General features: G+C 44.1%; 409 protein-coding genes, 1 tRNA gene, 3 rRNA genes, 1 other RNA gene, 12 pseudogenes, 5 riboswitches and 1 other annotated feature (2 of these 432 running past the window's edge). Of the genes and pseudogenes, 324 read left to right on the top strand and 102 right to left on the bottom strand.

What is annotated here, in order from left to right; translation table 11 throughout:
- The 9 genes from FY534_RS01770 to FY534_RS01810 form a co-directional block, all read left to right on the top strand.
- A protein-coding gene (locus FY534_RS01770) for an ATP-binding protein (protein WP_238413612.1) crosses the window boundary here: on the top strand, positions 1–1,308 show its 3' portion. Its footprint begins 357 nt before the window's first position; the window shows 1,308 of its 1,665 coding nt (coding positions 358–1,665); its start codon lies off the left edge, out of view; its stop codon occupies positions 1,306–1,308.
- Positions 1,309–1,433: 125 nt separating this feature from the next.
- Positions 1,434–3,338: a TnsD family transposase gene (locus tag FY534_RS01775; protein WP_255567406.1), complete on the top strand. Its 1,905-nt coding sequence runs from the start codon at positions 1,434–1,436 to the stop codon at positions 3,336–3,338.
- Positions 3,313–4,392 (top strand): TnsD family Tn7-like transposition protein, encoded by a 1,080-nt coding sequence (locus FY534_RS01780; protein WP_238413712.1) that lies wholly within the window; start codon positions 3,313–3,315, stop codon positions 4,390–4,392. The genes FY534_RS01775 and FY534_RS01780 overlap by 26 nt, the downstream gene beginning before the upstream one ends.
- Before the next feature lie 194 nt (positions 4,393–4,586).
- The gene (locus tag FY534_RS01785) at positions 4,587–6,404 is read left to right on the top strand and encodes an RNA-directed DNA polymerase (RefSeq protein ID WP_238413613.1); all 1,818 of its coding nucleotides are present in this window, start codon (positions 4,587–4,589) and stop codon (positions 6,402–6,404) included.
- Between the two features lie 186 nt (positions 6,405–6,590).
- Positions 6,591–8,603 carry a type I restriction-modification system subunit M gene (locus FY534_RS01790; protein ID WP_203114996.1) on the top strand — a complete coding sequence of 671 codons (2,013 nt, stop codon included), beginning with the start codon at positions 6,591–6,593 and terminating at the stop codon, positions 8,601–8,603.
- 14 nt (positions 8,604–8,617) lie between these two features.
- Positions 8,618–9,925 (top strand): restriction endonuclease subunit S, encoded by a 1,308-nt coding sequence (locus FY534_RS01795; protein ID WP_238413614.1) that lies wholly within the window; start codon positions 8,618–8,620, stop codon positions 9,923–9,925.
- The gene (locus FY534_RS01800) at positions 9,922–10,863 is read left to right on the top strand and encodes a DUF5655 domain-containing protein (protein ID WP_203114997.1); all 942 of its coding nucleotides are present in this window, start codon (positions 9,922–9,924) and stop codon (positions 10,861–10,863) included. The genes FY534_RS01795 and FY534_RS01800 overlap by 4 nt, the downstream gene beginning before the upstream one ends.
- A gap of 4 nt (positions 10,864–10,867) precedes the next feature.
- Positions 10,868–13,831 carry a type I restriction endonuclease subunit R gene (locus tag FY534_RS01805; protein WP_203115503.1) on the top strand — a complete coding sequence of 988 codons (2,964 nt, stop codon included), beginning with the start codon at positions 10,868–10,870 and terminating at the stop codon, positions 13,829–13,831.
- Between the two features lie 138 nt (positions 13,832–13,969).
- Positions 13,970–15,517: a protein kinase domain-containing protein gene (locus FY534_RS01810; RefSeq protein ID WP_203114998.1), complete on the top strand. Its 1,548-nt coding sequence runs from the start codon at positions 13,970–13,972 to the stop codon at positions 15,515–15,517.
- 317 nt (positions 15,518–15,834) lie between these two features.
- Here the strand turns inward: FY534_RS01810 and FY534_RS14545 are convergent, their stop codons facing one another.
- Positions 15,835–15,990: a hypothetical protein gene (locus tag FY534_RS14545; RefSeq protein ID WP_238413615.1), complete on the bottom strand. Its 156-nt coding sequence runs from the start codon at positions 15,988–15,990 to the stop codon at positions 15,835–15,837.
- A 106-nt stretch (positions 15,991–16,096) separates the two neighbouring features.
- Between FY534_RS14545 and FY534_RS01815 the strand changes: the two genes are divergently transcribed.
- The 3 genes and pseudogenes from FY534_RS01815 to FY534_RS01825 all read left to right on the top strand — a co-directional run bounded on the left by FY534_RS01815 (position 16,097) and on the right by FY534_RS01825 (position 17,992).
- Positions 16,097–16,249, top strand: a complete 153-nt coding sequence (locus FY534_RS01815; RefSeq protein ID WP_203114999.1) for a hypothetical protein — start codon at positions 16,097–16,099, stop codon at positions 16,247–16,249.
- A 340-nt stretch (positions 16,250–16,589) separates the two neighbouring features.
- Positions 16,590–17,546, top strand: coding sequence for a phosphotransferase enzyme family protein (locus tag FY534_RS01820; RefSeq protein WP_203115000.1), 957 nt, complete (start codon positions 16,590–16,592; stop codon positions 17,544–17,546).
- 102 nt (positions 17,547–17,648) lie between these two features.
- Positions 17,649–17,992, top strand: a pseudogene (locus FY534_RS01825) (carboxymuconolactone decarboxylase family protein).
- Between the two features lie 42 nt (positions 17,993–18,034).
- On the opposite strand, the pseudogene FY534_RS01830 reads toward FY534_RS01825, so the two are convergent.
- Together FY534_RS01830 and FY534_RS01835 are read right to left on the bottom strand one after the other, a co-directional pair.
- Positions 18,035–18,463 (bottom strand): annotated as a pseudogene (locus tag FY534_RS01830) (Hsp20/alpha crystallin family protein).
- Positions 18,464–18,698: 235 nt separating this feature from the next.
- Positions 18,699–19,580 carry an alpha/beta hydrolase family protein gene (locus FY534_RS01835; protein WP_203115001.1) on the bottom strand — a complete coding sequence of 294 codons (882 nt, stop codon included), beginning with the start codon at positions 19,578–19,580 and terminating at the stop codon, positions 18,699–18,701.
- A 469-nt stretch (positions 19,581–20,049) separates the two neighbouring features.
- On the opposite strand from FY534_RS01835, the gene FY534_RS01840 reads away from it, so the two are divergent.
- The 13 genes and pseudogenes from FY534_RS01840 to FY534_RS01895 all read left to right on the top strand — a co-directional run bounded on the left by FY534_RS01840 (position 20,050) and on the right by FY534_RS01895 (position 31,169).
- The gene (locus tag FY534_RS01840) at positions 20,050–20,715 is read left to right on the top strand and encodes a haloacid dehalogenase type II (protein WP_203115002.1); all 666 of its coding nucleotides are present in this window, start codon (positions 20,050–20,052) and stop codon (positions 20,713–20,715) included.
- Between the two features lie 560 nt (positions 20,716–21,275).
- Positions 21,276–22,211 (top strand): ornithine cyclodeaminase family protein, encoded by a 936-nt coding sequence (locus tag FY534_RS01845; protein ID WP_255567407.1) that lies wholly within the window; start codon positions 21,276–21,278, stop codon positions 22,209–22,211.
- Between the two features lie 27 nt (positions 22,212–22,238).
- Positions 22,239–22,517: a GrpB family protein gene (locus FY534_RS01850; protein WP_203115004.1), complete on the top strand. Its 279-nt coding sequence runs from the start codon at positions 22,239–22,241 to the stop codon at positions 22,515–22,517.
- Between the two features lie 71 nt (positions 22,518–22,588).
- Positions 22,589–23,146, top strand: a complete 558-nt coding sequence (locus FY534_RS01855) for a helicase (RefSeq protein ID WP_203115005.1) — start codon at positions 22,589–22,591, stop codon at positions 23,144–23,146.
- A gap of 697 nt (positions 23,147–23,843) precedes the next feature.
- Positions 23,844–24,683, top strand: coding sequence for a DNA alkylation repair protein (locus FY534_RS01860; protein ID WP_203115006.1), 840 nt, complete (start codon positions 23,844–23,846; stop codon positions 24,681–24,683).
- A gap of 164 nt (positions 24,684–24,847) precedes the next feature.
- A complete protein-coding gene (locus tag FY534_RS01865; RefSeq protein WP_203115007.1) occupies positions 24,848–26,050 on the top strand; it encodes a VPS10 domain-containing protein in 1,203 nt (400 codons plus the stop codon).
- Between the two features lie 37 nt (positions 26,051–26,087).
- Positions 26,088–27,178: pseudogene (locus FY534_RS01870) on the top strand (nitric oxide synthase oxygenase).
- 248 nt (positions 27,179–27,426) lie between these two features.
- Positions 27,427–27,552: a hypothetical protein gene (locus FY534_RS14780; protein ID WP_255567408.1), complete on the top strand. Its 126-nt coding sequence runs from the start codon at positions 27,427–27,429 to the stop codon at positions 27,550–27,552.
- Positions 27,553–27,836: 284 nt separating this feature from the next.
- A pseudogene (locus FY534_RS14550) lies at positions 27,837–28,540 on the top strand (hypothetical protein); the annotation flags it as partial.
- A complete protein-coding gene (locus FY534_RS14555; protein ID WP_255567422.1) occupies positions 28,514–29,689 on the top strand; it encodes a prenyltransferase/squalene oxidase repeat-containing protein in 1,176 nt (391 codons plus the stop codon). The pseudogene FY534_RS14550 and the gene FY534_RS14555, both read left to right, overlap by 27 nt.
- Positions 29,655–29,930 carry a hypothetical protein gene (locus FY534_RS01885; protein ID WP_203115010.1) on the top strand — a complete coding sequence of 92 codons (276 nt, stop codon included), beginning with the start codon at positions 29,655–29,657 and terminating at the stop codon, positions 29,928–29,930. Before FY534_RS14555 ends, FY534_RS01885 begins: the two co-directional genes overlap by 35 nt.
- A gap of 164 nt (positions 29,931–30,094) precedes the next feature.
- Positions 30,095–30,400 (top strand): hypothetical protein, encoded by a 306-nt coding sequence (locus FY534_RS01890; RefSeq protein WP_203115011.1) that lies wholly within the window; start codon positions 30,095–30,097, stop codon positions 30,398–30,400.
- Between the two features lie 145 nt (positions 30,401–30,545).
- Complete coding sequence (locus FY534_RS01895) at positions 30,546–31,169, top strand: LysE/ArgO family amino acid transporter (RefSeq protein WP_203115012.1); 624 nt, start codon at positions 30,546–30,548, stop codon at positions 31,167–31,169.
- Positions 31,170–31,280: 111 nt separating this feature from the next.
- On the opposite strand, the gene FY534_RS01900 is transcribed toward FY534_RS01895, so the two are convergent.
- Complete coding sequence (locus tag FY534_RS01900; protein ID WP_072873007.1) at positions 31,281–31,502, bottom strand: hypothetical protein; 222 nt, start codon at positions 31,500–31,502, stop codon at positions 31,281–31,283.
- A gap of 231 nt (positions 31,503–31,733) precedes the next feature.
- On the opposite strand from FY534_RS01900, the gene FY534_RS01905 reads away from it, so the two are divergent.
- The 9 genes from FY534_RS01905 to FY534_RS01945 all read left to right on the top strand — a co-directional run bounded on the left by FY534_RS01905 (position 31,734) and on the right by FY534_RS01945 (position 43,495).
- The gene (locus FY534_RS01905; RefSeq protein WP_203115013.1) at positions 31,734–32,534 is read left to right on the top strand and encodes a COG4705 family protein; all 801 of its coding nucleotides are present in this window, start codon (positions 31,734–31,736) and stop codon (positions 32,532–32,534) included.
- A gap of 433 nt (positions 32,535–32,967) precedes the next feature.
- The gene (locus FY534_RS01910; protein ID WP_203115014.1) at positions 32,968–34,224 is read left to right on the top strand and encodes a sugar ABC transporter substrate-binding protein; all 1,257 of its coding nucleotides are present in this window, start codon (positions 32,968–32,970) and stop codon (positions 34,222–34,224) included.
- Positions 34,225–34,302: 78 nt separating this feature from the next.
- The gene (locus FY534_RS01915) at positions 34,303–35,268 is read left to right on the top strand and encodes a carbohydrate ABC transporter permease (RefSeq protein ID WP_072873086.1); all 966 of its coding nucleotides are present in this window, start codon (positions 34,303–34,305) and stop codon (positions 35,266–35,268) included.
- Positions 35,265–36,167, top strand: a complete 903-nt coding sequence (locus tag FY534_RS01920; RefSeq protein ID WP_238413616.1) for a sugar ABC transporter permease — start codon at positions 35,265–35,267, stop codon at positions 36,165–36,167. Before FY534_RS01915 ends, FY534_RS01920 begins: the two co-directional genes overlap by 4 nt.
- A 44-nt stretch (positions 36,168–36,211) precedes the next feature.
- Positions 36,212–37,258 (top strand): LacI family DNA-binding transcriptional regulator, encoded by a 1,047-nt coding sequence (locus tag FY534_RS01925; RefSeq protein ID WP_203115015.1) that lies wholly within the window; start codon positions 36,212–36,214, stop codon positions 37,256–37,258.
- 58 nt (positions 37,259–37,316) lie between these two features.
- Positions 37,317–39,053, top strand: coding sequence for an alpha amylase N-terminal ig-like domain-containing protein (locus FY534_RS01930; RefSeq protein ID WP_203115016.1), 1,737 nt, complete (start codon positions 37,317–37,319; stop codon positions 39,051–39,053).
- A gap of 24 nt (positions 39,054–39,077) precedes the next feature.
- A complete protein-coding gene (locus tag FY534_RS01935; protein ID WP_072873013.1) occupies positions 39,078–41,468 on the top strand; it encodes a glycoside hydrolase family 31 protein in 2,391 nt (796 codons plus the stop codon).
- Between the two features lie 165 nt (positions 41,469–41,633).
- Complete coding sequence (locus tag FY534_RS01940; RefSeq protein WP_370541541.1) at positions 41,634–42,149, top strand: acyl-CoA thioesterase; 516 nt, start codon at positions 41,634–41,636, stop codon at positions 42,147–42,149.
- A 77-nt stretch (positions 42,150–42,226) separates the two neighbouring features.
- Positions 42,227–43,495, top strand: coding sequence for an MFS transporter (locus FY534_RS01945; protein ID WP_238413617.1), 1,269 nt, complete (start codon positions 42,227–42,229; stop codon positions 43,493–43,495).
- 124 nt (positions 43,496–43,619) lie between these two features.
- Here FY534_RS01945 and rpiA read toward each other — a convergent pair whose 3' ends face one another.
- Genes rpiA through FY534_RS01960 form a run of 3 tightly spaced genes read right to left on the bottom strand, consistent with a single transcriptional unit; the run spans position 43,620 to position 46,598 of the window.
- Positions 43,620–44,312, bottom strand: coding sequence for a ribose-5-phosphate isomerase RpiA (gene rpiA / locus FY534_RS01950; RefSeq protein ID WP_304503225.1), 693 nt, complete (start codon positions 44,310–44,312; stop codon positions 43,620–43,622).
- A complete protein-coding gene (locus FY534_RS01955) occupies positions 44,309–45,256 on the bottom strand; it encodes a ketopantoate reductase family protein (RefSeq protein WP_203115019.1) in 948 nt (315 codons plus the stop codon). Before FY534_RS01955 ends, rpiA begins: the two co-directional genes overlap by 4 nt.
- A 43-nt stretch (positions 45,257–45,299) precedes the next feature.
- Complete coding sequence (locus FY534_RS01960; protein ID WP_203115020.1) at positions 45,300–46,598, bottom strand: MFS transporter; 1,299 nt, start codon at positions 46,596–46,598, stop codon at positions 45,300–45,302.
- 227 nt (positions 46,599–46,825) lie between these two features.
- On the opposite strand from FY534_RS01960, the gene liaF reads away from it, so the two are divergent.
- Genes liaF through FY534_RS01975 form a run of 3 tightly spaced genes read left to right on the top strand, consistent with a single transcriptional unit; the run spans position 46,826 to position 49,328 of the window.
- Positions 46,826–47,656, top strand: a complete 831-nt coding sequence (liaF, locus tag FY534_RS01965) for a cell wall-active antibiotics response protein LiaF (protein WP_203115021.1) — start codon at positions 46,826–46,828, stop codon at positions 47,654–47,656.
- Between the two features lie 4 nt (positions 47,657–47,660).
- On the top strand, positions 47,661–48,638 hold the full coding sequence (locus FY534_RS01970; RefSeq protein WP_203115022.1) for a sensor histidine kinase: 978 nt from the start codon (positions 47,661–47,663) through the stop codon (positions 48,636–48,638).
- Positions 48,639–48,671: 33 nt separating this feature from the next.
- Positions 48,672–49,328 (top strand): response regulator, encoded by a 657-nt coding sequence (locus FY534_RS01975; protein WP_203115023.1) that lies wholly within the window; start codon positions 48,672–48,674, stop codon positions 49,326–49,328.
- Between the two features lie 59 nt (positions 49,329–49,387).
- On the opposite strand, the gene FY534_RS01980 is transcribed toward FY534_RS01975, so the two are convergent.
- The gene (locus FY534_RS01980; RefSeq protein WP_072873022.1) at positions 49,388–49,837 is read right to left on the bottom strand and encodes a hypothetical protein; all 450 of its coding nucleotides are present in this window, start codon (positions 49,835–49,837) and stop codon (positions 49,388–49,390) included.
- A gap of 145 nt (positions 49,838–49,982) precedes the next feature.
- Entirely contained in the window at positions 49,983–50,255 is a 273-nt protein-coding gene (locus tag FY534_RS01985) for a hypothetical protein (RefSeq protein ID WP_203115024.1), read from the bottom strand.
- A gap of 387 nt (positions 50,256–50,642) precedes the next feature.
- On the opposite strand from FY534_RS01985, the gene FY534_RS01990 reads away from it, so the two are divergent.
- Positions 50,643–51,926 (top strand): MFS transporter, encoded by a 1,284-nt coding sequence (locus FY534_RS01990; RefSeq protein WP_203115025.1) that lies wholly within the window; start codon positions 50,643–50,645, stop codon positions 51,924–51,926.
- Positions 51,927–52,003: 77 nt separating this feature from the next.
- Here the strand turns inward: FY534_RS01990 and FY534_RS01995 are convergent, their stop codons facing one another.
- Complete coding sequence (locus FY534_RS01995) at positions 52,004–52,480, bottom strand: DinB family protein (RefSeq protein WP_072873087.1); 477 nt, start codon at positions 52,478–52,480, stop codon at positions 52,004–52,006.
- 196 nt (positions 52,481–52,676) lie between these two features.
- Here FY534_RS01995 and FY534_RS02000 point away from each other — a divergent pair, with 196 nt between their 5' ends.
- Together FY534_RS02000 and FY534_RS02005 are read left to right on the top strand one after the other, a co-directional pair.
- Positions 52,677–53,504: an undecaprenyl-diphosphate phosphatase gene (locus FY534_RS02000; RefSeq protein WP_203115026.1), complete on the top strand. Its 828-nt coding sequence runs from the start codon at positions 52,677–52,679 to the stop codon at positions 53,502–53,504.
- A gap of 136 nt (positions 53,505–53,640) precedes the next feature.
- A complete protein-coding gene (locus FY534_RS02005; protein ID WP_203115027.1) occupies positions 53,641–54,870 on the top strand; it encodes an MFS transporter in 1,230 nt (409 codons plus the stop codon).
- A gap of 56 nt (positions 54,871–54,926) precedes the next feature.
- Here the strand turns inward: FY534_RS02005 and FY534_RS02010 are convergent, their stop codons facing one another.
- Positions 54,927–56,114: an aminotransferase class I/II-fold pyridoxal phosphate-dependent enzyme gene (locus FY534_RS02010; protein WP_238413618.1), complete on the bottom strand. Its 1,188-nt coding sequence runs from the start codon at positions 56,112–56,114 to the stop codon at positions 54,927–54,929.
- 49 nt (positions 56,115–56,163) lie between these two features.
- A complete protein-coding gene (locus tag FY534_RS02015) occupies positions 56,164–58,005 on the bottom strand; it encodes a glucosaminidase domain-containing protein (RefSeq protein ID WP_203115029.1) in 1,842 nt (613 codons plus the stop codon).
- Positions 58,006–58,240: 235 nt separating this feature from the next.
- On the opposite strand from FY534_RS02015, the gene purN reads away from it, so the two are divergent.
- The 10 genes from purN (at position 58,241) to FY534_RS02065 (ending at position 67,939) form a co-directional block, all read left to right on the top strand.
- Positions 58,241–58,816, top strand: coding sequence for a phosphoribosylglycinamide formyltransferase (purN, locus tag FY534_RS02020; protein WP_238413619.1), 576 nt, complete (start codon positions 58,241–58,243; stop codon positions 58,814–58,816).
- 60 nt (positions 58,817–58,876) lie between these two features.
- Positions 58,877–60,283: an amino acid permease gene (locus tag FY534_RS02025; RefSeq protein WP_072873029.1), complete on the top strand. Its 1,407-nt coding sequence runs from the start codon at positions 58,877–58,879 to the stop codon at positions 60,281–60,283.
- A gap of 179 nt (positions 60,284–60,462) precedes the next feature.
- Positions 60,463–61,146, top strand: coding sequence for a phosphoadenylyl-sulfate reductase (locus tag FY534_RS02030; RefSeq protein WP_203115505.1), 684 nt, complete (start codon positions 60,463–60,465; stop codon positions 61,144–61,146).
- A gap of 36 nt (positions 61,147–61,182) precedes the next feature.
- Positions 61,183–62,343 carry a sulfate adenylyltransferase gene (sat, locus tag FY534_RS02035; protein WP_203115030.1) on the top strand — a complete coding sequence of 387 codons (1,161 nt, stop codon included), beginning with the start codon at positions 61,183–61,185 and terminating at the stop codon, positions 62,341–62,343.
- A complete protein-coding gene (locus tag FY534_RS02040; protein WP_203115031.1) occupies positions 62,336–64,060 on the top strand; it encodes an NADPH-dependent assimilatory sulfite reductase hemoprotein subunit in 1,725 nt (574 codons plus the stop codon). Before sat ends, FY534_RS02040 begins: the two co-directional genes overlap by 8 nt.
- Before the next feature lie 33 nt (positions 64,061–64,093).
- Positions 64,094–65,203 (top strand): uroporphyrinogen-III C-methyltransferase, encoded by a 1,110-nt coding sequence (gene cobA, locus FY534_RS02045; RefSeq protein WP_203115032.1) that lies wholly within the window; start codon positions 64,094–64,096, stop codon positions 65,201–65,203.
- Positions 65,200–65,985, top strand: coding sequence for a sirohydrochlorin chelatase (locus tag FY534_RS02050; protein ID WP_203115033.1), 786 nt, complete (start codon positions 65,200–65,202; stop codon positions 65,983–65,985). The genes cobA (FY534_RS02045) and FY534_RS02050 overlap by 4 nt, the downstream gene beginning before the upstream one ends.
- Positions 65,986–66,043: 58 nt before the next feature.
- Complete coding sequence (locus FY534_RS02055; RefSeq protein ID WP_203115034.1) at positions 66,044–67,030, top strand: NAD(P)H-quinone oxidoreductase; 987 nt, start codon at positions 66,044–66,046, stop codon at positions 67,028–67,030.
- Between the two features lie 38 nt (positions 67,031–67,068).
- Positions 67,069–67,356, top strand: a complete 288-nt coding sequence (locus FY534_RS02060; RefSeq protein WP_203115035.1) for a 4a-hydroxytetrahydrobiopterin dehydratase — start codon at positions 67,069–67,071, stop codon at positions 67,354–67,356.
- Positions 67,357–67,393: 37 nt separating this feature from the next.
- Positions 67,394–67,939 carry a CcdC protein domain-containing protein gene (locus FY534_RS02065; RefSeq protein ID WP_255567423.1) on the top strand — a complete coding sequence of 182 codons (546 nt, stop codon included), beginning with the start codon at positions 67,394–67,396 and terminating at the stop codon, positions 67,937–67,939.
- Here the strand turns inward: FY534_RS02065 and FY534_RS02070 are convergent.
- Positions 67,914–69,557: an ATP-binding cassette domain-containing protein gene (locus tag FY534_RS02070; RefSeq protein WP_203115036.1), complete on the bottom strand. Its 1,644-nt coding sequence runs from the start codon at positions 69,555–69,557 to the stop codon at positions 67,914–67,916. The two genes, FY534_RS02065 and FY534_RS02070, sit on opposite strands and share 26 nt — an antisense overlap.
- Positions 69,554–70,426 (bottom strand): ABC transporter ATP-binding protein, encoded by an 873-nt coding sequence (locus FY534_RS02075; protein ID WP_238413620.1) that lies wholly within the window; start codon positions 70,424–70,426, stop codon positions 69,554–69,556. Before FY534_RS02075 ends, FY534_RS02070 begins: the two co-directional genes overlap by 4 nt.
- Before the next feature lie 101 nt (positions 70,427–70,527).
- On the opposite strand from FY534_RS02075, the gene FY534_RS02080 reads away from it, so the two are divergent.
- Positions 70,528–71,124: a biotin transporter BioY gene (locus FY534_RS02080; protein WP_072873040.1), complete on the top strand. Its 597-nt coding sequence runs from the start codon at positions 70,528–70,530 to the stop codon at positions 71,122–71,124.
- A 32-nt stretch (positions 71,125–71,156) separates the two neighbouring features.
- Here FY534_RS02080 and FY534_RS02085 read toward each other — a convergent pair whose 3' ends face one another.
- Positions 71,157–71,840 (bottom strand): GntR family transcriptional regulator, encoded by a 684-nt coding sequence (locus FY534_RS02085; protein WP_203115038.1) that lies wholly within the window; start codon positions 71,838–71,840, stop codon positions 71,157–71,159.
- A gap of 265 nt (positions 71,841–72,105) precedes the next feature.
- Here FY534_RS02085 and FY534_RS02090 point away from each other — a divergent pair, with 265 nt between their 5' ends.
- Positions 72,106–73,881 carry a peptide ABC transporter substrate-binding protein gene (locus FY534_RS02090; RefSeq protein ID WP_238413621.1) on the top strand — a complete coding sequence of 592 codons (1,776 nt, stop codon included), beginning with the start codon at positions 72,106–72,108 and terminating at the stop codon, positions 73,879–73,881.
- 52 nt (positions 73,882–73,933) lie between these two features.
- Positions 73,934–74,656 carry a creatininase family protein gene (locus tag FY534_RS02095; RefSeq protein WP_203115039.1) on the top strand — a complete coding sequence of 241 codons (723 nt, stop codon included), beginning with the start codon at positions 73,934–73,936 and terminating at the stop codon, positions 74,654–74,656.
- A 44-nt stretch (positions 74,657–74,700) separates the two neighbouring features.
- On the opposite strand, the gene FY534_RS14560 is transcribed toward FY534_RS02095, so the two are convergent.
- Both FY534_RS14560 and FY534_RS02100 read right to left on the bottom strand, forming a co-directional pair.
- Positions 74,701–74,847 carry a hypothetical protein gene (locus FY534_RS14560; protein ID WP_238413622.1) on the bottom strand — a complete coding sequence of 49 codons (147 nt, stop codon included), beginning with the start codon at positions 74,845–74,847 and terminating at the stop codon, positions 74,701–74,703.
- On the bottom strand, positions 74,835–75,239 hold the full coding sequence (locus tag FY534_RS02100; protein WP_238413623.1) for a mismatch-specific DNA-glycosylase: 405 nt from the start codon (positions 75,237–75,239) through the stop codon (positions 74,835–74,837). The genes FY534_RS14560 and FY534_RS02100 overlap by 13 nt, the downstream gene beginning before the upstream one ends.
- 201 nt (positions 75,240–75,440) lie before the next feature.
- On the opposite strand from FY534_RS02100, the gene FY534_RS02105 reads away from it, so the two are divergent.
- A complete protein-coding gene (locus tag FY534_RS02105) occupies positions 75,441–77,873 on the top strand; it encodes an alpha-amylase family glycosyl hydrolase (RefSeq protein ID WP_238413624.1) in 2,433 nt (810 codons plus the stop codon).
- Positions 77,874–77,953: 80 nt separating this feature from the next.
- Here the strand turns inward: FY534_RS02105 and glnA are convergent, their stop codons facing one another.
- Complete coding sequence (gene glnA, locus FY534_RS02110) at positions 77,954–79,378, bottom strand: type I glutamate--ammonia ligase (RefSeq protein ID WP_072873044.1); 1,425 nt, start codon at positions 79,376–79,378, stop codon at positions 77,954–77,956.
- 182 nt (positions 79,379–79,560) lie between these two features.
- Between glnA and FY534_RS02115 the strand changes: the two genes are divergently transcribed.
- From FY534_RS02115 to proC, 3 genes and pseudogenes are all read left to right on the top strand, one after another.
- Positions 79,561–80,340: an alpha/beta hydrolase gene (locus FY534_RS02115; protein WP_203115041.1), complete on the top strand. Its 780-nt coding sequence runs from the start codon at positions 79,561–79,563 to the stop codon at positions 80,338–80,340.
- Positions 80,341–80,345: 5 nt separating this feature from the next.
- Positions 80,346–80,846: an NUDIX hydrolase gene (locus tag FY534_RS02120; protein WP_203115042.1), complete on the top strand. Its 501-nt coding sequence runs from the start codon at positions 80,346–80,348 to the stop codon at positions 80,844–80,846.
- A 274-nt stretch (positions 80,847–81,120) separates the two neighbouring features.
- A pseudogene (gene proC, locus FY534_RS02125) lies at positions 81,121–81,930 on the top strand (pyrroline-5-carboxylate reductase); the annotation flags it as partial.
- A gap of 9 nt (positions 81,931–81,939) precedes the next feature.
- On the opposite strand, the gene FY534_RS02130 reads toward proC, so the two are convergent.
- A complete protein-coding gene (locus FY534_RS02130; RefSeq protein ID WP_072873048.1) occupies positions 81,940–82,434 on the bottom strand; it encodes a MogA/MoaB family molybdenum cofactor biosynthesis protein in 495 nt (164 codons plus the stop codon).
- A 170-nt stretch (positions 82,435–82,604) separates the two neighbouring features.
- On the opposite strand from FY534_RS02130, the gene FY534_RS02135 reads away from it, so the two are divergent.
- From FY534_RS02135 to FY534_RS02145, 3 genes are read left to right on the top strand one after another with little or no spacing between them, the layout of a single operon-like run.
- Positions 82,605–83,420 carry a dienelactone hydrolase family protein gene (locus tag FY534_RS02135; protein ID WP_203115044.1) on the top strand — a complete coding sequence of 272 codons (816 nt, stop codon included), beginning with the start codon at positions 82,605–82,607 and terminating at the stop codon, positions 83,418–83,420.
- A gap of 42 nt (positions 83,421–83,462) precedes the next feature.
- Positions 83,463–85,187, top strand: a complete 1,725-nt coding sequence (locus FY534_RS02140) for a phospho-sugar mutase (RefSeq protein WP_203115045.1) — start codon at positions 83,463–83,465, stop codon at positions 85,185–85,187.
- Complete coding sequence (locus FY534_RS02145) at positions 85,184–86,392, top strand: MFS transporter (protein ID WP_203115046.1); 1,209 nt, start codon at positions 85,184–85,186, stop codon at positions 86,390–86,392. Before FY534_RS02140 ends, FY534_RS02145 begins: the two co-directional genes overlap by 4 nt.
- Before the next feature lie 95 nt (positions 86,393–86,487).
- Here FY534_RS02145 and FY534_RS02150 read toward each other — a convergent pair whose 3' ends face one another.
- Positions 86,488–86,688: a cold-shock protein gene (locus FY534_RS02150; protein WP_072873052.1), complete on the bottom strand. Its 201-nt coding sequence runs from the start codon at positions 86,686–86,688 to the stop codon at positions 86,488–86,490.
- 241 nt (positions 86,689–86,929) lie between these two features.
- Here FY534_RS02150 and FY534_RS02155 point away from each other — a divergent pair, with 241 nt between their 5' ends.
- The 8 genes from FY534_RS02155 to FY534_RS02190 all read left to right on the top strand — a co-directional run bounded on the left by FY534_RS02155 (position 86,930) and on the right by FY534_RS02190 (position 94,208).
- On the top strand, positions 86,930–87,133 hold the full coding sequence (locus tag FY534_RS02155) for a hypothetical protein (protein ID WP_203115047.1): 204 nt from the start codon (positions 86,930–86,932) through the stop codon (positions 87,131–87,133).
- A gap of 8 nt (positions 87,134–87,141) precedes the next feature.
- Positions 87,142–87,897 carry a WecB/TagA/CpsF family glycosyltransferase gene (locus FY534_RS02160; protein ID WP_238413625.1) on the top strand — a complete coding sequence of 252 codons (756 nt, stop codon included), beginning with the start codon at positions 87,142–87,144 and terminating at the stop codon, positions 87,895–87,897.
- Positions 87,898–88,008: 111 nt separating this feature from the next.
- Complete coding sequence (gene metK, locus FY534_RS02165) at positions 88,009–89,205, top strand: methionine adenosyltransferase (protein WP_203115048.1); 1,197 nt, start codon at positions 88,009–88,011, stop codon at positions 89,203–89,205.
- A gap of 243 nt (positions 89,206–89,448) precedes the next feature.
- On the top strand, positions 89,449–89,886 hold the full coding sequence (locus tag FY534_RS02170; protein ID WP_072873055.1) for a hypothetical protein: 438 nt from the start codon (positions 89,449–89,451) through the stop codon (positions 89,884–89,886).
- A gap of 453 nt (positions 89,887–90,339) precedes the next feature.
- Complete coding sequence (locus FY534_RS02175; RefSeq protein WP_203115049.1) at positions 90,340–90,909, top strand: DUF5317 domain-containing protein; 570 nt, start codon at positions 90,340–90,342, stop codon at positions 90,907–90,909.
- Complete coding sequence (locus FY534_RS02180; protein WP_203115050.1) at positions 90,893–91,180, top strand: hypothetical protein; 288 nt, start codon at positions 90,893–90,895, stop codon at positions 91,178–91,180. Before FY534_RS02175 ends, FY534_RS02180 begins: the two co-directional genes overlap by 17 nt.
- A 124-nt stretch (positions 91,181–91,304) precedes the next feature.
- Positions 91,305–92,507 carry a transposase gene (locus FY534_RS02185; RefSeq protein ID WP_203114185.1) on the top strand — a complete coding sequence of 401 codons (1,203 nt, stop codon included), beginning with the start codon at positions 91,305–91,307 and terminating at the stop codon, positions 92,505–92,507.
- Between the two features lie 393 nt (positions 92,508–92,900).
- Positions 92,901–94,208, top strand: coding sequence for a bifunctional diguanylate cyclase/phosphohydrolase (locus FY534_RS02190; RefSeq protein WP_203115051.1), 1,308 nt, complete (start codon positions 92,901–92,903; stop codon positions 94,206–94,208).
- A 61-nt stretch (positions 94,209–94,269) separates the two neighbouring features.
- Here the strand turns inward: FY534_RS02190 and FY534_RS02195 are convergent, their stop codons facing one another.
- Positions 94,270–95,610, bottom strand: a complete 1,341-nt coding sequence (locus tag FY534_RS02195) for a helix-turn-helix domain-containing protein (protein ID WP_203115052.1) — start codon at positions 95,608–95,610, stop codon at positions 94,270–94,272.
- A gap of 152 nt (positions 95,611–95,762) precedes the next feature.
- On the opposite strand from FY534_RS02195, the gene FY534_RS02200 reads away from it, so the two are divergent.
- The 18 genes and pseudogenes from FY534_RS02200 to FY534_RS02285 all read left to right on the top strand — a co-directional run.
- Entirely contained in the window at positions 95,763–96,488 is a 726-nt protein-coding gene (locus FY534_RS02200) for a response regulator transcription factor (protein ID WP_072873059.1), read from the top strand.
- Positions 96,485–97,807, top strand: coding sequence for a sensor histidine kinase (locus FY534_RS02205; RefSeq protein WP_238413626.1), 1,323 nt, complete (start codon positions 96,485–96,487; stop codon positions 97,805–97,807). The genes FY534_RS02200 and FY534_RS02205 overlap by 4 nt, the downstream gene beginning before the upstream one ends.
- Before the next feature lies 1 nt (position 97,808).
- Positions 97,809–98,672: a DegV family protein gene (locus FY534_RS02210; RefSeq protein ID WP_203115053.1), complete on the top strand. Its 864-nt coding sequence runs from the start codon at positions 97,809–97,811 to the stop codon at positions 98,670–98,672.
- Positions 98,669–99,406 carry a ComF family protein gene (locus tag FY534_RS02215; RefSeq protein WP_203115054.1) on the top strand — a complete coding sequence of 246 codons (738 nt, stop codon included), beginning with the start codon at positions 98,669–98,671 and terminating at the stop codon, positions 99,404–99,406. The genes FY534_RS02210 and FY534_RS02215 overlap by 4 nt, the downstream gene beginning before the upstream one ends.
- 36 nt (positions 99,407–99,442) lie before the next feature.
- Complete coding sequence (locus FY534_RS02220) at positions 99,443–99,832, top strand: TIGR03826 family flagellar region protein (protein WP_203115055.1); 390 nt, start codon at positions 99,443–99,445, stop codon at positions 99,830–99,832.
- 94 nt (positions 99,833–99,926) lie between these two features.
- A complete protein-coding gene (hpf, locus tag FY534_RS02225; protein ID WP_203115056.1) occupies positions 99,927–100,466 on the top strand; it encodes a ribosome hibernation-promoting factor, HPF/YfiA family in 540 nt (179 codons plus the stop codon).
- A 239-nt stretch (positions 100,467–100,705) separates the two neighbouring features.
- Positions 100,706–100,963, top strand: a complete 258-nt coding sequence (locus FY534_RS02230) for a hypothetical protein (RefSeq protein ID WP_203115057.1) — start codon at positions 100,706–100,708, stop codon at positions 100,961–100,963.
- A gap of 112 nt (positions 100,964–101,075) precedes the next feature.
- The gene (locus FY534_RS02235; protein ID WP_203115058.1) at positions 101,076–101,972 is read left to right on the top strand and encodes a class I SAM-dependent methyltransferase; all 897 of its coding nucleotides are present in this window, start codon (positions 101,076–101,078) and stop codon (positions 101,970–101,972) included.
- A 132-nt stretch (positions 101,973–102,104) separates the two neighbouring features.
- Positions 102,105–102,647, top strand: coding sequence for a sigma-70 family RNA polymerase sigma factor (locus FY534_RS02240; RefSeq protein ID WP_072873066.1), 543 nt, complete (start codon positions 102,105–102,107; stop codon positions 102,645–102,647).
- 57 nt (positions 102,648–102,704) lie between these two features.
- Positions 102,705–102,914, top strand: coding sequence for a flagellar biosynthesis anti-sigma factor FlgM (locus FY534_RS02245; RefSeq protein WP_203115059.1), 210 nt, complete (start codon positions 102,705–102,707; stop codon positions 102,912–102,914).
- Positions 102,911–103,207, top strand: coding sequence for a hypothetical protein (locus FY534_RS02250; protein ID WP_203115060.1), 297 nt, complete (start codon positions 102,911–102,913; stop codon positions 103,205–103,207). The genes FY534_RS02245 and FY534_RS02250 overlap by 4 nt, the downstream gene beginning before the upstream one ends.
- A 53-nt stretch (positions 103,208–103,260) precedes the next feature.
- Entirely contained in the window at positions 103,261–104,823 is a 1,563-nt protein-coding gene (gene flgK / locus FY534_RS02255) for a flagellar hook-associated protein FlgK (RefSeq protein WP_203115061.1), read from the top strand.
- Positions 104,824–104,854: 31 nt separating this feature from the next.
- Positions 104,855–105,769 (top strand): flagellin N-terminal helical domain-containing protein, encoded by a 915-nt coding sequence (locus tag FY534_RS02260; RefSeq protein WP_072873070.1) that lies wholly within the window; start codon positions 104,855–104,857, stop codon positions 105,767–105,769.
- Between the two features lie 66 nt (positions 105,770–105,835).
- On the top strand, positions 105,836–106,675 hold the full coding sequence (locus tag FY534_RS02265; protein WP_203115062.1) for a flagellin N-terminal helical domain-containing protein: 840 nt from the start codon (positions 105,836–105,838) through the stop codon (positions 106,673–106,675).
- A gap of 110 nt (positions 106,676–106,785) precedes the next feature.
- On the top strand, positions 106,786–108,312 hold the full coding sequence (gene fliD, locus FY534_RS02270) for a flagellar filament capping protein FliD (protein WP_072873072.1): 1,527 nt from the start codon (positions 106,786–106,788) through the stop codon (positions 108,310–108,312).
- An 18-nt stretch (positions 108,313–108,330) separates the two neighbouring features.
- Entirely contained in the window at positions 108,331–108,636 is a 306-nt protein-coding gene (locus FY534_RS02275; protein ID WP_072873073.1) for a hypothetical protein, read from the top strand.
- A 35-nt stretch (positions 108,637–108,671) separates the two neighbouring features.
- Positions 108,672–110,939, top strand: a complete 2,268-nt coding sequence (locus FY534_RS02280) for a glycosyltransferase (RefSeq protein ID WP_203115063.1) — start codon at positions 108,672–108,674, stop codon at positions 110,937–110,939.
- Between the two features lie 23 nt (positions 110,940–110,962).
- Positions 110,963–111,613, top strand: a pseudogene (locus FY534_RS02285) (class I SAM-dependent methyltransferase); the annotation flags it as partial.
- 124 nt (positions 111,614–111,737) lie between these two features.
- Here the strand turns inward: FY534_RS02285 and FY534_RS02290 are convergent.
- Complete coding sequence (locus FY534_RS02290) at positions 111,738–112,835, bottom strand: glycosyltransferase (protein ID WP_072873076.1); 1,098 nt, start codon at positions 112,833–112,835, stop codon at positions 111,738–111,740.
- Positions 112,832–113,905, bottom strand: coding sequence for a glycosyltransferase (locus FY534_RS02295; RefSeq protein ID WP_072873077.1), 1,074 nt, complete (start codon positions 113,903–113,905; stop codon positions 112,832–112,834). The genes FY534_RS02290 and FY534_RS02295 overlap by 4 nt, the downstream gene beginning before the upstream one ends.
- Positions 113,906–114,027: 122 nt before the next feature.
- On the opposite strand from FY534_RS02295, the gene FY534_RS02300 reads away from it, so the two are divergent.
- Positions 114,028–115,383 carry a glycosyltransferase gene (locus FY534_RS02300; protein WP_238413627.1) on the top strand — a complete coding sequence of 452 codons (1,356 nt, stop codon included), beginning with the start codon at positions 114,028–114,030 and terminating at the stop codon, positions 115,381–115,383.
- 27 nt (positions 115,384–115,410) lie between these two features.
- On the opposite strand, the gene FY534_RS02305 is transcribed toward FY534_RS02300, so the two are convergent.
- Complete coding sequence (locus FY534_RS02305) at positions 115,411–116,469, bottom strand: glycosyltransferase family 2 protein (protein WP_203115065.1); 1,059 nt, start codon at positions 116,467–116,469, stop codon at positions 115,411–115,413.
- 192 nt (positions 116,470–116,661) lie between these two features.
- Between FY534_RS02305 and secA the strand changes: the two genes are divergently transcribed.
- The 16 genes and pseudogenes from secA to hprK all read left to right on the top strand — a co-directional run bounded on the left by secA (position 116,662) and on the right by hprK (position 137,880).
- The gene (gene secA / locus FY534_RS02310) at positions 116,662–119,049 is read left to right on the top strand and encodes a preprotein translocase subunit SecA (RefSeq protein ID WP_072873079.1); all 2,388 of its coding nucleotides are present in this window, start codon (positions 116,662–116,664) and stop codon (positions 119,047–119,049) included.
- Between the two features lie 55 nt (positions 119,050–119,104).
- A protein-coding gene (gene prfB / locus FY534_RS02315) for a peptide chain release factor 2 (RefSeq protein WP_203115066.1) occupies positions 119,105–120,266 on the top strand; the annotation gives its coding sequence in 2 pieces (ribosomal slippage) (positions 119,105–119,170 and positions 119,172–120,266; 1,161 coding nt in all).
- Between the two features lie 388 nt (positions 120,267–120,654).
- Positions 120,655–122,190 (top strand): 16S ribosomal RNA (locus FY534_RS02320).
- A 146-nt stretch (positions 122,191–122,336) separates the two neighbouring features.
- A 23S ribosomal RNA gene (locus tag FY534_RS02325) occupies positions 122,337–125,285 on the top strand.
- Between the two features lie 42 nt (positions 125,286–125,327).
- Positions 125,328–125,444 (top strand): 5S ribosomal RNA (rrf, locus tag FY534_RS02330).
- Together the 16S, 23S and 5S rRNA genes form the textbook arrangement of a ribosomal RNA operon.
- Positions 125,445–125,996: 552 nt before the next feature.
- Complete coding sequence (locus FY534_RS14950; RefSeq protein WP_370541556.1) at positions 125,997–126,107, top strand: NfeD family protein; 111 nt, start codon at positions 125,997–125,999, stop codon at positions 126,105–126,107.
- 68 nt (positions 126,108–126,175) lie between these two features.
- A pseudogene (locus FY534_RS02340) lies at positions 126,176–127,129 on the top strand (SPFH domain-containing protein).
- 129 nt (positions 127,130–127,258) lie between these two features.
- Positions 127,259–127,945: a cell division ATP-binding protein FtsE gene (ftsE, locus tag FY534_RS02345; RefSeq protein ID WP_072873572.1), complete on the top strand. Its 687-nt coding sequence runs from the start codon at positions 127,259–127,261 to the stop codon at positions 127,943–127,945.
- On the top strand, positions 127,893–128,828 hold the full coding sequence (ftsX, locus tag FY534_RS02350) for a permease-like cell division protein FtsX (RefSeq protein WP_203115067.1): 936 nt from the start codon (positions 127,893–127,895) through the stop codon (positions 128,826–128,828). Before ftsE ends, ftsX begins: the two co-directional genes overlap by 53 nt.
- 57 nt (positions 128,829–128,885) lie before the next feature.
- Entirely contained in the window at positions 128,886–129,629 is a 744-nt protein-coding gene (locus tag FY534_RS02355; protein WP_203115068.1) for a hypothetical protein, read from the top strand.
- A 50-nt stretch (positions 129,630–129,679) separates the two neighbouring features.
- A complete protein-coding gene (locus FY534_RS02360) occupies positions 129,680–130,195 on the top strand; it encodes a hypothetical protein (protein ID WP_203115069.1) in 516 nt (171 codons plus the stop codon).
- A 26-nt stretch (positions 130,196–130,221) separates the two neighbouring features.
- A complete protein-coding gene (locus tag FY534_RS02365; RefSeq protein WP_072873569.1) occupies positions 130,222–131,028 on the top strand; it encodes a flagellar motor protein in 807 nt (268 codons plus the stop codon).
- Positions 131,006–131,791, top strand: coding sequence for a flagellar motor protein MotB (locus tag FY534_RS02370; protein ID WP_072873568.1), 786 nt, complete (start codon positions 131,006–131,008; stop codon positions 131,789–131,791). The genes FY534_RS02365 and FY534_RS02370 overlap by 23 nt, the downstream gene beginning before the upstream one ends.
- Before the next feature lie 164 nt (positions 131,792–131,955).
- The gene (gene uvrB, locus FY534_RS02375) at positions 131,956–133,941 is read left to right on the top strand and encodes an excinuclease ABC subunit UvrB (protein ID WP_203115070.1); all 1,986 of its coding nucleotides are present in this window, start codon (positions 131,956–131,958) and stop codon (positions 133,939–133,941) included.
- Positions 133,942–134,003: 62 nt separating this feature from the next.
- Positions 134,004–136,895 carry an excinuclease ABC subunit UvrA gene (gene uvrA / locus FY534_RS02380; RefSeq protein ID WP_203115071.1) on the top strand — a complete coding sequence of 964 codons (2,892 nt, stop codon included), beginning with the start codon at positions 134,004–134,006 and terminating at the stop codon, positions 136,893–136,895.
- A 37-nt stretch (positions 136,896–136,932) separates the two neighbouring features.
- Positions 136,933–137,880: an HPr(Ser) kinase/phosphatase gene (gene hprK / locus FY534_RS02385; RefSeq protein WP_072873565.1), complete on the top strand. Its 948-nt coding sequence runs from the start codon at positions 136,933–136,935 to the stop codon at positions 137,878–137,880.
- An 85-nt stretch (positions 137,881–137,965) separates the two neighbouring features.
- Here hprK and argS read toward each other — a convergent pair whose 3' ends face one another.
- Positions 137,966–139,696 carry an arginine--tRNA ligase gene (gene argS, locus FY534_RS02390; RefSeq protein WP_072873564.1) on the bottom strand — a complete coding sequence of 577 codons (1,731 nt, stop codon included), beginning with the start codon at positions 139,694–139,696 and terminating at the stop codon, positions 137,966–137,968.
- Between the two features lie 218 nt (positions 139,697–139,914).
- Here argS and FY534_RS02395 point away from each other — a divergent pair, with 218 nt between their 5' ends.
- The 5 genes from FY534_RS02395 to FY534_RS02415 all read left to right on the top strand — a co-directional run bounded on the left by FY534_RS02395 (position 139,915) and on the right by FY534_RS02415 (position 145,456).
- Complete coding sequence (locus tag FY534_RS02395) at positions 139,915–141,657, top strand: tetratricopeptide repeat protein (RefSeq protein ID WP_072873563.1); 1,743 nt, start codon at positions 139,915–139,917, stop codon at positions 141,655–141,657.
- A 257-nt stretch (positions 141,658–141,914) separates the two neighbouring features.
- A complete protein-coding gene (gene rapZ / locus FY534_RS02400) occupies positions 141,915–142,781 on the top strand; it encodes an RNase adapter RapZ (protein ID WP_072873562.1) in 867 nt (288 codons plus the stop codon).
- 3 nt (positions 142,782–142,784) lie between these two features.
- The gene (gene yvcK / locus FY534_RS02405; protein WP_203115072.1) at positions 142,785–143,948 is read left to right on the top strand and encodes a gluconeogenesis factor YvcK family protein; all 1,164 of its coding nucleotides are present in this window, start codon (positions 142,785–142,787) and stop codon (positions 143,946–143,948) included.
- A 15-nt stretch (positions 143,949–143,963) separates the two neighbouring features.
- Complete coding sequence (gene whiA / locus FY534_RS02410; RefSeq protein WP_203115073.1) at positions 143,964–144,896, top strand: DNA-binding protein WhiA; 933 nt, start codon at positions 143,964–143,966, stop codon at positions 144,894–144,896.
- Between the two features lie 80 nt (positions 144,897–144,976).
- Positions 144,977–145,456 (top strand): hypothetical protein, encoded by a 480-nt coding sequence (locus FY534_RS02415; RefSeq protein ID WP_072873559.1) that lies wholly within the window; start codon positions 144,977–144,979, stop codon positions 145,454–145,456.
- A 66-nt stretch (positions 145,457–145,522) separates the two neighbouring features.
- Here FY534_RS02415 and FY534_RS02420 read toward each other — a convergent pair whose 3' ends face one another.
- The 4 genes from FY534_RS02420 to FY534_RS02435 form a co-directional block, all read right to left on the bottom strand.
- A complete protein-coding gene (locus FY534_RS02420) occupies positions 145,523–146,125 on the bottom strand; it encodes a response regulator transcription factor (RefSeq protein ID WP_072873558.1) in 603 nt (200 codons plus the stop codon).
- Positions 146,122–147,342 carry a sensor histidine kinase gene (locus FY534_RS02425; RefSeq protein WP_203115074.1) on the bottom strand — a complete coding sequence of 407 codons (1,221 nt, stop codon included), beginning with the start codon at positions 147,340–147,342 and terminating at the stop codon, positions 146,122–146,124. Before FY534_RS02425 ends, FY534_RS02420 begins: the two co-directional genes overlap by 4 nt.
- A gap of 99 nt (positions 147,343–147,441) precedes the next feature.
- On the bottom strand, positions 147,442–148,194 hold the full coding sequence (locus FY534_RS02430; protein ID WP_203115075.1) for an ABC transporter permease: 753 nt from the start codon (positions 148,192–148,194) through the stop codon (positions 147,442–147,444).
- Entirely contained in the window at positions 148,191–149,108 is a 918-nt protein-coding gene (locus FY534_RS02435; protein ID WP_203115076.1) for an ABC transporter ATP-binding protein, read from the bottom strand. Before FY534_RS02435 ends, FY534_RS02430 begins: the two co-directional genes overlap by 4 nt.
- A 205-nt stretch (positions 149,109–149,313) precedes the next feature.
- Here FY534_RS02435 and FY534_RS02440 point away from each other — a divergent pair, with 205 nt between their 5' ends.
- Entirely contained in the window at positions 149,314–149,829 is a 516-nt protein-coding gene (locus tag FY534_RS02440; protein WP_072873554.1) for a DUF402 domain-containing protein, read from the top strand.
- 14 nt (positions 149,830–149,843) lie between these two features.
- The gene (locus FY534_RS02445; protein ID WP_072873553.1) at positions 149,844–150,401 is read left to right on the top strand and encodes a cysteine hydrolase family protein; all 558 of its coding nucleotides are present in this window, start codon (positions 149,844–149,846) and stop codon (positions 150,399–150,401) included.
- 91 nt (positions 150,402–150,492) lie between these two features.
- Here FY534_RS02445 and FY534_RS02450 read toward each other — a convergent pair whose 3' ends face one another.
- The gene (locus tag FY534_RS02450) at positions 150,493–150,720 is read right to left on the bottom strand and encodes a hypothetical protein (RefSeq protein WP_072873552.1); all 228 of its coding nucleotides are present in this window, start codon (positions 150,718–150,720) and stop codon (positions 150,493–150,495) included.
- 179 nt (positions 150,721–150,899) lie between these two features.
- On the opposite strand from FY534_RS02450, the gene mutY reads away from it, so the two are divergent.
- The 8 genes from mutY to ytvI all read left to right on the top strand — a co-directional run bounded on the left by mutY (position 150,900) and on the right by ytvI (position 159,018).
- A complete protein-coding gene (mutY, locus tag FY534_RS02455; RefSeq protein WP_203115077.1) occupies positions 150,900–152,045 on the top strand; it encodes an A/G-specific adenine glycosylase in 1,146 nt (381 codons plus the stop codon).
- A 32-nt stretch (positions 152,046–152,077) separates the two neighbouring features.
- Positions 152,078–152,689 (top strand): Bax inhibitor-1/YccA family protein, encoded by a 612-nt coding sequence (locus tag FY534_RS02460; RefSeq protein WP_238413628.1) that lies wholly within the window; start codon positions 152,078–152,080, stop codon positions 152,687–152,689.
- Between the two features lie 148 nt (positions 152,690–152,837).
- Positions 152,838–155,255, top strand: coding sequence for a leucine--tRNA ligase (gene leuS / locus FY534_RS02465; protein WP_072873549.1), 2,418 nt, complete (start codon positions 152,838–152,840; stop codon positions 155,253–155,255).
- Positions 155,256–155,428: 173 nt separating this feature from the next.
- Positions 155,429–156,154: a FadR/GntR family transcriptional regulator gene (locus tag FY534_RS02470; protein WP_238413629.1), complete on the top strand. Its 726-nt coding sequence runs from the start codon at positions 155,429–155,431 to the stop codon at positions 156,152–156,154.
- 171 nt (positions 156,155–156,325) lie between these two features.
- Positions 156,326–156,748, top strand: coding sequence for a potassium channel family protein (locus FY534_RS02475; protein WP_072873547.1), 423 nt, complete (start codon positions 156,326–156,328; stop codon positions 156,746–156,748).
- 196 nt (positions 156,749–156,944) lie between these two features.
- Positions 156,945–157,658 (top strand): purine-nucleoside phosphorylase, encoded by a 714-nt coding sequence (gene deoD, locus FY534_RS02480; protein WP_203115078.1) that lies wholly within the window; start codon positions 156,945–156,947, stop codon positions 157,656–157,658.
- A 7-nt stretch (positions 157,659–157,665) separates the two neighbouring features.
- On the top strand, positions 157,666–157,854 hold the full coding sequence (locus FY534_RS02485; RefSeq protein WP_072873545.1) for a hypothetical protein: 189 nt from the start codon (positions 157,666–157,668) through the stop codon (positions 157,852–157,854).
- Between the two features lie 48 nt (positions 157,855–157,902).
- The gene (gene ytvI, locus FY534_RS02490) at positions 157,903–159,018 is read left to right on the top strand and encodes a sporulation integral membrane protein YtvI (RefSeq protein WP_238413630.1); all 1,116 of its coding nucleotides are present in this window, start codon (positions 157,903–157,905) and stop codon (positions 159,016–159,018) included.
- A gap of 58 nt (positions 159,019–159,076) precedes the next feature.
- Here the strand turns inward: ytvI and FY534_RS02495 are convergent, their stop codons facing one another.
- The gene (locus tag FY534_RS02495; RefSeq protein WP_072873544.1) at positions 159,077–159,640 is read right to left on the bottom strand and encodes a transcriptional regulator; all 564 of its coding nucleotides are present in this window, start codon (positions 159,638–159,640) and stop codon (positions 159,077–159,079) included.
- A gap of 180 nt (positions 159,641–159,820) precedes the next feature.
- Between FY534_RS02495 and FY534_RS02500 the strand changes: the two genes are divergently transcribed.
- The 10 genes from FY534_RS02500 (at position 159,821) to queG (ending at position 170,070) form a co-directional block, all read left to right on the top strand.
- Entirely contained in the window at positions 159,821–160,468 is a 648-nt protein-coding gene (locus FY534_RS02500) for a DUF1054 domain-containing protein (RefSeq protein WP_203115079.1), read from the top strand.
- A gap of 139 nt (positions 160,469–160,607) precedes the next feature.
- Complete coding sequence (locus tag FY534_RS02505) at positions 160,608–162,176, top strand: long-chain-fatty-acid--CoA ligase (RefSeq protein ID WP_203115080.1); 1,569 nt, start codon at positions 160,608–160,610, stop codon at positions 162,174–162,176.
- A 50-nt stretch (positions 162,177–162,226) separates the two neighbouring features.
- On the top strand, positions 162,227–163,678 hold the full coding sequence (locus FY534_RS02510) for a bifunctional metallophosphatase/5'-nucleotidase (protein ID WP_203115081.1): 1,452 nt from the start codon (positions 162,227–162,229) through the stop codon (positions 163,676–163,678).
- Positions 163,678–164,418 carry an endonuclease III gene (gene nth / locus FY534_RS02515; protein ID WP_203115082.1) on the top strand — a complete coding sequence of 247 codons (741 nt, stop codon included), beginning with the start codon at positions 163,678–163,680 and terminating at the stop codon, positions 164,416–164,418. Before FY534_RS02510 ends, nth begins: the two co-directional genes overlap by 1 nt.
- Before the next feature lie 23 nt (positions 164,419–164,441).
- A complete protein-coding gene (locus FY534_RS02520; RefSeq protein WP_072873540.1) occupies positions 164,442–165,035 on the top strand; it encodes a DUF2140 family protein in 594 nt (197 codons plus the stop codon).
- A gap of 168 nt (positions 165,036–165,203) precedes the next feature.
- Positions 165,204–167,012 (top strand): spore germination protein, encoded by a 1,809-nt coding sequence (locus FY534_RS02525; protein ID WP_238413631.1) that lies wholly within the window; start codon positions 165,204–165,206, stop codon positions 167,010–167,012.
- Between the two features lie 34 nt (positions 167,013–167,046).
- Entirely contained in the window at positions 167,047–168,192 is a 1,146-nt protein-coding gene (locus tag FY534_RS02530; protein ID WP_203115083.1) for a GerAB/ArcD/ProY family transporter, read from the top strand.
- Positions 168,185–168,358 carry a hypothetical protein gene (locus tag FY534_RS02535; RefSeq protein WP_165611952.1) on the top strand — a complete coding sequence of 58 codons (174 nt, stop codon included), beginning with the start codon at positions 168,185–168,187 and terminating at the stop codon, positions 168,356–168,358. The genes FY534_RS02530 and FY534_RS02535 overlap by 8 nt, the downstream gene beginning before the upstream one ends.
- Before the next feature lie 99 nt (positions 168,359–168,457).
- Positions 168,458–168,919 (top strand): ribonuclease HI, encoded by a 462-nt coding sequence (gene rnhA / locus FY534_RS02540; protein ID WP_072873584.1) that lies wholly within the window; start codon positions 168,458–168,460, stop codon positions 168,917–168,919.
- Positions 168,916–170,070 carry a tRNA epoxyqueuosine(34) reductase QueG gene (queG, locus tag FY534_RS02545; RefSeq protein ID WP_072873538.1) on the top strand — a complete coding sequence of 385 codons (1,155 nt, stop codon included), beginning with the start codon at positions 168,916–168,918 and terminating at the stop codon, positions 170,068–170,070. Before rnhA ends, queG begins: the two co-directional genes overlap by 4 nt.
- Before the next feature lie 9 nt (positions 170,071–170,079).
- Here the strand turns inward: queG and FY534_RS02550 are convergent, their stop codons facing one another.
- Positions 170,080–171,510 (bottom strand): phosphotransferase, encoded by a 1,431-nt coding sequence (locus FY534_RS02550; RefSeq protein WP_203115084.1) that lies wholly within the window; start codon positions 171,508–171,510, stop codon positions 170,080–170,082.
- 213 nt (positions 171,511–171,723) lie between these two features.
- On the opposite strand from FY534_RS02550, the gene FY534_RS02555 reads away from it, so the two are divergent.
- A complete protein-coding gene (locus FY534_RS02555) occupies positions 171,724–172,878 on the top strand; it encodes a hypothetical protein (RefSeq protein ID WP_072873536.1) in 1,155 nt (384 codons plus the stop codon).
- A 101-nt stretch (positions 172,879–172,979) separates the two neighbouring features.
- Here the strand turns inward: FY534_RS02555 and FY534_RS02560 are convergent, their stop codons facing one another.
- Positions 172,980–174,065: an isocitrate/isopropylmalate family dehydrogenase gene (locus tag FY534_RS02560; RefSeq protein ID WP_203115085.1), complete on the bottom strand. Its 1,086-nt coding sequence runs from the start codon at positions 174,063–174,065 to the stop codon at positions 172,980–172,982.
- A gap of 142 nt (positions 174,066–174,207) precedes the next feature.
- Here FY534_RS02560 and FY534_RS02565 point away from each other — a divergent pair, with 142 nt between their 5' ends.
- The 3 genes from FY534_RS02565 (at position 174,208) to FY534_RS02575 (ending at position 176,280) form a co-directional block, all read left to right on the top strand.
- On the top strand, positions 174,208–175,182 hold the full coding sequence (locus FY534_RS02565) for an amidase domain-containing protein (protein WP_072873534.1): 975 nt from the start codon (positions 174,208–174,210) through the stop codon (positions 175,180–175,182).
- Positions 175,183–175,268: 86 nt separating this feature from the next.
- A complete protein-coding gene (trmL, locus tag FY534_RS02570; RefSeq protein ID WP_072873583.1) occupies positions 175,269–175,727 on the top strand; it encodes a tRNA (uridine(34)/cytosine(34)/5-carboxymethylaminomethyluridine(34)-2'-O)-methyltransferase TrmL in 459 nt (152 codons plus the stop codon).
- Between the two features lie 220 nt (positions 175,728–175,947).
- Positions 175,948–176,280 (top strand): GNAT family N-acetyltransferase, encoded by a 333-nt coding sequence (locus FY534_RS02575; protein ID WP_165611951.1) that lies wholly within the window; start codon positions 175,948–175,950, stop codon positions 176,278–176,280.
- Between the two features lie 89 nt (positions 176,281–176,369).
- Here the strand turns inward: FY534_RS02575 and lpdA are convergent, their stop codons facing one another.
- The 4 genes from lpdA to pdhA are packed head-to-tail and all read right to left on the bottom strand — an operon-like array spanning position 176,370 to position 181,148.
- Entirely contained in the window at positions 176,370–177,782 is a 1,413-nt protein-coding gene (gene lpdA, locus FY534_RS02580; RefSeq protein WP_072873533.1) for a dihydrolipoyl dehydrogenase, read from the bottom strand.
- Between the two features lie 4 nt (positions 177,783–177,786).
- Entirely contained in the window at positions 177,787–179,058 is a 1,272-nt protein-coding gene (locus tag FY534_RS02585) for a dihydrolipoamide acetyltransferase family protein (RefSeq protein WP_072873532.1), read from the bottom strand.
- A 19-nt stretch (positions 179,059–179,077) separates the two neighbouring features.
- Entirely contained in the window at positions 179,078–180,058 is a 981-nt protein-coding gene (locus FY534_RS02590) for an alpha-ketoacid dehydrogenase subunit beta (RefSeq protein WP_072873531.1), read from the bottom strand.
- Positions 180,059–180,062: 4 nt separating this feature from the next.
- Entirely contained in the window at positions 180,063–181,148 is a 1,086-nt protein-coding gene (pdhA, locus tag FY534_RS02595; protein ID WP_072873581.1) for a pyruvate dehydrogenase (acetyl-transferring) E1 component subunit alpha, read from the bottom strand.
- Positions 181,149–181,396: 248 nt separating this feature from the next.
- Between pdhA and FY534_RS14565 the strand changes: the two genes are divergently transcribed.
- The 12 genes from FY534_RS14565 (at position 181,397) to FY534_RS02645 (ending at position 195,265) form a co-directional block, all read left to right on the top strand.
- Positions 181,397–181,558 carry a hypothetical protein gene (locus tag FY534_RS14565; protein ID WP_238413632.1) on the top strand — a complete coding sequence of 54 codons (162 nt, stop codon included), beginning with the start codon at positions 181,397–181,399 and terminating at the stop codon, positions 181,556–181,558.
- A complete protein-coding gene (locus FY534_RS02600) occupies positions 181,531–182,112 on the top strand; it encodes an alpha/beta hydrolase (protein WP_238413715.1) in 582 nt (193 codons plus the stop codon). The genes FY534_RS14565 and FY534_RS02600 overlap by 28 nt, the downstream gene beginning before the upstream one ends.
- 136 nt (positions 182,113–182,248) lie before the next feature.
- A complete protein-coding gene (locus tag FY534_RS02605; RefSeq protein ID WP_203115088.1) occupies positions 182,249–184,147 on the top strand; it encodes a PrkA family serine protein kinase in 1,899 nt (632 codons plus the stop codon).
- A gap of 29 nt (positions 184,148–184,176) precedes the next feature.
- Positions 184,177–185,328, top strand: coding sequence for a sporulation protein YhbH (gene yhbH / locus FY534_RS02610; protein WP_203115089.1), 1,152 nt, complete (start codon positions 184,177–184,179; stop codon positions 185,326–185,328).
- Complete coding sequence (locus tag FY534_RS02615; protein WP_203115091.1) at positions 185,325–186,767, top strand: SpoVR family protein; 1,443 nt, start codon at positions 185,325–185,327, stop codon at positions 186,765–186,767. The genes yhbH and FY534_RS02615 overlap by 4 nt, the downstream gene beginning before the upstream one ends.
- A 93-nt stretch (positions 186,768–186,860) precedes the next feature.
- Positions 186,861–186,922, top strand: a riboswitch (Fluoride riboswitch).
- Between the two features lie 182 nt (positions 186,923–187,104).
- On the top strand, positions 187,105–188,262 hold the full coding sequence (locus FY534_RS02620) for a cation:proton antiporter (protein ID WP_238413633.1): 1,158 nt from the start codon (positions 187,105–187,107) through the stop codon (positions 188,260–188,262).
- Positions 188,235–188,447, top strand: coding sequence for a hypothetical protein (locus tag FY534_RS14570; protein ID WP_238413634.1), 213 nt, complete (start codon positions 188,235–188,237; stop codon positions 188,445–188,447). Before FY534_RS02620 ends, FY534_RS14570 begins: the two co-directional genes overlap by 28 nt.
- Positions 188,448–188,680: 233 nt before the next feature.
- Positions 188,681–189,685 carry a LacI family DNA-binding transcriptional regulator gene (locus FY534_RS02625; protein ID WP_203115093.1) on the top strand — a complete coding sequence of 335 codons (1,005 nt, stop codon included), beginning with the start codon at positions 188,681–188,683 and terminating at the stop codon, positions 189,683–189,685.
- 105 nt (positions 189,686–189,790) lie between these two features.
- Complete coding sequence (locus tag FY534_RS02630; protein ID WP_203115095.1) at positions 189,791–191,980, top strand: amylo-alpha-1,6-glucosidase; 2,190 nt, start codon at positions 189,791–189,793, stop codon at positions 191,978–191,980.
- Between the two features lie 166 nt (positions 191,981–192,146).
- A complete protein-coding gene (locus FY534_RS02635; RefSeq protein WP_203115097.1) occupies positions 192,147–193,436 on the top strand; it encodes an ABC transporter substrate-binding protein in 1,290 nt (429 codons plus the stop codon).
- On the top strand, positions 193,436–194,377 hold the full coding sequence (locus FY534_RS02640) for a carbohydrate ABC transporter permease (protein WP_083574101.1): 942 nt from the start codon (positions 193,436–193,438) through the stop codon (positions 194,375–194,377). The genes FY534_RS02635 and FY534_RS02640 overlap by 1 nt, the downstream gene beginning before the upstream one ends.
- 45 nt (positions 194,378–194,422) lie before the next feature.
- A complete protein-coding gene (locus FY534_RS02645) occupies positions 194,423–195,265 on the top strand; it encodes a carbohydrate ABC transporter permease (protein ID WP_203115099.1) in 843 nt (280 codons plus the stop codon).
- A 24-nt stretch (positions 195,266–195,289) separates the two neighbouring features.
- On the opposite strand, the gene FY534_RS02650 is transcribed toward FY534_RS02645, so the two are convergent.
- The 6 genes from FY534_RS02650 to FY534_RS02670 all read right to left on the bottom strand — a co-directional run bounded on the left by FY534_RS02650 (position 195,290) and on the right by FY534_RS02670 (position 199,693).
- Positions 195,290–196,087: an IclR family transcriptional regulator gene (locus tag FY534_RS02650; RefSeq protein ID WP_072873521.1), complete on the bottom strand. Its 798-nt coding sequence runs from the start codon at positions 196,085–196,087 to the stop codon at positions 195,290–195,292.
- Positions 196,087–197,298 (bottom strand): acyl-CoA dehydrogenase family protein, encoded by a 1,212-nt coding sequence (locus FY534_RS02655; RefSeq protein ID WP_072873520.1) that lies wholly within the window; start codon positions 197,296–197,298, stop codon positions 196,087–196,089. The genes FY534_RS02650 and FY534_RS02655 overlap by 1 nt, the downstream gene beginning before the upstream one ends.
- Positions 197,292–198,371 carry a CaiB/BaiF CoA transferase family protein gene (locus tag FY534_RS02660; RefSeq protein ID WP_370541557.1) on the bottom strand — a complete coding sequence of 360 codons (1,080 nt, stop codon included), beginning with the start codon at positions 198,369–198,371 and terminating at the stop codon, positions 197,292–197,294. The genes FY534_RS02655 and FY534_RS02660 overlap by 7 nt, the downstream gene beginning before the upstream one ends.
- On the bottom strand, positions 198,323–198,478 hold the full coding sequence (locus FY534_RS14955) for a CoA transferase (protein ID WP_370541542.1): 156 nt from the start codon (positions 198,476–198,478) through the stop codon (positions 198,323–198,325). Before FY534_RS14955 ends, FY534_RS02660 begins: the two co-directional genes overlap by 49 nt.
- A gap of 67 nt (positions 198,479–198,545) precedes the next feature.
- Entirely contained in the window at positions 198,546–199,571 is a 1,026-nt protein-coding gene (locus FY534_RS02665; RefSeq protein WP_203115101.1) for an FAD-dependent monooxygenase, read from the bottom strand.
- Entirely contained in the window at positions 199,568–199,693 is a 126-nt protein-coding gene (locus tag FY534_RS02670) for an NAD(P)-binding protein (protein WP_203115103.1), read from the bottom strand. The genes FY534_RS02665 and FY534_RS02670 overlap by 4 nt, the downstream gene beginning before the upstream one ends.
- Before the next feature lie 133 nt (positions 199,694–199,826).
- On the opposite strand from FY534_RS02670, the gene FY534_RS02675 reads away from it, so the two are divergent.
- Positions 199,827–200,768, top strand: a complete 942-nt coding sequence (locus FY534_RS02675) for a mechanosensitive ion channel family protein (protein WP_072873517.1) — start codon at positions 199,827–199,829, stop codon at positions 200,766–200,768.
- Positions 200,769–200,783: 15 nt separating this feature from the next.
- Here FY534_RS02675 and FY534_RS02680 read toward each other — a convergent pair whose 3' ends face one another.
- On the bottom strand, positions 200,784–201,290 hold the full coding sequence (locus FY534_RS02680; protein ID WP_072873579.1) for a Crp/Fnr family transcriptional regulator: 507 nt from the start codon (positions 201,288–201,290) through the stop codon (positions 200,784–200,786).
- Positions 201,291–201,462: 172 nt separating this feature from the next.
- Between FY534_RS02680 and hmpA the strand changes: the two genes are divergently transcribed.
- The 3 genes from hmpA (at position 201,463) to FY534_RS02695 (ending at position 205,309) form a co-directional block, all read left to right on the top strand.
- The gene (hmpA, locus tag FY534_RS02685) at positions 201,463–202,686 is read left to right on the top strand and encodes an NO-inducible flavohemoprotein (protein WP_203115511.1); all 1,224 of its coding nucleotides are present in this window, start codon (positions 201,463–201,465) and stop codon (positions 202,684–202,686) included.
- A 49-nt stretch (positions 202,687–202,735) separates the two neighbouring features.
- Positions 202,736–202,844: riboswitch (SAM riboswitch) on the top strand.
- A 135-nt stretch (positions 202,845–202,979) separates the two neighbouring features.
- On the top strand, positions 202,980–204,221 hold the full coding sequence (locus FY534_RS02690) for a carboxylate--amine ligase (RefSeq protein WP_083574100.1): 1,242 nt from the start codon (positions 202,980–202,982) through the stop codon (positions 204,219–204,221).
- A 29-nt stretch (positions 204,222–204,250) separates the two neighbouring features.
- A complete protein-coding gene (locus FY534_RS02695; RefSeq protein ID WP_072873516.1) occupies positions 204,251–205,309 on the top strand; it encodes an LLM class flavin-dependent oxidoreductase in 1,059 nt (352 codons plus the stop codon).
- Here the strand turns inward: FY534_RS02695 and FY534_RS02700 are convergent.
- Positions 205,306–205,998 (bottom strand): hypothetical protein, encoded by a 693-nt coding sequence (locus tag FY534_RS02700; RefSeq protein ID WP_203115105.1) that lies wholly within the window; start codon positions 205,996–205,998, stop codon positions 205,306–205,308. The two genes, FY534_RS02695 and FY534_RS02700, sit on opposite strands and share 4 nt — an antisense overlap.
- 289 nt (positions 205,999–206,287) lie before the next feature.
- Here FY534_RS02700 and FY534_RS02705 point away from each other — a divergent pair, with 289 nt between their 5' ends.
- Positions 206,288–207,586: an ammonium transporter gene (locus tag FY534_RS02705; RefSeq protein ID WP_203115512.1), complete on the top strand. Its 1,299-nt coding sequence runs from the start codon at positions 206,288–206,290 to the stop codon at positions 207,584–207,586.
- Between the two features lie 65 nt (positions 207,587–207,651).
- Here the strand turns inward: FY534_RS02705 and FY534_RS02710 are convergent, their stop codons facing one another.
- On the bottom strand, positions 207,652–208,830 hold the full coding sequence (locus tag FY534_RS02710; protein WP_203115107.1) for a glutamine synthetase beta-grasp domain-containing protein: 1,179 nt from the start codon (positions 208,828–208,830) through the stop codon (positions 207,652–207,654).
- A 188-nt stretch (positions 208,831–209,018) separates the two neighbouring features.
- On the opposite strand from FY534_RS02710, the gene FY534_RS02715 reads away from it, so the two are divergent.
- The 4 genes from FY534_RS02715 (at position 209,019) to FY534_RS02730 (ending at position 213,425) form a co-directional block, all read left to right on the top strand.
- On the top strand, positions 209,019–210,089 hold the full coding sequence (locus FY534_RS02715; protein ID WP_072873512.1) for a DUF294 nucleotidyltransferase-like domain-containing protein: 1,071 nt from the start codon (positions 209,019–209,021) through the stop codon (positions 210,087–210,089).
- Positions 210,086–210,751: a 3'-5' exonuclease gene (locus FY534_RS02720; RefSeq protein WP_203115109.1), complete on the top strand. Its 666-nt coding sequence runs from the start codon at positions 210,086–210,088 to the stop codon at positions 210,749–210,751. The genes FY534_RS02715 and FY534_RS02720 overlap by 4 nt, the downstream gene beginning before the upstream one ends.
- A 54-nt stretch (positions 210,752–210,805) precedes the next feature.
- A complete protein-coding gene (locus FY534_RS02725; RefSeq protein ID WP_203115111.1) occupies positions 210,806–211,927 on the top strand; it encodes a S53 family peptidase in 1,122 nt (373 codons plus the stop codon).
- Positions 211,928–212,039: 112 nt separating this feature from the next.
- Entirely contained in the window at positions 212,040–213,425 is a 1,386-nt protein-coding gene (locus FY534_RS02730) for a D-alanyl-D-alanine carboxypeptidase family protein (protein WP_203115113.1), read from the top strand.
- On the opposite strand, the gene FY534_RS02735 is transcribed toward FY534_RS02730, so the two are convergent.
- The 4 genes from FY534_RS02735 to FY534_RS02750 all read right to left on the bottom strand — a co-directional run bounded on the left by FY534_RS02735 (position 213,378) and on the right by FY534_RS02750 (position 219,104).
- Positions 213,378–215,189 carry an ABC transporter ATP-binding protein gene (locus FY534_RS02735; protein ID WP_072873576.1) on the bottom strand — a complete coding sequence of 604 codons (1,812 nt, stop codon included), beginning with the start codon at positions 215,187–215,189 and terminating at the stop codon, positions 213,378–213,380. The genes FY534_RS02730 and FY534_RS02735 overlap by 48 nt on opposite strands.
- Before the next feature lie 20 nt (positions 215,190–215,209).
- Positions 215,210–216,964, bottom strand: coding sequence for an ABC transporter transmembrane domain-containing protein (locus FY534_RS02740; protein WP_072873509.1), 1,755 nt, complete (start codon positions 216,962–216,964; stop codon positions 215,210–215,212).
- A gap of 351 nt (positions 216,965–217,315) precedes the next feature.
- Positions 217,316–217,963: a DUF4850 domain-containing protein gene (locus tag FY534_RS02745; protein WP_203115115.1), complete on the bottom strand. Its 648-nt coding sequence runs from the start codon at positions 217,961–217,963 to the stop codon at positions 217,316–217,318.
- Positions 217,964–218,447: 484 nt separating this feature from the next.
- Positions 218,448–219,104 (bottom strand): O-methyltransferase, encoded by a 657-nt coding sequence (locus FY534_RS02750; RefSeq protein ID WP_072873507.1) that lies wholly within the window; start codon positions 219,102–219,104, stop codon positions 218,448–218,450.
- A 188-nt stretch (positions 219,105–219,292) separates the two neighbouring features.
- Here FY534_RS02750 and FY534_RS02755 point away from each other — a divergent pair, with 188 nt between their 5' ends.
- The 4 genes from FY534_RS02755 to FY534_RS02770 all read left to right on the top strand — a co-directional run bounded on the left by FY534_RS02755 (position 219,293) and on the right by FY534_RS02770 (position 222,519).
- Positions 219,293–220,363, top strand: a complete 1,071-nt coding sequence (locus FY534_RS02755) for a phosphodiester glycosidase family protein (RefSeq protein WP_165611949.1) — start codon at positions 219,293–219,295, stop codon at positions 220,361–220,363.
- An 11-nt stretch (positions 220,364–220,374) separates the two neighbouring features.
- A complete protein-coding gene (locus FY534_RS02760) occupies positions 220,375–221,331 on the top strand; it encodes a hypothetical protein (RefSeq protein ID WP_072873505.1) in 957 nt (318 codons plus the stop codon).
- 92 nt (positions 221,332–221,423) lie between these two features.
- On the top strand, positions 221,424–221,894 hold the full coding sequence (locus FY534_RS02765) for a GtrA family protein (protein ID WP_072873504.1): 471 nt from the start codon (positions 221,424–221,426) through the stop codon (positions 221,892–221,894).
- A gap of 55 nt (positions 221,895–221,949) precedes the next feature.
- On the top strand, positions 221,950–222,519 hold the full coding sequence (locus FY534_RS02770) for a hypothetical protein (RefSeq protein WP_203115118.1): 570 nt from the start codon (positions 221,950–221,952) through the stop codon (positions 222,517–222,519).
- A gap of 128 nt (positions 222,520–222,647) precedes the next feature.
- Here the strand turns inward: FY534_RS02770 and FY534_RS02775 are convergent, their stop codons facing one another.
- The 3 genes from FY534_RS02775 to FY534_RS02785 are packed head-to-tail and all read right to left on the bottom strand — an operon-like array spanning position 222,648 to position 224,845.
- Positions 222,648–223,586 carry an NAD-dependent epimerase/dehydratase family protein gene (locus FY534_RS02775; protein WP_072873502.1) on the bottom strand — a complete coding sequence of 313 codons (939 nt, stop codon included), beginning with the start codon at positions 223,584–223,586 and terminating at the stop codon, positions 222,648–222,650.
- Between the two features lie 24 nt (positions 223,587–223,610).
- A complete protein-coding gene (locus FY534_RS02780) occupies positions 223,611–224,393 on the bottom strand; it encodes an SDR family NAD(P)-dependent oxidoreductase (RefSeq protein ID WP_072873501.1) in 783 nt (260 codons plus the stop codon).
- The gene (locus FY534_RS02785) at positions 224,390–224,845 is read right to left on the bottom strand and encodes a DUF420 domain-containing protein (protein ID WP_072873500.1); all 456 of its coding nucleotides are present in this window, start codon (positions 224,843–224,845) and stop codon (positions 224,390–224,392) included. Before FY534_RS02785 ends, FY534_RS02780 begins: the two co-directional genes overlap by 4 nt.
- 232 nt (positions 224,846–225,077) lie before the next feature.
- On the opposite strand from FY534_RS02785, the gene rmuC reads away from it, so the two are divergent.
- Both rmuC and FY534_RS02795 read left to right on the top strand, forming a co-directional pair.
- Positions 225,078–226,421 (top strand): DNA recombination protein RmuC, encoded by a 1,344-nt coding sequence (gene rmuC / locus FY534_RS02790; protein WP_072873499.1) that lies wholly within the window; start codon positions 225,078–225,080, stop codon positions 226,419–226,421.
- A 150-nt stretch (positions 226,422–226,571) separates the two neighbouring features.
- The gene (locus FY534_RS02795) at positions 226,572–226,817 is read left to right on the top strand and encodes a hypothetical protein (protein ID WP_072873498.1); all 246 of its coding nucleotides are present in this window, start codon (positions 226,572–226,574) and stop codon (positions 226,815–226,817) included.
- Positions 226,818–226,922: 105 nt separating this feature from the next.
- On the opposite strand, the gene FY534_RS02800 is transcribed toward FY534_RS02795, so the two are convergent.
- Positions 226,923–226,998: transfer RNA gene (locus FY534_RS02800), tRNA-Pro, on the bottom strand.
- Positions 226,999–227,162: 164 nt separating this feature from the next.
- Between FY534_RS02800 and pcrA the strand changes: the two genes are divergently transcribed.
- The 3 genes from pcrA (at position 227,163) to ligA (ending at position 232,874) form a co-directional block, all read left to right on the top strand.
- On the top strand, positions 227,163–229,391 hold the full coding sequence (pcrA, locus tag FY534_RS02805; RefSeq protein WP_370541558.1) for a DNA helicase PcrA: 2,229 nt from the start codon (positions 227,163–227,165) through the stop codon (positions 229,389–229,391).
- Positions 229,392–229,543: 152 nt separating this feature from the next.
- Positions 229,544–230,662, top strand: coding sequence for an RNA-guided endonuclease InsQ/TnpB family protein (locus tag FY534_RS02810; RefSeq protein ID WP_072873497.1), 1,119 nt, complete (start codon positions 229,544–229,546; stop codon positions 230,660–230,662).
- Positions 230,663–230,822: 160 nt separating this feature from the next.
- Complete coding sequence (ligA, locus tag FY534_RS02815) at positions 230,823–232,874, top strand: NAD-dependent DNA ligase LigA (protein ID WP_255567409.1); 2,052 nt, start codon at positions 230,823–230,825, stop codon at positions 232,872–232,874.
- 67 nt (positions 232,875–232,941) lie between these two features.
- Here the strand turns inward: ligA and FY534_RS02820 are convergent, their stop codons facing one another.
- Positions 232,942–233,094, bottom strand: coding sequence for a hypothetical protein (locus FY534_RS02820; protein ID WP_165611948.1), 153 nt, complete (start codon positions 233,092–233,094; stop codon positions 232,942–232,944).
- A gap of 314 nt (positions 233,095–233,408) precedes the next feature.
- Here FY534_RS02820 and FY534_RS02825 point away from each other — a divergent pair, with 314 nt between their 5' ends.
- The 5 genes from FY534_RS02825 (at position 233,409) to rlmD (ending at position 239,109) form a co-directional block, all read left to right on the top strand.
- The gene (locus FY534_RS02825) at positions 233,409–234,368 is read left to right on the top strand and encodes an MraY family glycosyltransferase (RefSeq protein ID WP_072873495.1); all 960 of its coding nucleotides are present in this window, start codon (positions 233,409–233,411) and stop codon (positions 234,366–234,368) included.
- Positions 234,369–234,477: 109 nt separating this feature from the next.
- On the top strand, positions 234,478–234,768 hold the full coding sequence (gene gatC / locus FY534_RS02830; protein ID WP_370541543.1) for an Asp-tRNA(Asn)/Glu-tRNA(Gln) amidotransferase subunit GatC: 291 nt from the start codon (positions 234,478–234,480) through the stop codon (positions 234,766–234,768).
- 6 nt (positions 234,769–234,774) lie between these two features.
- Entirely contained in the window at positions 234,775–236,217 is a 1,443-nt protein-coding gene (gatA, locus tag FY534_RS02835) for an Asp-tRNA(Asn)/Glu-tRNA(Gln) amidotransferase subunit GatA (RefSeq protein WP_072873493.1), read from the top strand.
- Positions 236,214–237,662 (top strand): Asp-tRNA(Asn)/Glu-tRNA(Gln) amidotransferase subunit GatB, encoded by a 1,449-nt coding sequence (gene gatB / locus FY534_RS02840; RefSeq protein WP_072873492.1) that lies wholly within the window; start codon positions 236,214–236,216, stop codon positions 237,660–237,662. The genes gatA and gatB overlap by 4 nt, the downstream gene beginning before the upstream one ends.
- Before the next feature lie 58 nt (positions 237,663–237,720).
- Complete coding sequence (gene rlmD / locus FY534_RS02845; RefSeq protein WP_203115126.1) at positions 237,721–239,109, top strand: 23S rRNA (uracil(1939)-C(5))-methyltransferase RlmD; 1,389 nt, start codon at positions 237,721–237,723, stop codon at positions 239,107–239,109.
- 140 nt (positions 239,110–239,249) lie between these two features.
- Here the strand turns inward: rlmD and arsC are convergent, their stop codons facing one another.
- From arsC to FY534_RS14960, 5 genes are all read right to left on the bottom strand, one after another.
- Positions 239,250–239,687: an arsenate reductase (thioredoxin) gene (gene arsC, locus FY534_RS02850; RefSeq protein ID WP_203115128.1), complete on the bottom strand. Its 438-nt coding sequence runs from the start codon at positions 239,685–239,687 to the stop codon at positions 239,250–239,252.
- 15 nt (positions 239,688–239,702) lie between these two features.
- Complete coding sequence (gene arsB, locus FY534_RS02855; protein ID WP_072875366.1) at positions 239,703–240,746, bottom strand: ACR3 family arsenite efflux transporter; 1,044 nt, start codon at positions 240,744–240,746, stop codon at positions 239,703–239,705.
- Positions 240,747–240,761: 15 nt separating this feature from the next.
- Positions 240,762–241,085 carry an ArsR/SmtB family transcription factor gene (locus FY534_RS02860; RefSeq protein ID WP_072875367.1) on the bottom strand — a complete coding sequence of 108 codons (324 nt, stop codon included), beginning with the start codon at positions 241,083–241,085 and terminating at the stop codon, positions 240,762–240,764.
- Positions 241,086–241,241: 156 nt separating this feature from the next.
- Positions 241,242–242,729 carry an aldehyde dehydrogenase family protein gene (locus tag FY534_RS02865; RefSeq protein ID WP_072875368.1) on the bottom strand — a complete coding sequence of 496 codons (1,488 nt, stop codon included), beginning with the start codon at positions 242,727–242,729 and terminating at the stop codon, positions 241,242–241,244.
- A 271-nt stretch (positions 242,730–243,000) separates the two neighbouring features.
- Positions 243,001–243,216: a hypothetical protein gene (locus FY534_RS14960; protein WP_370541559.1), complete on the bottom strand. Its 216-nt coding sequence runs from the start codon at positions 243,214–243,216 to the stop codon at positions 243,001–243,003.
- A gap of 579 nt (positions 243,217–243,795) precedes the next feature.
- Here FY534_RS14960 and FY534_RS02870 point away from each other — a divergent pair.
- The 7 genes from FY534_RS02870 (at position 243,796) to FY534_RS02900 (ending at position 250,214) form a co-directional block, all read left to right on the top strand.
- On the top strand, positions 243,796–244,389 hold the full coding sequence (locus tag FY534_RS02870) for a hypothetical protein (RefSeq protein WP_203115130.1): 594 nt from the start codon (positions 243,796–243,798) through the stop codon (positions 244,387–244,389).
- Positions 244,390–244,500: 111 nt separating this feature from the next.
- A complete protein-coding gene (locus tag FY534_RS02875; RefSeq protein ID WP_203115132.1) occupies positions 244,501–245,124 on the top strand; it encodes a signal peptidase I in 624 nt (207 codons plus the stop codon).
- A gap of 185 nt (positions 245,125–245,309) precedes the next feature.
- Complete coding sequence (locus tag FY534_RS02880) at positions 245,310–246,515, top strand: TasA family protein (protein ID WP_203115134.1); 1,206 nt, start codon at positions 245,310–245,312, stop codon at positions 246,513–246,515.
- 179 nt (positions 246,516–246,694) lie between these two features.
- On the top strand, positions 246,695–247,897 hold the full coding sequence (locus FY534_RS02885) for a TasA family protein (protein WP_203115136.1): 1,203 nt from the start codon (positions 246,695–246,697) through the stop codon (positions 247,895–247,897).
- A gap of 267 nt (positions 247,898–248,164) precedes the next feature.
- A complete protein-coding gene (locus tag FY534_RS02890) occupies positions 248,165–249,277 on the top strand; it encodes a hypothetical protein (RefSeq protein WP_203115138.1) in 1,113 nt (370 codons plus the stop codon).
- A 47-nt stretch (positions 249,278–249,324) separates the two neighbouring features.
- Positions 249,325–249,900, top strand: coding sequence for a hypothetical protein (locus tag FY534_RS02895; protein ID WP_203115140.1), 576 nt, complete (start codon positions 249,325–249,327; stop codon positions 249,898–249,900).
- Between the two features lie 5 nt (positions 249,901–249,905).
- Complete coding sequence (locus FY534_RS02900; RefSeq protein WP_203115142.1) at positions 249,906–250,214, top strand: hypothetical protein; 309 nt, start codon at positions 249,906–249,908, stop codon at positions 250,212–250,214.
- Between the two features lie 212 nt (positions 250,215–250,426).
- On the opposite strand, the gene FY534_RS02905 is transcribed toward FY534_RS02900, so the two are convergent.
- From FY534_RS02905 to FY534_RS02915, 3 genes are all read right to left on the bottom strand, one after another.
- On the bottom strand, positions 250,427–250,780 hold the full coding sequence (locus tag FY534_RS02905; RefSeq protein ID WP_203115514.1) for a helix-turn-helix domain-containing protein: 354 nt from the start codon (positions 250,778–250,780) through the stop codon (positions 250,427–250,429).
- Between the two features lie 74 nt (positions 250,781–250,854).
- Positions 250,855–250,995: a DNA-binding anti-repressor SinI gene (gene sinI, locus FY534_RS14965; protein ID WP_207549721.1), complete on the bottom strand. Its 141-nt coding sequence runs from the start codon at positions 250,993–250,995 to the stop codon at positions 250,855–250,857.
- Positions 250,996–251,057: 62 nt separating this feature from the next.
- Positions 251,058–251,154: riboswitch (cyclic di-GMP riboswitch) on the bottom strand.
- Positions 251,155–252,149: 995 nt separating this feature from the next.
- On the bottom strand, positions 252,150–252,602 hold the full coding sequence (locus FY534_RS02915; RefSeq protein WP_072873866.1) for a helix-turn-helix domain-containing protein: 453 nt from the start codon (positions 252,600–252,602) through the stop codon (positions 252,150–252,152).
- A 231-nt stretch (positions 252,603–252,833) separates the two neighbouring features.
- Between FY534_RS02915 and FY534_RS02920 the strand changes: the two genes are divergently transcribed.
- The 8 genes from FY534_RS02920 to FY534_RS02955 all read left to right on the top strand — a co-directional run bounded on the left by FY534_RS02920 (position 252,834) and on the right by FY534_RS02955 (position 260,272).
- Positions 252,834–253,568 carry an MBL fold metallo-hydrolase gene (locus tag FY534_RS02920; RefSeq protein WP_072873867.1) on the top strand — a complete coding sequence of 245 codons (735 nt, stop codon included), beginning with the start codon at positions 252,834–252,836 and terminating at the stop codon, positions 253,566–253,568.
- A 34-nt stretch (positions 253,569–253,602) separates the two neighbouring features.
- A complete protein-coding gene (locus FY534_RS02925) occupies positions 253,603–254,175 on the top strand; it encodes a cysteine hydrolase family protein (RefSeq protein ID WP_072873944.1) in 573 nt (190 codons plus the stop codon).
- 102 nt (positions 254,176–254,277) lie between these two features.
- On the top strand, positions 254,278–255,066 hold the full coding sequence (locus FY534_RS02930; RefSeq protein WP_072873868.1) for a 3-hydroxybutyrate dehydrogenase: 789 nt from the start codon (positions 254,278–254,280) through the stop codon (positions 255,064–255,066).
- Between the two features lie 117 nt (positions 255,067–255,183).
- Complete coding sequence (locus FY534_RS02935; protein WP_370541544.1) at positions 255,184–255,915, top strand: ThuA domain-containing protein; 732 nt, start codon at positions 255,184–255,186, stop codon at positions 255,913–255,915.
- Positions 255,916–256,005: 90 nt separating this feature from the next.
- A complete protein-coding gene (locus FY534_RS02940) occupies positions 256,006–256,974 on the top strand; it encodes a sugar phosphate isomerase/epimerase family protein (RefSeq protein ID WP_203115155.1) in 969 nt (322 codons plus the stop codon).
- Between the two features lie 71 nt (positions 256,975–257,045).
- Positions 257,046–258,053, top strand: coding sequence for a Gfo/Idh/MocA family protein (locus FY534_RS02945; RefSeq protein ID WP_238413635.1), 1,008 nt, complete (start codon positions 257,046–257,048; stop codon positions 258,051–258,053).
- On the top strand, positions 258,046–259,089 hold the full coding sequence (locus FY534_RS02950; protein ID WP_203115159.1) for a Gfo/Idh/MocA family protein: 1,044 nt from the start codon (positions 258,046–258,048) through the stop codon (positions 259,087–259,089). Before FY534_RS02945 ends, FY534_RS02950 begins: the two co-directional genes overlap by 8 nt.
- Positions 259,090–259,099: 10 nt before the next feature.
- Positions 259,100–260,272, top strand: a complete 1,173-nt coding sequence (locus FY534_RS02955; protein ID WP_203115160.1) for a Gfo/Idh/MocA family protein — start codon at positions 259,100–259,102, stop codon at positions 260,270–260,272.
- Positions 260,273–260,355: 83 nt separating this feature from the next.
- Here FY534_RS02955 and FY534_RS02960 read toward each other — a convergent pair whose 3' ends face one another.
- Together FY534_RS02960 and aroF are read right to left on the bottom strand one after the other, a co-directional pair.
- Positions 260,356–260,637 (bottom strand): chorismate mutase, encoded by a 282-nt coding sequence (locus tag FY534_RS02960; RefSeq protein WP_072873873.1) that lies wholly within the window; start codon positions 260,635–260,637, stop codon positions 260,356–260,358.
- Positions 260,630–261,493 carry a 3-deoxy-7-phosphoheptulonate synthase gene (aroF, locus tag FY534_RS02965; protein WP_203115161.1) on the bottom strand — a complete coding sequence of 288 codons (864 nt, stop codon included), beginning with the start codon at positions 261,491–261,493 and terminating at the stop codon, positions 260,630–260,632. The genes FY534_RS02960 and aroF overlap by 8 nt, the downstream gene beginning before the upstream one ends.
- A 222-nt stretch (positions 261,494–261,715) precedes the next feature.
- Positions 261,716–261,948: a binding site (T-box leader), on the bottom strand.
- Between the two features lie 202 nt (positions 261,949–262,150).
- Here aroF and FY534_RS02970 point away from each other — a divergent pair.
- The 3 genes from FY534_RS02970 to FY534_RS14785 all read left to right on the top strand — a co-directional run bounded on the left by FY534_RS02970 (position 262,151) and on the right by FY534_RS14785 (position 263,878).
- Positions 262,151–262,924 (top strand): LamB/YcsF family protein, encoded by a 774-nt coding sequence (locus FY534_RS02970; protein WP_203115162.1) that lies wholly within the window; start codon positions 262,151–262,153, stop codon positions 262,922–262,924.
- Positions 262,925–263,058: 134 nt separating this feature from the next.
- Positions 263,059–263,658, top strand: a complete 600-nt coding sequence (locus tag FY534_RS02975) for a GGDEF domain-containing protein (RefSeq protein WP_203115163.1) — start codon at positions 263,059–263,061, stop codon at positions 263,656–263,658.
- A gap of 1 nt (position 263,659) precedes the next feature.
- Positions 263,660–263,878, top strand: a complete 219-nt coding sequence (locus FY534_RS14785; protein WP_255567410.1) for a diguanylate cyclase domain-containing protein — start codon at positions 263,660–263,662, stop codon at positions 263,876–263,878.
- A 49-nt stretch (positions 263,879–263,927) separates the two neighbouring features.
- Here the strand turns inward: FY534_RS14785 and FY534_RS02985 are convergent, their stop codons facing one another.
- Positions 263,928–264,230 (bottom strand): hypothetical protein, encoded by a 303-nt coding sequence (locus tag FY534_RS02985; RefSeq protein WP_238413636.1) that lies wholly within the window; start codon positions 264,228–264,230, stop codon positions 263,928–263,930.
- A gap of 110 nt (positions 264,231–264,340) precedes the next feature.
- A complete protein-coding gene (locus FY534_RS02990; RefSeq protein ID WP_203115166.1) occupies positions 264,341–265,642 on the bottom strand; it encodes an arsenic transporter in 1,302 nt (433 codons plus the stop codon).
- A gap of 244 nt (positions 265,643–265,886) precedes the next feature.
- Between FY534_RS02990 and FY534_RS02995 the strand changes: the two genes are divergently transcribed.
- The 9 genes from FY534_RS02995 to FY534_RS03030 are packed head-to-tail and all read left to right on the top strand — an operon-like array spanning position 265,887 to position 274,109.
- Complete coding sequence (locus tag FY534_RS02995; RefSeq protein ID WP_203115167.1) at positions 265,887–266,222, top strand: SCP2 sterol-binding domain-containing protein; 336 nt, start codon at positions 265,887–265,889, stop codon at positions 266,220–266,222.
- A gap of 40 nt (positions 266,223–266,262) precedes the next feature.
- Positions 266,263–267,786, top strand: a complete 1,524-nt coding sequence (locus tag FY534_RS03000; protein WP_203115168.1) for a class I adenylate-forming enzyme family protein — start codon at positions 266,263–266,265, stop codon at positions 267,784–267,786.
- Between the two features lie 37 nt (positions 267,787–267,823).
- Positions 267,824–268,978: an acyl-CoA dehydrogenase family protein gene (locus FY534_RS03005; protein ID WP_203115169.1), complete on the top strand. Its 1,155-nt coding sequence runs from the start codon at positions 267,824–267,826 to the stop codon at positions 268,976–268,978.
- Between the two features lie 15 nt (positions 268,979–268,993).
- Entirely contained in the window at positions 268,994–270,226 is a 1,233-nt protein-coding gene (locus FY534_RS03010) for an acyl-CoA dehydrogenase family protein (protein WP_203115170.1), read from the top strand.
- Positions 270,227–270,244: 18 nt separating this feature from the next.
- A complete protein-coding gene (locus FY534_RS03015; protein ID WP_203115171.1) occupies positions 270,245–271,063 on the top strand; it encodes an enoyl-CoA hydratase/isomerase family protein in 819 nt (272 codons plus the stop codon).
- Between the two features lie 18 nt (positions 271,064–271,081).
- A complete protein-coding gene (locus FY534_RS03020) occupies positions 271,082–271,663 on the top strand; it encodes an SDR family NAD(P)-dependent oxidoreductase (RefSeq protein WP_255567411.1) in 582 nt (193 codons plus the stop codon).
- Positions 271,657–271,926, top strand: coding sequence for an SDR family NAD(P)-dependent oxidoreductase (locus FY534_RS14790; protein ID WP_255567412.1), 270 nt, complete (start codon positions 271,657–271,659; stop codon positions 271,924–271,926). The genes FY534_RS03020 and FY534_RS14790 overlap by 7 nt, the downstream gene beginning before the upstream one ends.
- A gap of 35 nt (positions 271,927–271,961) precedes the next feature.
- Entirely contained in the window at positions 271,962–273,659 is a 1,698-nt protein-coding gene (locus tag FY534_RS03025) for an ABC1 kinase family protein (protein WP_072873885.1), read from the top strand.
- A 33-nt stretch (positions 273,660–273,692) separates the two neighbouring features.
- Entirely contained in the window at positions 273,693–274,109 is a 417-nt protein-coding gene (locus tag FY534_RS03030; RefSeq protein ID WP_203115172.1) for a hypothetical protein, read from the top strand.
- Here the strand turns inward: FY534_RS03030 and FY534_RS03035 are convergent.
- Positions 274,083–275,321: a LuxR C-terminal-related transcriptional regulator gene (locus FY534_RS03035; RefSeq protein ID WP_203115173.1), complete on the bottom strand. Its 1,239-nt coding sequence runs from the start codon at positions 275,319–275,321 to the stop codon at positions 274,083–274,085. The genes FY534_RS03030 and FY534_RS03035 overlap by 27 nt on opposite strands.
- A 70-nt stretch (positions 275,322–275,391) precedes the next feature.
- Here FY534_RS03035 and FY534_RS03040 point away from each other — a divergent pair, with 70 nt between their 5' ends.
- On the top strand, positions 275,392–276,309 hold the full coding sequence (locus FY534_RS03040) for a R2-like ligand-binding oxidase (RefSeq protein ID WP_072873888.1): 918 nt from the start codon (positions 275,392–275,394) through the stop codon (positions 276,307–276,309).
- Positions 276,310–276,376: 67 nt separating this feature from the next.
- On the top strand, positions 276,377–277,600 hold the full coding sequence (locus FY534_RS03045) for an alpha/beta hydrolase (RefSeq protein ID WP_203115174.1): 1,224 nt from the start codon (positions 276,377–276,379) through the stop codon (positions 277,598–277,600).
- 200 nt (positions 277,601–277,800) lie between these two features.
- Here FY534_RS03045 and FY534_RS03050 read toward each other — a convergent pair whose 3' ends face one another.
- A complete protein-coding gene (locus tag FY534_RS03050) occupies positions 277,801–279,075 on the bottom strand; it encodes a sugar efflux transporter (RefSeq protein WP_203115175.1) in 1,275 nt (424 codons plus the stop codon).
- A gap of 303 nt (positions 279,076–279,378) precedes the next feature.
- Between FY534_RS03050 and FY534_RS03055 the strand changes: the two genes are divergently transcribed.
- The 8 genes from FY534_RS03055 to FY534_RS03090 all read left to right on the top strand — a co-directional run bounded on the left by FY534_RS03055 (position 279,379) and on the right by FY534_RS03090 (position 290,090).
- Entirely contained in the window at positions 279,379–280,395 is a 1,017-nt protein-coding gene (locus FY534_RS03055) for a LacI family DNA-binding transcriptional regulator (RefSeq protein WP_072873892.1), read from the top strand.
- Between the two features lie 137 nt (positions 280,396–280,532).
- Positions 280,533–282,197, top strand: coding sequence for an ABC transporter substrate-binding protein (locus FY534_RS03060; protein WP_203115176.1), 1,665 nt, complete (start codon positions 280,533–280,535; stop codon positions 282,195–282,197).
- A gap of 82 nt (positions 282,198–282,279) precedes the next feature.
- Positions 282,280–283,269, top strand: a complete 990-nt coding sequence (locus FY534_RS03065; protein ID WP_072873894.1) for an ABC transporter permease — start codon at positions 282,280–282,282, stop codon at positions 283,267–283,269.
- On the top strand, positions 283,266–284,210 hold the full coding sequence (locus tag FY534_RS03070; RefSeq protein ID WP_238413637.1) for an ABC transporter permease: 945 nt from the start codon (positions 283,266–283,268) through the stop codon (positions 284,208–284,210). The genes FY534_RS03065 and FY534_RS03070 overlap by 4 nt, the downstream gene beginning before the upstream one ends.
- On the top strand, positions 284,179–285,207 hold the full coding sequence (locus FY534_RS03075) for an ABC transporter ATP-binding protein (RefSeq protein WP_072873895.1): 1,029 nt from the start codon (positions 284,179–284,181) through the stop codon (positions 285,205–285,207). Before FY534_RS03070 ends, FY534_RS03075 begins: the two co-directional genes overlap by 32 nt.
- A complete protein-coding gene (locus tag FY534_RS03080; protein ID WP_072873896.1) occupies positions 285,168–286,142 on the top strand; it encodes an oligopeptide/dipeptide ABC transporter ATP-binding protein in 975 nt (324 codons plus the stop codon). The genes FY534_RS03075 and FY534_RS03080 overlap by 40 nt, the downstream gene beginning before the upstream one ends.
- 65 nt (positions 286,143–286,207) lie before the next feature.
- Positions 286,208–288,742: a beta-mannosidase gene (locus tag FY534_RS03085; protein ID WP_238413638.1), complete on the top strand. Its 2,535-nt coding sequence runs from the start codon at positions 286,208–286,210 to the stop codon at positions 288,740–288,742.
- Positions 288,735–290,090 (top strand): GH1 family beta-glucosidase, encoded by a 1,356-nt coding sequence (locus tag FY534_RS03090; protein WP_203115177.1) that lies wholly within the window; start codon positions 288,735–288,737, stop codon positions 290,088–290,090. The genes FY534_RS03085 and FY534_RS03090 overlap by 8 nt, the downstream gene beginning before the upstream one ends.
- Positions 290,091–290,563: 473 nt before the next feature.
- Here FY534_RS03090 and FY534_RS03095 read toward each other — a convergent pair whose 3' ends face one another.
- The 3 genes and pseudogenes from FY534_RS03095 to FY534_RS03105 form a co-directional block, all read right to left on the bottom strand.
- Positions 290,564–292,051 carry a class I SAM-dependent methyltransferase gene (locus tag FY534_RS03095; protein ID WP_203115178.1) on the bottom strand — a complete coding sequence of 496 codons (1,488 nt, stop codon included), beginning with the start codon at positions 292,049–292,051 and terminating at the stop codon, positions 290,564–290,566.
- Positions 292,052–292,172: 121 nt separating this feature from the next.
- Complete coding sequence (locus FY534_RS03100; RefSeq protein WP_203115179.1) at positions 292,173–293,399, bottom strand: cytochrome P450; 1,227 nt, start codon at positions 293,397–293,399, stop codon at positions 292,173–292,175.
- A 149-nt stretch (positions 293,400–293,548) separates the two neighbouring features.
- A pseudogene (locus FY534_RS03105) lies at positions 293,549–294,701 on the bottom strand (IS3 family transposase).
- Positions 294,702–295,194: 493 nt separating this feature from the next.
- On the opposite strand from FY534_RS03105, the pseudogene FY534_RS03110 reads away from it, so the two are divergent.
- A pseudogene (locus FY534_RS03110) lies at positions 295,195–295,803 on the top strand (IS110 family transposase); the annotation flags it as partial.
- Between the two features lie 135 nt (positions 295,804–295,938).
- Positions 295,939–296,274: a transposase gene (locus FY534_RS03115; RefSeq protein ID WP_203115180.1), complete on the top strand. Its 336-nt coding sequence runs from the start codon at positions 295,939–295,941 to the stop codon at positions 296,272–296,274.
- A 384-nt stretch (positions 296,275–296,658) separates the two neighbouring features.
- Here the strand turns inward: FY534_RS03115 and FY534_RS03120 are convergent, their stop codons facing one another.
- On the bottom strand, positions 296,659–297,936 hold the full coding sequence (locus tag FY534_RS03120; RefSeq protein WP_203114238.1) for an IS110 family RNA-guided transposase: 1,278 nt from the start codon (positions 297,934–297,936) through the stop codon (positions 296,659–296,661).
- 24 nt (positions 297,937–297,960) lie between these two features.
- On the opposite strand from FY534_RS03120, the gene FY534_RS03125 reads away from it, so the two are divergent.
- The 3 genes and pseudogenes from FY534_RS03125 to FY534_RS03135 all read left to right on the top strand — a co-directional run bounded on the left by FY534_RS03125 (position 297,961) and on the right by FY534_RS03135 (position 300,579).
- The gene (locus FY534_RS03125) at positions 297,961–298,986 is read left to right on the top strand and encodes an IS3 family transposase (RefSeq protein ID WP_129583619.1); all 1,026 of its coding nucleotides are present in this window, start codon (positions 297,961–297,963) and stop codon (positions 298,984–298,986) included.
- Positions 298,987–299,035: 49 nt separating this feature from the next.
- Positions 299,036–299,577, top strand: a pseudogene (locus tag FY534_RS03130) (transposase); the annotation flags it as partial.
- 810 nt (positions 299,578–300,387) lie between these two features.
- Positions 300,388–300,579 (top strand): hypothetical protein, encoded by a 192-nt coding sequence (locus tag FY534_RS03135; protein ID WP_203115182.1) that lies wholly within the window; start codon positions 300,388–300,390, stop codon positions 300,577–300,579.
- 524 nt (positions 300,580–301,103) lie between these two features.
- Here FY534_RS03135 and FY534_RS03140 read toward each other — a convergent pair.
- Complete coding sequence (locus tag FY534_RS03140) at positions 301,104–301,802, bottom strand: response regulator (RefSeq protein ID WP_203115183.1); 699 nt, start codon at positions 301,800–301,802, stop codon at positions 301,104–301,106.
- On the bottom strand, positions 301,799–303,433 hold the full coding sequence (locus FY534_RS03145) for an ATP-binding protein (RefSeq protein WP_203115184.1): 1,635 nt from the start codon (positions 303,431–303,433) through the stop codon (positions 301,799–301,801). The genes FY534_RS03140 and FY534_RS03145 overlap by 4 nt, the downstream gene beginning before the upstream one ends.
- A 321-nt stretch (positions 303,434–303,754) precedes the next feature.
- Here FY534_RS03145 and kdpF point away from each other — a divergent pair, with 321 nt between their 5' ends.
- The 9 genes from kdpF to FY534_RS03190 all read left to right on the top strand — a co-directional run bounded on the left by kdpF (position 303,755) and on the right by FY534_RS03190 (position 315,058).
- The gene (gene kdpF / locus FY534_RS14970) at positions 303,755–303,832 is read left to right on the top strand and encodes a K(+)-transporting ATPase subunit F (protein ID WP_072873950.1); all 78 of its coding nucleotides are present in this window, start codon (positions 303,755–303,757) and stop codon (positions 303,830–303,832) included.
- 32 nt (positions 303,833–303,864) lie between these two features.
- The gene (gene kdpA / locus FY534_RS03155; protein WP_072873905.1) at positions 303,865–305,577 is read left to right on the top strand and encodes a potassium-transporting ATPase subunit KdpA; all 1,713 of its coding nucleotides are present in this window, start codon (positions 303,865–303,867) and stop codon (positions 305,575–305,577) included.
- A gap of 25 nt (positions 305,578–305,602) precedes the next feature.
- Complete coding sequence (kdpB, locus tag FY534_RS03160) at positions 305,603–307,663, top strand: potassium-transporting ATPase subunit KdpB (RefSeq protein ID WP_072873906.1); 2,061 nt, start codon at positions 305,603–305,605, stop codon at positions 307,661–307,663.
- A 23-nt stretch (positions 307,664–307,686) separates the two neighbouring features.
- Entirely contained in the window at positions 307,687–308,214 is a 528-nt protein-coding gene (kdpC, locus tag FY534_RS03165; RefSeq protein ID WP_238413639.1) for a potassium-transporting ATPase subunit KdpC, read from the top strand.
- Between the two features lie 78 nt (positions 308,215–308,292).
- Complete coding sequence (locus FY534_RS03170) at positions 308,293–310,551, top strand: histidine kinase (RefSeq protein ID WP_203115185.1); 2,259 nt, start codon at positions 308,293–308,295, stop codon at positions 310,549–310,551.
- Between the two features lie 621 nt (positions 310,552–311,172).
- Positions 311,173–311,280, top strand: a riboswitch (TPP riboswitch).
- 84 nt (positions 311,281–311,364) lie between these two features.
- Positions 311,365–313,122 carry a phosphomethylpyrimidine synthase ThiC gene (gene thiC, locus FY534_RS03175; protein WP_238413640.1) on the top strand — a complete coding sequence of 586 codons (1,758 nt, stop codon included), beginning with the start codon at positions 311,365–311,367 and terminating at the stop codon, positions 313,120–313,122.
- 114 nt (positions 313,123–313,236) lie between these two features.
- Positions 313,237–313,773, top strand: a complete 537-nt coding sequence (locus FY534_RS03180) for an RNA polymerase sigma factor (RefSeq protein WP_072873909.1) — start codon at positions 313,237–313,239, stop codon at positions 313,771–313,773.
- Entirely contained in the window at positions 313,773–314,186 is a 414-nt protein-coding gene (locus FY534_RS03185) for a hypothetical protein (protein WP_203115187.1), read from the top strand. The genes FY534_RS03180 and FY534_RS03185 overlap by 1 nt, the downstream gene beginning before the upstream one ends.
- The gene (locus tag FY534_RS03190) at positions 314,183–315,058 is read left to right on the top strand and encodes a hypothetical protein (RefSeq protein ID WP_203115188.1); all 876 of its coding nucleotides are present in this window, start codon (positions 314,183–314,185) and stop codon (positions 315,056–315,058) included. Before FY534_RS03185 ends, FY534_RS03190 begins: the two co-directional genes overlap by 4 nt.
- A 61-nt stretch (positions 315,059–315,119) precedes the next feature.
- Here the strand turns inward: FY534_RS03190 and FY534_RS03195 are convergent, their stop codons facing one another.
- Positions 315,120–315,758, bottom strand: a complete 639-nt coding sequence (locus tag FY534_RS03195) for a phosphatase PAP2 family protein (protein ID WP_203115189.1) — start codon at positions 315,756–315,758, stop codon at positions 315,120–315,122.
- Between the two features lie 100 nt (positions 315,759–315,858).
- Here FY534_RS03195 and FY534_RS03200 point away from each other — a divergent pair, with 100 nt between their 5' ends.
- The 4 genes from FY534_RS03200 (at position 315,859) to kynU (ending at position 320,731) form a co-directional block, all read left to right on the top strand.
- Complete coding sequence (locus tag FY534_RS03200) at positions 315,859–316,473, top strand: DedA family protein (RefSeq protein ID WP_203115190.1); 615 nt, start codon at positions 315,859–315,861, stop codon at positions 316,471–316,473.
- A 14-nt stretch (positions 316,474–316,487) separates the two neighbouring features.
- A complete protein-coding gene (gene gluQRS, locus FY534_RS03205; protein ID WP_370541545.1) occupies positions 316,488–317,456 on the top strand; it encodes a tRNA glutamyl-Q(34) synthetase GluQRS in 969 nt (322 codons plus the stop codon).
- Between the two features lie 107 nt (positions 317,457–317,563).
- Positions 317,564–319,372 (top strand): M3 family metallopeptidase, encoded by a 1,809-nt coding sequence (locus FY534_RS03210; RefSeq protein WP_203115192.1) that lies wholly within the window; start codon positions 317,564–317,566, stop codon positions 319,370–319,372.
- A 60-nt stretch (positions 319,373–319,432) separates the two neighbouring features.
- Entirely contained in the window at positions 319,433–320,731 is a 1,299-nt protein-coding gene (gene kynU / locus FY534_RS03215; protein ID WP_203115193.1) for a kynureninase, read from the top strand.
- 345 nt (positions 320,732–321,076) lie between these two features.
- On the opposite strand, the gene FY534_RS03220 is transcribed toward kynU, so the two are convergent.
- Both FY534_RS03220 and FY534_RS03225 read right to left on the bottom strand, forming a co-directional pair.
- Positions 321,077–321,466, bottom strand: coding sequence for a type II toxin-antitoxin system death-on-curing family toxin (locus FY534_RS03220; protein WP_203115194.1), 390 nt, complete (start codon positions 321,464–321,466; stop codon positions 321,077–321,079).
- Complete coding sequence (locus FY534_RS03225) at positions 321,463–321,729, bottom strand: AbrB/MazE/SpoVT family DNA-binding domain-containing protein (protein ID WP_083574171.1); 267 nt, start codon at positions 321,727–321,729, stop codon at positions 321,463–321,465. Before FY534_RS03225 ends, FY534_RS03220 begins: the two co-directional genes overlap by 4 nt.
- A 400-nt stretch (positions 321,730–322,129) precedes the next feature.
- Here FY534_RS03225 and FY534_RS03230 point away from each other — a divergent pair, with 400 nt between their 5' ends.
- The 8 genes from FY534_RS03230 (at position 322,130) to FY534_RS03265 (ending at position 335,934) form a co-directional block, all read left to right on the top strand.
- Positions 322,130–323,410: an MFS transporter gene (locus FY534_RS03230; RefSeq protein ID WP_203115195.1), complete on the top strand. Its 1,281-nt coding sequence runs from the start codon at positions 322,130–322,132 to the stop codon at positions 323,408–323,410.
- 33 nt (positions 323,411–323,443) lie between these two features.
- On the top strand, positions 323,444–323,818 hold the full coding sequence (locus tag FY534_RS03235) for an ArsR/SmtB family transcription factor (protein ID WP_203115196.1): 375 nt from the start codon (positions 323,444–323,446) through the stop codon (positions 323,816–323,818).
- A gap of 112 nt (positions 323,819–323,930) precedes the next feature.
- Positions 323,931–325,343 carry an FAD-binding oxidoreductase gene (locus FY534_RS03240; protein WP_203115517.1) on the top strand — a complete coding sequence of 471 codons (1,413 nt, stop codon included), beginning with the start codon at positions 323,931–323,933 and terminating at the stop codon, positions 325,341–325,343.
- Between the two features lie 93 nt (positions 325,344–325,436).
- A complete protein-coding gene (locus tag FY534_RS03245) occupies positions 325,437–327,452 on the top strand; it encodes a hypothetical protein (protein ID WP_203115197.1) in 2,016 nt (671 codons plus the stop codon).
- A 126-nt stretch (positions 327,453–327,578) separates the two neighbouring features.
- Positions 327,579–328,043 (top strand): Crp/Fnr family transcriptional regulator, encoded by a 465-nt coding sequence (locus FY534_RS03250; protein ID WP_238413641.1) that lies wholly within the window; start codon positions 327,579–327,581, stop codon positions 328,041–328,043.
- A 35-nt stretch (positions 328,044–328,078) separates the two neighbouring features.
- A complete protein-coding gene (locus tag FY534_RS03255) occupies positions 328,079–329,356 on the top strand; it encodes an MFS transporter (RefSeq protein ID WP_203115199.1) in 1,278 nt (425 codons plus the stop codon).
- Between the two features lie 116 nt (positions 329,357–329,472).
- Positions 329,473–334,779: a trifunctional serine/threonine-protein kinase/ATP-binding protein/sensor histidine kinase gene (locus FY534_RS03260; RefSeq protein WP_203115200.1), complete on the top strand. Its 5,307-nt coding sequence runs from the start codon at positions 329,473–329,475 to the stop codon at positions 334,777–334,779.
- A gap of 48 nt (positions 334,780–334,827) precedes the next feature.
- A complete protein-coding gene (locus tag FY534_RS03265; protein ID WP_238413642.1) occupies positions 334,828–335,934 on the top strand; it encodes an adenylate/guanylate cyclase domain-containing protein in 1,107 nt (368 codons plus the stop codon).
- Positions 335,935–336,033: 99 nt separating this feature from the next.
- Here FY534_RS03265 and FY534_RS03270 read toward each other — a convergent pair whose 3' ends face one another.
- On the bottom strand, positions 336,034–337,869 hold the full coding sequence (locus FY534_RS03270) for a cupredoxin domain-containing protein (protein WP_203115202.1): 1,836 nt from the start codon (positions 337,867–337,869) through the stop codon (positions 336,034–336,036).
- A gap of 239 nt (positions 337,870–338,108) precedes the next feature.
- Between FY534_RS03270 and FY534_RS03275 the strand changes: the two genes are divergently transcribed.
- The 16 genes from FY534_RS03275 (at position 338,109) to FY534_RS03350 (ending at position 354,932) form a co-directional block, all read left to right on the top strand.
- Complete coding sequence (locus FY534_RS03275; RefSeq protein WP_072873925.1) at positions 338,109–338,387, top strand: metal-sensitive transcriptional regulator; 279 nt, start codon at positions 338,109–338,111, stop codon at positions 338,385–338,387.
- 22 nt (positions 338,388–338,409) lie between these two features.
- On the top strand, positions 338,410–340,599 hold the full coding sequence (locus FY534_RS03280) for a heavy metal translocating P-type ATPase (protein WP_203115203.1): 2,190 nt from the start codon (positions 338,410–338,412) through the stop codon (positions 340,597–340,599).
- A 43-nt stretch (positions 340,600–340,642) separates the two neighbouring features.
- A complete protein-coding gene (locus FY534_RS03285) occupies positions 340,643–340,849 on the top strand; it encodes a heavy-metal-associated domain-containing protein (RefSeq protein ID WP_072873927.1) in 207 nt (68 codons plus the stop codon).
- A 24-nt stretch (positions 340,850–340,873) separates the two neighbouring features.
- Complete coding sequence (gene thiD, locus FY534_RS03290) at positions 340,874–341,779, top strand: bifunctional hydroxymethylpyrimidine kinase/phosphomethylpyrimidine kinase (RefSeq protein WP_203115204.1); 906 nt, start codon at positions 340,874–340,876, stop codon at positions 341,777–341,779.
- On the top strand, positions 341,776–342,429 hold the full coding sequence (gene thiE, locus FY534_RS03295; RefSeq protein ID WP_238413643.1) for a thiamine phosphate synthase: 654 nt from the start codon (positions 341,776–341,778) through the stop codon (positions 342,427–342,429). The genes thiD and thiE overlap by 4 nt, the downstream gene beginning before the upstream one ends.
- Positions 342,430–342,438: 9 nt before the next feature.
- The gene (locus tag FY534_RS03300) at positions 342,439–343,215 is read left to right on the top strand and encodes an SDR family NAD(P)-dependent oxidoreductase (RefSeq protein ID WP_072873929.1); all 777 of its coding nucleotides are present in this window, start codon (positions 342,439–342,441) and stop codon (positions 343,213–343,215) included.
- Between the two features lie 456 nt (positions 343,216–343,671).
- Positions 343,672–344,262 carry a sterol desaturase family protein gene (locus tag FY534_RS03305; protein WP_370541560.1) on the top strand — a complete coding sequence of 197 codons (591 nt, stop codon included), beginning with the start codon at positions 343,672–343,674 and terminating at the stop codon, positions 344,260–344,262.
- Positions 344,263–344,375: 113 nt separating this feature from the next.
- Positions 344,376–345,923 (top strand): aldehyde dehydrogenase family protein, encoded by a 1,548-nt coding sequence (locus FY534_RS03310; RefSeq protein WP_203115206.1) that lies wholly within the window; start codon positions 344,376–344,378, stop codon positions 345,921–345,923.
- Between the two features lie 172 nt (positions 345,924–346,095).
- Positions 346,096–346,731 (top strand): MarC family protein, encoded by a 636-nt coding sequence (locus FY534_RS03315; protein ID WP_203115207.1) that lies wholly within the window; start codon positions 346,096–346,098, stop codon positions 346,729–346,731.
- Between the two features lie 76 nt (positions 346,732–346,807).
- The gene (locus FY534_RS03320; protein ID WP_203115519.1) at positions 346,808–347,548 is read left to right on the top strand and encodes an SDR family NAD(P)-dependent oxidoreductase; all 741 of its coding nucleotides are present in this window, start codon (positions 346,808–346,810) and stop codon (positions 347,546–347,548) included.
- A 266-nt stretch (positions 347,549–347,814) separates the two neighbouring features.
- Positions 347,815–348,678: a PEP/pyruvate-binding domain-containing protein gene (locus FY534_RS03325; protein ID WP_203115208.1), complete on the top strand. Its 864-nt coding sequence runs from the start codon at positions 347,815–347,817 to the stop codon at positions 348,676–348,678.
- On the top strand, positions 348,675–350,279 hold the full coding sequence (locus FY534_RS03330; protein ID WP_203115209.1) for a PEP-utilizing enzyme: 1,605 nt from the start codon (positions 348,675–348,677) through the stop codon (positions 350,277–350,279). The genes FY534_RS03325 and FY534_RS03330 overlap by 4 nt, the downstream gene beginning before the upstream one ends.
- Positions 350,269–351,585, top strand: a complete 1,317-nt coding sequence (locus FY534_RS03335) for an MFS transporter (protein WP_238413644.1) — start codon at positions 350,269–350,271, stop codon at positions 351,583–351,585. The genes FY534_RS03330 and FY534_RS03335 overlap by 11 nt, the downstream gene beginning before the upstream one ends.
- Before the next feature lie 206 nt (positions 351,586–351,791).
- Positions 351,792–352,712, top strand: a complete 921-nt coding sequence (locus FY534_RS03340) for a carbohydrate ABC transporter permease (RefSeq protein ID WP_238413719.1) — start codon at positions 351,792–351,794, stop codon at positions 352,710–352,712.
- A complete protein-coding gene (locus FY534_RS03345) occupies positions 352,691–353,578 on the top strand; it encodes a carbohydrate ABC transporter permease (protein ID WP_203115212.1) in 888 nt (295 codons plus the stop codon). Before FY534_RS03340 ends, FY534_RS03345 begins: the two co-directional genes overlap by 22 nt.
- Before the next feature lie 31 nt (positions 353,579–353,609).
- On the top strand, positions 353,610–354,932 hold the full coding sequence (locus tag FY534_RS03350; protein ID WP_203115213.1) for an ABC transporter substrate-binding protein: 1,323 nt from the start codon (positions 353,610–353,612) through the stop codon (positions 354,930–354,932).
- A gap of 98 nt (positions 354,933–355,030) precedes the next feature.
- Here FY534_RS03350 and FY534_RS03355 read toward each other — a convergent pair whose 3' ends face one another.
- From FY534_RS03355 to FY534_RS03390, 8 genes are all read right to left on the bottom strand, one after another.
- A complete protein-coding gene (locus FY534_RS03355; protein WP_203115214.1) occupies positions 355,031–357,001 on the bottom strand; it encodes an EAL domain-containing protein in 1,971 nt (656 codons plus the stop codon).
- Positions 357,002–357,146: 145 nt separating this feature from the next.
- Positions 357,147–358,316 carry a glycosyltransferase family 2 protein gene (locus tag FY534_RS03360; protein ID WP_203115215.1) on the bottom strand — a complete coding sequence of 390 codons (1,170 nt, stop codon included), beginning with the start codon at positions 358,314–358,316 and terminating at the stop codon, positions 357,147–357,149.
- A gap of 14 nt (positions 358,317–358,330) precedes the next feature.
- On the bottom strand, positions 358,331–358,909 hold the full coding sequence (locus tag FY534_RS03365) for a glycerol-3-phosphate acyltransferase (RefSeq protein WP_203115216.1): 579 nt from the start codon (positions 358,907–358,909) through the stop codon (positions 358,331–358,333).
- 10 nt (positions 358,910–358,919) lie between these two features.
- The gene (locus tag FY534_RS03370; RefSeq protein WP_203115217.1) at positions 358,920–359,735 is read right to left on the bottom strand and encodes a lycopene cyclase domain-containing protein; all 816 of its coding nucleotides are present in this window, start codon (positions 359,733–359,735) and stop codon (positions 358,920–358,922) included.
- A complete protein-coding gene (locus FY534_RS03375; protein WP_203115218.1) occupies positions 359,732–361,045 on the bottom strand; it encodes a cytochrome P450 in 1,314 nt (437 codons plus the stop codon). The genes FY534_RS03370 and FY534_RS03375 overlap by 4 nt, the downstream gene beginning before the upstream one ends.
- Before the next feature lie 13 nt (positions 361,046–361,058).
- Positions 361,059–362,561: a phytoene desaturase family protein gene (gene crtI, locus FY534_RS03380; protein ID WP_203115219.1), complete on the bottom strand. Its 1,503-nt coding sequence runs from the start codon at positions 362,559–362,561 to the stop codon at positions 361,059–361,061.
- On the bottom strand, positions 362,558–363,538 hold the full coding sequence (locus FY534_RS03385) for a phytoene/squalene synthase family protein (protein ID WP_203115220.1): 981 nt from the start codon (positions 363,536–363,538) through the stop codon (positions 362,558–362,560). The genes crtI and FY534_RS03385 overlap by 4 nt, the downstream gene beginning before the upstream one ends.
- Before the next feature lie 39 nt (positions 363,539–363,577).
- On the bottom strand, positions 363,578–364,603 hold the full coding sequence (locus tag FY534_RS03390) for a polyprenyl synthetase family protein (protein WP_203115221.1): 1,026 nt from the start codon (positions 364,601–364,603) through the stop codon (positions 363,578–363,580).
- Positions 364,604–365,133: 530 nt separating this feature from the next.
- On the opposite strand from FY534_RS03390, the gene FY534_RS03395 reads away from it, so the two are divergent.
- From FY534_RS03395 to FY534_RS03430, 9 genes are all read left to right on the top strand, one after another.
- Positions 365,134–365,505 carry a GNAT family N-acetyltransferase gene (locus FY534_RS03395; RefSeq protein WP_203115222.1) on the top strand — a complete coding sequence of 124 codons (372 nt, stop codon included), beginning with the start codon at positions 365,134–365,136 and terminating at the stop codon, positions 365,503–365,505.
- Positions 365,506–365,594: 89 nt separating this feature from the next.
- A complete protein-coding gene (locus FY534_RS14975; RefSeq protein ID WP_370541561.1) occupies positions 365,595–365,942 on the top strand; it encodes a MarR family winged helix-turn-helix transcriptional regulator in 348 nt (115 codons plus the stop codon).
- Between the two features lie 494 nt (positions 365,943–366,436).
- Positions 366,437–367,213 carry an SDR family oxidoreductase gene (locus FY534_RS03405; RefSeq protein WP_203115224.1) on the top strand — a complete coding sequence of 259 codons (777 nt, stop codon included), beginning with the start codon at positions 366,437–366,439 and terminating at the stop codon, positions 367,211–367,213.
- A 204-nt stretch (positions 367,214–367,417) separates the two neighbouring features.
- Positions 367,418–367,738: an ArsR/SmtB family transcription factor gene (locus FY534_RS03410; RefSeq protein ID WP_203115225.1), complete on the top strand. Its 321-nt coding sequence runs from the start codon at positions 367,418–367,420 to the stop codon at positions 367,736–367,738.
- Positions 367,739–367,763: 25 nt separating this feature from the next.
- Positions 367,764–367,949 carry a hypothetical protein gene (locus FY534_RS14580; RefSeq protein ID WP_072874756.1) on the top strand — a complete coding sequence of 62 codons (186 nt, stop codon included), beginning with the start codon at positions 367,764–367,766 and terminating at the stop codon, positions 367,947–367,949.
- Complete coding sequence (locus FY534_RS03415; RefSeq protein ID WP_203115226.1) at positions 367,949–368,605, top strand: class I SAM-dependent methyltransferase; 657 nt, start codon at positions 367,949–367,951, stop codon at positions 368,603–368,605. Before FY534_RS14580 ends, FY534_RS03415 begins: the two co-directional genes overlap by 1 nt.
- A gap of 160 nt (positions 368,606–368,765) precedes the next feature.
- Entirely contained in the window at positions 368,766–369,176 is a 411-nt protein-coding gene (locus tag FY534_RS03420; protein ID WP_203115227.1) for a GNAT family N-acetyltransferase, read from the top strand.
- 649 nt (positions 369,177–369,825) lie between these two features.
- Positions 369,826–370,968 (top strand): histidine kinase, encoded by a 1,143-nt coding sequence (locus tag FY534_RS03425; protein WP_238413720.1) that lies wholly within the window; start codon positions 369,826–369,828, stop codon positions 370,966–370,968.
- A 67-nt stretch (positions 370,969–371,035) separates the two neighbouring features.
- Positions 371,036–371,371 carry a transposase gene (locus FY534_RS03430; RefSeq protein ID WP_072874689.1) on the top strand — a complete coding sequence of 112 codons (336 nt, stop codon included), beginning with the start codon at positions 371,036–371,038 and terminating at the stop codon, positions 371,369–371,371.
- A 384-nt stretch (positions 371,372–371,755) separates the two neighbouring features.
- Here the strand turns inward: FY534_RS03430 and FY534_RS03435 are convergent, their stop codons facing one another.
- Positions 371,756–373,033, bottom strand: coding sequence for an IS110 family RNA-guided transposase (locus FY534_RS03435; RefSeq protein ID WP_203114238.1), 1,278 nt, complete (start codon positions 373,031–373,033; stop codon positions 371,756–371,758).
- Between the two features lie 24 nt (positions 373,034–373,057).
- Here FY534_RS03435 and FY534_RS03440 point away from each other — a divergent pair, with 24 nt between their 5' ends.
- Positions 373,058–373,840: an IS3 family transposase gene (locus FY534_RS03440; RefSeq protein ID WP_238413645.1), complete on the top strand. Its 783-nt coding sequence runs from the start codon at positions 373,058–373,060 to the stop codon at positions 373,838–373,840.
- Between the two features lie 106 nt (positions 373,841–373,946).
- Here the strand turns inward: FY534_RS03440 and FY534_RS03445 are convergent.
- Positions 373,947–375,106 (bottom strand): IS3 family transposase gene (locus FY534_RS03445; protein WP_255567365.1). Its coding sequence is split into 2 segments (ribosomal slippage): positions 373,947–374,848 and positions 374,848–375,106, totalling 1,161 coding nucleotides; the frame shifts between segments, so codons are not numbered across the junction.
- A 97-nt stretch (positions 375,107–375,203) separates the two neighbouring features.
- Between FY534_RS03445 and FY534_RS03450 the strand changes: the two genes are divergently transcribed.
- The 6 genes from FY534_RS03450 (at position 375,204) to FY534_RS03475 (ending at position 382,914) form a co-directional block, all read left to right on the top strand.
- The gene (locus tag FY534_RS03450; RefSeq protein WP_203115230.1) at positions 375,204–375,536 is read left to right on the top strand and encodes an integrase core domain-containing protein; all 333 of its coding nucleotides are present in this window, start codon (positions 375,204–375,206) and stop codon (positions 375,534–375,536) included.
- 61 nt (positions 375,537–375,597) lie between these two features.
- Positions 375,598–375,813: a tyrosine-type recombinase/integrase gene (locus FY534_RS14980; RefSeq protein WP_203115231.1), complete on the top strand. Its 216-nt coding sequence runs from the start codon at positions 375,598–375,600 to the stop codon at positions 375,811–375,813.
- Between the two features lie 229 nt (positions 375,814–376,042).
- Complete coding sequence (locus FY534_RS03460) at positions 376,043–377,587, top strand: type I restriction-modification system subunit M (protein WP_255567413.1); 1,545 nt, start codon at positions 376,043–376,045, stop codon at positions 377,585–377,587.
- A complete protein-coding gene (locus tag FY534_RS03465; protein ID WP_203115232.1) occupies positions 377,584–378,756 on the top strand; it encodes a restriction endonuclease subunit S in 1,173 nt (390 codons plus the stop codon). Before FY534_RS03460 ends, FY534_RS03465 begins: the two co-directional genes overlap by 4 nt.
- The gene (locus FY534_RS03470) at positions 378,757–381,801 is read left to right on the top strand and encodes a type I restriction endonuclease subunit R (protein WP_203115233.1); all 3,045 of its coding nucleotides are present in this window, start codon (positions 378,757–378,759) and stop codon (positions 381,799–381,801) included.
- 12 nt (positions 381,802–381,813) lie between these two features.
- The gene (locus FY534_RS03475) at positions 381,814–382,914 is read left to right on the top strand and encodes a three-Cys-motif partner protein TcmP (protein ID WP_203115234.1); all 1,101 of its coding nucleotides are present in this window, start codon (positions 381,814–381,816) and stop codon (positions 382,912–382,914) included.
- Positions 382,915–382,922: 8 nt separating this feature from the next.
- On the opposite strand, the gene FY534_RS03480 is transcribed toward FY534_RS03475, so the two are convergent.
- On the bottom strand, positions 382,923–383,651 hold the full coding sequence (locus FY534_RS03480) for a DUF5131 family protein (protein WP_203115235.1): 729 nt from the start codon (positions 383,649–383,651) through the stop codon (positions 382,923–382,925).
- A 38-nt stretch (positions 383,652–383,689) separates the two neighbouring features.
- The gene (locus FY534_RS03485; protein ID WP_203115236.1) at positions 383,690–385,132 is read right to left on the bottom strand and encodes a hypothetical protein; all 1,443 of its coding nucleotides are present in this window, start codon (positions 385,130–385,132) and stop codon (positions 383,690–383,692) included.
- Between the two features lie 1,542 nt (positions 385,133–386,674).
- Between FY534_RS03485 and FY534_RS03490 the strand changes: the two genes are divergently transcribed.
- The 4 genes and pseudogenes from FY534_RS03490 to FY534_RS03505 all read left to right on the top strand — a co-directional run bounded on the left by FY534_RS03490 (position 386,675) and on the right by FY534_RS03505 (position 391,836).
- Positions 386,675–387,085, top strand: coding sequence for a hypothetical protein (locus FY534_RS03490; RefSeq protein ID WP_203115237.1), 411 nt, complete (start codon positions 386,675–386,677; stop codon positions 387,083–387,085).
- 1,271 nt (positions 387,086–388,356) lie between these two features.
- Positions 388,357–388,521, top strand: a pseudogene (locus tag FY534_RS14800) (DUF255 domain-containing protein); the annotation flags it as partial.
- Positions 388,522–388,568: 47 nt separating this feature from the next.
- On the top strand, positions 388,569–390,500 hold the full coding sequence (locus FY534_RS03500; RefSeq protein ID WP_203115239.1) for a thioredoxin domain-containing protein: 1,932 nt from the start codon (positions 388,569–388,571) through the stop codon (positions 390,498–390,500).
- A 67-nt stretch (positions 390,501–390,567) separates the two neighbouring features.
- Entirely contained in the window at positions 390,568–391,836 is a 1,269-nt protein-coding gene (locus tag FY534_RS03505) for a LysM peptidoglycan-binding domain-containing protein (protein WP_203115240.1), read from the top strand.
- On the opposite strand, the gene FY534_RS03510 is transcribed toward FY534_RS03505, so the two are convergent.
- Complete coding sequence (locus FY534_RS03510; RefSeq protein ID WP_203115241.1) at positions 391,819–392,775, bottom strand: ring-cleaving dioxygenase; 957 nt, start codon at positions 392,773–392,775, stop codon at positions 391,819–391,821. The two genes, FY534_RS03505 and FY534_RS03510, sit on opposite strands and share 18 nt — an antisense overlap.
- Before the next feature lie 157 nt (positions 392,776–392,932).
- Here FY534_RS03510 and FY534_RS14805 point away from each other — a divergent pair, with 157 nt between their 5' ends.
- The 9 genes from FY534_RS14805 (at position 392,933) to FY534_RS03550 (ending at position 399,755) form a co-directional block, all read left to right on the top strand.
- Positions 392,933–393,055: a hypothetical protein gene (locus tag FY534_RS14805; RefSeq protein ID WP_255567414.1), complete on the top strand. Its 123-nt coding sequence runs from the start codon at positions 392,933–392,935 to the stop codon at positions 393,053–393,055.
- Positions 393,056–393,261: 206 nt separating this feature from the next.
- Entirely contained in the window at positions 393,262–393,579 is a 318-nt protein-coding gene (locus FY534_RS03515; RefSeq protein WP_072874764.1) for a thioredoxin family protein, read from the top strand.
- Between the two features lie 227 nt (positions 393,580–393,806).
- A complete protein-coding gene (locus FY534_RS03520; RefSeq protein ID WP_203115242.1) occupies positions 393,807–394,085 on the top strand; it encodes a hypothetical protein in 279 nt (92 codons plus the stop codon).
- 24 nt (positions 394,086–394,109) lie between these two features.
- Positions 394,110–394,415, top strand: a complete 306-nt coding sequence (locus FY534_RS03525; RefSeq protein WP_072874765.1) for a spore coat protein — start codon at positions 394,110–394,112, stop codon at positions 394,413–394,415.
- 156 nt (positions 394,416–394,571) lie between these two features.
- Complete coding sequence (gene lysA / locus FY534_RS03530; RefSeq protein WP_203115243.1) at positions 394,572–395,897, top strand: diaminopimelate decarboxylase; 1,326 nt, start codon at positions 394,572–394,574, stop codon at positions 395,895–395,897.
- Positions 395,898–395,992: 95 nt separating this feature from the next.
- On the top strand, positions 395,993–396,922 hold the full coding sequence (locus FY534_RS03535; RefSeq protein WP_203115244.1) for a DMT family transporter: 930 nt from the start codon (positions 395,993–395,995) through the stop codon (positions 396,920–396,922).
- Between the two features lie 65 nt (positions 396,923–396,987).
- The gene (locus FY534_RS03540) at positions 396,988–398,514 is read left to right on the top strand and encodes a FumA C-terminus/TtdB family hydratase beta subunit (protein ID WP_203115245.1); all 1,527 of its coding nucleotides are present in this window, start codon (positions 396,988–396,990) and stop codon (positions 398,512–398,514) included.
- Between the two features lie 22 nt (positions 398,515–398,536).
- Positions 398,537–398,815, top strand: coding sequence for a hypothetical protein (locus FY534_RS03545; RefSeq protein WP_072874768.1), 279 nt, complete (start codon positions 398,537–398,539; stop codon positions 398,813–398,815).
- A gap of 130 nt (positions 398,816–398,945) precedes the next feature.
- Entirely contained in the window at positions 398,946–399,755 is an 810-nt protein-coding gene (locus FY534_RS03550) for a class II aldolase/adducin family protein (RefSeq protein ID WP_072874769.1), read from the top strand.
- Between the two features lie 3 nt (positions 399,756–399,758).
- Here FY534_RS03550 and FY534_RS03555 read toward each other — a convergent pair whose 3' ends face one another.
- Positions 399,759–401,105: a lipopolysaccharide biosynthesis protein gene (locus FY534_RS03555; RefSeq protein WP_203115246.1), complete on the bottom strand. Its 1,347-nt coding sequence runs from the start codon at positions 401,103–401,105 to the stop codon at positions 399,759–399,761.
- 196 nt (positions 401,106–401,301) lie between these two features.
- Between FY534_RS03555 and FY534_RS03560 the strand changes: the two genes are divergently transcribed.
- Together FY534_RS03560 and pepF are read left to right on the top strand one after the other, a co-directional pair.
- The gene (locus FY534_RS03560) at positions 401,302–403,044 is read left to right on the top strand and encodes a thymidine phosphorylase (RefSeq protein WP_072874771.1); all 1,743 of its coding nucleotides are present in this window, start codon (positions 401,302–401,304) and stop codon (positions 403,042–403,044) included.
- A gap of 13 nt (positions 403,045–403,057) precedes the next feature.
- Positions 403,058–404,923, top strand: a complete 1,866-nt coding sequence (gene pepF / locus FY534_RS03565) for an oligoendopeptidase F (protein ID WP_072874772.1) — start codon at positions 403,058–403,060, stop codon at positions 404,921–404,923.
- 158 nt (positions 404,924–405,081) lie between these two features.
- Here pepF and FY534_RS03570 read toward each other — a convergent pair whose 3' ends face one another.
- From FY534_RS03570 to FY534_RS03580, 3 genes are all read right to left on the bottom strand, one after another.
- A complete protein-coding gene (locus FY534_RS03570) occupies positions 405,082–406,617 on the bottom strand; it encodes an ATP-binding protein (protein WP_083574312.1) in 1,536 nt (511 codons plus the stop codon).
- A 159-nt stretch (positions 406,618–406,776) separates the two neighbouring features.
- A complete protein-coding gene (locus FY534_RS03575) occupies positions 406,777–407,637 on the bottom strand; it encodes a pyrroline-5-carboxylate reductase dimerization domain-containing protein (RefSeq protein ID WP_072874773.1) in 861 nt (286 codons plus the stop codon).
- Between the two features lie 179 nt (positions 407,638–407,816).
- Positions 407,817–409,337 carry a spore germination protein gene (locus FY534_RS03580; protein ID WP_072874774.1) on the bottom strand — a complete coding sequence of 507 codons (1,521 nt, stop codon included), beginning with the start codon at positions 409,335–409,337 and terminating at the stop codon, positions 407,817–407,819.
- A gap of 152 nt (positions 409,338–409,489) precedes the next feature.
- Here FY534_RS03580 and pgk point away from each other — a divergent pair, with 152 nt between their 5' ends.
- From pgk to FY534_RS03770, 38 genes and pseudogenes are all read left to right on the top strand, one after another.
- On the top strand, positions 409,490–410,683 hold the full coding sequence (gene pgk, locus FY534_RS03585) for a phosphoglycerate kinase (RefSeq protein ID WP_203115247.1): 1,194 nt from the start codon (positions 409,490–409,492) through the stop codon (positions 410,681–410,683).
- A 59-nt stretch (positions 410,684–410,742) separates the two neighbouring features.
- Positions 410,743–411,476: pseudogene (tpiA, locus tag FY534_RS03590) on the top strand (triose-phosphate isomerase).
- Complete coding sequence (gene gpmI / locus FY534_RS03595) at positions 411,473–413,038, top strand: 2,3-bisphosphoglycerate-independent phosphoglycerate mutase (RefSeq protein ID WP_072874777.1); 1,566 nt, start codon at positions 411,473–411,475, stop codon at positions 413,036–413,038. Before tpiA ends, gpmI begins: the two are co-directional and overlap by 4 nt.
- 49 nt (positions 413,039–413,087) lie before the next feature.
- Positions 413,088–414,371 (top strand): phosphopyruvate hydratase, encoded by a 1,284-nt coding sequence (eno, locus tag FY534_RS03600; RefSeq protein ID WP_072874778.1) that lies wholly within the window; start codon positions 413,088–413,090, stop codon positions 414,369–414,371.
- Positions 414,372–414,438: 67 nt separating this feature from the next.
- Positions 414,439–414,678: a preprotein translocase subunit SecG gene (gene secG / locus FY534_RS03605; protein ID WP_072874779.1), complete on the top strand. Its 240-nt coding sequence runs from the start codon at positions 414,439–414,441 to the stop codon at positions 414,676–414,678.
- 277 nt (positions 414,679–414,955) lie between these two features.
- Complete coding sequence (gene rnr, locus FY534_RS03610) at positions 414,956–417,439, top strand: ribonuclease R (protein ID WP_238413646.1); 2,484 nt, start codon at positions 414,956–414,958, stop codon at positions 417,437–417,439.
- A gap of 91 nt (positions 417,440–417,530) precedes the next feature.
- Positions 417,531–417,998 carry an SsrA-binding protein SmpB gene (gene smpB / locus FY534_RS03615; protein WP_072874807.1) on the top strand — a complete coding sequence of 156 codons (468 nt, stop codon included), beginning with the start codon at positions 417,531–417,533 and terminating at the stop codon, positions 417,996–417,998.
- A gap of 261 nt (positions 417,999–418,259) precedes the next feature.
- Positions 418,260–418,638: a transfer-messenger RNA gene (gene ssrA, locus FY534_RS03620) on the top strand.
- A 576-nt stretch (positions 418,639–419,214) separates the two neighbouring features.
- Positions 419,215–420,168, top strand: a complete 954-nt coding sequence (locus tag FY534_RS03625) for a M48 family metallopeptidase (RefSeq protein WP_203115248.1) — start codon at positions 419,215–419,217, stop codon at positions 420,166–420,168.
- Between the two features lie 319 nt (positions 420,169–420,487).
- On the top strand, positions 420,488–421,030 hold the full coding sequence (locus tag FY534_RS03630; protein WP_072874783.1) for a hypothetical protein: 543 nt from the start codon (positions 420,488–420,490) through the stop codon (positions 421,028–421,030).
- A 292-nt stretch (positions 421,031–421,322) separates the two neighbouring features.
- Positions 421,323–421,517: a cold-shock protein gene (locus FY534_RS03635; RefSeq protein WP_072874784.1), complete on the top strand. Its 195-nt coding sequence runs from the start codon at positions 421,323–421,325 to the stop codon at positions 421,515–421,517.
- A 234-nt stretch (positions 421,518–421,751) separates the two neighbouring features.
- On the top strand, positions 421,752–422,777 hold the full coding sequence (locus tag FY534_RS03640) for a Delta(5) desaturase DesA (RefSeq protein WP_072874808.1): 1,026 nt from the start codon (positions 421,752–421,754) through the stop codon (positions 422,775–422,777).
- A gap of 283 nt (positions 422,778–423,060) precedes the next feature.
- On the top strand, positions 423,061–423,912 hold the full coding sequence (locus FY534_RS03645; protein ID WP_072874785.1) for an SPL family radical SAM protein: 852 nt from the start codon (positions 423,061–423,063) through the stop codon (positions 423,910–423,912).
- Between the two features lie 182 nt (positions 423,913–424,094).
- Positions 424,095–424,294: riboswitch (cobalamin riboswitch) on the top strand.
- Between the two features lie 180 nt (positions 424,295–424,474).
- Positions 424,475–425,425: a sirohydrochlorin chelatase gene (locus tag FY534_RS03650; RefSeq protein WP_203115250.1), complete on the top strand. Its 951-nt coding sequence runs from the start codon at positions 424,475–424,477 to the stop codon at positions 425,423–425,425.
- Between the two features lie 31 nt (positions 425,426–425,456).
- Positions 425,457–426,215: a uroporphyrinogen-III C-methyltransferase gene (gene cobA / locus FY534_RS03655; protein WP_072874787.1), complete on the top strand. Its 759-nt coding sequence runs from the start codon at positions 425,457–425,459 to the stop codon at positions 426,213–426,215.
- Between the two features lie 19 nt (positions 426,216–426,234).
- Positions 426,235–427,902, top strand: coding sequence for a precorrin-3B C(17)-methyltransferase (gene cobJ, locus FY534_RS03660; protein ID WP_072874788.1), 1,668 nt, complete (start codon positions 426,235–426,237; stop codon positions 427,900–427,902).
- 15 nt (positions 427,903–427,917) lie between these two features.
- On the top strand, positions 427,918–428,688 hold the full coding sequence (cobK, locus tag FY534_RS03665; RefSeq protein ID WP_072874789.1) for a precorrin-6A reductase: 771 nt from the start codon (positions 427,918–427,920) through the stop codon (positions 428,686–428,688).
- Positions 428,689–428,699: 11 nt separating this feature from the next.
- Positions 428,700–429,353 (top strand): precorrin-8X methylmutase, encoded by a 654-nt coding sequence (locus tag FY534_RS03670; RefSeq protein ID WP_072874790.1) that lies wholly within the window; start codon positions 428,700–428,702, stop codon positions 429,351–429,353.
- A gap of 15 nt (positions 429,354–429,368) precedes the next feature.
- Complete coding sequence (locus FY534_RS03675) at positions 429,369–430,463, top strand: cobalt-precorrin-5B (C(1))-methyltransferase (RefSeq protein ID WP_072874791.1); 1,095 nt, start codon at positions 429,369–429,371, stop codon at positions 430,461–430,463.
- Complete coding sequence (locus FY534_RS03680) at positions 430,453–431,706, top strand: bifunctional cobalt-precorrin-7 (C(5))-methyltransferase/cobalt-precorrin-6B (C(15))-methyltransferase (RefSeq protein WP_072874792.1); 1,254 nt, start codon at positions 430,453–430,455, stop codon at positions 431,704–431,706. The genes FY534_RS03675 and FY534_RS03680 overlap by 11 nt, the downstream gene beginning before the upstream one ends.
- Positions 431,696–432,409: a precorrin-2 C(20)-methyltransferase gene (cobI, locus tag FY534_RS03685; protein WP_072874793.1), complete on the top strand. Its 714-nt coding sequence runs from the start codon at positions 431,696–431,698 to the stop codon at positions 432,407–432,409. The genes FY534_RS03680 and cobI overlap by 11 nt, the downstream gene beginning before the upstream one ends.
- A complete protein-coding gene (cobM, locus tag FY534_RS03690; RefSeq protein WP_072874794.1) occupies positions 432,406–433,200 on the top strand; it encodes a precorrin-4 C(11)-methyltransferase in 795 nt (264 codons plus the stop codon). Before cobI ends, cobM begins: the two co-directional genes overlap by 4 nt.
- A gap of 64 nt (positions 433,201–433,264) precedes the next feature.
- Positions 433,265–434,296, top strand: a complete 1,032-nt coding sequence (locus tag FY534_RS03695) for a cobalt-precorrin 5A hydrolase (RefSeq protein ID WP_083574315.1) — start codon at positions 433,265–433,267, stop codon at positions 434,294–434,296.
- The gene (locus FY534_RS03700; protein ID WP_072874796.1) at positions 434,293–435,678 is read left to right on the top strand and encodes a cobyrinic acid a,c-diamide synthase CobB; all 1,386 of its coding nucleotides are present in this window, start codon (positions 434,293–434,295) and stop codon (positions 435,676–435,678) included. The genes FY534_RS03695 and FY534_RS03700 overlap by 4 nt, the downstream gene beginning before the upstream one ends.
- A gap of 5 nt (positions 435,679–435,683) precedes the next feature.
- Complete coding sequence (locus FY534_RS03705; RefSeq protein WP_238413648.1) at positions 435,684–437,246, top strand: cobyric acid synthase; 1,563 nt, start codon at positions 435,684–435,686, stop codon at positions 437,244–437,246.
- Complete coding sequence (cobT, locus tag FY534_RS03710) at positions 437,224–438,993, top strand: nicotinate-nucleotide--dimethylbenzimidazole phosphoribosyltransferase (protein WP_072874798.1); 1,770 nt, start codon at positions 437,224–437,226, stop codon at positions 438,991–438,993. Before FY534_RS03705 ends, cobT begins: the two co-directional genes overlap by 23 nt.
- A gap of 29 nt (positions 438,994–439,022) precedes the next feature.
- Entirely contained in the window at positions 439,023–439,445 is a 423-nt protein-coding gene (locus tag FY534_RS03715; protein WP_238413649.1) for a (2Fe-2S) ferredoxin domain-containing protein, read from the top strand.
- A gap of 188 nt (positions 439,446–439,633) precedes the next feature.
- Complete coding sequence (locus FY534_RS03720; RefSeq protein WP_072874799.1) at positions 439,634–439,942, top strand: rhodanese-like domain-containing protein; 309 nt, start codon at positions 439,634–439,636, stop codon at positions 439,940–439,942.
- A 31-nt stretch (positions 439,943–439,973) separates the two neighbouring features.
- The gene (locus FY534_RS03725) at positions 439,974–440,369 is read left to right on the top strand and encodes a DsrE/DsrF/DrsH-like family protein (protein ID WP_072874800.1); all 396 of its coding nucleotides are present in this window, start codon (positions 439,974–439,976) and stop codon (positions 440,367–440,369) included.
- 28 nt (positions 440,370–440,397) lie between these two features.
- A complete protein-coding gene (locus FY534_RS03730; protein ID WP_072874801.1) occupies positions 440,398–441,009 on the top strand; it encodes a sulfurtransferase TusA family protein in 612 nt (203 codons plus the stop codon).
- Positions 441,006–442,151: an MBL fold metallo-hydrolase gene (locus FY534_RS03735; protein WP_072874802.1), complete on the top strand. Its 1,146-nt coding sequence runs from the start codon at positions 441,006–441,008 to the stop codon at positions 442,149–442,151. Before FY534_RS03730 ends, FY534_RS03735 begins: the two co-directional genes overlap by 4 nt.
- Positions 442,152–442,753: 602 nt before the next feature.
- Entirely contained in the window at positions 442,754–444,013 is a 1,260-nt protein-coding gene (gene ltrA, locus FY534_RS03740) for a group II intron reverse transcriptase/maturase (RefSeq protein ID WP_203115523.1), read from the top strand.
- Positions 444,014–444,148: 135 nt separating this feature from the next.
- A complete protein-coding gene (locus FY534_RS03745; RefSeq protein WP_072875448.1) occupies positions 444,149–444,943 on the top strand; it encodes a sulfite exporter TauE/SafE family protein in 795 nt (264 codons plus the stop codon).
- Positions 444,944–444,958: 15 nt separating this feature from the next.
- Complete coding sequence (locus FY534_RS03750) at positions 444,959–445,345, top strand: rhodanese-like domain-containing protein (protein WP_072875450.1); 387 nt, start codon at positions 444,959–444,961, stop codon at positions 445,343–445,345.
- A 90-nt stretch (positions 445,346–445,435) separates the two neighbouring features.
- Positions 445,436–445,696: a metal-sensitive transcriptional regulator gene (locus FY534_RS03755; RefSeq protein ID WP_072875451.1), complete on the top strand. Its 261-nt coding sequence runs from the start codon at positions 445,436–445,438 to the stop codon at positions 445,694–445,696.
- Between the two features lie 14 nt (positions 445,697–445,710).
- Complete coding sequence (locus FY534_RS03760; protein WP_072875452.1) at positions 445,711–446,097, top strand: DUF302 domain-containing protein; 387 nt, start codon at positions 445,711–445,713, stop codon at positions 446,095–446,097.
- A gap of 27 nt (positions 446,098–446,124) precedes the next feature.
- On the top strand, positions 446,125–446,691 hold the full coding sequence (locus FY534_RS03765; protein WP_072875454.1) for a class I SAM-dependent methyltransferase: 567 nt from the start codon (positions 446,125–446,127) through the stop codon (positions 446,689–446,691).
- 49 nt (positions 446,692–446,740) lie between these two features.
- Positions 446,741–447,184 carry a DinB family protein gene (locus FY534_RS03770; protein ID WP_072875457.1) on the top strand — a complete coding sequence of 148 codons (444 nt, stop codon included), beginning with the start codon at positions 446,741–446,743 and terminating at the stop codon, positions 447,182–447,184.
- Between the two features lie 101 nt (positions 447,185–447,285).
- Here FY534_RS03770 and FY534_RS03775 read toward each other — a convergent pair whose 3' ends face one another.
- Complete coding sequence (locus FY534_RS03775; RefSeq protein ID WP_072875346.1) at positions 447,286–448,062, bottom strand: IclR family transcriptional regulator; 777 nt, start codon at positions 448,060–448,062, stop codon at positions 447,286–447,288.
- A 205-nt stretch (positions 448,063–448,267) separates the two neighbouring features.
- Here FY534_RS03775 and FY534_RS03780 point away from each other — a divergent pair, with 205 nt between their 5' ends.
- From FY534_RS03780 to hpaI, 6 genes are all read left to right on the top strand, one after another.
- Positions 448,268–448,753 carry a flavin reductase family protein gene (locus FY534_RS03780; protein ID WP_238413722.1) on the top strand — a complete coding sequence of 162 codons (486 nt, stop codon included), beginning with the start codon at positions 448,268–448,270 and terminating at the stop codon, positions 448,751–448,753.
- An 83-nt stretch (positions 448,754–448,836) separates the two neighbouring features.
- A complete protein-coding gene (locus tag FY534_RS03785) occupies positions 448,837–449,583 on the top strand; it encodes a fumarylacetoacetate hydrolase family protein (protein ID WP_072875347.1) in 747 nt (248 codons plus the stop codon).
- A 41-nt stretch (positions 449,584–449,624) separates the two neighbouring features.
- On the top strand, positions 449,625–451,100 hold the full coding sequence (hpaE, locus tag FY534_RS03790) for a 5-carboxymethyl-2-hydroxymuconate semialdehyde dehydrogenase (RefSeq protein WP_072875352.1): 1,476 nt from the start codon (positions 449,625–449,627) through the stop codon (positions 451,098–451,100).
- Between the two features lie 28 nt (positions 451,101–451,128).
- Positions 451,129–452,610 (top strand): 4-hydroxyphenylacetate 3-monooxygenase, oxygenase component, encoded by a 1,482-nt coding sequence (gene hpaB, locus FY534_RS03795; RefSeq protein WP_072875348.1) that lies wholly within the window; start codon positions 451,129–451,131, stop codon positions 452,608–452,610.
- Positions 452,611–452,621: 11 nt separating this feature from the next.
- Positions 452,622–453,620: a 3,4-dihydroxyphenylacetate 2,3-dioxygenase gene (gene hpaD, locus FY534_RS03800; protein WP_072875349.1), complete on the top strand. Its 999-nt coding sequence runs from the start codon at positions 452,622–452,624 to the stop codon at positions 453,618–453,620.
- A gap of 28 nt (positions 453,621–453,648) precedes the next feature.
- Positions 453,649–454,533, top strand: coding sequence for a 2,4-dihydroxyhept-2-ene-1,7-dioic acid aldolase (gene hpaI, locus FY534_RS03805; protein WP_072875350.1), 885 nt, complete (start codon positions 453,649–453,651; stop codon positions 454,531–454,533).
- A 38-nt stretch (positions 454,534–454,571) separates the two neighbouring features.
- On the opposite strand, the gene FY534_RS03810 is transcribed toward hpaI, so the two are convergent.
- The 5 genes from FY534_RS03810 to rnz all read right to left on the bottom strand — a co-directional run bounded on the left by FY534_RS03810 (position 454,572) and on the right by rnz (position 458,387).
- Positions 454,572–455,573 carry an ABC transporter ATP-binding protein gene (locus FY534_RS03810; RefSeq protein ID WP_203115251.1) on the bottom strand — a complete coding sequence of 334 codons (1,002 nt, stop codon included), beginning with the start codon at positions 455,571–455,573 and terminating at the stop codon, positions 454,572–454,574.
- Positions 455,566–456,072, bottom strand: a complete 507-nt coding sequence (locus FY534_RS03815) for an ABC transporter permease subunit (protein ID WP_203115252.1) — start codon at positions 456,070–456,072, stop codon at positions 455,566–455,568. The genes FY534_RS03810 and FY534_RS03815 overlap by 8 nt, the downstream gene beginning before the upstream one ends.
- Before the next feature lie 11 nt (positions 456,073–456,083).
- Positions 456,084–456,344 carry a hypothetical protein gene (locus tag FY534_RS03820; RefSeq protein ID WP_203115253.1) on the bottom strand — a complete coding sequence of 87 codons (261 nt, stop codon included), beginning with the start codon at positions 456,342–456,344 and terminating at the stop codon, positions 456,084–456,086.
- A gap of 8 nt (positions 456,345–456,352) precedes the next feature.
- Positions 456,353–457,360: an extracellular solute-binding protein gene (locus FY534_RS03825; RefSeq protein ID WP_072874340.1), complete on the bottom strand. Its 1,008-nt coding sequence runs from the start codon at positions 457,358–457,360 to the stop codon at positions 456,353–456,355.
- A gap of 109 nt (positions 457,361–457,469) precedes the next feature.
- Positions 457,470–458,387 carry a ribonuclease Z gene (gene rnz / locus FY534_RS03830; RefSeq protein WP_072874339.1) on the bottom strand — a complete coding sequence of 306 codons (918 nt, stop codon included), beginning with the start codon at positions 458,385–458,387 and terminating at the stop codon, positions 457,470–457,472.
- Between the two features lie 284 nt (positions 458,388–458,671).
- On the opposite strand from rnz, the gene FY534_RS03835 reads away from it, so the two are divergent.
- The 3 genes from FY534_RS03835 to FY534_RS03845 form a co-directional block, all read left to right on the top strand.
- Complete coding sequence (locus tag FY534_RS03835) at positions 458,672–459,694, top strand: NADH:flavin oxidoreductase/NADH oxidase (RefSeq protein WP_072874338.1); 1,023 nt, start codon at positions 458,672–458,674, stop codon at positions 459,692–459,694.
- Positions 459,695–459,724: 30 nt separating this feature from the next.
- Entirely contained in the window at positions 459,725–460,444 is a 720-nt protein-coding gene (locus FY534_RS03840; RefSeq protein WP_072874337.1) for a 3-ketoacyl-ACP reductase, read from the top strand.
- Positions 460,445–460,673: 229 nt separating this feature from the next.
- A protein-coding gene (locus FY534_RS03845; protein ID WP_072874336.1) for a sodium:solute symporter family protein crosses the window boundary here: on the top strand, positions 460,674–461,373 show its beginning. The gene runs 914 nt beyond the window's last position; only the first 700 of its 1,614 coding nucleotides appear in the window; it begins with the start codon at positions 460,674–460,676; its stop codon lies beyond the right edge, outside the window.

Genomic DNA, 461,373 nt, shown 5'->3' on the forward strand with positions numbered 1-461,373 from the left:
GAGCGACAAGCCTTTCCGGTAAAGTCATCAACGGCATCTGGCGGTGCGTTGGTGGGTGTTTCAGGGCTAGGAAAAACCACTGCGATTGAACGATTGATCATGCAGTACCCGCAGGTTGTATTGCATCCAGAGTTGGGTCACACCCAGGTTGTGTGGGTGAAACTCGATTGCCCGCACGATGCCTCTCTGAATGCACTTTGTCTGGAATTTTTCGAGGTGTTCGATGAACTATTCGGAACGAACGAAACAGAAAGATTGTCCCATGCAAGGGCTATGAACAAGGACAAGCTATTGCGCCGGATGCGCATCACGGCTGCGGCCAACAGTCTCGGGATATTGATTATAGACGAGATTCAAAATCTCAAACAGGCGAAAAGCGGCGGTAAAGAGCAAATGCTCAATTTTTTCGTTCGTTTGGTGAACAACATTGGCGTGCCCGTACTACTCGTTGGAACTCCAGGTGTTTCAGAGATCCTCCATCACACGTTTCGTAACGGGCGCAGATTTGGTGCCATTCCGGGATGGGAACGACTGATACAAGGCAGCACGGAATGGGAACAATTTCTCAAGAATTTGTGGCGGTTTCAATGGGTTAAAGAGTTCTCCCCCTTGACTGACGAAATTAAACGGGTCATGTTCCACGAGACTCTAGGGATTACGGATTTGGTGGTCAAGCTATTCGCTGTTTCACAGATACGGGCCATTACAACAAAAAAGGAGTCGCTGGATGCCCTGTTTATTGAATCGGTTGCGAAGGAGATCTTTTATAACGTCCGGGCTGCATTAGACGCACTTCGAAGCGGCAGTGAGAAGGAGTTAAGAAACTTTGATGACCTGTATGAACCTATAAAGCTCGCAGATTATGTTGATAAGGCAACGGAACAAATCCAAGTAGATGCGCCTCTTGAAAAGACTCTTGAAGACGAAGTTTTGGACCTGCTGGTTCAGGCGGGAATTCCGGAACCAGTCGCCATACGTGCCGTTCTGAAAACTACCTGTGATGACAAACGGAAATGGCTCCGGGCGGCACTCTTGGAGGCCGAGCAACTGCAAAATACTCACGAGAAACTTGGTCACCCGGCAGGTCCAGGGCCTGAATCTGCGCAAAGCGACAAATCCACTGAACCTAAGCGAAAGCGAAAGTCGCCTTCCATGCAACGAACTCCGATGCTAAAGGCTGGAAAGGCGGGACAGGTTGACAAGAAGACGCCGTACCAAAGCTTGCTTGAGGCCGATTTGATCGGTGATCCAATTGATGTGTTTCTCAAGCCTGAAGTGGAACTACGACGGCGAATTCTTGGCATTTAGTCAAGTGACCTACCTCGCTGGAGCATGGAGTCCATCGATGTATGTTTTCGGGGTCGTGGCAATACTGAAGTGTGAAATCTTGCAGAAAGGGACAGGTTGTCGAAGTTCGCTCGTCTGAATGAATGATGCTGGTTCAGATTCACCCCTACCCTGATGAATTGGTCATCAGTATGGTTGCCCGCTACCACATGTATTCAGGTCGGGCGGGCGTGAAAGAATCTTTGAGAGATGTCTATGGTTTAGATTCTGTTCGTCCGTCTTTGCATTTGCCTTCACATCTTCAGCGGCTGTCCGAAAGCGGATGCTTCGGTGTTTCAGCAAGAACTTTGGTCTATGAGCATACCCTCTTCCCCTACTACGCTCCATTTTTGAAGCCAGAGATGGCTGCCCACGTTATGAATGACATGCTCTCCGATAACAGTCTTGGAGTTCACTTGGAATCAGGGTTGGTCCCAAGCAGGGTGTCAATGCCTACCCGTCTGGTGACATGCCCAGCGTGTATCCACGATGATATTCATACTCATGGCGAGCCGTACTGGCACCGTGCGCATCATTTGCCAGGCGTGATATCGTGTCCCAAACACAAAGTGAAATTATATGACCGGTGTCCCACGTGTGGTATTCCGTTTACGGGCTTGTTCATTCAAGAGTTGCCCTTTCCCGTGGTGGCGTGTCCCAACGGTCATTCTTTGCTAAACACTGAAGGCGAAACACGCCCAGCGACAAATCGAATAGCTATGGATAGCGAATTCATCCTGAATAACACCCCAACCTGGAAATCTCTTGAGGAGCTGCGAGACCGTTACGTAAATGTGCTGTACGCTATGGGCATGGCCACTCCATCGGGCTCCATTAGACAACGAGATCTGTTTGAGCGCTTTATCACATACTTCCCTGCTGAACTTTGGGGTGTAATAGGCGTTGCTCAGCCTGTTCGAGATCAGGAATGTGACTGGCTCCGGGAATTGGTCAGAAAGCCCCGAAAAGCTCTTCATCCGCTCTTTCACATTCTTTTGATGGAGTTTCTGAGCGGTGATGTACCTCGTTTTTTTGAACAGAATCGATTTGAGCCATTCGGTCATGGACCATGGCCGTGTTTGAATAAGGCGGCAACTCACTATATGCAAGACATTGTTCGGGATCTAACGGTGACACGTTGCACTGATACGGGTCGACCGGTTGGTACATTTCGCTGCGAGTGTGGATTCGTTTACTCTCGACGTGGGCCTGATCGAACTGAGAAGGATCGCTTCCGATATGGTCGAATTAAGGAATTTGGTCCCGTATGGGAAGAGAAGCTTCATACGTTAGCTTCCGACGGAAGATGGAGCCTTCGTGGATTGGCACGTGAACTCGGTGTTGATCCGAAGGTCATCACGGCGAGGTTAGAAAAGCAGAATCTCAGTAACGTTGCGCCAAACACGGGTGAGCAAGAAGAACGGGAAAGACGTAGAAGAAGATTTATGGAAACGTTGCGGACGAACCCAAGATGCAGCCGGTCTCGGCTCAAGCAATTGAATTACCGGGATTACCAGTGGCTGTACCGGCATGATCGGGACTGGTTGGACTGCATCTTGCCACGACCGATTGTGAGCGGAGTACGTAGTGAGCGTCGAGTTGATTGGGCACAGCGTGATCGTGAAATGTCAGTGTTTGTTGAACAAATTGCCCAATGCATTCTAAATCAGCCAGGCAAGCCTGTACGGGTCACCGTTGGTCGAATTGGTCGGATCTGCGGAAAGAAGGCGTTGTTGGAAAAGTGTCTGGACAAACTGCCGCTTACGGAACATGTATTGAACAAATATGTGGAGAGTAGAAGCGAATTTTGCAAAAGACGTGTCGATTGGGCTATGGCGGAATTGCTGTGTGAGCGCACTGACGCTGCTCCGTGGCAAATTATTCGGAAAGCCGGATTGCGCACGCCTGTAAGTCAAGAGCTTAATGATTACATTGAGCAGCGCCTGATTGAGGCGGTTGAGCAAAGGGATGATTCGAGAGGTGTGGATGATGCTTCCCGACGGATATCCTGATGAGGCGCTATATAGCATTATTGCGAGATGGCAGATTCGGACGGGAGTGTTTGATCTCCGCTCAACATCGGAGTTGTTGTTTGGGAGAGAATCGAGACGACCCGTGCTTGGTATACAAACAGGTATTGCCGATCTGGTTGAAAAAGGGTCCATGAGTGCCGACGAAATCATCTATCGGCATACGCTTTATCCGTATTACAAGGGATTTCGAAAGTGGCTCAGGATGAACGATATTTTGAACGCACCGCATGCACTCTGGACAGATTTGGAACGGGAACTTCGCTTGGCGTCCTGTCCCCTCTGCATCGTTTCGGACTTCGAAAACTTTGGTGAACCCTATTGGCACCGTATACACCTATTGCCGGGGGTAATGGTCTGTCCCCAGCATAACGTAATGTTGATTACACATTGCCCCATGTGCGGACAGAGTATTGCAGACAGTAAACGGGCCTATCAATTGACACCTACGTACTGTCCAGCCGGGCATTCTCTGTTGAATGAGATAAGAAATTTGAATGAATCCCTTCTGACATTTGCGAAGGACTCACAGTTAGTCTTGTTCTCTGGCTGGAATGGAATAGGTGCCGCCGATTTGCAACAGGTTTACGCTGATGTTTTGACCGAGAGGGTTATCCCCGAGTTTGAGGCATATCCATACAAGACGCAACTAAGGGTGCAACGTTCTAGGTTCAACATCGGCAGTTTTCTCAAGAACGAGTTCTACTTTGAGATTCGCAATGAATTGATTAGTCAATTCGGGCAAGAGTTTTTGGATTCGCTTCCATTGAGACCATTTCAGGAAGGTATCGTTCGATACCGGAACCAGAGGTATGAACACAAGAAACACCATTACGATTGGCTCTATCGCATTTCGTTCCGCCCTATCGACGTATATTCCGCACCGATTGCTCACATTGTACTGCTTGGATTTCTGTTCGGAAGTGTGCAGAATTTCTTTGAGATGACCGCAGCTAAACTTGAATTAACAGGAGCAGCCTCAGAGGTTGCGGCGACAATGGAGATTGAATCCAACGAAGGGGACGACTATTACTAAATGGCTCTGGCCATACCGACTTGTCATACACGTGTTTTTGATTCTGGAATGCACCTGAACTCCTGAATGGTACAATTTGGTTGTTTGCTCTAGGTTTGTCAACACAGATTGCACTAAAATTGTGAATCATGAAGGACTGTTCAATTGGCAGACACGCTGATGACGATAGTCTTTGCGGCACTGGGGGATAAAAATTGCCTACGTTGGTCCATAGCACGATTCGATTGGAAGAAAGAAGATTGGATTTGGCTCAAGTTTTCCGATTGGGGAACTTGAAGAGAGCGTGGAAGGAAACGGTTAGGGAGGGACTGCGAAAGCAGGACGTGTCCGATTTGCACGACCATTATGATTTTCATGTTAACAGAGATAAGCTTTTCGAGGTAATGCGCCAACAAGTTCTCAATGGAACATACTTCCCAAAGAAACCCTTCGTAATTCGGGTCGAGAAGAGTGATGGTATCTCTCGTCACCTACAAATCCCTGCTCCTGAGGATGCGGTGATCTTACAGACCCTTGTGGATGCAATTTCTAAAGAGATCCTCGGACATCAGCCTTCTCGAAATTCTTATTTCAGTCGAAGCCACAGCGGTGGTCGCAAGACAATCGAGCATTTAGACGACTCCTTCCCCTATGATTGGCGTCAGTTATGGGCGGATTTCCAGACCCGCATTTGGGAGTTCACATCAGTATACCCATATGTTGTTGTGACCGATGTTGCCAATTTTTTCGACAACGTTTCACTCAGTCAGCTTCGCAATGTCCTTTCTGGATACGGAGCATTCAAAGAGGTGCTGATTGACTTTCTGTTTTTCATGCTTGAGCGTTTTGTCTGGCGGCCTGACTACCTGCCGTTTTCAGGTGTTGGATTGCCCCAAATCAATTTTGACGCTCCTCGACTTTTAGCACACAGCTTTCTATTTGAAGTTGACCGCTACCTGGAAGGTGCCACCTCAGGCGACTTTGTTCGTTGGATGGATGACATCGACTTTGGAGTGGAAAGTGTCGATAAGGGACGTGTCATTCTGCGGCATTTGGATGAGCTACTTCTCACCCGAGGTCTTCGATTGAACTCGGGTAAAACAAAGATACTTTCGGTTGCGGCCGCCAAGGACTATTTTCTACCCAACGAGAACAGGTATTTAACGGTCCTCCAACGGCGCATCCAGCGAAAGCTTGAGCGCTCAGAATCAATCTCCGGTGATGTACTGCTGTTACGTCAAAGGTTCACCATGTTCCTTAAAAAGCCCATGGTAGGAAACTGGGATAAGGTGTATAAGAGATACTTTACAATTGCATCCATTTCAAAACATGTGTTTTTGGAGAAGTACGTTCCACAGCTTCTTGTGGAAAAGCCAAAGCTAAGAGACAGTATTTTTCGATACTACCGAAGCTTGGGACCGAACAAGGCCAGAGTCAAGCACATCTTGGCGTTCATTGGTACCCAATCGGTCACAGAGGACAGTGCCCTCTTTAACGCCGCCAAATTGCTCGTGGACTGGCCGCTGGCAAGGACAGGTAAGGTTCACGATGAGATAGTGATGCTTGCAGAAAACCTGATAATGCGTTCTGAAACGGCCTTTATCGCAGCACTATGGATTCTTGCGAAATATGCGACCAGTGAACAACTTGTCAAGAATTTACTAGCCACGGTGGGTATATGGAGCCAGTCTGCATTCCTCTCAAGGCAGGTCGCTGCGGTCACTCCACGATTGAGAAGCCATAAGGGCACGATCGAGACCTTCTCCAATTTGATGGCCGTTTCCGGACAAACGGATGCTTTGAATGTCGTAAGGAATTTGGACCGAATTCATAACATGAAGTCAGTCTCTAAAGTGGAGATGATGTATCTCCAAGTGGGTCAACGTCACGTGTACCCTTTGGAGAAGTTCCTCATTTTGCTAGAGTTGCTCAATGGGGCTGTCGCCAACACCGTAAAGAAGCAAATTGCAACGACTGTCTGTTCCTTGACGAACGATCCAACATTCACTTATCATCTTCGTCAGTTCATATAGGGTTGAACGATATAAGTCGTCTACTCCTCAAGTCCGTTTTGACGTGGATACTCCATAGATCCACCTCGACTACTTCCCAGATGACGGACTGATCAATAGAAGCGCAGGGATTTGCTGACGAATGATGAATTAGCATATAAGGGAAAATTCCCCTTCCGAATAGCGAGCCTATCAAGGAGAATCCGTATGTCCAACTTCAGAGAAATGGCTAACTTCATCTGGTCTGTCGCCGATTTACTTCGTGGCGATTACAAGCAATCGGACTATGGCAAGGTCATCTTGCCGATGACGGTTCTTCGCCGTCTGGACTCAGTGCTCAAACCAACCAAGTCCCATGTGCTCGCTAAAATGGCGGAAATGGCACGGATGAATGTACACAACCTAGAGCCCGTCCTCAATCGGATAACCGGTTATGAGTTTCACAATACAAGCAAGTTCGACTTCGAATCTTTGCTCGATGACCCGGATCACCTCGCTGCCAACCTGATGGCGTACATCAACGCATTTTCTACCAACGCCAAAGACGTCATGGACTACTTCGAGTTCGGCAAGCAAATCGAGCGGCTGGACCGTTCCAACTTGCTCTATCAGGTCATGCAGAAGTTTGCCGCCATCGATCTTCATCCGGATACCATCGACAACGTGCAAATGGGATACATATTCGAGGAACTCATCCGCAAATTTGCCGAAATATCCAACGAAACAGCCGGTGAACATTTCACACCCCGTGAAGTCATTCGTCTCATGGTCAATCTCCTGTTCAACGAGGATCGGAATCAGGACCTGTCCAAGGAAGGCATTGTTCGGACGATATACGATCCCGCCTGTGGCACCGGCGGCATGCTCTCCGTTTCGGAGGAGTACCTGACGGAACTCAACCGGGACATCATGGTGCGGGTGTTCGGACAGGAACTCAACCCAGAGTCGTATGCGATTTGCAAAGCCGATATGTTGCTGAAGGGGCAGAAGCCATCGCAGATCAAGTTTGGCAACAGCTTTTCCGAGGATGGGTTCGCAGGGCAGACCTTTGATTACATGCTGTCGAATCCGCCCTTTGGCGTGGAGTGGAAGAAGGTCGAGAAGGAGATCAGGGACGAGGCAGAAAAGCTGGGGATGAATGGGCGCTTCGGGGCCGGCTTGCCAAGAATCAGCGACGGCTCACTGTTGTTCTTGCAGCACATGCTTTCGAAGATGAAGCCGGTGTCGCTTGGAGGAAGCCGAATCGCCATTGTTTTTAACGGATCGCCTCTGTTTTCGGGCGGTGCGGAGTCTGGTGAGTCGAACATTCGACGGTGGATTATCGAGAACGACTGGCTGGAGGCCATCGTGGGGCTGCCGGATCAACTGTTCTACAACACAGGTATCTCGACGTACATCTGGGTGCTCACAAACCGCAAATCTCCGGAACGAAGGGGTAAGATTCAGCTCATCAACGCCACGCATCTGTATCAAAAGATGCGCAAGTCCCTCGGCGACAAGCGCAACGAGTTATCAGATGAACACATCGCCGAAATCACTCGCATGCACGGCGAGTTCCGGGAGACGAAGTACAGCAAGATTTTCGACAACGAGGATTTCGGATACCGTCGCATCACGGTGGAGCGGCCGTTACGGTTGAATTTCCTCGTATCGGATGAGCGGATTGCCCGACTGAAGGACGAGAAGGCATTCCAGAACCTCGCCACGTCCAAGAAGAAGGGCGCTGCGGCGGAAGCGGAAATTGCTGACGGCAACCGCCAGCAGGAGATGATTCTGCGTGTCCTCGAAGGCATGCGTTCGGAGATGCTCTACAAGAACCAGGAAGAATTCGTGAAAGTGCTGAAGAAGGTGTTCAAGGCAAACGGCGTGGAGCTGACGGCGCAGATTCAAAAGGCTATTCTGTCAGCGCTGTCGGATCGGGATGAGACCGCCGACATCTGCCGGGATGCGAAGGGGATCCCCGAGCCGGATCCAGAGCAGCGGGACTACGAGAACGTGCCGCTGAAGGAAGACATCCACGAGTATTTCGAGTGGGAAGTGAAGCCGTTCGTGCCGGATGCGTGGATTGATGAGGACAAGACGAAGATCGGGTACGAGATTCCGTTCACGAGGCATTTTTACGAGTACACGCCGATGCGGCCGTTGGAGGATATACAAGCCGAAATTGTTGCCTTGGAGGACGAAATTTCTGAGATCCTCAATGGTCTGTTTGTTCGCTGATGGGAGGCGCTACCATGAATAGAACTGAATTGCCAATCCTTGCGGAAAGCGTTCCTCCAACGTGGAAACTCGAACGATTGAAACACACTGTACACATAGTAGTGGAAAAGGCGACGGGAGCAGATCAATCCTTGCCCTACATCGGAATGGAGCACGTTGAGTCGTGGACCGGTAAGATACTTGGCATGGCTGAAACAATGGACGATAGCATGGCCAACATATGTCGCCCTGGGGATGTTTTGTTCGGCAAACTCCGACCATACCTAGCGAAGGTTGTTATGTCGGAAGGCACTTACAGATGTACTCCAGAGTTTCTTGTCCTTCGTGCATATCGCTATCAACCAACCTTCTTGAGATACCTTTTGCTGTCCAATGCGTTCATCGATTTGGTCAACTCTTCTACCTATGGCGTAAAAATGCCGAGAGCAAGCTGGGATTTTATTGGGGAAATTCGGGTCCCGGTTCCTCCGGCAGATGCTCAGAGAAGCATCTCCTCCTTCCTCGACCATGAAACGGCCAAACTCGACCAACTCGTCGAGAAAAAGCAGCGTCTCATCGAGCTTTTACAGGAAAAACGCCAAGCCCTCATCACCCAGGCGGTAACGAAGGGGCTCGACCCGAATGTACCGATGAAGGATTCGGGGATTCCGTGGTTGGGAGAGGTGCCGGCGCATTGGGAGATTGCAAAAACATCACGAGTGGCGATTTCCATTCAAACAGGCCCGTTTGGTAGTCAGTTACACACTGAAGATTATGTTGATGATGGAATACCTGTTATCAATCCATCCCATTTGGTTGACGGAGATATTGTCCCGGATCCAACTTGTGCTGTATCACCGGTCACGAAGCAAAGACTAATCCGTCATGAACTCATGAGCGGTGATATCGTTTTCGCTCGTAGGGGTGAGATAGGTCGTTGTGCATTGGTGACTGAAGCGGAGCAGGGATTTTTGTGCGGTACGGGGTGCTTCCGTTTACGGCTTGATTCTCAAATAGTTAACCCGGCTTTCGTAGTGCTCTTATTTTCAACTCCATGGATGCGAGACTGGTTATTGATTGAGTCCGTAGGATCGACGATGGACAATTTGAATACGCAGATACTGTCAAGCACACCGTTATTGATTCCGCCCTTGACGGAACAACACCGGATCGTCCAACGAGTATCTGAGATATCTGAAGCTATCAGACAAGCAACAAAGAAGTTGGAGCAGCAAGCGGTACTTTTAAGTGAATACCGCCAAGCCCTCATCACTGCCGCCGTGACCGGCAAAATCGACGTGCGGCAGTATAGCTCTGACCATGCGGAGGTGGTCTCACAGTGAGCGATATTAAACTGTTTCGCACCAAAGGAACGGTTGAGGAGATTCCCGGCACCTCTGTCACAGTCGAAAAATCACTACAGGTACTTTTTGAAAACAATCTTGAAGCCTTGCTTGGTGTTAGAAAGTTGGAATCAGAATACTACACGGGCCCTGTTCATCGGGGCCGGATTGACACGCTCGGTATCGACGAGAACCACACTCCCGTTATTATCGAGTACAAACGTGCTACCAATGAGAACGTGATCAATCAAGGCTTGTATTACCTTGACTGGCTCCTTGATCATAAGGCCGAATTTCAGCTTCTCGTTCAGAAGAAGCTGGATCGGGAGACGGCAGATAGCATTGATTGGACAGCGCCACGTCTTATCTGTATTGCTGGCGACTATACAAAATTTGACCAGTATGCGGTTCAGCAGATCAACCGGCACATCGAGCTCTTGCGATACAAACGCTATGGAGATGACTTGCTTCTGCTCGAGCTCGTGAATGTTCCAAATTCATCCAAGGACTTTGGTTCATCGCCACGGGGAAGTAGCGACAATGTAGACATAGGCGAGGACTGGGTGAAACCAACGGGGCCGTATAAAACCTTCGAAGACAATCTGAACCAAGCTGACTCGAGTCTATACGACCTATACAGCGCACTACGAGATTACATTCTCGCACTGGGCGATGATGTCCAGGTAAAACGTCTGAAATATTACGAAGCATTCAAACGGATTCGAAACATAGCAAGTGTGATCATCCAGCCTCAAGTTCGGAACCTATTGGTCATCGTTCGGGTGGATCCGGATACCGTGACTGTGGAGGAAGGTTTTACACGTAACGTACGAAACATTGGTCATTGGGGCACTGGGGATTTGGAGATTACGCTTCGATCAATGGATGACCTGGAGAAAGCAAAGCCCTTTCTGAATCTTGCCTATGAAAGAAGTTGATCCCATGACCGCCATCCACACAGAGAAGGCGCTGGAAGAGGCGATTGAGTCGCATCTGCTTGCGCACGGCTGGCGCAAGGGCAGTCCGGATGCGTACGACCGGGAGCTCGCTCTGTTCCCAGCCACCTTCCTTGAATTCGTCAAATCGAGTCAGCCGAATGAGTACAACCGTCTCGTTGGCTTTTTTGGCGATAAAACGGACACCGAGCTCATTCGCCGCCTCGTCCAGGTCATCGACCGGGACGGTATGCTGAGGGCCATCCGCAAGGGGTTCGACATCTACGGTGTGCCCATCAAGGCGGCATTCTTCCGGCCGGCAAGCGGCCTCAACCCCGAGATTCTGACCCGGTACGAACAGAACATCCTCACGGTGACTCGCCAGGTGCATTATAGCCTGAAGAATGAGAAGTCGCTTGATATGGTGCTGGCTATCAACGGCCTGCCCGTGATGACGGTGGAGCTGAAGAATCAGTTCACCGGCCAGACCGTGCAGGATGCCATCCGGCAATACAAGCGGGATCGGGATCCTAGAGAGCTACTCTTCCAGTTCAAGAAGCGAAGCCTTGTCCACTTTGCAGTCGATCCGAACGAAGTCTATATGACCACACAGATTGCAGGACCCGACACGGTCTTCCTACCGTTTAACCGTGGCTACAACAATGGTGCCGGCAATCCACCTTCGGATGGGTTTCGCACGGCGTATCTGTGGGAGGAGGTCTGGCAAAAGGACAACTTCATGGACTTGCTTCAGAAGTTCCTTCACCTGCAGGTCGACGAGAAAGTGAAAAACGGCAAGAAGGTCCGCAAGGAGACGATGATCTTCCCTCGCTATCACCAGTGGGATGCGGTGAATAAAATTCTGGCTGACGTGCTGGAGAAGGGCCCCGGTCACAACTATCTCATTCAGCATTCGGCGGGATCGGGGAAGACCAACACCATCTCCTGGCTGGCGCATCGGCTGTCTAACGTACATGGGCCGGACGACAAGCCCATCTTTGATGCGGTTATTGTCATCACGGATCGACTGGTGTTGGACCGGCAGCTCCAGGATGCCATTTACCAGTTCGATCACGTACAGGGTGTCGTACGGCAGATTGACAAGAACTCACGTCAGCTAAAACAAGCTCTGGAGTCAGGGACGGCCAAAATCATCATCTCCACTATCCAGAAATTCGGAGTCATCTCAAAACAGGTCGCAGATCTCTCGCACAAGAACTTCGCCATCATTGTCGATGAGGCGCACAGCTCTCAAAGCGGCAAGGCGGCCGATGCGGTGAAGGAAGTGTTGGCGGCGGGATCGTTGGAAGAGGCGGAGCACATCCAGCGGGATCTGGATGCAAAGGCGAAGGACGTGGAGGACCAGATTGTTGAGGAACTGGCCAAGCGGGGTCGACAGAAGAATCTGAGCTATTTCGCCTTCACAGCCACTCCTAAGGCAAAGACGCTGGAGATGTTCGGTCGCTGGCCCGCACCGGATGCAAAACCTGAGCCGTTCCATCTGTACTCCATGCGCCAGGCGATTGAAGAGGGGTTCATTCTCGATGTGCTCCAAAACTACGTAACGTATAAGGCGTACTACAAGCTGGCCAAAGCCATCGAAGACGATCCGACGCTGGAGGAGAAGCCAGCGAAAAAGGCCATTGCCCGGTTTGCAAGCTTGCACCCGCATAACGTGTCGCAAAAGACGGAGATCATGGTCGAACACTTCCGTCGCATCACTCGCCACAAGATCGGCGGCCGAGCCAAGGCGATGGTGGTCACGAGTTCACGCCTTCATGCGCTGCGCTACAAGCAGGCGTTTGACGAGTATATCAAGCGCAAGGGCTACACGGATGTGGCGACACTGGTGGCGTTTTCCGGCACCGTGATCGACCAGGGCGAGGAGTACACGGAGCCTGGTATCAATGGATTTGGGGAAAAGGAGTTGCCGGATCGGTTTGACTCAGATGATTACCAGGTGCTCATCGTGGCAGACAAGTACCAGACCGGGTTCGACCAACCGCTCCTTCATACCATGTTTGTGGACAAAAAGTTGTCCGGGATCCAGGCGGTGCAAACGCTTTCCAGGCTGAACCGGACGCATAAAGGCAAAATGGATACGTTTGTGCTTGATTTCGTGAACACCCCGGAGGAAATCCAGGCGGCGTTCCAGCCGTACTATGAGGTCACGACGCTCGGCGAACAGACGGACCTGAACCTGATCTTTGACCTGAAAAGCCGTCTCGAGTCCCAAACAGTCATTTGGCCGGATGACGTCGAGGCGGTGGTAGAGGCGTTCTACAAGGGCAAGGATGCGGCGGCGCTGCACAAATACCTTGACCCGGCGGTAGAACGTTACTTGCAGTTGCCGGAGAAGGATCGTGACGAGTTTCGGTCGACGCTCTCGACGTTTGTTCGTATCTACGGGTTCATCACTCAGATTGCGCCGTTTCAGTCGGTTCCTATTCACAAGTTTTACACGTATGGAAGATTGCTGTTGAGAAAGCTCCCGGTGCGAGGACGGGTGGCGCTCGATCTCGATTACGAGGTGGAGATGCAGTATTACAGGCTGGAGGAGAAGTCGAAGGGCCGCATTGAACTAGTCCGGGAAACGCCGGGGGTGGTAGATGGCATCACCGATGCGGGAACGGGTGCATATCGCAAAAAGGAAGCCCCGCTCTCAAGCATCATTGAGGTGCTGAACAAAGCATTCGGAACGGACTTCAAAGAAGCGGATAGGCTTTTCTTTGACCAGTGGAGAGCGGAAGTTGAAAGCGATCCGATGATCATCAAGGCAGCACGCTCCAATACGATGGAGAATTTCCGGTATGCTTTTGAAGAAGTGTTTTTACAGAAAGGCATTGACCGGATGAGCCTTAACGAAGAACTTCTCGCCAGGATATTGAACGACTCTGGAGTGCGTGCTGCGGTCTCTGACTGGATGTTGGGAGAGGTGTACAAGAGCATCAACAACCGTCAGATGCTATGAAATGACAGAAACAGCCTTAATACTGACCTGTTATGGCAACTAATTGTGGTTCTATTAGGTGGATAATCCGCCGCAATGATACAGGCCTGCGAACTTGAATAGGACAAGCATTTGATAAAAGCATAAGGAGCTGCGGCTATGCACAAACTCCGGCTAGACAGTATCCTGATAACGGAGAGACTTGCTAAGGCGTTTGTTGGCGATGTGAAAGCAACCGTCCCTTTCCCTTATAGATCAGGCCCCTCGTTGGTTGGGTTTTTCAATTTCTTCGGATTTCACGCTTCCTATGGAAGCGGTTTTCCTACTCGATGGGTGTATGCTGAGGATTGCATCAAAAAAATAATCGCAGCAGGTAGGCTCAATGAATTTATCGACAAAGCACTATCAATCGAAGAATTGGTTTCACTTGACGGCGGCTCCCTTGCCTCTTCGTTAGAGCTCCGGGCTGATATCACAGCAGCCATAAATGAATATGTGTTTTCGCTGACAGATTATGAAGTAGTTCTTACTGACGATGGAGCAAGGCTACGAAAAAGGGAATCTGTGGCGTCTATAGGAGAAGGTTTTTATGCAAGGGTATATCCTGTCATCGTTGATGGAAAGAAATATGCCAAGAAGCAGTTGAAAGAGGAGTTTTTATCACAGAAAGAAGCAATTCATCGTTTCCGGCGTGAGTTTGAGATAATGGAAAGCCTGAATGATTGCCCGTACACCATTTCAGTCTACAACTTTAATGAGCAAGAACATTCGTTTACCATGGACTTTGCGGAAAAAACTCTTGGCCAATTTGTTACCGAGAACCATCATACAATGACGCTTCAATGGAAGGAGTACCTGTGTGAACAAATCATCCTTGGATTGATGGAGGTTCACAGGACCTCTCTTCTACATAGGGACCTGAGCTATAACAATATTCTCATCGTAAACAACGAGCCAAAATTGGCTGACTTTGGACTTGGAAAAGACGCAACACAGGACTACAGCTTCAAAACACAAACGGAGGCCGGGGTCGGAACACAGCATTTTACGGATCCCAGGCAACTTCTCAACGTAAAGAATGCTTCCGTTCAGACAGACATTTATTCCTTGGGCATGATAATTGACTTTGTGATGTGCGGGAGCATCGTTAGTCATGATCATAAATACAGTGGGCTCGTCAAACGAGCCACTCATCCGGACCTTGAAAAGAGGTACCGAGCTGTCGCAGAGCTATACGATGCGTTCCAATCAATCAAGAATTCGAACTTGGTGTTCGATCCTGTCGCTGAAATCATAAAAATGTGCCAAGAACAAAGCATATCTATGGAGAAGCTGCACGATTACTTTACACGCAAAGATAGAGGGAACACTTTGTTCAATTTGATCCTTAAAGACCGAGGGGCAGCCATAGAGGCACTTGAGATATTCACGTTACAGTACGAATATGAGGCGGATCCTCTCCTGAGGGATATGTTTGCGCAACTCCGTGACGAGCGATTGGTGTTTGCAGATTATGACAATTTTGGCTACACAGCAATGAACACTTTACTTAACTTGTCCAACAATATGGAGGCAATGCAAACGTGCGCTGATATAATCGACTATTGCGCAGATGTAGTTAATCGGTTCAACATACAGAAGTTAAGAAAGGAACAGAGAAACAACCCAAATATTCCTTACGAAATTCGAATGAGGTGGCTTTCATAGTAACCACATTGAGGTACGCCTCTGATGCCACCATGATTGTTGTGGAGATTCCTCAACCAATGTGTTGATAAGATAACAAAGTTTCGTGGGGTATTCATGATACTTTTGTTTTGTAACGCAAATTTGGCGTTTCTAAGTGTCAAACGGCTTTATGATACTTTTGTTTTGTAATTGTCAGACTTCTCTACATCCGATTTTCCCTGTTGTTGCGGGATCCCCATGATACATTTGTTTTGTAATTGCACATTTGTATCTTCGCAAAATCAAATCCTTCCCCAGTAAAATAAGTTGTTCCCTACAGCACGGGTGGATTCGGGTCAAAAGCCTAAATTCGCCCGTTTTTTAATGCCTGAGAGCGCAAGGCGGGGGAAACTCAGAGTAAAATTTTGAGGGGGATCAGACGCGAAAAAGCCCGAAATATCAAGGATTCCTGAACCATGCCCGATCAAAAATGCGAAAAAATAATTGACCAAATCTGTCCTCCCTTGACCCTCAAGCCCTGCTCTTCGCCCTCGCGACAGCGAACAACTTCATTTTACGCAGAATCGATGAATCTGGAAAAATCAAGGAGAAAAACGGGTGAGAAAAGGCGTGATCTACGGAAGAAATTCATTTGACGGTAGAAACTGGGTTGGAGTGAGGAAGAGTCGAGAAAAGTCAGGCGGGGCAAGGGATGAGGCAGGGTTGAGGCGGGAAATGGCGAGGGAAGAATTTGATTTGACGGTTACATAGTACAGGGAGCTAAATTTGATCTCAGGAGTCGTAGGTTCGATTCGAAGGGGAATAGGGGGCAGGGCGAGAATATTTCAGTACAGGTTTCTCTGTGACGAGCATTATTGTCTTTCTCCGACTTTCGACATCATCGTCGAAGTGATCAGATGTCTTGTGATAATCACCGTCATCACAAACTGAAACATAAGATACAGGTCATTGAAACAATTCCTGATCCCGCGTTGGCTTGATAACTGAGAAGTGGTGAATGGGCGGGGAGGTTCGAGAAACTTACCGTTGAGGAAAATGTGGTAGGCTAAACAGGGAACAAACAATCCCGAACCGACAAACGAGTTAGCTGATGCTGTCGATTGATGTATCTGAGGTGAATTGCGTGCGCGAAAGTGAATTGAAGTTCATTCTTGAGTCTTATTCATGGAAGAAGACCGATACAGCATTTCATCTACTACAGCAAGTCGAAAACGATACATATGTTGTTGATACTTCAAATGAAAAGTACGTTGTAAGGCGCTATAGACAAGGTAGATATTCCGCTGATGAGGTTCGTGCCGAACTTGAATGGATGGATGTGCTGGGTGATTTTATTGCCGTGCCCAAAGTTGTCAGGAACACAGACCATGATATAGTTTCCCGCTTGGTAAGTGGGAACAATGAACTCCTTTATGCAGTGTTTGAATTTGTTGAAGGTAAGGAGGTTGAGAATCCCGCATCTGATGATTACTATAACCTCGGTCGTTTAATGAGAAAAATGCATACAAGCGCAGAGACCGTGTTCAACCAAGTGACAAATACTTGGCAGGGTTGGAATCGTCCAAAATATGACTTAGAGCAAACTGTTGAAATCCCTTTGCGTAATTTATTGGATTTCGACGCGTTATCTGACGATGACAAAAGGCGATGTACCGACATTGCTCATGAACTCCGAAGAAGATTTGAAGCTCTCGATTCATATGGAAAGTTTATTCATGCTGACCTACACTTCGGGAACATCTTGGTTACGCCAAATCGGTGGTACTGCCTTGACTTCGACGAATGTGGCTTTGGTCACCGAGCAATAGATATTGGTGTTGTACGGCTACATCTCAAAAATAAGGACAAATCTGAAGAACACTGGGCAAATTTCGCAAACGGATACGCAGTTGAGTTTAGCCGTGAGGAAATTTCTTTAGGTACAGCCGTTCGGATATTCTATATGGCTGGGAAGATCCCTAAACGTCAAGACATAGTAGATTTACGACATGAACCAGACGCACGCATTCGAAGGTACTTGGGGTGGATTGAGTCAGAAATTTCTTAGACGTAGTTAGATTCCCGTAGGAAGGGGCAAAAAAATCAGGAGATAGGTCTGCTCAGAGAAATGGAATTTTTGACAAACGACTGATTTGAGCAAGGCTGGAAAATGCTGAAAAGCATACATGAGGAAGGGGGGGAGCGGACGATTGCATCCTTGCAGGACATTGTGCCCGATTCGGGGGAGTATATCATTGAGTTTGCCTATGGAGCATCTATAGCCGTTCTGGACTCAACTTGAAACAGCGACAATTGCTTACGATAGCCTGTCTAACCACGCAAGGGGATTGTGAGCCATAACTGTCCGTGCACATCAAGACAGGATTGAATGTGGGGTTGACGCAGATCGAGATCATCGGGACAATCTTGCACTGCATTCCGTATGTGGGCTTTCCAAGAGTAATGAATGCCATGACGATTGCGAAAAGGTGTTCAGTCAGCGGTGAGTCATGAAAACGCCCCTGGGAATTCCAAGCGGCATCCACTGTTCGTGTTTTAGTGAAAGTCCACGCCAATCTGCCGACCCATCTGTTTCTGACTCTTCGGAATCCTGACTTCCAGAATGCCATTCTTATACGACGCTTTCGCCCCCGTATCATCTACCGTCGTTGGTAAAGGTGCAGTGCGCGAGAATTATCTGTAATATAGTTCCATTCGATGTACGTTTTCGTCCTTTTGCTCGCCTATTCGTTCAATTTTGCCGCTGAGGTGAAGATGATTATCATGAGCAGTGATATTCACGTCTTCCTTCTTCTTCAGCCCAAGGATTTCGGCTGTCACAATCACTTCGTTTTGGGTTTCGCGAACATCACAGCGGAACCCGTGGCTTGTTTGCAAAGTGGCTGTCGAACCAGTCATCATCGAACAGTCGGGGGAATGATGGAAACCAGTCGGAAGCGCGTCGGGTGACATTGAACGGATCATAAGGGACTAAGGGCATTGTTGACTACACCTCCAAGTCGAAATGTCCGTCATTATGATTTGCTGTAGAACGGGAAAATTGCATCGACCTGAATCTGCACGCAGAAAATTGTCATGAATATCCGCTTTCAAACCCGTCTGCGGCATTTCGAAAATGTCGCGTTGTATCGCATGTAACATCTTTTAAATAGACGAATCCAAAGACTCCGTTCCTAATTGACTTTCCTTATGATATGTCTCAAACAGAACGAATCCAGTTTGCAATGTCCTCTATCACTTGTTCATCTAAATGTTGTGCCACACGATACTCCTTTTTCGCTTTGCGAATCTCACCGTAAACAGCAGGCATAAACAGGTGATTCAGGTTTGGGTAAAGTTTGCATATCACGTTTGGTTTATCGCCAAGCAGTTTTTGATAACCACCAAAGTCCTTTTCGATGGATATTTGAAAATCCTTCTCGCCCTGCAAAATCAGCACGGGTTTTTCTAATGTCTTGAGATAATCAGTGGACGGATGTTCCTCCATTTCTTTGAAGTAGTATGCCCTAGTATATTTGCCGAACAGTTTCGTGGATTTCGCTTCTTCGTCGCTGAGGTTATTGATGTTGCCAAACTTGGCGGACAATGCGGCGATCTGTTTCTTTGCAATCACTTTTAAAAGCCCGTTTAAAGAGTTCAGGACATCGTTGTTTTGATCCATCAAGATTTCTTCCAATTTGCGCGGAGAACCAGCCATGATGATGATTCCTGCGAACCGTCCGCCTTTTGCATCGATTCGAGGTGCCAGCATTCCGCCTAAACTGTGACCAATCACAAACACTTTGTTCGGATCGATCCTCATATCGTTGCGTAAGAAATCAGCTGCCAGGATGGCATCTTCGATGGTTTCCTCCTTTACCGAGATGCCAACGTCATCTTTCATTTGTTTGCCGTACACGAAGGTTCTCTTGTCATAACGCAACACCGCAATCCCTTTTTCCGACAGACCTTCAGCGAGGTCTCGAAAAGGGGAATTGTTCCCGAACTTCTCATCCATATTGCTCGGACCAGACCCGTGAACCAATACAACAGCAGGAAACAATCCACTTGCTTCATCAGGGATGGTTAATGTACCGTCCATGCGAAAAAATAATTGACCAAATCTGTCCTCCCTGTATCCTCAAGCCCTACCTTTCCCCCTCGCGCCAGCGAAAAACTTCATTTTACGCAGAATCGATGAATCTGGAAAAATTACGGAGAAATACGGGTGGGAAAAGGCGTGATCTACGGAAGAAATTCATTTGACGATTACACTGTGTCCTTAGGGACTAGCAACCGGTTGAAATTCTTGACGATGAAGAATGTATGGGGGACGATCTAGTCTGTAATCTGCTTTACGGTTGTCTTTGTTGGGTTTATGCTACGATGGACCATATAGCCACTTCGTTGTACTTGTGTATGTATATCCGAGTTATTTACTCGTTGCGTTAGAGAGCAAGTTCCATAGTCCTAAGGTGTGGAATTGCCCGTACGTATTTCGGGGAAGAAACTTTGTTTTGTCAGAGATATTCCGATTCCCGTACTGAGGACTTAAACGAGGAGTGGTCTGGATGATTGAAGCGGTTGTGTTTGACGCATACGGAACTTTATTCGATGTTCATTCTGTAATCGATTCATGTAACAAAATCTTTCCAGAACAAGGGGAACAAATCAGCCAAGTCTGGCGACAAAAACAATTGGAATACACATGGCTTCGGGCGTTGATGAAGCGCTATGCGAACTTTGAAGATGTCAATCGAGATTCTCTGCGCTTTGCACTCAATTACCTTAAACTGGCGTACGATGAAGGAATCATCGAGACGTTAGTCAGTGCTTATCTGACATTACAGCACTATCCCGAGGTTGAACAGGCATTGCAGGCATTTCTTCCACGGAGGCTTTTCATCTTGTCCAATGGAACAGAAAGTATGCTCCAGGCTGTTGTTCGACATGCTGGATTAGAGACATATTTCTACGATGTTCTCAGTGTTGACCCTCAACAGACATACAAGCCGGATCCGCAGGTATATCAATTGGCAGTGTCGATACTTGACATTCCGAAGAAAAACATTCTGTTTGTTTCATCAAACGGTTGGGATGTCGCTGGTTCAAAGGAATTCGGATTCACTGTAGGCTGGATCAATAGACAAAACAAGACGATTGAGGAGCTTGGGGTGCGCCCGGATTACATTGTTAATAATTTGCTGGATCTGGCGAAGATCATTTCAAACACATAGTCGAGGCAATAGTAAACATCGAAGGAGCTGCTTGAACACTGCTTATATGTTTCTTGGTTCCGATTAAGTGCGATTGTTGAATTTTTGAATCTGTTGTGTATGCGTCCGTTGGATGGGTTATATAAGGCTTAAATCAGGAGGTTCACCAAAAGCTGAAATCACGATTGCAACGGTGGAAAAGCATCAGACGGTTCTCAGAGCCATGTTGCGGCCATTGGAATACATCGATACTGCAGGATCAATTAATTGCTTTGTGAAGTAGATTTCAGACTGACAAAAAATTAGTACTGTACAATACGGTAGTGGAATGTTCGACCCCAACGCATGCCACCGTAGTCTTGACAGGATGAGGTGCCCATTAGCCATGACTTATTATGGCCTCAACATACAGCGCCTCGTGGCGCACCGATTCGTTGTGTCCACTATTTCAGCCGAGCACCAACATTAGGCGGAGGATTATCCCAAAAAGATAGAGTGGTAGAAGAGCAGGGAAAAGATTGGGATAATAGAAGGGATTCGAAACTTGAAAGGTACTTTCGCGCCTGAAGGGGTGACTTCGCTTGTATCATGTCCTTACAGACCAGGACGTTGAGAAGCTTGTCTCAATGAAGTTGATTGTGAGCGCAATTGAACGCACCTATGAGGAGCAGGCAAACGGAACACTTGTTGCGCCTCCTCGATTTCGGCTGGAAACGGAACAGGGGGACTTGGTGTTTACTACGGGTGCCGCAACTGCCTTGGAAAAGGTCATCGGGTTCCGCGTGTATGATACCTACGCGAACGATTTGGATGGGCATCAGCAATTGGTGTGCGTGTTTGATTCAGATACAGGGGTGTTTAAGGGTATCGTGATTGGGAATCTGCTTGGTGCTGTTCGTACTGGGGCAATCGGTGGAGTCGCAATCAAAGCCATGGCTCGAACGGATGCCGAACACGTTGCGGTGATTGGTACAGGCATGCAGGCGCGGACACAGTTGGAGGCGGCTGTTACTGTCAGGGATGTTAAGCAGGTTCGAGTCTTCAGTCGCAATCCAGAAAACAGAGACATATTTGCGACTGAAATGATAAAGAAGCTGGATGTCGAGGTTATAGCCGTTGATTCCCCGAAAAGTTGCCTACAGGGAGCCGATATCGTTATTTGCGCCACCAATAGCGGTACGCCAGTTTTCGATGCGGAATGGCTTGAACCAGGAGTACATATCAATACCGTTGGTCCCAAGTCAGTCAAGCGACATGAGGTTCCAATGGAATTGGGAGTACGTAGTTCGGTGATTGCGACCGATTCTCTGGAGCAACTCAAAGCCTATCCAACACCACATTTTCTGGTCGGGACACCCGATGAAGAACGGATCATACAGCTAAGTGACGTTGTTACAGGGAAAATTCCTGCGAGAAAGGGTCAAGATGATATAACCCTGTTTTGTTCCGTGGGTCTGGCAGGGACAGAAGTGGTTGTCGCGAATGAAATCATGAAAGCGGCAGTGGGTCAAGCATAATGACTAACTGGGTTTAGGGGATGTGTGATGAGACGAGTCGAGGTAACGCCCTACAACGAGCAATGGGTTCAGATGTACGAAGAAGAAGCGGAAAAACTGCGCCGCATCTTTGGAAGGCAATTGATCGCCATTCATCACATTGGAAGCACAGCGGCTCCAGGTTTAGATGCCAAACCAATCATCGACATCATGCCAGTGGTACGTGACAGCCATGACATTGATTCATACATCCAAGGCAAGGAAACATTGGTCAAGGAGATTGAACAACGGGCGTTGGAATGGCATTGGAAGAACCATATAAGTTGAAGAAAACGAATGAACGCTTCTTATGGTAGTCTTGCATAAATAACGGGTTGTTTTACTGAGGAGTAACTCATATGCGCGTTGGACATGAGAAAACGTATCCTGATTGCCCGGTAATAGTGAGAATAGTGGAGGTTGGCGGACTTACAAAATCCGAGCTTATACACAAATTAAGACAGCAATCCGTCTTAATGAATGAATATGCAGAGAGACTATTTGCCGACGATAGATTTACGACCTCTGATACCACGTACATTTTGCAGACTATTGAGCTAACCGTTGCTGACCTTGGCTTTCCTGATGGAGCTACTATTGATCAAATCTTTAAAAGAGCGAACGATCTTGGTTTGCAATTATGTCCGCTTGAGTTGGGACCTCACTTACGACTGGTGTATCTCGACCAGCCTGAAGGTTCTTTGGGGCATCCTTTACAGACAAATCAAGCTCCATACGGGTCTATCACCATAGCTTCCGATATACTGACTGAAGACGTTGACTTTCCAAAGGGATTTTATCTTAGACGAATGAACGGAGTGTTGTGGCTACGCGGATACCGTGCTGACCATCTACACGTGTGGAATCCTGATGATCATTTTATCTTTTGTCAATCAAAAGAGTCACTAGGGAAATGATCCAGGGAAAGTGTGATCTCATCGCAGTGGTCAAGATTCCAGATAATGCAGTATATACGCGTATATCATGTACATCATTTTACTTCGGCGTGTTTTCCGAAAATATCGTGTATCACAAAAATTTTCCAAGCATTAGTGCAGTATTCATTTGGAACGCAGGATAAGGACATAAAGGATAAGTTCGACCAATTTGAGGATTAGCGTAATTCCTTGTTAGGTATCTTTGAGAAACTTAAAAAAGCATATAAGGAGTGCATCAGATCGTCTGCTATCATTCGGGAATATCCAAGCGGGAGACTACAATGCATATTCCATATTAAAGTACATTTTACGTCCCTGGGTGGTTGAACAAAGTTGAAAGTTTAGTACAAGGGAGACAATCCACTATCCCTCTGAACCCGCCGTCCCTGTTCTATGTGTTCGCAAAATTAAATCTCTCCTCAGCAAAATAATTTGTTCCCTACAGCACGGGTAAATTCGGGTCAAAAGCCTGCTTTCCCTCTCGCGCCAGCGAACAACTTCATTTTACGCAAAATCGATGAATTTGGAAAAATTAAGGAGAAGCGGGGCATTGATTTGACGCTTACATGAGTATCAAAACTTCTTCGTAATAGACGGGAGAAATTGATACTACTAACATAGATAGTGTGGAATAATTTCTCTAAATGGAATTTATTGCAACCCCAGGAGGTGTTCAATGAGACACGTCAGCGTTGAGGAATGGAAAAAGCAATTCGATGATGCTCTGATTCAAAGGTCAGTTAGAGGAATGATCCATGCACTGCAATCCCAATCCACTACCCACGCAGGCACAGCAAGAGCACAGGTAAAACGTACTGCTATCTATACCATTGAAAGATATTTTCAATCCGAACTTGACACCCTCTTTCAAATAGCAATAGAGTTGTGTAAAAGTAAAAATTCGACTGCGGAAGAAATAGGTTCGCAATTGTTAGTCCCCTGTTATCATTTGGATCCATGCAAAGTAGAGCATGTATTGCAGGACTTAGCAGACAGTCCAAACTGGGAAGTTCGAGAATGGGTTGCAGACGCTTGTGGCTCGATTCTCGTGACTCATTTTGAAAATTTCTATCCCTCCATCCACTCGTGGGCAAAAAATGAATCTGAAAATGTGCGCAGGGCAGTGGTTCTGGCACTGATGTACGCAGGGAAGAGTCGAAATCCTCAGTTTTCAAATCGGATATTGTACATCTTGGAACTGCTTCTCTCTGATCGTTCAACATACGTTAAAGAAAATCTTGGTCCATTTGCGATTGGCAGTGCACTCATTAAATACTATCCAGATGAAGTGCTTGCTTGGTTGAGGCGATGTGTTTTGTCAAACGATGAGCAGGTCAGATGGAATGTTGCCATGGTATTTCATGCAGCAGTTGGTGCTCATTATGCTCTAGAGGCGAAAGATATCATAGACATCCTTCTGAAGGATGAACGGCCCTACGTGCAAGGAGCGGTGAACAAGGCATTAAAGAATATTCGCAAAAGATGTCCAGAATATTTTGAGCCCTTTTCCTCATGAACAAGTTGATCGTGCAGGTAATGACGGAGATTGGATACTATTGGATCAAGCGACAATAAACAATTTTCAGCATAAGGGGTAGATACTTGAACCATCCTATAAACCATGTGAAGACTTTTGTTTTATCTTCATAATCCGCGTTAAATGGGAGGTGGGTTTTGCGGATGAAATATAAACCTTTCTGGTTGTTAAGCGGTATAGCGGGATTCATCTATTGCACCCTCATTGGATGTGGAACAGAAAACCATACGACGTCAGTCAAGAATATGCATACGCACAGTTCAGTAAGCCATCCAAACGCATCACATGCTACCAAGTCAAAGACAGATTCATTTCCAACGACAACCCCATCTAAATCAGTTCAGACACCACAAGTGCCTCATTTCACCTCGATAAACATGGTTAACGATCAAATCGGTTGGGCTACGGGGCGAAATACCGTATGGTACACGAAGGATGGAGGATTAAGTTGGAAAGCAGTGACTCCACCAGGCTTTCAGTCAGCACCATTCCTCCAAATGTCGATGAACGCGATCGGCAATCAAATGGCTTGGATAGCCGCAAGTAACGGTAAGTCGATTGCTTCTCCGCTATCCATTTATTACACGGCCAATGCAGGACAGTCTTGGGTGAAACAAAAAATTCAAGCGACTGGATATCCTATGAGCCTACATTTTCTCGATCCGGATCAAGGCTGGATAGCTTTATTTCATGGTGCGGCAGCAGGTAGTGAAGGAGAAACCATCTATCACACCTATAACGGTGGAATGACTTGGCACACCATTGCTCAAACCAATCAAGTGAAGGGAGGAAATTTACCGTTTGTAGGCGATAAGACAGGTGTCAGCTTTGTAAACGCTAAGGTTGGTTGGGTAACAGGTTTTACGGCATTAAGTGGACATATTTATTTTTACCGAACTACGGACGGCGGATATCATTGGTCTTTGCAAATTTTACATGTACCGAATACTTTTCAAAATGAACAATTTACTTCCTTTCCACCGATTTTTTTTGGTCAACAAAAGGGTATCTTGCCAGTGAGTTATGGTATGGGTTTGCTCGTTTATCGAACAAATGATGGAGGCAATACGTGGACTTCTGAACAAGCCGTACAAAGTACGGTGCCCAATCAAACCATTCAAGCGTGGAGTTTTCCTAATATGAAGGATGGATTTGTTATAGACGGTAAACAAATTTTGACCACGTCGGATGGTGGGCAAACATGGAACTCATTTACACCTAATATGACTTTAAAAAACGTCATGGATATGCAATTCGTTTCCTCAACGCACGGCTGGATAGTGATGAATACAGGAACTTTATTTTATACAACCGATGGAGGACATTTTTGGAACCAAGTCAAATAAGTATAGAAGGATAATGTGATTTTGGGAGAAATGGTCCATGTTCGTGGATAATAAAGTTCAAGATTTCATTCTGAGATGCTATAACGAACTAGGGAAGAGTAGAGAAGAGACAGAATATCGATTGAACGAGATCAAAAAAAGTTTGCAGAGTTTTGGGACGTTTGAGTTTACCTATGAAGAACTGGAACATGGAGCACGCATGGCCTGGAGGAATAGCAATCGATGTATTGGGAGATTGTTCTGGAAGTCTCTAAAAGTTTTTGATGAAAGAAATCTTCATAGTGTGGATCAAATAGCGTTTGCTCTATTTCGTCACATTCAATATGCTTCAAATGAAGGGAAAATTCGTCCAACCATAACCATATTTCATCAGGACATTCGTATTTGGAATCATCAATTGATTCGTTATGCTGGGTATGAAACAGAGCATGGTATCATTGGAGATTCGCATTCTGTTAAATTTACGCGTATTTGTCAACAGCTTGGATGGGTAGGAAAAGGCACAGCCTATGATATATTGCCGATTGTCATTCAAGTCCAAAACGAGGCGCCCGTATGGTATTCTATTCCAGAAGATATCATTCTTGAAATTCCGATTCGCCACCCAGAATTTCCTCTTTTTGATGAATTACATCTTCAATGGTATGCAGTGCCAATTCTATCTGATATGGCCCTAGAAATAGGGGAATTCGTTTTCCTGCTGCTCCATTCAATGGTTGGTATATGGAAACAGAGATTGGTGCTCGTAACTTAGCAGATACAAAACGTTACAATATACTTCCCAAGGTTGCCTCTATTATGGGATTGGATACAAAAAACGATGCTAGTTTATGGAAAGATAAAGCCCTGATAGAGTTAAATATTGCAGTATTACATTCCTACAAAAATCACGGTGTGACCATTATTGATCATCATACTGCGGCTAAACAGTTTGAACGTTTTGAGCAAATCGAAGCTGATGCAGGCCGTAAAGTTACTGGAGATTGGACATGGTTAATTCCACCCGTTTCTCCTGCAACCACTCACATTTTCCACAGTCAATATGATAACACCCTTTTATCCCCCAACTATTTCCATCAAACTTCCCCGTATTCATTATGGTCAAATACGAATATGTGCCTATCTTGACTCACGAGATCGGGCATATACCACTACCTGTAGAAGCTCAGCAAACATATTTTGGAGCATGTCACAAGTGAAGGGAGTGAACCGCATGTACGGAACATTTGGTGGATACACTCGTTGGGCGGTCGTGTTCCTTATCATCTTTGTCCTGTTCTTCTTACTTGTTCCGGCTTATGGCGCAGGAGCAGCTTATTAAGAAGAGCAACGATGCAAATCTAACGGATAGGAAATTTAAAGGAGGATTTTGACTTATGTACGATGGCGGCGTATTTGGTGGATATACTCGTTGGGCAGTTGTATTCCTCATCATCTTCGTACTCTTCATCCTGCTCGTTCCAGCTGTAACAACAACCTGCACAACCACCCCTGTTTATTGATTTAGTGCGGGTCCCTCTGGCTGCGTCTGTGGCGTTTACGCCCTTACGTAGCCAGTTTTTATTTGGGCTTTATGGATGGAACGAAGACCCTAAAGAGGATTCCGTGGATATCTTCATAAGAATGACAAGTTTCAGTCATTCGCCGACAGCAAATTACCTGCTATGGAATACGTTGTTTGTGTCTGTTGCAGGAGGTGTCTGGATTGTCTGTCTTTTTCTCACCGGAATTTACAATGCTTTCATCTGTACTGGAAAATTCCATTCAACAGCTTCTCGATTCACAAATGTCAGATGGCAGTTGGAAGGATTGTTTTGATACCGGTTGTATGCCAGATGCCCAGACTGCCATCAGTTTATATTTGCTAGATTGGAAAGACTGGCAGTGGATTGAAGTGCTGCTGACACGTATTCGCAAAGCACAGAGATTAGATGGCTCATGGGGCGTTTATCCGGGCGATCACGGTGATTTATCCACTACAGTAGAATGCTATTATGCGCTGCAAATATATAACGCTTGGGGAGAATCGGAAGATCAAAAACGATTGGCACAACAGTTTATCCAAAAAAGGGGTGGATTGAGAAAGTGCCGCAATTTAACGAAAATATTTCTGGCCTTAGGGGAGAAATTCCCTGGTCTTGGCTACCTTCTCCACGTTTTTATCTTCCATTGTTTTTCAAATACTCTCCTATTGATATAGAAGACTTAGTTACATTTACTCGTCTTCATGTGCCGCCTATGCTGATTTTATCCAGCCTTCAATATGTCGCATGTCCTTCCGGCAATTTCTTTTTGAAAGAGTTGTTAACGGATCGACAAAAACGGACTGTTCTTCGTACTACAATGTATCATTCAGTAAATTGGCTAAAAAATGCAGCGTTTCGCCGCTGTGTGACTTGGATGGATGAGGAGCAGGAGGCGGATGGCACGTTGGGAGGATATCATTCCTCCAGCTTTTTATGGGTGTTTGCAAAGCTAGCCCTAGGTTATCCACGTGATCATCCAGAAGTCGAAAGAATTTTTTCTGCTATTCGTCAGTCTTTATATCAAGATATTGAAGACGATTTTTATCATCAACAAACTTGCGATGCACATATTTGGAACACAGCGTTGGCCATGCAGGCTCTCGGTTCTTGCGGAATATTGACAAATTCCATGCCCCTTCGTAAGGCAGCACAATACTTGTTAGCGAAACAGCATCGTATACCGGACAGATTGATGAAGAACAAAGGTAAACAGTTAGGAGGGTGGGCATTTTCCAGCAACAATACGTGTCATCCTGATGTAGATGACACGGTAGCCTCCTTAGAAGCGCTGGCACCCTTGGCAGACGAATGTGCGGAAGCATGGTGGCAGGGAATAGACTGGCTATTATCTATGCAGAATCGAGATGGAGGTTGGTCAGCGTTTGAGAAGGATTGCAATCAGTTTTGGCTCGATTGGCTGCCAGCCAATGATATGAAAAGAGCTATGATTGATCCCTCTACACCGGATATTACAGGACGTGTAGTGGAGTTTCTGGTCAATCATAAGATTTTGTCGTGCTGGGATGCGAGAGTCAGGAAAGCTATTTATTGGTTACGTAATCATCAGGAAGCAGATGGCTCTTGGTTTGGACGTTGGGGAACGACTTACATCTATGGTACTTGGTGTGCTGTTAAGGCGCTGGTGGTAGTGGGCATACCGAGTGACGATGAATCTCTAAGAAAGGCGAAAGGTTGGTTGCTATCCATTCAAATGGAGGACGGTAGTTTTGGAGAATCATGCCAAAGTGACTTGTGCGGTAAGTATGTTGAGTTGTCTTTCGGGTTGCCAACTCAGACGGCGTGGGCTTTAGATACACTGCTGTATTTATACCAATTAGAGGTCGAACCGAGAATCAGACAAAGGCTCTGGCTTGCGGCTTGGCGAGCGGCACGTTGGTTACTTAAACAGGGGGAAAAAGGTAGATGGCATGAAGAGATACCTACTGGCTCAGGATTTCCGGGTGCGTTGCATATACGCTATCACATCTATCCTAAAGTTTGGCCATTGATTGCACTGAACCATTTTCAAAAATGTTTCGAATCAGTAAAGAGGGCGCCGATGAAGGGAGGTGAGCAAAGTGTTAGACCCCAAACTTTTGAATACGTTCCGTAGTCGTATTGCAAATCCTATTTATTGGCGTCGCACCTATCGTATACTTCGTTCCTATCATCGTTCAGTGTTGGCCACTCCTGATGGAGCCGGTGCGCTCGTCGATCATCTTTCTGGAGCATTGCAGGTGCCTCTGACACCTTCACAGCGTGCCAATGCTGTCCATTGGCTGGTTTCACAGCGAATTGATCCACAAAATCCTATGCATCAAATAAAAATGTGGAATATAGTCAACGGCGCATGACTACTAAAGAGGGCCAAAATAATTGGTCCTCTTTCTATAGGAAGTCCCATACTTTTTTACATAGGAAAGTCAGATGTTTGATTATGGCATTGGCCGGGGCAGATGAGAAGAAAAATTTATACGATGCAGTGTAAGTGAGTTTTCCAAAAGAGGGGGGAGTGCAGATGAATATCATCCTTCACCATCCGGCTATGCTGACAATGCTCTGGGTTGTTCTTGTACTCATTGGTTTAACGGTTATTTTTCGCATTGTCAACGAGCTCAGAGGCAAATTTGATCTGGAGAAAGTGGCAACATTGCTCACACGTCCTATTCTCATGGATATTTTTCCTCTTTTGCTTTTGGGTTTGCTGATGTTGGCAGATCCAACACATGTAGTCATACTGATTTGGTATTTTGTGGCTGCTATTGCGATTGCTCTTCGGGCACTGGTTGAACTGGTGCGTCAATTGCGGCAACTTCTCTCCTAAGCGGGGGTGTCCCAAAAGTGCTTCAGCACTGAGGGACACTCCTGTTTTCATTTCAGTCTGTATCCATTTACGATAGATATGTTATATGCTCAAAGAAATCGTCTATCGGAAAAAGTATACATAGTTTTTCAAGGGGGATGAATCATTGCTGATAGCTGCTGTTCATGGATTTATCCTTGCCTTAGGACTGATTTTGCCGATAGGCATGCAGAACGGATTTATTCTTACACAAGGAGCCGTAAATCGACGCTGGACAGGAGCTTTGCCTGCGGTTATCACGGCGTCTGTTTGCGATACTGTTTTGGTGAGTTTAGCTGTCCTTGGGTTGTCGGCAGTTGCGCTTCATATTTTCTGGTTACGATATATTTTAGGAATGATTGGAATAGGTTTTCTCTTATATATGGGTTGGAAAACGTGGCAGGACAAAGGCAGTATGGATCAAGACGAGACATCTACGGCATGGTCGCCTAAACGTCAAGTTACTTTTGCAGCTTCTGTTTCTTTATTCAATCCCCATGCTCTTATAGATACGTTAGTGATCCTGGGGGGAAGTGCGCTGGCATATACATCCTGGGCGGATAAAATTGCCTTTGCCTCAGCTTGTTCGGTTGTTTCGTGGATATGGTTCTTTTTCCTTGCGATAGGTGGTCATATCGCTGGAAAAGCTGCTCTCCGCAGTACTTCTTTCAACAAGATCCATCAAGTGGCGGCGGTTATGATGTGGTTATCTGATATTTATCTTGCTTATATCATTTATACTTTTCATTGAGCCGTAGAGTCAATTCCAGGTAATGTTTTTCGCGCAGACTTAGTTGTAAACAGGGAGTATCCCTCAGTACCGAAGTACTTTTAGGATACTCCTCTTTTTATGGTTGACTGGTTACCTGGACTGTTCTGCAAACACTGGCGCAATCCCGCCTGCTGCATAAATCAGTAAAAGCTCCAGATATTGCGGATGTAGCATTAGAAATTGATTCATGCGAAAGAGAGACCATTTTTCAAGAAAGCGGACGGGCGTAATGCTCTGGTTTTGTTTGACGGATTGAATCTTTTCCTTTTGACGATCCGTTTTGCGCCGTCGAACAATAACCAGAATGACCATAAATCACCTCCTAAGATAGCTGTTCTTTAGATATGTTTCATGCTTATTCCTGAGTATTTCTCTGCATGCAGGTCCAAATTTTTTTGAAAAAAATTTAAAATATATTTTTAGTAACCCAAAAAATGGATTATACCGACACTTTCGGTTTAGGATTGTGTTAGGATTTTAAAAGAGTAAATGAAACTGTTCATTTATCAGATCTTGATTCAGAGAGTGAGGAATTTTTAGAGAATGCGTCAATTGCGAACGACGGTTCTGAATCCACAGTCCCAACCTCTTACGAAAGTACCTGAAATCACCGCTTATTTTTGGATTGTCAAATTACTGACCACAGCTATGGGAGAAGCTACCTCCGATTTTTTGGTCTATCATATGAATCCGTATGTAGCGGTAATATTGGGCGGGATTTGTTTTCTGGCGTCTATGATTTTGCAATTCAGTGTAAAACGTTATATTGCCTGGGTTTATTGGCTGGCAGTAGTTATGGTTGCTATTTTTGGTACGATGGTGGCCGATTCAACGCATGTAGCTTTGGGTGTTCCTTATGTATATTCTTCCGCCTTTTACGCTGTCTGTCTTGCGGTGGTTCTCATACTGTGGTACCGGAGTGAAAAAACGCTTTCGATTCACAGCATTTATACACGTCGACGTGAAATGTTTTATTGGGCTACCATTTTAGCTACTTTTGCTCTTGGTACCGCTACTGGTGATATGACAGCTACAGCATTTCATCTAGGGTATTTAGCGTCTGGAATTCTATTTATATTTTTGATTTTAATCCCAGCTTTCGGTTATCGCTATTTTCGCTTTAATGCTATTTTTTCTTTTTGGTTTGCTTATATTCTTACACGTCCACTGGGAGCTTCTTTTGCTGATTGGTTTGGAATGCCTAAATATGTAGGTGGTTTAGGTTATGGTAAAGGTCCTGTCAGTATTGTACTGACCTTCTGTATCATTATATTGGTTGGCTATTTGACGATAACTAAAAAAGATGTTCAAGCTGAGCCAATCAAGCCTGCATTGTCTCGTTAATCGTTCGAGAGCTCCTCATGATGAAAGCATGAGGAGGAACGTAAGGTTTCTCTAAAGAATTTCATCAGGCATCGGTAGGATAAGAAATACCTCTAAACCGCTCAAAAGCGGGGTAGGAGGTTTTTTGTTGGAGCACTTCAGAATTTGCATCTTGAATAGGCAACCACTAGTTCGATACTGATGCATTCGATTGCACATGAAAGCTATTACATGTGCAATAAATTGGCACATAATGCTTATTTTGAAGTTCTTTTTCTCATGTTTTGCTTATAAATTATGTTATCAAATGTTTGAGATGAAAATTTTCTCGTAAAGATATTGATTTTTTGTAATTTGGGCAGTATAGTTTGTACAAACGTTTGCATAAAGCTAAGAGATGTAAATCGCTAGTGAAAACGTCTTCAACGCATTGACTATTTGAGGGGGCTAAATTATGAAAAAAACTCGTTTAGCTACTGGTGCGGCTGCGCTGGTTGTCATGGGCGGTCTGGTTGCTGGATGTGGCAGTCCGAGTTCAAATTCCACCAATTCAAGCGGATCGACAACATCTGGTTCCCTTCCTAAAGGACAAACAATCACGGTTTGGTCTTGGGCGGGTGGACCGCAGTTGCAGGACGTGAAAAAGATTGCTGATGCATGGGCTAAGAAGCACGGTGATACCGTGAAAGTTGTGGATGAAAGCCACAATGCAAATGGTTTTCAATTCTATGCAACAGCCGCGCGTTCAGGAAAAGGACCTGATATTGTCTTTGGCATGCCGCATGACAACAATGGTACTTTTGCTGAAGAAGGCTTAATGGCACCAGTGCCGAGTGGCGATATTAACACCAGCAATTATGCACAGTCCGTAGTCGATGCAGTCACTGTCAACGGTACAATTTACTCTGTTCCCGTCTCTGTACAGACAACAGCCTTATTCTATAACACGAGCAAAATTAAAACACCGCCGACGAACTGGACACAGTTTGTTTCGGATGCCAACAAATATGGATTTGCATATGCTCAGCACAATTTATACTTTAATTACGCGTTTGTAGGTGGCCTTGGCGGCTATGTTTTCAAAGACAACAATGGAACGCTTAATCCAAACGATATTGGTTTGGATAATGCAGGAGCCATTAAAGCTTATCAATTGATGTACGATATGGATCACAAATACCATTGGATGCAGCCAAGTTTGACTGGCACCATTGCCTTATCCCAGTTTACTTCTGGCAAAACGGCTATGTACATCAGTGGTCCATGGGATGTGCCGAATATTCAAAAGGCCAAAATCCCATTCTCTATTGCGCCGCTGCCTACTCTTTCAAACGGGCATCCAATGACCCCGTTCTTGGGCGTTATTACAGCGTTTGTTTCTTCCAAGAGTCCAAACCAGCCTGCTGACTGGAGTTTGGTAAAAGCTTTAACAAACTCTACAGCGCAAATGGACTACTTTAACGATTCTCAACAAATTCCGGCTTTGACGAGTCTTCAACAATCGTCGACTATCCAAAGTAGTCCAATGTTTAAAGCGTTTGCCGATGAAATTCCTAATGCTGTACCCATGCCCAACATTCCACAGATGCAAGCGGTATGGAACGCTATGAGTATCTTGAAAAATATTATCAGTGGCCAAGTTTCCCCGGCTCAAGGTGGAAAAGATTTCGTGGCCAATATTCAGAAAGGTATTCAAGTCCAAGGGTCCTGATGACATGTGCTGGAGGAGGCTGGCGTTTGACCAAGCCAGCTTCCTTTTTTCATTCTAGGGGAGGTGTTCATGGTGTCCATGTCTGCGCAAGTACCAAGGCGGTTAAAGTCAGAAATTCCCCGGCCGAAACGGAAAATTCAGTGGATTTCCTATGGGTATATGTCACCTTTGCTCATCACACTTTGTGTTCTGACGTTAGCTCCTATTGCTTATACCATCTATATTTCTTTTACAGATTTTAACCAGCTCCATTTTTTACAGTTTCATTTTGTGGGTTTAAAAAATTACGCAACACTGCTCAATCCGAATAGTCCGCTTTCAACTGTGTTTATTCCTACTCTGATATGGACGATTGTCTATGCAGGCTTGACTACGCTGTTTTGTTATTTTATAGGTTTGTTGCTAGCTATGTTACTCAATAATCCCAATATGAAAGAATCAGTGCTGTATAGAGTGCTGTTAATTTTACCTTGGGTTATACCTTCAGTGGTTACCATGTTGTCCTGGAATGGTCTGCTCAATGATGGCTATGGACAAGTGAATGCTTTTTTGCAGGTATTTGGATTACCGCGGATTCCATGGCAAAGTAGTATTTTCTGGGCCCGTTTTTCCATGATTATGGTCAATGTTTGGGCTGGTTTCCCCTATATGATGACTGTCTGCTTAGGAGCCTTGCAGGCGGTGCCCACAGAATTATACGAGGCTGCAGAAATGGACGGTGCACGCTGGCGGCAAAAATTTCGCTTCATTACTCTACCCGGTGTCTGGAAAGTTTCTCTGCCGCTTCTCATACCTTCCTTCGCATTTAACTTTAACAACTTTAACGCTGCCTATCTGCTAACAGGCGGAGGTCCGGTACGAGACAACAATCAATTTGTTGGATACACGGATATTCTTGCTTCAGAAATTTACAAAATGGGTTTAACGTATAACCGTTACGATTTAGCTTCCGCCATGTCGGTTCTGTTGTTTATTCTGGTAGCTTTCATCAGTTGGTTGAATATGCGCTATACAGGAGCCTTCAAAGGGGGCGAGGAAGCATGAGCATGACGTCTGCGCCTGTTGTTGTCAAAGAAGAGCAAGCTGAACCAACGCTTAAACTCAGAGCAAGAAAAATGCGGCCTGGTGAACGGTTGGGGTTATGGGCTTCGCGTTTAGTACTGTGGATTGTTATCATTTTAGTGTTGCTGCCTATCTGGTTTGTATTCACAGCATCCATCAATCCCATCAATAACGTGACATCGTTTCAATTGATTCCACCCCATGCAACCTTTGCAAACTATCAGCAGTTGTTGTTTCATAGCAGTTTCTTTGTTTGGGTCAAAAATACGGTTTTAGCAGGTGTAACTATTGCCATCATACAGGTTTTCATCACTGCTTTCGCCGCCTATGCGTTTGCGCGGATGAGGTTTTGGGGACGCAAGTACGGGTTGATGGTGTTGATTCTGCTACAGATGTTTCCGAATTTACTGGTAGTCATTGCTTATTATTCAGCTCTCTCCAAACTCAACATGATGGATACACTATACTCTTACATTCTTGTGATGATTGGCGGTAGTGCCTTTAATGTCTGGCTTCTGAAGGGATATTTTGATACGGTACCAGTGGAGTTGGATGAAGCGGCAATTATGGATGGCGCCAACTCATGGCAGCGTTTTGTGAGGATTTTGCTTCCACTTGCGCTACCCATGCTGGTGGTTATTTTCCTATTTACACTGGTAGGCATTTTTAGCGACTATGCCATCTCCAGCGCGATACTCATATCGCCCTCCAATTATACGTTGGCTGTTGGTATGTACGGGATGATTTCTAACCACTTTGGTCAGGCATGGGGAGAATTTGCTGCAGCAGCGCTTTTGTCGGCCATTCCGCTTGGTATTATTTTTGGCCTTTGCCAGCGCTGGATTGCTTCTGGTCTAGTGGCCGGATCGGTGAAAGGTTAATCCCGCGTTCTTAAGACAGTAGAGAAAGGCGTGTGTTGTAAACCATGGCCACCATTAAAGATGTTGCTTCGCTCGCCAATGTTTCGGCTTCTACAGTGTCTCGTGTGCTTGCCGATTCGCCGCGCATATCGCCAGAAACGAAAAGGCGTGTACGTGAAGCGTTGGAACAGTTAGATTATCATCCCAATGTTTTTGCGCGCGGTCTGGTCACAAACATGGCGCGTGCCATAGGTATCCTCATACCACCAGGGATGAATGAATTTTTTCAAAATCCATTTTTTGTAGAGATGATGAGCGGTGTATCTGAAGTAGCTCGGGAATCAGGCTGGGATACAGTACTCTCTACCTCTGCAAAAAATGAAGAAGAAGTATTGGACCGAATGATACGAGGTCGACGTGTTGACGGAATTCTTCTCCTTGGCAGTCGCAAGGATGACATTGCCATTCGCAAAATCACGGAAGCTAATTTTCCGGCAGTATTGCTTGGACGTCCTAATCAGGAAATCAATTTCTCTTCAGTTAACAATGATAATGTCCAAGCTGCCTATGAAGCTACACAGCATCTTTTGCAACTCGGTCACGAGCGCATCGGTTTTTTAGGTGGCTCCAGTGATTTGTTGGTAACGGTCGATCGCGTTCAAGGATATCGAAAAGCGTTGCTGGAATGGGGAATTCAACCAGAGGAGCGTATGGAAGTCTCGAGCTTCTTTTTGGAGCAAGGGGGCTATCTTGGCATGATGCGCCTGCTGGCTTTGTCCGATAGACCAACGGCTGTGTTAGCCTCTGACGACGTTTTAGCTTTTGGAGCCATGCGAGCAGCAGCAGAACTTGGCTATGCGCTGCCTGAAGAACTAGCCATTGTAGGCTTTAATGATATTCGTTTGGCCGAAATTGCCAATCCTTCTTTGACGAGTGTGCGTGTTCATATGCACGAACTGGGTGTGGCCGCAGGTGAATTACTTTTGGAACAAATTCAAGCGGGTAAACCATTGACCAAGCATCGTGTCATTCAACACGAATTGATTGTTCGTAACTCTTGTGGCGCGCGCCGTATGGGTCAATTATCTCAATCATCCGGTTTGACGTTTTAGCCAAATCGCTTGTGTTCCATAACGGCTGGGAATTTTATCAAGAGAGAAGTGTTTTGCCGTGCAGATTCGATGGAAATGGTTTCACCGTTCGCAGTCCCCATTTGCTTATGCGCTCACGTCTCATCGGGCACGTCTGGTATGTGCAATCGAAGCAGGCGCTGCTGTAGCTGTTCATGTCTACACGGCAGATCGCTATGTCAGTCAATTTGCAAAAGAATGCCTGTGTCAAGAAATCAGAAAAAACGGATCGGACGAAAATTGGGATTGGTATGTCATTGATGTGGAAGTGCCAACAAGGCGACTGCTTTACCAATTTTCAATCACAGATAGGCAAGAGCCAGATGGACTACCTGTATTTTTGGGAGGCCAGGGAGCAGACACAGATCGCTCATTGGCGGGGTATTTTCATTTACCCTATCTCTGCTCGCGTGATTTGTATCAGGTGCCTGAGTGGGTTCGCCAAACAACGGTTTATCAAATATTTCCAGATCGTTTTTATCGAGCAGGGAGCAAAGAACATGTTTCGGAGTCGGAATGGTATACCACACCCACTGCAAGTTTGCGTTTAGGTGGAAACTTGGCAGGAATTTTGGAGAAATTGCCTTTTCTACAGGAGTTGGGTGTTGGACTCATCTATTTGACGCCCATTTTTTTGGCGGATTCTAACCATAAATACAATACCACTGATTATCTGCAGGTAGATCCCGATTTCGGCACATTCCACGATGTTGCTCGATTGGTAGAAGAGGCTCATCAACGTGGTATGCGTGTCATGCTTGATGCGGTGTTTAACCATGCCGGATATGATTTTGCTCCTTTTCAGGATGTTCTTCACAAAGGAAAAGATTCGGCCTACTGGGATTGGTTTTTTATTCATGGAGATACGGTAAGCATCGAACCAGTTAATTACGAAACATTCGCCAATGATGTTCGCAGTATGCCTAAACTCAATGTGGCTCATCCGGATGTGGAAGCGTATTTGCTCCAGGTTGCTCGCTATTGGATAGAAGAAACCGGGATTGACGGATGGAGACTGGATGTGGCCAACGAAGTGGATCATGTTTTTTGGAGAAAATTTAGAGAAACTGTAAAGTCGTGTCATCCGCAATGCTTGATCATTGGCGAGGTATGGCATGACAGTTTGCCTTGGCTGCAAGGTGATCAGTTTGATGGCGTGATGAATTACCTGTTTCGCGAGAATGTACTCGATTATTTTATCCGTGAAACAACGGATGAAAAAACTTATGCAGCCCGTATGACCAATCTTTTATATAGCTATCCCCGACAGGCAGACCTTTGCATGTTTAATTTGCTGGGCAGCCATGACACGGAACGTGTTATGACCTTGGCCAATCATCAGGAAGATAAAGTCGCACGGGCGTTGATTGCTCAGTTTACGTTTCCTGGAATGCCAATGATTTATTATGGTGACGAGGTTGGTATGGAAGGGGGCGCCGATCCTGATTGCCGTCGCGGCATGGAGTGGCGCAAAGAGAGGCAGAATCAAAATATCTTGAATCTGATAAAACGCCTGGCGCGTCTCAAACGTGAAGAATCAGCACTGGCGTCTGATTATTTGAATTTTTTGCGGGTGGAGCCGGGAATTTTGCAATATGAACGAGTGAGCGAGGACAGTAGGTCGCGGGTTTTGATCACTTTCAATCATCGTCCATCGACGGTGTCATTGCCAATATCGGGTGAGGTTTTGTTGGCTTACCCTGAACAAGCATACGATTTGTCCAGCCAGATGCTTGCTCCGGACGGAGTTGTGATTACTCGCGTGGATACAAAATGAATCTATAAGCTTGGAGTGGAAGCGATGCAATCTAGTGAAGCTATACATCCTGAACGTTTAGGTTCTTACGATCAGCAGTCTGCAGGATATTGGCTTGAACAAATGATAAGTACGCATCAAGAAAAGCATACTCTATGCGTTTCTTTTCAACATGACATACAAGTCAAGGTTCGTCATTTGACGGAGTCTATCGTACGTCTGACTGTACAGGCTGGTTCAGATACTGACTCTGTACCGTCACCTGGCATCACACCGCTCGCGGCGCAGCCATTCACCATAGAAGAGAATCAATCCTCTGTGGTTTCCCGATTTGGAGAGCTGGCTGTTACGATTAGTAACGGATCGCCCGCCAGTCTGAGCATTTCAGACTCACAGGGGGTATCTCGGCTTCGTGTGGATTCTATACGTTTTTTTGCGGATGGCAGCAGTCAATTGAGACTTGCTTCTGAGGCAGAAGCTGACTATTTTGGCCTAGGCGAAAAGACTGGCTGGCTTAGCAAACAAGGCAGTAAGACGGTCATGTGGAATTCTGATGTTTACGCACCTCATAACTTGGAAACGGAAGCGCTCTATGTTTCTATACCCTACCTTCTGAAATTGGACGCCAAAGGGGCGACAGGTTTTCTGCTGGACGCGCCAGCGAAAAGCGAGTGGAATTTACAGAAATCTCATCAAGAGATTACCATAACTCTGGATACAGGCGCGGTTGATTTTTATGTCATACTCGGTCAAGACGCCAAACAGGTTACCGAGCGATACACAGAACTTTCGGGACGTATGCCGCTGCCGCCTGCCTGGTCGCTCGGGTACCACCAGTCGCGCTACTCTTACATGAGTCAACAGGAAGTCGAGCAATTGGCGGAGGAGTTTCGCTCTCGCGAGATCCCTTGCGACGCCATTCATTTGGATATTCACTATATGCGTGGTTACCGTGTCTTTACTTTTGATGCCAATCGTTTTCCCAATCCCAAAAAAATGGTAGGCAACTTATTGGAGCAAGGGTTTCACATTGTTCCTATTGTCGATCCCGGTGTGAAACGGGATGTGGAATATACCGTATATCAAGAAGGTGTCAGTGGGAATTATTTTTGTCGACGCTTAGAAGGAGAACTTTATTTTGGCGAGGTTTGGCCAGGAATCAGCGCTTTTCCGGATTTCACTTCATCGGCAACCCGTAGCTGGTGGGGAGAAAAACATAAATTTTATACACAATTAGGTATCCAGGGTATTTGGAATGATATGAATGAACCTGCCGTTTTTAACGAAAGCAAGACCATGGAACTGGATGTCATGCATCAGGCAGAGGGACGTCCGCAGCCGCACAGGGCTCTTCACAATTTGTATGGATTGCAAATGTCCCGAGCAACTTACGAAGGTTTACGAGAGCAGCTTCAAGGAGAGCGCCCTTTTGTCTTGACGCGTTCTGGCTATATTGGTGTGCAACGTTATGCGGCGGTCTGGACTGGCGACAATCGTTCTTTTTGGGAACACATGGAGATGGCGGTTCCTATGTTGTTGAACATGGGACTTTCCGGTATCCCCTTTGCTGGCGTGGATGTGGGTGGCTTTGCTTACGATACGCAACCGGAATTGCTTGCACGTTGGACACAATTGGGAGCGTTTCTGCCGTTTTTCCGCAATCATAGCGCGATTGACGCAATTCGTCAGGAACCATGGCGGTTTGGTGAAGAAATTGAGGCTGTCTGTCGAGCAGCTATCGCTCGCAGATATCGGTTGATTCCGTATCTTTATTCCGTATTTGCTGAAGCCGCGCGTAAGGGATGGCCTGTGGTTCGCCCAATTTTTATGGAAGCTCCAGGAGACAGCACCGCCCGTACGGTAGCTGATGAATTTTTTGTCGGTCGGCATCTGTTGGCCGCTCCGGTTTTGCGACCACAACAGAGAAAACGCATGGTCTACTTTCCGGAAGGTGAGTGGGTGGATGTGGAAAGCGGTCTAACCTATAGCGGTGCCCAGTATCATATTGTCGATGCTCCGCTGAGTCATATGCCGCTTTTTGCCCGAGCGGGTGCTCCCATAGCTGAAACGGATGTGTATTCACACCTCCAATTTGAGCACCAAGATGTCTTGCGAATCGTTTTTTACGGTCACCCTGTTGGAGAGACGGCTGAAACGCTGGATCTATATGAAGACGACGGTCATAGTTTCGCGTACGAACAAAAAAATGCTTACAACTTAGTTCGCATACAGTCTAAACGGCGAGGCAACGAGTGGATTGTCACTTTGGATTTGGTGCATGAAGGGTATTCAACACCATACACGTATCGGGAATTGCGGTTTACCGGTGCAGCTAAGTGTTGGCAAATCGATACGGATTATCGGCAGGATGGGGATGATATCATCGTCCAACTGCCAGTTGGCCAGACAAGTAGGTTGATTCTCCGACCTATGTAAGAAATCGTCTGCCGGGTCTATTCCTGTGCTGGGAATAGCCCGGATTTTTTATCGCGATCGCGCTGAGAATGAATTGTGCGGAATGGGTAGGCTATCCAAAGAAAGTTTTGGATTATACAATTGACAGTGTATCAGTGAAAGACGAGATGGATGGAGAGAAGAAACATGGTACAAAACGCAAAAAAATGCTCAGAATCAAGATGTGTCAAAATTAGCCGTGTCTTTCCCACAGATTTGAACGACCATAACACGCTCTTTGGTGGTAAATTAATGGCCTACATTGATGATGTGGCTTCTATATCAGCCGCTCGGCATGCCCGGGCTGAAGTGGTTACCGCATCTACCGACTCGGTTGACTTTCTTTGCCCGATTAGTCAAAAAGATTCAGTGTGTCTAACTTCTTACGTAACCTGGACAGGTACCAGTTCTATGGAGATTTTCGTAAAAGTAGTGGCGGAAGATTTAAAAACGGGTGAGCGTCGGATAGCGGCTACCGCCTTTCAGACGTTTGTGGCGCTTGATGAAGAAGGCAAACCTGTGCCTGTGCCAAAAGTGATACCTGAGACAGAGGAGGAGAAGCTGCTGTATGAAACGGCTCCGCAAAGAGCGGAGGCTCGTATGCGGCATCGCCAAGAAAGTAAGAAAATCGCAGAGCGGCTCTCACCGGCTAAATTTTGGTAAACAGAATTTTTGTTTAAACTGATTTGCTAGAAGGAAATGAAATTTCCAGAGCGTATATTCTCTGTAACATCATGGGGGTGAGAGAACTGCGCTCGCTTTGGAAAAATCGCAATTTTACTATTTTATACTCTGGCCAGTTAGTCTCAAGTATTGGCAACAATCTGTTCTTGCTTGCGCTACCGTGGTTTATTTACACTACCACACACTCTAGGGCAGACATGATTTGGGTGGGTCTAGCTACAACCATACCGGGATTGGTGGGGCTTTTCAGTGGAGTCTATGTAGATCGATTCCCTAAACGCACAGTCATGCTACTATCAGATTTGATTCGTATGTTGCTGATGCTGCTCTTGGCGGTGTTTGGTTTCTTGCATCTGTCCGTGGCTTTAACCATTGCAGGAGTATTCTTTTTGGAGGCTGTGGGCATGTTTTTTATGCCAGCTTCCCGTGCGCTTCTTCCCCTTATTGTAAAACCTGAAGAACAGCCAGCCGCTGTAGGCTTTGATCAATCCTCTAATGCTATGGTCAGTTTGGTCAGTCAAGCGGTTGGCGGAGTACTCTATGTGTGGTTGGGTGGACCTATTCTCTTTCTTCTCAATGCAATCTCCTTTTTATCTTCAATCTTTACATTACCCATGATTCGGGTCGAGGAAAAAATAGAAAAGAGAGCTCATGCTTCTTTCTTCAGTGATTGGAAGGCAGGCTTGCAAACTATGTATCAATCCAGCCTGTTCTTCTGGATTTCGATTTCAGCAATGATTTTTAACATCGGCACTGCTGGACTCTCTATTCTTTTGCCGATGTGGATTAAAACGGGTCTGCATTTGAATGCCAGTTGGCTTGGTGTCATGATGGGAGCCATTGCTCTTGGAGATGTGGTCGGGGGACTATTTATTGGGGCATTGACCAAAATATTCAGTTTTCAACAGGGTATACTCTTGGGCGGGTTCACCATCAGTATCTTTTTTGCTGGGGTAGGTATAGTTCCTAATCCATACGCTGATACAATTTTTCTCTTTATCGGTTCAATGGGTGGAGCGCTGATGATGAGTGTAACCGCACTTAAATTGATGTCAGCTCCTGGTACGCTTCGTGGTCGATTGTTTGCAACCATGAACGGGTTTGCACGACTCATGACGCCGCTTGGCATGGTGCTCGTAGGTGTGTTGAGCATGTATATGGATTTGCGGTGGGTTTTTGTCATCTGCGGGGCGCTTGTAGTGATGGGACTCTTGCGTATGATTTTTCCCATCCGAGACGATATGGCGAATCTGCAAATTAAGGCCGATTCAGAGACCGTTATAACAGAAAGTTCGATTGGTGAGGAGCCCGTTGTAGAATCCTGATTTTAAACCGAGAAAGAGAATGAAAAAATGTGCATCGATAAGGGGCAGGCGGCAAGAGATGCGCTGTAGGCGCATCCATCGCCGTCTGATTCCATTTTGAGATGAATAAGAGGCTATTTGCGCATTAAGGTAATGGGGCCAGGTCAGAGACTAAATGACCAACTTGCTCTCCGTCACTCCAAAATACGTCATTGGCCATGTTGCAGAAGAGTCCCGTTTCAACAACTCCAAGCAGGGATTTTAACTGCTCATGCAGTGCAGCAGGTTGTTGAATGGCACCAAAGTCGCAGTCATAGATATAGTTGTGATTATCGGTTTCATACACTACGGAATCTTTGTGGCGCAAATAGGTTTTGCATCCCAGCGCGGCAATTCTCCGCGCCGTATGCTCGTGTCCAAAAGCAGCAACTTCAATGGGCAATTTAAATTTGCCCAGCGTTTGCACACGCTTGCTGGCGTCTACTACAATCACAAAACGTCGCGCTAGGGATGCCACCATCTTTTCCCGAAACAGTGCGCCGCCACCACCTTTGATGAGATTGAAATGATCATCTACCTCATCTGCTCCGTCAATGGCGATGTCCAATGTTTCAGCACGATTGATATCCACAAAGGGTATACCGTGTTCGCCAGCCAATTTTTCTGTTTCGCGCGATGTACAGACACACTGGATTTTCAACCCTTCTGCTATACGCCTGCCAATGGCTTCAATGGCATAATAGACGGTCGATCCGGTTCCCAGCCCAACCCACATGCCATTTTCAATGAGTTCTACAGCCGCCTCGGCGGCCAATTTTTTCCCGTTTTGTTGAGTCACTTGAGGGTGACACCCCATTCCACATGTTGTGGTTTACCCTGAATGTATGGATGAAGTAAAGCGTAGATAGCAGCCAGATGTGGCGCAGCAATTTGATGCTTGTGGGCTCGTCGCAAAAATCCGCCCTGCAAACTTTCCAGTTCGAGAGGCAGTCCTTTTTCCAAATCACGATGCATGGAAGAAGTAAGGCTGGGAGAGGCTTTTTGCATGCGTACAGCAATCTCTTTCGCCATTTCGGTGGGGAGTTGAGCACCTTCGGCACGCGCAATGCGAATAATCTCCTCAGCAAGGGAGTGCAAATAAGCCAAACTGAATTCATCATTCACAAAAACGCCAACCGGACTGCGTGTAGCCGCTGTCATGCCGCTCAGACAAGTGAGAAATGTATACTTTCGCCACATTTCTGTTTCAATTTGTTCACTCAGTGTCACTCGGAATTTCCCTAGCAGCATGGTCTGATAAAGCTTCTCCGCAAACTCTTTTTGCTCTTCGCTGCGTGGGCCAAAAACGAGATCGTGCATTGGACCTGCTTTGCGGACATGGCCATCTTCATCGAGTGTGGTTTCAATGTAACAAGTACCGCCCAGCACCCTATGAGATCCATATCGCTCGCTTAAAATATCGAGGTGATCCATACCGTTAAGAAGGGGTAGTAAGCGCGCGCCACGTTTGACAACTTCGTCAAGGGTAGGAAAAGCTGCTTCAAGATGATAGTTTTTTAATGCCACCAGGAGCACATCAACATGACCGAGCTCTTCAGGCGTAGCCGCGAGATTGGGTTCTAGCTGCCATTCTTCATCATCGGTATGAATCCAAAGTTTATGTTCTCGTAATTGCTGGTAGCGCTTTGGGCGAACCAAAAACCGCACAGGTACACCTGCCATGGCCAGTCGCCCGCCAAAATATCCTCCGACAGCGCCAGCTCCCAATATGCCAATGCGCATACGCTCTACCTTCTTTCTCTGAGAATTGTCCTCCCTCAGAGTATCACATTTCTGGCAAATCTACAGAAAGTGAATCCTTTTGCAAGTGTGGAAAATCATTTCTGGACAGCGCCATTTGTTCCAAAGCAGACAAGGAGATGTCTTTCATATTGGGAAACGTGTAAAAGATACTGCTTATGATGGTCAGTGCACCAATCCCAATCAGTAAAATAAAGAGCGGAACATGAGAAAGTAACAATGTCACGATGACGAGTCCTAAAGGTGCGGCAATGCTCACTATAGCCGAAAGACTACCAAAAATCCGGCCTTGCAAATTTTTTGGAATGGAGCGCATGAGTATAGCAAACAGATAGCTGTTGACGTTGCCCATGGATATGCCCATGATGAAGGCTAAAACAGATGTCCAAGTTGCATGGTGTACGAGGGAGATGAGTACCACCATTAACCCCATGATAAACAGGCTATTTCCAAACTGCCATCGTGTGGAAAACCGTCGTCCTAATTCTGCGGAAAGTAAACTTCCAAGAATAGTGCCAAGTGATGAACTCGTTTCAATAATGGCCAAAACGAGTGCTGTACCATGCAGTGGACCTTTAACCCAGGCTGTCAACAGGATGAAGAAAGGGGTAAGCGCAAAATTGGCCACAATGGCAGTGGCAATAATCACCTTCATAACTTTGAACTTCCATATCAATTGGATTCCTTCTATCCATTCCCGCCAAAAATTTTTTAATCCAGGTAGATTGGAAGCATTTGTTTTGGATAGTGGTGTATCATTTTTAGCTTTCAAAAACAGCAGACTGAGAGAAGAGACAAAAAAAGAAAGTCCGTTCAATAAAAATAACATAGGAGCTCCAATCAGAGCGATTAACACTCCGCCTGCCATGGTGCCAATGATTTGAGATGTACTGTTCATGGATTGCAGCAGGCCTGTGGCCAAAGGAATCTCCTCATCACTAACAATCCTAGGAACAAAAGCAGATGAAGCTGGACTGAAGACAGAGCCAGCTATGCCAAGCAGTAGTTGCAAAAGAAGGATTAGCCAAAGCTGAAAATGGATGATTACAGAAACCGTCATGGCCAGGCAGAGTATTGCGCGTATGAAATCACTGAGCAGCATGGTCCAGCGTTTAGACCAGCGATCGACCAATACCCCTGAGAAAAGTGTGAAAAAACTTGGAATCATACCCATAATTCCGCTTAAGGCTAAATCTGTTGTCGATTTGGTCATCAGTAAAACGTACCAGGGCAGAGCAAGTGAAAATAAATTACTGCCCACACTGGATACAAATTGGCCAGAGAAAAGGATCAGGAATAACCGATTCCTTAAAAGTAAGTGCATCAGGGGGGCCTCCTAGTCTCTATGATTATAATTGAATTTTATCCTTGTGGATATCCTGAAAAATCCATCTCAATTCCTATATGTATCTCCGACTTTTGGTGGATAACGTGATCGGACCAAAAGGGGTTGCCGTTTTGGGTCTATCCTTGTATGCTTCGTCTTAATTCCAATAAAGGATTGCCAGCAATGGGATTGTTCTAATTGGAGTAGAGTATGGGGGGCTATGAATGAGGCGTGGCACTCATTGGGGCATTATTATTATACTTATAGGTTTGCTTTATTTGCTCTATTTTTTTCATGTTTTTCCCCATCCGGGTTCTTGGTTCAATGGTGGTTCCATCATATATGGAATTTTGGCGGTGCTGTTTTTCTATTTTACACTCTCGCGGAGACGAGTGCGGGGAAGAATCTGGTCATTTTACATTTTTATCATCTTCACGTATCTCTGCTTGTATCACACCAAACTTTTCCCCTGGCTCAACCAGATTCGACAGCCGTGGCAATTGATGTTGGGGCTTTTTATTATATTTGTCGGTTTTTATATCTTAATTCGTGGCAGAATTCCTGTCATTCGAATTGAAAATAACTCCAAAAACCAAACGGAAACCACCGGTTATCGGCAATCGTCTTCATTTCGCAAGTTTGTATCTTTAGGGCGACTTTCAATGCCATTCTCTACTAATTTACCTGTTTTTGGAAAACGTTTATTAGGAGAAATAAACATAGGTAGAGGGGCGTGGAAACTGCGCAGTGGAGAATACTGGTTGGGAATTGGCGAATTGCGTCTCAATCTTGCTACAGCTCATGTCGACGATGGCGAGTATACAATTTTGGTACACGGTTGGATAGGTGAAATTCGTATTCTTGTACCGGAAGGGTTGGATGTACGCGTGGAAGCAACACTGGGAATGGGGGAAGTTCAAATTTTTGGCGACTCGCATGAAGGAATCATTCGCTATCCTGTTCTATATGAAGATCCCGCCTACGGAATTTCCAAACGGAGGGTGCGGCTTTTGACCCAATTACGCGTTGGTGAATTGACCGTGATGCGAGTGTGAAAAAATGCGACTGACGACTACCTTCGTAAGTGTGTCCGTGTTTACGGCAGTACTTGGTTTTACTCTCGGAGATTTGTCCGAACATCATGCCGATTTCATGAGTTTGCTTTTCATCGCGCTGATTGTTCTTTCTCTTATGCTCAGTTATCTGTTTGCTCGCGGATATCGTATCCGCATGGGAGATATTGAAGAAGCGGCTATTTTGCTTTCTGTTGGTCGGTTGCAACATCGTATTCAAATTTTCAATCAACAGGATGAGATTGATCGTCTCGCCATCGCATTTAATCGAATGAGCGAGATTTTGCAACAACAGGTCAGCCAATTGCAAACACTCGTCGCTGAAAATCAGCAACTTTTGAAAAAAGCTGAACTAGCAGCTGCGGATGCAGAACGTCAACGATTGGCTCGTGAATTGCATGATTCGGTCAGCCAGCAACTTTTTTCGCTGTCGCTGTTAGCTGAATCTGCACTTGTCGAAGCCAAGCACGATGCCCTTAAATCGCTGTTGCAGCAAATGGCCGATCTCGCTCGCCAAACTCAAAGAGAATTGCGATCGCTGCTGCTGCATCTGCGTCCTCTCCCGCTCGCTAACCAGTCTTTGGAAGAAGCTGCCGAACAGTTTCTTGACAGCGTATCTAAACGTCATCATATCCAAGTTCACCAATCTTTTCATGTACATGGTTCTATGCCAGAATGGATGGAACAAGAACTGTTTCGTATTCTCCAAGAGGCTGTTTCCAATGCACTGAAGCACGCCGATGCTACGGAAATTCGCGTACAGTGTATAGAGCAAGAGGCAGCTTACACGTTTTCCATCTCGGACAATGGTAATGGGCTCCCTTTTTTAGCTCTTAACCCTATCGATGAATCTACAAAAATCTCTGCCGACCATTATGGATTGTTGAGCATGCAGGAGCGTGCTGAGCGTATGGGGGGAGGATTGATTGGATTGAGCAACAACCGGGTCTCACGGTACAGGTGACGATACCAAGATTACCGAAAGGAGACGGGGCGTATGACGATAAAAATCTGGATTGTTGACGATCACGCTGTGGTTCGGCAAGGGTTACGAGCGATACTGGAATTGCAACAAGATTTTTGCGTGGTAGGGGAAGCTGGAAATGGACAGGAAATGTTGTGCAAGTGGCGAGATTATCCTGGAGATGTCGTTTTACTCGATCTACTTATGCCACATATGGATGGTTTAGAGACTCTGCGGCGGTTTAGGGAAGTCGGCAATTCTACACCCGTAGTCATGTTAACCAGTTCTTTAGAAGACAAATGGTTACTGGAAGCCTTGAAATTTGGAGCCGCTTCCTATCTTTTGAAAACTGCCCATCCTACAGAGATTGTAGAAGCCATTCGGACAGTCACTTCCGGAAAAACCTACCTGCACAGCGAAGTGCAACCTTGGCTTGTGGAAAGTTTTTTCCAAGCGGAGAAAAAGGTCGCACACCAAGAACTGACTGCTCGCGAACACGAGGTCTTATCCTGTTTAGCCTCAGGAATGAGCAATCAGGAAATTGCCGACACACTCCATATAGGTATCAAGACCGTAAAAACGCATGTAGGGAATATACTGTTAAAACTGTCTGTGCAAGATAGAACCCAGGCAGCCATCTATGCGATTCGCCATGGACTCGACAAATGTTCTCCTTTTTCTTCTTCCTAAACGGCAAAAGCATAGGCGCCATAGAATGTCAATCGCATGGCGCCCCTGTAGTAGTGAAATCAATGTGGCTTAAATGCGGCCATCATCAGAATGGTCAAGAGAATGAAAGAGTTCAAATGAAGGACGGAAGTGTAGGTTTGAGTAGAGCCAGGGGAACGAGAAGCAACCATCCGATTGCGCACAGTTTTGCCCAGCCAACGCAATACAAAGACACTCAAAATAAGCGCCACAATACCCATTCCCTGCATATACGTCAACCAGAAGTAACTCAACTTGGCCCGCGGTTCGACTAGAAAGGAGAGCACGGTACCACTCACAGCCGTTAATAATGCCGACCACAGGGAGACTCGGTCAAAAGTATCAAACAGCGATTGAAGGATGTCAGCATTCCATGAATCAGGAAGTTTGCGAATCTTGGCCCAGAGAATGGAAAAGAGAACTTGTCCCCCAAACCAAAGTGCTACGCCCAGAATATGTAATAGCCACCAAAAGGCATGAAATGTATGCATAACCTACCTCCTGTGAATGATTCCACGCTCCACTGTTTATATTGAGTTCATATACATACTGCCAAGTTCTTCACGTAAATGCAATCTACAGAAATAAAAAATGCAGACATCAATTTGAAGCGATGTCTGCAGTATTGCAAAAGATTTACTCTTTGTTTTTGCCGTTTTTTAATTCACTCACCGTTGATTTGGCTTCTTCCAAGCTTTCTGCAGCTTCCAGCCAAGGTTTTTCCTGACTATTTGACAAAGCGCCAAGCAGTCCCTTTTCAGCGTGTTGAATAGCGTGCTCGGCTTGGGAAAGCATGGTTGTTGACGGATGGGACAAAGCCTGTTTACTGGCTCGCACCGCACTTTCCACAGCCTCTTGAGCGTCAGACAGAGGACTTTGTGATTGACGACTGCGATCGACACGATTCATAGGTGGGCTTCCCTCGCTTTCATAATTAGCCGTATTAGTATGTCCAAATCAGATGTGTACATGCCATGAGTTGGTGATTCTGTTAATTTGGGGCTTGCTATGGTGAGCATCGACAGCTATACTTAGCGCAATATGATTTTCGGAGGTGGCAAGACCTTGCGTACAGAGTTGGGCGTACATTCAGCACGAATCATGACGGTAAATTCTGCCCGTCTGTCTTTTAGAGGCTTGCCACGTATCACTTAGAATTCCGGTTTGTACGGTTACTGGGAGAGTGTCGTAGGCAAGCGTGCTTACGACACTCTCTTATTTGTCTGGAGAGAAGTGTTTCCTCACGCTTGTCTCGCTCTGCTCCCTTAACATGGAGAGTTGAGAGAGGGGTTTCACATGAATTGGAAGTCACTCCATCCTAATATTCGCATTCGGGCGTTGGTGTTCTTTTTTGTCGGAGTTGGCCAGTCAACAACGATTCCCTTTATGGGGATCTATTTTGCGAAAGCGTTTGGTGCCGATTTAAGTGGTATCTTGCTTGCCGTAAGTATGGTTCTTTCTCTGCTTGCCAGTTTGTTTGGCGCTTATTTTGCCGATCGCGTAGGGCGACGTAAAATTTTACTCAGTGCGGAAGCTATGTTTGTTTTGATCTATCTAGTCATGGCCATGGCAAATAGTCCATGGTGGTCCTCCGCTACGTTGACGTTGATAGCGTTCACGCTAGGGAATATGTGTTGGGGGATTTATGGACCGGTCGACGAGGCAATGATTTTGGATGTAACGAATCAAGAGTCGCGGGCGTTTGTTTTCACACTGTTTTATTGGCTGATGAATCTAACGTTGGCCATCGGATCGGCCATTGGAGCAATTTTCTTTTATCCTTATCGGTTTTGGCTGTTTCTTGTCATGGCATGCGTTGTGTTTGTGAATTGGTGGATTACTTACCTGTTGATTGCTGAAACTTACCAACCAATGCCGCTGCAACATGGCAAGGGCGGACTGTCACAGGTCCGTCATACGATAAAAACTATCCTTCAGGATAAAGCATTTTTGATTTACTTTTTTTCGACAGTGGCTGTGGCTACAGTCGAAAATGAATTGCCAAACGACATTGGTGTCCATCTGTTGCGGACATTTCAACCGGTGCAACTCCATGTCTGGCACTGGATGATGTCACTCACAGGAATTTCTGTGGTTGGGTTTTTACAAACTGAAAACACGATGATTGTTGTTTGTCTGGCGTCTCTTGCTGTTTTTGTCAGTCGCCGCATGTCTAAAAAACGTGTTTTGTTGTTGGGAATTGGATTGAACACGGTGGGTTTTGCGTTACAGTGTTTCTTTACCAATGCCACCAGCCTGTTTTTCTTGATGGCTGTAGCTACTGTAGGTGAAATTTTCAATGTACCCGTTCGTCAATCGTTTGTTGGAGATATTGCACCAGATGATGGGAAAACGATGTATCTGGCTCTGATGAGCGTTGCTTGGGGACTTGGCCGAGTACTCGCTTCGGCAAGTATTACAATTGGAGCCCATCTCTCTGGTCTGGGGATGGCTATTTTAGTAGGTATGATGGGTGGATTGGGATTGTTTGGTTTTTATCGGCTCGCACAAAAGACTGAGACGCAAATCCATCATGCTCGTTTAAGTTCGGATATGATCTCGTTCAGAGAAGATGGATAAGCTATGGTCTTATTCACAAACGCCCCGTGTGCAAGTCGATGCGCACGGGGCATCATCTATCAGATGCAGTGGAGGCTTTACGCTCTTTTCATAAACATAGGCATCTCTTGGACGCCAACCATTCTTGCATAAACAAATAGTTGCCCTTTGTGGTGGATCTCATGGTCAATCATGATGGACAGTACAGTCTTCCCTTGCAAAGGTTGGCCTCCACCAAACATTTCTGTTCCTTCCACTGGTTTTTCTAAATGTTCCTGGGGAATGGCAAGCAGAGTGTTTTTGGTTTCTTCGGTCATATGTGCCGCAAGTTGTCGCAGTTCGTCAAGCGTAGTTGGTTTAGCCGCTTGTTGTCCGCTTGGGCGCTCAAAACGACCAGCTTTCACAGCTCCGCTAAACATTAAGCTGGATCCATGCATATGAACGATTAAATCGGCTAAGCTCAGAGCACCGTCCCAAGGCTTGAAATGAAGAGCGCTCTCCGGCAGCTTTTGCAGGATATCCAGTGTCACATTACGGTGCATAAACCAGTGTTGAGTCACCTGCTCACGATTCATCTGATATCTAGCCTCCCATATGTAAACTCTTTCTTTTCTATGATAATCAAAGAATGGGATGGCGGCAAATTTGGCGAATTTTTTAGCAAATGAATGACGAAGTTTGACAAAAAAACGGCTTTTCGGTCGACATGTCTGGTTATCCTTCGGTATAATCGCAGAGAACTGTCCATCTCTGAAAGGATGAGCGAAACCCATGCATGCCTCGCAAATTTATATCTACGCGCTGGTGCAAGGCATTACCGAGCTGTTCCCCATCAGTAGTGTAGGTCACGGTGTCATCTTACCTTATTTATTTCATTGGACCAGCATCTCTGGTTCCAAGCAGTTTCTGCCCTTCATTGTCATGTTGCACTTGGGCACTGCTCTTGCGTTACTTATCTATTTCTGGAGAGACTGGGTGGACTTGATTTCTTCCCTGTGGATGAGAAAACCGCATGAACGCAGGATTCTTGGCTTAATTATTGTGGCTACCATACCAGCCGCCATCATTGGTAAACTGCTTCAACACAAGTTTGCAGAACTCTTTCCTAATGCCTTATCAGCCTCCATTTTCCTCATTGTCAACGGTTTTGTCCTGTTTCTGGCCGACAGGTTACGCAGACGCAGAGCCAGCAAGGAAATTCAGCAAATTTCTTATGTTCAAAGTTTCTTTATTGGCATTGTGCAGGCATTTGCTCTCATCCCTGGTTTTTCCCGATCCGGTATCACGATGACGGCGGGACTCGGTACGGGGCTGTCTTATGAAGAATCCGCTCGCTTTTCTTTCTTGCTCGCTACACCGATCATAGCTGGGGCAGGTGTATTGGAAGTTCCTAAAATGCTGAAAAGCAATTCTAGTGTCATGCTTCATTTAGGACTGGTGGGCGGACTTTTGGCAGGGATTGTGGCATTTCTTTCAACAGCCTTCCTGATGCGTTATTTCAGCACGCATGAAGTCAAAGCGCTTCGTCCGTTTGGTTGGTATTGTATCATTGTTGGAGTGATTGTAGCGATTATGGCGCTTTTGCATCTGCATTTCTAATTTTTTATAACAAACAATTCAGAGGTAAATGGATTCCATTCAAGTGGCGATTCGTCTGTCTGCGTCATGGCAGCGAATCGCCCAGTTCATTCTGCACTCTACCTATGGATGTTCGATTTAGGGAAGGGGAACATCAATGGCTAATGAGATAACAGCATCGAGTCGTTCCATTCGTTCGGGGGCAGTATGGACGTTCAGTGCGACTCATTTAATGAATGATTTAATGACAACCGGTATGGTGCCAGCGCTTTTGCCTGTTTTTAAATCAGCCTTTCATTTGAGTTACGCGGAAGCGAGTTTGGTTGTCCTTTTTTCTTATTTGACATCTTCTGTCTTACAGCCGTTTTTTGGAGCTTTGACGGATAAACATCCCTGGCCTTGGATGCTGCCGATGGGAATTTTTCTCTCCTGCGCAGGCCTGGCCGCAGCTGGTCTTGCTCCCACATATGTATGGTTAACTGTAGCCATCTGCATTTCTGGCTTGGGTTCTGGAGCTTTCCATCCCGAAGCGTCGCGAGGCACACATCTAGCATCGTCTGGCAAGGCTAAGGGGTTGGCACAATCTATTTTTCAGGTAGGCGGTAACAGCGGGCAGGCACTTGGACCCTTGGTGGTTTCCTTATTTATTTTGCCTTTGGGCAGGCGTGGGCTGACGTGGTTTTTTATCCTCGCGTTACTCGGTTTATTTTTAACCTTAAGAATTTTACCTTGGTACAAAAAGGGGACTTTGCAGGAACGGAGTAATCGTAAGTCTATTGTTGGCGAAAACCACGTCATTGGTATGGTGATGATGGTTTGGGTCATCATTTTGCGTTCTTGGTGTCAAATTGGTGTAGCGGGATTTTTGCCCTTTTATTTTGATAAGTTCCATGTGCCAGTAAGAATTTCCGAGTTATATGAATTCGTTTTTTTGGCAGCAGGCGCTTTGGGAACTTTTCTTGGCGGCCCGCTCTCCGATCGGTTTGGTAAAAAAACATTGCTAGTTGCCTCTATGGTCTTGGCGATTCCGTTTGCTTTTCTTGTCCCGCATGTGCGTGGATTTTGGGCAGTCCTTGTGTTGTTTGGTTTTGGATTGTCCGTTCTTTCGTCTTTTGCAGTTACGGTGGTTTATGCGCAAAGATTGCTTCCACGCAGTGTTGGGCTAGCCTCAGGGTTGACGATTGGATTTGGAGTGGGGGCAGGTGGGATAGGCGCTTTTTTCCTTGGTACCCTTGCAGATACACTGGGTGTTTCTAAAGTGTTTTACTTGCTTGGATTTTTGCCATTGATTGCAGCCATTCTGTCCATACTTTTGCCATCGGATAGGAAATTGGAAGCTCAAGCTGCTGCCATGGCTATTCATGGGGAAAATGAAAATACCAACTAAGCATACCCGCCGCATCATAAATGTGCGGCGGGATTTAGGACATGTATGATAAGGTTTTACCGATTCACGGCATGAGAAACACTTTTCAGGTATACACCAATTCTTTGAGCGGCTTCTTCCAGTCGATGGACGGGCTGTACCAACGCTAAGCGTACATACCCCTCACCTTCACTGCCAAACGCGTTTCCTGGTGTCATGGCCACCCCCGCTTCACGGAGCGCATTCAAGGCAAACTCTCGTGATTGAAAACCATCAGGAATCTTAGCCCAGATAAACATGGTGGCTGGAGACTTGGCTACTGGCCAACCAACATTTTGTAACGCCTCACAGAGACGGTCGCGTCGATGAATATATTCACTCAGTTGCGCTTCAAATAATTCATGTGGAGCTAGAAGAGCATCAATGGCTACGCGCTGAAGGGGGAGAAAGTTGCCGAAATCAATATGCGATTTGAGCAATGCCAATCGTTCGATCCCATCTCGATTGCCACATAGATAACCAATTCGACAGCCAGCCATATTAAATGTCTTGGATAACGAATTAAATTCGACGCCCACCTCTTTGGCGCCAGGTATGGAGAGAAAGGAAATGGGACGAACGCCATCAAAAACGAGTTCAGAATAGGCGAAATCGTGAACAATGAAAATATCGTGGCGTTTGGCAAAGGCGACTAGCTGCTCAAAAAATTCATGGGTGGCTAAAGCCGTCACAGGATTACCAGGGTAGTTGACAATCATCATTTTAGCGCGTGCCAAAATGCCCTCGGGTATATCTTCAAGACAAGGTAAAAAATGATTTACTTCCAAAAGTGGAATGGGATAGGGGGTTGCGCCGGCGAGACGGATGGAAGCATCGTAAATAGGATAGCCAGGATTGGGAACCAATGCGATATCGCCTTCGTTAAGCAGGCACATCGGCAAATGTGACAAACCTTCTTGCGTACCGGTCAATTGCAAGACTTCATGTTGAGGATCGAGTTGCACTTGATAACGGCTAGCGTAAAAATGTGCGACGGCGTCAGAGAAAGATTCTAACCCTGTGATGCTGTATGCGTAGTTGGCTGGTTGCCGAACATAATCTGCTAATTTTTCCATGACCAAGGCTGGCGGAGGCATGTCCGGACTGCCCACACTGAGATCGATAATATCGACACCATTTTTTTGCAAACGCCTTTTTTCAAGAGCTAGTTCAGCAAAAATGCCAGTTTCTAAAGTAGCGAGTCGCTTTGACATAGGTACGGTCACAATGACACCTTCCTTAAGTTGCCGCTCTGGGCTTCTGTCTAATGGCAGTTTACGCGTTTGCAGAATTTTGTGCTACCTTGTTCACGGTGATATTCTGACTTTCAATATAACCCGTTTCAGGTGTTCCGGTCAGAGGGTTGACATAGTCAATCAGCAGCATATCCTGACTGGCTGCGTTATAACTTGGCATGACCACCCAGGAACCGGTATGCAATGTGGTTTCCAAAGTGCTGTTAGCTTGGGCGTTGCTGTATACCGGAATGGGTTGATTCGCTTTCGAGTTTAGTTGATAGATGTTGTTAAATTGCAAGTTCTGACCCATTACCCAGCCCGTATGGTTGCTGCTCTGAATTTTATACCAAGCAGTAACATATCCCTGCCAGAATCCTTGTTCCATTTGCAAGACTTGAACTTGCATTCCCGAAATCCAATTGCCTGTTGGCGTGTTGTCAAACGAGGTGAGCTCCGTGTCAGGATTGCTGTATATCGGTATAAGAGAAGAAGTTGTGGCAGATTTCAGCATAGCAGAAGCACCGTTAAAAGAAAAAACAGGTTCGTTGCTGTCTGGCTCTGGCGGTGAGGCCGATCCCGGTTGGTAGAGTGTGTATTGACTGAGATGAAGTCCAGCAAATTGGGAAATCATTCGCATGAGTTCGCCGATTTGCAGGCTCCAGGTGGGGTCAGTTGCGTAATTTTGGTTCATGCCATCTAGTGTGGGGGATTCGTAATACTCAGGACCGCCTGGATTGAGGTAAGTATTGCGTACAAACCAAGCCTGGAATTGAATGGTGTATGTCTTGCTTGGAAAAACGCCTCCGTCGGCAAACGGATCGGCATCATATGCTCCATAACCGTAAAGGTTGTTTTTTTCGGTAGCCAGACTATTGGTGCCCCAATTGCTCTCCAGAATTGCGTGGGCCAGCAAATATGTAGCATTGACGCCATAAGTTTGGGCTGCTTGCAGGATAGCTTGACCGAGTCCCTGTAAGCCAGAGTTGGGTACAACAGACTGGAGAAAGGCATTGATTTTGTTGGCAGTCAAACCAGCCGGCGCAGGTGTACGCAAATCAACTTGACGATAAGGATCCTCGTAGTTACCGGCCCATTTGTCTATATATGTGCCATTTTCAGCAATTTGGTAGAAAACAGTGTCGTTAGGCGTGCTACCTTGTACAGCATTGAGAGAAACATAGGTTGCTCCAGGAACAGCAAAAGAAGGTGCGGGAAATGAGTATCCTGGTAAAAAAGAGGCCGCGAAATATTGATCGTCCATTAAAGACCAGTCTTCTTTTGGCCAGACGACCACCTGGTTCGTTGAGGTGTTGACAACATAACCTACATTGCTTGACTGAACGGCAGCTTCAGCTTGTATGAAGGAAGTGTAGTCCACAGGTTGACTGGTTGGGCTTTGATAAGCAGCATACTCAGGAATTGAAGCAGCAGGATTGACGTTAAATGTCATTGTCCATGTCGTTCCATTCCATTTACTTTGGATACCAATGGCCGTCAGCGCCTGCTGAATATACCAGATAGGTATGTATGTGGTTGGCGCCCCTGAATCAGGATCAATCGCTACCAGAGTCGGGAAATGCTCAAGAGGGGTTTCATTGAGTATTAAACTGTCTGTAGCATGGTTTTGCGGCGGCAGTATGGACGGATGGAAATGGCTTGAGGAAGTGATTGTCCATAGATGGCCATTCCATTGGCTGACAAAACCTAAAGGTTTGAGCGCTTGCATGACATAATAGAGCGGCATATAGGTAGTTTGCTGGTAGACAAATCCATACGGTTGTTCAACGGTTTGCCCATTGACGATAATGGACTTTTTGGACATGGTATAGTTGGGTGTCGCCGCTTCTACTATCGGTGTGCCAGTCAACGCGAAAAACATACAGGCACTCCCCAAAAGACGTTTCATTTTGGGGTGTCGATTACGATATTTCCTAGGATACAGCAAAAATGTTCACGTCCTTCGCCTGTGGATGTCCCTCTGGATGCAAATATCGCCTACAGCGTTAAGGGGGAAATTCGCTCTAAACGGCCAATGTCCTACTGTGTATGGTGCAATACCATGAATTACATATTGCGCGTCGATCGAATGTGTCCGAGATAGGAGAGATGATAGCTTGCGTATCGCATTTTTGGCTTCTCATAACGGGAGTAGTATGCGTTATCTTGTTGAAGCGGTTAAAACGGGAATTTTGTCAGCCGAACCAGTGCTTTTGATTGCCAGCAGGGCAGACAGTAGCAGTCTTGCATATGCTGCTGAAAATGGGATTCCGCATGTGATAGTGAACGCTCGAGATCACCATCCATATGCTTCTGAAGATGAAGCTGTTTGTGCTCATTTGCAGGAAGCCAGACCGGATGTAGTCGTACTCTCAGGTTATATGCGGAAAATCGGATCGAAAACTTTGGCAGCGTTTGAAGGTCGTATTCTTAATATACATCCAGCTTTGCTTCCGAAATTCGGAGGCCAGGGCATGTATGGTATTCATGTACATCAAGCTGTTCTTGCTTCAGGGGAGCGAGTAACGGGGGCAACTGTGCATCTTGTAGATGCAGAGTACGATCACGGTCAAATTTTAGCTCAAGCCACTGTACCAGTTCTACCCAATGATACACCTCAGTCATTAGCGGAGCGAGTGAAAGCGCAGGAAGGACCGCTTTACTTAAAAGTACTCACCAACTGGCAACGTTAAAGTATAGTATAATAGTAGGAAAATCGCGAGAGAGATTAGATTGTGCAAAGGATGCTGATGATGCAACAAAATCAGGATGTTACCCATACTGTAAAAAAGCCGTTGCGACGAAGCTTGGTCAATCGACAAGTACAAATGCTCGCCATTGGCGGTGTGATTGGGGTAGGGTTGTTTTACGGAGCGACTGTGTCCGTTGGGCTGGCAGGTCCAGGTGTCATTCTTGACTTCATCCTCTGTGGCATTATTGTAGCTATTGTGATGCGGGCGCTCGGTGAAATGACTGTCCATCAGCCAACCTCTGGTTCATTCAGTGAGTTTGCGGGGGAAGCGTTTGGAGCTCGTATGCGTCTGATTATGGCAGGTATGTGGTGGTTCTATTGGGTAGCTACCGTGATGAGCGAGTTAGCAGCAATTGGTAAATTGATTCAGTTTTGGTTGCCTAACTTTCCGGTGTGGCTGCCGGGTGTCATTGCTTTGGCGCTTTTCACCATTACCAATCTCCTTGCGGTTCGCGTATTTGGTGAATTGGAATATTGGTTTGCTGTACTGAAAATCATGGCCATTTCTGTCTTTATTATCTTTGGACTGCTGTTTGCCTTCACAGGCATCTTTCGTGGAGGAGAAATTCTAGGCTTGACTAACCTTTATGCTCATGGTGGTTTTCTGCCGCACGGCTGGCTTGGTGTTGTGATGGCTGTTTCGCTGGTGGTTCAGGCATACAGTGGTGTGGAAACTCTGGGAGTTGAAGCGGGCGAGTCTTCTAAACCTGAAAAAGTCATGCGCCGCGCATTTCGCTCCGTTACTGTAAGGATTGCCATTCTCTATGTCGGTTCGATGTTTGTTGTACTCACCGTGATTCCTTGGCAACACCTGATTGGCAGCAATTCAAGTCCCTATGTCATTCTTTTCAGTCGAATAGGGATACCTTTTGCTGCATCCTTGGTCAATTTGATTATTGTCCTATCGGGATTTTCTTCCTGTAATACAGGACTTTACGGTGGTAGTCGTATGCTGTATGGAGTGGCTCAAGAGCGTAATATCGAGAAAATTCATTTAACACGTTTAAACCGTCATCAGGTTCCTAGTGTGGCAGTTTGGTTAACGGCTCTTGCCATTTCGGTAGGCATTCTTATTACTTATCTAGCACCTAACAACGTCTATGTCTGGATTACGAGCGCCTCAGCGTTTGCTTCATTGTTTACTTGGTTGATGATTTTGCTGACAGAAGTCGTTTTACGCCGGCGAGCTCAACAAAATGGTCAGACTCTTAGTTACGCCATGCCCTTTTGGCCCATTCTTCCCTGGATAGGTATCGTCCTTGTGGCCGGTGCTATCTTAGCCATCTTCTTATCTCCCTTGACACGTGTTTCCGTCTTTGCCGGTCTCATTTGGTTGGTACTGATGATTGTATATGCCAGTGTGCAGGTAGCTCGGCAGCGATTGAACGTAAAATCGATTCACTCTTAAGCTGCGGACTTCATCAGAACCAATCTCGGTCTTCATATCCAAAATTTAACCCGCGTCAGCGGGTTATTTTTTTTGCCTATTGACCTCGTGGGTCGCTGGCCATACAATAGGAATAAAATTAAAGTATTCCAATCGGAATAATAATAAAGAGGTGTGGGAATAACGTGAGAACTTTAGCCATCAGTCCAATTGAAATTGAATCATTGGCAGTAACGTATGAAAATGCTTCACCGCAAGAGATTTTGCGTGAAGCTTTGCACCGTGTGGAAAATATAACTCTCGCCTGCTCTTTTGGCATTGAAGATATGGTTTTGCTCGACATGCTCAGTCAATTAAGTCCAAATCCTGACGTGTTCTACTTAGATACAGATCTTTTGTTTCCTGAAACGTATGCGTTATGTAACGAGGCGATAGAACGCTATGGATTGACCCGGCTACGGCAAGTCAGGCCCGCTTTGACCTTGGAAGAACAGGCAGAACAGTATGGAGAATCGCTTTGGCAGAGCAATCCCAATCAATGCTGCGATTTGCGCAAAGTACAACCGCTGACACGTGTTCTGCAGGAATATGACGGTTGGGTTACGGGCATTCGCCGTCAGCAATCGCCTACGCGCGCCAATGCACAGGTCTTTGAGGTCGATCACAAATTTGGCTTGGTGAAAGTCAATCCGTTAGCCACGTGGTCTGAGAAAGATGTGTGGCGCTATGTTCATGAACACCAGGTACCCTACAACCCTTTGCACGATCGCGGTTATCCCAGTATCGGCTGTTTACACTGCACACGTCCTGTCAAACCAGGTGAAGATTCACGTGCTGGTCGTTGGTCGGGATTTGATAAGACAGAGTGCGGTTTACATCAGTAACGGATCGGCTAAAGAAAGATTAGGAGTGGTATAGATATGGAAGCGCATGGCGGACAACTGGTTTCTAGAGAATTACGTGGAGAAGAACGTGCAGAACGAATTCGCGAAGCTCAGGATTGGAAATCCATTGTACTTACGATGTGGGCACTCTCTGATTTGGAGTTAATTGGAATTGGTGCCTTCTCTCCCTTGACAGGATTTCAAGGGGAAGCAGACTATTGGTCGATTTTAGAGAATATGCGTCTACAAAATGGCACCGTATGGCCGATTCCTATTACCTTGGCTGTTTGTGAAGAGGAAGCCCATCAAATCAAAATAGGAGAGATGGTTGCCCTCTATGGAGAAAACGGACAAATTTATGGGACGCTCAGAGTAGAAGAAAAATATAAGGCAGACAAACTTCGTGAAGCACAAGCAGTGTATCGTACAACAGACAAGGAACATCCGGGTGTTGCTAAATTGTTGGCACGTCCTGATGTCTATTTGGCTGGCCCCATCGAAATTTTAAATCGTCCGCAAATTTCTCAATTTTCATCTCATACGTTCGTTCCGGTTGAAACGCGGCGCATGTTTGCAGAACGCGGCTGGCGGAAGATTGTTGGATTTCAAACGCGCAATCCAGTGCATCGTGCTCACGAGTTTATTCAAAAATCAGCTTTGGAAATTGTGGATGGACTGTTTCTTCAGCCGCTTGTGGGTGAGACGAAAGCAGATGATATTCCAGCTACGGTAAGAATGAAGAGTTATGAAGTGTTGCTTCAACACTATTATCCGAGCGATCGCGTTTTACTAGGTGTCTATCCTGCCGCCATGCGCTACGCTGGTCCGAGAGAGGCAGTGCTGCACGCACTGGTCAGGAAAAATTATGGTTGTACGCACTTTATTGTAGGTCGCGATCATGCTGGCGTGGGCAACTATTACGGAACGTATGATGCGCAGAAAATTTTTGAACATTTTTCCGAGCAAGAATTAGGAATTGTTCCGTTGTTTTATGAGAACAGCTTTTTCTGCAGCAAGTGTGACACCATGGCTTCAGAAAAAACGTGTCCGCACGATGAGGAATATCGCTATATCCTCTCGGGTACGAAAGTACGCCAGATTCTTCGCAGTGGAGAACGTCCTTCTTCGAAATTCACTCGACCTGAGGTTGCTGATGTTTTGATTGAAGGATTGCGGGAGGCGATAACGGTTGGCTGAGCAACATTCCTCAGAAACAAAACTATCCAAAGTAGAAATTATCAAAAAGAACAGCCGGCATCTGCGTGGAACTATCGAGGAAGCGCTACAGGATGGCAGCAGCCATTTTTCTGAAGAAAATGTGCAAGTATTGAAGTTTCACGGTATGTATCAACAGGACGATCGCGATTTGCGTGCAGAAGCCAAGCGGCTGGGCAGGGAACGCTATTATTCTATGATGATTCGCGCCCGGATACCGGGAGGTCGTTTGAATGCAAGTCAGTATCTGGAATTTGATAATATCGCAGATACTTACGGCAATGGAACATTGCGCATAACTACTCGGCAGACATTTCAGGTACACGGTGTTCTGAAGGAGAATGTCAAATCCACGTTGCAGCACCTCCATCAAGTGTTGATTACCACCCTTGGTGGTTGTGGTGATCAGGTGCGCAACATTATCTGTTGTGGCAATCCGCTTGAAAATGGTTTCCGCAAGCAAATTCATAGTGATTTGCACAAAATGGTCTCACAATTTAGTGCAAAGACAAATGCGTACCACGAAATATGGTTAGACGGAGAACGATGGAATAGCGAAGAGGACTTGCCGGAAGAAGAGCCGTTATACGGCGAAGTCTATCTGCCTCGCAAATTTAAGATTGGTTTTACAGTTGAGGGCGACAATTGTGTCGATATCTATGCGAATGATTTGGGAATTGTAGCGCATCCAGACCCCGCGGAGGAAAAGGTCGAGGGATACACGTTGCTTGTAGGAGGCGGTATGGGCCGAACCGCATCCATTCCCGATACGTATCCGCGCTTAGCGACACCGCTTTGTTTTGTGACACCAGAAGAACTAGCGCAGGTATCCATGGAGATTGTCAAAATTCAACGTGATTTTGGAAATCGCAGTGACCGACGCTATTCTCGTTTCAAATATTTGCTGGATGAGCGGGGGATCTCATGGTTTCAGGAAGAGTTAGAAAATCGAGTGGGCTATCGTCTGGCTTCGCCTCGGCAGCTTGTTTGGTTGAGTGGCTCCGATCATCTTGGCTGGCACTCTTTGAAAGATGATCAATGGTATTTGGGTCTATTTGTTCGCAATGGACGAATAATGGATACCCATGATATGCGCCTCAAAAGTGTATTGAAAGAATTATTGAAGACGTACGAATTCGATATACAGTTAACTTCACAGCAAAATTTGCTTTTGGTTGGCATTCACTCGCAACAGCGAGATGAGGTGGAGAAAAAATTGCGAAATGCGGGTGTCCATTTACCAGTGGATTATTCACAAGCGGTTCTTCACTCCATGGCTTGTCCCGCGCTTCCAACTTGTGGTCTTGCGACCGCTGAGTCGGAGCGGGTTTTTCCAGAAGTTATGGAACGGATGGAAAAATTATTGGCGGAGACAGGGCTTTCCGAGATTTCTTTGCCCATCGCCATTCGTATGACAGGTTGTCCTAATGGCTGTGCCCGTCCTTATATTGCCGATATTGCTTTTGTCGGTCGAACACCTGGCAAATACGATATCTTTTTGGGTGGCGGAATCTTGGGAAATCAATTAAACATGCGAGTACTTGAATTGGTTCCAATAGAGAAACTTGATGAGGTTTTGCGCCCTGTATTGCAAGATTATGCGGAAACCGCTGCAACCCATGAAACGTTTGGAGCCTATTGTCATCGAGTTGGTTTGGACGGTCTGCGCGCTAAGATGGAAGCAGCAGTGATTGGATAACATCTGCAAATCAAAGCTGGGAGGAGGGAGGTTATGAATGGGAAGGTGTATCTGGTTGGTGCTGGACCGGGTGTTTCAGGTCTCCTGACTTTACGGGGAAAAGAGGTCATTGAAACGGCCGACATTCTTTTCTATGACAGACTCATCTCGCCTCGATTGTTCAGCTATGCGTCTCCACAGGTTGAGGCTGTTTATGTAGGTAAAGCCAATCGAAAACATACTATGCCTCAAGAGGAAATCTGCCGATGCTTGATCTGTGCCGCACGTGAAGGAAAGAGAGTGGTCCGTCTTAAAGGTGGCGATCCGTTTGTGTTTGGCAGGGGCGGGGAAGAGGCATTTGCGTTAAGAGAAGCAGGTATTGACTACGAAATTGTGCCAGGCGTGACTTCCCCAGTAGGAGCACTTGCATATGCAGGCATCCCACTTACGCATAGAGGATTGGCCAATTCCTTTACTGTTGTCACGGGTCACCAGATGAGCAATGATGAGTTGCTGGATTGGCAGAATGTATGGAACCGTAGCGATACGCTGGTCATTCTCATGGGACTTGAACAATGGCCGGAAATCTCGCAACGTTTGCTGCTTGCAGGCGTACCAGTAGAGACCAAAGCTGCCATTCTTCAAGCCGGATCGACCGCATTACAAAAACGCGTGGACGGTAATTTGGCTAATATTGGGTTACGCGCCCAAAAAGCAGGGATTCAGTCGCCTGCGCTTGTCGTTCTTGGGGAAGTGGCGGGATTGGCCCCTATTCTCGATTGGCAGTCGTCCCAACCTTTATTTGGATCACGTATTTTAGTTGTGACTCGTGATAGGGCATTAGCTGACCACTGGGTGCGCCGTATAGAATCACTTGGCGGTGAAGCCATGGATATTGTCTTTGAGGAGAACGGACATGTTTTGCGGCCAGCAGCCTTAACTGCGTTGCAGCAACTTTGGCAACCTGAAAGTATACATGCAGTGTGGATAGAGGGGGATATACCAAGGAAATCTCTAGACCTTTTTTTCCCTGCTGCATGGAAAAATCATTTGCAGACGCTTGTTTGGTGGAATGGAGAAAAAGTTGCTCAATATTTGGAAAATAATCAGGATGTTCTTTTTATAAATAGAGATGCCAAGTCAAGTAGGGAGGCGTTTGCATGAGACGCGGCGTGTTGCTGGTTGCTCATGGAACTCGAGTGCCAGCAGGCGTTTTAGCGGCGATTTGTTTTGCGGAAGGTGTAGCCAATAGGCTAAAGGCGCAGAATCCATTATGGGAGAATGCGCTTTGCCGATTGGCTTTTTTAGAAATTTCCACACCTGATATCTATGCAGTTGCTACCCAAATGTATCAGCAAGAGGGCATTAGAGAACTTTATATTTTGCCGCTCTTACTGCTCAGTGCTGGACATGCGCTGGCAGATTTACCGCGTATTATCGATGATATACAGAGAGATTGTCCTCATCTTAGAGTACGAATGTCATCACCATTAAATGATCATGAGAGGCTGGTAAAAATTTATCAGCAACACATTCATGATGCATTACAGCAGGAATCGGGAATAGATGCTCTTCTTTTTGTGAATCGTGGTTCCTCGTATCCACATTCCTATCGGATTTTTCAACAGATCGTTCAGCAGACGAGCGCTTCGTTTCCTGATTTGAAAAAAACATCTGCCTTTTTCGCTGGCTTAGGGGCAGGATTATCGAGAGCTTTTCATCGCCTTGAAAAGTCTGGGGTAAGAGAGTGTCTCGTCTTGCCGCACCTGCTTTTTCCTGGACGTCTCTCTGCTCAATTGGATCGTCAGTTAAAGGAATGGGCTATGGGACATGCTCATTTACATTTTCGTTCGGCTCCACTGCTTGGTGAATCGGAAGAATTGATGGATGTCTATGCCAAGCAAATAGTTCTCTTCAGCTTGAGAAGAGCAGTGCAAACCGTGTGACCAGGGACATCCCGTGTTATGATAGAAGATACAAGCTGATAAGCGAGGTGTTGATGTTTTGCGAGCAGTAAGACAAGATACGTTTGGGGATGCAGACGTTCTCTATATTGGCGAGGCTTCTACACCGACGATTGGGTCTCACGATTTGCTTGTTCGTGTACATGCTACCGCTCTCAACCGAGCTGATCTTTTGCAACGTCGAGGATTTTATCCGCCTCCTCCTGGGGAATCAGAAATTCTGGGGCTCGAGATGGCTGGTGAAGTGGTGGAAGTCGGGGCAGATGTGGAAGGATTTACTTTGGGTAGCCGTGTGGCTGCGCTGTTGCCAGGTGGTGGGTATGCGGAGTATGTCAAAATTCCCGCGGGAATGGCCATGCCATTGCCAGACTCGATGTCTTATGAACAAGGTGCAGCGATACCAGAAGCCTTTCTAACCGCGTATCTCAATTTGTTTTGGTTGGGAAAAGTACGTAAAGAAAACACTGTTCTGGTTCATGCTGGTGCCAGTGGGGTAGGAACTTCAGCCTTACAATTGATTCGTGAGGTGGGCGCGATTGCATTGGTCACCGCAGGTTCGGCAGAGAAAATTTCGGTCTGCAAAAAACTGGGTGCTGTAGCGGGCTGGAATTACAAAGAGGGTCCATTTTTGCCTTTTGTGCAAAAAGAGACAGATGGACGCGGTGTGGATATCATACTGGATTTTATCGGGGCTAACTATTTTGCAGAAAACATTCAATCTTTGGCTGTCGATGGACGTTTGATTGTCATTGGAACGATGGGTGGAACGCAAGTTCAGCAGCTTGATCTAGGTTATTTGTTGCAAAGACGTCTGCAAATTATTGGGACAGCATTACGATCACGGTCGGTGAGCGAGAAAATTCGTCTGACTCGTGAATTCTATCAATTTGCACGGGATGGCTTGAATGAAGGACGAATTGCTCCGCTGGTGGATACTGTTTTTGATTGGACAGAGGTCGCTAAAGCGCATACCTACATGGAGTCCAATCAAAATATGGGTAAAATTGTCCTGCGTGTGTCTGGATAAAAATTCAAGAAGCACTTCTGCATTGAAGGAGAGAGGGTATGGATACACCTGTCATCGAAGAAGTGTTACAGAGATGGTTACAAGAACATCGTGATTGGAGTCGACAGGATAAGCGAATTCGTAAACGATTCCGATTTAAAACTTTTCCTGAATCTATACAATTTGTCAACCAAGTGGCGGAGATTGCAGAGGAACACAATCATCACCCGTTTATTCAGATTGATTTTCGCGTAGTAACATTAGAACTGACATCCTGGCACGCAAGAGGTATAACAGTATTAGATCTTCAACTGGCTGACAAGTATGATGCACTTGTAGAAGACTGAGAGAGGCGGATGCCCCCTGGGAAGTATAGTCAGTATCATTGTAGTCGTTTTGTTGCTTCTTTTTTCACTCTATATGCGTACTCGGCGTACACTAACCTATCAAAAAGCCAGCCGTACTTTACTCGTAACGAGATCGATTTTATTTGCTTTAGTGGCTGTATTGCTTCTTTCTGGCGCTACTTTGCATCCTATCCTCTTTCTCTATGCAGTGCTGGGTTTGGTAATTGGTTTTTTGCTAGCCTATTTAGCTTTGCGCGGCACTCGATTTGAACAACGTCAAGATGGAGTGTATTATCGCGCCAATCCCTGGATTGGCATGGTGGTTATTGCTCTTTTTGTGTTTCGCTTTGCCTATCGTTATATTGAACTGTATCAGAAAATTCGTCAGTCTGAGCTGCTTCATAACGTCAAACCAAGTGCACTCTCTACGACCAGCGATCCTCTGACTTTCTTTTTATTCTACTTGGTGATTGCTTATTACCTAGGTTATTATGTTTTCCTTTTGTTCCGGCTGCGTCGATTTAGCAAAGAAAAAGCGGCTGAACAAGAGTTGGTTCTCAGAGAAGAAATAGACAAACCGTAAGTGAGCTGGCAGTCAGTAACCAAAAAATATCCGATCTTTTGAGTTTCCAAGGGGATGGATGCACCGTGATGTCACGTAAGTGTACCATCCCCTTGGCATGCAATGCGTCACTTGTGTCTTCAGCCATTTGTAACAAAACAAGTAAAAATGGCACAAAGATATAGGGGAGACGCCAAAAACTGAGACGTTTTTTGAAGCGAGCCAGATGAATAATTTGAAATCTATGCCACTCTTCTTGAATATGAGGTAGAAAACGCAGTACATAAGCAGTCGTAAAAGAGAGTGCCGCTGTGGGCACACGCAGCTTGGAAAGTGGTTGTAAAATAGATGCAAGCGCCTGTTGGAGTTCAGCTTCACTGGTTGTAAATGGAACAATGAGACCAAGCGCAACGGCGGCTAACAAGCGTATGCTGGTTTGTAGGGCTTGCAGCATAGAAACTGGATGGAAGCCCAAATTGAGATATGGGTGAAAATGCAGGGACAAGCCTGCAAACAGAAGGGTAATCACAGACAGATAAAAGAGCGCTCGCATCTGGCGGAGCACAGACACTGGTGAAGCGCCGAGTAAAAATATAGACGACACAGCTATTGCCAAGCTAAGCAGGGTACCTGCCCAATCGTGAGTGAATAAACACCCTAACGTGACGAACCAAGTGCCTATCCAAAGTATGCGTAAGTCAATATGAGTCCGCCTCTGTGTTTTGCTGTTGGGTTCTTCTATTTCTCTTAATACACTTCTCCTATGCTGGTTTTCCATAAGCTCGTTTTCTGAATGAGGTTTACGCACCGTCCAACCTTCCATAAGGAAGTTGGCCACTTCTTCAGCGCTCAAAAGGCGTGTGTTTGGCACGTCTCGTCCTTCGGATATCCATTGAGACTGCAAGCGTAAAACCGTCGGTATTTCTATTCCAATTTCTTCTAGCCATTCGGGATGCAAGAATAGTTCAGATAAATGACACTGGCGAATGTCTCCACCCTCCGCCAAGAGCAGAAACTGGTCAGCGACTGATAAAAACGCATCGATTTGATGAGTGGCAACCAGTACGCCGCCTTCTGGATGTTCCAGTTTCCAATTTTGAAGAGTTTCTATCAGTTTTTTAAGTGATTCACCATCTAATCCCACGGTAGGTTCATCACATAGCAGCCATTCGGCAGGTACAGAAGTCTCAACCGCAACTGCTGCCCTTCTTTTTTGACCGCCACTGAGTGAAAGTGGCGTTTGTTGCAGGAGCAGGGTTGGTAAACCTTGTTTGGACAATGCATAAGCCATCTCTTCTGATGATGGAGGTGTTTTGGCAAAAGGACTGTGACTGATGACAAATTCTTTGGCTAAGGTACTTGCCATCATGCTTTCCTCAGGGGATTGAAAAACAAGCGCAAATTTTTTTAACCATTCTTTGTCGTGTTCATTTTCTAGAGGTCTGTTGTTCATCCAAAGGCTTCCTGACTGTATCGGTAACAACCCTGCTACAACCTGTAGGAGACTGGATTTTCCCGATCCGATAGGTCCAAGCAAGACGTGGATTTTCCCTGATTCTACTTGTATTTGTAAGTTTTCAAATAGTGGTTTGGCTGTTCCTGCATGTTGAACTGTTACGTTCTCGAATTGTAAATTCACGAATGTACACCAGCACTTTCTAAGGACTGTATTTCTTGTAACGGCAATTCAGACCAAGGGATACCGCGGCGATATAACTCTTCTCCAACTTGTATGGAAAAGGGGGGAATATATCCTAGTTTTCTGCATGTGCTTGGCTGCCATGGACTTTCTTCTGAGTAAAAAAATGAACGAGCATGCCAGCCAGTGAGTAACGTTCCGTTTTGAACGATGGCGATTTCGTCAGCGTAAAAAATATCTTCTAATTGTTGAGTCATCCAGAGTATAGATAAATTGGTTTGGCGAACTTTTTTTTCAAGAAAGTTTAGTAACCGATGACGGATGGCTGGATTCAACATGGCGGCTCCTTCATCGACAATCAGTAAGTCAGGGTTGTCTAAAAGTGCAGAGGCAAATGAGAGAAGTTGTTTTTGCCCGCCAGAAAGTTTTTTTACCGGAGAATGAAGCGGTACGGACAACCCCAACTCTTCAAGCAGATCAGCTATTTGTTTGCCTGTATACGAACAGTTGCGAGCAGTTGCTAATTCATCAGCAACGGTTTCACCCAGGATTCCCGCTCCCAGTCGCTGCGGAATATATCTTAAAATCATTGAAGAAGTGGAAGATACAGTTAAACTCCCTTCCAATATTGGTGATAGTCTGAGTAGGCCTCTGGCTAAGGTGGATTTTCCTCCACCGTTTGGTCCTAATACGACTAACCACTGACCTTTATATAATGTCAGATAGAGATTGTGCAATAGGACTACCCATCCGCGATGCGTCGGATAACCAAATGAAGCATTTTGAATTTCTAACAAAACAGGTGTATCCAACTCTATTCCTCCAGCAATGACGTCGGTTGTTTCAATTGAAAGAAGGTCTACTTGCACTCTTTTAAACTTATGCTACAATCCAATTGTCAACCTATTAAATTTTATATATTAACAATCAGTTTGTCTACTTTGATAAACTGGGAAAGGATGAATTTCATTTGCGTATCACAGTTCGCGGCATCATTTTTAGTGCACTTTTTGCGGCATTATTAGCAGTTCTCAGTTTTGTTTCATTTAAACTGCCCTTTACTCCGGTACCCATTACATTGGAAAATTTGATGGTTATGCTCGCCGGGGCACTGTTAGGTGGTGGCTATGGATTTTTGAGTATGCTTTTGGTAGTGGTTCTAGTAGCCCTGGGTGTACCTATGCTGGATGGCAGCGGGGGAATTGGCGTGCTTGTTGGGCCGTCGGGTGGCTACGTTTGGATGTATCCTATCTGCGCATTACTTGCCGGTTATCTGATTCGCAGAGTGCGTGGTAACGGTCCAGTTTCCTTTGTTTGGATTGCCATAATAGCCTTTGTTTTTGGTGATTTGCTCTGTTATGTGACAGGGGTGGGTTGGCTAGCTCATCTGTATCATTTATCACTCTCCAAGGCATTGGTTCTAGCCGCTTATCCATATTTGCCTGGCGATGCAGCTAAAGCTGTCATCACAGCTTTGATTACGGTGCAGGTTCGCCGAGTCTTTCCTGTTGAACGTTTGGTTGGCAGTTCAAAAGTTAAACTCGCATCACCGGAAGTCAGCGCTTAAAATTACGAAGATGTTTTATAGATAGCGCATGGTTAGCCATGCGCTTCTTTTAGTTTGGATTCTAATTCTTTGAGAGTCGATAAATAATGCATATTTAACCCTTGAATGATCTTCTCTTTATCTCGGCTTGCCAGAGTGTCATACAAAATCTGATGAATCTCAACAACTCGATTTACTCTTTTGGGCAATTCGTTAGCAATGGTTAAAAACATAGCTCCAACCTGGCTGTCCATTTGGCTATGAGCTTGAATCAAACGAGAGTGCTTAGACAAGCCAACAATCACTTTGTGAAACTCAATATCGCATGCAATCAGTTCTTCTGCATTTGCCTCTTGAACGGATTGTGCAAATCTTTCTAATAAGTGAGAGAGTGCTTGTAAATGCTCGTCTTGCAAATTTTCCAGACCCATTTCAATAGCATTGACTTCGAGCATCGCGCGAAACGTGTATATCTCGTAAGCGTCTCTTGCCGATAATATCGATACAGTAGCGCCCCTATTTACTTCATGTGTCACCAGACCTTCATTTTTCAACATCAGCAGCGCTTCTCGCACAGGACCACGTGAAACCTGCAAGTCCCGTGCTAAATGGACTTCATTGATACGTTGGCCAGGTTTGATAGTACCAGTTAAAATCATTTTGCGAATTTCTTTCACAACTTCGTTGGATAATGAGGTTCGATAAATTTTTCCTGCGGAGAACGAATCTATTGGCATAAAGCACCTCGGGTCTATGTTCGTCTAAAGCGTAATTTATTTCTTCAATCTATCTCACCTTATGAAACAGAGATTGTCAACCGCTCTTTTATGATTTGAATTTACAGATTTTTATGATATATTGAACATGAAAACTGTTAACACTTATTTGGAGCTTGACAAAAAGGTCAGTGTTATCATTTTGCAAACGAGATCGATCAAAACAAAGAGTAAATGAAAAGTAAGTGGGCGTTGGTTTCTTGAATGGAAAAGAGGGGGGTTTAGAGTGGGGAATCATTCCATACGTAAAATATCTTCTATGGTATTCATTGGGTTGGGACTTTGTATGGCAGTAACAGGGTGCGCAAGTCAGACACCTTCAAAAGGAACGGCTGGGCAAACTGTCAATGGAACAGCACATCCAACGCCAGGGGGAACCATCATTTTTGCAGAGCCACCACAGGCGAATTTGAATTGGTTTTTCCCTCTTTTTAACATTCAGGATGATGGCGTTGATAATGCCCAATTCATCAACATGCTTTATAAACCGTTGCTTTGGATTAACAATCAATTCGAGATCGATTGGAATTCTTCCATTGCTAGTAAAATTACCTACAATCGCCAGGGGACTGTCTACCATGTTTTTATGAATCCCAAATGGCACTGGTCTAATGGTCATCCTGTCACCAGCAAAGATATCCTTTTTTCTTGGCATGTCATTCAGGCTGCTTCTGCAGCAAACGCCCCTTCGCCATGGCCGTATGTTGGAGCTGGAACGGGGGATATTCCAAACGGCATAAAAAGTCTGAAAGCGAATGATCCTTATGAATTTACTGTTACCTTGGATCATCCAGCCAATCAACAGTGGTTTATCTACAATGGATTGATTCAATTGACACCTTTACCAGCTAGTGCTTGGGACAAATATCAAAATATCCAGAAGGAGATTAAATATTTAGGTGACGAAGCTACTAATCCCATGTTTGATACTGTAGTTGACGGACCTTTTCAATTAGTGAGCGCTGTACCCAATCAGTCTTGGACAATTGTACCGAATCCGCGATACAGTGGCCATAAAAGTATCGTGAACAAAATTATTTTTCAGTATGAAGCTTCCAATACGGCAGAATTTTCCGGTCTGAGAACGGGGTCCATTAATGTAGGCTATCTGGATCCGAGTCAATACGGTTCACGACAAGCTCTTCTTTCCAAAGGTGAAGTGATCACACCTCAATATGCGTTTGGATATTTTGAAACACAATTGAACATGTTCCCTGGCTCACCAGTACGCCGTTTGTTTGACAAACTATATATCCGCCAAGCGTTACAAATGGGCATTGATAACGAAAGTATTGATCAAGCGGTCTATCATGGTTTTGCTCCTCCCTTAGACGGACCGATTCCGCAAATACCACATACTGCTTTTTTTGATAGTCAATTGAGTCAAAACCCATATCCTTATAACCCAGAAAAAGGGAAGCAGCTTCTGGAAGCCCATGGTTGGAAGTTAGTCAATGGTATCATGACCAAAGGGGCACAAAAATTGAAATTTACCATGATTTATGCTGCCGGATCGGCATCAGAACAAAATCAGGTAGAAATTATGAAACAAGACTGGGCACAAGAGGGAATTGACGTAACGCTAAAAAGCATGCCAGCCAGTACTCAGGAGTCGATTACCTACAACGCCAAAAATCCTGGAGATTGGGAGATGTCCAACGGACTTGCCTGGTTTTATAACGGGCCCGGCTATTATCCAAGCGGCGGACAGTTGTTTGCAACCAACGCTCCATCTGGATTTGGCTACAGCAATCCGGAGGAGGACGCCTTGATTGCTGCTACGCATCAACCTTACGCGACACCAGAAGAGGCTATGCAAGCATTTTACAAATATGAATATTTTACAGCCTTGCATCTGCCTGTTCTCTGGGATGGCAATGTGGCCACACTCGCAGTACATGCTCCCCAAGTGCATGGAACTGTTCAATATGGTAATGCTTTAACGGGATTTCCTCAGATGAATTATTGGTGGGTATCTTCTAACGCAGCAACATCGTCTTGAGTTAAGGATGTTATGTAGTTATCACATTTTGATTCGATAGGTGGTTAGAGATATGTACATGATGAAATTAACCCAACGAGAGTACGTACAACAGTTAAAAAAAGGGATAGACACCGTTCTCATTCCCATTGGCATGCTGGAGACACATGGGGAACACTGTGCTCTTGGTACGGACACACTGATTCCACGAGAGTTTGTCAAACGACTCGACGCTATTCTTGGTAAGCGTATCATGATGGCGCCAGAGATTGCCTATGGGCATTCATGGGCATTGGCTCCGTTTCCTGGTACGATTGATGTCTCACAGCGAATTTTTACAGACTATGTACGTCATATCGGTGAGCAATTCTTTCATCAAGGATTTCGACATATTGTGCTGCTGAATGGACATGGTGGCAATATTTCGGCCCTCAATGAGGTGTCCGAATGTTTGGCCGATCTCGGTGCGTATGTGTTGACGATTCACTGGTGGCTCGATTATCGCGAACAGATTGCAGCTATTGCGCCTGCTGTCGGACACGCTGGAGAAGATGAAACTTCTTGTGTTCTGGCGATTGACGAGTCTTTGGTGGATATGAGTGTAGCTCATAATCATCAAGATACATTATCTAGGAAAATCAAATCGAAAAAGATGGGGTTGCGGATTTTTCCCCATGGAAACTCAGGGGATGCAACAGCAGCCAGTGTAGAAAAAGGAGAAAGAATTTATCAGTCATTGGTTCCATTGATGGTAAAAGATATTGAGGAACTTTGGGAGTTTGCTCAATCTGAATAATTGACTCTATGGGTACGCATCCACTATACAACGACCGCCCTTCTTCAATTCTGGCGAGGCGGTCGATACCCTTTTTTGCGTAATTCCTCTACTTTTTTGGCCAATTCTTCATAAATAGAAGTTTGCACGTCAAAATCCATTCTCACTAAGCCGCTTGTCCCCGGAGCGACAAATTCCATCATGTCAGGCAATACAGTACACTCTTGAAAACCAAAATCAACTTTACTGCGTTCAGCGTATTTTTGGTAGACGCCTTTCCCACAAAACAAGCAATGATAGGTTTGTAAAGAGAAAGTTTATCTTTGAGTATAAGCCTGCCTGCTCGCCATTCCTCAGGTCGGATTTCATCTGCTCGTTTCGTAGTGCGAGCTACGATATTGGTAAATCCATATCCATACCAAGCCAGCATATGGGGGTTGTCAGAGGGAGGGTGTAAGATGGGGGTCAAACCCGATGAATGCAAGAGACGATAAAAACGATTGCTGCGATGAGCGTATGGAAAACCTGTAGCTGATGATGTTGGCGAAGGATTAAATCCAATAAAAACGACGACTAATCCTCGATGTAAAAGATCGTTGATCATAAAATGGTGTCACGCTCCTACCGTTATTCTCCCCATGTCGAATGTAAACGTCAATTTTTTCAAATCAATGCTGAAAGTTTAACCATCCCTGCTTATTCGAAATGAGCAAGAAAATAAGGATTTACTATTGACAGACAAATAATTTGTAATTTTCTTAAAATTATCATCAAATATTTCTGATTAGAAAGTGAGGGAAGTTCGGTGAATGCAAATTTTCGCACCTTAATGCAAACGTTTGCATTTGTTGGAGCATCAACTTTTGCTTGTGTATCAACAGCTTGGGTCAATCCGGCAGATATTGTGCAGGCATCCACTAGTGTAGACAGTAATGCTTTGTTTTCCGATCAAGGGCCACTTTATTTTACACTACAGGAACCTACTTCGAATCAACCGATTACAGTAACGCTTCGAGCTTCAGCAGGAAATTTAAGCAGTGCTAATGTCGTTGTATACAACACTGCATCGGGATCGACCACGTACTATCCGATGTCTCTGGAAGGAAACGACGTCAATGGGGTCTATGAATTTTGGTCGGCTACCCTGCCTGCTACGTCTAACACGGAGTACTATTATTTTCAAGCGAATGATGGTTCCTCAACCGTTTATTACAATGCTTCCGGTGCTACTTCTACAGCCTATCCAACACCAACTTTTTCCGGAAATCAATGGAACACATATGATGACTTTGTTATCAGTCCGAATTTTAGCACGCCAAGTTGGGCCCAGAATGGTGTGATGTATCAAATTTTTGTCGATCGTTTTTTTGATGGAGATGTCAGTAATGACGTTACGAATGGCGAGTATTCTTGGTATGGGCATCCGACTGTACAGCTTAGTTGGGGGCAAGACCCTGAATTGGGCGATCCCGGTGGGGCAGATCAGGTAGCCTTTGCTGGTGGAGATTTAGAGGGTGTTGCCGATAAATTGAATTATATTGAGCATACGTTGGGAGCCAATATTCTCTATCTTTCACCAGTATTTACGGCAAATACTAACCATAAATATGATGTGCAAAATTATTTTCAAGTTGATCCGCATTTCGGAGGTAACAGTGCTCTGGAAACCTTAATTTCGGATGCCCACAATACTTTCGACAATGCTGGACAACAGGGACGAGTCATCTTGGATGGCGTATTTAATCATACTGGGGCTTCGAACTCTTGGTTTACGAGTGCACAGTCCAGTCAATCCAGCCCTTATTATAATTGGTATACCTTTACCAATTGGCCATCTCAATATGCTACTTTTGCAGGGGTATCCAATCTTCCCAAACTCAATTATGGGTCTTCTTCCTTACAGAATGAAATTCTCTCTGTCGCCGATACCTATCTCGAACCCCCATTCGATGCGGATGGATGGCGGCTTGATGCACCTGGACATATCGGTGCAAATGGATATGATCCAGAAGCAAATGGAAATTATAACGATCCAACGAATCATGCTTTTTGGGAAAGCTTTCGTCAAAGTGTCAAGTCGGTCAATCCTAATGCCTTTATTTTTGGGGAGTGGTTTGAAGGGTCACAACCTGAGGAATGGTTGAACAATGGTAATCAATGGGATGGTTCAGTCAATTATAATGGATTTTTACAACCGGCCTCAGAGTGGATTACTGGATATGATGATGGCTTTAACGCAAACTCCATCTCTCCAACCACACTGGAAAGTTGGCTGGTTGGAACGCTCAATAGTGTTCCAAGAGCTGCTCAATTGGCTCAAGTCAACGAATTAAGTACACAAGATGTGCCGAGATTTGCGGAACGAGCTGCAGAAACTATCAATTACAAAACCTATACCACGCCCAGTGGCGGAACAGTCACCTATCCGTATGGTGGAACACCGAATCTATGGAAAGATTATCTTGGCGCCTTTTTACAATTTACGTATGTCGGTATCCCTACCATTTATTATGGTGATGAATATGGCATGATGGGTGGCGGAAATAATGATGCAGGGAAACGTTGGACATTTGATTGGAGCCAAGTGGCCAATGGTGGCAATAGTGTCTTTCAACTCTACCAACAATTGATTGCGATGCGTCATCAATATCCCGCGTTGACAGACGGATCGTTTATGCCTTTGGTAGCAGATGACAACAGCAATATTTTTGCTTTTGCGCGCATGGATGGACAGCAAAGAATCATTGTTGTTTTGAATAATTCCAATGGTACGGAAACGGAAACCATTCCTGTCTATGAGGCCGGATCGCCCTATAATAGTAGTTTTACTAATATTACGCCGCTTGTTGGTGGGGCTTCGGAAGCTTCTTCAGTCAGTGTGGATGGTCAGGGTAACATTAGTGTCACCGTGCCTGGACATTATGCGGAAATTTTGGTGCAACAAGGTGGACCATTGACAGCGGTAAGCACAAACCCTGCGCCTTTGGTGGCAGGTCAGCAGGCGACGATTACGTACGATGGTCCGTTGGCCAGCACAGCTTCTTCATTAACAATGCATTGGGGATACAACAATTGGAATGGTATTACGAATACAGTCATGACTCGCCAGTCGAATGGAGAATGGACAGCTGTCATCACTGTGCCTAATGGCAGTGTTTTGAATGCGGCATTTGAAGATAGTAATGGAGATTGGGATAATGATAACTCTCAGAATTACAATTTTCCTATCTCATCTTAAAATGAATAAAAAACATAAAAAAACAGCGAGGGAGAATCCTGCCTCGCTGTTTTTTCTATAGCATGAGTAAAATGCACGAATTATAGATCGAGATAGAGATGGAATTCATACGGGTGTGGTCGTTGTGCAAGAGGTTGTACTTCACTTGAGCGTTTCAGATCAATCCAGTTTTGGATGAAATCTTTAGTGAAGACACCTCCGCGCAACAGAAATTCGTGATCAGCCTGCAGAGCATCGAGCGCTTCCTCCAATGAACCAGGAACATTCTGAATCGAAGCTTTTTCTTCTGCACTCAATTCGTAGATGTTTTTATCAATTGGCCCAAAACCAAGTTGGGTGGGATCGAGTTTTCGCTCAATGCCGTCTAAACCTGCCATGAGCATTGCGGCAAACGCTAAGTAAGGATTGGCAGTACCGTCCGGGGTACGGAACTCAATACGGGCTGATTTGGGTGTGACTGCAGCAACAGGAACACGTATGGCGGCGCTGCGATTTCCTTTTGAGTAAACCAAATTGATGGGAGCTTCAAATCCGGGCACTAGACGTTTGTATGAGTTGGTACTCGGGTTGGCGAAAGCGAGCAGAGCAGGAGCATGAGAGAGAATGCCAGCGATGTAATGACGCGCCAGAGCACTCAAATTACCGTATTGACCTTCCTCAAAGAAGAGTGGCTGATTACCGTTGAAAAGGCTTTGATGCACATGCATGCCAGAACCGTTGTCGCCCAGAATCGGTTTGGGCATAAAGGTAGCAACTTTACCGTATTTACGTGCTACTTGACGGACGATATATTTGTACATCATGACGGTATCGCCGGTTTTGGTCAATGTATGGAAACGGAAGTTGATTTCTGCCTGTCCGGCAGTAGCCACTTCATGATGGTGACGTTCAACGCGAATGCCTGCTTTCATAAGTTCCTTGACAATTTCCGTACGGATATCCTGCTGAGTATCCGTTGGCGGGAGAGGGAAATAACCGCCTTTGTTTTTTACTTTATAAGCCAAATTGGCTTCTCCGCCACGACCGCTGTTCCAAAATGCTTCCTCGGAGTCAATGGCATAGAAAGCGCCTGATGGAGAACTGTCATAACGGACATCGTCGAGAAGGAAAAATTCCAATTCCGGTCCGAAATAGGCTGCATCCGCAATGCCTGAGTCCTGCAAGAATTTCTCTGCTTTTTCAGCAATGAATCGCGGATCGCGTTCATAGCGAGTACCGTTGGGTTCATAGACTGTGCACATCAGACCGAGCGTGGGCGCAGCCATGAACGGATCGACATAAGCGCTCTCCAAAACAGGTCGCATGACCATGTCGCTCTCCTCAATGCCACGAAAACCTTGAATGCTCGAACCGTCAAAAGCGATGCCATTTTCCAGCATTTCAACGTCAACTTCCACGGCAGGCACTGTCACATGATGTTGTCTGCCAGGCACATCAACAATTCGAAAATCAACCATTTCAATTTGATTTCTTTTTATAAGATCTAAAACTTCCTGAGCAGTCACGGACGGATTCCTCTCCTCACCTTTATACTCAAATGCACATGTTTTGATGATAGAAGGAGAAAGGTAAGAACGTCAAGGTGATATGTTAGGAAACCTAACATAACATTTGAGGATTTTGTCGAAATGATGAACCGGGAGAAAGTGGTATGATGGAAGTATCAGGATGAGTGGAGGTTGAAGCAATGCAGTCAGCAATCAGTCTCAATGTGGACGGAAACACGCTGCGAGGTATGCAACATTGGCCGGACGAGGCGTTTCTTGGCAAGCCCATACAATCGTTTCCAGCTATCATTCTGTTTCATGGCTTTACAGCCAACAAGTTGCAGGAACATCGCCTTTTTTTGAAAATCAGTCGTCGATTGTGCGCTCTTGGCATCGCTTCATTTCGATTTGATTTTTCTGGCAGTGGTGAGAGTGATGGAGATTTTGAAGAGATGACTGTTCGTAAAGAAGTTCAAGAAGCTCATGCGATACTCGACTTTGTCCAATCTTTGCCCTCCATTCAAAGACATCGTGTGATGTTGCTTGGTTTAAGCATGGGGGGATTGGTAGCTGGCATAGTCGCTGGAGAACGGCCGCAAGATGTAGAACGCCTGATATTGCTTTCGGCCGCCGGAAATATGCGGGAACTGATTCAGGCAGCCATGGGTGAGCATCCGCCAGAACGCATCAGTCCAATTTTGTACGATCGCGATGGTGATTTGATTGGCTGGGATTTTTATGATGATTTAATGACCATTGATGGTTTTGCCTGTGCTCAACCTTACCAGGGTCCGGTGTTGGTCGTGCATGGAACTGAAGATCAGGCAGTTCCGTTTGCAATCGCTGAGCAGTACTGCAATGAAGTATTTCCAGGTCGCTCAAAACTGGTTCCTATTGAAGGGGCAGATCATACTTATAATCGATTGGATTGGGAACAACAGGTGTTGGATGCAATAGCGGCATTTGTAGTGGAGGGATAAACAAGGTGGCGTTTCATGTCAGACTTGCTGTGCGGCGGGGCTTGCTGAAAATTTATGGTCTACTGCCGCGCGGTTTGACGAGCCGCCTCATCAAACTGGTTCATCCTAGTGTTCTTTTGGCGGTTGTGGGCGTGGTTTTCCGAACGGATGGTTCTTTTCTTCTTTTGCATCACAGTTATCACAAACCGCGTTGGCGATTGCCGGGAGGTTTGGTCAATCGAGGAGAATCGCTTCAAGATGCTGTCTGCCGTGAGATATTAGAAGAAGCAGGCTGTCTTGTAGAAATTCTCTCTTTTATAGACGCTGCATCGCTTGCATACTCCTATGATGTGGCTTGGTTGTTGCGTCTAGTCGAGGAACGGCCATTTTCTCCTTCCGCTGAGATTGTCGATCGCGTTTGGGTGGATTTTTCCCAACGCCAAGAATGGGGTCTTACAAAGGAACAGCTAGATTTTCTTGAAAAAGGTTACGAATTATGGAAAAAGACAGGATCTCCCTTGCCCTGAAATCTGAAATGCCTTTCACAGACAGCAAGGACTCATGAGTTTCATGAAACAGTTCTTGCTGTTTTTGCATTGCATTTATATTCAAACTATTGTATTTTAATTGGAAATTCACACAAAAAGGGCGTTGTTCTGTTTTCAAAATAGTTATAGACGGACGATTGACCGCGCACTAATCTTTACCAGACAGAGAGATAGGAGTGGTGAACATGTTCAGCTTTAATGAGGCAGATATCCTTCCGTTAGGAAACAAGCCAGCCCCACGCTTGTTTTTACTGGGGCAGGAGCTATGGCGGAAGCGTTTATTCGCGGCATTGTCCGTAAAGGGGCATTACAGCCTGAACAGATCTATGTTCTCAATCGCAGCCGCGGTCAAAGATTGATGGAATTACAAGAAGAATACGGAGTGGTTCCTGCTAAAAGTTTGATGGATGCTGCAGATGCGGCGGTTGTGGTACTGGCAGTTAAACCTGCTGATGCCGCACAGGCGCTTGATGAGTTACGCCCCTATTTGCACGGTCAACTATTGATTTCCTTTGCAGCCGGTTTGTCAACAGAGTGGTTATTAGAAGCGATTGGCAACCAGGCAGCAGTTGTCCGCACCATGCCCAATTTACCGGTTGCAGTGGAATCGGGTGTGACGGCTGTCGCTTTTGCCGAACATGTCACCCATAAAGATCGATTATTGGCTCGCTTTTTGCTGGAGCAGGTGGGCGCGGTGGTGGAAATGGAAGAATCTCTATTGGATGCTGCGACTGCGTTCTCCGGAAGTGGACCTGGATTTGTATGTTATTTTTTAGAGGCTATGGAAGAAAGTGCTCGACGATTGGGTTTTGATGAGGAGACGGCGCGCGCACTATTGCTTCATACGGTGGCTGGAACAGCCAAAGTGCTTTTGGATTGGCAACTCTCGCCTGAAATTTTGCGCCGTCGCGTGACTTCGCCGCGTGGGACGACCCATGCTGGCCTGCAAGTTTTCGAACAATCTGGACTCAAAACATTCGTCAATGAAGCGTTGCAGGCGGCAGCAGCGCGATCGGCAGAAATGGGGAAACAGTTTAAAACAAAGGATAGATCTAAAGACTGAAGTGTTACTTTATGGATGTTCTGTCTTGCCACGAATCAGATCGATAGTATGTAAAAGTACCGGTTGGATAACCTGAAAACATTCGTTGACAGCTTTTGGACTGCCGGGGAAATTAATAATTAATGTCTGACGGATGACACCCACAACTTGCCTTGAAAGCATCGCGAAAGGTGTCTGGTTCAGACTATATTGGCGCATGGCTTCAGCCATTCCCGGCAGCGGCCGCTCAATGACTGACAAAGTTGCTTCTGGAGTCACATCACGCGGAGAAATTCCTGTCCCACCAGTGGTGGCTATGAGACAGACTTCCGGTACGGCAGCATATTCTTTCAATGAATGTGCAATAAACTGTTCTTCGTCGGGTAAGACGAGATGTTCATAGAGAACAAGAGGAAGAGATTCTATTTGTTGTATCAGCAGTGGCCCGCCAGCATCTTCCCGCTTGCCGGCGTAACATGAATCGCTGATGGTCATGACCACAAACTTTCGAGTCTGCTCTGGCATTCTCCATCCCCCATTCCTGTACCCTTTTGGATTTATTGTAAGTGTCCTGTAGGCAATCGACAACTTGTAAATAAAATCGAAAAAAGAGGAGTCGGTTATTTTGTTTCGAGTCTCTAAATTCGGTATCATAAAGGCTGTAGTGCTGATTTGATTTGAGGAGGTTATCATCAATGACGATTCAAGCTGATTGGATTCGCTATGGTGCAGATCTAGAGTATCTTGGATATTTAGCCGTACCTGAACGTGTCAAAGGTCCCGTTGCGGCTGTCATTGTACTACAGGAAATTTGGGGAGTGGACGATCACATCCAACACGTTGCACGACGTTTTGCGGAGGCAGGGTATGTGGCACTTTCGCCTGATTTATACGCTAAAAATGGTGAGCGGCCAGAAGCTTTGAGTGGCGAACGGATTGTCAAAGTGAAACATTTTCTCGAGACCGTACCACCCAGCGCTTGGAACAATCCTGAAGAACGGGATCGGGCTATGGATGCCCTGCCTGAGCCAGAGCGCACTGAAGTGCGTACGACGTTTGCAACCTTGTTTGGAGGTCTCGATCCGACGCGATACATACCGCAATTGAAAGCCAGCAGCCAATATTTGCGCGCTGAACAACCGTTGTCCAAAGGAGCCAAAGTGGGTTCTGTTGGCTTTTGTATGGGCGGGGCTCTTTCTGCAGTTTTGGCTACTGAAGATCCCGAATTGGCTGCAGCGGCTATATTCTACGGTAATGCACCAGCGAAAGAGAAAATTTCATCCATTCAATGTCCTGTATACGGTTTTTACGCGTCGCTTGATCCGCGAATTACCGATCAGGTTCCTGAGTTTGCCAAACAGATGCAAGAAGCAGGAAAGTCATTCCAATATAAAGTTTACGAAGGAGCCCATCACGCCTTCTTTAACGACACGCGTGCATCGTATCATATTGATGCAGCACGTGATTCTTTTGCCACGGTTCTGCAATTTTTTGCTGAACATTTGCGGTGATTGTAATATATGAACCAAACACTTAGGTAGTGGGGGTTGTCCATGGACGCACGCAAAGAATATGAACGCTGGTTGCACTCTGACAAACTAACGGAATATGAACGCCAAGAATTGACGCGCTTGGGAAAAAAAGATTCAGAAATTCACGAGCGTTTTGGTCGCCAACTTGCTTTTGGAACGGGTGGGTTAAGGGGTGTGATGGGGCTTGGATTGAACCGGATGAATGTTTATACGGTTCGTCGCGTATCCCATGCGCTTGGCTGCTGGGTCAAAGAACAAGGCGGTCAACTGGTGGTCATTGGCTATGATTGTCGTCATCAATCGAGAGAGTTTGCCATAGAAACTGCGTGCACACTGGCGGCCTTAGGATTGCGTGCTGAAGTGGCGCCTGAACTCTGTCCTACACCGGAGTTGTCATACAGCGTCCGCCGCCGAAAAGCGGCGGCTGGTGTCATGATAACGGCCAGTCACAATCCACCGGAATATAACGGTTATAAAGTCTATGGACCTGACGGGGGACAGGTATTGCCTGAGATTGCAGCACAAATAGTAAAATTTCTTTCTGAACCAGAAGATATCTTCCAGTTACCCGTACTCAGCGAAGAAATCGCTCGAAAGCAGGATAAACTGAGCGAGATTCCCAGCGAAGTTCGACAAAGTTTTGTTGAGACAGTAGTACATAACGTGCAGAGTGCACTTGTCAGTCAGGAACAACGCCGTCGACTGACAGTTCTTTACACGCCTCTGCATGGCACTGGGCGTGTACCAGTCATGGAAGCTATGAAACTTGCTGGATATTCAAAGTTTCAGGTTTTTGCTCCACAAGCGCATCCTGATCCGGATTTTTCAACTGTGCAAAGTCCCAACCCAGAAGAAGCCGAGGCACTATCCATGGCTATTCAGGCGGCTGGCGATTTGCAAGCCGATATTGTGCTCGGAACCGACCCAGATGCGGATCGCGTTGGGATTGCCGTGCGTACTTCTGATGGGCAATACGAGTTGATGACAGGCAACCAGGTTGGAGCCTTGCTGGCAGATTTTTTGGTTCGTTCCAAGCGCTATTCAGGAGAATTGGCAAGCAACAGTATTCTCTTTAAGACGATTGTTACTGCTAATCTTGGCGCGCAAATTGCTTCTCATCATGGGGTAGCGGTTGAAGAAACGTTGACTGGATTTAAGTTTATTGGTGGAAAAATTACAGAATATGAGCGTTCAGGTCAGTACAAATTTCTTCTGGGTTACGAAGAGAGTTACGGTTATTTGCTCTCAGATATGGTTCGTGATAAGGATGCGGTACAGGCGGTTTTAGGAATTTGCGAAATGGCAGCTTATCATTTGCAAAAAGGTCACACGCTGCATGATGCACTGGAAGAACTTTATAAAGAATTTGGATATTCTCATGAATTTTTGCTTAATTTTCATCTTGAAGGCGAAGATGGTCAGGAGCGAATGATTGAGCGCATTGACGAATTGCGCAAAACCCAATTACATATTCCCAACATGCAGCTTGTTCGTGTAGAGGATTATGAGAAGGGAGTGGCCAGTATGTTTGACGAATCTCTTCAAAAAGTTGGGCAGGAGTCCCTCAGTTTGCCAAAATCGGATGTATTGAAATTTATGTATCGCGATGGATCCTGGATGGCCGTCCGTCCATCCGGCACCGAACCTAAGCTTAAAGCATATGTTTCGGCCACTGGAGAAAATGCCTTGCAAGCCGCGGAAAAGGCTGAACGGATGCGAAAAGTAATAGAGGATCGCATGCAATGAATTGGCGACGTACGCTTGTTATCCTCTGGATAGCAAACTTTGGTGTCATGGCCGGGATGAACCTGGTCATTCCTTTTTTACCCATCTATCTGGGGGAATTGGGAATCCATCAACTCTCTACACTGGAGCGTTGGTCAAGTTGGGTTTTTGCAGCACAATTTGTCACTTCTTTTGCTTTTCAACCTATTTGGGGTGCGGTGGCCGATCGGCGAGGCAGAAAAATAATGCTTTTGCGCGCTGGTTTTGGTATGGGGAGCATGACGGCTTTAATGGGTCTGGTGCATGCGCCTTGGGAATTATTGATTCTGCGTTTTATAAATGGTGTGTTCTCAGGCTTCATTTCTATGGCCATATCTCTGCAAGCATCGGTTACCCCAGAAGAAGAAGCGGGACGTGCACTTGGCATTTTGCAAACAGGCGGTATTGCTGGTGGTTTGATTGGTCCTCTTCTGGGCGGCGTGTTAGCCGAGTCTTTTGGCATTCGCCATGTCTTCTTGTTGACAGGAGCTATGCTCTTCATTACCAGCATAGTTGTATTGCTTTTTGTGCATGAAAAGCCAGTTCGCAAAGAGGGGCGCAAAGAGAAAGTCAAAGGTGGCAGTTTCTTGATTCTGCGCTACCTCTTACCTGTTTTTCTGGCTTCCTTTGTTACTCAATTAGGTGTCATGAGCATTGAACCGATTGTAACGGTATTTACTAAAACGATTTATCACGGCCGCCATCTCCAAGTCATTGCTGGTCTGGTTGTAGCCATGTCGGGAATTGCCAATTTAATTGGCTCGCCTTTGCTGGGTAGACTAGGGGATAGGATAGGGCAGAAAAAAATACTCATCTTTGCGCTCTGTGGCGCTGCCTGCATGTACATTCCACAAGCGTTGGCCTATAACATTGGCTTGTTGTTGGTAGGACGATTCTTGCTGGGACTCTTTATTGGAGGAATGTTGCCGAGCTTAAATGTATTGGTTCGAAAGATGGCACCCGAGCGTATGCAGGCAACAGCCTTTGGCTTGAATTCAAGTGCTACTTTTCTCGGTAATCTGATTGGGCCATTGCTGGGTGGAATGGTGGCTTCTATTTACGGCATTCGTTCTGTGTTTTATGTGACCATGTCGATTTTGGTGATGAATGCTATTGTGCTTATCTTTAACAAAAGCATCAATCATCCGGAACATTTGAATATCGATGTTGACACAGCAGAATCGTGATCGAACTAATAAATATCTAATGTGGATATGAAAAAACTGCCCCGTGTGAGTGGACACACAAGGCAGTCACTTCATATCCACATTGGGATAAAATTTTATAGTTTGGTAACGTTGGCTGCCTGAGGTCCGCGTTGACCTTCTACAATCTCGAATTCAACAGCTTGGCCTTCTTCGAGAGTGCGGAAACCGTCACCCAAAATGGCGGTGTAGTGAACAAATACGTCATTGCCGCCTTCTACTTGAATGAAGCCATAGCCTTTTTCGGAGTTAAACCATTTGACCGTCCCTTGTTGCACCTTATTGCCTCCTACCAAGTACACACGTACTCGCTAAAATTTTCCCTACGCCGCAACAGTAACATTTCATTATGATAAAGTCAATCAAATCTCCACAATTTCTTCAAATATAATCTGTTATTCTCTGTATACAAGAGAGTTCCCTTTACTTCTTGGCGAAGAATTCTAGAAATAGTTTCAAATATCCAGTCTACAGGATACACTGAAATTATCGAGAATAACGGTTTAGGAGACTATGAGAGTGAGGGAAGGGTTTGCACTCGAAGCAGAGAATAGAAAAAAGCTTTCATCTAATAGTGGCTGTCATGGGATTTTTCATCACCCTAGCGGCGGTTTGGGCGTTTATGGCTGGGAAGGGATTCGAGGTTATTGCCCCGCTTTGGAAACTCATTTACAGCTTGCTGTAGCAGCTGTGCTTAATTCCCATTCCGTTTGGAAAGGATGAAGTTGCTTTTGGCGAGCGAAGCTTTAGCAGAACATGTTGTGGATGTCCTCGGTGTGCGTTTTCACCGTGTTACATCCAATGAAGCTGTGGAGTCTATTTTGCATTGGATGAGTGAAAAAAGTCGCAGAATGGTAATTACGGCTGGGCCGGAATTTGTCATGCAAGCGAAAGAAAATCCTGAATTGATGCGCATCAGTCGTTCTGCTGATTTAGTAACGGCTGACGGTGTGGGTGTGGTATGGGCAGCCGCTCGAATGGGACGGCCTGTTCCGGAAAGGGTGACAGGTGTCGATCTCGGTCTGGATATATTTGCCGAGGCTATGCGTCGCAATACGTCATTGCGTGTTTATCTGCTCGGTGCATCGCCTGAATCCTTGCAAGCTTGTATGGCAACTTTGCAACAACGGTTTCCGCTGCATCAGTTTCAGGGTCACCATGGATATTATCAAAATCAAGATTGGCCGCAGATTCTTAAGGAAATAGAGTCGTTTCAACCGCATCTTTGGTTGGTTGGATTGGGACAACCTCGGCAAGAAATGCTCATTTACAAGAATTTGGCGCATTTGCCTCCCTGTGTGGCTTTGGGCATCGGTGGAAGTATCGATGTCTGGGGTGGAACCATTCAGCGAGCACCGCATGTTTTTCGCAGACTCAATTTAGAGTGGCTCTATCGATTGCTCAAAGAACCCAAAAGATTGCGTCGACAAATGGCTCTGCCGCGCTTCGCCTGGCAAATGTTGCGGCAACAGCGACCGTATTCATAGAAAGGTAAAGAATTCTAGGTTGTATCTTGATTGACGAGATTCGACAAATAGATTACGATTACCCTGTTTTGTTTTGAAGGGGTTAAAGAAGTTGGGAAGGGGTTGGTGAGGATGACCATTCGCCGTCTGTTTACTTCTGAATCTGTAACAGAAGGGCATCCTGATAAAATTTGCGATCAAATTTCAGATGCAGTACTGGATGAAATCTTAACTCATGATCCGTATGCGCGCGTGGCCTGTGAAACATCGGTTACGACTGGTTTGGTATTGGTGGCGGGGGAAATTACGACGTCTTGTTACGTGGATATCCCGAAGATTGTCCGCCGCACGCTTGCAGATATTGGATATACTCGTGCTAAATTCGGCTTTGATGCGGAAACTTGCGCAGTCATCACTTCCATAGATGAACAGTCGCCAGATATTGCTCAGGGTGTCAATGTTGCACTGGAAGCTCGTAACTTGACGGATGAACAGGTGGAGGAAATCGGTGCGGGGGACCAGGGCTTGATGTTTGGTTTTGCCTGTGACGAGACACCGGAACTGATGCCGCTACCCATTTCTTTGGCACATAAGCTTTCACGGCGGCTGAGTGAAGTGCGCAAAAACGGCACATTGCCCTATTTGCGTCCGGATGGTAAAACCCAAGTTACGATTGAATATGATGGGGACAAGCCTGTTCGTGTCGATACCATCGTAATCTCTACCCAACACGATGATAACACGACTTTAGAGACCATCTCTGAAGATATGCATAAACATGTGATTTCTGCTGTAGTACCTAAGGAGTACTTGGATGCAGAGACCAAATATTTTATCAATCCGACAGGTAGATTTGTCATTGGTGGGCCGCAGGGTGACGCTGGATTAACGGGAAGAAAAATTATTGTCGATACGTATGGTGGCTATGCCCGACATGGCGGTGGAGCATTCAGCGGTAAGGATCCTACCAAGGTAGATCGCAGTGCTGCTTATGCGGCTCGTTATGTTGCCAAAAACTTAGTAGCTTCTGGATTGGCTCGCAAATGCGAAGTTCAAGTAGCGTATGCCATTGGTGTCGCGCGTCCGGTTTCTATTATGGTAGATACTTTTGGAACAGGTAAATTATCAGAAGATGCTCTGGTAGAGTTGGTTAAGCGTAATTTTGATTTGCGTCCAGCAGCCATTATTCGCGATTTGGATTTGCGACGTCCCATTTTCCGCCAAACAGCGGCATACGGTCACTTTGGTCGATCCGATTTGCAACTTCCCTGGGAGCGTACGGATAAGGCAAGCTTGTTGGCTGAACAAGCTCGCGCCATCAGTCAATAAATTTTTTGCATTCCTCACGTGACCCCCATAAAAAAGAATAGAATCACGTATGCTGTAGTATTACCCTTACCCCATACCCTGAGTGCTTTGGCCAATCGGTCAAGGCACCTTTTTTTCTTGGAAGTGCTCAATCCAAAGGATGCTGACAAGAGTCAACTGAAGCGTTTATCTTTTTACATGTGTTTTTTAAAGTAGCGGACATTCACTTTCATGCATAGGTTGATGCAAGGAGGTGGGGCGTATATGTTGGTGACGCTCCTTGTACTATTGGCAGCTCTTTATGGGTTTTTAGCCTTTCTTACACAGATTGTCCATCTGTGGAGAAAGAGACGCCATCCTCAACTACCTATGATGTATATTTTGCTGATGAAAGATGCCAGTGAATCTGTTGAGGGCATCATACGCCAAATCATTCGCCGCAGTGATACGCTGAAAAGTGAACCCACCATAGTCATCATGGATTTTCAATCTCATGATGACACATCAGCCATTGTGCAACTTTTGCAATCTCATTGGTCCGAGGTCTATTATCATCCAGTTCAGTCGGAAGACGATTTTTTGCAAATTCTGCGCGATTACTATTTATCGAGTCATCACGTCGCTTGGCTATTCGATCTTCGCACGCCAAGTGCCAGGCAGCTTTCACTACAAACCATCTCAATGATTCCTATGATGCAATAGAAACTAATTCTATAAAAATTCACACTAAAGTAGTTTGAGAGACACTCTCTCAAACGATTTATTTTTTAAATTAGCAAAAAAATATAGAATGTGGAGAATTTTTGTCTAAACCTGTAGAAAATCTTAGCGGTTTCACTATATAATGCATGCATCGGGGTGTAACTCCTTTACTAGGATTCATAGCTACGGCACTCGGTAGTCTACTTAGACAACTAAGTATAGCCGGCAACTCTTAACAATCGCAGCAGAATTCAAAGCACTTCAGATCGGTCGTTATCTGACCCATCTGAGGAGGAACCCACGATGTCAAACAAAGTAAAAGCCCTTGCTATTTTTGGGGCGCTCGCGCTCATGACAGTCGCAGCGCAGGCAGGATTTTTCTGGATTTCATAATTATTTGACCGGGTTTTACCCGGTCCCGTTTTACAAAAAAGTATAATGCGGGGTACACCAATGTCAGTTGAGATTCTTGCCATATTGATAGGAATAGGTTTTGGATTGGTGAAGAAAGGCAGCATTTATAATTTGGCCAATTTGAAATTAAAATTTTTCTGGGTGTTGCCTGTCGCATATGTATTGCAAATGATTAGCATTCATTATTTCTCAAACAGTCTTTACTTGATTATGGTCATATTAAGCTATCTTGCACTTCTGATTTTTTGTCTCCTTAATATTCGCTTTAAAGGAATCCCTTATATGTTAGCGGGAATATTTTTAAACTTTCTTGAAATGACGCTTAATGGTATGCGGATGCCAGCCTATTTACCGTCCGTAAGAGCCTTTGGTAAAAAAGCTGTAGATGATCTTTTGTCTGGACATTACGGTAAAAGTATTGCTATGGATAAGCATACATCGCTTCCGTTTCTTGGAGATATTATTCCGTTTCACTTTTTGATTTTTAATATTGTTAGTATAGGTGACTGTGTTTTTGCCGTTGGGCTTGGGGTGTTAATTTACAACGCAATGTTGCTCCAAAATTATTCCGTAGTTAGTGGAGGAGGAGCAAATGAATCAGCAAAATAGCTGGCGTTATAAATCAATAAAAATATATCAGTTCATAGTAGCGTTGACAGTGATTGCTGTAGCAATTTATCAATTAAATTCAATAAAAATTCCCGACGACTTAATTTTATATTCGTTAATCGGATTAATATCATTAACTCAGATGTTTAAGATTATAATTAATGAGCATCTAGGGTTTACGTGGAATATGACATTTTACTTAGGGTTTTCTTTAGTATATCCTTTGAAAACCGTTCTTGTAAGTGGAGCATTCATGGCATTATATACCTGAGCGTTTTGCAGATTCATAAGCCCTTGTGGGACAAAGGATTTCAGAGCATGAAAAAGGACTTCACCCCAACTTGGAGAAGATTTCAAGTGACCAAACCCAAAATTCTCCTAGGAGGGAAGTCCACTTGTATCTTCTCCAAAAGTCCCTGTTTTCCTTTGAAGAGTGGCTAGAAATCGAACCCAGTGAACGACTTGAACTGTTCTTTTCTGCTCTGGATCTTCAGCCGTATGCCGCAAAGTTACGAAATTCATCACCCCAGGGTGCAAAGCCTATCAACCGTGAAGCGATTTTACGAGCGTTGCTCGCTGCTCCGCTTGAGGGGATTTCAACCTTTACCAAGTTGCACAAACGTTTGGTTAGCGACTTGCGGTTCCGGTACCAATGCGGGTTTCGGTTAGATGAATCCGCACCGTCAATTGCCACACTCAGTCGAGTCTTCAAGGCTGTAGTGGATAAAGATCTTGCCAAGGCACTCTTCATTGACCTGGTCAGTCAGTGCAAAGAGGCTGGAATCATCGATGGAAGTCACCTCGCCATTGACAGTACAGCGATTGGTGCCTATGAGAAGAAGCAACCGAAATCGCGTAGCCAAGAAACAGGTAATGCCAACTGGGGTGCCAAGTACGACACATTTGGCAATAAGCTCACGTGGTTCGGGTACAAAATTCATCTCGCTGTGGATACCTCCAGCGAGTTACCGGTAGCCTTAGAAGTCACACCCGCTCATATTTATGATGGTGAGATGGCGATTCCGCTCATGAAAGATGTCGTCGAAAACTACGGTTGGAAGGTCAAATACGTCATGATGGATGCCGGGTACGACCAGGTGAAAAACTACGAAGCTGCCCGTGGTTATGGTGCGCAAGCAATCATTGCACTCAATAAGCGTGGAGAAAAGGAACCACCTGCAGGCATGACATCCGATGGGACACCTCGTTGCTCCATGGGTTACGACATGGTTTATTGGGGAGCCGACGGTGACCGATTAAAGTTCCGTTGTCCACATGCAGTAGGCAAGGTTGACTGCCCGCTTGGGACTGCTGCTTGCTCGGACTCCAACTACGGAATGGTGGTCAAGAAGAGCATCACCGACGATGTAAGGCGATACGCCAATCCACACCGAAACACGCGGGGTTGGATGGAACTCTACAAGGAGCGAACGTCCGTGGAGCGATGTAATTCTCGGCTGAAAGAAAATCTTACAGCCAACGACACGCATGTCCGGGGTATTGAGAAGGTCACCACATACGTCTACCTCAATGCGATTATTCTACTTGCTTCTGCACTAGCGGTACATGCGACGGCAAGTTCACTGAAGACGGCTTAATCTTGGCACTCTGTTATTGGTAAAGGTATGTGAAAATCTAGACAACACAAACAAAAAAAGTAAATAATAGCCCTCAGACTAGTACTGTTTCTTTTTTCACTTCAAAGAGAAATGCAATTCTGCAAAACGCTCACCTATATTATTAATTTAAAGAATAATAATAAATCTGAGAAAATAGATGAAATGTTTAATCAGTCTATATTTACTTTATCTTCGACATTTGCTGTCTGGTTTACTAGATCATTATTTAACGCTCAAGGTTCTAATAATCTTTTCAATTATAAATATGTGTTGTTATGTCTGATCACTTATTCAATAGTTAATATGCTATTAATATTAATTTGTTATATTATAATGCAAGGTTTAGTTGGCTTGAAGATAGGGATTAAGTCAATGCTTCAAAAGTCAACATTTAGTGTGTTGGTAGTCGGTGGTCTCACCGCCTATCTTCTAGCTTTGACCATTCATGCCTCTGGACTGATAGGCGTTATCATATTTACCATTCTCATTTTGATCGTTTCCCGTGTTTACCAAGAATACTTTAAGCTTACCAACCATTTTAAACGCTTATCTATCACAGATGAACTCACAGGATTGCATAATCATCGTTACATACATAACTGGTTAGATAAACGAGTGGCCGATAACCTTCCATTCAATGTATTACTCGTGGATATCGATAATTTTCGCAGATATAATGATGCCCATGGACATCTGCATGGCGATCTCGCTCTGAGCCATTTAGGAAAGCTCTTTCATACAACGGCCAGAGAGGGTGAGTTAATCGCCCGAGTGAGTGGAGAAGAATTTTTAATCATTATTCCGGATGTCTCCGTTGAAGAAGCCACTCAACGTGCTCAAGTTTATTGCGATGCTGTTCAACATTACAATTTTCCAAGTACGGAGCAGTATCCAGTAACAAAGTTGACTGTCAGTATAGGAGTAGCAAGATATCCTGATACTGGAGAGAAAAAGCACGAGGTCCTGGGCGCTGCAGATGATGCGTTGTATAAGATTAAAGTTGCTACGCACAGTCGTGTTGCAGTGTTTAGTTCCATTGCCGAAGATATTATTCGCGAATTACAAGGACTGGATGTTTCTGAGAAATTGATTGACGAAATGCAACAACTCATGCAATTGATGCATTCACGCGATCGCTATACATACCGACATACTGAAAGAAATGTTAAATATGCAGCAGCTCTCGCGCGGAAACTGAATCTCGATAAAGATTTGCAAAAAACTATAAGAGTTGGAGCATTTTTGCATGACATAGGGAAATTGAAGATACCGGTAGAGGTCATTGCCAAAAGTGACCCGCTTTCCAAAGAAGAATGGGATCTGATGCGGGACCATCCAAATCTTGGTTATCAACTGGCGCTCGGCTTATCAGAAGTTGCAGACTGTCTGCCTATCATTCGTTATCATCATGAAAGGTATGATGGTACCGGTTATCCAGAAGGGAAATTAGGGGCAGAGCTTCCATTGTCAGTCCGTATTATGACTCTTGTGGATTCATTTGATGCCATGACCACCAGTCGTCCGTATCGTAAAAAACGGACAATGGAAGAAGCTTTTGACGAATTGGACGCATGTCGAGGTACTCAGTTTGATCCCGATTTGGTCGAGCCGTTTAAAGAAGTTGTTCGAGAAATTGGCATTCTCCAATCCGAAGAACCAAAAGAATCGGCCATTATTTGAACTGTTGTTCAGATGATGGCCGATTTTTATGATTTTCTGGTGTAACTATGGAAAAGGCTTCTTAAGTGCGAGAATCAATCCAACGAACAGGATTTTTAGGAAGTAAGAATGATTCAAGTCGTTCTTGAATTTCGCGAATCTTAGCTGGCTGACCAACTTCCTTAAGCCATAGAATAGCAGTGGCAAGCCACTGGACACGAATATCGAGTTCTTCCTCTGGAAATTGATTTGCCAAATCAATTAAAACGTCTGCCGCCTTTTCCGTCTCGCCGGTCATTTTGAAATAATCAGCTTGCAATTCTCCAAGCTCTTTAAGTGTGTCCCGATAAGAAAGCTGAGAGAATTCACAAATACCATGACAATCATTTAATATCTCACTGGCGCGTTCAATGCGTCGGAGAGCGGCTGACCACTCGCCCCTGCTCATTTCAGCCCTTGCTCTATGACATTCTGCCTGGATAAACAGGTAGGTTGTCTGAGGTGCTATACAATGTTGTTCTTCAGAAGCTGTGCTGACTTCTTGGAGTTCCGGGATTTTTTCAGACGCCTCTGTTATAGTTGCCTGCACAACATCACTTTGCTTAAGGAAGCGAAGACTTTCTACTAGTGTTAAAGCTTTTAAAGCTAGTGTAGTGGCGAGTTGAGTATCCGCATCTTCTAGAAATTCGGCATCCATAATCAGCATTTCTGCCATATGTTCAATTTTAGGTGCTGATTTAGCGAGTTCTATAGCTTCTTGAAGATAACTGATAGATTCCATTTGTCCATCATATTTTTGACGAGTAATTTGATACATCTTATAGTACATATCCATCATGTCGCGATTGAGTTCTACAGTGGCACAAATTTTCTCTTCTCTCAGTTCTTTTCCGTAGAATACGGCTTTCTTCCATTCATGCAATGCACCATCTTCATTTTTCATGCCAAGCTCAAGGTATCCAGATTCTCGGCAAACTTCAAATAGAAGCAATTTGTCTTGGCTGCGAAAAGCCTGTTCGCGAAGACTCTCTAAAATAGGTACGCCGCTCTGGTACTGACCTAGGTGCCTATGAGCCATAGCTTGAGTTAACATCAATATACGAGTATTTAGTCCATATGCGTTCTCGGTATGAATTTTATTTAAAATTTCTAATGCTTTTTCAGGGAGGCCAACTTCAACATAATAACGTGCAATGGCTAGAGTAGCTGAAGCAGATTGTTGACCGTCCATTTCTGTAACAAAATATTCAATGGGCATACCTAGTCGAATAGCCAAATTGTTCAGTAAGTTATAAGAAGGTTTAGCTCTGTCTGATTCAATTTGACTAATCATACTCGGTGTAACAATTCCATCCGCTAATTCGCTTTGCGTCAGTCCCCGTTGCTGACGCAATTCACGTATTTTTTCTCCTATGGTGGCCATTAATTCACCAACTTTTCCAAATGTGGGATTTCATAAAAATAAGAATTAAGATGGTAGATTCAACAGAGAATTCTATTTAACTATATCATATTGTAATCCATTAGGGGGACAAGTTAAAATGAGTTTAAGTTAAAAATTTGGAGGGCGATGGCGTGCCAACAGTCCTGGTTGTGGATGATGAAGAGTCCATTCGTACACTGGTTGCTTACAATTTTCAAAAATCAGGATATGAGGTTGAAACGGTAGGAGATGGTAAGTCTGCTTATGAACTTATCCGTCAGAACCCCCAACGGCTCTCATTGGTCATTTTAGATTTGATGTTGCCTGGTATGGATGGCTTGGAAGTCTGTCGCCGTCTACGCCAGGAAAAAGTTGAAGTACCCATTATTCTTTTAACTGCCAGAGATGAAGAAGTGGATTTGGTGGTCGGTTTGGAAATGGGGGCTGACGATTATGTCAAAAAACCATTCTCTCCTAGAGAATTAGTAGCCCGCGCCCGAGCAGTTTTGCGGCGTATGGATAATACCGAAGAAGACATTGAAGAGGCAAGCAGTTCGCGCACACTCAAAGCGGGAGATGTTCTGGTAGATCTCTCTAAGCATGAAGTATCTTTGGCGGGAGCACTGATTGATCTCACACCCAAAGAATTCGACCTTCTTCAATATTTTCTTGAAAACAAAGAACATGTACTTTCTCGAGATCAATTGCTTGATCGCGTTTGGGGATATAATTCAACAACAGATACGCGAATTGTCGATGTTCATGTATCCCATTTGCGAGATAAGATTGAGAAAGACCCTAAAAATCCGCTATATATCAGAACCGTACGAGGTGTTGGTTATAAGTTTACCGATCCGTCTGGAAGGAGTTCTGGATGATTGTACCCGTAATGCTGGCCTTTTTTGCAGGTATGGTGACTCCGCTGATTGTTTTTGGAATTCGTCGGCGTTGGGGCAAATATTTTATGGAGTATTTACAAGATTCTTTGGACGCTTTTGGCAACGGTGATTACAGCTTACGCATGTACGAATATTTACGGCGTGGATTTAACCGTGAGATAGCCAACAGTTTTAATCAAATGACCAGTCGCATTGAAACGGTGGTCGATGAACTATCTGCAGAACGTGATGTTCTGGAACACATTTTGCACAACATGACCACGGGAATCATCTATATTACCCGCGGTGGAACCATAGAGATGGTCAATGAAGCAGCCCAGTTAATGTTCCGCAAGCCTTTTGAACATTGGACCAAACAAGACCATTGGTCTCTATTTAGAAACTATCATTTAGGTGCGGCAATAGACAACGCATTGTTGTTTGGAACTCCATGGCAGAGCGAACTCAATTTGCGCGACACACAGACGGTGTTAATCCGTTTGGTACCTGTGCCATCCAAGAGCAAAACCGCAATGCATGGGGAAGTGGCTTTTGATGTTCTCATGCTTTGCAATGATGTCACTGAATTTCGTCGACTGGAAAGAATGAGAAGCGAGTTTGTGGCTAATGTCTCGCATGAATTAAAGACTCCAATAGCTGCAATCCGCGGTTTTGCAGAGACATTGCTTGATGATGAAGCACCAGCAGAAGTACAAAAACAGTTTTTGCAAACTATCTACGACGAGTCCAATCGGATGAACGCCCTGGTCAGCGATTTGCTGGAACTTTCCAGATTGGAAGCTGAAGAACATCGGATTCAATTGCTTGCTGTTCCATTGATGGATGTGGTAGAACGGGCGCTTGATCGGTTGACCCAAGTAGCTCTAGCACGCCAGATTCAACTTGAATTAGAACCTTTTGAGCAGGTGAATGTTTGGGCGGAAGACGACTTGCTTTTGCAAGTATTTCTCAATTTAATGAGCAATGCCATTCATTACACGCCAAGTGGCGGCAAGGTGACGATTCGTTGTGAAATTCTCGTTGATAGAGTGAAAGTTCATGTCATAGATACAGGAATAGGTATTGCTCCAGAACATCTCGATCGCTTGTTTGAAAGATTTTACCGAGTCAATCGGGATCGCAGTCGGGCATCTGGTGGGACTGGATTGGGGTTGTCTATTGTTAAACATATAGTAACAGCGCTTGGCGGAGAAGTTGGTGTAGAAAGTGAAGTGGGTAAGGGCAGTGATTTTTGGTTTACGCTTTCCAGAATGAGCCGACTTCCAGAAGACAAATCTCTATCGATGGGAGGAGAATAACTTGGGCAAAATTGCCTTTGTCACAGACAGCACAGCGTATTTAACGCCTGATCAAGAGCGTTCATTAGGAATATCTGTCGTTCCTCTCGACATCGTTATTGACGGTGAAGCCTATGCAGAAGGAGTCGACGCAAGTTACAAAGAAATATATGAAAAAATGGCAGTCAGCGAAAAGTTTCCGAGTACTTCTCAACCTTCCCCTTCTCGCTTTGAACAAGTATTCAAGAAATTAATAGACTCTTCAGAACATATACTGTGCCTGACATTATCTTCGGGTTTGAGTGGAACCTACGAGAGTGCTAAAAATGCGGCTCAAAGGGTTAATCCTCAACGTATTACAGTATTTGATTCAAAGATTACTTCTTTTGGATTGGCTGGTCCGTTGCAAGATGCAGTAAAAATGGCAAGATCAGGGTGCGATGTAAATCAAATATTAGAAATGTGGCAATATGTGAGTCAACATATGGTTTCGCGATTTCTGATTGACAATTTAGAAGCTCTGCGAAGAGGTGGAAGGATTGGCGGCGCATCCGCGTTACTGGGTTCTCTGTTGCAGATCAAGCCAATTCTTACTGTTCGAGATGGGAAAATAGACTTATACGAAAAAATGCGAACGCACAGACGGGCTTTGGAGGCACTGAGAAGCGAATTTCATGCTTTTGCAGAGAAACATTCGCAAGTGAGGCTAGGCGTTATTCATCGCGATCGCGCTGAAGATGCTCATTCATTATTGCAGGAATTGATGGGTGGTCATGAGAATGTTCTAGGTGAAGTTTGTGAACTTGGTCCTGTGATTGGCATGCACACGGGGCCAGGGTTGCTTGCGCTTGTTTACTATCCGAGCAAAGCAGATTGGGTAGAATGAGAACGTTTCGTGGCTATACATTGTCGTTTTTACTTGCATCTTTCGCTTCTTTCGTTTTGGATATGATTTATTTTAACGAACAACATCGATGTGTACTCTGTGGAAGAACACTGTATAGAGAACATCAAAAAGAGGATAATCTGATCTTGCTTGATAAAATTTGCCTGTTTTGTCAATTAAAACTTCTGCAAGTAGATATCCTACCCGCAAGGCGTTCTCTGGTAGTTCAAGGTAGTCAAGTACCAGTCTTTGCTGCATTTCCTTATCATGGGTTTTTACCGGAAGTCATTCGTTCGTGGAAGTATGATGGCGCATTAGGCTTGACGGATTGGCTAGTTTCTCCACTTTTACCATTCATCGAAAGGCAGTTGCCCTGTTCATTCGATATGATTGTGCCCGTGCCTACTACGAATCAGCGAATTACTGCCAGGGGGTATCAACAAACAGAGGTTTTGGCTTATGCATTATCCAAAAAAATTCGTCGTCCTGTAGTCTCTCTATTATCGAAACAGTCCATTCAAGCGGAGAGTCAAACAGGGAAAAACAAAGCCGAGCGTATGGATGCTATACAGCATGCTATACAGGTAGTATTTCCGGAGCGTTTGCAAAAGCGCAGGTTGTTGTTGGTGGATGATGTAGTGACGACCGGATCGACCATGGCGGCTTGTGCTAAGGAATTGTTAAACGTGGGAGCTCAATCCGTGATGGGCGTGGCCATAGCTTATGTACCATGAATGTTGAATGAAAATGAACAGGTAGGTGTATGCAGGATGCCGGTGGCGAACTGTAAGCGATGTGGAAGAATTTATAATCGATTGAGGCGAGATATATGCCCGCAATGCGTTCACGAGGAAGAAGAAATATTTCTTCAAGTACGCACATTTCTTAAAAATCATCGGAATGCTAATCTTCAAGAGTTGGCAGAGGGAGTCGGAGTAGACCCGGACATTATTGTGGGTATGATTCAGGATGGGCGCATTATCTTACGAGATAATCCGAATATTTCATATCCATGTGAAAAATGCGGAAAACCGACACAGTCTGGTCGGCTTTGTGCAATCTGTTCTGCAGAAATGGTAAGGGATTTACAAATAGCATCTTCTGAACTATCGGCTCAAAAAGAAAAGTCGCATAAAGGTAAGGGGTTTTATTCGCGATAATGCCCGCGTAAATCTACTGTTAATTCAGAAAACAGGCCATGACTTTCCTCGTGAAAAAAGGTATACTAGAAATACGAAGGAGGCGTTGGTGCTTATGAACATTCAAGTGCATGGTGATCATATGGGGATCACTCCGGCGTTACACGACTTTGTGGACAAGAAGTTGGGTCGCTTGGAAAAGTACTTCGACGCTCCGCCCGAAAGGGAGATTTCTGTAACTCTGTCAGTGGAGAAAGGCTTTCACAAGGTAGAAGTCATGTTGCAATTGCATGGTGTACTTTTCCGCGCGGAAGAAAAATCAGCAGACATGTATGCATCCATTGATCTGGTCGTAGATAAGTTAGAGCAACAAATTAATCGACATAAGTCTAAAATCAATCAGAGATTTCGCAATCAGGGTTTAAAAACACGCATTCAATCATCGGCCGGAATGGATACACGGGAAGAGAGTGAACTTCGTGTGGTGCGTACGAAGCGCTTTCCTGTGAAACCTATGGATGTTGAAGAGGCCATGATGCAAATGGACTTGCTTGGACATGATTTTTATGTGTTCACGAATGCAGAAACTGAAGAAGTGAATGTATTATATCGTCGCAAATCAGGCGACTATGGATTGATAGAACCGCAATATTAATAACAAATTGGCTGACAATCGCATATTTGTCATTTGATTTTTAGAATGATGACTCTGTTTCTATGCCTCCATATCCGCCGTTAATCGTGGGTTGGAGGCTTTTTCGTAGCTTAATGTAACCAACGGAACACAGAAAGATTAATAAGACTTACGCGATTTTCAATTTGGCCAAACAAGAATAATGTCCATATGGCATACCTCTGAATAAATACTACAGTGTGAAGTTTGGGGGGAAGTATATGCCGATTCTCATGTTTATTCTTCAAGTGATTGTCTTTTTTCTCATTTGGCGAATTGTACTTATGGTACTGACGAATATCATTCGTAAAAATACCCTTTCAATATGGGTGAGAATGATAGCCAATTTAGTATTCGTCATTTTTTATTTTGCTGTATTGCATTGGACTCATGGTTATTGGTGGTGGTCCATTGCCAGCGGATTATTTGTGGGTCTTCTGTTCGCGTTTGCGTTTAACAACGGATCGTCACCTGAATAAACTTGTTGTATGCATGCAAAGCAGAACAATTTTCTGGCATGCTGTGCTATAGTGGGCATGAGTAGTATACTTTGCCAATCTTTTTATAGATTGATCAGGAGGCCGTTCACCTTTGTCTCTGCAGAATCTTCAAGATATAATCCTGCAACGCTTTCAGCGTCATGATGCGCTCTATCAATTTTTACTTAAACAAGAATATGTGCCGGAACGTTGGTTGTTAGAACAGACCATTTACACAGGTCCATCACGTCGTTCTCTGCTCGGATATTTACCAGTTAAAGAGAATCATAGAGTTCTCGATATAGGGTCAGGCTTTGGTGCGTTTGCTTTTGATTTCGCCGCGGGATTTCCGGTAGAAGTAGTAGGTGTGGATTATGATTATGAATTGGTGCGACTATCGGAAGCGCTGCGAGATGAACTTTATAAGCTAGGAACTGCGGCGTTGCATGAACGGGCAAAAATATCTTTTTATCGCGAAGACGTATATCGGTTGGATAAACTTCAGTCTCTGGGTGAATTTGATTTTGCTGTTGCTCGTTTTCTCTTTCAACATTTACAGCAGCCTTTAGAGGCAGCGGTAAGTATACGCGATCGTTTAAAGATGGGTGCGACTCTTTGTGTTCTTGATATTGATGATGGAATGACAATCACTTATCCAGAGAATTCCCAAGGGTTCAGTCGATTGCAAGCTGCTTTTAGTCAATTGCAAACCCTTGAAGGGGGCGATCGCGAGATTGGTCGAAAGTTACCTGGGATTCTTCAAGAAGCTGGATTTCGTGTGACAGCAACAGCTCTTTTGCCGCAGGCTCAGTTTATTCGCACTACGTCTCATGATGAAGGTGTTCGAATGACTGTTCAAAGATTTAAAGAAAAGCGTAATAGGTTGCTGGAAGAAGGTATTATGACAGCCGGCGAGTTTGAAGAAAGTGTGCGCAATTATTTGGAGGAAGTTCAGGGGTATCAGTTTCATACAGTGTGCCAAGTCGTCGTTATGGCGGAAAAAGTCTAAAGGTTGGTTATATCGGAAGATATGAAATGGTTTTAAAGAAATGGCATAAAAGATATTTGGGTAGGATTTTATAGGTCAACTCGGAGATATTTTACTAGAGGCAGATGTAAGGGGAAAAGGAAGAGATGATAGTTGGAAAGCTTGTTAACCGATGGGCAGGAACAATATATACAACGTTTAGCCAGAAGGTATGTGCATTATCGCAAAAGTGCTTCGATTGATGTGGATGATTTGGTAGCGTCAGCCCGCATGCGCTGGTGGCAATTCACTCAAACCGAGGCGCATCATATACTCACGGAAGAGGCGCGATTGCGCCTTTTTTATGCGCACGTTAAAGGTGCGATGCGAGATGTGGTTCGGAGTTCCAGTCCGCTTAAAATTACACGGACCTATCAAACACAGTTGCAGGCCTATCAAAAACCGCAAGTTATGAATATTGAACACGCCATTGATGTGCGTGCAGAAGAATCTCCAGTAGAAATGGAAATATGGCTGGATGTGGTTCAAGGTATTCAGCAATTGGATGAACGAGAGAAATTGGTGTTGTCACTTTATTTTGAGGAAGATTTGACTTTTACAGAAATTGCAGAAGTTTTAAATGTGTCTGTATCAACAGCTACACGAATTTATCAGAAGGCTATTAAGTTTCTACAAAAAAAATTACAACATCTCTGAAAATCATGCAAAAAATCTTTAAATTCGACCGTATATGACAATGTAGGGGGGAAAAGGATGCTCTCTTCATCAATGGACGGAATTCAGGGAAAGCCATCTAACGAAGTTCGTGCAACCGATTCACAATTGCTAAACCGGGCAACAAATTACGAAAGTAGACAGCAAAAAATTAATCGTATCAAGCAACAGATTCAATCGGGTGTATATTCAATTCAGCCAGAAAGACTGGCAAAAGCAATTTTGCAAAGTGGGGCCTTACAAGAATGATGGAATGCGAGTCTGCTGAGTCGATTGTTGGTGAACTGGAGTCGTTAACTTCTGAAATTAACAATTACTTATTAAAAGCGGATTCAACTGGAGTTGTGGAGAGGGTCGTTCGTCAATGTCGCTGTCTTCAACGGTTGGCTCAATATACAATAGATTCTTCTTTGCAAGAAAGATTGAAAGCTGTACACGAATCGGTTATTCAACAACAATTACTTATTGAACAAGCCTTAAAAATTGCTGAAGAGTTTAATAAAGCGTATGTCAGAATGAGCAGTTATGCTGAATTCGCATAAACCATTTTCCGTTATAAAGCGAATTGGGAACGGAATTTCTGGGGGCTAAGAGTATGCCGATATCTACTTTCCTTGGTTTGAATATTGGAGTGAATGCATTAGAAACTGCTGCACAAACAGAAAATGTGATTGCCAATAATATAGCCAATGCGAATACTCCTGGCTACGCGGTAGAAAATGCCCTCATACAAGAAAGTAGTCCGTTTCCGGCAGATAATGAATCTTTGCCTGTAGGACAGTTGGGACAAGGTTCGCAAGTGAGTCAGATTCAACGCCAAACCAACCCGTATCTAGTCCAGCAGGACAGGGCGAATCAAGCTGATTTACAAATGTATCAATCTCACCAAACCGTGTTGACGCAAATTCAAGGAATTTTAAATGAACCCTCCTCTGACAGTTTGCAGAATTCTGTCGATCAATTCTTTCAAGCGTGGCAAACTTTGTCTACAGATCCGACCAATACGGCTGCGCGTCAAGCTGTAATTGAGCAGGCCAAAACAGTGGCGCAGACATTTCAAACGGTTACTCAACAATTGGAAGATGTGCAGTCAGGTTTAGCTGGCACGATTGAAGGACAGGTCAATCAGTTAATTACAGATGCGCAAAATGTGGCTCAACTGAATGCGCAGATTGCTATGCAAACGGCGATAGGTCAATCTCCCAATACACTCTTAGATCAGCGCTCGGTCTATCTGGATGATATGTCTAAACTTGCTGGAGTCAATATTCAGTATCAGGAGAATGGTACTGTGACTGTGAGTATTGGCAGCGGCAGCAATGCGGTTCCTTTGGTTGGTGGAGCGAATGGTAGCGAATATAATGCAAATCAAGATTTACAACCAAGTCAACTTCAATCTTATCAAAATGCTCCTTCTGGTGGGACAAGCTCATACTTACCCTCATCTGGGTATACGTCATCAGGCAATGCTTCACCAGCTTCTAATAACCTAATTACTTTGTTGCAATCAGGCTCCATTCTTGGCAATGCACAGGGATTGGATGATGTCAATAAAACATTGGCTAATTTGAATTCGTTTCTGGATACGTTTGCGACTGCAGTAAACAATCAGCAGAGTAGTGGGCTTGACTTAAACAATTCTGCAGGGCCAAGTATTTTTGTAGCTCCAGCGGGCGCTACTACAGATTCATCTGGACAACCGGTGGATTCGCAAGGGAATGTTGTTCTTGATGTAAATCCATCACTTACAACAAACGATATAGCAGCAGGATCAAGTTCAGATGGTGCTGATGGAAATTCTAACGCTAATGCGATGGTTGCTTTATCTACTTCAACGAATACATACAGTTCATGGACCTACGCCGGAGTGGTTTCTGATGCTACCCAATCTGGCACTGCTAGTAGTGGTACGTTTGATCAGACACTAGCAGCTTTGGTTTCTGGTGTTGGTGTGGAAGCGCAAGGAGTTCAGGCTGGATACAATACAGCTAATGCGCTTGCTGAACAATCATCCAATCTAAGGCAATCGGTGTCGGGTGTTGATATGAATGCCCAGGCGGCTGAGATGGTTCAGTTTCAGAATAGCTATAATGCGGCGGCAAAATACATCTCTATATTTAATCAAATGCTGCAAACATTGATACAGAATGTTGGCTAATAAGTTAGACTAGCTGTTTGGGGGTGAACATATGCAAATCACACAACAGATGATGGTAAATCAGTTTTTATATAACATTACAAACGAGAATACGACAATGCAAAATCTGGAGGATGAACTTTCTACAGGCAAAGTATTAAATTTACCACAAGACAACCCGCTTGCTGTATCTCAAGATATGTCTGCTAGAGCAACTTTGTCATCAGCGCAGGGTTATCAAAACACTCTGCAATCTGCGTTGACATGGATGAACAATACATCATCTGCTTTATCTCAAATCGTCAACACTCTACAGTCTATTCAAAGTTATGTTATGGAAGGTTTGAATACAACGAATCAAACTACTTCAGATAAAAATGCTCTTTCAGAAACAGTCCAACAATTATCGAAGACAATTTATCAGGAATTGGATACTCAACAAGGGTCGCGTTATTTGTTTGGAGGAGCTGATCCTCTGCAACCTCCTGTTACTACTTCTACTAATAATATCGGCTATACAACAAGTGGTAATACGGCTGCAAGTATGGAAATGCAAATTTCAGCTGGAATTAGTATCACAGTCAATGTTAGTGCATCGCAAGTTATGGGTACTGCCTCTGGTTCAACAACCAATTTGGAGAGTACTCTCAACTCTACTATTTCAGATTTGCAAAATGGAAATATTACAGGTCTCCAAACTGATTTAACGAATTTGCAGACAGGTATTACTCAAGTGGTAAATATCAATGCAGAATTAGGTTCGAGAATCAAACGAGCAACAGCCATGCAGACGCAAATTTCACAATATGTAACTACCGTTCAAAATTATAAAGGTGATTTGGAAGATGCTAATATGGCGAAAGTTATCACTCAATTTAATACTGACCAAGGTGTTTTTACAGCAGCGCTAAAAATGGGTTCTGAAATTCTTCTACCATCTCTGGTGAATTATCTTCCTAACGGTTGATAACTCAGGAGGAAACTCCTTTGTTATAAATTAAAGTCAATGCAAGAATGAGAGGAGCAAAAGAAAATGGGTATGTCATTCAGTGTAAACAACAATGCATCAGCCTCGAACATTTTGTCCAATTTGGACTACGTTCAAAATCAGCTGCAAACTTCTTATCAGCAGTTGTCAAGTGGTAATCGTATTAACAGTGCAGCGGATGATCCGGCTGGCTACGCAATTTCCCAACAGATGACTTCGCAAGTGAATGGTTTGAACCAAGCTACTCAAAATGCTCAAAACGCGGTTAGTCTGCTTCAAACGGCAAGTGGTGCTATGAATCAGGTCATGAATATTCTTCAAACCATGAACACACTGGCTGTTGAAGCATCAAACGGTACTCAAACCACAACAGATCTTAACAATCTTCAGCAAGAATTCACAGCACTAGGTAACCAAATTAACAATATTGGAACGCAAACTCAATTTAATACCATGAGCTTGCTTGGAGGTTCTTCTACAGCAACTGTTGGTGGCTCCTTTACCTTCCAGGTTGGTTCCCAAGAAGGTCAAACTCTTTCTTTGACAATTAATGCTGTTAACCTGTCAGCTTTGGGTATTAGTGGAACGGCTATCAGCAGTCAAGCTTCAGCGCAAGCTGCTATTTCTGCAGTACAAGCAGCTATTACCAGCTTGTCAGCATACCAGGCAAATGTAGGTGCAGTAGAAGATCAGCTGAACTACACAATTTCAAATCTGCAGAATTCAGCTGAGAATTTACAAAATGCAGATTCAACCATCACGAATACAAATATGGCTCAAACATACACCAACTTCAGCCAGCAGCAAGTACTGAATCAGGTCGGTATTGCAATGCTCTCCCAAGCTCAACAACAACCTGACGCTATTCTCAAACTGCTCAGCTAATTTGTGGCTTCTGCCTGAGCCGATATTTCGCGTGATTTTCCTGATTGCGTCGCGAGCTTCAGGAAGGTCACGCCTTCTCTCTATTATTATATAGAAAGGAAGTGTATTCAATGTCTTTTAATGCTTTGCAAGCGTTGAACACGATTTCCAATCCTGGCGGCGTCGGCTTACCTGTGACTCAATATGCACAAGCTATGCAGCAAGCTTTGACTCAACAACTTACAACAGCTCCTCAGACACAACTAGATACTTTACAAACGCAACAGAGTGCGCTGTCAGCCTTACAAACTGCATTGCAAACTTTCCAGAACGCAACTTATACGCTTGCTAGTTCGCAGAGCTGGGATTCGGTATCTGCTACATCGAGCGATTCGAGTGCTTTTTCAGCAACCACATCTGCAGGGGCGCAGGTGGGTTCGTATACCGTGCAAGTAACTCAGTTAGCTTCATATCAAACTACGATTCAAACTTCAAATGCTCAAAGTAGTGCAACAGGTACCTCCACTCTATCGGCAGGTTCATTAACGATTAATCCAGTATCAGGATCGTCCAACAGTTCGGCTTCCATTTCTATTACATCAGGTGAGAGCCTATCCAGTATAGCCTCAGCTATCAATGCTGATACGAGTTCAACAGGGGTTCAAGCGCAAATTCTTGATACGACGAATGGATATGTTTTATCACTATCTTCCTCCCAAACGGGTGCGAGCAATGGTTTTACAATTACTGATACCGTAAGTGGTTCGTCAACTGGACAATTTGGTTTTACTAATGAGAGTACAGCACAAAATGCCAATATGACGATTGATGGACAATCATTTACATCTTCGACCAATACATTCTCGCAGGCTATACCTAATGTCACCATTACAGTGTCTGGCACTACTTCATCTTCTCAAACTTTGAGTATTACTTCTGATCCTTCATCAGCTGAAAAAGCTGTTCAAACATGGATGAGCGCTTATAATACACTCATCGATTTGGTGAATAAAGATACGGCCTATACACCTGGTAGCAGTTCTGGAAGTGCAGGCACATCAGGACCACTATTTACTGATCCAAATGCGACAGGTTTGTTATCTCAGTTGCCGCAGGCGTTAAACAGTGTTATTAGCACAGTTTCTTCTTCTGTAAATTCTTTAGCATCTGTAGGAATTGTTATCAATCCTACCAACGGACATTTAGAATTTCAGTCATCGTCTGGATACAGTTTTTCTGGCTCTCAGTTTACAGGTACTTTACAAAATGGACAGACCATGTTTGAAAACGCCATGAGCCAAAATGCCCAGGCTGTTCAACAATTATTTGGTGTGGTTCAGTCTTCTGCAAGCACAGCCATTCCGACAAGTGGAGTTCTTGGACAAATGAATCAAACACTGAATACGTTTTTGGATGGTAATAATGGTCAAAGTCCATTACAAGGGGATATCAATGCACTAGCTGCTCAGCAGACAAATATTCAAAACTATCTCAATCAGATTAATCAACAAATACAACAACAAGTACAGAATTTTACTAATCAATTGAATCAATTAAACTTGGCCATGCAACAATCACAGGCTCAAATGCAACAATTGTCAGCTTTAATGGGTGGTTCCTCGTCAAGCGGTGGATCTTCTGGTAGTCCGGTTCTATAAACTGGTGGGGGAGCATACATGAAAGAAAACATAGATTTTCAAACGGTACACCAATTGTCTAACATGATTTTTTCAGCGCTTCATGAGCAACGTTTTGTCGATGTGTTCGTTTTATTACAACATCGTTCAGATTTAATCGATCGAGTTCTTCAGATTTCAACAAATAACATTGAAAATAAAGATATTGAAAAAGCGTATTTAGATACGCAGAACATGATTGAAAAAATCAAAATATCCTTAGATAAAGTACAAGCTCATTATGAATCGTATCTTTCCAATGTCAACGCCCATCGAGCGTATATGATGTCTAAATTTGCTTTGTAGTTATAACTATCAGGCGTTGGAGAGGAATCTTACTTATGTTGCTATCCGCTTGTTTAATTGTTAAAAACGAAGAATTGACATTGCGTAGATGTTTAGAATCATTGCAGGGTGTAGTAGATGAAATTGTATTGGTAGATACAGGTTCTACTGATCGTACTTTAGATATAGCCAGAGAATACACTTCAAAAATTTATCATTATGATTGGGATAATCATTTTGCTCACGCAAGAAATGAGTCCTTAAAACATGCTCAGGGTGAATTTATACTCGTCATTGATGCTGACGAATATTTAGATGATATTAAGCGTCACTCTCTACGAGAGCAACTTACACATATAGAAGCAGATGGCTTTTTGGTTAATATATTAAATTACGTGGGTGAAAATGGTAAAATTTTTTCAACTAGACCAGTTTCTGTTGTAAGATTGTTTCGAAATGGATACTTTTATGATGGCTCAGTGCATGAACAAATTGCTGAGGCTATTATGAAAGCAGGAAAACAAATTTCTAAAATTAATTTGGATATCCATCATGTGGGGTATTTGAATGAAATAGTTACTTACAAAAATAAATCATCCAGAAATATTCTTTTACTAAAAGAAGAATTGGAAAAGGATCCTCAAAATTTATTTCACTTATCCAATTTGCTTGCAGAATATATTCGTCTGAGTAATTTTCATCAAGCATTAAAAATTGTTAAAAAATCTTTGGATATTATAAGAAAAAAACCGCCTTCAAGTTGGGATCATATCACGGCTCGTATTTTTGTCTTTCATATTACAACGCTTGTTGGATTGCAAAAGAACATTGAAGCAGAAGAAATAGCTTCTAAATATATCATGGTATATCCAGAATTAGCCGAATTTCGTACTCGATACGGAATGATTCTAGCGGAAAATGGTAAATTCAAAGAAGCTATTGAACAATTTAATTTTGCAAGGAAATTAGGAGATCCAAAAGAGGCATTGTTTGACTTAGTACAAGGAATGGGTAGTTTTCTGGCCGCTTTAATGTTGGGTAGATGTTGGATCGCTTTGGGGGATAAAGATACTGCGCTTCAATACTACTTTACTTCTTTTTTAGAGAATCCTAATCAGGATATATTGATTTTTCCCTTAGTTTATCTTTTGCCATATGAAAAAAAATTTTTTGAGCAGGAAATTGAACCTCGTATTACAGATCCTGTTGCTTTGGCTAGTTATTGTGAAGCTTATTTTTATAAATCTCCAGATGATATATATCATCTCATTCAAAGAATAGAGTCAAAAATTGCGCAAGCAACGGTTCTAGAAAGAGTAAAGTTAGCAGTTCTTTATAAACAGGATCCAAAAAAGGCGCTTGAAATCATAAATACTGGGCTTCAAAATCCTTATTTAATTTCATTAAGTATACTCATTAAAATAAATAATCGTTGTTTGCAAATAAACGATATTCCTGATTTTCCAGATGATCGTATTCAGACATTGAAAAACGTTCTTTTGTGTGAATACAGTTCAACGCCTATTTCTCCATTTCTACGGGATATTTTACTTTTTAACTGTCATGATTTATTGTCAGAATGGTTGCCGAAAGCACCCGATCGCTATGAGGCCTACCTGTATCTCATGCATTTTCCTGAACTTCCTTGTGATTTTAATTGGTCAGGAGAGACTGCATGGGAGTGTGAAATGCTAGCACTTCGGGCATTTAAAAATAAAAATTTAGATGTTGCTGATATATGGTTGGCCAAAGCTGCAAATCATTCTTTAACCATAACCAGATTATTGTTAGAATGCGATGTAGCTTTAGCTAAGGAGAGAACCATATTTGCTCAATCTTGTCTGCAGATAGGGTTGAAAGAATTTCCTGAATCACAACTTTTAAAGAACGTTGCTATTCAACTAGGTATTTCCTCCACGTCACAGTATGATGAAAAATATCAATTAGAATGTGTTTCGGAGATGGTAGAAATGAGGGCAAGTGATATTTATTTAAAAAATTCAGTGCATACCATGCCGTTTCATATGCAACTGTCAGCTTTACATGAACGGGCAGCAAATTTAGTTAAATATATTTATTCTTGCTATAAGCAAGAAAAGATTTTAGAACTGCGAAAAGCTATTGAAGAGATTCAAAACATTATTACTTTTATTCGGGGTTCTCTTGATTTAAGCTTAGAAGCTTCACAAGCTGCAGACAAAGTCTATGCTTTTTATTATAAGATGTCTGTTGAATGGTTTATCCAACCTCAAAATATTGAACAGAATTATGAAGAAATGGAGAATTTCTGGCGTTCATGGGCGGAAACGTGGAAAAAAGTTTAATTTTGATATAGGGAGGATTTTGAATGGATTGGTGTTTTTATGATGGGGAGTTTGTTTCTGATCGCTATTATAATGCTTATCAGATTACTCCAGCATGGATTGGCCATCGATGGTTTGCCTATGATTTAGTGTCTTATTGTAGACCCCGTAAAATTGTTGAACTTGGAACACATCTTGGAGTATCGTTCTTCTCTTTTTGTCAAGCGGTCAAAGATAATCGTTTGAACTGTGAATGCATAGCTATAGATACATGGTGTGGTGATGCTCATAGTGGATTCTATACGGATGAAATATACAAAATTGTTGAAAAGATAGCTAATGATGAATTCTCAAAAATTACACGATTGATGCGTATGAAATTTCAAGAAGCATTACCTTTAATATCAGATGAATCCATTGATATCTTACATATTGATGGGTTTCATACCTATGAGGCTGTAAAGAATGACTTTGAGGAATGGTTACCTAAAATAGCACCAGAAGGAATAGTGCTCTTTCACGATATAACAGTATATGAAAATGAATTTGGAGTTTATCAATTATGGGATGAATTAAAAAAAGAATATCCATCTATTGAATTTAGACATTCTAATGGACTAGGAGTACTGTTTCCTAAAGGAAATCAATATTTCGACTTGATGAAAAATCAAGAGAAATTTTATCAAAAAATATACTTACTATCAGAAGAAAATGCTCAAAAAAATGAAAAAATTAATCAAATTCTAGCTCAAATGTTAACATGGAATCAAGTAATTGAGCAGGCAAAAGCGTATATACAAAGCCATGTAAACGTATGATTCATGAGGTGAGATCAGTACTCATTAACAAACAAGTTTTTTGAATCGCATGTTCAATTCGATCTACAACCTGTTTTTTCGAGTATTTTTGCACAGATTGAATACAAGATTCCGGATCTGGAAGATTTAAATTTTTATCTAAGACAGCCTGTAAAAGATTAGCTAGTTCATGGACATTTCCTTTTTGGAATAACCATCCATTATTAGAGTTGACAATTTCGTCAGGACCTTCACAATGACTAGAGATGACAGGAATTCCGCGTGCTAATGCCTCAACAAGGACCATACCAAAACCTTCATATTCAGAAGATAAGACTAATAGGTTGGCTGAGGTTATGGATTGCCAGGGACTCTCCTGCCAACCTTTCCATGTAATATAGTTAGAGATGTGATATTGTTCTGCTAGATTCTGTAGAAACTGCTTATCTGGTCCATCTCCAATTACAGTTAGATGATAACTGCCATGGACATAAGAGAGCGCTTGCAACAGTACATCTAATCTTTTTTGATTGTTTTCAAGTCTTCCAACATAAATCAGCTGACAAGTTTGTTCATCTCTCTTAAGGGGCTTGATGGATTCGATTTCCACTGGATTTCCCGCATAATAAATTGGCACCTGATTTTGAACTGCACGAGAAATAGAATGACCAACGCTTTTCGAAATAGCAATATGGGCGTCAGCATATCGTAAAAAATCTCCACCTCCATACGCTTCTACTGGTCCGTGTAACCAGGAGAGAATGGGAGGTTGCATATTTCCGTAAGACGCTATTGCCATACGCGTCAAAAGAGAAAAATACGGTGTGTGAGTTGCGAGAATTACATTCGGCTTACCCATTTTTATCAATGATTTTCTGTATTCGAGAGCTTGCATGAATATAGGAATTTCTCCGGGATACGCATTTTGTTTTTGTAAATAAAATGGATCATAGTAATAAAGATTAGGCAGTGTTTCCAACCATTCCGGATATATGGGCGGTTGGAATTGGAAAATTCGCACTTCATACTTTCGATCGATCAATTCATGGGAAACAGTTGAAAGTACATTTTCTAATCCACCTTTACCTGTAGCCAATCCAAGTACAATATCTATAATCATATCGTGTCACCTTCTTGATTATTTGGGCATATACTATTTAACATTCTTTCTATAACATGATGCTTATTGTATTTTTTAACAGATAGAATAGCATTTTCAGACATAGCTAATCGTTCATTGGGGGTAAGGTTTTGAAAGGTAATCAATTGTGCTGTAAGTTCTTGAACATTTCCCCGTTCAAATAAGAGTCCATTTTGACCATGTTGAATTAAATCTTCTGGTCCAGTGGGACATTTAGAAGAAATAACAGGTAATCCTCTAGAAAGCGATTCTCCAATTACCATTGGTAAACCTTCAAAATCAGACGTAAGTAAAAGTGCTGAAGCGCTTTGAATTGATTCCCAAGGGCGATCTACCCAGCCATTCCATCTAATTTTTGATGCAATACCTAATTTTTTTGCAAGTTGAAATAGCTTGTCTCTATCAGGTCCATCCCCGTAGATATCCAGTAACCAATCTGATTTTAAATAATGTAATGCGCTAAAAAGGATATCTAATCTTTTTTGTTGGTTTTCCAGTCTACCAATATAAATAAAGCGAGACGATCCTTGGTGAATTGAGACAGGTGGGATATTTTGTTCGATAGGATTGCCGACCCAATAAATTTTGGAAATGGGTATCGTGTTTTGTAGTATGGATTTGATACCCTGTGAAATACACCAATGGATATCTGCATAATTCACAAAATGACTGTCGTTAAACAGATTGGGAGGATTGTGTAGCCATGACACGATAGGAATATCATAATGTCCAAAAGCCATCTTACTATAAAGTACTGTATGAGGAACATGAGTTCCGACAACCAGATCTGGTTTTGGCAATTGATATGCTAAGGAAGAGAGTCCTAAAATTCTCTTGGTAACAAAATGTATGCCATTGATAGAACTGTTAGCTCGCTCATCATAATAGATAATATTGTGATTGACTTCCCAAGTCGGTTGGTCACTTTGATCAGGTAGAAAAATGAATATATTGTGTCCGATTTTCTCTAGTTCTTTTGTGATAGTTTGTAATACAGACTCTACACCGCCACGCCCACTCAAATGTTCCAATACAAAAAAGATCTTCAATGTAGTTCACTCCAAAGTGTTATTTCATTCATAAATTGTTCGTGGTAATCTAGATGCCTAAGACATCCAATTGTTAGCACAACTATTAAATTAGTACACAATTTTTATTAAAGGAGCCTGCAATGGAACCGCTCGTTAGTGTACTTATGCCGATATATAATGGGGAGAAATATTTATATCAATCAATTCAATCCGTTTTAAATCAATCTTATGAGAATTTCGAGTTGATTTTAATGGATGATGGTTCAAATGATTTGTCAGTAGAAGTCATCAAACATTTTCAAGATCAACGCATTCGTTTTTATTCATCTTCCATTAACCGTGGACTATTTCCTGCTCACAATTGGCTGATAAAGCAGTCGAGAGGTGAATTTATTAAGTTTTTACATCAAGATGATATTCTCCCGCCAGATTCTCTTTTAGAATACGTAAAGTTATTGGAAAGTAATGAAAAGCTGGCTTTTGTTGCTGCTGTAGCAGAATTTATTGATGCTGAGGGCAAAAAAATATCTGAATTTCCTTGGGCTTTTGCGAAAGATAAAATTTGGCCTGAAAAAACTCTCTATAGTCTTTCTTGGCAACTAGGAAATCTGATAGGCAACCCACCGAGTGTTATGTTTCGTAAATCATCTTTCATTGAAGATTCTCCCTTTGATGAAAGATTTAAAAATTCATCAGATTGGAAGCTCTTACTACAACTTGCTTCCACAAGTCCGTCTATTTCAACGTCAAAAAAATTAGTGCAATACCGTATACATGTTCAATCTCAATCTAGCTTGAATTATCGGCAAGCTATCACAGTTAGGGAAGATATGCAAATTATAAAAGAAACAAAAAGTGATATTTTACCCTTTAAACAAATGATTTCAAGTTTTTGGAGACAACATTTACAAATTATTTACGCCGTATTTCAGCTAATGCAAAATAGTCAAATTTTGCGTGCTATAGAACTTTTGGAGTTTATTTTAAGAGAAGATCCTTATTTGTCCAGTTATGAACAAGGAGCTTGTTTACAGGATATAAAAAATTGGATCGAAGTTTTATCTTCTATGTCAGATAAAGAGAATCAATGGCAAGTTTTACTGCTTAGCAAAACAAAATCAGTTTTATATTCGTGGTTTATGCAACGGGGCCTTGGAATTTCATATGAATTTTTCGATAAGCTAATTCACATATCGTTTTCTAAACCTTTGAAATTATTTTTAATAGGCTATGATGCTGGTGCTTTTGGATTGCTAGAATTTTTGAAAGCAAAATTGAATATTCAAATTGTTGGCGTATGGGACTTTCTTCATCATTTATCAAATGAACAAAGTTTTCCTGTGTTCTCCGAATTTCGGTTAGTACCAGCAGATGCGTATGTCATTGTAACCGACAATCGACTGCAAGATTTTCTGCTATATCAGCAGATTACAGAAATGTTTGAGGCGAATGCTATCGCCACACCAGTTATTCGATTTAGAGAATGGATTCTGTAAATTCCATTAACAAGCTACAAAACCAAATTAAAATGATATTCTGTGATCTTTTCGCCATTTGGTTTCTAAGTGCTGATAGATTTTAGCTTTTTCCAAGTTTCCAGATGCTTTATATAAACTGGCAAGGTTGTGGGCAGCAAGATAAGAACCTGTACCTTCCACGCTGGTTGTTATATTTTCATCACCAAGCGAAAGGCAGCGAAGATAAGCAGTCTCAATTCGAGGAAAATACAGAAATTTGGACGGATCGTACAATATCCATTTCATATAAAAAATGCCACAGGCAAAATGGAAATCTGGATACCAAGCAAGTTGGCTTTCATATCTTTCAATAGTATATAGTCCTTGTTCAAAATACTTGAGTTCAATGCAATTGTAAATCAAATCGACAATTAACATAGGAAAAATAGAGGAAGTAGCTGGACAGATTTGCAGAGCTTTGGTCAGCAGTTGATGAGCTGATTCAAATTGTTTTACATTTCGATGTTCACGAGCTAATTGAAAAAGGTGATAAAAAGAATTCGGTTCGCTTTCTAAAAGATCCATCAATATGGGTATGTTTCGCTCAGATTTATGAGAGCCAAAGTATCCATCGTGATCGACTACAAAACCGTCAAATTGAATAATGGGCAATCCTGGATGAACAACTTGCTCATGAATAGCTCCTTCATAAAAAGCTTCTCTAGGTAATATTCGAGAAACATAGCTGTTTTCGTATTGTATGTTTCCGTTTGTTTGAAATTTGCTCCTAATTCTCAAACGTCCCACAAAGGATGCATGTAGGGCTTGTTGTTCAAGAATCGCCTTTTTTAAATTGTTTCCCGCCGTTAGATATTCATCGGAGTCAATGACCAATCGCCAATCGGCATCTGATTTCTGTAACGCTGCATTACGTGCTTTGGCAAAGTTGTTTTCCCATGGTATTTGGTAGATTTTCGAATCATACCGTTTGGCGACAGTTTGTGTGTCGTCGCTCGATCCGGTATCGATTATGATGATATCGTCAACTTCTGTTCGGAAGCTTTCCAGACAACGAGGTAGTGTGGAAGCGGCGTCTTTCACTATCATAACCAGGTCGAGTTTCACAGGGGAGGCACCTCTATTTATTTTCAAGCCAGTTTGGAATTGCTAGATAAAGACTAAAAATGAAAAAGAAAAGTGGAAGAAAAGATTCGGTATCTCTTGCCACTGTACTATAATCAGCCAGTATTGTACAATCTTAAAATGGAGACTTTCAGGGCCGGGAGGCTCAATCTGTGAAAGGGGTGTAGCCTTTCCGTGGGACTCCTTAAAAATATTGTCAATGGAAATGAACGAGAAATTGCGCGGCTGAGGCGTCGTGTTCAACGTATCAATGATTTGGAGTCTAAATATGAGTCCATGTCGGATGAAGAATTGCAAGGCATGACTTTGCAGTTCCGAGAGAGATTAGCTAATGGAGAAAAACTGGACAATCTTCTGTATGACGCGTTTGCAGTAACGCGTGAAGCTGCGAAACGCGTACTTGGCATGCGCCATTTTGATGTTCAATTGATGGGTGGCATTGTCCTGCATGAGGGTCGTGTTGCAGAAATGCGCACGGGTGAAGGAAAAACTCTTGTGGCCACTTTGCCGTCATATTTAAATGGATTGTCAGGCAAAGGGGTACATGTCGTAACGGTTAACGATTATTTGGCTCGGCGTGACGCGGAACAAATGGGTCAAATTCATCGCTTTCTTGGACTGACCGTTGGATTAAATATCCACGATATGAATCATGCAGAAAAGAAAGCAGCTTACAGTGCAGACATCACTTATGGGACAAACAACGAGTTTGGTTTTGATTACTTGCGAGACAACATGGTAATGAGTGTTCAAGAAATGGTGCAGAGAGAACTGAACTTTGCCATCGTCGACGAGGTGGATAGTATTCTCATTGACGAAGCGCGTACACCACTCATTATTTCAGGACCTGGTGATAAATCGGCAGATCTCTATTTTCGTACAGATATTTTTGTTCGCAGTCTAAAACCGGATGACTATGAGATTGATGAAAAGATGCGAACCGCAAACTTGACGGAAAGTGGCATGCATAAAGCGGAACGTTTCTTCCAGGTGAAGAATCTGTTCGATCCGGAGCATGTTACCTTGATGCATCACATCACCCAAGCTCTCAAAGCGCATGGTCTCATGCATCGTGATAAAGATTATGTGGTGATGGGTGATGAAATCGTCATTGTAGATGAATTTACGGGACGATTGATGCAAGGCCGCCGTTATAGTGAAGGTTTGCACCAAGCGATTGAAGCTAAAGAGGGCGTTAAGGTACAAAACGAATCCAAGACGTTAGCCACCATTACACTGCAGAATTATTTCCGTATGTACAATAAGTTGTCGGGTATGACGGGTACAGCAAAAACGGAAGAAAAAGAGTTGACTGAAATTTATGGTATGGATGTAGTAACGATACCTACCAACCGTCCGACAATTCGAAGAGATATGAGTGATGTCATCTACAAAACGGAGATGGCTAAATTCAAAGCGGTAGTAGAGGAAATCGTTCGTCGCCATGAAAAAGGTCAACCGGTTTTGGTGGGTACTACTTCTATAGATAAATCGGAGATTATCTCTCATTTACTGACACAGCGTGGGATCAAGCATCAAGTCCTGAATGCCAAACATCATGAAAAAGAAGCAGAAATTATTGCTCAAGCAGGGCAGCGAGGAACGGTCACCATTGCTACCAATATGGCTGGACGTGGTACCGATATTTTGCTCGGTGAGGGCGTACAGGAACTTGGCGGTCTGCATATCATTGGTACAGAACGTCATGAGAGTCGTCGTATCGACAATCAGTTGCGCGGTCGTTCAGGTCGTCAGGGCGATCCCGGTTCATCACAATTCTTCCTTTCGCTTGAAGACGATTTATTGCGTTTGTTCGGATCGGACAATATCAAGCGTTGGATGGATCGTATGGGGTTGGAAGAGGATGTGCCGATTGAACACAAAATGCTCACCAATGCCATGGAACGGGCGCAGAAGAAAGTGGAAGGTAACAACTACGACGTTCGGAAACACGTTCTTCGCTACGATGATGTGATGAACAAACAGAGAGAAGTCATTTACAAACAACGACGGCAGATTTTAGAGACCGACAATTTGCGACCGATTGTGGAAGGTATGGGCAAAGACCTTATTGAGCATATGTTGGATGTGTACTGTTCCACGGAACAAGTTCCGGAAGATTGGGACTTACAGGCGTTATTGCACTATGCTGAGCATCATTTTTTGAAACCACAGCAAATTTCCGAAGAAGAATTGCGCCATAAAGATAGGGAAGAAATTTTTCAAGTGCTTTATCAAACTTTCTTGTCCAATTATGACGAGAGAGAACAAGAGTTGGGCGCTTTTCTGCGTGAATTAGAAAGAATTGTTGTGTTGCGAACCGTTGATTCAAAATGGATGGATCATATCGACGCAATGGATCAGTTCCGGCAAGGTGTACATTTGCGTTCCTATGGTCAGGCCGATCCGTTAGTTATCTATCAGCGTGAAGGTTTTGAAATGTTTGAGGCCATGATTCACTCTATTGAAGAGGAAATCGTTCTTTATGTCTTTAAATCGACAGTGGCTACTGCTCCGCAGAACTTACCCATCCAGGAGGCTGTTCCGATACAGGGTGGTTGATGCGGTTTGGGATGTCACTGGACGTAGTTTGATGGGCTTGAAGGAGAGGTAATGAATGGCAGAAACATTTGGTGAGTTACGTTCGGAAATCTCCGCTATGGCGACTAGGCTTGCGGATATCGGGAGGTCTCTTTGACCTTTCTACCAAAGAAGCGCGTGTTGCTGCTTTAGAAGAGCAAATGGCACTTCCTTCTTTTTGGGATGATGGTTCGAAAGCCCAGAAAATTATAGCGGAGGCTAATGGACTTCGTTCGCTCATTGAAAAGATGCGAAAATTGCAAGAGCAAAAAGATGATTTGGAAGTTACGTTAGAGCTGGCTGCCGAAGAAGATGATGCTGACTTGTTTTCGGAAGCAAATCGCCTTGCGCTTGACTTGCAAAATCAAATTGAATCTTTTGAGTTGGAACTTATGTTGTCGGGTCCATACGACAAAAGCAATTGCATTTTGGAGCTTCATCCAGGTGCAGGAGGTACTGAATCACAGGATTGGGCTTCCATTTTATTGCGCATGTATACTCGTTGGGCGGAAGATAAAGGCTTTAAAGTTGAGGTATTGGACTATCTTCCTGGTGACGAAGCGGGTTTGAAGAGTGTGACCTTGATGATCAAAGGTCATAATGCCTACGGTTATCTGAAGGCCGAAAAAGGGGTCCATCGACTTGTTCGTATTTCCCCTTTTGATGCTTCAGGGAGAAGACACACCTCTTTTGCTTCAGTGGATGCTATACCGGAAATCGATGATGAAATCGAGATCGACATCCGCACAGAAGATTTAAAAATTGATGTCTACCGTTCGAGTGGAGCTGGTGGACAACATGTCAATACAACAGATTCAGCCGTTCGAATTACACATCTACCGACAGGTATAGTGGTTAGCTGTCAAAGTGAACGTTCGCAAATACAAAACCGCGCAGTAGCTATGAATTTGCTCAAAGCTCGACTGTATGAGCGCCGACGTCAAGAACAAGAAGCGCATTTAGCCAGTATACGTGGTGAGCAAAAAGAGATTGCCTGGGGTAGTCAAATTCGCTCATATGTGTTTCACCCGTACTCGCTTGTCAAAGATCATCGAACAGGCTGTGAAGTAGGTAATGTCCAGGCGGTTGTAGATGGGATGCTCGATCCGTTTATTGACGCATACTTGCGCTGGCAGCTGGCGATTGCGCAAGGACGGGCGAGTCTATCTTCGAATGTTGATGTAGAAATGGATATCTAAAAATTGGTTGATAGCTTTGAGTTTGCTATCTATCGTTGTTTGCGAATTTACAATAAATATTGAGAATGAGAATGGCATGCTCAGAGGGCATGCCATTTTGCGTTCAAAAAAAGCCGCTTGAAAACGATAATGAATAGATATTGCCATCTACACTAGTCACTGAGTGAATTTAAAGTTTTTTCAGAAGCTTAAGTTACTAAAAATCGCTTAAAATCACTTGCATCTGCCAAAATGGCGTGCTATATTAATAAACGTCGCTGCGGACAACGCTCTAAAAAGTTTAGAGTTTAATAGCAGCGAGAGAACCTTGAAAACTAAACACGCACAAGCATCACCAAACGCCAGAGAAGAAGTGCCCGAGCTCGAGAGAGCGAGGGAGAAGGAATAAGACATTGAGAGTTTGATCCTGGCTCAGGACGAACGCTGGCGGCGTGCCTAATACATGCAAGTCGAGCGGGTATCGAAAGATACCAGCGGCGGACGGGTGAGGAACACGTGGGGAATCTGCCTAACAGACCGGAATAACGCCTGGAAACGGGTGCTAAGGCCGGATAGGCGCATGAGGCGCATGCCTGATGCGGGAAAGGATGCTACGGCATCGCTGAGAGAGGACCCCGCGGCGCATTAGCTAGTTGGTAGGGTAAAGGCCTACCAAGGCGACGATGCGTAGCCGACCTGAGAGGGTGACCGGCCACACTGGGACTGAGACACGGCCCAGACTCCTACGGGAGGCAGCAGTAGGGAATCTTCCGCAATGGGCGCAAGCCTGACGGAGCAACGCCGCGTGAGCGAGGAAGGCCTTCGGGTTGTAAAGCTCAGTCAAGGGGGAAGAGCGGCAAGGAGAGGGAATGCTCTTTGCGAGACGGTACCCCGAGAGGAAGCCCCGGCAAACTACGTGCCAGCAGCCGCGGTAATACGTAGGGGGCAAGCGTTGTCCGGAATCACTGGGCGTAAAGGGTGCGTAGGCGGTTCTGCAAGTCTGGGGTGAAAGGCCAGGGCTCAACCTTGGGAATGCCTTGGAAACTGTAGGACTTGAGTACTGGAGAGGCAAGGGGAATTCCACGTGTAGCGGTGAAATGCGTAGAGATGTGGAGGAATACCAGTGGCGAAGGCGCCTTGCTGGACAGTGACTGACGCTGAGGCACGAAAGCGTGGGGAGCAAACAGGATTAGATACCCTGGTAGTCCACGCCGTAAACGATGAGTGCTAGGTGTTGGGGGGTACCACCCTCAGTGCCGAAGGAAACCCAATAAGCACTCCGCCTGGGGAGTACGGTCGCAAGACTGAAACTCAAAGGAATTGACGGGGGCCCGCACAAGCAGTGGAGCATGTGGTTTAATTCGAAGCAACGCGAAGAACCTTACCAGGGCTTGACATCCCTCTGACGATACCAGAGATGGTAGGTCCCTTCGGGGCAGAGGAGACAGGTGGTGCATGGTTGTCGTCAGCTCGTGTCGTGAGATGTTGGGTTAAGTCCCGCAACGAGCGCAACCCTTGACCTGTGTTACCAGCACGTAGAGGTGGGGACTCACAGGTGACTGCCGGCGCAAGTCGGAGGAAGGCGGGGATGACGTCAAATCATCATGCCCCTGATGTCCTGGGCGACACACGTGCTACAATGGGCGGCACAACGGGAAGCGAGAGAGCGATCTGGAGCGAACCCCTGAAAACCGCTCGTAGTTCGGATTGCAGGCTGCAACTCGCCTGCATGAAGCCGGAATTGCTAGTAATCGCGGATCAGCATGCCGCGGTGAATCCGTTCCCGGGCCTTGTACACACCGCCCGTCACACCACGAGAGTTGGCAACACCCGAAGTCGGTGGGGTAACCCGAAAGGGAGCCAGCCGCCGAAGGTGGGGTCGATGATTGGGGTGAAGTCGTAACAAGGTAGCCGTATCGGAAGGTGCGGCTGGATCACCTCCTTTCTAGGGAAGAGAGAGGGGTTTGGTGGAGAGGCGTGCGTGTTTAGTTTTGAGGGTTCTCGGGAGAGAACTTAGCGAAAGCTACTTATGCCTTGAGAGAGGGATAAGCTCGAAGGACCTTGAGAACTGAATCAGCAAGAGGGAAGAAAGGTGAAGGTAGAAAGGGCGCACGGAGGATGCCTAGGTGCCAGGAGCCGAAGAAGGACGGGGCGAACACCGAAATGCCTTGGGGAGCTGTACGCGAGCGAAGATCCAGGGATGTCCGAATGGGGGAACCCACCGGTCGTGATGGGCCGGTACCGCTATCTGAATGTATAGGATAGACGGAGGGAACCTGGGGAACTGAAACATCTCAGTACCTGGAGGAGAAGAAAACAAGAGTGATTCCGCAAGTAGTGGCGAGCGAACGCGGAAGAGCCTAAACCATGATGGTGGAGAAGGGGACCCCCGTTGCCATCATGGGGTAGAGGGGATGCGCAGCCAGGCAGGGTCTTGCCTGGGCCGAAGGAGACAAGGGAGCCAAACGACATGGGAAGGTCGGCCAGAGCGGGTGAGAGCCCCGTAGGCGAAGCTTGTCGAGGGAGGTAGCGCAGGCCCCAAGTACCGCGGGACACGAGGAACCCCGTGGGAATCAGGGAGGACCACCTCCTAAGGCTAAATACTCCCTGGCAACCGATAGCGGAGAGTACCGTGAGGGAAAGGTGAAAAGAACCGCGGGAGCGGAGTGAAAGAGAACCTGAAACCGTGTGCTTACAAGCAGTCGGAGTCCGAAAGGATGACGGCGTGCCTTTTGTAGAATGAACCGGCGAGTGATGGTGATGAGCGAGGTTAAGGCAGGGAAGCCGGAGCCGAAGCGAAAGCGAGTCTGAAGAGGGCGAGAAGTTGATTGCCATCGACCCGAAACCGGGTGAGCTACCCCTGGTCAGGGTGAAGTGCGGGTAACACCGCATGGAGGCCCGAACCCACCGGCGTTGAAAAGCCGGGGATGAACTGGGGGTAGGGGAGAAATTCCAATCGAACCCGGAGATAGCTGGTTCTCCCCGAAATAGCTTTAGGGCTAGCGTCACGGATGAGGGACGGAGGTAGAGCACCGATGGGGTGCGGGGCCCGACCAGGGTTACCAAGCTCCGTCGAACTCCGAATGCCGTTTCATTGAACCGTGGCAGTCAGACTGCGAGTGCTAAGATCCGTAGTCAAGAGGGAAACAGCCCAGACCAACAGCTAAGGTCCCCAAGGGTGGTTAAGTGGGAAACGATGTGGCGGTGCATAGACAACCAGGATGTTGGCTTAGAAGCAGCCATCATTGAAAGAGTGCGTAATAGCTCACTGGTCGAGTGACGCTGCGCGGAAAATGTAACGGGGCTAAACCACACACCGAAGCTATGGCTGTGGGAAGACCACAGGGTAGGGGAGCGTTCCATAAGCGGAGAAGCCTTCTTGAGAGGGAAGGTGGAGGTTATGGAAGTGAGAATGCCGGTATGAGTAGCGAAAAGAGGGGTGAGAATCCCCTCCGCCGAAAGCCCAAGGTTTCCTGGGGAAGGATCGTCCACCCAGGGTTAGTCGGGACCTAAGGCGAGGCCGAGAGGCGTAGTCGAAGGAGAACGGGTTGAGAATCCCGTACCAGATGGATTTGCATGACTGAAGGGGTGACGCAGGAGGCTAGAGCGAGCGGCCGGATGGAAGAGGCCGTCCAATCCGCAAGGGGGTCGCGCAGGGAAAACCGCGCGGCGAGAACTCTGAGCGGTGATGGGGAGGGAAGAAGAGTACCGAAGCGCTCGAGGTCACACTGCCAAGAAAAGCCTCTAGGGAGAATGCATCTGCCCGTACCGGAAACCGACACAGGTGGGCGCGTGGAGAACACGGAGGCGCGCGGGAGCACTCTCGTTAAGGAACTCGGCAAAATGGCCCCGTAACTTCGGGAGAAGGGGCGCTCTGAAGAAGAGCCGCAGTGAAAAGGCCCAAGCGACTGTTTAGCAAAAACACAGGTCTCTGCGAAGCCGAAAGGCGAAGTATAGGGGCTGACGCCTGCCCGGTGCTGGAAGGTTAAGAGGAGGGGTGAGGGCGAGAGCCCGAAGCTCTGAATTGAAGCCCCAGTAAACGGCGGCCGTAACTATAACGGTCCTAAGGTAGCGAAATTCCTTGTCAGGTAAGTTCTGACCCGCACGAAAGGCGTAACGACTTGGGCGCTGTCTCAACGAGAGACCCGGTGAAATTGTAATACCTGTGAAGATGCAGGTTACCCGCGGCTAGACGGAAAGACCCCGTGGAGCTTGACTGTAGCTTGATATGGGAGACGGGCATGTCATGTACAGGATAGGTGGGAGACACAGAAGCATGGGCGCCAGCCTGTGTGGAGTCGATGTTGGGATACCACCCTTGAGATGCTAGTCTTCTAACCTGGCACCCTGAATCGGGTGTGGGGACAGTGTCAGGCGGACAGTTTGACTGGGGCGGTCGCCTCCTAAAAGGTAACGGAGGCGCCCAAAGGTTCCCTCAGCGCGGATGGAAACCGCGCGGGGCGTGTAAAGGCACAAGGGAGCTTGACTGCGAGACGGACAGGTCGAGCAGGGACGAAAGTCGGGCTTAGTGACCCGGTGGCACTGCGTGGAAGGGCCATCGCTCAACGGATAAAAGCTACCCCGGGGATAACAGGCTGATCTCCCCCAAGAGTCCACATCGACGGGGAGGTTTGGCACCTCGATGTCGGCTCATCGCATCCTGGGGCTGAAGTCGGTCCCAAGGGTTGGGCTGTTCGCCCATGAAAGCGGTACGCGAGCTGGGTTCAGAACGTCGTGAGACAGTTCGGTCCCTATCTGCCGTGGGCGGAGGATACGTGAGAGGGTTCGTCCTTAGTACGAGAGGACCGGGATGAACCGACCGCTGGTGGACCAGTTGTTCTGCCAAGGGCACAGCTGGGTAGCCAAGTCGGGGAGGGATAAGCGCTGAAAGCATCTAAGCGCGAAGCCTGCCTCAAGATAACGTATCCCATTCCGTCAAGGAAGGAAGACCCCTTATAGACGATAAGGTAGATCGGTCCGGCGTGGAAGCGTCGTGAGGCGTGGAGCGGACGGATACGAATCGGTCGAGGCCTTCACCAAGGAAAATCCCTCTTGCTGAGACAGTTGGAAAGGAAAGAAGAGTCTGGTGACCATAGCGGAGGGGATACACGCGTACCCATCCCGAACACGACCGTGAAGACCTCCAGCGCCGAGCATACTTGGGGTGAAGACCCCTGGGAACCTAGGTCGTTGCCAGGCAACAGGAGTACAGGTGGCTGTCAAGTGTGGAGTTTCCCTCCTTGGGGATTCTGCCTTACAGCCACTTTTTTGTTGATTTTGATTATCTAATCTTTATATATGATCATGTAATCTTCATCAATGACCAAGCATAATCACTGTTTTTAAGCTTGGTTATTTTTTTCATACTATGATTTATTAAACATATAGTATAATATAAGAAAATATATACTATTCTAAAATTTTTTCGATAGGTGGTATCATACTGGAACATTTACTGTGGATTTTATTTGGATTAATTCTTGCAGTCATTGAACTAATATCATTTACTTTTTTTATTATTTGGATTGCATTAGCAGCCGTTGTTACAGGTATAATTAGTTATTTTATGAACGGATGGTTACTTCAAATTATTGTATTCATTTTTTTAGCAGTAGTACTTCTTCTTATATCAAGACCTTATGCTCGCAAGCTTAGAAATAAAAAAACATATATAACTGAGCAAGAATCTTTACTAAACAAAGAGGGTAAGGTGATTCGTGGGGTGAAGCAGGGAAAATAATAACTGTATCAATAGATGGTTCGATTTGGTCGGCCATTTGTAACCAGCCAGTCAATATGGGGGATATTGTGCAAGTGATAGCTATTGATTCTGTAATTTTAAAGGTAGTGCTATTCAAATAAACTTATGCGTTATCGTCTTGATTGCTTGTTATTGATAACGATAATCTTTATAGAATGCAGGTGAGTAGATGCTAACATCTATTATTGGATTTATTATATTGATTTTAGTGATTATAGCAATATGGCGCTCCATTCGGATTATTCCTCAACAAAGGTTAGCTATTGTTGAAAGACTCGGTAAGTACCATAATACTTTACAAGCTGGAGTCAATTTTGTCATTCCTTTTATCGATCGCGTTGTTCGCGTATTGGATCTTCGGACTTAACAAGTTGTAGTTCCGCCACAAATGGTCATCACTAGGGACAATGTGCAAATTTCCATAGATACGGTGTTTTTTTACACAGTAGTTGATGCCAAGAGAGCAACTTATAACATTCAGGACTTTGTTCAGGGAATTCAAAACGTAACAGCCGCTAATATTCGCCAGGTAGTAGGTCATATGGAATTGGATGAAACTTTGGCTGGCAGAGATAAAATATCCATTGCTTTAAGAACAGCACTTGATGAAGTTACAGAGTCCTGGGGAGTAAGAATTGACCGTGTGGAGGTTGTTGATATTAAACCTCCGCGAGAAATACAAGATGCAATGGAGAAACAAATGAAAGCGGAACGTGAAAAAAGAGCGAATATCTTACAGGCTGAAGGTGAACGTCAAGCAGCGATTCTAAGAGCTGAAGGAGAAAAACAAAGCGCTATATTAAGGGCTGAAGGTGAAAGAGAATCCAACATTCGACGTGCAGAAGGTGTTCGTCAAGCTGAACAACTGGAAGCGGACGGTCGTGCTCAAGCAATCCGTTTAGTGGCAGAAGCTGAAAAACGTCGTATTGAGTTTCTTAGAGAAGCGGGACTGGATAATAAAGTATTAACATATCAATCTTTTGAAGCCTTGCAAGGAATGGCAAAAGGTGAGGCAACAACGCTATTTATTCCCAATGAGATAGTTTCTGTTTTTTCTTCATTGGGGGCTTTGAAAGGATTGTTTCAGTCACAGGATGCTTCAGAAAATAAGCCATCATTATAAATTGATCCGATCTAATCCTAAGATTCGTCGAAAAACAACATATACCAACAGGATTTTGTACCTATATGTCGAATTTTACGGGACATGCTTATTAGCTAGTCCCGTTTTTTGTGATGAAGGAGGATTTTTATGATTGAAATGCAGGATGTGTGGAAGGAGTATGCAAATGGAACACACGCCCTGAATGGTATATCGGTCCACATCACAAAAGGTGAATTTGTCTATGTAGTTGGACCTAGCGGAGCAGGCAAATCGACATTTATAAAATTGATGTACAGAGAAGAGCGTCCTACTAGAGGGCATATTTTTGTGAATGGATTTAATATAGAACGCTTAAAAAATCGAAAAATCCCATATTTGAGACGAAGTATTGGGGTAGTGTTTCAAGATTTTAAATTGCTTCCAAGATTAACTGCAGGTGAAAATGTAGCATATGCTTTGGAGGTTATTTCAACCCCTCATCGTCATATTCGCAAAAGAGTAAAAGAAGTTATGGAATTGGTAGGATTAGGAGACAAATTGGATGTATTACCTAATCAATTGTCTGGTGGTGAACAGCAAAGAGTGGCTGTTGCTCGAGCGTTGGTCAATAATCCATCCGTGATCATAGCTGATGAACCAACAGGCAATCTTGATCCTGAAAACTCCTGGGGCATAATGAAACTTTTTCAACGTATTAACGATCGAGGTACTACAATTGTCATGGCTACTCACAATAAGGATATTGTAAATACCATCCGAAAAAGAGTCATTGCAATTGAAAATGGAAAAATTGTTCGTGATGAAAGTAAAGGAATGTATGGTTATGATAATTAATTCGTTGTCTAGACATTTTAAAGAAGGTGCAAAGAATTTAATTCGAAATGGCTGGATGTCTTTTGCTGCATTCAGTGCTGTTGTTGTGACATTGGCAATCGTAGGAGTTTCGTTATTGGTTGCACTCAATGTCCAACAAATGTCAAAATATGTTGCCAATCAATTAGAAGTCAGTGCATATTTACAGCAGAATTTATCAAATGCTGAAGGTCAAAAAATCGAAATGCAAGTTGAAAATATACCTGGTGTAAAATCAGTGGTTCTAGAAACTAAGCAACAAGGCTTAAAGCAGCTTGAAACAGAGCTTGGTCCTCAGTATGGAGACTTACTCAAGGGGTTAGGGACCAATCCACTCCCTGTTACCTTAATTGTAAAGGCGGATAATCCAAGAGACACCTTACAAGTAGCCAATAACCTAAAAACAATCCCACAAATTGCCTCAGTCAATGATGGTGCGGAATATGTCCGACCGCTTTTTCGAGTTTTGGATATAGTACGCAATATAGGTGCTGTTTTATTGCTTGCCATGTTTTTAACAGCTGTATTTTTAATATCTAATACAATTCGTATTGCAATATTTTCGCGGCGAAGAGAAATTGAAATTATGCGGCTTGTAGGTGCAACTAATGGTTTTATAAGGATGCCTTTTTTAGTTGAATCTACACTCATTGGTGTATTTGGAGGAGCAGTTCCAGCTGTTGCATTAGATTTTCTATACCAATATCTATATCAGATTTCTGGAGGTTACTTTTATGGGATTCATTTTCCGTTAATCTCTGTAAACTGGTTTGTCATTAAAGTAACGGTAGCACTTCTTGTATTAGGTTTCGTACTCGGGTTTTGGGGCGGATTTATGTCTGTTCGTAAATTTTTACGTATATAAAAGTAGTTTTCAGTAGATTCATTTTATCGAGTAATTTAATGTAAAGGAGGGGAGCTGATGAGTTCGACACAGATCTTATCAGTGGGCGAATCCATATTAGAAGTTCTTAAGTATATATGCCTTAATCCCCTTCTCTATATAGCATTGTTCTTAATTTTCTGGGAGAATTATCGACAGGTACAAACTGAGCGTCAATTATTTGGCATTCGAATAACAAGAATAGGGAAACCCTTATTAGTAAGGCAACTCAAGTCTATCGCGATTGGTGTCATTATCACAGCAGCACTTCTGTATTTGGGTTGTTCAGTCACCCAAGGAGAATTATTTTGGTTTATTGCTTGTTCAATGTTATTCTCTATAGCTCAATTAAGATGGATGAATTCAATTACTAGTATATCCTTGTTGATGATACTCACTTGGATTTTGAAAAATATTCCTAATCTAACTCTTCGTGGTTGGATGAAGCCATTATTGGATTTTCAAAGTTCGTCATGGATGATCATTGTCTCAGCATTAGCTTTATCACAAATTATTTTATTTCTTTGGACAGGCTCTGAAGAAGTAAGTCCAACAATATTGCGAGGTAAGCGCGGAAGATCCATCGGTGGTTTTTTTCTGCAGATATCATCAATGATACCTATCGCGATTTGGACTCCTGGTTTGATTTGGAATCTTAATGAGAAGACGGCCCCTTTTTATTTGTTAAAAAATACACTGTCAGTTGGTGTTTTAGGAATACCCTTATTGATTGGGCAATCGTATCGTGCGGGTTCAACTCCCCTTCTCAATTTAAAAAATTGAATATCCTACTTTCTTTTATACAATTCATTGTCGCTGGATTCGCTGTCTATATGAGTGTCGCAGTTCACAAAGATTTTATGATACCTATTTCGGCTGCAATTATTTTCCTGAGTATGGAGGGGTTGTTCTTTCATTTCCGTTATAAAGAAAAAAGACGTGATGCGATTATAACACCGATTTCTTCTGGAGCTCGTATCCTTCATACTCTGCGCGGATCATTAGCAAGGGAGATAGGGTTGGCTACTGGTGAGACGATTTTACAAGTGAATCAAATGCCTGTACGCAATGAATATGAATTACATTTTGCAATTGATGCTAATCCAGCTTATGTTAAATTTCAGATAGTAGATATTCAAGGAGAAGTAAGGATGATTGGCAAACCCATATATAGTGGAGAACGTCATCAATTAGGCTTGTTAATTTTATCGGAAGAAGATATAAACGTCACAGAAGAAAAAAGGGCTTTTGGTTTGTTTATGAGTTTATTTAGCAAAAGAAAAAAAATTATCGATATTACAGATCATCAAAAGGACAAATCGGAAGAAATTGTCCGTACATCCTATTAAGATAGGGATATGGGGAGGTAAATCAATTGGATATCGCAACGCTTGCGGGAATTATTATTGCTGTAGTTGGGTTAGTGGGAGGATTTATGCTCGATGGAGGCTCATTTACAGCTCTTCTCCAGCCGAATGCAGCATTGATTGTTTTTGGAGGTACATTAGGGGCAACATTAACCTCTTCTTCATTAAAAACTTTTTTACGTATAGGAAAATATCTGAAAATCGCTTTTCTTTCAAAAAAAATTGATTACCTTGATGTGATTGAACAACTGGTTAATCTAGCGACAATTGCAAGAAGAGAAGGTATTCTTGCACTGGAAGATAGAGTTGAAAGTTTTCCAGATCAATTCTTGCGAGATGGCATCAGATTGGTAGTAGATGGTGTCGATCCCGAATTGGTTAAAAATATGATGGAGACTGAACTCTCTTATGTTGAACAACGCCATGAAATAGGAGCTAAGATGTTTGAGGCTGCTGGCGGTTTTGCACCCACAATGGGTATTATTGGTACGGTAATGGGTCTAATTCATGTGCTTGGGAGTCTACAAGATGTTTCAAAGCTTGGCCCACAAATTGCTACAGCCTTTACAGCTACGTTATATGGTGTTGCAAGTGCTAACGTTTTTTGGCTGCCTATCGCTAATAAGTTGAAGCATAGAAACGAGGATGAAATTTTACTTAGAGAAATTATGATGGAAGGAGTTTTATCGATACAGGCTGGAGAAAATCCAACAATACTTGGCCAAAAACTAAAAGCGTTTTTACCACCTGCTGACCGTATAGAATCTTCGAAAGGAAAGACGGGTGAGGTCAATGCCGAGACGGCGCAAGCCTGAACCACCACAAAATCATGAACGCTGGTTAATAACATATTCAGATTTAATTACATTACTCATGATATTTTTTGTGATTATGTACGCAATGTCTTCTATTAATCATATTAAATTTGAATCTTTATCACAATCGTTAGCAGCTGCATTACATAAATCCGATCAGATACCATTGAATAATACAGGAACAACAGCTTTAATTTCGGCAGCGAATCCAACCAATACGGGTGATCAGCAAAAAGTGTCATCCATGCAAAAACAGAATGACAGTAAGCTCAATCATCTCTATGCCATATTGCAGTCATATATTCAATCACACAATTTAAGTGGTAATGTATCACTCCAAAACCAACAAAGAGGTGTGCAGATAACTCTTAAAGATGTTGTGCTTTTTGATACCGGATCGGCTAATATTCGTCCTGAGGCACAAAAGATCCTTTTGGGTTTAATTCCATTTTTTCGATCCTTGCAAAATCAAATTGTTGTTGAGGGATATACGGACAATGAACCAATAGATACTCCGATTTATCCTTCCAATTGGGAACTTTCAGCAGGTAGAGCCATGGGTGTCGTTCGTTTTTTGGCTAGTCATGGCATAGCCCCTCAGCGTCTATCAGGGATTGGATATGGTCAATATCGTCCAATAGTCCCCAATAATACACCGCAGAATCGCCAAATGAATCGTCGTGTGAATATTGTTATTTTGCGGCAGGGAATTCAACCGGGTACTATCAATGCTGAGCCAGTAGGTGTTGCAGGAAATGGATAGTCTTTACCAATCATTTAGGTCTATTTTCTTCAGTCTTCGAGCATGCTGAGGATGGCAGATTGCTGTCCTTTTTTATTTTTAAAAATGGCGAACATTTGTTCTTATTTTTTGTAGAATGTGATATTCTTAATTAAAGAGGCTTCTTGCTAGGAGGTCAAACTATTTTGGAACGTGAGTACAGAAAGTTTAAACTGGTATCACAGTATCATCCGCAAGGAGACCAACCAGAAGCTATCAGAGGCTTGGTAGAGGGTGTTCAAGGATTATTAAGACATCAAACCTTGCTTGGGGTAACTGGTTCAGGAAAAACATTTACAATGGCAAATATTATTGCTGAATTAAATAGACCTACTTTAGTGATAGCGCATAATAAAACATTGGCAGCACAACTTGCGGCAGAATTTAAAGACTTCTTTCCTGAAAATGCAGTTGAGTATTTCGTCAGCTACTATGATTATTATCAGCCGGAGGCTTATATTCCTTCGACAGATACCTATATAGAAAAAGATGCAAAAATTAATGATGAAATTGATAAATTGCGCCATTCGGCGACAGCATCTATTTTAGAAAGAAACGATGTTATTGTGGTCGCCAGTGTATCGGCTATATATGGGTTGGGTAGTCCGCAGGAATATGCAAGTCATGTATTGTCTTTGCGTGTCAATAGCACACGTTCTAGGGATTCTATCCTTCATCGATTGGTAGACATGCAGTATGAGCGTAATGATATGAATTTTACGCGAGGCACATTTCGCGTTAGAGGTGACACAGTAGAAATTTTCCCAGCCTCCAGGGGCGAGCATGCCATTCGTGTCGAGTTGTTTGGAGACGAGATAGATCGGATCACCGAAATCGATGTATTGACTGGAGAAGTGGTAGGGTATAGAGAGCATGTCTCTATTTTCCCGGCGTCTCACTTTGTTACATCACGTCCACGTCTGGAAGCAGCAATTACAAGAATTCGTGATGAACTCAAAGAAAGATTGACAGAGTTGCGTGCCAATGGGAAGCTTCTGGAAGCCCAACGTTTGGAACAAAGAACAAATTACGATATTGAAATGATGCTGGAAATTGGTTTTTGTACAGGTATTGAAAACTATTCCCGTCATTTAGAAGGGCGAGCCGCAGGTGAACCTCCCAATACGCTATTAGATTATTTTCCAGATAACTTTATTACTTTTATTGATGAATCTCACGTCACATTACCGCAAATTCGAGGGATGTACGGTGGAGATAGAACTCGCAAGCTAACTTTAATTGAGCACGGTTTTAGGCTCCCGTCGGCTGCAGATAACAGACCTTTAACTTTTGAGGAATTTGAACAAAAAATTGGCCAAATTATTTATGTTTCTGCAACTCCTGGTCCTTACGAGGAAGCCCATGAACAAAAACGAGTGGAACAAATCATACGTCCAACAGGCTTGCTCGATCCGTTAATCCATGTAAGGCCCACAAAAGGACAAATTGATGATTTAGTTGTAGAAATTCAGGGAAGAATCGCTCGCAAAGAAAGAGTTCTTATCACAACTTTAACGAAGAAAATGTCCGAAGATTTAACGGACTACCTCAAAGAGATAGGAATTAAGGTTCGTTATTTACACTCTGATATTAAAACCATTGAACGTATGGTCATTTTGAGAGATTTACGCTTAGGAGTATTTGACGTTTTGATTGGTATTAACTTGCTTAGGGAAGGTCTTGATTTGCCTGAAGTTTCACTTGTTGCCATATTAGATGCGGATAAAGAAGGATTTTTACGCGCAACTACTTCTTTGATTCAAACGATTGGCCGGGCTGCACGAAACAGTCACGGAGAAGTTATTATGTATGCCGATCATATTACCGAATCAATGCGCCTTGCGATTGATGAAACCAATCGGCGACGAGCTAAACAGATTGCTTTTAATGAGTTACATGGTATCACTCCGCAAACGGTACAAAAATCTGTACGTGCTGTAATTGAAGCAACACGCTCTGCTGAAGAGGCAAACGATTTTATTCCTTTAGCAGAACGAGCTAAAAAAATGTCGAATAAAGAGAGAAAAACTTTAATTGAAAAACTGGAAGAAGAAATGCGGAAAGCAGCAAAGGAATTGCAATTTGAACGGGCCGCTGAACTTCGTGATTTAATTGTTGAATTGACTGGTTAGAGTAAGCCAATTTCCTTTATTTTTCTAAACATGACCGCTATTCGGATAATGTGAGGTGTACAATGAGCAGCGCATATATTGAAGTAAAAGGTGCGCGTGCGCACAATTTAAAGAATATTGATGTGCGAATTCCACGCGACCAATTTGTAGTCATTACGGGATTAAGTGGCTCAGGGAAATCTTCTCTGGCTTTTGACACCATTTATGCAGAGGGACAGCGGCGATATGTTGAGTCTCTATCGGCTTATGCGAGACAATTTCTCGGTCAAATGGATAAGCCTGATGTTGATTCTATTGACGGTTTGTCGCCTGCGATATCTATAGATCAGAAAACGACAAGTCGCAATCCTCGTTCTACTGTGGGTACGGTCACTGAAATATATGATTACTTGCGTCTTTTATTTGCAAGAATTGGTCAACCTTATTGTCCCAATTGTGATATTCCCATTACATCGCAAACTGTAGAGCAGATGGTAGATCATCTGATGCATCTCCCAGAAGGCACGCGCATACAAATTCTCGCGCCGCTTGTACGTGGACGAAAGGGAGAGCATCAAAAAATATTTGATGAAATACGTAAACAAGGTTATGTGCGAGTGCGTGTGAATGGTGAAACACTTGATGTACAAGAGAAAATTCAGCTTGAAAAAAACAAAAAACACAATATTGAAGCTGTCGTTGACCGTATTGTTATCCGTGAAGACATAACCTCTCGTTTAGCCGATTCTTTAGAAACCGCGCTTGGGTTGGCGGGCGGAATCGTACTTGTGGATGTTATAGGAAAAGAAGAAATTCTTTTTAGTCAAAATTTAGCATGTCCTAATTGCCAATTTAGTGTGGAAGAACTAGCACCGCGCATGTTTTCTTTTAACAGTCCATTTGGAGCATGCGAAGCTTGTACGGGATTAGGTGTTAAAATGGAAGTTGATGAATCATTGGTCATACCTAATCCGCAATTATCCATTGATGAAGGCGCCATTGATCCATGGACCGGATCGACCTCAAACTATTACCCACAATTATTGAAATCAGCCTGTCAAACACTCGGTATTGACACTCAGGTACCCATTGCTGAATTGCCTGAAGAAGCGGTTGAAAAAATTTTATATGGAAATGGTGTGCGAATTCAGTTTCGATATGAAAATGAATTTGGACAGCAGAAAACTGCTGAAATACCGTTTGAAGGTGTGATTCCTAATTTAGAACGTCGATATAGGGATACTGCATCCGAGTCTATAAGAGAATTTATTGAAGGTTATATGAGTGCGAAGCCATGTCCAGCTTGTAAAGGAAAACGGCTCAAACCCCAATCGCTTGCTGTACGCGTTGGAAATCGAAATATTGCCGATGTAACAGAGGATTCGGTTATTGAGTCGCTGGCTTTCTTTCAAAACCTACGACTCTCTGAGAAGGAATGGGCGATTGCACGATTAATTCTCAAAGAAATCCAGTCGAGATTAGGTTTTTTGAAAAATGTTGGACTCGACTACTTAACACTTTCCCGTGCTGCAGGTACGCTCTCTGGTGGGGAAGCGCAACGCATACGTCTAGCTACACAGCTCGGTTCTAGTTTAATGGGTGTACTCTATATTTTGGATGAGCCGAGTATCGGATTGCATCAACGTGATAACGAACGGTTGATAAAAACACTCGAACATATGCGTGATTTGGGCAATACGTTGATTGTGGTCGAACACGATGAAGATACCATGCTTGCCGCAGATCATATTATCGATATGGGAGTTGGCGCCGGGGCGCATGGCGGACAAGTCATTGCGCAAGGAACACCGCAAGAGGTTATGTCTAACGAACAATCGATAACGGGAAATTATTTATCTGGTAGAAATTTTATTCCTGTTCCAACGGAGCGTCGTCACCCAGATGGACGTTATCTGGAGATTCGTAAAGCTAAAGAAAATAATCTCAAAAATCTTTCCGTGAAAATTCCTATTGGCCTGTTTATTTGTGTAACAGGAGTATCGGGATCGGGGAAATCCACACTGGTTAATGAAATTCTTTACAAATCACTGGCTCGCGATTTAAATAAAGCTAGAGTAAAACCTGGAAGATACGAGTTCATACGAGGAATGGAGTATCTCGATAAAGTGGTGGATATTGATCAGTCTCCCATTGGTCGAACGCCTCGCTCCAATCCTGCTACCTATACAGGAGTTTTTGACGATATTCGAGATTTGTTTGCAACGACTAACGAGGCTAAAATACGCGGGTACAAAAAAGGTAGATTCTCTTTTAATGTCCGCGGGGGACGATGTGAGGCTTGCAAGGGTGATGGCATTATTAAAATTGAAATGCATTTTTTGCCTGACGTGTATGTACCTTGTGAAATTTGCAAAGGTCGCCGTTATAATAGAGAAACTTTAGAAGTTCGCTATAAAGGAAAAAACATAGCGGACATTCTGGATTTGACGGTAGAAGAAGCGCTTCAATTTTTTGAAAATATCCCTCGCATCTCAAGAAAATTACAGACGCTACATGATGTTGGTCTTGATTATATGAAACTTGGACAGCCAGCGACGACCATGTCAGGTGGTGAAGCGCAACGTGTTAAACTTGCAAGTGAATTGCATCGGCGCAGTAATGGACGGACATTTTACATTCTGGATGAACCGACCACTGGATTGCATGTAGCGGATATTGCAAGACTTTTGACAGTTCTTCATCGTCTTGTAGAGCAAGGGGACACTGTGCTCGTCATTGAACATAATCTGGATGTTATCAAAACAGCAGATTATATTATCGATCTCGGTCCGGAAGGTGGCGATAGGGGAGGTACACTGGTAGGGACTGGAACGCCAGAAGACATATGCAATTTGACGAATTCATATACAGGGCAATTTTTGCGACCTATTCTTGAGCGTGACAAAGAGCGTACTCGGCATGCTCAAATTAAATTAGCTGAATATAGCTTGGTTGCAGAAAAAACTGAGGGTTAATGTTTTTATTCAGAGAATGGCGAGTGGAGGGGTTCAGATGGAGCGAGGCATCACAGTGCAGGAACTGGTTGATAGTCTGGGCATGCACGTCTTTACTCCAGATGCTAATTTACAGCGAGTCATTCGTACTGTAGATATAAATCGTCCTGGTCTGGCTTTAGCTGGCTATTTACGATACCATCCAGCTGAACGGGTACAATTATTAGGTCGAACTGAGCTTTCTTTCTTGCAAGGAATGAATCCTCGAGAGCAAGCTTTACGAGTATTTGCTTTCTGTGCATATGAAGAAACACCTTGTGTCATCATCAGCCGCAGTGAAATGCCTCCAGACCCGTTGCTGGAAGAGGCCTTACGTAGAGAATTGCCAATCCTTGGTACGCAAATGGTGACCACAAGAGCCGCAGCCACTCTCTCAAACTTTTTGGAAGAACGTCTGGCCCCCGAGACACTGGTTCATGGTGTGTTGGTAGATGTGTATGGTATCGGTATTCTCATTACTGGTAGCAGTGGTATAGGCAAGAGTGAAACTGCGCTTGAATTAATCAAGCGAGGTCATCGATTAGTTGCGGATGATGCGGTATTAATTCGCCAAATTTCCGATGATACATTACTGGGCAGTCCGCCTACTTTACTTCAACATTTGTTAGAGATACGAGGACTTGGTGTATTGAATGCTATGACTCTTTTTGGAGCGGGGGCTGTTCGAACGCACAAGAAATTAGTAATGGTCATTCATTTGGAAGCTTGGCAGGAGAATAAGGCTTACGATCGACTGGGAATTGATCATCATACAATGCGGATTCTTGATGTGGAAGTTCCCTTGGTTACCATTCCGGTTCGGCCAGGACGCAACTTGGCAGTTATTGTTGAAGTAGCTGCCATGAATTTCCGCCTAAAGGGGATGGGTTACGACGCTGCTAAAGCTTTTACAGAAGAATTAGCGGGGGTCATTGCGAGTCATGTAGAGGAGAATCCTTCTTCTTAAGTATGCGTTAAATTAGACAAAAAAGGACTGCAGAGCCTTGCTTTGCAGTCCTTTTTAGGAATATTAGCTGAAACACTTGTACGGATTACATGGCTTCAGGCGCTTCGATAGCTAATAAATGTAGAGTATGAGCAAGAACATGTTTGGTTAGACGAACCAGATCCAATCTTCTTTGGCGGATAGAATGGGGAGCAGTAAGGATCGGATCGTCGTGATAAAAACGATTAAACGCGTGACTGACGAGCAGGGCAAAACGAGCTATCACTGACGGGTCATATTGATCGACTGCTCTCTCAAAAAATTCATTAGCCTGCGCAATTTGCTTAAGCAGAGACCATTCAGATGGCGTCAATGTAAAGGATTGGAGTGCAACATCAGGTACTGAAACGCTGGAATTCATTTCTTCCTGAGAAATGGTGGTTAAAGCTTTTCGCAATACACTACATGCTCGTGCATGCGTATATTGAACATACGGACCAGTCTCTCCATCAAAATTGAGCACATCTTCGTATCGAAAATCCACATCATGGATTCGATAAGTTTTCAAATCATTGAAAATCACTGCCCCAACACCTACCTGGCGAGCTACTTCATCTGGGTTGGAGAGATTCGGATTTTTACTCTCAATAATGGAGCGTGCTTCTTGGATAGCTTTTTCAAGCACATCTTCCAAATAAACAACATGTCCACGACGCGTTGAAAGTTTCTCCCCATTGAATTTCATAAGTCCGAAGGCTACATGTACACAGTTAGAGGACCAATCTCTACCCATTAAATCCAATACTTTAAATACTTGCTGAAAATGTAAGGTCTGCTCCGAACCGACAACATACAAGAGATAATCAGCGTGAAGTTTGTCATGCCGATAAAGGGCGGCTGCTAAATCTCTAGTCGCGTATATGGTGGTACCATCAGATTTTCGGATAATACATGGAGGCATGTTCCACTCTGATAAATCAACAACGAAAGCACCATCACTTTCCACTAATAGATGTTTGTCTTGCAGTTCCTCAACAACAGCCTCCATTTTATCGTTGTAAAAACTTTCACCAAGATAATGGTCAAAATGAACACCGAGCAATCGATAGGTTTTTTCGAATCCAGTCAAACTTTCTTTGATAAACCATTGCCATAAACGAATGGTTTCCTCGTCTCCATCCTCAAGCTTTTTGAAACAGTACCTTGCTTCTTCCTCTAAGTGAGGATTCTGTTCAGCTTCTTGATGAAATCGGACATATAACTGAAATAGTTCGCGAATTGGATTCTCTTTAACTTTATCTTCTGAGCCCCATTTTTGATAGGCAGCAATAACTTTTCCAAATTGAGTGCCCCAGTCTCCAAGATGGTTGATACCGATTCCTTCAAACCCATCTTCTTTTAACATCCTCAGTAAGGCTTCACCAATAATGGTGGAGCGTAAATGGCCAACTCCGAAAGGTTTGGCAATATTGGGGGAAGAGTAATCGATAGCCACTCTTTTGCCCAGAAATCTCTGTCTTGTAAACAGGTTTGCTATATGTGTGGAGGAAATTTCAAAAACTTTATTCCATATTACGCTATGTCGAATTTTCATATTGACGTAGCCGTTCTCAACGGTGACACTTTCTAAACAAGTTGCAGATTTGAGTAATTGGGCAATATCATGGGCAATTTGTTGAGGATTTTTTCTTAACTTTTTTGCAAATTTAAAGCAGGGTAACGCTAAATCTCCGAGTTCTGGGTTTGGTGGATATTCCATCAGCATAGCACAGTTTTCCGGAGTTTCCTGTAAAGTGCTCGCTATCTTATTGGCCAGTTCAATTTTTACTGTACGCATATTCTCTCTCCCCGACGTCATCGACTATTGAATTGTCCTATTATAGCATGGTTCAAAGATGACTTAGACAGACCTAGCTTCTAGAGTTTCGTTTGGGTATGGTATACTGTCCGTGATTAGTTCACATAATTTGGAGTTTTGTCAGACAACCTGCAGCTTGTAGCTGATTTCTACATGAACTGTAATATTGAATTTGTCTGGCTTGGAGGTGATTGAGCTTGAAACCTGTCTCACCCAAGCGTTCATCTAATTTGCAGGGACATTCCAATAAAGTTATTCCATTTCAACAGACGGCTGATTATTTCCATGAAAGAGGATTGGAATATTTGCGGCGCAACGATTTACACAGGGCGTTGCGTGCTTTTCAGAGAACCGTAGAGGCTGATCCAAATAACCCAGCAAATCATTGTAATGTTGCTGGGATTTTAGCGGAATTAGGTCAATTTACAGATTCGATAGCCGTTCTTGAGAAGGTTTTGCAAGAAGTGGATCCCGATATGTCCGAATGTTATTTTTATCTGGCTAATAACTATGCTCATCTTGGCCAATATGATTTGGCAGAGGAGTATATTTTACGATATTTAGATGTCTGTCCTGATGGTGAATATGTATTGGAAGCAGAGGAGATGTTAGATCTCCTTTTAGAAGAATTTGGCGGAGGTCAGGCTTATTCACGTTATGAAGCAGAGCAAGAAGAACAAGAGCGTGCCGCTGCTTTGCGTGATGGTCGACATTTGTTAGAACAGGGTAAATTTGAAGAAGCTGTTGAATGGCTGGAAAGAATGATTGTCAAGGAGCCAGAAAACATAGCTGCTCGCAACAATTTGTCCTTAGCTTATTTTTACACTGGGCAAACTGAAAAAGCATTGAAAATGGCAGAAGAGGTATTGACCCAACAGCCTGACAACTTGCATGCTCTCTGTAATTACGGGGTTTATATTAAACAGCAGTGGGGTCAAGAAGCTGCGGTTGAATATTTCAGTAAGTTTGAACCTGTATTCCCGCTCAACTACGACTTGGCCATGAAATTGGCTACTACGTATGGATTGGTTGGGATGCATGTTCAAGCAATGCGCTGCTTTTTGACGATAGCGAGATTTACAATTGATCCTGATGTCATCCTGATTCATTCCATTGCTGCTGCTGCGGCAAATGCGGGGTATTTTGCAACTGCCAAGCGTTGGTGGACTAAGTTGTCCAAAGACGAAAAAATGTATCAGATGGCTGAATATTACCTGCGAGTGCTTTCTGAAGCTGAACAAGAAGGATACAAAAAAGTAAATATTTCTTACCAGTATGATATTCCCGTACAACTGCAGTATGTAGAAATGAGACGCCGATTGAAAGAGATGGATGTTGAAACATGGCGTGACGATCCAATTTTCCGTGCTTCTCTTCAATGGGGTTTAATTCATGGCAATCAGCAGACCAAGTTTTCCATTCTCTTTGCACTTAGTCAAATCGGGGACGATGTAGCTGAAAAAATGGTTCGCCAATTTTTACGGGAACAGGATGTTGAAGAAGAATTACGTATTTACTCATTGCTTTTGCTCAAACATATCAGCAAAGTCAATTTTGTGGAAATTCGTCACAATCATCAGTTACAAAGGTTATCGCTAACAGATGTTCAAGAAGACATCATCCTTCAGGTTAATCGATATTATCAAGAAGTTTGGAGCTTAGCTGAATTATGGTTATTTCGTCAAGGATATGAAAATATCCATGGCTTGGTTAAAAAGACCTGGTTGAAATATCTGTATCTCAGATTGCCGGAAGACGATAAAAAAATTGGTAAAATTGGAATTTGGGCTGGAGGGCTGTTATATTTAGTGCTCCGTTACGAAGGAATATCAGTTACTTTACGTGAACTTTCAGAGGCGTTTGAGGTTTCATCCACTTCAATTCGCAAGGCTTCTCAAAGAATTGAGCAACTACTTTTGCAAAATGTCCAAAAAGAATAGCTGTTGTCATGAAAACTTAAACCGTTTGTAACACGCTTGCAATATGTTCGGCGTACTATACAGGTGTAGCACATTTGACCCCCTTTTAATATATTCCTTGTGGCGCCCAATCTGGGTGCCATTTTTTTAATGATGTCAAGGATAAAAACCTAATGGGATGCCAAGACAGTTGAATGGAGATATGGGTTTTGTGTCGTTGTTGAGGAATGAGTGGCGTGCTATGCTTGAAGAACAAGAGGCTAGGGAGTGGGCAGTCTGTGACGGAGCGCATACGCACTTTAGTTTTGACAGGCATGTCTGGGGCAGGGAAAACGGTAGCCATGCAATCCTTAGAAGATGCTGGTTATTTTTGTATTGACAACTTGCCCCCGATATTGTTACCAAAGTTTCTCGATGTTGTTGGTCAATCGGGAGGACGCATCAGCAAAGTTGCTTTAGCATGCGACTTACGTGGAGGAGAATGGTTTGAACCACTCCTTGAAATGGTAAAGCAATTGCGTCTCAATCAATCTTTAGAACTCTCTATAGTCTATTTAGACGCTAGTGATGAAGTATTGGTTCGCCGTTATAAGGAATCGAGACGACGGCATCCTATAGCACCTTCAATGACTTTGCTGGAAGGTATAGCTAAAGAACGAGCGGCATTGGAACAGATTCGCAATGCAGCCGATGTGGTTTTGGATACCAGTCATTGGCGTCCGAATCGATTGAAGCAGGAAATTATTCAAAGATTTGCGGAACATCAACCTCGCATGCCCGTTCATATTGTTTCTTTTGGTTTCAAATACGGAATACCAATTGATGCGGATATGATTCTCGATGTGCGTTTCTTGCCTAATCCTTACTATATTGATGACTTGCGACCGTTGACAGGTGAAGATGAACGTGTATTTGAATATGTCATGCAGTGGCCTGCCACTCAAGAATTCATAAAACGAACAGAGGGTTTGCTGCAATTTTTAATTCCTGAATTTCGTAAGGAAGGAAAAAGTCATTTAGTCATCGGTATTGGCTGCACAGGAGGAAAACATCGCTCGGTAGCCATATCGTGTTATCTTGCTCAGAGTTTGCAAAATTTATCAGATATTCAACTGATACATCGGGACAGCAGGCGGGAGGGATAAACCATGCGAAGATGGTGGTGGGTAGCCTGGACTGTTGCTTGTATCGGGGTCGGGATATTGGCAGGTACCTTGCGGTTAGCTAACTGGCAACATGGTACAGAAGCTGGCGGTATGGTTCTGGCAGCCGCAGTTTTTCTTTTGGCGTTGGGCTGGTGGCGTGAAGTGCGGCGCAATCGACAAATTGCGAATGCAGCTAAGCGGCGATTGAAAATTGTGGCTATTGGTGGAGGGACAGGACTTTCTGTAGTATTGCGAGGATTAAAGGAGTTTCAGGTGGATTTAACAGCCGTTGTAACCGTTGCAGACGACGGGGGTTCCTCAGGGAGATTGCGCAGTGATTTTTCCATGCCTCCGCCTGGCGATATTCGAAACTGTCTGGTAGCGTTGGCTGATACTGAGCCGTTGCTTGAACGACTCTTGCAATTTCGCTTTGAATCTGGTGAAGGTTTGGCCGGACATAGCTTTGGCAATTTGTTTTTGGCCGCCATGACTCATATTATGGGCGATTTTGAATCAGCAATTCGTGAGACAAGCCGAGTTTTGGCTGTACGTGGAAGAGTTTTGCCTGCCGTCAAGGAAGATGTAAAACTACAAGCCATCTTGGCTGATGGTCGAGTGGTAGAAGGTGAGTCCAAAATTCCCGAGGCCGGATCGCAAATTAAAAAGATTCAACTCGTCCCGGAAGACTTAAAACCGCTACCAGAAGTGTTACAAGCCATTCAAGAAGCGGATGGCATTGTGATAGGACCAGGCAGTCTCTACACAAGTGTTCTTCCGAATTTGTTGATTCCTGGAATGGTAGAGGCGATTCAGTCCAGTAAGGCCTTAAAATTATACATTTGCAATGTAATGACGCAACCTGGTGAAACGGATGAATTATCTGCTTCAAGTCACGTAGAGACGATTTATCATCATACCAAGCCGGGTTTGTTTGATTATGTCTTGGTAAATTCGGCTAATTTTCCAGAGGAAGCGTTGCATCAATATCGTGAGCAAAACTCGTTCCCAGTACAACCAGATATTGAGCGATTGCATCAATTGCGTGTTCGTGTGATTGCCAGAAACTTTGTGCATTATGCAACATATGCTCGGCATGACAGTCGTTTGATAGCCGAACAAATTATGTCCCTTCTTGGCTATGAGCGGGAGAGTGCAGGCGAGTGGTGAAAGAGAGGTGGAAGCATGTCCTTTGCTTCCGAAACAAAAAAAGAATTAACTTGGATTCATGAACGATCCGATTGTCAAATCAGTGAATTTGCCGCAGTGGTCAGTTCAATTGGTGTATTTGTAAAACAAGATGGTCGATTGTCTATTGTCATGGAAACGGAAAATGTAGCAACCGCACGCCGTATTTACACACAGTTAAAGGAAATGTTAAATCTTTCCGCAGAAGTAGTTGTACGTCGAAAAATGCGATTGAAAAAAAATCACGTGTACGGAATCCGTCTCAGCGAATCTCAAGCGTTATCTATGCTGGAGCAACTGAGTTGGCGTGATATGCCTATGACAGAAGGGCATCTCCCGTTTCGTATACCTCCACATACTCATACCCAGGCCTTGCGCGCTTATTTGCGAGGCATATTTTTGGCAGCAGGTTCGGTGAATGCACCTGGCAGTTCTTCTTATCATCTTGAGGTTCAGGTACCTTCTCAAGAACATGCAAAGTATGTACAGTCACTCTTGAATAGTTACCAGTTAAACGCGAAATTTTTTCAAAAGAAAAAAGCTTATATTGTCTATTTGAAAGAAGGAGAGAAAATTGTGGATTTTCTTTCCATAATTGGCGCTCATCAAGCTTTGCTTAAGTTTGAAGATACTCGAATTTTAAAAGGGATGCGCAATCAGGTAAATCGACTTGTCAATTGTGAGACCGCCAATATGAACAAAACCATCAGTGCCGCCGTGAGGCAATTGGAATCGATACGCCGTCTTGAAGCAACGGTAGGACTATCTTCCTTGCCCGATCATCTTCGTGAAGCTGCAGAACTTCGTCTTCGTTATCCGGAAGCCAATCTACAGGAACTATGTAGCCATTTGCACAATCGTGTCAGTAAATCAGGGTTAAATCACAGATTTCGCAAATTGATTGAATTAGCTGATCAAATTCAGCCGTAAACCTTATGAGTAGCTTGGTCTACTCCGGACAACAAACCCATACATTATAATGATAGACCCTGTGACGGGAGATGGGGCGTGTGCGGTTTGTTGCAAAAAAAGCGCGTAGCCCATGGGTGCAACCGCGCTGGTTGATTGTATTGGCAATCATATCTGCAACTTTCATCTTTGAAATCATGCGCTGGATTATTCCTTTTGAGTCGCGCAATCCGCTCTACCAAGAAGTTACTATTGGCGAACCGGTTATTGCTGAGTGGGTGTATAACGGGGTAGATGAAGAAGGGTATCTGCGTTTTTTCAATCGCCTAGATGATCAGACGGTGGTGCTTCCTCCCGACAGTCACTTGTTTGGTGCTGATGGGCGTTTTGTGGTTCTTGAGCATCATACCCCCACGTCCTTGACTTATGCTGAACCGATTGAAGCCTTGCCAACTCGCTGGATTTTAGTAATCCTTGGCTTAATAGCCGCTTTTGTGGCTTTAATTCTGTGGCGTTTTCAAATCTGGCGTCAAAAGGTCATGAAAAAATTTCATCCACAACGGCGTATCATGCGTCGATAACGTTACTTTTCCATCGCTATGCTCATGGTATGTATGGTCTAGTCATGAATTTGGTGCATGTGAGAATTAAAGCCATCCTTGTTCATGAGCAAGCCGAGCAGCTTCATAGCGGGAGGAAACATGCAGTTTGCTCAGGATATCGGATAGATAATTGCGAATTGTTCCATCACTTAAATGCAGTTTTAAAGCTATTTCTTTCGTTGAATATCCTTTAGTTGCCAAACGTAAGATATCAATTTCTTTCGGGCTTAGAGGATTTTGAAATTCCCAAGCGGAAAATACCAGTTCGGGAGAAATGACCTTTCCTCCTGCTGCTACTTTACGGATGGCTGACGCTAGTTCAGTAAATTCAGCGTCTTTTAACAAATAACCGTTTGCGCCACTGGAAATCGCACGCTGTATATAACCAGGGCGGGCAAAAGTAGTCACAATAATAATTCGACATTCCGGCTTTTCCCGTTTGATCCATTGTGCTACGTCCAATCCGCTCATTTTTGGCATCTCAATATCCAACATGGCAATATCGACAGAAGTTGAACGAAGACCAGCTATGGCCTCATCACCGTCTGCTGCTTCACCTACGACTTCAAAATCGCTTTCAAAGGATAGCAATTGAGCTAACGCTCGTCTGACTAACCTTTGGTCTTCAGCAATAAAGAGTTTTATCATTCGGACACCTCAATATCCTGGTGAGGTTCATGAATTTTCTGTTTCGTTTTCTGAAGGAGGGGTAGTACAAGTAATATACTGTATCCTTCATGCAGAGATTGCACGTGTAAATCATTCGGTAAATCAAGGTGTTTTGGCTTTTCACCTTGCCAGTGGAAAACTTGTCCGTCAGCTGCTGAAATTCGACTCTGGATGCCCATCAGCCCTAATCCTTTTCTGGCCGATCCGGTTGCTTTTTTGGATTGTCCATCATTTTGTACAAGCATCCATATTTTCTCCTCTTCTCCGGTTTGGTCCCGAAGTAGACGAATCCATACATTTTCTCCTTCACTATGATGAACGATATTGCTTGAAATTTCACGCAAACACGCAGCGAAGACTTGGAGCGTAGGATGATTCTGCGGTATACACGGTGAGATTTCGGTCGAAACAGACCAACCAGCCTTCTCCAGAAAAGTGCTAATCATGTGTAATTCTTCATGGAATAGGCGAGTTTGATTAAAGGCGATGTACTGTCTGACTCTGTTCAAGGCTTCCCGTGCCGCGGTTTCTATAAATTTTAGTTCCTGTTCTGCTGCTTCGTAATGACCATGTTGCAATTGACGTTGAGCTAGTTGGGCACCCAATGTCAAGCTCGCCAGTTCATGACCCATGACATCGTGCAATTCACGAGAAATACGTTCCCTCTCATTGATCTGTGTTAAAAATTCGATTTCAGCATTTTGTTGACGAAGTCTCAAATTGGCATCGTTCAGTCGGATTTGTTGGCTCATAATAAAGTACATGGCAAATACGCTGAGAGATACAGTAATGTAAACCAGAAGAGCAGGGCCCCAAGACAAATGCTGATAATGAATCATACATACAGCTTCTGCAGCAAAGATGAGTTGAGTAAGTGCAATCAGTTTTTTAGCTACTAAAGGAGGAACTGAGAAAATGATAATGGCAATCAAATAGTACTCCATATAAAAATATCCTATTGAATAAAACCAGGCGAGCGAGAGAATGATGGCCGCCTGAATGACAATAGAGAAGTAATGCCATATACGAATCGGTTTGCGAAAAGCAAACGAATATAAATACGCTGTTAAGATGAGAAGCAGAAACCCAATAATACGCTGAGTGATACCATGTACATCAAACAAATAGATAGCAGGGATAACGAGCAACAATTGATAGGATGTGCGAACGAAAAAGAGATGATTGAACATTTTCATTCGCAATCCCTCACTTATCTTTCAATTCCATTTCTTCATAGCTGCTGAAAAATTGAATCAATCCATGTAAGAACAAGCACACTTAATCACTTCTTGATTTTAGACAGAGAGATTTTTTTGATCGCGATTAAACGCTAAGCCGCCTATCACCACAAAAATCACAAAATATGTGAGCAATAGTAAGATGTCAGTGGTAGAAGGAAATTGATGGTCAACAATTCTCCAGGCGACATTGGCCATTCGAAAAGTTGGCAACCAATGGGCTAAGTGTTGCATCCAATGAGGCATGATGGCGACAGGAAACCACAATCCACCAAAGATGGAGAGTAGTATATATGCAACTGAAGAAGCCACACTCGCCGCATTTTCACCAGCCAACACGCCAATAGTAAAACCAAGTGCCATAAAGGGTAAAGATGCAAACATTATACCAAGCAATGCGCCTATCCAGAGACGAATCGGCATATGAACGTGCGTAAAAATAGCAGCAGCCGCAAACATGATAAGAATTGTCAAAAAAGCAAGCAAAAGTTGTGTGACAATTTTACTGAGGATATACTGCCTGCTTGTCAAAGGCGTGGTGCGCAATAATTTTAGCCAGCCTTGCGTGCGTTCTACTGCGACGCGGTTGGCAAGCGAGTTCATGACTGTGCCAATGGTTCCAAAACTGGCCATAGACATCAGGAAATAGGTTTTCCAAGGCAAACCACTCAAAGTTTGTGAGCTGTTCCCATATAAATTTACGTAGAAAAAATAGTAAAAAAGCGGCAGCAACAAACTTAAAATAATCAGCCTTCGGTTGCGCATGGATCGTTTCAATTCAAAGCGACATTGAGCCCAATAAGCCTTCAAGAGACAGTGACCTCCTCATAGTTCTCCTTATTCGTGATTGCGAAAAAAGCATCTTCCAGTTTGCCTTGACTGACTTCAATTTGAGAGAGTGGCAATTCAGTTCGAAGTAACTTACGCAATAGGGAGTCAGAGTCGCGTGTCCGAATTTGTACTTTACGACCTTCCATAGAGCATTCGTCTTCGGAGGTTAAAAAACGTTGCAAGTCTGCCGCCGTGAAACCTTCACCTATTTGCATGCGTATATAACTCCAGCCAGTTTTCGCTTTAATTTCAGCAGGTGAGCCATCAGCAATCAATTTGCCGTGTTGGATGACTAAAATGCGATCGGCAATAGCATCGGCCTCTTCTAAATGATGAGTGGAAAGTAAAAGTGTTCGTTCTCCGTTTTTTGTATATTCCCTCAATTGATGCCAAAAATCCCGGCGACTATTCACATCCATTCCAGTTGTCGGTTCATCAAGCACGATGAATTGAGGATTTCCAGCCATGGCTAGAGCAAATTGAACTCTGCGCTGCTGACCGCCTGATAATTTGCTGGCATCTTTGTGACGCTCTGCGGTCAAGCCTGTCATTTGTAACAATGTTTCCAGTGAAGCTGGGTTTGGATAATTGCTGCGAAACAGTTGCAGAAGTTCTTGTACACTGATCTTGTCTGGCAAAGACACATTCTGTAGCATGGCCCCAATTTGTCGGCGTGTAGCGGGTTGGCGAGGATTGCCATGTAACACAGAGATCTTGCCGTCTGTTGGTTGAATCAGACCGAGCAACATAGCCATTGTGGTTGTTTTTCCGGCGCCGTTTGGACCTAATAGTGCTACAATGGTACCTTTTTCAATACTAAAAGACAGGTTGTCAACGGCGCGTTTACTGCCATAGTTCTTGCTTACGTTTTGAAACTCAAGAATGGATGTCAATTTGTCATCCTCCACTTTTTTTCAATCTCTTATGAAAAGGGTAATGAAAAATGTTTTTCATATCTAGTCACCTGCGTCACAATAGAACCATGACAATTGTCACTGATTTGCGTACTTGTATACATACCAACTTTCTTGTTCAGACCAGTGAATCATGGTACGCTTACTGGAAGATGGTTCTTTACAGGGAGGAGTTATTGACGCAATGGCGTTACGCCCAGGTCGCGTCCAACAAATTCATAAGCGCGAAGAGCGTGGTATTGACAGGAGCAATGAGCCGTTCAAAGTAGAACGTTTATTTCGTCGGCCTGGATTGGTGGTTATTCAACGTCCGGCTTTTGAAGCGGGATATACCAATCACATGCGGGAGATATATCCACAATGGGGTATTGGAGTCAGTACTTGTCTGGATGATGGGGTTCCTGTCAAACATCCTCGTCTGAGATTTGACCATTATGTCGATCTCGTTAAAGTGTGGGAAGACCAGGAGTACATCTACATTGAAGATATGTATGTGGACGTTCTCATTTATGAGCGCTCTTATTACCATGTTATCGACTTGGAGGAATTTGGCGAGGCGGTATTTTCACGTCAAGTTTCTCCAGCAGAAGCGCGTCGAGTGTTGGACAATACTCAAAAGTTTGTAGACTCTATGAAGCGAAGTCGATTGTCTTATAATATCTGGAAACATAAGTACGGTATTAACAGACGCTATCCCTAGGAGCGAAAACTGTCATGAAAATGCTGTTATTGATTGACTTGTCCAATGATTTTATACGTTTGGAAGGTTCATTAAATTGTGGCGAGGCAGGCTTGGCGATATTGCCGTATTGTCGTCAACAAGTGAAAAATTTTCTGACCCATGGGCAACTTGTTGTAGATGCCAGAGACAACCATGATCCGGAAGATTGGGAAATATCCTCTGGTCTATTTCCTCCTCATAATCTACGCGGTACATGGGGACAAGAGTTGGTGGAAGAAATCTCAAGTTTGCATGAATTGGCAAAACAGGGTCAATGGTTAACCCTATCTAAAAAACAGTACAATGCTACTTCTGGTACAAATTTGCTTTCCATTCTGGAAGAGTATGAAGTGGACGAAATTCATCTCGTGGGTGTTTGCACGGATATCTGTGTGCGCTACACGTTGAACGGTCTTTATGAATGGAAAACGGCACAATCTCGCAATTTGCGTCTGGTTGTTCATCAGCAGGGAGTAGCTTCTTTTAACGAAGTTGGTCATTTGGATAGCTTGCGGCATTTTCCGGCTACATTTGGTGCAGAAGTTGTGTAAATGTTTAGCAGAATAAACGGGAGAAGAAGCGGAATGGCTTTTTGCCTTCCCGCTTCTGTTCCGCTGCCAGTGAGGGCTCTTGCGAGTGGGGCTACTCCTGAATCTCCTTCATGACTTCTGATGCGATTTGCGCAGCGCCATTGCCGACTGAGCCAGAATTCATTCGCGGCGCGTTTTGCGTTTTACGGAACGCTTCCCAGGCCGCGATACCGACACTCGCACCAATTACTAAGGCGGTCATTGTGCCGATACCGTTTCGTCGGCGGGGCATAAATCGGCCACGCACAGAATTGGCAACCCCGTTCATCATATCCCACATGGTTAGCACCTCCCGCCGCTAGTGTGTCCATTTTGCAGGAATGTACGCATGATTTAAAACGCTGTATAATATCAACAGGGATCTTTTCCTCTCGCGGCAGTGTTTTTTCTAAAGGTTTAAAGGAGGTAGGGGCAGCATTCTGAGCAAGAAAGCTGTGAAAATCATCAACAGAGATCGTCATGGATGAAAATTTTCAGGAATATGGACATAAACTGGTGACGTGGTACCGACAAAACCGTCGCGATTTGCCATGGCGAAGAACTTGCGATGTTTACGCCATCTGGGTTTCTGAAACCATGTTGCAGCAAACGCGAGTGGAGACGGTCATTCCTTACTATTTGCGCTTTCTTTCAGCGTTTCCTGGTGTCGCTGATTTAGCCAAAGCTTCCGAAGAACAGGTGCTCAAACATTGGCAAGGGCTGGGCTATTATCGGCGCGCTAAAAACTTACACCTTGCTGCAAAACAGGTCTGTCAAGAATGGGGTGGAGATTTTCCCAAGACGAGAGACGGATGGTTGCAATTGGCAGGCGTAGGGGATTACACTGCGGGGGCTGTACTCAGCATTGCTATGGGTCAACCTGAGCCAGCTATTGACGGCAACGTACTGCGCGTAATGTCACGCTTGCTTTGTATTCGCGAGCCGGTACGTAACACCAACGTTGTTCGAAGGATACGCAAATTGCTCGAATATTGGCTGACAAACGATGTTCCATCGGACGTAACACAATCGATCATGGAACTTGGCGCGATTGTCTGTACACCGAGATCGCCACAATGTTTGTTATGTCCGCTTGCCGAGGGTTGCAGGGCGAAACGTGAAGGCTGTGCCGCAGAATTGCCTGTGAAAGTGGCTAAGGCTGCTCGTAAAAAGATGCTGGTGAGTGCCCTTTGGTTAGAACACGCAGGTCAGTTGCTCATTGAACAGCGTCCTGAGGAAGGCTTATTAGGGGGAATGTGGCAATTGCCGTCTTTGTCCGAAGAGCGGACAGAGGATGGCGGCTCCGAGTTGCCTTCTGCTTTGCGCTTGGCCGAATCTTTAATGGAACGTTTGGTTGCAGGTTCTTTGCTCGCGGATGAGATCAGCGAATCACCTCAACCCTATCTGGTGCCAGTTGCCACAGAGAAGCACGTCTTTACTCATCTTGAATGGGAAGTTCATGTTTGTCGTCCAGTGGGTTTAGCTTTAGAGAAACTTTTTGGACAGAGTCAGAAAAGAATGGAGCGCATGATTTGGGTTCCTGTGGAAGATTGGGACAAATATGCGTGGCCGCGAGTGTATGAAAAAATTTTGGAGAAACTGTTAAGCGAAAGGGTGAATATTTGATGCAGACGTACTCAGTATCTCGTGGAAGCTTAATGAGTAGAGTGTTTTTAGGATTGTTTGCTTCACTTTTGTTTGCGACGATTGGCGTTTACGCTGGGCAATTCGTGCCTCCCGTTTTGGTGAGTATTGCTATGTTTGCGGAGATTATTATGATTGTGGTGGCCATGTTTCTTCAGCGCAGGCGAACCATTGGCTATCCATTTGTTTTTAGTTTCACTTTCATTTCTGGGTTAACACTTTACCCAACGATTGCGTATTACACGCAAACTTACGGTTCAGGTCTGGTATTGGAGGCACTTGGTGTAACAGCAATTTCCTTTTTGGTTGCAAGTATTGTAGCGTCTCGCAGTTCCATGGATTTTTCATTCCTCGGCGGATTTCTTTTTATTGGACTCATCGCCCTGATTTTGATGGGGATTGTGTCCTTCTTCGTGCACTTTGGAACTACCGGACAATTGATCTACTCTTTCATCGGAATTGCCATATTTATTGGCTATATTCTTTTTGACGTGAACCGTCTTTCCAAATACGGTGTAGCTGAACAATATGTTCCTTGGATTGTTTTGTCACTCTACTTGGACATCATCAACCTCTTCCTGTTTATTCTCCAGTTCTTCGGAGTTAGTTCAAATTCGCGCCGTTAACGATTCTATTGCAGGAGCTATCTGATGGCTCGCAAAAAGTGAAAATTGTTGGCATAAAAAAGGTCGGGCTGAATGTCCGACTTTTCTTCTGCCTGGGATTGCGGTATACTGCTTTCCAATCTGTAGTGGAACGGCAGGAGTGGTGACGTTGGAATATGTAGCAAAAACCATTGAGGCTAAATGGAAAGAAAAATGGAAAAAAGACAATATGAGTCGTGTTCAAGAAGACAGTCAAAAACCAAAATATTATTGTTTGGATATGTTTCCCTACCCTTCAGGAGAGGGATTACATGTAGGACATTGGCGAGGATATACCATTTCTGATGTCTGGAGTCGTTACAAACTCTTACAGGGTTATGATGTGTTGCATCCCATGGGTTGGGATGCGTTTGGTTTGCCAGCAGAAAATTACGCGATTGCCCATGGTGTTCATCCAGCCCTATCAACGTCCAAAAATATTCAAAATTTCAAGCGTCAGCTGGAACAGATTGGCGCTTTGTATGATTGGGATCGGGAAGTGAATACAAGTTCTCCAGATTTCTATCACTGGACACAATTTTTCTTTGTGAAAATGTTTGAAAAAGGACTGGCTTATCGCAAGAAAATGCCAATTAATTGGTGCCCCAGTTGTAAAACAGGCCTTGCTAATGAAGAAGTTGTCGATGGTTGTTGCGACCGCTGTGGTGCGGAAGTGACAAAGCGGGAAATGAATCAGTGGATGCTCAAAATTACCGCTTATGCAGATCGGCTGTTGGACGATCTCGATAAACTCGAATGGCCGGAACATGTGAAACGCATGCAACGAGCATGGATTGGTCGAAGTGAAGGAGCGCGAATTCTATTTGGTGTCGCAGGACATCCCGATGAGCAAATTGAGGTGTTCAGTACTCGGCCCGACACGCTGTATGGCGCTACCTATATGGTGCTTGCTCCAGAACATCCGTTGGTTCAGAAGATCAGCACAACTGAAAAGCAAAACGAAGTGAACGCGTATGTGGAAGAAACCTTAAAAAAATCAGCTGTTAGCCGGCAGATTGTGGACAAGAGCAAAACTGGCGTATTTACAGGTGCGTACGCTATCCATCCTCTTACTGGTGCGGAGTTGCCCATTTGGATAGCTGATTATGTTTTGATGGATTATGGAACTGGTGCAATTATGGCCGTTCCCGCACATGATGAAAGAGATTTTGAATTCGCCCAGACGTTTGGTCTACCCATTCGTACAGTGGTAACAGAGCCAGGAAAGGAAGCAGAAGATGGAGTTCTTTACCTAGGGGATGGTGTGCTGGTCAATTCAGAGGGGCTCAATGGTCTGACGGTAGCAGATGCCAAGAAGGCCATGATTCAATTGCTTGAAGAGAAGAAAAAAGGGGAGCAAACCATTTCTTATCGGTTGCGTGACTGGGTATTTGCCCGCCAGCGTTACTGGGGCGAACCTATTCCTATCCTTTATTGCGATACGTGTGGGACTGTTCCAGTGCCTGTAGACGATTTGCCTGTTCGTCTGCCTGATGTGGAAAAGTACGAGCCAACAGGCACTGGTGAATCGCCACTTGCGGCCATTCCCGAATTCGTAAATACTACGTGTCCACGATGTGGGGGGGCGGCACGTCGAGAAACAGACACAATGCCACAGTGGGCAGGGTCCAGTTGGTATTTTTTGCGTTATGTCGACCCGCACAATCCAAACGCTCCATTTAGCAAGGAAAAAGCGGATGCCTGGTTGCCTGTGGATATGTATATTGGCGGTGTGGAGCATGCGGTATTGCATCTTCTCTATGCGCGTTTCTTTACAAAAGTCATTCATGACCTTCAAATGATTGACTTTGATGAACCGTTTCAGCACCTTTTTACGCAGGGTATGATCACGTTAAACGGTGCAAAAATGAGCAAATCAAAAGGAAACGTTGTGAGTCCGGATGAAATTATTGACAAATACGGTGCTGATGCACTGCGGATGTACGAAATGTTTGTGGGGCCACCCGAAGATGAAGCGGAATGGAATACCAACGGATTGGAAGGTGTCGCTCGTTTTCTGCAGAGGTTATACCGACTATTCGCTCAAGCTATGGGTGAACCTGTTCCGGCTCGTGACAGTTTGAACAAGTTGCGTCATCGTTTTGTGGCTACGCTGACAGAACGAATGGAGCAGTTCCGCTTTAATACCGCCGTAAGTGCCTTTATGGAATATATCAATGCGTTGCAGGCGGAGAGCGCACATGGACTAGATCTGGCTACTTTAGAAACTTTGGCTGTTTGTCTGTCTCCGTTTGCTCCCCATCTGGGCGAGGAACTTTGGTCGCTTTTGGGACATTCGTCATCCGTTTTTGCGACATCATGGCCAAAAGTGGATGAAAAATGGTTGCGTGATGATGAGGTTGAACTTGTGGTACAAATTAATGGCAGAGTGCGCGGTCATTTGCGCATGCCAGCGGATGCTTCTCAAGAAGCGGTCATTGCGTCTGCCAAGAAGCTTCCAGAAATTATAGGATGGTTAAACGATGGTGTCATTGTCAAGGAAGTATACGTTCCTGGCAAGTTGTTGAATCTTGTCGTGAAAGCTTGAGCGAATGTAGGCTGTCGATGCGTGTTCTGAGAAGTCTCTGCCTTTCGGTAAGGGAGTGGTCACTGAGTGGCTTTGATCTCAAACTGTAGATTCTGCGCTTGGAAGATAAATATAGGCGAAAAGATCAGTGTCTTAGGGCGTAGGCCGCTCATTCTGCGAAGCGAGGAACGTCCATGGAATCTCATAAACTGTATATGCGTGTAGCACAAAAAATTCGTTCACAAATAGAGTCAGGTGAATACCGCCCTGGAACAAAGTTGCCGCCGTTGGCTCATTTGGCGGAAACTTACCAATGCAGCAGAGCAACAGTGCGAGAAGCGCTAGGAATGTTGCGTGGTCAAGGGCTGGTAGAGTTTCGCCATGGCGATGGAACTTATGTGCGAACGGCGAGTGTAGAGATGTGGATGGAGCCGTTGGAGGCTGCGTGGTTACTGGGCATTGGCGAGGTCGAAGACCTGCTCGACACATTGATTGCCGTGTTGGCAGGTGTGGCAACGGTGGCTGCTCGAGAGCGAGGCAGCCGCGATTACAGTGCACTGTCTTATGCTGTATTTGAGATGGAATGTGCCGCTCATCATATGGAAGCGCGCCTGTCTGCTGAGTTACGTTTTTTTGAAGTGCTAGCTCAAGTGGCTGAAAACTCTATTTTAGAAAATGCTTTTCGCATTTTACAGGAGCCATTTCGCTCTGCTCTTCGTGTGCTTGGTTTGCCGGGTGATCTCGGTATTTCCATTTGCCGCGATTTATATCATGCTGTACAAATGGAGAAAGTCCGCGAAGCAAGAGAAATTGTCTATAGGTATGGCGATCAACTGCGTTCTGCAGTAGCTCGTGCCCGACAGGGGGAAATGGATGCCGCCGCAACTGAGGAGAAAAAGCCCACCAAGGCAGACAGATAACGCATCGACACCGTGAAAATCCGTTCTGAATAGAGAGTAAGACTTGTAGCTAGTGAAAAAATTTGATCACAATAGAGCAAGCCCATTTGGTTATTGTCACTGTTATAATGATGAAGATTGGTGTATAATAGTCCTGTAAGCGCTTCCATTTGGAGCGGGGGAGAGAGCTATATGACAAAGTTACTTATTGCCAGCTTGTCTAATTCAGGACTGGAATATTTGCATCGTGCTCAAGCGCTTGGTCTTGAAGCTCATGTACTTGATTGTTTTGAAGGGCATCGAGGAGAATTAAAATCGAGATACGGTAAAGCGCTCATTGAAACAGATGCAAGAAAAACAGATGTTATTCGAGCGGTATCTTCTTATCAGTTTGATGTAGCCTTGATTGAAGAAGACAGTGATTTTGTTCGGACAGCTTTGATAGCGCAGTCGTTACGGGAAGCCAATATTCCATTAGTCATTGTGTTGACTGCTGATGCCAATAAAATTCGTCTTTACCGTCGCAGTGGCGCTCATCGTGTTATTGTGGCTCGTGATTGTAGTGAAGCTTGGACATTATGTCAACGTTATTTTGTAGCTAATCTTCCTGCCTGAAGGTGGGATGTTGAATATTTTATGATTACCCCCTATGCAAGTTTTATGTGATATTCCTCCCAATTCATCAGAGGACCCGTCCCATAGCCTAGTCCATTTGCCCAGGTTTGTTTGGCTGGGCAAATTGTCGTATCTCGGCGCTTTTCTCCTTTCCATAGAAGTGGCATAATACGAATAAAAACGAGGAGAACATTCAATGAGCATTCATTTAGCTGCCAAGCACGGGGAAATTGCCGAATCTGTTTTGCTTCCGGGCGATCCGTTACGTGCTAAGTTTATAGCTGAAAATTATTTAGAGAATGCGCAAATGTATAATGAAGTACGAGGAATGTATGGATTTACTGGATTTTATAAAGGGAACCGCGTTTCTGTGCAGGGAACAGGGATGGGTGTGCCTTCGATTTCGATTTACGCTCATGAATTGATGGTTGATTATGGAGTCCGGCGACTCATACGTGTAGGTACTGCAGGGGCGCTTCATGCAGATATGAAGGTTAGAGATATCGTTTTAGCCATGAGTGCTTCCACAGATTCTGCTGTGCCGAGTCTGCGCTTGCCAGGTGTTCACTATGCAGCAACCGCTGATTTCGCGTTGCTGGAAGAAGCTTATCACGTAGCCGAACGGATCGGAAGAAAATATTGGGTAGGTAATATCTTTACGTCCGATACGTTTTATCATGAAGATGAAAGCATCTATCAGCGACTGCAAAATTACGGAGTGTTGGCAGTTGAGATGGAAACTGCTGCGCTCTATACCTTGGCAGCTCGCTATGGACGCAGAGCACTTTCTATTCTTACCATTAGTGATCATATCCTGACAGGAGATACCACGACTTCGGAAGAGAGACAAACTTCCTTCCGTGATATGATGGAAATAGCTTTAGAAGCGATGATAGTTGAGGAGGGTTAATGTCATCATGATGTCACGTGGACAAAAAATAATTATGTTGCTTTTTGCCATTTTCGGAGCAGCTTCGTTAGCATCAGCCAGTTACATTATGTCCATACCCAAACATAATATCGAGGCTACATTACTCTTTATTTTGGCATTTTTACTCATTGGTACGGGTTTTACATTGCGTCGAGTTTTTTTGCGCAAAGTGTAATGCCTATCTGAATGTTGAAATTGAGCATCGGCAGAGAGGAGCAAGGCGGTGCTGGCACGTGAAGAAAGCCTGCATAAATATTGGTTGCGCGTAGCAGAAGTTGCCGCGTTGTTTCTTTTTGTCGCTCTGGTCATTCTTGTTGTTGGATTACTATTAAAATATATTCTTCCATTCATTCTTGGCTGGATAGTGGCTGTCTTGTTATTGCCTGTGGTTCGCTTTTTGGAAGAAATTCGTATACCGCGCTTATTAGCTGTATTGCTGACGCTTGGTATTTGTGTGGCATTACTGGTCGTCTTTTTTGTCGCGGCTATTGTTGGTGTGGCAAGAGAAGCGCCAACCTTGACGTTGGGTTCTGAATATTTACTGCGTTCAGGAGAGCTATGGATTCATCAACAAGTCCTGCGCGGCGAGATCTTATACGGTAATTTGCCGCCACAAGTGGCGAATCAACTGCAGAATACTTTTGTGCACGTATTAGCGAGTGCAGAAAAATGGTTGCAAAAATTTGCGACAGAAGTGCTAATGTCCGTCACGCATCTGCCAGAAACTATTTTTGTTGCCATTATTGCAGTCATTACAGCCTTTTTCTTGTTATTGCATAGGGAGAGCATGACAAAACGTTTTTTTCGTATACTGCCTCCCGGATGGTCCGCTAAAATGGAAGGTGTTATTCGCGATATTCATAAAGCGTTTGTGGGTACCATCCGGGTTCAATTATTACTGATGATTCTATCTGCTGTGCTTGGCATTGGCGGACTTCTTCTCTTGCACTTTAGGTTTGCTGTACTGCTTGGAATTCTGTTTGGTCTCTTTGGTATAGTACCTATTGTGGGATCTGCGTTGTTAACTGTACCTTGGGCTCTACTGGCCTTTACAACCGGTCATCTGTCCATTGCCATAAAAATACTCTCATTGCAAGTGGGTGTTTCGATACTCAGGCATTTGATTGAACCTAAATTTCTTGCCAATAACGTAGGACTTGATATACTTTCCACGCTATTTGCACTCTACGTAGGTTTACAAGCTATGGGTTTTATAGGTTTGTTCATTGGCCCCATTTTGCTCATTGCGGTAAAGAGCCTGTTTGCTTCACATTTGTTTGTTGATTTGCTTCCCAACTCAGTAAATCCAATGCTTGACTCTGAGGAACAAGTTAAATAGTGTGGATTATACTTTTTCGAATGTGCAATAAGCTGTCTGAAGTTGGAAACCTACAGCCTTAATGAGAATCCTGTAAAATCTTTTTTGCGCGTTGTAAGATTGCAAACAGTGTTTTTGAATCATCATCAAGCTGTTCTGAAGATATTTCTGTAAAAGAACTGCTTTGAGGGTGGATTACTTGTACTTCCAATTGTCCAATCCGATTGGCCAAATCTTTATTCAGATTTTCTAGCTGAGAAGCGTGCTGCTGGAGATGTTGAAACTTTTGTTCGTACGTTTGCAGAAAATGTAAAATATCGGTCATTGACAATTCCTGCGATACGCTTTTCTGATGTGGATTGGAGTCTGAAGTCTCTACTTCTTGAATACTCGAATGTACTTTACTCGTTTTCCTTTCTTCTTTTGCCTTTTCAATTTCATCCCGATAGTGTTTGCGAACAACACCGTTCCATCGGTAGCCGCAAGCAGCGGATGTTCGGCCTAATAATGTGGCAGCTTCGTCAAAAGCGCGCAATTGAGTGCTTCCAGAACGAATATGTTGAAGTACAAGATTTGCTAGCTTCACATCGTCTTCTGGAGACCAGGCGTCAGAACGAGACACCGTTTTTTCATCAGATGTCACTGTATTTCCTCCTTTGCAACCAACCTTTTCAAGAGGGAGGTTTCTGAAAGATTTCAACAAAGGCAAGTAACCTTTGCGTACGTTGCAGCTTTTATGAGTATGTTATGTTGCAACCTTGCAATCGTGAACAAATTTCTGAAAAAAACGTAGGAACATTTGAATGGAAAGGAAGAGAACAGGTTGAATTTAGAAGATTTTCCGGTATTTCAAGCAGACGACTTTTCAGTATTTGATGTGCCCGATCTCGATGGAAGAATGCAAGCCATTAAATCTGTTATTCGACCTAAGTTAGAAAAAATCGGTGCCCAGTTTGCGCAACAACTCTCTTATGATTTACATCGTCCTGTTTATGCTCATGTAGCCAAACATGCAAGACGGACAGTCAATCCTCCTAAAGATACGTGGGTAGCATTCTCAGAGAATCCTCGTGGCTATAAACAGCATCCACATTTTCAATTGGGTATTTGGCCAACACATGTTTTTGTCATGTTTGGCGTTCTCTACGAGTCCCCCAATAAATCAGCGATTGTTCAACGTCTCGAAAACCATGCAGAAACGATTATCAAACATATTCCAGGGGACTATTTTTGGATGGAAGATCATACGAAACCAATTTATCTTCCAGCACGGGATGTTCATGTGGAAAAATTTAAAGATATGGCGGAAAAATGTAAAAATCGTCGCCAAGGAGACTTGTTGATAGGAAAAAAATGGTCTGACGAGCAAATTCTTGAGATGCAAGCCCATCAAGCGTTAGCTTCATTTCAAGAGGTCTTTCAACGTCTATTGTCCATCTACCAGTTGACAACCGATATTGGAAATGGATGAACATTTATTGCAAGGTCATCAATAATGACGGATCGTCATAAAATATTTGGAAGTCTCGATTATCTAGCAGGAAACTCGCTTTATATCACGAATGCCTCAATGTAAGCCTTATCATGACACGGTGTCAGGAGGTAAAGAAATGATTGCTAGTGGAGCCGCTATCGATATACCTAATCAGATGATTTTTGATATGTTGGCCGAATCTGCGAGTCGCAATCCAGACGGAGCGGCAATTCACTTTATGGGGCATACTTTAAAGTATGGGCAGTTACTGGGAGCTGTCAAAAAATTTATGGGTTTTTTGCGCTCAAAAGGTATTCAACAGGGCGATCGCGTGGGTATCATGTTGCCAAACTGCCCTCAGTACGTTATAGCTTATTATGCTATTACGGGAATTGGTGCTGTCGTAGTGCAGGTCAATCCCATGAGCACCGCTCCAGAACTCTCCTATTTACTTGAAGATTCGGGTATGCGCATGCTGATTTTACTCGATTCATTCTTACCTGTTCTTGAAAAAATGACAGAAAGACATGCTTTACAAGACCTTGTGGTAGTAAATTTACAAGGAGGAGCGACAGACTCTCTGCCGACTCAAGCAGTTTCATTTATGGAAGTGTTGATGGCCGCAAGTCCTGCTGAACCTGTAAAGAATCTTTCACCTGCTGATACTCTCGCTGTGTTGCAATATACCGGAGGGACTACAGGTCGACCTAAAGGTGCTATGCTTTCGCACAGAAATATTGTAGCCAATGCCGTTCAGTCCACGCATACTGTTGAAAACGGTGTTCGACCGGACGATATTACGCTGGCTGCTTTACCGTTTTTTCATGTCTACGCTATGACAGTTGCCATGAATCTTCCTCTTGTCAGTGGTATTCCCTTGGTGATTTTGCCGCGTTTCTCCGTACAGGATGCTCTAGATGCGATCCAAAATTATAAAATAACTTTGTTTCCAGCTGTTCCCACTATGTATGTAGCACTGGCTCAAGCTGTTACACCCGGTTCGGATATATTGTCTTCTTTGCGCGTATGCAATTGCGGGGGAGCACCTATGCCTGTGAAGGTCTTGGAAATTTTTGAACAGGTCACTGGCGCAACTGTTTTAGAAGGTTATGGATTATCCGAGGCGTCACCCGTCACACACAGCAATCCATCGCTTGCATCTCGTAAAATAGGCAGTATTGGTAAGCTTATTCCAGGTACGTCTGCGAAGATTGTCAATCCTGATAATCCAGCAGAAGAAGTTCCGGTTGGAAGTGAAGGAGAATTAGCCATTGCTGGACCTCAGGTTATGTTAGGCTATTGGCAGCGTCCTGAGGAGACGGCAGCAGTACTTTTGGATGGCTGGCTGTTGACAGGAGATATTGCTACTATGGATGAGGATGGATTTTTTTCTATCGTCGATCGTAAAAAAGATATGATTATCGCCAGTGGTTACAATGTATATCCGCGCGAAGTAGAGGAAGCGCTCTATCGCCATCCGGCTATTCTAGAAGCCGCTGTAATTGGTGTAGAGGATGATTATCGGGGAGAGACGGTAAAGGCTTACGTGGTTCTAAGGCCAGGCATGTCGGTCAGTGAGGAAGAGCTTCACGCGTTTTGCCGGGAGCAACTTGCTGCTTATAAAGTTCCACGCAGCTTCGAATTTAGGGATAGTTTGCCTAAGTCAGCCGTTGGTAAAGTGCTCCGCCGTGCGCTAAAAAGTTAGCAAACGGTATCCGAAATCGCGCGGTCATGGATATCGAGGGGGATGACCGCATGAAAATTCATTTGCTGCACACAAACGATTTGCACAGCTCTCTCGAAAATTATATGCGCGTAGGCCATCGCCTGCGCGCTCTTCGTGCAGATTTGACAGCTTCCAAGGAAGTAGTATGGACGTTTGATATTGGAGATTTAATCGACCGCGTTCGTCCGGAAACTGAGGCGTCGCTGGGCAGAGTCAACGCGGCTATGATGCGCGCTCTATCTGTAGATGCATGGGTTTTTGGGAACAACGAGGGTCTTACTTTACCCAGCAGTGTATGGGGGGAACTCGGTAACTTAGCAAACACGCGTATACTTTGTGCCAATCTTCAGCAGCTCAATGGTCAATCGTTTCCATTTTTTGATCGCGCGTTGATTTTATCTCAGGAAAATGTGACCATAGGAGTTTTTGGATTGACGGCAGCTTATCCACTTGCCTATCAACCGCTTGGTGTTAAGGCTGCTCCGCCTTTTGAAACGGCGAAAGAGGTTGTTCAAGAACTGCGCGGGAAAGGTTGCAGTGTAGTCATCTGCCTCTCCCATTTGGGCCTTTTTGACGATCGCGTTTTAGCGCAACGTGTTCCAGGAATAGACGTGATTTTAGGAGGGCACACGCATCACTTTATGCACGAGCCGGAAGTCGTCGGTCATACCTACATTTTTCAGGCTGGCAAGCACGGTCGCGCTTTTGGGCATGTGTCGCTGGAATGGGTTTCAGATGAGAAGCGAGTAGGTTCTGTAAGTGTGGAACTTGTAGAAGTGAATGAATATGAACCCCTTGATAGGGCTATGCTGGCAGCCTATGAATCTTGGCGGTCGGAGATTGACACAGTGATGGGCAAACAAGTAGCGGAAATTCCAGAACGTTTAGAAGTGCGTTTCCGCGGTGAATCTGCCTTTGCTAATTTGTTAGCGGATGCTTTATTAGCGAATTATGATGCTCATCTTTCCATCATGATGTCAGGAGCTTTAACGGCCAGTCTGCTGCCAGGGCGTGCAGATCAATATCATCTTCTTGGAGCATGCAGCACACCAACTCGTCCTGTACTCATGAATCTGACCGGTCAGCAAATTCTCTCGATTCTTGAAGTAGGGCTGCAACCAGAGATTCAGATGAAATTAGGAAAGGGTTTTGGGTTCCGAGGAGCAGTGATTGGTCATCTTGCTGTTGCCGGGGCAGTGATTTATACAAAAGAATTGCAGGACGGTCAGCATGTGATTGAAAAGGTCATGCTGGCGGGGAAAGAAATGAATTTGGAAGGCGTTTATCGTGTTGCCACTTGTGAATATCTATATTTAACCCATACTTTTCCCCAGTTTCAATGCGGAACAGAAGTTACTTTTGGTGCACCTATGGTGAGAGAACTTCTGGTAAACTATATTCAACAGGAAAATGTTTGGGAAAAAGCGAATGAGATACGTTATCAGATAGATTCTACTGTGGATGAAGAGGAGAGTCAGTGATGCGGTTGTTGTCTAAGTCTCAGGCAAGAAAGATGCTAGCTAAGCTAGAGGCTGCCTATCCAGATGCAAAATGTGCTCTAAATTATACGACTCCTTTTGAATTACTGATTGCCACTATGTTATCCGCGCAATGCACGGATGTTCGCGTCAATCAGGTTACAGCAAGGTTATTTCAAAAATATCGTGAACCTGAGGAATTTGCTGCGGCTACATCGGAAGAGTTACAGGAGGAAATTAGGGAAGTTGGACTTTTTCGCGCCAAAGCGGATAATATTATTGCTGCTTCCAAAATGATTTTAAAAGAATATCATGGTCTTGTCCCGCAAACTCAAGACGAATTAATTCGTTTACCAGGAGTGGGGAGAAAAACGGCTAATGTTGTTGTCTCAAACGCTTTTGGTATCCCAGCGTTAGCAGTGGATACACATGTCAATCGCGTAGCCAATCGTTTAGGACTTGCCAATAGTTTGAAGCCTGATATTACTGAGAGACAGATTTGCCAGCGTATTCCACAAAAACTCTGGAGCCAGACGCATCACTGGTTGATTCAACATGGTCGGCAAGTTTGTACAGCGAGAAATCCTAAGTGCGAACTTTGTCCTGTTTTAGAATATTGTCAATTTTATCCTCGCTTGCAGAGTGATAAGCGGTTAAATGATAAAGTGTTTGAGATAAAACCACCAGTTGAGAAGAAGAAATCAAAAACGAGATCGGGCAAAAAGGTCGCCTCGTCCCTGTAAATGGACATACAGGAGGATAGAAGATGATTTGGAAACGAGCGTTTGTGGTTCTTCTCTCGATAAATTTGTTGGCAGCCATTGGACTGCTGGTTTGGGTTACGAGTTTTCCTAAACCGAGTGCTTCAACTGTTCCATTGCAGAGCATACCTTCGGGCACGCCAGCAAATATCCAAATGTCTATAGGAGACGAAGCCATCAACGCATATTTGGCCTATGATTTACCTCGTCAGAAAGATTTGAATCGGTTTTTGCAAAGTGCCAAAGTCAAATTTGCAAATAATTGGAAAGCTCAGCTCGATATTCTTTTTCTTGGCCGTGTCATACCATTCGATATGACTTTTTTGCCTGTGGTTGAAAATGGTAATTTGAATTTGCAGTTAGAGCAATCCAGTATGGGTGGTGTAGGACTACCCAACCGGCTTTTGTTTCTGTTTTTTGAACGCATGCCATGGCCCAACTGGATACAACTCCAGAGCCAGAACGATATGATTCAAGTTAATTTGAGTGAGCGACCTCAATCGCCCTTTCGAATTCGAGCACTTGCTTACAATCCTCGTACACGTCTGCTGACACTGGAAATCAGTATTTTTCCAGCTTTGACAAGTAAGATTTCTTGAGTCATGGTCTTGTATTTCCTCTCTTATTATTGGGTTACCCTCATCATTTCTTGGTCTAAACATACTTGAAGTTTACTGTCCCTGAATAAACTGTCTGACGCACGTACACGCTAACCTCACTGAAAAAAATCCGTTCCTGCACGGTCAAGAAAGTGAGGTGATGTCCGCGTGGCCTTAAAATTTCCACTTTGGTTAAGAAAATTATTGATTGTTGACGATTCCGTCATGGATGAGACATTCACATTGAATGAGTCGAGTCGGAGTTCAAATGGTGAAAACAATTCAGAGAGTTCAAACAGTACAACCGGCAGTTTTCTTCCTCTCGGTCACAAGGGCGGATCGACTGTACGACCGCGGGCGTTGCGGGAATATATCAAGCAGTCGGCGCAAGAGTACGATGTCAGTGTTGAGCATATGGCATCTTATGATGATGAACAGATTCCTGCCCACTTGGAAGAATGTAAAGATAAACTAAAATCCACGTTCCACCTGGACATCAATAAGGACGTTGTTGTACGAGAATTTACGATTGGGGTTCGTCGTCCCTGGAAAGCTTTTGCCGTTTTTGTTGATGGTATGGCAGATAAAAATATCATCAACACACACATTCTGCAGCCTTTAATGATTCTTACCCATATTCCTGAAGATGATAGTAAAAAACGAATGGATGCTATTGCTGAACGGTTATTGCCTGGCAATCAGGTGGAAGCCATCAATGAGTGGACAGATTTAGTCAACGCCGTTTTGGCAGGGTCGACTGTAGTTTTGGTGGACGGCTGTGACGCGGCTCTCACGGTAGAAACCAAAGGTTGGGAACACCGTACAGTGGGCACAGCGTTGACAGAAAATGTTGTACGTGGGCCGCATAACGGATTTACTGAAAGTTTTCGGGCAAATACAGGGTTAGTTCGTTCAATATTGAGATCGGAACATTTGGTGACCGATATTCTTTCCATTGGTAAATTGGCGCCAACTGATATTGGGGTCATGTGGATAGAAGGATTGACGAATCCAGAATTGGTTGAAGAAGTAAAAAAGCGAATCAAAGCGATAGAGGTAGATTATTTGCCAGATAGCGGTCTTCTTGAACAATTTTTAGATGATAAGCCCAATCTTCTGATTCCGCAAGTATTTTCAACTGAACGTCCCGATCGTATTGCATCGCTTTTAGTGGAAGGACATGTGGCCATTTTTGTTGGCAATAGTCCTTTTGTACTAGCGGTACCCGTTGTACTTTGGACCATGGTTCAGACATCGGAAGATGCTTACTTGCGTTTCCCTTTTGGTGCTTTTTTGCGAGGTTTGCGCTGGATTGCGTTAGTAGTCGCTCTGCTTTTGCCAGGGATGTATGTGGCTGTGACCAACTATCATCCAGAAATGATTCCAACCGATTTGATGTTGGCCATTGCTGGAAGCCGTGAACAAGTACCTTTTCCAGTAGTCGTAGAAATTCTCTTGATGGAATTTGCCATAGAATTAATTCGAGAAGCCGGAATTAGGATACCATCGGTAATTGGACCCACCATTGGTATAGTTGGAGCCCTTATTATTGGTCAGGCTGCCGTACAGGCTGGTATTGTTTCACCTTTACTCGTCATTGTTGTAGCTACAACTGCCTTAGCCAGCTTTACCATTCCAAATTACAATCTGAGCCTTGCTGTTCGTGTGGCACGATTTGTTTTCCTCATTGCTGGGGCGTTTTTGGGGTTTTATGGTATCGCAATTCTAGGGATTGTTTATCTGGTTCGACTTACAGTACAAAAATCATTTGGTGTACCCTTGTTGGCTCCGGTTGCACCTAGCATGGGCGGGTCTCCTGATGTACTCGTACGCGGCTATGTCTTTCAAATGAATCGTAGACCAGACTATCTCAAGCCGCTCAAACGATGGCGGCAGAGTCCTATTACCAGACCGTGGAGTGCGGAAACGCGACCTGTCCCCAATTTAACAAAGTCTAACAAGAAGTCTAAAAGCTAGTTATGACGAGTAAGTGCTGGAAAGGAAAGTGTCAATGAAGCAAAAAACGCGTGTCGGAACCAGAGAACTGATTGCTATGCTGACCATTTTTGTAGCTTCTAACGCTTTTCTCATGTATCCACGTTATGTTAGCCAGACAACGCTGGAAGCCGCTTGGATGGAACCTATTATATCAGGAGCTATAACCCTGATTGTATTTTTAATTGTTGAAATGTTGCTATCAAAATATTTTCCATATATGGATATTGTTCAGGTTTCACAAGAAACATTTGGAAAGCCAATAACGATGTTTTTTATACTGATTGTAGTAGGTTATTTTATTCTTTCCACAGCAAGTGTATCCAGACAATTTACAGAAAATGTTATCACGACAGTTTTGCCTTCAACACCTATCCTGCTGATTGGCGCTGTGTTTATGGCAGCATCTGCTTATATTGCCTATATGGGATTAGAAGGAATCTGTCGAACAGCGTATTTTGTGCAACCTATTTTAATCATTGGCATACTTGCTCTCTGTCTGATGACAGCCAACTGGTGGCATCCCATGTATCTTTTTCCATTTTGGGGCTCAGGACCTTGGGTAGTTTTGAAATCATCAGTTTTTTACATTTCTATCTTCAATAATGTGCTATTGCTGTGTGTCATTTTTCCACATGCCTATCATCCGCGTGATTTTCGAGTAATTGGTACAGTATCTATTGTTGTGTCTACATTGCTATTAACCGCGTTCTTGGTGACTTTCCATATGGTCTTTTCACCAGTGGAAGCAGGCAAGGCTTCATTTGCGCTTTACCAAATGGCACGCATGATATACTTGGGCAGGTTTTTTCAAAGATTGGAAAGTATTTTCGTTTTTCTTTGGGTTACAGCAGCCATCGTCAAAATGGCTGTAAGCCTTTGGGGAGCAGGATATTTGCTGGGTAAAGCAGTTGGATGGAAATCTTTTCGTCCTTCAATACCCTCCATTTCGTTGCTTTGTTTTGCTATTTCCTTATGGCATGCCGATTTGGTAAGGGTGATCACGATGGATGATCAGTACCTTATGCAATGGGGTTGGACGGTTGTTTTTGCGTTGCCCGTTTTTATCATTTTGAGTGGTGTCATCCGTCATCATTTACGTCGAGGTGGAGGGGGAAGAGATAAAAGAAGAAATAAAAGGAGGCGAACGGCACATGCTTAAATTTGTTTTTGCCATGATTGTTCCATTGATGATTCTGATATATACGATTTCTTTTGGATTGTGGATGCGCTCTAATCATCAAGGGTTTGGGTCTGCTGTAGCCTATGTACTGGGAGTTTTATCTTTTAGTGCATCAGGATTTATTTTCTGGCGGATGTTTACCTAAATGTTTTGCTGGTGGTTCGGACATTTCTAGAACGACTTCCTTTCCGGTATATAATGAAAAGGAGATAAGTGAGTGGACAAATAGGGAGTGGGAAATGAAGTGTCGGAATTATCTTTATCCAGCGAAGACGATTGGGTAGAAGTTTATACAGATGGAGCATGCAGCGGTAATCCAGGGCCAGGAGGATGGGCTGCTATTTTACTTTATCAAAATCATAGTAAGGAAATTTCCGGCGGCGAACTGCAGACGACAAACCAGCGCATGGAAATTCAAGCAGTAGTGGAAGCGCTGGCTTGTTTGCGTAAACCTTGTCGGGTTCGAATATACAGTGATTCAGCTTATGTGGTTAATTGTTTTCGCCAACGTTGGTATGTCAATTGGCGAAAAAATAATTGGAAAAACAGTAAAGGAGATTTAGTTCAAAACCGTGATTTGTGGGAGAGGTTGTTGCAAGAGGTAGAGCGCCATCAAGTGGAGTTTGCGAAAGTAAAAGGACATGCTGGGGATTTTTATAATGAACGGTGCGATGCCCTTGCTCGCGAGGCGGTGCCGAAGCGGTGAAAAGTTTGACGCTTGAAAGGCTGCAAGAAATAGCTCGTCCACTAAATTTTGCCGCGGTAGGCGCCACCGATGCCAGTCCGTTTGAAGAATTGCAACCCATTCTGAGCGAATATGCCAAACGAGGTTTGACTGGGTTTGAAGTGAGCGATATTCGTCAGCGTATGGATCCGCGTCAATGGCTGCCAGAAGCTGAATCGATTGTAGTTGTAGCAATGGCCTATTTGACGGAAAAGGGTTTGCATGAAGCTCGGTTACATCCGCGTTCGCGCCAACATGGACAGACTTCTGTATATGTTTATGGAGAAGATTACCACATTGTTTTGCGCAACCAGCTTCTCACTCTTCATGCTTTATTGGAAGAAGAGTGGGGCGGGTCTATTCCTGCTCGCGTCATTGTAGATACATCACCAATGGTCGATCGTCGTCTTGCAGAAAGGGCCGGAATTGGATGGATAGGTAAAAATTGTATGCTAATTGTTCCAGGGAGTGGTAGTTTTGTTTTTCTGGGAGCTATTTTATTAGGGATACCTATTCAAGGGAGTCAGCAATTAGCTATGCCTACTATGCAATGTGGTCATTGTGATTTGTGTCTCAAGGCTTGTCCAACAGGCGCTTTACTTGCTCCCGGAGTCATTCAGGCAACTGCTTGTCTCTCCTATGTCACACAAATGAAAGGTATTATACCTAAGGCGTATCGTGCCGCGTTGGGAAAAAGAATTTTTGGCTGTGATACCTGTCAATGGGTATGTCCTGAGAATCGTCATATAGAGTATGCTCATGCAACCGTCTTTGAACCTGAAAAGGATCAAGCTTATCCAGATTTGTTGAAGATTTTGCGCATGAGTCAGCGCCAATTTCAAAAGTTATATGGTCGCAGTGCTGCAGGCTGGCGAGGTGTACGCACTGTCCAGCGTAATGCTCTGATTGCCCTTGGCAATATGCGAGCAAGAGAAGCTCTAATGGAAATCATACCATTTCTTGATCACCATCGTCGTGAGTTACGGGCGAGTGCCGCTTATGCTCTGGGGCAAATTGGTGGACAGGTAGCTATGGATGTTCTAAAACAGAGACTTTCCATTGAAGAAGATGAAGAAATTCGCCAAGAATTAGTTGACGCTCTTCATCAAGCCTCTGTTGGAAACAACTCTTAAGCGAAATTTTTAATCAGGTAATTGCTGAATTTGTTCATGGAAAGAATCAAGAAATTGTTTGCGCCGTTCCGTCTGCTGCATATAGTTGTGTAACTGTTGTAATACCATTTCATTGTCTGTATTGGCTAGATGACTGTCGAGTATCCGCCAAATATGGTGCGGAAAGCGCAGTAAAGCTTCCAGTGTTGTATATTCACTTTTGCTCATTGTTCGCCATTCATTATATTGAACAAAAACATTATATGCGTAGTCGCTGGTCCAAAAAGTTGATTCTAATGTTCTTCGCAACAAATGCGACATATCCAGAACTCGCGGTGCAAAAGCAGACAAATCAAAATCAATAGCAGTGACTCTGTCTTCTGTTCCGTCATAGAGAAAATTCCGAGGTATGACATCTAAGTGGCAGAGACCTGCTTGAACCGTAGCGGATTTTAGATAATCGAGACAAGCATCAGATTGTAGTAATTGTATGGATTCTTCAGCTTCTTGAAGCAGCGATGAACGATGAGTTTGCAGCCATTCGTTAATTCTTTTAGATTGACGTGATTCGCTGGTTCGATTCAATACTTGTTCGAATTGCACCTTTCTTCTCTTCATCATGGCTCGTAAATCGACAGGTGTGGTGCGAAGTTTATCTTTTTGTTTGTATGTTCTTGTTTTTTCATGTAATTCAGCCAATAAATAAGCAACTTTTCCCAACTGGTGAAGTGAAGTAAAATTTGCAGGAACTCCGTTTATCCAATGATTGGCGTAATAAACGGTTTGTTGATATTCCACAAAGTAGCCCGCGTTTTTTGTACGCCAAATATTCGGAGTACCCTCAAATCCTTGCTCTTTAGCAAATTCAAGTGTATCCATTAAAATTTTCAATCGAGCAGGATGGACATGCGCCTCTTTAATCGAAAAACTTCCTTCAGGTGTAGTGATTTTCCATACTCCATTTACTTTGCTCAAACGTTCGAATTCGTTTGTGTAAGCATCAATAACCTGACGCGGTAGTCCTTCCAGACGTTGCTCAACTGACGAAGAACGAGCTTTGGAGAGAGAACGTTGAACCTGAGGAAGTGGTTGGGCTGTTCTCTTATTTTCTCTTTTATTTTCCCTGTTGATCACGGTAATATGTCCGGTGTTAGCAGCTTCTGCAGGTCGGTGAGTATGTTTTGACGCTGCTTCTTTGGCAGGAGTATGGGTTGGATATGAATCTTTCGAAGAACGGGCAGAAGCTGTTGGACGAACATCTTTTTCAGTTTTCTCTATGGGAACAGGACGCACAGGCACTGCTTCTGATACTTTTTCTTCCTCTTCATACTTCTTGTCCAGAGGCCACAGAGACTGTTTCCAACCTGATGGGTCTGTCTTATTTTGAAAAAAATAGGGAGGTTTCATGAGTTCTTCTAGCAACGCTTCCGCCCAAGGAGCAAGTTTTCGTCTTTTTCTCAACTTAGAACACCTCCAGGGCATTTAAGCCTGTTTGACTCCTTACAGACTATGAACGATCCTAGGCAATGGTGAAATGGATTTGCTTTGTTCATAGAAGTTTAAAGTTTTTTTGACAATCTAAACAGTTTGTCTGTTTTTACAGGATTAAGCTCGATATGATGAAGACAGAATAAATAAATAGGCATGAATGAAATAGTTGAGGAGGTGAAGATGATGTCTATGGGTGGATCAGTAACTCCATATCAATATTTGAGTTATGTTCTCTTGGCTTCTTTTCTCCTATCCATATTTTCAGTGCTCATTTATCAACTTGGCAGACGATTAATTCATCAAATCGTTGTCCAGGAAACTTCCACCAACCTTTCGGTAGAGACCAACTTAAAAAACGACGCTCTTGTCAAACTGGATGAGAAGTTACATCGTAAGTCCTCTTGGTTAGCTACGCCGTTACCTTATCGAATACTCTGGTACGGAATGGCCGTTTTATGGCTGTTGGCTGGAATTTTACAAGCACAACCGATGATGTTTACAAACCAATTTATAAGTTCCATACTTCAGAACGCCTATCTGACGCAAGTTCCTTTTTTGCGCACTTCGGATCTTGCTTTAATGGAACGTTGGAGCCACAATCCGGTTACAAGTAATATAGAAGCTATTATGATTCAACTCTTTATTGGCGTTTTACTTTTGCTCAATCGGCGCAATTGGCTTGGTTATACGGCCCTAGGTGGTTCTATAGTCTGGGGACTTTTAGTTTGGGCTTATGGTGAAGGATTTGGAAATACCTTTACGACGGGTCGTTCCTTTCTTTTGTCTGGGACGCCTGGAGCGGTTCTTTTCTATGTTGTAGCTTCTGTTTTACTTTTATTACCTATTCAAATCTGGGAAAATCCTCGATTTTACTCAATTATGCGAGTGGCGCTAGCTGTATTTTGGGGTTTGGCCGCCATATGGCAAATCATTCCTAGTAATGGAGCTTGGCAAGCAAAAACTTGGCAGAACTCTCTTCAGAGCATGATACAAACGCCTGCAGGTCAACCTTCTTGGGTAACTTCGGGAATCAATATGTTTATGCGCTTGGCCATTCAGCATGTCAGTCTAGTCAATAGTATTTCTATAGGCCTTTTCTTCTTTATTGCGGTATTGTTCTTGTTGCCCACACCACGCGCGCTTATGGTGGGGATTTCATGTCTTGTCCTTTTTTTGGTGTGGTGGTGGACGGAAGATTTTGGAGTGTTAGGGGGTATGGGAACAGATGTCAATGTCGCACCTTTAGTCGGCTTATTTACGGTGGCGTTTTACCCGAGCATACGAGTTCAAAAATATTTGGGTTCTTTTGGAAAGCCTGTGAAACATGATTTGAAGTGAGACGGAAAAAACCTATAGAGGACGGAAAATATGAGAAAGGATCTGCTTCTGGAGCATGAAAACATGCTTTCGCGGCAGATCCTTCTTCTGCTTCTGATGTTTTATACGCTTTCTCCAAGCGTACTCCATACTTCTAACTTTGTTTTTACTCGTTCAATGACTTCATCCGTAAATTCTGTCGTGGAAGCGCCTCCGCCCAAGTCAGAAGTACGACAACCGGTCATCACAGTTTCCAGAGTGCTTTCGTAGATAGCTCTCGATGCTGTTTGACAAGATTTATCTTCCATATAGGCGAGCAAGGAAGCGGTAGCTAAAATCATGGCCATTGGATTGGCAACGTTTTTGCCAAATAAGCTGGGAGCTGTTCCGTGTGGAGCTTCTGCCATTACCGTTTGAGGCTTACAATTATCGTCCAAAGAAAGAAGAATAGATTCAGATCCAGCAATCGTTCCAAACATTTGTAAAACGAGATCGCTCAAACAATCACCGTCACGATTGAGAGCTGGAATTACTAAAGGTTCTCCTGCTTTTACCAACAATAAAGCATATGTTGCGTCAATTAACTGAGGTTCATAGGGAACGTTGGGGTAACGTTCTGCAGCCCTATCCATTTCTTCTTTCAGCATTCCTTCATAAATAGGGGAAACAGTGAATTTTGGCCCACCAAACACTTTAGCATTCAGTCTTTTGGCGTGTTGAAAAGCATATTCGGCGACGCCTCGGCAAATTTTGCGAGAGATTTTTTCAGTACGATAGGCAATTTCTTCATTATCAACCGTCTCACGCCATTCTTTGGCACCATAAGCGTCATCAACAGCCATTCTTACAACAGAGATGGGTGAATATACACCTACTGGCGGTGCTACGCTTGGAATACGCCGGCCTGTGCGTACAATCACCGTTCCATTGATCTCTTTTCGTAAAATGGCGTTGGGACTTCCTACGTCGCCTTTTGTTTCCGGCGTAATCGTGGCTGCTTTAAGTCCATAACCATATTCACGCATTGCTTTTGCCGCTTCATGCACAATCTCGTTGTTGGTCTTGCGGCGGTTTTCCAGACTCAAATCAAAACGATGTAATTCTACGTCTACGCCGATTACATTAGCATCAAGCAGGCGTAATGACTGTTCGAGGAGTTCTTGACCTGTTTGGTCACCCTCCATGACAGCAATTTTGGGTTTGCTCATGAATGTCCACCCTTTCTATTTGATTCATTTCTGACGTGACATGGATTCCAGAGAGGAGTATACCATAGCCAACAGAGATTCTCATGAAAAATGAGCAAATATCGATTTACTGTCATAGTCTGCCCATGGTGAGGTGAACGTGGTGGAAGCGATTTTGCACGCCGTTCAAACATGGTTTGCTGCTCGAAACCAAGCATGGGTTAGTTTGGATAAAGATTCTAATTTACTAAGGAATGCGCCTGTTGCAACAGAATTGGGGCGGAAAGCGTGGCAGGAAGTGCGACGTATGCGTTCGGCAACTTTACATGACGGGATGCGTTTGGCACGAGCGCACACTTGTGTAGCCGTTTTAGATGTTCAATTTAAGGAAAATCGTCGCCTTGCAAAGGTTCTTGCCAACGAACTTGTCTATTTGACCAAGGTGTCTACGCCTGCCATGACTGTGGAGGCTAGACAGTTAGAGCATGAAATGACATGGCAGCGTAATCATCAACACTGGCAATTGAAAGAGGACCATCTGCTGGGGTTACAAGAGGATTGTAAGATGAATAATCGCATCATCAAACCTGCAGTTCATTGTGTATCGATGAGGGATGATATTGTCAACATAAGGCAATGGTATACGGGTAAACAGATGGGTTACTCGCGATTATTGGCTGTTCGATACGCAGACTTATGGTGGCAGAAACAAAATCCCCTATATGCACAGTATGAAAACGACAGTGCCAATTATGTGTCTCAGTGCCTGTTTGCAGCAGGACTTGGTATGAGTGAAAAAAATTCGCATGGATGGTGGATGGATACAGCCCGTCAGGAATATGCACCAGCCTGGACGATGCCGCATCTGCTCTATCATTCGTTGCTTTCACGTAAAAATGTCATACGACTGGAAAAATCCAGACAATGTATCGTGGGCGATCTCGTTTTTTATGATTGGCATGGGAATCATCGTCCCAGTCATGTTGCTATTGTAACAGATTTCGATCATCAAGGAAGGCCACTTGTGAACAGTCATTCCATGCATGTACAATATCGTCCTTATCGTTATCTCGATTCGCCCATTTATTCAGACCGTGTCCAGTATCTTTTTTTGAGAATTCCAGATGGAACCGTGTAAGTACGTTGTCGATAGTTGGATCTCTTCTCTTGTTCTCTTCCTGTGCTAAACTAGGGGAAGTGTGAAAAGTGGAGGGAATTGTTTTGTTGCACATTGTTTTGGTAGAACCTGAAATACCCGCCAACACGGGGAACATTGCTAGAACCTGCTCTGCTACGGGCAGTGTTTTGCATTTGGTGAGACCACTGGGATTTTCTACAGACGATCGTCAACTTAAAAGGGCAGGGTTAGATTACTGGCATCTCTTAGACATCCGATATCATGATAGCATGGAAGAAATATGGAAAGCATATGCCGATCGTAGATTTCATTATGCTTCAACTAAAGGAGGACGCTATTACTCAGAGGCTAACTATCAAGACGGAGATTTTCTGGTGTTTGGTAAAGAAACCAAAGGTCTGCCAGAAGAAATGTTGGAAGCTCATCGTGAAGAAGTGATACGAATTCCAATGCGGCGCGATGCCCGTTCTCTCAATCTATCGAATGCTGTCGCCATAGTGGCCTATGAGGCACTACGCCAATGGTCGTTTCCTGGAATGCTATAGATATATCGCACCGAATTGAATGATCGGTATGCATGGTTCTTCAAGTTTTGATATTATCAGCAGTTTGGATCTTCTTTTCGGCAGCATTCTACTTGATTTGCAGTCGGATGGTGCAGTATACGCTATTGCTCGGGAAATATGTCGAATCCTATGTCTGAGATGATAGTAGAAAGATAGCTCGAAAGGCGCTTTTATGCATAACTGCTGGGGAGGTGAGAACATGTCTCAAGCGAATGATGGAGTAGCTCGGTGGGGGGACGATAAAATTGAAAGAAATGGTGTAAATTTTATCGTCCGTGATGAAAACGGATCGACCATTGCCTATGTCACAAATCGTGTATCAGAGGATGGATATCTATGGTTGGAACACACGGTTGTATCTTCTCAGTTGCGCGGTCATGGCATAGGAGGACGTTTGGTGCAGAAAGTAGTTGAGATGGCGAGAAATGAAGGACTCAAAATCGTTCCTGTTTGTTCCTTTGCCGTAGCAGAGTTTAAAAAACATCCAGAATATCATGATGTTTTGGCAGACCCAGCAAACGCTTCATCTTAATAAAGAATCAAATTGCCATGACCATGGGTTAATGATCCCAATGTCATGGCAATTTTTACGTCTATTCCATAAGAGATATAGCGGAATGTTTACTTGGTGACGACGTGAACAGCCTGACCCAGACCTACTTCGGCAGCTTCCATGACCATTTCACCTAGAGTTGGGTGTGCATGAATGGTAAGCGCCAAATCTTCTAGCGTAGCGCTCATTTCAATGGCTAATCCAAATTCAGCTATCATATTAGAAGCCTCAGTGCCTACAATATGCGCGCCAACTACAACACCACTTTTCTTGTCAGCTACCACTTTTACAAACCCGGCATCAGCATTCAGGGAAACAGCTCGACCATTAGCTGCAAATGGGAAACGGCCAACAGCAATCTCTCCATATTGTTTCTTGGCCTCTTCTTCGCTTAAACCAACCGAGGCCATTTCCGGATCAGAGAAGACGACGGCGGGAATACAACGGTAGTCGACAATGCTGGGGTGTCCAGCAATAGCTTCCGCAGCTACTTTGCCTTCATAGGAGGCTTTGTGGGCAAGGGCAGCTCCTGGCACAATATCACCAATTGCAAAAACTTTAGAGTTCGTTGTCCGTCCTTGTGTGTCCACTTTCACCAAGCCTTTTTCATCTACTTGGATACCAGCAACGTCAAGACCTATGTCATCTGTGTTGGGGCGGCGTCCTACGGTAACCAGCACATAGTCAGCAGTGACTTTCTGCTCGTTGCCGTCTTTGTCTTTGAAAGTCAAAGTCACTTCTTTATCAGTCTCTTCGACAGATTGAGCCATGGCTTTGGTGTGAATTTCCACGTTGTATTTCTTCAAATTGCGTTCTACCAGACGAACCATCTGTTTATCGAACGCGGCGAGGATGGAGTCGAGTCCTTCTACAATCGTCACTTGGGAGCCAAATTTAGCAAAAGTTTGTCCCAGTTCTGTACCAATGTAGCCTCCGCCCACAATGACCAATCGTTTTGGCACTTCTTCTAAATTCAGTGCTTCTGTGGAACTGATCACTCGCTTGCTGTAGGGCAACGATTTTAATTCGATGGGACGTGAACCTGTAGCCAAGATGCAGTGTTGGAACGTAAAGCGTTCACTCTCATGTTCCATCATAATGCGTACTTCATTCTCTTTGGTAAAGAAAGCTTCACCGGAGATGACTTTAATTTTATTGCCTTTCATGAGCGTTGATACGCCACCGGTCATTTTTTCGACAACCGTTTTTTTCCAGGCTTGAACTTTGCTGAAGTCCAGTTCTACGCTCGATTGAATACCAGGGAAAGGTGATTCTTTGGCAGCTTCATACTGATGAGCTGCTGAAATTAAAGCTTTGGAAGGTATACAGCCACGATTGAGACAAACTCCACCCAATTCCGCTTTGTCTACTAATGTCACTGATTTGCCTAGCTGAGCTGCACGAATCGCGGCGACATAACCACCAGGACCGCCACCAATGACAAGAACATCCACTTCTTCGCTGAATTCCCCAACTACCATGTCGTTACACCTCCATCAAAAGTAAACGCGGGTTTTGCAAGAAAGATTTGATGTCGTTCAGGAATTGTTGGCCTAATACTCCATCAATCATGCGGTGATCGAATGACAAGCTAAGTGCCATCATTTGGGCCGGTTCAACTGCGCCATTACGAATGACCGGTTTCTCAACAATACGTCCCACACCTAAAATAGCCAATTCGGGATAGTTGATAATAGGCGTAAAGAACATGCCACCAGCCGATCCGATATTCGTAATGGAGATGGTGCTTCCCTTCATTTCATTCGGGCTCAATTTGCCGCTTCGCCCACGTGTCGCTAAATCGTCAATCTCTGAGGCAATGTTCCACATGTTTTTGCGATCCGCGTGTCGAATTACGGGAACAATTAAACCGCGATCGGTATCAGTAGCAATGCCCACATGGTAATAGTGTTTCACCACAAGTTCTTGTTTTTCCTCGTCATATACTGCGTTGATGGTGGGGTGTTTTCGCAATGCAGCAATTAACGCCTTAACAATGAATGGCAAATAAGTAATTTTAACGCCGCGATCGGCCGCAAGAGGTTTGATCTCTTGCCGCAATTTGACAAGTTCCGTCACGTCTACTTCATCCATCAGGGTCACATGAGGTGCTGTATAGGCTGAGCGAGCCATGGATTCAGCAATCTTTTTGCGAATCATGGTAAGCGGAATACGCTCTTCTGTCTCGCCATCGTCTAGAGAATGAATCTGTGTTGATGGAGCGTTTTGACCGTCTTCTGATTTTGAAGCAGCGACTTGTGTGCCTCCTTGTTTGAAGGCGTCAATATCTTCCTTGGTAACTTTACCGTTATTGCCGGTACCGGTAACTTGACGAATATCGATTCCTTGCTCTCTTGCGTACTTGCGTACTCCAGGTGTTGCGAGAACTTCATGTGCAGAAGATAATTCTGGTGTAGATGACTCTTTATTAGCTGGTGCAACAGCTACCGGTTTTTCTTCCGGTTGGGGCGCTTGTTCCTGGGGTTTGGAAGCTGTTGTGTCCACATTGCCCTCTCCAGCAACTTCCAATGTCATCAATACATCTCCAACCACGGATGTTGTCCCTTCACTTACTTTCAACTCGATGACTTTGCCCGATACAGGTGAGGGTAGTTCCACTAGTGCTTTGTCATTTTCTACTTCTGCTACCGCGTCGTCTTCCTGGATAGTATCTCCCGGTTGGACCAACCAGCGAGCAATGCGGCCTTCATGCAAACCTTCACCGAGTTCTGGAAGCTTTAATTCATATACAGCCATTCATGTCACCTCCTCAAAGTTAAAGACTCATGACTTTGTCCAGACCGCGGATAACAAATTCGGGTGTCGGGAGCCATTCGTCTTCGATTAAACCAAATGGATAGACAGTATCAGGCGGTGAAACGCGCAAAACGGGAGCTTCCAAATGGAAAATAGCATTCTCTGTGATCTGAGCTACAATCTCTGCTCCAGCGCCTGCAGAACGTTGAGCTTCCTGCAATACGATGGCGCGATGAGTTTTCTTGACAGAGGCTACAATTGTATCCAAATCAATAGGACTAATGGTGCGCAGATCTATCACTTCAGCTTCCAATTGCTTTTCCTTTGCCCATTGTTCTGCTGCTTTAAGTGCCGTATGAACCATAGCCCCATAGGTGACAATGGTGATATCTTTACCTTCACGCACTACGTTTGCCTGGCCGAGCGGTATGGTATACGCATCTTCTGGAACTTCTTGACGTATCGAGCGATACAATTTCATGTGTTCAAGAAACAGTACCGGATCGTTATCACGGATAGCTGATATCAGTAAGCCTTTAGCATCGTATGGATTGGACGGAATAACAACTTTGATGCCAGGGGTTTGAACAAACAAACCTTCAAGGCTGTCAGCATGGAGTTCTGGGGTCCGAACACCTCCACCAAAAGGCGCACGAAAAACCACGGGACAATTGTAACGGCCGCCAGAGCGGTAACGCATACGCGCTGTTTGTGAAGCGATTTGGTCAAACGCTTCAAAGACAAATCCAAAGAATTGGATTTCTGCAACCGGACGAAAACCTTGTGTGGACAGCCCGTTTGCTAAACCAGCAATACCAGATTCAGCCAAAGGTGTGTCAAAGACACGATCTTTACCATATTTGGCCTGTAATCCATCTGTAGCACGGAAGACACCGCCATTGTGACCAACGTCTTCACCAAAGACCAGCACTTTTTCATCTAAACCTAACTCATTGTCGAGTGCATTTGTAATCGCTTGAATCATTGTTAATTGCGCCATAGTATTAGTTTCCCTCCTGACCGCTGAATTCTGCAATTTGCCGTTTCAGAGGAGCGGTTGGCGTTTCAAACATGCTCTCCAGTAATCCTGGAATTGTCATTTTTTCTACCGCATCCGCTTTTTTCAAAGCGTCGTTGATAGCATCTTTGGCTTCTTCCATGACTCGTTCTTCATCTTCCTGAGTCCACAGCCCTTTGCTCTCCAAATAGGTGCGGAAGCGAATCAGAGGATCGCGTTTTTCCCATTCCGACTCGGTTTCTTTGCTGCGATAACGAGTGGGGTCGTCTCCTGACATGGTGTGTGGGCCGTAGCGGAATGTCACTGCTTCGATCATTGTTGGACCATCACCGTTGCGAGCGCGATCGACCGCTTCTTTGGTGACACTGTACATGGCAAGCACGTCCATGCCGTCCACTTGGATGCCCGGGATACCAGCGGCAACCGCTTTCTGCGCCAGTGTTTCAGCCGCTGTCTGCAAAGAGACGGGTACAGAGATGGCAAATTGATTGTTCTGAACAATGAAAACAGCAGGCAATTGAAAAGCTCCGGCAAAGTTCATGCCTTCATAAAAATCACCTTGCGATGTTCCACCATCACCGGTGTAAGTGATAGCCACTCGTTTTTCACCTTTTAGTTTGAAGGCCATGGCAATGCCTGGGGTTTGGACGATTTGTGCGCCAATGATGATTTGCGGCATCATGACGTTAACATCTTCTGGAATGCGTCCACCCAACTGATGTCCGCGCGAATAGAGGAATGCCTGATGCAATGGCCAGCCATGCCATACGCATTGGGGCACATCACGATAACCAGGGATGATAAAATCTTCTTTCTTTGTAGCGAATTCGCTGCCAATCATGGAACCTTCTTGACCAGCGACTGGAGCGTAGAAACCAAGTCTTCCCTGTCTCGTCAGACGCACAGCGCGCTGATCCCAGACTCGTGTAAAGACCATTCGGCGCATGATTTCACGCAACTCTTCATCGCTCAGTTTGGGCAGTCGGTTAGAGTCAACAACTTTACCGTTCTCATCCAATACTTGAACGTAGGGGACAGAACGTTCCTTGACAGTTGTGCTCACATTCTTCACCTCATTCGTCAAAGTGAAATTCAATCCTCAGTTTGAAGCTTTGCTTGCCCAGGCATACGGCCTAAGAGAGAGCCATTGCATGTCAGAGAGCATCGCACTAGTGATACAGAATCAAATTCATTATAATACACTTGTTACAAAGTAGCGATAGTCACATAAAAATCCGATATTTATCTGTTATATAACGTGAATTATTTTTTCTGATACAGTGTAGGTACAGCAGCCGTTTGAACAAAGGAGAGTTGCCCATGGATACATCACGCAAGATAGAAGCTCACGTATGGCAGAGTCGTGCTCTTGGTGAGGAGCGCACAGTCAAGGTCTATCTTCCCCCAACTATGACACGCATACGGCGTATCCAATTGTTTACTGTCATGATGGACTGGAGTTTTTTACACACGGGCGTGTAGCCACGATTGCTCAACAACTGATTGCCGAAGGTCGTCTCAAACCAGTGCTGATTGCTGGAATTGCAGTCAATCTGCAACAAAGAAATCAAGACTACGCTATGGACGGCACTCGACACGAAGCTTATTGCGAATTTGTACTGGATGAGTGCATACCAGAAATCGAACAACATTATTCGGTCGATCCGGCACAACGATCTATGGCGGGTATATCGCTTGGCGCAGTCGCTACACTCTCCATGATGCTGCATAAACGTTCCTTGTTTCGCCACTTCATGCTTTTTTCTGGCGCCTACTTTCCGAGTGTACAAGAGGCGTTGCGCATGGTAGCCGATCTATCTGAGTATCGCGCTTATATGGTGGTAGGTGATGAAGAGGCGGAGGCAACGACACCGAATGGTGTCTATGATTTTTTAACCTACAATCGGCAAATGCGCGATTTGCTGCAAGAGCGGGGAATGGACATTACTTATAAGGAAGCGCCAGGTAATCATATTTGGGGATTTTGGCAGAAATTGCTCCCTGACGCTTTGACATGGTGGCAACCTACCCGCTGACGCCGCCCATTTTTCTTCTTGGTGATACTTCGGCGAATTGGGTCAAGTTCTACCGGAATAGGATAAACCATTCCGGTAGACGCGCCCTTCCAGGTTGTGTCAGGTAACCAAGAAGAAGACAGATGGGGGGATTTGCGTGAATTTTCTCGATCGATTGAGTCGTTACCGGGCGGAAGAAGAAGCACTCCGCTGGGAAGGTACGTTTTCTGATTATTTAGAAATTGTCCGTTCCAATCCTTCTGTTGCCAAAAGCGCTCATGCGCGTATTTATGACATGATAGTGGCTGCCGGAATTGAACAGGGGGCAGACAATCGTCCCGTCTATCTGTTTTTTGAACGTGAAATGTATGGTCTGTCACAAACGCTGGAGCGTCTGGTTGAAGAGTATTTCCACGCAGCCGCTAAGCGTCTTGACGTACGCAAGCGAATTCTGCTTCTCATGGGACCCGTCAGTGGAGGTAAATCGACTATTGTGACCATGCTCAAACGCGGACTTGAAAGGTATTCGCGTACGGATGCAGGCGCACTCTATGGTATTTCCGGGTGCCCCATGCACGAAGAACCTTTACATCTCATTCCCCAAGAACTGCGTGATGAGTTTGAGAAAGAGTATGGCGTACGAATTGAGGGCAATCTTTGTCCCAGTTGCCGTCTCATGCTTGAAGAAACATATCAAGGACAGGTCGATCGCGTCCCAGTTGAGCGTGTATTGCTTTCCGAAGAACGTCGAGTAGGCATTGGTACCTTCAGCCCCTCTGATCCTAAGTCGCAAGATATAGCCGATCTGACGGGGAGTATCGATTTTTCCACTATTACAGAGTTTGGATCAGAAAGTGATCCGCGCGCGTATCGATTTGACGGTGAATTGAACAAAGCAAACCGGGGCTTAATGGAGTTCCAGGAGATGCTCAAATGCGATGAGAAGTTTCTATGGAATTTGCTCAGTCTGACTCAGGAAGGGAATTTTAAAGCAGGCCGTTTCGCTTTGATATCTGCGGACGAAATGATTGTGGCGCATACGAATGAAGCTGAATATCGTTCCTTTGTTGCCAATCGCAAGAATGAAGCACTGCAATCACGGATGATTGTCATGCCTGTACCCTATAACCTGCGCGTCGACGATGAAGTGAAAATCTATGAGAAGTTAATCAAGGCTAGTGATCTCTCACAAGTTCATATTGCGCCCCATACCCTCAAAACAGCATCGATTTTTTCCATTTTGACAAGGCTGAAGGATTCTAAAAAACAGGGTATGGATTTACTGAAAAAACTCTATCTCTACAACGGGCAGGCTGTGGAAGGCATGAAAGACTCAGATGTCAAGGAGTTGCAAGCAGAATATCCAGATGAAGGAATGTCGGGTCTTGATCCACGATATATCATCAATCGGATTTCCACAGCCCTGATTCGCCGGGATACACAGTGTATCAATGCTCTTGACGTGTTGCGTGCCATAAAAGACGGTCTCGATCAACACGCTTCCATCTCTAAAGAAGATCGAGAAAAACTTTTAAATTTTATTGCTATTGCTCGCAAAGAGTACGATGAAATGGCTAAAACTGAAGTGCAAAAAGCGTTTGTCTATTCTTTTGAAGAATCTGCGAAGACATTGCTCGACAACTATTTGGATAACGTGGAAGCCTACTGTAACTGGCAAAAAATCAAAGATCCACTGACGGGTGAAGAGATTGACCCAGACGAGAGGCTCATGCGTTCTATAGAAGAACAAATTGGTATTTCGGAAAACGCCAAGCGAGCCTTTCGAGAAGAAATACTTATTCGCATCTCGACATATGCCCGACGTGGCAAGCGTTTTGAATACAATTCTCATGAACGCCTTCGGGAAGCGATTGAGAAAAAACTTTTCAGTGATTTAAAGGACGTTGTTAAAATCACAACTTCCAGTAAAACTCCAGATGAACAACAATTGAAAAAGGTCAATGAAGTGACGGCCCGCTTGATTGACGAACATGGTTATTGTCCGGTTTGTGCCAATGAGTTGCTCCGTTATACAGGCTCCCTTTTGAATCGATAATCAAATTTGGCTGGCAAGGGGTGGAGACGATGTCGAATGAATCATTCACGCTCTCGAAAGAAGACTGGTCGCTCCATCGCAAAGGGCAACAAGATCAAGAACGTCATAAGGAAAAGGTCAAGGAGGCCATCAAAAATAATCTTGCCGATCTCATCAGTGACGAAGGCATCATCATGAGCGATGGTCGGCAGATTGTTAAAATCCCGATTCGTTCGTTGGAAGAATACCGTATTCGCTACAATTATTCGAAAAATCGACAACCGGGAACTGGCAAAGGTGGTTCCCAGGTTGGAGATGTGATTGGCAACGGTCAGCCTGGCCAAGGTCAGGATCAGTCAGGGGCGGGGGATGGGAAAGGCGTTGACTACGAAGAAGCTGGCGTGACTTTGGAAGATATCGAAGAAATGCTTTTCGCTGAGTTGGAGTTGCCGAATCTTGTACCTAAATCGAATGAAAATATTCAGGTTACGGATGTGGATTTTCGAGACGTCCGGAAAAATGGCCTCATGTCCAATATTGACAAACGCCGTACATTATTGGAGGCCATTCGGCATAGTGCTCGAAACGGATCGGACAAAATGATGATTCGTCCAGACGACTTGCGTTTTCGTACGTGGGAAGACACCATTGAGCCAGATTCCAATGCGGTTATTTTGGCGCTGATGGATACTTCGGGGTCAATGGGATTGTTTGAAAAATATGCTGCGCGGACATTCTTCTTTTGGATGGTTCGGTTTTTGCGTACGAAGTATGAGAATGTGCATATCCGTTATATTGCTCATCATACGGAAGCAAAGGAAGTATCAGAGGAACATTTCTTTACCAAGGGTGAAAGCGGTGGAACCATTTGTTCCTCCGCATATGATTTGGCGCTACGTATCATTCAACAGGACTATCCTGCCGGTTCTTATAATATTTATCCTGTCCATTTTTCGGACGGTGATAATCTCACATCTGACAATGAGAAATGTATCAAACGAGTAGAAGAAATCTGTAAACTCTCGCAGATGTTTGCTTATGCTGAAGTAAACGCTTATGCTCGCTCTTCGACACTCATGTCGGCATACAGTAAAATGCAGAATCCACTCTTTCGAAAGTTTGTCATTCGTGAGAAATCGGATGTCTATCGTGCACTGCGTGCATTCTTTTCGGCCGCTCCGGAGGAGGGGAATACTGCTTGAACGTTCAGGAAATTGAAAAATTAGAAAAAAGCATCGAGTCTATGACCCAATTAGCCCGTACATGCGGGCTGGATTTTTATCCAATGCGTTATGAAATTTGTCCTGCAGATATTATCTACACGTTCGGCGCCTATGGCATGCCAACTAGGTTTTCGCATTGGAGCTTTGGCAAAATATTTCATCGATTGCGTTTGGAATATGACTTTGGCTTGAGTCGCATTTATGAGTTGGTTATCAATTCTAATCCTTGCTATGCGTTTTTGCTGGAAGGAAATACATTGCTACAAAATCAAACTGTCTGTGCTCACGTGTTAGCGCATTGTGATTTTTTTAAAAATAATGCCATGTTTGCTCATACACCTCGTGATATGGTGGAACGTATGTCGATTTCTGCTGAACGCATTCGCCAATATGAACTTCAGTATGGACGCGGTACGGTGGAATCTTTGCTGGATGCTGGTCTAGCTCTTCAAGAGCATGTGGACGCTTCGATTTCTGGACGTCGATATCGTAGGGAGTGGCGTGAACAAAAGGATAGAGAAAGACGCGGGCTGTACTCTGAAGATAGACCGCCTAAAAAAAGATCGGACTATGATGATTTGTGGACAATTGGCGACGAGCTACAAATAGAAAGTACCTTTGTCGAGGAACAGAGTACACGTTTTCCTCTTCCGCAGAAAGATATCATGCTCTTCCTAATAGAACACAGTCCTGTACTCAAACTATGGCAACGGGACGTGCTCTCTATTTTAAGAGACGAAATGCTTTACTTTTGGCCGCAAATGGAGACCAAGATTATGAACGAAGGTTGGGCAACATACTGGCATTTGCGAATTATGCGTGAGATGGATTTGTTGCCGGAAGATTCGATTGAATTTGCCAAGATGCATGCCGGGGTAGTTCTTCCTTCCCGTACAACCATTAATCCTTATTACGTGGGGTTGGCAATTTGGGAGGATATTGAAAAAAGATGGAGTAAACGTCAAACACCTTCTTCAACAGCAAGTGAAGGACTCGGTTCGGCTGGTCGGGAAAAAATGTTTGAAGTGCGCGAGATGGAAAATGACATTTCCTTTCTGCGCAATTATCTGACGAAGGAATTGATGGAGCAACTCGATCTCTATCTTTATCAAAAAGTAGGCAATGAGTACCGGGTTGTAGAAACAGATTACGAGCAAGTTCGCAACGCGCTATGTGCTTCGCGTCTGAATGGGGGAATTCCCGTCATTCTTGTAGAAGACGGAGATTATCAGAGAAATGGAGAATTGTTCTTGCGCCATGCGTATGAAGGTGTGGAACTCGATTTAAAACAGTTAGAAAAAACACTTCCCTATTTGTATCAATTGTGGGGAAGGACCTGCCATTTGGCTACTGTAGTGGAAGGGCGGGAAGTGATTTTTAGCTGTGATGGCAAGCGCACACAACGAAAATTTGTTTAGTGTAGTTGCATTCTTGAGATTGGAATAGAGACGAAAATGATGGCATTTGCCGTTTCTGTTTTCTGCATTCACTATATAATGTAATACAAAATGAACTGAACAGGTGATGGAGCCCACCTTAACCGCCTCTATAGGATAATAGCTCCTACAAATTTATGAAATTTGTAGGGGTTTTTATATTTTGCAAGCATAAGTACATATGCGTAAATTGCTGTAACCCAACGTCTAACTGCGTTCAGGACAGGCAAACGTCTTGGACTGTTTTTCCATTCCTGCATATGGTATGTCAAGCTGCCTGTTGAATAGGCATCCAAATCGTATGAAGGAGGAAAAACAAGTGTTTAGTTTGGCTGGAGCAGATTTGACGCGTTTTTTGTTCGCTATGGTACTCCTGTTGGCAGCCGCGAATCTTCTTGGTTACGTAGCTGAACGACTCGCCATTCCAAGAGTGATTGGAGAGGTCGCAGGTGGTTTATTACTGGGGCCAACCTGCTTTGGTACCTTGTTTCCCGCTAGTTTTCATTGGCTCTATCTCGGCTTTCATTCGGAAAGCGATCTTTTTGGGTTTATTTATCAATTAGGAACCATCTTGCTGTTATTCACCGCAGGATTGAAATTTCAGTCTCGATTTGCGAAGTCAGATATTAAGACTGGATTAGCGATTATTGTCGGATCGACCATCATACCCTTTCTGGTTGGCTGGTTGTCGACATTCGTGTTCAATCCGTCTCAGTTTGAAGGACCCGATCACAATGTTATCGCTTTAAAAATCATCGTCGCCATTTCTATAGCTGTAACTTCCATACCAGTCATCTCCAAAATTTTTAGCGATCTCGGTATAATGCACTCCCGTTTCGCTAAAATCATTGTTGCCATTGCTGGTATACACGACCTTATTCTCTGGGTGGCTTTGGCAATCGCTTCCGGTATGGTAACGGGGGGACATGTCAGTTCAACAGGTGCAATCAATGTTTGGATGGTCTCCAAAAGCCTGGTTATAACATTGGCTTTTCTGGTGGTCTGCATTGGGGTTTTACCTTGGGCACTGCGCAAATTGACTTCAAAAAGGGCTAATTTGCTATTTCGGGCTTCCTTTTTAGGGTACTTTCTTGTCATTCTTTTTGCGCTGTCTGCTATTGCCGGATATCTACAAGTAGATGTGATGTATGGGGCTCTATTAGCGGGTATTGCCACTAAATTCAGTCTTCCTGAAAACCTTTTTAAAAAGTTAGAAGAAGGGGTTCTGGGGATTTCCTATGGTTTCTTTATTCCATTGTTTTTTGCCATCGTTGGGATGCAGTTGGATTTGGCGAAAAACTTCAGTTTTGGGTTCTTCATCCTCTATCTGATCTTTGCCACACTGGTGCAAGGACTGGTTGTCTATTTTACCTGTCGGATCATTCGTATAGATAAGTTAACCAGTTTCAATTTTGCCGCGGCGATGAATGCTCGTGGGGGCCGGGTATTGTGCTTTCAACTGTGGCTTACTCATTAGGTATTATTAATCAAGATTTTTTCGCCATACTGGTTATGCTGGCACTCTTAACATCCTGGATGGCGGGTTCTTGGCTTCGTTATATTCTCAAAAGCGGCAAACGACTTATGCCTGGTGATGAAAACCTAGTGATTCAAAAAGCGCAAGAAGAAATAGATTTTCAATGGGAGCCAAGTCTAGAGTAAACCAATCTGTACACTGACCTGGTTCAGCCACAAATCAAAAACAATTTCTAGCTCTGAATCGATGTTGAGAGGCTGAGTAGCATCGGCCTCTATTTTTTATTCAGGAAAATGAATGTGACCACAAATTTTACTGATAATTATATCATTTTTATATTGCCAAACCAAAACGTTTTGGGTATAGTGTGGATAACGCTTTCATTGCTATTCATTTTTCATTTGGGTGTGTTCATTTAATGACAGTGACCATTAGAGATGTGGCGCGGCAGGCAGGTGTATCCATCACCACAGTCTCGCGCGCATTTAACGGCTATCAGGATGTTAGTGAGGAAACAAAGAAAAAAATATTGCAAGTCGCTGAAAGTCTAAACTATCGACCGAGTCGGGTTGCTCGCAGTCTCGTGCTGCAGCAGACACAAAGTGTTGGCTTGATGATTTCAGATTTCAACGTCAATCCTGGTGGACATCATTTTCTCTTTGATGTCATAGCCGGGGTGCACGACAGACTAGCCTATCTAGGCTACGATATTACATTAGTCAGTACCACAACAGCACGTCAGCGCCTGATAAGTTATATCGATTTCTGTACTGAACGTCGTTTGGAGGGAGTCATTGTTATGGGGATGCGGCTTGATGATCCATACATGCAGGAAGTTGCAGAAGCTAAACTGCCTTCTGTAGGGATTGACTTGCCCATTCTCAGCCGTTATTGCGGATACGTCATGACAGACAATATCAACGGTGCCAGGCAAGGTGTTCGTTATCTCATATCCCAAGGGCATCGTTCGATTGGATTTGTTAACGGGCATGCTCAAGCTGCTGTCAGTGTTGATCGTTTGCGTGGTTATCAAACGGCCATGCAGGAAGCCGGCCTAGAAGTAAAAGAAGACTGGATCATTCACTCGAATTTCTTGGTTGATGGAGGTGAAACAGCAACTCGTCAATTGCTGCAAAATCATCCTGAAATGACTGCCATTTTTTACGCTAGTGATTTGATGGCTATTGGCGGAATGCGCTGCATTCAGCGGATGGGTAAAAAGGTGCCGGGCGATATAGCAGTTTTAGGTTATGACAATATTGATTTGGGCGAATGGGTGACTCCCATGCTCAGCACTGTCGCTCAAAAGCGTTACGAGATGGGCGTTGCAGCCGCTGATATGTTGATGGGAATGTTGCTTCGTCAAGAAGAACCCGGTGGTCGGCTGTTACCACCGTCACTGGTCATCAGGGAAAGTTCGTAAGCCAATTTCCTGAGATAGAGTTCGTGTTGTCTATGGTTCCGAAAACGATTTGGTTTATGTTTGCAAACAACCTGTCCATTTCTGCACAGGAAAGGAGCTTTTGCTTTGAATGATGTTGTTTTAAAAGAGAACGATGTTTTTCTGGTATGCGGTCAAGAAGGTACAACTATACGAAACTCGCAGGGTCAAGGTCACCACGGACTTTATTCGCGAGACACGAGGTTTCTGTCACGTTTCGATTGGTGGTTGGACCCTGAAGTACACATCATGCTGGATAAATTATCAGAAAATGGTTATGAAATATTTTACTGGTATACCAATACACCGCCTTCAGATATTTCGTCGATTCCCAGAGAATCTTTATGGATAGAACGGCATCAGTGGGTAGATGCGACTGGACTCTATGAACATGTGAAAATAAAGAATTATGCTCTCGATCCGCTGGAAATCAATGTGGGTTATGTGGTCGATGCGGATTTTGTCGATATGTTCGAAGTGCGCGGTTTTAAAGATACACCATTTCAAAGAGAAGTACAGGTTGTGACAGAAAAGACTGCTTGCAGCTATCAATACTCTGCTAGAGATGGACGTATTACCCGTACTCATGTCACTTTGGATGCACATCCAAATCATAGCGTGCAAGTGAATGTTTTGCCTGAAAAGAATGGAACGACTGCACGCCGTTATCAATGTAAGATACGACTTTTGCATCAAGAACAGGTCGAGTTGTTCCTCAAAGTGAAAATTGAGATCGTCCCAACCGTTACAAACTCAGTAGTCATAAGTGAATCTTGCATAGCTGAAAAGCAAACCGAAAACGATTTGGATCAATATCGATGGATTCGCGAGTCGTATGCTCAATGGTTCAATCAACTTCCTCAGGTTACTGGGGATTTGCGTTTTGCAGCATGGTATGAGCAAGGATTGAAAGATTTGCGGATGCTTCAAAGCAATTTGGGATACGGGACGTTGCTTACAGCTGGTGTGCCTTGGTACGCGGTGCCGTTTGGGAGGGATAGTTTAATTGCTGCACGGATGATGTTATTGGCTAATCCTGAATTAGCACGAGGAACTTTGCAGACAATGGCTCATTTTCAAGGCACTCAGGAAAGACCAGAGAAAGACGAACAGCCGGGTAAAATTGTTCATGAAGTACGCGATGGGGAACTCAGTCGACTGGGGATTCTACCTTTTGCTCCTTACTACGGGAGTGTTGATGCCACACCTCTTTTTCTAAATCTGGCAGCTGATTACTTGCGCTGGACGGGTGATGAAGAACTTTTAGAAATCTTGTTGCCCCATGTACATCGAGCTTTGGACTGGATTGAAAGGTATGGCGATCGCGATGGGGATGGATTTCTGGAATATTGTCGAGAAGCAGAAGATGGAATTGCGAATCAAGGATGGAAAGACTCTGGAGATTCCATTATGTACGCTGACGGTCGTTTGGTGGAAGGACCAGTGGCGCTGTGTGAAGTACAGGCTTACTTGTATCGGGCTTACTTAGATTGGGCGCAAATTTTCATGTCTCGTGGTGAAAAAGAGTTAGCAACTCGTTTACAGAACAAAGCATCAGAATTACAAAAGAGTTTTCGCGAGCGATTTATTCTATCGGATGGGAGTATAGCCTTGGCACTTGATGGCATGAAGCAGCCGTGTGCGGTGATTTCTTCCAACATGGGTCAGGTTTTGCAAAGCTTGCTCCTCTCCAAAGTGGAAGCTGATCGAGTGGCTGCGCGAATAACAGCCGAAGATATGCTGACGGGTTTTGGCATTCGAACACTTTCTTCTAAAGAGAAACGTTATAATCCGTTGAGTTATCACAATGGTTCGGTTTGGCCGCATGATACCTGTTTAGTATTGCAGGGGTTGCGCAACTATAGCTGCAGAGATGAGGCTGTAGCCGTCATGGAAAATCTGTTGCGAGCTCAAGATGCATTTGACTTACACAGGCTACCGGAATTGTTTGCTGGTTTTGGAATCTCCGAATCAGCCAAACCAGTACCTTATCCGGTTTCGTGTTCTCCTCAAGCTTGGGCCGCTGCAACACCGGTATTTGTCTTGGAACAAATCATTGGCCTTCGTCCAAACGCTAGTCGACAACAGATTGCGCTCGATCCGCTGCTACCCGATTCCATAAAGGAGTTGAAGATAGAGAGAATTCCGCTTGGTCATGGACATTTGTCTCTGTATCTCAAGTCTCTGAACAAATCGACCCAATATGATGTTTTACAAAACACGACAGGTTGGGAAGTTCTTTATGAACCTATGGCAAGGGAGGTGATGGCGCATTAGTGGCGCTGACTTGACATAGATACGTCAGTCAATCACCCCATTGTCCATCAAATGTGCAGTATTGAACAAAATCAACCCAGCAAACATTCAGTTACTAGGAAATCTTATCCTTGTCCATTGCAGATGCCAGTTAAGCGAAAATTTCACGAAAGTGAGGTAGATTTAATTGAAGCAAGTCAAAAAAGCAGCTATGTACTCTCTCGTGGGCTTGACTTTTTTAGGGCTAGTGGGTTGTGGTACAGCCAATAACAGCAACTCCTCGCAAGGTGGATCCACGAGTTCAGGTAAACCGGTAACTATCGTTGTAGCCAGTTGGTCTGGAACAAATGTAACCAATGGAATTATTGATCAGCAATTAGCTGATTTCAACAAGACACATCCTGGTATCCATGCGGTATATCGTCCGATTTCTGGTAATTACGAGACGATTCTCAAAACGGAGTTTGTGGCAGGAGATGCGCCAGATATCATTACATTAAACAATGGTGGGCAAGCGCCAACCTTTGAAAGTGAAGGGGCAGTCATACCGCTGAATTCCTATATCAAGCAGTCTAACTATTCTTTGAGCGATTTCTTCTCTGGTGCACTGAATATGTTTGTGGCGAACGGTCAGGTCTACGGTATTCCTCGTGATCAATCGCCGCTCGTTCTTTATTACAATCCGGTTATGTTCAAGCAAGCTGGCATTAGTGGCCCGCCGAAGACATGGGCGGAACTCTACGCAGATGCTAAAAAATTAACAAATCCTGCAAAGAAAATTTATGGAATCGTTCAGACACCACAGGAACCTCGTTGGGCGCAATTTGTCTATCAGGCAGGCGGCAGTGTCATGAATCATAACATGACTCAAATGACTTTAAATACTCCGGCAGCCTTGAAAGGGTTTTCGTTTTTTGTCAATCTCTATCGTTCAGGAGTTGCCGCACAACCACAGGATGTCGGAGCTACATGGGGAGGACAGGCGCTTGGAATGGGACGCGCGGCTATGACCTTTGAAGGGGCTTGGGCAATTCCATATTTGCAAGACACGTATCCGAACACTTCATTCGCTATAGCTACGTTGCCGAAAGGTCCTGTCAATAATGTCAGTCTGGATTTTCCAACCGCTTGGGCCATCACCAAAGATTGTTCGCATCCGCAACAGGCTTGGGAAGTCATTCAGTATCTGACTGGGGCAGGTCAAGCGCAATGGGTGGAACAGGGCGGTCTGGTAACCGTTCGAAAATCTTTAATTGACATGCCCTATTACAAAGAACATCCGATTTATGAAAACATCTTGAAGCAATTGCCCAACGCAGTGCCTTGGAATTTTCCCAATGGGTTCGATCAATATGTGAATACGACACTTTCTAATGAGACTTTATTGGCGGTTGATGGAAAAGAAAGTACTGCACAAGCACTACAAAAACTGCAAAGTGAAGGTGAATCAATTTTACAAAATGGAGGTAGCCAGTGATGGCCGCAGTTCAAGCAGACTCCCAGAGTCGGAGCGGTGGTCGTTTCCTGCGTGAAAAAGGCATGCAGAAATGGCGGCGACAGGAAACCGTCACCGCCTACCTTTTCTCTCTGCCGACTATCATTCTTTTGTTGATGTTTTCTCTTGGTCCAGCAGTCTATGCCTTTTTTCTGAGTGGCGTTTCTTGGAATCTGTTAGACCAAATGCACTGGATTGGATTGCATAATTATGCTGCTATTTTTCGTATGCCACTCTTCTGGACGGCAGTCAAAAATTCATTTATCTTTGCAGCAGTCGTCATGCCGGTGCAAACAATCATTGCCATGATATTCGCAGTAATCATGAATCAGCATCTTCCCGCCCGGCCACTGTTTCGTTTGGCATTCTTTTTCCCGTCTATCAGTTCATCAGCTGTTACGTCTCTGATGTTTATGTGGATTTTCAATAAACTGGGGTTATTGAACGGTTTTTTGAACTGGTTTGGGATTTCTGGGCCTGACTGGATAGGAGATCCTCGTTTTGCGCTTTCGGCCATCATGATATTAAACATATGGAGTACATCGGGATATTTCATGGTGGTTTTTTTGGCAGGTTTACAATCCATTCCACAAAACTTCTATGAAGCGGCAGCTATTGATGGAGCATCTGCATTTCAGCGTTTTTTGCGGATTACAGTGCCACTTTTGAGACCCTCCACCTTCTTTATTGTAGTCATGGGCATGATTGGCACACTGCAAATGTTTGATCAGTCCTTCATCATATCGGGTGGCACAGGTGGGCCGCTCAATTCTACCATGACAATGGCGCTACTTATTTATGAAGAAATTTTCTCCTATGGAAATGTCGGTTATGGAGCCGCGATAACGGTGTTTCTTTTTGTAGTTGTACTTCTGCTTACCCTGTTAACCAATCGCTGGCTTGGCAAACCGATTGAGTATTAATCGATGGCTGTTGAATGCGCAAAGTGAGGGAGGGTGAATGGTTAAATGATTGTATCTCCAGCGCAAAAAACATGGGGACGCATATCTCGCGGTCTGTATCTGCTCATTTTAATCGTTGGTGCGCTTATGATGGTGATCCCGTTTCTTTGGTCGCTTTCCACATCATTAAAGCCATTGAATCAAGCGTTGGCCTACCCGCCACGTTGGATTCCTCATCCCTTTTTGTGGAAAAATTATATAGATACGTGGAAAACAGTTCCCATGGAGCGATGGTTTCTGAATAGTACTTTGGTTTCAGTGGTTGTGGTCATTGGAAATTTATTGCTGGATGCGCTCGCTGGCTATGCTTTAGCAAGAATTCATTTTCGTGGACGCAATCTAGTGTTCTTTGGTGTCATATCTATGTTGATGATTCCTTTTCAATCCATCATGTTGCCAGTCTATATCGAGTTGCGCTCTCTTGGCCTTATCAACAGTTACGCAGGAATGATATTACCGCAACTGGTTTCGGCTATGGGCGTGTTTCTCATGCGACAAGCCTTTTTGAACATCCCGGAAGAAGTGGAAGAATCAGCCGTGATTGAAGGTGCTAGTCGGTGGCGAATCTTTTGGCAAATTACATTGCCTATGGTGCAGCCTACCATGCTTACACTGGCACTCATGATGTTCATGAGTTCTTGGAATAATTTTCTTTTACCACTACTTGTAGCCAATAAACTGCAATTTTGGACCCTGCCGCTAGGTATGGTAATGTTTCAACAGCAATATTATACAAATTGGCCATATTTAATGGCGGCAGCTGTAATGGCTACCATTCCAATAGCTATTTTATTCCTTATATTCCAAAAATGGTTTATCCAAGGTATTTCTACGACAGGTCTCAAATAGTGAAAAGTGCAAGGACACACCCTGTTATAAGGGTTGTGTCCAACGCTTTTCTATCTCGCGAGCTGAAGATAGGATCAGTGAGATGAGGCGTTGCAAACTTTCTTCTGTTTTGCGATAAATGGGGCCAGCAACGCCAATGCCTGCCAACAGTTCTCCTTTTTCGGTAAGAATGGGTGCAGCGACTGCAAAAGCGCCGTCATCCAATTCTTCCTCACTATAGGCATATCCTTTCCTGCGAATTTCCAATAACTCCTTTTTCAAGGATTCCACACTATCTGGAGAACTCTGGGATATTTCTTGTAATTGCGTCAGGACGGTTTCCTTTATAGCTTCACTAGCGTAAGCAAGCAAGATTTTGCGTGTAGCTCCACGATGGAGTGGGAGGACGCTACCTGTACGTGTTGTCAGTTTGATGGGTAGCGGGCTGTCGATGGATGCAATGCAAATACCTACTAGACGTTCTTCATCCAGCATGGTCAAACTTACCGTTTCACCACTAGAGGCCGCTAGACATTGCATAGATGGCCAAGCCATTTGGCGTAAACTGTATTCCCGGTTGGCATGCATGCCAAGGATATAGGCACTCATACCCAGTCGATATTTTTTGTTTTCTTGATTTTGAGCAAGATAGCCATGTTCGGCGAGTGTTGTCACTAAACGAGCAACTACAGTGCGCGGAAGATGAAGAAGGTTAGACAACTCTGCCACGCCCAATTCCTCACCGTAAGTCACAAAACAATCCAAGATGCGCAAACCGCGAGCAAGTGTTTGTGAAGTGCGTGTTTTATCTTTTGATGAATCAGGTTCAAGCCAAATATCCATTACAGATAGTCTCCAGAGTTTGCGAAAGGCCAGGGCGGCAACATCCGGTTTAAAATTTTGTCTTCTCGATATCCAAGAGCGTATTCTGCCTGCATAATCGTATGAATCTCGCGAGTTCCTTCGTAAATAACAAGGGCTTTAGCATTGCGCATATAACGTTCTACCGGGTATTCGTTGGAGTATCCGTAGGCTCCATGGACTTGAATGGCGTCGGAGGCGCTTTGAAAAGCAACATCGGAAGCAATCCATTTGGCAAGTGAAGTTTCACGAGTGTTGCGGACTCCTTGATTTTTTAACCAACCTGATTTAAACACAAGGAGTTGTGAAGTTTGGTAACCAGCTTCCATTTTGGCGATCATTTGTTGAACTAACTGATGTTTGCCAATCTCTACACCAAACGTCTTGCGTTCATGGGCGTATTTCACGGAGGCATCTAAACAAGCACGCGTTAATCCAGTCGCACCAGCAGCAACAGTGAATCGACCGTTGTCCAAAGCAGACATAGCAATTTTAAATCCTTCACCTTCATCTCCAAGGCGGTTTGCTGCTGGTACGCGAACATCTTCCAAAATGACTTCTCCTGTATTCCCGCCATGAATACCGAGTTTGCCACGAATCGGTCGGGTGGTAACACCAGGATAGTTGCGTTCCACAATGAAAGCTGTGATACCTTTATGTTTCTTGGACGGATCGACCGTCGCAAAAATTAAAAAATGGTCAGCATAGTCACTCAGGGAAATCCATATTTTCGATCCGTTCAGAATATAGCTGTCACCATCACGTCGTGCTCTGGTTTGCAATGAACCAGCATCTGAACCTGCACCAGGTTCGGTAAGTCCGAAGGCACCTAATTTGCTTCCTTCTGCCTGAGGTTTTAAATATTTTTCTTTTTGTTCTTCTGTACCCCACTGTAATAAAGTCATACTATTAAGTCCGGTATGTACAGAGACGGCAGTTCGGTAGGCGGTATCTCCATATTCAAGTTCCTCGCAGACAATAGCTAAGGAGTTATAATCCATGCCAGCGCCGCCATACTTCTCAGGTATGCAAACGCCCATCAACCCCAGCTGAGCTAATTTCTGCACTACACCCATCTCAAAATGATGTTGTTCGTCCCATTCCTTCATATAGGGAATAATTTCGGTTTGGACAAATTTTCGTGTCATTTTTTGTAACTCTAATTGCTCTTGGCTGAGTGAGAAGTCTAGCATGTAGCTACCACCCCTTCATGGATCCACGTTTGAATTTGATTTTCCAAAAATCCACATTCTTTTAAAATGATTTCGCTATGTTCACCGAGTCTGGGAGGAGGCAGGCGAAAGACTGGCGGAGTCTTTTCTAGTTTTAAAGGACTGCCGAGCAGTCGTAATCTATCAATCGTCGGGTGACTTTCGCTCTCCCAAATCATTTGTCGTTCGGTCGTTAGTGATGAAGCTAGTGATTCTTTAACACTTTGTACTGGTCCGGCGGGTACTCGTGCAGCACGCATCATAGAAAGAACCTCTTCTTGAGAGTGTTGAGCCATGGCTGTTTCTAGCAGCTTCAAGAGGTCTTCACGATGTTTCACACGTTCGGCATTGGTTGAAAAACGCGGATCCGTTGGTAATTCGTCAAGATGGAGAACATGGCAAAAGTCGTTAAACTGTCTATCGTTGCCTACCGTAATTACCACATCTCCGTCACGAGTATGGAAAAGCTGATAAGGAACAATGTTTGGATGGCCATTACCTATGCGTTTGGCATCAATGCCGCTTGTCAAAACATTGCTTGCGACGTTGACTAACATGGCAAGCTGTGTATCGTAAAGCGCCATATCAATAGCCTGCCCCTGCCCAGTTTGTTCGCGAACACGCAGTGCTGCTTGAATAGCAATGGTTGCGTACAAACCTGTACAAACATCAGTAATGGCAACGCCTACTTTGACGGGGCCAGCTTCAGCGTAACCAGTAATACTCATGAGACCGCCCATTGCTTGCATCAGATAGTCATAACCAGGTTCGTCACTTTGTCTGCCAAATCCAGAGATAGAACAATAAATCAGGTCAGGTTTCACAGCACTAACCTGTTCATAAGTGAGGCCAAGGTGTTGTGCGGAAGCTGGTAAAAAGTTATGGAGCAAAACGTCTGTGTGTTGCAACAGTGTATTGAGAATTTTTTGGCCTTCTGGATGCTTCAGATCGATCGCCAGGGAACGTTTGTTTCGATTGGCACAAAGATAGTAAGCGCTTTCTCCACCTATAAATGGAGGTCCCCAATAGCGCGTATCATCACCCCTTGAACGGATTCAATTTTGATGACATCTGCACCGAGATCTGCCAAATTCATGGCACAAAACGGGCCTGCCAATATGCGTGAACAGTCTAATACACGGATCCCTTGCAAAGGTTGCATGAATACACCACCTATTATAGGAATAACATTCCTATAATCGATAGAATAACATGAGATTTTGCATATTTCAATCTATTTTGTGGTGCGGTAAGAGATTGTAGGTGAGCAATTTTCTCCACACTTTTTGGGATGCAAAGTTGGGTGCAAGGCTGAACGCTTTGTTTCGCAGTTGGATGGCTAAATGATTTTCTATTTGCGAGAATTCACCGAGCCAGCGAGCAAATTTTGCCATATGTGCGACTCTGCGTTTTCGTAAAACTGCGAAACGTGCGCATGCTTTTTGCCAATCCTTTTCTTGTTGCAATGCATGAAGTAAAACGTGTGCATCTTCTAGAGCAAGACAGCCTCCAAAGCCTAAATTAGGTGTGATGGCGTGGGCAGCATCTCCCATGAATAGAAGAGGTCCTGAAGATAGAGGATACCCTGGGGCTATATCGTAAATGGAATGGCTGAAAATTTCATGATTAGGTGTATGGTCAATCCATTTCTGTATCGAGTCAGGCAGATTGGAGAACTGATGACGGATGGAAGGGAAGGATTGGTCATCTTTTTGCATCCATCGGTAGTTGAGTGTAGCAAACCAGTATAGGTGATCTGCGTCGATTCGCGCATATCCAAATCGCCGTCCAGATCCCCAATATTCTGCCATATCCCATTGAATGTCATACGCGTTTTGGATGATTGCTCGCCAAGCGTGATAACGAGTTGGCCGCTGCAAATGACCATAGATTGATTTGCGAATATTGGAATGAATACCATCTGCCGCAATGATTCCATCAAAACAATCTTTTCGGCCACTCCCAAATTCCACATAAATTTTTTGGTTTCTTCCCATTTCAGTGTGGATTGCCGTATCTTGTTCAATTTTTGGTCGATCCAGTATATCCCATAACCAATGAAGGAGATGGGAACGGCGCACACAGATGGGATAACGAGAAAATTCTTCCTTCATCCAATGCAGAGGAAGTTGCAAAAGAAGGGTGCTTGTTTCTTCAAGCAAGACTCCAGTTTTGAGAGGATGTTGTGCAATCTCTGAGATGTTTTCACTCGTCAATTGATTTAGCGCGAAAAGCGCGTTAGGCCATAAAATCAATGCAGCCCCCCATCTAACGGGTTTGCATCGCGATCGAACAACACGTAATCGATGCCGGATTGTTGCAACGCTGCAGCAGCAGCTAGCCCGGCTACTCCTGAACCCAGTATGGCAATACGCATCATAGATTCCCCTTTTTATGCTTTCCCATAAAGACCGTGAGTCATCAAAGTGTGCCTGAAGTTGGCCTTTCTTGAAAAGAATGATTAAGATGGATATTGGGAGTTTTCAAGTTAGAAATGGAGGCGCTGCCAGATGAAACGCTCTCCTGATGGATCGCGCAGTCCGAGGTTGTTGCGGAATACGATTCTATCCATTGTCATTCTCATTGTAGTGTCTATTGCCATTATGATAGGTGTAGATACTCGTTCTGGCTTTTTAAAACATATTCCTAAGACTTGGCTTGATATTGTCAAAGCTTTGCTTGTGTTTGCGGTAGGTGGTATTGTATCCACGATTTTAGAGCGCAATTTATTTCGCATTTCGTTGAATAAATTGGGCCCACAGCGTTCCACGCTCTTTCGCTATGTTGCTCGACTGTTGCTTTTTTTGACAGTTATCATTAGCGCATTGACTGCGTTTGGGGTCGGCTTACCCAGTGTCATTTTTGGTGGAACCTTTATTACGGTTATTGTAGGTTTGGCAGGCCAAACGGTGTTTGCCAACATTATTGGCGGTATATGGTTGCTTTTGTTTCGGCCTTTCCGAGTCGGAGACCCAATTGGCATTGTAGCCTGGCAATTTCCTCTTTTAATGCCAAGTTATCCTCACGAAGCAATGCGTCCCATGTATTTTGGTGTCGTCCGTGATATTAACCTGATGTACACAGAGATTGAAAGTGCCGATGGTTATTTGCAAATGATTCCTAATGGAATTATTGCGCAGTCATTTCTGGAAAACAAATCCACCCCAGGAAAGCACCGCATACATTTCCGTTTTGATGTCGATCACGCTGTACCTGTAGATACTTTTCTACACGAAGCAAGAATTTTTTTAATGAAAAGGTTTAATGATGAAGATGCTCGCCCGGAGGTTTGGATTGCAGATATTGGACCTGCAACCTATTCCATTCGCATCAGTTTGTTCTCAGACGATCACGAAGAGGCACTCAAGTCCGAGATACTACAGCAAATGATGCGCCTTCTTCAACAAATCAAGAAAAAAGAAGAAGCCAATGCTGAACAAACCAGCAATTAGATATTCGCCTTTTGGTTACGAAAAATTGGCCGGTTTTCGTAACAAGCGATTGAGTGTCTCTCTGCGCAGGCCCATGAATTGACTGATTTCTTCTTGTGTGAAGATGGAGAGCGGATCGATATCAGGAAATTCTTGTTTAAACCAGTGGATGAAGGCGTTAAAACGCTCTTTGGCTGTAACGGTAGTTAACTGGTCAATCCGTTCTTGCATCATACGCAATTTATGTTGCAGGGAAAGAGATACTTCTCTATATAAATAAGGGTTTTCCTCTAATTGGTGGTACCAATCCTCTGAATTGATAACTTCGACTTCCGAATCCATCATGGCTATAGCGTTTCCGTGGTAAGGCTTGGGGCTGACCAGCGAATGGTGAGGAAACAGTTCACCCGGCAGCAAAATATTAAATAGCAGCGCTTGTCCGTCTGCTTGGTAGCGCACGACTTTCAATAGTCCAGTATGCAAACGATAAAGCGAACCCATTTCACCTTGGCGAAATAAGCATTCGCCACGATGCAATTTTATCCATGTCATTTCGTCACACCTTCGTCAGGTTTTCTGTGACTGTAGTCACAGAGACTTTCCAAAAAGGAGCGTATTTTCATAAATGCCAAAGAAAAAATAGTTATCCATCCACAAGGGAGTGGTTCAGATGACCGCCGTAGTATCTAATTTAGAAAAAATCAATACGATGAAGATGCTGGACGATCGAACGATAGAGATTGTAAAATCTACTGTTCCTGTTTTGCAAGTTCACGGGGAAGCCATTACACGACGCTTTTATGAACGTCTTTTTGAAGCTCACCCAGAATTGTTAAATATGTTCAATCATGCGCATCAACAGCAAGGGCAGCAACAGATGGCATTGGCCAATGCGGTATATGCGGCTGCACAGCATATTGACAATCTTTCAGCTATTTTGCCATCCGTGCGTCAAATTGGCCACAAACATCGCGGTTTGGGTGTAAAAAAAGAGCATTACCCAGTGGTGGGGGAAAATTTGCTGCTTGCTATTCAAGATGTGCTGGGTTCAGCGGCGACCCCGGACATTCTGGCAGCTTGGGAGAAAGCGTATGGTGTAATAGCATCCACTTTCATGCAAATGGAACAACAGTTTGATGAACAAGCATCCGCACAACCGGGTGGGTGGAGTGGCTTTCGTTCATTTCAGGTCAAACGCAAAGTTAAGGAGAGCGATGTCATCACATCTTTTTATCTAGAGCCTGTTGATCAAGGTGCCATAGCTTATTTTATCCCTGGTCAATATATTACGGTTCGCGTTCAACCGAAAGATCAACCGTTTGTTCATTTGCGTCAATACAGCTTGTCGGATGCGCCTGGTTTACCCTATTATCGGATTTCTGTCAAAAAAGAGAGTGCCATTCAAGAAAAACCAGCCGGTGTCGTATCTTCTTATCTTCACGAGCAAATTGGTGTAGGTGATGTCATTGAGGTCAGTGCTCCTGCAGGAGTATTTACATTAGATCGCTCGCATGATTTACCCATCGTTCTGATCAGTGGCGGTGTTGGCTTGACGCCTATGATTTCGATGCTCAATACATTGATTCAATCTGGAGACAAACGGCCGATTGTCTATATTCATGCTGCATTGCAAGGTAGTGTACACGCTTTTGCTAATCATGTTGAAGAATTAGCAGAAACACACAGTCATTTATCAGTTTACACCATATACGAAAAACCCACAGTTGAAGATGAAGCGCTTCAACGTCATCAACTAAGCGGCTATATCACAGACGACTTTTTACGTCCGTTAGTTCCGCAGAATGCGGATGTCTACTTCTGCGGACCCACACCGTTTATGCAAGCAGTTTATAGAATTTTGCACTCTATAGGTATTCAGGAAGATAGGATTCACTATGAATTTTTTGGACCGGAAGGAGTTTTGACGAATTTGACTTGACTTTTTCAGATTCCGTGCTATGCTTTCACTAAATTTCATAGGAACCACGCTCTTATCAAGAGAGGTTGAGGGACTGACCCTGCGAAGCCTCGGCAACCGGCCAATATGTCGGCACGGTGCCAATTTCAGAGGAATGGTTTTCATTCCGAAGATGAGAAGACGGTGGCATCGGATTTGGATGAACCCCCTTCTCGTTTTTGTGAGTAAGGGGGTTCGTTTTTCCTGTCCAAGAGGCGGCATTCCATGGTCTGTAGTGCTTGAAAGTCGTGGGTATCCAGAGAAAGGTTGAGCCTATGTCATCACTTTATGATCCTGAACAATTTTTAAGCCGCTTGCCTCATCTGCCCAAAGATAAGCCGGCAGCAGTAGTTTTCAATGCACATATTACAGGCTTGGCCGTAACCAGAGCGCTCGGACGTGAAAATATTCCTGTTCTCGCCCTTGACAGGGATGCGCGAGCTTATGGATTAGCTTCCAAGTATCTGCATTCCGCCGCTATTTGTCCCAATCCCTTGACGAATGAAGAGGATTTTGTCGATTTTCTACTACAAATGGGCGAGCGTTTGCCTGTCAAGGCTGTTCTTTTTCCGTCTAATGATGAGTGGGTTTTTGCCGTTTCCCGTCATCGTGATCGGTTAGAAAAATATTATCATTTCCCTTTTTCACCACTGGAAATTGTGGAGTCTGTTTTGAATAAGAAAAAGCTCTACCAGACTGCTGAAAGACTGGGTGTACCGATTCCTAAAACATGGTATCCAGATGAATGGATGGATATAGAGGCAGAAGCAAAAAAAGTAACCTATCCTTGTATTCTCAAACCGGTTGAACAACGTAGTTTTTATGATGCATTTTCTGCCAAAGTTTTGGAAGCCCATACGCCGAATGAGGTCATTCAGCTATTAAAAAAAGTGTATCCTCATTCCGTGGTTATCCAGGAAATTGTGCCGGCAGGTTTGTCAAACTACGTATCTCTTTGTTCCTATATGCGGTCGAATGGAGAAATGGTTGCAGGATTTGTGGGACGTAAATTAGAGCAATATCCTCCCGATTTTGGTACAGGATGTTTGGTTAAATCTGAGGATTTGCCCGATTTAGCTGAGTTAGGAGCAAATATTTTACGGACCCTAGCTTACTACGGAATTTCTGAGTCGGAATTTATTCTCGATCATCGCGACGGAGTCTACAAATTACTTGATATCAATACGCGTACCTGGAAATGGATTGGACTTCCCATCGCCTGTGGTTGGAATTTACCTCTTTACGCCTATGAGGAAGCGATCGGCTCTCCACTGACTTTGCCTGTCTCTCCGACTCGTAAGGGGATGCGTTGGGTTTATCTGAAAGATTATTTGACACTAAAAGCAAGCGGGAAATACGTATCACCACAAGAGCATTTGCATGTCCATGAATTGGCAGAATTGCTGACAGGAACAAGCGAAACTTGCTTGGATGCGGTTCTTGATTTGGACGATCCGGTTCCGGCAGCCAGATTGCTGGAGAATTTTTATACACGTTCTTACGTATGTCCTTGCTAGAAACAGAGAAAACGGGAGGTTGGAGAAAGATGAGATTTGGATTTTGGATGCCTATGTTTGGTGGTTGGCTACGAAATATTGAGGATGAAGGTATGCCAGCTTCTTTTGCCTACGCTAAGAAAGTAGCACAATCTGCTGAACAATGGGGATATGATGTGAGCCTGTTGGCGGAACTTTATTTAAATGACATTAAAGGGCCAAAAGCGGACGCTTTAGAAGCCTGGACGACTGCTGCTGCGTTGGCATCCGTCACAGAGCGGCTGGAATTGATGGCGGCAGTCCGTCCAGCCTTTCACAATCCTGCAGTGACAGCCAAGATGGCTGCCAACTTGGATCACATCAGTGGTGGGCGCTTTTCGCTCAATGTTGTGTCGGCTTGGTGGGAGGAAGAAGCTCGTCAATACGCTGGACAATTTTCTCAGCATGATGAGCGGTATGCTCGATCTCAAGAATTTGTGGATGTGCTGCGCGGGATGTGGATGGCAGATACATTTACGTACGATGGACAATATTATCAGATCCAAGAGGCTCACTTGTCACCCAAACCCAAGCGAAAATTGCCCATGATTTATGCTGGCGGTGAAAGTGAACGGGGCAAACGATTTATTGCCGAATCATGTGATGCCTATTTAATGCATGGTGGAACAGTGGAAGAAATTCGTCACAAGACAAGAGACATGAAAGAACGCCGGCAATTAACTGGTTTAGGCCCGTTTTCTTCCTTTGGTATGGCAGCTTACGTGATTGTTCGCGATACCGCAGAGGAAGCTGAGGCGGAAAAAAGAAGGATAACTCAAGTCAAGGCCAAAGCAGGCGGAGGTTATGCTGGTTTTCAGGATTTTACTCAAAAATCAGAGTTGGAACAACAAATTACTCTCGAAGATTATTCGGTATCCAATCGCGGTCTGCGTCCAAATTTAGTCGGTACACCAGAACAGGTAGCAGAACGGATACTTGAATTCTCTGAAGCCGGACTGGATCTGCTCTTGCTTCAGTGTTCACCGCAATTGGAAGAACTGCAAAGGTTTTCAGAACAAGTGATGCCACTTGTTCGATCGGAACGGTCTGTGGGGCAAATCGCCAATTAATCCTGTCGAGCCGCTTTGTTCACAACCTTCTCAAATAATTGTTTCATGTAGGCAACTTCTTTCTGATATCGTGGCTGAGAGAATCCGTTATAAGAAGGGTGCGGAATACCGTTTACCACTAGCCAGTTTGGAGAGTGTACTTGACTGAGCCGAAAAAACTTCTGTGCAAACCTGCCACACGGTACCAGTATCAGCCTGCGTTCGTACAACGCAGTCAACCGTTTGCGCAGGTTAGCCAGCAGAAGATCTTGAACAATATTCCATTCCTCGCGAGGATAGATGTCTCGTTGATTCGCACTCCGAAGACTTTCTAAAATCTCCATTATTTCCGGGAACTTGCTTCGTGTCTGCGCACTATAGGCGGCCGCTTGCATCGGCAAATTTGATGCGTTCATCAATCCAACTTGATAGAGACGACGGTCTACCAGCTCTCCTTTTCTATGTTGCAGAAGTAAACGCCCCATAGGCAGCGAGTGATAAGCAGAGTCGAACAGATGACGTGTCATGGACAATCCGCTCGATCCGCTGACAGGGGCTCCATACTTTAATTCTTGGAGATGCGGACTTTCCAGCAAAAAAAGGAAGTTAGCTGTTTGCAGACCGAGATCGGGCACAAGATACTCAGTCGACAAGCTGTTAAGAATGCTTCGGAAATGGTCGTATAAACTTGGTGAAGTGGTATGAGACATGTCCATCCAACCTCTCTTTCGCAGGTTTTTAAGAAAGCTGTAGGATTTTATGTGGGTGGATGAGTATAAGAAAAAATGAATTTTTAATCTTCTTGTAAGGTATTCTTACAAAACATCTTGACGCGTTTTTTTCCCTCCTGTAGCCTTGCATATAAAGACAGAGATTTCAGAAAGAATGACTAGGAGGATGAAAATGAGCGTCTCCCTTCGCAATCGCTTCTGGTTGTTTCTTGGTACATTTTTAGTGGTATTGTTAACCCCAACTGTGGCTGATGCAGCGACTCCATCTATGGTCAGTGCTGGTGACACAGCCTGGATTTTGGTTTCATCTGCTCTAGTCATGCTGATGACACCCGGATTAGCTTTTTTTTACGGCGGAATGGTCCGAAAAAAAAATGTCATCACGACAACTTTCCAAGTCTTCGCCGTACTTTTAGTGGTATCTGTACAATGGGTGGTCATTGGATACAGTCTTGCCTTTGGACCTGATGTTCACCATATCATTGGGAACTTCTCTTGGGCAATGTTTCGGCATGTGGGTGCAGCGCCTGATCCGAATTATGCAGCGACCATTCCTAATTTTGTCTACGGTATTTTTCAGATGATGTTTGCTGTGATTACTCCTGCTTTGATTGTTGGAGGTTTAGCTGAACGTGTAAAATTTTCTGCTTTTCTAGTCTTTATCCTGCTTTGGTCGACTTTCATTTACGATCCGCTAGCACATTGGGTCTGGGGTGCAGGTGGATGGCTGCATAATCTTGGTGTTCTTGATTTTGCCGGAGGGACAGTCGTTCATATCTCATCCGGAGTAGCAGGTTTAGTGGCTGCCATTTATTTAGGAAGACGAGTTGAGCATGGTACAGGAGCCATTAAGGCACATAATGTACCATTTGTATTATTAGGCACGGCTTTGCTTTGGTTTGGTTGGTTTGGGTTTAATGCGGGGAGTGCTTTGCAAGCGAATTTTCTTGCTGCAGAGGCATTTTTAACCACAAATACAGCAACAGCCGCCTCAGCGTTGGTTTGGATGTTGGTCGAGCGATGGCATACGGGTCATGTAAGTCTTGTTGGGGCATGTGCAGGAGCCGTCGCAGGGTTGGTGGCTATTACGCCTGCTGCCGGTTATGTGTCTGTTGCTGGAAGTCTTGCTTTAGGAGGTTTAGGGGGAGCTATCTGTTATTTCGCTTCCACGTGGATGAAAAATAGGCTCGGCTATGATGATGCCTTAGATGCGTTTGGGGGACATGGTATTGGTGGTACCTGGGGAGCACTCGCAACAGGTCTGTTTGCTACCCTTGCCGTCAATTCAGGAGGAGCCAACGGATTGTTTTATGGCAACCCGCATCAACTTCTTCTACAAACCATCGGCGTGGCAAGTACTTGGATATTCTCAGGTGGAGGTTCCTTGTTGCTCCTCTTTGTTATCGACAAAGTGATGGGATTGCGAGTCACGAAGGAAGAGGAAATACTTGGTCTGGATATGACACTCCATCATGAGTCGGCCTATCCTGAACAGTTGTCAGTCGATGAATTGCCGAAAATTCTCGGCGCTGATCCGTCCGCTTTAGGTTTGGTATTGCGTGAATAGCCATGGTTTCTGAGCTGCGCGTCCGATTCTGCTGAACCGGATCGCGCGGTTTTTTTGTTGCTTATTTAACTCCCAAAATATTGTTGATATTCCCAATCATGAATATGTTCTTCAAAACGCTGATACTCCTCTAATTTATGGCTCAACCAGATGGAGAAAAGCGTTTCACCAAGAGCATCGGCAATCCATTCATCTTCAGACAAAGCATCACAAGCTTCGAGCAGTGAACGAGGCAGACTTTCAGGGATGGTAGAAGTGCATGAGTTTGATGTTTTGTGAATAGTTGGTTGATCCAAAACGGGTACCAAAGTAGCGAGTAATGCAGTCAATGTAAGATAAGGATTCATCAACGCGTCTGGAGTATAAAGATCTATACTCGTTGCTTGTTCTTGAGCTTCTTTATGCACAATGTAATACGGTTGGCGTTGACGACGCAGGATTTCCAATCGTCGAAAGCTGTTTATGGTGGGATTGCAAATACAGGAGAGAGCCGAGGCATGATCAACCATCGTTTGAGCCCATTTCTGAATGAGAAGAGGATGACTTTTCAAGCCTGGTCCAGAACAGCGCAATTTTAAACGCATTTTTTGTGGTCGCGCATCATTGTGAGGAAGAGGCATAAGACTGATAAAATGCTTTCTTTCTTTGATACGGCTCATCAGGAGATGTCGGACAAGTGCAAACCCATCCGCTGCTTGCAATAGATGTGCGCTTTCAAGATGTATCAAAAACTGATGAGTGTGCGAAAGCTGTTGCATGGAAATAGAAAGGCCTGATAGACATCGAACATCGCTTAGCCAGTTTTCCAGCCAATCTAGATTGGATGATTCATGCTTGTTATCGGCGTCATAATAAAATGAAAATTCACATGCTGCTTGAATAGCCAATTCTCTTTCATCCAACATGCGCTGTATGTGATGAAGGCGTGCTCGACTATCGCCAGCGTAAGGACGTCCATCCGCAAGATGCAATTGACAGATGACGCTCGAGAAAAGAGAGTCTTGTGTAGAAGAAAAACATCTATATGTTTTCCAGTCTGGAATGACTTTCATCTCGGTTTCTTGAACGCGCAAGGCGCCTTGTATTGCAGAACCATCCATCAGCCATCCATTTTCCTGGATTTTTCGGATTTCCTTAAAGGGTATAATGATGGATTTCATGTGTCCTGACCAGTCACTGAAAAGCAGATTTAATCTGGCATCAGGGTGGGCACTTAACGATTGGCTCTCAGTGACATGATTCAAATCCAGCATCCTCCCCGAGTCGACAATAACATGGCGCAGTGTTTCTTTATGACGAATACCTTGTTATTTAGTATAAAATGCAATCTCCAAATTTCATATACAGAATAGACTGAAAAAGGTTCGCGTACTTTTTGTCCCATGTTAGACTGAAATCAGTTTTTGTTTTCGAGAAAGGACTGTCGGAGTCGATGAATGAAGAGCGCAATGGTGGGCAGGAGTTGCAAAAATATCTGGATGCAGGAGATGGGAGTTCTTTTTGTAAGCGAGCCGCTATTTTGGCTAGGCAGTATGCAGTTGAAATTCCATCTGCTAGTCAATTTTTGCAACAATTTCAACTTTTGCGTATACAGATTATCAAGCGGCTTTGGGAGGAATGTATGCCCGAAGAACTTCGTTCCGAATGCCAATTTGTACTGCTTGGAGCGAGCGGTCGCGGTGAAGATTTTCCATTTTCCGATCTCGATTATGCTTTGATTACCAAAGATGGACTATGGAGAGAAAAAAGTTTACTCTTCCATTTATATCAATTTCAAAGACGAACATACGAATACGGTTTTTCTCCTTGTCCAGGCAATGTTATGGCCAGCAATGTCCGTTGGCGGGGGGATAGCAAGCTCTGGACTACGCGCACGGATGCTTATTTTCACTATCCAGATTGGAAACATGCTCGGTTTCTTTATATGATCCTGGATGGAAAACTCCTTGCAGAAGAGGGAGAATCTTCTTTTTGGCGTCTTTATCAAACATCGGTATTGCAAAGGATCTCTCAATCTTCCTTTTTGCAGTGGGAAATGGCCAGTCTTGGTATTCGTGGAACTGTTGGCAAACGTCCACAAAGTCGGAAGCATTGGTTTGGCAAACAACGCCAAATAGGATGGAATGTCAAGACTGAGTTACAAACACCCATCATTCGTGCTATTCGCTTGCTTTATACACGTTCTGTGCCGTTTACCAATGAATCAGTTGATAAATGGGCACAGATCACTGCGACCAGGGAGCGCTTGGAACGAATAGAGAAGTCAGGGGTTATATCTCACGATTGGAGCTGTCATTTGCGGCAGGCTATCGAATTTGCCAGTATGTTGCGACTGCGTGCGCAATCGGCAAGTTATATGGCCAAAGGAAGAGCGTCGGAGGAAATTTCTATGGAAGATATAAGCTTGGAGGAATATCAGGCATTACAAAACCATTTGCATGAGGCGAAAAAATTAGAACAATTTATTGTCCAACATTTTCGCAAACCGCGAGGTAGCGCATGAAGTGGTTTATACCGCGCGAAACAATCCATCCTCGCGATAAGTTGTTATCACCTGCCGAAACTTTAGAAAAATTATGGGAATCTTCACTGGATGAAGCTGGATTTCTTGTGCTTGATATAGAAACCAGCGGATTTTCTGCGCAAAATGATCTGATTTTATCTCTAGCTTATTGTGTCTGTTACGGCGATACCATAGAACCTGTAAAATCTGCTCTGATTGCCCATCCATCTTATGACAAAGTCCCAGAAACGATTTGGGGGTTAATTGGTCTCAGTCCGAGTGTTTGTCAGCAGCAAGGGGTTCCAATAACGGACGCGCTTCATGATTTGCTGGAGGATTCGGTTAGTAAAATTTGGGTTGCCCATCATATCCGGCATGAGATGACATTTTTGCAAAAAGCGGTTCGGGAAATTTGGAAGCAACGATTACGGCCCATCACCATTGATACTGCTGTAGTGGCGCAGGCGCTTTTTCGGTTGCCGCAGGCTCCTCTTTTAGAACAGACATGTCAACTTCTGGGTGTCACTGTCAGTAACCGTCACCGTGCTGATGAAGATGTTAGGATGACATCCGCTGTTTGGCAAAAAGAGTTACAATTATGTAAAAGAATTGGACTTCGAACTGTTGGCGATCTCGTTGATTGGTCTGCGGATGGTGCTTGAGCGTTAACACGACTATCAATGATTGATGAAGCATATGGAGAGGGGTTGCTTATAATGAAAAAACGCCGCCTGATTCGCTCAATTGCTTGTGAAGTCAATGGTGGACAAGGATATTTTCCTAGTGATATCCGTAAATATTACAATATTCCGGATAATTTGGATGGCTCGGGACAAACGATTGGTATTTTAGAATTTTCCAATGGCTATAGTTTGAGTGACGCTGAGTTATTTTGGCAAATGCATCACATATCTCCACCTAATGTTGAATTTGTTTCAGTAGATGGTACGCGAAACGACGGTGGAGCATCTTCTGAAGATGAAGAGGCGTCTCTGGACTTACAATGGGCGGGAGCAATTGCTCCGGGAGCTCATATTGTAATTTATGAAGCGAGTGCTGGGCAGACGGATGCGGATTTTGCTGCCTCTATGCAAAATGCTCTTCAGTATATTTTGCAAGATACCGCCCATTCTCCAACGGTGCTTTCTATTTCCTATGGTGATGGTGAAATTTCTTTTGGAAGCCAGGCCATTGAAACGTGGGAAAAGGCGATTGCCCAACTGGATGCTCAAGGAATCACTGTTTGTGTAGCATCAGGTGATGATGGAGCTTATGGGTTGCACAATTTGAATGGTCCATTGACGCGTCATGCGGATGCACCAGCTTCTTGCCCTCATGCTGTTGCTGTAGGCGGTACGTCTTTGCCAGAGGGCGGACCGGAAAGCGCATGGACTTACTATGGACCACAAAACGGCGGAGCTACTGGTGGTGGGTATTCACAAGTTTTTTCCATGCCAGTCTTTCAAACAAAAGCAGGACTTTCTGGACAAGGTCGTGCGCTGCCTGATATAGCATTCAATGCCGATCCGGCAACTGGTTATCAAATTATCTTCCAAGGTCAGCCGATTGTAGTCGGTGGTACTTCTGTGGCGACTCCCATTTTTGCAGCGATTGTAGCTTTAGTGAATCAAAAAAGGTCACAAATTGGATTGAGTCCTGTAAGCGGCTTAACAGAGATTCTTTATCAACAGTCGCAAAGTTTACCCTACAATTCAATTACCAGTGGCAACAATTCTTTCAACGGAGTTGTGGGCTACAATGCTGGACCTGGCTGGAATGCTTGTACAGGTTTTGGATCACTGAATGTGGCTTCTTTTATAGAGAGTCTTTTAAGATAAAACCCGTGCGAGCTTGGTAAATATTTCGTGTAGCAGGGAGGTGTCGAAGGGTGTCGAATGTGTCCTTGTTACACTTTTGTAACTCGGCCATTCTTTTTGAGGAGAGCTTTGTGTGAAGAATGTTTTGTCTTCTTTATTGCATAGAAAAGGGATAGTTCGTAAACGCATTCGATTCGTTTATCGTATGACAACTTTTTGTATACTACTGCTGGGTATTTCTTTGCTTACGATGCCTGTGGTTTCGGCGGCAAACTTGCAAATTTTTTTCCGAAAGCAGCCAGACTTTCATTTGCATCGACTGCTTCCTAAACAAATTGTCATTGGCAGTCATGAGACCAATGGCATGTCAATGGCTACCGATCTTACTCAACAATCTTGGCCTAAACTCATTTCAAAAGCAGCCGTTTTAATTGACCTGCGGACAGGTACAGTCCTTTATGCTAAAAATCCAATGGTTCGTCATTATCCAGCCAGTCTGACCAAAATTCTAACCGCTCTTCTAGCGTTGCAAACGACGCCATTGAGTGATGAAATCTACATCAGCGCTAAGGCTGCTGCCGAACCACCTGACAAACTCTACCAATTACCGGGAGAGACGCATTCGCTCAAAAAATTGCTTTATGCTATGTTGCTTGACTCGGATAACGATGTAGCAGAGGAAATTGCGCAGGATTTAGCGGGATCGCAAGCCGCATTTGCTGATTGGATGAATAGTGCGGCAATTCAACTTGGTGCTTACCATTCGCATTTTGTCAATCCAAGTGGACTTCCAAATACAGAACAATATACGACGGCATACGATATGTCACGTATATCCTATGCCGCTATGCAAGTTCCTGAATTTAGAAAAATGGTAGACACAAAATCAATATATTGGAACGGCGAGGCTTGGCATGCTACATTAACCAACATTAATCCTTTGCTCTTCAGTTATCCTGGAGCCATAGGTGTTAAGACCGGATACACGAGTGAAGCTCACGAAACTTTAGTGGTTGCGGCCAAACGTGGGCAACAAGAGTTTCTCGCGGTGCTGCTAGATTGTCCATTAAATAGCGAGATCGTCACGGATGCAACTCAACTGCTTAATGCAGCATTTGCCCGAGCGACATCCATCATTTTATTGCCTTCCCACTACATTGTGGGTTATCTGGTCGACCCGCTAGGCACGCGTGTTCCCTTGCAACTTACTGAGCAGGTTGCTGCTGTATTACCGCTTGGTGGTCATGAAAGGATACAGTCGATTCACTGGCATGTTGATAATTTACGTTCGAGGAAAGTATTGCCTTCAGGTACTCAGATTGGCATGGCCAGTATCCGTGTGACAGGAGCAGAGAATGAGACGTTGCGTGTCCCAATTATGCTTGCCGCAAAGTGGCAGGGCAAGCAACATGCTCGAACGTCTAACTGGGCCAGCGTTGTCATTTTGGCTTTCATTTTTGTTGGTGTTGTTTTATTCGTGAAACGTCGCCAAAGGAGTAGGCGGAATAGAAGTTACTGATCCCGATTGCAACATATACATTTTATAATACAACCCCTGCTTGGCCAGTAATTGTTGATGTGTACCTCTTTCCACAATTTCTCCGTGATGTAGGACAAGAATGAGATCTGCATCTTGAATTGTTGATAGTCGATGTGCAATTGCAATGGTTGTACGTCCTTGACGCATACGCGCGAGAGCTTCTTGGATGGCTTCTTCGGTTTCAGTATCTACACTGGCTGTGGCTTCATCAAGAATTAAAATTTTAGGATTGCCAGCCATAGTGCGAGCAAAGGACAATAGTTGACGCTCTCCTGCCGACAATGTAGATCCACGTTCACCCAGCGGCTCGTGAATACCGTGGGGAAGTTTGTCAATGAAACGATCGGCCTGCACAAACCGCACAGCTTCTTCCACTTGTTCATCAGAAATGTAAAATCTTCCTAATCGAATATTGCTGGCAACATCACCTACAAATAAAAACGGATCTTGTAAAACAAGACCTATTTTTTTTCGCAATTCATCATTCTCAAAGGATTCTATACGTTGTCCATCAATAAGAATTTCTCCTTGCTCAATGGAATAAAAACGCATAAGCAAAGAGACAATAGAGCTTTTTCCACTGCCAGTATGTCCTACAAGTGCTACAGTTTGTCCGGGTTCTGCAACGAAGCTGATGTTTTTTAAAACTGGATTTTTCCCGTCATACGAGAAAGTGACATTTTGAAATTCAACCCGACCGTTGTATATCTGTGCGGAACACTGTTCTTGGGAAGATTCTCTTTGTGGTGCAAGTTGCTGTTCATTGAGAAGATGAAATACTCGTTGAGCAGAAACCATAGCCTGTTGAAACATATTCATCCGTTGCATCAAATTGTTGACAGGCTCAAAAAATTGCTCCAAATAATTGACAAATGCGTATAGTACACCAATATTGACCGCAGAGATAAGAGAATTCCGGCCAAAAAACCAGATAATTACAATTAGTGTCGCAAAGTAAACGAGATCGACTAAAGGACGGAGCATCAAACCGTTGACTCGAATATTGCGCATTCGAGAAGACCGATATGCGTTGTTAATATAGGCAAATTCTTTTTGCAGACGAGTTTGTTGACGCATGGCCTGAATCACATACATCCCTTGTAAAGACTCGTTCATTTTGGCATTGAGTAAACTCAAGCGATGTCGTGTGACGTGAAAAATTTTTGAAGAGATTTTTCGGTAAAGCCAATTGATAAAAATCAGTAAAGGGGCAACAAATAAACAATCTAATGCGAGTTTGGCATCTAAATAAAACATGGCAATAAATATGCCAGTTAATTGGACAATCGTTTGGATAAAGGTCGAAAGTACAGAAACGAAAAGATCGAGAATGGCTTCTGTGTCGTTGGTGATTCTCGAGATCAGTGTTCCACCGGGTGTTTTGTCAAAAAAAGCGAGTCCAAGTTTTTGTACATGGGAGAATACATCTTGGCGTAACTGTTGGATGACACGAAGAGCAGCACGTTGAAACATGACCAATTGATTGTATTGACAAATAGCAGAAATGCATTGCAATCCAAGATAAATAATGGTTAACGAAACAATCGGTTGTATCGGGAATTTACGTGGAACAAGATAGTTGTCAATAAATCTTTGAATCAAAATCGGGCCAATCACATTTCCTAATGTTGCTATAATAAGTAGGCAAAACGCTGCAAGGAACAAGTGTTTCTGTGGTTTGGCGTAATGGAACAGTTTGCGCCCTACACCACTTCGCGACTGTAGAATCTCTTCCTGTGGCATTAAGCTGGATTCCAGAGAACTCACGCGATACCTCCCTCCTCAACCAGAGATTCTAACTGTTGACGATCCCACATGGCTCGGTAAATGCCATTTTCTGAACATAATGAAGCATGTGTGCCATATTCTGCAATTTTTCCGTCTTCTAAAACCAAAATAAGATCAGCGTGTTCGACAGCAGATAAGCGGTGTGTGGCAATTAAAGTTGTTTTACCGGAACGATTTTTGCGCAATGATTCGAGAATGCGATGTTCCGTGCGTGCATCAACTGCAGATAAAGCGTCATCCAGAATAAGTATTTCAGCGTCCATTAAAAGTGCCCGAGCTATGGAAATACGCTGTTTTTGGCCTCCGGAAAGAGTTACGCCCCGTTCTCCGACAATGGTGTTATACCCGTTTGGAAATTGTTGTATATCATCATGGATTTGCGCCATCTGAGCCGCTTCTTGAATTTCCGCAAATGATTTGTCAGGAGCGGCAAAAGCAATATTCTCAGCAATGGTTGCCGAAAATAAAAAGTGATCTTGTGGTACATAGGCGACCGCTTGTCGCAATGCATCCAGAGTGTAGTGATAAATACTTTGTTCACCAATCTGAATGTCGCCATTTTCGACATCAAATTCACGCAACAAGAGTCGTAAAATGGTTGATTTTCCACTTCCCGTTCGGCCGACAATTCCCAGTGTTTTGCCGCGGTGCAGATGAAAATAGATTTGCTGTAGAGAAGGCATAGATGATTCTGGATAGGTAAAAGAATGTACCGTATAGTGAATGCTTCCACTCGGCACAGAATTTATGGCATCCGGTTTGTCTGCAATGTCACTTTTTATGGCAAGCAGTTTGCGAATTCGATCATAGGAAGCATGTCCGCGTTCGACAATATTGAATAACCAGCCGAATGCCAGCATTGGCCATATGAGCTGGCCTAGATAGATGGAAAACGCGGTTAATTGACCCAGGTTTAATTGATGGTGAAGCACAAACCAAGCTCCTGCAGCAAAAGAGAGAAAATAAGAAAGAGTTACAACGATACCTATGGTAGGATCAAACAGTGCATCTATCTTGGCTACTGCTAAATTTTTGCGAATGACGTCTTTAGATAAATCTGCAAAAGCTTGTTTTTCTGAGTTTTCTTGGCCAAAAGCTTTGATAACACGCATTCCCGAGATGTTTTCTTGTACCTTATCGTTAATATCCGAAAAAGCAGCTTGTGCAAGCGTGAATCTCCTGTGCAAAATTTTACCATATAATTGCGTGGTTATGGCAATAATCGGCATAGGAAGGAGCGCGATCAACGTCAATTTCCAAGAAATTGTGATTGCCATTGTAGCAATGACCAGAATGCCTGTGGTGATGGAGTCGACAAGAGTAAGAATTCCATCCATAGCCGTACTTTCAACAGCTTGAATATCGTTTGTGGCATGAGCCATCAAATCTCCGATTCGGTGTTTGTGATAAAAACTAGGAGACATTTGGGTGAAATGTCGATAAAGTTGAAAGCGCAATTCTGTAGACAACTTGATGGCAGAACCAAAGAGTAAAATTCTCCAGAAATATCGCAAGATATACATGGCTAAAGCAATGGCTGCAATGTAAAAAATCCAATGCGTGAACTCTTGGGCTGTTAATTGATGATGTCGAATGCGATTGACCATTGCACCAACGATTTGAGGAGGGATGAGCCCCAGCAGAGACACTAACATCAGAAGTAGAATGCCACCAAGATAATGTCCTTTTCGTTCGCGAAAAAACCACATCAAATCAAGGAACACCCGCAAGCGGAATCTCTCCCTTCAACTAAGTTTAATCTTATCGGAAGAAGAATAAAAAAGCACCTGAATGTTCCTGGGGATTTTCATGAGACAGGTTATTTATCAAAAGTGCGGATGTCTCCTGGATCGAATCTCATAAAGCAACATTAAATTTGAGATGAGTGTGATTTAATATTCAATTAGGTATCAGGCCCCCTTACGCGCATCAACGAAAAATGTTTCTTTCATTTCATGCGCGTAAGACAAGAATTTAAGTCTTCATCAGCCTGCTCATAGCACCCAAATAGGAGGTTATGGTAAGAGTGGGGGTAAAATGATTGCTTTAGCCAGTTCTCTTTTTAGAGCAGGGGAGTGTTTTTATTGAGAAAATTGGAAGGATTGAAGAATCGATGTAGCCAGAGTCTGTTCAGATGATGGCAGAACTACATCAATATATGCATAACCGGATTGATTATTGGAAGCTATGATTTCACCCCAACCTTCGTTACTGGTTCCACTTGGTGAATAATTATAGGAAAGAGTATGTGCGTCTGCGCTTGTGGATACCACAGTGGCATTAGAGACAGGTATGACTTGTTTCAAGTTAGGCTGTCCATTGGCTCCCATATAGCAGCCGACACAAGCGGAGTAGGCTATCGTAATTTTTGAACTAGAATCGTTAGGATCTGTAAGCACCCATCCCGTTGTGTCACCCTGAGCATTCCCTTTCAGTGGATGACTTGTCCAACCAGTTGGGACCTGAACTTGAATGCCATAAGACTGTCCAGCTTGAAAAGCAGTCAAACTATTGGAATTATCCGCATTGGTATTGGTCGTATTTGTGGTATTGGAATTGCTATTGCTAGAATTCCCGGTTGTATTCGTCTGTGATGTATTAGCCGGGGTGCTGCCAGCGGCGGTATTGGCAACTACAGGACCACCGCCACCTCCGCCTGATGGCGTGCCGCAAGCAGATACGATAAAGCCAGTCAGGATGAGTGCTGCAGTCAGGGTCCATTTGTTCATGCTTTCAACTCCTCGCTGGATTTGAATCTATCATACACATTTTCAGCGGGAAGATGCTATCCATATATGTAAAAGAATAACTAATCGATACAAAATTTTAACTTTTGCATTCTTCTAAAGCTACTTGGTCTTGGAATACGGTAAATAGAATTGAAATAAAAAGGCTGCCTTGGAAGAGAGTGCTTATTATCCTTGGCAGTCTTCTCAAAGTTATTAGGCAAAATGATTGAGAAGATGAAGACGCACCCACTCTTTTGCGCATTCAGGACAAAGCGCTCTGCTCAAGGTGCTGGATTCATGGTGAGCACCACAGTTTTCGCAATGTTCCTCAGCGGATGTTGTCAGGGAAGTTAGTTCTTGAGTTTCCAAGGGAATCGCAACTCCTCTCCATCTGTTTTATAACAATCATACACACAGATACATTGTTTTGCAACAGATATGAAAGAATTTTTTGAAAATAAGGCGAGTGATCTGAGATTGTTTATCAGTTCGCAGTTTTATTGACTTGAACTAAGGTTAATCCATCGTGAAATGGCAGGGTAAATGCAGTGAGTTCTGGATGATGCGTTACATTTTCCAAAAATGTACGCATGGCTGAAGGTGCAGGAGACATATTGTTTGTGTCGAGTGTTCTTCCTGCTGATAAGACGTTATCAGCAATCCAAACAGTTCCATTGTGGGAGAGTTTGAGCATCCATTCCAAGTAAAGAGGATAAGCAGGCTTATCGGCATCCAGAAAAATCAGATCAAAAGTTCTACCTTCTTGAGTTAATTCGGCCAGTTTCTCTCTGGCATCACCTAATATAATGGTAAATCGTTCTTCAGAATATCCGAATTGGGTTAAATTTTCGTGTGCAAGCTCAGCAAAATCAGGATTTCTTTCAAGGCAAATCAAATGTCCATGTTCTAACATACCTTCTAACAGGCAAGATGCACTGTAGCCAGCCAATGTGCCAATTTCAAGTGCTGTTTTGATTTTGGCGATCCGACAGAGAAAACTTATAAAATATCCCCAATCTGGCTGGATGCAAATCGTTGGCCAGTTACGTTCTGCCAACTGATGTGTGATGAAATCATACCTTTTCTGTAATGTGAGAAATTCTTGGCTATAAAGGATAGAGAGTTTAGATATATTTTCCATAAGAAATTCAATCCTTTCTGTATGTGGTAGCTGTAAATTAAAACTGTTACAGTATGGTCAAGCTTAAGGATGGATATTTTACACTGAAATGTAGAGGGAACATGGTACAATAAAGCGATAAACTTTTTCAAGAATGTATTTATCATAGGAAATTGATAAATTGAAACTGCGTATAGAGGTGTATGAATGTGAGGCATTCTCGCCATTCAACGAAAAGAAAGTCAATGGTAAATAGTTCGCATCACGCTGAACGAGGCGAGAAAATCAAAAGGTCTCTGCCAATTCGCTTGGCGCGTGGTGCTATGTTTACTGTCGCCGCCTTAGCTTATTTGTTTGTATCAACGTCGTTGCTATTATTTCATGGTCCCTATCAATCATTGAAAAATTATTTCATTCAGTCATTGGATACGACGATGCATGGTTATTTATTAAAACCGCTCTCTCTTTGGACATTGCCAGAAAGCGAGATCGACAAATATAAACCTAATTTAGGGATTCGTGGCCCATCCGCGCTTCCAACGCTGGTCGATTACAGTAACGGGACCAATGGACATTCACCAACAAGCATCAAAATGGAGACCATTCATGAACCCACCTTCACTGCGTATGTGATGTTTATATCTCCACCTACTCGTGTGGAAGTAGCGGTGACGAAATATATAGGTGTTCGTGGTGAAACGGTGAGTGAATTTGTCAATGATACAGGGGCGATTGCAGGCATTAACGCAGGAGCTTTTCAGGATTCTCACCATTGGCGCGGTACAGGTGGAATTCCGCTTGGAATTACAATGCACAATGGACAACTAGTGCATAACGATCCGTCGCAATGGAATGACGACCCTACCATTGGCATCACGAATAAGGGTCAGTTGATTGTCGGCTCCTATACTGTGCAACAATTAAGGCAAATGGGTGTAACTCAGTCCGTTGCCTTTGGTCCTGTTCTCATCCAAAACGGGAAGCCGGTTTATGGAATCAATACTTGGGGTGTTGCGCCAAGAACAGCCATAGGGCAATTACGCAATGGCACAATGGTTTTTGTAGTCACAGATGGTCGGTTAGTGAATGGTGTCAATGATTTGGGAGCTTCTATAGCAGAGCTTCGTCAATTAATGTTGAATCTTGGTTGCATCAATGCAGCCAATCTGGATGGTGGTTCTTCTGCCACCATGGTATATAATGGAAAGCTAATCAATACTCCAACCGACGTGCTAGGTGAGCGCGCGGTGGCGACAGCATTTGTCGTCATGCCGAATTGAGGGTGCGCATATTGTTAAAAAAAACTTGGACGAAAATTGCTGCGTTTGTAGTCTTGGTGAGTGTTGTTCAGGTGGCTGCGTTTCATCATTATAATTCCATATTAGGACAAGCAAACTCGTTAACAAACCAGAGCGGGGATTCTAATCTTTTAGCTTCAAATCAACAAATACGTGCAGAAGTAGAAAAACTAAAGGCAAAATATCCGGTAGTTGATGTTTCTCCGGATGGTCAATACGTTGCTTATGCGGATACCTCAAATATTGTGCATGTGATGGACTTGACGACAGATAAGCAACTGATGCAATACAATGAAGGCAATTTGGTCACGTATCTGCTCTGGATTCGCAATGATACGCTGTTTGTCGGTCTCCAACAGTCACCAGGAGTAATCACACTCAATACCTTGGATATTTTGGAACCTAATTCACCGAATCGGCTGATTCACACATTTTATGTTTCACCAACGGCTAGCATTCGAAAAATTTCATACAGTTATCTGACCAACGATACGTACATTCTTATTGCTACAGATTCTTCCAGTGTGTTATATCACTATGATACAAATGGGAATATTAATCGTGTGCATTTAGGCGGGGTATTTGTCAAAAATGTGGCAGTGACATTGACGGGAGATATTTTGTATTATGAAGATTATTCAAATGGCACTTTCAATGTCATGTCGGACAATAATGGAACTATCCAGACTATTCAGCAAGGTGGCGCTCTCATTGATGTCGTGAATAATACTTTGTATTATGGCGTCATCAATAATCAAGGACTTGTCACGGCTGTCTATAAGTTGGTCAATGGACAGGGTGTACTGGTATCAACGCTGGCTCAACCAGAGTTAGCTGAAAAAATTTCTGTGAATTCAAATGGACAAATTACGATTCATCATCGATTGCCGTCCAATATTCTGCAACCAAGTTCCAATACATCTACGGATGCAGCGTCGGCTGGAGGTTAAATAGAAGGTTTGCAGGATTGGATAGTTGTATACAAAAAGATTTGAAAAGCCGGTTAGTGGCTGAAGGGCGATCTAGAGAAGGGGTGCTGTGTATGTCGCAGCGCGCTGTCGTTCGTCAGGGATTTACCAAAACCATCAAAAGATATATGCTTTTTCTCTTGGTAGGTGCGATGAACGCTGCAGTCGATTTGCTCGTATTTAATTTGTTTTTCTTCATTGTGCCTACAAGGGCTGTCTGGGCATTGGCACTTTATAATACTATGGCCGTACTGGCAGCTATTGCAAACAGCTATTATTGGAATAAAAGATGGACATTCCAGGCGGAGGCCACCGGATCGAAAAAAGAGAAAATGTTATTTCTTATCCAGGCTGGTATTAACCTGCTTATCAACGATTTAATTGTTTTTTGGATTTCTCGATATTTGGTTTTCAATAAATCTATACCTCTTTTTGCTTCTGGGAATGCAGCGAAAATTCTGGCAATGATGCTTTCTTCCTTTATTTCGTATTTGTTTATGCGTTATATGGTCTTTCGTCAACCCAAACGTTGTACAGGTTCGTAAGCGTTGAAGCCGGTATTGCTGGCTAAACTGGGTCATGAGGGGAATCAAACAGTCTATGCGCAAGATCCTTGTTGTTAGCCAAAGAACCATAGAGATGGAGAAGATGGCTACTTTTCTAGACAGCCAATCTTTTTCCCCAATTTATCCTAAAGATATTTTGGAAGATCCTATTGATCCGCCATTTGGCCATCATGGTATGGATGAAACGCATCATACGGAAATAGAAGAATGGGTTGGTCAAATTCATTGGGAAACGGGAATGGCTGTTTGGTATATGCAGTCGTCTTTAGAGTTCCAGCATTCAGTATCCAAAGCTTCTGAATGGCTACCGATTCATGCAGATTACGAGCAAGACTTATTAGAACGTTTGAACAATCCAGATTGGGAACTAAAGAAAATTTACCTGCATAATTGTGCTGTCAATGAATTGGGCTGTCCATTTGTTCGAGAGGATACTTTTGCAGTCCGAAATTGCCCGGCTGTTTCCGCAGACCATACGCAAAAATGGCCATTTCCTCAAACGGATTTTGTTATCACTATGGAAAACTCTCTGGTCGATCCGCTGCAGTACGCGTTTCAACAATTTCTATTAGAATCAGAAATGCTTGGCCAGGATGATTTCTAAATTCGATAAGACCTCAAGAAATAAGTGGGTTCGCAGTTAAAAAGGCCTCACTCTTCAATTTTAATTGAAGGAGAGGCTTTTTTAGGGTGACTATGGGTGATGATAGTTTTATTCGTGCAAAAGGCCGTTTATGATAGAAACTGTTGTTGCCATTCTAGAGTACGTTTCAAACCTTCTTGCAAAGAAATGTTAGGTCTCCAATCCAGTTTTTCAGCAGCTTTCCTAATATCCAATACACTTCTCTTGACATCACCTTTTCGTTCTCCTGCTCGATTTAGAGGTATACTTCTCTTTTCAAGCAGGTCAGCAATCAGTTGATAGACCGCAGATGTGCTGATTTCTGTACCCGATCCGATATTAAAAGCTTCATTGTCGCCGTGAGTTAAGGCTTGTAAGTTTGCCCGGCAGACATCGGATACATATACGTAATCTCGCGTAGTGCCATCGGGCTGATCCGCATAAGCATAAAGTGTACAAGGCTGATCAGCCAGCAGGCGGGTTATAAAAATAGGAATAACTCCTGATTCTCCGTCTGGAACTTGGCGTGGGCCGTAGACATTTGCATACCGCAGTACGGTGTATTTTAATCCATAAGTCACGGCATAAAAATGCAGATATTGCTCACCTAGATATTTGTGTATGGCATACGGTGAAATCATGCGTGGTACATAAGTCTCATCCGTAGGAATGATGGGAGCATCGCCAGCCAGCGCGCCACCAGATGATGCAAAAATGACTTTACGTACACCGTGTCGAACACTGGATTCCAATAAATTCAAAAAACCTTCCGCATTCTGGTGTAAATCATAGAGAGGATTTTCAACAGAAGCGGGAACAGATTTCTGGGCCGCATGATGATTCACAATATCTGGTTTTTCGATCTTTATGATGGTATCCATATCTTTTGATTCTATGCTGACAGGATAAAATGTCACACCATCTGGGATATTGCTGAGTGATCCTGTACTCAGGTTATCCAGAATGACTACTTTATGTCCGGCTGCTATATAGGTGTCCACCACATTAGAACCAATAAAACCAGCGCCGCCAGTGACTAGAATTTTCAAGGGAACAGATCAGCTCCTTATTCGTTACTCCTCATTTTCCACATAGATCATTTTGACAGTCATTCCGCCATCTATAACAAGATTTGTTCCTGTGATGAAACCAGATTCATTGGAACAAAGAAACTGACAGGCTTTTGCAATGTCTTGCGGTCTTCCTACGCGTCCAACTGGATGTTGAGCACAATCTGCCTCAGAATGTATGGGGACTTGTCTGTTTTCACTATCCTGCCAATCGCTCACCTCAATCCATCCTGGAGAGACAGCGTTGACGCGAATTTTCGGACCGAGTGATACGGCCATTGCGTGTGTCAGAGCAAGTATCCCACCTTTTGAAGCGGAATACGGAAACGTATTGGCCTCAGACATTAAAGCGCGAGTAGAGGCCATGTTAACTACAGCAGGAGCTTTGGCTTTCTCAAGCAATGGCAAGGCATACTTGACGCATAAAAAAGGCGCTCGTAAATTGACAGCAATCACATCGTCAAAATGTTCTACGGGCATATCAGCTAAAGGCAGTCTGGGTGACATAATGCCAGCGTTATTAATCAACGCGTCTAATTTCGGGGCAATTTTCGCTGCCTGCTTCATAGCAGAGACAATGTGCTGCTCATTGCGCAAATCTGCTAATAAAGAGGAGCTGGCGTAGCCTAAATCTTGCATGCGTCTCATTTGTTCAGTTAAAGCCTGTTCGTGATGGTCTAGTAAAAAAACATGCCAGCCGCTTTGTCCAAAAGCTTCACTGACAGCCCGCCCGATTCCGCGTGCTGCTCCAGTCACCAGGACGTATTTCTGAGATTCTGTGTTCATCCCATCCACGCCTTAAATAGATTGGTGGTAGGGCCTATAGGATAAGCAATGTATAGTAAAATAAATACGGTCAAACCAGTGGCTGCTGTGATAAACCAAATAACCACAGTCCATGGTCCGACTTTTCGGTGTTTGGCAAAGTTCATCCGAAACGCGAAGACGAGCGTTACAATGCCGAAAATAGCTGCAACAGTTGCCAAAATCGAGTGCGTTTGGAGAAAAGCGTAATAAAAATTGGCCATCGACTTTGGACCGCCAAAAGCTGTATCGCCAATAAAAATGGTTTTTAGTACATAGGTGATGAAAAAAAGCGCAGCAAACGTAGAGCCGGTAAGCATCAATCGCTTGTGGAGCAACTGTCTTCCCTGACGGATTTGATACCACCCAATACCAAACAACGCAGCACTAATCAGAATGCAGGCTTCGTTGAAATAGGCTAAAAATAGCCCCATGATTGACACCCCTTTCTATCAAACTGCATTGTAACATTAGCACGGTGGGGAAAAAAGCTACGCCTATACCACAAATCGTAGCAATGTGTGAAACTCTGTCTAGACCATCAGAAGAGCATAGATGATGTGGTTGTGCAGTCGAGAGGAATAAGCGAAAATTTATTTAAATTGAACAGGGAGATGATGCAATCTTTTGGTTTGAAAAGATGGATTACCCTGAGGAGGTTTTTCAATGTCCTATCTATTGCCGATTGTCCTCATTTTACAAATTATCCTGATGATTTGGTTGTTTAGAAAGCAAAACAGAGAACGAAATCCGGAATGGTTGGAGTCATTGACCCGTCTCAATCATGACTTGGACGCTATGAAAGAGAGTTTTTCTGTTGAAAGAGAAAAAATCCTTAATGGACAACATCAGGAGTTTCGAGAGATGCGTGCGGAATTAGGTCAACAATTGGAACGTTTGCAGCGTCAAAGCGGTGAGCAGCTTCAGCAACAGTTCCAGACTTTTGGTCAACAGCAAAAAAATTTGTTTGACGCCTTTTCTAATCAACTTTCACAGTTGACGACGATGAATGAGCAAAAATTGGAACGTGTCAGAGATATTGTGGAAAAACAACTTCATAAAATACAGGAAGATAATGCACTTCAATTGGAAAAAATGCGCCAAACAGTAGATGAAAAGCTCAATGCTACGCTTGAACAACGTTTGACAGAATCCTTTAAGCTGGTCAGCGAACGTTTAGAAGCTGTCCATAAAGGTTTGGGCGAGATGCAGACATTAGCCAGTAATGTAGGAGATTTAAAGCGAGTGCTTGGCAACGTCAAAACCAGAGGTACATTTGGAGAAATTCAATTAGAAATGCTTCTTGAGCAAATATTATCACCCGAACAGTATGAGAAAAATGTCTCAGTGCGCAAAGGTTCTGCCGATCGCGTTGAGTTTGCCATAAAATTGCCAGGTCGTGATCGTCAAGATGAAGCCGTATGGTTGCCAATTGATTGTAAATTTCCATTGGAAGACTATCAAAGGATGTTAGATGCGGAAGACAGAGGGGACTTGGAATTCATGCAGGAAACTGCCAAGTCTCTGCTGTCAAGAATTCGTCAAGAGGCAAAATCGATATCCGACAAATATCTTGACCCACCTCATACGACAGATTTTGCTATTCTGTATCTGCCCATTGAAGGCTTGTTTGCTGAAGTATTGCGTCAACCAGGCATGCTGGAAAAATTGCAACAAGAATTTCGGGTGATTGTCTCAGGGCCCACCACCATCACTGCTTTGTTAAACAGTTTGCAAATGGGATTTCGTACACTGGCTATTCAAAAGAGATCGAGCGAAGTGTGGGAGTTACTGGGGGCCATTAAGACACAGTTTGGTACATTTGGGGACTTGCTCCAAAAAACTCAGAAAAAATTACAAGAAGCAAGTAATGTGATAGAACGAGCTTCTCGAAGTTCGCGCGGCATTGAACGTAAATTAAGACAAGTGGAAGCATTGCCGAATAGCCAAGCGTCTTTATTGTTGCCTGAATTGGGAACCGAAGAAGAATGGGAAGAACTTGATCAATAATCTAGACCTCAGACGTACTTAGATAAAAGACAAAGAAGTTTTCTTTTCATTCGACTTCGAATTGGGGAGTGGCAATTGTCAGTGCCTCTTTGTTTGAGGATGGCGTAAAATGACAACAGACGATAGGTGGCTGGACTAGGGGGTAGGAGTATGAACGATGACTTCTTGACCAGAACTATAGTCTGGGCCATGATATCATTTTTGCTTCTGGAAGCTCTCTTGCCGGAAGGGTACAACAATATCGCTTTTCTATTTCTTATTTTGCAATCTACGCTTATCTACGTCCTTGGTATTGCTAGACAAAAGAAAATTGATTTTACGGCTACAAGCGCCAGACTTTTCATTACTTATATTGCGCTTGCTGCTTTAATCGTCAATACGAAAGATGAAAAGTAATGGATTGTAGATTAAAAAAAGTCGCCTGATTCTCTCAATTTAAACAAGGAATCTGCGACTTTATTTTTTATGTTTAAAAAACGGATTATCACATTCTAGGCAACCTGGTCGGAATGACAGGACTCGAACCTGCGGCCTCACGGTCCCGAACCGTGCGCTCTACCACCTGAGCTACATTCCGAAAATAAAGACCTCTATTTGAACAAAAGCTACTATAGCACGCTTCCTCTTGGAGCGTCAACTCTCTAAAAAGCCTTTATATGTTCGGTCATTTGTTCGCATCCATGAGTTGAGGACTGATATAATAGAAATCATCCTCCAAGGGAAGTTAGGTGCTTGATGTTTATGCATAAAATGGGAATTGGCAGCGAGCGTATTCTCGACGGACTGAATCCCGCTCAATTAGAAGCTGTACAAGCTACAGAGGGACCACTTTTGATTCTCGCTGGTGCAGGCAGCGGAAAAACAAGCGTACTCACTCGCAGGATAGCTTATCTGCTGGGGCATTGTCGAGTTTCGCCTTGGAATGTGCTTGCCATTACTTTTACCAATAAAGCTGCACGCGAAATGCGTGAGCGTATTGAACAATGGGTTGGACTGGCTGGACAAGATGTCATGGCCAGCACATTCCATTCTTTCTGTGCAAAAATTTTACGCCGCGATATTGACCAGATGGGATACAGTACGCGGTTTACCGTACTTGACAGTTCGGATCAGATTGCCATTGTACGTAAAATTCTGCGCGATTACCAAATAGATAGCAAGAGATTTGACCCGCGTGCGGTGCTGGGAGGCATTAGTCAGCATAAAAATGCATTGGTGAATCCCCAAAAGGCTAAAGATGGAGCACGTGATTTGTTTAGCCGAATAGTAGCAGACACCTACATCGAATATGAGCGCAGATTGAAACTGAACGAAGCGCTTGATTTTGACGATCTCATTATGAAAACAGTTGAACTTTTTCGCGCAGTTCCCGAGGTTCGGTCGGCATACAGTCAAAAATATCGTTACATTCATGTGGATGAATATCAGGATACCAATCATGCTCAATATATCTTGATCCGCCTACTTGCAGATGAGCATCGAAATCTTTGCGCCGTAGGGGATTCCGATCAATCTATTTATGGTTGGCGTGGTGCGGATATTCGTAATATTTTGCAGTTTGAAAAAGACTTCCCGGAAGCCAAGGTGATTCGTTTAGAACAAAATTACCGTTCAACGCAAACCATCCTGGATATTGCCAATCATGTAATTCGAAATAATCGCGATCGTCAAGAGAAGACGCTGTGGACGGATGGTGAAAAAGGTGAGGCTGCTCAACTTTTGGAATGCCGTGATGAGCGTGTTGAAGCTGCCTGGATCTCTCAAGAGTTGGTGAAATGGGTCGAAGCGGGAGGACAATACACGGATGCTGCTGTGCTGTATCGTACAAACGCTCAATCGCGTGTGATTGAGGAAACCTTTTTGCAACGAGGTATACCCTACCGCATCTATGGCGGTGTGCGTTTTTACGAACGAAAAGAAATTCGTGATTTGATTGCTTATTTAAGACTTATTGACAATCCTGCGGACGACGCTTCATTTTTGCGCATCGTCAATGTGCCAAAACGCGGAATTGGTGACACATCGCTAGGCAGATTAGCAGAATATGCAAATGCACATCAAATGCCCTTGTTGGCGGCCTGTGAACATCTCGAGGCTGCTGGTTTAAGCGGCAAAGCTAAAATGGGTTTAACCTCCTTTGCGGAGTGGATGGAAGAATGTCATGAACAGCAGAAAAAATTGTCGGTTACAGAAATCACTCGTCTGATCATTGAGCAGACAAAATACGTGGAGATGCTGCAGACAGAACATTCTTTAGAAGCAGAGAGTCGCATAGAAAACCTCGAAGAATTTCTCTCGCTGACGAAGGAGTTTGATGAAAATTGGCCAGGATTGGAACCTGTAGAAAGGCTGAGTCAATTTCTTACTGATGTCTCCCTGGTGGCTGATACAGACATGGATAATGGTCGCCCTTCGCCTGAATCGGCGCAAGGTGTCACGCTCATGACACTGCATAGTGCCAAAGGACTGGAATTTCCCATCGTTTTTTTAATCGGTATGGAAGAAGGTATTTTTCCGCATAGCCGCTCTTTCAATAGTGAAGAGGAACTGGAAGAAGAACGTCGACTTTGCTACGTGGGAGTTACCCGCGCCCGCAAACGACTTTATTTGAGTACATGCGCTACACGAATGATTTTTGGTGATGTGCACAGTTATACACCATCTCGGTTTCTCAAAGAAATGCCGGTTCATTGTTTGCAGCGAATTTCTCCTGGACAGCCTTCAGAGAAACGCGAGTTGTGGCGTCCTCGTTCAAGCGGCTTGCTACAACAGATACCTTCCTCTTTCGGAGCGGATTTGTCTGTCGAATATCATGTTGGAGATCGCGTTTTGCATCGGAAATGGGGACAAGGTGTGATTCTTTCCACCAGTGGCAGTGGAGAGGATATGGAAATGACAGTTCATTTTCCAGCACCGATTGGTGAGCGAAAACTTGCGGCTCGTTTTGCGCCCATTCGCAAGAGTGAATAGGTTGGCAAGATCTATTTATGAAGTGGGAATTCATCATAATGTGGCAAGGATACTCCCACTGCATAAAGTGGGGGAGGAATTGCCACGAACTTTTCCTCTTTAAGCATCACTAAAACAACGATACACTAATTTTAGTGAAAGGTGGTGAGAGCGTGGAACTTGTGCTCACGGCAAAAGTGAAAATTGTACCGACTGAGGAACAACACACGATGTTACAACAAACATTACAGGCCTATCGCGAAGGTTGCAATTATTTGTCGGGTGTGATTTACACCACAAAAAATCTCATACAAGCCCGTCTACATACCACCACGTATCGCTATCTGCGAGAAACGTTCGGTTTGCGTTCGCAAATGGCCCAGTCCGTCATAAAGACCGTCATCGCCCGATACAAAAGCATGATGGAAAACGGTCACGACTGGAAGAAAGTCGGATTCAAAAAGCCAGAACTGGATTTAGTCTGGAATCGTGACTATTCGCTGGGACACGGTGTGTTTTCAGTCAACACCTTAGCAGGCAGAGTCAAAGTGCCGTTCGTAACGAAAGGCATGGAACATTACTTTGATGGAACGTGGAAGTTTGGTACGGCCAAAGTGGTCTATAAACACGGGAAGTTCTTTTTGCATATCCCCATGACCAAACATATCGAAGAGACAGAATGGGAACATATCAACGAGATTGTTGGCGTGGATATGGGAATGAATTTTCTTGTCACGACTTACGATTCGCATGGCAAAGTCTGGTTTGTCAAAGGTCGCCATGTGAAAGACAAGCGTGCGCACTACAAACAATTAAGAAGGCACTTGCAACAACGTCAAACGGCATCAGCCAGGCGGCGACTCAAGAAGATCGGACAACGAGAAACCCGTTGGATGACCGATGTGAATCATCAGGTCAGTAAGGCACTCGTAGAACGGTATGGAGCCAACGCCTTGTATGTTTTGGAAGACTTAACGGGCGTTCGTGAAGCGACAGAAAAAGTACGCAAACGGCATCGCTACGAATCGGTATCGTGGGCGTATGATCAGCTTCGGCAGATGATCGAATATAAAGCCATTAAATTGCAATCGAAAGTGATTGCTGTCGATCCCCGCTATACGTCCCAAACTTGCCCAAAGTGTGGGCATATCGAAAAAGCGAACCGCGATAAAAAACACCATCGTTTTACGTGTAAAAACTGCCATTATCGGTCCAATGATGATCGGATAGGTGGCATGAATCTGCACCGAAAGGGAATTGAGTACCTGGTTGCAGTGACCACATCGGCATAGCCTGTGTGGCCGGGGTGTTGTCAGCCACCCCACGATGTATCCCCAAGTTAAAGAAGGAGACCGAGGTCGCTTGCACTTCTGGGGAGATACAAGCCCCCACCTCTTAGGTGGTGGGTAGTTGACGAGGACAAGCTAGTCGTTTAGGAAGGGGAAAGCAGGATTGGACGCTGAGCAAGCAAAGGCGCGCATGAAACAGCTAATAGAAGAAATTGAAGAACATAATCGTCTTTATTATGAAGAAGATGCACCACGCATCAGTGATGCTGAATGGGATAAGATGATGCGTGAATTACAAGATTTGGAACGCCGTTATCCGGAATGGGCTGATCCCAATTCACCTACGCAACGAGTGGGCGGTTCGCCTCGCCAGTCATTGGTGAAGGTTGTTCACCAGTTACCCATGCTGTCTTTGGCCAATGCGTATTCTCCAGAAGAGTTACGAGAGTTTGATCAGCGTGTGAGAGATGTGGTGGGTGATTCAGTACAATATGTTTGTGAACTGAAAATTGATGGTTTAGCTGTGTCCCTGCGTTACGAAGAAGGGAAACTTGCGCTTGGAGCAACGCGGGGAGACGGAGAGACTGGCGAAGATATCACGGCCAATTTGCGAACCATTCGCAGCCTGCCTTTGCAATTAAAAGAACCGTTGACGCTTGAAGTGCGCGGTGAAGCTTATATGCCAAAACAAACATTTTTACGACTAAATGAGGAACGTGAAGCACAGGGATTGCCCCTTTTTGCGAATCCTCGCAACGCCGCAGCCGGTTCATTGCGCCAACTTGATCCAGCTATTGCGGCCAAACGAGGTTTATCTTTGATTGTCTACCAGGTTGCTTATATTGAAGGAAGAGATTTGTCTACACATTCGCAAGCGCTCGATTTTGCGCGTTCCCTTGGTTTGCCAGCGGTCGGAGAGAGACGCGGCGGTATGAGTATTGATGAAGTCATCCAATATATTCAGGATTGGTCGGAAAAACGTCATACGTTGCCTTACGCTACAGACGGCATGGTTGTAAAAGTGGACAATTTTGCTCAACAGCAAGTACTTGGGTTTACAGCTAAGAGTCCACGCTGGGCCATCGCTTATAAATATCAAGCAGAACAGGCGGAAACTCAGTTACAGGAGATTGTTTTGCATGTTGGACGGACAGGTGTGGTGACACCTACAGCTGTTTTTCATCCGGTACAGTTGGCAGGAACCACAGTTACGCGTGCCTCTTTACATAATGAAGATATTATTCACGCACGCGATATTCGTGTCGGTGATTGGATTATTGTGCAAAAGGCTGGAGACATTATACCCGAGGTGGTACAGTCCTTGCCCAATCGGCGTACAGGCAAGGAAAAGTCGTTTGAGATGCCTGCCGCTTGCCCGGAATGTGGGGAAAATCTGCATAAGTTTGCTGGAGAAGTTGCTTGGCGTTGTGTCAATCCTAATTGCCCAGCGTTGTTGCGCGAAGGGTTGATTCATTTCGCTTCTCGGGACGCCATGAATATTGAAGGATTGGGAGAAACGTGGGTTGGAATTCTGGTTCAGAAAAATTTGCTACGCAGTTTGCCAGATATCTATCGGTTGCAACGAGATGCTTTATTGACTCTGGAACGAATGGGGGAAAAATCAGCAGAGAAACTTCTTGCAGCTATTGAACGAAGCAAGAACAATGAACTGTATCGTTTCATATTTGGACTCGGTATTCGCATGGTGGGTGAAAAAGCTGCCAAAACGCTAGCCCGGTCCTTTGGCAGTCTGGATGCCCTGAAAAATGCATCGTATGAAGAACTGCTTTCACTTCGCGATATTGGTCCCAAAATGGCAGAAAGTATTTACCAATACTTTCATGAAGCTGCGATATTGCACATGCTGGACGATTTTCAAAAACTTGGCGTTTGGCCAACTGAGAATCATATTGTTACGGAGCAAGAGCAGAAAACACCCTATTCTGACAAAGTGGTTGTATTGACAGGAACGCTTCAATCGTACGATCGCGCTGAGGCTACTCGTCTGATCGAGCAGTTAGGCGGTCGTGTAACAAGCAGTGTGAGCAGCAAAACAGATATTTTAATTGCTGGGAATGAAGCTGGTTCAAAATTGAAGAAGGCGGAAGACATTCGTGCTTCCGGGAAACAACCGCATCTGCTCATTTTGAATGAAGAACAATTTTTGGAATCGATTGCCCCGTATATCCCCCAAACAAATGTAAGGCGCACCTGACTGCTTTTGTGTAGTCAGGGCGCTTTTGCAAACATCCATGAATCTCAGATGTACGAAAAATGAATGCTTATTGATGTTCTTTGGAACGTAGAAATTCTGGTACACTCAATGTTTCTGACGTCCGTGTGTGAAAAATCGCAACTCTGCTCGAATACCGACCGATTGCAAAAGCAACCGGAATAGCAATGACGCATGCTGCGATGATTTCGTGAGTGGTCATGGATACGGCCATCTCCTCTTCCATAGAATTTAGCGGCGACAGGTTTTCCGCCTCTTCTCCAACGTATGCTCATGCTTTTCTGTGCATGTCTCTTTCTATGAAATTTCAAGAAAGAGATGATATCTTGTCTGTTGCTCAAGGTCTGGTATAATGAGGGCCGTGTAAGATGGTTTGCTTCTTTATCCAATAGAACATCAGAATGAGGAAAGCATTCTAAATATTGTAATATGCATCAATGTAGACATAAACCATAATACGATGTGGAAGGGTAAAAAAGACACTCAGGTTGGGCGATAGGAGGTCCCCTGAATCACATGCATCCCGTTTGGTATTATCTCGTGAGCTTTCTTTTATCCTTAGGAATTGTTTATGCTACGGTGCCATTTATTCGAAAATTTGCTGTTCATCTTGGCTTTGTAGATCAACCTAATGGAAGGAAAATTCATAAAGAGCCTATTCCTTTACTCGGCGGACTCTCTATCTATTGTGGGTTTCTTGTCACTGCGGCTTGGATGGGGAAGGCGGGCAGTACCTTTTGGGGAATTGCCATTGGGGGTTTCTTGATTTTTTCTATCGGCGTCTTGGATGATTTTTATAAAACAAGAGGTAAAGATTTTAAAGCTTTACCTAAGTTTTTGATGCAAATTGCTGCTGCTGTAGTACTTGTTCTTTACCAAATTCGCATTACAGGTATTTCTTTGCCATTTCAACACCGATATGACACTTTCCCGCTTTGGGTTTCAGTTTTGGCCACGGTGCTATGGGTAGTTGCGATTACAAACATGATGAATTTTCTTGATGGTGTGGATGGGCTGGCGGCTGGTATTGCAGCAATTTCAGCAATGACGTTGTTTTTTGTCGCATTGCTCAAAGGTCAGCCGGTAATGGCTGTGTTCTCCATTGCCTTGATGGGTAGCGCTATCGGGTTTCTTCGCCACAATTTTTATCCGGCGCGTATTTTCATGGGTGATGCAGGTGCAACATTTCTTGGGTTTGTTTTGGCGGCCATTGCCGTAGATGGGGCATTTAAAAGCGCTACAGCTGTTTCCTTGGTTGTACCTGTTTTGGCGCTTGGCGTGCCTATTATGGATACGGTCTGGGTTCTTTTTCGGCGTGTCAGGGAAAATCGGCCACTTCATATTGCTGATAAAGGGCACACTTTTCACGTTTTGATGAAATCAGGGTTAAGCCAAATTCAAACAGTTACTTTTCTTTATTTACTCGGTATATGCTTTTCACTTGCTTCTATTGTTGTGCAGTTAGCAACCCGCTGATAATTAACTTCGTATCTCCTTCTGTAGCTATGCTATAATGCATGACATTGAATTGTGTGTCCCTTCTAGGGGCAATTTTTTGACATGGCAAGACAGGAGGATGAAATTCTTGCAAATTACTGCAGATACAGTGCGCCATGTGGCTAAATTGGCACGGCTCGCAGTCTCCGAAACAGAAGTGGAGCGACTTACTCCAGAATTAAACGACATACTGCACTATGCGGAACAACTTCAACAACTTAATCTTGATGACGTGGTAGCCACCAGTCATTCATTTCAATTAGTAAACGCTTTGCGCGCAGACGCGGTACGCCCCTCTTTGCCAAGAGAAGAAGCGCTCAAAAATGCACCAGATTCGGAACAAGGTCAGGTCCGCGTGCCTGCAGTGCTGGAGGGGTAATCAGTTATGCAAACAGTAAAAGAAATCATTCGTTCTTTGCAATCTGGAGAAAGTAAGCCTTCTGAATGGGTAGAATTATCCATTCAGCAAATCGAACGTGCTGAGTCCAGTATTCAATCTTTTCTGTCAGTGCAACCGGAAATGGCCATACAGCAAGCCAAAAAATTGGACGAGTCACAGCCGTCTGGCTCGCTTTACGGTGTACCCTACGCTTTGAAAGATAATATATGTACAGAAGGCTTACGCACAACAGCAGCTAGTCGTATCCTTGAAAACTATATTCCGCCGTACAGCGCCACAGTTGCAGAAAAATTACAGAATGAAAATGCGGTGTTGGTTGGAAAGACAAACCTTGATGAGTTTGCCATGGGTTCTTCTACCGAGAATTCAGCTTTTCAAAAAACACATAATCCTCATCGCCTAGGTTTTGTTCCCGGAGGGTCGAGCGGAGGTTCGGCGGCAGCTGTAGCTGCAAACATGGTTCCGTTCGCATTGGGTTCGGATACGGGTGGCTCGATTCGTCAACCAGCCGCTTTTTGTGGAGTCGTGGGACTCAAACCTACATACGGACGTGTCTCTAGGTTTGGACTTATCGCTTTCGCGTCTTCACTGGACCAAATTGGTCCCTTTACACAAACGGTTGAGGATGCTGCACTCGTGCTAGAAGCCATTTCAGGTTACGATCCGCATGACTCGACGTCGGCCAAACATGAGACAGAACGTTTTAGCCAAGCTCTGACTGGAGATATAAAAGGTATGCGGGTCGGAGTTTTGCCGCAGGATGCCTTACATGGTCTGGACAATGGTGTAGCAGATGCTTTGCAAAACGCCATTCGCACGTTATCTTCTGCGGGTGCAGAAATTGTGGAAATTGACTTACCTCACCAATCATATGCTGTAGCAACCTACTATTTAATTGCGCCTGCAGAAGCTTCTTCAAATTTGGCCCGATACGACGGTGTTCGTTATGGACGACGTGCAAGTGGAGAAACGCTTCTTGAAATGTATGAAAAGACGCGTAGCGAAGGTTTTGGCCTGGAAGTCAAAAGGCGCATTATGATTGGTACATATGCCCTGTCCAGTGGATATTACGATGCTTTTTATAAACGGGCACAAAAAATGCGTACATTAATTCGTCAAGATTATGAAAAAGCTTTCGCAAAATGCGACGTTATTCTTACCCCAACGACGCCAACAACAGCTTTTCGTATGGGTGAAAAATTGGAAAGTCCATTGCAGATGTATTTAAACGACATATTCACTATTCCAGCCAACTTGGCGGGACTTCCGGGTATCAGTGTTCCATGTGGGAAAGTAGACGGATTGCCAGTGGGCATGCAATTGGTAGGACGAGCCTTCGATGAAGCGACGTTGTTGCGTGTTGCGCATGCTTATGAACAATTGCGCGGCTTCAGCGTGCAACTGGCTGCGGAGGAGGTTGGACAATGAACTACGAAACGGTCATTGGTTTAGAAGTTCACGTTGAATTAAAAACAGCAACCAAGATTTTTTGTGGTTGTAAGAATGAGTCAGGCAGCGAACCCAATACCCATGTGTGCCCAGTATGTTTAGGGCATCCTGGTACCTTGCCTGTCCTTAATGAGCAAGCTGTCAATCTTGCCTTGCGCGCTGCATTGGCTTTAAATTGTCAGATCAATCAAGAAAGCAAGTTTGACCGCAAAAATTATTTTTACCCAGATCTGCCGAAAGGTTATCAAATATCCCAATACGATAAGCCCGTTGGTGAACACGGTTATCTTGAAATCGAGATCGAAGGTAAAACGAAACGAATTGGTATCACGCGTCTCCATCTTGAAGAAGATGCCGGAAAATCTATGCACGCTGCCGATGGTTCGCATACGTTGGTTGATTACAATCGAACGGGCGTACCGTTGATAGAAATTGTTTCCGAGCCAGATATCCGTTCGCCAGAAGAAGCGCGTCTCTATCTGGAAGCTCTTAAGTCCATTATGCAATATTGCGACGTGTCTGATTGTCGTATGGAAGAAGGTTCGCTGCGCTGTGATGCGAATATTTCTTTGCGTCCTCTGGGAAGTGAAAAATTTGGCAACAAAGCAGAATTGAAGAATATGAACTCTTTCCGTAATGTGCAGCGCGGTCTTGAATATGAGGAAAAACGTCAGCGCGAGCTACTCGAATCAGGCCAGACAGTTGTTCAGGAGACACGCCGGTTCGATGAAGCCACTCAAACGACGGTATCCATGCGTTCTAAAGAAGAAGCGCATGACTATCGTTATTTTCCTGAGCCCGATCTCGCTTTACTCCACATGGATGATGCTTGGTTGGAAAGGGTTCGCCGGGAGATCCCGGAACTTCCGCATGTCAAGGCCCGCCGTTATGTAGAGTCATTTGGCCTGCCTGCCTACGATGCGGGTGTTTTAACAGCGGAACGGGCAGTAGCAGAATATTTTGAGGCAGTAGTCGCTGCCGGCGCTCAAGCAAAGACTGCCAGCAACTGGGTCATGGGAGATTTGTTGGGCGCGCTCAACGCTGCGGGTAAGTCGATTGCGGATTCTAAGGTGACTGCGAATCAATTGGCCCAGCTGATTGAACAAATTGAATCTGGGAAAATATCGATAAAGCAGGGCAGAGAAGTTTTCCGTGAGATGTTTGAGACAGGGGTAGATGCGGCTGTTATTATTCAGCAGCGAGGGTATGAACAAATTAGCGACGAAAGTGCGTTGAGTGGAATTTTGGATGAAATTATTTCTAAAAATCCCAAGTCAGTCGAGGACTATCTAAACGGAAAAGAGAAAGCTCTCGGTGCACTTGTTGGACAAACCATGAAAGCTACGAAAGGACAAGCTAATCCTGGTGTAGTGAACAAGCTTTTGCTCGAGAAAATATCGGCTTTGAAGGCAGGAAACAACTAAAGTCAAGTCTCCTATGGAGACTTCTTTGCAACCCGCTAAGCGAGGAGGAAACATTGCGGTGCCTAAATCTGAACTTCTATCATGCGTTGGTCAGCAGGTAACGCTCTCTCCTATACGTATCAATGATGATGGGGAAGGTGTGGCTACGCTCGAGGGAGTAACGATTTTTGTTCCGCATCTCTTGCCTGGCGAAGTGGCGAATGTACGAGTTCAGTCTGCTGGGCGTTCTTTTTTACGTGGTGAAATGATAGAGCGACTGGGGGCGGAATCAAAGGATCGAGTGCATCCCCCGTGTTCAGTATTTGGACAATGCGGGGGATGTCAATTACAACACCTGAGTTATCGTGGCCAACTCTTACATAAACAAAAAGTGGTAGAGCATCATTTGCGTCGCTCATTACGAGGGTTACCGGCAATTGAGAATTTGCAGGTACAACCAACTATCGCGTCGCCATCTCCGTATGGATATCGCAATCATGTACAGATTCCTGTTCGATATGACGGGCAGAAGGATAAACTTCTTTTTGGATTTTACGCTCCTTCGAGCCATGAGTTAGTCCCAACTGAGGATTGCTGGCTTATCTCACCTCGTTTGATGTTGCTTTGGCAAGCGGTGAGAAAGGGAATGGAGACGTGGCCCAAAGAGCTTAAAGCGGCTATTCATCATTTACATCTCCGTGAAGCAGTGGCGACTGGTCAGCAGATGATTATCTGGGCTGTGCAGGCAGAATACGAAAAAGTGGTTGAGCACATCCAAAAATTCTACCAAAATTTAGAAAGTTCGCTGCGCAAACTATTGACGGTAGGTATAAACAGAACCTCTCATGAAACGGATCGACCCAATAGCCGTCGAGCAGATATTCTTGCAGGTTCTTCATGGATTGAAGAAGAATTGCTGGGTGTGCGTTTTCGTTTGTCCGCGGAATCTTTCTTTCAAGTCAATTCAGCTCAAGCCGAGCAATTATACAGACATGTCATTGACAGATTGCAGAAACATTCTGCCACTCGTTTACTGGATGCGTACTCTGGTACGGGAACTCTATCGCTTCTGCTTTCACCTTATGCTAAGACTGTGGTTGGTGTAGAATCTGTCCGCGCAAGTGTTGAGAATGCCAGGCAAAACGCTGAAATTAATCATATTTTTAATGTCCAGTTTATTGAGGATACTGTAGAGCATTGGCTACCTCGACAAATTTCTGACAATGACTCGTTTGATACCATTTTGGTAGATCCGCCTCGCAAAGGTCTGCATTCTGAAGTGATATCCGCTATATTAAAAGCAAATCCGCAAACATTTTTGTATGTCTCCTGCAATCCGGTCACACTTGCTCGCGATTTGCGGCCATTTGCTGAAAATGGTTATCAAATTACATCCGTTCAGCCGTTTGATATGTTTCCGCAAACTTCCCATGTGGAGTGCGTAGTGACGCTTGTGAGAAAAGTGTAGCTCCATAACAATCCTCTGCAATCTCGAATAATCATCTGCTCCAGAACAAACAAAGACCTGATTCAAGCGGGAAAAGAGCGTGAGGCAAAACGGAGAAATCCTTGCCCTACAAGCCCTTTTCCCGTCATTTTGTCAGGACGTCACAGTCTATCATTCATCTCTTCCTCCTCCAAGAATTTTGCAACGCGCTCTTTAATGGCATCCCGCACTTCATGAAACTTCGCGGTAATTTCCTCTTCAGACCCCGTCGTTTTCGCAGGGTCTTCAAATCCCCAGTGCAAGCGATGGACATGTGCTGGAGTGACGGGACATTTATCATTGGCATCGCCGCAAAGCGTGATTACATAGTCGGCTTTGTTTAGAATCTCAGGGTCAATCAAATCGGACGTGTGATGGGAGATGTCCACACCTGCATCCTTCATCGCAGAGACGGCTCTTGGATTGAGACCGTGTGTTTCAATTCCTGCACTATGAACTTCAATTTTGTCCTTACCAAAATGTCTTGCCCATCCTTCTGCCATTTGACTGCGGCATGAGTTGCCCGTACACAAAAAATAAATGAGCGGTTTGTTTGCCATGAGAATTCCCTCCATTTAGGCTGTTACCTGTAGGAAATATTTTTTCTGGAAAATCAGTGCAAGCTTAACCAAAGCTAGCATGACAGGAACTTCAACCAAAGGCCCAATGACGGCGGCAAAGGCAGCTCCTGAATTGATGCCAAACACGCCAACGGCAACTGCGATGGCAAGTTCAAAGTTATTGCTTGCCGCCGTGAAAGACAGGGTACAAGTCACGGAGTAATCGGCGCCTGCCCGTTTACCCATGAAGAAGGACACCAAAAACATGACGACAAAATAGAGGAGTAGCGGAATGGCAATACGAACGACATCCATTGGCAACCGTACAATCAGGTTTCCTTTGAGCGAGAACATCACAATGATGGTGAATAACAGTGCAATTAGTGTAATCGGGCTGATTTTCGGTACGAAGTTCTTCTCGTACCAAGAACGCCCCTTTGCTTTGACGAAGATATAACGGGTAATCGCACCCGCTAAGAACGGGATGCCTAAATAGATGAAGACACTTTTCGCGACCTCAGCAACGGTAATGTGAATGATCATGCTCTGAAAACCCAGCCAGCGCGGAATCACTGTAACGAAAATATAAGCATAAACGGAATAAAATAGGACCTGAAAGATAGAGTTGAACGCTACGAGTCCAGCCGCATACTCCGCATTGCCCTTAGAAAGGTCGTTCCAAACAATGACCATGGCGATACAACGCGCCAACCCAATCATAATTAGACCAACCATGTATTCTGGATATCCACGAAGGAACACCAGGGCAAGAATGAACATTAAAACAGGTCCAATAACCCAGTTCTGAAGGAGAGAAAGCCCTAAGATTTTGCCATTTCGAAATACCTGACCTATCTCTTCATACCGTACTTTCGCAAGCGGCGGATACATCATCAGGATTAAACCAATGGCGATTGGAATAGATGTAGTTCCGACTTGCAATTGGTTCAGTCCGTTGACGAAATGTGGGGCTACGTACCCCAAACCAATCCCAACAGCCATTGCCGCAAAGATCCAGATGGTGAGATATCGGTCGAGAAAAGATAACCGTTTACCCAATGGTTTTCACGCTCCTTAATCGCACTGCACGAGCAAACCCTGTTGTTCAAGTTGCCGTAGCTCTTCGGACAAGTCAGGTAAGTTCGTTAGAGATATTCCGATTTCATTCAAACGATCGCGGTTCAAGGAATAAAACACCCACATTCCTTTGCGAGACTCCTTAACCAAATCTGCGTTCTTTAAGCGACTCATGTGTTTTGAAACAGCTGGCTGTGAGATCTCAAATAAAGGAACCAGTTCACACACACAGCAATCACGAATTTGAAGTAGTGCAATAATTTTCAATCGAGTTGGATCGCTGAGAGCTTTCAGCGTATCAGCAAGCTGGTCAAAGTTCATGAAATCACCTCACAACCAACATTATAACCATATGGTTATAATGTTTTCAATTAAGGTATCATCATATCATGGTTAGGAAAATGAAAAAGGCCTCGCAAGGGACGAGGCCGATCATAAAATAACTTTGATTTCCAAAATTTGATAAACGAAGAGAGCTTAACTTAAGCTAATCCAGACATCTTTTACTTCAGTATAGTTATTCAAAGCATACGAACCCATCTCACGACCAATTCCCGACTGTTTATATCCACCAAATGGTGCTGCAGCATCAAAAGCGTTGTAACAATTGACCCAAACAGTACCTGCTTTTAATTTGCTAGCGACATAATGAGCATTTCGCACATTCTCTGTCCATAAACCAGCAGCTAAACCATAATCTGAACGGTTGGCTCGTTCGATGACTTCGTCAAGATCTTCAAAGGGCATTGCTGCTACCACTGGGCCAAAAATTTCTTCTTTAGCGATGGTCATTTCATCTCGAACATTGGCAAAGATGGTGGGGGCAACAAAATAACCTTGTTCAGTTGGACAATGGCCACCCACAAGAAGTTCAGCACCATCGTTGACACCACTTTCAATATAGCCAAGGACTTTAGCTTGCTGTTCATCCGAAACGAGGGGGCCCATGCTTGTATCCGGATCAATACCCTGACCTTGACGAATATTTTTAGTCATGGAAACTAAATCAGCCACTACGTTATCATATGCTTTTTTTTGAATGAACAAACGTGAACCGGCACAGCACACCTGCCCTTGATTGAACATGATACCCATCAGCGAACCAGGTACTGCTCTTGACAAATCGGCATCGGGTAGAATGATATTCGGAGATTTTCCACCCAACTCAAGAGTGACACGTTTCAGAGTCTGGGCAGCTTGTCGCATAATGAGTTTGCCCACTTCGGTCGATCCGGTAAAAGCGATTTTGTCGACCTGCGGATGGTCCACTAATGCTGCACCTGCAGTTTCACCAAATCCAGGAACAACATTGACGACACCATCAGGAAAACCAGCTTCTTGAATTAAGGTTGCCAGATACAAGGCTGAGAGAGGAGTTTGTTCAGCGGGCTTTAATACTACTGTGCATCCCATGGCCAATGCAGCTCCTAACTTCCAAGCGGCCATCAGCAATGGAAAGTTCCAAGGGATGATTTGACCCACAACTCCAACAGGTTCATGTCTAGTATAGTTGAAAAAATTTCCTGACACAGGTATGGTTTGGCCAACAATTTTAGTAGCCCAACCTGCATAGTAGCGGAAATGTTCAATGGCGAGGGGAACGTCAGCATGTAGGGTTTCCCGGATAGGTTTGCCATTATCTAAGGTGTCAATTTGAGCTAGTTCAACTTGGTGTTTTTCCATAAGGTCTGCAAGTTTGTAAAGGAGCCGACTGCGTTCTGCACCGCTCATGGTTGACCATGGTCCTTCATCAAAAGCTCGACGGGCTGCTTTTACGGCTCTGTCGATATCGGCTGATTCTGCTTCCGATACAACTGCTAATACTTCTTCAGTTGCAGGATTGATGGTATGAAATGTTTTGCCTGACAAAGAAGGGACAAAACGGCCGTCTATAAACAATTCTTTAGTTCCTTGAAGAAATTCATGTACCTTTCCTTGGATAGAGCTAATTTGATTAACAGACATTTTTTGCTCCTCCTTTCAATTTAACAAGAGCAATCAGAAAACGCTTACACAATTATGCTATATCTCGCCTGGATATGAGTCAATTGGGAATGATGTCGAATATTAGTTATTTCAGAATATTTGAACGAAAAACTTTATCTACTATACATGATTGAAAAAAGTTTGCCATGATTCCTATGCAGGATTTAGATGTAAATTCGAAGGTCTTCTTCATGCCTAAAGGAGAACCCAACTCAGGCATAGGTATCATGAGTTTGAGTTCATAAAATTATCAAACCTTCCAGTACTCTGCAAGCATTCCAATTGATTCATTCTCCTTGATGTAGAATGTGCCACTAGGCTTCAAGTATCGATATACCACTTTTGCCCATTCGTTAAGAATTTCAAGCCAACAAAGTATCCAATAAGAGGTGAACACAATGTCCAAATTTTCATTCAGAACCGTTGGCAACGAAAAAATATCCAAACAGACGAATTGAGCGTCCAGTCCAGCTTCGCTTTGTAATCTCTAGGGCTTTATCTTAAAAGTCGACACCAGTTACCTCCGTCCCCCTACGGGTCAATGTTAGAGAATTAATCCCGAAATGACATTACAGATGTAGGAATTACTTGATATCGAAGTTTGGCAATTCCAGCTGTTCTAGCGGTTTATCGTAGAGCGTCTGCACAAATTACATAAATATAAAGAACTTGGTATATCCAAGTGCTAAGTTATCAGAGTTATGTCATGCGAACGCTATGAGATCCCAGATCCATCCAAATATATATGCTTTGCGAACACAAAAAAAAATAATGAAAAAAGTATTGATTATTGATTTGGGATGCGTTACTATACATTCAGGTGTTCTTAATAATGAATATATTTTGTTTTGAAGAACACCATTGAAGGATTCTGGGGTTTCGCTTACTCACGTACTCATTGCTCGGTAAAGGGTAAAGGGATATAGAGAGAACTGAGCACATTCACAGTCAAAGGCATTCCAGAAGCCGTGATTTAATCTAGCTATATGTTCTATTTAATGAATAACTTTTTATTTTAAGAACATATGGAGGGCGAGAGTTTACAGTGTCTCAAAAAGATTGGTTTCCTGTTCAGGGAGGCATGACCCGTCGGGCTATTCGTCATTTAGTGAAGCGCCGCAGTAGACGCCGTATAATTCGAAAAATGGGCTCACTGGTAGCCGTTGCTACTGGGCTCATAGCAGGCTTTTTGGCTTTCCAAACATCCAGTCTTAGGCTGAACGAATCATTTGCCCTTTTAACGGATGAAACAGCGGTACCTGCTACACAAACATTTTCTGTTTTAGCGATATTTCCGAATGAAGTCCACTCCCTTTTAGAAATTTATGGAAGACAACTTAAAAAATCACCGAGTAGTTCATCTATCAGTGTAATTCAGAAGGAACTGAACTCTTTGAAATCAGATTTACAAATAGACGTTGCGCAGATAGGAGATCCTGAACCTGGCTGGCTTACTACTGATATAAACCAGGTGATGGATTTGCAAAAATTAGCAAGCAAAGAGCAAACAGTTCAGCAATCAAGTATAGCAAAAGTTTCAAGTTTGCAGTCAGGAACATCGACAGAAGCAACATCGACAGGTTCGACGACAGAATTGCCGCAGGTGCAACAACCAACAACTGGCTCAGGAAAAAATTAAGAAACATGGACAGTAAGAAATTCTATCCAATCTAAGGATTGTAAAAATCTCCAAGATAATTCAATGAATTAGATTAGAGTTGGAGCGAGAGATAAAGGGGAGGCAAGTATAATGGTCCGAAAAATATTTAGTGTGATAAATGGTATTGTGATTGGTCTTATGGTATTTATCTTTGCTTCTACACTTTATTTGACAGTGTCATCAAGAATTCATGATGGTAATCCGGTTGTGGCTGGAAAAACCATGTATGAAGTGCTTTCTGGATCAATGACCCCCACATTTGATACAGGTTCAGTGATTTTTGATAATCCTCATGTGAATGTTGCGGATTTAAAGCCAGGCGATATTATCACATTTCATGTACCCCAAAATTCGGGTTTTAACGGCATGACCAATGTATTGGTTACACACAGAATCGTAAGGGAATTCGATCAAAATGGCCAGATGATGTTTCAAACCAAAGGAGACGCAAATCCGTCAGTAGATCCATGGACAGTATCGGCTAGCAATATTGTTGGAGAGTACACGCATTTTACTATCCCTTATGCAGGGTATTATCTGAACTTTTTGCACGGTCGTTGGGGAGACGGTTCGTTACTTATTTTACCCGGTGCTTTTCTCATCATCAGTAGTATGGTCTCTCTATTCAAAGAAATTTTAAATTTACAAAAGAAAAGCAATCAGGAGAACAATGATTCACCTACGCTCCAAGAACAAAATGCGATTCATTCGTAGAGAATATCGAGAAATTTGAAACTCCTATCCATTAATGAATTTAAAAATATAAAGAATAGGAGATCAAATAAACATTAAATCTGCAGAATGAACTGATGCTCCAATGATAGCTCGGTATCATTTTGAAGATTTAAGTCCTCAATAAAAATATTTAAATATTAAGGAGGTAAAGGGTGAAATTCAGCATGAAATCAAAAATAGGAGCAGCAGCAGCCACATCCTTAGCTGGGTTGGCAATGATGGGAGCGGGATCGTACGCATTATTTACAGCACAAGCACAGTCGAATCCGCAAACCTTTGGTGCAGGTGTAGTCGATGTTCAAACGCAAGGACAAGGATTTCAAACATTTTCTGATAATCATCCAATTGATTTTTACAACATGGTCCCAGGTGATTACGCAGGTGGAGTTGTAGTTTTTCACAATACGGGAAGTGTCAATGAAATTGTCAATGTGCTTACTCATGCTCATGGTCCAATCTTCTGGGATGATGGACTCAACAATGGGGAAGAGACAACGCTCAACGGATATAAAAAGGGTTCATTGCCATCAAGTGCTTCACCCGTAGCTTCTACAGCTGAATCTACGTATGCAGAATTCTGGCAACCTCGATTATTGGCCAATGGACCGACTGTTGTCACTGACACTAATGGAAATTCAGGTTGGGAGTCAGTGGATTATGAGGAATCATCGCATAATCCATTGAATGAGTTTGATAATTATCCTGCGTCTTATACGGTCAAATATCAAATCTATCAATCTTATTCTGGATATCTGTTTGATGATTCAAATGGAGGAGTTGTTATTCAAGGCACTCCAGCCAGTAACAGTCAAATAGTTCAACCTGAATATCCAGTAACGTACTCTTATCGCCCAGATGGCTTTGATACAGAAATGAATCCCTATAGTTGGCAGACAATTCAAGCCGGGCAATCGATGAGTGGTTCATCGAAAATAGAAGGTATTGTATTAGCACCAGGACAGTATTTGGTTCTTGACTATAGCGGTCAATTGCCCAAAAAAGCTGGAAATGATTATCAAGATGCTTGGGGAAATATTAGTGTTTCTTTAGAAGCGGCACAGTATGAGAATAATCATTCGGATTCTCAACAACCCGTTTTAAATGACGGAAGTACTGTCATAACTACGGGGGGAGGTTCGGTGAGCATTACAACCAATGTACAACTTGTGCTGACTAGTGCAAAAGCTACCAATGCTAACCTGACCAGTGTGGAAAACTATATTAATCAGCTGCTTGGCAGCTCGCAGGCGTATAATATCACGCTTGATAATTCAGGCACTGAGATAGATTTTAACTTTAATTATTCTGGAAGTCTCTCAGTGACTGAACTTCAAAATGACATCCAAAGTTATGTAAATTCATTACAGTAATGTGATGGTTTGCGGTTAACAAAATGAATGATGAATTTGCGATTAGTCGAAACCAATCAGTGTTTGTCCGTTCCTGTGAAAAACTAATTCTCGCTTATCATTTGTCAATTGGATAAAACGAGATCGCAGGAAAGGTTCAAATATAAAAAATTATGGAGGGGTAAAGGATGAAATTCAGCATGAAATCAAAAATAGGAGCAGCAGCAGCCACATCATTAGCTGGGTTGGCAATGATGGGAGCGGGATCGTACGCATTATTTACAGCACAAGCACAGTCGAATCCGCAAACCTTTGGTGCAGGTGTAGTCGATATTGCCACGACAGGCCAAGGGTTCCAAACCTTCTCGAATAATCACACGATTGATTTTTACAACATGGTACCAGGAGATTACGTGGGTTCTTATGTGGTGGTGCAAAACACAGGTAGTGTGAATGAAGTGGTAGACATTAATACTCAGGCTCATGGTCCAATCTTCTGGGATGATGGACTCAACAATGGGAAAGAGACAACGCTCAACGGATATAAAAAGGGTTCATTGCCATCAAGTGCTTCACCCGTAGCTTCTACAGCACAGTCGACGTACGCTGATTTCTGGCAACCGCGCTTACTCTCGAATGGTCCTCAGGTGATGGGCGGGGATTGGGAATCGGTAGATTATCCTGATACCAAACAAAATTCGCAGTATGAACACGATAATCATCCTGCGAGTTATACATTGAATTACCAGATATATAATGAGCAACCGACTGTTACTATGAATGCGACAAACAGTAGCACACAGGCACCCACGTTCACTGTGACAGGTAGTAATGGCCAAACATTGACACCTGCAAGTGACATCATTGCAAACACGATTACTTATACGTACAACCAGGCCGGATACAATCCGGCAACAGGACAGGATTATCCACAACAGACGGGGACGTTTATGAACGGACAGACGCCGTTCAGTGGGTCGTCGGACGTTCAGGGTATAGTCCTTCAACCTGGGCAATATATGGTGGTTGAATACACGGGCCAATTGCCGATACATGCAGGAAATGACTATCAAGACGCATGGGGTACTGCACAGGTAGTATTCAATGCTGCACAGTGGGAAAATAACCATAACGATGACCAAAATCCAATTCTGACTTCGCCTACCAGTCCTACTCAAAACACGTCAAGCACTGGTACAACTTCTGGAAGTGGTTCTGTTCCGACATCCCCAAGTGGGAATGGACCAACATCCGGAACAGGTAATCCAGGAGTACCATCATCATCCCCAAGTGGGAATGGACCAACATCCGGAACAGGTACTCCAGGAGTACCATCATCATCCCCAAGTGGTAATGATTCTACCACATTATCACCTAATCCACCTATAAATTTCATAAGCTAATCACCTGCGATTTATTGTTAGAGCCATTTGTGCACTTCTGTATTTGAAAGTTCCCTGCCGAAAGTGGACCCTTTCGGCAGGGCTCCCTGATATTTCACTGACAAGTCTGCAGTCTTTGGCAATGAATCCATAGAATCATTGTTCATTACGCAAAGAGTGCAGATTTGAAAAAATCTTCCACACGTTTGGCGTACAGATTTTTAGTCAATCCATTTATATTCTGCATTTTATCAAAAGGCTGTTCAGTAGTAGGGGGCGTGTTGTTTCATGAAGAAAAGTTGGCTATATTATCTTGGCTTATCTACAATGTCTGCAATGGTTCCGATAGGCATAAGTGGAACCTATGCATTGTTCACACACCAGACGCAATCATCCCCTGTATCTTTTGGAACGGGGACTGTGCAAGTGGAATTAAAGCAAGACACAAACCATTCATTACTCATCGAACCATACGATAGTACAGATTATTCAGCATTTTTGAATAATCATTTTCAACCTCATCGAGATATTCTTTATATGGTTACAAATACGGGTACGGTGAATGAATGGGTTAGATTAGATTCAGCAGCTACTTTATATTTAGGTGGAAATCCTAACGCGGCACATGAATTGGCGGGTAGTTATAAAATTTTAACTTTGCCATCTACCAACGATGAAAAGGATCTTGTTCAATCCTTAATAGAAGACTTACAAAATCAGCAATGGACGGTTGGTAGCACGGAAACATCCTTAGCTAATCTTGATATATCTTCTTTTGCGCCGCGTTGTCAGCAATGGTTATTGCAATTGCCAACAATGATTCAAAATCAGTCTCATTTAACAGGTTGTTTAGCCTATATGACAAACGGCCAATGGTCCCCTGAACAACAACAAATTCTGCAAAATTATTGTCAACAATTCTTTTCTTCTTTGCAGTCGGAAGGATACCATACAGTAGCGGATATCCCTGAAGTTGCGTGGCAATCTTTTTTCCAATCTCTTTTTTCTCAATTAAATGCTAGCAAGCTGAAACAAGAAGTTGTAGCAGGTGGAAATGATCCGTCATGTACTGTCCTGGCTTCAGGCTCTTTACTTTTTTCTCAAATATTTTCTTTGGGAAACACCAATTGGAATCAGTTACAACAATCCATTCCACTATCACTTCCTAATGCAGTAGATTCCGTTGCAGGAAGTGCAGCATATTCGAATACCACCTGGTTTCCTCTAGCTCCGGGACAAACTGCAGTAGTAGTCTATCAACTTTATGTACAGGATACTTCCCCGCTTGGAGAGGCTGGCTGCAAAAATTCCTCGCCATTTGTACCGAATACGTCTAGCAACACATTAATGACTTGGGCTTATGTAGTGCAACATGAGAATGTTTCGCAAATTTCAAATTAGAGAGTTTTCGTAAAGTAGGGTTGTAGTTGAAAGGAAGTGAGTGCAAGATGAGTCGATTGCGTCTTCCTAAACGATTCATAGCCGTGGCAGGAAGTACGTTAGTGGGCATTTTATTGCTGTCGGATGGATTATTTCGCATGACTGCTTTGGCCGATCCGTCTCTTACGTCTTCATTTTCTGGTGGTTTAGCTTTTACACAATATGCTGATGGAAGTCATATTTTTTCTAATGTTCATCACTTAGTGCCCGGGGATACACGCACAGGTTCTGTAGAAATCATGAACGAAACAAATGTTACTGAGCAAGTGGTCTTTACAACAAAACTATGGGGACCTTTGTTTTCAAATAATGGTCATACAGGCACAACTTTGTCCAGCACCTATATCTCCAAAGACTATTCAGGAACAGGATATCAAAAAGCGTTTGAATATGATAATTTTCCACCGCATATGAGTGATACGGCTTATGTCGTTGGGGATGAAGAAGCTACCATTCAAACACAGGGTCCTTTTTCTCAAACAGTACAATCCAAACCTTTTACTTTATTGGAAGGTCAATCCTTGCTCATTCAGTACACGCTTCAATGGCCTTTAAGCGCTCATAATGATTATCAGGGGCTTTAGGCTATATGCAAGTGCAAGTTCAAGCGATTCCCGTGGGCACACCTTCTAATCCGTCAGGTCCGACAACGCCCAATAGACCACCTCAGCCCAATTTACCCAATGGAGGAAATCCTCCTGTTACTGTAACGCAGCCCAATCCATCAGGAGGGAATGCACCGCCGATTAGAGAACCAGGTTCTGGAAACGGAAGTCAAGGGGAGTTTCTAGCATTTCTAGTCACCCGTCAGGCGGGCATTCAGAAGGACAAACAGTTCATGTCATTCCCATTTCATCTCCTGGTCAATCTTCTGTCATTGGAGCAACATCTCCCGTGACTGGGGTACCTGTATTGGAAACTTTAGCCGAAGCTTTGAGTTTTATTCTGCTTGGCATAGGAATGCTTTTCTTAGGGAGTCGATTGCGAAAAGAGAGATAGGGATATTGAAAATCATTTCTAAATAGAGAATTTCCAAATAAAAATCCTCATTGCGCAAGAAATGAGGATTAAACATTTGATTTATGCCACTGATACGGATTATATAAAAAATTAAGAATCCCTTTTATCCTGGATTTTTTTCCATCTTTGATATTCAACAAATTGTTTGAATTCTTCAATATCAATCCCGGAAAGTTTTGCTTCTCTAGCAATTTCTAGCCATTCTTCATCAAGCCCGTATGGATTTTCTGAATCCACCGTGGATACCACATCCACAGGTAATAACTCCACCAAGGGAATTTGAAAGACATGAGAAAGTTTTTCCAAAACTTGAATGGACGGGTTTTGTTGTTTGTCTCGTTCAATCATACTTAGGTATGACTTGGCTACCCCAGAACGCTCAGACAACTCATTGAGCGACCAACCACGAGATTTTCGTAAGGCTTGTATGCGTTTGCCAATCACAGATGTCTCCCCGCCCACTCCATGTGTAAATTTTAAATAAAAGTGAATCATTTCATACTATTGACATTATTCCTTCAAGACAACGTTTGGATAGTGCGGGAAGAGAGGAAGCGTCTGACTTCTTCTTTCGTTAAACCAAAGTCTCGAGCCATTGCCATTAAACCTTCCCAATCCTGTAAGCTTTCAGTATCCCTTTTGTTCTCTTTGTCTGTCATTGTTTTAGGCTGAATGTTGTGCAATTCCCTTTACCCCATTTCGGTAAGATTTCCTACCGAACCCTTGCAACTCAGCCATCCTGGCTTAATTTTATATTTTTCCATCCAGGACCCGCAGTTTTGCGTCCCTGTCTTTCAACAGGTTTGCCCTCAAGGAACTAGGATACGTTCATTATACGAAACAGATTGTGCTTCGACAATCTAAAAATGTTCCGATTGGACTCATATCTATATTTTGAAACGAAAGAGATTGAATTGAAACATTTGGAACATTATTTCCGTTTACAATACTTTCGAGCACCGTAAGCATATGTCCTGTCGTCATAACGGTGAACGGGGAAATGCAAAGCGACGGGATCGAGAAAGGAAAAGAAACGTTTAAACAGAGATGAGCGTTACAAACAGGCTAACACAGTTGAAATATGAAAATATAGAAAGCCAATATGTTTTGCGGGTAGAGGTAAGGGATACGAACGGAATATTCATGAGAGAGATGAACGAATGAGAACTAACAGAAAATCAATCAAGGAATTAAAAAATTGGCGCTGCACCGCTCATATATGGACGGACAGCGCTCATCTCTTTAACAATAGCTCCCTTCAAACGGTTGAACTTGGTCCGGAATATGCGTCTCATTGAAAGATTGTGCAGGCAGATTAAAAAATTGATCCGTAATGCTAATAAGTGGGCGCAATACTTGTAGATTGAGTATATTTATAATCCCAAGTGGAATGAAAGATTTTCCAGTGCATACCATCCCAAACTTTGTTTCATGCATGTGGTTCCAAGTTTTGATGTTGAATAGGATTGTAAGCTTTTCCGCCAATCACTTGAGAACGTAATCGTTTTATTAACAAGAGAATCGTTAAAAGCTTGTATTTTGGCAGGCGTAAAGAACTGTATTCCTGAAATAGCAGAAAGTGAAAGAACTCCAATGGCGAAGTACCTAGAATAAGTTCCTTTTGTTATCAAAATAAGAGATTTACTAGTTATCTGTTGATTTTATATACAAATACCAATAAATACTATAAATAATTTAATTATAAAAATGGGTTTCATGAGCTAGTATTTAGGGGAAGAAATATAAATTTACTCATGGACCATGAGTCCAATGAGTCTAGTATTTGTGGTATTTATGCAATTGGACGGGGGAATTATTCCTTTGAACAGTCTATTTCTTTTAACAAGTTTTTAGCTCGAACCATTCTTTCTTGATATTGCAATTTCATTGCTTGAACATTTTCTACTTTTCGATTCATTTTTTCAATCAACTCTTCTAGTATTTGAATAAAATTTTGGACGATCCGTTTTTGTTCTTCTATATTTTCATTTTGCTCTTGAAAATTCTTCTTTAATTCTTGCAAGGATTGTTCAGCAGACAACGTTTCTTGAATCTCTTGCAGTGAAATGCCGAGATGCTCTTTTAAACGCAATATTTGCTGCAGCATGTCTATCGTTTTTTCATCGTAAAGTCGATGACCTCCATTTGTGCGTGCTGCTGCAGAAATGAGTCCAACTTCCTCATAGTAACGAAGCGTTCTTGGTGTGATACCAAGCTGTTTGGCAACGTTGTCGATAGTCAAAAAGTATTTATCCTGTTGTGCCAATCATATACCTCCGTTTCTTATCTAAGCTGATTTTGGTTGTATTCTTTCCTTCTACAGGACATGGCTCTAGGTTATCCTACAGAAAAGAAAATATATTCGAGTTGATTGCGATTTACACTTGGTCTAGGATATTATACAAGTTATTCAGTTAACGTCAACGTAAATTAGTTGCATGTTTTCATTGTTCATAAGGAGGTGAAACCCAAGCTGTGAAAAATCAGCTTGGGATAGATGAAGATAGCCAATGGAGTCGAAATGCTGGAATTGGAAATGAATATAATGGGGAGGAAAAATTTAATTCATCCAACACTCTTTTACGATGATTCACAAGCCATATTAGTAGACGCGGGCATGCCCGGGCAACTCAATGAAATTCGCGAAGCGGTGGAAAAAGCGGGAGTGTCGTTTGAAACGATAACTGCCGTTATTTTAACGCATCAGGATATCGATCACGTTGGAAGCATTGAAAGTTTAATCAAGGAGCTTCCAAAGTCGATTACTGTCTATGCTCACGCGGAGGATAAACCTTACATTGAAGGTGAAAAAGAACCTATCAAAATGAATCGCCAACGTGTTGCTCAGATGTTGGAACAAGTACCAGCAGAGATGCGCAGTCAGGTGGAGAGTATCTTTTTGAATCCTCCCCAAGCTAAAGTCAATCAAACAGTAGAAGATGGAGAGTGGCTTCCGTTTTTTGGAGGTTTGCAAGTGATATACACCCCAGGGCACACACCTGGTCATATCAGTCTCTACCATCGTAATAGTAAGACGCTGGTTACGGGGGACGCGATGGTGAGTGAGAATGGGAAGCTTCTTGGACCCAGCGCACAGGCAACACCAGATATGGAAGAGGCGCTGAAGTCTCTAAAAAAATTTGCTGCCTTAGATATTGAACAAGTCGTTTGCTATCACGGTGGTTTATGTAATTTTCAAGTCAACGAACAAATTGCAAACTTAGTCAAGTGAAGAATTGAGCGTTGGGGGTGTTTAGCAATTGCCTATGAGTCAAACTGCTCTTCTTGTTATGGATATGCAAAATGGCATTGTTTCACGTTTCGCAGAAGATCCTAGCGTGCTTGAACCGTTTAAGCATGCGGTGGCTTTGGCGAGAAAATCAGAAGTTATGGTGATTTTTGTGAGGGTCGCGTTTCGTCCTGGTTATCCTGAAATTAGCAGTCGAAATTTATCATTTTCTAGAATTGCCAAAAATCCAAACGACATGATTCAATCTGAATTTTCAACCCAAATTCACGAGTCCGTAGCACCGCAACCTGAAGAAGCTGTTGTTACGAAACTGCGTGTGAGTGCTTTTACAGGTAGTGATTTAGAAGTGCTGTTGCGTGCCCAACACATTGAGCGCTTAGTTCTTTGTGGTATTGCCACTAGTGGCGTCGTACTTTCGACGTTGCGTGAAGCGGCTGACAAAGATTATGAGTTGGTGGTTCTTGCTGACGCCTGTTTAGATGCTGATGAAGAAGTGCATCGAGTATTAATAGAAAAAGTTTTTCCTAGGCAAGCCGAGGTCATGACAGTGGCAGAATGGGCAAAGATGCTCGATGGACGATTGAATTGAATTCATCACCATATCAGTTACAAGATCCCATCTCTATGTTCAGCATAGGCGGTGAGCGGTTCACTTTTGGTCGGTTCATTCCATCGAAAGAGGAGAGATAGCATGCTATCTTTGTCGTTAGCCAACAGGACGGCTGTAGTAACCGGTTCAGCCAGCGGCATTGGTTTTGCCATTGCTCAACGTTTGGCTGAGGCTGGCGCTAAAGTGGTTGTTTCTGACATTCGCAAAGAAGCTGCAGATGTAGCCGTGTCTCAATTGCAGAAGAGAGGTCTGGAAGCGATTTGTTTTCAGGCTGATGCAGGGGCAGAAAATGATGTCAAGTGTCTCTTGGAATTTGCGGTTCATTCTTATGGATCCTTAGATATTCTTGTCAATAACGCAGGTATGCAGTACGTAGCTAATATTGAAGAATTTCCTGCAGATAAGTTTCAACAGTTGTTGCAACTGATGTTGGTAGGTCCTTTTTTGTCGATAAAGTACGCTTTCCCATATATGAAAGAACGTCAATGGGGGCGGATAATCAATATAGCTTCTATTAACGGACTTATAGGATTTGCGGGCAAAGCTGCTTACAATTCTGCTAAACATGGTGTAATTGGTCTGACCAAAGTTGCCGCACTAGAGGGGGCCGAGCATGGCATAACTGTAAATGCGCTTTGTCCAGGTTATGTGGATACTCCACTGGTGCGAAACCAGTTGAAGGATTTAGCTATTCAGCGAGGTGTTCCCTTGGAGTCAGTTTTGGAAGAGGTTATTTATCCACTTGTACCCCAAAAGCGACTCTTGGAAACGAGCGAAATAGCTGATTACGTGCTTTTTTTGGCTAGCCACACAGGACGTAGCATTACAGGGCAGGCAGTAGTTATCGACGGCGGTTACATTGCGCAGTAGTTGTAATTAGTTTTTCTCAAGATAGACGCAAGAATGAGATGATTGTCATGGTTTTGTAAAAAAAACGTGTTAGAGTCGAGAAAACGCTTTAGATGCTTTATGGTGGAGGTTTTCTTATTGTCTGTTCGCATAACGGTATGGAACGAATTTCGTCATGAGCAAAAAAATCCGAAAGTCAGTACCTTATATCCAAATGGTATTCACGAAGCAATCGCCTCTCCACTTCGTGAAAAGGGGTATGACGTCAAAACGGCTACGCTCGATCAACCTATGCATGGGTTGAATGACAAAGTGTTAGATGAGACAGATGTCCTCATTTGGTGGGGGCATATTGCACATCAAGAAGTTTCAGATGAAATTGTCGAAAAAGTCGTGCAGAGAGTATGGAAAGGTATGGGACTGATTGTTCTGCATTCTGCTCATTTTTCCAAGGTTTTTAAAAGGTTAATGGGTACTTCCTGTGATTTGAAGTGGCGTGAGGCTAACGATAAAGAGAGGCTTTGGGTAGTTCAACCTAATCATCCGATTGTTCAAGGAATCAATGAATTCATTGAACTTCCGCAGGAAGAAATGTATGGTGAATATTTTGATATTCCCCAGCCCGAAGAATTGATTTTCCTCAGTTGGTTCAGCGGGGGAGAAGTCTTTCGAAGCGGGTGCACCTATCACCGTGGATTAGGAAAAATCTTTTATTTTCGACCTGGTCATGAAACTTTCCCCACCTATCATCACCCGGAAATTCAACGAGTCTTGGCTAATGCTGTAGAATGGGCAGCACCTCATGAGATGAAACAGCCAATCTGTGGCAAAGTTCAAGCGTTGGAGACACTACCTTCCTTGCAGAGTTGATACATATTTCATTGCTTCCCTATCTTTTGCAATTCTATCAGAGGCTGGTTAACCAACTCGCCATAACGTGCTGTTAGGAGGAATAGAGTTGTGAAGATTGGTATTTTTACTGTTCTTTTTGCGAATCTAAGTTTTGAAGAGATGTTAGATAAAGTGGCATCCAGTGGCTTGGAAACGCTTGAAATCGGCACAGGTGGATTTCCTGGGAATGTACATTGCCCGCTTCAGGAGTTGTTAGAGAATCAACAAAGAAGACAAGAATGGTTAGATACCATACGCCAACATGGATTGGAAATTAGCGCTTTTTCTTGTCATGCCAATCCTCTCCATCCTCATCCAGAATCGGCAAAAGAAGCTCGTCAATTAATTCAAGAGACGATTCAATTGGCTGCCCTCATAGGAGTAGAAAACATTAATACTTTTTCAGGATGTCCGGGAGAATCGCAATATTCACAACATCCATCCTGGGTCACCTGTCCCTGGCCTCCAGAGTTTAATGAGGTGCTGAAATGGCAATGGGAAGAAATCGCTATACCTTATTGGAAAGAAGTGAACACTTTTTCCAAGAAGTATGGAGTACGCGTTGCAATTGAACCCCATCCCGGATTTCTTGTCTATAATACGGAAACTGCATTGCGATTGCGCGAACGTTGTGGAGAGTGGATTGGTGTGAATTTCGATCCAAGCCACTTTTTCTGGCAAGGTATTGATCCATCCACAAGTTTGAAAATTCTCGCTGAAGCAGGAGCACTCTTTCATATGCACGCCAAAGATACAGCTTTTGATGAAGATAACGTCCGCCGCAATGGTGTGCTTGATACGAAGCCCTATGAGCAAGAATTGGCGCGATCTTGGATTTTCCGAACGATTGGTTACGGTCAAAGTGAAGAAACCTGGAAATCCATTTTCAGTACACTGCAAAAAGTGGGTTATACAGGGACTGTCAGTATTGAACATGAAGATAGCTTGATGTCGGTGGAAGAGGGATTTCAAAAAGCAGTGGAATTTCTTAAACGCTTACGGATTCGGGAACGCCAGCATCAACTCTGGTGGGTTTGATTTTGCGTTGTTATGAGAATGAACGGTTGGCCAATGTGTATTTCTTCAAGACTTCGAAGGCGAGGATAATGATGCGAGTAGCGCTGTTAAGTGGATGGCATGTGCATGCTGCAGAATATGCGCAGTATGCTGTAAATCATTCAGAAGTAGAGTTGCATTTCATTTGGGATACAGATGAAATACGTGGTCGCGCTTTTGCCGAGCGGTTTGACGCCATGTATGTGCAAAATTTAAATGACATCTGGGAGCAGGTGGACGGAGTCATTATTGCTTCACCTACCAATCAACATTTTGCCCTTATCTCTGAAGCGCTAAATCAGGGCAAACATGTATTTTCGGAAAAAGTGCTTGCCATGAATTTAGATGAATGTAGAAAGATTCGAGAGATTCTAGAAAATAAAAACGTAGTGCTGACGCTTTGTTTACCAAGATTGTCCGACGCATACTTTCTCTATGCTGTAAGCGCACTTGAACAAGGGCTGCTCGGTAGACTTCATTCGATTCGCTGTCGATTGCATCATGACGGTATATTGTCAAGTGCGGAACACCCTCAAGGGTGGTTGCCGGCTGAATTTTTGGATCGCTCACTGACGGGAGGTGGAGCGCTTATTGATTTGGGTGCACATCCCATTTATTTAGCCAATCGATTGGCAGGCACACCAGTATCCGTATCAGCCCTTTTTTCATCATTTTATAGCTCAGATGTAGAAGATCAGGCGACTGTATGCGTGAAATACGAATCAGGATGTGTGGCTGTATTGGAGACAGGCTTTGTTTCCGGACAGCGTTCTTTCCTTTTAGAGTTACATGGTTCAGATGGGAGTCTAATGGTGGATCAACAATCCGTTCGTATTGCCTCTAGACATTTGCCTCATCAAGCTTGGCAAACTCCGTTATTGCCAAAACCATTGCCGCATCCTTTTTCTCAATGGGTAGCGACTGTTTTACATCATGAACCGCAAAATACATCCTGGCAAGATATTGAACACTTAACGCTCATCAATGATGCAGCGCAGTTATCCCATCAAAAACGCCGAATTGTAGATATATCGGAAATAGGAGGTTTGCAAATTGACTGAGCCTTTACGCGTAGGAATTGTTGGTGCAGGTGGCATTGCCCAAGGCGTACATATACCCAATTATTTAAAATGTGGATCACGTGTTGAAATTGTAGCACTGGCAGATATTCAATTGGATAGAGCTAAAGAAGTGGCAGCTACTCATCATATCCCGTATGTTTTTGCGAGTGTGGAAGAGATGCTGGATAAAGTACCTTTGGATGCGGTAAGCGTTTGCACCCCCAACAAATTCCATGTCTCTGCAACTCTTGCTGCGCTTGAGGCAGGTTGCCATGTATTATGTGAAAAGCCTCCTGCTCTTTGTTGGCAGGAAGCGGAATTAATGGCAGATGCAGCTCAACGGGCAGGTAAAATATTGACTTACGGATTGCATTACAGACATTTCCCCGAAGTTGAAACCTTGAAGAAATTTATTGATGCTGGCGATCTCGGAGAGATTTACGCTAGTCGTGCTATAGCTGTGCGGCGTCGCGGGATACCAGGATGGGGAGTTTTTACGAATAAAGAGTTACAGGGCGGTGGACCACTCATTGATATCGGCGTACATATGCTCGATACCGCTCTTTACTTAATGGGCTATCCATTGCCTGATACAGTTTTCGCGGCCACCTATCAAAAGATTGGTAATCGACAAGGTGTTGGCATGATGGGAGATTGGGACTGGAAGCAATTTTCTGTCGAGGATATGGCGCGGGGTATGATTCGCTTTCAAAACGGATCGACCCTTATTTTAGAAACTGCCTTTGCTGCTAATGTAGAGAAGCGCGAAACCATGCAAGTTTCCTTGATGGGAGATAAAGCTGGGGCTGATGTCTTTCCATTGAAAATCTATGAAGAAAGACATGACACATTGCTGGATACGACACCTGCCTTTTTACCTAAAAAAGGTGGTCATGAATTAGAAATTGAGCGCTTTGTTGATGCCTGCCTAGGTGGAGCAAAACCCATCTCCACGCCAGAACAGGGTGTTGCATTACAGAAACTGTTGGATGCACTTTATCGCTCTGCTGAATTGGGAAAGCCGGTAGAATGTTAGGAGGGTATCCATGAGTGAAGGTAATGCTTTGCGTGTAGCCATGATTGGCTATCAGTTTATGGGTAAAGCGCATAGCCATGCGTTTCGGGATGTCTCGTTTTATTTTCCGAATCTACGTCCCGTTACCCTCCAGGTACTGGTGGGTCGTCAGGAAGAACGTGTTCGTCAAGCGGCGGCACGATACGGTTTTGCAGAAGTGGCCAGTGATTGGAGAGAGATAGTAGAGCGTGACGATATTGATATTGTAGATATTGTCACTCCCAATCATTTGCATAGGGAGATTGCGATAGCCGCATTGCGTGCTGGCAAACATGTATTATGCGAGAAGCCACTGGCTCTTTCGTTAGAAGAAGCTGTAGAGATGGAGATGGAAGCAAAAAAGGCTTTAGGAATAAATATGATTTGTCATAATTATCGTTTTGCGCCAGCTGTTCAATTGGCTAAGCAATGGTTGCAGGAAGGCCGTTTAGGTAAGATTTACCATATACGTGCACAATATCTGCAGGATTGGATGATAAGTCCAGATCATCCCATGGAATGGCGTTTGCAGAAGCAGTTAGCAGGTTCGGGTGCGCTGGGGGATATTGGTTCACACATCATTGATTTAGCTCGGTTTTTGGTGGGTGAAATCGATGACGTAACAGCTGTGATGAAAACCTTTATTCAGGAGAGGCCATTCATGGTTGAAAATGAACAAGACGTTACAGGTAAAGTGGATGTAGATGATGCCGCAGCATTTTTAGCAAAATTTTTGGATGGGGCTTTGGGTGTATTTGAAGCAACGCGCTTTGCGACAGGCAATCGAAATGGCAACCGTTTTGAAATCAATGGCGAAAAAGGTTCTCTGCGTTGGGATTTGGAAGATATGAATCGACTTTATGCGTATTTTGTGGACGATCCAGCAGATTGCCAGGGTTTTCGGCAAATTCAGTGTACCGAATCTGTTCATCCTTATCTACAAGCGTATTGGCCGCCCGGCCATATTATAGGTTATGAACATACGTTTATTAATTTGTTTGCTACTTTTTTAATGGCAATTGAACGGCGTGAGCAAGGAATCGATTATCGTAATTTACCATCGCCCAATTTTACTGATGGTCTATATAACCAACGGGTAATGGCAGCAGTTGAACGCTCGGCAGAAAATGGTAAATGGGAAAAAGTTATGGGGTCAGCTATCTAAATATTTACTAAAAAATATGGTTGCCCAGTCCTCCCCAAAAAATGTTTTACCTTTGAGATTGGACTGGGCTCCGCTTTGACAGTTCAAATTTGCCAAAGACGAGCTTGCATACGGCAAGATTCATTGTGGATTTTATGGAAAATATCGGTCATGAACTGGCTGTCTAAACCTAAAGCTTTTCCCATATGAATATAGTGATTTTCCACTTCGATGGCTCGATTCTGCTGAACAATGGGACAGTCGATTTCCAATTTTCGAGCAGCTACCTCTAGGACTAATTGCATTCTTTCTGCAAGACAGGCGATTAATTGGTCATCAATTTCATCAATTTTACCTCTCAAGGTCTGCAATTCTTGATCATCCATGCAAAGCGACCTCCTTATTAGTGTTTTTTTCTATTTTGTAAAATAGATGAATTTTATCTATTAACAATTTTAATTCTTCTGGGGTAATGGTCTGCTGGCCATCAGATGCAGCTTTTTCGGGATGACTGTGGACTTCAATCAGCAATCCGTCGCAACCGGCAGCTAGAGCAGCCATACTCATGGAAGGTACATAGCGTGCAACACCTGTTCCGTGACTGGGATCGACCAAAATAGGCAAGTGACTTCTTTCTTTCACTACCGGTACAGCGCTTAAATCGAGAGTATTACGTGTGGCTGTTTCGAATGTACGAATGCCTCGTTCACAGAGTATTACCTGTTGGTTCCCCTCACTGAGGATGTATTCAGCAGACATCAGCCATTCTTCAATTGTGCAAGAAAAACCTCTCTTTAAAAGTACAGGTTTATCCGTTCTTCCGACGGCTTTGAGCAGAGAGTAATTTTGCATATTTCTAGCACCAATTTGAATGACGTCGATTGTATCGCAGGCAGTATCTAATTGGCTTGCTTCCATGATTTCAGATACTACAGGGAGTCCTGAAACTTTTCTGGCTTCAGCAAGATAGTATAATCCTCTATCGCCAAGGCCTTGAAAAGAGTAAGGGGAACTGCGAGGTTTAAATGCCCCTCCGCGCAACATTTGAGCGCCAGCAGCTTGAATTTCCTTTGCGAGTTCAACTATCTGATCTAAACTTTCTACTGAGCATGGGCCAGCGATGATAGTTGGTGAATGGGTACCGATTTGAATATCGTGAACGGTAATTACGCTGTTGGCTGCTTGATTTTGACGACTGGCTAATGGATAAGGGCAATTAGAACGAACTTCTCGTGTGCTCATAAAAAGACCTCCTAGCTTATTGGGTAGGTGACAATCCTCAGTCGCCAACCTCTTTCTTTTTCATTTCTCAAGCAGGTTAATGAATGTTGAAAATGTCTTTTAAAGAAAAACGAACCTCAGTCCCTATAGGGACGAGATTCGCTCGTGGTACCACCCTAATTCCAGGCTTTGCGTGTCCAGGAGGTCCTTTTGTCATTTTTTGAACGACAAAAAACCTCGTCCTATAGGGACGAGGGTTACTCGCGGTACCACCCTAATTCCAGGCGCAAAGCCCTTCACTTCATTGTTATAACGGAAATTTGGTTGATTTCCGGTTTAGGCTACTCAAACCTGCTAAGCAGGTGTTCACCCAACAGCTCCGAAGTGAACTTCCGTGTTCCTTTCACACCGGTTTTCACCCACCACCGGCTCTCTGCAGCGACAGCAACACGTACTCTCTTCATCTCAGCCTTTTATTTATTGAATTGTTAAAATATTATCGCGCATGTGCTCAGTTGTCAATGCTAGGTATCTCATCTTATGCAGATTTTCTTGCATAAGTCACAAAATTTACGGACTTATTTGTGGTATCATTTGGATACTGTTATCAGTTTAGCTTTTCTGAAATTTCTTTCCTCAAGGCCATTGATTTCATTCCTGAAAATGAGGTTATGACCATTGCTTACAATTGATTTGAATTGTGATTTCGCTGAGGGTTTTGGCCCCTATCGAATTGGTGCAGGTCGTGAGATGTTGCAGTATGTCAGTTCAGTCAATTTAGCCTGTGGATTTCATGCTGGGGATCCAGCCATCATGCGCCAAATGGTCTACGAAGCTCGTGATGCTGGTGTTGCTGTGGGAGCACATCCGGGGCTACCAGACAAACTTGGCTTTGGTCGCAGAAGAATGGATATTAGTAAGGATGAAGCGTATGAGATGGTTGTTTATCAAATAGGTGCGCTTCAAGCGTTTTGTACGGTCGCAGGAATTCGTTTGCACCACGTCAAACCGCATGGTGCCCTTTACAATATGGCTGCTGTTCAAGCTGATTTAGCGCAAGCAATCGCTCAAGCTGTAAAAGATGTAAGTCCTGATGCAATTCTTTACGGTTTATCGGGGAGTGAGTTGGTTCGCGCTGGCAGAGAAATAGGTTTGCATACCGCCAGTGAGTTTTTTGCTGATCGGACTTATCAGGCTGATGGGTCATTGACTCCTCGTAATGTCAAAGGAGCCTTGCTTGAAAATGGTGAGCAGGCGGTTCGACAAGTTTTGCAAATGATACGAACAGGTACGGTTTGTACCTTAAACGGAGAAAACATTCCAATTATAGGAGAAACGGTCTGTCTACACGGTGATGGCAATCACGCGCTTCATTTTGCGCAGACCATACATCGACGCCTGCTGGAAGAAGGTATTTCTATTCAAGCAGCTTGTGGCAACGCGAATGAATAGATTCACTAGGCTAGTTTAATTTTACTCAATGATAGGATGACTGAAATGCCCAAATCAACCTTCAAATCAGCGAATTTATTGCCGTTTGTCCAGTCTATATCTATGTTTGAATATATGCCGGATTTGGTTTTTTGATGACAGCACCCTCTGCTCAAGAGATTCGTTATCTTTATATGAATCAATCGGCTATGCGGGTTTCAGGTTTGAATGAATATGCGTACGGCGCAACATTTCAAGATGTAGTGGAACCTGTAGAAGCTGATTTTCTTCACCATCAATATACTCAAGCTTTGATGAATGGGAAATCAGTGTCTTTTGTGCTGAATCACAATGGTCAAATCGGTGAATCTATGATTTCTCCAATTTCTTATCATGATGGTCATCTCACATACATGTTGGGTATTGTTCGGGATATTACACCTCATGTTGAGCGCGAAAAAAAATTGGAGCATTTGGCTTATCGGGATCATTTGACAGGCTTATGGAATCGTCGCGCCACGAGAATTCGTTTGCAAGAGGCTGTCAAGCAGGCTGGTTTGACAGATAAGATGCTATCTATCTTATTATTGGATTGTGATAAGTTTAAATGGGTAAATGATCAATATGGTCATCTGACGGGAGATTTACTATTAAGGGATTTAAGTAACAGGCTCCAACGGGTTGCCTCCTCTGCGCATACGATTGCCCGGCTGGGGGGTGACGAATTTTTAGTGGCTATTTTGGTAAAAAAATGAGATGGAAATATTTGAATTGGCAGAAAATATTCTTGAAATAATGAGGCGACCATGGGGAGAAGAAGAAAAGTTTCCGATGATTTCTGTAAGTATGGGGATGGCCACATTTCCAATTGACTCCCTGGAAATTCAAAGAATGATTCAAATAGCGGATAGAGGTCTGTATCGTGCCAAGGAATTAGGTGGTAATCAATATATGTTGGAGCGGGCCATGTTCTGAAATTTCTCTAAAATTATGCGCTACAGCCCTGTTGCTGATTGCAATAGGGCTATTTTTTTCGGCAGATAAGTCGGGTATTTTTTCTCTTTTTAGACTTCTTCTTGGCAATTACCATTTCAGCTGGTTTAGGCGGCATAATTTTTTCAATTAAGTCATGTACAAATTGTAATTCTGTAAGCAATTCATCTTCAGAGGCAGCCCGAATACGCTGTTCAAGGCGAGGATAGATCATTTGGATAGAGCGATTGATGATGATTTTTTCCATGCCCTGCACATGTTGAAAGACTCGATCGATTACTGACTGGATACCCTGCATTGTTCGATCATGTAAAGAAGGCGATAAATCATCCAAGGACAGCACGCCTTTCAAATTTTTTGCGATATCTCATATTCATATGGAGAATGGTTTGGAAGAGAATCGGCGTTCATCACAGCATGCAGATAGTCGTTTCTTTATTTTAATTAATGAATCAAGCTTAACCAAAGATATAAGCCGGACAACGTAATGAAAAGTGTAGGGATCGTGAGAACCATACCTGTTTTGATGTAGGTTTGCCAACTGATCTTGACACCTTTCTGTGCCAATATATGGAGCCATAATAAGGTGGCCAAAGAACCGATGGGAGTCATTTTTGGGCCGAGATCGCAACCGATGATATTGGCATAGACCATGGCGCTTTGCAGGATACCTTTGACATTGGCAGCATGGATAGCCAGTGCGTCAATCATTACTGTAGGTAAATTATTCATGATACTGGAGAGGATAGCGGCGGCAAAACCAGTAAACAATGTGCCGCTGTATAGACCGCCATTTGTCGACCAGCGGAGCAAGTGACCTAAAAAGTAAGTTAGACCTGCGTTTTGTAATCCATAAACAACGACATACATGCCAATGGAAAAAACAACAATAGACCATGGAGCAGAACGAATGGTTTTACGCGGTTCAATTGAATGCGTCTTTGCCCCTGCTATTAAGAAGATCAGCGCAATTGATAAAGCCACAAATGAGACAGGAATATGCAATAAATCGGACAAAACATAACCAATGAATAAGATACTAAGAATAACCCAGGAAGCTTTAAACATTCCTTTGTGGCGTATAGCTACGGCTGCGTCGGGCAAGTCTTCGAGGCGATAGGAAGCTGGGATATCTTTGCGAAAAAATAGATAGAGTACAGTTAGACTGGCTGCAAAGGAGAATAGATCAGGCACGATCATACGCCATGCATAGTGTAGGAAGCCAATTCCAAAATAGTCTGCTGAAACGATATTGACCAAGTTGCTGGTGATAAAAGGCAAAGATGTGGAGTCAGCAATAAAGCCGCTGGCCAAAAGAAAAGGAAGCATTTTTTTTGTATCAAACTTTAGCAGTTTCATTTTTTCTAACACAATAGGAGTTAAAATTAAAGCTGCGCCATCATTGGCAAAAAAAGCTGAAACAATAGCCCCAAGTAAGATAATGAAGAAAAATACCTTGCGTCCATTTCCTCTTGCAGCATGAGCCATTTTCAAGGCAGCCCATTCAAAAAATCCGATTTCGTCAAGAATGACTGAAAAGAGAATAATACCTACGAAGGCAAGAGTAGCATCCCAAACAATTTTTGTGACAGTCCATACATCGCTCAGATGAACGACGTGCAAAAGCAAAGCTAATATCGCTCCGCCAGTTGCACTCCAACCAATTGAAAGTCCCTTTGGTTGCCAAATAACAAAGATTAAAGTGAGAAGAAATACTGAAATGGCTAACCAAGCATAAAGGTTCATTATTAGCACCGCCGTACAATTGAAGTCATGACTTCAATTATATCGGGATGGAAACAGGAATAGCAAAGACAATCCACAGCAACTGGCCTTACAATGATTTGGAAAGTTTGACATACCCCCAATTTTCTGGGGGTATTTTAGTGGAAATCAGGGATGGTGGTTATGGTGTTTTGGCGGTTGAATAAATATGAAAAGCGCTATATACAGCGTGACATTTATCAGGGATAGAAAGGATGTATGCAAAATGCCGAGTACCCAGGAGATTTTTGAGAAGATTCATGAGGTTTTGAAAAAAGATCCCAGTCGAACTGGCGGGTTAACGGCAATCTATCAGTTCAATCTAACAGGTGAAGATGGCGCGGTTTACCAGATCCATCTCACGCCAACTAGTGCGGAGGTAACTCAAGGAGAAAAGGAACTGGCCAATTGTACACTTGAATTGGCTGCAGACGATTTTAAAGAGATGGTGGAAGGTCGTTTGAATGGGACAGCAGCCTTTATGAGCGGAAAATTGCGAGTAGAGGGTGATCTCGGTTTAGCTATGCGTCTTGAGTCGGTTCTCAGCGCTTACGCTTCCTGATTCAGGTTCATTTCCACAAGTACGGGGAGGCGAAGCGCAGATGCATTTATCCCGGCTGTTGGAACAAAATGTTGAGACTTATGGTGAGTATACGAGCTTGATTTATGAAGGCCAGTCTTTTAGCAATCTCGATCATCTGCGATTGGCGCAAGGTTGGGCACAAGAACTGCACCATCAGGGAGTCGACCGAGGAGATACTGTGCTCGTCAGCATGCCTAACCGCCCCGAAGTTTTCTTTGTATATTCGGCCATTGCAATGCTTGGTGCAATTACAGTTCCTGTAATGCCTCTTTTGCAAGGTGATGAAATCCTTTTCATTGCACGTGACTGCCAACCTAAAGTGATGATTACTTGCGAAATGATGCAGAAGAAATTGGAAAATGTAGCCCAGCAGCTCAATCCACCACCCAAGGTGCTGGCGGTAGAGCGCCATCAACCAGGAAAACGGGACATGGCGGCTTTTACTTTTCTAGATGAATGTAAGGATGAAGATATTGGGGTCATTTTGTACACTTCTGGAACTACGGGGCAACCGAAAGGCGTGGAATTGACACATAACAATTTAGTAGCCAATGCTCAGGCGGCTGCTGAATTGGCAAAAGACTACGACTTTGGCGGTGCTGAGCATGTAGGTTTACTGATATTGCCGCTTTCCCATGCGTTTGGTTATACAATGATGAATGTTTCCATTCTCCGTGGCGAGCGTAATATCATGTTGCCGCATTTTGATCCGTTACTTGTCCTCCAAGCAATTCAAACCTACCGGGTCACTCATTTTTCTGCTGTTCCAGCCATGTTCCATGCATTACTGCACCACCCTGAACGATCTCGTTTTGATGTAACCTCGCTGGCTCTTTGCATTTCTGGATCTGCACCTTTGCCAGTATCTGAGAGAGAGCAATTTGAGCAAGCTTTTGATTGTGTAATTTTTGAAGGGTATGGCCTTTCGGAAGCGGCGCCCATTGTCACGGCGCCTCGCTTTAACCTTCCTGTTAAACCGGGTTCTGTTGGCTTGCCCTTACCTGGAGTAGAAGTGCGTGTTGTAAATGAACAAGGACAATTTCTTCCCAACGGTGACGTCGGAGAACTTATCGTCAAAGGTCCTAATGTGACTCGTGGTTATCATGGACTTCCGGAAATCACACATGAGACTTTGCGTGACGGTTGGCTTTATACAGGAGACGTTGGATACATGGACAGTGATGGCTATGTGTTTGTGGTTGACCGGAAAAAAGATGTGATTATACGCGGTGGATTTAATATTTATCCACGCGATTTAGAAGATTTGCTCATGCGTCATCCAGCTGTGCTTGAGGCAGCGGTGATTGGAGTCCCATCAGAGGCTATGGGTGAGGAAGTAATGGCTTTTATTGTGAAAAGGCCCGGAATAGAAATTCATGAAGAAACATTGCTGCAGTATTGCCAGAAACATTTGGCCAAATACAAGACTCCACGTTGGGTGAAATTTATACCGTTTATGCCCAAAAACGTGATCGGCAAAATAGACAGAAAGCGTCTTAAAACGATGTGGGCAAAACAAGATGAGGGTCAAGTCTCCGGTTGAGACATACATTTGACAAGCTAAGCGAGGGGAGTCAACGGTGATATCATTCCGTCCGACTGCAGAAGAGAATCGTTTATTGCAGACTGCTCGTGATTTTGCGCGAGAACAGATTCGGCCACAGGCTCGATTAGCAGAAGAACTGCGTCAGGTTCCACAGCCGCTTCTCCATCAGGCATCAGATCTGGGATTCTTCTTACTGGAGTTGCCGGAGTGGATGGACGGGTTAGAATTCCCTCTAACCACACAAGTACAGGTCTTAGAAGAATTGGCTTATGGAGATTTAGGCATTCTTCAAGGTTTCCCCGGAACAGCAGACGCATCGTCTTTCTTTCGGCTTTTGTCAGAAAACCCGCAAATAAAAAATTCGCAATGTTCTGCGAGCGGATGCGGGTTTGGGTTTTTGGATGCTGTCTCATGGCCATCCGAATGGGGACAGTCTTTACGATTAGAGAGATTAGCACATGGTTATGAATTGAATGGGCACTCTCAACCCATTCGACTGGCTCATCAAGTGGCAGGCATAATAGCCTGTTTTTGTGATGAAGACGGTGAATGGCTGGTGCTTTTGTTGCATCAGTCTGAAACTCCTTGGACAGTCCTAGCTGGAGACATTCGTCTGGGACTTTTAGCTGCAGGCTGCGGGCGTATTTCCTTTGATACAGTCTGGGTGCCAGAGCATGCTGTTCTTGCTCGTGGTGAAGAGGCTCAGCTTTTAGTGGAACAGGCACTAAGCCGCATTTATATTCGGCAAGCTGCGGCAGAAGTTGGTTTGGCTAAGGCGGCATTAGATTATACGGTGGAATATACGGCACAACGCCAAGCCTTTGGTCAGCCGATTGCTCAGTTTCAGGGTGTTTCTTTTTTGGTTGCAGATATGGAAATGGAACAAAGAGCAGCCCATCACTTGGTTTGGCGGGCAGCTGCAGCAACCGATCTGGGGCAGGAGAATGCTTTTCAGTACGCTCTTGAGGCAATTCTGCGTTCGCATCGCGCAGTGAGTTTTGTCACTAATCATGCTGTACAGTTACTCGGCGGTCATGGATTTGTACAAGAATATCCTGTGGAGAAGTGGATGCGCGACGCCCAAGCACAGGTCATGCTATATGGTTGTGAATCGCAGTTTCTGAATCAACTCGGCGAACGTACTGTCTCAGTACAAAATTATAATCGATCTACTTTGACTGTGAAGTGAAAGTGAGAGGATGACATGATTTCCTTTGAACTGACACCTCAACAAAAACAAGTAAGGGACTTGGTTCATTGGTTTGCGGAATCTGAAATGCGCCCTATTTCTCTTCAAGCAGATGCAGAACATCGCGTGCCTGATGAATGGTTAGTAAAAGTCAATCGCATGGGGATATCACTCAGTACTCCTGGTTCTCAGGCTCACACTCATGAATCCCAAAATGGTGGTTCTAAAACAGAAACACTCGAGCAACGAGAACAGAAGAAACAGTCTAATCGACTAAGTGTCATTGCTGCAGAAGAAGTCGGGTGGGGAGATCCGGCAATAGCGTTGACATTGCCGGGACCGGGTCTTGGAGGACCGCCTATTCTCGCGTCAGGCACGGCAGAACAGAAGCAACGTTTTCTTTCTATCTTTACACCAGATGAGCCTCGTTGGGGGGCGTATGGACTGACTGAACCTGGAGCTGGCTCGGACGTAGCTGGGATACGTACTACTGCACGAAAAGTAGATGGCGGTTATTTGCTCAATGGACAGAAAATTTTTATTACCAATGGGCAAAGAGCATCGTGGGTTGTGGTTTTTGCCACAATTCATCCGGAAATGGGCAGAGCTGGGCATCGTGCGTTTGTGGTCGAAAAAGGTACGCCAGGTTTCAGCAGCCCACGTATTGCCCAAAAGATGGGGATGCGCGCTTCAGAAACAGCAGAACTGTTTTTCGAAGATTGTTTTGTGCCAGATGAGAATCTGCTCGGTGGGGAAGAAGCTTATCAAGCAAGGCAGAATGGCCTGTCTGGGTTTCGGGTTGCCATGGCTACCTTTGACACAACCCGTCCTGTGGTTGCAGCTATGGCTGTAGGTATCGCGCGTGCTGCTTATGAATACACCCTCGATTTTGTACGCCGAGAATATCCTAAAAACGGAAAATCATATACCTTGGCATGCGCACAGTTAGCCAATATGCGTCAGGAAATTGATGCAGCTCGTTTATTGACTTGGGAGGCGGCATGGATGGGAGATGTATCTATGCCAAATGCCAAAGAGGCAGCAGTCTGCAAAGCTGTTGCTGGGAAAATGGCTCTCGAAATTTGCGCGGGTTGTCTCAATTTAATGGGACCCATTGGACTGGATGGTCATTTGGTAGAAAAGCTCTATCGTGACGTCAAAGTATACGACATTTTTGAGGGTACGAGTCAAATTCAGCATCTGATTGTAGCTCGTCGTCTTTATGAGCAGGTTGGTCTGCGTATCTAAAAATAAGGGGAGATGAGCGTGGATCAATCAACTATTCAAATTGAAATGAAAGAGAATGGCGTGGCTGTTTGGACACTGAATCATCCTCCTTCCAACACCATCCACGATGAGTTATTGGAAGATTTGCAAAAATGTATAGAAGATGTTTCCAGTCGCTCTGAAGTTCGTGTCATTGTGATTCGCTCTGCGCATCCCAAAATATTTTTGGCTGGAATGGATATCAAAATGATGGTTTCTAAAGGCAGCGAGCAGATAAACCGTCCTGGCAGTATTGCCGCCTCCAGTAGACGCCTACAACAAGTCTTAAAAGAATTAGAACAATTACCCAAACCAGTGATTGCTGCTATTTCCGGACATGCGCTGGGGGGTGGTTGTGAATTGGCTCTTGCTTGTGATTTTCGCATCATGTCTGCTGGCAGTATCGGTCTAACCGAAATCTCTCTCGGTCTTATTCCCGGAGGAGGGGGTACACAGCGATTGGTGCGATTACTCGGGCGCGCTAAAGCGACGGAGCTTATCTTTCTTGGCCGTCGATTGAGTGCCGAAGAGGCAGCAGCATACGGACTTGTGACCAAGACAGTATCACCCGAAACGTTCAATGTAGAGGTGATGACGTTTGCTGATCGACTTGCCAAAGGAGCCATACAGGCAATGGGTTTGGCTAAAGCCTGTTTGCTTGCGGCTGAGGATCGAGAAGGCCATGGGTATACGTTGGAGAGCGAGGCTTTTGAGCAAACCTTTACTACAGGCGAGCCGATGGAAGGACTGGCTGCTTTTTTTAGCAAGCGACCAGCCAATTTTATAGCTTGCTCTGATAGATTTCGCCTGCATTCATAAGACAAAGAGGTGGAAGTCATGTCCTCATCTTGGGATCAACTATTAAAAGGAAAAGTTGCCATTGTGACGGGGGCATCGCGCGGATTGGGTCGGCAAGATGCATTAGCGCTTGCAGAAGCTGGGGCTGATGTTGTGGTAACCGATATTCTTGTTGAAGGCGACGCGACTAGTAAAGAGCGAGCCATGCAAATGGGACCGCTGGCACAAGTTATGGAAAGTACCCAAACCGTGTTTACTAAGCAGACGGCTCGTGAGATTGAATCCATGGGCAGAAGAGCGATAGTGGCCAAGATGGATGTCACCAACCGAAATGAGGTCCGTGACGTGATCGACAAAGTATATAGAGAGATGGGGAGGATTGATATTCTTGTAAATAATGCGGGTACGCTCGATCACGTTTCACAAATTGAAAACCAACGCGACGAGTGGTGGGAACGAGATTTACGGGTCAATTTGACGGGGGCGTACAACTGCACAAAAGCGGTCTGGTCCATTATGAAAGAACAGGGCAGCGGTACAATTATCAATATGGCTTCCGTTGCTGGTACGCTCGGGGATTTGGTCAAGCTAGTTATGCAACGACAAAGGGAGGTTTGCTGAGTTTTACTAAAAGTATGGCTCTGGAAGGTGCACGCCATGGAATTCGTGTCAATGCGATTGTTCCTGGGATTATTGCAACTGAAGCATTTCGAATGGGGAACAGTAAGATGAACGAGCGCATGGTGCAACGCACAGCTTTTAAACGTCCAGGTGATCCGGAAGATGTTTCTAACGCCATTGTCTTTCTTTGCTCGGAAAAAGCAAAATATATTACCGGAATTGGTCTAAACGTTTCGGGGGGGATTGAATTATTCACATTTTAAGCCTGAATCAATAGGAGTGAAGGGGGGCAAATCGAATGGCAGGCGCAGCGGTCAAATCATCTCAAGCCAAGAGCAAGGCCAATATCCGTGAGAAGATTGCCAATGAGCGTCAATCCATAACGCCGGCACGACGTTTTCGAGCCGTCAGTAAAACGCTGGTCAAACACGGTATCTTGCATATCTTGAAAGACCGAAGCAGAGACGAAGAAAGCCGATATCGATTGCTTGGCCAGCGATTGCGTTTAGCTTTTCAAGAGTTGGGACCCACGTATATCAAGCTGGGGCAGGTAATGCTGACAAGGCAAGAGCTGTTACCGGATGCTCTGACAAGGGAGTTAGAACCGCTTTTGGCTGAAGTGCCGCCCATTGATTTTGCTTATATGGAAGTCGTTTTGGATGAATCCATGCCAAACTGGCGCGATGAATTTGACTTTATTCATCCCGTGCCCATTGGTTCTGCTTCTCTGGCCCAAGTGTATCAAGCCTATTTGCAAGATGGTCGGAGAGCAGCAGTCAAAATTGTACGTCCTTTAGCCAGAAAGTTATTTTCAGCAGATATAGCGGCTATTCGTAAACTGGTTGGGAGATTGCAACGATTTTTCCCCGTTGAGTTACGTGAAACGCTAGATGTTAAGGGACTTCTTCAAGACTACTACAGCAGTTCGATGAACGAATTGGATATGCGGCTAGAGGCTGAAGCGATGAATCAACAGAGACAATATTGTGACGAATTTGCTACCTTGCACATTCCTCAGGTTTACTGTGTAACACCTCAAGTTCTGGTGATGGAATACATTGACGGTTGGAATCTCAAAGATTTTCCAGTCGATTTTCTGACTTTTGAAGAACGACTAGAAAGAATGGCCGATCTCGCTCATTACTATGTAAAAATGTTTCTCAAAGGTTTTTACCACGCCGATCCACACGGTTCTAACATCATGATTGAGCGGACAACGAAACGAGCAGTCATTCTCGATTGGGGTATGACGGGACGGATGGACACATTGCATACAGAAGCCATTTTCCGTATGCTCCTGCATATTCGCGTCAATCAAGCAGAAGATGCTGCTGAGTCAGCCCTCGATATTTATGAACCCACCATTTACACACATCCTGTTCAATTGAAAGATCAATTGCGCAGTCTCTTCATTCACTACACAGACAGCCATCAAGGAAGTCATTACAATTGGGGCAATCTTCTCTTTCGTACCATCATGATTGCCCTGAAAAATCACTGTCGTATTCCTACCGGTCTTGCTCTTTGGGCCAAAGGATTTTCTGCGGCTGAAGGGAATGCGCGGTGGCTTTGTCCGGAAATATCATTCCACGATTTAGTGGAAACAGCAGATGTACAAATTGTTCGGGACTGGATGAGCCGACGTCTCAATTATCATACCAATGCAGCACTTTTGACGGAAACTGCTAAATTGGCGACAACGTTTCCACGACGTTTGAACAAAATTCTCGAGCATCTGGAATGGAATAAATTACAATTCACGATAGACGCTCAACTTTCGCAAGTGGCTCAGCGCAATCTTTCACGCCTTACCAACCGTGTCGCATTTGCTTTTCTTGCAGGTATTCTTTTTTTAGGAGGAGCTATTTTGATCACGTCTCGAGGTGGAAATTTTGAGTTTTCTTTGATGGCGCATCGAATTGGCATGATAGCTCTCTCAGCAAGCGCTCTTTTTATACTAGGTGTCATTTGGAACGCACTGCGGGCGCGTCTTTGACTTGGGCGAAAAGTTACGTTGGAGGTGGTGGATATGTCAGCATCTTCACGAGAGCAAGAACAACTTAGTTTAGAATCTCGTATTCAGGCGTTTTATCGTCAAAGCGGAGGACCAGGAAATCCACAGATTCAAAAGATTCTTCAAAATCATTTGCTTTATGGGAAAGACCATGGTCGTTCAGGATATCGTGAAACGTTGGAAGACGCTTTTATCGATGCGGTGAGTAAAGATCATTCCATGTTGTTGCTTTTTCAGCGTCTGATAACTTGGCGGCAAAAACGTTCAGTTCAACGTACGCTGAGCACGGAATGGCAGCAATCGCTTTTCCAAGTGCAGCAGGAAGTAAGACAGTTGCGAGAGCAAATCTCCCAATTAGAGCAAACTGTGTTACAAAATTTATCATCCGACGATGCACAAACTCGTTCAGCGGATCAGGCCTTCTCGAAGTGATTTGGCAACAGCGGCAGTACGATTTTTCACTTTGAGTTTACGGAGTATAGAAGTGATATGTTCTGAAACAGTGTATTCGCTGATGTGTAGTTGCTCAGCGGTATGTTTCGTGTCAAGACCATCTGCCAACAGATAAAGAACGTCCAACTCTCTTTCCGTCAAAGCGAAACTGTGGTTAGGAATTCGTTCTTGATCTTGGTGGAGATGAGATGAGAGTGCAAATGAAACTCTGTCGAGCATCCCTTTTACCAATTCAAGCTGACTGGGTACGTGCGGGAATCTTTGTCCATTGTGATCGAGCAAAAGTACTCCTAAAGTTTCGGATGCAGGCCCTCGTACAGGACAGATAAGCAATGAAGTTAAGTGAAAAGATTGCACATGTTGAACAGGTAGCAGATTTGAGACATTTTCAAGAAAAACAGGTCTGTCCAGTTGCAAAAGCCGGTTAAGCAGAGGTACACGATATCCGTTTTCACGAATTCGACGGATAACATCTAGTTCGACGTGATGCCCAAATAATCCCTCAACAGATTGATTTAAAGGGTTATAAAGAAAAAGGGCACTGCGTTTAAAACCAGCCAGTTGGCAACTGTCTGTCACTAACGTCTGAAAGACCTCATGAACGTCATGCGTTAGAAATAGATGTTCATCAAAGAGCAAAAGTTTCTGTACTTCTACAGCCAACATGGTTCTATGCATACGGGAAGTCTGGTGATGGGTTGGGAATTGTTGCTTTTCATCGAGCGCTTGGTCAGAAGATGCCTCAATAAACATTTGCATCAGGTTGACACAATAAACATGTAACCAGTGATAGACGGTTTCAAAATCTTCAGCTGGTAAATGTGAGCGGGCGATGGATAGTATCATTTCTTCAAAATCCGAGAGTACAAGCAGAATTGCCGCAGTAGAGTTACCTAATGCTGTTTTGCGAAAACAATGCAAAGTCTCATCAATAGCACGGGCTTCGTCAGCAGTGACGAGTTGCAAGTGAGTCAATAAGTATAGAAGCGCAGTGCGCGCGCCTTCGCGAGTTTTGCTGTCCCATTGGCCACCAGCTGCTGTCATGGCCTCCCAAGTAGAGAGAAGCTGTGCGCGGTTTTTCTCAACAGCTTGCAATAGCTGTTTCAGGCATCGGTTTGGCAAGGCGGGAACAGGACGTTGATAGGATAGACGACCAGGTGTGGTGAGTTTGGGGAAGGACTCTATAGACATCTGTGCACCCCCGCGAAATGGTGATCTATCTTTATATCTGTATCCTACAGGATTGAAGGAGGAAAGGAAATTGAGAATTTATCAGACAGTTACAAAAAAAGGGTTAGATCATGCCAGTTTGCCCATGCGTCTTTATCATAAAGCCAAAAAAATCGGGATTTGGGATCCGCGTGACATTGACATGGAAAAGGATCGGGAAGATTGGTTAACTTTTAGTGAATCGGAACAACGAGTCATTCTTCGTCTTTGTACGCTCTTTCAGGCGGGAGAAGAAGCTGTGACACGAGATTTATTGCCGCTCATTCGAGCCATTTCACTCGAAGGACGTTTGGAAGAAGAAATGTATTTGACCACTTTTCTCTGGGAGGAAGCTAAACACACAGAAGTATTTAGACGTTTTTTTGATGATATTGCAAGGGTTCGAGAAGATTTTTCCGAGCAAATTGGCCCGAGCTATGAAGCCATCTTTAGCAAGTACCTTCCCGAATCCATGGAACGCCTTATTCATGATCCATCACCTGCCGCCCAAGCAGAAGCGTCAGTGACCTATAATATGGTGGTAGAAGGTATTCTGGCTGAAACCGGTTATTACGCATTCCATAATATACTAGAAAAAAATAGGAAAATGCCCGGCTTGCTTCGTGCCATTGTTTATTTGCAAAAGGATGAGTCACGTCATATTGGCTATGGTACTTATTTGCTTTCTCGTCTGATTGCTGAAGATGATCGAATATGGGATGTTATACAAACGCGTATTCAATTACTCGTTCCTTTTGCAGTGGGAGTGGTTAACGAATTGTTCAGTGATAGAGAGACTGAATCTGCCCATGCAGGTGTGGAACCGCCTTTTCCGCTGGACAAGAATGATTATATACAATATGCCATGTCACAATTTCAACGACGGATGAATGTACTCCAGCGTGCGCGTGGCCAATCTCCAGATGAAATTTATCAACTTTCAGAGGCCACCGTTGGAATTGAGGAGTAAAATGACTTTATTGCTGTGGATGCTAGATAAACTTCAACAAACACATGGCTAGAGTGGGGGAAATGGAATGGACCCTTCTATCTGCATGGAAACCGTAAAAGATTTAACCACAAATGGACTAGGGGTTGATCCCGATGCAGAGGCACTGGTATATGAGAGACCTAGTATAAACTCCTTGGTACCAGGACTTTTTTGTACAGGGAGATTAAGTGCCGCACGTGTGCTCCTCCGTATGCCAAGTCCCGATCTTTGGAATGGGAAGTTAATGATAGGAGCAACACCGGCGGTTCGAAATGAATATTCACTTGATTTATTGCTCAGCGATATCGTCATTCAAAGAGGATATGCCTATGCAGCTTGCGATAAAGGTACGCCACAACTTACTTTGCGCGATCCCAGCCGTTCTATGGAAGAATGGACAGATATCTATGCCCAGTTAACAGATTGGGCTGCCTCGCATGTGGAAAGTTATTATGGATCAAAAGCTCAATATATCTATATTTCTGGAGTAAGTAATGGTGGATATATTACGCGAAGAATGATGGAATTGTATCCTCATCGTTATCATGGTGGTGTAGAGTGGGAAGGAGTCTTATGGCATACTCGCCAACGGCACTTGCTGACCACTTTACCTGTTATGGTTCAATCTTATCCTATCTATCGTAATTGGCGTGGAGATTATTCGACAGCGGAACGTGCAAGTGCTTTTGAAAATTTAATCGAGATGGGTCTACATCCTGATTCGGAACCCTTTTGGGATGTATATTATCGAGTCTATTGGCTTGTTTCACTTTGGCTCTATGGTAGAAATTTAGATCCAGATTGGAAGCCGTTTGCAGCCGAATGGTCAAAGGATTGGCTAGAAAATCCGCAATTTTTGGCTGAGTATCCATGGTTGGAACGACTCCCTTTTTTTAATGAAAGAATTAAGCGTATAGAAAATAACGGTCAAATCACTAAGCCCTTGCTTTCAGTAGCTGGAAACTATGATTGTCTCATCCCTTTTCGAGATCATGCAGAAGCTTATGCCAAATTGGTCGAGTCAGCAGGGGCAAGTACCTATCATCGTTTGTATGAGATTGATCGCGGGAATCATGTGGACGGTCTTTTACGCTCTCATCGCGGAAAACAGCAACCTGTGCTACCTTACTATGAAGCTGCGCTGATGCACATGGAGTGTTGGGTAGAAAAAGGATTTTCTCCCCCGCAATCAGGAAAATATGAAAAAATTGAAGATTTTGCGGGGGATATAGCGCTGTTTTCAAAGTCGAGCAGCGATAGCAGTGACTAACTTTTAAGTAATTTCAATATGTGCAGTGAGGAGTTATAAAAAAGAAGGAAATTCAGCACGTCTTTTGCAAATATTCTATAATCGCTGTTATTACTTCTTCGGTAGTTGCTTTCCCATGTAGATCTGGGGTCTTGATTCCAGATTGCAAAGTGAATTCAATGGCTTCTAATAACTCCACCTCGCTGGATTCTTATCTATTTTCATTTATCTTGCCTGAATATGACGCTCTCATGTTGGGATTGACTTGGATGTATGGCCATATTGGTTTCTGAATGTTTGAGCGGCTGACGTTTTTTAGCTAAATAAAGAAGGAAAAAGGCAAACAGTGCTAAACCAATATTACTTTCGTAAACAGCACGAAAACCAAGGGTTTGAGCAATCGTACCACCGAGTAAGCTACCCGCCACACTGCCGATATTGTTGGTGTTGCTAAAAAGTGTCGTGGCCGATCCTGCGGATTCGGGCATGAAATCTTGAAAATAACTCATACCCGTACTGGAAATGATTGCAATAAATATAGCGCAGAATACTTGTAAGATAAGCATTTGCCAGGCGGCATCGGTAAAGATGACACCTGTATAATAGAGAATTCCACAAATGATACCAAACAACAGAATTTTACGTTTTTCTATTTTTTCTGAAACCGCACTGAGACCGATCATAATAGGAATTTCCAATCCTGCACTTAGGCTGAACACCCATCCCACCACATGTTCTTGCGCTCCAATGGTTCGCGTGACAAATAACGGCATATACATTCCATTCACACTAGATGCTGTAGAGGCAAAGACAAAAGCGATGATGGAATAAAAAATTTCTCGACGTTGTAAATTTTTCCACAGTGTAGACGATTCGATTTTAGGGATTTGTGTGTGCTGGCGCCTTTGCAAAGATAGTAAAGCAACTCCGAAAATCAAAAAGTAAATCAAAGAAGTAGACATAAATAGTCCATTATAACCAAGCAGGCTGAGTCCCCAGGCACCAAACAGTGGGCCAACCACCCAAGCAAATGAGAAAAATGCGCGGAGTGAGGCGATAGTTCGTGCCGGATGGGAGGTGGTGGATGCTATGGCCGATTCTCTTGCGTAAGCGAAAAGTTGAGGAAACGCTGCTGCACCCATACCTAACAGAAAAGTAGTAAAGATGAGTAATTGTATATAATTATGCATAAATAAAAAGCAGGCATAACCGCATCCAGCAGATAGACAAGACAAAAGAATAATAAATTTCTTCGGCGTACCGGTGTCCGATTTTTTTCCGAGCCAAGTACTGGCTATAATACCGCCTATGCCGTTGGTACACATAAACGCACCCAATTCTACGGGCGAAGTGTGAATTTGATTTGTCAGATACAACGATAGGTAAGGTCGAGTTACAGCTAAACCTACTCCTACTAGAGTAATGGAAAAGACGAGAGCAAAATAGCCGGGCATTTGATTTGTACGAAATGTTCCGTGAAAACGAAAAGATGGCAAGCGAAAAATCCTCCACTGAGGCCGAAAGGCCATAGATAGAATTTGAGTTACTTTCGGAAGCGGTATCGGTACGACGTTGGCAATGGATGTCTTTAATATGCTTATGCAAGCGTTGAAAAGGATATTTGCTTCTGATTTTTCCTACTAAGTTTATCATTTTTACTTCAATAAAATGCGAAGTTCTTATTTTTGAAAAAATTTTTTTAATAAGCAGGAATCTGAAAGCAAAAAAAGAATACAATGCATTAACGAAAGCGGTTTTGTAATCATCGTTCCAGACTTGAAGTACAAAGGACGCTGTCTATGACAACTATTTACGACATTGCCAAACGAGCTGGAGTTTCACCGACTACGGTATCTAAAGTTTTGAATGGATACCCAGATGTCAGTCTCAAAACGCGCGGCAAAGTTCAACGCATTATGAGCGAATTAGGCTATCAGCCAAGCGCAGCTGCGCGTAGTTTAGCTACCAATCGTTCTATGACTGTCGGCGTATTTTTTCAAGATCATGTCAATAGTGGATTGCGCCATCCGTTCTTGCATGATGTTCTTGCTAGTTTTAAAGATGTAGTAGGTGGTAAAGGCTATGATCTTTTATTGTTTTCAGATGCTGAGCGGGAAAATTTCCCGAGTGGTTTTGAGGCGCGGGCAAAACATAGAGATGTTGATGGATTGCTCTTGGTTGGTGTGCCGCGGACTGATCCAGGGTTAGTCGCGTTGGCTCGCAGTCGTATACCAGTGGTTTCTATAGATTTAGATCTTATTGGTTCGCGAGCCAGTTATCTCATGTCAGACAATCTGGGTGGTACGCGAGCAGCGATGTCCTTTCTATTAAACAATGGTCATCGAAAAATTGCTTTTATTGGTGATCGGCTGGGCACGAAACCTGGCCATGATCGGATGTTAGGATATCAACAATCGTTGCAAGAATTAGATTTACCCTTCCGGTCGGAATGGATGCTGGACGGGGATTTTACAGAAGTCTCAGGTTATGAGGCTATGAAAAAACTTTTGCAGGTTTCTGAATTGCCTACGGCTGTTTTTTGTGCTTCCGACATGATGGCGATTGGAGCTTTTCGAGCTTTGCAGGAAGTTGGAAAGAAACCTGGACAGGACATATCTGTTATGGGTTTTGATGATATTGAGCTTGCCCGATATGTCACTCCAAGTTTGACAACGGTTCGTCAAAACAAGGAAGAGATGGGACGTTTGGCGGCTTTCGAGTTGTTGGAATTAATGGCTCGTGAGGATAAACCACCCACAGTTATCACTGTAGATACAGAAATTGTAGTTCGAGAAAGTGTTTGCTCTATTTCTTAGTTGTTTTCGATTCTGCATTTCACTTTCCAAACATAATTGTAAGCGGTTTCTTGTTGTGCTTGGAGGAGGTGGTGTGTGGTATATAACATGTTTTTATTTTCGAAAGCGGTTTTGATGAAAAATAAGGGGGTTCATCGTTGAACAGCAAATGGAAAACAGGCGTCGTTGTTGGAACGGTTGCACTTACCGTGGCTGCACTGGCTGGGTGTGGCAATGCAACCAACGGATCGGCTAGTCATAGCACCTCGGTCTCTGCGAGCTCAGGCCAAGGAAAACCGTTAACGGTTGTTCCTGCGCCATACGGAAGTTTTCAAGACAATTTTAATCCCTTCCAATACCAAACTACAGCTAATCCTGGAACTTTTGGCATGATTTATGAACCGTTATTCTATTACAGTTTGGTCAGTTCAAATGTCTATAGTTTGCTTGGTAAAAGCATGTCGTGGAGCAATGGAGATACAACATTGACTGTCCAACTCAATACAGACGCTAAATGGTCAGATGGACAGCCCTTCACCTCTAAAGATGTGGTGTTTACGTTTGATTTGTTGAAAAAATATCCAGCTATTGATACTTCCGGTGTCTGGACTGAGTTGCGCAGCGTCAAAGCAGAAGGGGCTGGAACCGTTGTGTTCCAGTTCAAAAAGCCGGATGTGCCATTTGCCATGTATGTCGTACAAGAGCCTATTGTACCTGAACATATCTGGTCGAAGGTCGGGAATCCATCCAAATATTTGAACAGTAATCCAGTAGGAACTGGACCCTATGTTTTGGCGAGTTTCTCTCCCCAAGAATACACCTTAAAAGCCAACGACAATTATTACGAAGGAAAACCGCCTGTGCCAGAGGTAATTTTCCCATCATACAGCAGTAACGATAGTGCTAATCTGGCGTTGGCCCAAGGTCAAGTAGACTGGGGAGGACAATTTATTAACAATATTCAACAAGTATACGCCTCCAAGAGTCCATACAACAAGTATTGGTTCCCGCCTAATAACGTAGTCAATTTGGTTCCTAATTTGACAAACTCACTGCTTGGTCAAAAAGTAGTACGTGAGGCTATCAGTATGGCGATTGACCGTAACGCGCTCGCTCAAAAAGGCGAATACGGGTATGTTCAGGTGGCTAGTCCAACAACTATTTTGCCTACCAGTTCAAGTTGGATAGATCCCAATTTGCCGGCTAAGGATTTGAAATTTACGTATAATCCAAGTGCTGCAGAGCAACTGCTGGAGAGTCACGGTTATAAGAAAGTCAATGGTGTGATGGAAGCTCCCAATGGTCAACCTTTATCTTTCAATTTGGCTGTTGTATCTGGTTGGACAGACTGGGATGAAGACGCTCAATTGATTGAACAGGATTTGCAACAGATTGGCATACGGGTCAATGTTCAGCAAATGCAATATGCTGGGTATGAAGCAGCACTCCAGGGACATAGTTTTGATTTGGCTATTGCATCGTCTGGCGGCGGACCCAATCCTTACTATATTGATGAGGATGTCTATCAGTCGCATGGCAGCTTAAATTATGAACAATGGGACAATGCGGCAACTGATCAGGCATTTTCTGATTTTGAATCTACCACAAACTTGGCTCAACAAAAACAGGCTATGTATAAAGTGGAGAAAATTGTCGCTGAAAATTTACCGACTATCCCACTGTTCTATGGTGGTACTTGGTACGAATACAGTACCAAAAATTATACAGGTTGGCCGAGTGCGAGCAATCCATATGTTTCACCAGCTCCATGGTCATGGCCGGCAGCAGAGATTGTCCTTATGCATCTAAAACCAAGAAGTTGAATGGATTGAGCCAAACGGCGGCGATGCAGTCCATCTGCTCGCCGCCCTACAGGATTGCGGCAACATAGTGGGAGGAAGCAGCATGAAATACGTTCTCAGTCGTTTGTCGTTTTTTATCGTATCTGTTTGGGCTGCTGTGACGATTAACTTTGTTTTGCCGCGCATGATGCCTGGCAACCCTGCCGACGCTATGTTTGCCAAATTCCAAAACAATTTGACACCCCAGGCCATGACGGCGTTAAAACTCGAATTTGGGTTCAGCAATCAACCTCTGATAGTGCAATATTTCGACTATCTTAAGGGACTTATCACTCTCCATTGGGGGTTGTCTTTCACGTACTACCCTACTCCAACCAAAACTGTCATAGCGCATAGTTTGCCTTGGACCATCGGTTTAGTAGGGATAACAACGTTAATCTCTGTCTTTTTGGGAACAGGGCTTGGTATTTTAATTGCTTGGCGGCGTGGTGGTGCTCTGGACAATACACTTCCTATTGTCTCGCTGTTTTTTCAAGCGGCCCCCTATATGTGGACAGGACTTTTGTTGCTTTACTTTTTAAGCTTTAAACTGGGATGGTTTCCATTAGCTCATGGTTATGCGCTCAGTGTACAGCCGTCTTGGAGCATTTCGTTTATTTTGTCAGTTTTAAAACATGCGATTTTGCCAGGTATTACGATTTTCCTGGGTTCATTTAGTGGTTGGTTGATAGGGATGCGCAACAATATGATTTTGACGCTAGGTGAAGATTACGTTGTTTTTGCAGAGGCAAAAGGTGTGCGACCTTCCCGGTTAATGCTCATGTATGCTGCACGAAACGCCATTCTTCCTCAGATCACCAGCTTCGCTATAGCGATAGGCAACGTCGTGAGTGGCTCGATTCTTACAGAAGTTGTTTTCTCATATCCCGGTATTGGAGCCCAGTTGCAAGCTGCAGTGTTGCAACAAGATTATCCGTTGATTCAGGCTGCCTTTTTAATGATCGCGTTGTCAGTACTTCTTGCTAATCTGTTGGTTGACCTGCTCTATAGTCGACTTGATCCGCGAGTTCGTGCAGGAGGTGCCACTGTATGATGACGCATCCTCTTGAAGATATCCATGCGAATGAAGTCAATCTTCCCATCAGACGTAAAAGATTTCGTTTTATTCGTTTACTTTGTTCCGATCGTCGTTCGTTGGTAGGATTGTGTCTCTTTTCTCTATTTTTATTGGTCGCCGTTTTGGCGCCTGTGATTGCGCCCTACAATCCACTTTCAACGAATTTTGCTATGAATTTGCCTCCAAGTTATGCTCATTGGTTTGGTACGACGGCTACAGGACAGGATATATTTTCGCAATTTATCTACGGAACACGCACCACTTTAACGGTAGGTATAGGTGCTGGGCTCTTGGCAACCTTGATTGGACTGGCATTTGGTGTAACGGCAGGTTATATCGGTGGGTGGGTAGATACAGTACTTAACTTTGTCACGAATATTTTTCTGGTTCTGCCGAGTCTCGCTCTTCTCATTGTCATTGAATCAATGGTCCATAATACCACGCCTTGGATTAACGGATTGATTATAGGTTTCACTGGCTGGGCTTGGGGAGCTCGAGTTTTTCGAGCTCAAACAATGTCGCTGCGCAATCGCGAGTTTGTTACAGCAGCGCGTCTTTCAGGAGCTTCCACTCTGCGAGTTATGGTTGCGGAAATTATTCCTAATATGACGAGCGTCATTGCTTCTAACATTATTTTTGCTTGTCTCGGTGCCATTCTTGCTGAATCTGGGTTAGCCTTTCTTGGACTTGAAAGCGTCAATTCGGTCAGTTGGGGAACCATGCTCTATTGGGCGCAAGCAGGCGGAGCGTTACTGAACGGCGCTTGGTATTGGATTGTTCCGCCAGGGTTGGGAATTGCTTTAGTTGGTCTATCGCTAGTGTTGATGAATTTCAGTATTGATCAATTAACAAATCCGCGCCTGCGCAAGCAAGGAGGGAAGCGTCGTGAGCAAAGTACAGCCCGTTCTAGAAATTGAAGATGTCACAGTTGTTTATGACAGCCCCTCTGGGCCAGTACAGGCAGTTAGTGATGTTAATTTAACTGTATATCCGGGAACCATTGTTGGTTTAATCGGTGAATCGGGATCGGGAAAATCGACATTAGCAAACGCCATTATGCGCTTGTTAAGAGGCAATGCTCGACTAACTAAAGGACAAATTCGTGTGATGGGAACCGATATTTACGCTTTAAGCAAACGAGAGCTTCGCACATTTCGTTGGAGTCGAATGTCAATGGTCTTTCAGAGTGCAATGACAGCACTAAATCCTGTGATGACGGTGGAGAAACAAATTGTAGACACGTTTCGCAGCCATCGTCCACAAATGTCTGTCAAGGAGGCTAAGGAACGAGCGCGTGATTTGCTGCGGCTCGTGCGTATTGACGAAAAACATTTGCGCAGTTTTCCACACGAGTTATCGGGTGGAATGCGCCAGCGCGTAGTCATTGCTATTGCTATTGCATTGGAACCGCAATTGGTCATTATGGATGAACCCACAACAGCTCTTGATGTGGTAGTGCAGCGGTCGATACTTAATCAAATTCAGGAACTGCAGGCTGAGCGAGGCTTTGCCATCCTATTTATTAGTCATGATTTCAGTTTAGTAACAGAAATTGCTTCACGTGTTGCCATTATGTATGCGGGACGAATGGTTGAGAATACAGAAGCAAAAGTGCTGTTGCCAGAAGTTGATCATCATCCCTATACAGAAGGGCTCATGCGCGCTATTCCACGTTTGACGTACGAAGATGTTGTGATTGAAGGCATTCAAGGACATCCACCAGATTTAATTGATTTGCCGAGTGGATGTGCGTACTCCCCGCGCTGTCCGTATGCAACAGCTGCATGTATGGAAATCCGTCCGACATTGCATCGATTGTCACACGCCACGATTGAATGCCATCTCTACAGTCCAACCAAGGAGGGAGATTCGGAATGGCCGGCCAAGCAGCTTTTGTACAAGTCGACGACTTGAAAATTCGTTTTTCTATTCGAACACGTAAAGGGCCGGCATTTATCACGCCTGTTGACAATGTGAGCTTTCATATTCAACCTGGCGAAGTTTTGGCTCTTGTCGGTGAGTCAGGAAGTGGAAAAAGTACCATAGGCCGTTCCTTGGTTCGTATTCTTGAACCGACAGCAGGGAAAATTCAAGTAGCAGGTCAAGATGTTACGCACATTCGTGGTCGTTCATTAGTGAACTATCACAAAGTAGCGCAAATGGTTTTTCAAGATCCTTTTGGTTCACTGAACCCTGTAAGAACGCTGGAGAAACATCTGGAATTTCCTTTGCGCAAGTATCGTGCAAAGAACCATGCTGAAGTATCTGCCCATATTGATTATCTTTTGCAACGAGTAGGTCTTACACCAGTGCGTGAATTTCGTATCAAGTATCCGCATGAATTGTCTGGTGGGCAACGCCAGCGACTTGCCATTGCACGTGCACTGGCAGTGAGTCCAGAGTTCATCGTGGCAGACGAACCTATTTCCATGCTCGATGTTTCCATTCGTGCAGGAATTTTAGAGTTAATGAACGAGTTAAAACAAGATTTTCAACTCTCCTATCTTTATATTACGCACGATTTGGCGTCGGCTCGTTACTTTGGAGATCGAATCATGGTCATGTATGGCGGACGAGTCATGGAAAGTGCATCGTCGCGCAGTTTACTCAAGCATCCATTGCATCCTTACACGCGTCTCATGTTTGCTGCAACGCCTGGAAGTGATTGGAGCAAACCGTTACCGGAAACAAGTAATGAGGCACCTAACTTACTGGAAGGTCGTAAAGGATGTCCATTTGCTCATCGTTGCTTATTCGTTCAGGAGCGTTGTAGAGAAGAGACGCCTGCGCTGCGTGAGTTTGAAAAAGAACACCATGTTGCTTGTCATTTTGCAGAAACCTTACAGTAAATTTCAAATTTCATGAGTGTTTCTGGACGATTTGTCTGGTTTTTGGGAAATGGGGGCAGTTTGCCATGCAGAAAATGTTTCGGCAAGCCATGAGTTTAAATGGTTATTGGCAGATGCGAGCGGTCGGTGAGACAGAATGGAATCCAGCAAAGGTGCCAGGTTCCGTCATGCAAGATTTATTGACGGCCGGGAAAATTCCGGATCCTTTTTATCGTGATCACGAAGCGATTGCTTTAGAAATAGCTGCTAAAGACTATGAATATGAACATGAGTTTATAGTAGACGAATCATTTCTAAAGGCTGATTATGTTTGTTTGCTAGCTCATGGTCTAGATACATTAGCGACAGTCTGGATAAACAGTTCTTGTCTAGGCAGAACTGAAAACATGCATCGTACTTATGAATGGAATGTCAAAGATAAACTTTGTAATGGTAAAAATATCATACGAATTCGCTTTGATTCTCCCTTGCAGTACGTGGAAAAGATGCAAGAAAAATTTCCACTTTGGGGCCCCGATCACACGATTGCCGGTTTCCCGCATTTGCGCAAAGCACATTACATGTTTGGTTGGGACTGGGGTCCGAAAATTCCAGATGCAGGAATTTGGCGATCATTAGAATTGGTAGCTTTTTCGGGAGCTCGACTTTTAGACGCATCGATTTTGCAGACTCATGAAGCTGATCAGGTTTGGGTCGATGTGCTGACTCAAATTGAAACGTATGAAAAATCCGAAGCGTTAAACCCTGAGGTGGTTGTGAGGCTGATGCACCCCAACGGGTTTGTTCAAGAGGAACGCACTGTAGTTTGCAATGGCCATGCAGATGTTCGTATACAAGTTAAAGATCCTGAACTTTGGTGGACGCAAGATTTAGGTAATCAGCCGCTGTATCAAGTGGAAATTACGGTTGGTCAGCAAAATAAGGTCTTTGATCAACGAAGCTATAGAATTGGTTTGCGTACGTTGACAGTGGTTCAGCAACCTGATCGGTGGGGAAAATCTTTCGCTTTTGTCATTAATGGAGTTCCCATATTCGCGCGTGGAGCCAATTACATTCCAGAGGATAATTTGCTGGGAAGAACTGGCCGAGAAAAAACGGAACGCTTAATCCATGCCTGCAAAACAGCTCATTTCAATATGATTCGAGTCTGGGGAGGCGGCATTTATCCAGGAGATGATTTTTACGATCTCTGTGATGAATATGGACTCATTGTCTGGCAAGATTTAATGTTTGCCTGTGCGGTATATCGTTTAAGCGAAGAATTCCAAGCTAATATTTGTGCAGAAGTAGAAGATAATCTCCGCCGTATTCGCCACCATGCCTGCCTTGGTCTCATATGCGGCAATAATGAGATGGAACTCGCTTGGCATGATTGGGATCTACCCAAGTCAGTAGAACGGCAAAAAGACTATTTGCGAATGTTTGAGGAAGACTTTCCAGCCATTTGCCAAGAAATCGCCCCCCAAACTTTTTACTGGCCAGCTTCTCCTTCATCAGGTGGAGGATTTCGCTCGCCAAATAGTGAAAGGGAGGGAGATGTCCATTATTGGGAAGTATGGCATGGACTAAAACCTTTTACTGACTATCGCAAGTATTACTTTCGTTTCTGTTCTGAGTTTGGTTTTCAATCATTTCCATCCATGAAAACTATATGTAGTTTTACAGAAGAACAGGATAGGAATATTTTCTCTTATATCATGGAGAAACATCAAAAAAACGGATCTGCAAATGGCAAGATTCTCTACTACTTATCGGAGAATTTCAAATATCCGAAAAATCTTCAAGCTCTATCTTATGTTTCACAAATTTTGCAGGCAGAAGCCATTCGTTATGGTGTAGAACACTGGCGACGAAATCGCGGTCGCTGTATGGGAACCTTGTATTGGCAGTTAAATGATTGTTGGCCTGTAGCCTCGTGGTCGAGCTTAGATTCGTTTGGTCGTTGGAAAGCATTACATTATTTTGCTAAACGTTTCTATTCTCCGATTCTACTCAGTGCATGTGAAGAGGGGAGTACGGTCGAATTACATTTAACCAACGATTCACTCGCTCCCGTTCAAGGAAAAGTTTCCTGGTTTTTGAAAAAATTCGATGGCACGGTCGTCGCACATGGACATGAGGAAGTCCAGATATCGGCAATGGATAGTCGCATCCTATTGCAAGTTGATTTGAATTCTCAACTTCAGTCAGGTCATGCTCGACAAATGTTCTTCCAGTACGAAGGTCAATTTGGTGAAAATCACTCGTCAACAGGAACGGTAATTTTCTGTAAAGCTAAGCATTTGGAGCTTTTGTCTCCCGATATTTCTTTAGATATGGAAGAACTGGACGATCATTTTGAAATCCATTTGACAAGTCAAACTTTTGCAAAGTACGTCATGCTTGAATTATCAGAAGCAGACGGCGTTTTTAGCGACAATTATTTCGATCTTCTGCCTGCAACTCCGTATACCGTTTTGCTTTCTAAAAAATTTCTTTCGGAAGATTTGTCACTGAAAGAAGTGTGTGAACAAATTCGAGTTTACAGTCTGATAGATAGCTATGAGAACACTATTGATTCCCACAGGTTGACTGAGAAAGGAAGTTATATCATTGACTAAAAACTGGAATTTTCCTGGAGATTTTTTGTTTGGTGTAGCCACCTCTGCCTATCAAATTGAAGGTGCAAGTCGTGAAGATGGTCGCACACTTTCGCACTGGGATACTTTTTGCTATGACGGTAAAACGTATCAAGGTCATAATGGTGACATTGCCTGTGATCACTACCATCGTTTTCCGGAGGATATTGCTTTAATGGCCGATCTCGGTGTTCAAGCTTATCGCTTTTCGTTTGCTTGGCCGCGAATTTTTCCGGAAAAAGGAAAGTTAAACATGCGCGGTATAGAATTTTATCATCGGCTTCTGGATGAACTGGAAAAACATCATATTGAACCCGTAGGAACTATCTACCACTGGGATCTTCCTGCTTGGTTGGCAGAAGAAGGTGGGTGGCTGGAACGGAATGTAATTGGCCATTTCCGTGAATTTAGTGAAACTCTTTTCAAACATTTTGGAAAGCGCATATCAAAGTGGATTACGCATAACGAACCTTGGTGTGCGTCTTTTCTGAGCTACGGTATTGGCGAGCATGCACCCGGACACCAGAATTGGCAGGAAGCCGTGATGGCAGCTCATCATATCTTGCTGTCTCACGGGGAAGCGGTAAAAGCGTATCGGCAGCTTGGCATAGATGGACAAATTGGAATTACGCTCAATTTGAATGTTTGTTATCCAGCTTCAGAAAGCCCAGAAGATAAGCAGGCTGCAATGCTGGCTGACGGATTTTCAAATCGTTGGTTTCTTGATCCGATTTTTCACGGGTATTATCCAGAAGATATGCTTGAAGCATTTCAAACGCATGTTCCTGATTGGGATTTTCTAAAAGATGGAGATGTAGAGACGATTGCCGTGCCCATCGATTTTCTCGGTGTCAATTTTTATTCGCGCAGTGTTGTTCGGCATTTTTCAGACAATCCGTTTCTTCAGGTTGAACAAGTGCCTGCGCATCCTGACGTTTGTACAGCTATGGGATGGGAAATTCATCCGGAATCTTTGTATCGATTATTGACTCGTTTGGCCAGCGAATATACTTCTATTCCGATTTATATTACGGAGAACGGGGCTGCTTTTGATGATGTGATGGTAGATGGAAAAGTGTCTGATCCTGCGAGAATTGAATATTTGGAAGGGCATCTGCGGGCAGCAGAACGGTTTTGTGCAGAAAACAACCAACTCAAAGGGTATTTTCTCTGGTCACTATTGGATAATTTTGAATGGGCGCATGGATACAGCAAACGTTTTGGTATCGTGCACGTCGATTTTGCAACCCAACGACGTACTCTCAAAGAGAGTGGTGAATGGTATAAAAAGTTAGTCCATATGCATCGACAGCTTACACATGTCGAATAATTGACAACTAGGCATAAGAAAAATAGAGAAAAATGATGCAGTTGAAGCGATAAAACCGCCAAACAGACCATAGAATGGGAGTGTTTTGTTGGCGGTTATCGCTTCTTATTTTGTTCCTACCATGAATAGTTTTTACCCTTGGTTAAGTGTTATCTCATAAATACCATTCTTAAATATCTCAAATGTAAATCTATATTCGATATATTTCTAGTATATAACAATCAAATTTAAATCGACATAAAATAGATGGAGATGCGAAACTCATTGTTTCATTTTTCAACGTCAATCAGGGCGTGGAAAGAGTTTCTGTTTCCTTGTCATCTGGAGCATGGTCTTGACAGATTCCCATGGGATAGTCTTGTTGATTGACACGAATAAACCCAGTTTGGAATACACGAGCACTTTGTTTGATTTTGCAAAGATCCTGGCAGTAAATGCAGTAGAATTGTTCCACGTTACACCGTCCTTCAAGGTTAGACTTTGATAACGCGAGCTTGCAAAAACTGTCCGGGATGGTGTTGAATCATACCCTCTTTACCATATTTATTCTGAATTTGGTAACCTCGATTCGTTAGGTTCTCAATTAAGTCTTGTTGAGCTTTCCAAGGTAAGTTGCGCATAAAAGGTTCAAAAATATGTGCAGCGCGAAACCAAAATTCAATAGTTTTGTCGATATGAAATGTATTTCCAATCATTTCGACTGGATAAATTTGTACTTGATCGTATGTTTCGTCTAGAGTATCGATGATTTCACGAACAGTGTCTTCTGAGGGCAGTTGATCGGTTGTCGAATTTCTTAAAGTTTCGTTATTCTCATAAATAGGTGTCAGCCATTCTGTCATAAAAGGTTCTGTCTGTGGAAATTGAAGTCCATAGACGGTGGTAAACCATGCACCTGGCTTGCAGACTCGGTGTATCTCTTTCAATGTTACTTGAATATTCGTGAAATGTAAAAAAAGACACCCTATCGCCGCGTCAAATGTATTGTTTTCAAATGGAAGCTCCTCGGCTGTTGCTTGCACAAACTTGACCGAAGACTCAGGGTAACTTTTCAGTTTTTGCATGGAACGATTTAACATTCCAACAGAAGGATCGATGGCAGTGACTAGGCCGTGTGAACCAACCTGATTCACCAGTCCTCCTTCTAGTGTCAGTGCACCAGTGCCGCATCCAAGTTCTAGGACATGCATACCTGGTTTCAACTTAGCGTTTTTAAGCACGAGAGAGCGTAGTTCTTGAGTGTTAGTGAGGGTATTCATAACGTCATCATAATCTTGCATTTGACCAAAACCGGCAAATCGGTTCAGTTGTGCACGTTTTTCTAGAAATCCAGTAGCTTCCAAAAACTGTCGAAATTTATAGAGATGCTTTTCTCCACGTTGCGTCAAACGAATGGACATGTCTGATGTATGGGTCACCCATTCAGCTGCACCATAGTCGAGAATCAACTTAAATTCTTCTTCTAAGCGATAAATTGACCAGGGACGATGAAAGGATCCGCTGACAAAATCAGTGGCTAACATGGGCTGGTAATATTGTATAGCCTGGTAATCATCATAGGCATTTACAATAAACGCCAACCAGAATATATTTTTCGGAGTATAGCGTTGCATACTTGTTTCCAATAACTTTGAGGCAACGAAGATCATGCTTTCATCCAGACCTTCTTGACCTAAGCGCAAATGCGCATAAAATGCTGCGGTGCTGGTAATCGCGTCAATCATAGCATTGGTGGCTACTACCTTTTGAAAATATGGTTGGATGAATGGGTGAGAAAATAATTCTGTCGTCCAATATGTGTGAACCAGTTTTTGCGCCTCTTGGTTAATCAGGTTTTGATATTCTTGGGTAATTTCCATCACGGCTACATTAGTAAGTGTTGGCCCTACTAATACATTTTCTTTCAGTAAGTTTTGCATAATTGGCGCGAGTCTGGGCAATTCATCAGTAATGTCAGGCATATGGTTTCTCCTTCCTCACGTCCTATCCTATTTTAGTAATTTTATCACGTTTGGAAGAGATAGGTATAGATTCGAGAAAATTGAAATAAATCAGTTATTTTGCTGGGTTGCCATTACCCATTCAGCGAATTTTCATTGGATACGAATGTAGACCAAAAACAAACCCACTAATAATAGGCTCCCATTCTGCTGGAACAGCTTGAAACGAAGAAAATCGTTGCAGCATGGTATGAATGGCAATTTCTGCTTCTAATCTGGCGAGAGGCGCGCCTAAGCAAAAATGAATGCCATGTCCAAACGCTAAGTGATGATTCGGCGAACGGTAAATATCAAACGTATCGGGATTTGTAAAGATACTTGAGTCTCGATTGGCGGCGGCAAGCCAAATCGTAACGTGATCGCCCGATTTCATTTCTACCCCGTAAAATTCGATATCTTCTGTGACGATGCGGCTCGTGGCTTGGACTGGCGAGTAATAGCGGAGCGTTTCTTCGATTGCGGAAGGGACGAGGCTATGATCATGTTGTAAATCTTCCAGTGCTTGCGGATATTGCAACATACATCTCCAAAAATTTGTTATCAAATTTGTGGTTGTTTCGTTGCCAGCGGCTAAAAGTAAAATGCAAAAACTAATCAGTTCTTCAGCGGTTAGTTTTTCTCTTTCTAAATTAGCTTCTAAAAGTATGGCAATCAAACTGTGTTCAGGGTGTTGAGATTTAGCCAAAACATCATAAAAATAATGTCGCATTTCTTCACGAGCAACCTGTTTTCTCTGCATTAAATCCATGATGATTTCCGGCGTGAGACTAGAAGGTCCTTCCACCAAAACGTCTGACCAACGTTTAAATTTTTCACGGTCTTTTGCAGGAATACCCATCATTTCAGCGATCACGATTACAGGTAAAGGATAGGCGAGCGTGGATACAAGGTCGATTGTCTCTTCTGTTTCGTTGTTGATAGATATGGAGTTGAGCAGTTCGTCGACAATTTCTTGAATACGTGTTGACCAATGACGGATGGCTTTGGGTGTGAATGCAGTATTGACCAGACTACGAAGCTGAGTGTGGCGAGGAGGATCTAGATTTAGAATGCTGGGGCGAGGATTTGTCATATTTCCTGAATTTCGGAATCGTTCAGATGAGAAGTGTGTATGATTTCGAAGGGCTGTTTGCGCTTCGGTATATCCGAATATGTGCCAACCCCCGTATGAATCGTCTGCTAACACTGCGCCCTTCTCAAGTTGTTTGCGATACCAGGGAAAAGGATTGAGACGTTCTTCTTTGGAGCGAGAAGCGGAACGTAAAAAACCACCCACAGCCGGAGTGCTTAAATCTATTTTGGTATCCATCCTTCATTACTCCTTTGCTTTCTTGGCGTACGTCAACGTATATTTTACCGCTTTGTCTTCAACCCTGTGAAAAAGTGAAATTAAGTCAATAGGGTGGACAGACCAAACAGAGAATGTCTAAGTATTCAGTTTTGTACCACTTAACCTGTTTAGCTAGCCGCCTTGAGTATCATTTGGTCATACATGGAGTGATATTGAACTGGCGTTTTGTAGCCGATTGGCGAGTGAATCCGCACTCGGTTGTACCAAAGATCGATGTATTCCCAGATGTCTCGCTTTGCCCTTGCCCTTGTTTTATATGTTTCAAGATGAATTAGCTCCCGCTTAATGACACTGTGGAACGACTCGATGCAAGCATTATCGTAAGCATTGCCTTTGCGGCTCATGCTGCCGATCATCTGGTATTCCTTCAACTTGTCCCGGTATTCCCTTGACGCATACTGACTTCCACGGTCCGAGTGATGCAGTACACCATCATCCGGTTTTTCACGCTCATAGGCTTGCTCTAACGCAGCCATGACGAGTTCCTTCGTCATCCGTGAATCGGCTTTCCACCCAACAATTTTCCGTGTGAATAAGTCCATGATGCTTGCAACATAAGCCATCCTTCGGTGGGCCAAACATATGTGATATCCGACATCCAGACCTGATTTGGACGCTCTGCTTGGAATGTCTGGTTAAGCACATGGTCATGCACCGGGTGGTTGTGTTTCGAATGGGTGGTCGCCTTGTATTTGTGTACGGTACGACTTTTTAGCCCGTTCTCACGCATCATTTCAGCCACTGTTTTCTGACCAACTCGACATCCTTCTTCATGGAGAATCCGTGTAATTTTCGGACTCCCGTATCATCGCCGAGAGGACAGAAAGATTTGATGAATGCGTTTTGTAAGCTTGCGACATCGCTGTTTGCGTTCGCTATCTGGTCGTTTGAGCCATGCATAGTACCCGCTTCGAAATACCTGCAGCACTTTGCACATCCTCTGAACCGAAAACTCGAAGCGATGGTCGTAGATGAACTGATATCTTATTTCCGGTCGTTGCTGAAGATGCGCACTGCGTTTTTTAAGATTTCTATTTCCTCTCTCAGCTCACGGTTCTCATGCTCTACATCCCAAGTCGCTTGGGCTTGGGGCTTCAAATTCCCACTGCCAACAAAGGGATGTTTCGGATCGCTTTTATATTGAGCAATCCACCCATAAAGTGTCATTAAAGTCATAACCAGATCCCGTGCCACTTGTGAGGCTGTCTTCCCCTCCTCCAACACCAACTTCACCGTATTCAATTTAAAAATCTCAATCATATCTACGTTCCAACACAGACACCTCAAATCGATGAATTACTTATTTTCACATTCTCGATTTGCTGTGTCCACCATTAGAGCCTAACATCAATATTATCATTCTCTCTATTACCTCCACAACGAAATCCTTCCTGTATTTATTTGCAAATTTTTTTGAATCGGGCTCGACCTTTTTTTCAATTCGTCTTGCTTAAGTACAAACTTGAACCTATTTCGTGTTTTTCCAAGCCAGATGTATTAAGTCAATAGACGACCATGCCGCCTGAGCGGCACCAGCAGAAGGATGAAAATAGGCTCGTGTTGAATGACACTTTGGTGGCTGGCGAAGGCAGGTCGTTACAAACTGGTGCCATGAGCCCGCTCAATAGACTGACTACGACGACCCGGTGCACCACAGTATGTTGCTCCCTTTAGGGAAGCACGCAGGATAGAATGATCTTTATGTTCGTTGCACCAGCCCTTCAATTGATACAGTCCGCTAGAAAGGATCAAAATGGATGTCGTCTACGAACGTTGTTGTGGTCTCGACGTGCATAAGAAGATGGTAGTTGCATGCGTCGTGACGTCGGAAGCCAAGGAAATTCGCACCTTCTCCACCATGACGGTAGACCTGTTAGAAATGGTCGACTGGTTGAAACAACACGGGTGTACGCATGTAGCGATGGAAAGCACTGCTTCGTTTTGGAAGCCCATCTATAACATCTTGAAATCAGAGGACTTTCAAGTGATTGTGGTTAACGCAAATCACATGAAAAACGTCCCGGGGCGCAAGACGGACGTGAAGGATGTTGAGTGGATAGCTGGTTTGCTTCGCGATGGGGTATGGCAAGCCAGTTATATCCCGGACCTAACCCAACGTGAACTGTGAGAACTCATTCGTTACCGTCGGAGCCTGATAAACGAACGAACAAGAGAAGTAAATCGGATACAGAAGGTGCTAGAAGGGGCCAACATCAAGCTGTCTTCCGTAGCGAGTAACACCTTGGGGAAGTCTGGGCGTGCCATGCTCGAGGCGATGATTCAGGGAGAGAATAGCTCTGAAGCACTTTTGGAATGGGCGAGAGGACGATTGAAATCGAAAAAGGCTAATTTGCAGCGAGCATGACATGGGTTGATGGGAGACCACCAACGAATGATGCTGGCTGCGCAACTACGGCACATCGCTCTTAAGCCCCGAAATCAGGTTGGACAACCTCTCTAAAGTATAGGAGACTAGAAGCAACAGGAGGTTGTCTTTATGGAACGACGGAAATTTTCATCACAGTTCAAGCAACAGATCGTCCAGGAATGTCTGGAAACTGGTAGTCCTACTATTGTGGCAAGGAAGCACGATCTAAATGCCAATATGGTTGGTAGATGGACTCGTGAGTTTAAGAAGACAGGTATAACGCCTGGAAAATCAAAAGATATACCAACACATGTCACTTCAGATGATTACCAACAGGTCGTTGAAGAGCGTTCAGAGTTGGCTTCTGAGAATGATAAATTACGAAAGGCATTAGCTGATCAGGCACTCGAAAATCACATTTTGCGTGACCTGTTAAAAAAAGCCAACCCTCACTCCCTCAGATGATTAGCCTTTTCTCACGAATGCTCGCTCATTCGCAGGATTTCATTAACCTAGTTATAAGATGGATTGGGAATGAGGAGATACCTCGTAAGGCAGAACCGTTCGAGCGCGTGCGGGAACAGAAGGTGCAGTGCGTTTTAACAGCATCTTCCATATAGGTCCTTTGCTGCACGCTTCTCTCCACAAGGTCCCTGGGATTCACTCTCCCAAATCTCGACGGGTCTACGCCCTTACATTCCTTCGTCCTATCTATCCAAGGTGTGGAGTCCAATCAACGTTTGCGGAACGGGTCTGCTTTGCCCTAAAGTGAGGGTTTCTTGGTACTCCGTGCTTTCTTTGTGAAATCCTGCGAATGAGCCAATCTACGTGTCGAGACCCTCAGGTTTCTTAAGCTGCTAACGTAAGTTGGGCTTTATCTAAACTGAATTCTTCCCCTTGTCTGGCCATAGCGACGAGCATTCGAGCCAGTTTACCGATTAATTTCATGATGGATTGCATCTTGGTCATCCGTTTCACTTCAATGTTGTGTGTATGCAGGGCTTGAAACGCAGAATTGTGGGACAGCAGGCGAAACACAGTGAAGTAGAGGTGCTTGCGTAGTAGCGAATTGCCTCGCTTTGTGAGCTTTATTTTCCCCTTGTATTTACCAGAACTCTTCTCAGCGAGGTTCAAACCGGCTTTTCGCAGCAACTGGTTTCCATGAGACAGCTTACTTAAATCACCGCCAAAGGCTAAAATGGCAGCCGTTGCAGGAGCAGATACCCCGACGGACAGAACGAGTTCTGAACCAGGAATCTCGGGCAGCATCTTCTTAATCATCTCGTCAGCTTCCTCAACAATCCTCTGAATTCGTTCGTACTCATCCACCAAATGTGTTAGTTCCCATTTGTCTTCCTCCAGGGCGAAAGTGTCTCCAACACTGTGTCTGGCTAACTCAAGAAGTTCAATCGCCTTACGTTTTCCACGCAAACCACCAGGTCTCGACATGTACTCTCCCCAGATTTCTATCATTCGTTCTGGAGTAAGCTGTAGCAAGTCAGACGGCGTCGAGAACCGGCGCAATGTCGCTAGGGAACGAGCACTGAAAATATCCTCAAATGCTTGTCCATACTCAGGGAAACGAATATCCAGCCAACGATGGATACGGTTTTCGATCCGTCCACGTTCGATCACCCAGTGCTCCCTGTTTGTGACGACGACTCGGATCCGCCGGAATGCTTCGTCTTTTGGGGAAAAGGAGGCGTAGTATCCACGACTGACGGCATCTGCAATGACCAGTGCATCCTTGGGGTCATTTTTGGAAGGCGAATTATCTCTGTTTTCCTTGTTTCTTTTGGTGGTCAGTGGATTCACGAGTACAACGTCGATACCTTGTTTAACAAGCCAGTTAGCAAGGTTAAACCAGTAATGTCCGGTGCTCTCCATACCTATGATGACGTCGTCCATGCCATGGGTTGTCTGTAGCTTGCGAATTGTTCGTTCCAGATACTCAAAACCGGAGCGGTCATTTGAGAATATAATAGGCTTGTTGCTGAGGACGATTCCTCTAAAGTTAATAGCTTGTGCAGCGTGTCTCTCCTTGGCGATGTCGATACCAATGACAAGGGTTGTAGTGGAAATTCGTTCCACGCGTTGATTCTGCACTTTAACCAGTCTAGACTTCATATTAACGCCTCCTACGATGGGTTATTGAGGGCTACGACCCAGTACACACTTATCGTATCGGGGCGTTATTATTTCTACAAACTCTATTTCTTAGCTTCTACAGGAATGTTTGCGGATAAAATAGCTATTGCACACAAGTGGATCACAGCCGGGTATTCAGTCACCATCGTGCTGCGCATCGTGGGGGTTTCTAGGTCCACCTATTACTATCAGCAGACACATGAACCACAGCCGAGAACGACTGCTGGAGGGCGTCCTGTAACCGAATATACCTATACACAAGATGGCAGCAAGGTAAGTGACGAGCAGGCCAAGGAATGGATTATGAATGAAATAGAAGGAGATGGTTTTGCCTATGGATATCTCAAGTTAACCTATTTATTAAAGAGAAAGTACCAGTTGGTTATCAACAAGAAAAAGGTATATCGGCTTTGCAAGGAATTGAAGATCCTTAAGCCACAACGCAAATTGAAGGAAAAGCATCCTCGGAAATTGGCTAGAAACCGAGATATCACGGGTCCGAATCAATTGTTCGAAGTGGATATTAAGTATGGCTATATTACGGGTGAAGATCGATTCTTCTTCGTGCTGTCGTATATTGATGTGTATGACAGACAAATTGTGGACTACCATATTGGGTTGCGCTGCGAGGCTACAGATGCTGCAAATACACTGAAAAGTGCGCTCTGGAAACGAAAATTATACGGGAAATCCGAGTTGCCTGTAATTCGTTCCGACAATGGGCCACAGTTTGTCAGTCACCTGTTTGAATCCACATGTGAACAACTTGGGCTGGAGCATGAGCGGATACCGCCAAAGACACCAAATATGAATGCTCATATCGAATCTTTTCACAGGATACTGGAAGATGACTGTTTTTCTCGCTTTGAATTTGAGAGTTATACACAGGCATATCGGGAAGTAGTTTCATTCATGGAATATTACAATGAAAGAAGGATGCATTCCAGCCTGCACTACTTATCGCCGGTCGAGTTTCACAAAAAGCATTGTGATACCGGATTAAAACCGAAAGAAAATGTGAAAGTCTAAGAAAACGCTAGAAAAAGAGAGCTATGTCCAACTTACGGGTGTCAATCCGATCGATTATCTCGATGAAGAGATTACCCGACTCGATGAAGAGGTTCAAAGGCGAATGACCCCTTTTGAGGAAGACTTGGAGTTAATAGATACCATCCCTGGTGTCGGTCGACGAACAGCAGAGCAAATCCTTGCGGAAATCGGGACAGACATGAATCAATTTCATCCGCCGCTCATCTGTGTTCATGGGCGGCTCCAGGAAATAACGAAAGTGCAGGAAAACGGAAGTCAGGGAAAACTCGTAAGGGAAATCAAAAGCTTCGGACAGCCCTAGTGGAAGCGGCCCGTGCAGCAAGAACGAAACAAACGTATCTCTCAGCCCAGCACCATAGAATTACTTCCCGTAGAGGAAGTAGCCGAGCGACTATTGCGGTGGCACATAGCATCTTAAGTATGGTGTATTACATGTTAAAGCGACGTCAACCCTACATTGAATTGGGGCCGACCTATTATGAAACTCGTAAGAAAGATGCAGTCGTCAGACAAGCCATCCGTAAGCTAGAGACACTCGGTCTCGAGGTCATGGTACATCCAGTCGCCTAATCACACTGAAATGGAATTACTATCCAAAGACATCCTCATCTCTGATGAGGCTAGTTCTGTATACGCTTCTCGGGACTTAGTACTCGTTTATTTTAGGATAGAGTAGACACCTCAAATGGTTGAAGTGTCAAAATTCATCCATTTATTAGTGGGTAGCATAGCTGCCTCTTAGCTACTTTCCTTCTAGTAGTAATTTGCAGCCTGAAATTATACTGGTGTGAAGTAGCCGTTGGAGGAATTAATCCTTCTTCGATTATACCAAAGTTCTATATATTCAAAGATGTCTCGTTTCGTGTTGCGTATAACTTAATGTGTATGAGCTCACACTTGGTGATACTGTGAAAGGACTCGATGAATGCGTTGTCCTAGCAATTGTTTTTCGACTCATACTACCAACCATCTCATAATATTGCAGCTTGTCTCGGTAGTCATGAGAGGAGTATGGGGGCTCTCACCGTCCGAATGTTGCAATAAGGATCCTGTCGGCCGCTGGAGTTCCTAGGCCCGCTCCAGGTCCCGCATGGTCTTCGCCTCAGAGTTGAGTTTTCCGTTGCCAACGAACGGGGAAGCAGGATCATCCTTATACTTGGCCATTCAGCCAAACAAAGTCATTTACAACATACCTAGTTCCCGGACTACCTGGCTCGCCGGCTTATCACTCTCCATAGCAAATCGAACTGCATTAAGTTTGAATTCTTTATTGTATTTGTTTTCCATTTAGCCCACCTGGAATTTCCCTATTCTTACATTCTCGATTCGTTGTGTCAAATATTTCAGCCTAACACTAAAAGCTCTTATGAGGTTGTCATCGTGAGTGAAATCGCTCAAATACCAAAACCACCTTATTTCGCAGTGATTTTCACATCTGATGATTCTATTCAAAACTGGAAAGAGAATAAACTGCATTTGATCGCCCAAAGACCGGGGAAGTCTCAATGGTATTTAAGATACAAAACCAGAGTGACTAAAGTTGAGCGGGACTATGGGTTTGAAAAGGATTGACCCTAACAATAATTCGATTGGTTCTTGGGTGTGGCGACAGGAGCGAATGTCTTCGGAGGACTTGAATCCGCTAATACATTAATATAGAGAGATGGTTTGCGAGCTTTAATGCATTAGCGGTCAGCAGAATACGGCATCCACCCTTTGACAGGCAGAACGATGGAACGACAAGGGATCAGAAGAGACCCTGAGAGACATGAGAGGGTAAGCCGCAAAGGTGTATGTAGACATCCAATGGTAAACCATATTTGGGAATCATGGGCTTACCCCTTGTTTTCGCACACCCACATGGCAAATCCAACGACTCTTCCCGCTCCATCTGTGTCATCTGTCCGTCATGTCAAACATGAAAAACTGCGAATGAGCGAGAATGGGTGAGAAAACGAAAGAACATAGAGAGATTCTTAACTTCGTTATAATCTCAAAAGTGGCAAATAACTCATGCTAGTGATGATAAATATGGACTCCAAAAAGTAGAAATTGATTTTCAACGGGAGCTTTGTCTAGAGAAATTAACTTGTACACTAGTCTTGTTCTGCTACAAAACGATAACCAATTCCTGGTTCTGTGACAATGTAGAGAGGCTGAGTAGAATCGGTCTCTATTTTTTTTCGCAAATGACCGATATAAACTCGTAAGTAATGGGTTGAATTATTGTAGTCAACATTTCCCCATATTTGTGTTAAAAGTTGCTTGTGGGTCACTACTTTACCGGCATTTTGCATTAAAATTTTAAGTAAATCGTACTCAATGGGTGTAAGTTTTATAGTTTTTCCATGCAGTTCCACTTTTCTTTGCACAAAGTCAATGCGAATCCCTTTCAACTCAATTACAGGTTCATCGACTGTTTGACTTGCATGGCGCAGAGCAACACGGATTCGAGCAAGTAACTCATTCATGCCGAAAGGTTTAACCATGTAATCATCTGCACCCAGATCGAGGGCAGTTACCTTATCTCTTTCATCTTCCTGAACAGTTAATACAATAATCGGAACCTGCGTCCATTCACGTAGATTTTTTAATACTTCAAGCCCTGACATATCTGGTAACCCTAAATCAAGGATAATAAGATCTGGGCGATTCATGCCTGCATTCATCATGCCCTTTTCACCACTAGAAGCTTCTATAATTTGATAGCCGTGGGCTTTTAACGTGAGTCGCAATAGTTTTTGGATAGCAGGTTCATCATCAATGATTAAAATTTTAGCACCAGTCTGGTTCAATTTTTATCATCCTTGCGAATTTTTTGGGAATGAACAGATTGAATGGGCAGTTGCACTATTATACGCGTTCCACGAGGAAATGCATTTTCAGCACGAATCTTTCCACCGTGGGCTTCAATCACAGAATGACAGATTGCTAATCCTAGGCCTGTTCCCGAAATATGTGTTGTATTACTAGCCCGATAAAATTTATTAAAAATCAAGTGCTTTTCATCATCAGGTATGCCTATACCATAATCGCGCACTTCTATATGTAAATGTTGAACATCCTTTTGAATCGAAATATCAATAGGCGAATCTTGTTCAGAATACTTTGCAGCATTGCTGATAATGTTGACTAATACTTGTTCCAATAACAATTCGTCAAGATACATTTCGGGAATATCGCCAACTGTTGAGATATGGACGGGATGAGTTTGAAGAATTTCTTTCAAATCCGCTAAGGCAACTCCCAATATATCTAAAATATCCGTTTCTCTTCGTTTAAGCTGCATCATACCGCTTTCAATTCTCATCATGCCGATTAAGTTAGAGACCAGACGATTCATGCGCATGGCGCCTTCACGAATAGTAGATATCAGCTCCAAACTATCTTCAATAGACAGCTTGTCAAATGAGTCGATTAAGCCGCCTGATGCACCAATAATGGTGGTCAGAGGGGTTTTTAACTCATGTGAAATAGAGTTGATAAGCGCTGTCCGCAGACGTTCCGACTCTGCAGCTAAATGAGCTAATTGGGCTTGCTCTTCATAGTGAATACGTGCAAGAGAGATGGCGGCCAATCCAGCAATGGCGTGTAAAATCTCAATGTGATCGCGATGAGTTGAAATGGTATAATTTCCCGGTTCACCGATACAGAGTACACCATAATTATTTTCATCCGCTTTAAGGGGTATGTATAAAAGTGCAGCAGATTGGTAAGTTTTTGACCCGAGACCAGCTGTTTGTCCATGACGAAATACCCATTTTAGAATATACTGGTCGGTTTTGGCCATGACCTGTTGGTCATGTGTCGTAGAAAAATAATATTTGAACTCTTTTTCTTGAGATAAAGCAATCATGGCCTGAGTATCAAAAGCATTTTCTACAAACTGTAGAATGAGGTTGATGATAGCCTCGATTTGACTGTTCGCTGCCAATTGACGACTTAATGAGTATAAAGTATTGGCGATTGCCTCTCGTCTTTTGGCCTCTTCAGCACGTCTGCGCATCTGTGAAGCTAAACTAGCCGTGAGTATGGCAACAGTTAAAAAAACTGCAAAAGATACTAGAAAGCGTAAATCACTTACGGAATAACTGAAAATTGGAGGGATAAAAAAGAAATCAAACAGTAGTAGGCCTAAGCATGCTGACAGAATGCCAGGACCCAGTCCGTAGGTTACCGATGCTATAAGAACGGGTAAAAGGTAAAGCATGGCAATGTTAACGCGATCGTACGTAAATCCGATGATAAACAAAAGTAAAGTGAGTACCCCGTTCATTCCAATCGTAACTGTATAGGCTGTCAAGCGATTTTTATTGCTGATTAGATAACGGATGATCGGGATTTTTTTGATAAATGCTATATAACTTTTTCGATTGCCTTTATGAGTAGAGTCTAAAATCTGCCACTTAGGAGAGAAACTTTTCATTCGTCTTTCCCTCTCGAATTTTTATCGTTCCACAATTTCCTCTCTAGTTATATCTCTAATGAATCTTAAAGAGTCGATTTTTACGTTTTTTTTATGTCTAACAGCTAAATTTATCATCCAAATTGATGAAGAAGCCACGTAAACTCAGGTCTGTAATCGAACGACAGATTGAGTGAAAAAGTGGAATGATGCAAAAACGCTTTAGAAGGGTGGTCGGAAATGGGGGATTTAATTTCCATTTTATTGTTTTGTGCCATTTTTGCGTTTTTTATTTTGGTTTATCGTTGGTTTGACAGGACATAGAGCAAAGGAGTTGCGAATATGTGGTTTCTGCTATCGTTAGCCATTTTGCTTATGGGGTATTTAACATACGTTATTTTTCACCCGGAAAAATTTTGAAAGGTTAAAGAGGGCTTTAGGAGGTGAACGGAATGACTGTAGAAGGAATACTACAAATTTTACTGGTGCTGATTTTGATGTTTTTATTTGGAATACCGTTAGGTCGATATATCTATACTATTTTTTCCTTACAACACAGTCGAATGGATCGTCTTTTTATGCCAGTGGAACGGTTCTTATATCGATTGATTGGCGTTGATTCATCTGTGTCAATGGATTGGAAAGCATATCTCCGTGCCTTAATGTTGGTGAATTTTGTCATGCTGTTGTTTGCCTATCTTATTTTTCGCTTACAAGGTCGATTACCTCTTAATCCAGACAAAATTCCAGGAATGTCTCCTGCTCTCGCTTTTAATACAGCAGCCAGTTTTATCACCAATACAAACTGGCAAAATTATGCTGGTGAGACGTCCATGTCCTACCTAGGACAAATGCTAGGTATTACTTTTTTACAGTTCACTTCAGCAGCTACAGGCTTAGTAGCGGCAATAGCATTTGTTCGGGCAATCGTTCGCAGTAAAACGGATAATTTAGGTAATTTTTGGGTGGATATTATTCGCGCTCATACCCGGTTGCTCCTACCGATGTCTTTTCTACTGGCCTGCGTTTTAGTCGCTCTCGGCGTTCCGGAAACTTTACAAGGGGCCGCTATTGTACACACATTATCGGGAGATGTTCAGGTAATTGCTAGAGGACCCGTGGCGAGTTTGGAAGCCATTAAACAGCTAGGGACCAATGGAGGAGGTTTTTTTAATGCCAATTCCGCTCATCCATTTGAAGATCCAACAGCATTAACGTGTGTTCTGGAAATTTTGGCAATGGGAGTTACTGCAACAGGTTTGATATGGACGCTTGGCCTATTTCTCAAAAACCGTAAGCAGGCTATAGTCCTTTATGTTTTTTTAACAGCCATTCTGATGTTAGGTACTTTTATTATTTATGGGAATGAAGCGGCTGGTAATCCTTTAGTTCATCAAGCGTTTGGCATTCATGGTCCCAATATGGAGGGTAAAGAAGTTCGCTTTGGTATTCCTTTGACCAGTCTATTTACAGCTGCAACCACCGCGTATACTACGGGTGCCGTAAACGCTATGCATGACAGTTTAATGCCCATCAGCGGACTTGTACCTCTATTATTCATGATGTTTAACGTCATTTTTGGCGGTAAAGGAGTAGGTCTTTTAAATATTTTGATGTTTTTAATCATTACAGTATTTCTTTCTGGACTGATGGTGGGTCGAACCCCAGAAATTTTTGGAAAGAAAATTGAAGCTCGGGAAGTCAAATTGGCTACAGTCGCTATGTTGGTTCATCCCTTTGTCATACTTGTTCCAACAGCGATTGCTATAGCTACCCAAGTTGGCAGAGCGTCTATTTTAAATCCAGGATTGCATGGATTTACAGAAGTCTTATACGCATTCACTTCGGCAGCAGCCAATAATGGATCGGCTTTTGCAGGGCTAAACGGAAATACGGAATTCTATAATCTGGTGCTTGGAGTCGTCATGTTGCTTGGACGTTATATATCCATTTTGGCGATGTTTGCTATTGCTGGGTCAATGATTCTTAAACCTATTATCCCTGCTTCGGAAGGTACGTTGAGAACAGACACTTTTTCATTCGGAGGTGTCTTTGTGGCAGTATTTGTAATTGTTGGAGCTTTGACATTTTTCCCCTTCTTAGCCATTGGACCCATTGGCGAACAGTTACAGATGATGCATACGGTTTCTCATATCGTCCACTAAAAATGAGCAGAAGGAGGGTTATAGAATGTCAGTGACAAAGGGTACGCTTTCAGCAGAAATTTTAAAAAGTTCATTTCTGGAGTCCTTCAAAAAATTCCATCCGAAAATATTATTTCGCAATCCTGTCATGTTTGTAGTCGAGATCGGCATGTTGATTACGTTTTGGCTGACTATAGACCCTTGGGCCTTTTCTTCCAAAGTTTCTTTGGGACATGTGGCATCAGCTCGTGGATATAATTTGGCAGTCACAATAATTTTGTTTTTTACAATTCTATTCGGTAATTTTGCGGAAGCAATTGCTGAAGGAAGAGGGAAGGCGCAAGCGGAGACACTGCGTAAAACCAAAACAGAGCTTATAGCCCGCCTGCAGCAGCCAGATGGCACATTTGCTCAAGTCCCTGCCAGTAGTTTAAAAAAGGGTGATATTGTCAAAGTTGTAGCGAATGAGATTATCCCTGCCGATGGTGAAGTTTTGGAAGGTATTGGGAGTGTTGATGAGTCCGCCATTACAGGTGAGTCTGCTCCAGTGATACGTGGCGCTGGTGGAGATTTTAGTTCTGTCACAGGTGGAACTAAATTATTGTCGGATGAGTTTTTGATACGTATAACTGTCAATCCTGGAGAATCGTTTTTGGATAAGATGATTGGACTCGTGGAAGGAGCAACTCGTCAAAAAACTCCCAACGAGTTAGCGTTATCTGTGTTGTTGGCAGGGTTAACACTCATTTTTCTCATTGTTATTGTTTGTCTGCCCCCTGTAGCTGATTATTTGGGGAAAAGCTTAAACATTGCCACGCTCATTGCTCTGTTGGTTTGCCTAATTCCCACAACCATAGGAGCTTTGCTCTCGGCTATTGGCATTGCTGGAATGGATCGCGTGATTCGCTTTAACGTTATTGCCAAATCTGGTAAAGCGGTGGAAGCTGCCGGAGATGTCAATACGTTGATTTTGGATAAAACCGGAACAATTACAATAGGTAATCGATTGGCTTCAGAGTTTATTCCTGTTGGTGGTCATGAAGAAAAGGAATTAGCCGAGCAAGCAGTCCTATCTTCTTTGTTTGATGAAACGCCCGAAGGTCGTTCTGTGGTTGAGCTTGGTCAAACTATGGATATTCAATTGCGTCGCGAGGATTATGTTGATGCGGAGAATGTTGAATTTAGTGCGGACACACGAATGAGCGGATTAAATCTTAAGAATGGCTTCATTATCCGTAAAGGGGCAGTAGATGCCATCAAACGATATGTTCAAGAACAGGGCGGGGAAATCCCGGAAGACTTGGATCACTACACTGAACTGATTGCCAAAGATGGCGGTACGCCTTTGGCAGTCATGGTGAATAAAGAAATTTACGGTTTGATTTATCTGAAAGATATTGTTAAGCCGGGAATGCGCGAACGATTTGCTGAGCTGCGCAAAATGGGGATTAAAACAGTTATGTGTACGGGAGATAATCCGTTGACAGCCGCAACCATTGCTAAAGAAGCTGGAGTAGATGATTTTATAGCAGAAGCTAAGCCTGAGGATAAGATGCAGTTAATCCAGCGAGAACAAGAACAGGGAAAATTGGTGGCTATGTCTGGAGATGGTACGAATGATGCGCCCGCCTTGGCTCAGGCGGATGTGGGCCTAGCTATGAATACTGGTACGGCAGCTGCTAAAGAGGCAGGAAATATGGTCGATCTCGACTCTGATCCGACCAAGCTGATAGAAGTAGTTTCGATTGGTAAACAGTTATTGATAACGCGTGGAGCTTTGACCACTTTCTCCATTGCTAATGATGTAGCGAAATATTTTGCCATCATACCTGCCATGTTTGTAACGATGATTCCCTCACTACAAGTTTTGAATATTATGCACCTTTCTAGTCCAAGAAGCGCTATTCTTTCTGCGCTTATCTTTAATGCGTTGGTGATACCAGCTTTGATTCCAATTGCAATGCGTGGTGTTAAGTATCGCCCAATGAGTGCTACCCAGATGTTGATTCGTAATCTACTCATTTTTGGAGTGGGAGGGGTCATAGTTCCTTTTGCGGGCATTAAGCTCATTGATGTGATATTGACAGCAACGGGTTGGTTTTCCTAAAAAGACGAGAAAGGGGTGCCAGGATGGTCAATATTATTCGTTCTATTCGCTTCACGATAGTGTTTGCTGTGATTTTAGGAATTTTCTATCCCTTAGCAGTATTAGGTATTGGGCAATGGTTTTTTCCATGGCAAGCTAATGGAAGTTTAGTCACATTCCATCATCATAAAGTAGGTTCTATGCTTATTGCACAAGCAGTAAATCAACCAGGACTGTTTCAACCTCGCCCTTCAGCAGTGCAATATAATGCAGATGGCTCTGGAGGTTCTAATTTGGGTCCAACGAATCCAGCATTACTTAAAGAAATTCAACAAAATATCCAAAAAATAGAGAAACAAAATCCCAATATACCTATTCAAGAGATACCCACAAGTATGGTGGAATCTTCAGCATCGGGCCTGGATCCGGATATTACGTTACGAGATGCGCAACTACAAATTAGCCGGATCGCTCAAACTACTGGCCTTTCGAAGAACTGGTTAGAACAATTAATAAAAAAGGACACCATCCATCCAACATTCGGTATTTGGGGGTGCCTATGCTCAATGTGATGCAATTAAATTTAGCTATTGAAAAGAAATTACAAAACTCAAAAGAGTAAAATCCATAGTTAAAGACGAGGTGTTAGGATGCAAAAAGATGTTACTCGCAAAGGCGTGCTTAAATTGTTTATTGGAGCCGCTCCAGGGGTTGGTAAAACATACACCATGTTGCGAGAAGCTAAATTCTTACTTGAAAGAGGAAATGACGTAGTCATTGGATTCATTGAGACACATCAAAGAGAGGAAACCTATCGACAATTGGATGGATTAGAAATGATTCCTCCACTACAGATAAAGGTAGGGCAATCTATCTACAAAGAAGTAGATTTACAAGCGATTTTAAGGCGCAGACCTGAGTTTGTCATTATTGATGAACTGGCGCACAGTAATGCGCCAGGTTCAATTTTTTCTAAGCGTTATCAGGATGTTGAATTTTTGTTGGATAACGGAATTTCTGTCCTGACTGCAGTCAATGTTCAACATATTGAGGGAATACATAAGGAAGCAGAACAAATTACCGGCATAAAGGTACGAGAACTGATACCGGAATCATTTGTGCGTCGAGCTGAAGAGGTGTCATTAATAGATGTCACGCCGGAAACGTTGCGACAGCGTTTACGTGACGGCAGTATCTATCCTAAAGATCAAATTCAGCAAGCTCTTCAGCATTTTTTTAAGAAAGAAAATTTATCTGGATTACGTGAACTTGCACTTCGAACTGTTGCTGATGATGTGGAAGAACGGTTGGAGAAATCCTATTCACGACAGAAAATACCCGGACCAGTTGGCGTGCGTGAGGTCATTATGGTTTGTGTCAGCCATTATCAAAGAGCTATTTTGTTGATTCAAAGAGGACAAAGAATGGCTATTCGCTTAAAGGCGGATTTCTATGTCTTGGCGATTGCGGATACAGCGGAAGATTTACTTTCTGACAAAGAAAAAAAAGAAATGGAGAAAATACGGCAATTAGCCGAAGAAAATGGTGCAGAATGGTTGGTTGAATCCAAAAATGATCGTCCCATAGGGGAAGTAATTTTAAAAATGGCGGATCGATACAAGGTTACGCAAATCGTTTTGGGGCAACCGGCTCCCTCAAGACAACGTCTTCTTCAGTGGCAATGGCATCAACCTGTTCGCTATTTGCTTCGTAAATTACGATATACAGACTTGAGAATTGTTGGATGGCGGGATTTAACGCCTGGCGAAGTAGCGGCGCGTTATTCAGCGAGTAACCGAATTGCACGTTCTCGAAATTTATACGGGAACCTAACGATTTATATTGGAGCCGCTCCGGGAGTCGGCAAGACGTATCGGATGCTTCAAGATGCTCATGACTGGAAAGCTAAAAATAAAGATGTCGTTATAGGACTAATTGAAACACATGGTCGTGAGGATACACGCCAACAAATCGGCAATTTGGAAGTGATTCCTCAGCAAATTATTCGCTATGAGGGGCGAGGATATCCGGAGTTAGATGTACAAGCCATATTAAAAAGAAGACCGGAAATTGTTTTAATTGATGAACTTGCTCATTCAAACATTCCTGGAAGTATTCATAAAAAAAGATATCAGGATATACTTTATATACTCGAACACGGCATTGATGTAGTGACAGCAGTTAATATTCAACATTTAGAAAGTCTAAAAGATAGCGTTGAACATATCACAGGTGTCAAGGTACGCGAACGAATTCCTGATTGGTTTATGAAATTAGCTACAGAGATTAAGCTCATTGATGTGACACCAGAAACGTTGCAACAAAGATTAATGGAAGGAAGAATTTATCATATAGATAAAATTGAATCGGCTATACAACATTTTTTTCAATCTACTAATTTGGCTGCATTACGTGAACTAGCTTTACTAGAAGTAGCAGATGATGTAGATCAGAAATTACATGCGAAGCAAGATCGACATCAAATCAGGGCAATGGAATCGGAAAGTATTTTGGTTTGTGTTAATTATCGTTCACATTCAGAAAAATTAATACGACGAGGCTGGAGAGTTGCTGATAGGCTGGAAGCTAAATTATATGTACTTGTAGTTCAAACGAGTGAAACCTTGAGTGACAAAGAACAAGCAGACTTTCAAAACATTCAATCTCTGGCAGAACAATTTTCTGCGACGTTTTTGATTCGACATTCTCTACCTAAAAAGGTAGGCACAACTATTGTGGAAATTGCCAAAGCATTAGGGGTATCTCAATTGGTTATGGGGCAACCCATTCGCCGTGAATATGGATTAGCAAGGTGGAAAAGAAGTCCTATTGATGACATTCTCGATCACGCTGAATTCGTTGATTTACATATTGTTTCCTATACACAAGGTGCTCCAGAAAAAAAATAATTTTTGCTCAAATTCTATCCCTGAGAAAAGGAACTTTCGTCTTTTAACCATATATGTGGGTATCGGTAGCTTCAAACCATCTCAATTCTAATTTAGTTGGCCAAAACTTGCAGATGAGTCTTTCAAAACATTCCGCGGTTGTGTCAAGAACGATTACGATCGAGTCTTGCTCATTTTGGCGAGCGGCTTGACGGATACGACAACGGATGCAGATTAGATTCCGGATCACTTGGCCGTGTGCAATCTTCTTCTCCAGCTTTTTTTGTTACCAGGGTATGTACCGAACTAGCGTTTCAGCCGTGAATAACAGTGTCATGAGAGCGTGAATATGGTTTTCGTTTGGTGAATGGCAACCGAGCATTCCGAGTTCTTGCTTTACCGTGCGAAGAAACATGACTACCATACACCAGCGCTTTCAGCTATGCTCCACTACCTCAGAAGGCGCATTGTAACGGTTGCTGACAAGCAGATAGGCTCCTTGTCAAGGAAAATTTATTTTTACCACTTCTTCCATGATTGAAATCGAATCAGGAGGGCAGCTTCAAACCCAACCTCTAAACATTCACCAATTTTAAAGATTGTCGAATGTCACAAACCGTGGTATGTTGAGTTTACAATTTCATGCATGCAAACGGGAGCTCGGCAAACCGGGCTGAGAGGGTGTTTGTGGACACCGACCGTCAACCTGATCTGGATAATGCCAGCGTAGGAATTCAATTGCACTTATACCTTTAGGTTGTGCAGACCGCCGCAAACACTATCCGGCGGTCTTTTTTCATATTCAAAATTTTATATCCAAGGAGAGTGTTTATGATGACAGAAAAAATTGATTATTTTCCTTGTAGTAAAAAAGTGTATATCCAAGGAACGCGGTCAGATTTGCAAGTACCTATGAGAGAAATTCAGTTATCTCCTTCTACGGGACGTTTTGGAAATCAAGAAAACTCGCCAATTCGAGTTTATGATACCAGTGGACCCTATACCGATATTCATAGTGATACCGATATTCGAACTGGCTTAGCTCCTATTCGTCGTCCATGGATTTTAGAAAGAGGTGATGTTGAGGAATATCAAGGGCGCCAAGTTCTCCCTATTGATAATGGTATAAAAGCATCTTCGGGCTCTTCTCAGCAAGAGATATTTCCTGGATTGCTTCGTAAACCTCTTCGAGCCAAAAAGGGTCACAATGTAACCCAGTTGCATTATGCCAGAAAAGGAATATTGACGCCCGAGATGGAGTTTATCGCAATTCGTGAAGGAAGAGATCCCGAGTTTGTTCGTCAGGAAGTTGCTTCCGGACGCGCTATTATTCCTTCCAATATCAATCACCCCGAGAGTGAACCAATGATTATTGGTCGCAACTTTTACACAAAAATCAATGCAAATATTGGGAATTCTGCTGTAGCCTCTTCAATTGAGGCAGAAGTAGATAAGATGAAATGGGCTACACTTTGGGGTGCTGATACAGTCATGGATTTATCGACAGGAAAAAATATCCATACTACTCGCGAGTGGATTATTCGTAATTCTCCTGTACCTATAGGGACAGTACCAATATACCAAGCTCTCGAAAAAGTGGGAGGAGAAGCGGAAGCATTAACGTGGGAAATTTATCGAGATACGTTAATAGAGCAAGCCGAACAGGGTGTGGACTATTTTACTATCCATGCCGGAGTATTGCTGCGATATATACCACTGACCGCCAAACGTGTTACAGGGATAGTTTCTCGAGGCGGTTCGATTATGGCTGCCTGGTGTTTGGCGCATCATCAAGAAAACTTTCTATATACGCATTTTGAAGAGATTTGCGAAATTATGAAGACGTATGACGTATCATTTTCGCTTGGAGATGGTTTGCGTCCAGGCTCTATTGCTGATGCGAATGATGAAGCTCAGTTTGCCGAGCTTGAAACACTTGGTGAATTGACAAAAATAGCTTGGCAACACGATGTCCAGGTTATGATTGAGGGACCAGGACACGTCCCTATGCACAAAATTAAGGAAAATGTTGATCGGCAAATGGAAGTTTGTCATGAAGCACCTTTTTATACACTCGGTCCACTAACCACGGATATCGCGCCTGGATATGACCATATTACATCGGCGATTGGAGCAGCCATGATTGGTTGGTTTGGAACTGCTATGCTGTGTTATGTAACTCCCAAAGAACACTTGGGATTGCCTAATAAAGATGATGTAAAGGAAGGTGTCATTGCTTATAAAATTGCTGCACATGCGGCAGACTTGGCAAAAGGTCATCCGCATGCTCAACAGCGGGATGATGCATTATCGAAAGCGCGTTTTGAATTTCGTTGGCGTGATCAATTCCATCTTTCGTTGGATCCACAGCGTGCAATCGCATATCACGATGAAACATTGCCTGCTGAACCCGCTAAAACTGCCCATTTTTGTTCGATGTGCGGACCGAAATTTTGCAGCATGAGAATTACGCAAGACATACGAGAATATGCGCAAGCTAAAGGATTAAGTGTAGAATCTGCCATAAGTGCGGGTATGGATGAAAAGGCAAAAGAATTTCGTGAATCAGGAAGTCAAATTTATCAGGCCTAAATTGATGTTTTGCAATGAACTTTTTCTTTATTGTTCATGTCTGTAAGGTTGTCAAGGATGACACAGGGTCTCTGGAGAAATAGTCGATGTGTTGCGAATGGAGGTGGTGTCTATTTGGATTTTGAAGATATTCACCTCATTCGCAAAGCACGTCGGGGAGACTATGAAGCGTTCAGTTGTATTGTGAAAAATTATCAGAATTACGTTTATAGTACAATTTATGGGATTTTGCAAAACCGGGTAGATGCGGAGGATGTAACCCAGGAAACGTTTATCAAAGCTTTTCAATCTCTAAAGAAATTGCAAGACGAACGAGCCTTCTCTACTTGGTTAATTCGTATTGCAATTCGTACAGCAATTGACTGTTTGAAGGCCAAACAAAAATGGCCCAGTGTTGAATTGGATTCTGAGAAAATTTCCACGCCACACGATCCCCATCCAGCAATAGATACTCGTATGGATATAGAACGGGCTTTGCGTGAATTATCGGAAGAGCATCGAATCGTAACTATTTTACGTGCTGTACATGAACTTGAATATGATGAGATTTCTGTTTTGCTGGATATACCCATTGGAACGGTTCGTTCGCGCGTGCATTATGCACGCTCACGTCTGCGTGAAATCTTAAAAGAAGAGAGGGGAACTTTGTAATGAAATATTCCTCAGAAGACGAAAAACTTACGGACGATGTGGATGTGGATGTGGATGTTCAGGAGTATCTCCTTTCCCTGGTTGCTCCTGTTCATCTGCATGAGCAAGTGATGCAAAAAATTTGGGATATTCGACGTCAAAAGCAGATTCAACGATTGGCTATAATCTACATACTGATCATTTCCGTGGGATCAGTTTGTTGTCTAGCCTTGTTGTTGTCACCTTTCGGACTGATATGTAGGGCCTTGTTAACGCTTGTATATGATATTTTTCACGGGTTAAGCCATTTGCCTATACCATTGAGTTATGGTTGGCTGGGTGTGTTTGCGTTCTTGTGTGCCGTCTGTTTATTGGGGTCAGTTTATGGTTTGAAAAAGTTGTTACGAGGCCTACAAAGCGAGGTTCTACTATGAAGAAACGTTGGTGGATGGGGTTGGCCATTGGCGCTGTGGCAGTCCTTGTCTGTCTGGTACCCTTTTTCCATTTGCGAAATGTTTACGCTGTGCGCAGCGCATATACCATCTTCCGTCAACAAAATACAAGCATTGCGCGCGGTCAAGTTGTAGATGATGCGCTTATTCTTGGACACAACGTCAATTTGTCAGGCCATGTCTATGAGATTTTGGCAGTCATTAATGGTAATGTGCACGTGACATCGAGTGGAAGCGCAGATATCTTGGTGGATTTAGGCGGTCAAATTTTTCTCGATCACGGTGCGCATGTTCACCAGTTATATCATCTTTCACTGTCCACTCCGTTTTGGAACGGGGTACTTTTGGGCGGGATGTTTGCTTTGCTTTTGTGGATGGGTATGCTTGTGCTTAGTATGGGTTTGCTGCTTATAACGACAATAGTTGCATGGGTATTTCAAGAATACACAGTGGTACCGTTTAATATTTTAAAATCTTCGGCTCGCACGGCGGGAATTGCTGGTTTGCTGATGACCGTAATCTGTCTGGCTGTCAGTGGGCTTTTGGCCGTAACACTAATAGCCATTCCTCTTGCTGCAGTTGCTGTTGTGTTGTTCGTAATTGCTGGGATTTTGGGTTTATCTGTTGTTGCTCTTTGGATAGGAGATTTATTTTGGCGAGAATCCAATCAGAAACGTCCAGAATGGGTAAGAGCAATGATGGGCTCTGGTCTGATGTTGGCTTTCTGCAATCTTCCTTGGATTGGTCTGCTTTTCTTTTGTATCTTTTGGCTGATTGGAATAGGGACGATAGCGCTATGGTTAGGAGAAGTTTGGAGGAAGCGAGGAAAACGCGGAAAAGCGATGGCATCCTAAAGGGAGTATTTAGGAATCCATTGCTTTTTCACGCATTTTTTAATGGTTATCTCATTTTAAGTTATAGAGTAGAAGAATGCTTTTCTTCTTTTGTTACTGCAGTAGTTTTGGGACCAAATCGAAAAATCTTGGCAATGAAAGATGAAAGCGGAAAAATCCATCGCGAAAACTTCCACATCACTTTCCCCGAAAAAATACCGATGATCATACCGCCAATGACATCTGTTGGGTAGTGTACACCAACAAAGACACGGGCAACCATAACAATAATCGCGATAACGGTAAAGGTTCGACTAATCCATCGACTATTATGTCCCCAAGAGCCGGCTGCAAAACCAAAGCTCCCAGATGCATGATCGCTCGGAAAAGAAGCGTCATTGCTATGAGGAATAAGCTGGTTAAACGAACCTTTTGGAAAGACAGTAAAAGGTCGTGGCCGAAACCAGATGTGTGAAATTATCAGATTGATGATCAATGCCAATATGCCTGCCAATCCTGCCATAATCAGAGCGTGTCGACGTTGGATATCTGGTTTGGGAAGAGTAAACCAAGCAATAAGAAAGAGCAACGCATAAATCTCTGGAGCATCCTTGGCAAAAAAAATCATGACTTGGTCGAGTAAAACGCTATGTCCAGCTAGACCGTTGATGAGATGATAGAGAACAGTATCAAATGGATTGAGTAAAGCCGCGTGAAACATGAATTCACTCCTCTTTCTATAAATAGTCACAGTATTACAGACGGTCAGGACTTGCAAGAAGTTCATTTGGCTATAAATTTTTTTCTCAGCATTTATTTGTTTGAGAAACAGGGGGGTATTTTTCATCCAACATCTTCTTCATCAGTACGGTTACGAGGGATTATTTATCATTTTACTTGCGGAAATGATTGGTTTTCCGTTTCCTGCAGAAACGACGCTGACTCTAGCTGGAGTGGAATGGTCGCAGGGTATGTTTTCTTTTCTTCCGCTATTGCTTGTATCTGCCTTTGGTAATATTGCTGGTTCGACCATCGCTTATGGGATAGGTTATTTTTTGGGTCGTCCCGTCATCTTGCGATTTGGACGCTGGGTGGGTGTTACAGAAGCGCGTCTAAAGAAGGCTGAAAACAAGTTTGCACAGTATCAAATCAGTATTCTGCTGTGGGGAAAGTTTGTGAGTGTGATTCGTGTATTGGTGCCTTACATTGCTGGTCTTGAACGTATGCCTATGATAAGATTTTCCCTTTTAAATTCCATTAGTGCTTTTCTCTGGGCTGCTGTTTTTCTTTTGGAAGGACGCTTTTTAGGGGTTTTGTGGACTGATGAACGTCATAGAGAGTGGTATGTTGTTTTGGGCATAGGCATAGTGATGATGCTCGTTGTATGGTGGAGATGGCGAACGGCAAAACGGCGTCATGGACAGAAAAATGGATAAGGGAGGAGGTTATCTTGCGCGGACGCTTTGCACCAAGTCCAACAGGGTTACTGCATATAGGCAATGCTTTGACCGCGGTACTTGCTTGGATGCATGTTAGGTCACAGGGTGGGGAATTTTTGCTGCGAATTGAAGATATTGACCAGCAACGGTGTAAATCGATATTTGTCGATCAACTTGTAGAAGATTTGCAATGGCTTGGTCTTGATTGGGATGAGGGTCCAGATATCGGAGGTCCCTATATGCCTTATCGGCAACGCGATCGTCAAACGATATACGATGCAGCGTTTACTAAGCTTTTAGAACAAGCTTTGCTCTATCCATGTTATTGCAGTCGTTCTGAACTGGCGGATGTGCTTATTGCGCCCCATGGATGGTTTGCTGATGAGCCGCGATATCCAGGAATTTGCCGTCATTTAAAGCCTCATGAACGAGTGGAAAAAGCCCGCCATAAAGCACCTGCTTATCGTTTTCGCGTGCCTGAGCAGAACATTGGTTTTGCGGACGAAGTGTATGGAGAAGTGAACATTCGTCCATCGGAAGGCGGCGATTTTATTGTCCGTCGTTCAGATAGTTTGATGGCTTACCAACTAGCAGTCGTAGTGGATGATGCAGCTATGGGCATAACCCATGTGTTGCGGGGGGCTGATTTGCTGGCTTCGACATCTCGCCAACTGTTGTTATACCGCGCACTCGGATATGACTCGCCCACATTTGCACATACTCCACTTTTGCTTGATGAATATGGTCGTCGTATAGCCAAACGTAATTCAACAGCCACATTGTTGGGCATGCGACAGGCAGGAGTTCATCCGGAGGAGATTATAGGGGTGATAGGTTGGCTATTAGGGCTAACGGATACGGCCGATCCGCTTTCATTAACTGAACTGTTATCTTGTTTTTCTATATCCCGTATACCGCAGTCTCCACTTCGATTGTCTGTGGAGTGTCAGAAACGGCTGCGTATCAATGTGACCTATTAGGTTTCTTTCTTTTATCTATGAATCGAAAAAAATCTAAAGGAGATAAAGTTTGAAAAATGAATACATTTATAGAAGTATGAATTCTTTTTCTGTTGAGGAGGCTTTTGATGAGCGTTCGACGTCAAGATATACGTGAAGAAGAAGTTTGGAATCTGCAAGATATTTTCAAAAATGAAGATGAGTTTCAACAAGCAGTGGAACTCATCGATCACACGATAGAGCAAATGAGAGAAAATACAGAAAAAATGGAGTGGAATGAGTCCCGGTTGATGCAGTATTTGCATGCTCGCGATGCTTTGCTAGAGCAGTGTAACAGAGTAATGGGTTACGCGATGCTGCGATTTAGTGAAGATGGAACGGATCCTATTCATCAAGCTTTATTTGCCCGAGCTCGAAATGTTCGAATGAAGGTAGAAGAACAATTGACGCGTGAACGGGATGGATTATTAAAGCTTTCTCAAGAAACATTGCATCGATTTGCGGAATCAGAAGAGTGTAAATCGTATCAGTTATTTTTAAGAGAATTGGCAGAAAGCAAGGCGCACGTTTTGCATCCGGAAGTTGAACATACATTGGCGGTGCTGGGGGATGTACTGTCTTCACCTTCTACCTTATACAGAACGACGACTGGTGCTGACATGAGATTTGCTCTTGTAGCAGATGAACAAGGACAGGAATTTGCTGTGACACCCTTTAGTGTATTAATCCGTGCCGAATCATCTACAGACAAGGAGTTTCGGCAGCGCGCTTACAAATCTTTGGTAGCGGGTCTAAAACCTTATCACCATACATTAGCTATGTCATTGGTAACGGAAATTCAAAAAAATGTGACTCTAGCAAAATTGAGAGGCTATTCGTCAACGGCTGATATGCTATTACATCAATCTACAACTTTTGGCGACTGGGCTGATCAAGTACCCGTTTCTTTTTTTGAACGAGTTTTAAACGTGTTTATGAAGGAGCTGGCTCCACAAATGCGCAGATATGCGCGTCTGCGCAGTCGTGTTTGGGGAATGGAGCGATTGCATTTTTGGGATGTCAAGGCTCCTTTGGTTGCGCATTCTGAACATGTTCCGTTTTCAACAGTGACGAAGAGTATACCAGAAGCGGTTTCTCCACTCGGTAAAGATTATCAGAAGTTGATAGAGAGAGCTTTTTATGAACGCTGGATTTATCGCGGCGATAATATAGGCGCATTACAAGGCGCATATTGTTATCCCATTGCCGGTGTGCATCCGTATGTTTTTGCTCCATATCACCATACCTTGTATGACATGTTTATCGTAGCGCATGAACTGGGACATGCTGGACACGCTGTCTTGGCTGCTGAGCATCAGGTTCAACAAAATCGTTCCTCAAGCCGTCTGTTTGTTGAAGCTCCTTCCACTTTTCATGAGCATCTTTTGGCGCATTATTTACGAAGTTCTCATGGCGAACAAGCAGTAGCTGAAATTCACAGTATGCAACTACTTACTTTTCACCACAATTTTGTTACTCATTTGATTGAAGCTGAGTTATTGCGCAGGTTATATCGTTTAGCTGATGAGGGGCAACCGTTAACTGCGGGAGTACTGGATACTGTTCAACTGGACATTCTAAAAGATTTTTGGGGTGACAGTGTTCATTTGGATGAGGGCGCGGAGATGACATGGATGAGACAGGCTCATTACTACAGTGGTCTCTACCCCTATACGTATGCGGTTGGCTTGACAGCATCTACGGTACTGGCTGCTCGGTTGGAACGCGGTGAGAATGTGATGACGAATTGGTTGGAAATCTTAAAATTAGGTGGAAGCGTGCACGCCTTAGACGCGTTTCAAAGAATGGATATCGATATGAATACTGAACAGCCGTTTCAAGAGGCTATCTCTTATGTGGGAAAACGAATTGACGATTTAGAAAACCTATATCCATAAGTTACTTATATTCGTTTGCCAAGGTCAATAGATGGTTTTTCAAGAAAAGGATGGTTAGCGATGGAGAAGCAAGACGGGTGTTATTTACCAAAAACACTTCAACAAACTGCTTTTAAACTTGATCAGGCGGATTTGTTGTCGGAGTTTCGTCAACAGTTTTATCTTCCCGAAGAAAGCATTTATTTAGATGGCAATTCTCTTGGATTGTTATCTAAACCAGCAGAACGGGCGGTACTTTCGATGCTGGATAGTTGGAGACAATATGCTATTGACGGTTGGAGCCAGGGGAGGCACCCTTGGTTTCAATTGTCTGAGGAATTGAGCAGAGAATTGGCAAATTGGGTAGGTGCAGACAAGGAGAATGTTATTGCAACCGGATCGACCACGGTCAATTTACATCAGTTGCTCGCCACTTTTTATCAACCCACCAGCCAACGGTATAAAATTGTAGCGACTTCACTAGATTTTCCTTCCGATATCTACGCCATTCAGAGTCATTTGCGGCTTCATGGGCTAGAGGCTAAAGATGCTCTTGTCCTTGTTCAGAGTCACGATGGTCTGACCGTACGGGAAGAAGATATTACGCTAGCCATGACAGATGATGTTTCGCTGGTGCTCCTCCCTTCGGTATTCTATCGGAGCGGTCAATACCTTTCTATGCCACAATTAGCGCAAGCAGCACGACAACGTGGTATTCTGATTGGCTTTGATTTATGTCATTCGATTGGCATTATGCCGCACGAATTACAGTCATGGGACGTTGATTTTGCGTTCTGGTGCCACTATAAATATCTCAATGCTGGTCCAGGTAGTGTGGCAGGTCTATATGTTCATCCTCGACATCATCATAGGTTGCCGGGATTGGCTGGATGGTTTGGATCGGACAAAGAAGTACAGTTTGATATGTTACATGATTTCACGCCAGCTGAAGGAGCAGGAAGATTTCAGATTGGAACGCCGCATGTGCTTAGCTTGGCCCCACTTTTGGGTTCGTTGGAAATCTTTCAGCAAGCTGGAATCCAAGCCATTCGATCTAAGTCACTTCAACTCACGGAATTTCTCATCGATTTGGCAGAAACCTATCTTTCACCTTATGGGTTTCAAATTGGCAATCCTCGCGAACCGGAACGCCGAGGCGGACATGTGTGTTTGATTCATCCTGAGGCCATTCGAATATGTAAAGCAATGAAGCAAGTGGGAGTCATTCCTGATTATCGCGCACCAGACGTTGTTCGGTTAGCACCTGTCCCACTCTATACCTCATTTACTGATGTTCTAGAAGCGGTCGAACGAATCATACAAGTTATGGAAAACAAAAGTTATGAAGCGTTTGAAAAACAACGTGAGGTGATTGCCTAAGTGTGAATGGATTGCATTGTTTGATTTGAAATATTTGGTTCTGGTGCAAAGATTGCGAGCAGCGTAGATTGGCCCGTTTGCGATCCATTGATTAGGCGGATGTTTCAAACAGGTAATCGATGAGCGGGACAATGGAACAAGCAGGCGTGCGCTGCATATCAACCTGCTTCTTTTGTAGCATATGCATAGCCTCTATCCCAGTAAGTGTCTTTTCGGCAGTCACGAATGGCTGGAACCGAAGCATGGGTTTCGTCATCCTTATGAATGCGTTCATACATGCCGGCCTCATCTTAACGATGGATACGGCGATCGTAGCACTCAAGTGGTTTTTGCACCAGAACCAGCTTATTTGTGGCTATGCAATTCAATGATTTCAACAATCTGCTCAAACGTGTAGTGATGGTTCACCACATCGACCACGAAGTCTTCAGCTACGTTTTGGTCCATTACGAAGGTGTACCCGTTGTACCCTAGAAACTGAAGCAGAGATAGAAAAACCGTGCGTTTATTGGCACTATGGAACGCATGATTTTGCGCTAGCGATTCAAAAAGTGCAGCTCCCTTTGCAAAAATCGTTGGGTAAGCATCCTCACCGAACACCGATTGTTTAGGCCGATTTACCGCCGAATTGAGTAAATCTGGAGACTTCACTCCGGTCTGTTCACCTGACGAAAACTCCTGTATTACCCAAAGATTTATCGCAATCACTTCTTCTTCGGTCAGAAATTGGGTCATCTGTCTTTCAAACCTTCGATGGTCTTACGATATTGATCCACATTAGCTTGCAAGACCTCAAAAAATCTCGGATCAAGTCCTTGTGGAACTTTGGGAGATTTCCGAAGCACGATTTCACCTTCATTCTCGTTTACGATGATTTCAAGATCATCACCAAGGTCTACATTAATTCTCTTCAACAGTTCTTTATTAAAGGTCACACCTAAACTGTTCCCGATTTTCGTGACTTTCCGGTGTACAGGTTCCATCGGTACTGCCCCCATTGGCAAAGGTTTCTCCTCCTATCTTTACGTTACTCAGGAAACGTTATACATGTTATAACGATTATAACGCTCAAACAAAAAAAGTACACAGAACCACTTAAACATCGGGATCATGATGTGTGATTTTGAGGTTGAAAAAAGCTAGCCCATTCCAAGCTTGTCATTCGCACTTTCTTCCTCGTTTATGTATCTATGTGCTTCTTCAAACACCTATCCCAGTAAGTGTCTTTTCGGCAGTCACGAATGATTGGAACCGAAGCATGGGTTTCGTCATCCTTATGAATGCGTTCATACATGCCGGCCTCATCTTAACGATGGATACGGCGATGATATATTTATAAATCCGGAAATACAGATATAATGTTTGGGAGTGATTCTTTAGCGTATTGGAGTGAAATCTATGGACGCACAGTATAATTCGCTCGGTCTTATGCCGAATTTGCGTCAATTTCTCTGGTTGGTTATGATGACGATTTTGGTTGGTATGACAGTAGGGTTAGAGCGGACCATTATTCCCCTCTTAGGTAAAAATGTTTATCACATTACTTCAATCACCGTTATTTTTGCATTTATCATTGCTTTTGGCGTAACCAAAGCAGCACTCAATCTGGTAGCAGGTCAACTTTCTGACAGATTCGGTCGGAGACCTGTTCTGATAAGTGGATGGGTATTTGCGATTCCAATGATTTTGCTTCTTTTATTTGTTCACACTTGGACGTCTGTCATTATTGCAAATATTTTTCTCGGAGCCAATCAGGCTTTTGCGTGGACCATGACAGTGACGCAGCAGCTCGATCTCGCTGGACCTAAGCAGCGGGGACTGGCCATGGGTATTAATGAAGCGACAGGATATATTGGTGTAGCGATTTCGACAACTTTAACCGGAATGATTGCAGCGCATGATGGACTTGTACAAGCACCTTTTGTATATGGTGCAATAGTTTTGCTGGCGGGTCTTGGTATCAGTATAGGGATTATCCGAGAAACTCGTGGTCACGTCATTCAAGAAGCGAGTATTTCATCATCTCTGAATTTGCAACAACAACAGAAAAGTGTTGAAAAATCTGGCGTTTGGCATATTCTCTGGACAACCACTATCGCCAATCCAACATTATCTGCATGTAGTCAAGCTGGAATGGTGAACAAGCTAGTAGATACACTGGTTTGGGCCATGTTACCGCTATATTTAGCACAATTACATGTATCCATTATGGATATCGGACTGATTGGAGGAACTTACACGGTTGTGTGGGGATTTGCTCAGTTTGGGACAGGAATTTTATCTGATTATATAGGAAGAAAACCGCCCATTGTGATAGGTATGGCGTTCTTGGGACTTGGTATTTTGATTTTTGGATGGGTGGATGGTCTGATAGAGTGGCTTATAACAGCGGCTAGCATGGGGCTTGGTATGGCGCTACTTTATCCCAATTTAAATTCAGCAGTAGCAGACGTTGCTCCACCTGCAATTCGTGGTGGTGTACTCGGTGTCTATCGCTTGTGGCGTGATGGCGGATATGCGATTGGTGGACTTCTGCTCAGTATGACCATTCATTCCATGGGTATGCAGTCTAGCTTGTTTGTGATTGGGTTGATAGTCTTGGCCTCCATGATGATTGTCCTATTGCGAATGAAGGAGACGCATCCCCATCGTTTTATGAAAAAGAACGGTTTTGAATAAATGTGTATTTCATTGAGGGAAGTGATTTTATAGATGTTCCATGTTAACGAGACCTATGAATGGTTGGACAGTCAAGGGAAGATTGACGTGGTTTGTAAAGCATTGGCAGATCCAATTCGTCGATCTCTTTTGAAAATACTAGGCGAAAAACAATATTTTTGTCACCTGGATGGTGAAACGGTCAATGGTGTTTGTGTACAAGATTTGAGTAAGTTGTTGAAGTTACCCCAATCAACGGTATCGCGGCATTTGTCTATTTTAAGGCAGGCCGGTTTGGTTGGCCATGAACAAAAAGGAACGTGGCACTACTATTATTGTCGAGTGGACACATTAAAAAAATTAGAACGCTGGATTCAGTCTATGATTCCAAAAGAATTGGACAAAGAGGATGAAAAGGCCAACTTTTGAACGCTAGTTGTTGATGAATTGGTACGATAGAAACATACGTCGGGATTTTTGAAACATTGGCACGATATACGATGTTCTCAACAAGTGAGATTCATTGGAGAGGTGTGTGTCAATGTTAGGCAAGAACTTCATCACTGTAGAAGAGATGAGTCGAGATAAGTTAGAGAGTATGATTTCAGGGGAAGTGCTGTTTCCAGAACATGTTCAGTACAATGAACGTCGTAAAGTATGGAACGGATTATTTGATAAACGGCCTGCGGTTATTGTGAATTGTCAAAATGAAAAAGATGTTATGACAACGGTGCGTTTTGCACGTTCTCAAAAACTTGCTGTGGCTGTGCGTGGGGGAACCCACCATATTGCGGGTTATGGCACTTGTGAAGGTGGTGTGTTGATTGATACTTCAGCAATGCGTGAAGTAAAAGTAGACTTAGCAAGTCAGACCGTTAAGGTTCAGAGTGGCGCGCAGGCTGGCGACGTGATTCGGGAAACACAGAAATACGGTCTTGCTGTTCCAACTGGCGATGTTTCGAAAGTTGGCATTGCAGGTTTGACACTTGGCGGTGGTATGGGTTATCTGCGGCGTAAGTATGGTTTAACCTGTGATCATCTTTTAGAAGCGGAGATAGTGTTAGCGGATGGTCATCTGATTCGTGTCAATGAAGTTGAAAACTCGGAATTGTTTTTTGCCATTCGTGGGGGTGGTGGAAACTTTGGTATAGCGACTTCGTTTACATTTCAAGCACGTCCAATAGGACCTATGGTTTACGGTATTCATCTGATGTATTCCATAGTAGATTTAACAAAAATATTACAAGTCTGTCGCAATTATTTGCGAGAGGGCCATCATGATGTCAGTTTTAATATTGCTATTCACACTATTCCTCCACTTCCCCACGTCCCAGATTTTTTGATAGGAAAGAAAATCGTCAGTTTAAGTGGAATGCATGCAAGTGAGGACATGGAATATGCTGCACGTGAAATTGCTCCGCTGCGTTCAATTGCAGAACCACTGCTCGATTTGTGTGGGCCGGTTAATTACACACATCTTCACACCCAATTGGATGAACGCATTCCTGTAGGAATTCCTGCGTATGGTAAATCTATTTATTTGAGATCAATAGACGATATCTCCATTTCAACCATCACAAACGCACTCGATAAAGCAGGACCAACATCCATGGGTATGGTATGGATTCTGGGAGGACGTATGGCAGAAATCCCAGCCCATGAAACTGCCTTTGGCCAACGTGATGCCGAAGCGCTTGTCATAATGGAATCGCTTGCTGTGCCAGGCATAAGCACAATGGAAGAGGGGAAAGGATGGGTGGACGAATTTCATCAAAAATTATCTTGTCAGCAACCGTCTTTAGCAACCTATCTCAATATGGCAGGTCTTGAACATGATCCTCAAAAAGTTGTGCGAGCGTCTTATGGCCATAACTACGAGAGACTTTCTGCTGTAAAACGTCAATATGACCCAGAAAATATCTTTTGTTTCAATCCTAATATTTTGCCAGATTAAGCGGATAACTGTGTCTTGCAAACTAGTTTCTTATCCATAGTCTGTCTTACAATATGGTTGGCAGGCTATGGATGTGTGCGGGGGTAAAGGTCAATGGGTGAAAAGTTGATAGGACGAGAAGTAGAGAAAGAATGGTTTTTGCATTGGCTTTCTAGTCAGAATCGACGGACGACAGTCCTATTTGTATCCGGAATACCAGGAGTAGGGAAAACATTTTTGATGCGTTATTTTGAAGAAGTATCAAGTGAAAATGCTGCACAAACTGAGTGGATAGATTGTGCTTTGTTAGACAGCGAACGTGTCATGCATTGTCTTCAAGAGATATCTAAGTCCAGAATTGTATCCCAATCTATGGATTCTCCAGCAGATGTCCATTCCAATAGTTTACAAGAACCTTTCATCCTCTTTGTAGATCATTTGGATACCCAATCTGAAACGGAAAATTATATATCGAATCAATGGATTCGCTGTATGCCAAAACACAATCTTCTCCTTGTTTTAATCAAACGATCCAGAAGTTCCATCCATCAATATTGTCATACTTGGTTGTTGACTGCATGGCATGACATGTATCTGGAACCTTTTACTCGTCAAGAGGCTACACAATTTTTACGTTCTTTTTCACCTCATTTAGATTCGCTGGTTATTCATCAGATGATTGGGCTAAGTGCAGGTCATCCCATGATTCTGACAGATTTTGTTTATCAGGATGCGAATCCAATACATAGATTTACTAATGAAGGATTTCCTAATCTTTTCGCAATATTGACAGATTCCATTGACGATACGGATACAATGGATGTTTTGTGTTCTCTAGCGTTTATGCTGGAAGGGAACCAAGAAGATATGTGTGACTTTCTTAGGAAAGAAGTCAGTTGGTTGACCTACCGTCGTGTCTCCAACCTTTCCTATATTCAGCATCAATTGGGTGATCTCGTTATTCATCCAGTAGTAGCTTATCTATTAAGATTGGATTTTCATCATAGAATGCCGCGACGGGCACAAGAATGGAGTAAAAAAGCAGTTTTACTGTTCTTGGAGAGAATCGAACAGGAATCAACGTCAGAACGAAAAAGATACTGGTTCTCTCAATTGTGTTTATTGCTCAGTGAGGCTCAAACTCATCAACAATTGCTTTTTCCCCAGACCAACTCTTTATTTTATCAAGATGATTTCTATCAAATTATTGTTCCATCAGGTAAAGAGAAAAGGCAGCAGTTAATGGACTGGTTAGAAAAAATACCGCATTCTCTGGATGCATCAGGCGGACAGGAAGAGATGGTCGATTGGTTTGAACAAATGGCCGAGCAAAATACTCAAGGTATCCGTGTTCTGGAAGATAGAGAAGGACAAATTGCAGCTATGCAAATGGTTGTGTCTCATTATGAACATCTTCCGAAACGAATCAGAGCGCAGATGGCTAAACTTTCCCATTTGGAAAAAGAGCTAGGCATGGCACTTGATGCTGCCCCTTTGGTCTTACTGATGGTGCATTCTCCTGACGTTCTGGATAGTACGTTGGATGAGTGGCGAACAAGATTTCTCTGTTACCAGCTTGCTAGTCAAAGTTCCCATGTACAACCGTTAATTTTCTTGGGGCAAGCGTCTATACCTACGTATCTTCGTTTTCATCCATGGTTGAAAACCGTATCCGTTTCTGGCGTTCAAAAAAATTCGGGTATACCACTTTATACTTTGCAACTGAAAAAAGAAGAACTTCAACAAGCTCATGCTTTATCTGTTCATTATCCATCTGAGAATGGGGTGGAATTGCGCACAGCCCATGAGCATGAGCTTATTTTGAGTGAGGATGATGTGCGGGAAATTTTGCAGCATCTTCATCATTTGGAATATTTAGATACGTTTGTTCGCGAAAGAAAGATGAATCTCACTGTTAGTGAACTGCGAGATAAATTGGTTGGTATTCTTGTTGCCGACCAAATTCCACCTCCGCTCACTCGTGAGCAGCAACGACTTTTGCGCATCACTTATATGGATCGGCCAGGTACGGTGATTGCGATTGCTCACCGCTTGGCTATGAGCCGCACGACGTACTATCGAGTACTGGCACAAGCTCATCATCATTTTACGCTCGCGCTTCGTTCTTAAAATTTGTTGGAGAGAGATAATTGTGTTTGTTTGAGACAATGTTGGAATGTATGAAACAGTTAATTCAGGTACATTCGATATCAGAAGTAGTCTGTAATCGATAGAGAGAAACAGGAGGTGAAGATGATGTTAAATTTATCTGCTTTTGACAATGAAGAAAACATCGGTGAAGAAGATGTTGTACGTTTTATGCGCAATCGTAGCGCTGAAGACTGGTCTGCTTTACTTGCTCAGACAGAGATAGTGCAATTCAAACAAGGTGATTTGGTATTGCAACAGGGAGAAATTGATCGCGCTTTGTACATTGTATTGACAGGTGAACTGGAAGTTGTACTCTTCTCAACAGAAGGCGAAGATAGACGTTTAAGCAGATTAGCTGCTGGGTGCATTTTTGGTGAACAATCTTTTCTCGATGGAAAACCGAGATCGGCAACTGTGCGAGCTGTTACCAATGGAGAAATGCGTATGCTTCCTTGGTCGGCATTTGAACGTTTAAGTGATTCCAATCCACATCTCGCTTTGGGGATTTTGTTTGATATCGGTTGCGTGCTTTCAGAGCGTTTGCGCCGTATGAATCAATTCATAGTGTAGAAAAATTCTGGAATAGGGATAGGAGATAAAATCAAATGGCCCAATTAGAAGGTCACGTAATCCGAAAAACCCCTAGTGTTTTAAAGCCTTCCGTATTGCTCATACTGACGGCTGCTTTTGTGACATCACTATCCACTTACATGGCACAGCCGTTTTTCATTCTTTACTATCATCATGCTCTGCATTTTTCTTCTTTGGAAGCTGGTGTCCTAATTGCCATCATGCCGCTATGCGGTGCTTTGTTTGGAGTTGTTGGAGGCTATGTTTCAGATTTCATAGGTATTCGCAAGGCATATGCTTCTGCGCTTTTGCTTTCCGGATTTTGTATGGCAGGTTTCGCCTTCTTTCGTTCATTTTTTGAACTTTTTATACTTTCAGCTGTACTGGGACTGTGTATGGCTACTACTCGCAGTGGCGCGCAAGCACTCTTGAAAGGGCGTGTCTCCGAGGAACAGGCGGGTACAGCGCAGACTTATCTATACTGGCTAAATAATTTATCCATCATCGTTGGCCCGCCTGTTGCTGCTTTACTGCTTGGAGCAGGTGCGAAAGCCAACGTGTTTGTGGTGTCATCTATTTTGATGGTCGTCATGTCGCTCTGTGTCTTACTCTTACTGGATTCTCCCTTAAAAACACAAAAACCAAGCGGAAGTGAGGCTTCTGCTACAAAAAACGTCAGACCACCTTCTTTTCTTCAATCCATGAGCATGTTGCAGGCCAATCGTAGACTGCGGTGGACTTTTTTTGCCCTTTTTTTCTACATCATGCTAGAAGTACAGCTGACGTCCACCGTACCGCTTTATATGTCGGAGAAATTTACAGAAGGATCGAAATTTTATGGATTTATTAATACAGAAGTTGCAGCCATAGCACTTTTTCTCACGCCTATTCTTGCTCGTATCACAAAGAAAAAGAGTGTTTTAGGAGTCTTATCCACAGGTATTCTTGTTCTAGGTATTGGACTGGTGGTCGCCGGATTTTCCGGATCAGTCATTGGTTGGTATATAGGCATTTGTTTCTACGGACTTGGTGAGGTTACTGCGATGCCCAAAATCAATGAGGTCATGGTTGACGCAGTGGATAAAGAACAACCGGCTACATCTTTTGCTGCTTTAAATACTTCTCTGTTCTTGGGAATGTTTGCGGGATATGCAATTGGTCCATCGTTGATTGCTCAGATGAGTTCAGGTTGGCTATACACAGGAGCGTTAGCATTGGCTGTACTTTCCGTGATCTGTTTTATCAATGCTCGGCGAGCTATTGTGGTGTCGCAAAGTGTGTCGTTAGAGGTGGAGGGTCATTCAAACGTATAATTGATAGTGGATTATTTGTAAAAAAATTGATATTTGCATTGTGTTTTGCGCAGAGAAAAACGATAATGAAGGGGTATAGGAAGCCTTGTAAAAAACGCTATAGGGGAGCGTTTCCATTGCCTTTCGTTTTTCATATTCCGGGGTGCGATGTGACTGAGACACTAAACGAGTCTTCGCATACTCTTGTCCTACGAGCTATAGAGTCGAGTACTTCGCGCCCAGTCATTCTAAAAATGCCAGCTACTCGTTATCCTCAACCTTCAGAAATTGCTAAGTATTCTCATGAATACGAAATACTTCAAGAATTGAATGGCGAAGGTGCCATTCGGGTATATCGTCTATTGCAAGTGGAACATGTGCCTGTTTTGATTCTCGAAGATAGCGGAACAGAATCGTTGTCTGGCTATTTGCGCAAGCATAAGCTCAGTATTGCTGAGAAACTAGAACTTGCTATTTCTCTTTGCGAATGTTTGGAGCGTATCCATACCAAACGAATTACCCACCGTGATTTAAATCCTGCGAATATATTGGTGCAATCCGATCACAAATCTGTCAAAATCATCGATTTTGGTGAGTCCACAAGATTTTTGCGAGAACAAGTGGAGGCAGTACGCAGCGATGCCTTGACGGGTACACTACCCTATATGTCACCTGAGCAAACGGGACGAATGAACCGAAGTGTTGATTATCGGACAGATATTTATTCTCTTGGGGTCACTCTGTACGAAATGTTTACAGAACATCCTCCATTTGATTTTTCTGACGCGCTTGAGATGATTCACGCGCATCTAGCACGTGAACCAAAGTCACCCGATATAGTGGATAAAACCATACCCCGTGTGCTTTCGAGCATTATTCTCAAATGTCTCTCTAAAAATCCGGAAGATCGTTATCAAAGTGCCTACGGTGTTCGGGCGGATTTGCAAATCTGCTTAGAGCACTGGAAGGATAAAGGTAATATTCCTCACTTTCCTATAGGTCTTCAAGATGCCGTCATGGGTTTTCATCCATCCAGAAAATTATATGAGCGTGACGATGTCTGGCAACAGGTTGTTCAAGCGCACGAACGGGCAGCCGCAGGAGGAGTGGAATTTTTTATCATTCGCGGTGAAGAAGGCATGGGCAAATCTATGCTTTTATCTGAGTTTTCAAATCAGTTGCGTGAAATGTCTTCTTATGTGGTTGGAGGAACCTTTCACAAGGATGATCAAAATATTCCTTATTCTGCTATTTTACAAAGCTGTGGACAATTGTTTGAGGGGCTTCTCGAATTGCCTGACGATGTTGTAAATGTATGGAAAGATCGTTTGGTTTCCATACTGAAGGACGATGTTCCTTATGTTCAGGGCTTGATTCCTTTCGCCAAACAGGTGTTTGGGGGGCAAGGAGTAATCCCATCTTTGAATGAAGCTGCTTATGCGGTTCTAATGGAGCGCATCCTAAAAAATTTATTTCGTGCTTTTGCCAATAGTCAAGAGGCGATTGTGGTTTATCTGGACGATTGTCAATGGGCGGATTCCTACACGCGCAAGTTTTTGAGTTCCATGGCGAGCGACGTGGAGTTTCACCATATGTTGTTTCTGATGACATATCGAACAGAGGACGTAATAGAGGAGTCGCTTTTCGCACGTGGCAGAGGTTCTTTTTTCGTGTCTTACTGCAAACTTCGTCCACTCAGCGTGAAGGCGGTAGCTGAACTTTTGGCGGATACTTTGTTGACGAATGAAGAACGCGTTCTTCCCCTAGCCAAGATTATGGTAGAAAAGACATCGGGAAATGCGTTCTTTGTGCATCAATTGTTAGATTCTATTTACCGTTCTTCTTTTTTATGGTATGACAACCATGAAAAAGTATGGAGATGGGATATAGAAGGCGTAAGACGTATTCATTGTACCGACAATGTCGTTGATTTTCTGTCGCAAAGTTTGTCGGAGTTGCCTGAAGAAGAACGAGTATGGCTAGGTCAAACCGCCTGTTTTGGAGCAAAATTTGAAATACACGACTGCGCATTCATCGCTGGAGTTCCTTTAGAAAAGGCGTATGAACGTATGCTGGAGTGTTTGGAGTACGGGTTTATTGAACCCGTTCGCACAGCAAATTCCTCAGAACAAATTTTCCTGACGAAACTGGAAGATACCACCTGGGATAAAACTCTAATCCTGCAATTTGCCCATGCGCGTATTCAAGAAGCTGTCTATTCCTTGCTCGATCCCGTTGTTAAGGCACATACGCATTTTAAGATTGCTCAGTATTATTTGCGAAAGTTGTCATCTGAAGAGCTGGTGCAGCGAGTATTTGAATTGGCCGCTCATTTTAATGCTGCAATAGACGTTATTCAGGCACGTGAAATACGCCAACAAGCTGCAGAAATCAATTTGCTGGCCGGAAGGGAAGCCAATCGGTTGGCATTGTTTGACGAGGCTAATCGCTTCTTTACTGCAGGAGCAGCATTTCTTGATGAACTCGATTGGAAAGAACGATATGGTCTCACGAGTCAATTGTATATTGAGCGAATGAAACACGAATTTCTCTGTAATCATTACGACCATACGCTTACGATGGCCGAAGAGGTGTTAGCTCACGCACAGACGCCACTCGATAAGCTGGAAGCTCATATGTGTAAGTTGAATGTGTTTACCATGCGTTATGAGTATGCTTCCATGATGGACACAGCGAGATCGGCCGTACAATTATATGGTATCAAACTGCCAAAGCGTATGAGTCGCAGAGTAGCGCTCGAACAATATCGCACATTTAAGCAATTGGTGGCTGTTGGTGAAGAACGAATGCTGACTTCATCACCTAAAGCTGATAAAGCCTTGCAAATCGTTCTCCGTATTGTACAGGTGACTTCCAATTCTGTGACAAGCCAACCAGAGTGGATATCCTATCTTTGGTTGAAAGTCGCTGAACTTTCCATTAAATATGGTTTTTGCCCGGATTCGGCCATAGGTTTTCTAGCTCCAGTTCATCTCAGACAATTTTGGCGAAAAGAAGATATTGAAGACGCTTATCGCTGGGGGAATTTTGCCAGAGAAGTGGTGGAACGTTTTCGAGATGGTGCTGAGGGCCAATATATGCGCGCCAAAATGAATGTTTCCGTGACGTTTGCCACGACGCTTAATCACTGGCGCAACCATTTAATGTCCACGGTAGACGCTTTAGATGAATACTTTGAAGGCATTAAATCGATTGGGGCAGAAAGTTTTGCGGTTTTGCATAGTGGATGTAAGATGCTCGTGCTTTTCTCCTGTGCGGAAACACTCGATACTTTGACTCGTGAACTTCAAAAGCAGCGAACGGTTGCTGAATCTTTTTCGTTACCGTTTCCTATCCAAGTCTGTCGTATGTTAGAAATCGTTGCTGAAGAACTTCAAAATCCAGATTGGACAAAGAATCGGCAATGGATAGAGGTAGAACAATTTGCAGGTTTTGCATCTGATGTGAAATTAACTGAAAGTTTTTTGCAATGCGTTCGTGCCTATCTTTTTAATCGTTCACATGAAGCCGTTGCAGCTGGGGAAGAAGGGTATCAATTATTCAAGTCCAGTCTTGACTGTTCTACTTTTCTGGTACCAGAGCACGCGTTTTATTATGGGCTGATTTTAGCGGCTGCACCGGATACTCAGGTAGTTCCTGCAATGAATAGATTGCGGAGAATTGTAAAATTGTTTCAAATATGGTCTGAGCTTTGTCCCCAGAACTATGAACACAAATATTTATTGCTTAAAGCTGAATCAGCCCGATTATCTGGGTTATGGCATCGTGCAGTTGACCTTTACGAGGCTGCCATTCAAACCGCTAAACGAGATGGCTATTTGCAAAATGAGGCAATTGCCAATGAATGTGCAGCCAAACTGTTTCTTGCCCGGAAACAGCCTAAAATTGCTCAAGTCTATCTGGCAGAGGCTCGCTACCTTTACAGCCGATGGGGAGCACACGGAAAAGTTCAACAATTGGAAGATACTTATGGGTATCTGTTGAACCTTGGCGAGAGTGGTGACAAATTCCCTGGACTCATTTCCAGTGCGATTTCATCTAGTACCAAAGAACCGAAACGCAGGCAACTTGATATAGCAACGATTCTCAAAGTGTCGCAAGCAATTTCAAGCGAAATTCGCCTCGATCAATTGTTGTCTACCTTGCTGTTGTTTGCCATCGAGAGCGCAGGTGCGGAGAGCGGGTATTGGATTCTCAAACAGGATGAAGAGTGGGTCATAGCCGCTTCAGCGACCGCCGATGGAACAGCGGATATACAGAAGACAGTTCTGGTCCACATGTCTGATGATGTGTCATTCGGAGTGGTTCAGTATGCCTTGCGCACTCAGGAATTAGTTATTCTCCATCATGCCAGCAGGGAAGGTCGGTTTGTGCGCGATCCACATATACGTAAGAAACGTGCCAAATCGATTCTTTGTTTGCCCGTTCTGAAGCAAGGGAAGATTGTTGCTATTCTATATTTGGAAAATAGTTTGGCCACACATGTATTTACATCAGATCGTATTGAACTGTTGATATTGCTTTCTGGACAGATGGCAATCTCTATGGAAAATGCCATGATGTATGAAAGCTTGGATCGTTTGGTGATTGAGCGGACCAACGAACTGAAACGAACCCAACAACAGATGATTGAGTCGGAAAAAATGGCCTCACTGGGTCAACTTACGGCAGGTGTGGCCCATGAAATTAATAATCCTATCAATTTTGTTGTGTCCAGCACGGCTCCGCTTCGCCGCGATATCGAAGATCTCATTGAACTCTTAAAATCGTACAGAGAAGCCATTAGAGAGCAAGGTCTTGTAGATAAATTCCAAGCTATCATGAACAAGGAAGAACAGATCGATCTCGATTACACGGTAGAGGAAGTCTTGCAGCTTGTTTCTGGTATTGAAGAGGGTGGTAGTCGGACAGCGGAAATTGTGAAAGGCTTGCGAGCCTTCTCTCGTCTGGATGAGGATGATGTAAAACTGGCCAGCGTCACTGAAGGTATTGATTCGACACTTACATTGCTTCATCGTAGCTATGAACGTCGAATTCGGATTGTTCGAGACTATGAAGACGTTCCAGAGATTGAATGTTATCCGGGTAAGTTGAATCAGGTCTATATGAATCTCTTGTCGAATGCCATTCAGGCTATTCCCGATCAAGGTGAAATACGTATTTCTGTTCGTCACATCGAAGAATTTGTACAGATTCGCATTTCCGATACGGGAGTCGGCATATCTAAAGAAGTGATGCGACGTATTTTCGAACCGTTTTTTACTACAAAGGAAGTTGGTCTCGGAACAGGGCTTGGATTGTCTATTAGCTACGGCATCATAGAACTTCATCACGGTCGGATTGAAGTCGATAGTCGTTTAGGGCAAGGTACAACCTTTACGATCACGCTTCCTATACGCCAAACAGGAAACGTTTTGCAATAAGAACATGTGTCAATATAGATACAACGGAATGGTAAGTGGGGTAGAAAAATGATGAAGAAAAGCGATTTACCGATTTCTATATTGTATTTAGATGATGAAGAGCATAATTTAATATCCTTCCGAGCTGCGTTTCGTAAACATTTTCAAATTTATACAACGACTTCTGCTCGAGAAGCAGTGGATTTACTTCGCACCCATCAGATTCCCATTGTGATTACGGATCAGCGAATGCCGGAAATGATGGGTGTGCAATTTTTAGAGGCTATTATACCGGAGTTTCCTGATACCATACGCATGATTCTTACAGGTTTTAGTGATGTCGAGGCGATTATAAAAGCCATTAATACGGGACGAGTCTATCGATATATTACGAAACCATGGGTGGAAAGCGAACTTTTAATGACATTGCAAGGGGCAGCAGAGATGGTTCGCCTCCAACATCAAAACAAGCGGTTAATCGAAGAATTGCAGCAGCGTGTTCAAGATCAGGAAAGAGTGATGAAACTCTTTCAAAAATATGTACCTGAGCATGTGGTGACTGAGGTTCTGGGTCAAGACGAGGACAGTTCCATACTTAAAGGTGAACTGCGCATTGTTTCTGTTCTCCTCTGTGACATCCGTGACTTTACAGCCCGTGCTGCAGAGCTTGAGCCACGTAAAGTAGTGGCGTTTTTAAACGACTATTTCTCGCTGATGACGGATTGTGTAAAAGCTCACAACGGAACAGTCAATAAGTTTATTGGTGATGGCATATTAGCTATTTTTGGTGCCCCTGTATCTTATTTGCATAATCAAGAGAATGCAGTACTTTGTGCACTCGATATGGTAGAGAAGATTCATCAGTTCAATGAACGCCACCGTATGGAATTAGGCGGCAATTTAAAAATAGGAATAGGTATCAATACAGGCGAAGTTGTCGTTGGCAATATTGGCACGGAAGAACGTGTCGAATACACAGTTATTGGTGATACAGTCAATATGGCTTCTCGGATTGAACGTTTGACCAAAGGTCATGACAACGCGGTGTTTATCAGTTCAAGCACTTATCAGAGAGTAAGTGATATCGTGCAGGCGCGTGTCTGTGGTCCGTTTTCTGTTCCTGGTAAAGAAGAAGCCATAGAACTTTACGAGGTAATGGGACGCAAGCAAACATAAGTCCTTCATAGATATTTTGGCGCCTACCTTATTCGACCCAACGAACAGTCGCATTCATGATAGCCCCTCCGTGATTAGGGAGGGGCTATTGTTTATTTCTTAGTTCATTGAACCCATATGGCTCATTGTGTTTGAAGAACTGGAACTTGTTCCTGTACTGGATGTTGAGCTTGTAGAAGCTGCGCTCGATCCGTTGGATAATTGTCCGCTCGGCACAGATGGTATATAACCAGCATGGGCGCTCGGTGTGAAATCCAGTGTTCCTCCAATGAACGTTGGATTCATGCCCATGGCCTTCATGACATTCAAGAGGTCATCTACTTGGATATACATTGTTCCTTGTCCGTAATTTTTCCATACTTTCCCTTCCATACTAGACATCATATGGTTGTTCACATAGAGGTGAACATTACCATTGCCGCTTGCTTGGCTGACAGAATTTGAACCGAATGCAGTATCAGAAGTAATGTTCCAGTTGGAACCGTTCCAAGAAGTTTGAATTCCTGCTGATTTTAGTAACTGCATTAAGTACCAGATGGGAACATAAGTGCTGCCATCAATGGTTTTTGAAGGCATGTTTTCCACACTGTTGTTCCAAGCGGCCGTGACCACATTCGGCTGAGAAGTCACGTTTACAGTTCCCAACATGCCCATGACGTCATGCAAAAGGCATCGGTAAGCAAAACTTCCAGACTTAATAAATGTTAATTCATAGGTAGCGCCTGGTACCAGAAAGCCGGAGTTAAAATATCCAGTACCCGCATAAATATGTCCGCCATACGGAGGTGGCATGAGACTTTCATTAGGAATGTCAGACCAACCTTTAGGCAAAAAAGTTACCGTGTGTACTTCATTGACGCCTGTTTGTGTCCAGATGACCGTATCCCCAGTATGGATGTTCAAAGTATCTGGCAGGAAACGTTCATATGCCCAAGACGGATGATTGATTAGTCCTGTGGCCACCACTTGTTTGCTGGAGTTATATATATCAAGATTCCAAACGCCTTGAGGAAGCCCAGATGCTTCTACCGATCCCGTTACAGTTCCTGTACCGTCACTGTTCACAATCACAGTGGCAAATTTTGAATGAGGCACCATCACGCCACTACCGCTTTTTCCTTCACAAAGCATGGCGGTATACGTATGGCCAGGTTTCAATCCTGCCAACTTCACGGAAATTCCATACGTAATATACGAATTGGATTGAGAAGGTGGCTGTGCAAAAGCAATCAATGCTGAACCTTTGACACCACTGTTGTTTACAGAAGAGAGATTCATAGCATAGGATTGAGATTCTTTAGCGTCGGTCTGTGCAAAATAGGTGGTCGTGCCATTGGCATTCTTTTGAGTCTTCAACTTGAAGGCAGCAATGGATTGATTGGCCGAATTAAAATCAGCTTGCTCCTCTGCTTGTGCTTGCGCATTGTATTGCGCTTGTGTCAATGGATACGGTGTTCCTGCTGGATTGACAATGACGACGCCCATCATACCAGGATGAAGTAAGCAGTAATACGGATAAACACCTGGTTTGGTAAAGGTCAGAGTATAGGGTTTTCCCATTAGCAATCCAGATGATGTGAAAGTAGAGCCGTTATACGTACTGCCTCCAGCAGGAAGTTGAGCCTGAGGCGATAACGCTGAAGGAAGTGTTCCATTTATTCCAGGGAAAGAAACCGTATGTCCAACACCCTCAAAAGTAATGCTGTCACCAGCATCAATGGTAATGACGTTAGGGAAGAATGACATGGCCATAACACCGCTTTTGGTCATGGGTCCCGCATTGACTGTCCAATGTGTTGCCGTGGATGCAGTGGATGAAGTAGAACTGCTTACCGTACTACCGGTATCAGCAAATACTGGCGATGAGACAGTCGCCAGCAAAGCAAGTGTTGCAACTCCGGCAGCCCCAGCCTGAAGCCATTTGATGTTCCTCATGTTTCTATATACCTCCTCAGTAAAGTAACTAGAGAGTTCAAATTTCTCGGCAATCCTGCCAGTGAAATCTAACCACTGCTCACTATACCGAGGAGTCGTGTTCCATGCGTTCCATATTATGTACCGATTGTGTCATCCTTGAACGCCGAGTTGATGTAACAGGGATACTCTAAAATATAGAGTATCCAAACTTGACGAATATACCCTACAGGGGTAATGTAAAAGAGAGGTGAGGAGTAATGAGTCATTCTTATGAAAAAGATAAAGATAATCTGTTAGCACGATTGAGACGTATTGAAGGACAAGTGCGCGGTGTTCAAAAAATGATTGAAGATAATCGATATTGTATAGATTTGCTCAATCAGTTAGCTGCCATTAAGAGTGCAACCCATCAAGTGGCGCTTGCCATATTGGAAGCACACACGCGAGGATGTGTTGCAGACGCTCTGCATGAGCGCACATCAGAAAAAGAAAAGATTGATGAATTAATGCAAGTGATCCGGCAGTTTTCCAAGTAACAGGAGGGAGTCTGTTTGAACTATGCAACAACAAATCCGCAAAGAGAAAGTTTTAACCAGAAAATCAGAGTTTAAAATTGAAGGTATGACCTGCGCTGCTTGTGCAGCCAGAATTGAAAAAGTCTTAGGTCGGGCCAATGGCGTTACCCAGGTCAGTGTCAATTTGGCTTCAGAAAAAGGAAAGGTAGAATATCTTTCTCACCTGATAGATGAAAAGGAAATTTTGTCCAAGATTGAGAAAGCAGGTTACACAGCGATTCCCATTCAAGAACTCAATGATGCAGAAGAACGAAAACAGAAAAGTTTAGCCTATCGTCGAGACCAGAGAATACTTGGGTTATCTGTTATTTTGACATTGCCGCTGGTTGTGCAGATGTTTGTCATGTTGTTGGGCAAATCGCCATTTATGTCGAATTGGGTGAGTTTTGCGCTGGCAACTCCAGTTCAGTTTTATGTAGGTTGGAGATTTTACAAAGGAGCTTACCACGCTCTTCGCGGCGGAGCCGCCAACATGGATGTGCTGGTTGCTCTGGGAACGACAACAGCATACGTATACAGCGCAATCAGAACCATTTTAGGATATCCAGTGACCTATTTTGATAGTTCTGCCACGGTCATTACGCTGATTTTTATGGGCAAATGGCTGGAAACCAGAGCGAAACAGGAATCTAGTTCTGCCATTGAACAATTGGCCGATTTGGCTGCTAAACATGCACATATAGTGAAGGATGGCAATGTGAGAGATGTTGCCGTCGAAAAGCTACAGTTGGGCGATCTCGTTCGTGTCTATCCTGGAGAAAAAGTTCCAGCTGATGGGATACTTGTAGAAGGAACTGCTCATATTGACGAATCCTTTCTTACAGGGGAGTCAGTTCCAGTTGCGAAGCAGGCTGGCGATGAGGTGTTGGCTGCAACAATGAATCAAATGGACTCCTTTGTAATGAAAGTAACCAGAATCGGTGAGCATACAGTTTTTTCTCAAATCATTCGTCTAGTTGAAGAGGCTCAAGGTTCGAAAGCCCCTGTGCAACGTCTGGCTGATAAGATATCAGGAGTTTTTGTCCCCACTGTACTAGGTATCGCTATTTTGACTTTTTTTCTTTGGGGTATTTTTGGTACCTGGAGTCACGCGTTGATTGCAGCTGTGGCAGTATTGGTCATTGCCTGCCCATGTTCTCTAGGCTTGGCAACACCAACAGCCATCATGGTTGGTACGGGATTGGGGGCAGCGCATGGCGTTCTCATTAAAGGTGGTGAGCATTTGGAAAAGGCTCATCAAGTCAACACCGTAGTCTTCGACAAAACAGGGACCTTAACTTTAGGTAAACCAACCCTTACAGACATCATGACCCTGTCTCAATCGGATACATCTCACATGTTGAGTATTGTAGCTGCAGTTGAGTCGCAAAGTGATCATCCACTAGCCCAGGCTGTAGTTCAATATGCAAAGGATCAAGGAATAGATTTTGGCCATGCAGAGAAAGCAAAAATCATTCCTGGAAGAGGAATCGCTGGCGAATGGAATGGAGTTTCCATTCTGATTGGCAATGCTCAATTAATGGAAGACGAACAGGTTCAAGGGTTTCAGATCCATCCAATTTCACAGCTTGAAAAAGAAGCAAAAACTGTTATTTGTGTGTCAGTCAATGGACATTTTCAGGGATTCATTGGAATTGCAGATACGCTGAAACCAGAAGCGAAATCTACTATTGAAGCACTTCAAAAATTGGGCATTGATGTCTGGATGTTAACGGGAGACAATGAGCAAACAGCCAACGCTGTAGCACGGCAATTAGGTATTCAGCAGGTTATGGCTGGAATACTGCCGGGAGAAAAAGCACAAAAAGTGTTGGAATTAAAAGAGCAGGGACGAGTTGTGGCTATGGTTGGTGATGGCATCAATGATTCTCCCGCACTAGCGGCGGCGGATATTGGTATGGCTATGGGTAACGGAGCGGACGTGGCGCTTGAAACTGCAGATATTGCCTTGATGACCTCCAATTTGGAAGCTGTTGTATTAGCAATACAATTATCACGTCTGACCATGCGTAAAATTCGGCAGAACTTGTTCTGGGCTTTCTTCTATAACATGTTGGGGGTTCCCCTTGCTGCATTAGGAATTCTTAGTCCAATCATTGCTGGTGCGGCAATGGCGCTCAGTTCTGTCAGTGTTGTGACCAACAGTTTGCTGCTGCGTCGTGCTAAACTATAAAAAATAAAATTTAATGCAAATCATCATGAGGAGTTGATATCATATGGCGACAGCTATGATTTCGGTGATAGGTATGACTTGCGGAGGATGCGTGAATGCCGTTACAAAAGCGCTGAAAAGTGTTGACGGCGTACTGGATGTACAAGTTGAATTGGAAGCCGGTCAAGCGACTGTGCAATTTGATGAAAGTAAAACGGATATATCCATGTTGAAAGAAGTCATTGAAGAAGCTGGCTACGATACTAACTGATGGTTGATAGGAAGGGATACACCTATGTATCTAAACAACGGCAGTGTTGTGCGAGCCATGACGATTGCAGGTTCAGACAGTGGCGGCGGAGCGGGAATTCAAGCTGATTTAAAGACGTTTGCTGCATTTGATGTCTATGGTTCCTCTTGCATTACGGCTTTGACGGCTCAAAATACATTAGACGTCCTGGGCATCATGGAAATGACACCGGAATTTGTTCAACTACAGTTGCAATCTATACTGGACGATATTGGAACACATGCGTTAAAAACAGGAATGCTGAGCAATGAGAACATCATTCATGTTGTTGCGCAAACTTTGCAACAGTACAAAGTAACCAATATTGTTGTTGATCCAGTGATGATTTCTAAAAGTGGAAAGTCTTTGTTATCCTATTCAGCCATCCAAGCCATGAAAGAGCAATTGCTGCCTTTGGCTGATATTTTGACGCCAAACTTGCCTGAAGCTGAGACGTTATGTGGTTATCCCATTACAACGTTCGAACAATGCCTCCAAGCTGCTCAAGATTTGGCTAGCCTGGGTCCTCGAATCGTGATCATCAAAGGCGGCCATGCAAATGAAGGGGACGGGCCATCTTCGCATGTGGTTGATCTCGTTTTTGATGGTGAAAATTTTACAAGTTTTCATTCTCCTCGTATTCCTAGTCACAAAACCCACGGAACGGGCTGCACGTTTTCTGCTGCAATAACTGCAGGCTTGGCGAGAGGAATGAATTTCCTGAATGCTATCGCATCTGCCAAGTCGTTTGTCCAAGATGCTATCGAAGCTGCGACGGATTGGGATGTGGGGAATGGCTACGGTCCGACCAATCATTCTGTAGCGATTCGTATAGCGGAAGGCGTAGTGGCAGGTTACTCGTATATCAGAAAAGATGGCGGATGGATGCGCTGTGAGGAGATTTCAGTATGAAGCTAGCTCAGATGACGAAAGAAGAGTTGCGCCGTCGTTTGCGACTCTATGTGGTCACCGATGAAAGAAAAGATACGCAGAGCTTGCTCGATACGACTGCAGCTGCGATACAAGGTGGTGCTACCGCCATCCAACTGCGCCGCAAGGCAGATTTAGGACGTCATTTTGTCGATCTCGCCTATGCTATAAGGCGAATGACCAGAGAGGCGGATGTGCTTTTTTTTGTCAATGATCGTGTAGATATTGCGCTTCTGTGCGACGCTGATGGGATTCACGTGGGACAGGATGATTTATCGTGTATGGAAGTAAAAAAATTATTTCCAGATGCATTGGTTGGGGTTTCAGCAGCTGGAGTAGAAGAAGCCTTAGCAGCTGAACAGCAAGGGGCGGATTACTTGGGAGTGGGGGCGGTCTATCCTACGAATTCTAAACCAGATGCGGATTTTACGGGACTTGAGGGACTTTCCCTCGTTACACAGTCTGTGTCGCTTCCAGTTGTAGCCATAGGCGGTATCAACGCTGAAAGAGCGAGTTCTGTATTAAAGGCGGGAGCCGATGGTATAGCCGTTGTTTCGGCAGTGATGTCTGCAGATGATCCCAGAATGGCGTCTATGGAACTTATTCATCGAATGGAAATAAGTGGAGGTTAAAAGAGGACAATGAATCTTTTGGACGGTCGTCGTATAGTCGTTACAGGTGCTTCCAGTGGACTTGGGTTGGCCATGGCAGAGGCGTTGTTGAAAGCTGGGGCATCGGTTGCAATGACAGCTCGTGCAACAGATCGGTTGGACAGTGAAGTAAAACGTTTGACACATGCTGGTTATGATGCATATTCTTTGCCCATGGATGTTCGCTCTGAACAATCTATCAGCGATGCCGTAAGCTGGGTAGTTCAAACATGGGGAAAAATCGATGTTCTTGTGAACAATGCAGGAATTGGCATGCGAACAGTCAATTCTCGATTCATGTTGGAACCACAGCCTTTTTTTGAAGTGACTCCGCAAGGATTTCGAGATGTCATTGATACGAATCTCACAGGATATTTTCTTGTTTCTCGTGGATTCGCTCCTTTGTTGGTTAGACAGGGGTACGGAAAAGTCATTAACATTTCCATGAATCATTCAACAATGCGCCGACGCGGTTTTATTCCCTATGGACCTTCAAGAGCTGGTGCAGAATCACTCAGCTATATCATGGCAGAAGATCTGCTGCCCTACGGTATCACCGTCAATATGTTATTGCCGGGCGGTGCAACGGAAACAGGCATGATCCCAGATGAGATGAAAAAACAATTGAAAGTACCGCTGTTACATCCGAATATTATGGCTGATCCGATTGTTTTTCTTGCCTCAGATCAATCGGACGGAATCACTGGTGAACGCATGATAGCCACAGAATTTGCAAACTGGTACAAAGAACGTTTCGGTAATTCATAAGATTTTAGAAGATAGGTTTATTTTGTATGAACGACGATATTCAAAGCATAAACGGGATTGCCAACATACTTTCATGAATATATTTTGTTTCCTTTTTGCCAAACTATAGTCGTTTTGAGCGTACTATCAGATAGTATCAGTTGCTTGAATCATATGATTGAAAGTCCGTGTTTGGATAATAACATTATCGCTCCTTTCGACTTTACGCCTGTTTAGACGATCCTGAACACAACTTTGTGTCAAATACCTTCTTCTTATCCATTGTTAAGTTCGCGAAGAAAACCTGTGAAGAGTTCCAGTAGTGTCCGTCCAATCTTTGGGGGAATTGGGGATGCCGATTGACAGGACAACTAATGAACTCCTATTCTTTGTACTAAGACCATAAGGATAACGGGGCGGTCATCTGTGGTGAGTAAAGAATTGAAATTGTTTATTAAGTTTCCTGATATTTTTGTCATGTTATTTCTTACAATCACAGGCTGCATAGTCTCTATTTTACATTGGCAAGGTTGGCTGACCCTCATTTTTATTGTGGCTGGTATGGTGGCATACGCATTAGCGGAGTACACGACACATCGTTTCTTATTTCATATGAAACCTCCGAAAAATCGAATATTGCTCAAATTTTTAAAACGAATCCATTATGATCATCATGCGAATCCTGGAGATTTACACTTATTATTTTTACCTTTATGGTACAGTTTACCTAATATTGCTGTTGCATCTTCAATTCTTATGATTATCAGTCATCGCTGGCAAGAAGCGATTTTTTTTGCTACTGGTGTTGGTATTTTTCTTCTCTATTATGAATGGAGACATTTTGTTGCGCATCGTCCCTTGGTTCCTAAAACGAAATGGGGCAAAAAACTAAAAAAATCGCATTTGTGGCATCATCATAAAAATGAGAACTATTGGTACGGAGTAACTCATACAGTGCTGGATTATGTCTTTCAAACTTATCCAGATGAAAAATTGGTAGAAAAAAGTCAAACAGCTAGGGATTTGGAGCATCGGATCAAAGAACAAGTGACAGAAAGTCACTTCTGAGATAAGATATCTGTAAATTCTATCTATTATCATAGAAAAGATGGATAAAAACAGGTAACGGTTCTAACTCCAATATACTCTGTTTCTATTTTATCAAGAGGAGAATGAATATATTGTCTAACCTTTCTGCCTCTGCCATTGATGACCGAGTTTCCGAATATGCATGGCAACCCAAAACGGAAGATGATCTTGAATCGATTTATCAAAGAGCTAGAAAACAGTTTTCTGTATGGAAAAATTATAGCGTTCAAGAGCGAATAGTCTGGTTGCGAAAACTTCGTTACCATATTGCCGAGAATCGTGATCGGATTGCAAATGTGATTCATCAAGCAACGGGAAAACCCTTCTTGGAGGCGCTGTCAAGTGAAGTCATGATGGTTCTTGAATCGCTGCGTTTTTTGGAAAAACACGCTGAAAAATTGCTTCGTCCACAAAAAAGAAAAACTCCCATGATATTATTTGGGAAAAAATCGTATCTTCAATTTCAGCCGAGAGGGATTGTTTTGGTCATCTCTCCATGGAACTTCCCCTTTCAACTAGCTATGGTGCCTGTCATTGAAGCTCTGGCAGCAGGGAATTGTGTTCTGCTTAAACCGTCAGAGTGGACGCCAAGTGTTACAGAGTTGATGCAATCTTTATTTCATGAAGTCGGTTTTCCCGAAGGTGTTGTTCAAGTTATTTTGGGAGATGGCAAAACGGGAAGGGAGTTAATTCAAAAACATCCTGATTTTATCCATTTTACGGGTTCTGTAGCGACTGGCCGAAGAATTCAATCCTTAGCTGCTGAACAACTCATACCGACCACATTGGAGCTTGGCGGTAAAGATCCGATGATTGTTTTTGCGGATGCTCATTTAGAAAGAGCGGTACGTGGTGCTCTGTGGGGGGCATTTTGCAATAGTGGACAAGTATGTTTATCTGTAGAAAGATTATATGTAGAAAGAAGTATTTTACCTGTTTTTCAAGAACTTTTAATCCAATCATTAGCTCAGTTATGTCAGGGTGAAGATATAGATGCTGATCTCGGTAGCATGACAACAATGGCACAAATCGAGAAGGTTAAATCCCAAGTGTTGGAGGCTCTCCAGCAGGGGGCTACATTATTGGCGGGAGAGCATCCAGATCATTGGCTGGAGAATTCAAGGAAATTAGCTCCCATGCTGATAACGAATGTTCCCAATCATGTTTCTCTGTTAAATGAAGAAACTTTCGGTCCCATACTTCCTATTTTACCGTTTGATCAAGAGGACGAGGTCATTGAACTAGCCAATCAGAGTCAATTAGGATTAGGTGCAAGTGTTTGGACAGCTGATTTGCAAAGAGCCAAAAGGGTCGCGGCTCAATTGGTAACAGGAAACGTGTGTCTTAACGATGTGATTATCAGCATTGCTAATCCCTATCTTCCTTATGGGGGAACCAAAGAAGGTGGGATCGGGAAATATCATGGGGCGGAAGGTTTGTACGCTTTTTCTATTCAAACTTCTATATTGTTGTCTGAAGGAAAAAGTCCTTCGGAAATGCATTGGTTCCCTTATGCCGGAAAATCTCAACCACTCTCTCAACTTATTGCAAGTTGGTACGGAAAGCATAAAAACCCTTTTAAATTATTACAAGCGTATATGAAGTTACTGAACTTATCTCGCAAACGCAATTATAAATAGTTTCTTCTATATCGGTATAAAGATTTGGTGTAAAAAGGAAGTCAAATTTTTGGAAGATGAATTTGTGGTACAATCTATGTTAACTCTATATATTCTGGAGTTGTTCTGGAGGTGAATCTTTCATTCCCTTGTCCGGCTTAATCTCGTAACTGAATAAGGAGGAGAGTAATCCGTGCTAGGCTATATGGTACATGCTTTAGTCGGTATATTCGCAGTGATGAATCCAATTGGCAATGTCCCCATTTTTTTGTCCCTCACCGAAAATTATGATCTAAACAAACAAAGAAAAATTGCTCGAAAAGCTATTCTGATAGCTTTTTTAATTATTATGATATTTCTTGTCTTAGGACACTATATTTTTGAATTGTTTGGGATTACTGTCAATGCGTTTCGTGTTGTCGGTGGTATTTTAATTTTTGGTATAGCCTATAATCTTATTCAAGCTAAACCCTCACATGCACATACTCCCCACGCGGATGAACATGAAGACAGTGCAAATAAAGATGATATATCTGTCACCCCATTGGCTACCCCATTGATTGCTGGTCCTGGAACGATTGCTACTGTTATGGCATTAGCTGGCGGCGGAAAGTTGCTCATGAATTCGCTATCTGTATTTATTGCTGTTGTGATCGTACTTGCAGGTACCTATGTTATTCTCTACTATTCTGGTTTTATTGGAAAGCACTTAGGTAAGACGGAAATGAATGTTATTACTCGATTGATGGGTTTACTTTTGGCGATTATCGCGGTTCAAATGGCAGTGTCCGGTTTGGATAAATTGTTTCCAGGATGGCTACACACATAAAAAAATTTGTAAAAAATCCAATCATAAATATAAATGTGTTTAGGATGCAAATATATAGAAGATTGGGAGTGAAATGATGGAAGGTAAAGTCGTTCTCATCACCGGCGGAGGACGTGGGATTGGTGCAGAGACAGCACGCCTTCTTGCTCATCGAGGCGCTTTTGTAGTTTTGAACTATCTTTCAAACCGTGAATCGGCCAATAGACTCGTCCATGAAATTGAGCAAAAAGGCGGCCGAGCATTAGCGTTGCAGGCGGATATACGAGATGAGCAACAAGTACAATATTTGGTCGAAACTACTATTCGTCAGTGTGGCAAAATCGATGGCCTGGTTAGCAATGCAGCCATGAACTTTGTGAGGAAGCCTTTTTTGGAAATGAGTTGGTTGGAATTTTCTCAGAAACTTAATGACGAGTTAAAAGCAGCATTTACCTTATCTCAGGCCGTGCTTCCACATATGCTTGAAAATCACTATGGACGAATTGTTTATGTCTCCACAGGTTTGGCCCAGCATCCACAAGTGCCTTTTATTGCCCATGGTACAGCCAAAGCGGGCCTTACTACTTTTGGAAAATATATTGCCAAGGAGTTTGGAACATATGGAATTACTGCAAATATAGTTTCACCGGGATTAGTTGAAACGGAGCGAACAAAATTTCAATCAGAAGAAATGAAAAGAAATATGGCTAAACTAACTCCGCTCGGTAGAATTGCTAAGCCTGAAGATATTGCACGAGTTATTGCTTTTTATGTCAGTGACGATAGTCAATTTATAACAGGTTGTGATATATCGGTGGATGGCGGACTCACAATTTGAGTGTAACAATTTTTATTTTATAGTCACAAAGTTGTGAGTTGGTTATGAGATTCATGAATTTCCTTGAAGTTCACTAAATTAAAAATATCATAAATACCCAAACGCCTATGGCCTTTTCTAAGGTAACAGGGCGTTTTTGTTATGCCTAAAGCATTATATGAAACACACGAGACGAAATTTGAAACGCTTGGCACACTTGCGGTGTGTAGAATTCATATTACCTTCTGGTGAATGGTAAAAAACATGTGATAAAGCGAGGATATGCTATGGAATGGGTCGTTTCATTGACAGAAGCAGCAGACCAGCTTGGTAAAGAAGGCTGTGGTTCAAAAGCCTTCGAACTATCCAGACTCATGCAGCGGGGATATTGCGTGCCTGATGGTTTTGTCGTGGCGGGTAAAGTGCATGAAAGTATCACTTCCGCTGAAGCGGAAAGCAAGGCAGCTGATATGCAAGTTGCCATGCTTCAAGCTTTCAATAGGTTGATGGAACGCTATGGTGCTGTATCTGTGAGATCTTCCTGTACGGCTGAAGATCTTTCTCATGCTTCCTTTGCGGGACAATATGAAACCGTTCTCAATATTCGCAATCAGGAAGCGTTTTTTCAAGCATTAAGACATTGTTGGAACTCTATCTCTTATGCTCGTGTGAATGCGTACGCGAAGGCCAATCATATTTCCTTGCACGGCTCTCAAATGCCCTTGATTATTCAAGGTATGGTGAATGCGGACACATCAGGAGTAGCCTTTTCCATTCATCCTGTTACTCATGAAAATTCGGTAATTGTCAATGTCAGTTATGGACTTGGAGAAGCGATTGTATCTGGTTTGGTAACGCCGGACACATTTCTTTATGAAAAAACAACGGGCAAACTTCATGCTGAGATAGGCAGCAAAGAATTGAAATGTGTATTGCAAGATCAAGGTGTTTGTGAGATCGATACGACTTGGCTGGAACAACAACGTTTGTGTATTACGGAGGAGAAAGTATTGGAAGTCTGTAAGTTGACAGAAAATCTGGAAAAAGAATATCAGACGCCTGTCGATGTCGAATTTTCATTTCAAGAAGGTCAACTCTACTTGTTGCAAGTTCGTCCTATTACAACAACAAAGGAGAAAACTGCTGTATGAATTATATATATTCTGAGAAGGACCAACATGACTTTTTTGTACAAGATGATGTCCATTTTTCTCATGTTCTTACTCCTCTTTTTGCTTCATTTCAGTTGCCTAATCAGGAGGAAGGGACTCGAATCGCTTTTGACTTGATGAAAATGCCTATTGAACGGTTTGTTTGTCGTCTTTATAGAGGACGTTTTTACCAATTTAATTCGCCTTATGCTGGTGATCTCGATATTCGCGCTAAGGAACATGAACGTGTGCTTATGCAACGGATGCCAGTTATCATGGAATACTATCAGGACAAAGTTGACACTATTCTTCTTCCTTTTTATAGAAAATTGCAAGACAAAGTGCATGGGTATCTTAAGGCAGATGAGGCACTTTCTCTACTCAAGGAAATGCATCAATTTTACACAACTGCCTGGGCAATACATTTCGATGTGATCTTGCCTCGCCTTGATGTTGGTTTTATTTTGGAAGATCTCTATCAACGTCTAACGGATCGACCAGGAAAAGAAGTTTATGACTTGCTGGTGGGTGTCATGAGCAAAACATTAGAAACGGATCGGGCATTTTGGGAACTTGCGAATGAATTGCGTCAGTTTCCAGCACTTGTAGAAATTATAGCCAACGTCAATCTTGACGATATTGATGGAATGTTGCAGAAAGATCCTGATGGTCAGTATTTTGTTCATCAGATGAAATCACTTTTAGACGTTTATGGATATCGCACTTCTTATTCGCATGAATTTATTTATGAGACATGGAGAGAAAATCCAAAGTACGCTTGGGAATTGATTCGTTCCTATCTGCAAAGAAATTATCATTTTAATGCCGAATTTGATGCTCTTGTGCGCCGACGTCAAGAAGCATTGAACAAATTATTGGAACAAATTCCAGATAGCCCATTACGTCAAGAATTTTTGCAGATGTATCAAATTGCTCTTCAATGTTGGGGACTTGATGAAGATCATCATTTCTATATTGATACCATGTTGCCAGCAGTATATCGGCCCGTGCTGTTAAATATTGCAAGAACTTTGGTTTCACTCGGCGTGATCGATCAACCGACAGATATACACTTTCTTTACTATGAAGAGATATGTGAAGCATTACAAAATCCTCAAAATTTAATGAACAAAGTACAAAGGGAAAAAGAAGCTTACCAATTATACCAAAATGAACAACCCGTTCCTCATCTTGGACCAGAGCCGTCAGCTACGGAAGTAGAAGATTTGTTGGCAGACCGCTTGTTTGGTTTACCAAAATTTCTAAAAGAAAATACATCGACTTGTATCAAAGGATACGCTGCTTCACAAGGAGTTCACACAGGAACTGTGAGAATTGTGAAAAATCAGGATGAATTTGGAAAGTTAAATCACGGTGATATTCTAGTATGTAAAACAACGACGCCTCCATGGACAGTACTCTTTTCAGTTGCTGGCGCTATTGTAACTGATGCTGGCGGCATTCTGTCTCATGCGGGTACGGTAGCCCGAGAGTACAGAATACCGGCTGTTCTCGGTACCAAAATAGCTACATCCACACTACGTGATGGTGATGTGGTTACAGTTAATGGGACAGAAGGAACGATTACTCTTGAATCTTAAAGAACGCCTGCTACTCTTCTCATTATTGATGGGCATCGTATTGGTGCCCATCAATTCCACCATGATTTCTGTTGCACTTTCACCTTTGGCGGACAGTCTGCATGTGCCACTTTCTGCAATCACATGGCTAGTCACCGTCTATTTGTTAGTGATGGCAAGCGTTCAGCCTCTCTCAGGAAAAATGAATGACCTTTGGGGGAGAAAAAGAATTTTTCTGAGTGGTGTTGCGCTATTTTTAGTGGCTTCGTTCGGTTGTATGATTGGGCATTCTCTGATAGCAATTATTATATTTCGCGCTCTTCAGGCAATGGGTGGAGCAGCTATGACGCCCGCTGCCAGCGCATTGATTCGAGTGAATTGGCCAGAACATCGGCTTGATCGCACTTTGAGTATAATGTCACTTGTGCTCGGATTAGGTGCGGCGCTAGGTCCAATCTTAGGTGCAGCATTATTAAATCTTGGTAGTTGGCGTTGGTTGTTTGCTGTCAATATTCCCTTTGCTGTGATGAGCTTTATGGTAGGGTATTTTGTTATTCCCGAAAGTCGTGGTAAAGCTGCCGTGGTTGATTGGCTGGGAGCTCTATTTCTTCTCGGGTCATTGCTCGGTGGTGTTCTCTTTGTCATGAAAAAAATACCGTTTATGTGGGCATCAGCATTGCTATGGATTGTTTGGATGGCTCTATTCTTTAGGCGCCAACAAACGACTCAATATCCTCTGATTCAGTTGAAGTTGTTTCGCAATATCGGTTTTACTGTAGCAAATCTATCCATTTTTTTAAGTAATTTTACGATGTATGCCACATTGTTGATTACACCGATTGTACTGGAGAATCGTTTTCAAGTGTCTCTTCGCTCAGTGGGCATGTATTTGTTTATTTTTTCTCTAAGTATGTCCATTCTTTCTGGAGCAGGGGCTCGTTTGTCATTACGTATGGGTCCAATCGGAGCGATAGGTACGAGTTTTGCGGCTGCCGTCTTGAGTTCTTTGTTTTTTTGGGTTTGTTTATCCATGATGAAAATAGACAGTATTCCACTTTGGGTCATCTTGTTTATTCTTGGTGGTGCAGCATCAGGTGCAGGTATCGTTTCCATGCAAACATTGTCTCTTAAGTCTGTGGATAAAACAGATTCTGGTTCTGCTTCTGGAGTTTATTCGACCTTTCGCTATATGGGGAGTATCTTAGCCTCTGTGGTAATTGCTTCTTACTATGAACATACGGCCGTGGTCTTTCTGGGAATGGCTGGTATGTCTTTGATCGGATTGATGATGGTTTTTGCCAGTGCGAAGAAAATCTATAGTGTTTAAAATTTAGAAGTCCATCCAAAAAATGATGCATTTTGCATCATTTTTTTATTGGCAGGCAAATTTACATAAAATTTATGGTTTCTTTACGGGATGTATGCTGAATTTTTACAGAGCGTAGTTAGACTGGGCATGATCCTGACAGAGGAGGATGAGAAGAGATATCAGCTTAAATTAAAAATAAAAGGAGATGGAGAAGTTTGTCCTTGGTGAGGTCAACGGGCAGAGAGAAGAAACATCGTTTTCAGTTTCCTTACCGATGGAAAAGAGAATTGACAGGTTGGTTATTTGTATTGCCTACAACGTTTTTTGTAAGTCTTTTTGGGGTAGGGGCTATTCTCTATGTTCTATATCTCTCTTTTTTACAGTGGAATCTTATCGATCCTGTAAAGAAATGGGTTGGTTTTCATAATTATCAACTGATTCTTCAGGATTCGAGTTTTTGGCAATCCGTGTTTCGGACGTTGCTTTATTTAATTGGAACAACAGGCATAACAGTCCCATTCGCTCTTTTCATAGCAGTGTGTATGAATAAAACGTTTCATGGCGTTCGTCTATTTCGAACAATATTTTTTATGCCGTATGTTGTTCCAACAGTTGCGAGTGCAGTCGTTTGGTTCAGATTTTTTAGTTCCAGCGATGGTTTAATGAATGCTATTTTCCGATTGTTTGGATTGCCTCCACAAGGCTGGCTCAGTAATTATCACGAGGCTTTATGGGTGATTGTGTTGCTTTATGTATGGCAATTTACAGGATATTTCGCAATTCTCTTTCTCCATGGACTGCAAAATGTGCCTGACAGTCTTTATGAAGCCGCTGCAGTAGACGGTTCTACTCCGTTTTTAACTTTTTGGAAAATCACTTTGCCTATGATTTCTCCTACGACTTTTTTTGTTGTAACCGTTTCGTTCATCTTCTCATTTTTATCCTTTGATCAAATTTATGTACTTACGGAAGGTGGACCGGCCGATAGCACAACCACACTTGTGTATGACTTGTTCGAGCAAGGATTTGAGTTTTTTCATATAGGAATCGCTTCGGCTATGTCCATCTTTTTGTTCTTGTTTTTGCTTGGCTTGACTTATCTGCAATTTCGAGGGGAGAGCAAATGGGTACACCATCAGATGTGATGACTTTGCGTGAGACTGTATGGCCCAAAAAAACGAGTCGTACCGCTCGCTATTCATCGTCCTGGAGAATAGTGATTACAGGGGTATTGGCCATTGTATTCTTTGCTCCTTTTTGGTGGATGGTTGTAATTTCCTTGCTGCCCAATCGTCTTGTTTTGTCTTTTCCACCACAATGGTTTCCTTTTCACCCGGAGTGGAGAAATTTTTTTCTGGCATGGGAGCAGCCTTACTTTGCAAGGTATGTAATCAATTCTCTACTGGTATCCGTTGCTATTGTCATCGGGCAACTGATGACCTCGTCGCTTGCTGCCTATGCTATCGCCCGCATTTCCTTCAGTGGAAGACGTCTGGTTTATTGGCTCCTACTAGTGACTCTGATGATACCTGGACAAGTTACATTTATCCCAGTTTTTTTGATAATGAAACATCTGGGATGGATAGATACTTATCAGGCTTTAATTGTTCCTTTTATCGGATCGGCATTTGCCACGTTTTGGTTGATTCAGTCGTTCCGTCAGGTACCACAGGTAATTCTCGATGCTGCACAAATAGATGGGGCAGAGCATTTTTGGATTTTTATGCGGATTATCTTACCTCTCAATAAATCCGCTCTACTCTCAATAGCGTTTCTCAATTTTGTATTTCATTACAATGATTTCTTTTGGCCGCTTATTGTTACACAAAGTAATAGTATGCGCACATTTCCAGTAGGCTTGTCTTACTTAATAGCGAGTGATGGAAGTGGAACAATGTGGAATGTCTTGATGGCGAGCACTTTGATAGGAATTGTACCTGTTCTGCTTATCTTTTTTGTAGGTCAACGATTTTTGGTTCAGGGTATATCCTCTGCAGGTATAAAAGAGTAAATAGATTTTGGAGAAAAGGAGAGAATTAGCATTGAAACAATTATCAAAATGGGGATTTTTTCTGTTGGCCAGTACAACTATGACGATGGGGGTTGTAGGTTGTGGTACAAGCCAGTCAACAGATCAGTCATCAAGCTCTTCAAACGCATCAAACAATCAACCTGTTCAAGTAACGTTTTGGGAAGGTATGTCGGGGCAATTAGGCGGCGTACTACAACATTTGGTCAGTGAATTTAACGCAACACATCCTAAAATTCATGTCAATGCAATATATGAAGGCAGTTATTCAGATCCCAGCAGTACATTGCAACAAAAATTACTGGCAGCAATTGCTTCCGGCAAAGTGCCAGATATGGTACAAGTAGAAGTTCATTCATTACCGACTTATGCTGCAAATGGAGCTTTGCAAAATTTAACTACTTACATGACAAATTCACAACACGATAAAATTTCTGATTTTGTACCCGGTATTCTCAATAATACGATGTACAATCAAACTGTTTATGGATTGCCCTTTAATCGCAGTGTGCAAACTTTTTACTATAATCCTATCATGTTTCGTGAAGCTGGGATATTAACCCCTCCCAAAACTTGGTCTCAAGTCCAGCAGGATGCCTTGATCATTTCAAAGAAATTGAGTAAACCAGGCAAAAAAGTGTATGGCTTTGAACCTGCAGGCGGTTGGTGGACATTTGAACAGAACGTGCTCTCTGCCGGAGGCACATTAATGAACAGCAGCATGACTCAAGCGACTTTTGATTCTCCCCAAGCAGCAAAAGTTTTGAAAATTATGAAGCAAATGGAGCAGCAAGGAACTCTTAAGTATCACGCTTCAGCGAATGGATGGGATGAAACCATAGCTGATTTTGGAGACAGCAAAACGGCGATGTACTGTGGATCTGCAGCAGATATGGGACAAATTCGGCAAACAGGTGTTACCTTTAAAGCCATTCCAATGCCTTATGTTACGCAACCGGTTGTAACATCCGGAGGAGCGGATATGGCTATACTAGCGGCAGCTCCGGCTGCTGAAAAGAAGGCTGCTTGGACTTTTATGGAGTGGATGACAGCCCCGGCCCAAACAGAGTATTGGAGTATGCATACAGGATATTTACCTGTATTAAAGGCCGCACTCAGCTCGTCTACCATGGAAAATTACTTTCACCAGCATCCCAATGCGTACGTTCCGGTTTCAGAGTTATCGTTCGCAGTACAAGCACCACCTACTCCGCTTTATTTAGAACTTCAGCATTATGAACAGAACGCGGTTGATGATGTGCTTGTTAAGCATGAATCGGTCATGCAAGCCTTACAGCAGAATGTAGAAAAAGCTAATCAAGCTATTGCACAATAAAAAGCCTGCAAAGGATTCTAAAATTCATTCATGAAAACTTAAAGCACTTCCATTCTTTGAGATAGGATGGAAGTGCTTTTTGATTCAATGCTTATTGCTCATGATTCATATAAAGGTTGAATATAAGTTTCTTGAAAACGATTAGAGGACAGGGGCGGGTTATAGTAATAACCTTGTAGGTATTCGATACCGCAATGAATTAAAAATTTCTCCTGTTCTGCGCTTTCAACTCCTTCGGCCACAGCAGTAAGTCCTAGCAATTTTCCCATTGTAATAATGGCGCGAACCAAACGCTCATGATATTCATTATGGGGTAACGTTTGAATAAAACTACGATCAATTTTTATGTGATCAAAAGGGAAGCGATGCAAATAAGCTAATGAAGAATAGCCTGTGCCAAAATCATCAATGGCCAGACGAACTCCAAGAGAATGGAGTTTTTGTAATGCTTCTACAGCCTCCCCTTTCAGCAAATCGTTTTCCGTAATTTCTAATTGAAGCATATGAGGTGGAAAAGAATGGGCTTTTAGTAGGTTATCAAGGAAATTGTAAAAAGAATCAATGTCACGAATATCTTGTCCTGACAAATTCACTGAAAGTAAAAAAGGATGTCTAAGTTGTTTTAGCCACATGTTTGTTTGTGTAATCGATTTTTCTAAGACATGCATTGTGATTCTGGATAATAAGCCTGACGATTCTGCCAAATGAAGGAATTGTCCGGGGGTTAACAATTCTCCATTTCCGCGATTCCAACGAATTAATGCCTCTGAACCACAAAGAGTTTGACTGGTTGCATGGATAATAGGTTGATAATAAATTTCCAGTTCATTTCTAGCTATTGCACCGTAGAGATCGTTTTTCAGTTGTTGTTCATATCGAATATTCTCGTTAAGTGCTGAACTAAAAAATTCAACCCGATGGCCTCCCGTTTGCTTGACTCTATACATAGCATGATCGCTGTGAGACAGCAAAGTTTGCAAATGATCTCCATCTCTTGGGAAAACGGAAATCCCAATACTAGCACTTAATTTTGTGGAAATATTTTTCAAATATGGATCAGAAAATGTGTCCATAATTTTTTGAGCAATGGTAATGAGTTCGCCCTCTATTTCTGCGTGGCGTACCAGGATAACGAATTCATCGCCTCCAAAGCGTCCAATATAATCCATAGAGCGAATAGCTTCTCGAAAATTAGAAGCGACTTTCTTTAGAACCTCATCACCCGTAGCATGTCCATAGGTATCGTTGATATTTTTAAAACCATCCAAGTCTATAAATAAGATACCAACCATTTCATTGTCTTGTTTACTTTGTTCTAAAATAGAGTTTGCATTTTCAAGAAATGTGGAACGGTTGAGTAATCCGGTCAGTCCATCCAAACTTGAAATTTGTTTGATTTTTTCATTCAGGCGTTCTCTGGTCCGTAGATTTTCTAAAATGTGCATATAGCTTAACCATGCAAAAAAAAGAAAAAGTGATCCAGCAATAATAATCCAGAGAATGCTATTTTTTAAATATTCTGATGCTAACATACGATTACTAGATTCGTTATGTAAAAAAGGTTTTTGCATAACTTGAACCATGGAATAAATATTATTTAATGGAATTTTACGGTTTTCTTGATGTATAGTTTGTAAAACTTTTTGATGAAATCCATTTTGTTGATTCTGTATTTCCGAACTTAGAAAAGATAATTTTAAATGAATCATTGACTCAAAATGATCCACTTGCGAAAGAGATAAACCATTGGATAATAAGGCTGGTTTAAGAGAATGTAGAATCGGTTGAATTTGATTGTAATAATGTTGGTAATAATTTAAATAAATAGGATTATTCGTAAGAAGATAGCTGCGTTGATTGGATTCTGCTGTGACGATTTGATTGAATACTTTTTCTAAAGTATCGATGGTTTGAACATCTGCGTAGGATTGATTTTGGGCTTGGACAATCTCAACACCTCGATGAATGATCCATCCACCAATTAAGCCGAGAAATAGAACCATAACTGAAATTTGCAAAAGAATGAGTCTTTCAATTTTTAATTTTGGAAAACGAAAATAAGTTGACATCATATTTACCTCGTTTCCATTTTTAAAATAATCTACAAAATATAACTATACATAAAAAATATACCTATTAGATTCAAAATTCAATCTTGCCCGATCCGGTATGTAGGCAAAAGCAGTTTTCAATTAGAACATCAATTTTATAATTTCAAACTGGATACTTGCTCTTCATCTCTCTATCTTTCCAAATGATTTTTCCTTTACGAATAGCATGGGCGGAATCGATACAAAGACATAGGGATGTCAGGATGAGAAATGGGAAAAAAATAACCATCCAAATAGGAATCTGAATGATTCGGCGAGTACACATCCAAGTTAGTACACTTGTTCCAATGCCAACGAAAGCCACAAGAATAGATGATTGAACAAGGTTCGATACGCACGAGGTTATCAACAAGAAGTAAGGTAACGTGAAACTAATAGATAACCAGATCCAAATGATAAGGGCAATCATAGGTTTTCCGGCAATCAAACTCCAATTTTTTCTGAATCCAAGCCATGCTTGTTGCCCGTTTTCATACATGGTACAGGATGTTTGAGAAATCCCGTTGAGAAATAGAAGGTTAAGGCCAAGTTTCGCGCTTAGACGAGCCAGCGCAATGTCTTCTACCCACTCGGTTTTGACAGCACAGTGTCCGCCTATGGCATCATAGGCCTGGCGACGAAAAGCGAGTACTTGACCAATGGCAATTGGAAAGGAAGAAAAGACTCTCCATCGAGATCGGGCAATGAGAAAAAGAGGAAGGTGAGTAAGTAGACTCCATCCGAGCATGGATAGTAGCCAAGCACTGCCTATGGTTTGAGTTTTTTGATAGGGAAAGACGGAAACGAGGTCTATCTTGGGGTTGCTAAATTTTTCAGACATGGCTTGAAGAAATGTGGGTTGATGGATGGTATCGGCATCCACAAAGACAAGAATGTCTGCATGACTGGCGTTGGCCAGTTGTTGACATGCCCATGATTTTCCGACCCAACCGGAAGGGAGTGGTTTTCCATGTATTAACTTCAATTTTACTGATGGAGATTGATGAATGAATTGTTGGACAAGAGCAGAAGTCGTATCTGTGGATCTATCGTCAAGTACTGTAATCGAATAGTTTGTATAAGTTTGAGTCAATAGAGACTGGAGACATGTTTGAATATTGTTTTCTTCGTTACGAGCGGGTATGAGTACATCAATATGAGGATAATAGTTTGTCTTGGAAGATAAGATAGTTTCTTTGTCCTTTGAGCAGGTCAGGCGCGGCCAGAAGAAGGTATTAAGCAAAGTAACAGTTGCAATACAGATATAGTAGACGAGCATCAGATTATCTGTCATAAGAGTCACCTTGATCAATTTAACACAGTTTTTGGCCGTTTGTAGCCAAACCAAAGCAGCGGTGTTGTCAAACACCAAGTTGACAAAAGAATTAATGCGTGAGGTGAAAACAGTAAATAAAGAGCGAATAAAAGGGTAGCTAGGGTAACAGATTTGAATCTGTCTTGACGCAGGATCATGATAAATATCAAAAACAATACACCCAGTACAAAAGACGCCCAAGGCCCTGGCATTGCCGACCATAAACCTATGTAGGCAGCCAAACCAATTCCTCCTTTACCACGTAAGAATGGGCTCCAGCGATGTCCATAAATCGGCGAACTGGCAATAAAGGGGATCCACCATCCCCAAGAGAGTTCCAGTTGAGCCACATGTGCGGGCAAATATCCTTTCGCTATATCCAGTAATAACACAATCGTTCCAATCCATTTTCCTGAAGCTTTCCAAGTATTAAAAGCCCCTGGATTGCCATCACCAACCAAGCGGGGGTCAGCAGATTTGAACTTGGATAGCCAGACTGACCAAGGTAACGAACCTAGAAAAAAACCACCGATTATAAGCAACACGATTTGGGCAAGCAGATTCTCTTTCAATTTTTTTCCCTCATTTATGTGGAGCATCTGAAAATGCTGTAAGAATCTTTACATTGCGTGGAGAAATTGATTTTTCTTTGGGCCAGACAAGAATGGCTGACCAGGAAACAAGAGTATTGGTCAACAGAAAAAAAATGATTTCTTCAATAGGAACACCATAGACAGTTAAATCAAGAATACGAGATTGATGAAAGTACCAGATCCCTTGGTGAATAGCAACACTATCACATACCGAAAGGTAGAGAGTGGGTGGGAAAATAACCCAAAAGAGCAGTTTGCTATTCGCCAAGAGAAGCTTAGCATTGTATAGCATTTGAATTCCTAACGGAAAAAGAGCCCAACTGCCAAGTAGGGATAGATATGTAAGGTGAGACGAGAGTCTGTGATTCAAGACAAAATAGAGCGTGATCGCAATACCAAACCAAAAAACCCAGATGATGATGGATGCTAATCGTGTTTTCCATTTGGAATACATTTGAGGATGTAAAACAGGAATATTGAATTGTATCAACGTAAACCACTGTAAGATCAGTATAGTCTGTAAAATATAGAAGGTAATTTCTTCAATAGGCACACCATAGACCGTGATTCCTATCACTTGATTGCGATGATAGTTCCATACGCCCTTGTGAATGAGAAATGAATCCCAAGGGGTTGTGTAGAGAATGATAATTATGAAGAGAAGGATGAATAATAATCGCCGATTTCGATGATTCCACTGAATTGATGAATCATACTTGGCTCCTCTCTTTCGTTTCTGCAACAACAGAAACAACAAAATATTAGCACTTAAAATAAAAGTAAGCAGGAATGAAAGGTAGCTCATATGGGAAACACCTCTACGACGAATCGTTGTGGCTCAAGAGCTGCTCGCATTTTTTGACGCGGAATGTGACGATTTGCTTGTATGGAAGCTTGTTGCAACAAGCGAGCCAACATCCACTTGACTTGCAGTTTGGCAAAAGTCGCTCCTGGGCAGAATCGTTTGCCAGCTCCAAAGGGCAGATAGGTGTATGGTGTTGGTCGAAAATGTTCATGCCATCGCATGGGATCAAACTCCAGTGGACGCTCCCAGTAGTTCTCATGCCGATGCAGCAAATAGTAACTCAACATCACACGCTCTTGGAGGCTCTGTGTGCTCTCTTTTGTTCTTGGGCACCGCTTGGTGCGGATTCCAGAATGAATGGGTGGATAAAGACGTAACACTTCTTTTATAAATTGATCTAAAAAATGTAATTGATTTGCAGTACGGACATTAGCCAATGAATCTCCCATTTCGTTGCAAATTTCCTTACGTATGCGTTTCTGCCATTCTGGGAATTTTGCTAGCAGTGCAATAGACCAAGCCAAGAGTGAGGTCACAGTGTCGTGACCAGCAATGAGCAAGGTCATGAGTTGATCAGTGACAAATGATTCACCATATGCATCGGTCAGGGATTGAGAGAGAAAATCAATTGCTTTGACTGGGGCAGATGGAGCTTTTACAGCTTGTTGAGCTAAAGTTTCAAGGTGATGGCGTAATCGTAATAACGATTTTGGCAGAGAAGATTTTCCGGAAAGCAACCACCATCCGGGGCCAATATAGTGAACAGCCTGCATAAGTAGTGGAAAGTAAGTTCTTTTTTCCTCTTCTGATAATTGATGGTTAAAATACACATTTTCCAGTGTTTCCCAAGCGTATTTCCTTACTGCAGAGTTGACATTGATTGTTTGAGAACGTATCCAACTCTGAATCGTTCTATCTAAAGAATGCTCGGTTTCTTGAAGAAAATATTCCAATTTAGACTCTGGTGTCGCTTGCATTAGCAATGATTTGACCTCTGCATGTCTATGATCGTCAAGGACGAGCAACCCGTCTCCGAAAAGTTTCGTTACTGGGTCGGTCTCCATTCTTGTTGTAAAAGAAACAGCATCAGTGACCAAGAGGCGCTTGGCGTTTTCTGGGGAGGCAACAATTACGGTCGAAAATTTGGGAATTTGCAATCGAAAGATATCGTGTCCCAAGGAAGTATGAATGGTGTGCAATCCTTCCAATGGACAGCCGGGAGCCTTGACCATAGATTTTAGCGCTAAAAGCCCGGATTTTGCTTGCAAATCACGTGTGGAAGGAATATCGCCCCATTCATGATCGGTCATTCTGTTGACCTCCTTAGTTCGATTGTTCAATATCATCAAGAATCAGCTTATGTACAATTTTGGCCGACAGCAGTACTCCTGGAATACCAGCGCCAGGATGGGTTCCTGCTCCCACTAGGTATAAACCTTTTACGGTTTCTGATGCGTTATGCGGCCTAAACCAAGCGGATTGAGTCAGATGTGGTTCAAGTGAAAATCCCGTTCCAAGATAGGTGTTCAGTTCATGCTCAAAATAATTGGGATCAATCACATGCCGCTTGACAATATGACGTTTCAATCCAGGCATAAAATGTTGATCAATCACTTGCGTGACGCGTTCTTCTAATCTAGGCAACGCTTCATACCAGTCAATGTTGGAGAGCTGGTTCGGAACGGGAACCAGCACATACATCGTCTCATGTGCTTCTGGAGCCATGGAGGGGTCAGTACGTGTGGGCAGATGAATATACATAGAAAAATCTTCTGCCAGTCGATGAGAAACAAAGATGTCATGGATCAGGCCGCCAAATCTTGGACCAAAAACAATATTATGATGGCCTAGTGGATTGTCCGTAAATTTTTTGTTGAGCGCAAAATACCATACAACAAGCGACATACTGTATCTGGAAAATCGTTCATAGCGTAGGCGATGATGTCTCCATGCTCGATCTCGGTCTTCCAATAATGACAAATATGTGGTAGGAACATCGGCATTGGAGACAACATAATCTGCCGAGAATTTTTCCCCATTTTTTAAGAGTAATCCGGTGACTCGACCATGTTGGGTTGTAATACGCTGTATTTCAGTTTGGAAATGAATATTTCCGCCCATTTGCTGAAAGAGTTGGACGAGCGCATTGATGAGTTGTCCCATGCCACCTTTTGGATACCATACACCCCAAGCGCGTTCGATAAGATGGATCATGGTATAAATGGAAGAGACTCGAAGCGGATTACCGCCAATAAAAAGAGGGTGGAAAGAGAAACACATTCTTAGAAAGTTGTCTTCAATATGTCTTGAAACAAAACGATAGACAGATTCATGAGCACGCAATCGTAAAAGATTCGGTGCTATGCTTAACATGGAATTTAATTTCAGAAAAGGTTCTTGGCCTAATTGAAGAAAACCTTTTTCAAACATGGGTTCGGCAGCTTTAAGCAAGTTCAGGTAGCCGTCGGTATCACTGGCGCGAAATTTTCTGATTTGCTCCATTACAAAGGGGATATCGGCATTATAGACAAAATTTCGTCCATTCCAGTCAAAGATATGGTAAAACGGATCGACAGGTAAAAAAGTAATATTCTTACTGCGTTCTTGATTGGCCAGCTCGAATAATTCGTCAAACATCCAAGGAGCAGTCAGTACTGTAGGTCCGCCATCAAATCGAAATTCGTCCATATGAAATGTGCGCGCTCGTCCACCTGGGTCAGGATGTTTTTCAAATAGATGAACCTCCAAATCATGTGAAGCCAGACGAATGGCTGTTGCCAAACCGCCAAATCCACTGCCAATGACTGCGACAACTTTTTTCTTCACACATTTAACCGCCCTTCGTGGATGTTCTTGTCCATTTTTGCAGCGTATCTGACGACTAAGGGTAAAGCTTCGACGGTCGCCGTGATCAACTTGCGCCGCCATGAGGCGTGAGAGCGTCGAGAAAATACATCGTATGAATGTCGCTCTATATCACGAAGGATGTCTCGATACCAAACTGCTGAAAGAGCAACTGGTAAACGTGCACTCATATGGAGATACGCAATACCTGGCAAAGCGGATTTGTACAGTTGACGGTTTCTCGCAATTTGAAATTGCATAAAGCTTCTCCAGTTGCTTGATACCTTCTGACGATTGATTGCCGCTTCATCAATCTGGAAATGAGCCAGTTCGTCTTGCGGTAAATAAATGCGTCCTCGCTCGAAATCTTCACGTACATCGCGCAAGATATTGGTGATTTGTAGAGCTATGCCAAGTTCAATAGCGTATTGAACAGCCTTTAGACTCGAAAATCCGAAGATGTGCATGGAAATCAGGCCAACTGTGGAGGCCACACCGTAACAATAATGAATTAAATCATCAAACGATTCATATCGAGTTTGCTCAAAATCCTGCAATAAAGTTTGTAAAAGATCAGAACTAAATGTAAGTGGAATTCGATATTCTGCACTTGTTCTAAGCCATTCTTCAAGAATTGGATGTGGCTTAGCCGATGGACAATGATTTGAAATCGTCTCAAGCCAGCAGGATAGAGTTTCTTTACCTGAGAGATCATGTAAATCAGCGAGATCGTCAGCAGTACGGCAAAATGCATAGAAGGAATAGATGGCTTGACGTTTCCTGCGCGGTAGAACCTTGGCAGCTAGGGAAAACGTCACACTATTAGATTGGATGATCTGCGATAAATCAGTTACGCTTTCCTGGATAGACAGGTAATCTTCTTTGTATACCTGCATCTGTTGAATTTCTTGAATTGCACGATTTGTCAATTTTTCAATGGAATGGACCCCTGACAACACGAGACGAATCGCCTTCTCTCGCAGGATTTCTTGTATGATTTAGTGAATTTCCATCAATCTGTAAAGACATTGGAATAGTTCACTCTTCCATGGTTCGTTCCATTCTACGTGTTCAAGATATTGGAGGATTTCTGTTTGCAAGTTTCGTTGAATCGATAGAGATTCTTCTAAAATATCGTCTTCCATAAGCGCTATCTGCCAATCGGACTGTGTCATTTCGCTTTGTAGAGCTTCTGAGTTCCAAAGTGAATAAAAATGTTTTTGTGCTTTAAGCCCTAGTAATACGGGTAAAGTTTTTTTCCTTCTCAGTGTATCCTGTCCAGTTGGTTTGCCAAGGTTCCTTTCAACTTCAAAAAGATCTCGAAAATCATCTTGGATTTGAAAAAGAACTCCTAGTTTTCTCCCGGCTTTTCGCAAGATCAAACGTTTTTCAGGACTACAACCTGCGAGAATAGCGGAAATCTCAAAACTAAGACCAAACAATGTCCCGGTTTTAAGTTCTATTAATTTAAAGTACTGTGACAAAGTAACATCGTCAATTTGTTCATATTCCATGTCCAGTTGTTGTCCGTTGCTTAGTGAGATACATGTCATTGATAATGTTTCATAGATGTCCAATACGCTCTCTGCTGGAAAGTCAGAGCGTAGCAGATTTAACGATTCGAATGCTAATGCAAATAAGGCATCGCCTGCATTTATGGCTCGATGAACACCCCAAACGTTCCAAACTGCAGGACGACCTCGACGTATAGGCGATTCATCTTGGATATCGTCATGAATGAGGGAGAAGCTGTGTACGCATTCAATGGCGGCAGCTGCGGGGATAGCAGGCACCCATTCACTGACCAGGGCGGCATAGACTAATAAAAGGAGAATAGGACGTGTCCGTTTACTCCAACTATCTGTTGATTTGTAGCCCGCACCGGCATTGTTGTCATAACCTAAATGGTATCGAGTCATTTGAGAAAGTTGAGATTGATTTTCGCCGAGTCGACTAGTGAGTACCCATAGCGTTTGGTCGATTGCTTTTCGCATTTGGACAAGGGACGCTGCAGTTTTAGGCATATACTCCACCTTCTCAATGGTTTTTAGACCAGATGATTATCACATGTACTCAACTTTAATTTTGGGTATAAGCTTATGAAATGAATTTAAAAGGAAATGGATTGATAGATTTTGTTGATGTTGAATGGTATGGTGTGAATTGAGAGTACCGTTCACAGGAATGTAATCCAATATTGTCATATCAAAGGTATTTCCTGCAATAGAGAAGATTAATGATATTCTAATTTTTTTAAATTTATTTGTCAAAATCATATACAGTTTTGGTTGTGAAAATCTGTCTTTCGGAAAGATTCTAATTATCTATTTGAATGCTAGGTTCATGTTGATATACTTGTCCTAACATTGGCACGAAACTCATGTTTGCGAGCAACGATGGACACATGGTCAGACTCCAAACTTTCCTTCACAACCTTGTTCCTTAAACTTCTGGGAAAACAAACTAACGCCTGACCATGAACAATCCCTCCTGAGGCTATCCTTCTACAAACATCAGGGCTTGTTCAATTATACAATGGGGCTGAAGAGAAACCGTGTTTGGAGCAGACAGACATGATGTCTATAAAGCACTGTACCGTAACATGCACGCAGGCATGGTGTTACGTGACGAACGTGATACTGTTTGTGGCTTTGCGCTGTCTGTGAAAAGAAACGATCTTCTTGTTGTTGGACCCGTGATTGCAGAGAATCAAGAGGCGGCTCTGCATCTTGTTCAAAGCCTTTGTTTAGATTGGAATGGGAGAGTCCGGACCGATGTGCCAAGCGAGCAGACTTCCTTTATGGCACGGCTATCGAAATCAGGGTTCAGCGAAAAGATGGTCTCTCCGGTGATGGTTCTTGGGGCTACCTGCTTGCCTGGTCAACGTAATTGTTTGTTTAGCATCGTTGGTCCGGTATTCGGATAATCCTCGCCGTTTAGAAGTCTCCTTTATGAGCCAATCATTCTTATATGACCTCTTCCGCAATCTATTTCCACTGTCATCGAACCTATGACATGGAGTTATCTCACCAATCTGTACGAGCACTCCAGTACGTCCAGATGAGCGGTTCCACCACCATCCAACAGATATCCAGCCATCTGGGCTGTGCCCAGAACACCGCTTCGGAAATAGTACGGAGACTGAGACAGAAGAAGCTCCTTGAGAAGCATAGGCGCAGTGACGACGAACGGGTCGTTAAAGTGCAATTGACGGAGGCTGGTCGATTGGTGGTGCTTCAACATACGGGTCTTGATGTCGACCATCTTAGCGTCAGGTTAGAGCAAGTTTCGGAAGAGGAGCATAATCGGATCCTCCAAGGGCTAACATCGCTTCTAAAGGCTGTACGGGGTGAGGAGAAATGATTGCGATTCTTGTAATAGTGATAGTGTCTGCACTGGTCATTGCAATAGTGACAGCTATCTCAAAACAATTTCCTGGGATTGATGGATGGATTGTGGCTTTGCCCATAATAGTCAGACATGAAAAACTGCGAATAAGCTAGAATGAGGGAGAAAACGAAAGGTTATAGAGAGGAATGGGCATGATAATCCATTTTGACTCATTACCAAATTCGCCTAACAAGGTACCATATAGTGGTGGAGATGTACGGAAGGAGCATGGACCTTAATGGGAGATATCCTTTAATGGCTGAGTAACTGTATGGATATAGTTGCTTCCTTTGGTTGAAGGGGTTAATTGTGTCCATATTCACTCATACCATTATAGGAACGCTGGGGTCTTGTGCTATAAATGCCAAACGCCAAGCGAATGCCTATGTCGGTATTCGTCTTTTTTGCTTGGTGAACTATATCTCCAATAGTGCTTGTTCAGCGTTTCTAAAAAGGGGATGCTTTTTATGAAACGATTAACGAATAAGATTGCGATTGTTACTGGTGCCAGCCGAGTAAACGGAATTGGTACTGCAATATGTCGAGAATTAGCCAGAGAAGGAGCAGATATTTTTTTTACTCATTGGTCAAGGTATGACCGCCAGATGAAGTATTTCATTGAGGATGATTCCGCTTGGTCACAGCATTTGATGAAGGAGATCCGAAGCCTTGGAGTCCGATGCGAATCGATGGAATTGGACTTATCGCAACCAGATGCCCCGAGACAACTGCTCGATGAAGTTCATGAGAAATTAGGTTCTCCATCAATTCTTGTTAATAATGCGACACATTGTGTTGACGTGGATTTTCGTTCGATTAGTGCGGAAATTCTCGATGCTCATTACAGTGTGAATGTAAGTGGAACGTGTCTTTTAACTGTAGAGTTTGCTCGCCAAATTGAGGGCAAACATGGTGGGCGAATCATTAACATGGTGTCAGGGCAAGACAAATCACCTGAGCGGGGTAATTTGGCATACGTTTCAACAAAAGGTGCGATTTCCACTTTTACCGAAACAGTCGCTCTCGAATTGGCACCACTTAAAATCACGGTTAATGCTGTAGATCCTGGACCGACAGACTCTGGGTGGATGAGTAGCGAATTAAAAGAGTTTTTATTGCCAAAATTCCCGATGGGTCGAATTGGGGAACCACGTGATGTGGCAAAGTTAATCGTTTTTCTTGCGAGTGATGAGTCCGAATGGATTACCGGGCAAATTATTCACTCCGATGGTGGCTTCTGGTGATGTAGCATTCTCGATCGCTCCCTGCAGTGTTCTTCAACTAAAGGGCGCAAAAATTCAAGTTCCCTGTGCCCACCTGTAATATGAATATATGATGGCGTACACTTTCGGAATCTTGCGAATTAGGTCAGTTATCTTCGATTGTATAATATATCAATATATATTAATATAAAAATAAGTTTGTATTTTGGGGGAGGTATCCCATACATGATCTGCGATGCTCATGATGTTTTTAAGGCTCTTTCCGATCCAAACCGTTTAAGGATTATCCAAGGGTTATCCACTAGATGTCAAAGCGTCAATGAAATATCAGAGACGGTTGGGATGTCCCAACCATTGACATCTCATCACTTAAAAGCTCTTCGCCGGGCTGGTATTGTTCGTCAGGAGATTTGTGCTACATCTCGATATTACTGTTTATCAAATGAAATCATTCTTGATATGGTTCGACTCTGTCATGAATTTATTTCAAGAGATATTTCGAAAAAAGGAATTTATTGCAGCGAACAGGAGGTAATACAACAATGATGGTGGGTACGGCGGATGGGGGAGTATGCATACTGTACCGATTCTAGGTATTTTAATGATGGTCATGATGATGTTCTTTATGAGACGTATCATAATGGGAAGGCACAATAACCATCACTATAATGATTTATCTGAAGTGATGCGTGAAATCCGTGGATTACGTCCTGATATTAAAGAACTAAAACAGCAAAGAAACAAGGAGGATTTCTGATGAAGGGATCTGATGTTTTAAATGGGCAACACCCCTATTGGGAACAGGCTTTCGGGAAGAATAAGGAAATGTTTGGGGATTCACCAAGCGAAGCCGCCGTGAGAGCTGCTGAGATATTTAAGTCTCATGGTCAAACACATATTCTAGAGTTAGGTGCAGGACAGGGGCGTGACACGTTATTCTTTGCCCGAAATGGATTTACGGTACACGCTCTTGAATATACCAAAGAAGGCGTAGATAGGATACGACAAAAAGCGTATAACCAGGGTGTATTAGACCGAATTACCGTTACACAACATGATGTACGCCAACCATTTCCGATACAAAATAACTCCTTTGATGGTTGTTATTCACATATGTTGTATTGTATGGCTTTGACGACTTCCGAACTGTCTAGCCTCAATGATCAGGTTAGAAAAGTTCTTCGTCCTAGTGGGTACAACATTTATACGGTACGTCATAAAGGGGATGCTCACTATGGGCAAGGCATTCATCGAGGAGAAGACATGTATGAAGTAGGGGGCTTTATTGTTCATTTTTTTGATAAAGCCAAAATTGAAGAGTTGACATATGGTTATCAGATTGTTGACATTCATGAATTTGAAGAGGGCGGATTGCCAAGGCGACTGTATCAGGTTACTTTAAGGAAAAACTGATCACAATCTGTTCTTGAACTTTCGGGGCCTGATGCCGAAGAAAGCTCCTTCCTCATGATTGCATAAATATCTAAACAGGGATTTTCTGGGTTATATCGTTATCAGGCAGCTTTGTTGAAGAACAACTCGGTGTTAGTCGGTGAAAAAAGGGGGAGGAATTTTGAAGATTGTTTATGCAACGGATTCGGATTATGAATACATACGAGACCGAGACCATCACATTTTGGAGAGCTTGATCTCAACAAAAATAAAGCAAAAAGAGATTTTCATACTGCGAAACGAAGACGATAGTCGCATCGGATGGTTGAGATATGGGTACTTCTGGGACAATACACCATTCTTGAACATGATTTGGGTTAACGAGCAACATCGAGGAAATGGTGTTGGGAAGCAAGTAATTCTGTTCTGGGAAAATGACATGAAACAGAAAGGTTTCGACCTCGTGATGACATCTACATTGTCGAATGAAGACGCTCAGCACTTCTATAGAAAGTTAGGGTATCGAGACGCAGGTTGTTTGTTGCTGCGGAACGAGCCGTTGGAGATACTTTTCACTAAAGCGTTGGTATAATTCACTTTCCTCTGTCGCATAAGGGAGCAAAAATTCAAATTCCCTGAGTTCCATCTGTTGTATGATGATACGGTGGCGTATACTTTCGGAATCTTGCGCAATCGGTCAGTCTAGCTCCACAAGAGATCCCGAGTTAGCTATCATTTGGGGCTTTGATTTGGACTACATTTTCGATATTTTCAATTATAGAATTACTGAGAGCACATTGAACAGAATAGTTCAATTGTTCGTTCCATAAAGGAAAGTGATAATTATGCTGGAGGGACAGTTGTCGGTACAAAAGATGTATAGGCACATTATATATTACAGTGCCTCATTAGTCATCCTTGCTGGACTCGTCTATATACAATACGCACTGCCTCCGCAAACTCGATTCAGTGTGCGTGCGGTGGTGGTTCTAGTTTCGATGGTATTTTGGATGGTCGGGTCCTCCACATATTTGTACTCATCGCAGCATTCCTCGTTGGCCTGCTTGCTCCTCAACGTCACAGCGTCAAACTTGGTGTTATTTTCACTTTTGGCCTGCCTCCATAAGTTTGGGGCACTCAATGTTACAAAGATAACAGGAGCCTTACTGTCTGCGTTCTTCGTGAACTCGGTGTCTACGATGTCGTCGCTGAAAGACCGGGTCCGGAAGGTCCTATACTTGGTGTACTGTTTGAGCGGTAGCGTACTGGGTCTAACGGCTTTTGAATGGTTGACTGGCAAATTGATTTATAAGCCGCTCACAATTGGCTATGTGTTCATCGTAGCAGACACGATCTGCATTGTAGGGATAATCGTTTATCTCTGGCTATATGAACCTAATGCTCATAGAAAGTGGCAAATATCAGTAGTGTTTTTTGGTGCACTGTTTCAATTTGCTATACTGTTAGTCATCAGTCTTGTCGGTTTCAGAATCAACAATTCTCCAATATGGTTGTTGTCGTCACTCATCCTACCCATAACAGTATTTGTAGCCATTTTCCGTGGGCGTTTCATGGACGTTGAACTTCAGCGAGGTTTCGTATATTCAATAGTAATAGTCGCACTTACTGCAACATATATTGGAATATTCTACGTTATTGCCCGAATTGGTGCACAGTCGCAAAATGTCCTACTCGTGATAGGTATATCAGTGGTCGTGGCATTGAGTTTTATCCCTGCGGTTTTCTTATCAAGAAGGTTAACCGACTTTGTAGTGTATCGAGACCTCTATGATTTCCGAGGGCTCTTGAGTAAACTAGCTGCGGATATCACGTCATTTCAAGATGCCACTGAGCTTGCTAAGATGCTCTCAATTCGTTTGACCGAATGCTTAAATCTGGATGGATGCGCCGTGGTCTCACACCTAACCACTCCTCCGACAATTCTCACGGCGATAGGAACCCTAGAAGATATAGATTTGTCGAAAGTAAACGCATATCCGCCGACGGTCACGCACATTTCCTTGATGACCGTGAAGGAGCAAAATGTCGGCGCTATTTTACTATCGTGTAAGAGAAGTAAGACTCAGTTGCGCACCATTGATCGAGATCTGCTGATGACCATTGCCCATCAAGCGGCAGTGGCATTGGTCAATTTCCAGTTGGTGGAGGACTTGAATGCTCGAATTAAACGCTTGGAAGTTTCAGAGCAGGAGCGCCGAATCTTGCATCTTCGCTTAATGCAAAGTGAAGAGCAGGAGCGTGCGCGGTTATCTCGCGAGTTGCACGACGGTGCGTTGCAGTCGCTCTTTCATCTGATTCGTCAGTGTGAAGTCAGTTCCACAGATGAACAGGAGAACCTCGTAAATAGGCTGGGTTACTCTTAAGCCCCGAAATCAGGTTGGACAACCTCTCTAAAGTATAGGAGACTAGAAGCAACAGGAGGTTGTCTATATGGAACGACGGAAATTTTCATCACAGTTCAAGCAACAGATCGTCCAGGAATGTCTGGAAACTGGTAGTCCTACTATTGTGGCAAGGAAGCACGATCTAAATGCCAATATGGTTGGTAGATGGACTCGTGAGTTTAAGAAGACAGGTATAACGCCTGGAAAATCAAAAGGTATACCAACACATGTCACTTCAGATGATTACCAACAGGTCGTTGAAGAGCGTTCAGAGTTGGCTTCTGAGAATGATAAATTACGAAAGGCATTAGCTGATCAGGCACTCGAAAATCACATTTTGCGTGACCTGTTAAAAAAAGCCAACCCTCACTCCCTCAGATGATTAGCCTTTTCTCACGAATGCTCGCTCATTCGCAGGATTTCATTAACCTAGTTATAAGATGGATTGGGAATGAGGAGATACCTCGTAAGGCAGAACCGTTCGAGCGCGTGCGGGAACAGAAGGTGCAGTGCGTTTTAACAGCATCTTCCATATAGGTCCTTTGCTGCACGCTTCTCTCCACAAGGTCCCTGGGATTCACTCTCCCAAATCTCGACGGGTCTACGCCCTTACATTCCTTCGTCCTATCTATCCAAGGTGTGGAGTCCAATCAACGTTTGCGGAACGGGTCTGCTTTGCCCTAAAGTGAGGGTTTCTTGGTACTCCGTGCTTTCTTTGTGAAATCCTGCGAATGAGCCAATCTACGTGTCGAGACCCTCAGGTTTCTTAAGCTGCTAACGTAAGTTGGGCTTTATCTAAACTGAATTCTTCCCCTTGTCTGGCCATAGCGACGAGCATTCGAGCCAGTTTACCGATTAATTTCATGATGGATTGCATCTTGGTCATCCGTTTCACTTCAATGTTGTGTGTATGCAGGGCTTGAAACGCAGAATTGTGGGACAGCAGGCGAAACACAGTGAAGTAGAGGTGCTTGCGTAGTAGCGAATTGCCTCGCTTTGTGAGCTTTATTTTCCCCTTGTATTTACCAGAACTCTTCTCAGCGAGGTTCAAACCGGCTTTTCGCAGCAACTGGTTTCCATGAGACAGCTTACTTAAATCACCGCCAAAGGCTAAAATGGCAGCCGTTGCAGGAGCAGATACCCCGACGGACAGAACGAGTTCTGAACCAGGAATCTCGGGCAGCATCTTCTTAATCATCTCGTCAGCTTCCTCAACAATCCTCTGAATTCGTTCGTACTCATCCACCAAATGTGTTAGTTCCCATTTGTCTTCCTCCAGGGCGAAAGTGTCTCCAACACTGTGTCTGGCTAACTCAAGAAGTTCAATCGCCTTACGTTTTCCACGCAAACCACCAGGTCTCGACATGTACTCTCCCCAGATTTCTATCATTCGTTCTGGAGTAAGCTGTAGCAAGTCAGACGGCGTCGAGAACCGGCGCAATGTCGCTAGGGAACGAGCACTGAAAATATCCTCAAATGCTTGTCCATACTCAGGGAAACGAATATCCAGCCAACGATGGATACGGTTTTCGATCCGTCCACGTTCGATCACCCAGTGCTCCCTGTTTGTGACGACGACTCGGATCCGCCGGAATGCTTCGTCTTTTGGGGAAAAGGAGGCGTAGTATCCACGACTGACGGCATCTGCAATGACCAGTGCATCCTTGGGGTCATTTTTGGAAGGCGAATTATCTCTGTTTTCCTTGTTTCTTTTGGTGGTCAGTGGATTCACGAGTACAACGTCGATACCTTGTTTAACAAGCCAGTTAGCAAGGTTAAACCAGTAATGTCCGGTGCTCTCCATACCTATGATGACGTCGTCCATGCCATGGGTTGTCTGTAGCTTGCGAATTGTTCGTTCCAGATACTCAAAACCGGAGCGGTCATTTGAGAATATAATAGGCTTGTTGCTGAGGACGATTCCTCTAAAGTTAATAGCTTGTGCAGCGTGTCTCTCCTTGGCGATGTCGATACCAATGACAAGGGTTGTAGTGGAAATTCGTTCCACGCGTTGATTCTGCACTTTAACCAGTCTAGACTTCATATTAACGCCTCCTACGATGGGTTATTGAGGGCTACGACCCAGTACACACTTATCGTATCGGGGCGTTATTATTTCTACAAACTCTATTTCTTAGCTTCTACAGGAATGTTTGCGGATAAAATAGCTATTGCACACAAGTGGATCACAGCCGGGTATTCAGTCACCATCGTGCTGCGCATCGTGGGGGTTTCTAGGTCCACCTATTACTATCAGCAGACACATGAACCACAGCCGAGAACGACTGCTGGAGGGCGTCCTGTAACCGAATATACCTATACACAAGATGGCAGCAAGGTAAGTGACGAGCAGGCCAAGGAATGGATTATGAATGAAATAGAAGGAGATGGTTTTGCCTATGGATATCTCAAGTTAACCTATTTATTAAAGAGAAAGTACCAGTTGGTTATCAACAAGAAAAAGGTATATCGGCTTTGCAAGGAATTGAAGATCCTTAAGCCACAACGCAAATTGAAGGAAAAGCATCCTCGGAAATTGGCTAGAAACCGAGATATCACGGGTCCGAATCAATTGTTCGAAGTGGATATTAAGTATGGCTATATTACGGGTGAAGATCGATTCTTCTTCGTGCTGTCGTATATTGATGTGTATGACAGACAAATTGTGGACTACCATATTGGGTTGCGCTGCGAGGCTACAGATGCTGCAAATACACTGAAAAGTGCGCTCTGGAAACGTGGTGTTAAGTCAAGTTTGTGGACACCCCAAAACCGAGAATGTTGTTCAATGTGCACGGATCGGCGTCGATATTGGCGGTCAGGGCTTGACATGGAGCCTCTGCGGGCATGACTTCGCGTTTTGTGCAGCCGAGCGACGCTCGCCCTCGTAAAGCCTGCCAGGCTATCATGCCCGCTTCTCCACATCAAGCCCTTCGGTATGAGCGGTTATCTCGTCCTCAACCCGTATTCGCAAAATAACACCGCTCCCATTCGTCCGGGGTATGGTATCCGATGGATGCGTGGATTCGCTTTCGGTTGAACCAGACTTCGATGTACTCAAAAATCCGCTGGATGGCCTCCGCACGCGTTTTGAATCGCTCCAGATAGATGAGTTCCCGCTTGAGAACGCTGTGAAAGGATTCCATGCAGGCATTGTCATAACAGTTTCCCTTTCGACTCATGCTTGGCACCATACCATACGCTCGTAGGCGATCTTGATACTCGTGCGACGCGTATTGGCTACCGCGATCCGAATGATGGAGCGTGACACATCCTTCTCTGCGCCGTCCTCGTCGATAGGCCTGATCAAGTGCGTCCAAGCAAAGTTCTTTCGTCATGCGTGCATCCGCACGCCATCCGACGATCTTTCGAGTATACAAGTCCTCCACGCTCGCCAGATACACCCACCCCTCGTCGGTCGGGATGTACGTGATATCGGCCATGTACACCTGACCGGGATGCTCCGTCACAAAGCGTTGGTCGAGCACGTTCTTGTGCACAGGATACGTGTGTTGCGACGCCGTGGTGGCCTTGTGCTTGCGCACCGTCCGGCTTCGGAGGCCGTGTTCTTTCATCCAACGCGCCACGGTCTTTTGAGCAATGCGTTCTCCTTCTCGACGAAGAAGTGCCGTAATCTTCGGACTGCCGTACAAGCGCCTGGACTCCACAAACAACTCGTGAATCCGTCGAATCAAGCGCTTGCGTCGCTTCGCACGTTGGCTTTCCGGGCGTTTGCACCAGGCGTAATACCCGCTCCGAGAAACCCGTAGGAGTTGGCACATCTTCTGAACCGAAAGCTCGGAGCGGTGTGCATGGATCCAAGCGAAGGCTACTTCCGGTCGTGCGTGAAGATGCGCACAGCTTTTTTTAAGATCTCGTTCTCCTCGCGCAAACGTCGGTTTTCCCGCTCCAAATCGCGTTGGGCTTGTGCATCCGGGCGCAGGTGTCCACTTCCAACAAAGGGGTGATCGGGATCCTCACGATACTTGGCGATCCACCCATACAAGCTCTTCGGGGAAATCCCGAGATCACGAGCCACTTCGCTCGCCGGTCTGTCACTCTCGAGCGCCAACTCTACTGCGTGCAGTTTAAATTCTTTGTCGTACTTCTGTGTCACAAGGGCTCACCTCGAATTCAACTTATTTTTACATTCTCGATTCGCCCTGTCCACAGTTTGATCCTAACATCAACGAAAATTATACGGGAAATCCGAGTTGCCTGTAATTCGTTCCGACAATGGGCCACAGTTTGTCAGTCACCTGTTTGAATCCACATGTGAACAACTTGGGCTGGAGCATGAGCGGATACCGCCAAAGACACCAAATATGAATGCTCATATCGAATCTTTTCACAGGATACTGGAAGATGACTGTTTTTCTCGCTTTGAATTTGAGAGTTATACACAGGCATATCGGGAAGTGGTTTCATTCATGGAATATTACAATGAAAGAAGGATGCATTCCAGCCTGCACTACTTATCGCCGGTCGAGTTTCACAAAAAGCATTGTAATACCGGATTAAAACCGAAAGAAAATGTGAAAGTCTAAGAAAACGCTAGAAAAAGAGAGCTATGTCCAACTTACGGGTGTCAATCCGAGCCCGGTTCAAGTGCATCGGATCGTCAAAAGGGCAGCCGAGCGGGCAGGCATTGACCGCAACGTGTCTAGTCATTGGCTCAGACATTCGCACGCAACGCACAGTCTTGAACGGAATGCTCCCATCCATTTAGTGATGGCAACACTGGGACATTCGAATGCAGCAACGACTTCCAAGTACCTGCACGTGCGCCCTGAGGACTCATCATCGATGTATTTGTCACTCTGACAGCCTGGAATGGGTCAGGGATATCACGAACTGTTCATGTCAATTGCGCAGTGATCGCAAGGGAGAGGGGGGACTTCTCATCCTATGGATCGGGTGGGAGTGACGCAGTTTATGAATGGTGTCGTACGCAAATGGATCGATGAAATTCATTAACCTGCATCCATGCCACTAGGCAGATTCCATTTTTATCGTAAAATGAAAGAATAACGGAATTTCAGGAGGATTCGCTGTGGCAACCGTACAAGCAGACATCGACTTTCAAAATGACCTTTTTGAGGCCGCCAATCGGATGCGAGCAAGCATCTCGCCGGCTGATTACAAACATATTGTTTTACCCCTCATCTTTTTACGGTATCTCTCACTTCGCTATGAGAAACGCAGAGCCGAAATCGAAGAGATGGTGAAGAAAGAGTGGGCCTCCGCGAGCCCAGAAGTACAACAGGAAATCCTTAATGACCCTGACCAATACATATCGCAACAGGTCTACATCATTCCAGATGATGCCAGATGGTCCTTTCTTGTGAAGAACGCCAAGGCAGCAAACATCAAGGCACTCGTCGATAACGCTATGACGTTGATTGCAGATGAGAACAAAGAATTGCAGGGCATCCTTCCACGTCGCATCTATCAGACATCCAATTTGCCGGCAGAGAACTTGACGGAACTCATCAACATCTTCTCTCGGGAGAAATTCAGTACTCAAAACCATCAGAGTGTGGATGTGCTGGGGCGTGTTTATGAATACTTCATCGGCACCTTCGCGAGTACCGAGGGGCAGCGCGGCGGAGAATTCTACACACCGTCATCCATTGTCAGTTTGCTCGTTGCGATGTTGGAGCCGATTGCGGGAACCGTCTTCGATCCCGCTTGTGGGTCAGGTGGTATGTTTATTCAATCGGAGAAGTACACGAAAAATAAACACGCTTTGTCCTTCTACGGGCAGGAAGTGATTGAGAACACGGTTCGTCTTGGCAAAATGAACGTGTTGCTTCACGGTATCAATGCGGAAATTCGCCTTGGAAACAGCCTGCTGAAAGACTCGTACAAGGGACAGCAGTTTGATTATGTCATCTCAAATCCGCCGTTCAACATGAAATTATGGGGCGCGGACAATATTCTCGATGATGATCCACGGCTCATCGGACCCATCAGCAACAGCAACGCCAACTACATGTGGATGCAACATTTTCTCTACCATCTCAAAGAGGGTGGAACGGCAGGTTTCGTCATGGCAAATGGCGCGATGTCAAGCAACACCACCAGTGACAAAGACGTTCGCCAACGATTGATTAGTGGCGGATATGTTGATTGTATCGTGCAATTGCCAGAGAAACTTTTTTTTACTACAACGATTCCATGTAGCCTGTTCTTCTTTTCTAAGAATCGAGATGGGCAGAAGGGCTTCCGAAATAGGAGAGATGAGATTCTTTTCATTGACGCCCGTCAGAAAGGTTCACTGGTAAGTCGAAAGCAAAGAGCATTGTCACAGGATGAAATTGATGAAATCGCCTCGGTTTATCACCGATACCGAACTGAGGGAGCCACGTATGAGGACATTTCTGGTTTTTGCAAAGTTGCCAAATTGGTGGATATTGAGAAAAACGATTATAAGTTGACTCCTGGTATTTACGTTGGTACTGAAGTGAATGAAGACGATGGGGGAGAACCGTTTGAAGAGAAAATCATGACTCTACAAGAACTGTTGCTCCATCAGTTTAGAGAATCTCAAGTCCTTCAAGAGAAAATTGTCCGTAACCTGGAGGAGTTATTGTGAAGAACACCTGGCAAACTCTTGAACTTCGAGACGTTGTTTCGATTCAAAGAGGGTATGACTTGCCTGAAACCAGGCGAAATCCCGGAAACGTACCAGTCATCGGCTCATCTGGTCTAACTGGCTATCATGATGTGTTTAGAGCCAAGGGACCAGGAGTTACCATTGGTCGGAGCGGTTCGTCCATAGGAGAAGTAACATACAGTCCAGTTGATTACTGGCCGCACAATGCAGTTTTGTTCGTTACAGACTTTCATGGGAATGATGAAAGGTTTATTTACTACTTTCTGAAGAACATTGACTTTTCCAGATTCAACTCAGGAAGTGCACAGCCTTCACTGAACAGGAATCACATTTATTCCTTGCAGGTGAGCGTTCCGCCACTTAACATCCAAAGACGAATTGTTGACATTGTTGGCACGTTCGATGACAAGATTGAACTGAATGATCGTATGAACGAGACGCTGGAACAGATGGCGATGGAACTATATAGACATTGGTTTGTTGATTTTGGTCCGTTCCAGGATGAAGAATTTGTAGAATCAGAACTTGGGGCGATTCCAAAAGGATGGAAGGTTTGTTCTCTCGGTGACGTTGTTGACATCAACGAGCGCAGTGTTTCCGTGTCATACGAACATTCTTTGATTGAGTACGTTGACATATCTTCTGTTGAAGTCGGTCGGCTACAGAAGACAACAACTGTCGCAATTGAGGATGCCCCAAGTCGTGCGAAGCGATTGGTAATGGACGGTGATGTAATTTGGTCAATGGTCAGACCCAATCGCAAATCATATCTTTTAGTTTATCAACCACCAGAAAACATGGTTGTTTCAACAGGTTTCGCAGTACTCAGTCCGCGCAGTATCCCATCATCCTATCTGTTTGCCCACACAACCACGGAGCAATTTGTGGACTATTTAGCGAGCAATGCCGACGGAAGCGCCTATCCTGCCGTGAGAGCCGAACATTTTTCAAAAGCAAAGGTTTTGGTGCCTCCGGAAGATGTTCTGAAGGAATTTGATGATAAAGTGGCTCCAATGTACCGAATGGTAGCAATGAATGAATCGGAAAAACGGGTACTTACCGCGACACGCGATCACTTATTGCCTGGCCTGTTGTCAGGTGAGATAGAGTTGAGTGAAGAAGAGGAGAGAGTCGAGGAGGTGGTGTAAATGGCTGATCGGTTGTACGAAACGGATTTCGAAAAGACGACAATTGACAGGTTGAAACTCCTCGGGTACGAGCATCTTTACGGACATGACCTGTATGAAGAGGGTCGTAGAGACCTGAAACAGGTCGTTCTTGAAGACCGTCTCAAACAGTTTCTCACAGGGAAGTATCCAGACGTTCCGATGGATGCTCTTGCTTCAGTTTTTAGCAATCCAGACGGGTTAACTTGGCAGCAACGTAACTTCCGTTTGCATGAGATGCTGGTCAAGGGAGTTGATTTCTCCTACGAAGTAGACGGGGAAATCCGCCAAGTCCATGCGCACCCAATTGATTGGGAGACGGCGACCAACAATGACTTCTTGGTGGTCAACCAACTTTCTATCGAGGGACGGATGTCAAGGCGACCAGACATCATCATATATGTAAACGGTATGCCTCTCGTCGTGTTCGAGTTGAAGAATCCGTACAAGGTTGATCCCACGGTCGAGGATGCGTACACCCAAATCACCAACTACACCTATGACATCTCCCAACTGTTTGACTATAACGCTTTTTGTGTGGTATCCGATGGAGCCGAAACGCTCCACGGGATGCCAGGGGCTCCGCTTGACTTCTTTGCTGCATGGAAGTCGATTGATGGGCGAACCGTGGATGATAGTGTGACCAACTCGATGCGCACGCTGATTCAAGGGCTGTTCCCGAAGGACAGACTGTTGGAATACATTCAGCATTTTATCGCGTTCCTCGTTGACGAAGCCGAGATGAAGAAGATTGGAGCAAAGTACCACCAGTTCTTCGGCGTTCGGTTTGCTGTAGATGAAGCCGTTCGTGCCACCAGACCCGATGGAGATCGCAAAATCGGGGTGATTTGGCATACCCAAGGCTCCGGTAAATCTATTTCTATCCTCTTCTTTGTCGGAATCTTGTCTCATCATGAAAAGATGGATAATCCGAGTGTGATGATTGAGGTAGACCGCGCGGATTTGGATGACCAGTTATACGATACCTTCGTGGCTGCAAAGTCCTACATTGGTCATGTCCACCAAGCCAGTTCAGCCACGCAACTTCGTGAATTGCTCAAAAACGAGAGCGGGCAAATTGTCTTCTCTACCGTCGAGAAGTTCCGTCTGAAGGATAACGAATCAGTCCATCCCGTTCTATCGACAAGGCGTAACCTTGTTGTAATCGCCGATGAAGCGCACAGGACCCAGTATGAAGACACGGGTTTTGCGGGTCACTTGAAAACTGCTTTGCCCAACGCTTCGTTTATCGGGTTCACGGGAACGCCGATCAGTTTCTCTGACCGTGACACCGAGGAAGTATTTGGGAACATCATTCACACCTACGACATGCTCCAGTCTGTGAAAGACCATTCGACGGTCCCCATCTATTATGAATCCCGCTTGATTCCCCTCGATTTAACCAACGCAAAGATTGACGAAGACTACAAAGCCATTATCGCCAATGCGGAGTCGGGCAACGAACTCGACAAGCATCGTGCGAAGTGGGCTGCACTAGAGAAAGTCGTTGGTACAAAACACCGCCTAGAAACGCTCGCCAAAGACATCTTGAAGCACTTTTCTGAGAAGGCGTCATCGCAGGATAAGGCAATGGTGGTCTGTATGAGCCGCGAAATCTGCGTGGCTTTGTATGACCAGATGAAGAAGGTCAATGGTTGCCCTGAAATTGAGATCGTGATGACAGGCGATGTCTCCAAAGACCCGAAGGCATGGCGAGAGAAGCAACCAGGGAGTGAGTACGCCCACATCAAAAACAAGGAAGAGCAGGATGAGGTCAAGGCGAAACTCAAGAACCCGAAAGACACCCTCAAAATTGTCATTGTCCGTGATATGTGGCTGACGGGCTTCGATGCGCCACCTGTATCGGTTCTTTACGTGGACAAACCGATGAAGGGTCATAACCTGATGCAAGCCATCGCACGGGTCAACCGCGTGTTTCCGAACAAACGGGGTGGGATCGTTGTGGACTACATTGGGATTGCAACGGCGCTGAAAGAGGCGACCAGGCGGTACACCGATGGCGGTGGACGAGGGAAACCCACCTTCAACATCGAGCAGGCGGTTGAAATCTTTGATTCAGCACTCGAAGAAGTGCGGAATTATCTGCCGGGTGACCTTGATGTGATTGGCTGGCGTGCGTGGACGAAAGTTGAGCAGGAGGACTGGATTGCGGAACTGGTCAACAAGTTATTGGGGCCCAAGCAGGAAGACTTCATGAATGCCCAAGCAAGGCTTGGTGCGGCACATCAACTGGTACGCCATTTGCCAGCCGTCATTGAGCGAGGGAACGAAGTGCTACTGTACGACATCCTTGCCACCCAAGTCCGAAAAATTATGGTGGGTGGTCGTGAAAAGAGAAAGAAACGGGCAGAAGTCGAGGAAGACCTGAATCGCCTTGTTCGTGAAAGCGTTCAAGCATATAAGGTACTGGATTTGTTTGAGGTCGCAGGACTCGAACGCCCTGATCTGAGTATTCTCGACGAGAAGTTCATGGCTGATCTAGAGAAGAAAAAGCATGTGGATTTGCGCCTGAAACTGCTTCAGAAGTTGCTTGAAGAGCGGATTGTGGCGGTTTTTCGACAGGATCGGGAGATGTCCAAAAGCCTCAAAGAGTTGCTCGAAAAGACGATTGCAGAGTATCACGCCCGCGTGATTCAGGCAGCCGATGTCTTACGCGCCATGATGGACATTAAGCATAAGACAGACTCGGAAGAGAAGTTCCGACAAGACTTGGGTCTGAGTGAAGAAGAAGTCGCCTTTTACAACATTGTAAGCCAGATGGGGCAAGAATCCTTCACTAACGAGTTTGTTGCCAATCTGATACATCAAGTGGTGTCGGCCATGAAGAAAAAGTTCCAACCGGACTGGACTTCACCTCACCGTGCTGACGTATTTGCCTCGGTAAGTTTGGCAGTGAAACACGTCCTGCTCAAAGAAAACATCACGGGTGAACCGCTTCGATTTTTGACCAGTGCTATTGTGGAAGAAGCCAAGCAGCAGTACAAGGATTGGCCGTTAGAGGCATAGGGGGAGAAACAGGTGCCAAGCAAAGTGCCGGTAGTATGGCCGTTGGAGGATCATACGAAAGTCAAACACATCATTCTGCGTGAGTATCTGCGTGCATGGTTCCGCATTATGGGGTTCAACGAGGAACGGCTTCTCTTCATTGACGGGTACAGCGGTCCAGGTATCTACTCCCAAGGTGAGGACGGTTCTCCGATTATTGTAATCAAAGAGGCTATGAATTATCTTCAGGAGTGTCGTAGCAAGGGTTGGAAAAAGCCACAAATCATTTGCTTATTCATTGAAGAGGACGTAGAACGCTTTGGAGTGCTTCGGGAACAGATAAACTCCATGAGAATTCCACGTTCCATTGACATCGTTCTGGAGAACTCGTCTTTTGAGAGCATTGCGACCGACATTCTTGATTTTGTTGAAAGCAACGGCACTACTATGGTTCCAACATTCGCTTTTATCGACCCTTTTGGGTACAACTTACCGTTTGAGTTGATAGAACGAATGATGAAGAATCCTAAAACAGAAGTTTTCATCAACTTCATGTATGAGTTTCTAAACAGGTTCTTTGAGCGGGAGCACCAGGAAAATGCGAAGACGAGATTGTTTGGCACCACAGAGTGGTCGGCTTTGGATTTGTCATGTGGACCAGCCGAACGAAAGCGGAAAATTCATGATTTTTATCACCTCCAACTTCAATCAAGAGCAGCCCGATATGTTAGGTCTTTTGAGATGAGGGGGTTCCGCGACACTACAAAGTATTTTCTGTTTTACGGCACCAATCACAAACTTGGACTCCAAAAGATGAAAGAAGCCATGTGGAAAGTTGATCAAAGTGGTGGTTTTTCATTTTCTGATGCAACTGACCCGAATCAGATGGTCCTCTTTGGCAACGAACCCGACTTTGCTTATCTCAGGAGGCTTATTACCAGGCGGTTTGCAGGCAAAGAGGCGTCCATAGAGGAAGTTGAGAATTATGTCTTAACCGAAACCCCATTTCTCACAACTCATATCAAGAGGCAGGTACTAAAGCCTATGGAACAAGTAGACGAAATTGTTGTTTACGGTAAACGAAGAGCAGGCACATTTCCACCAAGAACTCGGATGAAATTTGTAGAAAGTTGAGTCGGTGGTCAGCCAAGAGAGAGGTCTCGTTTGGGCATTTCATCCCACGTCTGCCCATCAATTTCTCTACCTGTCCTGTGTTTTTGAACGCCACCCCACTGTTTGAAGAAGAAGGAGACGTGGTCTGCTTGACATTTGTCACGTATTTCATAAACCCATTTTGGGTTCATTGGACGTGCTCCTGGTCCTGATTCACCGCCGACGATAATCCAATGAATGCCCTCAAGGTTTAGCGGCTCTAAAGAGCCCAGAAGGGGTTCACATGAAAGGAAGCGAACTGCTGCTGGAACTTCGCGTAGATAATCAGCACGATTTGAAACGCGCATGTCTTCAATACTAGTCCCCATCCAGATGTTTGAAGTCCATTTGAGGTCATTAGCCATTTTGGCGACCCTTTCAGGACGCTTGGTTAGAACTTGGAATGTGTGACGCTCCGTTTGATTCATTGTGCTGAACACTTTCCGAATGAACTCATCTGGGACGTCTTTGTGAAATAGGTCAGACATGCTGTTCACAAACACTCGGCGTGGTTTCTTCCAACGAAGTGGTAAATCAAGCAGGTCTTCATGAAGCGTTAATTTGAACCCGTTTTGGTAGCGTGGCTGTCCCATTGCATGAAGACGTTTTGCCATGGTCGCAGCATAGCAGTGTCTACACCCTTCGCTGACCTTTGTACACCCTGTTGTGGGATTCCAAGTCGCGTCCGTCCATTCGATGTGCGAATTGGTTACCGCCATTTACGCCACCACCTATCTACTCATGTAGTATATCATTTCTACAACTTGATGGGAACATATGTTCCCGTGTTGTTTCCTGTGAGCATTTTGAGAGTATCGAATTCCCGAACCAGATGTTTACGAAAAGCGTCCAAGTCGGGATACTCTAGGCTTAGCGGTTCAAGGTCTTCTTCACTCAATAAGACAACACCCGCTTGCTGAGCATTGACAAAATCGTTGTGAAGGAACGCTTTTGTTGATTCCAGGGATACCATCACTGGACGAATGAGCCATCCGTGCAATGCTGTTTCGAGATCATGGAGTGCCGGGAGAAATGTGCGTAGTTTCTTGTCCAGGTCGTTTGAGACTGTAACGCTGATGACGTAGACATTACTCTCGGCAGAATCAAAAGCCACAAGGTCGATCCCTGGTGTTTTGAGAATTGTCCCTCCAAAAAATACAGAGAAACCCATAGCGCTGAAAACATTCGAGACCAGGATTTCCAGTTGCTCTGAGACATTACCGCTTTTACCCCTGGTGCCAGGTTCCTGTCTTTGGGCATGCTTGGCGATTTGTTGGCCTGCGTAATCATACCAAACTCTCAGAAAATCTTGTCGAACTTGAACCGGTGTTCGCGGTTTCTCCATGGCGATGGTTGTGGACCACTCGAAAGAACGCGATTGCGGAAGCCTCCCTACCCAAACGTTCACACGATCTGGATCGTCATCAGACGGTAATGGGTATTCAAAGGATGAACAATGCCAGCCGTCCGCCTGTTGTTCATCCTGAAATGAATACGAGGGGAGTGACGCCTGCCATCTTCCCGAACTCATTCTGACCCAGAAATCGTTCTTCGACATAGGGCGGCGATATGCCAGTTTCACCTGACACTGACGCAATTCTTTATCGTAAGACGTGTTTATTCCTACACATATTGGAAAAATCATATGCAAGTACGGACGTACTCCTGGAGTTACTCTGACACCGAGGTACTCCATCATCCACTCGTCGGGCAGTTGTTCCAAGTCCCGGCACAATTCATAGACTTGCGTCTCTACATCAGAGTCTTGGTCGTTGCCTCCACCGCTGATTCTGTGAAACCGGTATTTGCTTTGAAATGTTGGTAGGTCAGTCAGGAGTGGGTTGTAGAGACCGTCTTCCAACACGCTTTGGTCAAAGTCCACCTGATGAATATCGGGGCACTCAAGGACTACGTCACCCAACGTTCCTGATTCACCGTTTGACCAGGCACTGATCAATGATAGAAACTCTTGAAAACCAACGGTTCCCTCCATAACAAGAGGAGCCGTAATCGAAGTTTGGCTGTACTCGCGACCTTTGTTTGGCGTGGCTTGAAAATTGCAGATGACGGTTTTGACGTGGTCACTATCGGGAACCTGTCGTCCGAGAATTCGAAAGGTGACGGACGGCCACATGTCATGAAATTCCCTGCATATGTGCAACAATTGATTGAACCCTTCATGTAGTTTCAGATAGGGCATAAGTATTCTCCTTGTCTTACAGAATTTGTCGAAGGCTTTGAAGAGATAGTGAACCATTCATTGGATGGAAGTCAAACTTTGAGCGTGAAGTCAACAAAATCATCATTTTGCTTAATTGGCATCAAGTAGACGGTCTGTGGAATGTGAAGTGAAAATTCTGAAAACTTACAAGACAAGAAAGTGGCATTGCACCTGACACTCATTTGCAAATCATTTTTGCTGCTTCTTCGCCATCTTCGTTGTGAAACGTAGGAGTTTGCTGAACACCACGGGGCTTTCGCTCTGCCAGGACGGAACGTCCGAATCTCGGAATCTTTTTTGTCCTTCCAGGTGCCAACTTCCGGTGGAGAGTGGCTGTCGGCATGGATGCCCCTGCCCTGCCATGAAACAGGGCAAGAGTCTTCCGTCTGGAGCCGGGGGTACGGCATCGGAGAGACCCGTTTTCACACACATCTTCCCTCATCGGGCGTGCCCAGGTCGTACTTTACCACGTGGTTTCTCACCAAGATGTGCCTGCCTGCCAAATAGTTGGCATACGGACGGGACTAGAACAGTGACGAATGAGTTGTTCTTCACTGTTCTCTGGGAAAGGAGCCGGATGGTCCTCTGACGACCGACATCTCGCTTCCGTTGGCTCCATTGTCAGTTACCTGACATACAGGGATCACAAGTCGTACTACCCAACATGAACGCACGACAAAGAATCCTCCAGCGAGTCCGTTTCTTTTACCACGTTCTCCGGCACCGTGGGTCTTCTCGATATTTCGTTGTGTGGGAACAGAACACGAGTGTGAAACAGTAGTACCTCAAGGAGTTGTGATGGTTTGGGGAAACGAACGTGATAGAAATGATGAGAGGAGATATTTCTTCCTTGCTTCTATTTCTAGTTTAGAACGTCTTCTCTACCAAAGTCAAACAAACTTTGTCCTGAAAATGATACCGAAAAACACTCAAGTTTTCTTGAAATCCTCTGCCAAGCAGTTCTAGCATTGAAGTAGATCAGAGCAACAAAACCACGATAAGGAAGGTGATTCCATGAAGAGAAAACTCAGCGGGAACACATGCACAGCATGTGGCAATCATGACCAATGGCTGGGGGAAGTTATTGAGTCGTCGAGCGTACCCACAGATGTTCCACGAAACGAACTTTTGGACTTTGAAGCCGTCATGAGGCTGTACGGACAATCACCAAGTCATCCAAGGGGAAGGGGTCCACAAGTCATCTTGCGTTTGTCAAGGACGCACAATGTCATCAAAGACTTTCACCAAGACGGAGTGCCTTGTCTTTTTTGCGATCGATGTGGGCAAGTCACACTCATTCAAGACATCACCCGAGTGCACGTTGTTTCCTGAATTCTCCTCTCCATGACTGGGAACACTTTGTTCCCATTATTTCTCCACTACAAAGATTTGTTCCAATTACTCCGCTATATTTGTCTCTCCTGTGGATACAAAGACCATACTCATTGTTCGGCGTGAGATCGCGAGAAGTTTATGGGGTTATGGGGATTTAAGCCCCAACATTTGAAGGAGTGATTGTTCATGTATCAAGTCAACGGACGAGAAGTCAAATATGATCCCAACGAGGTCATCAAATGCGATTCTTGTGGAGAGGAAATGCCACGTTTTTCTGGAGAAGTTCAGAATTACAAGGAAAAGAAGCATCCTGAAGTGTGTTTGCATTGTCAGAAAAAGCACCGTCAGTCCGCGAAGTTGGAAAGACAGAGGGCCATGCTGAAGGATGGCGGTGCTGGACCTATGAAAAACACATCCAGCAAATCGAAAACCAACTTCATTCTGGAGCCGTTTTACCGACATGAATTGAGTGCGTTGGCTTTCAAATTTGGCCAAAGTCAAACCGAGATTGTGCAGAGAGCGCTTGATGCGCTGGTTGCTCAGTTGCCGGGCAATCAACAAGAAGAGGTTCGGTACTTGATTTCGATGCGTAAATGAGGTGATGCCTCCAAAGCAGAGCCTTCTTGTTGGAGGAAAGGAAGAAAACAGGAGAATGCCGTGTTTGTATTATCTTCTTCCTCTCTCCGTTATCTTTCTTCCTCCATTGTTCCCATACTCTTCAGAGGGTACTGCGGAAGAAGGGATTTGCATCCAATGTTCTCTCGAAGATACTGCTACAATCCTTATCCTCCTCCTAACTGCCTCGTCTGACCGTCCTTTGCCTCAACTGGGGAAATCATATCGGCAAAGATGCCCTTGATGTTGTCACACCTTTTGCCTTGGATTCTCAGCGTTTTCCTTCACGATTCTCTGACTCCGACGGTGTTGACAACAATCCATTGTCCATTCGAGGCGCAATTTGTTTTGCCGGCCATATCTCTTGACCTGTTATCTCGTGTCTCTCCGCGTCTGTGATTGACACGTTCTATCTCGTTTTTTCCCATTCTTTCTCGCTGCGGACAAGTCAAAAGAACAAAAGTGCTATGCCCCCTATTGCCTCTTCATTGCCTTCGGCAAGGCAATCGCCCCCGAGGGGGCTTGGAAGAGCAAACTCCCCCGTCTGCATCCAGCATCCACCCCCTCATGGTTGAGGGGGGCAGAGCCTCAATCACACCATCATGCCGAATTTCGATATTGCCCCGTTATCGTGGAAACAAGCCAAAAAAGGACCGCTGTGGGGGATGTGGTCTCTGTTTACTCAGTCTTCCACGTTGTTTAGACGATTCCCGTCAATTGTTATTGTTCTGCTTTCTAGGGAACTGACGATTCGGACAACCTTCTCTGGCGAAACATCGTACAATGGATAGGAACCCGTCCGTTACGAGTCGATGGAAGGTGTTCGGGCTGGCCATTTGTTGAGGGCAATCAACAGGTGGCCTTTTTGATGTTCTGATGTTTTCTCCGATTGATCCAGCGCCGACAAGCGGTATGACTGATTGTGGAACGAGTTCTGCTCGTTCGGAATCGGGCGTGACCAGGCGCCACAAAGCAAAGAGACCGCCCTGGTCCGACGGTCCTTTGCCCAACATTCGCAGTGTTTTGACGGAGGTGATGCCGTCATCGTCGGTGTCTGACCTCACCGACTCACCATCTATTCTAGCGCGCACACTACCGCTGTAAACGCAGGTTGCAATCAAGATTCATGACATTGTTGGCCTTCGGAACCCCCCATTTCACTTGCCCACCTCATAACTCTCGTTGAGTAAGAAGATTGTTGATGGGTACAATGGATTCAGGATACATTTTCCTTTACGAGAGGGGACCAATCAATGACCGATAAGAACAGTCGCAGGCCCAACCGTTTGATTAATGAAAAATCACCATATCTGCTTCAACACGCATACAACCCAGTTGATTGGTTTCCATGGGGGCCAGATGCCTTCAAAAAAGCAGGGCGAGAGGGCAAACCGGTATTCTTGTCCATCGGCTATTCGTAGCCCTTCGGGGCTATGAATAGAACACCCAAAATGAGAGCCCTAGTATGTCAACATGTCATTGGTGCCACGTCATGGCACATGAATCTTTTGAAGATGAAGAAGTTGCAGCTTATCTGAATCGTTATTTCATTTCAGTAAAGGTAGATCGCGAAGAACGGCCGGATGTCGATCACGTTTATTTGTCGATCTGCCAAGCATTTACAGGTCAGGGTGGATGGCCATTAACCGTTCTTCTCACACCTGAAAAACTGCCGATTTTTGCGGGGACGTATTTTCCTAAGCGTCGCATGTTTGGTCGTATCGGATTAATGGAGTTATTGGAGCATTTTACACGATTGTGGGAAACAGATCGGAATAGGCTTGTAAAATCCGGACAGCGTATGATTCAAGCTATGGAAGAGTCGCAAAGACAGAAATCGAAAGTAGAGTATAGGCGCTGGGATTCAACGCTGTTGCATACAGTGTATGAGCAACTGGCAGATAGTTTTGACTCGCAATATGGAGGATTTGGTGATGCACCCAAATTTCCCATGCCACATCAACTCTTGTTTTTGTTAAGATATTCGCTTTTTGAAAATCAGCCAATGGCACTTCAAATGGTGGAAAAGACGTTGCAAAACATGCGAATGGGAGGAATTTTTGATCAGATTGGATTTGGTTTTTCCCGTTATTCAGTCGATGCTCGCTGGGAAATTCCCCATTTTGAAAAAATGTTATACGATAATGCCCTTCTGGCTATGGTTTATTTGGAAACCTACCAAATGACAAACAAACGTTGCTACGCAGAAGTGGCGCAAGAAATATTCGGTTATATGAAAAATTCGCTTCTTTCCCCAGAAGGTGCTTTTTATGCTGCAGAAGATGCTGATTCAGAAGGGGAAGAAGGCAAATTTTATAGTTGGGATAAAGAAGAAATTGTAAGCGTGTTGCCAGAAGAATTGGCCCAGTCGGTCATTGAGATGTTTGGCATTCGAGATATAGGGCATTTTGAAGGGAAAAATGTATTGCATGGCTTTTGGGAGCATGCTGATCTCGATATGTTCAAAAACGAACGTGATCCATATCAGATACAAAAATGGTCCCAGGATTGGCTTGAGGCTCGCCCCCTATTGCTCAAAGCGAGATCGGCCAGAACACGGCCACATCTGGATGATAAAATTCTAACCGGATGGAACGGTTTGGCGATTGCTGCATTGGCCATAGGGGCGCGTATATTGGAAGACTCTGATTTGCTTGAGATAGCCATTCAATCAGAGGCATTCCTCTGGGGAAATTTACATTTAGAGACTGGCCTGATGGCACGCTATCGAGCAGGAGAAGCTAAATATCGCGCTTATCTTACAGATTATGCAACTTATATATGGGCGCTTGTAGAACTCTATGAAGCTTCTTATGACAAACGTTATTTGGAAAAGGCTCTTACGCTTTTACACGAAGTTGTGACAGATTATTGGGACAAGTCAGGTGGAGCTTTCTTCCTTTCAGCACATGAAATTCAAGACGTTCCTGTACGAAGCAAGATTGCGGAAGATGGAGCTATACCTTCGGGAAATAGTGTACTTGCTGTACAGATGTGCCGTGTCGGGTATTTGACGGGTGATACTCAGTGGATTCAGTTAGCGGAACAATGTTTGCAAACGTTCCTGCAAGATGCTCGTGCATATCCAGAAGCGCATATCCATCTTTTATCTACAGGATTTTGGTTCAGTTTTCCTGTGAATGAGTTTGTCGTTGTCGGCTTACGTGATCATCCGGCTACTCAGGCTATGTTAGAGCCGCTTCGACATGTTTTTCTGCCCAATTCAGTGACTCTATTCTGGGATCAACGCGAAGAAAAATCGAATATATGGGATGGACTTCCTTCCTTCACTACAGTAGAAGGGAAAACTACAGGTTATCAGTGCAGTAACTTTGCTTGCCAAGCCCCCGTGACAGATATCGCGAGTTGGTTGAGTCAATTTGCCAGTCCATCCTGATTCTTCAAAAACTAATCGTCAACAGACGTTGCGCATCCGCATATGCTCCTCTTAGGGGGGAGTGGGGATGCGCTTAGTTGTTGTACAAAATGGGGATACGTTATCATCCATAGCTAAAAAAATGGGCGTCGATGTTGAAGAAATTGCGGTTCAGAACGCACTGCCCAGTGAGAAAGTGGTAGCTGGCCAGACATTGGTTGTGCCAGGCGGAAGAAGTTATGTGTGGATGCCGGGGGATACTTTTTCTGGAGTTGCCGAGCGGTATGGTTTAACTGTTGAAACATTACGTTCCAGCAATAAAGGGATAGCCAATCCGCAACCGGGTGACATTCTCGAACTTCCGAGTCAACAAAAAGGAGGGGTAGTCGTAGCCGGTTTTCTTGAACTCACAACACCAGATCAGGACGCAAAAAATGTAAAAAAATTTGCGCCTGTATCCACAAGCATCGGACTTTTTAGTCAGGGTATGACCTCAAATGGACAAATTGTACCTGCTAACGACGCTTCCGCTCTTCAAGCGTTTGAACAGACCCGAAGTGTACCAGCAGCCGTTTTTTCCAATTGGATTGGTGAGCAATTTAGTGCCGACGCACTTCGTATCATGCTTCAATCCGACTCAGAGCAGCAGAAATATTTGAACACTTTGCTCGATATCTTAGATAGAAAAGCGTACAAAGCAGTTATCATTGATTTTGAAATGATTCCAGGTTCCTTACATACATCCTTTCTTATATTCATTGAACAATTGTCCGGATACTTGCAGCAACGCAACATTCCTCTTCTCATTTGTATGATGCCGATCACGTTGAATGATAATCCGAATGCTTCTGGCTTGGCATCTTACGATTATAGTGCTCTGCAAGCTTATGCAGATTATCTTATCGTCATGGCCTACAACTGGCACTGGGGAACAGGAAGACCTGGTCCTATCGCTCCGTTTATGAAAGTTGCGTCATCCATTGAATATGCACTGAGTCAAGTGCCTCGTCAGCAACTGTTGTTAGGACTCATCCGTTACGCTTATGACTGGCTTGTTCCTTTTCAAACGGGTGAAGTCGCCGGGGTAATCGGTGTTCAAGATGCAGTACAAATCGCTATTCGAGAAAATATCCCAATTCAATTTGACCGGCGAAGCCTAACTCCCTGGTTTGCCTATCAAGACAAAAAAGGGCGCATTCATGAATTATGGTTTGAAGATGCGCGCAGCTTACAGCTCAAGTTGCAGCTTGTTGAATATTTTTCTCTGGCTGGTATCGCTCCCTGGCAGTATGAACAGCGTTTTCCCCAGTTTGTCCCAATGCTTCAAGATAACTTCCAGTCAGTCAATTGGCTTTAAATTTGCCAAAATTTCTGCGCGTTTTGGTTCGAGAAAAGGTGGCAGGACAACTTTTTCACCAAGCGTTTCTGGGTTTTCATCAATGGCAAAACCGGGATCGTCCGTAGCAATTTCAAACAAAATTCCGTTAGGTTCGCGGAAATACAAGCTGCGAAACCAAAAACGATCTACCGGACCACTGTTTGGAATTCGCAAACTGCGAATTTTCTCAATCCATTGTTGATATTCTTCTTCATTGGGTGTGCGAAATGCGACATGATGGACGGCTCCGGCACCCAGTTGCGATGGGGGCAGATGAGGTTCCTCCTGTACGTGAAGTTCAGCAGCTGGTCCTCCTGGTCCCATCTCATAAACGAAGGTCTGCAAATTCTCCTTTTGCGTATACTGTCTGACTTGACGCATGTGTAGAACCTGGGATAATATGGCGTCCAGATAGCGCATATGTTGAACGGAAAGCCAAATAGGCCCTTGCCCGCGTATCTGATAAGCGGCGGGAATAGGACTTTTCTCCCAGGCGACGTGTTGATTGGATTCAGATTCATCCACTATTAGCGCAAATCGCTGACCTTCAATGTCATTGAAGAGAAGTGTGGGACGATTGTCTATCTCTTGAATCGTATTGCTAGTGATTCTATGTTCCACCAACCAGTTACGCCAAAATTTTAACGCTTCCAGAGTAGGAACACGCAAGCCAATCCTGGTAATGCTGTTACTGCCTCTCTGTTCTTTGGGAATATCCCAGTCAAAGAAGGTTAAATCATTTCCTGGAATCCCACGTGCGTCTCCACTGTAGAATAAATGATAAGCACTGACATCATCTTGGTTGACACTTCGTTTAACCAATCTAAGACCCATGATTTGCGTATAGAATTGATAATTCTTTTTTATATTGGCCGACACAGCGGTTACGTGATGGATTCCATGCAGTTGTAACGACAAGGTGATCAATCCTTTCTAAAATAACATGAAAGAAGCATCTTTAAATTGATAAGTTACATCGTTGAGTATAGCATAATCTTTTCATAACTTGTCTCATGCTGTCCCATACTACGCTCAGCCATTCAAAAATGAATTGCAGTAGACTGGAGGAGACAAAATGACACAAGAACACGGAAAACCTGCACATAACGATGCCAATAAAACACTGCCACGCGAAGAGCATGAAGAGAAGATTGTTGGTGAGAAACGCCGTTCAGGCAAACAAATGCCGAAAAAATAATCCAAAGTTCAGTTCTTTTGTGGGTCAGTTTCCCATGCTGAACAAACTGATGTAAAATAAGAGAGTTGGCAGAAAAGGTTTGTTTAAGCGTATGGAAATTTGAAATCGCGGATCCACTCGGAGAAAAATACTTTCGTTATAAAAACGAAGTAGCGACCCCGCGGCGCGGGATAGACCAAAATCCGCGATAGCGAGGAGGAAATAGAATGGAACTGACCACTTTGACTCAATTCGAGGAAGCTATTGCAAGCGGGCATGTGATTGTAGAGGTTTACGCTAATTGGTGCCCAGACTGCCGTCGTATTGAAGGTGATATGCCCAAATGGGCAGAAGAATTTGCCTCGCAGTTTCAACTTTATCGTATCAATCGCGATGAGGTTCCAGAAGTTGCTGAAAGATATGAAGTCTTGGGTATACCCACGTTTCTGGTCTTTGAAAACGGCGAGTTGAAGAATCGTCTGCTGAGTCGTGACGCCAAATCGGCACAACAGGTTCACCAATTTCTGGTTGCTGCGTACGCTTAATTAAAAGAACTGTCCATCTGTTTTCATTTGGGAAGCTTCTATTTCCACTTTTCTTGTGGATTTAGAAGCATTTTTTTGTATGAAACGAGAGTAAATTCGAAGAGTAGTCTGTCACAAATCGGATATCATGCATAAAGGTCGCTTCTACGCCCATACTGGGTATGAAGTGACCTTTTAGTTATGGTAACCAGGTTATTTCGAAAAGCAGGTAAAGGAGCGTTTACTCAATGCAAAACCAAACGCAAACCACATCGTCCATGAATATGGCGAATGCGCAATCTCTAGCACCAGGTACACTGGCAGTGAAAGATGTGCAGTATTTGCAAGACGAGATTTCTTGGCTGACAAATGCGGCTAAAAAATGTATGCATAACATTTCCTCCTGCCAAGATACCGAAGTGCAGTCCTTGCTCCGACAAATGGCTCAAACGCACATCAGGCATGCGCAATTGCTCGCAGGTCACTGCACGAATGCAACTCAAAAGATGTCTTCTTCTCAGCACTGAATCAGACAGGAGTGTGCTATTGCGATGAATTCCGTATCTACATCGAATGTTCCATTTGCCGATCGCGAAGCGTTGACCGATGCTTTGTCCACATGCAAATATTTAACAGACTCATTCAACACAGCTGTTCGTGAAGCAGGATGCGATCATCTTCACAGTGATTTAATGACCGTTTTGACGGAAACTCACCAAATGGCTCGCCAGATTTTTCATGTGATGCAGAAAAAAGGTTGGTATCCGATTGAACAGGCTCCTGCCGACAAACTGCAAAAGGCGCAAGGTCAAATTCAAAACATGATTCAGGAAGTATCCCAAATTCCTCTTCAATAATCATTGGCGAAGAGAATATTTATTTCACCTTTCAATACGAAATTTTGCGCACTTTTCTTGTTCTTTCAAAAGAAAGGTGCGTTTTTTCATGGACAAAAGTCTGTAGGATATGAGAAACTTTCAATAAAGCACATATTTATACAAACGGGTGATGAGATGTCAGACAATGCCTTGTTATTGGATGAACGATTGCGTGAGGGTCAATGGGTTGGAGATAATGGCCATCTTTGGATTGGGCAATGTGATGCAGTTGAATTAGCAAATACTTATGGGACGCCTTTAATTGTTTATGACGAAACACAAATCAGGACAAACATTCGCCGTTATCTGGACGCTCTGAAAAAAACAGAATTGAACTATCGTCTGACGTATGCGAGTAAGGCTTTTTGCAGTAAAGCTATGTGTCATGTGGCTTATTCAGAAGGTTGCTTTATTGATGTGGTCTCCGCTGGCGAAATGATGACTGCCTTGGCTGCTGGAGTACCAGCAAGCTATTTGCATTTTCATGGGAACAATAAGTCATTGGATGAATTGCGTTTGGCGCTCAAACAAGAAGTGGGGCTTATTATTGTTGATAATAAAGATGAATTATTGGCTCTTTCGCGTTTAGCAGAAGAAGCAAATGGTCAAGTGGATATTCAATTGAGGATTGCACCGGGAGTTGAAGCGCATACGCATGAATATATATCCACCGGCCAGCAGGACAGCAAATTTGGTTTTGACTGGCAAAGTGGTCAAGCGATTGAAGCTTTGCGATTAGCTGCAACTTTACCGGGGATTCGTGTGACAGGGTTACATGCCCATATCGGTTCACAAATTTTTGATGCTAGCGGTTTTCATGATGCTGTGGAACGTATGGCAGAGTTATATAAGGAAGGGTTACTGCTTGGCCATTCACTCCAGGTAGTGAATATGGGCGGTGGATTGGGAATTCGTTACACGAGTGAAGATACTCCCCAGCCACTGGAGAAGATGATATTAGGCTTAGCTGAGGCCATCAAACGTATCTTTACTCAGTTTGACATACCATTTCCTGCATTGGAACTGGAACCAGGCAGAAGCATAGTAGGTAATGCAGGAACGACGCTCTATCGGGCTGGCTGGAGAAAGCAAGTGGAAGGAGTACGCAATTATGTAGCGATTGACGGTGGCATGACCGATAATCCGCGCCTAGCTCTCTATGGAGCTAAATATGAAGCTATGTTGGCCAATCGGGCAAGCGAAGCGGCTGATACGCTTTGGTCAATTGCCGGAAAATGTTGTGAAAGCGGCGATATGATTGCCTGGGATGTACCATTGCCGAATCCAGAACCTGGTGATTTAATCGCAATATTTGCTACAGGCGCCTACAATTACAGCATGGCAAGTCACTATAATCGACTGCCCAAACCAGCTGTGGTGTTTGTTCGTGAGGGCCAAGCGCGTCTGGTTGCTAGACGGGAAACATGGGAAGATTTAATACGCAATGATGTTTCACTATAAAGTTGCTTGCTGGTGTTAGAGAAAAAAGAGATAATACCCTTGGGTTGCATGCGCGCTAAGCAGGCGCGCATTTTTATTCTTGAGGAGTGAATCGAATGCGCGTCTGGCCGCTTTTGGCGTTACTGATGGTTGCCATGATGTGGGGGAGTCACGCTGTAGTTGGCAAAGCTGTTGAGGCTGAAATATCGCCTGACGCTTTGACACTTTATAGGTTTGTATTCAGTGCCCTTCTGTATTTGCCTTGGTGGCCTAAACTGGCTGCAGTTTGGCAATGGTCAGTCAAAGACAAGCTGTTACTGCTAGGCGCTGCCATATCCTCTTCCGTCTTATATCCGCTTTTTTACTATGCTTCGCTGCGCCATATTTCACCTGTTGCATCTTTGTTGTTTGTCAACGCTGCCCCACTTGTGGCCGCTCTGTTAGCTAGGTGGATGTTTGCCGAACGCATTGGCTGGATGGGCTATGTGGGTATGGTCGTCAGTTTTGGCGGTGTATTGCTTCTTGTGATCAACGAATGGCAAGGTGGATTATCTACCATCGGCATTATCGAAGTTGTATTGGCTATGCTGGCGTTTTCTATTTATACCGTTCTTTCTAAGCCGCTTTTTGTTAAAGCGAACCTGTTTGACGTTCTTGTGGGAACTACCGTTCTTGGCGCTGCTTTTCTTTGCGTGATACTGCCATTTTTCCATCCGCTTCAGTTCTATTGGTATACGCTTGTTCATTTGGGCTTTACTGGCTGGTGGGAACTCGGATATATCGTGTTGATAGTTTCCATGACAGCTTATGCTCTTTACGGTTTTGGTTTGCGCAGAGTTCCTGGTGGAATAGCGGCAGCCATCACGTTTTATCCGCAAGCGGTATTTGGAGCTTTGCTACAATGGCTGTGGTTTGGGCTGCAACCCGTTATAGGTCTCGTTTTTTCTGCTGTGTTAATTCTTGGGGGCACAGCTCTGATGCGCTATTCTGAACTCAGAAGTAAGAAAATGGAAAAAGCGGTCGTGAACAAAGCGCAAGCGATGTGAAGTGATATAATAGGAGTTGGAATTTTATCCGCAGGAAGGATACCAATAAAGAGAGGCGACAAAGCATGAGTACCCAAATGCAGGAAAGTCTGCTCGAATTAATTACCCAAACGTCCACCAATTTACCTCCCGATGTACGACGGGCAATAAAAAAAGCACAGCTTCAGGAAGAAATTGGAACTCGAGCAAGTATTGCGATCGACACGATTGTAGACAATATTGTATCTGCGGAAGAAGACGTACAACCTATCTGTCAGGATACTGGTATGCCTACTTTTATTGTTCATTGTCCTGTTGGTTTTAATCAGTTACGTATGACTGAAGATATTCGGGCGGCTGTCGAAGAAGCAACAAAACTTGGCAAATTACGTCCTAATTCGGTCGATCCGTTAACAGGAAAAAACTCCGGTAACAACCTTGGCGCTGGTACTCCGGTCATCCACTATCACCAGTGGGAGCGCGATGAAGTGGAAGTCCGCCTGATTTTAAAAGGCGGTGGCTGTGAAAATAAAAACATTCAATACGCACTTCCGGTGGAATTGCCAGGTCTCGGACGAGCAGGTAGAGATTTGGAAGGCATCCGTAAATGTATTTTGCACGCTGTCTATCAGGCGCAAGGACAAGGGTGCAGCGCTGGTTTTATTGGCGTAGGGATTGGTGGAGATCGGACAACAGGGTATGAGTTGGCTAAGGAGCAGTTATTCAGGCCGCTGGATGATGTCAATCCGAATCCCACCCTTGCCGAATTGGAACAATACATTATGGATAACGCGAATCACCTGGAAATTGGCACTATGGGATTTGGCGGTAAAGTGACGTTGCTTGGCTGTAAAATTGGTGTCATGAATCGTATTCCAGCTTCTTTCTATGTTTCCGTGGCTTATAACTGCTGGGCCTTTCGCCGCCTGGGTGTTGTCCTTGACGCCACAAGCGGTGAGATACGTTCTTGGCTTTATCGAGACAAGGAAGAAAAAATGGAGCGCCCAACAGGCGGATTTTCCACCGATCAGGCCATCGTCTTAAAAGCGCCCATTTCTGAAGAACAAATCCGTTCTTTAAAAGTGGGAGATGTTGTGCTGATTGAAGGAGAAATTCATACAGGACGAGACGAACTGCACAAATATTTGATGAAGCATGATTCACCAGTATCCTTGCAAGGCGGTATAATTTATCACTGTGGTCCAGTTATGATGAAGGACGATGCGGGAGAATGGCATGTGACTGCTGCTGGTCCCACAACATCCTCTCGTGAAGAACCTTACCAAGCAGATATTATTGAAAAATTTGGTTTGCGTGCTGTGATTGGTAAAGGTGGCATGGGTGCTAAAACGTTGGCTGGTTTGCAGAAATCGGGGGCTGTTTACTTAAACGCAATAGGCGGTGCGGCCCAATTTTACGCTCGATGCGTGAACAAAGTAAACGGTGTGGACTTTCTTGATGAATTTGGCGTTCCAGAAGCGATGTGGCATCTGGAAGTGAAAGGATTTCCAGCCATAGTGACTATGGATGCGCACGGCAATTCATTACACAAAGATGTGGATGAAGCCTCCTTATTAAAATTGGAGGATTTAAAAGATCCTGTCTTTGCGTAAGTGAAGTCAGCAGGAAAGGCAGATGAGTTTAATGAGTCGACATGCTCGTGTAGCGGCGACGTTTGCAGGATTTTGTTTTCTTTACAGTTTTTATCTGTACTTTGAAAAATATCAGTGGGATGCGGGGCAGATGAATCATTATATTTTTCCCGTGTTCTATTTAAGCAGTCCAAGTACATTTGAATTTCTTATCAATCTTTGGACTTGTGTCACATTAATTGTTTGGATTTGGTTTGGCGTGGCTTGGGCTCGAAGTGTGCCCTCCAGTCGAAAAAAAATACAAACAGAAGAAGAAGTTTGAGATGAATCAAGCGGGATCGTTCAAAAATGAATCCCGCTTTTTTCATACACTGTGTGAAATCGCATACATTGAGCTGGTGAGGAGTTTTGTAGACAAGTTCCAAGCATGGAGAAGAAAGGGGAAATCGAGAATGAGTACAGAGGAAAAATTATTCTCTCGAGCAGCTCTAGGTGACAACAAGGTGGATGTCAGCCAATATGCACCACCACGGTTTGAAACCCTTGAGGAAGAGCGTCTCTATCGTAAACAGCGATTAGCTGCGGCATTTCGTCTATTTTCTCGATTTGGTTTTGACGAAGGTGTAGCAGGACATATTACTGTACGCGATCCAGAACATACAGATTGCTTTTGGGTCAATCCGTTTGGCATGCATTTTGGACAAATTCGAGTTTCAGATCTGATTTTAGTCGGTCATGATGGGAAAGTGTTAGAAGGCAATCGGCCCGTTAACGCTGCTGCCTTTGCCATCCATTCGCAAGTTCATCAAGCTCGTCCTGATGTAGTTGCAGCCGCTCACGCGCATTCTATCTACGGCAAAACTTGGTCTTCACTCGGTCGTCTACTGGACCCCATTACGCAAGACGCTTGTGCTTTTTATGACGATCACGTTCTATTCGACGACTATACGGGTGTTGTTTATGATGTGGAAGAAGGGCGGAGAATTGGTCAGGCTCTTGGTAAGAAAAAAGCAGCCATCCTGCGCAATCATGGATTGCTTACCGTTGGTGGCTCTGTGGATGAGGCAGCATGGTGGTTTATTACCATGGAACGTTCCTGCCAGGCGCAGTTGCTCGCTGAGGCGGTAGGAAAGCCTACGCAAATTGAACCAGAGTATGCTCGGAAAACGAGCCAGCAAGTAGGTTCGGCACTCGCTGGCTGGTTCTCCTTTCAACCGCTTTATGCGCGGATTGTGCGTGAGCAGCCTGATTTGCTGGAGTAGTGATCAAGCGGATCGAGCAAATTTCTTTTTCGCTAGTAAAATTATTTCCCAATAGGGAATAAAATCTTCTTTTCGCAGTTGCCAAAGCGCGCGTTGCGATGTTCCCGTGACGCGCGCAAACCAAAAGCAATAAGCCACAAAACCAAAAAAGTAGGCACAGGTAGAGGCTAGTGCTGCGCCAACCATGCCAAAAAAGTGTACGAGTGGAACGCAACAAGCCAGATTGATGATAACAGCTAAACCGTTCATCCAAATTGCTGTTTTGGGCTGGCCGAGCGAATTGGTAGCATATTGCAATAAAATATTGCTTGCCGCTTTAAAAATGAGTCCAGGCAAAAGAATCCAGAAGGGCAGGATGGCTTTTAAGTATGCACCATGATGGCCAAGCAGCATAAAGAGAAAAGGAAAAGCTAATGCAATGATAAATGCAAAACCGGTTGAAGTAATCAGACTTTGCCGTGAAGCTTTGGTTGTCACTGAGATGGCATCATCATGAGCTGCGCCGGTCATTCTTGCAAAGACGACGGAAACGATGGATTGTGAGAGTGTATTCAGCACTTCGGCAGCACCTACTGCCGTACCATAAATAGAAAAAATGGTTTTTCCGAGTGTACTCAGCACGTAAAAATAATCGACTCGATAGTTGAAATAATGCACTATATTGGAAATTGAAGACCACGACCCGTATGATACAGTTCCTCGCCATTCAACTTTTGAAAATCCTATGCCGAGCGCTTTTTTCCAACTTCCGACTCTTTGCGCGACACGATGATATGCGGCTGTTAAAGACAGTATCACTGCAAAGACCCAAGAGGCACTCCAAATACAGTAGCTGTAAAATAATCGATCGGCTTCGCGTTCTGGATGTATGGCCAGCAAGACAAGATAGACGAGTAAGAACACAAGCGGTTGGGCTAGGTTGGAGCGATTCAACCAAGTAATATCGTGCAGAGCATTGAGAATTCGCGTTGCGTAGTTGAAAAGAAAGGCGAGTGGCATACAAATGACCATCCAGCCCCAGGCTTCGAGCAATATATGGTGGGTTACCAGCCACCATGTGAGAGGCGTTAAAACAATCCAAATGAAAATGGATGCCACGCACAAGATCAAATTCCCGGTCTGAATAATGTTTTCCGTGTCTTCTCCGCGTTTTGGCAGAGCATAGCCATACCAATTGGTGTAACCGCCAAGAAAGTTCTGGCTGCCATTGAGCAACACCTGGCTGAATTGGAGCTGACCCCTATCGGCTACCCCGAGAAATCGACCTGTGGCAATAATGGTCAGAAAACTGATTGCAGATGATAGACCTCGGTAAATAAAAGAAAAAAATGTGGCTTTACGATTGTTCAAGAAAGGGTCACTCCATCAGTCTTTGCCCCTAGACGGCATCGACAGATTTTTGCATACGTTCAATCTGGCCTACAGTGTAACACAGCTATGGCCCAGGATTGTGTGTCGAATTCGCGGAAATTCTTGAAAATGTGATAATCTGCTTGAAGAGCGCCATTCTTGGTCAGTTTGGAAAAGACAGGGCAGGAGGGCATGTATGCGAGTAGTGGAGTGGATTGAGCGAAAACGGCGCGGGGGACATTTGTCTGGAGAGGAAATTACTCAATTGATTCGAGGGTATGTAGCAGGTGATATTCCAGATTATCAAATGAGTGCCCTGCTTATGGCCATTGTTTTTCAGGGAATGGATGAACAAGAAATCACCTCTTTGACATTGGCTATGGCTGACTCTGGAGATCGACTCACGTATCCCAAAAATCTGGGTTTTCTTGTGGATAAGCATAGTACGGGTGGAGTGGGCGATAAAACATCTATTGCACTCATGCCTTGGCTTGCTGCCATGGGTGTACCGATTGCCAAAATGTCAGGACGCGGACTGGGCCATACGGGGGGGACGATTGACAAGCTGGAGTCGATTCCGGGATTTCGTACAGAGTTGAACCAAGCGGAATTTGTACAGCAGGTAGAGGCTATAGGCATTGCTCTAGCTGGTCAAAGTGGTAATCTAGCACCGGCTGATAAAATGCTCTATGCTTTGCGTGATGTAACCGGTACGGTTGCCAGTTTGCCGCTGATTGCGTCTTCCATCATGAGCAAAAAATTAGCGAGTGGAGCAGACGGGATTGTCCTTGATGTCAAAGTAGGCGAGGGCGCTTTTATGCAGAATGAGGCGGATGCACAGGTGTTGGCTCGTCAGATGGTGCAAATAGGGACGCAGTCAGGAAAAAAAGTAGTAGCCCTTTTATCCCGTATGGATGAACCTCTTGGCTATGCAGTTGGCAATGCACTTGAAGTCAAAGAAGCGATAGACACTTTAAGAGGTTGCGGGCCGGACGATTTTACAGAACTTTGTTATGCACTTGGAATTGAGATGATGTTACTGGCAGGGTTGACGAAAAGTCCGAGTGAGGCGCGGCATAAAATGAAGGAAGCCATTGAGAATGGTCAGGCTTTAGAGAAGATGCGTCAGTGGATTGACGCACAGGGAGGCATTGGCGATGTCGTGATCGAACCAGAAAAGATATTGCCGAGGGCTCCGTTTGTGCTTACAGTTCATGCTCCGCAATCAGGAACAATCGAGAAAATTCACGCATTGGCTGCTGGCGAAATCGCGATGCGTCTTGGTGCTGGAAGAGCTACCAAAACGGATAAAATTGATGTACGTACGGGTCTGGTATTTTTACACAAAGTTGGTGCAGAACTTCAAGCTGATCAACCGCTCGTGGAAATTCATGCTCGTTCTGAGCAGGAAGCGTTGGCTGTGCAGAACGATGTCTTGCATCTCTTTGAGTGGGGAAATCACACCTCCAAAATCCCACCTTCGATTGTGATTGGGCGAGTTGTGGCAGAGGTGGAAGATGTGGATACGCAGCTTTTAGCAACTGCTCAACAAGCCATGAAGCAAGCGTACGTCCCTTATTCGCGGTTTCCAGTGGGTGCGGCCCTGAGGCTTGCCAGTGGGCGAATAATCAGCGGCTGCAATGTCGAAAATGCTTCCTATGGATTGACCAATTGCGCAGAGCGCAGCGCTATTTTTCGTTTTGTTTCCGAAATTGGAGTCGAGCACGATAGGATTGTAGCTATAGCTGTGGCAGGAGATACCGAAGAAGCGATTGCTCCTTGTGGAGCTTGCCGTCAAGTTATGGTGGAGTTCTGCTCTCCAGATACACCTGTTTATTTGAGCAATTTACAAGGAAAAAGAGTTCAGACCAGCGTAGGCGAATTGTTACCAGGATCTTTTGGTTCTTCACAATTACGCTCTCATTCGAGAGATTGTTAAAGGAGAAAAATTCATGCTTATCTCTCGGGATGCACATTTTACTGCAAACGATGAAAACACTGGTGATGAGACTAGAGCTTTGCCAGAAAGGGCAGAAATAGACAGCCGCTATAAGTGGAAACTGGAAGATTTATATGAGACAGATGAACTTTGGCAACAGGATGCGGCAAGACTGCAAGCGGAACTTCCAAAATTGTCAGCATACGCTGGTAAGTTAGGTCATTCAGCTGCCGATTTGCTTTGCGCCTTGCAATTGTCTGATCAAATCGAACAGAAGGCGAGTCGCCTTTATGCGTATGCGCATATGCGCGCCGATGAAGACAGCCGCAACAGCGTTTATCAAGCGCTTTCCGAGCAGGCGCTTTCTCTTATTGTGCAAGTTCAAAGTATATCGGCTTTTCTTGTCCCAGAATTGCTTGCTATACCTGCTGATGTTCTTGAACGTTTTTATACGGAAGAACCTGTTTTACAGATGTATCGTTTTGCCATCGAACAAATTACCCGACAAAAGCCACATGTACTGCCTGCCAATGAAGAGTTGTTGCTGGCTTACACTGAAGAAATGGCCGGATCGCCACGTAACATTTTTTCGATGTTTAACAATGCAGATTTGACGTTCGATCCGATTCAGGACGAATCAGGAAGAATATTGCAGGTGACGCACGGGCGATATTTGACATTATTGGAAAGCAGTAGCCGCGAAGTGCGTCGTCAAGCTTTTGAGTCGGTATATACTGCGTATGAAAAATATCAGAATACGCTTGCAGCAACCTATCAAGCCAGCGTTAAAAAAGACGTTTTCTACGCCAAAGTAAGGCATTATCCATCCGCTCGCGAAGCGGCACTATTTCCCGATAATGTGCCTGTTGCCGTGTATGACCGTCTGATTGAGGCGGTTCATGCTTCCATTCCTACTTTGTCCAAGTATCTGCGCTTGCGTCAATCAGTCCTTTCGCTCGATAAACTTCATATGTACGATCTCTATACACCGCTTGTAGCGGATGTGGAGTCGAAGATTTCGTATGAAGAGGCAGTCGAAACCGTCTTAGAATCCTTGCAGCCACTTGGTGAAGAATATGTTGCAGTAGCTCGCAAGGGTATATTTGAAGATGGTTGGGTAGACGTTTACGAAAATCGTGGTAAACGAAGCGGAGCCTATTCAACAGGTGCCTATCCGGCACATCCCTATATCTTGCTCAATCACACCGAGAATCGACATGGAATGTTTACACTGGCTCATGAGCTAGGCCATGCTATGCATACGTATTTCTCCTATCAAAATCAACCACATGTTTACGCGCATTACACCATTTTTGTTGCAGAAGTGGCTTCAACCTGCAATGAATCTCTTCTATTTCACCATCTGTTGAAGAAGACAAGCGACAACTTGCAACGAGCAGCTTTAATCAATCATCACTTGGAAACCATCCGCACTACGCTAGTTCGACAAACATTGTTTGCTGAGTTTGAAATGTTGGCTCATGCTCATGTCGAAGAGGGTGGGGCTTTAACAGCAGAGTGGTTAAAGCAGACCTATAAAAAATTGATTGAATTATATTTTGGAACCGTTTGTCATGTGGATGATCAGATAGCTATGGAATGGGCCAGAATTCCCCATTTCTACAATGCTTTCTACGTGTACAAGTACGCCACAGGTTTATCTGCAGCACTCGATTTGTCTGAACAGATTCTCAAAGAGAAGGAACCAGCAGTAGAGCGCTATTTGCAATTTCTTAAGAGTGGAGGTTCGGATGAACCGATTGCTCTGTTGCAGAAGGCGGGCGTAGATATGCTTTCACCGGAACCTGTTAAAAAGGCTTTACAACGGTTCGACACTCTGGTTGACGAGTTGGCTTCCACTCTAAATGTTGCCTTATAAGAGTTCATGTGCTTGATGAAAGTGCGCATAGGCCTGCCCATTGGCAGGTCTTTGCGCTACTGCAGATTAAGATAGCTAGACAGCTTTACTTCCAAAGGTTTGGCTGTCTGGTTTGTCTACATCATCGTATGTATTTGATTTTTCCTCTTGGACGATGATTAACCTTTCAGTGCAGAGACGCTATGAGGCAACGGTAATTGGACAATGACCGTAGTACCTTCGTTGGGTTTGGAATGAAATCGAATACATCCGTGATGGGCTTCTATCATTCTGCGACTTACCAAGAGTCCTAATCCTGTTCCCGTTTTTTTGGTGGTATAAAAAGCTTGACAAAGTTTGCTTACATCGGCAATACCACAGCCGTTGTCCCTTACTCTAATTTCTACATGGTTAGGATACTCTTCGACCGCAATGGTTACTTTACCACCTGATTTACAAGCTTGAACTGCGTTTTGGACAAGGTTAATTAAAACTTGTTTTAATTGACAGTTATCAGCCAGTGTATAAACAGGTGTTTCTGGCAATTCTTCCGTTAAATCAATATTTTTTAAAGTTGCTTCTGGTTTTAAAAATTCTTTTACCGATTGAACAATATCGTTGATATTTTCCATCGTGAAATGGGAGTCCTGTGGTTTGGTAAGACACATAAAATCTTTCAGTAGAAGTTGGACTCTGTCGAGTTCCTTAATGGTGATTTGTAAAAAATGTTGATCTTGCGGCGAGCCGGTACGCTGCATAAACAGTTGCAAGAAACCGCGTGCGGTTGTGAGGGGATTGCGTATCTCATGAGCAATCCCTGCTGCCAATGAGGAAAGTGTTGAAAGCTTCTCTAGTTCCTCAAGTTTTTGGTGCATTTTGACTTCTTCTTGATTGTCCATAAAAAGTGTCAATCGAAGGGTGGAAGCGGAGTCCAGAGAAGTCCAAACCCATTGATGGACGCGAAAATGGCTGCCTGAGCAACTCCACTTCGTTTCCTTGTTCCACGTTAGAGCAAATTTTTTCATTTGTGCGCGGATTTCAGGAAGAATAGCGCTAGGGTGATACTCGTAAATTAAGTCGTTGTCTTCGCTGTGCAAAAGTGCGTGTATATTGTATTGCGAGAAAAACAATGGCAGCCAGGACAAAGATTGCATTTCTTGCCAACGCGATTCATAAGCAGTTTGTATACCTGCGACTAAAAAGTCAGCTTGCCAACCCAAGGATTCTTCTCTAGAGTTGTCAGCTTTTAGACAGGCAAGGTAGCCAATTCGCAAGGATCGACTTTCTCCGACAGACAATTTGCGTATACATATCTGACCTGTCCATTTTGAAAAAGGTGAATGTCGTATTCCGTTATCTCTTCTGGACATATCTTCGAGCGTGCAGACAGGAATTTTTTCTCCTGGGTGGATGCCTTCTTTCCACAGCAACCATTGATATTTCGTCTCACCATGTATGTGAATCATTTTACCTGTATCGGAAATTAGACAGATGACAAGATCGGTTGGCCAATCTAGTTCCGGAAGATGCTTGAGGAAATCATGAAAGGCGTTTTTGAGCTTATTTTCTAACCAGTTTTGAATGGCTGGATTGGTTGGGTCAGTCTGTCGCTGTGTTTTTTGCGGGAAAAATTCGTCTGAAAGTGGAAAAAAGGAAGCACATTTTTCATTATGTATGATCTCGTTGATATTTTCAAAAGTAAGTAATTCTTTCAAGGTTTAGCCACCTTCAGTTCTTACAATTTGGAATATCTCTCCTTTTTTATTATCTGCGAGGTTATATCAGGTAGCAAGAGTCAATTTTATGATTTCCCCTGATTCGACAAAGGTTATCAAGATTCGAGTTGTTCTTTATGTGTCGGAAAAGCCGCACGTTTAAATTTTTGCGTGCGGCCATACTTTTTGACAAGCTAGTTGCGGATCATCTGGAGGTTCGCAACCACAGTTCTGATATGGTTTGTTGTTTTGTTTGGCATAAGCTTGGGTTGCTTCGTGAAGCCTTCGAAAAACTTGGAGCAAAGGTTCGTGAAGTACATCTAATCCTCGGGAAGTGACACCTCCCGGTACGGTGATGGAAGATTGAATCTCCTCCATGGTCATTCCCGAATGTAAAAGTTCTAATGTTCCTTCTACCGTAGCCAGCAAAGCTTCTCTGGCTTCATTCTCTGTGATGCGTCGTGTATTAGCTGCTGCTTTTGACCATGTAAGCAGAATTTCTGCAAAAAATGCAGGGCCACAAGAAGTTAAATCAGAGAAAATTCGAATTTGCGACTCTTGAATGAAAATCGGTTTGGCAATAGCAGCAAAAAGCGTTTGTAGTTGAGTAACCGACGAAGTATGACTGGGCGGAACAGATAGTAATATGGAACCTTTGTTCACATGCTGTGTCAGACTGGGGACACAGAGAAAAGGTGTTGCTTTGCAGTGTTTACCGAGTTCGGCTAAAGAGAAAGCTGTGCATGTCGTTCCTAAGAGTTGATGCTCTTGAAGCATGGGGGCTACTTGGGCCAGCAAATGGGGCAAATCTTTTTTTCCCACGCAAAGTAATACAACTTCACAGTTTTGGATCCAGTTTGACAAGTCGAGTTCAGCAGTAATATGCGGATATTGCCTGCTTAATTCGACTGCCTTGGCAGGTGTGCGATTATATACCCAAACTTGTTTCTCAACGGTTTGGGAGAAAGCTTTGGCAAGCATGCTTCCCATATTTCCGCAACCAATGACACCAATTCCCATCTAACATCCACCTCCCTCGTCCAATGGCAGCTTCTTGTAAAGTGTGACGGGGCATTTTGTTTCTGTTATGTATATCTATTCATAGGGATTTGTCCGCTTGCCCACGTTCAAAAAAAGAAGAAGCGGGTACTCCTGCTGTTGCCTGTTTGGCGGGAGTACCCTTACGTTGATCCTATTTTTTATTCATTGGGAGGCAATTTGCTTTTTAAAATATGTGGACGACCTTGAATGCGTGAAGTAGGTCTGCGAAAAAGGATTTCTGTTAAACCGCCTCGCCAACGCCAGGGAATAACAGGCCAGAAATAGGGAATGCCAAACGATTTGCGCGTGGCGAGAAAAATGAGCAGGGCAACACAACTTACAGCAAATCCAATTCCAGAAGCGTTAAACAGGTGCCCGATTTGTGTACAGGCAAGAATCCAGTAGCGCGACATTTGATTGGCTGTGGCCAACTCGTAAGAAGAGATGGCAAATTGGCATATGAGGACAATGGACATATAAACGAGTACTTCCGGATGAAGCATTTGGATTTTAGCCGCTAGAGATCCAAAAACGAGGGCCGCAATAATTGATACCATACTACTGATTTGAGTAGGGGCATTCATAACAGCCAAACGCAAAACATCAAGCGCTACTTCAGCAAGAATCAACTGCATCCAGAGGGGAAGCGGCAAGTTGTTGTCTGCAATAAAAAAATGAAAGATATGCGGCACGTGTCGAGGCGCGTAATTCACCCAGAGAAAAAGACCTGGCAGCATGATGCTGACCAAAACAGAAATGATGGACAGCCATCGCAAATAAGTTCCAACAACTGGATAACTATGGTATTCTTCTGGATTTTGCACCAATTGCCAGAAGGTGATGGGTGCAATAATGACCTCAGGACTAGTATCTACAATAATCACCACATGACCTTCAACCAGAGCTGTTGCCGCAACGTCAGGGCGCTCTGTATAGCGAACGCTCGGATAAGGATTCCATTTGGTGTCGATAATCATATCAGTCACAGCTTGTTCAGCCATGGTAATGGTTTCTGACTGAATGCTTTGCAACCGCTGACGAACGAGATCGACCATTTGGGGGTTGGATATATCCGCTAAATACATGAGTGTGACGTCAGTTTTGGAGCGAGTGCCAATTTGCATCAACTCCGTTCGCAAGGAAGGTTCCCGCAGGCGACGGCGAATCAGTGCAGTATTCTCCAGCATTGTTTCCACAAACGCGTCTCGAGGGCCACGAATAACACGCTCTACTTCTGATTCAGTAATACTGCGCATGGGATAAATACGAGTGTCAATCAGAAGAGCTTGATGATAGCCTTCAATAAATGTCACCAGAGGACCAGAAAGAATAAAGCGCACCGCATCTTGCATTTTATCCACCATCTGTACCTGCACAAAACCAACATGCTTGTTAAGATAGTGGCACAGTTCCTCTATATTGTGGATTTGCTCAGGGTGTTCATTCTGAAACATCAGCACGTGTTTCTCTAGTTCCTGCAAAATCAATACCATATTCATAGTGAGAAAATATCCGTTGAGGACATACGACATCATCTGTAAATTCCCATACCCAAACGGTTTAGCCATAATATCCCAACTATGTCCTGGACCTTGACCAATTCCCAACAGCTCGTTCAGATAGTCAACGTTTTCGTTCAAACGGCTGCTTATTTTAGGGGGATGAATGGTGGTTGTCATAAATGAGAGCAGCCTCCTTGTTTCCATATACCGTTTAGCTTTTTCTTAATAAAGAAAGCGTATTCATGACGATTTCGCGAATTTTTCCGTTGCTTGACGTTTTGCCTTTGGTACAATGGAGTGAGTGTGGAATTTAAACAAGGGGTTCGATTTTGAAAAAAAAGACGGTCAAAGATATTTATTGGCCAGGAAAACGTGCGCTTGTTCGCGTGGATTTTAACGTGCCGATGGATGACTCAGGAAATGTAACAGACGATACGCGTATTCGAGCAGCATTGCCAACCTTGCAATATTTGTTACAAGAAAATGCCAAGGTTGTTGTAATGAGTCACTTGGGTCGACCAAAGGGGAATCGTGTTGAAAAGTACTCTTTACGTCCTGTAGCGCATACTTTGCAAAAATATCTTCCTAACGTTTCGGTGAATTTTGTCTCTGATTCTGTTGGTGAAGAGGTTGAAAATGCTGTACAACATATGGCGCCAGGCACCATTTTGTTGCTGGAGAATGTGCGTTTTTATGCGGGTGAGGAAAAAAATGACGAATCACTGGCCAGACAGCTTGCCTTGTTAGGAGATGTTTTTGTCAACGACGCTTTTGGTGCTGCACATCGTGCCCATGCCTCGACTGCTGGAGTAGCGCGTTTTTTGCCTACTGTTGCAGGTTTTCTTATGGAACGTGAGGTCGAGGTTTTGACACAAGCGCTAGAGTCGCCGGATCGACCTTTCCTTGCTATTATCGGCGGTGCTAAAGTCTCTGACAAAATTGCTGTTTTGGAAAACTTAATTCAAAAAGTAGATGCTCTTTTGATTGGCGGGGGAATGGCGAATACGTTCCTCGCAGTGCAAGGCCATGATATGGGCAACTCGCTGGTTGAAGAAAATGCCAGAGAGGTTGCGTTACGGCTACTTCAGCGGGCAGAGGAGTTAAAGAAACCTTTACTTTTGCCAAGTGATGTCGTAGCTGCCAAGGCTTTTGCAGCAGATGCTGAGTATGCTGTGAAGTCTGTAGGTGAATTACAGGCAGATGATATGGCGCTAGATATTGGCCCAGAGACTGTTAAACAGTATCAACAGGTGATTCAAACGGCAAAGACTGTGCTTTGGAATGGTCCTATGGGTGTTTTTGAAATGCCTGCGTTTGCCAAGGGTACTTTTGCAATTGCCGAATCGCTCGCTTCTGTATCTGGAACAACCATTGTAGGTGGTGGAGATTCCGTTGCTGCTGTTGAAGCAGCTGGTTTGGCGGACAGGATGTCGCATGTTTCCACCGGTGGAGGAGCTTCACTTGAATTTTTGGAAGGCAAAGTTCTACCCGGCGTTGCTATTATTGAAGATAAGCAGTCTTAACATTGTAGAGAGCAGGTGATGGGATGTCGCGCGTACCCATGCTGATTGGCAATTGGAAAATGAACAAAACGTTGCAGGAAGCACGTGATTTCGCTCAACGTTTAGGCCAACAATCCATGCATCTCAAGCCAGGTTGCGAATACGCCATCTGTGCTCCTTATACTAGCCTGCACTTATTGCGAGTTATGTTGCCCGCACAGGTACAACTGGGGCACAAAACGTATACCATGAAGTGAGCGGGGCATATACAGGAGAAATTTCTGCGCCTATGCTTGTAGATTTCGGGACGAAATTTGTCCTTGCGGGACATTCTGAGCGCAGAGCGATATTTGGTGAGAGCAACGAGATGATTGCCAGAAAAGTATCCACCATTATGAAAGCGGGCATGACGCCTATACTTTGTGTAGGTGAAACGATAGCCGAGCGAGAAGCAGGTCAAACTGAACATGTGGTAAAGGAACAGGTATTGAGCGGTCTTGCCAATCTTGAATCTGGTGAAGTAGAAACGCTGGTTATTGCGTATGAACCTGTTTGGGCAATTGGTACGGGCAAGACAGCCAGCGTGGACGATGCTGGACAGGTGATTGGCTGGATACGCCAAATTCTAGTTGACCAATTTTCCTCATCCGTGGCTAACCATGTGCGCATTCTTTACGGGGGAAGCGTAAAAGCAGATAATATTGCTTCATTTGTCGGGCATCCTGAAATCGATGGCGGACTGGTAGGCGGAGCAAGCTTGGAAGCTGATAGTTTTGTTGGCATGGCAAAAGCGATAGAGGGTGGACAACGGTGAGCGAGTTCGAAAGAAAAGCCATTCCCTCTGGCCGAGGACCTGTTGCGCTGGTCATACTAGATGGGTTTGGGCTGCGGGAAAGTAGTGAAGGCAACGCTGTGCGATTGGCCAAAAAACCAAATTTCGATTCCTTATGGGCCAAGTTTCCTCACACAACTCTAGAAGCTAGCGGTGAAGCGGTAGGACTGCCGGAAGGGCAGTTTGGCAATTCTGAAGTTGGCCATTCCAATATAGGCGCAGGACGGGTTTTATATCAGGATTTTACGAAAATATCCAAACAAATTGAAACGGGATCATTTTTTGAAAATGAAATTCTGCTAAAAGCTATGCGTTCTGCCAGTCGAAATCAACGAAAACTGCATTTGATGGGGTTAGTGTCGGATGGCGGCGTGCATAGTCATATCCATCATCTGTTTGCGTTATTGCGCATGGCGTATGCCCGTAATGTACCCCAAGTGGTGGTTCACGCTTTCCTCGATGGTCGCGATACACCTCCTACAACGGGCCTGGGTTATCTCCAGCAGCTTCAGGAACAAGTTGAACAGGCTGGTAACGCTGTGATAGGCACCGTCCAAGGCCGCTATTACGCTATGGATCGTGACAAACGCTGGGAGCGAACGGGTCGAGCGTATCGCGCTTTAGTCTATGGAGAAGGCGAGAAAACACAAGACTTGTTGAGTGCAGTGAGTGACAAGTATGCTGCCGGGATTACTGACGAATTTATGGAACAACTCGTTCATGTTGATGTGCAAGGACAGCCACTTGGCAATATCGAGGATGGAGATGCTGTCATTTTCTTTAATTTTCGTCCCGATCGCGCTATTCAATTATCCATGGCTTTGACCGATGAACATTTTCAAGGCTTTGATCGAGGTCCAAAGCCCCCTAAGGTGCATTTTGTTTCTATGACAAAATACGCGGATGAAATTCATGCTCCTATTGCTTATCCTCCAACCTCACCTGTTCATACCTTCGGAGAAGTGGTGAGTCAGGCGGGGCTGACGCAACTACGTATTGCTGAGACCGAGAAGTATCCGCACGTGACTTTCTTTTTTTCTGGCGGTAAAGAGACACCCTTTGCCGGAGAAGAACGTGTTCTTGTTCCTTCGCCGAAGGTAGCCACTTACGACTTGCAACCCGAAATGAGTGCCTATGAGGTAGCGAAACGGGCCAAAGAGCGAATTCTGTCTGGTGAAATCGACGTGATGATTTTAAATTTTGCCAACCCTGACATGGTAGGACACACCGGCAGTTTGGAAGCGGCTATTCGCGCTGTTGAGGCAGTGGATGAGTGTCTTGGCGAAGTCTACCAGGCCATCGAGGAAAAAAATGGGGTTGCGTTGATTACGGCTGATCACGGTAATGCAGATATCATGATTGATCCGCAGACAGGCGGCCCTTGCACCACGCACACCGTCAGCCCGGTGCCCATGATTGTGACTGAACCGGGACTCGTTCTTCGATCAGGCATCTTAGCTGATATTGCCCCGACTATGCTGGATTTACTTGGCGTTGAGCCACCCAAAGAAATGGAAGGAAAGACGCTCATTATACATTCTTGAAGGTGAAGTATAACAGCAAAATGAAATTTAATTTGGGAGGAATTAAACTATGTCAGAGATTTTTGATATTCAAGCTCGCGAGGTATTGGATTCTCGAGGCAATCCAACAGTGGAAGTTGAAGTGGAATTGGAGAGCGGTGCCGTTGGGCGTGCAATTGTACCGTCCGGTGCGTCGACAGGAGCACATGAGGCAGTGGAGTTGCGTGATGGAGACAAGTCCCGTTATGGTGGCAAAGGTGTGCTCAAAGCAGTAGAAAATGTCAATACCCTCATCACTCCTGAACTGATTGGTGAAGAAGCTGACGATTTGATCGCCATCGATAGTCTGCTTTGTGAGTTGGATGGTACACCGAACAAAGGAAAATTAGGAGCTAATGCTATTCTTGGTGTCTCAATGGCTGTTGCTAGGGCTGCTGCCATGGAAGCTGGCCAACCACTTTATCGCTATCTCGGCGGTTTTCACGCACATCTTTTGCCGACACCGATGATGAATATTCTCAACGGTGGTAAACATGCGGATAATACAGTAGATATTCAGGAATTTATGGTCATTCCGCATGGTGCGCCTACTTTTCGTGAAGCGCTTCGCATGGGAGCCGAAATTTTTCACGCTCTTAAATCGGTGCTTTCTGCAGAGGGGCTGGCTACAACAGTAGGTGATGAGGGCGGTTTTGCTCCCAACTTAAAGACCAATGAAGATGCGATTCGCATGATTGTAAAGGCTATTGAAAAGGCAGGTTATCAACCGGGCGAGCAAGCGTCGATTGCGCTTGATGTGGCTTCAACAGAGTTGTTTGAGAAGGGTCATTACGTTTTTAAAGGAGAAGGTGTAACTCGTTCTTCGGACGATCTCATTGCGTACTATGAGAAACTGCTCAGTAGCTATCCCATTCTTTCCATAGAAGATGGTCTAGCGGAAGACGACTGGGAAGGATGGTCCAATCTCACTCGTGTTCTGGGATCAAAAGTGCAGTTGGTCGGTGACGATTTATTTGTTACCAATACAGAACGTCTGAAACGAGGTATTGAGTCGCAAGTAGGCAATAGCATTCTTGTGAAAGTCAATCAAATCGGTACTTTAACAGAGACTTTTGAATGTATGGAGATGGCGAAACGAGCTGGATACACAGCAATCATTTCACATCGGAGCGGTGAAACGGAAGATACAACAATTGCTGATGTAGCTGTGGCGGCCAATGCTGGACAGATTAAGACAGGCGCACCTAGCCGAACGGATCGGGTGGCTAAATATAATCAGTTGCTTCGTATTGAGGAAGAACTGGGCAGCGCAGCACGTTATGCTGGAAAATCCGCATTTGTCCGTAAAGGTTGAGTTATGATACACTCATCAGAGGAATACTCTGATTAGTGTTTGCGGTTTTGGACAGGAGGTGACAGATATGCTGGCAGCCGCAAAAGTCGTGTTGGTCATTCTCTGTGTGCTGCTTGTGACAGTCATTCTCCTGCAGTCCGGTCGTAGTGCAGGTTTGTCCGGCGTCATTACAGGTGGGTCCGATCAGGCAAACACGCGCAAGCCGAAAGGGCTCGACAGTTTACTTGGCCGCGTGACCGTGGTACTGGCTATCTTCTTTTTCCTGTTGACATTGTTCATTGCCTATTTTTCCAATCATCCGCATTGACGTATGGTTGATAGAATCGTTGGGGAAACGCAAACCCCAAAATGAAAAGTTGCGCAAAATCAAAAACCGCCCTCTGGGCGGTTTTTTCTATCGGAGTTTGAGGAAAAGGATTGGATTTTTCTGTATGTCAACAATGTATGGCTTGAAAGAGTCGTCTCTGAGCCATACTGCATAGAGTGGACAAAGACCAGATGGCAGGAACTTTAGCCCAAACAGAGGAATTGTAAGAGTACCAGGTGTGAGACAGAGGCTGGCGGTCAAAAAGGAGTGACGGACATTGAACAATGAATGGCAGTCGCGACTGCTCGATTATCTAGAAAATGAGGCAAACGGCTTGCTTTCTGTACGGGAATTAACTGACGCACTTGGCGTGGAGAGCGGAGATGATTTCCGTGAATTTGTAAAACTGCTGGCGGCTATGGAAGAAACGGGTCAAATCGTGCGCACCCGTAGTGATCGTTATGGATTGCCAGAACGAATGAATTTAGTGGTTGGGCGTCTGCAAATGAAGGCGCGTGGTTACGGGTTTGTGATTGCCGAGGATGGCAGTGAGGATATCTATATTCCAGGTACGGAAATGAACGGTGCCATGAGTGGCGACAAAGTGATGGTTCGTGTTGAAGCTGAGAACAAAATGAAAACCGGATCGGCGAAACATAGGGAAGGACGAGTTATTCGCGTTCTGGAACGGCAAGTTGAGCGTGTGGTAGGTCGCTTTGTCAAACATGAGAAACATGGCTTTGTCACTCCGGCTGACAAACGTTTTCCGCAGGATGTGTGGATTGGACCTGACCACTTGCTGGACGCACATGACGGTTATGTAGTGGTAGCAGAAATTTTGGAATACCCTACAGCTACACGCGGCCCTGTTGGCAAAATTGTCGAAGTGTTAGGACATCCTGACGAGCCGGGCATGGATATTCTTACGATAGTACGTAAATACAACCTGCCAGAAAAATTTTCGGATGAAGTGTTGGCTGCTGTCGAACGCATTCCGCGCACACTTTCTGAAAAAGATTATGAAGGCAGACGGGATTTACGTTCAGAACGAATTGTCACGATTGACGGCGAGGATGCTAAAGATTTAGATGATGCAGTCCATGTGAAGCGGCTTAAAAACGGTCATTTTGAATTAGGAGTTCATATAGCGGATGTAGGGTATTACGTGAAAGAGGGAAGTTCTATCGATAAAGAGGCTTATCGCCGGGGAACGAGTGTCTACTTGGTTGACCGTGTCATTCCTATGTTGCCGCAACGACTTTCCAACGATATCTGCTCTCTTAATCCACAAGTGGATCGGCTGACCTTGTCTTGCATCATGGAGATTGATGAAAAAGGAGCAGTGGTTAGTCACGATATTTTTCCCAGTGTTATTCATACGCGGGAGCGTATGACATACAACAATGTACGGAAAATTCTGCTCCGCGAGGACGAGGAGGTTATGCAACGGTACCGTGATTTGTTGCCCGATTTTGAGCTTATGGAAGAGTTGGCATTGATTCTGCGTGAAAAGCGAATGCGTCGCGGTGCGGTGGATTTTGACTTTGATGAAGTCAAAGTTGTGGTCGATCCGCTAGGAGCGCCCGTGGATATTGTAGCGCGTCAACGTTCAATTGCTGAACGAATTATTGAAGAGTTTATGTTGGCCGCAAATGAAACTGTGGCAGAGCATTTTCATTGGCTTGGCGTACCGTTTGTCTATCGGATTCACGAAGAGCCGGATATGGGCAAAATGCTCGACTTAAATCAGTTCTTGCATAATTTCGGATATTCTATTCGTGGAGTTGGCAATCGTGTTCATCCGCGTGCTTTGCAAGATGTATTGAATGAACTGCAAGGCAAGCGCGAGCAGCGTATGCTCTCTTCGCTGATGTTGCGAAGTATGCGTCAAGCGCGTTACGCACCAGAGTGTACGGGACATTTTGGCCTTGCAGCAGAATACTATACTCATTTTACTTCGCCTATTAGGCGCTATCCAGATCTTGTCATTCATCGAATTATTCGCGAGAATTTGCTGGCCCCATTTTCCGCAGAACGTGAAGGCGCGCTTGCTGCTTTTGTGGCTGATGCTGCTGTCCAGTCCAGTGAACGAGAACGCATTGCCCAAGATGCTGAGCGCGAATGCGATCAACTTAAAATGGTGGAGTATATGCAAGCTCATCTATTTGAGCCTTTTGATGGGTTGATTTCAGGTGTCACAAGTTTTGGCTTGTTTGTCCAATTGCAAAACGGTGTAGAAGGTTTGATCCATATTTCGTATTTAACGGATGACTACTATGCGCTCAATGAACGTTTGATGGCGCTGGTCGGTGAACGTACAAGACGTGTTTTTCGATTGGGCGATCCGGTTCGGGTGCAGGCGATTGCGGCCAACAAGGAGACTTTGTCGATTGACTTTGAACTGTTGGAGCATTTGCGCGAAGCTACGTTTGTTTCGTCAGGTAGAGGTGGAGAGATTATTTACGATGAAGATCTTTCTCATACGGAACGTCGAAGAGCTATAGAAGAAAGGCGTTTGCGCAGCGAAGAAGGAGAGGCTCGTGGACGTCGCCGAACTCGAGAACGATTGTTGGCAGATACACATGGGAATAACTCATCGGCATACGGAACGGCAAGAAGAGAGACGGATCGTCCGAAAGACAAAGCGAAGCGCAATCAAAAAAGACGTAGCAGTATAGAAATTGGTCATGCCAGTGTCTCTCACGGGGGTTATGAAGGGCCTGCTTGGGCGGGAAAAAGCCGTCGCAAGAAAAAGCGGTAGAGGGTTTCGCTTGTGGCAGCCAATCTGTCTGTAGTAACATGGGAAGCACGTGAAATCGCGCGGGAATCCTGGACAGATTGAGGTGAGTTTTGTGGCCAAAGGCTCGGATAAAGTGCTCGCGCAAAATCGTAAGGCTTACCATGATTATTTTATTGAAGATACGTATGAAGCAGGACTGGTCTTGACGGGATCGGAAATTAAATCGATTCGCAAAGGTTCTGTGAATTTGCGAGATGCTTATGCGCGTGTGGAGAACGGAGAAGTGTTTATTCACCATATGCATGTAGCTCCTTATGAACAGGCGAATCGTTTTAATCACGATCCCATGCGTACTCGCAAATGTTTGCTACATCGTGAGGAAATTCGCAAGTTGATTGGTATGGTTAGGGAACGTGGCTATACCTTGGTGCCCACAAAAATTTACTTGCGTAACGGCTTTGCCAAAGTGGAATTAGGTTTAGCTCGTGGTAAAAAATCGTATGACAAGCGAGAATCTCTTAAGCAAAGAGATGCTAATCGTGAAATTCAGCGAGCCCTTCGCGATCGCCAAAAAAGCTGAAAAACGAGCGGTTGTTTTCTTCTAGAAACGAGTTTCCAGAAAAACAAAAATGGTTAGGAATGCACTAGAGGAATAGCCGTGAGGCTTCTATGTACCCAACACAGTCTTGTTTGAATTGGATATCGTTGTATAGATTGCTCTAACTTTCAACTTGTCAAATGTCCGTTTGTCACGTAGTATATGAAATGTAACGTCTGAACGCTAAGGCTTGGTGTAGAGCCTTTTGACAAACCATATTGTTCGTTCCAGACGTCCCGTCACGGGGGCGTTATGGATTCGACGGGGATTGTTTGAGCGTGTAACGGCGGGTCGTGGGGCTGCGTGGCCACGTAAAAAACGCAGACCTAAGAATAACTGGCAAAGCTAAGAAGAACTACACCACAAGCAATACCCTCGCCCTGGCTGCCTAATTTGCACCAGGCCGTCACCTTGTAAGTCGCCCGTGCTTACCTTGTGACGTCAACTGAGCGGGATAGCTCATAGGCTCTGTCTGCAGCCTGTGAGTGAAAATTAGCAGACTTACTCCAGTCTAAGCGTGTGCAACCGCGTAGCTGGAGGAAATGCAAAGGTTGCACTACACCCGTAGATGTTCACGTGGCAAAATCTTCGGACGCGGGTTCGACTCCCGTCGCCTCCACCAAAACATGCAAAACCACGACCAACCCGTCGTGGTGTGATTTGAAGCATAAGTTCGCCGTTGTGGCAGACTTATGCTTCTTTTCATTTTAAAAGACATTCATTAATCAGTGGAAAAACGATAGGATTGTCACTCACAAGCCCTTAATCAGGTTGGACAACCTCTCAAAAATGTAGGAGACTTCAGTCATCCGGACGTTGTCCCATGGAACGCAGGAAATATTCATTACAGTTTAAACAACAAATCGTTCAGGAGTGACTACTGTAATTCCAGGTCGATAATTTTGGGGAATCCGGAATGCTACAATACTCTCAGGAAGCATTGATTCAAGGGAGGCGGCCACGTGGGAACATGGAGCGGGAGGCAACGGGTTTGTTGTTCGTGTCGATTTTGGTCAGGGGGAAGGGACATCAATTTCACTGCCACAACCTTTAAAGCTCTGGACTCGAAAGGTAAATGCAATGGTCCGGCAGGGAGTTTTCGTGGCTTGGAAATGCGCGAGAGTGCATCATGCTCCAAATGGGAAGCATTTCGTTAACCATCCATGATCAAATTCATGGATTGAGATGAGGTGGCAGCATGAATCATCATGCCAATCCATTCATTCCACACCGATGGATACGGAGTCGGAGACGCGCCGATGTGTTCCAGTGGTTTTTTTATCTCTTTCTCTGGGGAGCAACGGTGGCATTAGGGGTGTGGTTAGGATATCGAATGGGGTCTGTCCGCTCCGGATTCATCGCGGGATTATCTCTAGTTACAGTCTGTCTGTTCTATGCGAGTGTTTGCTTGTCTTGGCATCTCAGAAAATTGGTACAACAGGAACAGTCGGAATCTGATGTAGCAAGGGTTAAAAGGCTGCTAGTTCCTTTATGCGAACGTGCAGGTTTAAGAGCACCACGAATTTTCATAATGAGTACTCCTGCGGCCAATGCTTGCGCAGCCGGAGTACTACATGGCATGCGTTACGTTGGTGTAACCAAGGGAGCGCTGAAGCTGCTCGATGATCGTGAACTGGAGGCGGTTTTGGCCCATGAAGTGACTCACCTGAAGCGTAGGGACAGTTTATTTGATGGTTGGTGGATTGCTCTTTCAGGAGTAGTGGTTTGGATTAGCGCCTTCAGTGTTGGGTTCGGAATTGCTTCTCTTATGTCTTCCACACGAGCCCAAAATGACAAAGACCGTTCGTCAGGTGCTGGCATGGGAATCTTTATGATCTTCGCCGGTATAGTGTTTGGGGTTGTTTCGGTTTTCTTTATTCAAGTCGTCCTGCATAACATCATGCGTCGAAGAGAGTATAGGGCAGACGAGGGTGCTGTCATCTTGACCGGATCAGCCACTCCTTTGATTCACGCATTGAAAAAGCTGGAATCGTCCGATCCGATGCTGGGCACTCAATCCGCACTAGCCATGCTCTTTTCGGTAAATCCTGCCCCCAAGAAGGGTTGGTGGGATGCCTTGTTTGCAACACATCCTAAGACATCCAAGCGCATAGCTCGGCTTCAGGTTCTCGCACGTGAATTGGGGAGGTAAACCATATATAATCGAAAGACAGAAAAACAACAGAATGTACAAGTATCAAAATTAGAACGATTGTACTCTCAAGTCGGGAAACGAATCACTCAATGGGAGTGGATCAAAAAATTCTGGCACCAATCCTGAGCAGGCATGCGTGTCTGGCTATGCTTTCGGAACAATCACAAAATCACACTGTGCACCCATGCACAGATTCTAAGTTTGAGTCGTTCTATCTTTTATTACATCCGCTATTCTTATAAGTTGAATAAATTTTATTAATATTTTTGTATTTCAAATGAAAATGTAAACCAGAATAGATTGGAGATGCTTAGAAATGATTTTTTGTATCCATAAAATAAATTTAAAAAAATGCCTATTTGTTTTCTCTATTATTTTACCACTACTTTTTGTATACGGATGTGGCATACAACTGAACCATCCTCAAACTAAAAACACTAATCAGCCTATGGGTTCAAAATGGGATACATTGATAGATAAATATAATCATGAACTGCCATTTCATATAAAATTACCTACCGATTTAGACACGAACTGGATACTTGAAAATATTCAAATTTCTCATCCACCAGTAAGTCAATCAAGGAAATTAGATCAAGTTACAATTTTATATGGTAATAAAAAATCCCACCAAGCCATTTTTATAACTGAACAAAGTAATAAAATAACAATAGATGGGTATCAAAAAGAAATTCAATTAGACGGATATACAGCTTTAATAAGTGGACAAAAAAATAATTCTCAAAAGGGAACGGACATTTACGTTTGGGATGGGAAATTATCCATTGATACGATGGGAACAGGAGATATACCTCTATCTCTTCTAGAAAAAGTAGAAGTTAATTTGTTAAGAAATTAATCAAGTTTCGCACCTGGTTTGAGTCAATAAATTCTTTGTATGACTAGTATCCCAGAAGATAAAATGAAAAAACACCCTTATTTTCTGCTGGACGGAAGTTGCTGAGACAACTATCTTGACTTTATGGCTGATTAGGTGTATGCTTTTATTGTTCAAGTGAGATCGTTTATATGTGTAAACATTCTGAGCCGTTCAATTTTGCGCCTCATAGTGGGTGCAGATTTGAACGGTTTTTATACTAAAACGAATTGAACAAATTTTGTGCCAAAAGAGCACTACGGAGGAATTTAGGATGCATCAAGGAACAGTGAAATGGTTTAATTCAGAAAAAGGATTTGGCTTCATTGAAGTTGAAGGCGGAGACGATGTTTTCGTGCATTTTAGCGCCATTCAAGGAGACGGATATAAGACTCTTGAAGAAGGTCAACGTGTAACGTTTGATATTGTTCAGGGTCCAAAAGGTCCTCAAGCAGCAAACGTAGCCTAACTTCATCTATGAATGGACTGTCCTCGAATCATTCATCATGATTGCTCAGGGCGGTCCATTTCTCTTTATATACCAGCGCTTCATCGACACCTTCCGGTATACTCACTTCTAGAGAAGAATCTTGTAGAATTGGCTATCTCTTATGATCCAAGTCCTTCTATTCCTCGTATCCCTCCATTAGAGCGATTGATACCTAGTCGGTTTCCTGTAGCATGAGAAAGAGAGATGAGAACCATGTTTTCAAATCAAACTAATCATAATTGGCTAAAAGATTTAGAAAGTTATCAAAATCCAAGTATTTCAAAAAGTTTGTGGCAATTATTGAATACCATCGTGCCACTTTTACTATTATGGACAGGAGCCTATCTCAGCTTTTCTATTTCTATTTGGCTCTCCATTCTCTTAACGATTCCGGCAGCCGGTTTTTTGGTTCGGGCGTTTATCATCTTTCACGATTGTGGTCACCATGCTTTCTTTAGAAGTCGAAAGGCGAATGATATAGTCGGCGTTTTCATTGGTTTGATCACGTTTTTTCCTTATCACTACTGGAAGTATGAACACAGTGTACACCATGCTGGCAATGGAAATCTGAGCCGCAGAGGCATGGGTGATATCACGACACTTACTGTGAATGAATATCGAGAACTATCTCATGGCAAACGACTTCTCTACAGACTATACAGAAATCCTTTGATCATGTTTGGTCTTGGTCCTCTTTTCCTGATTCTCATACAGTACCGTTTCAATAGAAAAGGAGCTGGGCGAAAAGAACGTTTCAATACCTACCTGACGAATGGAGTTCTGCTGGGAGTTTTGGCATTCGGATGCTGGGCCTTAGGTTGGGAACGATTTTTGTTGGTTGAAGGTCTAACTCTTTATTTAGCAGGATTGGCGGGAATTTGGTTGTTTTATGTTCAGCATCAATTTGAAAACAGCTATTTTGAACAGGCAGAAAACTGGGATTATGTGACCGCTGCGCTTCAAGGCAGTTCTTTCTATAAATTGCCGAAAGTGTTGCAATGGATAACAGGAAATATTGGTTTTCACCATATTCATCATCTCGGCCCAAGAGTACCTAATTACAATCTTCAACGTGTTTATGACCAATTCACATATCTTCAGGAAGTTACTACGGTAGGTTTGCGCTCCAGTTTAAAGTGTTTACGTTTCAGGCTATGGGACGAGGAGAAAAAGAAATTCGTAGGCTTTAAAGGTGTAACAATAAGTTCTCGGTGGACTGCTGATTTCAGTGAAAGATAATGCATTCTATCATAAAAAACCCTCTATACAGAGATTTTGCAATCATATACTCTGTATAAAGGGTTTTTAGGGTCTAGATTATCATTTTACAAATTGAATGAGTGTTTCACAGCGAAAGGCTCTTTTTAATGTATAATAATTTTCTGAATCATCATTTTAATCATTGCCTCTTATTTCTATGCACATAAGGCTTAATCTCCGTTCATTGAATCAACGGGATTACCTGACGATTTGGATTGGAGAGGTCGCCGAGTGGATGTCTTTTGTTTAGGATGTGTTTTGCTTGAAAGCTGAGCTTAAAAATGTGGCTGCCAAGAAAATTCTCACAGAAGCCAAAGGTTATTTGGATGTCGGTTTTACACATTCCTTGAATCCATACAGCGGATGTGTCTTTGCTTGTCGTTACTGCTATGTCAGAGAACTGCCGATTCAAAAGTTTAGAGATCTGGATTGGGGAAATTGGGTGGATATGAAAACCAACGCAGCAGAGAATTATCGAAATGAGATGTTGAAGCTGCGTAAGAAAAACAAAGCTGTAAAGATTTTCATGTCTTCTGCCACGGATCCCTATCAACCCATAGAACGGGATGCTCAAATTACACGCTCTGTTATGGAGCAAATGGTAGAAAATCCACCCGATTTTTTGCAAATACAAACGCGTGGACCGCTAGTGACCAGGGATTTAAATTTATTAGTCCAACTGAATGAGAAATGTGAGGTTTGGGTATCTATGACCCTGGAAACGGATCGGGAGGATGTGAAGCGAATTTTTGCTCCTTTAGCGCCGGGAATTCAACGGCGATTGGAAGCCTTACGAGAAATTCATGAAGCTGGAATATCAACGCAAGCCGCCATTTCTCCTGTTTTGCCCTTCACACCAGATTTTCCTAAATTGTTAAATGGATGGGTCGATCGCGTTTGGATAGATACGTTGAGTATAGGCGATGGTTCTCTTGGCAAACGTTCAGAGAGACTAGGGATGCCTCAGTTATTTCAAGAACATGGATTCATAGATTGGTACAAAAGCGATTTGCATCTTCAAGTGGCACATTATTTTAAAAAATTTTTTCCTCAAGATAAGGTGCTTGTTTCTAGAGAGGAAGCGTTTTTATCTACCTCTGTGCGCCAAAAATGAGGGTTGTCGAAAGTGTCAATTCTATCTATCAAAAGCTTCAATCAACCCCCATCTATCTGATGATACATCAGAAACATTCTCAAAATCTCTTTCTTCTTGAAATTGGAGTACTAGTTCGCCTATGATTAGATTATATTTGATGCATAAGAAGACGATTGACAATTGCATAGTGAAGAAAAGGTTTTGTTTGGAACGATGAAGGAACCACGCTTTTAGCATTCTCGTTCGCAGACAAGTTTAAGAGGGAAACCGGTGAAAATCCGGTGCGGTCCCGCCACTGTAAGGGGGAGCTGTGATTCATTGCCACTGAGCATGCGCTCGGGAAGGGAATTGACAGCTACGATCCTAAGCCAGGAGACCTGCCTTTTCTTAAAACACCCATGGATGGAATCGAGCATCATGAATATGTAAGATTTCCTCTAGGAACCTACGGTCGATAGGGAGGTGTTTGTGGACGACTTTTGTCGTGTACAAGCACTCTTTCGAATTCGAAAGAGTGCTTTTTCATTCAAGAGTTTCTGCAAACCCTCCTCTTGCTTGCAAAACATTGAGGAGGTTAAACATGAAAGAAATCACATTACTTGTTGGTCATGGTAGTCGAGATGCGGATGGAAATGAAGAATTTCTAGAATTTGTCCAACGTATGCGCCATCAATTGCCGGATCAACATTTTGAAGCATGTTTTTTGGAGTTGGCCACACCTACTATTCCACAAGGAATTGACGCTTGTGTTCATCAGGGAGCAGAACGTATTGTTGTAGTCCCAGTCATTCTACTCGCTGCTTCACATGTTAAACTGGAAATCCCCGAATTTCTTGATGCCGCCAGAAAAAAATATCCACATGTCGATATGGTATACGGCAGAAATATTGGACTTCATGAGCAAATGGTCGACTTGCTCTGTGAGCGTTTTGCCGAGCAAGCAGCATCTATATCTGAAATGAATATTTCTGAAACAGCCATTGTCTTGATGGGACGAGGCAGTAGCGATCCTGATGCAAACGGTGATTTATACAAAATAGCTCGTTTGTTGTGGGAACGGACGGGTGTCTTGAGTGTTGAAGTTTGTTTTACAGGAATCACTTTCCCAAGACTTCCCGATGGTGTTCACCGCGCTGTATCGCTCGGTGCTAAACGTGTAGTAGTGGTTCCTTACTTCTTGTTTACAGGTGTCCTTATCAAGCGGATGAAAGGTGTTCTGCAAGATTTACAAACCGTTTATCCTGACATTCCGCTATCGATGGCAGAATACTTCGGCATGCATTCCCGCCTATTTCACATCGTGATCGACCGCATAGAAGAAGCAGCTGCAAAGCAAGCGTTCATGAACTGCGACCTTTGCAAATATCGCAAACTAGCAGCGCACGAACATGCTCATGATCACACACATGATCACACACATGATCACACACATGATCACACACATGATCACACACATGCTCATGATCACAATCACTCACACGAGCATGCCCACCCTGCAGCTCACAACCATTCGTTGGTTCATAGTGAGTAACCCATTTCCTATTCATTACAGGAGGGCAAATATGGCAGGTATGGTTTATCTCATAGGCGCAGGACCGGGTGATCCTGGGTTGTTGACATTAAAAGCGAAAGAATGTCTGGAGCGTTCGGAAGTTGTCATCTATGACCGACTGGTATCTCCAGAAATCATGGCGTTTGTGCCGAACCATGTGGAGCGGATCTATGTAGGCAAAGAAGCTCATCACCACACACTTCCACAAACTGAAATTGAGACTTTGCTGGTGGAAAAAGCTTTGCAAGGTCTTACGGTCTCCCGTCTAAAAGGGGGCGATCCGTTTGTGTACGGAAGAGGTGGAGAAGAAGCGGAGTTTCTGGTTGACCAAGGTATCCCGTTTGAAATTGTTCCAGGTATTAGCTCGGTTATTGCTGTACCCGCATACGCAGGTATTCCCTTGACTCATCGAACACTTTCTGCGGGATTTCACGTGCTCACTGGTCATGAATGCCTCTATTCTTCAGGAACACCTTGGGATGCTGTAGCACTATCAGGTCAAACCATGGTTATCTTGATGGGAATGGGACATCTTCAAGAAATAGTCCAGAAACTGATAGATTGTGGGCGTCATCCAGAAACACCCGTTGCAATTATTCAATGGGGAACAACAATCAAGCAACAAGTCGTGTCAGGAACACTTGAAAACATCTGTCTCTTGGTGGAAGAAGCTCGTTTGCAGGCTCCAGCAGTCATAGTGGTTGGCGATGTGGTCAGAATGCGGGAGAAGTTGCAATGGTTTCAACCTTCTGTAGAGATAGCTCAATGACTGGAGAGGAGGGAATCATATGGAAGGTAAAATTTTGATTGTTGGATTTGGACCAGGCAGCTTTGAACATATCACTGTACGAGCTCGCGAGGCAATTCAGGAAAGTGAAGTCATTATTGGGTATAACACGTATGTCGATTTAATTCGTGACTTATTGACTCATCAAGAGATTGTCCGCACAGGTATGACGGAAGAAGTCAGTCGGGCACAAAAGGCGGTAGATTTGGCTGTTCATGGTCAGGTTGTAGCTGTGATTTCAAGTGGAGATGCTGGTGTGTACGGCATGGCGGGATTAGTGTATGAAGTGCTCATTGAGCGTGGCTGGCATCCGGGAGAACTTCCGATTGTTGAGGTTATTCCCGGCATTTCTGCCATCAATTCTTGTGCCGCTCTTTTAGGTGCTCCCATCATGCATGATGCTTGTACCATCAGTTTATCTGACCACCTGACTCCTTGGTCTATCATTGAAAAACGCATTGAAGCTGCAGCTTCAGCAGATTTTGTCATAGCTTTATACAATCCCAAAAGTGGTCGGCGTACTCGGCAAATTGTGGAGACACAGAGAATTCTTCTCAAGTACCGCAATCCGAAAACACCAGTCGGTTTGGTGAAAAGCGCTTATCGAGATCGGCAACAAGTTATTCGTACAACACTTGATGATATGTTGAACCATGAGATTGGTATGTTAACAACTGTAATTATTGGTAACTCATCAACGTTCTACCACGATCATCTCATGATTACACCACGCGGATATCAGCGCAAATACACATTGGATACAGCCGAACAACGCTTGCGGCCTGGAGAGCGTCTCAAGCCTGAGAATGAGCCGTGGTCATTGAATGCCGCGCAGGAGTCGCTGCTTAGAAGTCGTATCGAACCCCAATCTTTGCAGAATCAATCCATCATCTCTGAGTCGGAACATCGGACGCCTCGTGATTGGGCTGCCGCCGCTTTACAAACTTTGCATCAGGGTGAGGCAAGCTCATTAAACGCTGCAGGTTCAACTGGCTTTGCCACAAAGATGCCAGTTCCTCGTGCGTCTATTTTTGAAGTTGCCGTCAGTCCCGGGATAGCTAACAAGAAGTTTAGTTCTTCCCAATTGGTTTTAATCGCCGATTTAGTTGGGGAGCAGGGAGAGATTGAGTATACAACTGCGCATCAGCTAATTCTTCGCACGGTTACAGAGGATGCGGAATCGTTGGTGCAAAGCTTGCGTGCTGCGGGCTTGATGGTTCTACCCGTGGGTGAAGTGATTAAAATTAAGGCTTGTGATTTTTGTGACGGTGAAAAGCATGAGGGGATTCCTTATGCAGAGGAAATTTCCAGGCGACTTGCCGGTCTTCCTGTAGAAAAGGAACTGCGTATTGGTTTTAATGGGTGCGCAATGTCCTGTTACGGGGCAGTCAGCGAGGATATTGGACTTGTCTTTCGCAAAGGAAAGTTTGATCTTTTCCTTGGTGGAAAAACAACGGGTCGCAACGCAGCGCCTGGTCAACGAGTGGCAGAGGGAATCCCGGCTGAAGAGATGCCGGATTTATTAGAGCGGATTGTTTCCGCATATCGGGAAAATGCATTTCCTGACGAGAGATTTCATAAGTTTTTTGCTCGAGTCGGAGAGATTGAAGGATTTATGCATCGAGATCGGCCGCAAACTGTGGTGGCTGATGCGGTTTGTGGCTCTTAGAAGGAGGGTGTGCCAGTGATTTTCTTTATGGCAGGCACAAGTGATGCTCGTGAATTGGCTATAGCCCTACAAAAGGCTGGTTATCCGCTTCTCGCCAGTGTGGTTACGGAGAATGCTGCAAAAATTTTGCAAGAGGCAGGCGTGCCGGCGCGGTTTGGACGGCTGGATGTGTCTGCGATGACCGCTCTCTTGCAGGAACTTGGGAGCACCCTAGTGGTGGATGCGAGTCATCCATTTGCAGAGGAAGCCCACCGTACTGCCATGGCAGCGGCCAGTGAATGCCAATTGCCGTATATTCGCTATGAGCGATCGAGACAAAATTTTGGCAATGATGATTTGATTACGTATGTAGATACATACGAAGAAGCAGCTCTGGTGGCGGCTCAAAAAAGAGGCAGTGTCATGTTAACCACGGGTAGCAAGACCTTGCAAATTTTTACTGAGAAATTGCTTGGCCAGCCAGATATACGTTTAGTTGCCCGCATGTTGCCGAGAATTGACAATATGCAAAAATGTGCCGAACTCGGAATGGATCAAAAAAACATTATAGCGATGCAGGGACCTTTCTCCAAAGGATTAAATGAAGCATTTTACCGACATTATGGAACTACTTTGGTGATTACGAAAGAAAGTGGTGGGCCAGGTGCGGTGGATGAAAAAGTGGAAGCTGCTCTGGATATGGGAATTGAGGTTGTGGTGATTGGGCGGCCTAAACTCGATTATGGTTTAGCGTTTTCGTCTATAGAGGCTGTTCTCGAAGAGGTGGCCAAGCGTTATAGCTCATAGGAGGCGAGGTTATGAATTTTAACACAGATTTTCAGCCAGTGACGACACAGCCGCAAGAAATAGAAGAAAAAAGTTTCAAAATCATTACAGAAGAACTGGGCGCGCATCCGTTTACGGACGAGCAATTTCCAATAGTACAGCGTGTGATTCATGCTTCGGCAGATTTTGAACTTGGACGTAGTTTAGTTTTCCACCCCCATGCGGTACAAGCTGGCATTCGAGCGATTCGTGAGGGACGAGCTCTCGTTGCGGATGTGCAGATGGTCCAAGTTGGTATAAGTAAGCCGCGCATCGTCAAATACGGAGGAGATGTGCATGTCTATATTTCCGATCCGGACGTAGCCGCAAAAGCAAAGGAACTGAATACCACACGTGCCATCGTTTCCGTTCGCAAGGCGTGTGAAGCACATGATGGAGCCATCTTTGCGATTGGCAACGCTCCTACAGCGCTCCTTGAATTGATTCGGCTCGTCAAAGAAGGTTCAGCCAAGCCGAGTTTGATTGTTGGGGTTCCGGTAGGTTTTGTCTCAGCCGCTGAGTCCAAGGAGGAACTGATGAAACTGGATATTCCCTTCATCACAAACCGAGGACGTAAAGGTGGAAGTCCGGTTGCCGTAGCTGTGATCAACGCGCTGTCTATTCTTGCTGACGCACAGGGTCGGTGATGATGTTTGACTGAGATGTTAGATGTGCCGGAGGGGCCACTTCGACATGGATACACCACAGGCGCATGTGCAACCGCCTGTACAAAAGCTGCCTTGCTGGCTCTCATCCAACAGCAGCCAGTATCGGAATCCACCATTTGGATTCCGGCAGGTGAATGGGTGACGTTTCAAGTGCATGATGTCCATTTTTCGCCCAACGAAGCGCAAGCTGCAACCATTAAAGACGGTGGGGACGATCCCGATGCGACGCACGGTGCGACAATAGTGGCTACCGTTTCCTGGGCAGAGACTCAAGGTGTAGACATTGACGGAGGCGTTGGAGTGGGACGCGTTACAAAGCCGGGACTCCCAATTCCTGTCGGTATGGCGGCTATTAATCCAGTTCCACGGCAGATGATTCAGTCAACAGTGGAGTCGGTACTTTCCGAATATGGCATTGAACAAGGCGTTAAAGTGGTCATCTCTGTACCCAACGGTGAAGAGATTGCCAAAAAGACTTTAAATGCTCGCCTGGGCATTTTGGGTGGAATCTCTATTTTAGGAACGCGTGGTATTGTCGTTCCTTTTTCCACAGCTTCCTATCGGGCGAGTATTGCTTACGCGATGAATGTTGCCAAAGAACAAGGAATCTCTACAGTGGTACTGACGACTGGTGGTCGTAGCGAGAAATACGCCATGAAGATGTTTCCGGATTTGCCTATAGAAGCGTTTATAGAGATGGGTGATTTTGTCGGTTTTTCCGCTAAACATGCCAAGCGAGTAGGCATGAAAGAGATTCGCTTTGTGGGAATGATGGGTAAATTTTCTAAAGTGGCACAGGGTATCATGATGGTTCATGCCAAAAGCGCTCCCATCGATTTCTCGTTTCTAGCTGATTTAGCGAGGCGAGTGGGTGTGTCTGAGCAACAAGTCGAAAGCATCCTATCAGCCAATACAGCCAGTCAAGTAGGTGATTGGATGGTGGAGTGGGGATACCCTCAATTTTTTCAAGAAGTTGCAAATTCTTGTTGTCAGCAAGTGCTTCAGCATATTGGTGGTGGCATGCGTATTGCTACATATTTGACCACTTTGAACGGCGAATATCTAGGAGGAGCTGAAATTGAAGGATAAGCAAATTTTAATCGTAGGAATCGGGGATGATGGCAAAGCCGGATTATCCGTCCGTACTTTAGAACGGATCGCCGCTTCTGCCATCCTTTATGGCGGAGAACGGCAACTATCCTTCTTTCCGGATTTTCCGGGAGAAAAAAGAGTTATTCGTAGTCCTCTGCAGGATACGATTCAAGAAATCGAACAGTCGTCTACACAGCAATCCGTGACCGTGCTTGCGAGTGGTGATCCGTTATTTTACGGCATAGGAGCCACTTTAGCCCACAAATTAGGACGGGAACGCGTTGAAATCATCCCTCATTTAAGTTCTGTTCAGCTAGCTTTTTCCAGGGCGGGAGAGAGTTGGCATGCCGCAAAAGTAGTGAGTTTGCATGGCAAGTCGATACGCGGTCTAGCCCAAAAATTGCATGGCGTACCTGTAGCTGCTTTGCTGACAGACGATGTCCATACACCTTCAGTCATTGCTGAATATCTGAAGAAGTTTGAGATGAATGAATATGACGCATTCGTGGCAGAGCATTTGGGAAGCGAGCAAGAGAGGACAGGATGGTATTCTCTGGATGATTTAATCCAAACTGACTTTTCACCGCTCAACGTTGTGTTGCTGAAGCATCGTAAGAACGCGAAAGTTCCTGTATTTAAACTGGGTATGGATGACGAAAGTTTTGCACAGCGTAAACCGGATCGGGGTCTGATAACGAAACGGGAAATTCGTGTCTTGGCACTCTCGGAGCTTGCTTTACAACCGGGAGGAGTCCTTTGGGATATCGGCGCTTGCACTGGATCGGTATCGATTGAAGCCATTCTTTCGACACCTCATCTGCAAGTTTATGCAGTGGAAAAAAATGAAGGTGATTTGCAAAACCTTTTTGAGAACCAAGTGAAATTTCGCACCGATTTCGTCGCCATCCATGCCAAAGCCCCGGAAGGACTGGATGGATTTCCAGATCCAGATGCTGTGTTTCTTGGAGGAAGCGGCGGCGAGTTGATTGAGCTTCTGACTCTTTGCGCAGAGAGACTACGACCTGGTGGTCGCATTGTGGTCAATGCCATAACGATTGAAAATCTTTATCAGGCGCAGCAAACACTGCAAAAACTCGGATTTCAGGTTTCTATTACACTGGTTCAGACATCGCGCAGTAAGCCTATCTTAAATTTGACCCGCTTGGAAGGTATGAATCCGGTGTATTTGGTTACGGCATGGCGCGCAGAAACAGAGGAGGATGAAAACCATGTCCGTTAAACCGGGTACCTTGTATGGCGTAGGCGTCGGTCCGGGAGATCCAGAACTCATTACAGTTAAGGCGTATCGATTGATGCAAACGGCGCCTGTAATTGCTTATCCAAACAAAAGAATGGGTAGCAAGAGTTATGCGCTGGAAATTGTTGAAATGTATGTCGATCCGGCAGAAAAGACGATGCTGGGGCTTGTATTTCCTATGACCAAAGATCCGCAACTTTTGCAACAACACTGGACGGACACGGTAGCCAAAGTCTGGTCATATCTCAGCGAAGGACAAGATGTGGTCTTTGTCACAGAAGGAGACCCTAATCTATACAGCACCTTTATTCACATGAGTCGCCTCATGCAGAAAGAGTATCCAGAAGTCAATATTGTTTCAGTTCCCGGTATATCATCTGTCAATGCAGCTGCCAGTCAATTGGGGGTGCCGTTAGCAGACGGCGATGAAGTGGTAGCTATTGTTCCAGCCAACCACGATCAAGAGGCCATGCGCGAAGCTTTGAGAATGCACGATTGTGTAGTGTTCTTGAAAGTAGCTAAAGTTCTCGATGAAATGATAGAGATTTTGGAGGATATGCAACTTCTTGATAAAGCGATGGTATGCAGTAAAGTGACCTCTTCAGGAGAACGGATCTGGAAAAATGTACGAGAACTCCAAGGTTCTTCTTTGAATTATCTGACTCTTATGGTGGTGAGAAAATGACACTACAAGCCAAGGTATACATTGTGGGTGCAGGGCCTGGAGACGTCGAGTTAATTACCGTAAAAGGCATGCGAATTTTACAACAAGCTGACGTGGTGCTTTATACAGACAGTCTTGTACGGGATGAGCTTATCAAGTATGCCAAGCCAGAAGCTGATATATACAAAAGTGCGGGAATGTCTCTGGAAGAGATTGTGAATCTTATGGTAAAAGCAGTTCGGGAAGGGAAAAGTGTGGCACGTGTGCATACAGGAGATCCTTCTGTATTTGGCGCGATTTTAGAACAAATATCCTTGCTTCGTAAAGCAACCGTGGCTTACGAGATAGTTCCCGGAGTCAGTTCGGTCTTTGCGGCAGCTGCGGCCGTTGGCGCTGAATTAACTGTGCCTGATCTCACCCAAACGGTCATTCTGACTCGTATGGGCGGGCGCACACCTATGCCCGAAGGTGAACAACTGCGTGAATTGGCCAATCATCATTGCACAGTCGCACTCTACCTCAGTGCAACGCTGGCGAAGAAAGCGGTCGATGAATTTTTGCTGGCTGGATGGGAGCCTGATACGCCTGTCGCAGTGGTCCAAAAAGCTACTTGGCCAGATCAAAAAATCATTCGTACGACACTTTCTGGACTGGTTCGTGCAATGGGTGATGCGCACATTTCTAGTCATGCTATGATTCTTGCCGGTTGGGCGCTTGATCCAGATTTGCCGGACCAGGGTCAACACAAGTCAAAATTGTACGATCCGTCTTTCACTCACAGATACCGCAAAGGAGTGATAGCGGTTGACTAAGCTTTATGCGGTCGTGGCTATTACCAAGCACGGGACAGCCATTGCACGTCAACTTCAGGAGAAGATGGCTGATGTCGATGTGTATTATCCAGAGAAATTTGCCCGAGGCGATGAATCCTCACGAGATATTAAGGTATTTTCCGGTTCTGTCGTCCAGCATGTTCCTACATTATTTGCGAGTTACAGCGGATTGATTGGCATCTTCTCGCTAGGAGCTATGGTGCGATTGATTGCACCGCTTTTACGAGATAAAAAAACTGATCCAGCCGTAGTCGTGATTGACGATCGCGCTGAGCACGTGATCAGTGTTCTTTCTGGACACTTGGGAGGCGCAAACGATTTGACGCATCGTGTTGCCCATGCCTTGGGGGCTCGTCCTGTGATTACGACCGCTTCAGATGTTGGGCAGACCGTTGCCGTGGATTTACTCGGGCGTGCTTACGGTTGGAGTATCGAAAATTTTGAGAATGTGACACCCGTGAGTGCCGCGGTTGTCAATGAAGAGCGGATACTGATTGTCCAAGAAGCAGGGGAAACAGACTGGTGGCCTTATTCTCAACCTCTGCCAGGCTATATTTCCGTTTTGCATAGCATTGAGGATGCCAAACAACAGCCATTCGATGCGGCTCTGCTCATTACCCCAAGGCTTCTCAGCGCAGAAGAGGCGCAAACATTTTTACAAAGAGGTGTTCTCTATCGCCCTAAAGTTGTGGTTCTAGGCGTTGGCTGCAATCGTGGTACGGAAGCTGCTGAAATTGAACAAGTGATTGCCGAGACACTTCAGAAGGTCGGCCTTTCCATTTTGAGTGTGCGCAACTTAGCAACCATAGATCGGAAGGCAGATGAACCGGGATTACTCGAAGTCTGTCAGAGAAACAACTGGCCGCTTGTTACATACACAGCTGAAGAACTGAACCAAGTACCTATTCCAAACCCATCTGAAACGGTTTTTAAATATGTAGGAACGTATGGAGTATGTGAGCCAGCAGCACGACTTTCCTCAGGAGCAGAAGACTGGATAGTTGAGAAAGTGCGCAGCGGTAATGTAACCGTGTCTGTTTGTCTCGTTCCTCATCAAAAAGGGGGTTCGTTATGAGACAGCCACGTATAGTCATCGCTGGAACCCAGAGTGGAGCAGGAAAAACAACCGTAACTTTAGGTCTTATGGCGGCGCTGAGAAGACGTAAGTTGCAAGTTCAGGGTTTTAAAGTTGGACCTGACTATATTGATCCGAGCTATCATTCAGTGGTTACAGGTCGAGTCTCTCGCAATCTGGACACTTGGATGATGACACCAAGCATTGTACAGGAAGTGTTTGAACGTGGAAGTCGAGGATCGGATATATCCGTCATTGAAGGTGTTATGGGAATGTATGACGGAAAAGATCCGCTATCCAATCTTGGAAGCACCGCAGAAATGAGTTGCTTGTTAAAGGCGCCTGTTTTGCTGGTTTTAAATGTGTCCAGTATGGCTCGAAGCGCGGCGGCTATGGTTCTTGGTTTTCAAAAATTGGATCCCGATGTGCCACTCGCAGGAGTTATTGTCAACCAAGTTGGCAGTGTCGGACATTTCGAATTGGTCAAAGCAGCGATTGAACAAATGTGTGGTATTCCTGTTGTGGGTTATCTTGGTAGACATACCGTACTGCAAATTCCTGAACGTCATTTAGGTCTAATTCCAGCTCTAGAACGTGGTGAGATGTCTGGGTTGTTTGATGCGCTTGCAGATGCTATAGAAGCCACTGTTGATGTTGATAGTATCTTGAAAATAGCTCAAGAAGCAGAAGAGTTACCTTCTGTTCCACCTGTGTTGTTTGCGGGTAAAAAACGGGAACCGTTAGTCACCATTGCTATAGCCAAAGATAGCGCTTTTAATTTTTACTACCCAGAAAATCTGGAGTTACTCGAATGGTATGGTGCTCGTCTGGTTGAATTCAGTCCATTGCGTGGCGAAAAGGTTCCAGAGAACGCCGATGGTGTCTATATTGGTGGTGGTTTTCCAGAAGAATTTGCTGCTGAACTGAGTCGTCAGGAAGAAGTCCGTCAAAGCTTACAGCGTGCTCTCCAAAATGGGTTACCTGTTTTTGCAGAATGCGGGGGGTATATGTATCTCACGGGTTCTATTAAGGATAGACAAGGAGCTGTATACGACATGACGGGGGCCATACCCGCTAGTGTGGAAATGCAACCTAAACTGGCGGCTTTGGGTTACAGAGAGGTGACAGCTTTGCAAGATACACTCTTACTCTCTGCTGGTGAACATGCGCGTGGACATGAATTTCATTATTCAACGATAAAACTTGATATCAATGAACAGTGGTCCTTTGCCTACGAGTCGTCTGGAATGCGCGGAAAAAAGACGGAAGGATATGCGAAAGGCAATTTGCTTGCTGCATATACGCATTTACATTTTGCTTCTAATCCTCGCATGGTAGAGCGTTTCATTACCGCCTGCAGACGTTATCGAAAGTTAGGGTAGGGGGAGTGAAATTGGCTAAACATTTAATGGTTATGGGTACATCTTCTAATGTTGGGAAAAGTGTTCTATGTACGGCTCTCTGTCGAATTTTGACGCAAGAGGGTTTGCGCGTAGCTCCTTTTAAAGCACAAAACATGTCCCTTAATTCAGCAGTGACACCGACAGGGAGAGAAATTGGTCGAGCACAGGCTGTGCAGGCAGAAGCTTGCGGGATACCCGCAAATGAACATATGAATCCCGTATTGCTCAAGCCAACCCGAGGGCAAAAATCACAAATCGTATTGCAGGGCAGGGTTTATCAAACCCAGTCTGCGCGAGAGTATTTTCTTGAACGTACTCGTGAAATTTGGGACGCCGTTGTGGAGAGTTACCAGTATCTCGCTATGCGTCATGAATTGCTGGTGATTGAAGGGGCGGGTAGCCCTGTTGAAATGAATTTAAAGCCCAGAGATATTGCGAATATGCGAATGGCTGAACTGGCAGACGCAGCTGTACTGCTGGTAGCGGATATAGATAGAGGCGGGGTATTCGCCTCGCTTGTAGGGACGTTGCAACTGCTCAACGCCAGTGAACGGGCGAGAGTGAAAGGAATACTCATCAACAAGTTTCGCGGTGACAGAAGTTTATTTGAGGACGGAGTACGGATGTTGGAAGAATATACGGGCGTACCGGTATTGGGTGTGATTCCACATATTCCGGATTTGGGGATTGATGAAGAAGATTCCGTAGCGCTCGATGAATCTCGCTATCGACTGCAGCAGAGCACTCATCTAAGTCAAGATTCAATACACATAGCAGTGATTCAAGTTCCACATATATCCAATTTTACAGATTTCGATCCGCTTTTTCTTGATCCGACGGTGCACGTTTACTTTTGCCGAAAACCAGAAGAAGTTGGTAGTCCCCATGCGATTATCTTACCGGGAAGCAAGAATACTATCGATGACCTTCAATGGTTGCGTGAAACAGGATTTGCTAACGTGATCCGCCAAAAACGTGAAGAGGGTGTATTCTTCTTTGGCATATGTGGGGGATATCAAATGCTGGGAGAGGAAGTACGCGATCCTGGCGGACAAGAGTCGCAAGTTCCAGTTTGTTCTGGTTTCGGGTTTCTACCCATCATAACTACACTTCAGGATGTCAAAACAACCGTACTCGTTCATGGAGAACTGCAAAATATCTTTTCTACCATTTCTGTGCGTGGTTATGAAATACATATGGGAGAGAGTATCGGCACAAGTAAATATGTTCCATTTGCCGTGATTCAAGAAATCTCGGATGGTCATAACCGTAAGGATGGCGCCATGAATGAGGATGGAACAGTCATTGGAACCTATCTTCACGGTATTTTTCATAACGACTCTTTTCGTCAGAAGTGGTTGTCCATGCTTCGTCAACACTTTGGACTTACTCCATCGGAAGCGTCGAATTGGTCTATAGATCAGGTTCGCTCACAAGCCTTCGATCGATTAGCGGCAGTTGTGAGAGAGAATATGGATATGGAAAAGCTTTACGAGATCATTCAATGGGAAGAGGAGCAGCCCAATGAGTCATTCCTTTCTCAATAAAGCCCAACTTGGTGAATGGGCAGAACGAAGAGCACACGCCCGTTTGCGAGATTTAACCAAACCACTCGGCAGTTTAGGAGAATTAGAGCATCTGATTGCACGCTTAGCTCGTATCACAGGGCGAGTCATACCCAAACTGGAGCGTCCAGCGTTGTTGATGTTTGCGGCCGATCACGGTGTTACTAGAGAAGGTGTTTCTGCGTATGGGGATGAAGTTACTGAAGAAATGGTAGTCAATATCTGCATGGGAGGAGCTGTCAGCAGTGTATTGGCTCGCCAGCAGGAAATTCCCATTACGGTTGTGGATGTTGGAGTGCGCAGTCGAGTTCGTCACCCTGCAGCTCATGTTTGTAAAGTTGATTTAGGTACAAAAAATTTGGCCATTGAACCTGCTATGACTCGTCAGCAGGCAGAACAGGCAGTCGAGACTGGCAAACAATTTGCCAATCAGCTTATCCATGCAGGTCATGATGTGATTCTGGTTGGTGAGATGGGCATTGGCAATACAACTGCTTCGAGTGCCATGGCCGCTCAATTGCTCCAATGCTCGATTTCGGAGGTACTTGGTAGGGGAACGGGTCTGAATGATGATGCATTGGCCAAAAAATCTGAAGTACTCTCCAAAGCTGTAACCTTGCATTCCCCTTTCATTCAAAACGATTGGGATATATTAGTCAGATTGGGTGGATTTGAAATCGCAGCGATTGCAGGAGTCATTTGGGCTGCCTCTGAGAGAAACGTACCTGTCGTTCTGGATGGATTTATTACCTGTACAGCAGCGCTTTGGGCGGTTCAGGTAGAACCGAGATCGAGCGAATATTTGCTGGCCTCTCATGTTTCTGCCGAACCGGGACATCGTTTGGTTTTGCAAAAGTTAGGTTTGAGGCCACTTCTGGATATAGGCATGCGGTTAGGTGAAGGCTCTGGTGCCCTGTTGAGCTTTCCTATGATTCGTTTAGCTTGTCATATTATGGCGGAGACAGCCACATTTACGGATGCTCGAGTAAGTCATCCGCATCGTATTCAACAGGAAACATCAGAAATGGCAGCAAACGTAGAGCATGAAGCTGGTAAGATTGGATTCACGCCTATCCAGTTGGATTTTAACAAGGAAGAGCAGGCTGCTGTTTATAAAGCCATACTGGCACGTCGCGACATACGTGTTTTCTTGCCAGATCCTATACCGGATAGCGTACTGCAGAGAATTTTGCTGGCTGCTCATCATGGACCGTCCGTTGGTTATATGCAGCCTTGGAATTTTATTGTTATTCGTGACAAACGGATACTTCAGGAGTTGCAAAAGGTGGTTGAACGAGAGCGGGTTCGGGCGGCTGAAAACTATTTGGATTTAGAACAAGCGCACTATCTTCGTCTCAAAGTGGAAGGCTTGCTGCAAGCTCCTTTAACCATTTGCGTAACAAATGATCCAAATAAAAGTGACAAACCTGTTCTTGGGCGAAATACCATTCCTGAAACGGATTTAATGTCCACCGCCTGTGCTATTGAGAACATGTGGCTTGCTGCTCGAGCTGAAGGGGTTGCTATTGGATGGGTCAGTATGTATCAAAAGGCAGACGTAAGGGAAATTCTTGAAATTCCAGATACGGTCGATCCGGTAGCTTTACTTACGATGGGGTATACTCCGCATTTTCCAGAAATCCCTGTTCTTGAACGTGTAGGTTGGGGGAACCGATTGCCTCTAGAAGATATAGTCTTTGAAAATGTTTGGGGAAAGAGTCAGCGTTAATTTACGGGTGAAAATTTTCAGGATGTAAGATGCTGATTGGTGGAAAGATAAAGGGAGAGGAATGGGTCGTTTTGCGTGAAGAACAATTAGAAGTATGGGTACGGCCAACGACTAAAAGGTTGATACTGGCACAGGTGTTTGTCTGTTCAGGATGTTGCTGTGGACGAACGGATAAAGGCAAGCCGAGCATACCACTCGATTGGTTAAAGAAAACATGGAAAGAACGAAAATTGCTAAAAACGGTCCAATTGACAATTACAGGCTGTCTTGGGCCTTGCGATGTATTGAATGTAGTCAGTATTTGGACACCAGATAGACAGTTCTGGTTTGGGAATATTACGACAGACGATCCTTATGAAGAATTATTGGCTTGGGCAGAGATGACGAGAGAACTTGGACAACCAGCACCTATACCAGATGCATTGCTGATGTATCAATTTGAACGATTTTAGACACTAAGTACCGTATGGACACAGCTTTGCCAATATACCTTTCGGGGTATTGTTGACATAGCTGTTGCCACTTTATATACTATACCCTGTTGGGTATGAAGAATAGATAAAACTTCATGCTTATGACAAATACGTGCATCGAATAAGATGCCACGGAAACAATGAAGTATAAAGCGGAGGTGAGTTCCATGACCCAGCAAGTGCAGAACATACTTCCTCTTGATGTGCAACAGCGATTAAAAAATGGGGAAAAACTGCAGATTATTGATGTGCGGGAACCAAGTGAAGTTGCTACAGGAAAAATTCCAGGAGCGAAAAATATACCTTTGTCGCAATTGCCGCACAGGTTGAACGAGATCGACCAACGTAAAGAAGCCATTATGGTGTGCAGAAGCGGCGGCAGAAGTATGCAGGCTTGTCAATTTCTCATTGGCCAAGGCTATCAAGTAAAAAATATGATGGGCGGCATGCTTGGTTGGAATTGGGATGTTGAATAATTGAAATCTTTTTAGCGAGGAGAAATGCTAAATGGGAAAACGGGTTGCAATTATTGCTTCTAGTGGTGGTATTGAAACGGCTTATAAGGTATTGAATATTGCAATGGCAGCTACAGCAACAGATGCAGAAGTAACGATTTTCTTTACTTTTGATGGTCTGGGAATCATTCATAAGAATTCAGAACAGATGTTATCGTTTGCGCCAGGCAATGAACATTACGAAGAAGGATTTAAAACAGCTAATATTCCACCTGTCTCGCAAATGCTTGCGATGGCTCTGGAGAGTGGTATCAAATTGATAGCTTGTCAAATGACCATGGATGTAGCGGGATTGAAAAAAGAAGATTTCATTGATGGCGTTGAAGTTGGCGGAGCGGTAACTTTCTTGGATTTTGCTTATGACGCTGACGTTACCGTAACCTTTTAATTGAAAAAGATACAATTTGAGATAAAAAATGGTGGAGGGAAATAAATCCGTGAACTCATTTACCGTAGATAAGATTGTTGATTGCAAAGGTTTGTCTTGTCCAATGCCTATCGTTCGCACCAAAAAAGCTATTGAAGAGATTGAGGCTGGTCAAGTACTGGAAGTCATAGCTACCGATCCAGGATCCGTTGCAGATATGAAGAGTTGGTCAATTCGCACAGGTCATCAGTTTTTGGGAACCACGACTTCGGAAGATAAAGTTTTCAGACACTATATTCGCAAATCTGATCCAAACGAAGTAAAACCAGATACAAAGTTTCCTCATGTGATATCGAATGAGGAATTAAGCAAGCGGCTGGAGGCCAACCCCATTCTTTTGGATGTTCGTGAACCCATGGAATACGCCTTTGGTCATATTCCAGGTGCTCGTCTTGTTCCGCTTGGAAAATTGGAAGAGGAAATCCCTCAACTGAAATCATTTGCTGATCAGGAAGTGTTAGTGATTTGCCGTACAGGGCAACGCAGTGATATGGCTTGTCACATTTTAAGTGAACATGGCTTCCAGCATGTCTTTAACGTCAAACCGGGTATGTCAGAATGGCAAGGACCAATAGAAACAACGGAGGTGAAAGAATCATGAGTATCACACCCGAACTCAGCAGCATGACAGCAGCTGATGTTTTTGGGAAAATATTGTCAGCTGAGCCTTTGTTCATTCTGGACGTGCGTAATCCAGAAGCGTACTTGGATTGGAAAATAGAAGGAGATCAAGTGACTTCTATCAATGTTCCTTATTTTGATCTCATAGATGGAGTTGAACCTATTCTTCATCAACTACCTAAAAACCAGCCTATTTTAGTGGTATGCGCCAAAGAAGGTTCATCTGTCTATGTTGCGGAACAGTTAGTAGCTGCAGGTATATCACAGGTTTATTATCTACAGGGCGGCATGAAATCCTGGAGTGAATACCTGTATCCGGTCAAAATTGGTGATTTAAAATCCGGAGGTTCTATTTATCAATTTGTTCGTGTTGGTAAAGGGTGCTTGTCTTATGCCATTGTTTCCGATGGTGAGGCAGCTATTATAGATACAGCTCGAATGATAGAACCTTATCTGAACTTCGCCAAGGAACAAGGTGTGAAAATCAAATATACCATTGATACTCATTTGCATGCCGATCACGTTTCAGGCGGAAGAAGGCTTGCTGAACAAACGGGGGCAGCCTATTATCTGCCACCTAAAGACGCTATGGAGGCTACTTTCCATTTTCATCCGTTAGAAGAAGGAAATGATCTGCTGGTGGGAAGTACGGTTGTTAAAATTCACCCGATTTATTCTCCTGGACATACGATTGGCAGTACTTCGCTGATTGTTGACGATGCTTATTTGCTCTCGGGGGATATTCTCTTTGTCCAATCCATTGGACGTCCCGACCTAGCGGGTAAGGCAGGAGATTGGGCAGGAGATTTACGCAATACTTTATACGATAAATATAAAAAGTTAAACCAACGCCTGATGGTATTACCAGCTCACTATGCTGACTCTAGCGAAATGGATCAAAAGGGACGAGTCGCTGCTCCCTTGCAAGAACTCTATCAAACCAATGCGGGATTGCAGATTGATGATGAAGCAGAGTTTCGCAAAGCGGTTACGGAAAATTTGCCTGCTCAACCAAATGCGTATCAAGAAATTCGCCTTACGAATATGGGAAAACTAACGCCTTCAGAGAGCGAGCAGAGTGAAATGGAAATTGGACCGAATCGCTGTGCAGTTCATGGTTGAGATAGCCTATACAGGGTAAATACCCTGTATAGGACTCTTTTGTGCGCCCGGCATGGGCGTTGTCTCTACGGTGAGAGTCCGGAATGGTGAAGGTAGCAGTAGCCATTAGCTTAAGCCAAGGGTGTCCACCGTGAGGTGGAATCTGAAGGAAGGCGGCGGCAAACCTCCGACCCGAGGTTCACGAACTCCAATCGAGGCTAGCGACAGTTGGGTGAGTCTGCAAAACAAGACAAAGCCCTTGCTACCGAAGGCTGTCGAGAGTAAATGGAGCGGGTAGATGGAGGGAAAGACAACGTTCTTACCCGGGGAGGTCTGTCCGGCACGCCAGCGATGCTGGTAAGCGTTTCTGAAAGGAAACGTTGAACGGACAGAAGTCAGCAGAGGTCATACTACCTGCAAGGGGACGCCCAAGCAGGGAAGGACTGAACATGATTGTGAGGGTTGTTCATGGCAAGTTCGAGAGAGAAGCAAAGACAGCCGAATATCCCACGAGGGAGCTATCCTCAGGAGGAAGTGGTGAATCCACGGGGACTGAGGAAGCGCCGAGTTTCTCTCCGGCACGACCCAATGAACCAGCCCGCGAGGAAAGTTGTATTGACCTGATGGAACAGGTAGTAGAGCGGGAAAACCTACTCTCAGCGCTACGCCGTGTGGAGAAGAATAAGGGAGCTGCCGGTGTCGATGGAATGGAGATAAAATCCCTTCGTCCATTCCTGATGGAAAACTGGGGGCGTATCCGAAGCGAACTCCTTCATGGAACCTACCAACCATTGCCCGTACGTCGAGTCGAAATCCCGAAGCCAGACGGTGGCGGCAAAAGGATGTTGGGAATACCAGCGGTGCTAGATCGCCTGATCCAACAGGCACTTCTGCAAGTATTGACGCCCATCTTTGACCCAGAATTCTCATGGTACAGTTATGGTTTCCGCCAGGGGCGCAATGCCCACCAAGCGGTCAATCAGGCACAGATGTACATTGCCCAAGGCTACCGCTATGTTGTGGACATGGACTTAGCTCAGTTCTTTGACCGGGTGAACCACGACATGCTTATGGCACGAGTGGCTCGCAAGGCAAGAGACAAGCGAGTTCTGAAACTGATTCGTGGATACCTAAACGCAGGTGTCATGGAACACGGCGTATGTGTCACTACCGAAGAGGGCGTTCCACAAGGCGGTCCACTCAGTCCATTACTCGCCAACATTATGTTGGATGACGTGGACAAAGAACTGACGCGACGCGGACACCGCTTCGTCAGATATGCCGATGACTGCAACGTGTACGTGAAGAGTCGCCATGCAGGAGAAAGGGTCATGGAAAGTGTGCGCAGATTTGTGGAAGAGCGACTCAAGCTTAAAGTCAATGTGGATAAGAGTGCAGTAGACCGACCGTGGAAACGCAAGTTTCTTGGGTTCTCATTCACACCTAACAAAGTGCCGCGAATTCGAATAGCACCAAAGTCACTGAAGCGATTCAAGGACAAGGTCAGACAACTTACCTCGCGAAGTCGGGGACAGTGCATGGAACAAAGACTCGATTGGCTCAACGCATATCTAAGAGGGTGGGCAGGCTACTACCGCCACGCTCAGACCCGTAGTGTGTTCGAGGACTTAGACAAGTGGATACGTCACCGATTGAGAATGTGCTTCCTTAAGCAATGGAAGAAACCTAAGACAAAGCGACGAAACCTCGTCGTCCTTGGGATTCCCGAGGAATGGGCAGTCCTGATAAGCGGTTCACGCAAGGGCTACTGGAGACTCTCAAATACCCCACAAATGAATAAAGCCCTCGGTCTTGCCTATTGGCGTGACCGAGGACTGGTTAGCTTAGTTGAGCGATACGATGTGATTCGTTCCACAACATGAACCGCCGTATACCGAACGGTACGTACGGTGGTGTGAGAGGACGGGGGTTAGTCACCCCCTCCTACTCGATTTGTTGCGATTCCTTATATACTCATACAACTATACGTACGGAGTGGTTGAGAAGGGAGATTATTCATGATTGCTATTCATTTGACCACTGCCCAGACCATCCTTTCCATTATTTCAGGTGGGTTAGTTGGCTTTACGCTTGGATTAATTGGCGGCGGAGGTTCTATTTTAGCCGTTCCGTTGCTGTTGTATGTTGTGGGCATTCATGATGCTCATGTTGTCATTGGTACAACCGCATTAGCTGTTGCAGTCAATGCTTTTGTCAATCTTATTCCTCACTGGCGCGCTGGACATGTTCGTTGGAAAGCAGCAATTTTGTTTGCCATTCCGGGAGCGGTTGGGGCTGTTTTGGGTTCTTTCATTGGAAAAATGGTAGACGGTAAGGCTTTACTGTTTCTGTTTGCTATACTCATGCTAGTGATTGCCATTCAAATGTTGCGAAAGAAACAGGTGGACCAACAAGATACTGCAAGGCAACAGATCAAAATAGGTCCTGTACTGGGTACAGGAGCAGCTACAGGGATGATTTCTGGATTTTTTGGTATTGGCGGAGGATTTCTTATTGTACCTGGTTTGATATTGGCAACAGGAATGACCATGATAGATGCCATTGGAAGCTCTTTGTTTTCTGTAGGTACATTTGGGCTTACAACAGCAATTTCTTACGCACTCTCAGGTTTGGTGGACTGGTGGGTTTTTCTGCTTTATGTGATTGGCGGTATCTTGGGCGGTATAGGAGGAGCCCTGCTATCGAATCGATTGGGTAAAAACAAAAGAACATTACAAATCGTTTTTTCCATGATCATTATCATCGTGGCCATTTACATGCTTTACGACAATCTGTCGACTCTACATTGGTAGGTGAAAACGAATACAATGGAAAATATCATTTGGATTATTTTATTGATAGTCGTTTTATTTATGGTAATAAGGAGGGTATTGCCGACTAAGGGCATATCCTCCATTCAGGCAGAAGAATTGCAAAATTATTTGCAACGGAAAAATACAGACAGGCCAGAGTTTATTGATGTAAGAGAACCGCATGAATTCAGCTCTGGACATATCCCTGGGTTTCGCAATATCCCTTTAAGTAAGCTTGGAAGTTCAACAGATCAGTTGCCGAAAGATAAAGAAATTGTAGTGATGTGCAGAAGTGGTATGCGAAGTATGCAAGCTGCGCGAATTTTAAAAAAGAAAGGATTTTCCAAAGTCATCAATGTCTCGGGAGGCATTATGGCCTGGAGAGGAAAAACGACGAAATAAGCGTTTTACTACATGAAAATAGAGAAAATGATATGTTGGTTACAGGTTCGATATAGAGTATAAGAAAAACTGCAAAGGGGGATGACAAGAATGAATTATAACGATCAAATGAAAAATCGGCTGAAAAGAATAGAAGGCCAAGTACGAGGTGTACTTGGAATGATGGAACAGGATAAAAGCTGTAAAGAAGTAGTGACCCAATTAACGGCAATTCGCTCTGCGGTCGATCGCGTTATCATGTATGTAGTTGGGCAGAATATGGAAGATTGTATCCGAGAAGAAGTTTCAGGCGGAAAGTCTGCAGATAAAGTGGTCAAGGAAGCTATAGAATTATTGATGAAATCCAGATAGAGGTGTTACCTGATATGGATTTTTATTATTCAGTTGTGACAGAGAAAACGGTTGACGAAGCAGTCCGTGCTTTGGAAGAAAGTTTGCAAGCTCATCAATTCGGTGTTCTCTGGAAGCTCGATCTTTCATCCAAGTTGCAGGAAAAAGGTGTTGATTTTAGAATACCTTACCGTATACTTGAAGTCTGTAATCCTCATGAAGCCAAAAAAGTATTAACACAGAATTTGCTTGTTGGTTATTTCTTGCCGTGCAAAATAGTAGTCTATGAGCAGAATGGGAAGACACATATTGGTTTGCCGAAACCAAGTCAATTAATGGACATCATTGGAGATTCCACATTGTCAAGTATTGCTCAAGATGTTGAAACAAGTTTGGTTCAGGCGATAGATGCAGCCAAATAAATATTTTTAAGAAAGGTTGAGTTGGGTATGGGGCATCGTTTTAATCCAGCGCATGTGGACAGGCTTTTGAGTGAAGAGCGGCGAACGATTCTACCTCCTGAACCCATACTGTCTCAACTCGACATCCAATCTATGCATACGGTGGCTGACGTTGGTTGTGGTCCTGGCTATTTTACTCTACCAGCCGCGCAAATGACTCAGTCCAGTGTTTATGGAGTAGATGTTTCTTCAGAGATGCTCGCCTATTTGACGGATCGAGCTAAAGAAGAAAACATGCCAAATATCATTCCTATTCAGAGTTCAGCGGAACAGATTGACTTACCTAATGAGAGTATTGACCGATTACTATGTTCTTTTGTTTTACATGAAGTCGATAATTTACAGAAAGTGCTTTCTGAGTTTCAGAGAATTATTAAAACCGATGGAAAAATGCTGTTTCTGGAATGGGAAAAAAAGATGACTGGCTTTGGTCCACCTGTAGATGAACGTTTAGATGCGGAGACTTTGGAGGCTCATATAAAAGAGATGGGTTGGCGCAGTCAGCGTTTTCAGCCCAATACCAATCATTATGGACTACTGATTGAACGCGTATAAATTAAGGAATTTGTTAGTCAGTAAATGGAACAAGAGGGGAATGACGTGTATGTTAAAAGAAGTTGAAGATCAATATCAAGTACTGACCATGGTTCATCAAAGTATCGATCAAATGTTGGAAGGTCTTCATCAGGACGACTGGCAGAAATGTCCCAAGGCAGGCTTTAATTCGATTGTTTCTATTCTCGATCACGTCATTCTTGTAGAAAAAAAATTCTTTTCTGCTGTTTCAGGGAATCCCATGGATATGGATACTCAGTTACCCTTTAAAGTCGATCATTGGGATGTTTCTGCTGTACAACAGGCGTGGTCGGAAATACTTCCCTACGCTCAATCGGTTTTAGAGCCTTTGAACGCGTCAGATCTTGAAAAACCAGGATTAAACTTACGAGTGGGTCAATTGAATCGCAGACAACTGATTACTTATGCTATTGGACATACCACCCATCATCGTGGACAAATTCCGTTGCTTCTCAAGTTGCTTAAAGGATAAGCGTTAGCAGTAGGAAATATCTGAACGATGGCGTGCTGATGAATCGCAGTGCGCCATTCGTTTAGTTATCCATAGAAATAAACCCCTATTCTACATAGATTTCATTTTGCAGAAGCATAGCCCAGTTTCTGAGATATCTTTTCAGATGCCGCTTGAACAGCCTTTATACATTCCTCTAAGTGCGTGTCAACCATGGTCATGGTAGGTCCGTTGATGCCCACAGCTGCTACAAATTTTCCTTGCCCATTCAATACGGGTGCAGCAATTCCGGTCACACCATAAATCGCCTCGTCACGTTCAATATAAATTCGTTGCGAACGAATGGCGCGAATTCGTTCTTGAATGATCGATACATCTGTAACTGTAGCAGGAGTGAAAGCGGGAATGGGTTTGCTGAGAATCGTTTTTTGCGAGCTTTCGTCCAGGTAGGCAAGTGATACAAGACCGAATGCTCCATAAACTAGAGGTCGTTGAGGTCCTTCAAACAAGGATACTTTCAGTCCCTCGCGCACTTCTTTTTGATAAACGTAGACAAGATGATCGTCCTCGACAATCGAAAGAAAGACAGTTTGATTTACCTGCTCGTGTAAGGCTTCCAAAATGGGTTCCGCTTCTTTTCGAATATCCAGATTAGCCGTTACAATGTCTGCGTATTCCAAAAATTTAAGGCCAAGTTTATAAGTCAACGTCTGTGGATTAAACGTAACCCATCTTCGGCGTTCGAGAGTATATAAAACACGGTAAACAGTAGCTTTAGGAAGCTTGACTCGGTGCGTAATCATTTCAATGGTCAATTCAGAATCTTGATGGCGAAAAGCATTGACTACATCAATAGCTCGGTCAATAGCACGTATGGAATCCATTTTTACGTCACGCAAGTGAATTTCCTCCTATACTAAAGGTTACTTTTCAATTGAGTAAAATGACAAGCAGAAATGATTGACATTTCTGCTTGATCGCGTTACGCTTTTTTCTGAACAAAATGAATTATATAACTCATCAGATGAATTGACAATCTCTCTATGAAGTGTCTTTTTCTCGCTTATTCCATTCTCTCCAAAGGAGATGGTAGCTTTGGAAAAAGTGCTGGATGATACGTTGTTTAAGCGAGCTATGGGTTCCTTTGTCACTGGGGTTACCGTTTTGACCACTGAAGTACAGGGTAAAGTTCATGCAATGACTGCCAACGCGTTCAGTTCACTTTCTCTTCATCCTCCATTACTGCTGGTCTGTATTCATGAGAACGCTAAAATGTCTGAATTGCTGGCTCATGGACATCCATTCTGTGTAAACTTACTCTCACAATCGCAACGCGAATTGTCCGGTTACTTTGCCGGATTTAGCACAACGGCCACATTTCCCGCCTTTTCTTTTCTGCCTTTTGCACATACGCAAAGACTTGATGGCGCTATCTGTTCTGTCGCTTGTCAGGTTGAAGAGCGAGTTCACAGCGGAGATCATGTCATTGTGATCGGACGCGTACAAGAAGTCGTTTTTCCGGATGAGATGACACAACCCCTGGTCTACTTTCAAGGTCAATATTATGACCTGCAGAAACTAGAAAATTAATCAATTCAACGAGCAAGATTTGTAAGCGTTTACTTCCAACTCTGCCAACTATCATAAATTCTTTATAAAAAGTGAGGGATACGATGAAACATGCTCGATTTTTTTGGCAAGGTGGCATCCATGAAGGGACGGTCGACGCGGGAGGTCGTCTGCGCGATGAAGCAGGGCGAGAAGTTTCTACCACAGATATTGCCTGGTTACCGCCACTTGTACCACACACTGTTTATGGATTGGCTTTGAATTATTCCGATCACGCTAAAGAACTTCAACTGGAAGTTCCCAAAGATCCTGTTCTCTTTATCAAGGCGCCCAATACGTTCATTGGCCACGGTGCTCCTGTCGTATATCCCAGTGGTGTGGCATACATGCACTATGAAGTGGAGTTGGCTGTTGTCATTGGAAAAACTGGTCGGAACATTAAAAGAGAGCACGCGATGGAGTATGTTTCCGGGTTCACCATAGCCAATGATGTGACAGTCCGGGATTTTGTGGGAAATTTATACCGCCCTCCTATCAAAGCGAAAGGTTTTGACACGTTTGGTCCTATGGGACCCTGGCTGATTGATAAAGAGGACATTGACGACCCGCACCAATTGACGCTTCGCACCTATGTCAACGATGAACTCCGTCAGGAAGGAAACAGCAGGGATTTGATTTTCACTATCGACTACTTGATTGAGTATATCAGCTCATTTACTACACTTTATCCAAATGACATGATTTGGACGGGCACGCCGAAAGGAGTTTCCCATGTTTATCCGGGTGATGTGATGCGTCTTGAAATTGAAGGAATTGGAGTTTTGGAAAACAGGGTGGTGGCTGAACAGTGACAACACAAACACATAACTATCAAATATCCGGCAATCGTCAGGTGGAAATTCAACCGGCACGTCATTTTATCCAGGGCGCATATTGTGATGGCGTACAGGGGAAATGGTTTGAAACCATCAATCCCACCAATGGCGAAGTGATAACCCAAGTGGCAGAAGGGTTTGAAGAAGATATACATCGTGCTGTATGTGCTGCGCATCAAGCTTTTCATGAGGGACCCTGGCGGCGAATGTCAGCTAAAGAACGCAGTCGAATCATGGTGAACATAGCCGAAGGATTAGAAAAGAACGGAGAAGAACTTGCCTATCTCGAAACATTAGACACTGGACTACCCATTGCGCAAGCACGAGGTCAGGCGGCACGAGCAGCGGACAACTTTCGCTTTTTTGCCAAGAAGGCGGAAGAAATGACAGGTGAGACCTATCCAGTAGATGAGTCGTTTCTCAATTATACCGTGCGTAGACCCGTAGGCGTGGCCGGTTTAATTACGCCTTGGAACACGCCTTTGATGCTATCCACTTGGAAAATAGCCCCTTGTTTGGCTACCGGAAATACAGCCGTACTCAAACCAGCAGAATGGTCGCCGTTAACAGCTACAAAATTAGCTCAAATTATTCATGATGCTGGCATACCGGAGGGTGTCTTCAATGTAGTCCACGGTTTTGGAGAAACTGCTGGTGCCGCTCTTGTAGCCCATCCGCTCGTCAATCTCATTTCATTTACGGGTGAAACCACAACAGGCAAAGAAATCATGCGTAACGGTTCGAGCACTTTAAAACGATTTTCTATGGAACTAGGTGGGAAATCGCCAGTTGTTGTATTTGCTGACGCCGATTTAGAACGTGCCTTGGACGCTGTTGTCTTTGGATTGTATTCCTTGAATGGAGAACGTTGTACAGCAGGATCGCGCTTGTTGATTGAGCGCAGCATCAAGGATGAATTTGAAGAGCGTCTAAAGGAGCGAGTCGCTCGTATTCGTTTGGGCGATCCGTTTGATCCGAAAACTGAGGTAGGGCCATTGATTCATCGTAATCATTATCAACGTGTTCAGGAATATATCCGTGTGGGTTTAAACGAAGGTGCGACTCTTGCTGTTGGTGGTTTTTCGCCAGATGATCAAGTTGGCAATTTTGTGCGTCCAACGCTTTTTACGAATGTGCGCAATGATATGCGTATCGCTCAAGAGGAGATTTTTGGTCCAGTACTTGTCAGCATCCCTTTTGATTCTGAAGAGGAGGCTGTTCATTTAGCCAATGATGTTGCTTATGGTCTTGCCGCTTACGTATGGACCAACAATTTAACAAAAGCGCATCGTGTTGCTGGACAAATTGAATCTGGAATGGTGTGGATCAACTCGCAAAATGTTCGAGACTTGCGGACGCCTTTTGGTGGTTCCAAAAATAGCGGTATAGGTCGTGAAGGAGGACACTACAGTTTCGAGTTCTACACAGAATTGAAAACCATTCATGTGTCCATGAGTCATCACCCTATTCCTAAATTCGGAAAAGTTGAATGAGTCTATAGAACGGGAGGAGGAATTGAGGATGGGAGCAAGACGTGGGCAAGACTATTTGCAGCGGCTGAACGCAGAATCTCGGGATGTATGGATTGATGGACAACGTGTTCAGGGTTCTGTGACGGAACATCCTGCTTTTACAAACGTAACCGAGAGCATGGCCAAATTGTACGATTTACAATTTAACCCTAATCTGAGGGACATGATGACCTATGAAGAGGAAGGAGAACGTTACGGGACGTCATTTATGGTTCCAAAGACGAGTGCTGATTTAGAAAAACGTCGACAAATGCATAAAATTTGGGCCGATGCTACTTGCGGAATGATGGGACGGTCCCCTGATTATCTAAACAGCGCTTTGATGGCTATGAGTCAGGCAGGAGATTATTTTGCACAAAATAATCCAATGTTTGCTGAAAACATTCGTGCCTACTATCGCTATGTTCGTCAGCACGATTTAAGTCTGACCCACACACTCATCAATCCGCAGGTTAATCGTGCGCTCAGTGTCAGTCAGCAATCTGATCCAGACGTTGCGGCGCATGTGGTCGATAAGAATAAAGATGGTGTGGTCATTCGTGGCGCACGATTGCTCGCCACACAAGGTCCCATAACGGACGAAATCATGGTTTTTCCGTCCACCCTTCTTAAAGGAACAGAAGAAGATAATCCTTACTCGTTTGCTTTTGCCATTCCCAATTCAACTCCAGGTCTGCGTTATCTTTGTCGAGAAACTTTCGATTACGGCAAATCTCATTTTGACCATCCACTTGGCTCTCGTTTTGAAGAAATGGATGCCGTAGTCGTTTTTGATGATGTCCTAGTTCCCTGGAATCGAGTATTTTTGCTGGAGGATGCAAAACTTTGCAACGATTTGCACCAGATGACTGGGGCCACCATTCATATGACCTACCAAGTTTTGCAAAAAAATATTGCGAAAGCTGAGTTTGTGCTCGGAGTGGCAGAAAATATTGTCGATGCTATAGGTATCGGTCAGTTCCAACATGTGCAGGAAAAGGTCAGCGAGATCATGCTCGCCGTAGAGACAATGAAAGCGTTTGTACGATCTTCAGAAGCTGATGCTTCCCTGAATCGTTGGGGAGTCATGACGCCTAAATGGGAGCCTTTGAATGCGGCTCGACAAATTTTCCCCAAACTTTATCCGCGACTGGTAGAAATTTTACAGTTACTGGGAGCGAGTGGATTAATGGCTATTCCTTCAGAAACCGATATGACCAGCGATGTGCAAGCGGATATCCATAAGTATCTAGTTTCTCGCAATCGCAATGCGGAAGATAGATTGCGATTGTTCAGGCTCGCTTGGGATGTTTCGCTCAGTGCGTTTGGCTCTCGCCAAGTTCTCTATGAACGCTATTTCTTTGGTGATCCGGTTCGCATGGCAGGAGCCTATTACCATTCGTACAATAAAGCGCCAATGGTGGAGCGCGTTCAACGTTTTTTGCATCAAGATGATCCTGTGCAGGTTGAGGTAGCGTCTACCCAGGCATGAGGAGGAATCATATGTCGCACCATCCATTTCAAATTTTACGGGCGGCGCATGCAGAACTGAGAGTTTCCGATTTGTCAAAATCACGTGCGTTTTATGTGGATGCGCTCGGGTTTGTGGTCAGTGATGAAACGTCAACTGAGATTTATTTGCGTGGTGTTGAGGAACGAAATCATCACAGTTTGATTCTCAAAAAGAGCGATACACCAGCTGTGGGACATCTCGGATTTCGTGTAGCATCCAATGAAGATGTGGAAGCACTCTATCAATTCTATTTACAACAGGGCTGCTATGTCCGGCTTCGTGAGCCCAATGAAGAAAAAGGACAGGGTTTGGCTGTTCTGGTTCAAGATCCCTTTGGCTTTCCCGTTGAATTTTTTTCAGATATGACGGCTTTGGAACCTTATCATCAAAAGTATCATTTGCATCGCGGCGGAGCAGTACGAAGAATGGATCATTTTAATCTTTTTGTGCCCAATTTCTCGGCAGCTTTCGAATTTTGGCAGAAAGAACTTGGTTTTAAGCTCACAGAGTATGTGGAAACAGACGAAGAACCACAGGAAAAGACAGCAGCTTGGCTCTGCCGCAAACCCAGTGTCCATGATATCGCTCTCATGAAAGGCGCAGGTCCACGCGTGCATCATATTGGATTTTGGATGGACGATATGATGAGTATTATTCGCGTGTGCGACATTCTGGGCGGTGCAGCTATGCATGAACATATAGAGCGTGGTCCTGGGCGGCACGGCATCTCCAATGCGTTTTTTTTGTATTTGCGCGATCCCGATGGACATCGTATCGAACTTTATACGAGTGATTATTTAACCATCGATCCGGATTTGCAACCGATTCGATGGAGTGCTCAGGATCCGCGGCGGCAAACACTTTGGGGGCACAGTACGCCAGAAAGCTGGTGGAAAGAGGCTTCTCTGGTGCTAGATGTTCAAACTTCTCAGAGGGTTGCAGTGAGCGATTATCCGCCCAATGGAGTGGCAGCCCAATATATCAAATGAATATAGAAAATTAGGAGGAATATGGAAAATGGCAGAATTGGTTGGTTCTATTGCGCCTATGGTCACGCCATTTTTAGAAGATGGTTCATTTGATGAAACAACATTTCGCGAATTAATAGAATGGCATATTGACAGCGGAACACACGGTATCTCTTGTACCGGTACAACGGGTGAGCCGAGTTCGTTGAGTATTGCAGAAAGAAAACATATTATGGAAGTTACTGTTGATCAGGTGCGAGGACGTGTGCCCACTGTATTAGGGACCGGATCGACCCATTTTGAAGAAACCCTGGAACTTACTTTGCATGCCCAAAAAATTGGCGCAGATGCAGCTTTGGTTATTGTACCGTATTATTCTAAACCTTCTCAGGAAGGTCTCTATCAACATTTTTGCAGTGTGGCTGATGCAGTCGATATTCCTATTGTCATATACAATATTCCTGGTCGGACAGGGGTGAATATGGAACCCACAACGATGGCCAGATTGCGAAAAAATTGTCCTAACATTATAGGTGTAAAAGAGTCAAACAAAAATTTTGAACAGATTAGCCATGTCCTGCACGCCTGCGGAAGAGATTTCAATGTCTATTCGGGCATAGAAGAATTGTGTTATCCTATGCTCGCGCTTGGTGGAAAAGGGCATATCAGTGCTACAGCAAACTTAATGCCCCGTGAAGTATCAGAACTTTATAATCTATGTGCGGCAGGGAAGTGGGATGCTGCGAGAGATTTGCATTTTCAACTTTTAGAAATCAATCAGGCGCTTTTTTGGGAAACCAATCCTGGTCCACTGAAAGCTTGCATGGCGATGATGGGGAAAATTCGTCCGGTGATTCGAAAACCTTTAGTATTACCAGATGATGAAATGCAGGATAAACTTCGTAATGTACTCCAAAAATACAGTTTGATTTGAAATTCAAATATAGAATTATGCACCTGTAGCTGTAGATGTTATATGTTTTCAGAGATTAGAAATTCATGTGAAAAATATGGGGGATGAACGGTAGTAAATGGCTGTATTTCTCCGGGTTGAATATCCGTGTCTATAGGCACGGATATTTCTACGTTTGAATCATCTGGATAAACTGACCTATCCATGAGTTTTATGGTTACTCGACACTCTCCCTCATACCAGAATCGACGTTGAATCCTACCTTGCAGAACAGGACCTAAGTGTGGATGATTGCCAAGTAATACGCGATTGGGATGAAGAGCAAATTTTTGTCCACGAATGTCTTCCAGTAAGTGAGTGTAGCCAAGTAGCTTTGCGGTTTGCCAGGAATGAGGATGTAACATCAATTCTTCAGGTGTTCCTTCTTGCAACAGCTTACCGTTATGGAGAATACCTAATCGGTCAGACATGCGTTGAGCTTCTGACAATTGATGCGTGACCATGATGATGGTAGTACCCAGTTCTTTTTGTAAATCCATAACAGCACCTTGGAGAGTACGGCGAAGTGGTCCATCCAATGCAGAAAAGGCTTCATCCAGAAGCAACATTCTTGGCCTTTTGGCAAACGCGCGTACGAGTACGGCCCGCTGAACCAAGCCTCCTGATAATTGTTTGGGTTTGGCATCCAAATAAGGTGCCAACCCGAATTCTTCTATCCATTTCTCTAACTCGTCTTGGTGATGTCGATTCACAGCATAATAGATATTTTGTTTAACGGTTAAATGAGGAAAAAGTAAAGAACCTTGTTCTATAAGAATAATGTTGCGTTGCCAAGAAGGGACATTGATGGTTTTTTTTCCACCTACCTGAAGCAGAACCTGGCCATCGACAGAAAAATATGCTTGTTGCATTCTGTTCTCAAAACCGGCCATGACATGTAATGTACTTGATTTTCCCGCAGCAGACGGGCCAAAGAGACTATAGACTGTTCCTGATTCAATTTGTAAACGAATATCTAGTGTGAATGTATGGCGTGGAAGTTTGCAACTCAATTCAATCATGGTGTACTCTCCTCCACAACACGGTAGCCAAAGGTAATGGGAGGGCTACCAGAATTAAAAGCAGCGCTAATGGTAAAGCGCTGGGCAGGCCCTGTTCTTCCAGCGCAATCCATATACTGACGGGGAGTGTGTTGGGATAATAAGCAACTACAATGACGGCTCCAAACGCGCCAATGGCGCGAGCAAAGGCCATAGCAAAACCAATCAAAAGTCCAGGACGAGCAAGTGGGAAAATCACTCGTCGCAAGGTTTGCCATGGTGAAACACCCAAAGACAGAGAGATACGTTCAAATTTAATATCGATTTGACTGAAAGCAGCTTGAGCGGCAAACACATAATATGGCACAGATTCATATAACTGCGCTAGAACAACGGCTAGAATCGTATTGGTTGCGCTGAGTCCAAAGTGTGTCAAGAGATGACCCATAATTCCGTATGGTCCATAAAAATAGACGAGTAATAGACCTATTACGAGCGGGGGCATCAACAGCGGAATCAATAATAAAATCTCTATAGCCTTCCATAGGATCCCTGACCGCGTGCAAGATACCAGCCAAGAGGAGTACCAAATAAAAGAGTGACGCATAAGCTGATAGCGGTGCTCCACAATGAATAAAAAAGCGGCGTGCCACCACTCTCTATCCAGACAGACCAAATATTACGCCAAGATAGATGAAGTAGCAGCGATACAAAAGGCAGGATAAGAAATGCTGTGCATAACCATCCAGCAAGAATTGCAACAGATGGAGCCAAACGCAATTTCTTCATCATTCACGAACCTATCCTTGGATTTCGCTATATATAGACGCAGGAATATCTTGCTTGTTCCCCCAAATTTGAAATGGGGTGATCGAGTAACCGTTTTTCTTGTAAATTTTTATTCCTTGTTTAGATAAAAGAAAGGAGATAAATTTTTCTCCCGCTTTCTGATCTGGGTTGCCTGGTACAGTAGTGATGTAGATTTCAATCGGTTTTCCCTGAATGGTTTTGCCGTTTATATTCATGTGAACGCTGGCATAGACAGTCTTGTCAGACGGATCGCCCATATTGATGGTAGCTGGCAAGCGGATGAACGGTAAGTGATGCTGTATGGCTTCAGGTAAATAAGCGCTGGTTGCGTCCAATTGTCCAGCTTGCAAACGAGATAGAATGGCTTCTTCGGCAAATAATTGCCTGGGATTGGTATATGATCCAATAATTTTTTGCACCGTTCCAGAAGGCAGATGAAATTCTTTCTCCGCCAATTTAAGCATGAGAATAAACGCTTGCCCTTGTGGATCGGTTGCAGGATTCGTCCGTCCGAGATGAAATCCCGGTTGCTCCATTAGGGTAAAAAGATTACGCAGTGGCTTTTGGCCATCGGCAATCTCTTGCAATTTTGAGGCGAAGGGACTATTCGGTGAATAGGCAATAACGAGCGGAGAGCTTGCAAATCCAATGGCCCATTTAGGCGTCTTTGCTCCCATTTGCTCGAGAGGAGCAGTTCCTATACTTTCAAAAACATTCGGTGAGATTTCGTTGTTTGCAATGAGGTGCGCTACGCCAAGTGCTCCTCCTCCACGTCCTTCGTAAGGAATACCCGTAACTTTTGTGAAAGCAGGTCCAATGAATTGGTCATTCACGAGTTGCAGTGAACCAGCATAAGCCACATTGGCTGTCCCTGAGGTTGGATTCGCGACTGTAGAACGGTTTGTTTGAGAAGAAAGCGAATGTGTTCCGCAGCCCGTCACGAATGTTAGGATAGTCAACGTACTCAGAATGGCCCAGTATCTCGATTTCGTTTTCACAGATTCACCTCATCATGAATATGAGCTTCCTTCCTAATTGTCCATAAAAACTCTTCTTTTGCAACGAGGCTAAGATGTATGGTTGTGCTGGTGAGGTCTGATTTTTTCATCATGACAACGGGATCGACATATGATCGTGCGCTATTAGAGTATTGGGGAATATAGCAGCCGCCTCTTGCCAATAGTCATGTAATTCTTTTTCATTGTAGCGGGCACTCAGATGGGTAAGAATTAAACATTGGCTACCAGCTTTTTTAGCAATCATGGCGGCTTCCACATTCGTGGAATGGCCATGGTTTAGAGCAAGATGAGCATCTGAATGTCGATAGGTTCCTTCATGAACAAGCCAATCGCTTTGGTGAGCCAAATCAATAGAAACTTCTGTAGGTCTGGTGTCTCCTAATAGAGTAATGATGCGTCCAGGTCTGGGTGGGTCAAGGTAATCTTTGCTACGCAGAATGGTGCCGTCTGGGAGTCTGACGTCTAACCCTTTTTTCAAATCTCCATACAGGGGTCCAGGCGAGATACCGAGCAGTTGAAGTTGTTCTGCTCGCAATCTCCCTGGTTTTTCTTTTTCTTCTATTCGAAATCCGTAGGAAGTTATAGTGTGGTTGAGCACTCTGCAATGTATTTGGAACTGGTCATCCTCAAACGACCATCCATCATAAATCGTGACAAATTGAACATGATAGGGTAAATAAGTGTGACTGACAGAAAACGCTGTTTTCAAAAAATCTTCCACGCCATGAGGACCATAAATCACTACAGGTGATTCTCCACCTTGAAAACCACGGCTGGCCATCATTCCTGGTAGACCATAGAGATGGTCGCCATGAAGATGACTAATAAATACTTTTTCTAATTTTTGAGGACTGAGCGGCGAGTTCAGCATACGTTGTTGAGTTCCTTCACCACAGTCAAACAACCAAAAGCTAGATCGCTCACTTTCTAAACGCAGCGCCAACGAAGAAACATTGCGTCGCTTGCTCGGCAATCCAGCTCCCGTTCCCAAAAAATAAAGTTCCACACCTCAATCCTCCTTTCCCTTGCTGGAGCAAGTTTACCAGTAAAGTGAGTATGGCAAACCAGTGAACTGTTCATTCTGAAGGATTCCAATGGTAGTCAGTCTCATCTGTATAGGCATAGATGCAAACTTTAAGTTCCTGTGTAAATATATTATACTGACTATTGGTTAGGAAGTTATGTTCATCCATCAGCCAGATAAAAGCGTTGCGAACTCATCTTTCTGGATATAGGAGATACGACAGTATATCCTATACGGGTGGCGAAACGCCTAAAGGAGGAAGAGAAATGGCCTATCTATTCACCCCATTTCAATTAAAAGGGTTAGAGTTAAAGAATCGAATTGTCATGGCACCCATGTGTCAATATTCGGTTACTGCGAAGGATGGCAAACCGAATGATTGGCATTATACTCATTTGACCAGTCGGGCTATAGGCGGTACCGGGCTCATTTTGGTTGAGATGACCGATGTAGAACCAGACGGAAGAATTACAGATTACGATCTCGGTCTATGGTCTGATGATCAGATTCCTGCATTTGCCCGAATTATTGATGCTTGTCATAATTATGGTTCGAAGATTGGCATTCAAATTGCCCATGCTGGCCGAAAAGCGGAAGATGCAGTACAGCCAGTAGCGCCTTCGGCCATCCCTTTTGAAGGACCTCGATATAAAACTCCCAAAGCGCTTTCCACAGACGAAGTCAAAAGAATGGTGGAGAAATTTGGACAAAGTGCGCGCAGAGCTGTTCAAGCAGGTGTTGATACCATTGAATTACACGGGGCGCACGGCTACTTAATCCATCAGTTTCAATCGCCTTATACCAACCATCGAGACGATGAATATGGTCAGGATTTGGCTCGATTTGGAGTGGAAGTCATTCAAGCGGTCAAGAGTGAAATGCCAAGCAACATGCCGTTGCTGATTCGTGTTTCTGCGGTGGAGTATGTTGATGGCGGTTATGGATTAGATCATATGATCGAGATCGGCCGCAGATATAAGGAAGCTGGCGTGGATATGTTTCATGTCAGTTCAGGTGGGGAAGGAAGACCAGGGGCACGGAAACCCGGCAATTATCCTGGTTATCAGGTGCCATTTGCGCGTGCTATTAAAGAGGCACTCAATGTACCTGTGATTGCTGTCGGCATTTTGGAAGATTATCAATTGGCTGAGTCGGTGATTGGCAATCAGGACGCTGATTTGGTGGCAATTGCTCGAGGCATGCTGCGCGATCCGTATTGGGCCACTCATGCTGCCAAGGCTCTGGGTGTTGAACCCAACGTGCCTAAACAGTATGAACGTGCTTATTAAGTTTGAATTTCAGATAGGGTGATGATGAAGATGCAGTTCAAAGGTAAAGTCGCACTCGTAACTGGTGCAGGAAAAGGCATTGGTCGGGCTATTGCGCATCGATTGGCTGCTGAAGGTGTACATTTGGGTTTATTAGCCCGTAATGAAACAGATTTACAAACGCTGAGTGAAGAATTAACCCGCTCTTACCATGTCAAAACCTCTTTTGTCAGTGCGGATGTGGCTCAACGGGATCAAATAAATTCGGCAGTTGCGAAATTAACACAATCACTCGGTCCGATAGATATTCTCATCAATAATGCAGGTATGGCAAAGTTTGGTACGGTGGCAGAAATGGATCCGGATGAATGGGAGCAGATTGTCAAAGTTAATTTATTTGGCACGTATTACGTTACACGCGCCATTTTGCCGGAGATGATGAAGCGCAATACAGGTAACATTATCAACATCAGCTCTACGGCAGGTCAGAAAGGGAATGCTACCACTTCCGCCTATTCAGCGTCCAAGTTTGCCGTCCTTGGATTTACGGAGTCTTTAATGCAAGAAGCGCGTAAATTCAATATTCGTGTAACGGCGCTGACACCTAGCACCGTCAATACAGAAATGGCGAAATCAATCGGTTTAAAAATAGGTGAGGAAGATAGGATGTTACAACCGGAGGATGTTGCCGAGCTCATTTACTCCATTTTAAATCTGCCTGATCGCGCTTTTGTCAATTTAGCAGGGATTTGGACGACAAATCCGCAATAACGCTTGTATATTTTTCTGTTTATCCTTACAGATCAGCAAAAAATCCAGTGCTTGGCCTGGAAAAATCAGAGCTGTCCCAATCGTGGTCAAACCACAGACGGGGCAGCTTTTTTTGGTATGAAAATTTATGAATAAAAAGTCTTAAATTTAAACTTTTCCGATTGACAAACTCGGATAAATAACGATATAGTATGACATCGGAATGATTTAGCGCCGAGGGGGTGCAGGAATGCTTTTTTTGTTCTTGATTCTTCTTTATACATGTTTACTTTTGCTTCTTAGTCAATTTGCAAAACGACGTGCCCAAACTGCTAGTCAATTCATGGATGGTGGGCGGCGTTTTGGTGTATGGAACGTTTTTATCATGATGACCGCTATGTGGGGTTCATCCATGTTTGCTGTGGAGATAGATACGGCTTATCAAAGTGGTATTTCTGCCCTTTGGTATGGGGTCTCAATCATTGTTTCTTCTCTCGTCGTTGCAGCGTTTTTGCTTAAACCTTTCCGTAATATCGGATATTTAACAAGTTCTCATTTGTTGGGTCAAAAATACGGAAACAAGGCTCGAGATGTTGCTGCGCTTGTGATTGGAATAACATTTCCTATTTTTGCAATGAAAAATGTATTGGCAGCTGCTTCTTATTTGCATGTCATTCTTGGCTGGAGTTTGCCTATCGTATTGATTGCTACGACTTTGTTGGTGATTATCTATGTTTCTCTTGGTGGACTGTGGTCATTGGCTTATGTCCAGGTAGCTAATCTGCTTCTTTTTACGGTTGGACTAGGTGTCGCTGCATATTTTAGTTTCCGGGGAACACGCTCGGTTCATGTCACTCATCTTCAAACCTTGCCTGTTTCGTTTCACGATTTGTTTGGGGTTGGTGCTAGCACTTTATTAGTCTGGTTTGGCATGAATCTTTTAAATTCCG

This window comes from Alicyclobacillus sp. TC (genome assembly GCF_016804365.1).
Classification (GTDB): domain Bacteria; phylum Bacillota; class Bacilli; order Alicyclobacillales; family Alicyclobacillaceae; genus Alicyclobacillus_I; species Alicyclobacillus_I tolerans.

Bases quoted from the DNA above. Each gene is read 5' to 3' on its own strand.
- FY534_RS01775 (WP_255567406.1), top strand. From the start codon at position 1,434: ATGCTGGTTCAGATTCACCCCTACCCTGATGAATTGGTCATCAGTATG.
- FY534_RS01780 (WP_238413712.1), top strand. From the start codon at position 3,313: ATGATGCTTCCCGACGGATATCCTGATGAGGCGCTATATAGCATTATT.
- FY534_RS01790 (WP_203114996.1), top strand. From the start codon at position 6,591: ATGTCCAACTTCAGAGAAATGGCTAACTTCATCTGGTCTGTCGCCGAT.
- FY534_RS01795 (WP_238413614.1), top strand. From the start codon at position 8,618: ATGAATAGAACTGAATTGCCAATCCTTGCGGAAAGCGTTCCTCCAACG.
- FY534_RS01805 (WP_203115503.1), top strand. From the start codon at position 10,868: ATGACCGCCATCCACACAGAGAAGGCGCTGGAAGAGGCGATTGAGTCG.
- FY534_RS01810 (WP_203114998.1), top strand. From the start codon at position 13,970: ATGCACAAACTCCGGCTAGACAGTATCCTGATAACGGAGAGACTTGCT.
- FY534_RS01820 (WP_203115000.1), top strand. From the start codon at position 16,590: ATGCTGTCGATTGATGTATCTGAGGTGAATTGCGTGCGCGAAAGTGAA.
- FY534_RS01835 (WP_203115001.1), bottom strand. From the start codon at position 19,580: ATGGACGGTACATTAACCATCCCTGATGAAGCAAGTGGATTGTTTCCT.
- FY534_RS01840 (WP_203115002.1), top strand. From the start codon at position 20,050: ATGATTGAAGCGGTTGTGTTTGACGCATACGGAACTTTATTCGATGTT.
- FY534_RS01850 (WP_203115004.1), top strand. From the start codon at position 22,239: ATGAGACGAGTCGAGGTAACGCCCTACAACGAGCAATGGGTTCAGATG.
- FY534_RS01855 (WP_203115005.1), top strand. From the start codon at position 22,589: ATGCGCGTTGGACATGAGAAAACGTATCCTGATTGCCCGGTAATAGTG.
- FY534_RS01860 (WP_203115006.1), top strand. From the start codon at position 23,844: ATGAGACACGTCAGCGTTGAGGAATGGAAAAAGCAATTCGATGATGCT.
- FY534_RS01865 (WP_203115007.1), top strand. From the start codon at position 24,848: ATGAAATATAAACCTTTCTGGTTGTTAAGCGGTATAGCGGGATTCATC.
- FY534_RS14780 (WP_255567408.1), top strand. From the start codon at position 27,427: ATGTACGATGGCGGCGTATTTGGTGGATATACTCGTTGGGCAGTTGTA.
- FY534_RS01890 (WP_203115011.1), top strand. From the start codon at position 30,095: ATGAATATCATCCTTCACCATCCGGCTATGCTGACAATGCTCTGGGTT.
- FY534_RS01900 (WP_072873007.1), bottom strand. From the start codon at position 31,502: ATGGTCATTCTGGTTATTGTTCGACGGCGCAAAACGGATCGTCAAAAG.
- FY534_RS01905 (WP_203115013.1), top strand. From the start codon at position 31,734: ATGCGTCAATTGCGAACGACGGTTCTGAATCCACAGTCCCAACCTCTT.
- FY534_RS01910 (WP_203115014.1), top strand. From the start codon at position 32,968: ATGAAAAAAACTCGTTTAGCTACTGGTGCGGCTGCGCTGGTTGTCATG.
- FY534_RS01915 (WP_072873086.1), top strand. From the start codon at position 34,303: ATGTCTGCGCAAGTACCAAGGCGGTTAAAGTCAGAAATTCCCCGGCCG.
- FY534_RS01920 (WP_238413616.1), top strand. From the start codon at position 35,265: ATGAGCATGACGTCTGCGCCTGTTGTTGTCAAAGAAGAGCAAGCTGAA.
- FY534_RS01925 (WP_203115015.1), top strand. From the start codon at position 36,212: ATGGCCACCATTAAAGATGTTGCTTCGCTCGCCAATGTTTCGGCTTCT.
- FY534_RS01935 (WP_072873013.1), top strand. From the start codon at position 39,078: ATGCAATCTAGTGAAGCTATACATCCTGAACGTTTAGGTTCTTACGAT.
- FY534_RS01940 (WP_370541541.1), top strand. From the start codon at position 41,634: ATGGTACAAAACGCAAAAAAATGCTCAGAATCAAGATGTGTCAAAATT.
- FY534_RS01955 (WP_203115019.1), bottom strand. From the start codon at position 45,256: ATGCGCATTGGCATATTGGGAGCTGGCGCTGTCGGAGGATATTTTGGC.
- FY534_RS01960 (WP_203115020.1), bottom strand. From the start codon at position 46,598: ATGCACTTACTTTTAAGGAATCGGTTATTCCTGATCCTTTTCTCTGGC.
- liaF (WP_203115021.1), top strand. From the start codon at position 46,826: ATGAGGCGTGGCACTCATTGGGGCATTATTATTATACTTATAGGTTTG.
- FY534_RS01970 (WP_203115022.1), top strand. From the start codon at position 47,661: ATGCGACTGACGACTACCTTCGTAAGTGTGTCCGTGTTTACGGCAGTA.
- FY534_RS01975 (WP_203115023.1), top strand. From the start codon at position 48,672: ATGACGATAAAAATCTGGATTGTTGACGATCACGCTGTGGTTCGGCAA.
- FY534_RS01980 (WP_072873022.1), bottom strand. From the start codon at position 49,837: ATGCATACATTTCATGCCTTTTGGTGGCTATTACATATTCTGGGCGTA.
- FY534_RS01985 (WP_203115024.1), bottom strand. From the start codon at position 50,255: ATGAATCGTGTCGATCGCAGTCGTCAATCACAAAGTCCTCTGTCTGAC.
- FY534_RS01990 (WP_203115025.1), top strand. From the start codon at position 50,643: ATGAATTGGAAGTCACTCCATCCTAATATTCGCATTCGGGCGTTGGTG.
- FY534_RS01995 (WP_072873087.1), bottom strand. From the start codon at position 52,480: ATGAATCGTGAGCAGGTGACTCAACACTGGTTTATGCACCGTAATGTG.
- FY534_RS02000 (WP_203115026.1), top strand. From the start codon at position 52,677: ATGCATGCCTCGCAAATTTATATCTACGCGCTGGTGCAAGGCATTACC.
- FY534_RS02005 (WP_203115027.1), top strand. From the start codon at position 53,641: ATGGCTAATGAGATAACAGCATCGAGTCGTTCCATTCGTTCGGGGGCA.
- FY534_RS02015 (WP_203115029.1), bottom strand. From the start codon at position 58,005: ATGTTTTTCGCGTTGACTGGCACACCGATAGTAGAAGCGGCGACACCC.
- FY534_RS02025 (WP_072873029.1), top strand. From the start codon at position 58,877: ATGCAACAAAATCAGGATGTTACCCATACTGTAAAAAAGCCGTTGCGA.
- sat (WP_203115030.1), top strand. From the start codon at position 61,183: ATGGAAGCGCATGGCGGACAACTGGTTTCTAGAGAATTACGTGGAGAA.
- cobA (WP_203115032.1), top strand. From the start codon at position 64,094: ATGAATGGGAAGGTGTATCTGGTTGGTGCTGGACCGGGTGTTTCAGGT.
- FY534_RS02050 (WP_203115033.1), top strand. From the start codon at position 65,200: ATGAGACGCGGCGTGTTGCTGGTTGCTCATGGAACTCGAGTGCCAGCA.
- FY534_RS02060 (WP_203115035.1), top strand. From the start codon at position 67,069: ATGGATACACCTGTCATCGAAGAAGTGTTACAGAGATGGTTACAAGAA.
- FY534_RS02085 (WP_203115038.1), bottom strand. From the start codon at position 71,840: ATGCCAATAGATTCGTTCTCCGCAGGAAAAATTTATCGAACCTCATTA.
- FY534_RS02095 (WP_203115039.1), top strand. From the start codon at position 73,934: ATGTACATGATGAAATTAACCCAACGAGAGTACGTACAACAGTTAAAA.
- FY534_RS02100 (WP_238413623.1), bottom strand. From the start codon at position 75,239: ATGATCAACGATCTTTTACATCGAGGATTAGTCGTCGTTTTTATTGGA.
- FY534_RS02115 (WP_203115041.1), top strand. From the start codon at position 79,561: ATGCAGTCAGCAATCAGTCTCAATGTGGACGGAAACACGCTGCGAGGT.
- FY534_RS02130 (WP_072873048.1), bottom strand. From the start codon at position 82,434: ATGCCAGAGCAGACTCGAAAGTTTGTGGTCATGACCATCAGCGATTCA.
- FY534_RS02135 (WP_203115044.1), top strand. From the start codon at position 82,605: ATGACGATTCAAGCTGATTGGATTCGCTATGGTGCAGATCTAGAGTAT.
- FY534_RS02140 (WP_203115045.1), top strand. From the start codon at position 83,463: ATGGACGCACGCAAAGAATATGAACGCTGGTTGCACTCTGACAAACTA.
- FY534_RS02145 (WP_203115046.1), top strand. From the start codon at position 85,184: ATGAATTGGCGACGTACGCTTGTTATCCTCTGGATAGCAAACTTTGGT.
- metK (WP_203115048.1), top strand. From the start codon at position 88,009: ATGACCATTCGCCGTCTGTTTACTTCTGAATCTGTAACAGAAGGGCAT.
- FY534_RS02170 (WP_072873055.1), top strand. From the start codon at position 89,449: ATGTTGGTGACGCTCCTTGTACTATTGGCAGCTCTTTATGGGTTTTTA.
- FY534_RS02175 (WP_203115049.1), top strand. From the start codon at position 90,340: ATGTCAGTTGAGATTCTTGCCATATTGATAGGAATAGGTTTTGGATTG.
- FY534_RS02180 (WP_203115050.1), top strand. From the start codon at position 90,893: ATGAATCAGCAAAATAGCTGGCGTTATAAATCAATAAAAATATATCAG.
- FY534_RS02190 (WP_203115051.1), top strand. From the start codon at position 92,901: ATGCTTCAAAAGTCAACATTTAGTGTGTTGGTAGTCGGTGGTCTCACC.
- FY534_RS02195 (WP_203115052.1), bottom strand. From the start codon at position 95,610: ATGGCCACCATAGGAGAAAAAATACGTGAATTGCGTCAGCAACGGGGA.
- FY534_RS02205 (WP_238413626.1), top strand. From the start codon at position 96,485: ATGATTGTACCCGTAATGCTGGCCTTTTTTGCAGGTATGGTGACTCCG.
- FY534_RS02215 (WP_203115054.1), top strand. From the start codon at position 98,669: ATGAGAACGTTTCGTGGCTATACATTGTCGTTTTTACTTGCATCTTTC.
- FY534_RS02220 (WP_203115055.1), top strand. From the start codon at position 99,443: ATGCCGGTGGCGAACTGTAAGCGATGTGGAAGAATTTATAATCGATTG.
- hpf (WP_203115056.1), top strand. From the start codon at position 99,927: ATGAACATTCAAGTGCATGGTGATCATATGGGGATCACTCCGGCGTTA.
- FY534_RS02230 (WP_203115057.1), top strand. From the start codon at position 100,706: ATGCCGATTCTCATGTTTATTCTTCAAGTGATTGTCTTTTTTCTCATT.
- FY534_RS02245 (WP_203115059.1), top strand. From the start codon at position 102,705: ATGCTCTCTTCATCAATGGACGGAATTCAGGGAAAGCCATCTAACGAA.
- FY534_RS02250 (WP_203115060.1), top strand. From the start codon at position 102,911: ATGATGGAATGCGAGTCTGCTGAGTCGATTGTTGGTGAACTGGAGTCG.
- flgK (WP_203115061.1), top strand. From the start codon at position 103,261: ATGCCGATATCTACTTTCCTTGGTTTGAATATTGGAGTGAATGCATTA.
- FY534_RS02260 (WP_072873070.1), top strand. From the start codon at position 104,855: ATGCAAATCACACAACAGATGATGGTAAATCAGTTTTTATATAACATT.
- FY534_RS02265 (WP_203115062.1), top strand. From the start codon at position 105,836: ATGGGTATGTCATTCAGTGTAAACAACAATGCATCAGCCTCGAACATT.
- fliD (WP_072873072.1), top strand. From the start codon at position 106,786: ATGTCTTTTAATGCTTTGCAAGCGTTGAACACGATTTCCAATCCTGGC.
- FY534_RS02275 (WP_072873073.1), top strand. From the start codon at position 108,331: ATGAAAGAAAACATAGATTTTCAAACGGTACACCAATTGTCTAACATG.
- FY534_RS02280 (WP_203115063.1), top strand. From the start codon at position 108,672: ATGTTGCTATCCGCTTGTTTAATTGTTAAAAACGAAGAATTGACATTG.
- FY534_RS02290 (WP_072873076.1), bottom strand. From the start codon at position 112,835: ATGATTATAGATATTGTACTTGGATTGGCTACAGGTAAAGGTGGATTA.
- FY534_RS02300 (WP_238413627.1), top strand. From the start codon at position 114,028: ATGGAACCGCTCGTTAGTGTACTTATGCCGATATATAATGGGGAGAAA.
- ftsE (WP_072873572.1), top strand. From the start codon at position 127,259: ATGATTGAAATGCAGGATGTGTGGAAGGAGTATGCAAATGGAACACAC.
- ftsX (WP_203115067.1), top strand. From the start codon at position 127,893: ATGGAAAAATTGTTCGTGATGAAAGTAAAGGAATGTATGGTTATGATA.
- FY534_RS02355 (WP_203115068.1), top strand. From the start codon at position 128,886: ATGAGTTCGACACAGATCTTATCAGTGGGCGAATCCATATTAGAAGTT.
- FY534_RS02360 (WP_203115069.1), top strand. From the start codon at position 129,680: ATGAGTGTCGCAGTTCACAAAGATTTTATGATACCTATTTCGGCTGCA.
- FY534_RS02370 (WP_072873568.1), top strand. From the start codon at position 131,006: ATGCCGAGACGGCGCAAGCCTGAACCACCACAAAATCATGAACGCTGG.
- uvrA (WP_203115071.1), top strand. From the start codon at position 134,004: ATGAGCAGCGCATATATTGAAGTAAAAGGTGCGCGTGCGCACAATTTA.
- hprK (WP_072873565.1), top strand. From the start codon at position 136,933: ATGGAGCGAGGCATCACAGTGCAGGAACTGGTTGATAGTCTGGGCATG.
- argS (WP_072873564.1), bottom strand. From the start codon at position 139,696: ATGCGTACAGTAAAAATTGAACTGGCCAATAAGATAGCGAGCACTTTA.
- yvcK (WP_203115072.1), top strand. From the start codon at position 142,785: ATGCGAAGATGGTGGTGGGTAGCCTGGACTGTTGCTTGTATCGGGGTC.
- whiA (WP_203115073.1), top strand. From the start codon at position 143,964: ATGTCCTTTGCTTCCGAAACAAAAAAAGAATTAACTTGGATTCATGAA.
- FY534_RS02420 (WP_072873558.1), bottom strand. From the start codon at position 146,125: ATGATAAAACTCTTTATTGCTGAAGACCAAAGGTTAGTCAGACGAGCG.
- FY534_RS02425 (WP_203115074.1), bottom strand. From the start codon at position 147,342: ATGAAAATGTTCAATCATCTCTTTTTCGTTCGCACATCCTATCAATTG.
- FY534_RS02440 (WP_072873554.1), top strand. From the start codon at position 149,314: ATGGCGTTACGCCCAGGTCGCGTCCAACAAATTCATAAGCGCGAAGAG.
- FY534_RS02445 (WP_072873553.1), top strand. From the start codon at position 149,844: ATGAAAATGCTGTTATTGATTGACTTGTCCAATGATTTTATACGTTTG.
- FY534_RS02450 (WP_072873552.1), bottom strand. From the start codon at position 150,720: ATGTGGGATATGATGAACGGGGTTGCCAATTCTGTGCGTGGCCGATTT.
- mutY (WP_203115077.1), top strand. From the start codon at position 150,900: ATGGATGAAAATTTTCAGGAATATGGACATAAACTGGTGACGTGGTAC.
- FY534_RS02460 (WP_238413628.1), top strand. From the start codon at position 152,078: ATGAGTAGAGTGTTTTTAGGATTGTTTGCTTCACTTTTGTTTGCGACG.
- FY534_RS02470 (WP_238413629.1), top strand. From the start codon at position 155,429: ATGGAATCTCATAAACTGTATATGCGTGTAGCACAAAAAATTCGTTCA.
- FY534_RS02475 (WP_072873547.1), top strand. From the start codon at position 156,326: ATGACAAAGTTACTTATTGCCAGCTTGTCTAATTCAGGACTGGAATAT.
- deoD (WP_203115078.1), top strand. From the start codon at position 156,945: ATGAGCATTCATTTAGCTGCCAAGCACGGGGAAATTGCCGAATCTGTT.
- FY534_RS02485 (WP_072873545.1), top strand. From the start codon at position 157,666: ATGATGTCACGTGGACAAAAAATAATTATGTTGCTTTTTGCCATTTTC.
- FY534_RS02505 (WP_203115080.1), top strand. From the start codon at position 160,608: ATGATTGCTAGTGGAGCCGCTATCGATATACCTAATCAGATGATTTTT.
- FY534_RS02510 (WP_203115081.1), top strand. From the start codon at position 162,227: ATGAAAATTCATTTGCTGCACACAAACGATTTGCACAGCTCTCTCGAA.
- nth (WP_203115082.1), top strand. From the start codon at position 163,678: ATGCGGTTGTTGTCTAAGTCTCAGGCAAGAAAGATGCTAGCTAAGCTA.
- FY534_RS02520 (WP_072873540.1), top strand. From the start codon at position 164,442: ATGATTTGGAAACGAGCGTTTGTGGTTCTTCTCTCGATAAATTTGTTG.
- FY534_RS02530 (WP_203115083.1), top strand. From the start codon at position 167,047: ATGAAGCAAAAAACGCGTGTCGGAACCAGAGAACTGATTGCTATGCTG.
- FY534_RS02535 (WP_165611952.1), top strand. From the start codon at position 168,185: ATGCTTAAATTTGTTTTTGCCATGATTGTTCCATTGATGATTCTGATA.
- FY534_RS02555 (WP_072873536.1), top strand. From the start codon at position 171,724: ATGTCTATGGGTGGATCAGTAACTCCATATCAATATTTGAGTTATGTT.
- FY534_RS02560 (WP_203115085.1), bottom strand. From the start codon at position 174,065: ATGAGCAAACCCAAAATTGCTGTCATGGAGGGTGACCAAACAGGTCAA.
- FY534_RS02575 (WP_165611951.1), top strand. From the start codon at position 175,948: ATGTCTCAAGCGAATGATGGAGTAGCTCGGTGGGGGGACGATAAAATT.
- lpdA (WP_072873533.1), bottom strand. From the start codon at position 177,782: ATGGTAGTTGGGGAATTCAGCGAAGAAGTGGATGTTCTTGTCATTGGT.
- FY534_RS02585 (WP_072873532.1), bottom strand. From the start codon at position 179,058: ATGGCTGTATATGAATTAAAGCTTCCAGAACTCGGTGAAGGTTTGCAT.
- FY534_RS02590 (WP_072873531.1), bottom strand. From the start codon at position 180,058: ATGGCGCAATTAACAATGATTCAAGCGATTACAAATGCACTCGACAAT.
- FY534_RS14565 (WP_238413632.1), top strand. From the start codon at position 181,397: ATGGATACATCACGCAAGATAGAAGCTCACGTATGGCAGAGTCGTGCT.
- yhbH (WP_203115089.1), top strand. From the start codon at position 184,177: ATGTCGAATGAATCATTCACGCTCTCGAAAGAAGACTGGTCGCTCCAT.
- FY534_RS02625 (WP_203115093.1), top strand. From the start codon at position 188,681: ATGACAGTGACCATTAGAGATGTGGCGCGGCAGGCAGGTGTATCCATC.
- FY534_RS02640 (WP_083574101.1), top strand. From the start codon at position 193,436: ATGGCCGCAGTTCAAGCAGACTCCCAGAGTCGGAGCGGTGGTCGTTTC.
- FY534_RS02645 (WP_203115099.1), top strand. From the start codon at position 194,423: ATGATTGTATCTCCAGCGCAAAAAACATGGGGACGCATATCTCGCGGT.
- FY534_RS02650 (WP_072873521.1), bottom strand. From the start codon at position 196,087: ATGGATATTTGGCTTGAACCTGATTCATCAAAAGATAAAACACGCACT.
- FY534_RS02655 (WP_072873520.1), bottom strand. From the start codon at position 197,298: ATGCTAGACTTCTCACTCAGCCAAGAGCAATTAGAGTTACAAAAAATG.
- FY534_RS14955 (WP_370541542.1), bottom strand. From the start codon at position 198,478: ATGCAACCTTTGCAAGGGATCCGTGTATTAGACTGTTCACGCATATTG.
- FY534_RS02670 (WP_203115103.1), bottom strand. From the start codon at position 199,693: ATGCGTATTGCCATACTGGGTTCAGGAGTAGCCGGGCTAGCTGCTGCT.
- FY534_RS02675 (WP_072873517.1), top strand. From the start codon at position 199,827: ATGAAACGCTCTCCTGATGGATCGCGCAGTCCGAGGTTGTTGCGGAAT.
- hmpA (WP_203115511.1), top strand. From the start codon at position 201,463: ATGCTGGACGATCGAACGATAGAGATTGTAAAATCTACTGTTCCTGTT.
- FY534_RS02690 (WP_083574100.1), top strand. From the start codon at position 202,980: ATGTCATCACTTTATGATCCTGAACAATTTTTAAGCCGCTTGCCTCAT.
- FY534_RS02695 (WP_072873516.1), top strand. From the start codon at position 204,251: ATGAGATTTGGATTTTGGATGCCTATGTTTGGTGGTTGGCTACGAAAT.
- FY534_RS02700 (WP_203115105.1), bottom strand. From the start codon at position 205,998: ATGTCTCATACCACTTCACCAAGTTTATACGACCATTTCCGAAGCATT.
- FY534_RS02705 (WP_203115512.1), top strand. From the start codon at position 206,288: ATGGTCAGTGCTGGTGACACAGCCTGGATTTTGGTTTCATCTGCTCTA.
- FY534_RS02715 (WP_072873512.1), top strand. From the start codon at position 209,019: ATGAATGAAGAGCGCAATGGTGGGCAGGAGTTGCAAAAATATCTGGAT.
- FY534_RS02720 (WP_203115109.1), top strand. From the start codon at position 210,086: ATGAAGTGGTTTATACCGCGCGAAACAATCCATCCTCGCGATAAGTTG.
- FY534_RS02725 (WP_203115111.1), top strand. From the start codon at position 210,806: ATGAAAAAACGCCGCCTGATTCGCTCAATTGCTTGTGAAGTCAATGGT.
- FY534_RS02735 (WP_072873576.1), bottom strand. From the start codon at position 215,189: ATGCCACAGGAAGAGATTCTACAGTCGCGAAGTGGTGTAGGGCGCAAA.
- FY534_RS02745 (WP_203115115.1), bottom strand. From the start codon at position 217,963: ATGAACAAATGGACCCTGACTGCAGCACTCATCCTGACTGGCTTTATC.
- FY534_RS02750 (WP_072873507.1), bottom strand. From the start codon at position 219,104: ATGGAAAATATATCTAAACTCTCTATCCTTTATAGCCAAGAATTTCTC.
- FY534_RS02765 (WP_072873504.1), top strand. From the start codon at position 221,424: ATGTCGCAGCGCGCTGTCGTTCGTCAGGGATTTACCAAAACCATCAAA.
- FY534_RS02770 (WP_203115118.1), top strand. From the start codon at position 221,950: ATGCGCAAGATCCTTGTTGTTAGCCAAAGAACCATAGAGATGGAGAAG.
- FY534_RS02780 (WP_072873501.1), bottom strand. From the start codon at position 224,393: ATGAACACAGAATCTCAGAAATACGTCCTGGTGACTGGAGCAGCACGC.
- FY534_RS02785 (WP_072873500.1), bottom strand. From the start codon at position 224,845: ATGGGGCTATTTTTAGCCTATTTCAACGAAGCCTGCATTCTGATTAGT.
- rmuC (WP_072873499.1), top strand. From the start codon at position 225,078: ATGTCCTATCTATTGCCGATTGTCCTCATTTTACAAATTATCCTGATG.
- FY534_RS02795 (WP_072873498.1), top strand. From the start codon at position 226,572: ATGAACGATGACTTCTTGACCAGAACTATAGTCTGGGCCATGATATCA.
- pcrA (WP_370541558.1), top strand. From the start codon at position 227,163: ATGCATAAAATGGGAATTGGCAGCGAGCGTATTCTCGACGGACTGAAT.
- FY534_RS02820 (WP_165611948.1), bottom strand. From the start codon at position 233,094: ATGACCACTCACGAAATCATCGCAGCATGCGTCATTGCTATTCCGGTT.
- FY534_RS02825 (WP_072873495.1), top strand. From the start codon at position 233,409: ATGCATCCCGTTTGGTATTATCTCGTGAGCTTTCTTTTATCCTTAGGA.
- gatA (WP_072873493.1), top strand. From the start codon at position 234,775: ATGCAAACAGTAAAAGAAATCATTCGTTCTTTGCAATCTGGAGAAAGT.
- gatB (WP_072873492.1), top strand. From the start codon at position 236,214: ATGAACTACGAAACGGTCATTGGTTTAGAAGTTCACGTTGAATTAAAA.
- arsC (WP_203115128.1), bottom strand. From the start codon at position 239,687: ATGGCAAACAAACCGCTCATTTATTTTTTGTGTACGGGCAACTCATGC.
- FY534_RS02860 (WP_072875367.1), bottom strand. From the start codon at position 241,085: ATGAACTTTGACCAGCTTGCTGATACGCTGAAAGCTCTCAGCGATCCA.
- FY534_RS02865 (WP_072875368.1), bottom strand. From the start codon at position 242,729: ATGTCTGTTAATCAAATTAGCTCTATCCAAGGAAAGGTACATGAATTT.
- FY534_RS02875 (WP_203115132.1), top strand. From the start codon at position 244,501: ATGGTCCGAAAAATATTTAGTGTGATAAATGGTATTGTGATTGGTCTT.
- FY534_RS02880 (WP_203115134.1), top strand. From the start codon at position 245,310: ATGAAATCAAAAATAGGAGCAGCAGCAGCCACATCCTTAGCTGGGTTG.
- FY534_RS02885 (WP_203115136.1), top strand. From the start codon at position 246,695: ATGAAATCAAAAATAGGAGCAGCAGCAGCCACATCATTAGCTGGGTTG.
- FY534_RS02890 (WP_203115138.1), top strand. From the start codon at position 248,165: ATGAAGAAAAGTTGGCTATATTATCTTGGCTTATCTACAATGTCTGCA.
- FY534_RS02895 (WP_203115140.1), top strand. From the start codon at position 249,325: ATGAGTCGATTGCGTCTTCCTAAACGATTCATAGCCGTGGCAGGAAGT.
- FY534_RS02900 (WP_203115142.1), top strand. From the start codon at position 249,906: ATGCAAGTGCAAGTTCAAGCGATTCCCGTGGGCACACCTTCTAATCCG.
- sinI (WP_207549721.1), bottom strand. From the start codon at position 250,995: ATGACAGACAAAGAGAACAAAAGGGATACTGAAAGCTTACAGGATTGG.
- FY534_RS02920 (WP_072873867.1), top strand. From the start codon at position 252,834: ATGAAGATAGCCAATGGAGTCGAAATGCTGGAATTGGAAATGAATATA.
- FY534_RS02925 (WP_072873944.1), top strand. From the start codon at position 253,603: ATGAGTCAAACTGCTCTTCTTGTTATGGATATGCAAAATGGCATTGTT.
- FY534_RS02930 (WP_072873868.1), top strand. From the start codon at position 254,278: ATGCTATCTTTGTCGTTAGCCAACAGGACGGCTGTAGTAACCGGTTCA.
- FY534_RS02945 (WP_238413635.1), top strand. From the start codon at position 257,046: ATGCGAGTAGCGCTGTTAAGTGGATGGCATGTGCATGCTGCAGAATAT.
- FY534_RS02955 (WP_203115160.1), top strand. From the start codon at position 259,100: ATGAGTGAAGGTAATGCTTTGCGTGTAGCCATGATTGGCTATCAGTTT.
- FY534_RS02960 (WP_072873873.1), bottom strand. From the start codon at position 260,637: ATGGATGATCAAGAATTGCAGACCTTGAGAGGTAAAATTGATGAAATT.
- aroF (WP_203115161.1), bottom strand. From the start codon at position 261,493: ATGAGCACACGAGAAGTTCGTTCTAATTGCCCTTATCCATTAGCCAGT.
- FY534_RS02975 (WP_203115163.1), top strand. From the start codon at position 263,059: ATGACAGCACCCTCTGCTCAAGAGATTCGTTATCTTTATATGAATCAA.
- FY534_RS14785 (WP_255567410.1), top strand. From the start codon at position 263,660: ATGGAAATATTTGAATTGGCAGAAAATATTCTTGAAATAATGAGGCGA.
- FY534_RS02990 (WP_203115166.1), bottom strand. From the start codon at position 265,642: ATGAACCTTTATGCTTGGTTAGCCATTTCAGTATTTCTTCTCACTTTA.
- FY534_RS02995 (WP_203115167.1), top strand. From the start codon at position 265,887: ATGCCGAGTACCCAGGAGATTTTTGAGAAGATTCATGAGGTTTTGAAA.
- FY534_RS03000 (WP_203115168.1), top strand. From the start codon at position 266,263: ATGCATTTATCCCGGCTGTTGGAACAAAATGTTGAGACTTATGGTGAG.
- FY534_RS03010 (WP_203115170.1), top strand. From the start codon at position 268,994: ATGATTTCCTTTGAACTGACACCTCAACAAAAACAAGTAAGGGACTTG.
- FY534_RS03020 (WP_255567411.1), top strand. From the start codon at position 271,082: ATGTCCTCATCTTGGGATCAACTATTAAAAGGAAAAGTTGCCATTGTG.
- FY534_RS03025 (WP_072873885.1), top strand. From the start codon at position 271,962: ATGGCAGGCGCAGCGGTCAAATCATCTCAAGCCAAGAGCAAGGCCAAT.
- FY534_RS03030 (WP_203115172.1), top strand. From the start codon at position 273,693: ATGTCAGCATCTTCACGAGAGCAAGAACAACTTAGTTTAGAATCTCGT.
- FY534_RS03035 (WP_203115173.1), bottom strand. From the start codon at position 275,321: ATGTCTATAGAGTCCTTCCCCAAACTCACCACACCTGGTCGTCTATCC.
- FY534_RS03045 (WP_203115174.1), top strand. From the start codon at position 276,377: ATGGACCCTTCTATCTGCATGGAAACCGTAAAAGATTTAACCACAAAT.
- FY534_RS03055 (WP_072873892.1), top strand. From the start codon at position 279,379: ATGACAACTATTTACGACATTGCCAAACGAGCTGGAGTTTCACCGACT.
- FY534_RS03065 (WP_072873894.1), top strand. From the start codon at position 282,280: ATGAAATACGTTCTCAGTCGTTTGTCGTTTTTTATCGTATCTGTTTGG.
- FY534_RS03070 (WP_238413637.1), top strand. From the start codon at position 283,266: ATGATGACGCATCCTCTTGAAGATATCCATGCGAATGAAGTCAATCTT.
- FY534_RS03080 (WP_072873896.1), top strand. From the start codon at position 285,168: ATGGCCGGCCAAGCAGCTTTTGTACAAGTCGACGACTTGAAAATTCGT.
- FY534_RS03085 (WP_238413638.1), top strand. From the start codon at position 286,208: ATGCAGAAAATGTTTCGGCAAGCCATGAGTTTAAATGGTTATTGGCAG.
- FY534_RS03095 (WP_203115178.1), bottom strand. From the start codon at position 292,051: ATGCCTGACATTACTGATGAATTGCCCAGACTCGCGCCAATTATGCAA.
- FY534_RS03100 (WP_203115179.1), bottom strand. From the start codon at position 293,399: ATGGATACCAAAATAGATTTAAGCACTCCGGCTGTGGGTGGTTTTTTA.
- FY534_RS03115 (WP_203115180.1), top strand. From the start codon at position 295,939: ATGGAACGACGGAAATTTTCATCACAGTTCAAGCAACAGATCGTCCAG.
- FY534_RS03120 (WP_203114238.1), bottom strand. From the start codon at position 297,936: ATGAAGTCTAGACTGGTTAAAGTGCAGAATCAACGCGTGGAACGAATT.
- FY534_RS03145 (WP_203115184.1), bottom strand. From the start codon at position 303,433: ATGAAAAGTTTCTCTCCTAAGTGGCAGATTTTAGACTCTACTCATAAA.
- kdpF (WP_072873950.1), top strand. From the start codon at position 303,755: ATGTGGTTTCTGCTATCGTTAGCCATTTTGCTTATGGGGTATTTAACA.
- kdpA (WP_072873905.1), top strand. From the start codon at position 303,865: ATGACTGTAGAAGGAATACTACAAATTTTACTGGTGCTGATTTTGATG.
- kdpB (WP_072873906.1), top strand. From the start codon at position 305,603: ATGTCAGTGACAAAGGGTACGCTTTCAGCAGAAATTTTAAAAAGTTCA.
- kdpC (WP_238413639.1), top strand. From the start codon at position 307,687: ATGGTCAATATTATTCGTTCTATTCGCTTCACGATAGTGTTTGCTGTG.
- FY534_RS03170 (WP_203115185.1), top strand. From the start codon at position 308,293: ATGCAAAAAGATGTTACTCGCAAAGGCGTGCTTAAATTGTTTATTGGA.
- thiC (WP_238413640.1), top strand. From the start codon at position 311,365: ATGACAGAAAAAATTGATTATTTTCCTTGTAGTAAAAAAGTGTATATC.
- FY534_RS03185 (WP_203115187.1), top strand. From the start codon at position 313,773: ATGAAATATTCCTCAGAAGACGAAAAACTTACGGACGATGTGGATGTG.
- FY534_RS03190 (WP_203115188.1), top strand. From the start codon at position 314,183: ATGAAGAAACGTTGGTGGATGGGGTTGGCCATTGGCGCTGTGGCAGTC.
- FY534_RS03195 (WP_203115189.1), bottom strand. From the start codon at position 315,758: ATGTTTCACGCGGCTTTACTCAATCCATTTGATACTGTTCTCTATCAT.
- FY534_RS03210 (WP_203115192.1), top strand. From the start codon at position 317,564: ATGAGCGTTCGACGTCAAGATATACGTGAAGAAGAAGTTTGGAATCTG.
- kynU (WP_203115193.1), top strand. From the start codon at position 319,433: ATGGAGAAGCAAGACGGGTGTTATTTACCAAAAACACTTCAACAAACT.
- FY534_RS03220 (WP_203115194.1), bottom strand. From the start codon at position 321,466: ATGACCCAATTTCTGACCGAAGAAGAAGTGATTGCGATAAATCTTTGG.
- FY534_RS03225 (WP_083574171.1), bottom strand. From the start codon at position 321,729: ATGGGGGCAGTACCGATGGAACCTGTACACCGGAAAGTCACGAAAATC.
- FY534_RS03230 (WP_203115195.1), top strand. From the start codon at position 322,130: ATGGACGCACAGTATAATTCGCTCGGTCTTATGCCGAATTTGCGTCAA.
- FY534_RS03235 (WP_203115196.1), top strand. From the start codon at position 323,444: ATGTTCCATGTTAACGAGACCTATGAATGGTTGGACAGTCAAGGGAAG.
- FY534_RS03240 (WP_203115517.1), top strand. From the start codon at position 323,931: ATGTTAGGCAAGAACTTCATCACTGTAGAAGAGATGAGTCGAGATAAG.
- FY534_RS03245 (WP_203115197.1), top strand. From the start codon at position 325,437: ATGGGTGAAAAGTTGATAGGACGAGAAGTAGAGAAAGAATGGTTTTTG.
- FY534_RS03250 (WP_238413641.1), top strand. From the start codon at position 327,579: ATGTTAAATTTATCTGCTTTTGACAATGAAGAAAACATCGGTGAAGAA.
- FY534_RS03255 (WP_203115199.1), top strand. From the start codon at position 328,079: ATGGCCCAATTAGAAGGTCACGTAATCCGAAAAACCCCTAGTGTTTTA.
- FY534_RS03265 (WP_238413642.1), top strand. From the start codon at position 334,828: ATGATGAAGAAAAGCGATTTACCGATTTCTATATTGTATTTAGATGAT.
- FY534_RS03270 (WP_203115202.1), bottom strand. From the start codon at position 337,869: ATGAGGAACATCAAATGGCTTCAGGCTGGGGCTGCCGGAGTTGCAACA.
- FY534_RS03275 (WP_072873925.1), top strand. From the start codon at position 338,109: ATGAGTCATTCTTATGAAAAAGATAAAGATAATCTGTTAGCACGATTG.
- FY534_RS03280 (WP_203115203.1), top strand. From the start codon at position 338,410: ATGCAACAACAAATCCGCAAAGAGAAAGTTTTAACCAGAAAATCAGAG.
- FY534_RS03285 (WP_072873927.1), top strand. From the start codon at position 340,643: ATGGCGACAGCTATGATTTCGGTGATAGGTATGACTTGCGGAGGATGC.
- thiD (WP_203115204.1), top strand. From the start codon at position 340,874: ATGTATCTAAACAACGGCAGTGTTGTGCGAGCCATGACGATTGCAGGT.
- thiE (WP_238413643.1), top strand. From the start codon at position 341,776: ATGAAGCTAGCTCAGATGACGAAAGAAGAGTTGCGCCGTCGTTTGCGA.
- FY534_RS03300 (WP_072873929.1), top strand. From the start codon at position 342,439: ATGAATCTTTTGGACGGTCGTCGTATAGTCGTTACAGGTGCTTCCAGT.
- FY534_RS03305 (WP_370541560.1), top strand. From the start codon at position 343,672: ATGTTATTTCTTACAATCACAGGCTGCATAGTCTCTATTTTACATTGG.
- FY534_RS03320 (WP_203115519.1), top strand. From the start codon at position 346,808: ATGGAAGGTAAAGTCGTTCTCATCACCGGCGGAGGACGTGGGATTGGT.
- FY534_RS03325 (WP_203115208.1), top strand. From the start codon at position 347,815: ATGGAATGGGTCGTTTCATTGACAGAAGCAGCAGACCAGCTTGGTAAA.
- FY534_RS03330 (WP_203115209.1), top strand. From the start codon at position 348,675: ATGAATTATATATATTCTGAGAAGGACCAACATGACTTTTTTGTACAA.
- FY534_RS03345 (WP_203115212.1), top strand. From the start codon at position 352,691: ATGGGTACACCATCAGATGTGATGACTTTGCGTGAGACTGTATGGCCC.
- FY534_RS03355 (WP_203115214.1), bottom strand. From the start codon at position 357,001: ATGTCAACTTATTTTCGTTTTCCAAAATTAAAAATTGAAAGACTCATT.
- FY534_RS03360 (WP_203115215.1), bottom strand. From the start codon at position 358,316: ATGACAGATAATCTGATGCTCGTCTACTATATCTGTATTGCAACTGTT.
- FY534_RS03370 (WP_203115217.1), bottom strand. From the start codon at position 359,735: ATGAGCTACCTTTCATTCCTGCTTACTTTTATTTTAAGTGCTAATATT.
- FY534_RS03375 (WP_203115218.1), bottom strand. From the start codon at position 361,045: ATGACCGATCATGAATGGGGCGATATTCCTTCCACACGTGATTTGCAA.
- FY534_RS03390 (WP_203115221.1), bottom strand. From the start codon at position 364,603: ATGCCTAAAACTGCAGCGTCCCTTGTCCAAATGCGAAAAGCAATCGAC.
- FY534_RS14975 (WP_370541561.1), top strand. From the start codon at position 365,595: ATGGAGTTATCTCACCAATCTGTACGAGCACTCCAGTACGTCCAGATG.
- FY534_RS03405 (WP_203115224.1), top strand. From the start codon at position 366,437: ATGAAACGATTAACGAATAAGATTGCGATTGTTACTGGTGCCAGCCGA.
- FY534_RS03410 (WP_203115225.1), top strand. From the start codon at position 367,418: ATGATCTGCGATGCTCATGATGTTTTTAAGGCTCTTTCCGATCCAAAC.
- FY534_RS14580 (WP_072874756.1), top strand. From the start codon at position 367,764: ATGCATACTGTACCGATTCTAGGTATTTTAATGATGGTCATGATGATG.
- FY534_RS03415 (WP_203115226.1), top strand. From the start codon at position 367,949: ATGAAGGGATCTGATGTTTTAAATGGGCAACACCCCTATTGGGAACAG.
- FY534_RS03430 (WP_072874689.1), top strand. From the start codon at position 371,036: ATGGAACGACGGAAATTTTCATCACAGTTCAAGCAACAGATCGTCCAG.
- FY534_RS03435 (WP_203114238.1), bottom strand. From the start codon at position 373,033: ATGAAGTCTAGACTGGTTAAAGTGCAGAATCAACGCGTGGAACGAATT.
- FY534_RS03470 (WP_203115233.1), top strand. From the start codon at position 378,757: ATGGCTGATCGGTTGTACGAAACGGATTTCGAAAAGACGACAATTGAC.
- FY534_RS03480 (WP_203115235.1), bottom strand. From the start codon at position 383,651: ATGGCGGTAACCAATTCGCACATCGAATGGACGGACGCGACTTGGAAT.
- FY534_RS03485 (WP_203115236.1), bottom strand. From the start codon at position 385,132: ATGCCCTATCTGAAACTACATGAAGGGTTCAATCAATTGTTGCACATA.
- FY534_RS03490 (WP_203115237.1), top strand. From the start codon at position 386,675: ATGTATCAAGTCAACGGACGAGAAGTCAAATATGATCCCAACGAGGTC.
- FY534_RS03500 (WP_203115239.1), top strand. From the start codon at position 388,569: ATGTCAACATGTCATTGGTGCCACGTCATGGCACATGAATCTTTTGAA.
- FY534_RS03505 (WP_203115240.1), top strand. From the start codon at position 390,568: ATGCGCTTAGTTGTTGTACAAAATGGGGATACGTTATCATCCATAGCT.
- FY534_RS14805 (WP_255567414.1), top strand. From the start codon at position 392,933: ATGACACAAGAACACGGAAAACCTGCACATAACGATGCCAATAAAACA.
- FY534_RS03515 (WP_072874764.1), top strand. From the start codon at position 393,262: ATGGAACTGACCACTTTGACTCAATTCGAGGAAGCTATTGCAAGCGGG.
- FY534_RS03520 (WP_203115242.1), top strand. From the start codon at position 393,807: ATGCAAAACCAAACGCAAACCACATCGTCCATGAATATGGCGAATGCG.
- FY534_RS03525 (WP_072874765.1), top strand. From the start codon at position 394,110: ATGAATTCCGTATCTACATCGAATGTTCCATTTGCCGATCGCGAAGCG.
- lysA (WP_203115243.1), top strand. From the start codon at position 394,572: ATGTCAGACAATGCCTTGTTATTGGATGAACGATTGCGTGAGGGTCAA.
- FY534_RS03535 (WP_203115244.1), top strand. From the start codon at position 395,993: ATGCGCGTCTGGCCGCTTTTGGCGTTACTGATGGTTGCCATGATGTGG.
- FY534_RS03540 (WP_203115245.1), top strand. From the start codon at position 396,988: ATGAGTACCCAAATGCAGGAAAGTCTGCTCGAATTAATTACCCAAACG.
- FY534_RS03545 (WP_072874768.1), top strand. From the start codon at position 398,537: ATGAGTTTAATGAGTCGACATGCTCGTGTAGCGGCGACGTTTGCAGGA.
- FY534_RS03550 (WP_072874769.1), top strand. From the start codon at position 398,946: ATGAGTACAGAGGAAAAATTATTCTCTCGAGCAGCTCTAGGTGACAAC.
- FY534_RS03560 (WP_072874771.1), top strand. From the start codon at position 401,302: ATGCGAGTAGTGGAGTGGATTGAGCGAAAACGGCGCGGGGGACATTTG.
- pepF (WP_072874772.1), top strand. From the start codon at position 403,058: ATGCTTATCTCTCGGGATGCACATTTTACTGCAAACGATGAAAACACT.
- FY534_RS03575 (WP_072874773.1), bottom strand. From the start codon at position 407,637: ATGGGAATTGGTGTCATTGGTTGCGGAAATATGGGAAGCATGCTTGCC.
- FY534_RS03580 (WP_072874774.1), bottom strand. From the start codon at position 409,337: ATGACAACCACCATTCATCCCCCTAAAATAAGCAGCCGTTTGAACGAA.
- eno (WP_072874778.1), top strand. From the start codon at position 413,088: ATGTCAGAGATTTTTGATATTCAAGCTCGCGAGGTATTGGATTCTCGA.
- secG (WP_072874779.1), top strand. From the start codon at position 414,439: ATGCTGGCAGCCGCAAAAGTCGTGTTGGTCATTCTCTGTGTGCTGCTT.
- FY534_RS03625 (WP_203115248.1), top strand. From the start codon at position 419,215: ATGAATCATCATGCCAATCCATTCATTCCACACCGATGGATACGGAGT.
- FY534_RS03630 (WP_072874783.1), top strand. From the start codon at position 420,488: ATGATTTTTTGTATCCATAAAATAAATTTAAAAAAATGCCTATTTGTT.
- FY534_RS03635 (WP_072874784.1), top strand. From the start codon at position 421,323: ATGCATCAAGGAACAGTGAAATGGTTTAATTCAGAAAAAGGATTTGGC.
- FY534_RS03640 (WP_072874808.1), top strand. From the start codon at position 421,752: ATGTTTTCAAATCAAACTAATCATAATTGGCTAAAAGATTTAGAAAGT.
- FY534_RS03650 (WP_203115250.1), top strand. From the start codon at position 424,475: ATGAAAGAAATCACATTACTTGTTGGTCATGGTAGTCGAGATGCGGAT.
- cobA (WP_072874787.1), top strand. From the start codon at position 425,457: ATGGCAGGTATGGTTTATCTCATAGGCGCAGGACCGGGTGATCCTGGG.
- cobJ (WP_072874788.1), top strand. From the start codon at position 426,235: ATGGAAGGTAAAATTTTGATTGTTGGATTTGGACCAGGCAGCTTTGAA.
- FY534_RS03670 (WP_072874790.1), top strand. From the start codon at position 428,700: ATGAATTTTAACACAGATTTTCAGCCAGTGACGACACAGCCGCAAGAA.
- FY534_RS03675 (WP_072874791.1), top strand. From the start codon at position 429,369: ATGTTAGATGTGCCGGAGGGGCCACTTCGACATGGATACACCACAGGC.
- cobI (WP_072874793.1), top strand. From the start codon at position 431,696: ATGTCCGTTAAACCGGGTACCTTGTATGGCGTAGGCGTCGGTCCGGGA.
- cobM (WP_072874794.1), top strand. From the start codon at position 432,406: ATGACACTACAAGCCAAGGTATACATTGTGGGTGCAGGGCCTGGAGAC.
- FY534_RS03695 (WP_083574315.1), top strand. From the start codon at position 433,265: ATGGCTGATGTCGATGTGTATTATCCAGAGAAATTTGCCCGAGGCGAT.
- FY534_RS03700 (WP_072874796.1), top strand. From the start codon at position 434,293: ATGAGACAGCCACGTATAGTCATCGCTGGAACCCAGAGTGGAGCAGGA.
- cobT (WP_072874798.1), top strand. From the start codon at position 437,224: ATGAGTCATTCCTTTCTCAATAAAGCCCAACTTGGTGAATGGGCAGAA.
- FY534_RS03715 (WP_238413649.1), top strand. From the start codon at position 439,023: ATGCTGATTGGTGGAAAGATAAAGGGAGAGGAATGGGTCGTTTTGCGT.
- FY534_RS03720 (WP_072874799.1), top strand. From the start codon at position 439,634: ATGACCCAGCAAGTGCAGAACATACTTCCTCTTGATGTGCAACAGCGA.
- FY534_RS03725 (WP_072874800.1), top strand. From the start codon at position 439,974: ATGGGAAAACGGGTTGCAATTATTGCTTCTAGTGGTGGTATTGAAACG.
- FY534_RS03730 (WP_072874801.1), top strand. From the start codon at position 440,398: ATGGTGGAGGGAAATAAATCCGTGAACTCATTTACCGTAGATAAGATT.
- FY534_RS03735 (WP_072874802.1), top strand. From the start codon at position 441,006: ATGAGTATCACACCCGAACTCAGCAGCATGACAGCAGCTGATGTTTTT.
- ltrA (WP_203115523.1), top strand. From the start codon at position 442,754: ATGGAACAGGTAGTAGAGCGGGAAAACCTACTCTCAGCGCTACGCCGT.
- FY534_RS03745 (WP_072875448.1), top strand. From the start codon at position 444,149: ATGATTGCTATTCATTTGACCACTGCCCAGACCATCCTTTCCATTATT.
- FY534_RS03750 (WP_072875450.1), top strand. From the start codon at position 444,959: ATGGAAAATATCATTTGGATTATTTTATTGATAGTCGTTTTATTTATG.
- FY534_RS03755 (WP_072875451.1), top strand. From the start codon at position 445,436: ATGAATTATAACGATCAAATGAAAAATCGGCTGAAAAGAATAGAAGGC.
- FY534_RS03760 (WP_072875452.1), top strand. From the start codon at position 445,711: ATGGATTTTTATTATTCAGTTGTGACAGAGAAAACGGTTGACGAAGCA.
- FY534_RS03765 (WP_072875454.1), top strand. From the start codon at position 446,125: ATGGGGCATCGTTTTAATCCAGCGCATGTGGACAGGCTTTTGAGTGAA.
- FY534_RS03770 (WP_072875457.1), top strand. From the start codon at position 446,741: ATGTTAAAAGAAGTTGAAGATCAATATCAAGTACTGACCATGGTTCAT.
- FY534_RS03785 (WP_072875347.1), top strand. From the start codon at position 448,837: ATGAAACATGCTCGATTTTTTTGGCAAGGTGGCATCCATGAAGGGACG.
- hpaB (WP_072875348.1), top strand. From the start codon at position 451,129: ATGGGAGCAAGACGTGGGCAAGACTATTTGCAGCGGCTGAACGCAGAA.
- hpaD (WP_072875349.1), top strand. From the start codon at position 452,622: ATGTCGCACCATCCATTTCAAATTTTACGGGCGGCGCATGCAGAACTG.
- hpaI (WP_072875350.1), top strand. From the start codon at position 453,649: ATGGCAGAATTGGTTGGTTCTATTGCGCCTATGGTCACGCCATTTTTA.
- FY534_RS03810 (WP_203115251.1), bottom strand. From the start codon at position 455,573: ATGATTGAATTGAGTTGCAAACTTCCACGCCATACATTCACACTAGAT.
- FY534_RS03820 (WP_203115253.1), bottom strand. From the start codon at position 456,344: ATGATGAAGAAATTGCGTTTGGCTCCATCTGTTGCAATTCTTGCTGGA.
- FY534_RS03835 (WP_072874338.1), top strand. From the start codon at position 458,672: ATGGCCTATCTATTCACCCCATTTCAATTAAAAGGGTTAGAGTTAAAG.
- FY534_RS03840 (WP_072874337.1), top strand. From the start codon at position 459,725: ATGCAGTTCAAAGGTAAAGTCGCACTCGTAACTGGTGCAGGAAAAGGC.